Raw genomic sequence first — 461,373 nt, forward strand, 5'->3', positions numbered from 1 at the left:
GAAAATCCGCTCGTTATGGAAGTTACGATTACCGACCCCCGAAATGAACCGGCAATTATGACAGGCACGGTAATGGATGAATCTGATTTAAGCGAAGGGATCAGCCTGTTAATCAAGGCAAAAATGGCAGGCGGCAAGGAAGATGTGTCGCAGATGATTTTAGAAGACCTGGCAGAAGAAGGCTATACGGGCCCGGAAATGATCGCAGAGTTTCAAGTACGCAAAAAGAATTCCAGCATAAGGTCAGCGAAAATGGCCCAGCGGATTTTCGAATCGTTCCGCAGCAAAAATTAAAGCAGGGCAGCAGGAGCACAAGCTAAAGGAGCCTTTCATGAACATTTTTACATTCCAGGATTATTATAAAAATGAAGTACAGCTGACATTTAACGATCGTGCTTTTATTTCTGAGCCGCGCCATGTACTGGTGATCTGTCGATACAGCGGAAAATGGCTGCTTACGAGGCATTCGCGGCGCGGATTGGAATTTCCGGGCGGGAAAGTGGAAGCTGGAGAACTTCCGGAGCATGCAGCGGTGCGGGAAGTCTGGGAAGAAACGGGAGCCAGGCTTGCTTCCATCGAATGGCTGGGACAGTACAAAGTAACCGGAAAAGCAGAAGTTATCTACAAAAATGTATATTTTGCACGGGTAGAAAAGCTTGTCCAAAAAGAAGATTACATGGAAACGCTTGGACCCGTGCTCTGCACGGATCTCCCGGCAGATTTAAAAAACGACGTATCCTTTAGTTTTCTGATGAGAGATGACGTTATTCCTTACTGCCTGAACGAATTGAAACAAAGAAATTGGACATAAAAAAGCACTGCCGCTGGCCGGCAGTGCTTTTTTTGTTTATTCTGCTGAAGCAAATACACTCGGGCCTGCTGCACGGATATTATCAGACACTGAAGTGAATTTTTTAAAGTTTTCCTGAAACTGCTGAGACAGCTCTTTTGCTTTTTCATCATAAGCTGCTGTATCTTTCCACGTCTGCCTTGGCTGAAGCACCTCATCGGGAACACCGGGGCAGCGAAGTGGGATATGCAGACCGAAAAATGGATCTTTAACCGTTTCACAGCTCTGCAGTTCTCCCTGCAGTGCAGCCTGAACCATAGCTCTTGTGTACGCAAGGTTCATTCTTTCCCCTACGCCGTATGGCCCGCCGGACCACCCGGTATTGACAAGAAATACATTGACCTCATGCTGCTCGATTTTTTCTCCGAGCATTTCCGCATAACGGGATGCTTCCAATGGAAGGAACGGAGAACCGAAGCAGGTGGAGAAAGTAGCTTCCGGAGCCGTAATGCCGCGCTCTGTTCCAGCAAGCTTACTCGTGTAGCCGCTTAGAAAATGGTACATAGCCTGCTCTTTGGAGAGCCTGCTGATAGGTGGCAGCACGCCGAAAGCATCAGCCGTTAAAAACACAATCGTAGACGGATGCCCGGAAACACTTGGCATCATCGTATTTGGGATACTGTCAAGCGGGTAAGCGGCCCGCGTGTTTTCCGTTAAGGATACATTATCGTAGTCGGGAGTCCGGCTGTCTTTGTCTGTTTTAACATTTTCAATCACTGCTCCAAAATTAATGGCATTCCAGATCTGCGGTTCTTTTTTGAAAGATAAGTTAATACATTTGGCATAGCAGCCGCCTTCAATGTTAAATACGCCGTTATCAGACCAGCCGTGCTCATCGTCGCCGATCAGGTAGCGGTTCGGATCCGCAGAAAGAGTGGTTTTTCCAGTACCGGAAAGGCCGAAAAACAAAGCCGTGTCGCCTTCTGTACCAACGTTCGCTGAACAGTGCATGGACAAGACATTCTGCTGGGGAAGAAGGTAGTTCATGACGGAAAAAATCGATTTTTTCATTTCTCCGGCATATTCGGTGCCGCCGATTAGTACAATACGTTCTTCAAATGAAATAATAACAAACGCTTCCGAGGACGTTTTGTCCACAGCCGGATCCGCTTTAAAGTGTGGAGCGGAAATAATCGTAAAGCCGGCTTCATGTGTCTGCAATTCTTCTTCCGACGGGCGGATAAACAACTGCTTGGCAAAAAGATTGTGCCAGGCATCTTCGTTAATCACCCGGATAGGAAGACGATAGGCAGGGTCTGCACCTGCAAAGGCCTGAGTGACGAACAGTTCTTTTTGTTCAGCAAGATGAGCCATTACTTTTTTGTAAAGGTCTGTAAAGACCCGTTTGGATATCGGCTGGTTTACTGGTCCCCAGTCAATATCATTAAGTACGCTCTCTTCCTCAACAATGAACTTGTCTTTTGGAGAACGGCCCGTATATTTACCGGTTTCTACACTAAGGGCTCCACTGGCTGTAAGAATGCCTTCTTTTCTGGCCAACGCTCTTTCTACAAGGTGTGAAACAGGCAGATTCATATGAATGTTGTCACCATGAAGAAGGTGGTGAATTTCATTGGAAAAATTTAAAGTAGTCATGGCGGCAAAATCCTTTCTTTTCTTGAATAGTATCATCTAATTGTTAATTAGTATAACACATTAAAATCATTAGTCTATACTACAAATGGAAATTCCCAAAAAATATATCAGGCTATTCTGTGAATGGAAAAACATTTTTTGTGGATAAGAAAGGGAGATTGCTTTATTTGACAAGAGATTGGAACTAAGGTAACATATTTTCGAACGGATACTCTTATCCCGAGCTGGTGGAGGGACAGGCCCTGCGAAACCCGGCAACCATCCGTAAGTACAAAACGGAAAGGTGCTAACCTGGAGAGACGACTGTCGTCTTGGAAGATAAGAGGCGAAAAAGGAACGGATAGAAACCCCCTTTTCCTCGCCATGGAAAAGGGGGTTTTGTGTTTTCTTTCTCTTCTTCTTCTATATAATAAGGCGGCTTAGGCAGCGTGCATATGAAATATGCAGCAGGCAGAAGTACGGCAAGATAAGTTATAAGCAGGATAAAAAGGAGGATATATTTCATGGAAACAATTGGACGCCGCCTGTTTACATCAGAGTCCGTTACAGAAGGGCATCCTGATAAACTGTGTGACCAAATTTCAGATGCAATACTAGATGAGATATTGTCGCAGGATCCTAATGCGAGAGTAGCTTGTGAAACAGTAGTGAATACAGGCCTTGTGCTTGTTGCTGGAGAAATCAGTACATCTACGTATGTAGATATTCCGAAAATTGTAAGAGAAACATTAAAAGAGGTAGGCTATACGAGAGCGAAGTACGGATTTGACTCCGAAACATGTGCGATTCTTACTTCTATTGATGAACAGTCAGCAGATATCGCTCAGGGAGTCGATGTTGCGTTGGAATCACGTGAAGGTTCCATGACAGAGGATGAACTGGAAGCAATTGGAGCCGGAGACCAGGGTCTTATGTTTGGTTATGCTGATAACGAAACAAAAGAATTAATGCCTCTTCCGATTTCTTTAGCTCATAAATTAGCCAGAAGGCTGACTTACGTAAGAAAAGAAGGAATACTGCCTTATCTTCGTCCTGATGGTAAAACACAGGTAACAATCGAATACGGTGACGACGGCAAACCGCTTCGTGTAGAAACGATTGTTATCTCCGCCCAGCATCAGGAAGATATTACATTGGAACAGATCGACAGCGATCTGAAAGAACACGTTGTTGATGCGGTAGTCCCGGAAACTCTTTTAGATGAAGAAACAAAATACTTTATGAATCCAACCGGACGGTTTGTTATTGGCGGTCCTCAGGGAGATGCCGGCCTGACCGGAAGGAAAATTATTGTTGATACGTATGGAGGATACTCTCGTCACGGCGGCGGGGCTTTCTCAGGAAAAGACCCGACAAAAGTGGACCGTTCTGCATCTTATGCAGCCCGCTATGTTGCGAAAAATATAGTAGCTGCTGAACTGGCAGACCGGTGCGAAGTACAGCTTGCATATGCCATTGGAGTAGCGCGGCCTGTCTCTATTGCCGTTGAAACGTTCGGTACCGGAAAAGTATCAGAGAGCGTATTAGTAGACCTTGTAAAGGCGAATTTTGACCTTCGTCCTGCAGGTATTATTAAAATGCTGGACCTGCGCCGTTCTATTTATAGACAAACGGCTGCATACGGCCACTTCGGACGTACAGACGTTAATCTTCCGTGGGAAAAAACGGACAAAGCTGAACTGTTAAGCCAGCTTGCAAAAGCAAATAAGCAATAAAAAAGGACGGCCCTGCAAAAGGGTCGTCTTCTTTTTTATTCATAATGTGTTTCTTTTAGTACGCCTTCCTTGATAAACTGATTCAACTCCTTCTCCATTAAATCTACGAGTTGCTGCTGGCGTGTGGATTTGAACATGCCGGATGCATCATTCCAATGCTCGAGCCCTTTTTTCGTTTCCCCAAGAAGCAGCAGGTTCCGGCCCTTCTGGTAAAGCAGTTCCCCGAATACATACATCGTTCTTGTTTCGAGACATCGTTTTATACCTTGTTCGCACCACTGCGCCGATTCCTTATACCGTTCTTGTTTCGTGAGCGATATAGCGAGCGTATACGTTAATCTCGTTTCAATAGAGGGATCTTTTCTTTTTTTCATCCCTTTCCATTTAGTAAGCGCCTCTTTACAAAGTGTTTCCGCATCTTCGTAGCGTTTTTCCAGATTGTAAAACACAGCTAAAGAATTGCTTATTTCGGCTTTTCTTTCCGTGAAAGAAGGATTAGGGTCAATCGAGATGGAAAAGAGAAGCTGCTCGAAGGCTTCTTCCGTTCTTCTATAAAGATGGTATAAAAATATCCCTTTATGCCAGGCTATGTACTGTTTATACAGAGGAGGCGTAAATAGAGGGTTGTCTTTTTCATATAAAATCAATGCTTCCATCTGCTTATAATCCTGTGTGAAGCGGCAGTGTTCAAGCTGGTCAAAAACGTCCTGTACATAATCAGGCCGCTCCGAAACAGCCTCTTCAAAGAAATAATACATGTCTGCGCCAAGTTTTTCGGCAATTTGGAACAGCGTATTAGAATACGGAATAATTGATCCGTTTTCAATTTTGCTGATTTGAGCCTGAGTACAGATCCCATCCGCAAGATCAGCCTGGGTCATTTGATGGTACTGGCGCAGCTCCTGAATTTTCTTCCCTACTCTCGAAAAATCCACTAGATTTCCTCCTTTCTATGTATTCCTATAATTATTATAACAAACAGGTACTAAAGGTGGAAGTAAAAAGTCTATATAAAATAGCTATAAATGGCATTTTAAAGAAAAATCAAGTGAATATTAGTTATATTATACTAATTTAAGAGAAGAGAGGTGATTTGAATGAATAAAACAGGGTATGGTATTTTTACTGCAGCTGCGTTAATCGTCCTAATAGGTTATCAGGGAACAGAAGGTCTTTTGGCAGGCATTTCACAAATAATGCCGCTTAACCTTCCCCATAAACATTAATTAACCAGTAATACTAGTACTTTACATAATTTGGATCATTTTCCTCAACGTTTGTCAAAATCCAATTAAGGGTATATTCTTGATATAGTTTGGGTTTATAACTCAAGAAGTATAGAAAGGGATGATGATCGTTGCCGGAAAGAATTCAAATCACCTTTAACGGTGAAAAGAAAACAGTAGAAAATGACCAGAGTGTCCTGCAATATACAATCGGAACACCGTCAGAACTTCCTAATGTATGCTATCATCCAAGCCTTGGTGCTATTGAAACCTGCGATACATGCATGGTGAAAGTGAACGGGGAAATGGTACGAGGGTGCTCCACGCCTTTAAATGATGGAGACGTTGTAGATTCTGTGTCATCAGATGTACAGGAAGCGCAAGTTGTGGCAATGGACCGGATCCTTCATAACCATGAATTGTATTGCACAGTTTGCGACTATAATAATGGCGGCTGTGAAATACATAACACGGTTAAGGAAATGCAGGTCGAGCATCAAAGCGAACCTTTTGAACCAAAACCGTATGAAGAAGATAATACAAACGCGTTTTACCGTTACGATCCGGACCAGTGTATTCTTTGCGGACGCTGCGTAGAAGCCTGTCAGGATATTCAGGTAACGGAAACGCTTTCGATTGATTGGGAGCTTCAAAAGCCCCGTGTTATCTGGGACAATGATGTGCCGATCGATGAATCTTCCTGTGTTTCCTGCGGCCACTGCTCTACAGTATGCCCATGTAACGCTCTTATCGAAAAATCAATGGTAGGGGAAGCCGGCTACATGACTGGAATCGATCAGCAGACGCTTCGTCCGATGATTGAAGTAACCAAGCAGGTCGAAACGGGTTACAGCTCTATCCTTGCGATCTCCGATATGGAAGCAGCAATGCGTGAAAGCCGCATCGAAAAAACAAAAACAGTATGTACATACTGTGGAGTCGGCTGTAGTTTCGATGTATGGACAAAAGGACGGGATATTCTAAAAATCGATCCGCAGATAGAGGCACCGGCAAACGGAATTTCGACCTGTGTGAAGGGTAAGTTCGGCTGGGATTATACAAATAGTGAAGAACGTATAACCAAGCCGCTTATCCGTAAAGGTGACTCCTTTGTAGAATCTACTTGGGATGAAGCTATCGCTCTTATTAAATCAAAATTCACTTCTATTAAAGAAGAGCACGGACCTAATGCGCTCAGCTTTATTAGTTCTTCAAAAACAACGAATGAAGAGTCCTACCTCATGCAAAAGCTTGGCCGAGGCATTATTGGTACGAATAATATCGATAACTGTTCCCGTTACTGCCAGTCTCCCGCTACAATGGGACTTTTCCGCACAGTAGGTTACGGAGGAGACTCCGGCGGCATTGAGGACATTAAAAACTCCGAGCTTGTGATTGGTGTAGGTACGAACACTTCAGAGTCCCACCCGGTTCTTGCAACAAGAGTAAAAAGCTCGCATAAGCTGAGAAACCAGAAGCTGATTGTGGCGGATCTTCGTAAGCACGAAATGGCAGAACGCTCTGATTTGTTTATTCGTCCGAACTCCGGTACAGATCTCATCTGGCTTTCTGCCGCAGCGAAATACATTCTTGATCAAGGCTGGGAAGACAAGAAGTTCCTTGAAGAGAGAGTAAACGGTCTGGATGAATTCAAAGCCAACCTCGATAAGTACACCCTTGACTATGCTGTTGAAAAAACCGGCGTAGCTAAAGAGGATATTATTGAAATTGCCACAAGCATTTATGAAGCGAAAACGACCTGTATTCTTTGGGCTATGGGTGTTACGCAGCATCTAGGAGGAAGCGATACGAGTACCGCGATCTCCAACCTGCTATTGGTTTCAGGAAACTACGGCAAGCCGGGCGCCGGCTCGTATCCTCTTAGAGGCCACAACAACGTACAGGGTGCCAGCGACTTTGGAAGCATGCCGGACAAAATGCCTGGATATGAAGATGTTATGGATGAAAAAGTCCGTGAAAAGTACAAAAATGCCTGGGGTGTAGAACTTCCGGCTGATAAAGGCTTAAATAACCACGAAATGATTGATGCGATCCATGATGGCAAGCTGAAAGCTATGTACTTGAAAGGCGAGGAAATGAGCCTGGTTGATTCGAATATCAATTACGTTCAGGACGCTCTTGCCAAGCTGGATTTCTACGTAGTGCAGGATGTATTCCTCAGCCGTACGGCCCAGTTTGCAGACGTAGTACTTCCGGCAAGTCCAAGTCTTGAAAAAGACGGCACATTTACAAATACGGAGCGCCGTTTCCAAAGACTGTATAAAGCGTTGGAGCCAATGGGTGAATCCAAGCCGGATTGGCAGATTATTATGGAAGTGGCTAACGCAATGGGAGCTGAATGGAATTATTCCCATCCATCTGAGATTATGGATGAAGCCGCAGCGCTTGCAGAAATTTTTGCAGGGGTTTCCTACGACCGCCTGGAAGGCTACAACAGCCTGCAGTGGCCGGTATTTAAAGACGGCACGGATTCTCCTGTACTGTTCCTGGATGAATTTCCATTCCCGGACGGCAAAGCAAGATTGTATCCTGTAGATTGGACCATTCCTGTCCAGTATGATGAGCAGTATGACCTGCATGTGAACAACGGCAGAATGCTTGAGCATTTCCATGAAGGAAATATGACTTACCGGTCTAAAGGTATCAAAGACAAAACACCGAATAACTTTGTTGAGGTTTCTCCTGAACTGGCGATTGAACGAAATGTAAAGGACGGTTCTCTTGTCCGCATCATTTCTCCATATGGAGCCATTAAAGTGAAATGTTTAGTTACAGAAAGAGTAGCCGGTAATGAGCTGTATGTAACAATGAATGACAGTGGAGATGCAGCTATCAACCTGTTGACAAGCAGTTATTCAGATAAAGATACGGACACACCTGCATATAAAGAAGTAAAAGCAAAAATGGAAGTATTGGAAGTAGAAGGCGAAACGCCGCTTCCAAAGCATAACTTCCGCTATGGTAATCCCCAGCCTCAAATTGGGGTGGAAGTGCACCGCAAATGGCAGCGCGATGATTATGAATTCCCAGGTGACACGGTTAAAAAGAACCGTGGTTTAACTAAAAGCCTAGTGAAAAAGGGGGACTCTTAAATGGCAGAGCCGATTACGTCGATTCAAAGGCGCACCCTGAGTAAGGAAGAACAGCAGAAGCAGGATTTGAAAGAAATTGAAGAGGTTCTGTTAGCCAATAAAGAAGGAATCCTGAGCTCTATTGAAATTTTAAATGGCCTTCAGAGCAAAGGCGTTCTTACCATTATCAACGGCCTTCTGAAAGAAGGGGAAGAAGTAATGGATATTCTCGTGAAAACCGTCGATCAGCCGGGAGTAACGAAAAGTATCAGAAACCTTCTTCTCATGGGCGGACTCGCAGGTTCTATCGATATAGAGAAGATCAAGCCGATGCTGGATCGTTTGAACAACGGGTTGGAACGGGTTTCCGACGAGGAAGAAAATCCACAAAAAACAAGTATTTTCTCCCTTCTTAAGCTGTTGAGAGATCCGGAAGTCAACCGCACTATTACCCTGATGGTAAGCTTTCTTCAGGGAATGGGGCAGGATCCTTCTGAGAGTGAAGCAATGCCAAAAGACAAACAGACTCCCGAAACAGACGTATAAAAATAAAAAAGCACTCATCCTCTGGATGGGTGCTTTTTTTCATTTTACAAGCAAAACAAGCGTCAGACCGAAAAGTGTATCAGCTGTTCTGCTTATTTTTTTCTTCTTCCGCGATCCGTTTATAATACTGTCCCTTTTCTACATAACTTTGGCGGATCCGTGCCATATCTTTTCTATCTTCTTCATTCAGCTCGCGGATAACCTTAACTGGACTTCCAAATGCAAGCGAATGAGGGGGAATTTTTTTTCCGGGAGGGACAAGACTACCGGCACCGACAAAGGCGCCTTCGCCAATTTCTGCGCCATCAAGTATGGTGGCCCCCATGCCGATTAAAGCGTTTTTACGTATAATGGCACTGTGCAGCATCACTTTATGGCCCACTGTGACATCATCTTCTAGAATAAGAGGGTTTTTTGGACTCTGGTGCAGCACTGAATGATCCTGAATGTTTACCCGGTTTCCGATAACGGTAGGGGCAACATCTCCCCGGATAACCGTATGAAACCATATGCTTGATTCCTCGCCTATTTTTACATCACCTGTAATAATAGAGTAATCAGCAAGGTAGACACTATCCGCGATATCAGGATATGTTCCGTCGTAAGGATATATTTTCATGAAGTCCTCCTATATGAGTTAATATATTGTACACTTATAGTACTAGTGTATCAAAGTTGAAATAAACAGAGAAGTAAGCAGGAGAGGCGGGTCAGGAACGTAATGAAAACATGGTTAGTCGAAAGGCCGAGGGCGACCGTCGTTATTGTGCATGGCAACGGGGAACACCATGGAAGGTATGAGTGGATGATTGAACAGCTGAACCGCCAGCGGTTTAACGTCGTAAGCGGGGATCTGCCGGGGCATGGAAGAACCCGTGGGAAGAGAGGGCATGTAGACAGCTTTGACCAGTACATAGATGCCGTATTCACCTGGTATACAGAAGCTGCAGGGTATGAACTGCCTGTCTTTTTATTCGGGCACAGTATGGGCGGATTAATTACAATCCGTACATTAATGGAAAGGCGAATGCGGATCCGGGGAGTTGTATTATCCTCACCTTGTTTGAGCCTTTATCAGCGGCCGGGCCGGATGAGAGACTTCAGTACAAAAATGCTGCACCGCCTAAATCCGACATTCAGCTCGAAATCAGGCATTCAGGCAGCGGATGTAACACGAAATGAAGAAGCAAGAGCCTCTTATGAAACAGATGAGTGGAATACCTCCACGGTAACCGTACGCTGGTACCAGGAACTAGTCAAAGCGATGAGGCAAAGCCACGCAGATGCTCTGGAATTTCCGGATGTCTCGCTTCTTGTCATGCAGGCAGGTATGGATTTAATAGTAGATAAACATGCCACCCACCACTGGTTTAACAAACTTGAAATTACAGACCGGTCGCTGCGGGAGTGGAAAGGATTATATCACGAATTATTGAACGAGCCGGAACGTGAAGAAATATTTAGGTTTATGATGTATTTCATTCACATGAGATTATAAGGTACAATGGCACCGTGTTGATATTTTATTACGCAATAGGAGGATTTAATTATAGTGAGCGCCCCGACGACAATGTGGACTTTGATGTACCACATAAAAAAAGAAATAGTTCCGCGTGTCCACAGTATTTTGGACGAATGGCGCGTAAAAGCAGCCGGTATTCCAAATGAAGAGCTCCGCCGGCATGCATTGAACAGCATTAACGAAAATACATTTCACAGCGAAGGAGGAGGCGTCTATGCTCTTTTAACCAGAAAAGAAGCCCGGGACGACCTGCTTCGCTTTATTGTTGCTTATCAGATTATCTGTGACTATCTGGATAGTTTATGCGATGAAACAGATTCGTTTGACAGAAAAGACTTCCGTTCGCTTCATGAAGCACTCCGGCTGGCTCTGGCGCCGGAAGAGAAAACATATCCGTACTATGAGCATCACCCGGAGTCTGAGGATAACGGCTTTCTCCAGGAGCTTGTAGAAGCCTGCCAGAAGCAGGTGGCAGCTTTCCCCGGTTTTTCCCATGCGCGTGCTTCCATGGAAGAGCTTTCCCTGCATTACCGAAACCTGCAGGTGTATAAGCATGTGAAGAAAGAAGACCGGGAAGGGCTGTTAACGGAATGGTTTAAAGAAGAAAAGCAGCGCGTGCCGGACATGTTCTGGTACGAGTTCAGCGCTTCAACGGGCTCCACTCTTGGCATCTATGCGCTGGCATCGTATGCTTCGCGCAGCCATCTGGCAGAGTGGCAGGCAGAAACCATAAAAAACAGCTATTTTCCTTATGTACAGGGAATGCATATCCTTCTGGATTACTTTATTGATCAGGAAGAAGATATCCGGGACGACGAATTGAATTTCTGCACCTACTATCAGGACGAGGAAACGATGGTGCGCCGGATGGAACTGTTCAAGCGGGAAGGCGGGAAGCGGTTAAAACGCCTGCCTGACGCAGCTTTTCACTCGTTATTAAATAAAGGAATTATTGCAATCTATTTAGCAGATGAAAAAGTTCAGATGCGTCCGGAGTTAAAGAAAACTGCGAACCGTTTTATTCGGTTCGGCGGGCTGCCGACTGCCTTTTTCTATTTGAATTCCTGGGTATTCCGTAAAACAACATAACAGAAGAGCCCTGCCATCCGGCAGGGCTCTTCTGTTATGTTGTTATTCGGCTTTGTCGACTACAGTTAATTCGCCGGTTTCAGGAGAAATGACAAGTCCGTGAACCGGAGTGCCCGCGGGAAGAAAAGGATGCTCCCGTATAAGCTTTACGCTTTGGCGCACACTGTCTTCAACGTTTTCAAAGCCTTTCAGCCATTCCCGGACATTGCTTCCGGAGGCTTCTATTTCAGCTATTTTTTCATCGGTTAATCCATTATTATAGGCTTTTTCAAGAATAGGTTCCGGCTTCAGGCCGGCCATGCCGCAGCCATAATGGCCGACAACAGCAACTTCTTCTGCCTGCAGTTCATACAGCGCTACAATAATACTTCTCATAATACTTCCGTAGGAATGGGAAAGAACGGCGCCGGCATTTTTAATGATCTTGGCGTCTCCCTGCTGTAGGTTCATGGCTCTTGGAAGAAGCTCTGATAATCTGGTATCCATGCAGGTTAAAACAACCAGTTTTTTGTCAGGAAACTTAGACGTTTTGTATTCCTCATATTCTTTGTTTTGTACAAATGTCTGGTTAAATTCGATAATCGAGTCAATCGTTGGCATTGTAACGGCCCCTTCCCTGATATATTCGTGCGGCAGCTGCCTCACACTTCCATTATTATATAGTAAGATTTATCTTTTTTCCAAAGCATATACGAGAGGCGGGTTATTTATCTGATTGATAAACTGGTATTTGGCTGCATGAAAGGCGTGCTGATCGATCGCTGACACGTATTTGTCCACTGCAGTCTGCTCGCGTGCACCTTCATCGTGCCCCGGGTAAGCGGTAATAAGGATGACGCATCCTTTAGATAGAACAGGAAGCAGGTGATCCAGCGTCTGAAGCGTGGATGATGTCGTTGTCGTAATACTTTTATCCCCGGAGGGCAGGTAACCTAAATTAAACACTACCGCAGCTGTTTTATGGAGTACTTCTTTCGGCACCCGTTCCACTATATTTTCATGACTGTCATGAATAAGGTGTACATTGGTGAACCCGGCGCTGTCTACACGTTCGGCTGTGGCGTCAATCGCCTGCTTTTGAATATCAAACGCGTATACGACAGCAGCCCGTTCGGCCAGAAACAAGGTGTCGGCGCCTTTGCCGGCCGTGGCGTCAATAGCTGCGGCTCCTTTATGAAGGTATTTTTCCAAAAGAAGCCTGCCAAAGGGAAGAACACCGGGTATTTTCATTGGGAAGCCTCCCGGAAGCCATCGGCAAACTTACCCTGCCAGCTTCCGCGTCGTTTCAATTCATCATCGATGCCATTTAATACGCTCCACTTATTCATGCTCCACATCGGCCCTATCATCAGCTCGGCCGGCCCGTCACCGGTTAGGCGGTGAATCGTAATAGAAGCGGGAAGCCTTTCAATCTGGTCCGCCGTCAGCTGAATATAATCCTCCTGTGACATCAGCTCGACAAGTCCTTTTTCATATTGTTTTACCATCGGGGTTTTCTTTAACAAGTGCAGCAGGTGAATCTTAATGCCCTGAATATCAAGTCTGCTTACTTCCTCTACTGTTTCGAGCATCATCTCAGGCGTTTCCAGAGGAAGGCCGTTGATCACATGGGCGCAGACGTTAATATTGTGTTTTCTGAGCTTTTCTACGCCTTCTTTATAACAGTCGTAGTCATGAGCCCGGTTAATTAACAGGGCGGTTCGTTCATGAACCGTCTGGAGGCCGAGCTCCACCCAGAGATGGGTCCGCTGGTTTAATTCAGCCAAATAGTCAACCACATCGTCGGGCAGGCAGTCCGGTCGTGTTGCAATAGATAGTCCCACAACATCCTCTTGCCTGAGGATACTTTCAAACATTACTTTTAATTCTTCGACCGGAGCATACGTATTGCTGAACGCTTGAAAATAGCCGATATATTTTCCTTTTTTCCATTTTCGGTTCATTCGGTTTTTTACCGTGTGGAACTGGTCAATAATATCTTCTCCGCGGTCTCCGGCAAAATCTCCGGACCCCCGCTGGGAGCAGAACGTACAGCCTCCGGAAGCCACGGCCCCGTCCCGGTTGGGGCAGTCAAATCCCCCATCAAGAGGAACTTTAATAATTTTTTCGCCGAAATGATTTTTCAACTGATGATTCCATGTATAATATCGTTTGTCTCCCCAAAATACCGGAGAGGCTGTATCTGCATTCATGTGTATCTCTCCCTGTATAAGTAATTCTAGTGTATCCTTTATTCTATCACGCTTATTTTTGAAAACCCAGCGGTGGAATGGGAGTATACCTGCTCTGCCTTGACAGGCAAGGGGTTAATCCATAAAATATCATATATTGATTACCATTCTTCAGTGAAGAAAGCGAAAGTACGATATAATGTATTTATACATAGTATCTCTGCGATAGAAAGCATAGGAATAATCGTGATATAGAGAAAGAGGAGGCTGCAAACATGGCATTTCCGCATCAGGAAATTGAACAGAAATGGCAGAAGCACTGGGAAGAAAATAAAACGTTCCGCCTGGAAGATGAACAAAACGGAAATCCGGATTATTATGCACTGGATATGTTTCCCTATCCATCAGGATCAGGGCTTCACGTAGGCCACCCGGAAGGCTATACGGCTACGGATATTTTATCAAGAATGAAACGGATGCAGGGCTACAATGTGCTTCATCCGATCGGCTGGGACGCATTCGGTCTGCCGGCGGAACAATTTGCACTGGATACCGGAAAGCACCCGCGCGATTTTACGAAATCCAATATTGATACGTTTAAACGCCAGATTAAATCTCTGGGGTTTTCTTATGACTGGGACCGTGAGATCAATACAACCGATCCGGAGTATTACAAGTGGACCCAGTGGATCTTCATCCAGCTTTACAAAAAGAACCTGGCATACATGGATGAAATCGCTGTAAACTGGTGCCCGGCGCTCGGAACCGTGCTCGCCAATGAAGAAGTCATTGATGGGAAAAGTGAACGCGGCGGCCATCCGGTGGAACGCCGTCCGATGAAGCAGTGGATGCTTAAAATTACGGAATATGCCGATCGTCTTCTCGAGGATCTTGAAGAACTGGACTGGCCGGAAAGCATTAAAGATATGCAGCGCAATTGGATTGGGCGTTCGGAAGGCGCAGAAGTTACCTTTAACGTGAGAGGATCCGCGAAGTCTTTTACCGTGTTTACAACACGCCCTGATACATTATATGGAGCCACTTACTGCGTGCTTTCTCCTGAACATGAGCTCACGCCGGCTATTACAACGGCCGATCAAAAGCAGGCAGTTGAAACCTACCAGAAAGAAGTAGCAACAAAAAGTGACCTGGAACGTACTGAGCTTCAGAAAGAGAAAAGCGGTGTATTTACCGGTGCCTATGCGATCCATCCGGTTACCGGCGAAGAAGTACCCGTTTGGATTGCGGATTATGTTCTTTCCACATACGGAAGCGGTGCTATTATGGCCGTGCCCGCCCACGATCAGCGTGACTATGAATTTGCGAAAAAATACGATCTGCCGATTATCCAGGTGTTGGAAGGCGGCAGCATCGAAAAGGAAGCCTATACCGGTGACGGAGACCATATTCATTCTGGATTTTTGAACGGACTTAGCACAAAAGAAGCGATTGCAGCAATGATTAAGTGGCTGGAAGAGAAGGGAACCGGAGAAAAGAAAGTGACGTACAGGCTCCGTGACTGGCTGTTCAGCCGCCAGCGCTACTGGGGCGAGCCGATTCCTATCATTCACTGGGAAGATGGCAGCATGAGTGAGCTTCCGGAAGAAGAGCTTCCTCTTGTATTACCGGATATGGATGAGTTTAAGCCGTCAGGTACAGGGGAATCCCCGCTTGCCAACGCAAAAGACTGGCTGGAAGTAACCGATCCGGTAACGGGAATGAAAGGACGCCGTGAAACGAACACGATGCCGCAGTGGGCAGGAAGCTGCTGGTATTACCTTCGTTATATTGATCCGGATAACACGGAAAAGCTGGCAGACGAAGAAAAGCTGAAGCGGTGGATGCCGGTTGATATTTATATCGGAGGCGCCGAGCATGCCGTGCTTCATCTGCTGTACGCTCGCTTCTGGCATAAGGTGCTTTACGATATTGGAGTTGTTTCAACGAAAGAGCCATTCCAGCGCCTGTACAACCAGGGAATGATTCTTGGAGAAAATAATGAAAAAATGAGCAAGTCAAAAGGGAATGTAGTAAATCCCGATACGATTGTAAAAACTCACGGCGCGGACACGCTGCGTCTATATGAAATGTTCATGGGGCCGCTGGACGCCTCCATCGCCTGGTCGGAAAATGGGGTAGAAGGTGCCCGTCGCTTTTTGGATAGAATCTGGCGTCTGCTTATAAAAAATGATAATGAGCTGAGCCCGGCGGTTACAACAAAAGTAACGTCCGGTGATTTTGAGAAAACGTATCATAAAACAGTCGCCAAAGTGACGGAAGAATTTACACACCTTCGCTTTAATACAGGGATCAGTCAGCTGATGATCTTTATTAATGAAGCATATAAGCAGGATGAACTGCCTAAGCCATGGATAGAAGGGTTTACAAAGCTCCTTTCTCCGATTGCTCCCCATCTTGCAGAAGAGCTCTGGGCATATCTGGGCCATGAGGGTACAATCACGTATGAACCGTGGCCGGTTTATGATGAAAAAATGCTGATTGAAGATGAAGTAGAAATTGTCGTGCAGGTAAACGGCAAAGTGAAAGCCAAGCTGCTTATTGCAAGAGAAGCAGATAAAGCAGCAACGGAAGAACTTGCTATGGCCCAGCCGAAAATTAAAGAAGAAATTGAAGGCAAAACGATCCGCAAAGTTATCGTTGTCCCTGGAAAGCTCGTAAATATTGTAGCTAATTGAGGCTGTAGAACTTGTGAAGCCAAAGAAAGTCTATCCTCTTAAAAAAGTGGCTGTTGAAAAATCTGTCACTGTTAGATTCTTTAAGTCGATGATCATTAATAAAGCCGCTGATTTTCCAAAAACATGGAAAGTCAGCGGCTTTTTTTTAGAGTTTTGCTTTTCCTTGTAAAAGATCTTGTCAAAAGTTTTCTTCAAAACGCTGTACTTATCGGCAATAGGACGAAAAAAGGATTTTTGCACCAGGACGGCGAAATTTGTTACAAGGAAAAAGGGGGAGTGGAGCATGGTTTCATTTCTATTAGTATTTCGAAGGATAGTTAAGGCCATTCTTCGAGGGTTGCAAGAGCCGGAATTTCAGGTGCTGCTCTCTCTTACCGGAGGAATGCTGCTCTCCGGAACATTGTTCTACAGTAATGTGGAAGGACTATCATTGCTGGATGCGCTTTATTTCAGCGTGGTTACGCTGGCAACGGTTGGTTATGGTGATTTCTCCCCACAAACGAACTTTGGGAAAATATTTACTATCATTTACATACTGAGCGGTGTTGGGTTGATTTTGGCGTTTGCAACAAAAATTCTTTATTACATGCAGCAGTCAAAACTGAGCGATAAAGCTGCTAAACGAGAAAGACAGCTTAAAAAAAAGGAGGAAGATAATAATTGATTCGTGAAGGGATAGCACAGATGAAAGATTGTCTGTGAAAAGCACTATCCGCGTGACCAGTTTTGAATTATTTTGATAAAGGTGCCGTGTTTTTCAGTTCAGCGGCGGCGGTACCAGCAGAATAGCCGGTGGAAAACGCACAGGTGATATTAAAGCCGCCTGTATAACCATGCACATCCAGAATTTCTCCGCAGAAAAATAATCCTTCTGTCATTTTCGATTCCATCCGTTTCGGGTCAATTTCTTTAATTGAAATGCCTCCTCCGGTAACGAATGCTTCTTCAATCGACAATGTGCCGTCTGCTTCAATACGGAAGTCGGTTAGAAGCTCTGCGAGTCTGCGCAGGGCATCATTGGTAATCGTATTTAACGGTTGATCGGCAGCTATTTCTGCCCTCTTCAGGAAAAACACGAGGGACTTTTCGGGCAGCCATGATTTCAAGGCATTTTTACTGTTTTTTGTGCCGTTTGTTTTTTTAAGAGTAATAAACTGCTGAAAAATAGATTCCGGACTGCTGTCCGGGTAAAGAGCTAGTGATAAAGAAATGGTGTCTGTTTTGTACTTTTTTAAGGCTTTTACAACATATTGGCTGCAGCGCAGGCTGATCGGTCCGGATACGCCAAAATGAGTAAAAATAAAACCGCCGCGGTGGGTTTTTATCTTTTTTCCTTTCGGCTGCATAACAGTTAAGGCTACGTCCTGAAAAGAAGCTCCCTGCAGTACTTTCTGCTGAATAAACGGTTCGCTGGACGTAATCGGAACTTCGGTAGGATAAAGCTCCGTAATCGTATGGCCTGCAGCTTCCGCCCACGGATAGCCGTCTCCGGTGCTGCCGGTCTGCGGAACAGATTTGCCGCCGGTCGCGATAATGACAGATGGTGCATACAGTTTTTCCCCGTCTTCGAGCACGAGCCCTTCTATTTTATTGTTTTCCATAAGAAGAGAAGCCACTTTTGTCTGCTTTCTCGTTTCAACCTGCAGCCTTTCAAGCTCCTGTAAAAGAGTCTGTACGACGGTAACAGCTTTATCGTTTACCGGAAACATCCGTCCCATATCTTCTTCTTTCAATTCAATGCCCAGTCCTTCGAAATAGGCAATAATGTCTTCATTGTTAAAATTGGAAAAAGGGCTGTACATAAATTTCCCATTACCGGGTATATGCTCAATAAGCTGTTTAAGTTCCATCCGGTTCGTAACGTTACAGCGGCCGCCTCCGGAAATCGCGAGCTTACGGCCGAGTTTCTTTCCTTTATCAAGCAGGAGGACGCGTGCCCCGTGCTCCGCGGCTGCAGCGGCCGACATCAAACCGGCAGGCCCGCCTCCTACTACTATCGTATCGTATCGCATAATAATATCCTTTCTCTGTGTAAACATGTAATAATCATTATATATCTGTAAAGTAACCCTATCATAACAAATAATCGTACTGTCTCCCACTTTAGAGACAGCCATAAAAAGGAGCTGGGAAATAATGAAGAAAATGCAGCTGAAAACAAAAACGAGAGACCAGTTTATTGATATTACAAGAGAAGTAGAAAAATATGTCCGCGAAGAAGAAATGGACGAAGGGATAATTACGGTGTACTGTCCGCACACGACGGCCGGTATTACGGTTAATGAAAACGCCGACCCCGACGTGAAGAAAGATATGATTATGAGGCTCGATGAAGTCTATCCGTGGGATCACGAGAAATACCGCCATGCGGAAGGCAATACCGCCTCCCACCTGAAAGCAAGCACAGTAGGCACAGGGCAGACGATCATTGTGGAGAACGGCGCATTAGTGCTCGGCACATGGCAGGGAATCTATTTCTGTGAATTCGACGGTCCCCGAACGAGAAGCTATTATCTGAAAGCTTTGAAAGGATAAGCGGATAAATTATTTGTTCATCTCCAATGATTTACAAGATTCTCAGAGAGAATTATGGTAAAATTCTCAAGGATGAGATTTAGTAACTAATTGGAGATGAATGTATGACCGACTCGAAATTTTTACGTGGTACGATGATTCTAACGATGGCAACGTTCGCCTCAAAGATTCTTGGCATGGTATATGTATTTCCTTTTGTCGCAATGGTGGGCCAGCAGGGACTGGCACTTTACCAGTACGGCTACCAGCCCTATGTTATCCTGCTCAGCATGGCAACGCTCGGCGTGCCTATGGCTGTCTCAAAATTTGTTTCCAAATATAACGCAATGGGAGATTATAAAACGGGTCAGCGCCTGTTAAAAACCGGTATTTTATTTATGAGTATTACCGGCTTCCTGGCATTTCTTGTATTGTTTTCGATGGCTCCTGTTATTTCCGGATGGATTATCAGTGATCCAGGTGATCTGGATGGAAACTCCCTGACAGATGTTACCTTTGTTATCCGCATGGTCAGCGTAGCATTAATTATTATCCCTGCGATGGCAGTTATCCGCGGGTTCTTTCAAGGAAATCAGTCAATGGGCCCGACAGCTGTTTCCCAGGTGCTGGAACAACTCATTCGGATCGTATTTATTCTCAGCATGGCTTATTCTGTTCTTTACATAATGGATGGAGACCTTGGCACGGCAGTAGGATTTGCTACATTCGGTGCTTTTGTCGGCGGCCTCGGCGGCCTGGCAGTCCTGTTGTTTTATTGGAAAAAAAGAAAGTATTTTATTCAGAAGCAGGTACAGGAAAGCACGGTTGACCATAATCTGCCATTAACCAATATGTATAAAGAGCTTATTATGTACGCTCTGCCGTTTTCGTTTGTGGGACTGGCTATTCCGCTTTTCCAGCTGGTGGACTTATTTACATTCAACAACGCCCTTACCGCCTCCGGCTATACGCTTGGGCAGGCGGAAACAATGTACGGCGTGTTCTCCGGTTCGGCACACCGTTTAATTCTGATTCCGGTAGCCATTGCAACAGCAATGAGCATTACGTTAATTCCGGCTATCACCAAGTCTTTTACAAGCCAGAACGATGAAGTGCTTCAAAACCAGATTACCCAGGCTTTTCAAGTAATCATCTTTTTAGCATTACCGGCTTCAGCTGGTTTAATGATATTGTCTTATCCTACATTTGCGCTTTTGTTTGGATTAAATGATATCGAGGTCGGCGGCTATATTCTGCGCTATTATGCACCGGTAGCCATTTTGTTTTCGCTTTTCTCTGTCAGCGCAGCGATGCTTCAGGGCATCAACCAGCAGCGGTTTGCGGTGCTTTCCCTTATAGTGGGGATCATCATAAAGTTGATTCTAACCTATCCGCTTTTAATTGCACTCGGTTCCATGGGAGCTATTATCAGCACGTTTCTTGGCTTTACTGCAGCGATTGTCTTTAATTTAGTGATTATCGCGAAATATGCTGATTTTGATTTTCTTCCATTGATCAAGCGGACCATTTTAATTGTGGCCGTAACGCTTGTAATGAGCCTTGGAGTGATTGTTGTAAAAGAAGGAGCAGAGCAGCTGTTTCCACTCGTTTCCTGGACAAACGCCCTCTTTGTAGAAGTGTTTGCCATGATCACAGGGATTCTTCTTTATTTCATCCTTACGGTAAAAATCGGTTTAGCCGGCCAGATCCTTGGCGACAGGTTCTCTATCTTGAAAAAATAAATAGCTGCCCCTTGAACTTAAGTGGTTCCGTACATGCTATACTCTAAAAAAAGAAAGGCCTTCGAGGTGAATAATCAACGTGCAAAAATATAAAAATTACGACTGGTGGATGATTGGTGCTTCGTTTGCGCTTGCTATTTTCGGGATGGTCATGATCTACAGCGCCAGTTTTCCACTTGCTATTGATTTATATGACAACCCTGCGCACTTTTTTCAAAGACAGCTTGTCTTTTTTATTCTGGGGACAGTGTTTTTTATTTTCTTTATGCACTTTCCTTACAGGCGGTTTCAAGTTTTTATTCCTTTCATGATGCTGGCATCGATCCTATCCCTTCTTCTTGTACTGCTTATCGGCAACGAAGTAAATGGGGCGACAAGCTGGTTTAACGTTGGTCCGTTTACGATTCAGCCTGCTGAATTTGTTAAAATAGCTGTGATTATTTATCTGGCTTATGTATATTCAAAAAAACAAACGTATATTAATCGTTTAGTTACCGGCGTTATGCCGCCGCTTGTGATGATTGTCATCGTTTTTGCTTTAATTGCCCTTCAGCCTGATATAGGAACGGCGGCTTCGATTATAATGACGACAGGAGTTATCGTCTATCTATCCGGAGCAAAAATAACACACATTGCCGGACTCGGAGCAGTCGCAGTGGTAGTTATAGGTATACTGGCCGCGATTGAGCCATACCGGGTCCAGCGACTGACTGCATTCCGCGATCCTTTTGAAGTAGCGGAAGCAGCGAGTGGAAGCGGCTATCAGCTTATACAATCGTACATCGCTTTTGCCCACGGCGGACTGTTTGGAACAGGGCTGGGGCAGAGTGTGCAGAAAATGCATTTTCTGCCGGAGCCTCATACAGACTTTATTCTTGCGGTAGTGGCAGAAGAACTTGGTATTTTTGGTATTGGTTTTATTCTTTTATGTCTTGGAACGATAGCATGGAGAGGTTCATTGATTGGAATCCGCAACCGTAACCAGTTCGGCACGCTGCTGGCATTTGGAATTGTTTTTCAGCTTCTCAGCCAGGCTATCATTAACGCCGGCGCTGCAACAGGGTTAATGCCGATTACCGGTCTTACTTTTCCATTAATGAGCTATGGTGGTTCTTCTCTGCTGGTAACGATGATTCTGCTCGGGATTTTAGCTAACATCTCAAAATACACATCAATGGACCGAAAAAGGTCTGCTCAGGAAACCAACGCTATCTAGAGTCATATAGGTAGCGTTTTTCCTTTTAACGTATATTTATAAAAAGGAGAATCAGCCATGTTAATTATAGGATTTGGAAAGCTTGCAAAAATGATAGTGAATGGCCATCCGGATAAACCGCTTCCGGTATACAACAGAACAAAACAGCACGTGGAAGAAAATACAAATGCTTATTACGCACCGCCTGAATCGTTCGCCGAGTATATGAATGTGATAGTAGCACTCCCGGAAAAAGCTACGTTATCTTTTTTGGAAACACATATTCATGAATTTCCTAAACAGGCGGCTGTTTACATTACATCCACATCGATCCGCACGGAAGAAATAGCCGAACGGTATCCGGATTACAAAATGGTGCCGGCAAAGTTTGCCGGGCATGCGCTCCAATCCAATCTGGAAAAGAGTGGAGGAACATTTGTAGTGCCGGCAGCCTTTCCCAGGGAAAAAGAATATATTGAAAAATGGCTTCAGGAAGCTTTTCACGTGATACATGGAGAGGAAACAGAGGTGCTCGAAGCCAATCAGACAGCGGTGGAGGAGACAGTAGATCTTATTTTGCGGCTGGAAAAGCAGCTTAAAGCTAAAGGGATCCCAGAGCCGGTCAGAACGGCCGTTCTGCAGCAGATTCCAGCCGGGGTGATTCATGCGCATATCCGCGGAGAACATGGAGGTTTTGTACAGAAAATCTGGAAACAGAAGGAGGCGCAGCATGAGGATTGATAAACTCCTGGCCCATACAGGATACGGCACGAGAAAAGAAGTAAAAAAGTTAGTAAAGCAGGGAGCCGTTGAGGCAGACGGCAAAAAGATAAAAAGCTTTTCTGCGCAGGTGAATCCGGATAAGGACGTCATTACGGTGAAAGGGGAAACCGTAGAGTACAGGGAATTTGTGTATCTGATGATGAATAAACCACAGGGCGTGATCTCGGCAACGGAAGATGACATGCATGAGACGGTTGTTAACATATTGGAATTTGATGACGTGGTCCGGCAGCCTTTTCCCGTAGGACGGCTTGATAAAGATACAGAAGGCCTTCTGATTTTGACTAATGATGGTAAGTTTGCCCACGGCATCACTTCTCCCAAAAAGCATGTCCCTAAAGTATATGAAGCTGTGCTGGATCAAACCATTACAGAGGAAGACAAAAAACAGTTTGCAGAAGGCATTATCCTGGACGATGGATACCAAACAAAGCCAGCCGGCCTGGAGCAGGTGGACAGTGAAAAAATGCTGGTGCATATTACGATTTCAGAAGGGAAGTTTCATCAGGTGAAAAGAATGTGCCATGCTGTCGGTAAAGAAGTGCTGTTTTTGAAGAGAATTCAAATTGGCGGCATTATGCTGGATCCTAAACTGGAACCCGGGGAATACAGAGATTTACGGGAAGAAGAAATAGAGGAACTGCAGAATTCATAACAGACAGCAACCCTCCGGCTGCGCGCTGGAGGGTTGTGTGCTTTACAATCAGTTGGGGATAAAAGCAGCTTTCGGTATATCAGGATGCTTTAACGCGCTTTCGGGTAGTTGCCCACTTTCCTCTAGAAGGACTGTGAACAAGGTCATTATACTCCAAAACATTTAAATCTCTCTGAATCGTCCGCTGTGTGATTCCGAACTCGTCAACCAATTCTGTCGTTGTCACTGTCCCTTTCTGCTTAATATAAATATAGATGGACTTTACTCGTGTGATCATACGGTCGGTTGAAGTTCTCAAAAAACCACTCCTTATCCATGATTTATAAAGCGCTGTGTATAGGGGCTGCTTTACGTAATAGATCGATGGGTTGTGGGTCTACTCGTATAAATAGAGTGTATGCAATAGACAAATGGTAGTATATGTTTACAAAAAATAGCACCCTTTACTCTCTTATTGTACAATAATTCAGAACCTTTTCCAATTTTCTAAATAAAACTCCATATAATCTTAATATATGGAGTCTTTTTACCTATCATTTACTCAAATTCAAATAAATCGGTGCTCAAATACCGTTCTCCGGTATCGCAGGCAATCGCAATGACGATCTCACCAGGAGAAAGGGTTTTTGCTTTTTCCAACGCGGTATAGCAGGCCGCGCCCGATGAGGGCCCAACGAGAATCCCTTCTTCTTTGGCCAGTCTTCTTGTGATATGATAAGCATCTTCATCGGTAACCGTATCGATACGGCTGTATACGTTCTGATTGAGTATCGGTGGAATAAACCCGGGACTCGTACCGACGAGCTTGTGCGGACCTGGTTTTCCTCCTGAAAGAACCGGTGAGCCAAACGGCTCAACAACAAGAACCTCAAGATCAGGATAAAATTCTTTTAATTTTTCACCGGTGCCGGTAATGGTGCCGCCGGTTCCGGAAGCAGCGACAAAAGAGGCGAGCGGCCGGCCGATTTCTTCCACTGCCGCCTTGATTTCCAACGCGGTAGTCAGGCGGTGGGCGTCCGGATTAGCTTCATTTTCAAACTGCATAGGCATATAGGCATTGGGAATTTCGTTTACAAGTTCATGGGCACGTTCAATAGCCCCGGGCATTTTTTTGTCTCCTGGTGTCAGCTCCACCTTTGCACCATAAGCCTTCAACAGGTTAATTCGTTCAAGCGACATCGTATCAGGCATAACTAAAATAGACTGGTAACCCCGGGCTGATGCAGTCATAGCGAGTCCGATGCCGGTATTACCGGATGTTGGTTCAATGATAACGGTATCCTTATGAATAAGACCCTGCTCTTCCGCGGTTTTAATCATATTTAAAGCTGCACGGTCTTTTACACTTCCGCTTGGATTCTGGTATTCCAATTTTAAATATACATCAGCGCCGGCCGGATCAGGCAGCCTGTTTAATTTAACGAGTGGCGTGTTTCCTATTAATTCTGATACATTGTTTACAACAAGCATGCAATCCCTGCTTTCTACACATTATTATCAAGATTCCAATAGAATTTTACCATATCGTAAAGAGGTGTCCCACTAAATGGCTTTATTTCGCGTTATTCTGCATATTGCCGTCTTGTTTCTATTTTTCGGTGCGGGCTCTCTGCTTCAGCAATGGCTTCAGCTGCCTGTACCGGGAAGCATACTTGGCATGATTCTTTTATTTCTGGCACTTTCAGCACGTCTTATCGATCCACGCTGGATACAGGAAGGAACGGCATTGGTTCTTCGGAATATGCCGCTTATTTTTCTCCCGGTTACTGTTGGTATCATGCAGTACTATTCGTTGTTTACGGGATCGGGTATATGGCTTGTAGGTATAACGCTTGCGAGCACCTTTATCGTAATGGCTCTTACAGGTGTTACCGCGCAGCAGTTGATGGGGAGGAAACAAAAACATGAATGATGTGATCACTGCTGTAATAATGATCCTTTTGACAATAGGAATGTATTTAGCAGCAAAGAAACTGTATAAACGCTTTCCTTCCCCCTTTACCCTTCCTGTCCTGATAGGAACGGTGCTTATTATCATCGTGCTGGAAGCGGGAAATGTGACGTATACGGTGTATATGGAAGGGGGCCGGTGGATTGAATATTTCCTTGGACCGGCCGTCGTTGCCCTGGCGTATCCGCTGTACAGTCAAAGAGAAGTGCTGAAGCGCTATTTAATTCCCATTCTCTGCAGCTCCGCTGTAGGGGCGGCAGCAGGAACAGCTTCCGGTTGGGGTCTGTCTATATTGGTAACAAAGGAGCAGGAGCTGCTTGCTTCTGTTCTGCCTAAATCCGTCACGGCACCGATTGCGATGAATGTAGCTGAATCTTTGGAAGGAATACCGGCCCTTGCGGCGGTATTTGTAATGATTGCCGGCATCGGCGGCGTCATGATGGCGCCGTATGTAACCCGATGGTTTCATATTACCCATCCGTTTGCCAAAGGAATGGCATTGGGAAGCGGAGCTCACGCTATCGGAACCGCTAAAGCGCTTGAAAACAGCGAAGAAGAAGGGGCAGCCAGTTCTGTTGCCATGACTGTCAGTGCGATTATCGTTTCTATTATCGCACCTTTACTCGCTTTTCTCGTTTTTTAAATAAGCAGGTGGAAGATTGTGTATACTATATATAAGAGAGGAGGGCGATTATGGCCCAGCTTTTAAAACTATCTGACTATGCTTCACGGTATGAGCTCGATATGTATCATTATTCCAGCCAGTTTTCCAGGTTTAAACAGGAGCGCTGGAAAAAAATGAAGACGGCCTGGCTTGAAGCCAATACTTCTTCTATAAATGAAACGCCGGGGGAACCGGATGTGGTGGAAGAGGAATGGTTTGAACCAAAACCCAGCTTCTTTAGACGGACAATTTTAAAGAAACGCCTCCGGGCGGCTGAACAACCTGCTTTACTGGAAAAAACATCCCCGGCCCAGGACAAACTGGCTTTTTACCGTGGAAAAACGAAAGAACAGCTTATTGAAGCGTTTTACGAAGAATTATTTCAATCCCAGCTGCGCTGGGCAAGCTCTTCTCTACTGGAAGAGTCGACTATCGCACCAGCACTGCGTTACAATCAGCATCTGAAATATTTCTTAAGGGAATGGCCGGATAATTTCTTTGTCTTATTCCGTCCTGTTTTTTATATAAAAAATGCTCCAGTAGAATTGGATATTATCGTGATAACCCCAACAGAAATCATCTGCATGCTTCTGTTGGAAGGAAAGATGAACAGCGTATTCGATACATCAACTGGAAGATTCTGGAATGAGTATGCAGAAGGAAAGATTACAAAAACCCTTAACCCTGCCATCCCGATGCAGCGTATGAGCAGCATGGCGGCAACTATTATGGAAGCCGATGGGATTGAGCTGCCAATTAGAAAAGAAATAATTGCTCCCGGTTCGATTATTGACCGCAAAGGGTATGCCGGAACGGCTGAATTAATAGACAAACAGACGCTCCCGACCTGGCTGGAAGCAAAAAAAAGAAACCCGGCTCCTGTAAAGCTCGCTCAGATTCAGGCAGCAGAAGCTCTTTTTAAACATACGTCCACGCAATCCCGCCTGAAAAACCGGCCGCCCTCTAATTAGTAAAAGAGGACGGCCGATTTATCATATTTATGGAAATACAATGGTTTTATTCTGGTTTACGAGAACTTTGTCTTCCGTGTGCCATTTCACCGCACGGGCGAGAGCTAGTTTCTCTGCATTTCTGCCAGCTACTTTTAGTTCCTTAACAGAATAGCGGTGGTTTACGCGCAGAACATCCTGCTCAACAATTGGGCCTTCGTCCAAATCATTCGTTACATAATGGGCAGTGGCCCCAATTAGTTTAACGCCACGGTCAAACGCTTTCTGGTAGGGATTGGCGCCAATAAACGCCGGCAGGAAAGAATGATGAATGTTAATGATTTTATTTTCAAGCGATTCTACAAAGGATTCGCTGAGAATCTGCATGTAGCGGGCGAGAACCACTACATCGATACGATGGGAATCGATTAACTTTAAAGCTTCAGACTCTGCAGACTGTTTATTCTTTTTATCAACAGGTATATGATAAAAAGAAATACCATAGCTTTCCGCGACATCTTTCATTGTTTCATGATTGCTGATGATGAGGGGGATTTCCGCATCCAGTTCACCGGAGCGCCAGCGCCATAACAGCTCAAGGAGACAGTGATCCTCTTTTGAGACAAAGATGGCTATTCTCTTTTTTATTTGTGCATCTTCGAGGCGCCAGTCCATCTGAAATGAGGAAGCGACAGCGGAAAAAGCTGCCCGAAGCTCCTGTACAGACGCTTTCTGATTTGTATCAAGTTCGATACGCATAAAAAACATGCCGTTTTCCGGATCGGTCGTATACTGATCCGACTGCACGATATTAGCGCCCTGTGAAAAGAAAAAATCCGATACAGCGGCAACAATGCCGGGCTGGTCGGCGCAGGAAATAAGAAGCCGTGCTCTATGCTGAGATGATTTACTCATAAATATCCTCCTGTTTGCTGGAACTGCATTTTTATAATGGAACGGATAATACTATATCACTCTTTCTTTAGAAAAAAAAGATTACAACATGAGGAGCAAAAGAAGATGAATGCATCTGCTGCGGTAGAAAGTAACACGATCAGAGCCAGTATGAATGATATGCAGACCGTTACGGTTATTCCCACGTCAGGTATTAATAACGAAACACTGTATCTTATACAAGAGCCTGGGAAACAAAAGCTTGAAATAGAAAAAGTGGAAACTGTAGAAGAACGGACGACACTTTATCTGGCAGAAGAGCTTGAAGCGGGCACGAGGTACCGGATTGTATCAGAAGAAGAAGAGCTGGATATTCCGGTGGAAACCGGAGAAAGTCCAAGGTCACCGGCGTTCGAAGAAAAATACTATTACGATGGGGGGGACCTCGGTGTTTTTTGTGAAAAAAACAGAACCAGTTTCGCCGTCTGGACTCCAGTAGCAGAAGAGGCATATATTCTGCTGGTAAATATGGAAAACACGGATATTGTACTTGAAAGGCTTCCGATGAAACGAACCGAAAAAGGGGTGTTTCGTTTTTCTACTATCCGCTCTCTGCACGAAGCCGCATATCAGTACGAAGTGCTGATTAACGGGGAGTATAAACGGACGGTGGATCCGTATGCAATATCGTCCACGGTAAACGGCCGGGCTTCCGTCGTCGTGGACACTGAAAAACTGGAGTTCGGGAAGCCGGTTTCGCTTCCCGCTTTTTCGAGTCCGGTCGATGCCGTTATTTACGAAGTGCACATGAGAGACTTCAGCGCTCATTACAACAGCGGAATGTACCAAAAAGGAAAATACGGTGCCTGGACAAACATGGGAAAAAATAGAGAGGCGGTTTCTCCCGGGCTGGCCTATATTAAAGATTTAGGGGTCACACATGTGCAGATTCTGCCGCTGCACGATTTCGGCAGTGTAGATGAAGAAGAGTATCCGCCTGCCTACAACTGGGGATATGATCCGATTCACCATTTTGTGCCGGAAGGAAGCTACGCAGGGGACCCTCTTGATCCGATGGCAAAGGTTAAAGAATGCTGGCAGTTTATAAACCACCTTCATGCCCATGGCTTACGGCTTGTGCTGGACGTTGTATACAACCATTTTTATGATGAAGAAACATCGCCGCTGTCCATTCTCGTTCCGGGCTATTATTTCCGGTATACCGAGACAGGAGAATTATCGAATGGGACCGGAGTTGGAAATGATACAGCGTCTGAACGTGGAATGATGCGCAAATATATACTGGACAGTCTGAAGCATTGGATGGATTTCTACCACGTAGATGGATTCCGATTTGACCTTATGGGCATTCATGACATTGAAACTGTACGTCAGGCAAAGGCACTTGTATCTGCCCGCAAAAAAGACAGTTTGTTCTACGGAGAAGGCTGGGATCTCGATACGAGCCTCCCGCCGGAACAGAGAGCCACGCATCATCACGCGGGAGAGCTTCCGGACGTCGGCTTTTTCAATGACGGGCTGCGGGACTTTTCCAAAGGAAGCCATATGGATCTGGCGACTCCCGGGTTTGTAAATGGGGCAGGAGAAAATGCCGCGGAGCTTCCTTTTTACTTGAGCGGTTCGGTATTGGAAGAGATGGAACAGGGCCCGTTGTTCGAGTCACCTCTGCAGTCAATCAATTATGTGGAATGCCATGATAATTATACGCTTTGGGATCAGCTGGTTCAGACTAGGCCCGAGCTTGAAAAAGAAGACATTAAACGCATGCACAAACTGGCTTCTGCTCTCGTCATTCTCTCGCAGGGCGTGCCCTTTCTTCATGCGGGCCAGGAGTTTTACCGGACGAAATTTGAAGTGGAAAACAGTTATAAATCGCCTATCTGGATCAACCAGCTGGATTGGGAGCAGAAAGACCGCAACCTGGATACGGTGATTTTCACGAAAAATCTGCTGGACATTCGAAAGAAGTATGCCGTTCTCCGGCTTGATAATAAGGAAGACATCCGCAATGCCTTTGATGTGCTGTCCGCAGAGAATGGCTGTACGGCAGTGAAATGGGAAAACGAGGAAGAAGAGCTGCGGCTGTTTTTTAATGCCTCCCCGTTTGAACAAACCCTTCCGCTGGAAGAAGCGAAAACGTTTCATATGATCGTTGACGGAGATAGAGCTTCTTTGATACCATTAAGAACGATTCGCTCTAATAGGATAACGATACCGCCGTTAAGCACCGTTGTTCTTGCTGTGCACGTATAAAATAAGCCTTTACAGGCGAATAAATAATAAAGGATTCCATTATGAAAAACTCAGATGACACAAACAAAACGAGAGTGAATATATTGGAATTTCAATTAGGAGACGGATGGAACGTAAAGCCGGCAGGAGGATCAAGCGGAGAAGCCTATATTGCCTGGCTGGGTGAACGGAAAATTTTTCTAAAAAGAAATTCCTCTCCTTTTCTGGCTGTTCTTTCTGCGGAAGGCATTGTTCCGAAGCTTCTGTGGACAAAGCGTCTGGAGAATGGGGATGTTATTACAGCACAGAAGTGGGTTAACAGCAGAGAACTGCGTGCCAAAGACATGGGAGAACCACAGGTGGCGGAGCTTCTTTCAAAAATTCATTCATCGGCAGAGCTTCTCGATATGTTTCAGAGAATCGGCAATAAGCCGAGAACGCCGGAACTTATCGTGGAAGAGCTGGAAAGCAGCTACGAAAATCTCGGGGAAAAACATCCGGCGATGACAGATGCCCTCTATTATTTGAAAGAGGAGCTTCAGTATGTATATCCGGCTAAAATGGTCGTATGCCACGGAGATATGAATCATAATAACTGGATCGTCAACAGCCGGGGGGACCTTTATCTTATAGACTGGGACAGCGCTTCGGTAAGAGACCCCGCCTATGATATCGGCCTGCTGCTGCATGAATATATTCCCGAAAAAGAATGGACCACCTGGCTTGATCATTACGGGTTATCTTTGACAGAAACCCTGAAAACGAAAATGAACTGGTATGTTGTTTCGCATGCGTTTCAGCAGGCAGTGGAACATCAGCGGAAAAATGATCTGCTGACTGCTTCGCAGTGGGTAACCTATTTACAGACTGCTTCTTTTAAAACAACCGCAGAAAAAAAGCGGGAACAATAATGAAATCTATGCCTCTCTGGTTCTCAGAGGGGCATATTTTCCAGAATCATACATAAGGAGGAACAACAATGAAAAATGGTGTAATTTGTTTAGGAGAAGCACTTATTGACTTTATTCCCGCAGACAGCAGCAATTCTCAATTTATTAGAAGCCCGGGCGGCGCTCCGGCCAACGTTGCAGTTGGTTTGGCGAAAATGGGGATCGATTCCTATTTTGCCGGTAAGCTTGGAGACGATGTAATGGGAAGGTTTTTATTTGACACACTGCAAAATTTCGGAGTTAAAACAGATATGATTTCTTTTACAAAGCAAACCAAAACGGGTGTCGTGTTTGTTACGAACAGCAGCGATGGAGAAAGAGCGTTTGACTTTTATATTAACCCGGCTGCCGATCAGCTGCTAGAAGAAGCAGATATTAAGCAAGACCTGTTTGAACAGGCGTCTGTCCTGCATTACGGCTCTATTTCACTAATAGGGGAGAGCACCCGTCGTGCGACGTATAAAGCGGTGGATACCGCGAAAGAAAAGCAGATGCTGCTTTCGTTTGATCCCAACATCCGACCAGCCTTATGGCCGTCGATAGAAGAAGCCGTCGAGCGGATTAAGGATATGCTGCCTAAAGCAGATATTGTTAAAGTCTCGGAAGAAGAGCTGGAGCTGATCAGTGGGGAATCAGGAGAAGACAAGGCGCTTCAACAAATGCAGGCGTATACTATCCCGGTTCTTATTATTACAAAAGGGGAGCTTGGCAGCACGCTTGTAGTAGGAGAAGAAAAATGGGATATTCCCGCTGAAAAAGTACATGCGGTAGATACGACTGGAGCAGGGGATGCCTATGTCTCCGGGCTGCTCAGTGCCATCATTGAAAAGGGCCGCCCTATTGAACAATTATCAAAAGGAGAATGGCTGGATATCGCTCATGCGGCAAGTGTGTCAGGGGGACTGGCAGCTTCCGTCAAAGGAGCCATGGCGGCCCTTCCAACAAAAGAAGACGTCAACAGCCGAAAATAAATAAACAAGGAGTATGCTATGAGATTACGATACAAGCCGTGGGCTTCAGATTATATTAACGAAAACAAAAAGTATGTAAAACTGGCTGAAGATGCGCCTGCGGGCAGCTGGAAAAAAGAATTTGGAGAAGATCGACCGCTCCATGTGGAAGTAGGGACCGGCAAAGGTAAATTTTTGAATGACATGAGCCTTGCCAACCCGGATATTTCCTATGTTGGTGTAGAAGTCTACGATAGTGTTCTTGTAACCGGTGTACAGCGGGCCGTAGAAGAAGAGCCGGATAATTTATGCTTTATAAACGGCGATGTTTTTTTTTTGGAGGACATGTTTGCCGAAAACGAAGTAGATCAGCTGTATATTAACTTTACGGACCCATGGCCGAAAAAAAGACATGAAAAGCGAAGACTTACCTATTCTTTGTTTTTAGAGCTGTATAAAAAAGTGCTGAAACCAGATGGTTTGCTTCAATTTAAAACCGATAACCAGGGGCTTTTTGAGTATTCATTGGAAAGCATGAGCCAATTTGGCATGAAGCTGGAAACAGTGAGGCTTGACCTGCATCATAGTGAAGAGGCAGAAGGAAACATTATGACAGAATATGAAGCGAAATTTTCTGAAAAAGGACAGCCGATTTATATGGTACGTGCCCGTTTTCAATAGATAAGAGGGGCTCCGGCCTCTCTTTAATGATATACTAAATAATGTTAGCGGTTACATAAAAAGAGAGGGGACAGCCATATGGATACACTTCGTATTGGAGATTACACATTAACCTGGCTCCGCGGCGGCGTGACGCATCTGGATGGAGGGGCTATGTTCGGGGTCGTTCCGAAAGCCTTATGGTCAAAGAAATATCCAGTGAATGAAAACAATCAGATTGAATTAAGATCCGATCCTATACTCATCCAGGGACACGGAAAAAATATCCTGCTCGAAGCAGGGCTCGGCAATGGCAGATTTAACGAAAAACAAATGAAAAATCTTGGCATAACCGAAGAATCTTTTGTAGAAGAAGATCTAAAGTCTCTTGGACTGGAGCCGGAAGACATTGATGATGTATTAATGACCCATATGCATTTTGATCACTGTGCAGGACTGGTAAAATGGGAGAATGAAAAGGAAGTACCATCTTTTACAAAAGCTGCGGTTCATATTTCACGGACCGAGTGGAAGGAACTGACGAATCCCAATATCCGTTCTAAAAGCACGTACTGGGAAAACAACTGGAAGCCAATTGAGCATCAGGTGAAGCTGTTTGATACAGAACTGGAGCTGCTGCCGGGGCTTAAGCTTCAGTGGACGGGCGGACACAGCGCAGGCATCAGTCTGCTGACGATTGAACAGGAAGACGATATGCTGATTCATATGGCTGATAACATGGGTACTCATGCCCACCAGAATGTACTGTGGGTTATGGCTTATGATGATTATCCAATGGATTCGATCGCCGTTAAACAGAAATATATGGATATAGGCTACAATAATGAAGCGTGGTTTACCTTTTATCATGACTACAAGTACCGGGCTATCCAATACGACAGCAGCGGCCAGCCGAAACAAACGATAGAAAAAGGGAATGAATGAACGGACGCCGGCAGAAGCTCCCGTCTGATAATTCTTTCTAAAACAGCCGATTGGCTGTTCTTTTTTTTTGTTTTATCGTGGCTGTTTTTGAATGAAAATGAAGGATAATCAAAAATAATTGTCTTTTTTTGATTAATTATGATTGATTTTGAATGAAAGTGATGCTATTATCTTTTTAAGAGATCATTAATTCATGCGGAGGATCAAAAAGTAAACGCTTACTTTTTGAAAGATGCATGCAAAGGAGAGAAGGAGATGCTGCACGCTCAGAGAAAAGAAGCGATCATTCAGGAATTAAAGCTCAAAGAAGTCGTGTCTATTCAGGACCTGGTGGATAAAACGGGTGCTTCGGAGTCAACGATAAGAAGAGATTTAAACGACCTTGAATCAGATAACTTCATCAAGCGGGTGCATGGCGGCGCTTCTTTATCCCGACAAAAAATATATGAACCGACGATCGCAGAAAAAGAAGCCGCGAACCAGCCGGAAAAATACAAAATTGCTGAATGGGCCGGCTCGATGATAAAAGAAAAGGAAAGTATATTTCTCGATGCTGGAACGACGACGCTCGCACTCATCCCTTTTCTCGAAAACAAGCAGGTGACCGTTGTAACAAATGGCATTACCCACGTTCCGCTGCTTTTACAGCATAATATTCGAACGTATGTGACAGGCGGCCTTGCCAAGCCGGGAACAGCAGCACTTGCAGGCGAAAAAGCAGCCTCTTCCTTGAAGGAATTTCGATTTGATACAGCGTTTTTAGGCATCAACGGTATTCATCCTTATTATGGGTATTCCACGCCGGATCCCGATGAAGCCCTGGTCAAAAACACAGCCATTTCTTACTCCACGAGATCAGTGATTATTGCAGATCATTCAAAGATATACGATGTTTCTTTTGCAAACGTAGGAAAACTCTCAGACGCCCAGATTGTCACCAGCAGCTATGCAAATAAGGATCAGCTCAGAAAAATTCAGCAGGAAACTAGAGTAAAGGTAGTGGAAATATGATTTATACAGTTACGCTTAACCCCGCAGTCGATTATGTAATCGAAGTTCCACATTTTAAAGAAGGAAGCGTCAACCGGACAAGCCGGGAATGGAAGTATCCCGGCGGCAAAGGAATTAATGTGTCAAGGGTGCTCCAGAGAATGGGGGCACCGAGCAGAGCGCTCGGGTTTGTCGGCGGCTTTACCGGTGGGTATATTGAGACGACTCTGGCTGAAGAAGATATTGCGTCTGAATTTATTCAGGTAGAGGGAGACACCCGTATTAATATTAAAATCAGCGGGGACACAGAATCCGAAATCAACGGAGCCTCTCCTGACATTTCAGAACGAAACAAAAAAGAGCTGGAAGCACAGCTTGCCGGATTAACCTCTGAGGATAGTGTCGTCCTGGCAGGCAGCGTTCCGGCCAGCCTCCCAAAAACAATTTACAAAGAGATGATCACTTTACTAAAAGAGAGAAATATTACCTGCTACCTGGATACGAGTGGAGAAGCTCTGAAGGAAGCATTACAAGCAGGGCCCGATTTTGTAAAGCCGAACCATCACGAGCTGGCGGAGTTATATAACGCGGAAGTGGAAACGATGGAACAGGCGATTTATTATGGCAGCAGGCTTAGAGAAGACTTCGGCGTGAATCACGTTGTGATCTCGATGGCAGGAGAAGGGGCTTTGTATCTGCATGACGGAGGCCGCCTTGTTGCAAAGGTACCGCCCAGAAAACCGCTTAATTCGGTAGGGGCTGGTGATTCACTTGTAGCGGGATTCATTTATGAACACCAGAAACAGAGCATGCCGGAAGACATTATCTCTTTTGCGGTTGCCACAGGAAGTGCTACTGCATTTTCAGAAACATTCTGTACAAAAGAGCAGGTGGAAGAGCTTCTGAAGCAGATGGAGTGTACCACGGTATAACATAAAGTAATTTGGAGGGGTGAAAGGTTATGAAAATTACAGAACTATTAAAGAAAGACACGATTATTCTTGATCTGCGGTCTACAGAAAAAAGCGGAGTCATTGATGAGTTAGTGCAAAAACTTGATGATGCAGGCCGACTGAGCGACAAAGACCGTTACCGTGAAGCTATTTTAACAAGAGAAAGCGAAAGCACGACCGGAATCGGGGAAGGCATTGCTATCCCGCACGCGAAAACAAGCGCCGTGCAGACGCCTTCTATCGCTTTTGGACGTTCGAAAGGCGGCACGGATTATGAATCCCTGGATGGCCAGCCGGCCCATTTAGTATTTATGATCGCTGCAAGCGAAGGAGCAAATGAAAGCCACCTGCAGACACTTTCCAGGCTTTCCACTTTATTAATGGATGAAGGCTTCCGGGAAACACTGCTTGAGGCATCCAGTGAAGAAGAAATTCTGGCAGCTGTAGATCAGAAAGAAAAGGAAAAGCTTGGAGAAGCCGAAGCAGAAGAAACGGCTCAGGCGTCCTCAGCAGGCAATGCGGCAGATGCTTCCGTACCGACATATCTGGCGGTAACTGCGTGTCCGACAGGCATCGCCCACACGTATATGGCAGCTGATTCCCTAAAAGCAAAAGCAAAAGAGATGGACATGCGCTTGAAAGTAGAAACAAACGGCTCGGACGGTGTGAAAAACCGCCTGACGGCTGAAGATATTGCCAACGCCGATGCGATTATTGTAGCGGCCGATACAAAAGTCGAAATGGACCGCTTTGATGGAAAACCCGTCATTTCCGTACCGGTAGCAGATGGTATCCGCAAGCCGGAGCAGCTACTCACTCGTGCCAAACAAAAAGACGCTTCCATCCACAGGTCATCCGGATCTGATGTGAAATCAGAAAACACCGGTGAAAAACGAGGCGTAATCAATACCATTTATCGTCACTTAATGAATGGTGTGTCGAACATGCTTCCATTTGTTGTCGGCGGTGGTATTTTGATCGCTATCTCCTTCTTATGGGGCATTGAGCCGGAGAACACCTTTGCTGTAGCTCTGAACGCTATCGGCGGCCAGTTTGCCTTTGGACTCTTTATTGCCGTACTTGCCGGGTTTATCGCGATGAGCATTGCCGATCGTCCAGGTTTTGCTCCAGGTATGATTGCCGGGTTTATGGCAACGCAGGGAGTCGGGGAAGATCCGGTAACAGCTGGATTTCTCGGTGGATTAATTGCTGGTTTCCTTGCCGGTTACATGGCTCTTGGGGTTAAGAAAGCTCTTGCCGGCCTTCCTAGAGTCTTTGACGGCATCAAAACGATCTTGTTCTATCCTGTTCTAAACATTATGATTACTGGTTTGATTATGTACTTTATCATTATCCCTCCTGTCGCCACCCTGAACCTATTCCTTCAGGATTGGCTCGGCGGACTGGGCACAGGAAATATTATTCTGCTCGGTATTCTGCTTGGTGGCATGATGGCAGTCGATATGGGCGGACCGATCAACAAAGCAGCCTTTACGTTTGGTATTGCCATGATCACAGCCGGTAACTTCGCACCCCATGCAGCCGTAATGGCTGGAGGCATGGTGCCGCCACTTGGAATTGCGCTCGCTACTACATTCTTTAAAAATCGTTTCACAGAAGAGCAGAGAGATGCAGGTGTCTCCAACTATCTGATGGGCGGGTTCTTTATCACAGAAGGTGCCATTCCATTTGCTGCAGCAGACCCGGCCCGGGTTATTCCGGCAGCCGTGATTGGTTCGGCTACAGCCGGCGGTTTGGCAATGTTCTTTAATTCAGAACTTCTGGCTCCGCACGGCGGCTTTATCGTATTCTTCCTGAATGCGGTACAAGGCAGCGGTCCATGGCTGTATGCCCTGTCGATCTTAATTGGTTCTGTAGTTACTATGATTTTGCTTGCCATTCTTAAAAAACCTATACGTGCATAAGAAAAAAGGGGCTTCCGATAAGGGAGCCCTTTTTTTAGATGGTCGAGAAATCACTCCATCAAGTATATCTATACAGGATCTGAATTCTTTAGAACGTCTGTCAACAATGAAGCAAAAAACAGGGGGGAGACTCCTGCAGAACAGCCATCGGCGAAGATAAAGAGGACGATTTTTTCCTCTTTAGCTGAGACATGGCCTGCGGAAAGCGACCCCGTACAGTTATTTTGCATAAAAAATCCTCCGCTGTGCAGCATCTGCACGGGGAGGATCATTGTTTATTTATGAAGAAAGTTCAAGAATGGTACCTGTTTTGGCGTCTACAATAAAGTCCATCTGATTGGTTCTGCCTTCTTTAGTGCTTGAAAGGCCGCCGCGGTAAACACGGTACTCCAATTGATCTTTCTTGTAGTTTTCCGGGGTCATGTGAATCCAGGAACCGTTAATGGAAATATGATCTTTCACATTTTCTTTTACCTTTTTCAAGGCTTTTTCGGGCGAGATTTGGTCCTTTGCAGTGCATTCACTTAAAGCATAGCCGGCTACAATTCCAACGCCAACCCCTACTAGAATATCGCTTGTTTTCATTATTCAAACCTGCCTTTCCTCTTCTCGTTTCCACTTATTATATCGTATGGAATGATTTTTTCCAATGTCTATATATTCCCAAGGTAGATAAAAAGTTAAACCTTCGGTAAAATAAAATTAAATTGTTTGAGTCACGAAAGGAGTACATCATGAATCAGGAAACTATGGATATGTTTAAAACACTGACCGAACTGCCGGGAGCTCCGGGATTCGAACACCAGGTCAGAGACTATATGAAGACAGAACTTGCCAAATACAGCGAGGAAGTTATCCAGGATAACCTGGGCAGCGTCTTCGGCGTGAAAACAGGAAATCCGGATGGACCCAAGGTAATGGTCGCCGGTCATATGGATGAAGTAGGCTTTATGGTAAAGTCTGTAAATGAGAAAGGAATGATTCGCTTTCAAACGCTGGGAGGCTGGTGGAGTCAGGTGCTTCTGGCGCAGCGCGTGCAGGTTTTGACAGAAAACGGTCCGGTCACCGGAGTCATCGGCTCTACGCCTCCTCATCTGCTGGAAGAATCCCAGCGCTCCAAACCGATGCCTTTAAAGAGTATGTACATAGATATTGGAGCAGATGATAAAGAAGATGCGGAGCAGATCGGCATCCGCCCGGGCCAGCCGATTCTTCCAATCTGTCCGTTTACGCCTATGACCAATCCGAAAAAAATCATGGCAAAAGCATGGGATAACCGCTACGGAGTGGGATTATCTATTGATTTATTAAAAGAACTGCAGCATACGGAACTGCCTAACCGGTTGTATTCCGGGGCTACAGCTCAGGAGGAAGTGGGGCTGCGCGGAGCGGCATCCGCATCGCAGATGATCAAACCAGATGTGTTTTATGCATTGGATGCCAGTCCGGCCAACGATGCCACCGGAGGAAAAGATGCGTTTGGCCACCTGGGGCAAGGAGCCCTGCTGCGTTTGTTTGACCGGACGATGATTACGCACCGCGGCATGCGTGACTTTGTATTAGATACCGCAGAATCAAATAATATTCCTTACCAGTTTTTCATGTCTCAGGGAGGAACGGACGCTGGACGTGTTCATACATCAAACGAGGGCGTTCCCTCCGCAGTGATCGGAGTATGCTCGCGGTACATCCATACCGCAGCTTCGATTATGCACGTAGACGATTATGCAGCGGCGAAGGAACTGATTGTAAAACTGATTCAGAATACCGATCAGTCCACGCTGGATACGATCAGGAAACAGGCATAACATGAGCTTGGTTTCATTGATTACAGTCGGCTCTTTAAATGAGACAAAGATTAATGCTGTTCGTTCTGTGTATTCCGATTCTTTCAGCGTAATAGGGAGAACAGTAGAGGGAACGATCAGCGGACAGCCGATGAGCGACCGGGAAACAAGGCAGGGAGCGATAGAACGGGCCGAATCCTGCTTGGGTAAGGACAGCCTTGGAATTGGCCTGGAGGGCGGAATAATGCTCGTAGAGAGCACATTGTATTTGTGCAGCTGGGGTGCTCTTGCCGACGGCAGTCAAATATATACAGCCTCTGGTGCCAGACTGGCTCTGCCTGATTCTTTTTATGCTTCTTTTCAGGAAGGCAGAGAGCTTAAAGATATCATGGACGCATACACCGGCCGCAGCGGGGTCAGCCATAAAGAAGGGGCTGTCGGCGTGTTTACGAACGGACTGATTTCAAGAACGTCTATGTTTTCCCACATCGTTCAACTGCTCGAAGGACAAAGACAATACCATCGACAGTGAAAAAAGAACGCTCCCCTTCATGCGGGGAAGCGTTCTTTTTATCAATTAATCGAAAATGTAAGCCAATGCCTGCAGCGCCTGTTCCGGCGTCTCCACGACAGCATTCGCTTTATTGGCTAATTCTTTCACGGGGTGGTGCAGCTCTTTCGGCCGAATAATAATCAGCGGCTTCTGGAGCGTCAGGGCGGCGCTTGCATCCATAGCGGTATTCCACTGCTTGTACTGCTCTCCAAAGAGGGCTACGACTACATCGGCTTTCTGCATCAGCACCTGAGTCCGCAGGTTGTTAAAACTGGAAGCAGCTTCGTCTTTTGCTATTGAATCTGCTTGTTTTCCTAATATTTCTTCTCCGATATTATCAGAGCGGTGGTGGTCTTCCATCGGGCCGGAGAATGTAAGCGGCAGGCTCTTTTCTTCTGTCTGCTTTCGAAAAGATTCTCTCCAGTTGTCATGAATCTGTCCGGCCAGATATACGTTTAGTGTCATAAAATAATTCCTCCTTCTGTCTCTTCCTATTCATAGCCTTTTTGCCATTATATAAAACCTGCTTGTAATCCTGTGGATGGATTATTATAATAAAGAGGTTGAAGAAAAGTAAACGACAGGAGGCTCTTGAATGAAGTCCTTTTTTTTGCGTAAGGGTGTAAATATATCTGTAAAGACATACGGAGTTACGGCACTGAGCTACATGGCTTTAGGATTATTCTCTTCCCTCATTATTGGTTTAATTATTCAAACGGTCGGTGAACAGTTAAATTGGACGTTTTTTATAGAAATGGGAACTCTCGCGATGGGGCTGATGGGTCCGGCTATAGGTGCAGCGATCGCTTACGGTTTAAAAGCGCCGCCGCTCGTTTTGTTTTCGGCAGTAGTAACAGGAGCGGCCGGGGCAGAGCTTGGCGGCCCGGCCGGAGCCTTTATTGCCGCACTGCTGTCTATAGAAATTGGAAAGCTTGTTTCTAAAGAAACAAAGCTCGATATCATTGTAACGCCATTTGTAACTATTGCCTCTGGATTCACCGCCGCATCGTTTATTGGACCGATCCTGCAGAATGCGCTTGTTTCTTTCGGCGAGTTGATTATGTGGGCAACAGCCCAGCAGCCGTTTATAATGGGTATATTAGTGGCTGTATTAATGGGACTTGCGCTTACGGCGCCTATTTCCAGTGCGGCGATAGCTATTATGCTCGGTCTGGAAGGCGTAGCCGCAGGAGCCGCCACCGTTGGATGTGCCGCACAGATGGCAGGGTTTGCAGTAAGCAGCTACAGGGAAAATGGCGTAAGCGGCCTGGCGGCTCTTGGAATCGGTACGTCTATGCTGCAGGTACCCAATATTATTAAAAACCCATTAATACTTATTCCGCCTACAGTAGCCGGAGCGGTATTTGCCCCTTTGTCGACCATGGTGTTTTTAATGGAGAACAATGCAGCCGGAGCCGGGATGGGCACAAGCGGCCTGGTCGGCCCGATTATGACGCTGGAGAGCATGGGCTGGACGTGGGGAATCGTTGGTCTCATTTTTCTTCTGCAGATCGCAGGACCGGCGGTAGTCAGTCTCAGCCTCTCTGAGTGGATGAGAAAAAGAAATTGGATTAAACTAGGGGATATGAAAATAGATCAAGGATAAAAGGAGTGCTGGAGCATATGGAAAATATACAAACCAGAGATGAATGGAATAACGCAATTCAGGATGAGGCTGCAGTTATTATGTTCTCAGCCGGATGGTGCCCGGACTGTCGTGTCATTGAACCGGAACTGCCTGTTATTGAAAAAGAATATTCTTCGTTTACTTTTTACCATGCAGACCGGGATGAACTTATTGAAATCTGCCAGGAGCAGGGCGTTATGGGCATTCCAAGCTTTTTAACATTTTCAAAAGGACAGGAATTACACCGGTTTGTAAGCAGGGACCGGAAAACACCGGAAGAAATCAAGCACTTTCTGGATGAATCATTAAAAGAAAAAGCGTAAAATAACCAATAGGATAAACGGCGCTCTCAACAGCAGGTTCTGTGAAGCGCCGTTTGTATGTAATAAGGTCAAGGAGGCCGTTAATATGGAAATTAATGAATTGAAAGCAATACTTGAAAAAGAGCTGGCCGGAAAAAACCGAGTTATGTCTTATGATGAAGAAACAACGACCCTTCGCGTAGATCATACGACGATAAAAAAAGGGGTGGAGCTGGACCTTAACAAATGGCTCGCTAAACATGGAGAAAAAGCGGAAACATCGGTGGAAGATGCGGTGCGCTTTATTGCCGTTTCTTTAGAGGCCATGGAAAAAGATATTAAAATTAAAGGCCGCGAGTCTTATATTTATCCAGTTATCCGATCCACGTCTTTTCCAATGGAAAAAGGTACCGGACAGGAGCTGTTAACATCCGAGCACACTGCAGAAACCAGGGTATATTACGCTTTGGATATGGGAGAAGCCTATACACTGCTTGATAAAGAAGCGCTGGCGGCAGAAGGATTGTCAGAACAGGCGATCAAAGAAGCAGCGCTGTTTAACCTGCGCGCTCTTGACGTATCCTACAAAACGGAAACCGTTGCAGGAAACACCTTTTATTTCGTTAACGCAAAAGACGGATACGATGCAAGCCGAATATTAAACGAAAAATTTCTCGAAGAAATGGATGCAAAAACATCCGGAGAGCTTGCTGTAGCTGTTCCGCATCAGGACAGCCTGATATTTGCGGATATTCAAAACGAACAGGGATTTGACGTGCTCGGCCAGATTGTATTCCGTTTTTTCCACGACGGCAAAGTGCCGATAACGGCGCTTTCGTTTACCTACGCTGCCGGAAAGCTGGAGCCTGTTTTTATTTTGGCAAAAAAGAAGCCCGGCCGTAATTAGAGGCTTACCTTTCAGTGGAGCTGTGATACAATATGGAACGAATGTGCAGAAAAAGGAGAGCTTATAATCATGAACGTTTTTTATAACAAGCAGGGTATAGGAGACACACTACTGGTCTCTTTAAAAGAAATTGCTAAAGAAAAAAGAAAAACAGAAGTACATGGCAGCGCAGCAAGGCTGTATCATGAACAAACGAAGGAAACGACCGGGTATACGATTTTTTCCGCGTCATCGTACGGTACGATTCATGGAGAAGGCATGCTTGCAGTAGATGCCGAATTGATCGCGTTAATTCAAAAAGCGCTTGATGAAAATGGCATCAAAGAAACTGCAGCCGTACCGGAGGAACCTTCTTTTGTCGTAGGCTATCTCGAGGAGATTGAAAAGCATCCGGATGCGGACAAGCTTAATGTCTGCCAGGTGAATATAGGCAGCGGCACAACGCAGATTGTCTGCGGGGCCTCTAATATAGAAGAGGGACAGAAGGTACCTGTTGCTCTTCCCGGCGCCTATATGCCGACAGGAATGAAAATAAAAAAATCAAAACTCCGCGGTGTCGCGTCCAATGGAATGATCTGTTCTGCCAAAGAACTTGTTCTGCCGTCCCGCCTCCAAAATGAGGGAATTTATATACTCGACGACGAATATGTAACCGGAGAAGACTTTTTATCTCAATATCATGCAAAAAAAGTGAAAAATAATGAATAAATCCACTAGCGGGGCTAGTGGATTTTTTCCTGCTCCTTTACAATAGAGAAAGAACGGCTGATACTTAAGCTTAACATTGACAGGAGTGAGATATAAATGGCCGGATCATTTCAAAGATGGATGCAGTCCATTCAATCATTTTTTCTTGGCGAAGATGAAAATGAATATATTGAAGAAAAAAAGGAAAAACCTAAAAGTGAACCTACCCAGGAAGCCCGCACAAAGCAGCCTCCTTCAACTCCTATAAATATGACAGATAAAAAAACAAAACACGCTGAACCGATAGAACCATTTAAAAGAGAAGAAAAAGAACAGCGGGTGCTCCATCACTACCCGCAGAAGGGACAGTTTCGTTTCCCTTTAGCTCTGGATGAATCAGATGCAGAAAGCGAACCGCAGGAGCCGGGACCCCAGGAAATGAATGAGGGCCCGAGACAGCGCAGGCAGAACGTATATGACATTCCTGCTTTTGAGCGGAACAATAAAGACCGTCCGGCGTTTGTGCCGAAAATGGAAAAGCGTCCTTCTCAAAGGACGGAAAAGCGTTCGGCAGAGCCCTATCAGAAGCCAAAACGTCCGGAAAAGCGGGTGGAAGCGGTTAAAGAACCGGCGGCTTCCGAGAAAATAGAGTCAGGATACTTCCAGGGAAGGGACTTTAAAGCCCGTCACATTCCTTCTCCTGTATTCGGTTATGAAAATTTCCCGCTTCACCGCGATTCGTTAAAGAAAAAGCCGGAACATAAAGAAGAATACGAGCCGGAAGCCAGTCAGGATCATACATTGGAAAATCTTCAGGAACGGATGGAAACCCCGCCTGATTTTGAAGAAAATGAGCTTAAAAAAAAAGCTTATCTTTATCCGGAGGAACCAGAAGAGCTGTCTTCCGAACCCCCCGCCGGTGAAAAAATAGAAGTACCAAAGCCGAACGAAAGACGAAAGATAGAAGCCAGGCGGGCTCCGGTAATTGAAGTAAAAGAAGAAGTGAACGAACAAACCGGCAGAAAAGAAGAATCCAAAGTGCGGACTCTTTCTTTTGAAGAAACCGGAAGACAAGAAAAGCAGGAACACGAAGAAGCGAAAAAAAAACTGGAAAAACAGGAGAAAAACCCGTATAACGTGCTGATGCCCGCAAAACGGCGTTTAAGCCCCCAGCCTGCAGGCAGAAAAAACAAAGGTGGATACATCTATCCATCGCTTTCTTTATTAAATCCCCCGCCCCGTGCGACCAACGACGATGAGGCATCACTGGCAGCGCAGCAGGAGCAGCTCGAAGCGGCCCTCCGCAATTTCAACGTAAAAGCAGTTGTATCTGAAGTGACAAAAGGTCCTTCTGTGACAAGGTTTGAGGTGCAGCCTGCACCGGGAGTGAAAGTCAACAAAATAACCAACCTGACTGATGATATTAAACTCGCCATGGCTGCGAAAGATCTTCGCATGGAAGCGCCGATCCCGGGAAAGAATGCTATTGGTATTGAAGTACCCAACGCAGTAAGCCAGCCTGTGTTTTTAAGGGAAATTCTGCGGCGGGACGTATTTATCCGCAGTGCCTCACCATTAACTGTGGCACTTGGACTTGATATATCAGGCGCTCCAATAACGGCAGATCTGCAGACAATGCCGCACGGCCTGATTGCGGGAGCGACGGGGTCCGGTAAAAGTGTCTGCATTAACTCCATATTAATAAGCCTGCTTTATAAATCATCACCTGAAGATTTAAAGCTGATGCTGATCGATCCCAAAATGGTAGAGCTTGCTGCTTATAAAGATATTCCTCATTTAGTGACGCCGGTTATTCATGATGCAAAAGAAGCAACAGCCGGGTTGAAATGGGCGGTACAGGAAATGGAAGACCGCTACAGAAAACTGGCGCATGAGGGAGTAAGAGACAGCAAAAAGTATAATGAAAAGATGGTAAGGCAGGGAAACTATGCTTCTAAAATGCCATACATTGTTATTGTCATTGATGAACTGGCTGACTTGATGATGGTGTCTCCTCAGGAAGTCGAAGACTCTGTCTGCCGCATCGCCCAGAAAGCGAGAGCATGCGGGATTCATCTGCTTCTTGCCACCCAGCGTCCTTCTGTAGACGTTATTACCGGATTGATTAAATCCAATATTCCTTCCAGAACAGCGTTTGCTGTGTCTTCCCAGATTGATTCCCGTACGATTCTGGATATGGGTGGCGCAGAAAGGCTTATCGGTAAAGGGGATATGTTATTTTATCCAAACGGCGCACCAAAGCCGATACGGGTTCAGGGCACCTTTGTGACAGATGAAGAAATTGAAGCCGTTACAGACTTTGTGAAAAATCAAAGCAGTCCGGATTATTTTATCGAACAAGAGGAACTTATTAAGCAGACAGAAACCGTGGAAGTCCAGGATGATTTGTTTGAAGAGGCGTGCTTGTTTGTGAGCGAACACCGCGGTGCTTCTTCTTCCCTGCTGCAAAGAAAGTTCTCGATCGGCTATAACCGGGCTGCCAAGCTGATTGATTTGATGGAAGCAAAAGGCCTTGTATCGGAAGCAATGGGAAGCAAGCCAAGAAAAGTACTTGTGTCCCCGAGAGAACTGGAAAATATGAGCCAGTCCTAAACCGGGCGTCCGCTCCGGATCTTTCCTTTTGAATACAAAGTCTTGTCAATTACTTTAAGGTTCTATATGATAAGAGGTAACAAATGTAACAACCATTTTCCTAAGGCTTCAAACAAACAGGCAGAACCATGCTTTCCAGGCAAGCTGATTTCTTACAACCAGGGAGGGAGCTCTTATGGAACAGATTCAGCTCGATATTCTTTTGGAGTTTGTTTATCCGGAGGTTTTGGCTTTGTTAACAGATTACGAAAAAAATATTTCGATTGTGCTGCAGTATGGATTTGGCAGCGTAAAAGCAGAAGATGCGCAGGAAATAGTAGAAGCAATAATTATGGAACAAGGAAAAACCGCCTTGATTCACTAAAAAAATATGATTTAGGCGGGAGCCATATTCAGCATGCTGCCTATAAATCAAATGAAGTCCGCGGCCTCATGCGCGGACTTCATTTTGAGATTATCCATTAAATAATGATACGGCCCGGAAGCTACTATAAAGGTCCAGTATACAAGGAGTCTGTTTATGCCAAAAGAAATAGAATATAAGATGCGCGGAGAGATAAGCCGTTTAACAAATAAGACATTCAAATTTGATGAGCGGGTGGGCGAAGGATGGTTTTCTGCTGTTTATTTTTTAAAAACAAGAGAAATTGCTAAAAAATATAAAAGCAGTGATATTGTTACTACCCAGTTTTTCCAAAAAGAAAATGCTGTCCTCTGCGGCACAGATGAAGTGATCGCTTTGATAAAAACGTTTGCTGAAGATCCGGAAAGCCTGGAGATTATGTCTTTGAAAGATGGAGACAAAATTATTCCTTATGAGACAGTGCTCTCCGTTACCGGGCCTTATCAGAATTTTGGCTTTTTAGAAGGGGTTATCGATGGTATTTTTGCCAGAAGAACCTCTGTTGCTACAAACGTATACGATGTCGTAAAAGCAGCCAGGCGTTCGGGCTCTCAAAAACCTGTTATTTTTATGGGGGATCGTGATGATCATTTTACACAGCAGGCAGGGGACGGCTATTCAGCACATATCGGCGGTTCGACCGCCCAGGCGACACATGCGATGAGCGAATGGTGGGGGAAAAAAGGAATGGGAACCATGCCCCACGCGTTAATTCAGCTGTTCCGTGGAGATCTTGTAGCTGCGACCCGGGCATATAAGGAAACATACCCGGAGGACGAATTGATGGCACTGGTGGATTACAATAATGATGTTATTACTGATGCCTTAAAAGTAGCGCGGGAGTTCGGAGAAGACTTAAAAGGTGTACGTGTGGATACATCCAATGGAGTGGTCGATCAGTATTTCTGCAGAAATCCGGAAGTGATGGGTGCCTTTGATCCCCGTGGTGTTAATCCGGAACTTATATTTGCCCTGCGTGAAGCGTTAGATGCGGAAGGTTTTCAACATGTGAAAATTGTCGCGAGCGGCGGCTTCACGGTGGACCGGATTGCTATGTACGAAGATCAGCAGGTTCCTATTGATATGTACGGTGTCGGCGGAAGCCTTCTTAAGATTCACATCGGCTTTACGGGAGACAACGTGCTTTTAAACGGAGAACATGAAGCAAAATCAGGCAGGAAACACCGTCCGAATCCACGATTGGAAAAAATTAATTAGAAAAGCAGGGATGTCTCATGTCAGATGAAATTCCTGACTTTCAAGCGTATAAAAAACAGCAGCAGGCGGAAGCTGATGAAGCGCTTTTGTCCATGCAGAGACAGTTCTCTTTATGGACCGACTCGCATATTAATCTTCGGGAAAAAGTAAGGGCAAAACATTTATTTGAAGAGTGGACCGGTTGTCCAACTGCTTTTTTGGAACAGGGATCGTGGAATATATTTTTTTTGGACTGGATGAAATATGACTATAAAAGCGTAGCGGGTTCCCGGCTGTTTGACCAATTTATCAAAGCAGAGGCGGCTTCGCTTTCCTCTACCCAGCGGCAGCTTGCTGCATTGATTATGGTATCAGCTCTGGAGCCGTTTACAATAGATGCACGGCGCGAAGCAGTTATCGAAGGACGCTTTTTTCTTGAAAGTTCGTCCACGTCAGCGGTGCATCTTTTTTCGTATGAAAAAGAAAAGCCCCTGCCCGGTCCAATAGTGCTGATTCGAGCGATTACATACCGTGGCAAAACATATACCATCCATACACCGGCGTCTCTTTCTTTGAACGAAACAGAAGCAGAGTATTTTTGGACCGGAGAAAAAAGCGGCCGGTCTTCTGCGGAATTCAAGAGACTTTTTGCAAAAGATCATGGTATTATATGGTACAGACATGTTCTAGGTCATTAGCAGGATTATAAGGACATTTATTGGATGAAGGAGACCTATCTGCTATAATGATGAAGTGTTTGTCCAATACTCGATTTAAAGGTCTCTGCCCTACAGCAGGATGAATACTGGAGGTATTTAACATGAATACGCACCACCTAATTGGAATTAAAGGATCAGGAATGAGTGCCCTGGCACAAATCCTGCATGATATGAAGATACCAGTACAAGGCTCCGATGTAGAAAAGCCTTTCTTTACCCAGCTTCCTCTCGAAGAAAGAGGCATTCCTATTTATCCTTTCCAGGAAGAGAATATTAAAAAAGGACAGGTACTTATCTCTTCTGCGGCTTACGGAGAAAATCATGAAGAAGTAAAACGGGCAAAAGAATTGGGTATGACCGTTATGGAATATCCCGTATTTCTTGGAGAATTTGCAAACCGTTTTACATCTATCGCGGTAGCGGGTTCACATGGCAAGACGTCAACGACCGGACTTCTCGCTCACGTGCTTAGAGCGTATAAGCCGACTTCCTATCTTATAGGGGATGGAACCGGAAAAGGGGAAGAAAACAGTGCTTTTTTTGCTTTTGAAGCCTGTGAGTACCGTCGTCATTTTCTTGAATACCAGCCGGATTATGCGATTATGACAAATATTGATTTTGACCATCCCGATTACTTTAAAGACGTGGACGATGTAGTAGATGCTTTCCAGGAAATGGCTCAAGGCGTGAAAAAAGGTATTGTAGCCTGTGGAGATGATGAACATCTGCAGAGTCTGCATGCCTCTGTACCGATTATGTACTATGGCATTGACGGCAAGTATGACTTTAATGCAGACAACATTCAGACGAGCGAAGCAGGCACTTCATTTGACGTTCACATTAGAGGAGACCGCTACGGCACATTCTCTATCCCTGGTTTCGGCCGTCATAACGTGCTTAATGCGCTTGGAGTCATTGCACTCTGTCACTATGAGGAAATGCCTGCTGAGCTTATAAAAAAGCAGCTGGAAAGCTTTGGCGGCGTAAAGCGCCGGTTTTCAGAGAAAAAAGTCGACAGCCAAATACTCATTGACGACTATGCGCATCATCCAACTGAAATTAAAGCGACAATTGAATCAGCCAGACAGAAGTACAGCAACAGAGAAGTCATTGCCGTTTTCCAGCCCCACACCTTTTCAAGAACTCAGGCATTTCTTGATGATTTTGCAGAATGCCTGAAACAGGCAGATCATGTTTATCTTTGCAGCATTTTTGGCTCTGCCCGTGAGCAGGATACAGAATTAACAATCGAAGACCTTCAGAATAAAATTCCGGATGCCTCTCTGATTTCCGAAGAAGATATGGATCAGCTTTCCAAACATAAGGATGGTGTTATTTTATTTATGGGGGCCGGGGATATTCAAAAGTTTCAAAAGGCCTATGAGAACGTAGCAAACGTTTCAGAATAAAGATCAGGCACCTGCTGCGAGGCAGGTGCCTTTTTTAAGTGAAAATATGAAAATTAAAGCCCGTCTTGATAAAAAATGGGAAAACCTTCTTTTCTTATAAGAAAATTTAGTTACAATAGAGAAAGAAAGATAATATTAATGTTTCAGTTTTAACCAAGAGTGGTATTAAAAGTAGGTAAAGAAGGAGGTGCAGTACGTTTATGGAAATCTTACTCTACATAAGCGCATTAATCGTTGCTATCGCGTTTGCTGTGCTTGTTATATTCATTGTCCAGACACTAAAAGCTGCTTCAAGCACCATGAAAAATGTAGCAGGTACGCTGGACCGTGTGGAGAAACAAGTAGAAGGCATAACCACAGAGTCGGAACATCTTGTACAGAAATCTACAATCATTGTAGACGATGTGCAGAAAAAGTCTCAATCTTTAAATGGACTGTTTGAATCATTAAAAGATGTAGGAGATTCGGTGCAATCTATAAATTATACTTTTAAAGAAATGTCCGACACTGTTACACTGCAGTCCAAGCAGCAATCCGAACAAGTGGCCCGCGCAATGCAGTGGGGTAACGCTGCGATTGATTTGTACACGAGATGGCAGGCGAGACAGCCGCGTCCCGAGGCAGAAGCTCAAAATACTAATACGACGACTGGGGGATGAACAACATGGCAGATACTAATTCAAAAGACTTTTTAATTGGAACGCTTATCGGCGGCATTGCAGGCGCCTGCGCGGCATTACTTCTTGCTCCTAAGTCGGGCAGCGAGCTTCGCACAGATATTACAGACAGCACGAAGTCAGCTTCATCCAAAACGTCAGACTTCACTACTACTGCTTACGATAAAGGGTCGCAGTGGGCGTCTACAGCTAAAGAAAAGTCATCCACTATCGCTAAAAGCGTAAGTGAAAACTCAAATGAGTTTTATGACAAAGTAAAAACAGCTGCAGCGGATGCCGCAGGCAACGTAAAACAGGATACAGAGAAAACGGCGGATGAACTTGCTGATGAGCTAACAGAAGAACTCGAACATGCAGACAGCGAGCAGTCTTCGAAAATTAAATCAGAAGTCGAAAAGCTTCAATCCGACCTGAATAATAACAAACCTTCAAATTAAAGGTAACAGCCCGCATTGAGAAATGCGGGTTTTTTTATGGAAAAGAAACAAAAAAATTAAAAATAGATAGGATAGCAAGTCTGTTAATAAGGCATAAAACGCTTTAGTGCTTAAAAGCGTCTAATTAATAAAGAAAAAAAGGCTGACATAGTAATAAACTTCGTTTATAATAGCAATATAATCATAAAAAGCAGAAAAGACTAGGGAGTGGAGCATGTTATGAGTAACGAACAACTGGATGCACTAAGAGACGAACTGGATAAAGTAAACCTTCAAATCCTGGATTTGATTAATGAAAGAGCTACTTTGGCTAAAGAAATCGGCCAGGTGAAAAATACAGCAGGGCAGAAAAGATTTGATCCGGTAAGAGAAAGAAATATGCTGGATTTAATTGCTGAAAACAACAAAGGTCCTTTTGAGACTTCAACGGTTCAGCACCTGTTCAAGCAGATCTTCAAAGCGAGCCTGGAAATTCAGGAAGATGACAATCGCAAAACGCTTCTTGTGTCACGTAAAAAGAAGCAGGAAGATACGATTGTTGACCTAAAAGGAGAAATGGTTGGAGACGGCAATCAGCGCCTGATCCTCGGACCGTGTTCAGTAGAAAGCTACGAGCAGGTATACGAAGTAGCAAAAGCAATGAAAGCACAGGGACTGAAGCTTCTCAGAGGCGGAGCGTTTAAACCAAGAACGTCCCCTTATGACTTCCAGGGACTTGGTAAAGAAGGTCTTGAAATCTTAAAAAGAGTAGCTGATGAGCTGGATATGGTCGTAATCAGTGAAATTGTAAGCCCAAAAGATGTTCAAATGGCTACAGAGTATATTGATGTGATTCAAATTGGTGCAAGAAACATGCAGAACTTTGAACTCTTAAAAGAAGTGGGCGGAGTAGATAAGCCTGTCCTGCTGAAAAGAGGACTGTCGGCTACTATTGATGAATTCGTTAATGCCGCAGAATACATTATCTCTAAAGGTAATTCGAATATTATGCTTTGTGAGCGCGGTATCCGTACGTATGAAAAAGCAACACGTAACACTCTCGATATTTCAGCAGTGCCGATCTTAAAGCAGGAAACACACCTTCCGGTACTCGTTGATGTAACGCATTCTACAGGCAGAAGAGATCTGCTTCTTCCAACAGCGAAAGCAGCACTTGCAATCGGAGCAGACGCTGTTATGGCAGAAGTTCATCCGGATCCGGCCGTAGCGCTTTCCGATTCTGCTCAGCAGATGAACATTCCGCAGTTCCAGGATTTCCTGACATCCCTTCGTGACTCAGGACTTTACAAATATTAAAATAGTACAAAAGATAAAAAGAGGAGAGTAATCGACCTGGTTCGATTCTCGCCTCTTTTGTTTTTTTGTGTGGATAAAACGCTTTATTATTTGCTATGCTGAAGAAAATAGAATAAGATCAGATAGGAAATATTTTATGAAAAAATTAATAAATTTTCATAAAATACACAAGAATACGGCTTAAAGGAATTGCAGAACCTCCTTAAGTTATAATATGATAGCAATAAATGTACGAAAGTAAAGAATAAAAAAAGGAGGCCTTTCATTGAATACAACTATTTATGATGTGGCAAGAGAAGCTGGGGTATCGATGGCTACGGTATCCCGTGTAGTAAACGGAAACCCGAACGTAAAGCCGGCAACAAGAAAAAAAGTGCTGGATGCCATTGAAAGACTTGGCTACCGCCCTAATGCTGTAGCAAGAGGACTTGCCAGCAAAAAGACGACGACAGTAGGGGTTATTATCCCTGACATTTCCAATATCTTTTTCGCTGAACTGGCCCGGGGTATTGAAGATATTGCGACGATGTACAAGTACAATATTATTTTGTGCAACTCGGACCAGAACAAAGATAAAGAGATCAGCCTGATCAATACGCTGTTGGAAAAACAGGTGGATGGTATTTTATTTATGGGCGGCGAAATTACAGAAGAACACGTCACACAGTTCAAGCGTTCTCCTGTACCGGTAGTACTGGCTGCTACAGTAGACCAGGACGGCGAACTGCCTTCAGTGAACATAGACTACCAGCAGGCTTCGTTTGATGCAGTGACAGAGCTTATAGAAGCTGGACACAGTCGTGTAGGTATGGTATCCGGTTCGCTTGAAGATCCAGTGAACGGATTTCAGAAATTCAGCGGCTACAAGAAAGCCTATACAGAAAAGAGCATGAACTTCGATGACTCCCTCGTAGCTATCGGGGATTACACCTATGATTCAGGCATTCAGGCAGCGGATACTCTTATGAAGGTCGACAATCCGCCAACCGCTATTTTTGCAGGAACCGATGAAATGGCTTTAGGAGTTATTCACGGTCTGCAGGACCAGGGCAAAAAAGTACCGGACGAGGTAGAAGTGATTGGTTTTGATAATACGAGACTTGCCACAATGGTAAGGCCGACGCTGACTACAGTAGTACAGCCTATGTATGATATTGGAGCTGTATCCATGCGGCTTTTGACAAAGTACATGAACAAAGAAGAAGTGGATGAAAAAGTAGTCGTGCTTCCGCATAGATTGGAATACAGAAATTCCAGCACATTGAAATAAAAGAAACCATGTACAAAAAGCTGCGGCTCTTTATAAAGAGCCGCAGCTTTTTGTATGCTTATTACTGGGTATAGTGGAAAAAACAAAATTTATTTTTTCTTTGTTTTCTGTTCGTTTCGAATATAGTAAAGCGATTTTTCCAATGTTTTTTCATTTTTTCCGGTTATCTCTGCCTGGCGTGGGATATGTTCGTACATATCTTCAGGATCGGTCCATTTGTCCGGTAAAGGGTGTGGTGATTTTTCCTGCCACGTCTCTATCCATTTTGGCGGAATCGGATGCTTCAAAAGATCCTGGCGGTTTGTCATTTCCAGCCACAGCATAGACCATGCCCGCGGGACGACCCTCCAGATATCATAACCGCCGCCGCCGACAGCAATCCATTTGCCCCCGCAGTACTTATGGGCAAGCTTATGAGCCAGACGTGGTATCATTTCAAACGTTTTGATAGTAGAAGACAAGTGGGTTAAAGGGTCGTAGTAATGGGCGTCTGCGCCATTCTGAGTGAGAATAACATCAGGCTTAAAAAAAGCAGCTGCTTCCTCAATCGCCGTTTCGTAACAGGAAATAAAGGAATCATCTTCTGTAAAAGCATCTACAGGGATATTGATAGAAAACCCAAACCCCTGGCCCTGGCCTTTTTCATTGACACTGCCTGTGCCGGGGAATAAGTACCTGCCTGTTTCATGAATAGAAAGAGTACAGGCATCGGGCGTATCGTAAAACGCCCATTGCACTCCATCGCCGTGGTGGGCGTCGGTATCAATATAAAGAACCCGGGCCCCGTAATGCCTGCGCATGTACTCAATCGCAATGGCGCTGTCATTATAAATACAAAAGCCGGAAGCGCGGCCGCGAAAACCGTGGTGAAGGCCGCCGCCCAGATGCAGGGCGTGCTGGGCTTTATTCTGCATAACAGCATCTACAGCTGTTAGGGTGCCTCCTACAAGCAGAGCGGATGCTTCATGCATATTTTTGAAAATGGGTGTATCCTCTGTGCCAATTCCGTAGTTGGCAGCCACACCTTCGCTTAATGTTCCTTTGCCGGCTGCCTGGACAGCTTCAATGTAAGCGTCATCATGAAAAAGTTTAATTTCTTCATCTGTTGCCATGCGGGGAGTAAGAATGTCTTCCTCCTGAATAACGTTCAAGGCAAGCAGAAGATCATAAGTTAAACGAAGACGCAGATGGTTAAAAGGATGGTCGTCATTAAACTTATACTGCATCTGGTCTTCTGAATAGACAAAAACAGCATCCTTATTCATTACTCTATCCCCGGGAAGTGCGGTCGTTTCACGTGGTAGCCCGCTTCTTCGATCATACTCATGATCGGCCTTGGATCCATCGTCTGCACCCGGAAGGTAAGCACTTTGTGGGTAAGATCATCACTGGGATATACGAGCACACTGGTTATATTAATCTTATGTTGTTTAAATAAAGCTGATAAATCTGCCAGATGCCCATAAATATTGGGGACAACCACTTCAATCTGGGAAGAGGGCTGATGAGCTCCTGTAAGCTTTACAATCGTATGGAGTACATTTGTTTCTGTCAGCATGCCGACCAGTTTATCGTCAACTGCGACAGGCAGGGCACTGATGTCGTTTTCAAATAATACGACGGCTGTTTCTTCTACAAAGTCCAGAGGGTGGGCTGTAATGACAGGGTATTTCATAATATCCGAAACAGGACGGTTCAGTTCTTCTTTTAAAGCGTCCAGCTGGAAAACGGATGGACTTGCATCTCTTATATCCCGGTCGGATACAATACCGACAATCAACATATTTTCATCAACGACAGGAATATGGCGGATGCGGTTTTTCTGAAGAAGATCCATTGCATCCTGGATGGTGGTTTCTTTCTTTATTTTTATCATGTCTGTTTTCATAATTTCTTCAACGAGCATAGATATATCCTCCTTTGTACAATTAATACATAAAGCGGTTCGTAAACCGGATGGCGTCGAATTTCTGCATCGAAGACTGCGACACTCTTTTACCAACGCGCACCATCAGGCAGTTGGCCGGGTGGGAGCTTATCTCCGGGTCATCTGTTGCCATCCATTCGAGCCCGCCGGCATTCATCATTTTTTCCATTACTTTTCTATAATCCCAAATGCTCAATCCGCTTCCTTTTAAATCCCAGTGCCAGTAATATTCTGTTGTAATAATGATAAAGTCCTCCACAGCATCATCAAGCATGGAAAAAGTGAGCAGATTGGAGCCAAGTTTCGCACCGCGGTACTCTTTAGCTACTTCAATAGCTCCTAATTCCAGCAGTTCTTCCATTTCTGCCTCAGACCAGCGTTCCAGCGGATCCGGGTAGACAAACGTGACATAGCCGACTATTGTGTTGTCATCAACGACAACATTAATACGACCTTCGGGAAGATCGGCAATACTAATAAGCGCTTTCTTTTGTTCGGAAGGGGAACGGAATGCGACAAGTCCTTCGTGCAGTTCGTAATCATGAATTTTTTTTCCGGATATTGGACCTTCAATCAGCAGTGTCCTGCCGTTGAATTCCAGTTCCTTTGAATAGTATTTCTTCTTATGGTTCATCCAAGTACCACCTTTTAGCATATAATGAACTAATGATAGAATTACTTTTATTATACAACACCTGAAAAAAATATTGGGGATTTAAGGGAATTTCTTCGGGAGAATCCCTACAGTAACTAATAGTCACCGGTAATAAGCCTGAATTCAGCAGATTATAAATTGAAGAAATATTCATATTATATTATAATGTGTAATAGAACACATATCATTTAGCAGAAGGGGTCGATCATTAATGCAACTGAAAGCGCTTCCTCCAAGAGACGGAGATCACAATTTAAAGAGTTATGAAGATACAGCTAAGACATTTAAATGGGAGGATATCGAAAAAGAATTTTCCTGGTATGAAACAGGGAAAATAAACCTGGCTCATGAAGCGATTGATCGTTATGCCGATATGCCTGAAAAGAAAGACCAAGTAGCGCTGTATTATAGTGATGCACAGCGGGACGAACAATATACATTTGAACAAATGAAAAAGCATACAAATAAAGCAGCCAATATGATAAAAGATGCAGGTATTGAAAAAGGAGATCGCTTATTTATTTTTATGCCAAGATCCCCTGAACTGTACTTTGCTATCCTTGGGGCTATTAAAGCAGGAGCCATTGTAGGCCCGCTATTTGAAGCCTTCATGGAAGGTGCGGTAAGAGACCGCCTGGAAGACAGCAGTGCAAAAGGCCTTCTTACGACACCAACTTTATTAGAGAGAGTGCCGGTAGATGACCTGCCTGCGCTTGATACGGTATTTATTTACGGTGAAGACGTAAAAGAAGAAGGACCGTATTTGAACTTTAATTCCAGAATGGAAGCGGCGAGCGAAGAGTTTGAGCCGGAATGGATGGATAAAGAAGATGGAATGATTCTTCATTACACGTCCGGGTCCACCGGCAAGCCAAAAGGCGTACTACATGTTCATAATGCTATGCTGCAGCATTATCAGACAGCAAAGTGGGTACTTGACTTGAAGGATGACGATGTATACTGGTGCACAGCCGATCCGGGCTGGGTTACAGGAACTTCCTACGGAATCTTTGGCCCATGGCTTGCAGGAGCAACCAACGTAGTACGTGGCGGACGCTTCAGCCCCCAGGACTGGTATCAGACATTGGAAGATTATAAAGTCACCGTATGGTACAGTGCCCCAACAGCATTTAGAATGCTGATGAGTGCCGGAGACGAAGTAGTGAAAAAATACGACCTTTCCAAACTAAGACACATCCTAAGTGTAGGGGAGCCGCTGAACCCTGAAGTAGTAAGATGGGGTGAAGAAGTATTTAACCTGCGCATTCATGATACGTGGTGGATGACAGAAACAGGTGCACAGATGATCTGTAACTATCCATCGATGGAAATAAAGCCCGGCTCTATGGGCAAGCCGATTCCAGGTGTTAAAGCTGCTATTGTTAATGACCAGGGCGAAGAGCTTCCGGCAAACAGAATGGGTAACCTGGCTATAGAAAGCGGCTGGCCTTCTATGATGAGAACCGTTTGGAATAACGAAGAGAAGTTTAACAGCTATTTCGAAGTGGCGGGCTGGTACATTTCAGGTGATTCCGCTTATATGGATGAAGACGGCTATTTCTGGTTCCAGGGCAGAATCGATGACGTTATAATGACTTCCGGTGAACGTGTAGGTCCATTTGAAGTAGAAAGCAAGCTGGTGGAACATCCTGCTGTAGCTGAAGCTGGAGTAATAGGCAAGCCGGATCCGGTTAGAGGCGAAATTATTAAAGCATTTGTTGCTCTCCGTGATGGATATGAAGTAACAGATGAACTAAAAGAAGAAATCAGAGTCTTTGTTAAAGAAGGACTCGCTGCACACGCTGCACCGCGGGAAATTGAATTCAGAGACAAACTTCCTAAAACAAGAAGTGGTAAGATTATGAGACGAGTGCTTAAAGCATGGGAACTCGATCTTCCAACTGGCGATCTTTCTACGATGGAAGAATAAGCAAATAATCAAAAGCCTCATTCCACACAGGAATGAGGCTTTTTTCGTTTACAGGCGCGCTTTTCATGAGACGCTGTAGATAGAGTACAGCGTCATGCTGGGTTCAAACGTATTAAAAAACAGCCTTATTCCAGTTTAGGAATAAGGCTGTTAAACGTAATCAAATAGATGCTATTCTTCTTCCGACTCCGGACCGTCCTCTGATTCCGGACTTTCTTCCGCATCGGAAGTATCTTCCGGTTCCGGGCTTGAATCTGGTTCAGGCTCGGCTTCCGTTTCCTCTTCGGCTTCTTCATCCTCTTCCCGATTTACAGGAGTAGAGCCGCCGCCTTGAGAACTTGTTTCCTCTTCAGATTCAGTACTGGTGCCACTGCTGTTTTCAGGCGGGGCCTCTGGACTGGAGGCACCGTCCTCTTCTGAGCTTGAACCGTTGGTTTCCGGCTCAGCTGGTTCTTCAACAGGCGTTTCTTCCTCGGGCTCAGGTGCAGCAGGAGGCGTTTCCTCTTCTTCAGCAGGGGCTTCTGGTTCAGCGGGGCTCTCCGGCTCAGGAGAAGTGTCCTCATCCGCTGGTGGAGATGCACCGTTATCTGAAGGTGATTCTGTCTCACTGCCGCCGTTGTCGGAAGAACTATCTTCTTCGTTTGAAGAATCATCGTTTCCGGCATCCTCCCCATTTGAAGATCCGTTTTCTTCCTGATTTGTTTCATCTGAACTTTCTGCCGGTGAGTCCTGTTCTTCATCGGAACCGTTAGTGTCTTCATCCGGTTCCGTTGAACTCTCATCAGACGATTCGTCCTGGCTTTCCGGGTCTTCCTCTGTGGTGCCGGTAGAAGGTTCGCTATCCCGGCTGGCGTCTTCTGAGCCGCTCTCATCACCGTTATCATCGTCATCCTCTGATCCATTTGTGCCGGAAGAAATTCCTGCACTTGCAGAATCGGAGGATTCTCTTCCACGGGTGTCGACAGCTCTGACTGTATAGGAGCCGGATCCAGGTGTGGCAGAGGTGTTGTCTTTTCCTACAATAGTATCTTCTACACTGCTGCCTTCATATACTCTGTATCCGACAATATCATCGTCTGGGTGTTCCGACCATGTAAGCTCAGTGCCGCTGCTTGATACGCCTGAAACAGCAGCAGGGGTTCTTTCGTTATCGGGAGCATCCCGGTCGACAGTAACATCACCAATGTCTCCTGGAAAATACTCTTCCGGATTATCAATGTCATCGAAATAATCTTCATTCAGAATAATTCCCGATAAAGTAAAATCGTCAGGAGTTTCTTCATAAGCAGTATAGGTGCTTTCATCAATTTCAACGAGCTCGCCTTCCTGAAGGCTGTCATCTTCTTCTGTTGGCACGAACTCTTCATTCATTAGATCTGTTACAGCAAGTCCGGCTTCTTCACACATAGGAGAGACAAGCAGGCCGGATAAACCGCAGATTTCCTGTTCCACAATGCCATCAGGCTCTTCAAACGTGCTGTCCGTATTAACAGCATCCGGATTGGCCTCGGTGGCGGCATTCATTAAATCAGCCCAAATATTCTGGGTACGCTCACTGTAGGAATACCCGTTGTATGAGTTTTCCAGCTGATTCTGCTGTTCACGGTTATCATAACCGAGCCAGAGTCCCATAGTGACTTCAGGATTCATACCTACAAACCAGGCATCTACCTGATCAGACGTTGTTCCTGTTTTTCCGGCCCAGTCGCCTTCTTCGTCCAAGTAAGAAGAAAGCTGGGCGGCTGTTCCGGGTGACTCAAGAACATCCCGAAGCATATCAACCATTAAATAGCTTGTCTGCGGGGAAAATATTTCGGTTTCTTCTGTTTCATGCTCGTAGGCGACTTCGCCATCGCTTTTCTTTTCAATGCGTTCTACCATATAGCTCTCATGGTACTGGCCTTCATTGGCAAATGTAGAAAAAGCGTTCGTGTTCTGCGAAACAGTTACCCCGTTCTCGAGTCCGCCCAATGCGGTTGATTCTACAGGTTCTTCCTCCGATAGTCTCGTGAAACCGAGGTTTTCTAAATGTTCTTTAGCTTCTTCCTGCTCGAGTTCCCAGAAGCTTCTTACTGCAGGAATGTTTTGAGAACGCTGCAGCGCCTCCCGTACCGGAATAAATCCTTCAAAGCCGCTGCCGGCATTATTAATTTCTGTTCCCGTCGTATAGTCTGTCGGCACATCGGCTACAGTAGAACCGGGATGCAGTTCTCCTTCGTCCATTAGAGGTCCATAGGAAAGGAGCGGTTTCATTGTGGAGCCATTCTGTCGGAACGTTTGTGTAGCGTGATTTAAGTTCTGTGTATCGTAATCTCTGCCGCCGACAAAACTGATGATGGCTCCGGTTTCGTTATTAATCATCATCGCACCGACTTCTTCCTGCTCTGTTATATCTCCATTGGTACGATCCGGACCAAACCAGGTGGAGCTTTCAATGGATTCCTGCATGTTGTCATAGATACTTTTGTCAATTGTAATATGAATGTCGTACCCGCCGATTGCCAGGTCTTCCCTGGCGTCTGTCGTGTACTGTTCAAGCGTCTGTTCACGCTCTTCTTCATCCATTGCGTTGAGGTTTACATCATCTTCTTCAAGCATTTGATCACGAAGAAGAGTAGAGGCTTCGCGCTGCACTTCACCCGTGATATAAGGATACTCATCTGTAACCGTATCACTCGGCTCTGCTAAATTTTCCTCGATGTCATAGGCCATCGCTTCTTCGTATTCTTCTTCTGTAATATAGCCTTTGTCATGCATGTCATTTAATACGCGGTCTTTGCGGTTAAGTCCTGCTTCGAATTCTTCTTTTACGGTTCCGTTATTTTCAAAGGGCGTATAACCATAAGGGTTTTGAGGCATGCCGGCAATAAAAGCTGCCTGGGCGATATTAAGCTCGGAAGCGTCTACTCCGAATACACCTTCCGCAGCAGACTGGGCGCCTGCAATATTTAAGCCGTTGGCATTCCGGCCAAATGGTACAAGGTTAAGATAGGCTTCCAGAATTTCATCTTTGTTCAAGTAGCCTTCCAGCCGAAGAGCCAGCAGAATCTCTTTAGCTTTTCTTTCGAAACTTACTTCATTTGTTAAAAGTTGATTTTTAATAACCTGCTGGGTTAGTGTACTTCCTCCGGTCTGGACACTTGCGTTGCTCATCTCCTGGTATGTAGCCCGGAACAAAGCAGTAGGAACGATACCATCATGTTCATAGAAGTTTTCATCTTCTGTAGCAATAATGGCATGGACCAGATTGTCGGAAATATCTTCAAGCGGCACCTGCTGTCTTTCAATATCTGCAGGGACGTTTCCCAACGATTCACCGCCGGCAAAATACATATCACTGGCCTGTTCGTAATCATAAATCTCTGCCCGCATTTCTTCTTCGTTCAGTGCTTCCTGATCATCTACGAGCGACACAAAAAAACCAGCGCCGACCGACCCGATAAAAAGGATAAAAGAAATAAAAACAATAACAGCAACCAGAACAATATTTATAATAATATTAGAACGGGAGTAGGATTCCTCTCCCAGCTGTTTTCCTCTAAACCAATCGACTCGTTTGTTAGCTTTGTATAAAAATTTTTTCATGCAGCGACCCCCTAAATTTCTAGCTCATTATAGCATATAAAAGACCCATATTTAAACTAAGGACAATCGGCAGTGAAGCTTGACATTGCCGGAAAAACCATGTTAAATAGTGATTATCATAAATAACAGAACAGCGCAGACGAAATGAAGTAGCTTTTTTTATCCCTGTCACAGAGAACCGGCGGCTGGTGGAAGCCGGTACATATAAAAAAGCGAATTACGTTATCCGAGCTTCTTTAGCAGATAAAGACGGCAGCCGCCGTTAACGGTTTGAGTGAAAGGCTTTGCTTTTAAAAAAGGGTGGTACCGCGGTAAACATCGTCCCTTTTATTAAAAGCGGGCTTTTTTTATTTGTCCGATGACGGCAGCCGCTGCGTTGGTGGTTAATTTAAAAGGAGAGACACAATGACTATTTTACAGGATCTGGAACAAAGAGGATTAGTGAATCAGGTAACCGACCGGGAAGGGCTGGAAGCTTTACTTAACAAAGAATCTATTACGCTTTATTGTGGATTTGACCCGACCGGCGACAGCCTTCATATCGGACATCTGCTTACAATTATTACGATGCGCCGGTTTCAGCTGGCCGGCCACAAGCCTCTCGCTTTAGTCGGCGGAGCTACGGGGTTTATTGGAGATCCCAGCGGAAAGAGTGTCGAACGGTCGCTGAACGAAGAAGACGTAGTAAAAATGTACAGTGAGAGAATCCGCAGTCAGCTGCAGAGGCACCTTGATTTCACAGGAGAGTACGGAGCAGAAATTGTTAACAATTTTGACTGGATCGGAGAAATGAGTGTTATTACATTTTTAAGAGACGTCGGAAAGCATTTTGGCGTGAATTATATGCTGTCCAAAGAATCGGTGGAATCCCGAATCAAAAACGGCATCTCTTTTACAGAATTCAGCTACCAGATTCTTCAGTCCCTCGATTACCTTCACCTGTTTAAAGAGAAAAACTGCCGTCTTCAGATCGGCGGCAGCGACCAGTGGGGCAATATAACGGCAGGGCTGGAGCTGATCCGCAGAAAAAGCGCAGATGAAGAGCAGAAAGCCGAAGCATTCGGCTTCACTATTCCTCTTGTCACAAAAGCGGACGGCACCAAATTTGGTAAAACTGAGGGTGGTGCGATTTGGCTCGATCCCTCTAAAACGACACCGTATGAGTTTTATCAGTTTTTAATAAACACCGATGACAGAGATGTAATCAAGTTTCTGCATTACTTTACATTCCTCCCGGCGGAAGAAATAAAGGAATACGAACAGAAAATGCAGCAAGCACCGGAAAAAAGAGAAGCCCAGCAGAAGCTGGCCGAAGAGCTTACGGCATTTGTTCATAGTAAAGAAGCAGTACAGCAGGCACAGAATATCTCGGCGGCCCTTTTTGGCGGGGGAGACGTGAAAAAGCTTTCGGCAGATGAAATTGCGCAGGGATTCAAAGACGTTCCCACCCATGAGGCAGGAACGAACGAAGAACCAGGCTTAATTGATACACTCGTGGAAGCAAAACTCTCTCCGTCGAAACGACAGGCGAGAGAAGATATTACAAACGGTGCCGTTTACATTAATGGGGAACGCTGCACCGATTTACAAAAGCAGCTGTCCAATGAAGACAAAATCGGTGGCAGGTACACTATTTTAAGAAGAGGCAAAAAGAAATACGCGCTCGTATCATTTAAATAGAGAAAAAAGGGCTGTCCCAAAAGTACATTAAAAAAATGAAACAGCTGTATCAGATCTAAAAAAAGATAAGGCTGGTGTTTATTCAGGCGGGAGCTTTCGGCAGGCCAATCTTCAGCGGTGGCTGGTCTGCCTGAGTCACCGCCTGGTCTTTTTTTATGGTTTTGTTTTCGAAAAAAATAACCATCGCTGCATTTAAAAACCCCTCGTATTCCTGTTGAAAGGAATACGAGGGGTTTCGTTTGTCTTCTCTTATTATTGGTAAAACGAAGACTGAAATCCACAATTTAAAATAAAAAAAAGCAGCCGGCCGGCTGCTTTTCTTTATTAACGGGAGTACCACTCAACGATAAGGGCTTCCGTGATTTCTGCAGGAAGTTCAGAACGCTCTGGGTAACGATCAAGCGAACCTTCCATTTTTTCTTCATCAAAGCTGACGAAGTCAGGCTTGTAGCTGTTTACATCCAAAGCTTCTTTGATAGAAGTAAGGTTGCGTGACTTTTCGCGAAGGCCAATAACCTGGCCTGGCTTTAAGCGGTAAGAAGGAATATCTACGCGCTTACCGTCAACAGTTACGTGACCGTGGGAAACGAGCTGGCGTGAACCACGGCGCGTACGGGCAAGACCGAGACGATACACGATGTTATCAAGGCGTGCTTCAAGAAGAACCATGAAGTTTTCGCCGTGAACACCCTGCATTTTGCCTGCGATTTCAAATGTGCGGTGGAACTGACGCTCATTTAAGCCGTACATGAAACGCAGCTTTTGCTTCTCTTGAAGCTGAAGGCCGTATTCAGTAAGCTTTTTGCGTTGTGTTGGGCCGTGCTCACCTGGTGCATAAGGTCTTTTTTCTAATTCTTTTCCTGTGCCGTTAAGAGAAATTCCATAACGACGTGACTTTTTCCAAGATGGTCCTGTATAACGTGACATACAAGTAATCTCCTTTATAATAAAATAGTTGAAAAAAGAGCAACGTTGGTAATCTCCCGCTATGCCCATTTTATTTTCACGTATCTTCACCTCGACAGCTGGAGGGTACGCAATACACCTTATACTCCTGCGAGTATAGGAATAAAATGAAGAAAGATCGAACATGGCAGGCTTACCCTGGCTGTCTTTTTGCACAAAGATCATTATATCCTTTTAAAGCTGTCAAGTCAATAGAAGTAAAGCGTATTAAATATGCTTTAAAAGAACAGCGGCGAATTCTTCCAAAATCTCCTGGTCTTCTTCTGAAAAGCGGTTTTGTTCCGGGCTGTCAACGTCCAGGACGCCAAGAAGCACGCCCTCTTTAACAAGCGGAACGACAATTTCAGAAGCGGAGGCACTGTCGCAGGCGATGTGGCCCGGGAAAGCATGAACATCTGCGATCCGCTGGGTTTCAAGAGTCCCGGCGGCGGTTCCGCATACGCCTTTTCCCATAGAAATGCGGACACAGGCCGGCAGCCCTTGAAAAGGGCCTAAAATAAGTTCATCTTCCTTTGGGGAATATAAATAAAATCCGGCCCAGTTTACCGAAGAAAAATGCTGGTACAAAAGAGCAGAAGCATTGGCCAGGTTGGCGGTTTGATCGGCTTCTCCTTCTAAAAGGGAGTCAAGCTGTTTGTTAATAAGGTGCAACGGGGAAGTCTGCATCGTACATATCTCCTTTAATTATCATTAAATAGTGTAAGGGGGTAAAGTTCCTTAACGCCCTGGAATAACTCGGCAGGCTGATGGGCATCCGACCCGTATACGAGAGGAATGTGCCGGCTCAGCGCTTCTTTGATGATCCATTCCGGTGGATACGGCTCCCGGCAGAGAGGTTTAGCGGTGCCCGCGCCGTTATAATCAAGCTCCATATTGTGCTTTTTAACAGCATGCAGAATCTGATGCACTAAATCGGTCGGATAGTGTTTTACCGGGAATTTACGCTGGAATTTGTGGACGAGCGTCATATGACCCAGGCGTCCGGGTTTGAACGGGCCGAGGCCGGCCTTCACAGACAGCAGAACCGTTTGAAAGTACAAACGGGCTACAGCATCCACTGACCCTGTCCGGCTTACTAACGAAGCAAAGAAATCAGGGCTGTAATCCATGCATGTGTATTCTCCATCAGCTAACAGAAAATGAGTGGAAAGAATGCTGTCATCCAGGTAAGGGCCGTATGTATCAAGAAACTTTTCTGTTTCTTTTTCATACCGTTCAATAAAATCAACTTCGAGACCGGTTAAAATCGTAATATCGTTTTTATACGTTTTTTTGACGCTTTCCAGCTTCAGCAGATAGGCTTCCAGATTACCCATGGACATTGCGCTGTCTTTATCCGGGACGGTATCCGTAAACCCTTCCGGGAGCGGGGCGTGTTCGGCGAAAGTTAAAGTGGTGATGCCGCCGGCTGCCGCTTTTTCAATATATTCTTCCAGGGGACGGGATGTACCGTGGGGGCAATAGGGTGTGTGGACATGTCCATCGCGCTTTGGACTCATAAGACTTCATCCTTCCCGGATTTTTAATATTGGATAATATTTCTGAAATATTTATGTAACCAACTCTCACACGAGAGCCTTTACATGTTATCATAAAGTCATTGATTAAAAAAATAAACAAACCATGAATACACGTTTGGTAATAGAAGCTGATGTTCTTTGAGAGAGAAAAAAACAGCCGCTTCCGGATTTACTCGTGTATACATATAAAGGAACAAGCAAGGCCGCACGAAAAATATATTTCAAACATATGTTGTTGAAACTGGAGTGAAAAATGCAATGGAGTTTATCCTTTTAGCTATTTTGGTAATAGTAGTAGCTGTTGTTATTTATGGAACCTTATCAAGAAGAAAAATATACAAAGATGTAGACAGGCTGGAAAACTGGAAAATCGAACTGGGAAGCCGTCCGGTTGCGGAAGAAATTGCCAAAGTAAAAGGATTGAAAATTTCCGGGGAAACGGAAGAGAAATTCGAGCTTTGGCGTAAAGATTGGGACGATATTGTCGGCGTACATATCCCTGATATTGAAAAAGCTCTTTACGATATTGAAGAACAGGCAAATAAATATCGTTTTGGAAAAGCCAGAGACCTGGTTCATGCGGTAGAAAATCAGCTTCAGGATATAGAAGCGCAGATCGAAGCCATTTTTAAAGAAGTGGACGAGCTGGTTCACAGTGAAAAAGAAAATGAGGCAGGCATCTCTGAAACGCAGGCGAGATACGATGCCATGTCGAGGCATCTGCTGCAGCATTCCCTTTCTCTTGGGAAAACAGCACCGGTTTTTGAAGAACGCAAAACCGAAATGAAGCAGGCTTTGATTTCTTTTGAAGAAGATAGAGAGGCAGGCAATTATACGTCTGCCAGACAGACGCTTAAGCAGGTTGACCATGACCTCGAAGTGCAGAATGAACAGATGAAAGAAATTCCCGTATTGTTAAAAGATATTGACATGGAGCTGCCATCTGAATTAAGAGAACTGCAGCGCGGGGTGGAAAACATGCAAAGCCAGGGTTATCCGCTCGGCCATCTTTCCTTATATGAACAGATTGAAGAATACAAGCAGGAGCTTCCCGCTTTAAAGGAAAGCTGTGAAGAATTTGAACTGGAAAAAGTAAAAGACAGAATCGAAGAAATAAGACGGTTTATGGAATTAACGTACGAAATGCTTGAAAAAGAAGTGGATGCCCGCGGAGCGGTACAGGCAGAAATTCCACAGCTGGAAGAACAACTGCGAAAGCTTAAAGAAAAACTGGCTGACCTGCAGCGCGAAGAAGCAAAAGTCGAAGTCAGCTATTTAATTCCAATGGAAGATAAAGAGATGCATGACAGACTGGCAGTGAAGATGGATGAAACAATTAGAAACTGGCGCGTATTCCAGGATTCCAATATTAATCAGACGCAGACATTTTCAGAACAGCGCAGCCAGCTTGAAAAGCACCGCAAAGAATGGAGCGGCCTTACAAAAGAAATACAGCAGTTAAAAGACAGGCTGTACACGCTTCGCAAAGACGAAAAGAAAGCGTTGGATACCTTTGCTTCTGTAAAGCGCCAGCTGCTGGAAGATGAAATGCTTCTGCAGCGCTCCTTTATGCCAAGAATTCCTTCCCCGCTTTTAAATGACCTGGATGATGCAGATGAGCATGTGAAGGCGGCGGAACAAACGCTCGATGAAGTGCCGGTGGAAATTGCCCGGGCCAATGCAGATGTAGAGGAAGCAGATAAAAGCGTACGACGCTTTCACCAGCGCCTGATAGCCACTCTCGAACAGGTAAAGCTGGCAGAACTTGCCATCCAATACGGAAACCGCTATAGAAGCAGCGATCAGGAGCTTAATGAACAATTTAACGAAGCGGAAAAGCATTTCCACAAAGGCCGCTATGATGATGCAGTTAATACAGCTATTGGGGCAATGGAAAAAAAGAATTCGAATATACGTGAAGTACTTCTTGAATTTGGTAAGCAGTAGAAGAAAAGCCGTCTGGAAAAGACGGCTTTTTTGCTGCGTGAAAACGCACATACCGAACGAAATGTGGTAGGATATTACGTTGAGAAGAGTATAACGAATGCTAAAACAGATAGAAAGGCAGGACGCCATGATTTATTTAGATAACAGCGCGACAACCAGGCCATGGCCGGAAGCGATGGAAACATTCATAAAAGCGTCCACCGATTATTTTGCCAATCCCTCTTCCATGCATCAGCTGGGACAGGATGCGGGAATACTGCTTCAGAAAGCAAGAGAGTCTGCCGCTGCTATGCTGGGAGTAGAAAGAGAAGAAATAATCTTCACCTCAGGAGGAAGCGAATCAAATGCCCTGGCAGTGCAGGGAACTATGGCAGCTCTGGCTTCCAGGGGGAACCATGCTATTACAACAGTAATGGAACATCCATCTGTGTTAAAGCAGTTTCAAAATCTGGAAAAGCAGGGGGCTGAAGTGACCTACTTACAGCCGGGACCTGATGGAAGAATTGATCCTTCCCAGGTAATGAAGGCTGTTCGTCCAGCTACCGTGCTTGTATCTATTATAAGAGTACAAAACGAATTAGGAACGATCCAGCCGATAGAGGAAATCGGCCGGAAACTTGCCACTTTTCCCAAAGTTTATTTCCATACGGATGATGTGCAGGGGGCAGGGAAACTTCCGATTGACTTGACAAACGTCGATTTGTACTCGCTGTCCGCTCATAAATTCCACGGTGTCAGAGGCGCAGGTATTCTCGTGAAGAAAAAACGAAAAAATCTGGTCCCAATCATTGCCGGAGGCAGCCAGGAAAGTGGAATGAGGGCCGGGACGGAAAATGTGGCAGCGATTGCTGCAATGATTAAGGCCCTCCGCTTAAGCCGGGACAAATATGAAGCAGCCGGGGGAGCGCTCTCTGATCTAAAACAGAAGATGACCCGCCGCTATCAACAGATGGCAGGGGTAGAAATTAACACGCCGGCGATCAACAGTGCTCCATATATTTTGAACATTTCTGTAAAAAACACAAAACCGGAAGCGGTCGTGCAGGAGTTATCCAGCCGCGGGATCTATATATCCACGAAGTCGGCATGCTCGTCCAAAGAAAAAAATACCGGGTCTGTCCTCGGCGCATGCGGGTTTACAAAAGAGCGTGCAGAAACGGCGCTTCGGATCAGTTTAAGTACAGAAACAACAGAAGAAGATATAGAAACGCTGCTTGCCGCTTGCAGCAGTATCTTTCCTTCTGTCCAATTAGTCGTAGGAGGAAAATAAATGATATTTGATCATATAATTGTCCGGTATGGAGAACTTGCTCTAAAGGGAGAGAACAGAGGCCTGTTTGAAAAGCAGCTTCTGCACAATATCCGTCAGGTACTAACCACCTTTCCAAATGTAAAAGCAAAAAGAACATATGGAAGAATTATTATTGAACTGAACGGCGAAGAAGGCATGGCTGTAGCGGAAAAAGTACGCTTCGTTTTTGGCCTTTCTTCTTTGAGTCTGGCCGCCAAAGCAGAAAACAGCGTGGAGTCGATACGCAGTACAGCTCTTACTGTATTTAAAGCGTACGAGGGACCGAAAGAAACATTCAAAGTAAGCGCCAGAAGAGCGTATAAGAATTTCCCCGTATCTTCCCAGAAAATAAACCCTGCCGTAGGCGGTTGGATTCTCGAACATACCGAAGGAATCTCGGTCGACGTACATCAGCCGCAGGTAGAATTAACCATTGATATCCGGGAACAGGGAACGTACATCAGCTGCGGAAGGATCCCGGGGGCAAAAGGTCTGCCGGTAGGCTCCGGCGGACGGGGGCTGTTAATGCTTTCTGGCGGTATTGACAGCCCGGTAGCAGGCTACCTTTCTATGAAGCGCGGCGTAACTATTGAAGCCCTTCACTTTCACAGCCCGCCTTATACAACTGCTCAAGCCCTTCAAAAAGTAAAGGATGCGGCTGAAGTACTGGCATCCTATGGAGCAGACATCCGCCTGCACGTGGTTCCGTTCACCGATGTTCAAACAGGCATTAGGGATCATATTCATTCAAGCTATCAAATGACGGTAACAAGAAGAATGATGCTTCGTATTGCAGAAAAAACAGCAGGCAAAGAAAAGATTCAGGCGATAATCAATGGAGAAAGCATCGGCCAGGTGGCCTCCCAGACGATTGAGAGTATGTATACGATTAACGAAGTAACCACGATGCCGGTTATCCGGCCGCTCGCTGCTATGGATAAAGAAGAGGTGATGAAGATTGCAGAAACCATTGGCACCTATCCTATATCCATCCGTCCCTATGAAGACTGCTGCACTATTTTTCTGCCGACAGATTCTGTAACAAAACCAATCCGGGACAAAGCCTCCCGTTTTGAAAAAGCGTTCGAATATGAGTCTCTTATTGAAGAGGCGGTGCAGCATACAGAAACAACAATCATATCTGCTTCGTCTGCGCAGCAGAGCGATATGGATTCGCTTCTTTAATTAAAAGCAGGGAGGAATAAGCAATGGGCACACTTTGGCACGGCGGGACAATCTACACGATGAACGAGGAAAAGGAAACAATAGAAGCTGTCTATACAGAAAAAGAAGACATCATCATGACCGGCTCGAAAAAAGAGTTGGAAAAACAGTATGCAGATCGAATAGAGCGTGTAGAAAATCTTAAGGGAGCCGTTCTTTATCCTGGATTTACAGACAGCCACCTTCATATGATCGGCCTTGGCGAAACAATGCTTACCCTGGATCTGTCTACTTGTGAAACAGCTGAAGAAATGCAGCAGCTGATTGCACATAAGGCAGCTGCCCTGGAAGCAGGCGAATGGCTCATTGGAGAAGGCTGGAATGAAAACAAATTTCCGGATCGTAAAATTTTCCATAAACAGGAGCTCGATCAGCTGGCTCCTCATAATCCTATGATTTTAACAAGAATCTGCCGGCATGCGGCTCTTGCCAATACAGAAGCGCTGAACAAAGCTTCTATTTATAAAGAGACCCCTGATCCGCCCGGCGGAATGATTGTAAAGGATAATAACGGAATTCCTACCGGGTATCTGCTCGATCAGGCAGCGGATGCAGTTAAGGAAGTGATGCCTCCTGTAACGAAGGCATACTTGGAAAAGGCGCTTACGCTTGCAGTAGATCGCATGCTTTCCATGGGGTTGACCGGAGGCCATACGGAAGATTTAAATTATTACAACAGCTTTAAAGAAACATATGAAACGTTTTATAAAGTGCTTGGAGAAAAAAGAGCTCTGCGAACGAACCTGCTTGTTCACCACGAAGTAGCAGAGGAACTGTTTGCAGAAGAGCCGCCGGTACATCCATTTGTTACATTTGGAGCCGTGAAAATATTTTCAGACGGTGCCCTTGGCGGCAGAACGGCCTGGCTGAAGCAGCCTTATAACGATGCGCCTGACACTTCCGGCATGGCTATTCATCATGAGGATGATTTTTTCGCTGTAGTTAAACGTGCCAGAGAAGCCGGCAAAGAAGTAGCGGTCCATGCGATAGGCGATAGAGCGCTGGAGCTGACGGTTACTGCAATAGAAAAATACCCGGTTCCTTCCGGAAAAAGAGATCGTATCATTCATGTGCAGGTTGCAGACAAGCAGCTGATTGCTCGTCTGCAGAAGTTGTCTGTCATTTTAGATTTGCAGCCAAGCTTTGTGCTGTCTGATTTTCCATGGGTGGAAGAAAGACTTGGTTCAGCGAGAATGCCTTATTCTTTTGCATGGAAAACCCTGCTTGATGCAGGTATTATCTGTGCAGGAGGATCAGATGCTCCGATAGAATCCGCAGACCCATTGGAGGGGATATTTGCAGCAGTGGCAAGGCGACGGCCGGACGAGACGCATGACGGCTATCTGCCGGATCAGAAATTGTCCATGTTTGAAGCCGTGCGGCTCTATACTACAGGAAGTGCTGAAGCTGTCGGACGTGAAAAAGAACTGGGCTCTATTGCTCCGGGTTATAAGGCGGATTTCACCGTGCTGGATAAGGATTTGTTTTCGATTCCGGTTAATGCTGTATTAGAGACAAATGTCATCGGCACTGTCGTAGGAGGAAGCTGGCAGTACAGAGTATAATGGAAAGAGACTGGAAATAAAGAAATGGCTGTGAGAGAATAATAAAAAGGAGGGATAGCATGAATTTTAAAAGATGGATTGCGCTGGTAGTAGCGGCCATTGTGATTGTCGTTTCCATTGGCTTTCAGGCTGTTTCCTCTCTTGCAAGCGCTAATTGGAGCGATTTTGCAGGGGGAGGAAGCCAAACTGGAGGAATGGAAGGAATCGAAGAAGAAGAGCTTGAGCCCGGAGATGGTTCGGGTAACACCATCGCAGTGCTGGATCTGCAGGGTGTGATTCAGGATACTGGAGAAGGCTCTTTGTTTGATGCAGGAGGCTATAATCATCAGGAGTTTCTATATATGCTGGAACAGGCAGGGAACTCTAATGATGTAGACGGGATTATTTTAAAAGTTAATACTCCCGGCGGCGGTGTAGTGGAAAGTGCGGAAATTCACGATGCGATTGTCAGCGTACAGGAGGAACACGATAAACCGGTATATATTACGATGGGAAGCCAGGCAGCTTCCGGCGGTTATTACATAGCAGCTCCGGCTGATAAAATAGTCGCCCATCCCGCTACTATTACAGGATCGATAGGCGTTATTATGCAAAGCATTAATTATTCCGAGCTGGCCGATAACATTGGAATTGAAGAGAATTCCATTACCAGCGGAGAATTTAAGGACATTATGTCCCCCGGAACAGAAATGTCTGAAGAAGATGAAGCTATCCTTCAATCTATTGTAGATGATATGTATGATGATTTTGTACAGGTTATTGCGAATGGACGCGGTTTAGCTGAAGAGGAAGTACGTGAAATCGGAGACGGACGTATTTATACTGGTGACCAGGCACAGGATATCGATCTTGTGGATGAACTTGGCACAATGGATGATACCATCGCATTTATGGAAGACGAACAAAATCTGGAAGGCGCTCGTGTCGTACAGTATGGAGCCAGTTTTTCTTTTAACTCATTTGTAGGAGCCGGAGCGAGAAGCCTGTTTGTCCGCGACGCAGAGCTGCTTGGTTTAAAAGAACTTCTGACAACATCCGATTCTCCCCGGGCTATGTATTTATACACAGACTAGAGAGGAGGAACAGCAGTGAGTGATGAGAAGAACAGGGAAGAAAGAAACGAAGAGCCCGGCCCGGTGAAAGCAGCCGGAGAACATCCGGAAAACAAAGACACACAAACCGAAACAGCTTCCGGCAGCTCCGGCCGCCCGACAGAAGAAACGTCTTCTGCCGCACCGGCAGAAGGAACAAAACCGATGCAGCGTTATGCCGGTTTTTGGATGAGATTCTGGGCCTACTCTGCAGATGTGCTGATTGTTTTTGCTGTCAACGGCATTCTGCTCAGCCCGCTTGCGTTTATTAACGGAGGATCTGTTACGTTTTTAGAATTTTTTACTATACAAGGGCTGTTAAGCGGCCTGGTTATGTACTTGTATTTTTTAATTATGACAAAGATAACCGGGCAGACGCTCGGAAAAATGATTTTTGGACTCAAAGTTATACGAAAAGACAGGCAGCCGCTCCGCTGGAGTGACCTGTTTTTCAGGGAAGTCGTCGGACGCCTGATTCACCGGCTGCTCGTGTTTACCAATGTCTTATATCTGGTAGTGGCTTTTACAGATGAAAAACAGGGAATTCACGATATTTTCTCTGATACAAGAGTCATCCATACGGAAAAGTAAGAGGCGTCGTTTATTCATTGAGGAGAACAGGGTATAGTACCAATTAGACTAACTTACAGGAGGAATTTTCATGGCCAATGTTACATTTAAAGGAAACCCGGTTACGCTTCGAGGCTCAGAGGTGAACGAGGGCGACCTGGCACCAGACTTCAGCGTTCTCGCTAATGATTTATCAGAGGTGAAGCTGTCTGATTTTGAAGGCAAAGTCCGCTTAATCAGCGTGGTGCCTTCTATTGATACAGGAACATGCGACAAGCAGACAAGACGTTTCAATGAAGAAGCGGCTGAACTGGATAATGTCGAGATATTAACAATCAGCAATGACCTGCCATTTGCACAGAAGCGCTGGTGCGCAGCTGCAGGAATAGACAACATTCAAGTGGTATCCGATCACCGTGATCTATCTTTTGGAGAAAGCTATGGCGTTGTTATCGATGAGCTCCGCCTGCTGGCACGTTCCGTGTTTGTAGTAGACAGCAGTGGAGTCGTTGCTTATAAGCAGATCGTGCCGGAAGTATCCGAGCATCCTGATTATGAAGCGGCTTTAAAGCATGCCAAGACTCTGGTTTAATAATAATTAATCATACGAAAAGCCTCTACAATGCTGTAGGGGCTTTTCATATGAGAAAAGAAAAAATTCAGCTGTGGTTTTTATAATGCGCTGTTACGTTACTGTCATACTCATCAGTGAGAGCCGTGTTTTCATTATATTCCGGTGCTTTTTCAATAACAGAACGGGCTGCACGGATTTCTGCTATTTGATTTACAGGATCAAACTCTTTAAATTGTTCCACAGGTACTAATGTTTTGTCTTTGGAAAAGAAACCGGCTGTATCGATTTCCACAAAGCGGATCTGCCAGGTGGAAGTGTCAAAAACGATGTCGGTTACCTTACCGGCATCTTTTCCTCCGGCGGATACGGAGTATCCTTTAATATCCTCGGTACTCTGCAGAACGTATTCATCATTATCGCCGGCAGGTTGTTCTGTTTCCATATCGGACTGCCCGGGAACGAGTGGTCCGCCTACCGGAAGCATAGCTCCTCCGGCTCCTGCTGCAGGAGGCATCCAATAGCTTCCCGCATTGTAATGATCAGATAGTTTTGTTTCGTACGAGCGGGAAATTGGTTTATGGTCTTCTGGTTTTGGACTGTTTTTAATTTGTTCTTTCGTGGCCTGCACGCCAACAGACTGTTCGGCAAAATTCAAATTAGTGATCAACTCGGGACTGATCAACACCCGGCCTCCCGCAAGTAATGCCCGTGTGTCTGCTGCCATGTAACGAACTTTCCAGTCACCTGCTGAATCGAAATATACGTCAGCTATCGAACCAAAACGGTCATCCTCTGCGGAAATAGCAAATTCCCGGAACATTTTTGTACGTAGTAGCATAGTTTAACCCCTCCATTTTTTAAAAAAGTACAGCAATACTATTTCCACTATTTCCATTGAGCCGTTAATTAAAACGTATAATGTTTTCCGGGCCCGGCTTCTTCAAAAGTGGAGGATCGACTGCATGTCTGATATACTATCAAACGTTGCGAACCAAAGGTACAAGGATTGAACTATGGGAGGAAAGAAAATGACAGAACAGACAAATACGGAAGCTTTATATGAATGGATAGATCAAATGGCCGGAGCGGTTCAAAAAAACATGGGCTTAACCTATTTAGAGGCTTTGGCTGAAGCAGGAGAAAATCTTCTTCAGCAGGATGTGGTCCAATCCCTCCCCGATGACAAAAAAGAGCAGCTGCAGGAAAAACTAAAAACAACCCTTCCGCCTGAAATGAAGCGCGAGGAAATAAGAAAAGCATTTCAGCTTGCAGTTATAAAAGGAATGAAAGAAAACGTGCAGCCGCATCATGCGATGACCCCGGATGCTGTAGCTATGTTTATGGGATACCTGGCAGAAAAAATAACGGCTAAAAAAGATATAAAAACAGTCATGGATCCGGCCGTTGGAACAGCGAACCTTCTTACAGCAGTATTAAATCAGCTGAACAAAGAAGTAGTGGCATACGGAGCGGAAGTAGATGAAACGCTGCTGAATATTGCCTACGTTCTTTCCAACCTGCAGGAGCATACGGTAGAGTTGTTTCACCAGGACAGTATTGAAAAGCTTCCCGAGGTTCCAGCAGATCTTATTGTGACGGACCTGCCGGTAGGCTATTATCCTAAACCGGAAGCAGCGGAGCAGTTTGAGTTGAATGTAACGAACGGCCAGCCTTATGTTCATCATCTAATGATCGAGAGCAGTCTCAAAGAATTAAAAGAAAACGGAACAATGCTTCTGCTTGTACCGAATTTTATTTTCGAGAGCGACCAGGCAGACGACCTGCAGCGCGTGATCAAAAAATATGCATTTACTTTGGGTCTGCTTCAGCTTCCATCGTCTATGTTTAAAGATCAGCAGTTCGCTAAAAGCATCTGGATCATTCAGAAAAGAGGCCCAGATGTCCGGCAGCCGGGCCAGGCTCTGCTTGCTGAAATGCCGTCCTTTTCAAACCGCGAAGCGATGATTGAGATGATGAAAAGTATTGACAACTGGTTTAAGGAAGAAGGATTTTCCTAATATACTGCGCTGGGAAACGCTTACAAATATAAGCTTCTATGCCTTGGTACAATAGGATTTTCTTGCTTTTTTTCCGGTGGAATGTTTAAATAGAAAAGGTTTGAAAGAAAGTAGAAAAAGGGGCGCTTTATATGCCGAAAATTATGGCAATCAATGCTGGAAGTTCATCGCTGAAATTTCAGCTCCTTCATATGCCGGAAGAAACAGTTATTGCAAAAGGATTAGTTGAACGAATTGGTATGGACGGAACCGTCATGGCCATTGAATTTGGAGAGGAAGAACATACGGTTCATCCTTCCATCGAAGACCACGCGGATGCTGTAAGAGAAATGCTTTCGTTTCTGACAGAAAAAGAGATCATTCAGTCACTTGATGATATTAATGGAATCGGTCACCGGGTGGTGCACGGCGGTGAGAAATTCTCCGCTTCCGCTCTGATGACCGATGACATGTTAGCGGAAATTGAAAAACTAAGTGAGCTGGCTCCGCTTCACAACCCGGCAAACATCATGGGAATTAAAGCATTTAAGCAGGTGCTTCCACATGTTCCTTCTGTGGCTGTGTTCGATACGGCTTTTCATCAAACGATGAAAAAGGAGAAGTATTTATACAGTATTCCTTACGAGTATTATGAAAAATACGGCATCCGTAAATATGGTTTCCACGGCACATCCCATCAGTATGTAGGGGAAAGAGCTGCGGCGATGCTTGGCAAAGACCAAAAAGATGTGAAGGTTATTTCCTGTCATATTGGAAATGGAGCAAGTATTGCTGCGATAGACGGAGGAATGTCTGTTGATACATCGATGGGCTTTACTCCGCTGGCGGGTGTAACGATGGGAACTCGTTCCGGTAACCTCGATCCTGCTCTTATTCCATACATTATGGAAAAAACAGGAAAAAGTGCGGAAGAAGTCATTCACGTATTGAACAAAGAGAGCGGCATGCTTGGCTTGAGCGGCTTCTCCAGCGATCTTCGTGATATTGATGAAGCGGCCAAAGGTGGAAACGAACGTGCGCAGACGGCAATGAATGTTTTTGCTTCCCGTATCCATAAATACATTGGTGCCTATGCAGCGAGTATGAATGGAGTAGATGCTATTGTCTTTACGGCAGGCGTCGGCGAAAACAGTATAACCGTTAGAGAAAAGGTAAGTAGAGGCCTTGGCTTCATGGGTGTTCATTTCGATGAAGAACGAAATAACACACGCGGAAAAGAAGCAGAAATCAGCGCGGAACATTCGCCTGTGAAAATTTTCGTTATCCCAACGAACGAAGAAGTAATGATCGCACGGGATGCACTGGCATTCAGCGAGTAATAAAAAAAAATATAAACTGCACCCTCATTGTCCGGTACATCCAACAATGAGGGTGCAGTTTTTTATAGGAAAGCAGGAATTCAATCAATGGAAGAGAAGGATATACACATACCATAAAAAAGGGGTGGTCTTAGTGGTATGCCGTAAAGATCTGGTTCTTTCTTCAGAACAATTAGCAGCAAGGTGCGACCCGGACAGCTTTTCTTTCGAAACAACAAGTGAATTAAAAAAAACACCGATGGAATTAATAGGCCAGAGCCAGGCCCAGGAAGCGATGGAGTTTGGGCTGCACATGAAGCATGATGGCCATCACATCTTTTTAGCCGGACCGGGAGGTACAGGAAGAACAACATTTGCCAGATTAAAAACGGAACAGGCCGCGGTAAAAGAAAACACACCAAAGGATATAGTTTATATACATAATTTCGAAGCCCCCGATACCCCGGCATTCATTGAGTTTCCAGCTGGAGAAGGCAGTTTGTTTGCCAGGGATATAGAAGAGATGATGCATGAAATAAAAGAGGAAATTAATAAAGCACTGACAGGCGATAGATTCGAACAGCAGAAAATGGATATGGCACAAATGCAGGAAAATGAACTGCACGATAAGTGGCAGCAGCTGGAAAAAAGAGCCCGTGACCAGCGTTTTGCATTGGACAAACAGCAGCAGGGAGTAGTAGCAGTACCATTAACGAAAGAAGGAGTACCGCATTCGGAAGAATCTTTTCAGAAATTGGATGCAGCCACCAAGCAGAATATAATGGAAAAAAGCAAACGGCTCACAAAAGATGTGAATGCAACCTTAAGGCAGCAGCAGATACTGAGAAGATCTCTTAAAAAGAAATGGCAGGATGCAGAAGAGCTTATGGTCGGCCAGGCAATTTACGGACCGCTTGAAGAAATGATAGAGGCATATCCTGGTGTACCAAAAGCATTATCTTATATAGAAAGTATACGTAAAGAAATAGTGAAAAAATGGAAAGTTCTTTTTCAAGAAAAAGAAGGCAAAAGCAACAGGGGGATTCCATCCGAGTTTTCAGTAAACATCCTGGTCAGCCATAAAAATGGAGTGGGGGCACCGGTCATTCACGAAACATACCCATCCTATGCCAATCTGTTTGGGAAGATCGATCAGAGGCCGGCACTTCCAACGTTGGAAACAGATTTCAGCATGCTTACAGGGGGATCCCTTCACAAAGCTAACGGTGGGTATTTAATTTTAGAGGCTGCTGAACTGTTGTCTCACTTTTACAGCTGGCAGGCTTTAAAGCAGATGCTCCGCTCCGGCCTGCTGCGGATGGAAGCACTGGCCAATGAAGCGGCCGGCGGCCCCCGCAGTCCATTGAAACCGGAGCCGCTTCCGGTAAATATGAAAGTGATTCTAATCGGCACTCCTTCCCAGTTTGATTATCTGTTTCAATCAGATGAAGTGTTCCGCAAGCTTTTTCGTGTGAAGGTGGAGTTTGAAACAAGCATGGATCGGACATTTAAACATATAGAAGAATACGCTGCTTTTATTGCATATATCTGCCGGCGTAATCAGCTGCTGCACGTACACAAACGGGCTCTGGCGAAAATAATTGACTACAGTACCAGGCTGGTAAACGATAAAAGAAAGCTCTCTGCTCGCTTTCATCTCATTACGGAAGTATTAATGGAGGCAGATTACTGGGCACGTGAAGCCGGAGCGGCTTTCATCGATGCGGAACATGTGAAACGGGCCCGTAATGAAAAGCAAAGCCGAACCAATCAAATGGAAAAAGCCATGCAGGATGCAATAGACGATGGAACAATTATGATAACGACCGAAGGGTCGGCTGTAGGACAGATTAATGCTTTGGTCGTCTCTGTAAGAGGAGAAGGGTCATTCGGCCTGCCGACCAGAGTGTCAGCCAGAACGTATGTCGGCAGAAACGGAATTGTTAATATAGACCGGGAATCTTATTTAACAGGGCCGATCCATACGAAAGGACTGCATATTCTCTCCGGCTATCTGCAGGCGGAATTTGCCCAGGATGATCCGCTGCCATTGGCGGCGAGTATTACTTTTGAACAGTCTTACAATATGGTGGATGGAGATAGTGCTTCGAGCACGGAGCTGTATGCTCTGCTGTCGTCCCTGGCAGAAATACCTCTTAGGCAGGATATTGCTGTTACCGGCTCAGTCAATCAATTTGGGGATGTCCAGCCTATCGGCGGTGTAAATGAAAAAGTGGAGGGTTTTTACTCGGTCTGCAAACGAAGAGGTCTGACTGGAACTCAGGGAGTCATTATCCCGAAATTAAACAGCACAAACCTGATGCTCCGCAATGAAATTATAGAAGCGGTGGAAAAGGGGCTGTTTCATATTTGGGCTGTGTCTTCTATAAAAGAAGGTATGGAAATATTGACTGGTGTCCCTGGAGGGGAAAGAACACCGGAGGGCGTGTACGAAAAGCAAAGTGTATACGGTATGGTGCAGGAGCGTATTACAGCAATGGTAAATAAAATGAAAAAAATAGAAAGAAAGCAGTAGAAAACAGGTCTGGTTTTCTTTTTTTATAACATATAATGCAGTATTTATGCATGTTGTTTTATAAAATGCAGAACGGAATAGTTCGAAATAGCATAACAATCCTTTATTTATAGAGAAAAAAGCCTTTTATAAACAGATGACATAGATTCATTTATAAATTTTTATGCTTTTTTATGAATAAGTGTTGCAAAAGCGAATAGAACTTGTTAAAGTAATAAATAGCAAAGGGCGCCGCTGAGAGCGCACCAAAATGAGAGGATAAAACCTCTTATATTTTTTGCAGAAGAATGTATAAAAATAATAAAGACAGTATGAATATTCAATCACACATGGATAAGAGTTATATAAATGGAGGGAAATAGAATGGCAAAGCAAAAAGTAGTATTAGCGTATTCCGGAGGACTTGATACATCGGTGGCGATTCAATGGCTGAAAGATAACGGCTATGATGTTATCGCAGTAGGATTGGACGTAGGAGAGGGAAAAGACCTGCAGTTTGTAAAAGATAAAGCGTTAAAGGTCGGCGCGATTGAATCGATCAGCATTGACGCAAAGAAAGAATTTGCGGAAGACTTCGTACTTCCAGCTATGCAGGCACACGCAATGTATGAGTTGAAATATCCGCTCGTTTCCGCTTTATCAAGACCGCTCATTTCTAAAAAACTTGTTGAAATTGCAGAAGAATACAATGCAGATGCAGTCGCCCACGGCTGTACAGGAAAAGGAAATGACCAGGTGAGATTTGAAGTATCCATTCAGGCGTTAAATCCAAACCTGGAAGTGATTGCTCCGGTAAGAGACTGGGGATGGTCCAGAGATGAAGAAATTGACTATGCCAAGCAGCATAACATTCCAGTGCCGGTAGATCTTGACAACCCTTATTCTGTAGACCAGAACTTATGGGGAAGAAGCAACGAGTGCGGAATCCTGGAAGATCCATGGGCTACACCGCCGGAAGGTGCTTACGATTTAACAACACCGCTTGATAAAACACCGGACGAAGCGGATATTATTGAAATTGAATTCAAGCAGGGCAAGCCGGTCGCTATTGATGGAAAAGCGTATGAACTTGATGAACTTATTCTTCACCTGAACGACGTAGCTGGCAAGCACGGCGTTGGCAGAATTGACCACGTGGAAAACAGAATGGTCGGCATTAAGTCCAGAGAAATCTACGAGTGCCCCGGCGCTACAACGCTTTTAACTGCTCATAAAGAACTTGAAGATATCACGCTTCCTAAAGAAGTGGCGCACTTCAAGCCGGTTATAGAAAAGAAAATTGCAGAACTTATTTATGAGGGTCTATGGTTTTCCCAGCTTAGAACAGCCCTTCTTGCTTTCCTTGAAGAGACGCAGACAAGTGTCAGCGGACTGGTAAGAGTCAAGCTGTTCAAAGGACATGCTATTGTAGAAGGAAGAAAATCCGATTTGTCCCTTTATAACGAAAATCTTGCCACGTACTCTACCGGCGACGAATTTGATCACAGTGCAGCAGTTGGATTTATCAGCCTTTGGGGGCTGCCGACAAAAGTTCACAGCCAGGTCAACAAAACCGGCGTGAAGGGTGTTAATGTATGACAAAGCTTTGGAGCGGAAGATTTACGAAATCAGCAGAAGAATGGGTGGATGCCTTTGGGGCATCCATCTCTTTTGATAAAGAACTGGTAGAAGAAGATATTGAAGGAAGCCTGGCTCACGTGGAAATGTTGAATAAAACCAGTATTCTAACAGATGAGGAAACCGGGACGATAAAAAAAGGACTTCATGCTGTAAGAGAAAAAGCCAGAGCCGGTGAACTGGATTACAGCGTGCAAAACGAGGATATCCATTTAAACATTGAGAAATTCCTTACCGATGAAATTGGTCCGCTTGGTGGAAAGCTTCATACTGGCAGAAGCCGGAACGATCAGGTGGCTACCGACATGCACCTGTATTTAAACAAGCAGACAAAGGAAATAATAAAAAGTTTAAAAAACATGCAGACGGCGCTTGTTACTCAGGCGGAAGCGCATGTAGAAACAATTATCCCCGGGTACACGCACCTGCAGAGAGCGCAGCCGATATCTTTTGCCCATCACCTGATGGCGTATTTCTGGATGCTTCAGCGCGATGTAGATCGTTTTGAAGATAGTTTGAAACGTGTAAATCTATCTCCGCTTGGAGCCGGTGCGCTTGCGGGCACAACGTTTCCAATCGATCGTCACTACTCAGCTGAACTGCTTGGGTTTGACGGAATTTACGAAAACAGCCTTGATGCTGTGAGTGACCGCGATTTTATTATTGAATTTATGAGTGCCTCAGCAATGAGCATTATGCATCTATCCAGGCTTGCAGAAGAGATGATTCTCTGGTCCAGCCAGGAGTTCCGCTTTATTGAACTGGATGACGCATTTGCTACCGGAAGCAGCATCATGCCGCAGAAGAAAAACCCGGATATGGCGGAATTAATCAGAGGAAAAACAGGCAGAGTCTATGGCAATTTATTCTCCATGCTTACCCTGCTGAAAGGCCTTCCGCTTGCGTACAATAAAGACATGCAGGAAGATAAAGAAGGCATGTTTGATACGGTACGTACGATAAAAGGGTCGTTGAATATTTTTACTGGAATGATTGAATCAATGACGGTCAATACAGAAATCATGAATAAAGAAACCCATTCCGATTTTTCCAATGCGACCGAATTAGCAGATTACCTGGCAACCAAAGGAATGCCGTTCAGGGAAGCTCATGAAGTAGTTGGAAAACTGGTCCTGACCTGCATTCAGCAGAATATATTTCTTTTGGATCTATCTCTGGAAGAGTATAAAGCAGCCAGCTCCCTGTTTGAAGATGATATCTACGAGGTATTAAAACCCTCTACGGTAGTCTCAAGAAGAAACAGCGCCGGCGGCACCGGATTTGACCAGGTCCGCCATGCCATTGGCCTTGCTAAAGGAAAACTGGGAGAATAGTAAAATACACGAAAGACCTTCACCATGGCGGTGAAGGTCTTTTTTGGTCTCACGGCTGGGCCTGATCCGGGTGGTTTGCGGTGCGCACGATAAGAACGTCGCATTTGGCCTGTCTGGCAATAGCTTCGGATACACTGCCTATAAATATGCGTTCTACCGCGTTCAGGCCTGTTGCTCCGGTAATAATCAGGTCTGTTTTTGTTTTTCTGGCAATATCTTTTGGTATTTTCACTTTTGGGGAACCAAAGTCGAGGACCGTCGTTACATCGGTTAATCCTGCCTCTTTGGCTTCTGCGGCATATTTATCCAAAAGGTCCTGCCCGTATCCTTCCGCTCTGGCAACGACTGCCCTGTCATAATGTTCGACGGTAGCGAAAGTGCGGGTGTCGATAATATGAGCAATCGTTAATGCTGCATGGTATTCGTCCGCAAGCTCTATTGCCTTTTTAAATGCTGTTTTGGCCTCCTGCGAACCATCTACGGCTACTAGTATATGCTGATATTTGCCCATGGTCATCCTCCTTTTAGAGAGTGTACGACAGTTTATATTTACAGTATATCACAAGGATGTAAGCGCTGAACATGAGCGCAATATTTTTACGGAAGCCCGAAAGCATAGTATGATGAGTAAGGATAATAAATACAAAAGCATACATAGAGTGATCGTGTTATAAGGAGGACTAATCATGCGTCATGCACTAGTTACAGCAGGATCGAAAGGATTGGGGCGGAAAGTGACAGACATGCTGATGGACCAAGGCTACGCTGTTACAGTCAGCTACAGAAACGATGTAAATGCAGTAGAAAAATTAAAGGCAGACTGGGCCGAAGCGGAAGATCGGCTGTTATGCATCAACGCAGATATTACGAAGTCTGCAGATATTAAACAGCTCGTCCAAAGAGCCAAAGAAAAATTTGGGAGGCTTGATCTGCTGATTAATAATGCGGGGCCGTATATTTTCGAACCGAAAAAACTGATGGATTATGAACCGGAAGAATGGCATGAAATGATTGAAGGGAATTTAAGCTCGATGTTCTACCTTCTGCAGGAAGCAGTGCCGATTATGAGAGAACAGCGCTATGGCAGAGTGATAGCCTATGGATTTCAGGGAGCTGGTTCCGCACCCGCCTGGCCTTATCGTTCCGCCTACGCTGCAGCCAAATCAGGGCTTGCTTCGTTAGTGAAAACAGTAGCGGTGGAAGAAGCAGAAAACGGAATAACGATAAATATGGTATGTCCGGGCGTAGTGACATCAGATTACAAAGAAGCCGGAATAGAAGACGCCAGGCCGGTAAAAGACAGCAGTATTCCAGTAGGGCGGCCGAGTACCGGTGAAGATATTGCCCGCACTATTTTATTTTTATGTGAAGAAGATTCCGACATGATTACCGGTACGGTTATGGAAGTAACCGGCGGGGTGGACGTATTACATAAGCGCAGATAGCTTTTGTTTAAAATCATCGGAAGAAAGGTATACAAAAAAGAGAATTAAATCGAGCAAAACCAAAAGGAGTGTTATCGTTGAAAGTAACCTATCATGGACATTCAGTAGTGAAAATTCAAACGAACGGCAAAACGATTCTAATTGATCCTTTTATAACGGGTAATGGCTTAACAGATCTTGAACCAGAAAAAGTGGAAGCAGACGTTATTCTGCTGACGCATGGCCATAACGACCATCTCGGCGATACGGAAGATATTGCAAGAAGAAGTGATGCACTGATCGTAGCGCCGTTTGAACTGGCTACTTATTTAGGCTGGAAGGGCCTGAACACGCACCCTATGCATATTGGCGGCGCCTACACGTTTGATTTTGGAAAAGTGAAATTCACGCAGGCGTTCCACGGCTCCGCATTTATGGATGATGAAACACAGACGATCACGTATATGGGAATGCCGGCCGGGATTCTTTTTGAAGCGGAAGGAAAAACGATTTATCATATGGGAGATACTGGATTGTTCTCTGATATGAAAATGATTGGAGAGCGCAATAACATTGATCTGCTGTTTATTCCAATCGGCGATAATTTCACAATGGGACCAGAAGATGCGAAGCAGGCAGTCGAATGGATAGGGCCGAAGTTCACCGTGCCGATTCATTACAACACGATGCCTCAAATTAAGCAGGATCCGGAAGCCTTTATTTCTTCGATTTCACCGGCTGAAGGTGCTGCATGGAGCGCTGGTGAAGGAACGGATTTATAAAAGCCATAAAATAGAGCTGTTTTCCGGAGACGGAAAGCAGCTTTTTTTGTGCCGCATGAACTGATCTGTATTAATTTTTTCTGCGGGGACAGCCGGCTGTTTTATACAGACAGCAGGAGAAATGCCTGTCAGAAAGAGGTTAGTTGAATTGTATATAACAGAAACGTATAATAAAAGTAATACAGTTTGGAACGATAAAGAAAAAAGGGCACAGATTTGGGAGAAGAGGAGGCGTGAATATGACAACCAAGCATGAACAAATTCTTCACCACATCACGGATCTGGATGTAGGAGAGAAAATATCGGTACGCCGGATAGCAAAAACGCTGGAAGTAAGTGAAGGCACTGCTTACCGTGCGATAAAAGAAGCGGAAAATCAAGGGCTGGTCAGCACGATCGAACGGGTCGGGACGATACGTATTGAAAAAAAGCAAAAAGAAAACATAGAAAAACTCACCTATGCAGAAGTAGTCAATATTGTAGACGGCCAGGTACTGGGCGGACGGAACGGTCTGCATAAGACTCTCAACCGGTTTGTAATCGGAGCAATGAAGCTTGAAGCAATGATGCGGTATGTAGAAGCCGGAAACCTGCTGATCGTCGGAAACCGTTACCAGGTACACAAGCTGGCTCTGGAAGCAGGAGCAGCTGTATTAATTACAGGCGGATTTGATACAAATGAAAATGTTATCTCGCTTGCCGATGAGCTGGGGCTTCCGGTTATTACGACAAGCTATGATACCTTTACTGTGGCCACCATGATCAACCGTGCTATTTATGATCAGTTAATTAAAAAAGAGATTGCAATTGTTGATGATATTCTTATTCCTCTTCAGGATACGTACTATATGACGACAGACAACACGGTTGATAAGTGGCATGAAATGAATGGACGCACGGGGCACAGCCGCTATCCGGTAATTAGTGAAGACATGAAGGTACAGGGAATGGTAGCAGCTAAAGACGTACTGGGAGCACAGATGAGCACTTCGATCGAAAAAGTCATGACCAAATCCCCTATTACCGTAAACGAGCGGACGAGTATTGCTTCTGTTGCCCACGTTATGGTGTGGGAAGGAATTGAACTGCTCCCGGTTATTGATGATCACCGGCATCTTTTGGGAGTCATCAGCCGCCAGGATGTGCTGAAAGCTCTGCAGATGGTGCAGAGACAGCCGCACGTAGGAGAAACGATTGAAGATCTTGTAACAAGCCGTTTTCGTGAAACAGAACCGGGGTCGGAATATGTCTATAAGTGCGAACTGAGTCCACAAATGACCAATCATCTCGGGATGATTTCCTACGGCGTACTGACTACGCTCGTCACGGAAACGGGAAGCCGTCTGCTTAAGCAGTACAAGCGCGGCGATATTTCTGTTGAGAATATAACAATATATTTTATTAAGCCCGTTCAAATTGAAAGCACTATCGATTTAAAAGGAAAAATGCTGGATGTTGGAAGAAAGAACGGAAAAATTGATGTAGAGCTTTATCATAAAGGAGCCATTGTTGGAAAAGCATTAATGATGGCGCAGCTGCTCGACCGTTAAAGTGGAAATCGGGGAGTACCATTTTTATGGAAGACGTTAAAAAGGCAGCCGGTTCCTGAATAGGACGGCAGCCTGAAAATGGTGCAGTATAAAATTGTTAAGAAGGCTCTCTTTGGTTGCGTTCTTTTTCTACTTCTTCAGCGGCATATGGCTTGTATAATTTATAGGCACGCATTCCAAGCAGTATATTTGCAGCGCCAAGGAGAGTAAAGATCGTTCCAATAATAATATCCACTAGACCCCGGTTCGTAAACAAAAGCAGCAGTCCTACAGAAGCAAGCGCGGTGCCGAGACTGATATTTGCCTTTGTCTGCGTCCAGCGCTTCAGACCGGGGGAGGAGGCGCGGAACGCTTTTACTTTTTGAAAAAGGTAAAATACGGCAGAAACGACAATAATAATAACAAAAAGCTGGGACAAATAAATCTCTCCTTTCTTAGCAGATTCATTGTACCTTTTTATAAAGACGATCCGCAATACTCATAATGGAACAACAGGAAGGAAGAAATAGGATGAGCAGTATTATGCAGGAACTATACGAAGCGATTGAAAATCACGAGGAAATTATTATTCTGCGCCATGAAAAACCGGACCCGGACGCTCTTGGTTCGCAGGGAGGACTCGCTGCTTTAATTAAACATAACGAGCCTGCAAAGCATATTGTGATAAAGGGTGAAGATGAGCCGGGTTTGTCTTTTTTAGTATCAATGAGTGAAGAAGCAGCGGGAGCCCCGGAAGACTCTCTGTATATTATCTGCGATACAGCAAATAAAGAACGAATTGATGGAAGTGGATGGGAAAAAGCCGGTCAGATGGCAAAAATTGATCACCATCCTGAAGTAGATGTATATGGAGAGCCATCCTGGGTGGATACGAAGTCAAGCTCCACGTGCGAAATGATGATGTCTTTCGCTCTTTGGCTGAAAGCGGAAAAAGGCTGGGAAATCCCTGCAGAAGCGGCGCGGCTTTTCTACGCGGGTATTATAGGAGATACGGGACGTTTCCAGCATTCCAACACTACGCCGAAAACGCTGCAGATGGCAGCGGAAGCTTTGAAGTATCCGATTGATCCGGCTTCTCTCTTTGCCGGTTTTTACAGCAGTGATGAAACGCTGGTACGCCTGAAAGGGCGTGTGCTGTCTGACTTTGAACTGTCTTCAAACGGTGTAGGGGTGATGTATTTAACACAGGACCTGCTTCAGGAATATAATGTCACGATTAACGGCTCTTCTGCGCTGATGAACGTATTTGCTGATATAGAAGGCATTAAAGCCTGGGTCTTCTTCGTGGAAAACGAAGATGGCAGCTACCGGGTAAGGCTTCGCTCCAAAAAAGTAGTCATCAATGAATTAGCAGCCCGTCACAACGGAGGCGGACATCCCAATGCATCTGGTGCAAAAGCGGAAGACCTGGCAGAGACGAAAGCAATTATTGAAGAACTTAACAGTCTCTGCAGGAAATAACCGCTGTAAGCTCCATTGAACTGCTTCCTTGCAGTCATCCGGCCGCCTTTGATAAGGCGGCTTTATTCAAAATGGATTGCTTGTTTTTGGAAAAAAAGCGGGTCATACTAAAGGAAAGAACGGCGATAAAGAAAGGAGGACAATATGAAGGAAGTGAGGCTTCACATACATAGCGAATACAGCCTGCTCTACAGTACTGCCCGAATAAATACACTGGTAGAGACGGCAAAGCATCACCATATAGAAGCACTGGGGCTTACCGATACCAATACGATGTTTGGGGTCGTCCCCTTTTATAATGCCTGCATCGGCGCAGGAATCAAGCCTATCATAGGGGTGGAGCTGACGGTCAAAGGCGTTCATCAGGATGCTTTCTGCCTTTCTTTATACGCCGAAAATGATCAAGGCTACCAGGAACTGATGCGCCTGTCGTCGGAAAGCCAGCGCACTTCGTTATCCCTCGATGATATAGCCGGCAGAACGGAGCATTTATTTGCCGTGCTTCCGTGGGAAGAAAGTGAAGCGGCATACTGGATCCGCCTCAAGGAAAAAGACTGGGTCAAGGATACGCTGGAAAAGTACAAACAGACAGTGGCAGCGGGAAGACTATTTCTGGAGTGGCCGGAAGAAGAAGGAACAGCCGGCCTGGAAGACTGGAAAGAAGCAGCCCGGGCGTTCGATCTTCCACTGACAGCAGGAAACAACATTCGGATGGCGGACCGGAAAGAATACAAGGCGTTACTAGCGCTTCATGCGGTGAAGCAGGGCATTCCTATACGGGAGATGAATCGTCAGGATATTCCGGAACATGCTATTACTCCCTATACGCAGGTGTCGGAAACGCAGAGAGAAGCAGCAGCGAACGCCGTCCAAATCGCGGAAGCTTGTACGGTAACTCTTCAGCCGTCAACTCCTTCTCTACCTTCTTTTCCTCTCCGCCACACAAACAGTTCCGTCGAAGAACTGAACTATTTGTGCAGGGAAGGACTGAAAAAGCGGTTCGATTCCCCATCTACTGAGGCGGAAGAACGGCTTGCTTATGAATTGAACATAATAGAAAATACCGGATTTGCCGATTATTTTCTCATTGTGCAGGACTTTATACATTTTGCACGGTCCAGCGGCATTGCTGTAGGACCCGGCAGGGGGTCTGCAGCAGGCTCACTGGCAGCTTATGTGCTGGAAATTACAGACGTGGATCCACTTTATCACGAACTATTGTTTGAACGTTTTTTAAACCCGGACAGGATAAGTTTTCCGGATATTGATATTGATTTTCAAGATGACCGACGGGATGAGGTGATTCGGTACGCAGTCACAAAGTACGGAGCCGCTCACGTTGCACAGATTGGCACGTTTGGGACGTTTGGAGCCAGAGCCGCCATTCGCGATATTGGAAGAATACTGGAGACTCCGCAGGCGCTTATTGAGAAACTGGCAGGCTATATTCCAGCGCAGCCGGGCAGGCAGTCAACAATAGCGGAAACGATCCGGAACAATTCGGATATGAAAGATTTTATTACGCGGGAAAAAGCAGCCGGTGCCGTTATGAAGCTGGCGGCCCAGATCGAAGGCATGCCCCGGCACACCTCGGTGCATGCGGCTGGTGTTATAGTCAGTAAACATGAATTAACAGACCATGTGCCGCTCTTGTATAAAGAAGATGCGGTGCCGGTGACACAATACCCGATGGGAGTGCTCGAAGCACAGGGATTGACAAAAATTGATTTTCTCGGTCTGAGAAACTTATCGATGCTTCAGCGGATGGAAGAGCTGATAAAGCGGAAAAACCATCGTTTTTCGCTTCGGGATCTTCCGCTCGACAATGATGCTGCTTTTGCCCTGCTGGCTCAAGGAGATACGGATGGAGTGTTCCAGCTGGAGTCCGACGGAATGAAAAAAGCCCTGAAACAGATTCATCCGGATCGATTTGAAGACATTACGGCAGTCAACGCATTGTACCGGCCGGGTCCCATGGAATTTATTCCAAATTATGCAGCGCGTAAACATGGCAGAGAACAGACAACATTTCCCCATCCTGATTTAGAGCCTATTCTCGGTTCTACCTACGGGGTTATTGTGTATCAGGAACAAATTATGCAGATAGCTGCATTAATGGCCGGCTATACCTATGGCCAGGCTGACCTGCTCCGGCGGGCAGTGAGCAAGAAAAAAAGAGAAGTACTGGAAAAAGAAAGAGAGGCTTTTACAGCCGGTGCCGTGCAAAAAGGCTACACGGCAGAAACCGCCTCGAAAGTATACGATACCATCGTCCGTTTTGCTGATTACGGTTTTAACAAAAGTCATGCGGTAGCCTACAGCGTCATTTCCTACCAGCTGGCTTATATTAAAGCCAACGAACCGGCCGTTTTTTATACCGTTCTGCTGGCACTGCATGTGCACAACAAAAATAAGCTGGGCCAGTACAAAAGAGCTGCAGAAAAAAGCGGAATATCATTTCTGCCGCCCTCCATCAATAAAAGCTATTCTACGTTTAAACTGGAACAAGAACGGATTCTTTTTGGATTTAACATGATCAAACAGGTTGGAAACAAAGCGGTATACTCGCTGATCGAAGAACGAAAAAAAGGTCCGTTTACTGACCTGATCGACTTCTGTATGCGCGTCAGCATGAAAGAGTTCGGTCGCAGCGGGCTCGAAATGCTCATTAAGTCCGGTGCTTGTGATGAATGGAGAAAAGACCGGGCGGTTCTGCTTGCATCTATTGACCGCGCGCTCGAATTTGCTGAATTCCAAAGAGACCTCGGCGGACTGGTACAATCCGGAGATGACGATTTCCGCTATGTAGACGCCAAGCCGTATACGACAAAGGAAGCCTATGAAGCAGAAAAAGAAGCAACCGGTCTTTATTTAAGCGGCCATCCTCTGGATGAATATATTCATTTTCTACCTTCTTTTCAGCCGGCAGAGCTGGGAAATATTAAAGAAGGCCAAAAAAAAATGTGGGTGGCCGGTATTGAAGAAGAATGCCGGGAAATCCGCACAAAAAAAGGAGAAAAAATGGCCTTTCTCACGATTACAGATGGCGATGCTTCAGCAGAAGTTGTCCTATTTCCATTTGTTTACCGTAAAGTGAGGCCGCTGATCGAACTAAAAGTTCCTATGCTTATTCAAGGAAGGTCTGAAGCAAAAGGACGCAGCCTTCAGATCATTGGAGAAGCTGTCCTGAGCCTGCCTGAGCTCAACGAACAAAGCCGGTCCATGCTCTGGTTAAAAATAGACGATCAGCTGGAAAAAACCGATGTAATCAAACAGGTGAAAAAAATTGTAAATCAATACCCGGGGTCCGTGCCAGTAAACGTTTTTTATGAGCGGACAAGAGAAACCATGCAGCTGGGAAATCATTTGAAAGCGTCACCGAACCCCCATTTTATGAAAGAAATGGAAAAATACATTCCGAAAGAATTTATTGTCTTTAAGCCTTCTGAATGATGAACTAGTCCGTTTCATCTGTTATAATAAAAGAAGTTTTGCAAGTTATCGAAAAACTTGCTCTAATGAGTAAAAGCAGTTATATAAAAGGAGAGTGGGTTACGTGCCAACGACAAGAGAAGAAGCCCTTCATATTCATCGAGTAAATCAGGGAAAGCTTGAATCAGGAATTAAAGTTCCCGTCCGTAATTCCAGGGATTTAAGTTTAGCTTATTCACCAGGTGTTGCTGAACCGTGTAAAGCTATCTTTGAAGACAAGCAGAAAGTATTCGAATATACAATGAAGGGAAACATGGTAGCTGTTGTTACAGATGGTACCGCTGTGTTAGGGCTGGGTAATATTGGTCCGGAAGCTTCTCTTCCTGTAATGGAAGGAAAAGCTGTCCTTTTTAAATCGTTTGCAGGCGTAGATGCGTTCCCAATCTGCCTCGATACAACAGATGTAGATAAAATTGTAGAAACCGTCAAGCTGATGTCACCAACCTTCGGCGGCGTTAACTTAGAAGACATAGCGGCTCCTAACTGCTTTATTATAGAAGAGCGCTTAAAAAAAGAAACGAACATACCTGTATTTCACGATGACCAGCATGGAACGGCGATTGTTACAGCAGCCGGGCTGATCAATGCACTGAAGCTGAACGGCAAGCCGATATCTGAAATACGCGTTGTTATTAACGGCGCAGGATCTGCCGGCATTGCTATTATCAAACTTCTGCAGCGCCTCGGCGTACGTGACGTTATTCTCTGTGATTCCAAAGGCGCTATCTATGAAGGCCGCTCTTTCGGAATGAATGATGTAAAAGCCGCAGTGGCAAAAGTAACAAATAAAGACAGAGCATCCGGCGAACTTAAAGATGTGATCAAAAATACGGATGTGTTTATCGGAGTATCTGTTGCCGGCGCTTTAACAAAAGAAATGATCCAGACAATGAACGAAGATCCGATTATTTTTGCAATGGCCAACCCGGATCCGGAAATTATGCCTGATGAAGCCAAAGAAGCCGGTGCTCATGTGATTGGTACTGGAAGATCCGACTTTCCAAATCAGATTAACAACGTTCTTGCGTTCCCGGGTATCTTCAGAGGAGCACTTGATGTAAATGCTACACACATTAACGAAGAAATGAAAAAAGCAGCCGTTTATGCAATAGCTGATTTGATTTCAGATAACGACCTCTCGGAAGATTATGTAATTCCAAATCCATTTGATGGAAGAGTGGCTCCAGCGGTAGCAGCAGCCGTTGCCAAAACCGCAATGGAAACAGGAGTAGCCCGCAAAGAAGTGGATCCGGACGAAGTGGCAGAAAAAACACGCCGTCTTTCTATTATCGATAAAGAATAATTTAAAATTTATTCCCATATACAACGGGCTACGTGATAAAATAAAAGAAATGTTTACGGAAAGAAAGCGATCGTTAACGCATATCGGTCGCTTTCTATCCGTTTATTTGTGAATCTGCTTATTTATGTTTTAAAAAAATAGACATTCTTTATAGGAAAGCAAAGAAGGTGTACGCGTGTTAAAAGATTTTTTTTATAAAAAAAGAAGATATGCTACGGTACCTCCTGAAAGGCAGCAGCCTACCAGTATGAACGAAGGAGTTATGACAAAGTGTCCATCATGTAAAACGATCGTTTACACAAAAGAACTGCGTAAACATCAAATGGTGTGCATGAACTGTGAGCATCATATGCCAATCACAGCTCCGGAGAGAATTGAAGGTTTGTTTGATGAAGGCACTTTTTCCGAGATAAATACGTATCTGGTATCCTCGGATCCGCTCGGTTTTCCTGATTACCAGAAAAAAGTAGAACAGGACCAGAAAAAAACGGATCTGCATGAAGCGGTTGTGACGGGGAAGGGAACAATAGACACTCATCCTGTTGTAGCCGGCGTCATGGATTCCAGGTTTCGTATGGGAAGCATGGGATCGGTAGTAGGAGAAAAAATAACCCGGGCCATTGAAGAAGCTGCAGCTGACGGCGTACCATTTATTATGTTCTCCTCTTCAGGTGGTGCAAGAATGCAGGAAGGCGTTCTTAGTTTAATGCAGATGGCTAAAACAAGCGCTGCTTTAAAAAAGCTGGATCGCGAAGGCCTGTTGTTTATATCAGTTATGACGCATCCAACGACCGGAGGCGTTTCCGCAAGCTTCGCTTCGCTTGGGGATTATAATTTTGCGGAGCCGTGTGCATTAATCGGATTTGCGGGCCGCCGCATTATTGAGCAGACGATCAGACAGGATCTGCCGGAAGATTTCCAGACGGCGGAATTTCTTTTGAAGCACGGACAGCTTGATGGTGTCATATCAAGAACGCAGATGAAAGAGAAACTGGGCACTATCCTTGCTATCCACAGAAAGTAACATATAGAGAAAGGAGGAGGCTGCATTGAACCATCTTCCCTTTGAGAAGCCGGTAGTTGAGCTTCGTGAGAAAATTAACGAACTAAAAGAATTTACGAAAGACAAAGAAATTGATATGAGTGGAGAAATTGACAAGTTGGAAAGCCGCCTGGAGCAGCTGGAAGATGAAATTTACGGTAACTTAAAGCCATGGCAGCGTGTGCAGATTGCAAGACACGCAGAGCGGCCAACCTCACTTGATTATATTAATGAGCTGTGCACCGATTTTATGGAAATGCACGGTGACCGGCTCTATGGAGACGATGAAGCGATCGTCGGCGGTATTGCATTTTATCACGGTATGCCCGTTACCGTTATCGGACATCAGCGCGGCAAAGACACAAAAGAAAATCTTCGGCGAAACTTCGGTATGCCGCATCCGGAAGGATACCGCAAGGCACTGCGCCTGATGAAACAGGCAGAGAAGTTCAACCGGCCGATCATCTGCCTGATTGATACAAAAGGGGCATACCCCGGAAAAGCTGCAGAAGAACGGGGCCAGAGCGAAGCTATTGCCAGAAACCTGTTGGAAATGGCAGGTTTCAGCGTGCCGATTGTCAGCATCGTCATTGGCGAAGGCGGAAGCGGTGGTGCTCTTGCTTTAGGAGTAGGCAATCACATTCATATGCTGGAGAATTCTACATACTCTGTTATTTCTCCGGAAGGTGCAGCAGCGCTCTTATGGAAGGATTCCGCTCATGCGAAAAAGGCAGCAGAGACGATGAAAATCACCGCACCAGACCTCAAAAAAATGGACATTATTGATGAAGTGATCCCTGAAATCAGGGGAGGCGCTCATCATAATGTAGCAGAGCAGGCAAAACAGATAGATAAAGTATTGAAATCCTCAATAGATGAGCTGAAGAAGATGAGCGGAGAAGAGCTCATTGAACAGCGCTACGTAAAGTTCAAGAATATCGGGGAATTTAACGATGAGAGCGTTATCATTCCTGCAGATAATCCTAGTGCTTTCTGACTAAACAGCAGAAAGCACTTTTGCTTTTGATCCAAAAAAAAAGAAAAAGCTACATTTTTTTTGAATGAGATGGTAACGTATAATACGATGTGGAAGGGGATAGTTTAGAATGAAACGTATTGGTGTATTAACAAGTGGAGGAGACTCTCCAGGCATGAATGCCGCTATTAGAGCAGTAGTAAGAAAGTCTATTTTTCACGGGCTGGAAGTGTATGGCGTCAAAAACGGCTATGCCGGCCTGATAAGTGGAAATATTGAACAAATGCAATTAGGTGATGTCGGCGATATTATCCATAGAGGCGGCACGAAATTATATACAGCACGGTGTGAAGAATTTAAGACTCCGGAAGGCAGGGAGCTTGCAGTAAATGAGTTGAATAAAAAAGGAATTGAAGGTCTTGTCGTTATCGGTGGAGATGGTTCTTTCCGCGGGGCACAGAAGCTTACAGAACTTGGTTTTCCTACTATTGGAGTTCCCGGCACGATTGATAATGACATTCCAGGTACTGATTTTACGATTGGATTCGACACGGCTCTCAACACAGTCATTGATGCGATTGATAAAATCCGTGATACGGCGACATCCCACGAACGCACGTATGTGATCGAAGTAATGGGAAGAAATGCGGGCGACCTGGCTTTATGGGCAGGACTGGCTGACGGGGCGGAGACGATTATTATTCCGGAAGAGCCGTATGACATGGATCAGATACTTGCCCGTCTTGAGCGGGGGCACCAGCGCGGTAAAAAGCATAGTATTATTATCGTGGCTGAAGGCGTAGGCAGTGGTCCGGAATTTGGTAAACGAATTGAAGACGCAACACAGCTGGAAACAAGAGTTACCGTTCTGGGTCATATTCAGCGCGGAGGCTCGCCTACTGGTTCGGACCGTGTACTCGCAAGTCGTCTTGGAGCTAAAGCGGTTGAACTTTTAATTGATGGAAAAAAAGGCGAAATGGTAGGAATCCGTGAAAATAAAATTGTGTCGCAGAGTATCGAAAGTGCGCTTCAGGAAACGCACCAAATTGATAAAGATGTATACCGCCTCTCCCAGGAATTGTCTATCTAATTCGGGAGCAGTTAGTGTATTAAATAATTAGGAGGAATAAGATGAGAAAAACAAAAATAGTTTGTACTATAGGCCCGGCAAGTGAAGATCCGGTGATTTTGGAAAAATTAATGACAGCAGGCATGAACGTGGCCAGGCTGAATTTTTCCCACGGTGATTTTGCTGAACATCAGGCACGAATTGATAATCTCCGTGAGGTATCTGCAAAGCTCGAGAAAAACGTAGCCATTCTTTTAGATACGAAAGGTCCGGAAATCCGGACCCATACGATGGCCGGCGGTGCGATCAACCTTGAAAAAGGGCAGGACCTGATTGTCTCCGCAGAAGAAGTAGAAGGGACAACAGATAAAATTTCGGTAACGTATGGCGGCCTGGCAGATGACCTGGAACCCGGAAAGAAAATTCTTCTTGATGACGGATTGATTGAACTGGAAGTCCTTGAAATTCAGGGAAAAAACCTTCTTACAAGAGTGCTCAATAATGGAGAGCTCAAAAATAAAAAAGGGGTTAACCTTCCTAATGTCAGCGTTAATCTGCCGGGTATTACCGATAAAGATGCAGCTGACATTGAATTTGGTATTAAGCAGGGCGTAGACTTTATTGCAGCCTCTTTTGTCAGAAGAGCATCTGATGTGCTTGAAATAAGAGAGCTTCTTGAAAAGCATGGAGCAGAGGACATTCAGATCATTCCGAAGATCGAAAACCAGGAAGGGATCGACAACATTGATTCCATTCTTGAAGTATCAGACGGCTTGATGGTAGCACGTGGAGACCTTGGTGTAGAGATACCGCCGGAGGATGTTCCATTGGCTCAGAAAGAGTTAATTAAAAAATGCAATACGCTGGCAAAGCCGGTTATTACGGCAACCCAGATGCTTGATTCGATGCAGCGCAATCCGCGTCCAACAAGAGCAGAAGCAAGTGATGTAGCCAATGCTATCTTTGACGGCACGGATGCGATTATGCTTTCAGGAGAAACGGCAGCCGGGGATTATCCGGTGGAATCTGTTCAGACGATGAGTAATATAGCCCGCAAAACAGAAACAGCATTAAAGTACAAAACTATTTTAAGCCAAAGAACAAAAGAAAGCCGGGTTTCGATTACCAACTCAATCAGCCAGGCTGTTTCCCATACGGCTTTTAATTTAAATGCTGCAGCCATTTTGTCTGCTACGGAAAGTGGAAATACAGCAAGAATTGTATCTAAATACCGCCCGGAATCACCGATTATTGCGGTATCCAGCAACCCGGGCGTTGTAAGAAAACTGGCGCTCGTCTGGGGTGTTAAAGCCATTCACGGTGCTGCAGCGAAAACAACAGATGAAATGCTCGATATTACGGTAACGGAAGCGTTAAAAAGCGGCCGTGTAGAACATGGAGATCTTGTTGTCATTACTGCAGGTGTACCGGTTGGTGAATCTGGAACGACAAACATTATGAAGGTTCACGTAATTGGAGAAGTAGCTGCAAAAGGCCAGGGTATTGGAAGAAAAACTGCCTCTGGTAAAGTAGTTATCGCTAAAAATGCAGAAGAAGCAAAACGGAAAATGGTACCAGGCGCTATTCTTATTACGTACGGTACGGATAAAGACATGATGCCGGCATTTGAACAGGCGTCTTCTGTTATTACAGAAGAAGGCGGATTAACATCACATGCAGCAGTTGTTGGTCTTACGCTTGGCATTCCAGTCATCGTTGGGGTAGATGAAGCGACAGACTTGTTTGAAGATGGAGAAGAAATTACAGTGGACGGTGCCCGTGGCGATATTTACCGCGGTCATGCAAGTGTCCTTTAAAGAGAAGTACGGTAAAAAAGCCGCCCTGCTATACGGGGCGGCTTATTCCGTATATAATATTAAGATAAGAGAAAAAAAGGAGAGAATTAAATGAAATGGCTCCTCTTGCTGCTCATTATTGTTCCAGCCGCTGAAGTAGGCGTGCTTATTCTGGCAGGAAATGTTATTGGCATCTGGCCGACGATCATTCTTATTATCCTTACTGGTATATTAGGTGCATGGCTTGCTAAAAAAGAAGGCCTTCAAACGATCAGAACCGCCCAGCTGCAGATGCAGAATGGGGAAATTCCAAGCAACCTGGTTATGGATGGAGCATGTATTCTGCTCGGAAGTGCATTTTTGCTTACTCCCGGTTTTATTACAGACTTGATAGGCTTTTTGCTGCTTATTCCGGCAACACGCGGATCAGCTAAAGCACTTTTCCAAAAAATATTGAACCGGATGCTGCGGAACGGAACAGTTGTCGTTACAAGAAGGTAAGTGAAAAACAATTCGGCCCGCTTGAAAAAGTGGGCCTTTTTTTGCTTAAAAAAGCGGATCCGCCCGGCTTATTTTTTACATAAGAAACCACAACATCATTTCAGAGGGAGAAGGGATTGGAATGTTTTCATCAGGCTCACTTTTTATGCTGGCACTTCTTGCTGTCAGCATCATTGCAAAAAACCAGACGTTAATTATTGCTATTGTTGCTCTGCTCGTCGTGCATTATGCAGGACTCGGAGATAAAGTATTTCCCTTTATGCAGGCTAAAGGCATTACTATAGCAGTTACTATTCTTACATTTACGGTTCTTATCCCTATTATGACCGGAGAAATCGGGTTCAGCCAGCTTGGAGAAGCAGCCAGGTCGTCCTATGCATGGATCGCGCTTGCGGCCGGCATAGCGGTAGCTGTCATAGCGAAAGGCGGGGTGGTGCTGCTTGCAAACGATCCTCACATTACAGCAGCTCTTGTATTTGGAACCATTCTGGCTGTTGTTTTGTTTAATGGAGTAGCTGTCGGCCCGCTTATCGGAGCTGGTATGGCTTACACTGCGATGAAAGTGGTGGAATTCTTTTCTTCATCTGGAGCCGGTTGAAAAAAGATCGGCTCGTAACAGCCGGCATAGAGAAGAATGCGATTTTTTTACGTACTTTGATTCACAAATTCATGAATTATGGTTATAATGAGTAGGTGAAAGTCCTTCCTACATAGTTAGCTTATAATGAATCGCGCCTATAATAGTATGCCGGAACGATGATGATTATGATCGAGCCTTTAAGGGAAGGGTACTCTGTGTAGCAAACAGACTAACCATTCTAGTTAAAAAGGAGTGGCGGTTTTTACAATTCATGGAAATGTAAGCATTTTCGATTTTCAAAGAATTTGGAAATCATACTTTAAGGTAAAGGAGATGTTTTTAAAATGAGTACAACACGCGGTCTTGAAGGGGTAGTAGCAACTACCTCAAGCGTCAGTTCCATCATTGATGATGTCCTGACTTATCAGGGTTTTGATATTGATGATCTTGCAGATAATGCCACTTTTGAGGAAGTTATTTATTTACTTTGGAATGGACATCTGCCAAAGGAAAATGAATTAAACGAACTTACGAAAGATCTTGCTGCAAATATGGACGTACCGAAAGAAATATTTGATTTCATGAAGCAGTATCCGATCGAAAAGGTACATCCAATGGCTGCACTTCGTACGGCTGTTTCCCAGCTTGGCTTGTACGATGAGGAAGCAGATGAAATGAATGAGGAATCAAACAAGCGTAAAGCTGTAAAGATTCAGGCACAGATTCCTGCAATTGTTACAGGTTTCTCCCGCATTCGCGAAGGAAAAGAACCAATTGCACCAAAAGCAGACCTTGGTTTTGCAGCGAACTTTCTTTATATGCTGAATAACGAAGAGCCGGATGAAACGTCTGTTACAGCATTTAACAAAGCGCTCGTTCTTCATGCAGACCATGAGTTGAACGCTTCGACATTTACGGCACGTGTCTGCGTAGCGACACTATCCGATATTTACTCCGGTGTGACATCCGCTATCGGAGCATTAAAAGGCCCGCTTCACGGCGGTGCCAACGAAAAAGTTATGGCTATGCTTTCTGAAATCGGCGAGACAGATAAGGCTGAAGATTACATTAAAAAAGCCATGGCGAATAAAGAAAAAATTATGGGATTTGGACACCGTGTTTACAAGCACGGCGATCCAAGAGCGAAACATCTTCGTGATATGTCCGAGCGCCTGACAAAAGTAACCGGTGAAACAAAGTGGTTTGATATGTCCCTGAAAGTAGAAGAAGTTGTAACCAACGAAAAAGGCCTTCTTCCAAACGTGGATTTCTATTCTGCTTCTGTTTACCACAGCCTCGGCATTGATCACGATTTGTTTACCCCTATCTTTGCAACAAGCCGTGTTTCCGGCTGGCTGGCCCATATTCTGGAACAGTACAGCGACAACCGCTTAATCCGCCCCCGTGCTGATTATGTAGGACCGGATAAGCAGAAGTACGTGCCGATGGATCAAAGATAATAGCGACAACGCAATAGTAAGAGAATAAAGGATTTCCTTTATTCTCTTTACTCTGCCGCAGGACAACATTAAAATAAATAGTGGTTCACTTATTCTAAGTAGGAGGTTTTTTTGAAATGGCTAATGGAGAAAAAATTACAACAAATAATGGAGTATTAAACGTACCAAATAACCCGGTAATTCCTTATATCGAAGGTGACGGTATTGGCCCGGATATCTGGGCTGCATCTGAAAAAGTTTTGGATGCTGCAGTTGAAAAAGCATACAACGGCGAAAAGAAAATTCACTGGAAAGAAATTCTTGTTGGAGAAAAAGCATACAACAATTCAGGAGAATGGCTTCCGGAAGAATCCCTTGATGCAATCCGCGAATACCTTATTGCTATCAAAGGACCATTAACTACTCCAATCGGCGGGGGCATTCGTTCATTAAACGTAGCTCTTCGTCAGCGCCTGGATCTTTTTACTTGCCTTCGTCCAGTACGCCACTTCACAAACGTACCTTCCCCGGTTAAGCGTCCGGAAGATGTAAACATGGTTATTTTCCGTGAGAACACTGAAGATATATATGCAGGTATTGAGTACAAGCAGGGCACAGACGAGGCGAAGAAAGTGATTAACTTCCTTCAGGATGAAATGGGAGCTACCGGCATTCGTTTCCCTGAAACATCCGGTATCGGCATCAAGCCTGTATCCAAAGAAGGTACAGAGCGTCTTGTCCGCGCAGCGATCGATTACGCACTTGAAGAAAACCTTAAAACTGTAACGCTTGTTCATAAAGGTAACATTATGAAATTTACAGAAGGTGCCTTTAAGACATGGGGATATGAGCTTGCTGAAAGAGAGTACGGCGAGAAAGTATTTACATGGGCCCAGTATGATGAGATCGTAGAAAAAGAAGGAAAAGAAGCAGCAAATGAAGCACAGGATAAAGCTGAAAAAGACGGAAAAATCATTGTAAAAGATTCTATCGCAGATATCTTCCTACAGCAGATTCTTACTCGTCCGAAAGAATTTGACGTAGTAGCAACGATGAACCTCAACGGTGACTATGTATCCGACGCACTTGCAGCACAGGTCGGCGGCATTGGTATTGCACCTGGAGCCAACATCAACTACGAAACAGGACATGCGATCTTTGAAGCAACACACGGAACAGCTCCTAAGTATGCTGGACTTGATAAAGTGAATCCATCTTCTGTTATTCTTTCCGGAGAGCTTATGCTCCGCCACCTTGGCTGGAACGAAGCAGCTGATCTTGTTATCGGCGCGATGGACAAGACAATTGAAAGCAAAGTAGTAACGTATGACTTTGCCCGTCTAATGGATGGCGCTACAGAAGTGAAATGCTCTGAATTTGGAGATGCACTTATCAACAACATGTAATTACGATACTGGGAGGAAATAAAGATGGCTATTAAACGCAGAAAAGTATCCGTTATCGGCAGTGGTTTTACAGGGGCAACAACAGCTATAATGACAGCCCAGAAAGAACTTGCAGACGTAGTCCTTGTAGATATTCCTGATATGGAAGGCCCGACTAAAGGGAAGGCTCTTGATATGCTTGAGTCCACTCCTGTTCAGGGAGCTGATGTGAATGTAACAGGAACATCAGACTACAAAGATACGGCAGGCTCTGACGTAGTGGTCATTACAGCCGGAATTGCCAGAAAGCCCGGTATGAGCAGAGATGATCTTGTAAATACAAATGCAAAAATCATGAAATCGGTAACGCGGGAGATTGTTAAGCATTCTCCGGAGTGTTATATTATCGTGCTGACAAACCCGGCGGATGCGATGACATACACTGTGTATAAAGAATCTGGTTTTCCTAAAAATCGAGTGATCGGACAATCCGGCGTGTTGGACACTGCCAGATTCCGGACATTTGTTTCCCAGGAACTTGGCTATTCTGTAGAAGATGTACAGGGCTTTGTTCTCGGCGGCCATGGTGATGACATGGTTCCATTAATCCGTTATTCCAGCGTAGGAGGCGTACCGCTTACTTCTCTGCTTTCCCAGGATAGAATTGATGCTATCGTGGAGAGAACAAGAAAAGGCGGCGGCGAAATTGTTTCTCTACTTGGAAACGGGAGTGCGTATTATGCACCCGGTGCATCCATTACGCAGATGGTAGAAGCAATTTTGAAAGATAAAAAGCGCATTATTCCAACCATCGCTTACCTTGAAGGGGAATATGGCTTTAATGACCTGTACCTCGGTGTTCCTACCGTTCTCGGCGGCGACGGCATCGAAAAGATCATTGAGCTTGATCTCACAGAAGAGGAAAAGGCGGCAATGGCCAAATCAGTAGAATCAGTTAAAGCTGTTATGGAAGCCCTGCCTGCTGAATAATGTAAAGAACGGCTCCCTTTTGGGGAGCTGTTTTTTTGTTACAGCAAAAGGAGAAGAATTTGAGCAATTATAAGAAAGTATAGTAAGATAGAAGAAAAGAAGATGAAATACGTTCAAAGTTATGCTTTTATTATTAGGGTATATAAAAGCGAATGGGGGAAGAAGATGGCACAGCGGTTGTTGGTTGTTGATGATGAAGAATCAATTCTTACGTTGATTACGTATAATCTAAAGCAGGCAGGGTTTGCGATTGATACAGCTTCGGATGGAAAAGAAGCGCTGCAGAAAGCAAAGAGTGAAACGTACGATTTAATCGTGCTGGATCTTATGATACCGGAGATGGATGGCCTTGAAGTATGCAGGCAGATCCGTCAGGAGAAATACCATATGCCTATCCTGATGCTTACCGCAAAGGACGATGAATTTGATAAGGTACTGGGCCTTGAACTGGGAGCGGATGATTACATGACGAAGCCGTTCAGTCCAAGGGAACTGGTGGCCCGGGTAAAAGCTATTCTCCGTCGTGTAGATAATGTATCGGGAGCAGAAGTGAAGGAAGAAGTAAAAAAGAAAGTCATTGGACACCTTACTATCTATCCGGATAATTATGAAGTTATTGCAGATGGCCGGGCGTTGGAGCTGACTCCAAAAGAGTTTGAGCTGTTACTTTATTTAACAAACAACAAAGGCCGGGTGCTTACAAGAGATCAGCTGCTAAACGCCGTCTGGAACTATGAGTTTGTCGGTGATACACGAATTGTCGATGTACATATCAGCCATCTCCGGGAAAAAATCGAACCAGCAGCGAAGAAACCGACTTTCATCAAAACGGTGAGAGGCCTTGGCTATAAATTTGAGGGACCTCCCTCTGCATGAAACGATTTCGAACGAGACTGATTCTAGGTATTATAGCGGCTATCTTTTTTGTGCTTGTTTCATTAGGGTTTTTAATCAGCAATTTAATGCAGGGGTATTACACAGACCAGTTGGTGGAGCGTTTGAGCAAAGAAGCACGCTTTACCGCGACAGCGGTAACAGACCTTAATCCGGAAGAGTGGCAGTCATTTGCAGACAGTGTGGAAGAGGATCTGGAAGTGCGTGTCACTATTTTAAATAACAATGGCGACGTAGTAGGAGATTCTACAGCAGAAACATCTGCTATGGAAAATCATCTGGACCGCCCGGAAATTCAAAATGCCGGCGAAGCAGATGGCTATAACATCCGGGTGAGTGAGACGTCTGGAGAGAGGCTCTTATATTACGCCCAGCCATTTGAAGACGGCTACGTCAGGCTCGCTTTTCCTATGGATCAGGTGGAAGCAGTGAATACACAGCTGTACTGGATCATTATAGCCAGTTTTGCCGTTGCTTTTATTATTATTTCTACTATCGCTTTCCGTATTGCCCATCAAATGACAGCACCGATTGATGAAGTGTCCAATGTGGCTCGGGAGCTGGCGAAAGGTAATTTTAAAGCAAGAGCATACAGCAATTCCAAAGATGAAATCGGGCAGTTGACCCGGTCGATGAACATGACAGCCTATAACCTGGACCAGATTACATCGAGCTATCAATCCCAGCAGGAACGTTTGGAAGCATTAATCGACCATATGGGAAGCGGTTTGGTATTTATAAACAACCGCGGTGATATTACGTTAATCAATCAATACTGTAAAGATATTTTTGAAGTGGATACCGATCAGTGGCTGGACTATTTGTATTATGAAGTGATTGAAGAAAAAAACCTGATTAAACTAATTCAGGAAATATTTTTAACAGAAGTGAAGGTGCGCAATCAGGTACAGCTTGCCGCTCCTTCCGGAATTAAGCATTACGACGTATATGGTGCGCCTATTTTAGGCGACCAGGACAAAATAAGAGGCATTGTCCTCGTTATGCACGATATTTCAGAACTAAAAAAACTGGAGAATGTGCGTAAGGATTTTGTTGCCAACGTCTCTCATGAGTTAAAAACACCGGTCACTTCTTTAAAAGGTTTCGCTGAAACGTTATTGGACGGAGCAATGCATGAGCCGGAGTTAACCAAGCAGTTTTTAGAAATAATATGGAATGAAAGCGACCGCCTTCAGGATTTGATTTCCGACCTTCTCGAGCTTTCCCGGATTGAACAGGAGCACTTTAATTTGTATATGCAGGATATTGCTCCCCTTTCTTTAATTGGGGAGGCAGTCAGCCTGCTGCGTCCGAAGCTTGAAGCCAAATCCCACCATCTTGATATTCAATGTGAAGAGAATATTGTAATGAGAGGTGATGCAGGACGCTTGAAACAGGTAATGATTAATTTAGTGGATAATGCCATCAGCTACACGCCTGATGATGGATCTATCCGTATTGTTATTACGCAGTCTGCGACGGAAACGGTCTGGAGAATTGAAGATTCGGGCATAGGGATCGCACAGGAAGAGCAGCCCCGCATTTTTGAGCGGTTTTACCGTGTGGATAAAGCCAGAAGCAGAAATTCGGGGGGAACCGGGCTTGGACTGGCGATTGTGAAGCATTTAGTGGAAGCCCACAAAGGGAAAATAAGAGTGGAAAGCGAAATGGGAAAAGGCACAGCTTTTATCGTTTCTTTTCCCACTCGTACAAACCAATCGAATTTCTAAATATTTACAAACTATTTACAATGGCTCAATGAATGGTTTACGTTCAAAGGCTATGATGAGATAGAACGGTTTCCTCTTCTGGAGATTTTATACCTCATCCCTTAAAATCTTTAGTAGAGCAACATCCCCTTAAAGACGAGTGCCCCCCCTTGGGCCTTGTCTTTTTTTTATGGTTGTTTCCCCGTGGTGTGAAAAAATCAGAACAGGCCTGCACTGCTTTTCCCTCTCTGGCAGAAGGAATGTATGATAAAATATAAGAGGTATGAAAACGGGATGACGGAGGTTTTATAGTGAATAAACTAGTATTGATTGATGGAAATAGTATTGCCTACCGGGCCTTTTTTGCCCTGCCTCTTTTGAATAATAAAAAGGGCGTATACACGAACGCCGTATACGGTTTCACGACGATGCTGCTGAAAGTGCTGGAAGAAGAAAGTCCTTCCCATCTTTTGGTTGCCTTTGATGCAGGGAAAACGACATTCCGGCACGAAACGTTTAAAGAATATAAATCCGGGCGGCAGAAAACACCAGGTGAACTTTCTGAGCAGCTGCCTTTAATGAGAGAGCTCCTGGAAGCATTTGATATTGCTTATACCGAAGTGAATAATTATGAAGCGGATGATATTATTGGAACCCTGGCTTCCCGGGCAGAGACGGAAGGCTGGGACGTTAAAATATATTCCGGTGATAAAGACCTTCTGCAGCTCGTATCCAAAAAAACGAGTGTGGCTTTAACGAAAAAAGGGATTACAAATGTAGAAACATATACTCCTGAAGCGATGCAGGAACGTTATGGCTTTGAGCCGGCGCGGATTGTTGATATGAAAGGATTAATGGGAGACAGCTCGGATAATATTCCCGGTGTACCGGGCATTGGGGAGAAAACAGCTTTAAAGCTTCTCCACGAATTCGGCACAATAGAAAAGGTGCTTGAATCGATTGATCAGATTTCCGGAAAGAAAATGAAAGAACGCCTGGAAGAGAACAAAGAACAGGCAATGATGAGCAAACAGCTTGCTGTGATAGAAACGAATGCCCCTTTAACAGTTTCTGTAGAAGATGCTGCGCGCAAAGAATACGACACGGATAAAATTATTGCTTTGTTTAAAGAGCTGGAATTTGAATCCCTAATTAAGAAATTTGATACAGAAGAAGAAGCGCAGCAGGAACTTGAGGACATCAATTTCACCGTTGTGGAAAAAGAAGTGACCGAAGAAATGCTGGCCTCCCCTTCTGCCCTTATCGTAGAAGTACCGAGTGAAAACTATCATGAAGCCGATATATGGGGGATTTCCATCGTCAACGAGTCCGGCGCCTACTATATTTCAACAGAAGCGGCTCTTGCTTCGGACGCATTTAAAACCTGGGCGGCAGACCCGGCGCAGGAAAAGTATATGGTGGATACGAAACGTGCCGTTGTTGCACTGGGGTGGAAAGGCATTGAACTCGCGGGTGTCACCCACGATATTTTGATAGCCTCTTATTTGATTGACCCTTCTGCCGGCTCGCATCAAGTGGCGGATATTGCCGAGCGGAACGCGCAGAAGAAAATAGACAGCGACGACGCGGTATTTGGAAAAGGAGCAAAGCGCGGCCGGCCGGAAGAGGATAAGCTCTCGGAGCACTTGGTCCGCAAAGGTCTGGCTGTATTTGAACTTAAGAAAGTTCTTGAGAAGAAATTAAAAGAAAACGAGCAGTTTGAGCTGTTTAAAGACCTGGAACTGCCGTTGTCGCTTATTCTCGGAACAATGGAGAAAACAGGCATCACCGTTGATACAGATCAGCTGAAAGCGATGGGCGAAGAGCTGACGGGGCGCCTGCAGACGCTTGAAAAAGAAATCCACGAGCTGGCGGGAACCGACTTTAATATTAATTCCCCGAAACAGCTGGGGCCGATTTTGTTTGAAAAACTGGGACTGCCCCCGTTGAAAAAAACAAAAACGGGCTATTCCACTTCGGCTGACGTGCTGGAGAAGCTGGCTGATCAGCATGAAATCATACCTAAGCTGCTTTTGTACAGACAGGTGTCGAAGCTTCAGTCCACATATGTGGAAGGTCTTTTAAAAGTAGTTCATGAGGATACCCACAAGATACACACGATGTTTAATCAGGCATTAACCCAGACCGGCAGGCTCAGTTCCACCGAGCCCAACCTGCAGAACATTCCTATCCGCCTGGAGGAAGGCCGGAAGATCCGCAAAGCCTTCACGTCTTCTGATAAAGGCTGGAGTATTCTGGCGGCGGATTATTCCCAGATCGAACTTCGTGTTCTTGCCCACATTGCAGGCGATGAAGGGCTGCTGGAGGCGTTTCGCAACGAAATGGATGTTCATACGAAAACCGCGATGGACGTATTTCATGTAAAAGAAGAAGACGTGACGGGGAACATGCGAAGAAGCGCCAAAGCGGTAAACTTCGGCATTGTTTATGGGATATCCGATTATGGTCTTTCCCAGAGTCTTTCCATTCCAAGGAAAGAAGCCCAGGAATTTATTGACCGGTATTTGGCCAGTTATCCCAAAGTCCGTGATTATATGGACTCTATTAAGGAACAGGCCCGCGAATATGGGTATGTGACAACGCTTTTAAATAGGAGACGGTATCTTCCAGAGATTACGAGCAGCAATTTTAACAGAAGAAGTTTTGCAGAGCGGACCGCGATGAATACACCTATCCAGGGAACGGCTGCAGACATTATCAAAAAAGCGATGGTGGATGTAACAAAAGCTCTTAAAGACAAAAAGCTGGAGAGCAGAATGCTGCTTCAGGTACACGATGAATTGATCTTTGAAGTACCAGAACATGAGTTAAAGGAAATGGAAGTGCTCGTGCCGGACGTAATGGCACGGACAATGGAGCTGGACGTTCCTTTAAAAGCAGATGTGTCCTACGGTGACACCTGGTATGATGCAAAGTAAGGAGAGCATAAGAAATGCCTGAACTTCCGGAAGTAGAAACAGTAAAAGAAACATTAAATCACCTGGTAGCGGGGAAAACATTAGAAAAAATAGAAGTCGGCTGGCCGAAAATGATTAAACGGCCGGACGATGCCGAAGCATTCGTGACGATGCTTTCCGGACAGAAAATTCACCGGGTTGCAAGAAGAGGCAAATTTTTATCTTTTATTCTTGATGATTATGTGATGGTCTCCCACCTTAGAATGGAAGGGCGCTATGAAATGGCTGCCGGCAATGAGCCGGATAAACATACCCATGTACGCTTTCATTTTACGGACGGCTCGGAGCTTCGCTACCGGGATGTCCGTAAATTTGGGACGATGCACATTTTTAATCCCGGCGAAGAGCAGACAAGCCTGCCATTATCCCAGCTGGGCCCGGAACCGGTAAACGATTTATCGTTTACATCGGCTTATCTGAAGGAGATATTCGCAAAAACAAGCCGTACGATAAAAACAGTCCTGCTGGATCAGCGGGCCATTGCGGGACTTGGCAATATTTACGTGGATGAATCATTGTTTCGTTCAGGAATTATGCCGAATAAAAAAGCCAGGCTGTTGAACAACAAACAAATCCAAAGCCTTCATACAGAAATAACGAGTACTATTGCAGAAGCGATTGCAAGTGGAGGAAGCTCTGTTCGTTCCTACGTGAACGGCCAGGGAGAAATGGGAATGTTTCAAAACCAGCTTTACGTGTATGCACGAAGGGATGAGCCTTGTAAAAAATGCGGCACGCCTATCGAAAAGATGATAGAAGCAGGAAGAGGTACTCATTACTGTCCATCCTGCCAGGGATAAAGTAAAGGAGCGATACGGTGATTATCGGGCTTACAGGGGGCATTGCTACTGGAAAGAGCAAGGTAGCCGATTTTTTAATGAAGCATGGGCTGCCCGTAGTAGATGCAGATAAAGTAGCAAGGGAAGTAGTGGAACCGGGAGAGAAAGCGTACAGTCAAATCATTGATCATTTTGGAACGGAAATGCTCGAAAAAGATGGCTCCATCAATCGTAAAGAACTGGGTCGTGTGATTTTTTCGGACAGAGAAAAGCGCGAAATACTCAATCAGATTGTTCATCCGGCGGTACGTCAGAGAATGATAGAAAAGAAAGAACTGCTGCAAGAGCAGGGAAATGAACTGGTTGTGTTTGATATTCCCCTGTTGATTGAAAGCAAACTGCAGCACATGGTGGATCTGGTTGTCCTCGTATATGCGGAGCCGGCTGTACAAATGGAGCGGTTAATGGAACGTGATAATCAGGGAACAGAAGATGCCAGAAACCGGATAGCGTCCCAGATGCCTATTGATGAAAAAAAACAGCATGCGGATGAAGTGATTGATAACAGCGGATCGGAAGAAGAAACCGAGCAGCAGATACTCGAGCTCAGCCGCAAATACAGCTGGAATTTATAAGAAAAAGCGGGAATGACATGAAAATATGTTATTCCTGCTTTTTTTCGAATATGAGGTTCAATTTATTCGTTATTATGTTATACTAATCACATAAAACACCGATTAGTATATCACAATTAATGAGGAGGCCTTTCTGCATGAAAGCAAAAGTAGCGATTAACGGTTTTGGCCGCATAGGCCGCATGGTATTCCGCAAGGCGATGTTGGATGAAGAACTAGAGGTAGTAGCGGTGAATGCAAGCTACCCTGCGGAAACGCTGGCTCACCTTATTAAGTATGACACAATACACGGTAAATTCGAAAAAGACGTGAAAGCAGAAGAAGGCAAATTAATTATCGATGGACAGACCGTAACGCTTCTTCAAGACAGAGATCCGGCTAATCTGCCGTGGAAGCAAATGGAAATAGATGTAGTGATTGAAGCAACGGGTAAATTCAAAACCAGAGACACGGCAGGCCTTCATTTAAAAGCAGGGGCCAAGAAAGTCGTTATTACTGCTCCGGCTAAAGAGGAAGACGCGACTATTGTTATGGGAGTAAATGAAGCAGATTACAATCCGGCGGAGCACCACATTATTTCGAACGCTTCCTGCACGACGAACTGTCTTGCTCCGGTAGTAAAAGTGCTCGATCGCACGGTCGGAATTGAAAGCGGATTAATAACGACGATCCACTCTTATACGAACGACCAGAAAAATATAGACAACCCCCACAAAGATTTAAGACGTGCCAGAGCCTGCGGGCAGTCTATCATTCCTACTACGACAGGAGCCGCCAGGGCTATTTCAAAGGTGCTTCCTGAGCTGGAAGGCAAAATGAACGGAATGGCTCTGCGGGTGCCGACGCCAAACGTCTCGCTGATCGATATTGTAATCGATACAAAAAAAGAGGTGACCGTAGAAGAAGTAAATGAAGTGCTTCGTTCTGCTTCTGAAAACGACATGAAAGGCATTATCAGCTTCAACTATGACCCGCTTGTTTCCATTGACTACAATGGAGATGAAAATTCTGCGATCATTGACGGCCTTTCTACAATGGTTATTAATAACAGGCAGATTAAAGTTCTTGCCTGGTACGATAACGAATGGGGCTACTCATGCCGCGTTGTTGATCTTGTGCGCTATGTGGGAAAGTCGGTTCAGAAAAGCTCGATGATAAGCGCTTAATGTAAGAAGAGAAAACAGGAGCAGCAAGAGCTGTCCTGTTTTTTTACTGTGGAAAAAGGGTAATGGAATATAGGCCTCACCATTGCAAATCTATTCTAAAAAACGTATACTAACTTTTGTGAATATGTCTCAGGCATGCTTCATTTATATGTAGCAGTAAGGGTTAGGACCTCATTTGGACTAACTTTCCCCCAAGGCTGGACGTTAGTATAATGAAAAGAATCCGTGGCATATGATATTTATAGTAAAGGGGGAGTCCACCCATGGATACAATGGGAAGACACGTTATAGCTGAACTATGGGGCTGTAACATTGATAAATTAAACGATAGAGAAGCAATGGAAAATGTGTTTGTGAATGCAGCATTAGAAGCCGGAGCGGAAGTAAGAGAAGTAGCGTTTCATAAGTTTGCCCCTCAGGGAGTAAGCGGCGTAGTGATTATTTCAGAATCCCATTTGACCATTCACAGTTTTCCGGAGCATGGATACGCGAGCATTGACGTTTACACCTGCGGGGACACGATAGACCCTAACGTAGCGTCTGATTATATAGCAAAAGCTTTAGAAGCCACGGAAAAAGAAACATTGGAGCTTCCGAGAGGAATGGGTCCGGTGCAGGCAGAGAAATCAGAAGCAAAAGTACTATAAAAAGTATAGATGAACCCCGTCTGAAGGCAGTGTCTCAGGTGGGGTTTTTCGTTACTGTCCAGGATTTTAGAAAAGTGATATGATAAGAACAACGAATAAAAGCATGCGAGGCTAAGCAGATGCGGAGATGATAGAATGAAATGTCCTGCCTGTCATTCTAATAATACAAGAGTGCTGGATTCAAGGCCAAGCAATGAAGGAAAATCAATTAGAAGGCGCCGTGAGTGCGACGCCTGCCAATATAGGTTTACGACTTTTGAGACGGTGGAGGAAATGCCTCTCGTTGTCGTAAAAAAGGGTGGAGCACGGGAAGAGTTCAGCCGGGAAAAAATCCTGCGCGGGCTTATTCGGGCATGCGAAAAGCGCCCGGTTGCCCTTGAAACGCTGGAAGCTATTGTAAATGATGTAGAACAGCAGCTTCGAAGTGATGGAAAGTCAGAAATCAAGAGCGAAGATGTCGGCGAACTTGTAATGGAGAGACTGGCCGGAGTCGACGATGTAGCCTATGTGAGGTTTGCCTCCGTTTACCGCCAGTTTAAGGATATTACCGTATTTATTAACGAGTTAAAGGAATTGATTAGTAAAGACGAAAAAAAATAAATGGTTTCAGCAGCCGGGTGCTTTATGCCTGGTCCGTTGGATTTGTAAAGAATTAGGGGGCGTTCTGTAATGGCTTTGTATTGGAAAGAGCTGTTACCGGCAGATAGTTTTACTATTCGGATTAAGCAGGAAAACAAAGAACATTCCAGTAAAGTAATAACTTCGCTGTATCAGCCTTTAATAGGCATTTACGCCGCATCGCTGTACCAGGTTTTAACAAATAGACTGGAAAAAGATAAATACAGCTGTGAAGAAACGTCACATCGGGATTTAATGGCGCAGATGCAGCTTCCGCTTCATCATATTGTGGAAGCAAGAAAAAAATTGGAAGGCATCGGCCTGCTGAAAGTATTGAAAAAAGAAAAAGCGGATACCCCGTGCTTTATCTATGAAATTCAGCCGCCGTTAAGCCCGGAGGAGTTTTTTAGAGATGACGTACTCAGTGTGTTTTTATTCAATCGGCTGGGAAGGGAAAAATACAGGCAGATCAGGGAACGGTTTATACTTCCTGCATTAGAGCCTGCTGCGTATACCGACGTCACCTCTTCGTTTGACCAGGTGTTTACGTCGCTTCATCAATCCGAAATGAAAATGACAGAAGAGATATTCAGCGAAAACAGTGCGATGGATCTGTTGTCGGCTGAAGGCGGTCCGGGAATTGAAATAAAAGCTCAGTCGTTTGATATTGACCTTTTGTATGCGGACATGCCCGCTTTTATTAATAAAGAAAAAATCAAATCCAGTGATAACATACATGCGATAAAGCGTCTTGCCTTTTTATACCGGATGGAGCCCCTGGATATGAGCAAAGAAATTCAGCGCTCTCTAGACCAGAATGAAGAGCTGGATCTGTCTGTTCTTCGGAAAAAAGTGCAGGAATGGTACCGCTACGAATATGGATCGGAGCCGCCTGCTTTAGGATATCGGACGCAGCCGGAAGAACACCGGGAGATGAAAGACCAGGTGCCGGTGACAGGGAAAGAAAAAATGATTAAGTATTTTGAAGAAATTTCGCCTATGGCTCTTCTCGAAAGTGTTTCTGAGGGAGCGAAAGTGCCGGCAGGAGATGTAAAGATCGCGGAATCGCTTCTATTTGAATACAAGCTGCAGCCTGGGGTAGCAAACGTACTTATTGATTATGTACTGCGCATTAATAACATGAAGCTGAATTCAGCGTTTGTGCAGAAAATAGCAGGGCAGTGGACACGTGCAAAGGTGACTACAGTAAAAGAAGCAATGGAACTTGCCAGCAAAGAAAACAAAGCACAGAAGGAACGCAAAGACCAGGCTCCTAAAGAATATGGATCCAGATTCGGGCGGTCCTCTGCGCCGAAGCCTGGTACCGTTCCGAAATGGCTGGAAGAACAAAAAGCAGGTCAGGTGAGCAAAGTGGAACAGACACCGGAAGAAGTATCGAAGTGGGAAGAAGAGAAACAGCTGTTTAAAGAGCGGTTAAAAAAATGGAAAGAGAAATCGGAAAGCTGAGGTGACACTCAATGGATCCCATTAAATCATCCCTCGATAAGTGGATGAATCAAAAAGAATGGCGGAACAGGTACAATACGCTCCGGGATGAGGTGTTAAAAGACCCGCGTATCCTGGAGTTTAAAGCAAAGCACCCGGACCTGACAAACGGTGATTTAGAACGTAACATGATGAAGCTTTTTGAGTATAAACGGGAGCGGGATCACTGTGATGCCTGTCCGGGACTCGATTTGTGCCCTAATATGATGCAGGGCTATCAGCCCGAACTGACCGGGAGCGGCAGGGAATGGAGCGTTGCCTATCATAAATGCTCTTTAAAGCTGCAGCATGATGAAAGAGTAAAGCACCGCCGGCTGATAAAAAGCCTGTATATCCCATCGGAAGTAGTGGAAGCTACGTTTGATGATATTGAACTCGATAACTCCAGCCGATCGGAAGCAGCCAGAAAAGCAATCGAATTTGTAGAAGGTGCAGATCCGGGCGGGAATGCCAAAGGCCTTTATTTTCACGGGAAATTCGGTGTAGGTAAGTCCTTTATTATGGGGGCTGTGGCTAATGCGCTGGCAAAACGGAACATATCGACTATTATTGTCTACGCCCCGGATTTTTTCCGGGAAATGAAAGAAGCTCTTTCCACTGGTACCACTCAGGAAAAAATAGACAGCATCAAAAAAGTGGATGTGCTTATTCTCGATGATATAGGCGCAGAAACAACGTCTGCCTGGATACGGGATGATGTGCTGGGAGTTATTCTGCAGTACCGTATGATGGAAAAGCTGCCGACTCTGTATACGTCCAACTATAATTATAAAGAATTGGAAAATCACCTGGCATATTCCCAGCGCGGCGGTACCGAAGACATGAAGGCAAGCCGCATTATGGAGCGGATTAAACATTTAACGGAAGCTGTCCATGTAGACGGGGATAACAAGCGCAGCAGCTGAACGAATCCTATTGGAAAAACGTTTTCATTTCCGCCTTATTTAAGGAAAATGGACCGTTTTTTGAGTGCGGGTATTGGGAAAATGACTGGAAATTATGATACCATAAAATAGTAATCGAAAATAACAGTGTACAGGATAAATAATGCTGCTGGATACACGCGGTATATCTTGATTAATGATGGAGGTTTTACGATGAGTATAGATTCTATTCTGGACCGCGCCCTGAAAGGGGAGCGCTTAACGATGGAAGATGCTGTCCGCTTATATGAAAGCGATGAAATTGAAAAAATGGGAGCGGCAGCCAACAAGAAGATGCAGGAATGGCATCCGGAGCCTGTAACGACATTTGTAGTAGGACGGAATGTTAACTATACGAACCTCTGCGACACATACTGCAGATTCTGTGCCTTTTACCGCAGGCCGGGATCTTCAGAAGGCTATGTTCTTTCTGATGAAGAAATCTTCCAGAAAGTTAAGGAAACATCAGATGTCAACGGAACAGAAATTTTAATGCAGGGCGGTACAAACCCGGACCTTCCATTCAGCTACTATACAGATTTATTAAGAAACATAAAAAAACGATTTCCGGACATTACGATGCATTCTTTTTCTCCGGCAGAAATTTACAAAATGGTGGAAGTCTCCGGTCTTACGCTTGAAGAGGTTCTCACGGAGCTTCATGAAGCCGGTCTGGATTCCCTTCCCGGCGGCGGTGCAGAAATTTTAACCGAAGAAACAAGGAAGAAAGTCAGCCGTTTGAAGTCCACATGGAAAGAATGGATTGACTGCATGAAGACAGCTAAAAAAGTCGGTATGCACGGAACGGCTACGATGGTAATAGGACTTGGAGAATCCAATGAAGAAAGAGCGCTTCACCTGCAAAGAGTCCGTGACGCACAGGATGAAGCCGACTGCTTTCTTGCCTTTATCTCCTGGACGTTCCAGCCGGATAATACCAACCTGAAGGGCGAAATCATTACGGCGGACGGCTATCTCCGCAATGTTGCCATTTCCAGGCTCTTCCTGGACAACATTCCGAACTTCCAGTCGTCCTGGGTAACGATGGGGCCGGTCACAGGGAAAAAATCCCTTGAATATGGCTGCAACGATTTCGGAAGCACAATGATGGAAGAAAACGTCGTTTCTGCTGCGGGCACGACGCATAAAGTCAATACGAATGAAACGCTCCGTTTAATCCGCGAAGCAGGGAAAATCCCGGCTCAGCGTGATACAAAATACAATGTGCTGCATCGTTTTGACGGAGAGTCCAAAGCTGAAAAAGATTTTGTGATGCAGAATTAAAACACGAAACAGCTGTTGCATTCCGTTGGAAGTGTGACTATAATTATGAACAGTTAAACATGGAGATGCTGAGAAAAGGACATGAAAAGGAGCAGGCCTCTTATACAGAGAAAAAAGCAGATGCTGAGAGCTTTTTAAGGGACATTCTTTTTACCGCCTTGGAGCAGCAGCGGGGAACAATAAGTATCCGCTGACGACCCCCGGACGTTACCCGGACTTGAGCTGGTTCTGCCGATGAGGCAGGACGGGAACAAGGGTGGAACCGCGAGACAAAATCGCCCCTTATCATAAGGGGCGGTTTTTTTGTGTTTCCAGTGACGACAGACAATATAAAAGGAGATGGCATAATGGCAGAGCAGCTTACGTTTATTTTTCCGGATGGAGCAGCAAAAGAATTTCCGTCCGGTACTTCATTTGAGGAGATTGCTTCATCGATCAGCCCGGGCCTGAAAAAACAGGCCCTTGCAGGTAAATTGGAGGGGACACTGATCGACTTAAAAGAGCCGCTTCAGCAGGGCGGAACGATTGAAATTATTACGTACCAGCAGCCGGAGGGGCTGGAAATTCTCCGCCACAGCTCAGCCCACCTTCTGGCCCAGGCTGTCAAGCGCCTGCATCCGGATGCAAAATTCGGTGTTGGTCCTGTTATAGAAAACGGTTTTTATTATGATATGGATTTATCTCACGCTTTAACCCCTGAAGACCTTCCTATTATTGAAAAAGAAATGAAAAAAATCATTGATGAGAACCTTCCGGTTGTTCGTAAAGAAGTAAGCCGGGAAGAAGCAAAAGCCTTGTTTACAGAGCTTGGGGATGATCTGAAGCTCGAGCTCCTGGAAGCGATTCCGGAAGGCGAGACGGTTTCATTGTATGAACAGGGAGAATTCGTTGATTTGTGCAGAGGAATTCATGTGCCGAGCACAAGCAAGCTTAAGAAATTCAAGCTGATGAGTATTTCCGGTGCCTACTGGCGCGGGAACAGCGACAATCAAATGCTGCAGCGGGTCTATGGTACAGCCTTTGTGAAACAGACAGAGCTCGATGAGCATTTGAAAATGCTGGAAGAAGCCAAGGAGCGCGATCACCGTAAGATTGGGAAAGAGCTTGAAATTTTTGCGCTTAATCAAAAAGTAGGCCAGGGGCTGCCGATGTGGCTGCCTAAAGGTTCAACCATCCGTCGTACAATTGAGCGTTATATCGTGGATCTGGAAGAAAAGCTTGGGTACGATCACGTGTATACACCTGTTCTTGGAAGCTCAGAGCTTTATAAAACGTCCGGTCACTGGGATCACTATCAGGATGATATGTTTCCTCCGATGGAAATGGATAACAACGAAACCCTCGTTATCCGCCCAATGAACTGCCCGCACCATATGATGGTGTACAAACAGCAGAAGCACAGCTATCGGAACCTTCCGGTGCGTATTGCAGAACTGGGAACGATGCACCGCTATGAAAAGTCAGGAGCTCTCTCCGGCCTGCAGCGTGTTCGTGCAATGACGCTCAATGACGCTCACATTTTTGCAAGGCCGGACCAGCTGCTCGGTGAATTCAAACGGGTAGTAGAACTGATTCAAAGAGTTTACGACGATTTCGGCATTAATGATTATCATTTCCGTCTGTCCTACCGCGATCCGGAAGATAAAGAAAAGTACGTGGACAATGATGCAATGTGGGAAAAAGCGCAGAGCATGTTAAAAGAAGCTATGGATGATATGCAGGTGGAGTACGTGGAAGCAGAAGGAGAAGCCGCCTTTTACGGACCGAAGCTGGATGTACAGGTAAGAACAGCTCTTGGCAAAGAAGAGACGCTGGCGACCGTACAGCTTGATTTCCATCTGCCGGAACGCTTTGATTTAACGTATGTCGGCGAAGACGGCGAAGATCACCGCCCGGTTGTCATTCACCGTGGTATTGTATCTACGATGGAACGCTTTGTTGCTTTTCTTCTGGAAGAGTATAAAGGAGCACTGCCGGTATGGTTGTCACCGGTTCAGGTGAAAATCATTCCAGTTTCCCTGGATGCCCACATGGAATACGCAGAGCGCGTACAGGAAGAACTCCGCCGTACGGGTGTCCGGGTGGAGCTCGACGTACGGGAGGAAAAGCTGGGGTATAAGATCCGCGAATCCCAAATGAAAAAAATCCCGTACACGCTGGTACTAGGAGATAAAGAACAGGATGCCGACGAAGTGAATATCCGGAGCTACGGCAGTCAGGAAACCCATACTGCCAAAATCGGTGCCTTTATTGCTTCGATCTCTGAGGAGATCACAAAATAATTATTTCAGGACACGTTGACACTGTTTAACCTATATGGTATTCTTTCCTAGTGTCAAAAAACGAAACCAAAGCAAGAAGAAGCACCCGCTTCTCACCTGAACGGCGCCTATCGCAGCTGACAGGTATTATGGTAAAGCAATATAACCATTTATGAGACAGATTTCAGGGTGCATGGTACGTTCATGCACCCTTTTTATATGCTCTTGTCTCATTTGAGTGATCTGTCCCCGAGGTTACAACCGGCAGACAGACATAAAGTTGCGCATAAGTGCTAAGGTTCAAAAAAATTCGGAGGTGGCTCATTATTCGTAAAGACGTTAAGCTTAATGATGGAATTCGTGCACGTGAAGTTCGGTTAATTGATGCAAATGGCGATCAGCTTGGTGTGAAATCTAAGTCTGAAGCACTTGAATTAGCCCAAAAGGCGAATCTTGATTTGGTTTTGGTTGCTCCTAATGCAAAACCTCCTGTATGCCGTATTATGGATCACGGAAAATTCCGTTACGAACAGCAGAAGAAAGACAAAGAAGCACGTAAAAAACAAAAAATTATCAACATTAAAGAAGTCAGGCTGAGCCCGAACATTGAAGAGCATGATTACAATACAAAGCTCCGTAATGCCAGGAAGTTTCTGGAAAAAGGCGATAAAGTCAAAGCAGCTATTCGTTTCCGTGGAAGAATGATCACTCATTCCGACATCGGAAAAAAAGTGCTCGATCGTCTTGCTAAAGACTGCGAAGACGTAAGCACCATTGAAACAAAGCCCAAGATGGAAGGCCGCAGTATGTTCCTCATTTTGGCACCTATATCTGATAAGGATAAACCTGTATCTGATAAGGATAAAAAAGACACAAGCGAAAAAGCGTAAGGCCTATCGTTTTATCACATGCTAAGGAGGAAATAACATGCCTAAAATGAAAACTCACAGAGGAGCTGCAAAGCGCTTCAAGAAAACTGGTTCTGGTAAACTCAAGCGTGGACACGCTTATACAAGCCATATGTTCCGCAACAAATCTGAAAAGCAAAAACGCAGATTGAGCAAACAGGGCTTGGTGCATCCATCAGACCAAAAGCGTATCCAACAGATGCTTCCATAAATACCAAAATGATTAAAAGGAACGATAATAAATAGAAATTAAAGGAGGGATGGACGATGCCAAGAGTAAAAGGCGGATATGTGGCACGTCGTCGTCGTAAAAAGGTTTTAAAACTTGCAAAGGGGTATCATGGTTCCAAACACCGTTTATTTAAAACGGCTCAGGAACAGGTAATGAAATCACTTCAGTATGCATACCGGGATCGCAGACAGCGGAAGCGCGAATTCCGTAAGCTTTGGATTACGCGTATCAACGCAGCTGCCCGTTTAAACGGACTGTCTTACAGCCGTTTAATGTACGGTCTCAAGCAGGCTGACATTCACATGAACCGCAAGATGCTTGCTGATCTTGCAGTAAATGACGAGAAAGCTTTCACGGCACTTGCCGATCAGGCAAAAGCTAAATTAAAATAATTAACAAAAAAGGACGGGCCCATGGGGCGCGTCCTTTTTCTATGAGATTCTTCTCTAAGCTGAATGCAGGATCGGTTCAAACAATTATGGTTCGGATTTATTAATAAATTCCTTAATGGGGCTTTTCCAAACCAGCTCGGCATCCGGGTAGTTGGAATGGATTTCTTTCTCCATAAATTCAAAATCCTTGCGCTGAAGTCCCTGCAGGGCTTCGCGGTCCAGGACCCATATAGAAATGGAGACGACATCAAAGGAAGTAGATGTGGAACCTAAATACTTTTCGCCTTCGAACATAACCCCTTTATACGTAATAAGAAAATTTTTCCGGACATTTTTAATATCATCCAAAAAATAAAAATATTTTTTGCTGTGCGCCATCTCCAGTTTGCGTTTAGGATTCTTAAAATACTGCACAGCTGTATATACAATAATCACTAAAGCGATGAGAAGCAGCAGGCGCAGTAATAGTGCCATCATATAGTGTTTCCTCCCTTGCATTACAGTTTGGGATAATTAATCAGTGATGAAGACATGGCATCTGTTCTTGTCATATTATACGTTTCTTCATTCATTCTTACCAGAATATACGATAGAATAGAAAGAACGTTTCACCTGAAGCCATAATAATGAGAAAGAAGGCGTAAAACATGCAGTCCTTATATTCTATTCAAAGAGAGCTTGATGAAAAAATATTAGCCACACACGGCCTGGAAAGAAGCAGGGAAACCTTTTTACAAAAACTTCTCGCTTTTCAAGTAGAGCTTGGAGAACTTGCCAACGAAACCCGCTGTTTTAAGTTTTGGAGCCTGAAGCCTGCTTCCAGCCGAGATGTGATCCTCGAAGAGTACGTGGACGGCATTCACTTTTTATTATCAATGGGTATTGACCAGCAGTGGGAATGCATCCCTGAAATGGAACAGCTTAAAGATTCTGCGTTGTCCCGGCATTTTCAGGATGTATACGAAGCTTCCGCAGAGTTAAGCCGTCATCTATCTGAAGACGCATTTATGCAGTTGTTTAAAGAGTACCTGCTGCTTGGGGAAAAGCTGGACTTTTCTAAAGACGAAATCGTCCAGGCCTATAAAAAGAAAAACGAAACGAATCATCAAAGACAGCAGAATGGGTATTAATCGGAGAAGACCAAGCACAATAATAGAAATTGTTTGAGTATCGAAACATTTCCTTTTATACTAAGAATGTTGCAGGCACTACATACTGAAGGGGGAACGAATATGGCTGAATTAGAACCAACGCTTCAAATGCTGAAGGATTTAACAGATGCAAAAGGGATTCCCGGAGACGAAAAAGAACCAAGGGATGTAATGAGGCAATACATTGAGCCTTTCGCCGATGAGGTTACCACGGATCATCTCGGCAGCCTGATTGCGAAAAAAACAGGTAAAAAGGGCGGCCCCCGTATAATGATTACAGGGCATCTTGATGAAATCGGCTTTATGATTACAACGATTGATGATAATGGGTTTTTGAAATTTCAAACGGTCGGTGGATGGTGGAGCCAGGTGATGCTCGCCCAGCGTGTGACAGTAATGACCCGCAAAGGCACCATTACAGGTATCATCGGCTCCAAGCCGCCGCATATTCTTCCGCCGGAGCAGCGCAAGAAATCAGTCGAAATCAAAGACATGTTTATTGATATCGGCGCCTCGAGCAGAGAAGAAGCAGAATCATTCGGCGTACGTCCAGGAGATTCCGTCGTTCCGATCTGTGACTTTACAGTGATGAATAATGAGAAGTTATTAATGGCAAAAGCATGGGATAACCGCATAGGATGTGCCATTGCTATTGAAGTATTAAAACGCCTCGAAAAAACCGAGCACCCTAACGAAGTATACGGCGTAGGGGCTGTACAGGAAGAAGTCGGCCTGCGCGGTGCCAAAACGGCCGCAAATAAAGTGAAGCCTGATATCGGCTTCGCAGTTGATGTCGGCATTGCCGGAGATACACCGGGAGTAACAAGCAACGATGCCGTAGCGAAGATTGGAAAAGGCCCGCAGGTGCTGATTTACGACCACTCTATGGTGGCTCATAAAGGTCTTCGTGATTTTGTAACGGATATTGCCGATCAGCATTCGATTCCTTTTCAATTTGACGCAATGAGCGGCGGCGGTACAGATGCCGGATCGATTCATTTATCAGGAGAGGGCGTACCCTCGCTTGCGATAACGGTGCCGACCAGATACATTCACACCCATGCAGCGATTCTTCACCGTGATGATTTTGAACATGCGGTGCAGCTGCTTGTGGAAATCAGCAAAGTGCTGGATGAAGATAAAGTAAAATCAATTGTTTTTGATAATTAATCAGCCAGCTGCAGCCCACAAGGATACCTTGTGGGCTTTTTTGAGCAAATACAAATAAAATATGTAAAAAAGGCTGGATTCAAGGTAAGATAGAGGATGAACAAAAAACGCCGGTACAAAAGGAGATCAGCCTGTTGAAACAAATAGATTCTACAAAAAACACAACCGTAAAATTAATTAAACAGCTGACGAAACGAAAAAAACGCGAAAAAGAACAGCTTTTTGTTATAGAAGGCAGGCACCTTGTAGAGGAAGCGCTCGTTTATGGAAATCTGATTACAGATATTTTTGTCATAGCAGAAGAGCTCCTTCCACCGGAGGAAAAGCGAAAAGCGATTCCCGTTACGCTCGTAACAGAAACCGTTATGAAAGATATGAGCCAGACCGTAACGCCTCCAGGTATTATTGCACTCTGCCAAATGATCCCCGAGGAAGCCATCGAGCCGGAAGACAATCAAATCTATGTGTTAGTCGATAACGTGCAGGATCCCGGCAACCTCGGAACGATGATCCGGACCGCAGATGCGGTGGGGGCAAAGGCTGTTGTTCTCGGTGAAGGCACGGTAGACGTGTACAATGATAAAGTAATCCGTTCCACCCAGGGATCGTTTTTTCATGTGCCTGTTCTGCAGGGAGACCTCGAAGACTGGATAAAACGCTGTCGGGATAAAAGCATCCCTGTATTTGGTACTTCTCTGCAGGGGGGAACGACGCACACCGCGATTGAACCGCAGCCGGGATTTGCGCTGCTTATCGGCAACGAGGGAGCCGGTGTGAATGAAAAGCTGTTGGAAAAAACAGATCAGAATATCTATGTGCCGATCTACGGAAAAGCGGAATCATTAAACGTTTCGGTAGCGACCGGTATTCTTTTATACTACCTGCACAAAGTAAATTAGCAGGACGGTTGCAAACAAAAGCATTATTATCTATACTTTACTGTATTCATATAAAAAGCATTGAAGGAAATAAGTAGTCCGTTGGCTGCCATACAGGGAAAGAATGCCTAGACTGAGAGCATTCTCATGTGCAAATAACGGATGAATTCAGTCCAGAGCCGGAGCCGGAGTAGAGAAATCGAAAAGGTGTCCCGTTTGGCAGCACGTTACGCTGTATAAGTGATTTCTGCCGGCAGCGGCAGGATTAACAAGGGTGGTACCGCGAGCTTTCGTCCCTTTCCGGGAGGAAGGTTTTTTTATTTGTCCAAAACACGCGAAGAGCGATTATATGGCAGGAGGAAATAAAATGATTGAACGATTACAGGCACTTTTGAGCGAGGCACTGGAGGAATTAAACCAGGCCGGAGATAAAAAAGATGTAGAAAAGGTGCGGGTAAAATACTTAGGAAAAAAAGGCCCGATTACAGAAGTGTTAAGAGGAATGGGCAAGCTTTCAGCAGAAGAACGGCCTAAAGTCGGCCAGGCTGCAAACGAAGTGCGGGGTGAAATCCAGGAAAAGCTGGACGAACGAAATAAATCCCTCGAGGCGGAGGAATTAAACAAGCAGCTTGCCGGGGAAACCATTGACGTAACGCTTCCGGGAGATGCAGTGAAACAGGGATCAAGACACCCGCTTACCGCAGTTGTCGAGGAGATCGAGGATATTTTTACAGGTCTTGGTTTCTCTGTTACAGAAGGACCGGAAATTGAAACGGATTACTATAACTTTGAAGCGTTGAATCTCCCGAAAGAGCATCCGGCCCGCGACATGCAGGATTCATTTTTCATCACGGAGGATCTATTGCTGCGTACGCAGACATCCCCGGTACAGGCACGTACAATGGAAAAGCATCAGGGCCAAGGCCCGGTTAAAATCATCTGCCCGGGTAAAGTATACCGCCGGGATGACGATGACGCGACACATTCTCATCAGTTCATGCAGATCGAAGGACTATATGTGGATAAAGATATCCGAATGAGTGACCTGAAAGGAATATTGGAAGCATTTGTGAAGAAATATTTTGGTGAAGAGCGGACGATCCGTCTGCGCCCGAGCTTTTTTCCTTTTACAGAACCTTCTGTAGAAGTCGATGTAACCTGCGGCATCTGCGGAGGAAACGGCTGCCGCATGTGCAAACAGAGCGGCTGGATTGAAGTACTGGGTGCTGGTATGGTGCATCCAAGGGTGCTGGAGATGAGTGGGTTTGATCCCGACGAATACAGCGGTTTTGCTTTTGGAATGGGTGTAGAACGATTTGCCCTCTTAAAGTACGGTATTGATGATATTCGTCATTTCTACACGAATGACATGCGTTTCTTAAACCAATGGAAGCAGATATAAGGAGGGATTAGATGTTAGTTTCATATGAATGGCTGAATGAATATGTCAATGTACGGGATGTGACCCCGGAAGAAACAGCGGAACGTCTTACCCGTGGTGGTATTGAAGTAGATGCTGTATATAAAAGAACCGAACAAATTGAATCGGTCGTCGTAGGAGAAATCCTCTCTATCGAAAAACACCCGGAAGCCGATAAGCTGAATGTCTGCCAGGTGGACACCGGTTCAGGAAAAAGCCAGATTGTCTGCGGCGCTCACAATGTAGCAGCCGGCACGAAAGTGGCAGTCGCACTTCCCGGCGCCGTCCTGCCTGGAAATGTGTCTATTTCTTCTACAGAACTTCGGGGAGTGGCCTCTGAAGGAATGATCTGCTCCCTGCAGGAGCTTGGCATCGAACAGAAGCTGGTCGCAAAAGACTTCGCAGAGGGAATCTATATTTTCCCTGACGGCGTAGAAACCGGAAGCAGTGCGGTGGAGGCTCTTCAGCTTCACGACACTATCCTGGAACTTGATCTTACACCAAACAGAGCCGACTGCCTGAGCATGCTTGGTGCGGCGTATGAAGTCGCTTCTTTATTGGGCAGAAAAGTCACTCATCCCAATACCCGGGTAGAAGAGCATGGAGATACTACGGATGCACCGGTAACGGTTAAAGTGGAAAATGCCGAAGACGCACCTTACTACAATGCGAGGGTCATTAGTAACATTAAAATTAAGTCTTCCCCTGTCTGGATGCAGAACCGTTTGATTGCTGCAGGTATTCGTCCAATCAATAATGCGGTTGATATTACAAACTACATTTTAATAGAATACGGCCAGCCGCTTCACGCGTTTGATCTGGACCGGTTCGGCTCCAGGGAAATTGTCGTGCGCCGCGCAGAGATGAACGAAAAAATGACAACGCTCGATGAAACAGAGCGTGAACTTTCGCCTGACTATCTGGTTATTACAAACGGTACAGAGCCGACAGCACTTGCCGGGGTGATGGGCGGAAGCTTTTCGGAAGTCCAGGATGATACAACGACGATTCTTCTGGAAACAGCAGTATTCGACCCGGCATTAGTTAGAAAAGCATCGAAAGATATGGGACTGCGCAGTGAATCCAGCGTACGGTTTGAAAAAGGCATTGATCATTTACGCGCAGATGAAGCAGCCGACAGAGCTGCAGCTTTATTGGTGGAACTGGCCGGTGGAGAAGTTCAAAAAAGCGGTTCTGTACATGATTCCAGAGACCGCTCTCCAAGAGTTGTACAGACGAGGACCGAAAAGCTTCATAACATGCTTGGTCTGGCGCTGAACAGCGAAGAAGTGGCTGCTATTTTTGACAGGCTTGGCTTTCCTTATAAAGAAACAAATGGAACATTTGATGTGGAAATACCGTCGAGAAGATGGGATATCTTCATAGAAGCAGATCTGGCTGAAGAAGTTGCGCGGCTTTATGGATACGATGAAATTCCATCCACGCTGCCCGCAGGTGCGTTAACGCCGGGCTCTCTTACAAGAGCCCAAAAGCAGAAAAGAAAGGTAAGGCGTTTCCTGGAAAGTGCGGGGCTGAATGAAGCAGTCACATATTCGTTAACGTCACCGCGGATGATTGAGCGGTTTTTATCCGGCGGACCGGGCTATCCGATCAAAGTGACGATGCCGATGAGTGAAGAACGCAGTACGATGCGGGCAAGCCTGATACCGCATCTGCTTGATGTGATTCAGTACAATCAAAACCGCCAGAATGCCGATACCGCTGTTTTTGAAGTGGGTTCTGTATTCCAGAGCAAAGAAGAAACACTGACAGGACAGCCGGAAGAGTATGAATATGCTGCCGGAGCCATTACAGGAAAATGGAGCGACGCGGGCTGGAGAACTGCCAAGGAGGAAACAAGCTTTTTTACGGTCAAAGGGATCGTGGAAAATCTGCTGTTGAAACTTGGCTGGGGCCGGGATATTCGTTTTGATCGATCGTCGATGAAAGATATGCATCCCGGGCGCAGCGCAGATATTTATGCACAGGGTATGTACATCGGATACCTTGGCCAAATCCATCCATTAGTGCAGAAAGAATGGGATATTAAAGAAACGTTCGTATTTGAACTTCATTTAGGCAAGCTGATTGAATCAATAGAAGAACCGGTTACTTACACACCTATTCCCCGGTTTCCTTCTATTACCAGAGACATCGCGCTTGTAGTAGATACAGAAGTAGAAGCTGGAGCGGTACAGAAAGCTATTGAAGAGACAGGAAGCCCGCTGTTAAAGCACGTTTCTTTATTCGATGTGTATGACGGGGAACATATGGAAGCAGGGAAAAAGTCTCTGGCATTTTCCCTCATCTATTTTGATCCCGATCGTACTTTAGCAGAAGAAGAGATGCAGCAGGCACATCAAAATGTACTGGACCATGTAGAAAACACATTTCATGCCAATTTAAGAAAACAATAAGAAACGACAGGCCGGCTCTTCCGTATATAGGAAGAGCCGGTTTTCTGCAGAAAGTACAAACATAATGCGCTTGTGCCGGAAATGAAAGGGCCCCGGGCGGAAGGTGGGAAACATTTTTCATTGGTTGGCGATTCTGTTATGATTAAGTATAGGATTCGCTGAGATCAGGGGGCATAACGATGGCTGAGGAAAAAGATAAATACAAAACAACGGTGACGATATATGGACAGCAGTACACAATTGTTGGAGATGACCCGCCCGAACATGTCAGAAGAGTAGCGAAAGCCCTGACAGACAAAATGAAAGAACATAAATCACTGAACCCTTATTTAAACACGACGAGACTGGCAGTATTAACAGCAGTCAATCTGGTGGATGAAAATTTAAAAATGAAAGAACTGTACAAGAACGAGCAGACTATTCAAGAGGAAAATGAGGACAGATAACAGATGCTTATAAATATACTGATTCTTCTTTTTCTAGTCGTAAGTTTTTTTTCCGGCTTAAGAAAAGGATTTATCCTGCAGTTTGTTTCGTTAGTGAGTTTTCTACTCGCTTTAGTCATTGCGTTTTATTTTTACGAAGACACGGCCGCCTGGCTGAGGCAGTGGGTGCCGTACCCTGGATTTCTGCAGGATTCCGGCAGCCAGAATGTGCAGTTTTTGTCGGCAACGTTTGATATGCAGACCTTCTTTTACTCTGCGATCGCATTTATCGCACTGTTTATTATTGCAAAGATAGTGATGCAGATGCTTGGCTCTATTTTTAATGTGATATCGAGTATTCCTCTTGTGAGCATGCTTAATAAATGGCTCGGAGGACTGCTGGCGATGGTAGAGACTTATGTGGTTCTGTTTATACTGCTTATAGCTTTCTCGCTGGTACCGGTAGATCCTATTCAGCAGGCGATAGCGCAGTCAGGCCTGGCCCAGTATATGATTTACGAAACGCCTTATTTATCCGGGTGGCTTCAGAATCTGGGAGTGCAGGGTTATTAAAAAAGTATGTGCCAACAGCACGTCGTTAATAAAAGAAAAAGCTTCTCTTGAAGAGAAGTTTTTTCTACTTTTAATGGAGGAAACCGATGAATAAAAAAGAGATTATTAATCATTTGGAACGTATCGCTGTTTATATGGAAATCAAAGGAGAAAATACATTTAAAATTTCTGCTTATCGAAAAGCTGCCCAGGCGCTTGAAAACGATGAGCGCTCCATTAACGATATAGAGGATGTATCCAAGCTTTCCGGCATCGGAAAAGGAACGGCCGCCTTAATTAATGAACTAATAGAACACGGCGACTCGGAGCTTCTGCAGACGCTGAAAGAAGAAATTCCGGAAGGTCTGCTTCCTTTACTGAAGCTTCCCGGACTTGGAGGCAAAAAGATAGGAAAGCTCTATCAGGAATTAGGCATTACCAATGCAGCTGACCTGGCGAAAGCCTGTGAAGACAAACAGATCCGTGAACTGGCCGGCTTTGCAGCCAAATCGGAAGAAAAAATAATGAAAGCACTGGAAGAAATGGGAAGCCGGCCGGAAAGGCTTCCTATTCCACTGATGCTGAAAATGGCGGCTGTGTTTGAAGAACAGCTGACTGCAATAGAGGGAATGCACCGCTACGCCCGTGCCGGCAGTTTAAGAAGGCTCGAAGAAACCGTTAAAGATATGGACTACATTATTTCCACCGATGATCCGGGACGCGTGAAAGAACAAATAAAGGCGTTTCCGGGCATTTCCAGCATTATCGCAGACGGGGATACGAAGCTTTCCCTGGAGCTCGAAGGCGATGAGTACCCGGTACAGGTGGATGTCCGTATGATTGAAGATGATGCTTTTGCCACAACGCTTCACCATTTTACCGGTTCAAAGGATCACAATGTAAAAATGAGGCAGCTGGCTAAATCAAACGGAGAACGGATCAGTGAATATGGAATAGAGAACGTGGAAAGCGGAAACGTGCAGACGTTTGCAGATGAAACGGCATTTTTCGGTCACTTTGGCCTTCATTATATTCCACCCGAAGCAAGAGCGGGGAAGGATGAGCTGGACGTGTACAGCAGACCCCGGGAAGATGTAACACTTTCTCATATCCGGGGAGACATGCACATGCATACGACCTGGAGTGACGGCGCCCAGTCCGTCGAAGAGATGGCCGAAGAGGCGAGAAAAAGAGGATATGAATGGATCGCTATTACCGATCATTCCAAGTTTTTAAGAGTTGCTCATGGTCTTGATGAAGATCGTATACTCAGGCAGATAGAAGAAATAAAAACTGTAAATGAAAAATATACAGACCTGCATATATTTGCAGGCATTGAAATGGATATTCGTCCAGACGGCCTCCTCGACATTGATGAAAGCGTTCTGGAGCAGCTGGATGTAGTAATTGCATCGATTCATTCTTCGTTTTCCCAGGAAAGGTCTGTCATTATGGAACGGTTTGAATCAGCTCTCACCTCCCCGCATGTTGATCTGATTGCCCACCCTACCGGCCGTTTACTAGGAAGAAGGACCGGGTATGATGTAGACCTTCCTACGCTGATTAAGCGTGCGGCTGAAACGGGCACAGCACTTGAGATGAATGCTAATCCAAACCGGCTGGACCTTTCCGCGGAATGGCTGAAAAAAGCTGCGGACGCGGGAGTGGCAATTGCGGTCAATACCGATGCACATAATCCGAAAATGATGGATGACATGGAAACAGGAACAGGCATCGCGAGAAAAGCGATGCTCCGGCCGGATCAGGTCCTAAATACCTTAACGGCAGCGGAATTAACGAACTATCTGCAGCAGAAAAAAGAGAAACGCCTGCTTCAATAAGAAAGGAAGATGACAATGAACGATAGAGTCCTTCGGGTGCTCGAGTACAACAAGATGAAGGACCAGCTGAAAAAGCATGCTGGTTCTTCATTGGGAAGAGCTGAAATTGAACAAATGAAGCCGATGTCTTCGGTGGATGATATAAAGCATGCGATGAAAATTACGGAGGAAACACACCGGGTCGTACGCTTAAAAGGACAGGCTCCTCTCGGGGGGATTAAAGACGTTTTTGCCCATATTAAACGAGCCCAGATCGGCGGCGTCCTGAACGCATGGGAACTGCTTGAAATAGCAGATACGATTTATGCTGCGAGAAGAGTGAAAACGTTTATCGACAAAATGGTGGAGGACGGCATTGAGCTTCCCGGACTGGATGAAATCGTGGGCTCTATTACGGTACTGACCGATGTAGAGCGGTCGATCAAGCAGTCGGTAGATGATAACGGGGAGGTAATGGACAGCGCGACCCCGACTCTTCGCAGCATCCGCCAGCAGATAAGAGGGCAGCAGGCTTCTATCCGCTCCAAGCTTGATCAGCTTACTAAATCCCAGGACCAGCAGAAGAAATTGTCTGATTCGATTGTTACTATTCGAAACGACCGCTACGTTATCCCCGTCAAACAGGAATACCGGGGATCATTCGGCGGCATTATCCATGATCAGTCGGCTTCCGGAGCCACTTTATTTATTGAACCGCAGTCCGTGGTGTCGATGAACAACGTGCTGCGGGAAGCCCGTGGGAAAGAAAAAATTGAAATCGAAAAAATACTCCGTGAACTATCAGCAGAAATTGAGGAAAACGGAGAAGAACTGCTGGAGAACACCCGGACGCTCGGCTATGTGGATTTTATATTTGCAAAAGGATATTATGCCCACGACTTAAAAGCGACACAGCCGAAGGTGAACAGCACGGGTCATTTCCGATTTAAAAAAGCGAGACATCCGCTTATTGAAGCAGAAGAAGTTGTACCAATTACGGTGGAGCTTGGAGGAGATTTTTCCTCTCTCGTTATAACAGGGCCGAACACAGGTGGTAAGACGGTCACGCTGAAAACAGCCGGCCTGCTGACGCTGATGGCCCAGTCCGGGCTGTTTCTTCCGGTAGAGGAACAATCAGAAGCCGCTGTATTTGAGTCCATTTATGCCGATATTGGGGACGAACAGTCGATTGAACAGAACTTAAGTACCTTTTCATCCCACATGACCAATATTGTGGATATTCTTGGGAAGATTGACCATCACAGTCTCGTACTGTTTGATGAGATAGGTGCTGGAACAGACCCGACAGAAGGCGCTGCATTGGCTGTTTCGATTCTGGACTACGTATATAATAAAGGAGCCTCTCTTATTGCCACGACGCACTACAGTGAGCTGAAAGGATACGCCTATAACCGGGAAGGCGTTATGAATGCGAGCGTGGAGTTTGATGTCAATACGCTGCGGCCGACCTACCGACTGTTAATTGGCGTGCCGGGACGGAGCAATGCTTTTGCGATTTCCAAACGCCTGGGCTTAAGCGATGAGATTATTACGGCGGCTGAAGCCGAGGTAAGCACCGACAGCCAGCAGATGGAGCAGATGATTGCTTCTCTGCAGGACAGACAGCTGTCTGTAGAAGAACAGGAAAAGCAGGCGGTCTCTCTTCGAAAAGAAGCAGAATCGCTGCAGAAGGAACTGGCAGAAAAAGTACAGCAGGTGGAAGAAGAAAAAGAAGCCATCTTCCAAAAAGCACGGGAAGATGCGGAAAGCGAACTCTCGGCTTCCAAAAAGCAGGCAGATGACATTATCCGTGAGCTGAGGGAGCTGGAGAAACAGGGATACAATGTAAAAGAGCACCAGCTTATTGATGCCAAATCCCGAATGGATAAAGCGCAGCCTGCTCCAACGAAGCGAATCAAACAAATAAAAAGACAGGCTGAAAAAATAGATTCCATCAAGCCTGGTGATGAAGTAAAAGTATTAAGTTTTGGACAAAAAGGCCAGGTGCTCGAACAGCTGAATGAAAATGAATTTCAGGTTCAGCTCGGTATTATGAAAATGACGGTAACAAAAAGCAATATGGAAAAACTGGGCAGTTCTAAGGAAAAAACCCCTCTCCGCAATGTCCGGTCGGTAACGACCAGCGCTCCGGTGAAGCCTGAGCTTGACCTGCGGGGCCAACGCTATGAAGACGCCCTGCGCCAGGTGGAGAAATACCTGGACGAAGCGGTGCTGGCAGGATACGGCCAGGTTCATATCATTCATGGAAAAGGAACCGGTGCGCTGCGCAAAGGGGTAAAGGAGTACCTTAAAAAACACCCAAGTGTGAAAAGCACGCGTGACGGCGGAATGAATGAAGGCGGCATTGGAAATACGGTTGCTGAACTAAAATAATACCTCAGACCACCTGAGATAGTGAAAGGAAGGTGGCCGGCCTGGAAACCATACTACAGACGTCATTCGGACAGACCGCTGCCAACTACAGTGTAGCTCTGCTTTCCCTTATCGTATTTTTAGCTGTATTTGAAACGATAACCCCCTATAACAACTGGGAAGAGATAAAAAAAGGCAATATTGCGGTGGCGCTTGCCACCGGAGGGAAAATATTCGGCGTGGCTAATATTCTTCATTTTTCCATCCTTCAAAACGACCAGATACTCACAACGATCGTGTGGGGCTGTCTCGGCTTTGTTCTGTTAATTATCAGCTATCTCGTATTCGAGTTTTTAACGCCTATGTTCAAAGTGGATGAGGAGCTTGCGAAAGATAATCGGGCGGTCGGATTGATTGCATTTATTATTTCCGTCGGCCTTTCCTTTGTTATAGGAGCAGGGATATTAAGCTGACAGGAGGAGGAAGATAATGGAGCGGTTAGCTAAAATATTACTCGTCTGCTGTGCGGTGTTTTTTGCAGCAGGCTGTATCTATTTAATTTCTTCGCTTTAATGAGAGAATGGGCAGGCCTCAGGGCAGAGCCCATTTTTTTACAATTTGCTCTTTATAATTGTAAGCGGTTCCATTATAATGAGCGTATAGAGTGCTTCTACACGTATTTTTAGTGTCCACATTTTAAAGGGGGATTTAATATGGAAGAAACGCATGCATGGCTCTCGCACTATCCGAAGGAAATACCTACAAGTATCTCCTATGATGAAAAAACGCTGCACTCTTATTTGGAAGAAACGGCTGCGAGTCAGCCAAACCGCGAAGCCCTTCACTTTATGGGGAAAGATATGACATACAGTGAAGTGTATGAAGAGGCCCTGAAGCTGAGCAGCCAGCTTCAAAAGCTCGGGGTAGTAAAAGGAGACAGGGTAGCGATTATGCTCGCGAACTCCCCTCAAGCCGTAATCTGTTATTACGGTGCACTGATGGCGGGTGCCATAGTAGTGCAGACAAATCCACTTTATGTGGAGCGTGAGCTGGAGCATCAAATGAACGATTCCCAGGCAAAAGTTATGATATGCCTGGATTTAGTATATCCGCGTGTGCAGGCAGTCCGAAGCAAAACATCACTTGAACATGTTCTTGTAACAAGCATTAAAGATTACCTTCCTTTCCCTAAAAAAAATCTGTATCCGCTCGTGCAGCGTAAAAATGCGGCACTGGCCAAGCAGGTGGTATATGACAGCACAACTCACCAGCTGAAGAAAATCATGGCGCAGGGAAAGCCGGAAAAGCTGGATATTTCCTTTGATCCAAAAGAAGATATTGCTCTTCTTCAATATACAGGCGGCACAACCGGTCCGGCCAAAGGTGTTATGCTCACGCATTATAATTTAGTCGTAAATACAATGCAGAGCAGCGCCTGGATGTATGGTATTGACCGGAAAAAAGAGACGATCATGGCAGCGCTGCCGTTTTTCCACGTATACGGCATGACGACAGTAATGAATATCAGTATTATGCATGGAGCTAAAATGATTATTGTTCCCCGTTTTGAACCGGTTCCTATTTTAAAAGCGATTCAAAAGCATAAAGTAACAGTTTTTCCGGGAGCCCCAACAATGTATGTAGGACTGATTAATGAACCTACTATTAATAAATATGACCTGTCCTCTATTGAAGCCTGCCTGAGCGGTTCTGCTCCGCTGCCACTCGAAGTCCAGCAGACGTTCGAAAAGCTGACCGGCGGGAAGCTGGTAGAAGGCTACGGGCTTACAGAGACGTCGCCGGTGGCCATTTCCACACCTATCTGGGGAAAGCGGAAAGAAGGAAGTATAGGCATTCCATGGCCGGATACAGAAGCGGCTATTTACGATCCGGAAACGGAAGGACCGGCTCCAGCAGGGAAAATTGGAGAAATTATGCTGAAGGGTCCGCAGGTGATGAAAGGCTATTGGAACCGGCCGGAGGATACAGCGGCCGTATTTCACGGAAGCTGGTTTCTGACCGGAGATATGGGCTATATGGACGATGAAGGCTACTTTTATATTGTTGACCGCAAAAAAGACATGATTATTGCCGGGGGCTTTAACATTTATCCTAGAGAAATTGAAGAAGTGCTGTATGAACATGAAGCAATAAAAGAAGCGGCGGTTATCGGGGTACCGGATCCGTACCGTGGAGAAACCGTGAAAGCTTTCCTTGTTTTCAAAGATGGAAAAAGTGCAACAGATGAAGAAATCGAAGCATTCTGCAGAGAGCATCTGGCTTCTTTTAAAGTACCGAGATTGTTTGAACGAAGAGAAGAGCTTCCAAAAACGATTATTGGTAAAGTACTCAGACGGGTTCTTGTTGAAGAAGAAGAAAAAAATACTAAAGCAAAAGAAATGCAGAAAGGCAGCTGATCTGCGTCAACAGCTTTTAGAACCACTGCAGGGAAGCCCGGTCATGGCACCGGGCTTTTTAAACGCTGAAAATCTGTGGAATAACGCTTGACACTCCTTTAAATATTATCTATGATAAAGCTAGACATATAATGAATGAACAGTCATTCACTATTAATACATTGTAAAAGGGGCGTTCTGCCATGGGGAAACGAAAAGGTCCCAAATACGAACAAATTATAGAAGCGGCAGTAGACGTAATAGCGGAGAACGGCTATTACAATTCCCAGGTATCAAAGATAGCAAAGCGTGCCGGTGTAGCGGATGGCACCATTTATTTATATTTTACAAATAAAGAAGATGTCCTCATTTCTGTATTCGAAGAAAAAATGGGCCAGTTTATATCGAATATTAAAGAGGAGCTTACGTCCAAGCTGTCGGTCGAAGAAAAACTGCATTCGCTTGTAGCCAATCATTTCCGCCAGCTTTCATTAAGCAAAAACCTTGCGATCGTAACGCAGCTTGAATTAAGGCAGTCCAGCAGCCACCTGCGAAAGCAGATCAATGATATTTTAAAGGAATACCTCCTGATTATGGACGGGCTGATTGAAGAAGGAAAAGCAACAGGCGTTTTTTCAGAGGATTTAAACGAAAAACTGGCACGGCAGATGATTTTCGGTACGATAGATGAAGTCGTTACCACCTGGATAATGAATGAATACAGATATGATTTGAATGAATTAGCCGCTCCCACCGCTTCCATGCTTCTGCAGGGATTTGGAGCAACAATCCGGGCAAAACAATAGAAAGAAGGGATATTGATGGAACATTTACAATGGCGGGTGGAAAATAATATCGCCCACATCGTTTTTGAGAGGCCGCCGGCTAATGCCCTGGCAGCCTCGGTCCTTTCAGAACTGAGCATTGTTCTGGATGAAATTGAGTCCGATAAAGAAGTGCATGCAGCCGTGCTGTACGGTGAAGGCAGATTTTTTGCAGCCGGTGCCGATATTAAAGAGTTTACAGATGTAGAAAGCAGCAGCGGGTTTTCAGATTTAGGAACAAACGGGCAGCAGGTATTCAACAAAATGGAAGCCCTTACAAAACCGGTGATTGCGGCTATTCATGGCGCGGCTTTAGGCGGAGGACTGGAAATGGCGATGGCATGCCATATGAGGATCGCCACAAAAGAAGCGAAGCTTGGCCTTCCGGAGACAACGCTCGGCTTGATACCAGGCTACGCGGGAAGCCAAAGGCTGCCTGAGCTGGTGGGGCGTCCTAAAGCAGGCGAAATGATATTGACCGGTCTTCCTATCAATGGAGAAGAAGCAGAACGATGGGGGCTGGTAAACAAGGCGGTACCTGAAGGCGAACATGTCAAAGCAGCTGTTGAAATCGCCGGTCATATCGCTTCGAAAAGCCGCGTAACGACAGAAATGGGACTGGAGCTTCTCCGCTATGCCATTCCGCCTGCCAGAGAAGAAGGAAGCCGGAAAGAGGCCGAGCTGTTTGGCAGGGCGTTTGCCAGTGAAGATGCAAAAGAAGGGATTCAGGCATTTATTGAAAAACGAAAGCCGTCTTTCAAAAACAAATAAAAAATCAGGGAGGAACAAAACATGAACATATTTGTATTAATGAAAAGAACATTCGATACGGAAGAAAAAATAGTAATTGAAAATGGCCGCATTGATGAAGAGGGGGCGGAGTTCATCGTTAACCCTTACGATGAATACGCACTCGAAGAGGCTATCGTGTTAAAAGAAGCCCACGGTGGAGAAATTACGGTCGTCACTGTAGGCGAAGAAGAAGCGGAAAAAGAACTCCGCACAGCTCTGGCGATGGGAGCAGACAAAGCCGTGCTTTTGAACATGGAAGACATGGACGAAGCTATTGATCACTACACGATCGGTGAAGTATTAACGGCATATTTCAAAGACAAGGAAGCCGATATTATACTCGGTGGTAACGTGGCTGTCGATGATGGAGCCGGTCAGGTGGCTTCCAGGCTTGCAGAAGGACTGCAGATGAATCAGGTGACTACCATTACGAAGCTGGATATTGACGGCACCAAAGTCACGATTGAACGGGATGTAGAAGGCGACGTAGAAATTGTGGAAACATCGCTGCCTTTACTGGTTACCTGCCAGCAGGGCTTAAATGATCCAAGGTATCCTTCGCTTCCGGGAATTATGAAAGCAAAGAAAAAGCCGCTCGAAACGATCGATTTTGACGACCTTGACCTTGATGAAGAAGACATTGCAGCGAAAACAACGACCGTTGACCGCTTCCTGCCGCCAGAAAAAGGAGCCGGAAAAGTTCTTGAAGGGTCAACGGAGTCACAGGCACAGCAGCTGGTGGAATTATTAAAATCAGAAGCAAAAGTTATATAAAGGAGAGATCATAATGGGCAGAAAAATTCTTGTTTTAGGAGAAGCAAAAGAAAACGAATTAAGAAATGTAACGTTTGAAGCGATCGCAGCAGGACGAAAGGCAGCAGACGGCGGCGAAGTAGTTGGTGTATTATTTGGTGAAGGAGCTGCCTCTCATGCAGAAAAAATGATTCAGCATGGAGCTGACCGCGTGATCGTGTCGGAAATGGATGAATTAAAGCAGTACACGACAGACGCCTACATGCAGGCAATGGAGCAGGTATGTGAAGAAGAGCAGGCGGAAGGACTCGTTATCGGCCATACATCCAGCGGTAAAGACTTGGCGCCGAGACTTTCCAGAAAGCTGAGCTCGGGGCTTATTACGGACTGCGTGGATATAGAAGGCGAAGGAGCAGAAGCTCACTTTATTCGTCCAGTCTATTCCGGAAAAGCATTTGAAAAGCTGACGGTAGACGAGGGATTTTTATTTATCACGATTCGTCCCAATAATATTCCGGCATTGGAAGCTGACAGCAGCAGAAGCGGAAGTGTAGATACGAAAACATTTACGATTACCAATCTGCGTACCATTATCAAAGAAGTAGTGAAAAAGAGCACGGGAGGCATTGATTTAGCGGAAGCTAATATCATTGTAGCCGGTGGAAGAGGCGTGAAAAGTGCAGAAGGCTTTAAGCCGCTGGAAGAGCTGGCAGACGTTCTCGGCGCAGCTATTGGTGCCTCCCGCGGGGCGTGTGACGCAGATTACTGCGACTATGCGCTGCAAATCGGACAAACAGGTAAGGTGGTTACGCCGGACCTTTATATTGCAGCAGGTATCAGTGGAGCCATTCAGCATTTAGCGGGCATGTCCAATTCCAAAGTAATTGTAGCTATCAATAAAGACCCTGAAGCGCCGATATTTGAAGTAGCAGACTATGGTATTGTCGGAGATTTGTTTGATATCATTCCTGCCCTCACAGAAGAATTTAAAAAAGTTACTGCCTCTTAAAAAAAAGCCTGCCGGGGTCGGCAGGCTTTTTCGTGAGCCGGCTGTGCGTTTAGACAAATACGAAGCGGATAAATAATATACAGGCAATCTATTAGCCACAATTTATACACAATGCTATAATATGCATTAGCTTAATAAAGCTACTTTAAAGGAGGACCACACAAATGGCAATTGTAACAGCTACTGATCAAAACTTTTCAACAGAAACGTCTGAAGGCGTTGTATTGGCGGACTTCTGGGCTACTTGGTGCGGACCATGTAAAATGATCGCTCCAGTACTCGAGGAAATCGATACAGAAATGGGCGACAAGATAAAGATCGCAAAATTAGATGTTGATGAAAATCAGGAAACAGCCGGTAAGTACGGCGTAATGAGTATTCCTACTCTTCTTGTTTTTAAAGACGGCGAAGTAGTAGACCAGGTTGTAGGCTTTCAGCCGAAAGAACAACTTGTTGAATTATTAAATAAACACATCTAATAAATAGGTCAGAAAAGCCGCTGAAGGAATATCAGCGGCTTTTTCCTATATATAAGGAAGGATTCTTTGCACACAAACATACTTTCGCTTTATACTACGAGAGAAGAATGAAGTGAAGAGGTGTTACGGATTGAATACAATAAAAGAAAAGTTAACCGTGCTTCCGGACCAGCCGGGCTGCTACTTAATGAAAAATAAGCACGACACTGTTATATATGTTGGAAAAGCAAAAGTGTTAAAAAACAGGGTAAAGTCGTATTTCACAGGCTCCCATGATGGGAAAACCCAGCGCCTCGTCGGGGAAATCGTGGATTTTGAATACATTATTACTTCATCCAACCTTGAGGCGTTAATTCTGGAAATGAATCTAATCAAAAAATACGAGCCGAAATATAATGTGCTGCTAAAAGACGATAAGTCATATCCTTATATCAAAATCACAAAAGAAGAACACCCTCGTTTAATTACAACGAGAAAAATAAAAAAAGACGGGGCTAAGTATTTTGGGCCATATCCGAATGCCGGGGCAGCCAACGAAACAAAAAAACTTCTCGACAGGCTTTATCCTATGAGGAAATGCCGAACGATGCCGGACAGAGTCTGTCTTTACTATCATATAGGGCAGTGTCTGGCTCCGTGCGAGTTTGAAGTCTCTAAAGAAACCAACCAGAAAATGGTGCAGGATATTGCGAAGTTTTTGAACAACGGCCATCAGCTGGTAAAAGAAGACCTGCGTGCAAAAATGCATACGGCTTCTGATGAGTTGAATTTTGAAAGAGCCAAAGAGCTCCGTGATCAGATTCATCATATTGACTCGGTAATGGAAAAACAAAAAATGAACATTAACGATACAGTAAATCGCGATATTTTTGCTTATTCTGTGGATAAAGGCTGGATGTGCGTACAGGTTTTCTTTATCAGAAGCGGTAAGATGATTGAACGCGATGTATCGGTCTTTCCTTATTACCAGGAACCGGAGGAGGATTTTCTGACGTTTCTGGGACAGTTTTATCTTCGGGAAGATCATCTGAAGCCTAAAGAAGTATTCATTCCAATGGGTATCAACCAGGAAATGGCCGCCCAGCTGCTGGAGATAAAAGTAATACAGCCTGCCAGAGGAAAGAAGAAAGAGCTGGTAGAGCTGGCCGAACGCAATGCAGCCCACGCTTTAAAGGAGCGCTTCTCCCTTATTGAGCGGGATGAAGCAAGGACGGTAAAAGCGGTGGAAGAGCTGGCGGAAGCTATGCAGATTGATATGCCGCACCGGATAGAATCCTTTGATAACTCCAACATACAAGGAACTGACCCAGTTGCTGCGATGGTAACGTTTATGGACGGGAAGCCTTTTAAGAAAGATTACCGTAAATATAAAGTGAGAAGCGTTACTGGACCGGACGATTACGCCTCCATGAAAGAAGTTATACGCCGGAGGTATACAAGACTGCTGAAAGAAGGCCAGGCACTCCCGGACTTGATTCTGGTGGATGGCGGCAAAGGCCAGCTGAGTGCTGCGTTAAGCGTCATAGAAGATGAACTTGGCATGAATGTGCCGGTAGCGGGTATGGCGAAGAACGATAAACACAATACGTCCGAACTCATTATGGGTGATCCTCCTGTAGTCGTGCCGTTAAAACGAAACAGCTCTTCTTTTTACCTTCTCCAGCGCATTCAGGACGAAGTGCACCGCTTTGCGATAACGTTTCACCGGCAGACGAGAGGGAAAACGATGTTTTCTTCTGTACTGGATGATATCCCAGGGGTGGGGGAAAAACGCAAGCGGGCTCTGTTAAAGCATTTTGGTTCCATGAAAAACATGAAAGCGGCAACGGTGGATGACTTTAGAGCCATAGCTATTCCGGACAGTGTCTCAAGAGAACTGCTGAAACGGCTTCATGAGGCACCGGCTCCCAAATAAATAAAAGGAACTGCTACATGTTTGTCTGCGGCAGTTCCTTTTTATTGTGCTACTCTTTATCCCAGCGGACAGAAAAGGTGTAGTCTTCTTTTTTCTCATTCAGGTACGTTTCCGCCGCTGTTTGTTTAAGCGTGGATAACTGCTCAGCGAGAAATCCTGCTTCCAGGAGAAAGGAATATGTATCATGGGTTGGCTTGAGCTTTAACTGCAGTTCGCGTTTTTTTTCGTTAATAATCTGCAGGTCTCCCCAATAAGCTTTGTTAAAAAATTCCAAAATTTCTTCTACTGAAGCGCAGGGGTATTTCCGTGCAAGGGACTTACCGGCCCAGTATAATATTTCAGGCTCATCATGCCCAAGTAGTTCCGGCAGAAGCGTTTCTCTGAGAAGGGCGTAGCCAAATGAAGGGGACGTGCTGTTAGTGTCTGACATAAAAGCCTCCTTTTCTGTCTTTATTATACAGGCTTCCTGCTGAAATCTCTATAGATTATAAAAAGCATAAATGATATACTGATGTCCGAAATCCAGCGGAGGTTGAGGCATGAAAAAATTTACGAACGCATTTATGACGCCTTTTAGAATGATTATTTTTTCATATATTGTATCCATGCTTCTATTCAGCGTTTTGCTGTGGCTTCCTGTTTCCCATAAGCCCGGCATCGAGGTTGGTTATCTGGATTCACTATTTACTTCCGTTTCGGCAGTAAGCGTAACCGGGCTGACCGTTATTAATGTTTCTGAAACGCTGAGCTATACGGGGGTTTTTTTCCTGGCACTGGCCATGCAGGTAGGAGGCATTGGTATTATGTCCCTGGGCACATTTGTGTGGTTGCTTCTGGGCAGAAAAATTAATTTATCTCAACGGCTTCTTATTATGGTCGATCAGAATCAATACCAGTTTTCCGGTATGGTAAAGTTAATGAGAAACATACTCCTCCTGGCGCTGGCTATTGAAGCGGTGGGGGCTCTTATTCTTGGTACTTATTATATACAATATTTCGACTCGGTCGGCCAGGCTTATTACCAGGGAGCGTTTGGTGCTTTAACTGCATTTACAAACGCGGGATTTGACGTGACCGGCCAATCGCTGATTCCGTTTGCGGATGATTATTACGTCCAGCTGATTGTTGTGCTGCTTATCTTTGCAGGAGCGATTGGATTTCCTGTATTAATGGAGATCAGGGAATATTTTTCTTCCAACAGCAAGGACTTTCGTTTCAGCCTGTTCACAAAGGTAACAGTAACGACTTATTTTCTCGTTTTTGCCATAGGTGTGATCGGTATTCTGCTGCTGGAAGCGAACGTTTACTATCAGGGAATGGCCTGGCATCAGCAGGTGTCATCGGCGATCTTTCATTCAGCCAGTGCCCGGAGTGCGGGACTGTCCACGATGGATGTGTCGGCCTACTCGCTGCCTACGCTGTTGTTTGTATCTTCCTTAATGATTATTGGAGCAAGCCCGTCAAGCGTGGGCGGCGGTCTGAGAACCACAACGCTGGCTGTCATGTTTTTAACGATCCGCAGCTTTGCGCTGGGGAAGGAAGAAGTAAAAGTGTTCGGCCGGCAGATTCACCCGGAAGATAAACAAAAAGCGTTCATCGTTTTGTCATTTTTTCTTGTGGGTGTATTTGCGGCAGTCCTATGTATTAGTGCGCTGGAACAGAACAATACGAACGTGGAGCTCATTGATATTATCTTCGAAGTGAGTTCCGCATTCGGAACATGCGGCTTAACAACAGGCATTACAGATGATTTATCAAGGCCGAGCCAGCTCGTGCTGATGGTATTAATGTTTGTCGGCCGGGTGGGGATTTTAGCCTTCCTGCTGTCGGTAAAAAGAAAAGAAACGAAGTCTTATTATAAATATCCAACAGAACGTATTATTATTGGCTAATAAAAACAAAAACAGCCTCTTTTCCCTGGAAAAACCGTTTAGGGGAAGGAGGTTTTTGTATATTTTGTTTATAAAGGCATGTATCCGTTTTCTTGACTCACTGGAAAAGTGGGAGTACAATAAATGTGTTGAAGTACAATGCGCGCTGTGATTACGAAAAACGTAAATAATGGATAAATTATTATATATCCTGCACCGCTTTCGTTTTTCTAAATGGCAACGAACTTGAAAATGACCGTTTTGTTTTTGTTCCATTACATAAGGTGACAACCAAACAGCTTTGTACATGGGCTGTTTTATTTTGTGGGGCATTTTCTATTCGGTTTGAAAGGGATGGTGAAAAAGCAGAAGGTGCATCAAGAATCACCAACAAAAATGGAATAATTTTAGGAGGATATTTGCATGGCTGAAAACCGTGAATTTTTTAACCGCAGACTTCATTCTTTACTTGGAGTCATTCCCATTGGGATATTTCTAATCCAGCACTTTATCGTAAACCATTTTGCTACCCGGGGGGCCGAGGCGTTTAACCAGGCCGCTCATTTTATGGAACAGCTTCCATTCCGCTATTTTTTAGAAATATTTATTATCTTTCTTCCCATTCTGTTTCATGCTATCTACGGTCTGTTTATCGTATTCCAGGGGAAGGCAAACACAAGACGCTTTGGATACTACCGTAACTGGATGTTTCTGCTTCAGCGCATTACCGGTGTGTTTCTGCTTATCTTTATCACCTGGCACGTATGGGAAACCAGAATTGCTGCAATGTTTGGTCAGACGGTAGATTATGATATGATGGCATCAATACTAAGTAACCCGTTCATGCTTGTTTTCTATATTCTTGGGGTCGTAGCAGCTACGTTCCACTTTTCTAATGGTTTATGGTCGTTTATGGTTACCTGGGGCATTACCGTGACACCACGCTCCCAGCAGATCTCCACTTATGCAACAATTGGACTGTTCGTTGTATTAACCATCATTGGACTAAGATCCATTTTTGCATTTGTATAAGTCCTTAGACTGTCAATTAATTAAGGAGAGGGTCAATTATGAGTAATGGCAAAATCATCGTAGTCGGTGGAGGCCTGGCCGGCCTGATGGCAACAATTAAATCAGCAGAAGCAGGCATTCAAGTAGATTTATTTTCCATTGTTCCCGTAAAAAGATCGCACTCTGTTTGTGCACAGGGCGGAATCAACGGCGCTGTTAACACAAAAGGAGAAGGCGATTCCACATGGGAGCACTTTGACGATACAGTATACGGCGGCGACTTCCTTGCCAACCAGCCTCCCGTTAAAGCAATGACGGAAGCAGCTCCGGGAATCATCCACTTGATGGACCGCATGGGCGTTATGTTTAACCGGACAGCAGAAGGGCTGCTTGACTTTAGAAGATTCGGCGGCACGCAGTACCACCGCACAGCATTTGCAGGAGCAACGACGGGACAGCAGCTTTTGTACGCGCTTGACGAGCAGGTAAGACGCTACGAAGCAGCTGGACTTGTTAATAAATACGAGGGCTGGGAATTTCTTTCTGCGGTTCTTGATGATGAAGGCGCCTGTAGAGGGGTAACCGTACAGAATCTGAGCTCCCACGATGTGGAGACGTTCCGTGGAGATGCGGTTATCATGGCTACCGGCGGACCGGGAATTATGTTCGGAAAGTCTACGAACTCTATGATTAACACAGGCTATGCAGCAGCAGCTCTTTATGAGCAGGGCGTCTATTACGCCAATGGGGAGTTTATTCAAATTCACCCTACAGCTATTCCCGGTGATGACAAGCTCCGTTTAATGAGTGAGTCTGCCCGCGGAGAAGGCGGACGTGTATGGACTTATAAAGATGGCAAACCATGGTATTTCCTTGAAGAAAAATACCCGGCGTACGGAAATCTCGTACCACGTGACATTGCTACCCGTGAAATTTTTGACGTCTGCGTGGAGCAGAAGCTCGGTATTAACGGCGAAAACATGGTATACCTTGACTTATCCCATAAAGATCCAAAAGAACTCGATGTTAAGCTTGGCGGGATTATGGAAATCTACGAAAAGTTTATGGGTGATGACCCCCGTAAAGTACCAATGAAGATTTTCCCTGCTGTTCATTATTCCATGGGCGGCATGTGGGTCGACTATGACCAGATGACCAATATCCCAGGCCTGTTCGCTGCCGGCGAATGTGATTATTCCCAGCACGGCGGAAACCGCTTAGGTGCTAATTCGCTGCTGTCCGCTATTTACGGCGGGATGGTTGCAGGTCCTAAAGCAGTGGAATATATGAACGGACTGGAGAAATCTGCTGAAGACATGAGCAGTGAAATCTTTGACCGTTCCAAGCAGAAAGAAGTAGATGAGTTTGAGAAAATTATGAACATGGATGGCAAAGAAAATGCCTATGTGATTCATAAAGAGCTTGGCGAATGGATGACGGACAATGTAACCGTTGTACGTGATAACGAAAAGCTTCTCAAAACAGACGAAAAAATTCAGGAACTTCTGGACCGCTGGGAAAACATTAACATTAATGATACGTCCAGATGGAGCAACCAGGCAGCATCTTTCACACGTCAGTTAAAAGGAATGCTGAACCTGTCCAGAGTTGTTACGATGGGGGCCTATCATAGAAATGAAAGCCGCGGCGCTCATTATAAGCCGGAATTCCCGGATCGTAATGACGAAGAGTTTTTGAAAACAACGAAAGCGAAATACAACCCTGCGAAAAAGGGACCTGAATTTGAATATGAGGAAGTCGATGTATCTCTTATTAAGCCTCGTAAACGCGACTATTCCCAGAAAAAAGCAGGTAAAAAGGAAGGGGCCGGAAGTTAATGAGTGAAAAGACCGAAAACAAAGTAATCCGGTTTGTTGTGACTAGACAAGAAGGACCGGATGAACCTTCATATAAGCAGGAATTTGAAATTCCCTACCGCCAGAACATGAATGTTATTTCGGCACTTATGGAAATCCGTCGAAACCCGGTAGATGCCCAGGGCAATCCAACGTCTGCTGTTATCTGGGACATGAACTGCCTGGAGGAAGTCTGCGGAGCATGTTCAATGGTAATCAACGGCAAGCCGCGTCAGTCCTGTACAGCGCTTGTTGATCAGCTGGAACAGCCGATTCGTCTGGAGCCAATGAAAACATTTCCTGTAGTACGTGATCTTCATATTGACCGTTCAAGAATGTTTGACTCGCTTAAAAAGGTAAAAGCATGGATTCCGATTGACGGAACATACGACCTTGGACCAGGACCTAGAATGGCAGAGAATAAGCGTCAGTGGGCCTATGAGCTCTCCAAGTGTATGACGTGCGGTGTCTGCCTTGAAGCCTGCCCGAACGTGAATGACAATTCCGACTTTATCGGACCGGCTGCTCTTTCCCAGGTGAGATTGTTTAACGCCCACCCAACGGGAGAAATGAATAAAGAAGAACGTTTAAAGGAACTAATGGGAGATGGAGGCATTTCAAGCTGCAGTAACTCGCAGAACTGTGTGCAATCATGCCCAAAAGGTATTCCTCTTACGACTTCCATTGCCGCGCTGAACAGAGACACAAACATTCAGTCGTTTAAAAGCTTTTTCGGCAGTGATAAATAATGTTTGAAATTCGGCCGGTGCAGGTATAACCTGCACCGGCTTTTCTTATACTAAACAGAACAGCTGTGTACAGAAAAGGAGCATATATATGGGTACCCCTTCTTATATTGAAGATTGGACAAAATGGGAGAAAGACTTCTCCTTCTATAATGAAACAACAGTGAGGTTTTCCGAAACAGATGCGTTTGGGCATCTAAACAATACCAATGCATTTGTCTACTTTGAAAACGTTCGGCTGGCATTTTTTAAAAAGGTCGGATTAATGCAGCAGTGGCTCGCACCGGATTCAGAAAAAATGATTGTCGTAGCGGATATGCACTGTGATTATATAAAACAAATTTACTTTGATGAAGCACTGGAAGTATATATGAAGATAGCGCGGATCGGTAACAGCTCCGCAGATGTGCATTACCTGGTAAAGAACACGGACGGGGAGAAATGCTTAACCGGACGCGGAGCCGTCGTTCAAATATCCAAAGAAACGGGCTCATCTCTTCCATGGAGTGAGGAAGATAAAGAACGAATGAACAGCCTTCAGTGAACGAAATTGCTATTTCATTTGTTTTGCAACAAGTTGCTTGTCTATAGAAATGACAAGTGTTAAAATAGTCGTTGGATAAATATTCGCTCACTATGCCGGCAGATAAACGTGTAACTGATTAGATCAGGCATGAGTAGGGAAAAGCTGATAGATACTTTTGTATTATCTGCAGAATACAGAGGGGTTTTCAGCTGTATATACTCATGCTTTTTTTAATCACTGGATGTTTGGCTGCCGGCATTTCATGAACAAACTATTTATCTTTTACTTGACCATTACGGTCAATACTTAGTATGTTTATGAAAGCGATATAAATGAAAGTAAAGAAAAGGGGAATTTGACATGAAAGAAAAAACATTCAATATTACGAACGATACTGGGATCCACGCACGCCCTGCTACACAACTGGTAAATAAAGCGGGCCAATTTTCCTCTGATATTACACTAGAGTATAACGGCAAGTCCGTAAACCTAAAGTCTATTATGGGAGTTATGTCTCTTGGAGTAGGCAAAGGTGCAGAAGTAACAATCAAAGCTGACGGATCTGACGAAGACGAAGCAATGAATGCTATTGAAGAAGTAGTAAAGGAAGGGCTTGGGGAGTAATGCCACAGAGCCTGACAGGAATTGCCGCTTCTAAAGGCATCGCAATGGCACCGGCTTTCATTTTGGAACAGCCTGATATGGATATTCAAAAAAAGACCGTGTCCGACGTTGAAGAGGAAACAGCCCGCTATAAGAAAGCAGTAGCGACTGCGAAAGAAGAACTTACGGTAATTAAAGATAAAACGCTTAAAGAAATGGGCGAAGATAAAGCAGAGATTTTTTCTGCCCATCTGCTTGTTTTAGAAGATCCTGAACTGCTTGATGCCGTCGAAGCAAAAATCAAAGAAGGCATTAACGCGGAATTTGCAATGAAAGAAGTATCTGATATGTACGTTTCCATGTTCGAAAGCATGGATAATGAGTACATGAAAGAGCGTGCTGCAGATATTAAAGACGTATCAAAGCGTGTGCTTCTTCATCTGCTGGGACTGGAAAATACAAACCTTGCTGAAATCAATGAAGAAACAGTAGTCATTGCGGAAGACTTAACTCCTTCTGATACAGCACAGCTTAACTTAGCCTATATTAAAGGATTTGCCACAGATATCGGAGGCAGGACTTCCCATTCTGCTATTATGGCAAGATCAATGGAAGTGGCTGCTGTTGTTGGGACAAAAGAAGCTACCGCCTCTATTAAAACCGGCGACTTTGTCATTATTGATGGGTTGGAAGGCGCTGTCCTTGTTAATCCTGATGAAAAAACAATCTCTGAGTATAAAGAGAAAAAAGAAGCTTTTGCCCGCCAAAAAGAAGAATGGGCAAAGCTTGTTAATGAAACCTCTGTTACAAAAGATGATCATCATGTAGAACTTGCTGCCAATATCGGTACGCCTCAGGATATGGAAGGAGTTCTGGCCAACGGAGCAGAAGGCATCGGCCTCTACCGTACAGAATTTCTTTATATGGGACGTAATGAACTGCCTACGGAAGAAGAGCAGTTTGATGCGTATAAGACTGTTCTGGAAAAAATGAACGGCAAACGCGTAGTTATCCGCACGCTTGATATCGGAGGAGACAAAGAGCTTCCATATCTGGATCTGCCTAAAGAAATGAATCCATTTCTAGGTTTCCGTGCCATCCGCCTTTGTCTTGAAAAAACAGACATGTTCAAAACGCAGCTGAGAGCTCTACTCCGTGCAAGTGCCTACGGGCAGCTTAGTATTATGTTTCCTATGGTAGCTGCTATTGAAGAGGTCAGACAGGCTAAAGCTCTTCTTCAGGAAGTGAAAGAAGAACTGACGGCTTCCGGTACAGAAGTAAGTGATGCGATTGAAGTCGGCATTATGGTGGAAATTCCATCTACTGCCGCAGCGGCGGAAATCTTTGCCAAAGAAGTAGATTTCTTCAGCATCGGTACTAACGATTTGATTCAGTATACGATGGCTGCAGACCGAATGAGCGAAAAAGTGGCTCACTTATACCAGCCATATCATCCGGCTATACTAAGACTTGTCAAAAATGTTATTGATGCTGCTCATAAAGAAGGCAAATGGGCCGGCATGTGTGGAGAAATGGCTGGAGAAGCAACAGCTGTTCCGCTATTGCTCGGTCTTGGACTGGACGAATTCAGTATGAGTGCGACATCTGTCCTGCCTGCAAGAAGCCAGATCCGTCAGCTTTCCAAGAAAGATACAGAATCATTAGTAGAAGAAGCGATGACGCTGTCTACTTCTGAAGAAATTGCTGAGCTGGTTCAAAAGCGTGGATTTATTACAGAAAAGATGTAATGAAAAGCTGCCTCTTCCCGGGGGCAGCTTTTTTTGTATGTGAAAAGCAGAGGAGGGGAATCATCCGCTCGATTTTGTTTCATACGACTTGCAATAAAGAGCGAAACAAGCGAAAATATACAGAGACCCGAAAGGAAGGGAGGAAAACAGTGGTGAATCGACAGCAAGTGTCTCAAATAGAAAAGTCGCTTCGGCATGTTTCCTATATCGTAAAGCAGAAGGGAAGAGAAATTCTAAACGAGTTTCCTATTACCCCACCGCAGTTTGTTGCTTTACAATGGCTGCAGGAAGAGGGAGATATGACGATCGGCGAACTTTCCCAGCGTATGTATCTGGCCTGCAGCACTACAACGGATTTGATCGACCGGATGGAAAAAAATGAGCTCGTAGAACGTGTGAAAGATGAAAAAGACCGCCGCGTCGTACGAATTCATCTTTTAGAAAAAGGAACAGTCATCATTAAAGATGTTATTAATGAACGGCAGATATATTTAGAAGGCGTTTTATCAGAAATGTCAGCGGAAGAAGTGAGCTCTATTGAACAAGGTATGGCAGCTCTGCAGGGGAAAATGAACCAGTTGAAAGATACAACAGAAAATGAAACAGCCGATACAAAATAGATAAGCATACCTTTAATAGAAAACGAGGGAAAAGCGTGGAAAGACCGATAGGAGTCATTGATTCGGGGCTGGGAGGCCTCACAGTAGCAAAAGAAATTTCAAGACAGCTTCCAAAGGAGAGGATGGTATACATAGGGGATACCGCCAGATGCCCATATGGACCACGTCCTGTTGAAGAAGTCAGGGCATTTACGTGGGAAATGATCGACCGCCTGCTTGAAGAAGACATAAAAATGCTTATTATTGCCTGTAATACAGCCACTGCAGTCGTACTGGAGGAAGTGAAAGAATCGCTTTCCATTCCAGTGATTGGAGTTGTCCAGCCAGGGGCTATTTCAGCATTAAAAGTAACCGAAAATAATCATGTAGCAGTTATCGGTACAGCAGGTACAATCGCAAGCGGGGCTTATATCGAAGCGCTGCATACGATTAATGCCAACGTAAAGGTGGACAGCCTTTCCTGTCCCCCGTTCGTCCCGTTAGTGGAAAATGGCTTTACGGAAAAAAAAGAAGCTGTTGAAGTCATAACGAATACGCTTCAGCCGCTCTTATCTTCTTCTTTTGACACGATGATTCTTGGATGCACCCACTACCCTCTGCTGCAGGAACTGATTCAGGAAGTAGTAGGAGAACATATTTCGCTGATCAGCTCCGGGGATGAAACGGCCAGAGAAGTCAGCACCATCCTTCATTACAATAACGATTTAGCCATGGAAGAAGCACTTAAAGAAAATATATACTACACTACAGGTCCGGCGGAATCGTTTAAAGATATGGCAGAAGAATGGCTGCAAAATGATGAACTGGCCGTGTATTCAATACAATTAAGCAAAACAAGCGCACAAAAATAGAGAGCAGCAAAAGGGGAAAGAGTATGTACCGTATTGACCAGAGACAAGAAAATGAATTAAGACCCGTAACGATAGAAACAGATTATTTGATGCATCCGGAAGGTTCAGTGCTGATTACAGTCGGTGACACAAAAGTGATTTGTACGGCAAGTATCGAAGACAGGGTTCCTCCTTTTCTAAGAAATTCAGGCAAAGGCTGGATTGCTGCAGAGTATTCGATGCTTCCAAGAGCGACAGCAAAAAGAAACATCAGAGAAGCAGCAAAAGGGAAGTTGACCGGCAGAACGATGGAAATCCAGCGTTTGATCGGAAGGTCGCTCCGCTCTGTTGTCGATTTAAGTGTACTGGGCGAACGGACTATCTGGATAGACTGTGATGTCATTCAGGCAGACGGGGGCACAAGAACCGCTTCCATAACGGGTGCCTATGTAGCGATGGTGATGGCGCTGCAGGGTCATGTAAAGAAAAAGAAAATCAAGTCTCTGCCAATAACAAACTACCTCTGTGCCGTATCGATTGGCATTGATAAAGAAGAGCAGGCTCTGCTGGATCTTTGCTACGAAGAAGATGCAGCGGCTTTAGTAGATATGAATGTTGTCATGACTGGAGATCAGAAGCTTGTCGAACTGCAGGGGACCGGAGAAGAAGCAACGTATTCCAGAACACAGCTGAATACGATGCTTGATCTTGCTGAAAAGGGTGCGGAAGAACTTTTTGTTGTCCAGGCAGAAGCACTAAAGGGCATCCTGCCTTTCCAAAAAGAAGAAACAAAGGAAGTATAAAATGAATACACTTATTATTGCTACGAAAAATAAAGGGAAAATTGCTGAATTTAATAATATGCTGCAGGACCGATGGAAAGTAAAATCTCTTCTGGATTATGACACAGCGGATATCCCTGAAAATGGAATAACGTTTGAAGAAAATGCCTCGGCAAAAGCAGAGGCAGTTGCTTCCATGTTCGGCTGTATGGCAGCAGCGGACGATTCGGGTTTGGAAGTGGATATTCTTAATCAGGAGCCGGGCGTATATTCCGCCCGGTATGCAGGTCCGCAGAAAAGCGATGAGGATAATATAAATAAATTGCTTCAGGAGCTGAGCGGCGTGCCGGAGGAAAAACGAACAGCTCGTTTTGTCTGTGTCATAGCAGTGGCGGTTCCAGGAAAAGAAACAGTAACGTTTAGAGGGACGTGTGAAGGCGTTATTCATTCCGTAAAAGAGGGCGGCAATGGATTTGGCTACGACCCTGTATTTTTCCTCCCGTCCTATAACAAAACGATGGCCGAGTTATCCGGCATCGAAAAAAACAAAATCAGTCACCGCGGCAAGGCAGTAAGGCTTGCAGTAGATTATATTTCCAACACAATGAATGAATAAAGGCGGGTACGAAATGAAAGCATTAATCGTAAGTGACACACACGGCAGCAAAAAAGAGCTGCAGCGGGTATTGAAACGGCACAAACAGGAAGTCCACGCCATTATTCACTGTGGAGACTCCGAATTGACCAGGGATGACAATATTCTCTCAGACATTCATATTGTTGAAGGGAACGTGGATATGCCCGGTCAATTTCCTACGGAAGTGGCAGTAGAAGTAGATGGCATCACCATATATGCTGCACATGGGCATCTGCTGAACGTAAAAAGCGACATCGGGCCTATAGCGAGAGAAGCAGAAAAAAAGGGCGCCAGCCTGGTCTGCAGCGGCCACAGTCATATCGCAGCTGTTGAAGTGTATCAGAACCGTCTGTTTGTTAATCCAGGCAGTTTGTTAATGCCGAGAACGAGGATGGAAAAAACATATGCAGTAGTAGAATTTTCCACACCAGCGGAAGCAGACGTCCGATTTTATGAAGAACATTCCGGAAAAGAAGTAGAAGAGCTGTCCGGGCATTTTTTTCTTTAAGAAAGAAATGCCGGCACTTCGCTGTGTTCAAATGCTTCTGCAGAAGGGCTGCGCTGGTCAAATTAGTTAAATGGTGCCAAAGTTTCTCAGCAAACCGCATTGACTTTATCGTGAAGATATATTAATATAAATCTTGTCGTGAAAAACGGCAGAACATAAGATGTCTCAGTAGCTCAGCAGGATAGAGCAACGCCCTTCTAAGGCGTCGGTCGCAGGTTCGAATCCTGCCTGGGACACCAATACAACCATTCCAAAACAGCATCTATGCAGATGCTGTTTTTTTGTATGTAAATAGAAAAAAACGGCAGAATCGATACTGGGGTGCTTAGATGTTTCTGTTAAAAAGAAAAGTAATATGAATCGTCAAAATATTTCCGGAAAACGGTTGACCCTTTGGGCTAATCGGAGTAATATGGATTTCAACGCACTGTTTGTATACAGGGGAAATACATTTGGCTTTTCCGTGCGTACAAACACAGGATAGAACCGTCTAAGATGTAACTTGAAAGCAAAGTCCTGATGGTTCCTTATATTCAGTTCAAACATCAGGAGTGGTTAAAGATGAAAGATCAGTGGATTTATTTAAGCGGTGAATTTGTAAGAAAAGAAGATGCCAAAATTTCTGTCTATGACCATGGGTTTCTTTACGGTGACGGTGTATTTGAAGGCATCAGGGTTTATAGTGGAAATGTATACAAACTTGAGGAACATCTAACAAGACTGTATAATTCGGCTAAATCCATTATGCTCACCATCCCTCATTCTTCAGAAGAAATGACGGAGATTATTTTGGAAACCCTTCGGAAAAACGACCTTCAGGATGCGTATATAAGACTCGTAGTATCCAGAGGAGTCGGAAACTTAGGGCTTGATCCTGCATCATGTTCTTCTCCGCAGATTATAGCTATTGCAGAAGAACTCGCTATTTATCCTAAAGAGTTTTATGAAAACGGGCTTGATATTGTAACAGTTGCCACCCGGAGAAACAGCCCGGATGTGCTGAGTCCGAAAGTGAAATCGCTCAATTATTTAAATAATATACTCGTTAAAATAGAAGCAGGACTTGCCGGAGTAAGCGAAGCTCTTATGCTTAACAGCGAAGGGTATGTAGCTGAAGGCTCTGCCGATAATATTTTTATTATTAGAAATAACGTCCTTTATACGCCTCCAGGATACATTGGCGCGTTAGAAGGAATCACCAGAGCAGCAATTATGGAATTATCTGAAGAATTAGGTTATACTCTTAAAGAAGAACCTTTTACGAGGCATGATGTGTATACAGCAGATGAGGTATTCCTCACTGGAACAGCTGCAGAAGTTATCGCAGTGGTGAAAGTGGACGGCCGGATAATCGGCGATGGAACACCGGGTCATCACACAAAAGTGCTGTTGGAAGGCTTCCGACAAAAAGTAGTACAAGACGGAGTGAAAATATACTCTGCCAATGAAGTGAAAGCTTAATAACTCTATATAGAAATGCGTTGAGAAGGACAACTAGTTGTCAGACCGACTTACTACAGAGAACCGTTGAACGCTGAGAAACGGTGTAACCGCTGATAATGAACTCCCCTTTGAGCGCCTGGATGAACGTTTATACTATTAATCCAGGCCGTGTGAAGCACACACTTCACATGTTATCAAATGAATGATCCGTAAGGATCATCGCTGAGGCGGTAAAGATTTACCGCAAAATAAGGGTGGTACCGTGAAAAGAATCTTTTCGCCCCTTTAGCCTATATAACTATAGGCTGATTGGAGTGGAGAGATTTTTTTGTGTATAAAAATACCGGGTGAGAAAGCGATAGGCTAATAAGGAGGGCTAGCAGTGAATACAAAAGTTAAAGAAGAAGACGGTCGTGAATTGAAAGTCGAGAATCAGCAGATGTCAGGGTCCAGCATGCTGATTCAAGCATTAGCAAGAGAAAAAGTAGATGTGATTTTCGGATATCCCGGCGGAGCTATTCTTCCGACGTACGACGAGATCTACCGGACGGGTATCAGACACATTCTTGCCAGACATGAGCAGGGGGCCATTCACGCTGCCGAAGGGTACGCAAGAGTGTCCGGAAAGCCCGGCGTATGCGTCGTTACTTCCGGACCGGGAGCAACAAACGTCATTACCGGTATTGCAGATGCCATGATTGATTCGCTTCCGCTTGTTGTTATTACAGGTCAGGTGGCAACATCGGTTATTGGTACCGATGCTTTTCAAGAGGCAGATATTATCGGAGTAACCATGCCGATTACGAAACACAATTTCCAGGTAAGAAATGTTGATGACCTTCCAAATATTATTAAAGAATCTTTTCACATTGCTACCTCCGGCCGCCCGGGTCCTGTACTAATCGATCTTCCAAAAGATGTTTCCATAGCGATTGGTGAGTTTAACTACGACGAACCGCTTGATCTTCCAGGCTATCAGCCGACAAGAATTCCAAACAGGCTGCAAATTCGGAAGTTAGCTGAAGCGGTAGCGCAGGCTAAAAAGCCGGTCATTTTGACAGGAGCTGGTATCCTTCATGCCGGCGGTTCGGAAGAAGTGCTTGAATTCGCAGAGAATCAGCAGATACCAGTAGCGAGTACGCTGCTTGGACTGGGAGCGTTCCCTGGCGATCATGAACAATTTCTCGGGATGGGCGGTATGCATGGCACGTACTCAGCCAATATGGCGCTTCATGAAGCTGACCTGTTAATCAACATTGGTGCCAGGTTCGACGACAGGCTTACCGGCAGGCTCGATGCCTTTGCCCCATACGCGACGATCGCTCACATTGATATCGATCCTGCTGAAATCGGAAAAAACGTGGAAACGCATATTCCTATTGTAGGAGATGCGAAAGAAGCGATGCGTATGCTTAATCAAGAAGCCAAGACCAACTGTGAATGCGGTGAGTGGAAAGAAACGATTAAAGAATGGAAAGCGGAATATCCGCTCTGGTACAAAGAAGACAATGAACTGTTAAAGCCGCAGCGGCTGATTGAAATGATTTATGAAGAAACGAATGGCGATGCCATTATTACAACAGACGTAGGACAGCACCAGATGTGGTCTGCACAGTTCTATAAATTCCCTAAGCCAAATCAGTGGGTCACTTCCGGAGGTCTCGGTACGATGGGATTTGGTTTCCCGGCAGCTATCGGAGCCCAGTTTGCGGAACCAGATAAAACGGTCGTTGCCGTAGTTGGGGATGCCGGTTTTCAAATGACCGCTCAGGAGCTTTCTATCCTGCAGGAATTAAATCTTCCTGTAAAGATTATCATTGTTAACAACGCGTCTCTTGGAATGGTGAGACAGTGGCAGCAGCTTTTCTACGAAGAGCGCTACTCCAACTCTCTTTTCCCTATTCAGCCGGATTTTGTCAAGCTAGCGGATGCCTACAATGTGAAGGGATGGAAAATTGAAGATCCCGCTGAAATGCAGGATATTTTAAAAGAAGCTATCGCCTACGACGGTCCGGTTCTGCTGGACTGCAGAGTCCATAAAGTAGAAAACGTGTATCCGATGATTGCTCCAGGAAAAGGCCACCACGAAATGGAGGGAATCAAGCCATGAGAAAAACAATCGTTGCTACCGTAAACAATACATCTGGAGTAATGAACCGAATTACGGGACTGTTTGCCCGGCGTAATTTCAACATTGAAAGTATTACTGTCGGAATGACAGAAAATCCAAGGGTATCCCGGATGACTTTTGTAATGAATGTGGACGATCAGCGGGGCCTCGACCAGGTTATTAAACAACTTAATAAGCAAGTCGATGTGCTGAAAGTAAGAGATCTTACCGATGAAGCGATTGTTGCCAGAGAGCTTGCCTTAATCAAGGTACTCTCTCCGCCGCAGCAGCGTGGAGAATTAACAGATCTTATTCAGCCGTTCCGCGCCTCGATTATTGATGTGAGCCGCGAAAGCATAACCATTCAGGTTACCGGCGATAACGACAAGGTAGAAGCACTAATTGATTTAGTGAAACCTTATGGAATTAAAGAATTAGCAAGAACCGGGATTACCGCCTTTAAGCGAGATACAAAAAAAGGCGTTATAGATAGTCCAAAGTATTCTGTTATCAACTAAAAAAATTGCAAACACTAAAGGAGAGAATGTAAAAATGGCTAAAGTATTTTATAACGGGGATGTAAATGAAGGGGTACTTCAGAATAAGACAGTAGCAGTAGTAGGTTATGGTTCACAAGGACATGCACACGCACAAAACCTTCGTGAGAGCGGTGTAGATGTCGTAATCGGCCTGCGCCAGGGAAAATCCTGGGATAAAGCGAAAGAAGACGGGTTTACTGTCCTTTCTGTAAAAGAAGCTTCCGAGAAAGCGGATGTTATCATGATCCTTCTTCCGGATGAATACCAGCCAACTATCTATAAAAATGAAATTGAACCACAGCTTAAAGAAGGCAAGGCGCTTGTATTCGCGCACGGTTTTAACATTCACTTTAACCAGATCGTTCCACCGTCAAACGTGGATGTGTTTATGGTAGCACCTAAAGGACCGGGCCACATTGTCCGCCGCACATACGAAGATGGAGCAGGCGTTCCTGCATTAATCGCTGTGTATCAGGATGCAACAGGATCTGCAAAAGATACAGCACTTGCTTATGCAAAACAGATCGGTTCTGCAAGAGCAGGCGTTTTGGAAACAACGTTCCAGGAAGAAACAGAAACAGATTTATTCGGTGAACAGGCTGTTCTTTGCGGAGGAACTTCTGCATTGGTAAAAGCTGGTTTTGAAACACTTGTTGAAGCTGGATACCAGCCTGAGGTAGCTTACTTCGAATGCCTGCATGAGCTGAAGCTTATCGTTGACTTAATGTATGAAGGCGGTTTGGCCGGAATGCGTTACTCTATCTCTGATACAGCCCAGTGGGGAGATTTTCAGGCAGGGCCTCGTATCGTAACAGAAGATACAAAGCAGGCTATGCGTGACGTTCTTACCGATATTCAAACAGGCCGTTTCGCTAAAGGATGGATCCTTGAAAATCAGGCAAACCGTCCAGAATTTAATGCTACAAACGATAGAGAAAACAACCATTTGATTGAAGAAGTCGGCAAGGAACTCCGCGGTATGATGCCGTTTGTGAACAAACAATCTAAAGGAGTGGTGGGCAGTGCGAAAAATTAACGTCTTTGACACGACGCTGCGAGATGGAGAACAATCGCCGGGCGTGAACTTGAATTTTGAAGAAAAAATGCAGATAGCCACCCAGCTCGAAAGACTTGGTGTGGATATTATGGAAGCCGGTTTTCCCGGCGCTTCCGAAGGCGACTTCAAATCGGTTCAAGCCATTGCTAATACGATTAAAAACAGTTCAGTAACCGGACTCTCCAGATCCATCAAAAAAGAAATTGATACGTCGTGGGAAGCGTTAAAAGGAGGAGCGGAGCCAAGAATTCATTTATTCTTGGCGACCTCGCCTATTCATATGGAGCATAAGCTCCGCATGAGCCCCCAGCAGGTAATAGACACTGCTGTAGATTCTGTTAAGTATGCAAAAGAACGATTTGCAAAAGTACAGTGGTCTGCAGAGGATGCCTGCCGCTCGGACATTCACTTTCTTGCAGAAATTATTGAACAGGTAATTGATGCTGGCGCAGAAGTAATTAACCTGCCGGATACGGTCGGCTATATTACGCCAAAAGAAATTCATGAAATGTTCAGCTATTTGAAAAAAACAGTGCCCAATATTGATAAAGCAAACCTTTCCGCCCATTGTCACGATGATCTTGGATTAGCTGTAGCTAACTCTCTTGCTGCCATTGAAGCCGGTGCAGACCAGGTGGAATGCACAATCAATGGTATCGGCGAGCGGGCCGGTAATGCTTCTTTAGAAGAAATTGCCGTGGCGCTGCGCATCCGCCAGGATTACTACAATGCAGAAACAGGATTGACGCTCAAAGAAATCAAGCGGACCAGTACGATTGTCAGCTCCTTAACCGGTATGGCAGTTCCAAACAACAAAGCAGTTGTAGGGGACAATGCCTTCGCCCACGAGGCGGGCATCCACCAGGACGGTGTCCTGAAGGAAAAAACAACGTATGAAATTATCACTCCTGAACTCGTTGGCGTCCATGCCAACCGGATGGTTCTGGGCAAACACTCAGGCCGCCATGCATTCAAAGAAAAAATCCGTGATCTTGGTTACAACACAAGTGAAGACGAGTTAAATAAAGTGTTTAAAGCATTCAAATCGTTAGCAGATAAGAAAAAAGAAATCACGGACGAAGATATTTTCGCCTTGATGACTGAAGAAAAAGCCGGCGAAGCAGTAAAGTATTATGAAGTCGAAACGCTTCAGGTGAACTATGGAACAAACAATATTCCAACGTCTACCGTCACAATGAAAATACCTGACGGCTCCATAGTGGAGGAAGCGGCTACCGGATCCGGAAGCGTCGAAGCGCTGTACAATACGCTTGAGCGTGTTATTGGCAAGAAGATTGATCTTAAAGACTACCGGATCCAGTCTATCACCGGAGGCAGGGACGCGTTGGCAGAGGTGTTTGTCCGTGTCGAATTTGATGGGGAAGAAACGACTGGAAGAGGTACAGCCAACGACGTTCTTGAAGCTTCTGCAAAAGCTTATATTAATGCAGTGAATAGAATTATGAATCGTTCAAGCCGGGATAAAACGAAAATGGAAACCATCCACGTTTAACGGCTGTCACTAAGGAGAGAGCCTGTTTATGAAAAGAAATATTACCGTACTCCCCGGCGACGGCATCGGCATGGAAGTCGTGCAGTCGGCTGTGGAAGTGCTTGAAACGATCGGAACGATGTATGATCATGATTTCGCCTTTTCCTATGCTGATATTGGAGGAAGCGCTGTTGATAAGCACAGCGATCCGCTGCCTGCTTCCACTATTGAATCCTGCAAAGCAGGAGACGCGGTTCTTCTTGGAGCAGTAGGAGGACCAAAGTGGGATCATTTAAGCGGGGATATGCGTCCGGAAAAAGGCCTTCTCCGCATCCGTAAAGAGCTTGACCTGTTTGCGAATCTGCGGCCGGTTACCGGATTTGACAGCCTTTCAGATTCCTCCACCCTTCGTAAAGAAGTGATTACCGGAATAGATTTAATGATCGTACGCGAGCTTACAGGCGGTCTGTACTTTGGAGAACCGCGGGAACGCCGTGAAGAAAATGGGGAAACCATAGCGGTGGATTCGTTAATTTACAGCCGTTCGGAGATAGAAAGAATAATCCGCAAAGGATTTGAGCTTGCTCAGGTCCGAAGCAGGAAATTAACTTCTGTTGATAAAGCGAATGTACTGGAAACAAGCAGACTCTGGAGAGAAATTGCAGAGGAAATCAGTGCAGACTATCCCGATGTTACGCTTGAGCATATGCTCGTGGATAACGCCGCGATGCAGCTGATCAGAGATCCACAGTATTTTGATGTGATTGTTACGGAAAATCTGTTTGGAGATATATTAAGCGATGAAGCTTCTATGCTTACGGGTTCTCTTGGAATGCTTCCTTCTGCCAGCCTGAGTGCAGAAGGACCGGGATTGTATGAGCCTGTTCACGGCTCTGCACCGGATATTGCAGGCCAGGGCAAAGCTAATCCGCTGGCGGCAATTTCGTCTGCTTCCATGATGCTTAAATATGCATTTGGAATGATAGATGAAGCCCAGGCAGTTGATAAAGCGATAGATCATGTACTCAATCAAGGCTTTCGTACTGGTGATATTGCCAGAGAAGGCGAAGTGGTAACTACGACTTCGGAAATGACGCAGAAAGTTATTGAAGCGCTGCGTTCTAAATTATAAAAAGATAGAGAGGGTGTAGTTCGATGCAGCCAAAAACGATAATAGAGAAAATTTGGGATAAGCACGCAGTGATGTCCGAAAAAGGTAAACCGAACCTTATGTTTATTGACTTGCACATGGTTCATGAAGTAACGTCACCCCAGGCTTTTGAAGGACTTCGTTTAGCTGGTCGAAAAGTACGCCGTCCTGATCTGACATTTGCTACAATGGATCATAATGTACCGACCCAGAATCGAATGTCCATTACAGATTCAATTGCTAAAAAGCAGATTGAAACACTGGCCAATAACTGCGAAGAGTTCGGTATTGATATTGCTGACCTAAACAGCCCGAACAACGGAATTGTTCATATCATCGGACCGCAGATGGGATTGACTCAGCCTGGGAAAACGATTGTATGCGGAGACAGCCATACCTCCACCCACGGAGCATTCGGTGCCCTTGCATTTGGAATTGGCACGAGCGAAGTTGAGCACGTGCTTGCCACCCAGACCATTTGGCAGTCCAAGCCAAAGACGATGGAAGTACGCGTGAACGGTCGATTAAACCCCGGCGCGACGGCAAAAGATATTATTTTAAGTATCATTGCAAAGCACGGAGTGGATTTTGGCACCGGACATGTTCTGGAATTTACCGGCGAAGCGATTCGCGGGTTAACGATGGAAGAGCGCATGACTATCTGCAATATGTCGATTGAAGCTGGTGCAAAAGCAGGCTTAATTAGTCCGGACCAGGTAACCATTGATTATTTAAAAGGCCGTGAAAAAGTGCCGTCCGGAGAGGCTTTTGAAAGGCTTGCCGAGGAATGGAGAGAAACTGCTTCCGACGAAGGGGCTGTGTATGATGCCACCGTGGAAATGAACAGTGAAGAAATTGAACCTATGGTGACATGGGGCACAAACCCTTCACAAGGTATTGGTATTCACAAGCAGATTCCAGATCCTGCCAAAGCCGAATCCGATCATGACCGCAGAGCCATTCAGCAGTCGCTTGATTATATGGATTTGAAGCCCGGTATGAAAATGACTGAAGTAGAAATACAGCACGTCTTTATTGGTTCCTGTACCAATGCAAGAATCAGCGATTTAAGAGCTGCTGCGAAAGTGGCGGAAGGCAGAAAAGTAGCGGACGGAGTCCGTGCTCTTGTTGTTCCCGGTTCTCAGGCTGTGAAGAAGCAGGCGGAATCAGAAGGATTGGATAAAGCATTCCTGGATGCCGGATTTGAATGGAGAGAGTCAGGATGCAGCATGTGTTTGAGCATGAATCCAGATTTTGTGCCGGAAGGAGAACGCTGTGCTTCCACGTCCAACCGTAACTTTGAAGGACGTCAGGGGAAAGGTGCCAGAACGCATCTGGTCAGCCCGGCGATGGCAGCCGCGGCAGCGGTAGCCGGCAGGTTCGTGGATATCCGTGACTTAAAAAAACCATCACTTCAATAAAGGAGGGAAAATAAAAATGGAACCAATTATTGTGCATGAGGGTAATACAGCTGTTCTGCCGCGTGTAAACGTCGATACAGACCAGATTATTCCAAAACAGTTTCTAAAAAGAGTAGAACGCACGGGATTTGGGCAGTTTTTGTTTTTTGACTGGCGGTTTTTATCCGATGGAACGCCGGATCCCTCTTTTGAATTGAATAAGCCCGAAGCAAAAGAAGCAAGTGTTCTGCTGGCAGACCACAACTTTGGCTGCGGTTCTTCAAGAGAACATGCACCTTGGGCTCTGCAGGATTATGGCTTTCGTGTTATTATTGCACCGAGCTTTGCAGATATTTTCTACAATAACTGTTTCAAAAATGGAATACTAACGATCAGGCTTCCTGAGAAACAGGTTTACGAACTAATGGAAAATGGGAAAGATGAATATTATAAACTCAAAGTAGATCTTGAGCATCAAACGATTCAAGACAGCAAAGGTTTTGAAGCTGGTTTTGAAATAGATCCATACTGGAAGGAAATGCTTCTTAAAGGCTGGGACGAAATCAGCCTGACACTTCAGTATGCAGATCAAATTGATGCTTATGAAAAACGAAGAGGGGTATAAGCGGCGGCCTACAAGGCCGTCTTCCTTTTTGTGTGTTGACTGCAGGGTGTTATGATTTTCAGGTAGTGACCGATAGAAGAGAGAAGGGAGGGGAAATGAGTGGATTTATCCAAAAAAAAAGGAAATATCGTTCCGTTCCCGGGGACTGTAGATAAATTAATTACAAACGGACTGTACGCATTGAAACAAACTGACAAGTCAAAAGCAGAGTCATTTTTTCAGGAAGCGTTAATGCACGAACCTGAGCATGAAGAAGCCGCCTACGGACTGCTGCTTGCGTATGCCGAAACCAATCAGTTGACAAAAGCCCGGCTGCTCGCTGAAGAAATGATGAAAAAAGACAGTGGAGATTATTATGAAATTCTTCAGGTGTATGTTTCTGTTCTGGCACAGCTGGAGCAGTACGAAGAAGTGATCAGAACGTTGGAAGCAGTCATGACTGAAGAAAATATTCCGCCGAAATTAAGAAAAGAACTTGAATACCTGCTGACTGTTTCCAAAAATATGCAGAGGACTATTATTGAAACAGAAGAAGAGAGCCGCCTTCCCATTACATACGAAGCTGATGAGCCGGACTGGGTGCCATTGCTTAGAAGTGGATCTCCTGAAGAAAAAATGGCTGTCCTCCAGGAATTAAAACAGCATCGTTCGCTGAAGTCTCTTCCGTACATACAGACTCTGTTGACGAGCGAGCACACTTCCCCTCTTTTAAAGAGTTTTCTTGTACTGCTTTTGAAAGATTGGGAAGTGGAGAGAACCATTGCGGTAAATAAATTAAAGCGGCAGGGGGAATTTTCTCCGGAAACACTGCCGGATATTAATAACAGCACTTCTTATTTAGAGGCTGCAGCCGCCCTGGAGCAGGTTATCGGAGATAAAGATCCAACGCTGATGCAGCATATTATCCATCTGCTTCAGCAGATGCTGCTGTATTACTATCCCTTTCCTCCATCCGTGCAGATTCCGGCTCTTTCTGCTATGCTTCACTATGAGGCAGCCGTGCAGTCCGGGTATGATATGCAAGTGGAAGCTATCTGCCAAAGCTACGATGTCAGCGTCCATGATTTCCAGGCCGTGCATCGGGATTACGAAAGAATTCAAAAGCAGTTAACGACGATATAAGAGCCTTAAAGGCGGAATTGGCTTTTATGATTGAAATGACTAAGTGATATGTTATAATATAGTGGTTGTCAAAAACGGATATATAAGAATGTTGGAGGGACAAATAAATGAGTGTCAATTGGGAAAAATTAGAAGGAAATCAAGGAGTACTAACAATCGATGTAGCGTCGGATAAATTTGACGAAGCATTGGATCAGGCTTTTACAAAAGTAAGAAAACAGGTGAACGTTCCTGGCTTTAGAAAAGGGAAAATTCCCCGCAAAATATTTGAACAGCGTTTCGGCGTTGAATCGTTATACCAGGATGCATTGGATATCGTTCTACCTGATGCCTATGCTTCTGCAGTAGACGAAGCAGGCATTGAGCCAGTCGACAGACCGGAAATTGATGTAGACCAGGTAGAGCAGGGCAAAGATGTTATTTTCAAAGCTACTGTTACCGTGAAGCCGGAAGTAAAGCTTGGCACATACAAAGGACTTGAAGTTGAAAAGTTTGATGTAGACGTTACAGAAGAAGAAGTACAGGCTGAACTTGATCAGCTTCGTGAAAAGCAGGCAGATCTTGCTGTAGTTGAAAACGGAGAAGTACAGGAAGGCGATACAGCTATCCTTGATTTCGAAGGATTTGTAGATGGAGAGCCATTTGAAGGCGGCCAGGCAGAAAATCATTCGCTTGAAATTGGTTCCGGCCAGTTTATTCCTGGATTTGAAGAGCAGTTAATCGGATTGAAGTCAGGTACAGAGCAGGATGTGGAAGTTACATTCCCTGAAGAGTACCACGCAGAAGACCTTGCTGGAAAAAAAGCAGTCTTTAAAGTGAAGCTTCACGACATTAAGCGTAAAGAGCTTCCTGAACTTGACGATGACTTTGCTAAAGATCTGGAAGAGCACGAAGCAGAAACAATAGATGAACTAAAAAGCAGCGTAAAGCATAAGCTTGAGCATGATAAAGCGCACTCAAAAGAGCATCATGATAGAGATACAGTAGTAGAGCTTGCTGCTGAGAACGCCTCTATTGATATCCCAGAAGCAATGGTTGGTACAGAAGCAGACCGTATGCTTCAGGAATTCAGTCAGCGCCTTCAATCTCAGGGTATGTCCATGGACATGTACTACCAGGTAACAGGATCTGATGAAGAAGGTATGAAAGAACAGTTTAAAGAAGAAGCTGAAAAGCGTGTGAAAATGAACCTTACGCTTGAAGCGGTAGCCGATGAAGAGAAGCTCGAAGCATCTGAGGAAGATGTAGAAGCAGAACTTGATAAGATGGCTGAAATGTACAAGCGTTCTAAAGATGAAATTAGAAATCTTCTTGCCATGCAGGGCGGAGACGACGCTATTAAAGGTGATCTTCGTATTCAAAAGGCAATTGACTTCCTCGTTGAACACAGTGTAGCTGTGGAAAAACAGGAAGAAGAAGCGCCTAAAGCTGAAGAAGCAGAAGAGAAAGAATAATAAAGAAATGCTGTCCTGTAAGTATCGATTACTTTCAGGGCAGTTTTCTACATAAGTCCTAAAAAAGAGATACACATAGAAAAACGTATTGTTTTATATTCATGCTCATTTTATGATACAATGCAGTCCATGAGATAAATTCATAAATTAGCCATAAATCAAAGATAAATGGCAGCTGACAGATAAGCTGCTCTCTTTTATGACTAACATATAGTAAGTATAATAATGAGCTTTAAAAACATGTAAGGGGTGAACGAATTGTTTAAATTCAATGAAGAAAAAGGCCAGCTTAAATGCTCCTTTTGCGGAAAAACACAGGACCAGGTCAGAAAGCTTGTAGCAGGCCCTGGGGTTTATATATGCGATGAGTGCATTGAACTTTGTACGGAAATTGTAGAAGAAGAACTAGGTACGGATGAGGAAGTGGAGTTTGAAGAAATTCCTAAGCCTTCTGAAATAAATGAAATTCTGGATGATTATGTTATTGGACAGGAACGAGCCAAACGTTCGCTCTCTGTAGCTGTATACAATCATTACAAACGGGTGAACTCTGTTAAGAAAACCGACGATGTAGAGCTTGCGAAAAGTAACATCTGCCTAATCGGTCCTACAGGAAGCGGTAAAACCCTTCTTGCGCAGACGCTTGCCAGAGTATTGAATGTTCCATTTGCAATTGCAGATGCGACTTCGCTGACAGAAGCCGGTTATGTAGGGGAAGATGTGGAAAACATTCTTCTTAAATTAATCCAGGCAGCAGATTATGATGTAGAAAAAGCCGAAAAAGGTATTATTTACATCGATGAAATCGATAAAGTAGCCAGAAAATCTGAAAATCCATCTATTACAAGAGACGTTTCAGGTGAAGGGGTGCAGCAGGCTCTTCTAAAGATTTTGGAAGGCACTACAGCAAGTGTACCTCCACAGGGCGGACGCAAGCATCCGCACCAGGAATTTATCCAGATCGATACAAGCAACGTATTGTTTATCTGTGGTGGTGCTTTTGACGGTATCGACCAGATCGTTAAACAGCGTTTAGGTAAAAAAGTAATCGGCTTTGGTTCTGATTCAGAGAAAGAAGAGCTTGCAAAAGAAGAGTATATGAGCAGAATTCTTCCGGAAGATTTGTTAAGATACGGTCTTATTCCGGAATTCATTGGACGTCTTCCGGTTATTTCCAGCCTTTCTACATTGGATGAGCAGGCGCTGATTGAAATTTTGACACAGCCTAAGAATGCGCTTGTGAAACAATTCCAGAAGCTTCTTGAACTTGACGATGTAGAACTTGAATTTACCGATGACGCTCTTCGGGAAATTTCGATTAAAGCAATCGAAAGAAAAACCGGAGCCCGCGGACTTCGTTCTATTATAGAAGGTATTATGCTGGACGTTATGTATGATCTTCCTTCTAAAGAAGAAGTGGTCAAGTGTGAAATTACAGCTGAATGTGTAACGGGTGATGCTACGCCGATCTTAAAAACAAAAGACGGCGAAATAGTTCCCCTCAAAGGTGAACCAAAAGAAAGCGCGTAATACTACAAATGAAAGGTAAACCGCTTTGGGTTTTAGTGAATCCCAAAGCGGTTTTTCCTATATAAAGCCAAATTCTATAAATGAAAGCATTCTTCCTCGTAGCACTATGTACATTAGACAACAATGCAGGAGTGGGATAAAATATAAGTAGTGTGCATATACTGCAGCAGGATCTGTATCCCGCTGTTTCATTACATAGAATGACAGGCATATATAGAGATCGAGACCGGAGGTGCTGACAGTTGACAGAATCAAACAATAGAACGATACCGCTTTTACCGCTCAGGGGACTTCTTGTTTTCCCAACCATGGTGCTTCATCTGGATGTGGGAAGAGACAAGTCTGTCCAGGCACTAGAGCAGGCTATGGTGGAAGACAGCGAAATATTACTCACAAGCCAGGTGGATTTATCAGTGGATGAACCGGGAGCAGAGGACATGTATCAGGTAGGTACAATGGCCAAAGTGAAGCAGATGCTGAAACTTCCAAACGGCACGATCCGCGTATTAGTGGAAGGGCTGGAACGGGCGAAAATTGAACGATTTACACAAAAAGAAGAATACTTTCAGGTGGAAATGTCCATCCTGTCCAATGTAGAAGAAAGCAATCCATCCGAAGAGCTCGCGTTGATGCGTAACGCTCTTGAGCAATTTGAAGAATATATCCGTTTATCCAAAAAAGTATCCAAAGAAACCCTGCAATCCGTGCAGGACATTGCGGAACCGGGCAGGTTTGCGGACATTGTCAGTTCCCACCTCCCACTGAAAGTTGCTGAAAAACAGGAGCTGCTGGAGACGGTTTCTGTTAAAAAGAGGCTGCAGCGTATTCTGGATATACTAAACAATGAAAAAGAAGTTCTCGGCCTGGAGCAGAAAATCGGCCAGACGGTAAAAAAATCAATGGAAAAAACGCAGAAAGAATACTACCTGCGCGAACAAATGAAAGCTATTCAAAAAGAATTGGGCGACAAAGACGGCAAAGACGGAGAGGTTGGAGAACTTCGGGAAAAAATCGAACAATCCGATATGCCGGAGCAAGTACTCGCAAAAGCCTATAAAGAGTTGGACCGCTACGAAAAGATGCCGTCCACGGCTGCGGAAAGCTCTGTTATCCGCACTTATATCGAATGGCTGACTTCGATTCCATGGAAAGAAGAAACGACGGACCGTTTGGATGTTAATCATGCCCAGGAAATTCTTGACGAGGACCATTACGGTTTGGAGAAAGTAAAAGAACGGGTGCTTGAACATTTAGCTGTGCAGGAGCTTACCAACTCGCTGAAAGGGCCTATTCTCTGCCTCAGCGGCCCGCCGGGTGTCGGAAAGACATCGTTAGCTAAATCGATTGCCCGTGCACTCGAACGCAAGTTTGTCCGTATGTCCCTTGGCGGTGTCCGCGATGAAGCGGAAATCAGAGGCCACAGGCGTACGTATGTAGGAGCAATGCCGGGCCGTATCATCCAGGGGATGAACAAAGCAGGCTCTACCAACCCCGTGTTCCTATTGGATGAGATTGATAAAATGGCCAGTGATTTCAGAGGAGATCCGTCTTCAGCGATGCTTGAAGTGCTGGATCCTGAACAAAACAATTCATTCAGCGATCATTATATTGAAGAAACGTATGACCTTTCCAAAGTACTGTTCATTACGACAGCCAATAATATTTCCGCTATTCCGGGACCTCTTTTGGACCGCATGGAAATTATTCCGATTGCAGGCTACACCGAGCTTGAAAAAGAGCGGATTGCGATTGATTATTTATTTCCCAAGCAGCTGGAAGCTCACGGCCTGACGAAAAGCAAACTGCAGATTAAAGATGAATCGATGATGAAATTAATCAGGTACTATACAAGAGAAGCAGGAGTCCGCAGCCTGGAACGAGAAATAGCCAAAGTATGCCGGAAAGCTGCAAAGAAAATAGTAGCAGGCGAGAAAAAGCGTGTCGTTGTCACAGAAAAAACGATTGAAGAAATGCTCGGCCGTCCTAAATTCCGATACGGCCAGGCGGAGCTTGAAAACCAGGTAGGAACAGCAATGGGACTTGCTTACACTACTGCCGGAGGTACCGTTTTATCGATCGAAGTGTCGCTTGCAAAAGGAAAGGGCGAGCTAAGCCTGACCGGAAAGCTTGGAGACGTGATGAAGGAATCGGCACGTGCTGCTTTCAGCTATACGAGAGCAAACGCCGAGCGCCTGGGTATCTCTCCTGATTTTTACAAGCAGTACGATATTCATATTCACGTGCCCGAAGGTGCTACGCCAAAAGACGGCCCGTCGGCAGGGATTACGATCGCAACTGCTTTAATATCTGCTTTTACCGGCAAGCCGGTTAAAAAAGAAGTCGGCATGACCGGAGAAATTACGCTGAGAGGCAGAGTTCTTCCAATCGGCGGCCTCAAAGAAAAAGCAATGAGCGCCCATCGTGCCGGATTAACAACTATCATTATTCCAAAGGATAATGAAAAGGATTTGGAAGACATACCGGAGAGCGTGAGACAAGGGCTTACCTTTATACCGGTAGCCCAGTTAGATGAAGTATTAGAACATGCGTTGGAGGAAAAAGAATGAAAGCCAATCAAGCAGAGCTTGTGATTAGTGCAGTAGCAGAAGAACAGTATCCCGCAATGGATCTTCCGGAGATTGCAATGGCCGGAAGGTCCAATGTAGGGAAATCTTCTTTTATCAATACCTTGCTTAACAGAAAAAACCTGGCCAGAACCTCGTCCAAGCCGGGAAAAACACGGACGCTTAATTTTTATTTGATCAACGAAATACTGATGCTCGTAGACGTGCCGGGATATGGTTACGCAAAAGTCTCCAAGACAGAACGAGCAGCATGGGGAAAAATGATTGAAACGTATTTAGGAGAACGCGACCAGCTTTGCGGGGTTACGCTTATTTTAGATGTACGGCATGCGCCGAGCAGTGAAGATGTAAGAATGTATCAGTATTTAAAGCATTTCGAGCTTCCTGTAGTTATCATAGCTACAAAAGCAGATAAAGTAACAAAAAATAAACGCCCCAAACATGTGAAACAGATAAAAGATACGCTGGGACTGCATAAAGAGGATTCAGTCGTATTATTTTCCTCGGAAACCGGTCAGGGTAAAGAAGAAGCCTGGGGCGCTATTAACAGACTTAGAGCAAAATAAGGCTGGAGCGAGATGTCGTTTGCTGTTCACATTTCTTTTTTTCGTTTATAATAAATCATGTTATAATAGAATTATTCTAAATAAGAAAAACGTTCAGCTTCTTTAATATGAACGAAAAAAATGGTATAACTATAAGAGTATGAAAGCGTATGTAAAAAAGTAAAATGTTACGGCATACTTACATTCTCTGTGAAATAGTGCAGCTTATTTATTAGGGGTGAACAATACATGCATATTCTCGTTGCAGGATTAGATTATAAAACAACCCCTGTTGAGATCAGGGAACAGCTTGCTTTCCAGGATGGAATGCTGCCGGAAGCTCTCCAAAGCCTGAGTGGAATGAAGAGTATTCTGGAATGTACGATTATTTCCACCTGTAACCGCACGGAAGTATACGCTGTTGTTGATCAGCTTCACACAGGGCGTCATTATATTAAACAATTTCTTTCCCAATGGTTCGATCTTCCAAAAGAAGAGTTCGGCCCTTATTTAACGATTCGTGAAAATGATGCTGCTATTCAGCATCTATTTAAGGTGGCAACTGGTCTCGATTCGATGATTCTAGGAGAGACGCAGATTCTCGGCCAGGTGAAGAACAGCTTTTTCACTGCCCAGGATGCAGGAGCTACGGGAACTATTTTTAACGAATTATTTAAACAGGCTATTACATTTGCCAAAAAAGCCCACAATGAAACGGAAATCAATGATAATGCCGTTTCGGTAAGCTATGCAGCCGTTGAGCTGGGCCATAAAATATTTGGGGATTTCTCGAATAAACATGTCCTGATTCTCGGTGCAGGCAAAATGAGTGAACTGACGGCCCGCCATTTGTATTCAAGCGGCGCGGCGGAAGTGACCGTTTTAAACCGGACGTATTCAAAAGCAGCCGAGCTGGCCGACCGTATTTTCGGCCGGGCGCTGGGGATGGATCATCTTCAGCAGACGCTTGAAAACGCAGATATCGTCATTTCTTCCACTGGTTCAAAAGAATATGTGATCGATCGCAAAATGATGGAAACGGCTCTGAAAAAGAGAAAAGGACGCCCTCTGTTTATGATCGATATCGCTGTTCCAAGAGACCTCGATCCGGAGTTAAACGATCTGGACAATATTTTCCTTTATGATATAGACGACCTTCAGGGAATTGTGGAGTCCAATCTTTCAGAAAGGAAAGTCGCAGCAGCTAAAATAGAAGAGATGATGAAAGGGCAGCTGCTCCAGTTTAAAGACTGGGTGGAGACGCTTGGCGTCGTGCCTATCATTTCAGCTCTGCGCAGCAAGGCCGTGTCTATACAGGCGGACACGATGGACAGCATCGAGCGGAAGCTTCCTGACTTAACAGACAGAGAACGTAAAATTCTGCGTAAACACACAAAAAGCATCGTGAATCAAATGCTTCGTGATCCTATTATGCGTGCAAAAGAATTGGCCGCTGAACCGGATGCAGAGCAGTCTCTGGCTTTATTTACAGAGATTTTTGCCCTCGAAGAGGAAATCGCTTCTGCTAAAGAAACAGAAACGAGCCGACAGAACCATAACATGCAGATAGAAGAAGATAGAAAAATAGCATCAAAAAAGCCGGCTTTGCTTCCTTACGCTTATGCTAAGGATGTTACTCTCCGAGTATGAGAGGAGTTTTCGTAGATGGTTGCTGCAGCTAATATTATTTATGTCGTGACCATTGTTCTATATAGTTTGAGCCTGCTTGGCTACTTTTTTGATTTTCTGCAGACGAACCGGAAGGCAAACCGAGCTGCCTTCTGGCTTCTCACTGTGGTCTGGCTGCTGCAGACCTCATTTTTTATTATAAGAGCTGTGCAATACGATAGACTTCCCGTTATTACACCCTTTGAAGGGTTATTTTTTTATGCATGGCTTTTAGTAACTTTTTCCTTAATCATCAATCGGCTGTTTCGAGTCGATTTCCTCGTTTTTTTTGCCAACGTTATTGGTTTTGTGATGCTTGCTTTCAGCTTGTTTGCACCCGACGGTGATATACCTAATGAGTTAAATGAGCTCCTTATTTCAGAGCTGTTGATTATACACGTGACGTTAATCATTATTTCCTATGCTGCCTTTACGCTCGGCTTTGCTTTTTCGAGCCTTTATCTGCTGCAGCATAAGCTCTTGAAAAGAAAGCAGTGGGGAAATCGGCTTCTCCGGCTTGAGAATCTGCCTAAAATGGAAACTCTTACTTTTTACTCCACTGTAGCCGGGGTGCCGTTATTAATGATTGGCATCATTTTAGGATTCATCTGGGCAAGCATTCAATTTCAAACCCTGCCGTGGATGGATGCTAAAGTGATTGCTTCCACTGTACTGCTTTTAGTGTACAGCTGGTATTTATATCTTTGGGCTGTTAAGGACCGAAGGGGTTATAATATGGCAGTGTTAAATATTATTGGATTTTTACTGCTGTTAACCAACTATTTTCTTTCAAGTGAACTGACCGAATTTCATATGTGGTATTTATAAAATAGGAAAATACTATAGACGATGTGGAGGATGACATGAGAAAAATTATTGTAGGCACAAGAAAAAGCAATCTCGCGATAAAGCAGGCAGAGTGGGTCATTGATGCCTTAAAACGTGCTGGTGCACCATATGAATTTGAAATGAAAAAAATTGTAACAAAAGGCGATAAGATTCTGGATGTAACCCTTTCAAAAGTAGGGGGCAAAGGCCTTTTTGTAAAAGAGATTGAGCAGGCAATGACGGACGGGGAAATTGATTTTGCCGTACACAGCATGAAAGACATGCCGGGAGAGCTCCAGGAGCAGTTCACGCTCGGAGCTATTACCAACCGGGTGGACCCAAGAGACGTATATATTGCCAACGACCATGTTCCTTTTTCTGAGCTTCCGGCAGGAGCCGTTGTGGGCACAAGCAGCCTCCGCCGCTCCTCCCAGATCCTGGCAAAACGTCCCGATTTAAAAATTCAGTGGATCCGTGGAAATATTGAAACGAGACTCCGTAAACTCAGGGAAGAAAATTATGATGCGATTATTCTGGCAGCAGCCGGCCTGGAACGAATGGGCTGGGATCCGGAAATGGTGACAGAGTTTCTTGATCCGGATATCTGCCTGCCGGCAGTCGGACAGGGAGCGCTCGGTATCGAGTGTCGTGCTGATGATGACGAGGTTATTTCCCTTCTGCAAAGCATCCATGAAATCGAAGTAGCCCAGAGGGTACGTGCAGAAAGAGCCTTTCTGCAGGCAGTAGAAGGCGGATGTTCTGTACCGATAGCAGGTTATGCAACGATGGAAAAAGAACAGATTTACCTCACCGCTCTAGTAGGAACACCTGATGGCAGAATCATTCTCCAGGAAAAAAGAGAAGGCACGGATCCGGAGAAAATCGGCAGGGAAGCTGCAGAAACGCTCCTGGCCCGAGGAGCCAAAGATATACTCGATGATGTGAGAGCAGAGCTGGATAATCAGTGAGTCTTTCCTTAAATGGAAGCCGGGTTCTGATAACAAGACCTTCTCATCAAAGCGATCTGCTGGCGCACCCTATCGAAAGCAGTGGAGGCAGACCGGTTATTATTCCGCTTATTGAAGTGGCACGGCTGCCTTTTTCCGAAGAAGATCTGGAAAAAATAAAAACCATTCATACGTACGAATGGTTTGTTTTTACGAGTGTAAATGCGGTACATTATTTTATGGAAGCACTGAAAGAGCATGATCAGTTTTTTCCTGACCATGTTAAAATAGCGGCCGTTGGTTCTAAAACCGCACGTGCTCTTACAGACGCTGGAGTCTCTGTAGAGATGATACCGCAGGCGTATACCGCTGAATCTTTGGTGGAGGCATTGTCTCCTGTAATAAAAAGCGGAAGCCGCATTCTTTTTCCGAAGAGCCGTATCAGCCGTGACACGATTACAGCACGACTTCACTCTGAAGAGAAGCTCATTGATACGATTGATGTGTATACGACACAGCCGGTAACGGCTAATATAGATAGACTGCGCGATGCTTTTCTGCACAATAAGATAGACTTTATTACATTTACGAGCCCATCGGCCGTCAGAGCATGTATGGAGGGGGTACGTCTGCTTCCTGCTGAGCACTGGTGTGATATTCCGGTCCTCTCCATAGGACCGGTTACGACCCGGGAAGCAGAGCGGCATAGATTTAAGCATATACACACGGCAGATCCACATACGATTGAAGGAATGATGGAACTGCTTTTGAAACTTTCGAAGGAGGATTTTGATGAGTGATATACAGTTTCGGAGACACCGTCGTCTCCGCTCGACACCGGGAATTCGCAAAATGGTGCGGGAAAATGAAGTAAAAAAAGAAGATTTGATTTTTCCTATTTTTGTCGTGGAAGGGGAAAAAGTAAAAAATGAAGTACCTTCCATGCCGGGCATTTATCAGGTGTCTCTTGATATTCTGGTTCAGGAGACAAATAAACTGGAACGCCATGGTGTTCCGGCTGTCATGGTATTTGGCCTTCCCGATCACAAAGATGAGTATGGATCGCAGGCGTACGCTGCAGAAGGTATTGTACAGCGTGCAATCAGGGTCATTAAAGAAAACAATCCCTCATTAACTGTGATAGCGGATACGTGTTTATGCCAGTACACGGATCATGGGCACTGCGGTCTGATTAAAGACGGGGAAATTCTTAACGATGATTCCCTGAAACTGTTGACCGAAACAGCAGTTTCCCAGGCAAAAGCCGGAGCGGATATTATTGCTCCCTCCAACATGATGGACGGATTTACAGCGGCGATCCGTCGCGGCCTCGATGTAGCAGGATTCGTGCATACGCCAATTATGTCATATTCCGTTAAGTACGCTTCTGCTTTTTATGGTCCTTTCCGGGATGCTGCCCACAGCACGCCTTCCTTCGGGGATCGGAAAACCTATCAGATGGATCCGGCAAACCGTGAAGAAGCACTGCGGGAAGCCCGTTCCGACGTAGAAGAGGGTGCTGATTTTCTGATTGTAAAGCCGGCACTTTCCTATCTTGATATCATGAGAGAAGTGAAAGATGCCACCGGTTATCCTGTAGTAGCCTACAACGTATCCGGGGAGTTTGCGATGCTTAAAGCTGCAGCCCAAAACGGATGGATTGATGAAAAAGCAGTAGTGATGGAAAAGCTTGTCAGCATGAAACGGGCGGGCGCTGACCTGATTGTTACGTATTTTGCATTAGACGTGGCAAAATGGATTGATGAAGAACTGTATTAGAAGTTACTGCCTGACTGCCTTGCAGCAGGCAGTTTTTCCTTATTAAAGAAAGGTCGCAGGTGAAAGCGGCATTTGTTATCCTGAAAGTAGATTATAAAAAGGGAAGTGACAGCGATGAAATCCTATGAAAAATCCACAGCTGCTTTTGAAAAAGCAAAACCGTTAATGCCGGGCGGTGTAAACAGTCCTGTTCGTACATACAATTCGGTGGGACATCCTGCCGTGTACATGCAGAGCGGAAAAGGTTCCAAAATAACCGACCTGGATGGAAATGAATACATCGACTATGTTTTGTCATGGGGCCCGCTTATTTTAGGCCATGCCCAGGATCATGTCGTGGAGCAGTTAAAGGCAGTAACCGAAAAAGGAACAAGCTTTGGTGCGTCTCACGTGATGGAAATTAAACTTGCCGAGCTCGTTATTGATAGAGTGCCTTCTATCGAAGTCGTTCGAATGGTTAATTCCGGCACGGAAGCAACAATGAGTGCTCTCCGCCTGGCCCGCGGTTTTACCGGACGTGACAAGATTCTTAAAATGGAAGGCTGTTACCATGGGCACGGAGACTCTTTATTAATTAAAGCCGGTTCCGGTGTTGCTACGCTTGGCCTTCCGGATAGTCCCGGTGTTCCGGAATCGGTTGCCTCCAATACGTTGACCGTGCCGTACAATGATCTGGACAGTCTGCAAAAAGCATTCGACGAATACGGGGATGAAATTGCTGCCGTTATATTGGAACCGGTCACAGGCAATATGGGTGTGGTGCTTCCGGAAGAAGGATTTTTGGAAGGCGTCAGAGACATTACGAACCAACATGGCAGCCTGCTGATCTTCGATGAAGTAATGACAGGCTTCAGAGTCGGCTATCACTGCGCTCAGGGTGTTTATAACGTAACGCCTGACATAACGTGTCTTGGGAAAGTTATTGGCGGAGGACTGCCTGTAGCAGCTTACGGCGGCAGGCGCGATATTATGGAACAGATAGCGCCGAGCGGCCCGATTTATCAGGCTGGTACCCTGTCAGGAAATCCGCTTGCGATGACAGCCGGATTTGAAACGTTAAACCAGCTGAAGCCGGAAGACTACGAGACGTTTGACCGTCTTGGTACACTTCTGGCCGACGGCCTGCATGAAGCGGCCCAAAAGCATGGTATTCCTCATCATATTAACAAAGCAGGATCAATGGTTGGCTTCTTTTTCACAGATGAAAAAGTCGTTGATTTTAAAACGGCCAAAACGTCGGACCTGGAAATGTTTGCGGCATACTTTAGAGAAATGATGGCCCAGGGTGTTTCCCTTCCTCCTTCTCAATTTGAAGGGATGTTTCTTTCTACTGCCCATACAGAAGAAGATATTGAAAACACGGTAAAAGCCGCCGAAAAAGCTTTTTCCGTGATTAAAAAATAAAAGTAATTTGCATTGACTGACAGGCAGGGCTCTGCTTAAAATAGAAGCATACCAAACAGCATAAATAAGAAAGCATAGATAGGGAAGAGTACGGATGACGCGCTTGTACAGAGAGAAGGCAGCCCAGCTGAAAGGCCTTTCCTGTGCGGATCCCGAAGGTCGCCCCGGAGCTTTTCCTCTGAAATGAAGTAGGAGGAGACGGCAGGTACCGTTATACCTAAGTGTGTGACGCTGGCAGACAGCGGCACAAATAAAGGTGGTACCGCGTAAACTCTTTTCGTCCTTTGCAGACGAAAAGAGTTTTTTTATTTGCACAAAAAGCAAGCTGACTTTCTACTAAAGGAGAACGATAAAATGGATAAGATCAACCAGACCGATATGCCGACCAAGTACGATCCACAGGCGACCGAAGCCAAATGGTATCCCTATTGGACGGAAGGGGAGTTTTTCAAAGCCGAAGGCAGTGGGGATAAAGAACCGTACACGATTGTTATTCCGCCTCCTAACGTTACCGGAAGGCTGCATTTAGGTCATGCCTGGGATACGACCCTGCAGGATATTATTTCCCGTTTGAAGCGGATGCAGGGCTATGACATGCTCTGGCTTCCCGGCATGGATCATGCCGGAATTGCCACGCAGGCTAAGGTCGAAGGAAAGCTGAAAGAAGAAGGGACGAACCGGTATGAAATGGGCCGGGAGGCGTTTCTTGAGAAATCGTGGGAATGGAAAGAAGAGTATGCCGATTTTATCCGGGAGCAGTGGTCCAAAATCGGCCTGTCCCTGGATTATTCCAGAGAGCGGTTTACCCTGGACAAAGGCCTGTCGGATGCGGTTCGTAAAGTGTTTGTCACGCTATATAATAAAGGGCTGATCTACCGCGGGGAATACATTATTAACTGGGATCCGGATACAAAGACGGCTCTCTCAGATATAGAAGTTATCTACAAAGACGTGCAGGGTTCTTTTTATCATATGGCCTATCCATTGGCGGACGGCAGTGGATCGATTGAAGTTGCGACCACGCGTCCGGAAACGATGCTCGGCGATACAGCAGTCGCGGTACATCCGAAAGACGAACGCTATGCGCATCTGATCGGCAAAAAGGTAGAGCTGCCTATTGTAGGACGGGAAATAGAGATTGTTGCAGATGATTATGTAGAAATGGATTTTGGATCCGGTGCCGTAAAGATTACGCCGGCGCATGATCCCAATGACTTTGAAATGGGCAACAGGCATAACCTGGAGCGTGTCCTTATCATGGACGAGTCTGGAAAAATGAATGAAAACGCCGCGAAATATGAAGGGCTGGACCGCTTTGAATGCCGCCGTCAAATTACAGCTGATCTTAAGGAGCAGGGCGTGCTGTTTAAAGTGGAAGACCATATGCATTCGGTCGGGCATTCGGAACGAAGCGGCGCCGTTGTAGAACCGTATTTATCCACGCAGTGGTTCGTAGATATGAAGCCGCTTGCTGAAAATGCGATTGCTCTGCAGCAGAAGGAAGAAAAAGTACATTTTGTGCCGGAACGTTTTGAAAAAACGTACCTGCACTGGCTTGATAACATCAGGGACTGGTGCATTTCGAGGCAGCTGTGGTGGGGCCATCGGATTCCTGCCTGGTACCATAAAGAAACAGGCGAAATGTATATCGGCATGGAAGAACCGGCGGACGCTGAAAACTGGGTACAGGATGAAGACGTGCTGGACACATGGTTCAGCTCAGCGCTTTGGCCTTTTTCCACGATGGGCTGGCCTGACGAGCAGTCGGAAGATTTTAAACGATTTTACCCGACTAATGCACTCGTAACCGGATATGATATTATCTTTTTCTGGATTTCCCGGATGATTTTCCAGGGGCTTGAATTTACAGGGCAGCGTCCGTTTGAAGATGTGCTGATTCATGGACTGGTACGGGACAGTGAAGGCAGGAAAATGAGTAAGTCACTCGGCAATGGTGTTGATCCTATGGACGTCATTGAGAAGTACGGAGCCGATGCGCTGCGTTTCTTCCTTGCTACCGGTACAACCCCCGGAAACGACCTGCGTTTCCAGTGGGAAAAGGTAGAAGCCAACTGGAACTTTGCCAATAAAATCTGGAACGCTTCCCGCTTTGCGCTGATGAATATGGACGGATTGACTTATGAAGAAATCAGCCTGGAAGGCGAAAAAACAATGGCTGACCGCTGGATCTTGACAAGACTGCAGGATACGATTCAAAGCGTAACGAGGCTGATGGATCAATATGAGTTTGGAGAAGTTGGACGTCTGCTGTATAACTTTATCTGGGAAGATGTATGTGACTGGTATATTGAAATGGCAAAACTGCCGCTTTACGGAGACAGTGACGAGCAAAAGCAAATGACCCGTTCGGTGCTGGCCCACGTACTCGATCAGACGATGAGACTGCTGCACCCGATTATGCCATTTATTACCGAAGAAATCTGGCAGCACCTGCCTCACCAGGGAGATTCCATCACAGTAGCGGCATGGCCTGTTGTAAACCAAGACCTGGCTGATTCCGAATCCGTTGAGGATATGGAGCTGATCAAGCGTATCATCCGCTCGGTACGTAATACACGTGCAGAAATGAATGTAGCGCCGAGCAAGGAAATTGAACTGCTCGTTAATGCAGCTTCCGAGAAGGAACTGCAGCAGCTGCTGCGCGGACAGGAGTATCTGGAGCGCTTCTGCAACCCTGAAAAGCTTACGATTAATACAGGACTGCAGGCGCCGGAAAAATCCGTATCCCACGCATTGACCGGAGCAGACCTTTATATGCCTCTGGCCGGGCTGATCCAGCTGGACGAAGAGATTGCCAGGCTTCAAAAAGAAAAAGAAAAACTCGATAAAGAAGTAGAGCGGGTACAAAAGAAGCTTGCGAACGCAGGCTTTACGAGTAAAGCACCTGCCCACGTTGTGGAAGAAGAAAAGCAGAAACAGCAGGATTACGCAGATAAGCGGGATAAAGTGATTGCCCGCATGGAAGAACTGCAGCAATAAAAAAATAGCAGGGGGAGGCTTGAAAACCTCCCTTTTTTTCCTGCATTCACGGACAGCTTGAATAGAGAAACGAGGGATAGCATGCAGACGTATAGAGAAGCGAGAGATTGGCTGGAGGACAGAAAGAAATTTGGCATTCATCCGGGACTGGAGCGGATGAACCTGCTGCTGGAGGGCCTTGGCAATCCAGAGCGGAAAATGAAAAGTGTGCATATTGGAGGCACAAACGGAAAAGGGTCCACTACAGCTTTTTTAAGAAATATTCTGGAAGAGTCCGGGATGGAAGTAGGCACATTTACTTCTCCTTATATAGATACATTCAGAGAGCGTGTTTCCATTAATGGAGAGCCGATAAGTGAAGAAGCGTTTTTAGAAGCCGCGAATGTGGTGCGCCCGATTGTCGAAGCCGTAGAGAAATCACTATTCGGTCCGCCGACAGAGTTTGAAATTATTACAGCTATTGCCGCACGCTATTTTTCTTCGGTCGCTTTTCCTGATGTGGTCATATGGGAAGTAGGGCTTGGAGGCAGGCTTGATTCAACGAATACGATGCTTCCGCTTATCAGCGTTATTACAAATATCGGGCACGATCACCAGCACATACTTGGAAACACGATAGAGGAAATCACAAGAGAAAAAGCGGGAATCGTTAAATCAGGAGTCCCGTTAATTACGTGTGAAGAGAAACCGGAAAGCCTGGAAATTCTGGAAGAGGCGGTATCAGGAAAGTTTACAAAAATGTATCAGCTCGGCAGAGATTTTCACATTGAGAATGTAGAGGCCCATGAAGCAGGAATTACGTTTTCGTTTCAGTCATTGTTTTTGAAAAGGCTCGAGCGTGTGCAGCTATCCATGATGGGACCGCATCAGGCAAAGAATGCTGCCGCTGCTGTAATGGCCGCAAGGTACCTTAAAATGTATTATGCTTTTCCGGCAGAGGACAGTGATATCCTGCGCGGTCTTGAGAAAACGAGCTGGCCTGGACGACTGGAGATTAATCGGGAAAAACGAATTATCATTGACGGAGCACATAATAAAGAAGGCATGATGAGTCTTACAGAAGCGCTTCAGGCGCATTTTTCAAAGGACACCTTTCACTTTATTATCGGTACAACAAAAGAAAAAAATGCAGAGGATTTTCTAACCCCGCTCAAAAGCCTGAATACGGCTACGGTTTCACTGGCCGGTTTTGACTTTGAACGGGCAGCTGCTCCGGAAAGCCTGAACGTGCATGATCTTTCAGGGCAGCCCGGGACATATGCAGACTGGAAACAGGCAGTGAAAGCAGTAGAAGCACTGCGCCGGGAAGAAGAATGGCTCGTAATAACCGGTTCTTTGTATTTTATATCCGACGTACGTAAAGAATGGAAGCCCTGATAAGGGGCTTCTTTTTTTATAAAAAAACTTAAAATAGTCCTTTAGTTGTGGTATTATATAATCATGAAAAGAAAGGAGAACAAACTATGTGATTTTAATTTGGTACAGCTTCATTATAGGAATCGTCATGGGGTCATTTACGAATGTGGCCGGCCTTCGGCTTCCTAAAAAAGAATCGCTTGTTTACCCTGCTTCCCACTGTCCTTCATGCAGCCGCTCTATCGCAAAGAAAGATTTAATTCCGATTGTTTCTTTTTTTCTGCTGAAGGGAAAATGCCGGTTTTGCAGAAAAAGTATTTCTTTTCTTTATCCATGCATGGAACTCGGGGCAGGTGTATTGTTCGCAGCAGCCTTTTTACGGTTCGGATGGGGGTGGGAACTCGCGCTGGTCCTTATTGTTGTGCTGGTTCTCTGCGCGGCAGTAGTGAGCGATCTCGCGTACATGATTATTCCAGATCGGCTGCTGCTTGCAGGAACAGGAGCGGCAGCGGCCGTTAAACTGGCGGCCGGGCCGTTTAGTGCATTGGTTTTTTCTGTGTGGGACGGCCTGCTTATTTTTTCCGTGCTGTATGTATTTGCTTTTCTTACAAAAGGCGGGCTGGGCGGAGGAGATATAAAGCTGTTTGCTTTTATCGCGTTTGCTGTTGGATGGCCGGCAGCGGTTCTTACTATTTTTCTAGCTGCAATCGCCGGCACGGCCTGGGGAACATTCAGGCTCTGCACGAAGAAAATGAACCGGAAACAGTTGTTTCCATTTGCGCCATTTATCGCGTTTGCCTGCATAACTGCTGTTTTTGCCGACGGTACTTTTTACATCTGGTACAGTCGCTTGATTGGCCTATCCTCTTAATTTCCCCTCTAACTAACTTTGCGAAAAGGAGATATGCATGACTTCCCCCCTTATTTTTAAAGATATTCCTAAAACAGAACGACCTAGAGAAAAAATATTGAAAAATGGAGCCAAGTCGCTCTCTAATCTGGAACTGCTTGCGCTTCTGCTCCGGACAGGTACGAAAGAAGAATCGGTAATGGTACTTGCCCAGAGGCTTCTTTACACGTTTGATGATTTATCCTTTCTGAAGGAGGCTACACTTGAGGAGCTCCAGACGGTTAAAGGCATCGGAAAAGGCAAAGCAGCGGAATTGAAAGCTGCATTGGAACTGGGCCGCCGCTTGTATACATATAAAGCGGAAGAGAAATACACGATTCGTTCGCCGGAAGATGTAGCCGATTTTGTTATGGAAGAGATGAGGTTTCTAAAACAGGAGCATTTTGTTGTGCTGGCTCTGAATACGAAAAATCAGATTCTTCATAAACAAACCTTGTTTATCGGCAGCCTGAACTCAAGTATCGTACACCCGAGAGAAGTATTCAAAGAAGCGCTGCGTCGCTCCGCCGCTTCTATCATCTGCCTGCATAACCATCCTTCCGGAGATCCATCGCCGAGCAGGGAAGATATTGACGTGACAAAACGTCTTGCTGAATGCGGCAGGCTGCTGGGGATGGAAGTTCTCGACCATGTTATTATTGGAGATGAAACGTTCATTAGCCTCAAAGAAAAGGGACATATTACACAATAATAAGTAAAGAATGCCCCTGCCGCTTGATAGGCCGGGGCATTTTTTATATGTTAGCAAGAAAAAATAGGCAGATCTTCTCCTAAAAAAACACCAGGCGGGTCTATGTTTTTGGTTTCATTTTGCGTATAATGGAGAATAGTGGTTAAGATGATGAAATAAATCCGCAGTACAGCAGGATGCCGATCTGACACAGCAGCGTTGTAGATTTACAGGAACTGAAGGGAGATACATAGATGTTTGGTGGTTTTACAAAGGATTTAGCAGTAGATTTAGGTACGGCGAATACATTAGTATTTGTAAAAGGCAAAGGAGTTATTGTAAGAGAGCCCTCGGTCGTAGCGATCCGAAAGGACACGAATACGATTGAGGCGGTGGGTACAGCTGCCAAGAACATGATTGGAAGAACACCTGATAATATAGTGACACTCAGGCCAATGAGAGATGGAGTCATTGCCGACTTTGACACAACCACCACCATGATGAGGCACTTTATAAATCAAGCACAGAAAACAAAAAGCTTCTTCAGCAGAAAGCCGAACGTAATGGTATGTGTTCCCTCAGGGATTACATCAGTGGAAAAAAGAGCGGTGGAAGATGCCACCAGGCAGGCCGGTGCAAAAGAAGCTTATACAATTGAAGAGCCTTTTGCCGCAGCGATTGGAGCTGACCTGCCGGTTTGGGATCCTACAGGAAGCATGATAGTGGATATTGGCGGAGGTACGACAGAAGTGGCCGTCATTTCTTTAGGAGGAATCGTCACGAGCCAGTCTATTCGTATTGCCGGAGACCAGATGGACAGTGATATCACCCAGCATGTGAAAAAGACGTATAATGTGCTGATAGGTGATCGTACCGCTGAGTGGGTAAAAATGGAACTGGCTGCAGCACCTAAAGAAGCTGAAGAAAAGCCTTCTGAAATCAATGTCCGCGGACGAGATCTTTTAACCGGTTTTCCCAAAACCATTACACTGACTTCAGAAGAAATTACGGAAGCAATGAAAGAAACAATCGGTGCGATTGTAAATGCTGTTAAAAGCACATTGGAGAGTACTCCGCCTGAACTAGCAGCAGATATTATGGATCGTGGAATACTGCTGACCGGCGGAGGCGCCCTTTTGAAAAACATGGATAAGATACTAAGCGAGGAAACAAATATGCCTGTATATGTGGCTGAAAACCCATTGGACTGTGTAGCTCTTGGCACCGGTAAGGCGCTGGATAATATGGAGTTATTCCGTTCAAAAGACAATTCCTCGTTTAGTTCTTATCGAAACAAGTAGCAAAGCGGGTGGACAGGATGCCACAATTTATTAACAACAAACGATTAATTGTATTGATGGTTAGTATCATTATTTTAGTTGCTGTGATTGGCTTTTCCATGAGAGATAGAGAGAATATTTCTCTTCCTGAACAGCTTTTCCGGGACGGGGCAGGATTTGCCCAGTCTGTATTAAGCAAGCCGGCTTACATTGCTGTTGATTTCTTTAACGATGCAAGTCTGCTGATTAATGTGTATCAGGAAAATCAGACGCTGAAAGCAAGAGTGGATGAAGCAGCTTCTATCTCTGCCGAGCTTGCCAGTGTCCGTCAGGAAAATGAAACACTACGGGAAATGGTCGAGCAGGAAGAAAGCCTGACCGATTATTCCATCCGTTCTGCTCAGGTTATCCACAGGTCTCCGGATCACTGGACGGAAACAATAGGCATTGATAAGGGCTCACAAAATGGTATTGAGGCAGATATGGCGGTCATGACACCTGAAGGCCTGATTGGACGGGTCCAGTCCACATCTCAGTTTACTTCCACGGTCCAGCTGCTATCAGACAGCGACGATAACAACCGTGTTTCTGCCATGGTTACGACAGAAGAAGATCCGGTCTATGCATTTATTGAAGGCTGGGATGACGAGCGCGAAGGGCTAATGCTCCGCAAGATAGAATCGGATGCAGAAATTGAAGAAGGTCAGCTTGTCAGTACGTCCGGACTTGGAGGCATCTTTCCAAGAGGGCTTGCGATTGGGGAAGTTGTCAGCGTCGAGCCTGATGAATACGGCTTAACGTACAATGCCCTGGTGGAACCCGCTGCCGGTTTTTATAATATTGAGCAGGTAACAGTAATAGAGCGGAACAGCGAAAGCCTGGACGATGCTTTAGAAGAAGAAGCAGAAACATCAGAAGACGAGGAAGAGGAAGAAGAGCCGGTTGATGTGACAGAAGAGGGTGGAGGCTGATGGTTAGATATCTCCTGCCCTTTCTTGTGTTTTTTTCCTTTCTTATAGAAGGCACGTGGTTTCAAATCTTTGTAAACACGTCTTCAGGAGGAGTGGAATGGGTCCCGCGCTTTACCCTTCTCCTGGTTATCTTTACCTCCATTTACAGAGGGCCCGGAGCTGGAATTATACTTGGCTTATTTGCCGGCGCACTGTATGATCTTACTTATACGGATTTATTGGGATTGTATATTTTCAGCTTTGGGCTTGTAGCTTACTTATGCTCCTATCCATTTCGAGGCTTAAAAAGCAGTCTGATTCTTCAATTGTCTGTGGTGGTAGGAGCCCTCGTTATTTTTGAATGGATGACATACGGCATTTATTATGTTACAGACTATACAAATGTGATATTTGCCGACTTTTTTGTGTGGCGTCTTATGCCTTCCCTTCTTTTGAACACAGCAGCAGCTGCCCTTCTGTATCTGCCATTGCAGAAGCTTTTCACCTATATTGAAAAAAGTGAAAAAATATGGCAGAGGTAAATCATACGCATCAATTAAAAATAAGGCGGCCGGCAGGATAGTATGCGCCAGGCCGACAGTTTAGGATGAGGGGTGAAAAAATGGAACAAAGCTCCGGAAGCCAGTATATTACGATTAAAGGCACGAAGCAGGGCTTAACAATATTTCTGGATGATCAATGTGACTTCACTGAATTGATGAAAGGACTGGAAGAAAAAATCAGCAATGAACAACAGCTGGTTAACGACGGTCCTAAAGTATCAGTGAAAGTTAATGCAGGTTACCGTTATATTAAGGAAGAGCAGGAAAGAGAAATATCGAAAGTCCTATCAAAAACAGCGACGATTGAAATGAAAGAGCTTGAATCCTACGTCATGACAAAAGAGGAAGCCAAGCGAATTAGGGAAGAGGCCTCTATTACCTCTTTTTCAAGCATCGTCCGCTCCGGCCAGGTTCTGCGTGCCAAAGGCGATATCGTTCTTTTAGGGGATATAAATCCCGGGGGTACCGTAGAAGCGACCGGCGATATTTACGTACTCGGCGCATTAAAGGGAATTGCACGTGCCGGAATTGATGGGAAAAAAGACGCTGTGATCTGCGCTTCTATTATGAGGCCGAAGCAGCTGTCGATTTCAGATAAGTATTATCATGCTCCGGAACGCCACGAACAGCAGGAAGATCTTCTTTCCGAGCCGTTATACGCGTATTACGAGCAGGAAAAAGATGAAATTCTTTTTGAAAAAATGAAAGTATTGACGTATTATACGTCTCGAAGAGATAAGAAAACTGCCGATGTAAAGTAATAATCAGCAGCAAAAATCGTACCATAACAAATTTCATGTTTTTGCATGAAAGGAGGAATTACAGTGGGAGAGGCTTACGTTATTACATCAGGAAAAGGCGGAGTTGGTAAAACAACAACCTCCGCAAATATAGGAGCTGCCTTGGCTCTGCAGGGAAAAAAGGTGTGTATGCTCGATACCGATATCGGCCTGCGCAATCTTGACGTTGTGATGGGGCTGGAAAACCGGATTATTTATGATCTGGTCGATGTAGCAGAAGGACGCTGCCGTGTGCAGCAGGCATTAATTAAAGATAAACGATTTGACTGCCTGCATTTAATTCCTGCTGCCCAGACAAAAGACAAGTCGGCGGTCAGTCCGGAACAAATGAAGGAAATTATTGATTCTCTTCGGGAAGACTATGATTTTATTCTGATTGACTGCCCGGCAGGAATTGAGCAGGGGTATAAGAATGCGGTAGCTGGTGCAGATCACGCGATCGTTGTGACAACACCGGATACAGCAGCGGTAAGAGATGCAGACCGTATTGTCGGCCTGCTTGAACAGGAAGGCATTACGCCCCCTAGATTGGTTATTAACCGGGTGAGACAGCATCTCTCCGACACAGGCGAAATGCTGGATGTGGATGATGTGACGTCCACTCTCGCTATTGACCTTTTAGGTGTCATTGTAGACGAAGATGATGTTCTGAAGGCTGCCCATAAAGGGGAGCCGATTGCGATGAATCCAAACAGTAAAGCATCCATTGGCTATCGTAATATCGCAAGACGTTTGATGGGGGAATCCGTACCGTTGATGTCATTGGAAGAGAAGAAAGGCTTTTTCTCCAAAATGAAAAAATGGTTCGGCATGAAAGCATAGATTGATTCAGAGTCCCCGGCGTGGGGCTCTTTTTCATGACAGCCGTTCTTCCCAGGCAAACTGCGCTATACTAATGCCGGGTTATGGTATACTTAGAGAAGAGGAAAGTACACTGAAGTCCCGCGAATGAATCAATAAAGGAGACGTTACCTATGGCTGTTATTGATCTGCTTTCTCCTGAAGAAAAAAAGAAAGCGAGCCAGCTTACGGAAAAAATATACAAATCCGGTTCAATTGAGAATGACGACTGGAAAAAATATACAACGCAGCTGACACTTTTGTATGAAAAAGCAAAAAACAGAAAGCTGTAGCTGGACTCCCGCCAATACGGGGGTTTTTTTGTTGGAGGCACTCCAACGGCAAAAAGGAGGAATGACGCAATGAAAGAACTAATTTTTAATACGGCTACGTCGGAAAAAAGGGCAGCTCTTCTTGAAGACGGGGAGCTGACAGAAGTGCATATTGAACAGCCGGATGAAACGAAAACGGCAGGGGATATTTACATAGGGCGTGTAAAAAATGTCGTGCAGGGCATGCAGGCGGCTTTCGTAGATATCGGACGGGAGAAAAACGGCTTTCTTTATAGAGACGAACTGCTCTCCTACCGCCGGCTGGAAGAGCCTTACGCACGAAAAGAAAAGCGAAGCATAAATGAATTTATTACAGAAGGCCAGCTTATTATCGTCCAGGCGGAAAAAGAAGAGTTTGGGGAAAAGGGAGCCAGGTTAACCGAAAATCTCTCGTTCGCCGGAAAATACAGTGTGTTTATGCCAAACGGAAGCTATATTGCTGTTTCTAAAAAAATTCAGCCGGAAGCCGAAAGAGAAGCATGGCGCACAAAAGCCGCTGAAGTAATGGAGCAGCAGGAGGGTGTGGTTATCCGCACCAATGCCGCTTCGAGTACATGGGACGCTGTGAAATCGGATATTATGCTGCTCAAAGAGGAGTGGGCGGCTCTGGAGAGAACGACAGTGCGTGCGAAGCAGCCGGGTCTTTTAAAAAAAGGAAGCGGCCTGGCAGAAAAGCTGCTGAAAGATTATCCAGCTTCCCAGCTCTCGCGGATTGTAGTGGATAATGCAGAAGAAGCCGGACGAATCCGGCGTCTTCTCCGCTATGAAGAAAAAGATACAAAAAAGATGGTTACGTACCGTGGGCGTGAAAATGTATTCAGCTATGAAAAGCTGGATAAACCGCTGGAGCGGCTCCTTCTCGATCACGTATGGCTGAAAAATGGGGCTTCGCTGAAGATAGATAAAACCGAAGCTCTTACCGTTATTGATGTAAATACGGCTCGTTTTACAGGGAAAACAAATGTAGCTGAAACGATAAAGCAGACGAATCTGGAAGCCGCCAAAATAATTGCGAAAGAGTTGAGGCTCCGTGATATTGCAGGCATTATTGTTATTGATTTTATAGATATGAAACGAACCGAGGATAAAGAGGAAGTAACCGATTGTTTAAAGCAGGCGTTGAAAATCGATCGGGCTCTTACAAATGTCCTCGGCATCAGCCGGATCGGTCTGCTGGAAATGACCAGAAAGAAAACTGCCCGCAGTCTGCATGACCGGCTGTTTGAACCATGCCGGGACTGTCATGGAAGCGGGAAAATAAAAAAAGCAGAAACCATTGTGTATGAAGCGGAACGGCTGTTGTATGAATACAGGGAAGTCGAGTCGGAAGCTGTTCTGCTTTTACTCCCCTCCCATGCAGCAGAGTGGCTGGATGAAAAGGGACGCCATCTTCGTGACTATTGGAAACAGCTTTTTCCTTTTTCCATATGGATTCAAAGCGTCCAGGGTGTGCGTCCGGAAATAGGATTTGCCGGAACCGCAGAAGAGGCGGCAGCAAGGCAGAAAGAAAGGCAAAGGAAGAATTGACACTGTCCTTTACTCTATGGTATTATTTCATAGTTAGTCGTTTGGATTAGCACCCAAACTACAACCGCACATGACTAGGTTTTCAAGTCCGTTCAGGCACCTAAAGTGGCGAGTCTTAGTATAACAGGAGGTGCAAAGTATGTACGCAATTATTGAAACAGGCGGAAAGCAGATTAAAGTAGAAGAAGGACAGGAAATCTACATTGAGAAGCTGGATGCGGAAGCTGGAAATTCTGTAACATTTGGAAATGTAGTATTTGTCAGCGGTGATGATGCAAAAGTAGGAGCTCCATTTATTGAGGGCGCTACAGTTACAGGCAAGGTCGAAAAGCATGGCCGCGCCAAAAAAATCATCGTCTATAAGTTCAAGAAAAGAAAGAACTACCGTCGTAAGCAGGGACACCGTCAGCCTTATACTAAAGTAGTTATCGACAAAATCGATCTTTAGGTTAGGACCGATATGATAAAAGTAACGATCAATAGAAGAGACGATCAATCCATCTATTCTTTTTTAATGTCAGGCCATGCTGAATCTGGTCCTTATGGATATGATTTAGTCTGTGCGGGCGCATCAGCTGTTTCGTTTGGAGCAGTAAATGCAGTCACGGCTTTATGCGAAGCCGAACTTGAAATTGATTTAGGAGACAACGGCGGATTTATGCAGTGCATTCTCCCGGAGGATGAAAGTTCACCGGAAGCACAGCTCCTGCTCGAAGGCATGATTGTTTCTCTTCAAACGATTGCCGCTGATTACAGCGAGCACATCAGCATTTCCGATCACGGGAGGTGAAGACATATGTTGAGATTAGATCTTCAGTTTTTTGCATCGAAAAAAGGTGTAGGTAGTACGAAGAACGGTCGTGATTCCAAATCAAAGCGCCTTGGTACGAAGCGTGGAGACGGGCAGTACGTAACAGGTGGTTCTATCCTTGTACGCCAGCGCGGAACCCGCATCTATCCAGGAACGAACGTAGGAATCGGCGGCGACGATACATTGTTTGCCAAGATCGACGGCGTAGTGAAATTTGAGCGCCTCGGGAAAAAACGCAAGCAGGTAAGCATCGTAGTAAAAGAAGCATAATTGCAGAAGCGCTGTCTCTATCATTATAGAGGCAGTGCTTTTTTATATAGCTGGGGAGGAATGTATATGAAAATAACGGTGGTAGGATTCTGGCATGCTTATCCGGAAGCGGGAGAGGCTGCGTCCGGGTATCTGATTGAAGAAGATGGGTACAGCGTATTAATTGACTGCGGCAGCGGTGTTGTTTCCAATGTACAGCGGTATATACAGCTCGAACACATAGATGCGGTTGTGCTTTCTCATTATCATAATGACCACATAAGTGATATAGGGGCCTTCCATTACTTCCGGCTGCTGCAGCCGCATATTCTGAAAACCCCGGCAAAGCCGGTAAGGGTTGTCGGCCATACGCTGGACCATAATGGTTTCGCAGGACTTTCCTACAAAAATATCGTGCAGGCGGAGGCATATGAAGAAAACAAACCGCTTTCGCTCGGTCCCTTTGTCTTTCAGTTTTATGAGGTGCAGCATGCTGTCCCGTGTTTTGCAATGAAAATCAAGGGGAGCAGCGGCAGCCTGTTTTATACAGCAGATACTTCTTATTTCATCGAACTGGCTGATTGGGCAGCAGGCGTTGATCTGCTGATCGCGGAAGCCAGCCTCTACAGCGGCCAGGACGGATCAGGACCGGGCCATATGAACAGCGTAGAAGCTGCCCGGATTGCTTTACAGGCAGGGGTGAAGAAGCTGCTACTTACCCATCTTCCTCATTTCGGAGATCATCAACAGCTTTTGAAGGAAGCGGCTTCTGTATTTGACGGCCCAATCGATTTAGCAGCCTCAGGCTGGAATACAACCATATAAAAATCGTACTGTCCGGAGAAATCCAGGCAGTATTTTTTTGCTTTTACCTTATTAAGACGGTATTTTCCGGCAGCAAAAGCAGCACATTTACATAATCTTTACAATACGCCTATTTTGGCTTAACAATTCTCTTCTATACTAACAATTGTGAGCAGGAGAAATAAAACGCTCCGTACTCAGCTTTAGAACACTACTTAGACAATTAGAGAAAAAGGGGAGAAAAAACATTATGCGTATGAAAAAAGGTTGGATGGCTTTATCACTAGCAGGACTTATGGCAGTATCTGCCTGCGGAGGCGGCGGAGAAGAAACAGAAGAGGAAGAAGCAGGTGCTGGTGAAGAAGCATCAGGTTCCGGTGAAGAAGAAGCAGGCCAGGAGCCGGTTTCAGGTGATGGAGATAACGAAATCGCCATTGATGGATCTTCAACCGTATTTCCAATAATGGAAGCAGTCTCTGAAGAATATACAGCAGAAAATCCGGATGTACGCGCTCCGATTGGTGTTTCAGGATCCGGTGGCGGCTTTGAACGGTTTATCGGCGGGGAAACAGATTTAAGTAATGCGTCGAGACCGATTGACGATGAAGAAGCAGCTCAGCTTGAAGAGCAGGGTGTTGATTATCTTGAACTTGAACTTGCCTATGATGGATTGTCCGTAGTGGTAAGTGAAGAAAATGATTTCATTGAATCTCTTACAGTAGAAGAGCTGCAAACCATTTTCGCGGATGGAGAAGCAGAAACATGGAATGATGTTAATCCCGACTGGCCGGAAGAGCCAATTGAGCGTTTCAGCCCAGGTACTGACTCCGGAACATTTGATTATTTTGTAGAAGAAGTACTGGAAGACGGCGATATTTCCCGTGATGCCCAGCTGTCAGAGGATGACAACGTGCTTGTAAACGGTGTACAGGGAAGCCCGAACGCGATTGCCTACTTCGGATATGCTTACTATGAAGAAAACCAGGACGCATTGAAAATTGTACCAATCGATAACGGAGACGGTGCAATTGAGCCTACAGAAGAAACCATTAACGATGGTACGTATGAGCCGTTGTCTCGTCCGCTTTACACGTATATAAAAACTGAATCGCTTCAGGAAGATCACATTTTGGAATATGTAAACTTTCTTAATGACAACGTAGGAGATCTTGCTTTGGAAGTTGGCTATATCAACCTGACAGATGAGGAATATGAAGAAAATGCACAGATGATTGAAGAAGCCGCTGCATCAGCAGAGTAGCCAAAAGGCAATGTAACGGGTGAAAGCGAGACGGACGCTGTCTTGCTTTTCTCCTTTTTATAAAGACGAATTGAGTATAGGGGATCAAGGGGGATCATAATGGAAAACCGTCCAAAAAAGTCGATCAGCCAGCAGATTGAAGAAAAAGCCTCTAATCGGGGACTGACTAATGCGGCTGAAATAATCATGCCTAAGTTATTTCTAACCTGCGCGGTTATATCGATTTTAACTACTATTGGCATTGTCGTTACATTATTATCAGAAACATTTACCTTTTTTACAGAAGTATCTTTCATAGAATTTGTTACAAGTCCAGACTGGTACCCGGTATTTTCGGAACCGGATTTCGGTATCCGGCCGCTTCTTATCGGTACATTGATGATTGCTGTTATTGCGATGATTATCGCCATCCCTGTAGGACTGGCAGCTGCCATTTTTCTGAGTGAGTATGCATCGGATAAAACGCGCAGAACGATTAAACCTATTTTGGAAGTATTGGCTGGGATTCCAACGATCGTATATGGATTCTTTGCTTTAACATTTGTTACACCGGTTTTGCAGAATGTTGTTCCTGGACTGGGAGTATACAATGCGCTCAGTCCCGGACTGGTCGTAGGTATTATGATTATTCCTATGGTAGCCAGCCTTTCTGAAGATGCGATGAGTGCTGTTCCAAGGTCGATGAGAGAAGGCGCTTATGCGCTCGGCTCTACAAAATTCGAGGTAGCAATGAAAGTTGTCGTACCGGCAGCTCTGTCCGGTATTCTGGCTTCTTTCGTACTCGCCATTTCACGAGCGATCGGAGAAACAATGATTGTCACAGTAGCCGGTGGAGCGAATCCAACAACCAATATGGATATAACTGGCGCTGTTCAGACAATGACCGCTTATATTGTACAGGTGAGCCTTGGAGACGTAGGTTATGGAACAACTACCTACTACAGTATTTATGCTGTTGGTATGACGTTATTCCTTTTCACCCTGCTGATGAACGTCATTGCCTACTTTATTTCGAAGCGGTTCAGGGAGGTTTATTAAATGGCTCTACCAGAACAGGACATTACAACTGTAGAAAATTATCCTGAAGTAAAAGAAAATTCAAATGACAAAAAACGGCATTTAAAAAATAAAATATTCAAAGGCATCTTTTTCGGAGCCGTACTATTCACGCTTCTTATGCTGCTGATATTATTAGTACGGATATTCACTCAGGGGATTGGCTTTTTGAACTGGGAATTCATGACTTCCTTTGCTTCAAGAAACGCAGATGAAGCAGGGATTCAAGCTGCTATCATTGGTACGATCTGGATGATGGCCGTTACCGCGCCTGTCGCTTTTATATTAGGTGTCGGTACGGCAGTCTATTTGGAAGAGTATGCACCTACAAACAAGTTTACCGCTTTGATCCAAATGAATATTTCCAACCTGGCAGGTGTTCCTTCTATCGTATTTGGACTGCTCGGTCTGACTATTTTCGTAAGAGAACTTTCCATGGGCCGCAGCGTTCTGGCAGGCGGGCTTACAATGGCGCTTCTTATTCTTCCTATAATTGTAGTAGCATCCCAGGAAGCGATTCGTTCCGTGCCGTCAGAAATGAGAGAGGCATCTTTTGGTATGGGAGCAACAAAGTGGCAGACGATGTTCCGGATAATATTCCCGGCGGCTCTGCCCGGTATATTAACAGGGAACATTCTTGCCTTGTCCCGTGCTATAGGAGAAACAGCACCATTGATTATGATAGGCGCATTAACGTATATTGCATTTTTACCAGACAATGTATTTTCACAGTTTACCGTTATGCCTATCCAGATCTTTAACTGGACGAGCAGACCGCAGGAAGAGTTCCATTTCATTGCAGCAGCAGGGATTATTGTTCTGCTTGCTATGCTTTTACTAATGAATTCCATCGCCGTGTGGATTCGAAATAAATTCCAACAAAGATTCTAAGGGGGATCCACAATGCAATCTGAAAAAAAGAGGGATACTATGATTCAGACTGAGGATAATCGTTCAACCAATCAGATGAAAAAAGAAACAAGCAGTGTTTATAAAGTTGATAAGTTAAATCTCTGGTATGGAAAAGATCAGGCACTCAAAGATATCACGCTCGACATTCCCGAAAAAACAGTAACCGCAATTATCGGACCTTCCGGCTGCGGAAAATCAACATTTATTAAAACGTTGAACCGTCTGACAGAAATGGTGCCGATTGTAAAAACATCAGGTGAGGTTTACTACCGTGATAACAATATTTTTAACAAGAAATTCAGCGTCGAAAAATTAAGAACCAAAGTAGGAATGGTATTTCAAAAGCCGAATCCATTTCCAAAATCCATTTATGAAAATGTGGTGTACGGCCCGAGAATTCACGGGATTAAAGACAAGAAAGTCCTTGATGAAATCGTAGAGAGAAGTTTAAAAGATGCTGCTTTATGGGATGAAGTAAAAGACAGGCTGAAAGAAAATGCGTTTGGCCTTTCAGGCGGACAGCAGCAGAGACTCTGCATCGCACGCTGCCTGGCCATTGAACCAGACGTGTTGTTAATGGACGAGCCGACTTCTGCTCTGGACCCTATTTCTACATTAAAAATAGAAGAGCTTGTTCAGGAATTAAAGAAGAAGTACAGCATCATTATTGTGACTCACAATATGCAGCAGGCAGGTAGAATTTCGGACCGGACCGCCTTTTTCTTAAATGGGGAAGTCGTGGAATACGATGATACCGCTAATATTTTCTCTTCTCCTCAGGATCAGCGGACCGAAGATTATGTATCCGGGCGTTTCGGATAAGAACGGAGGAAAAGCTGATGAGTGTAAGAGGTACGTACGAACAAGAACTGGCTTCCCTGCAGGATGAAGTATTTAACCTTGGCAAGGAAGTTATCCAAACGTTTGAACGTACTATGGAGCTTCTGGATAAAGGGAAGGGGCATCTGCTGCAGGATATTATAGATTATGACAAAGTCATTAATAAAAAAGAGCTGGAGATCCACGATAAAGCGACGCTTATGATTGCCCGGCAGCAGCCGGTAGCTACAGATTTAAGAACAACGATCGTAGCTTTGAAAATATCGAGTGATTTGGAACGAGTCGGAGATCTTACGATTGATATTATAAAAGCCTCCAGACGGATGAGTGTCTTACAGCCGGAGCAGAAGATAGAAGAAATGCGTGAAATGGCTTCTATTGCAATTTCTATGCTGGATCAGGCGCTGTCTGCCTACAAGCATAAAGATTTAATGACAGCCCAGCAGATTGCAGTCATGGATGATAAAGTGGATGCCAAATACAAAACGTTTGTACGCGGACTTTTTGCGATGTCGATTGAGCAGAATGAAATAGAAAATATCGCCCAGCTGGCATTTATCGGCAGATATATTGAACGGATTGCCGACTATGCCACGAACCTGGCCGAATGGATTGTCTATGAAGAGAACGGACAGCATTTTGATCTGAATTAAAAAGCACTGCATAAAGGCGCACCTTCATAAGAAGGTGTGTTTTTAATTATTTTCACTGTAAATTTCTACGGACAGGGGGTAGAAATACTTAAATAATCTATAGAGAATGCCGATAGTTAGTAGGAAGGACTCCATAAGCAGCAATGAAATAGAAGATGTGGAGAAGGGAGAAGCTGTGGATAATAAAGAGTATTTAACGTTATTTATTGAAGAAAGCCAGGAGCATCTGCAGGCTGTAAATACACACCTGCTGGAGCTTGAAAAAAATAACAGCAGTAAAGAACTCATCAGTGAAATTTTCCGGTCAGCCCATACACTTAAAGGTATGGCAGCTACCATGGGCTTTGAAGATCTGGCTCATTTAACTCACCAGATGGAGAACGTTCTGGATCAGATTAGAAACGATCAGCTTACAGTGACGCCGCTTATTCTGGATGTTGTATTTGAATCAGTGGATGATCTGGAGTATATGATTAATGACATATCCAGCGGTGGAGACGGTACTAAAAACGTACAAGCCACAGTGTCAAAGCTGGAGGCCCTCCTTACAGGAGATGTTGCCGAAGATACTTCAACTCCGGAAACGTCTTACTTGAAGCCGCCGGCCGTGCCCGAATACGATCAGTACGAATGGGCAGTGATTCAGGAGTCCGAGGAACAGGGATACCACGCAGTCTGTCTCAACGTAACGCTCGATGAGCAGACGATGCTGAAAGCAGCACGCGTATTTATGGTGTTTGGCATAGTAGAAAAAGCCGGCGAAGTAATTAACTGCCAGCCGGCTATGGCTGATCTGGAAGCGGAGGCATTTGATAACGAGTTTACGGTAACACTCGTTACAAAAGAAGATCCCGAAAGCCTGCAGTCCCAAATTGCCAATGTCTCGGAAGTGACAAATGTTCATGGACAGGTTGTAAAGAAAGAACAACAACATTCAGAGGTGTCTTCAAGAACACCTGGTGAACATGAGCAGAAGCCTGCCGGCGGGACACCGGACGTACCCAACAAAACGGAAGTTCCGCAGCGCCAGACCGAAGCGGTGAAAACCGTGCGGGTAAACACTGATCGCCTGGATAAGCTTATGAATTTATTTGAAGAGCTGGTGATTGATAGAGGAAGACTCGAGCAGCTGTCAGCAGAACTAAAGCACAGTGAGCTGACTGATGCAGTAGAACACATGTCCCGTATATCCGGTGACCTGCAGACGATTATACTTACAATGCGAATGATGCCGGTAGAGCATGTTTTCAACCGTTTTCCACGTATGGTCCGGTCTCTTTCCAAAGAACTCGGCAAAAAAATTGAGCTCGAAATTATCGGTGCAGAGACAGAGCTTGACCGCACAATCATTGATGAAATTGGAGATCCTCTCGTACACCTGCTGCGCAATTCACTCGATCACGGGATTGAAACACCGGATGTCCGCAAGCAGGCAGGCAAGCCGGAGACCGGCAGGGTAACGCTGCGTGCTTACCACAGCGGCAACCATGTTATGATTGAAATGGAAGACGACGGGGCAGGTATTAACAAGCAAAAAGTAATAGACATAGCGCTGTCAAAAGGGATTATTAACGCAGAGGATATAGAAAAAAAGTCAGATCAGGATATATACGGTCTGCTGTTTGCCTCCGGGTTCAGCACAGCTGCCGAAGTAACCGATATTTCGGGACGGGGCGTGGGTCTCGATGTAGTAAGAAATACGTTTGAATCGCTTGGAGGGATTGTTTCTGTTGATTCCGAGTACGGAAAAGGATCTGTGTTTTCCATTCAGCTGCCGCTGACACTGTCTATTCTGGACGTTATGCTCGTGGAAGCAGGGTCGGAAAAATATGCGGTGCCGATTTCTTCGATTGTAGAAACGGCTATTATTACGAAAGACAATATTTTTCATTCCCACGGCCAGCGTGTTATTGATTTCCGGGGCAGAATTATTCCGCTGCTTTCGCTGCATCAAGTATTTAACATTCCAGGCTCCCACGAAGAAAACAGCCAGCATTCCATTGTAGTCATCAACAAAGGCGATAAGATAGCAGCTGTCATGGTTGATCATTTAATAGGCAAGCAGGATATTGTCCTAAAATCGTTAGGCCCATTCCTTCCAGATATAGCCTCTATTTCAGGCGCGACTATTTTAGGAGATGGAAACGTAGCGTTAATAGTGGATGTAAATACGTTGATTGCGTAAGGAGGAAATAATGGCATCAGAACAATTGGAACATACACAAGAAGCAGTATTAACAAAAGTAATCGTATTTCAGCTGAACGAAGAAGAATTTGCCATTGATGTCCGCAGAATTCAATCGATTGAAAAGGTAAAGAATATTACCCGGATTCCCGGAGCTTCACCTTCGATAGTTGGTGTCATGAACCTGCGCGGTATTATTACTCCTGTGATTGAAGTAAGAACTCTTTTTCAGCTGGATGCTAAAGAAATGGATGAACATACCCGAATCCTCGTGCTGGTCCGGGAAGAATATGAAGCAGGGCTTATTGTAGACGGGGCTAACGATGTTATGGATATCGATTTAAGCAGCATGGAAGCTTCTCCGGAATCTTCGGGACATAGAAAAAATGAATACGTAGATGGCGTGATTATGATAGAAGGCCGGCTTATTACAATGCTCGATTTGGATAAGCTGATTACTCCATTAATTAAATAAAAGAAAGCAGGGATATATGTGTCTTCAGTATTAGTTGTAGATGATGCCGCCTTTATGAGAATGATGATAAAGGATATTTTAGTAAAAAATCAATTTGACGTAGTAGGAGAAGCCGCCAACGGACAGGAAGCCGTTGATATGTATGAAGAGCTGAAACCGGATCTGGTAACAATGGATATTACGATGCCTGAAAAAGATGGCATTACGGCGTTGAAAGAAATTAAAAGCAGACACAGTGACGCCAACATTATTATGTGTTCTGCGATGGGACAGCAGTCGATGGTTATTGATGCCATTCAGGCAGGCGCTAAAGATTTTATCGTGAAGCCATTTCAGGCGGACCGCGTAATGGAAGCCATTCAAAAAGTAGTCGGAGTATAAAGAAAAAAAGAAATAATAAAAAAGCGGGAGCCCTCCTTTGAAGGCTCCCGCTTTGAATTAACCGCATCAGCGGTAGACCCAGCGTCTCCATAAGTTTTCCAGAGGCCCCTGGCTGAAAGCCAGAAACCAGAAGAATGTTAAAATAACCTGGGCTGTGTATATAATTAAAACGATTAGAATTCCCGTAGATACAGTAACGGTTCCGAATAGCTGCAGGCCGAATCCATAAAAGATAAAGGCACAGACAATAGACTGCAGGAGATAGTTCGTCAGCGCCATCCGGCCGACCAGGGCTATTGGAAACAGCAGGCGTTTAAATGATTCGTTCCGCACAAGCAGTACAATACTTGCTACATAGCCAAGCATTAAAAGCGGGCCTCCGATGTAGTTTATTCCTTCTCCAAAAGACTCTGTCGTCCATGCAGGAAAAGAAGAATAAGAGCTGTTAAGATAGGCATACATAAAGGTTAAAGGAAGTCCGGCTCCCAGGCCGGCCAGACACAATTTTTTCCAAAAGCCCGTGGCAGCCGGAGAGCTATGGAATAATTGTTTTTTAGCGAAATAAAACCCAATAAGAAACAAGCCAAGAATAGAAGGTACGGTAAAAAATATATTACTGAGAATAAGAGGAAGTTCATTGGCCATGCGAAAGCCTAATAGCTCCAAATAGCTTCCTGTACTGTATACGGTTTCTGCGCCGGCAATATCGGTCTGCGCCCTTTCCACGGCAGCACCGCTTGATAAATAATCAGCCGATAAAGTATAACTGAGCGTAAGGAGTGCGGTTAAAAAGACAGCAGAAACAACAATCAGGGAAATCCCCCATACTAGAAGCGTTTTAGCCGAGGCTTTCAGAAAATAAAGAAGGAGAAATCCAGCAACGGCATACGTGTGAAGGATGTCACCGGACCAGATGAAAATAAAGTGAACGAGGCCGAGTATTAATAAAAAGCCAAACCGCCTGAGAAAATAAGGGACAGGCTGTAATCTTTTTTCTGCAAGGCGGGTATAAAAAATATAGGCGCCGAGACCGAATAAAAAAGAAAACATTGGGTAAAACTTACCGACGACCAGCCAGTTTATAAGAAATTGGAACCACTCATCCATTCGGCTTAAAGGCAGCAGCGACTCCGTGCCCGGAAAACTCTGCAGCTGCAAAGCCGGGGATTTAAAAAAAGCCATATTGGCTAACAAAATTCCAAAAAGAGCGAAACCGCGGATAATATCGAGCGATACGATACGTTCATTGGAGCGTGGAGTCAAAGAAGTCATAGAGTTCCTCCTGGATTATGTATAGCTTTTCTTATTTCATAGTACACGGTTATCATGCGCAGGACAATCACATTTCTTCCATTTTCATACAAGTGGCATGCGTGACAAACAGCGGCGTTTGGTACGGATGCCGCCGGCCTTCTTTACTGAAACATTCATTTAAATGGAAAAGGCTGTACTGTTAGTATAGAGAAGAGTATATTATATATCAGCGGTTCTGCAATATAATTAATTTAAAAGGATATGGTGATGAAGATTGAACGGAAATTATCCTTCAACTGAAAAGCAGTATGATATTAACATGTTTTTTGTACTGTTTTTGTTTGCAGTCATTAGTTGTTTTTATATTTATTTTGCCCAGCAGATGGGCCAGTATGACACTAATTTTTATATCAGACAGGGAATATTTTTTCTTATGGCCTTTGCTGTTGCTTTTGCTGTTGTTCATTTTGATTATGAATATTACTTGAATATGCATTGGGTTCTTTATGGGTTTGGTCTGTTTCTGCTTCTGGCTCTGGATATTATCGGCCCTAATGAAATGATTGCACCATTAACCAATGGAGCCGTCAGCTGGTTTACGCTGCCTGTTATCGGGTCGGTTCAGCCATCTGAGCTGATGCGGATTATATTGATTATTACGCTTAGTGCTATTATCTACCGGCACAATCAGCGGTTTAAAGACAACTCTTCTTTAAAAACAGATTTTCAACTGCTTGGAAAAATGATCCTGCCTATTCTTCCCGTTGTGCTTCTTCTGGCAAGACAACCGGATATGGGAAGCGTCATGCTGATTGCAGCCATCTTTATTGCGTTGATGGTTGTTTCAGGAATTTCCTATAAAATCGTCAGTGTATTGATTGGCGTTCCTCTAGTAGGATTTGCTGTATTTATCTTTTTATTCTTTCAAATACCTGCTGTTCTCGATGCTACGTTATTTGCTCTCATGGATCAATATCAGGTGAACCGTATTAACGGCTGGCTGAACCCGTTTGAATATGCAGATGAAGGTTTTCAGACAGTGAGGGCATTAACGGCCATTGGTGCGGGGCAGCTGCTCGGAACAACGGATGATTCCATTTACATCCCGGAGGCGCATACCGATTTTATTTTTGCAGTTATCGGTTCTATGCATGGCTTTCTCGGTGGAGCTATGGTGATTACTTTATACTTTGTACTTTTGTATCAAATTTTAATGATCGCTTTCCGCTCCAATCATGCGTTTGGTAAATACCTGTGCGCCGGGTTTATCGGTATGCTTGCCTTTCAGATTTTCCAGAACATCGGGATGAGCCTCGGACTGCTTCCTGTCACGGGCTTCACGCTCCCTCTGTTAAGCTATGGAGGCAGCTCCGTTATTGCAACAATGTTTGCACTCGGGATGATTATGAGCATCCGCTACCACTCCAAATCGTATATGTTCGATTAAAGAAGCTGCCTCTTTAAAAGGCAGCTTCTTTACCTGTACAGAACCTAAAGAGCGTTTTATACTTAAAAGAAAAGGGGCGAGGTTGCATGAATATTTTGATCGTAGGGGCAAATGGCAAAATTGCAAGGCAGCTGATTAAGAAACTTGCCGAAGAGGAGAAATATCATATTACAGCAATGATTAGAAAAGAAGAGCAGGCAGCAGAGCTTAAAGAATTAGGGGCGGATGAAACGATTGTCTCCAATCTGGAAGGCAATATATCCGCAGTGTTTGAGGCACAGGAAGCTGTTGTATTTGCGGCGGGGTCGGGAGGCCACACAGGTGCGGACAAAACGATACTAATTGACCTGTGGGGAGCAAGAAAAGCGATAGACGCTGCCAAAGAACATGGAGCCCACCGTTTTCTGATGGTTGGATCGATGCGTTCAGTCAATCCGGACGAAGGACCGGACAATATGAAACACTATTTTGTAGCCAAGAAGCTTGCAGATGAATATTTACAGCACAGCGATCTTAATTACACGATTGTAAGGCCCGGCAGACTGACTGATCATACGCCTTCCGGCAGAATCAGCACAGATTCCGCTCTGGATGATTCGGGGGAAGTGACAAGAGCGGACATAGCAGAAGTGCTGGCGCAGAGTATTCAAAATGAGGCCACCTTTTATAAGGCGTTTGATGTAGTAAATGGAGAGACAGAAATTAATAAAGCTCTCCGGTCTATTTAAAAAGCCGGAGATTTTCCGGCTTTTTTTAAAACGGTTTCAATAAACGGACAGGAGGACTTGAATAACTCTGTTCCTTCATGAGAAACTAAAGAGAAAAGAAGCACTTTTAAATAGGGGAGATACATATGAATAAAAAAAAGCGCCGTTTTCTGATGCGGCTTTCCATACTCAGTGTTCTGGCAGTGGTGCTGGGTTATGTTTTTTACACCAACTTTATGAGTGACGAACAAACGGCAGTGACTGCAGGAGAAACCGCTCCTAATTTCCAGCTTACTAATATGGACGGAGAACAGGTGCAGCTGGAAGACTACAGAGGCAAGGGAGTCTTTTTAAACTTCTGGGGTACCTACTGTCCGCCGTGTGAAAGAGAAATGCCTTATATGGAGAATCAGCACCAGGCTTTTGAGGACCGCGGAGTGGAAGTGCTGGCAGTAAACGTAGCGGAAACAGAGCTGGTTGTATCGCGATTTTCAGACAGGCATCAACTAAGCTTTCCTATTGTGCTGGATAAAAACCGCAATGTGGTGGACAGTTATGGAATAGGACCGCTCCCCTCCACTTTTCTTATAGATGAAAATGGAGTGGTGCAGGATATTATTACAGGTTCCATGACCGAAGAAACAATTAGAGAGTATATGGAACAAATCGAACCGGCCTGAGAGAGTGTATCTTCTGGCCGGGCTTTTTATTTAGAACAGTAAAAACGAGCGGAACACATATCAAATGGAGCGGAAATACCGTTATGATGGTATATTAGAAAGTAGCCTGAAAAAAAGACTGCAGGCAAACGATACGAAGTACCGGCTGAAGGGAGCGAAACAGCATTAATACACAAAAAAGACCGTTGAACAAACTGTTTATCATAATCACAGCGATGCTCGTTCTGCTGCATTTTCCCGGCCTGGCCGCAGCTGAAGACGAAGACCGGATCAATCATCTGAACAGTGAAACTGCTGTGCTGATGGATGGAGAAACCGGACAGATTTTGTTTGACAAAGATGCAGACAAACGCATGTACCCGGCTTCCATTACGAAGATTGCCTCTGCTATAATGACGCTCGAAACTGGAAATGTAGAAGAAAACACAACGATCAGCAGAGAAACGACAGAAGTAGAAGGAACCTCGGTGTATCTAGTGGAAGGAGAAACCCTTTCAATAGACCAGCTGGTAAAAGGAATGCTGATCAATTCCGGCAATGACGCAGGATCTGCGATTGCTGAACATTATTCCGGCTCCGATGAAGCATTTGCAGAAGAGATGACGTCTTACCTTAAAGAAAAAACAGGAATAGAAGATACTTCTTTTAAAAATCCACACGGCCTTCATCATCCGGATCACTATACTACCGCTTCCGATATGGCGGAAATCACAAAGTATGCGATGGAAAATGAGGAATTCCAGGAGCTTTCTGAGACGAAAGAGTTTGCCTGGAACAGCGAAGGGTGGGACACAACGATTGTAAACCACCACCGCCTTCTTTTCAGCAATGAAAATGTAACAGGAGGAAAAAATGGTTTTGTAAGAGCCGCAGGAAATACCCTCGTAACAACGGCAGAAAAAGACGGGCAGGAATTAATTGCTGTAGTCCTGAACGCTGATGGCAGTACGAATGCGGATGCAGACACGACGGCTCTTTTAAATGAAGGGTTTACAGCATTCGAAGAGCGTGAAATAGAAAATGGAGTCATGGAAGCAGAAGATGGCATAGAATATGATATTCCTTCCCTTGAATATCAGGTCAGAAAAGACGCCCGCGTAGAGGTACTGGTGAAAGAAGGAGGATTTTTAACGGTTTTGGATGAAGAGAACAGACAGATATTTGTACGCGAGGTAGAAGCCCTTCCCGGTCAGGAAGAAATGATAGAAGAAAATATGGCTTCTATGGAAACGCCGGGAGAAACGTTTCTTGATTTCTTTCTGGAAAAACGCGGCAAAACCTCTCCAACTATTGCCGGAGTGATTCCGGAAATGCTGCAGTATCAATTTAACTATTTCACACCATAAAGGAAAGACGCCTATGACACATGATATTTCCTTAAAAGATGTATGGATCAGCTTTCTGCTGTTTGTACTGGCTGGGTATGCGGTTCTCTTTTTTCTGTTTGGATTTTCCTCCGGTGCCTATATTGTTTCTTTATTTGATATTGGAAATGTTGGTACAGAAATTCTGGCAGGAACAGGAGCAGGTCTGCTCAGCGCCGGTGTACTTCTCGCCCTTTATAAATGGACCGCCCTGGAGCTTCCCGACAATCAATACACCGCTCTAATTCAATCTCTTCTTCATAAAAAGTACGGAGTGACTACTATTGCGGCAGGAGCAGGTATCTCGGAAGAGTTTTTGTTCCGGGGAGTGCTTTTAGGCGTGCTGGCTTTATATATTGGGGGCCTGCCGGCACTATTTATTGTGTCGGTCTTGTTTATGCTTGTGCATATCCCCCAGTACAGAGGGAGCATAGCAGCTCATGCAGTCGTCTTATGCATAGGCCTGCTGCTGGGAGGACTGTTTCTGTTATTTGGCACGTTGTGGGCGCCGATTATAGCTCATGCCGTGTATAATGGCCTTCTGGGCTTTACAATGAAACAGGCATCTCCGGAAAAAGTGTAAAAAATAGAAAACAGTATATAGGAAAGGAGGAGGCTCTGTGATTGAACTGAACGATGAAACAAAAGAAGACTATGTCAAAAAAATTGTAGAAGCGCTGGAGCAGGAAAAGATCAGCATATTCCGGGAGATATTTCTGGATTTTCATCCTACTGACCAGGCTGAAATTTTCAATAATCTGGAACCGGAGCAACGTGGGCTCGTTTATAAGTACTTAAGCCCAGAAGAATTTTCCGAAATATTCGAAAGTCTGGATATTGAAGAGCAGAAAGAAGCGGCTCCCGAGTTGAGTAAAGATTATGCTGCTGATGTGTACAATAATATGTCTGCCGATGACGTAGCTGATTTCCTGGGGGAACTACAGCAGCCAAATGTACGGGAAATTCTTGGCTCAATGGACAAAGAAGAGGCCAGGGAAGTACAGGAACTTCTGCTGTACGATGAAGAGACAGCAGGTTCGATTATGACAAAAGAATTTATTTCATTAAAATCCTCTTCTACAGTAGCGGAAGTTATCGATCTTCTCCGTAAAGAAGGTCCGGAAGCAGAAACGATTTATTACTTGTATGTAGTTGATGAAGATGGACGCCTTGCCGGTGTAGTATCAATACGTGATTTGATCACTGCCTCCTCTGAAGAGCAGGTTGAAAATATAATGAGCACAAGAGTTGTGTCGATCCACGTTAAAACAGATCAGGAGGAAGCGGCCCAGCTGATTCAACGATATGATTTTCTGGCAGCCCCTGTGATCACGGATGACAACACGCTGGTAGGAATTATTACAGTCGATGATGCACTGGACGTACTCGAAGAGGAAGCAACAGAAGATTTTGGGGAAATAACGGCCTCCAGAGGTTCCACAGATATTAACATTACTTCTTATCAGGCAGCAAAAATGAGGACGCCCTGGATTATTCTGCTTATGTTTTTCGGACTGGGAACGGCTGAAGTAATCAACCGTTTTGAGAGTACATTGGAAACAGTAGTACTGCTTGCGGCTTTTATCCCCCTTATTATGGGATCTGCCGGAAATACAGGAACGCAGTCACTGGCAGTATCTGTAAGGTCACTTGCCATTGGAACTTCTCATAAAAAAGGACTGATCCGCACCATTTGGAGGGAGTTCGCGACAGGTCTTCTTATTGGCGGCGTATCAGGCCTTGCTATTTTAGTATTGATTGGTACGTTTTATAATGATTATACGCTTGGATTGATCGTCGGCGGGTCCATCGTCTTATCACTCGGAACGGCCAGTGTCATTGGAATGACGATCCCCCTTATTATTAATAAAATGAATTTAGATCCGGCTATCGCATCCGGCCCGTTCATCACGACGTTAAATGATATTATCAGCCTGCTGATTTATTTCACAATAGCTACATCTTTTCTTCAATACATGTAGATAGAACAGCGGCATATACGTTAAAATAGGATATAAATAATCAGGATGGTAATGGAGAAAGGATGGAAGAGGATGGAAGGACCATTTGGTTTCTCATATGAAAAGAATCAGCGGGAGACCGCGTCGAATATCGAGCCCTGGAAATATACGGTACAGGAAATGATGAACGAAATGATCGTCTCCTCCCTATCTGCCTCTGCTCAGGAAAGAACGCCATCATTTTTGCTCGGCAAATACAAAGGATACTGGCAGCAGATGGTTTCCCCGCAGTGGTTTCATTACCACGCCTCCTATTACTTATGGATGGCCCATACGTCCGGTACGCTGCTTCCGCTTTTAGAGAAAGAAGAGGGCAGGCTGGAAGGGTGGCTGATGTACCGGACATCCGGAGATAGAGAGGGATTCTCCATACCGATCGTCCAGAATTCGCATGAACGGACATTGTATGTGTTTGAAAACAATTATACAGAACTCGAGCGTATTGCTCGTGCAGCTGAAGCAATGATGACTGCTGCCGGTGAAAAGCGCCGATTCGTAAATGTACATTCTGTTGAAAATGGCAAAAGTCTCCGCTATAAAAGATACGCCTGAAAAACGCCCAGCCTTGGATCGGCTGGGCGTTTTTTTAATAGTTTCCATACAATAGCGGGGTGTGGATGGATTACGTATGAAGTGCCGTTTGAAATAAAGAAAAAAGACGGGTGTTGTTTGCTGTAACGTCTTCCAGCGTATATTGATCAAGCACAGCGAGATAAGCTGTAAGAGCTTCCCGCAACGCAGACTGAAGTTCACAGCCTCCAGCGAGAAGGCAGGTATTTTCAGAGGAAAAGCACTCGACCATGTGAAAGTTATCCTCCGTCTGTCTGACGACCCAGCCGATATTAATTTCATCAGGCTCAGCGGATAAGCGTATTCCACCGTTCCGGCCTTTGACTGTTTCAATTAAATGCAGCTTTGATAATTCATGGCCCACTTTAGTTAAATGATTATAAGAAATAGAATATGCTTTGGATATTTCTTTAATGCTGGTCAGTTTTTCTCTGTCGACCGTTGCTAGATACATCAGAGTACGCAATGAGTAATCTGTATATGAAGTTAAGCGCATGAATATCCCCCGTTCTTTTTGCTGGTAACTCCAATAGTACCATAAAGTAAGAAACAGAAAAATCTTTTTGCCTTAACAAGAATCAAGGCTGTTTCTCTGAATGCGCAGCTCGTCTGCAGCAGGGATTATTATTTATATACTTGCTAGTTGGTGTCTTCAAAGCGCTTTAAATCGTTTTTCTGGCCGATCACAATAAGAATATCGCCGGCTAATATATCGTCTTCTGCAAGTGGAGAGATATTGATTTGTTTTCTGCGTTTAATTCCTAAAATGGTTACTCCGTATTTAGCACGAATATCCAAATCCAGCAGCGTTTTGTTATGCATTGACTTTGGAGCGGTGATTTCAACAATGGAATAATCTGCAGAGAGCTCAATATAATCAATTACTTTATCTGATACGAGATGCTGGGCAATTCGATGGCCCATGTCATGCTCTGGATGAATGATTTTGTCCGCACCGATTTTATCCAGTACTTTATGATGATAGTAGTTCTGTGCTTTTGCCCATACGGATTTAACACCCATTTCTTTTAATAACAGCGTACATAGAATACTGGCCTGAATATTGTCTCCGATAGCGACAATAACATGATCGAAATTAGCAATGCCGAGCTTTCGCAGTGCTTTTTCATCAGTGCCGTCTGCCACGGCACTGTGCGTGGAACAATTGGTGATTTCATTTACCTTGGACGAGTTGATATCTACAGCCAGCACTTCGTGGCCGAGTTTAAATAACTCTGTGCTGACGCTTACGCCAAATCTCCCCAATCCAATAATAGCAAATTGTTTCTTCAATATTAGCTCTCTCCCCGTTTATGCTGATAGGTATCTGGTAAGCAGCAGCTGAGCTGTCTGCGTCAATTCTATATGTAATGTACTCTTGCCGTATTCCTTTGTCAATAAACAGCATTAATTTTTCCTTTGTTCCGTAAACTCTGAATTCCCTGGAAAGATTAATAATATCGGAAAAATCAAAATACATAAAATAAATAACCTTCTACCCCCTTTTGAGTTTTAACGTTATCATGTATAATGTAGGAAAGCGCATACAAAAAATTGACAGTCACTCTTTTTTACTTAAAAGAAAGCAGATGCAAACGTTTATTCTATCGAAAAGGTGGGTATAAATGAGTATCATCAACTGCTGCTTAACTCACGACGGAAACCAGCCTTTGTTATTATATAAGAAGCCGATAATCCAGATAAAAGGATAGGGGGTTTGAGAAAGATGTTACATCCAACTCACGAACAGCATTTTATGAAAAAAGTGAAATCTGCAAAGTATGGCAGAAGACCATCCAGGCAGGTACTTCAGTCATTATACGCGCAAATGACACTCGAATATGCTTTGTTTGACTCCAACTATGAAAGGCTGCGCAGGTTAATTGACGATTCGCTTGATCAAAAAGACGCCGGCCAGTTTAAGATACTCACTGACCAGTACAATGAATTGATTCACGAGTATGAACACGGAAAAATCATTCAGGAGCAGGGATACGAGCTGGAACTGGATTTTAAATTTAATTAGAAAAGCCGCTTCTTAGGAAGCGGCTTTTTTTGTGGCCCGGTAAATCTTATTTTCTTTTCGGCGGGTTCAGGAATTATACTGGCATTAGGCCTCTAGTTTTACTATACTCAATAAAGAAGAGGAAATGAAAAGGTGGCGTATGAATTGATACTATCTGATATAACGATCCGTGAAATGATGAAGAATAAAGAATTAACAATTGAACCATGCAGTGAGGAACAAATCCAGCCGGCTTCAGTAGATATCCGCCTGGGCCATCATTATTTAAAAATTGATGAAAATGCAATTGCTTCCATCAACCTGAATGAACCTGCAAAATATGTGGAATTTGAAAGCGATGAAGTGATTATCCCTCCGCACTCTTTTCTGCTGGCAACAACGCATGAATACATAAAACTTCCTAATCATTTAACTGCTTTTGTAGAAGGCAGAAGTTCCATTGGAAGAATGGGCCTGTTTATTCAAAATGCAGGCTGGGTGGACCCCGGATTTGAAGGGGAAATTACGCTTGAGTTGTACAACGCCAACCGCCTGCCTATTATTCTGCAGTCCGGCCGCCGAATCGCCCAGCTTGTGTTTGCCTCTATGGATCAGGAAGCAGGAGTACCTTATAACGGCAAATACCAGGGACAGCGTAAAGCTGTCGGGAGCCAGGTTTATTTGGATAAAGAAAGAAAGCAGCCGTAAAACGGCAGGGCGGGTACCTAATGTCTGCGTAAAGGCAGTCGTGATATAATGAACAAATAATCAGCCTAAACAAATAGGAAGTGAAAAGACATTGAGTTTAAAAAATGAAAGTGCCGTTATCGTTTTCAGCGGCGGACAGGACAGCACGACCTGCCTTTTTTGGGCTCTTGAACAATTCAAAGAAGTGATTGCGGTTACGTTTGATTATGGCCAACGTCACTCTGAGGAGCTGAAAGCAGCTTCTGACATTGCAGATGACTTGAATATTGAACATCATATACTTGATATGACATTATTGAATCAGCTTGCTCCCAATGCACTTACGAGAGACTCTATAGAAGTGAAGGCAGGAGAAGACGGAGAGCTTCCATCTACTTTTGTAGAGGGCAGAAACCTGCTCTTCTTTTCCTTTGCAGCTATTGTCGCCTCTCAAAAGGGAGCCAAACATATAGTGACCGGCGTATGTGAAACGGATTACAGCGGGTATCCAGACTGCCGGGACGCATTTGTAAAATCGTTAAATGTCTCTTTGAATTTAGGTATAGGTAAAGACTTTGTCATCCATACACCGCTTATGTGGCTGGACAAAAAAGAAACCTGGAAGCTTGCAGATGATCTGGGGCAGTTAAATTATGTGCGTGATAACACACTGACGTGTTATCATGGCATACGTGGACAAGGGTGTGGAGAATGCCCTGCCTGTAAACTTCGGCGAGCAGGACTCGACCAATATAGGAGAGAAAAGGAACGGGAGTTATAATGCTTCATCAATTTTATCCTCAGGTACCGCATGAGTACCGATATGAACTGAATAAAGACATGCATCTGGCCGCTGCTCATTTTATTCCAAGTGAAGCTGCTGGGAAGTGTCAGGATATACATGGGCATACCTACGTAATAAACATTACCGTTGCTGGAGATCAACTAGACAGCAGCGGATTTTTGATTGATTTCAAAATACTGAAATCGTTAATTCACCGTCCGTTTGACCATACGCTGTTAAACGATCATGAATTATTCTCTGATAAAGAAGACAGCTGGTCATTTCCGACAACAGAAGTAATCGCCGGCCGGTTTTGGAAGCTTATTCAAACAGAACTGAACCAGCTTCCCAACCAGCCTAAATGTATCCAGCTTCTCGTTAGAGAAACGCCAACGAGCTACGTCGTATTCCGGCCGAAGAAAGAAGATTTCGTTATATGAAAAAGATACCGGTTTTGGAAATATTCGGCCCGACTATACAGGGAGAAGGCATGGTTATCGGTCAGAAAACGATGTTTGTCCGCACAGGCGGGTGCGATTACAGATGCAGCTGGTGCGATTCTGCGTTTACATGGGATGGCTCGCAGAAGGCGGAAGCCATGGATGCTGCATTGATTGTAGATAAGCTTTATGAAAAGGGATCGAATCTTTTTACCCATGTAACAATTTCCGGGGGAAATCCCGCGATTCATCCAGGGATTCAATCCCTGGTGGAAGAACTACAGAAAAAAAACATGCAGACAGCAGTGGAAACTCAGGGGAGCATATGGGCAGAATGGATGATGGCTATCGATGAAGTGACGATATCACCAAAGCCGCCCAGTTCTTTAATGAAAACAGACTGGGAGAAGCTGGATTATTATATACACCGGCTTCAGGAAAGAACAAACCAAACATTCAGCTTAAAAATTGTTATATTCAATGAAGACGATTTGAGCTATGCGGATGAAGTGCACACACGTTATCCGGACGCTCCTATGTTTTTGCAGGTGGGTAACGATGACCTGGAAGAAAAAGAACCTGACATGCTGAGAGATCATCTGCTGGGACGATACGAGTGGCTGATTAATCAGACGATGGGTGATGCGAGATGGAATAATGTTAAAGTACTTCCACAGCTGCATACTCTACTATGGGGAAATAAACAAGGCGTATAGGCCATTAGATAAGGAGAGGTTATTTTGTCTGAACGAAAGACAGGAATGGATGATTTAACATTATTGGGAAACCAGCAGCAGGAGGGACAGCAGTTTGAATACGATCCTGCTCTGCTGGAAACGTTTGAGAATAATCATCCCGGCAGAGATTACTTCGTGAAATTTAACTGCCCGGAATTCACCACTCTCTGTCCAATGACCGGGCAGCCCGACTTTGCAACGCTTTATATCAGCTATATACCTGATATTAAAATGGTGGAAAGCAAATCGCTGAAGCTTTATTTGTTCAGCTATCGAAACCACGGCGGATTTCACGAAGATGCAATAAACACGATAGTGAATGACTTAGTAGAACTCATGGATCCCCGTTATTTAGAAATCTGGGGTAAATTCACTCCACGCGGCGGCATTTCCATTGATCCTTACGTAAACTACGGAAAAAAAGGCACAAAGTTTGAAGATATGGCATATCATCGATTAATGAATCATGACATGAATCCGGAAACAATTACGAATAGATAACAAAAAGCATCTGCCGTAGTGGCAGATGCTTTTGTTTAGATGTGCTCAGCATACACTTTATTTTGAGCGTCGCGGTTGGCTACCTTTTCTGCGTCTTCTTTCAACCCGTTCATTTCACCGCGGATTAACTCGTAGCGGATTTGTCCGGATTGATAAAATTTGTCGCGTTTGGCCTGCTTTTTCGCCTGCTTTGCTGCTTTTTTGTTTTGAACTTCCAGCTTCTTTTGTTCTTTTTTCTGCTGTAATTCCTCAAGCTTCTCTGTTTTTGCTTCCTGGAAGCTTGTTTTTTTCTGCTGTGCTTTTTCTACGGTTTGAGCACGGAACTCTTTGCCCTGAACAGGGGCTGTTAAAAGAGTTAAAGCAAAAGATAAAAGAAAACCAACGCTCAGGCCGGTTACGAAAGTAGGTTCGTCAGAACGATTTTCTTTTACTCCGGCACTGGTCATACAGAAGCATTCCCTTGGTGGCTGCCTTCTTTAAGCGCTTTACGCTTTTGGAAAAGGTAATAACCTAATGCAGCAGCTCCATAAATGCCTCCCAGATCCTTCTGCTTCGTTGTTTCGTTTCCTTCAGTCGTGTTTTTCTTCATAGAAGCTGTAACATCTACGAGAGAGGAAGAAACTTTTCTTGTAGCTTCACCGGCATCTCCAATGATGTAGAAAAGAGGGCTTAATGCTCCCATTTTTTCGTTCAAGTCATCAATGGTGGTATTGCTGCTGTTGAGAATGCTTTCCGTATTTTTCATAACATCGTCAAGCTGTGATGGAAGTTTCTCCACGGTTTTATCGACATTGCTCAGTACGCTTGTCAAATTGCGCAAAACGATAATGAGAAAAATAACTAAAATAGCAAAAGCGATACCAAACACTAATACTCCAATTCCTATTAAATCCATGCCTTTGACCTCCCAAATAGTAATTATAACCATCATAGCCTTTCTTAAAGAAAAAAGAATAAGCTATTATGTATACCTTTATACGTACCCCTGCGAGTCCGGCTTTAAACTAAAAGAACAGGCACCAGATGAATAAATACTGTTTTTTAATAAGGACAGCAGGCAGTATGCAGTAAAGGTATAGTGTATTGTATCACACCTTACGATGACTGTTGATCAAAGATTTTGTTATACGCTTCGGCTGAATCTACGTCTTTCATAGTGATCCCGCCGGCGTCATGGGTGGAAAGACGTATCGATATATTTGTATAATTAATGATTATCTCCGGATGGTGCTGCACGCTCTCGGCATGTTCAGCAAGTTGATCAACAAAGCGGATCCCGGATAAAAAATCATCAAACTGATAACGCTGTTCCAGTGTTTTAGCATCTTTACGTTCCCAGCCTTGAAGGGCCTGCAGTTGAGTTTCGATTTCTTCGTTATTCAATGTCATTATTTACTCCTCTCTAAAAATGTTATAGGACCCAATATATAGACGTGTATTACTAGAGATATTTCCTAAACTGCTTACATATAAACCTCATGGAAAAACCGTATAAAAAAAACCTTGTAGATAGAGAGCGGATTCATTAAAATAAGAGAAGAGGGAATATATTTAATTGGGGGAGACGGACCAGTCGGTCTAATATATAAAGATAGTAATGAGAGGAGTGGTTTGGATTGTTTAAACGGATTTTAGTTGCAAACAGAGGAGAAATAGCGGTTCGTGTTATTCGTGCCTGCAAAGAAATGGGCATTGAAACGGTAGCAATCTTTTCAGAAGCCGACCGTGAAGCCCTGCATGTCATGATGGCAGACGAGGCTTATTGTGTTGGTCCTTACTCATCAGCCGAGAGCTATTTGAAAAAGACAAATATTATCTCAGCTGCATTAATGACGGGAGCAGAAGCTATTCATCCCGGTTATGGATTTCTTGCAGAAAATGCGGAATTTGCTGAAATCTGCAAAGACCACGATATTACTTTTATCGGCCCATCATCAGAAGCAATTAATAAAATGGGGGCAAAATCCAGCGCCAGGGAAACGATGAAAGCTGCAGGAGTTCCTATTGTACCTGGAACGGAAGGGCTTATTGAAGATGAAAAGAAAGCGTTGAAGGTTGCAAATGAGATCGGTTACCCGGTTATCGTAAAAGCTTCAGCCGGCGGCGGCGGCAAAGGAATGAGAGTAGCTGGAAGTGAAGAAGAACTCGCTAAAGCTATCAGCATGGCTAAACAGGAGGCCCAGACTTCCTTTGGCGATGCCAGTGTCTACTTAGAGAAATATATAGAAGAACCGCGTCACGTGGAAATTCAGGTAATGGCTGACAGCAAAGGAGCTGCTGTGCACTTTGGAGAAAGGGACTGCTCGATTCAAAGGCGCCACCAAAAATTGGTGGAAGAAGCTCCCTCTCCTGCTCTTGACCAGAAAACACGTAAGCAGATGGGTGACGCAGCCGTAAAAGCGGCAAAAGCCGTTGACTACTGCGGAGCCGGAACGGTTGAATTTTTACTGGACAAACATAAAAATTTCTATTTTATGGAAATGAATACGAGAATCCAGGTCGAGCACCCTGTAACAGAAGAAGTAACAAATACAGATTTAATTAAAGAACAGATTTCTGTAGCATTTGGAAACCCGCTTTCTATGAAACAGCGTGATATTAAAGTGGAGGGATGGGCCATCGAATGCCGGATCAATGCGGAAAATCCGATGAAAAAATTCATGCCTTCTCCAGGACGGATTGAAACATATCTGCCACCGGGTGGTTTCGGCGTCAGGGTGGACAGTGCTGTATATCCAGGCTATACCATCACCCCCCATTATGATTCGATGGTAGCCAAAGTGATCGTGCGTGGAAAAACGCGGGAGGAAGCCATAGCGAGAATGAAGCGGGCTTTATCAGAATTTGTAGTGGAAGGCGTGTATACGACGATTCCATTCCATATAAGACTTTTAAATCATCCAGCTTTTGAGGATGGGGATTTTAACACAGGGTTTTTGGAACAGTACAACATAATGGAGGATTAGGTTCATCTGCCGTCCTTCTAGAAAGAGCAGGTGAGTTAACTTGCCTTCAAGATCAACGAAGCAGCGCATAACAGACTCTGCATTAAAGCTGTTTGAAGAATTCGGCTTTCATGCAGTAACCGTTGACACGATAGTTAAAGACAGCAGTACGTCTAAAGGAGGCTTTTATCATAATTTCCGTTCCAAGGATGAACTGCTCTACACAATTCATGATTCATTTATAACTTATGTGATAGATAAAGCTGTAGAAGCCCATGACGTGAATGAAACACCTGCTGAAAAACTATACGAAACGGTCCGTTCGTTTGTGAAAATGTTTGAAGTATACCGTCCTCATGTCACCGTGTTTTATCAGGAAAGTGTGTATTTATCCCCGGAATTTTATGAGAATATCAAAAAGAAACGTAAAAAGTACAAAGATCTTATGTTTAAAGTAGTACAGGAAGGTAAAGAAGCAGGCGAATTCCGTGAAGAGCTGCCGGTTCCAATTACATCCATGGCGATATTTGGAATGATCAACTGGACGTATAAATGGTATAAGGCGGAAGGGGAATATTCCATTCAGGAAATAGCCGATATTTACGCCGATTTAATTATGCATTCCGTTCTTACTGAAGAAGCCAGGCAGAATCCGGATTATCAATATTTTTTTTATCGGCCATCTAATTAAAGGAGTGAACAGCATGTATAAAGTAAACGAAATCAAAGAACTTATTAGAGCATTGGACAACTCTTCTCTGGAAGAACTTGAAATAAGAGGAGAAAATAAAACAAAACTGTTACTAAAAAAGACGGCCTCTGCCGTATCCGCCCCTTCTAGACAAAGGCAGGGAGAAGAGCCGGCAGGAAACAGAGAAGAACAGGTACCAGCACCGGCCTCCGAGCAGCCGCAGGAAACAGCCAAAGAGCCGGCAGCGGCACAAAAAGAAACAGAAACTAAAACAGAAGCAGATACAAGCCACCTAGGCAAAATTACTTCTCCTATGGTAGGAACATTTTACAGCGCTCCATCTCCGGAAGAAGGTCCGTACGTTAAAGAAGGAGACAGCGTGAAAAAAGATTCTATCGTCTGTATAGTGGAAGCAATGAAGCTGATGAACGAACTCGAAGCCGAAATTGACGGCGAGATTGTAGAAATTCTTGTTGAAAATGGAGAACTGGTGGAATACGGCCAGCCGCTTTTCCTCGTTAAAGAAGCATAATAAATGAAGAGAAGAGTCTCCCCGGAATCGGGAGATTTCTTTTTTACAAATGAATGTAAGCGTTTTAAAAGGAGATGATTAAATGAGCCGGGATATGATTGATTATATTGATGAAATGGAAAAAAGACGAGAAAAAGTAAAAATGGGGGGCGGGGCAGCCCGAATGGAAGCCCAGCACGACCGCGGCAAAGGTACAGCCAGAGAAAGAATAGACATGCTCGTGGATGATGGAAGCTTTGTGGAGCTGAATCCTTTTATTGAAGGAAGTGTAGGGGACGGCGACCTGGAAGCCCCCGGAGAAGGCGTAGTGACCGGCTACGCAAAAATTGAAGGGAAACAGATTTTTCTTTTTTCCCAGGATTTCACCGTATATGGAGGAGCACTTGGAGAAATGCATGCGTTAAAAATCGCCAAAGTGATGGATCTTGCTGCAGAAAACGGTTCTCCTATTATTGGACTGAATGATTCCGGCGGGGCACGCATTCAAGAAGGTGTTCTTTCCCTCGATGGATACGGCCATGTGTTCTATCGTAATTCGATTTATTCAGGTGTTGTTCCGCAGATTTCCGTGATTCTTGGGCCTTGTGCCGGTGGCGCCGTATATTCACCGGCTATTACAGATTTTGTATTTATGGTGGAAAAAACGAGCCAGATGTTTATTACCGGCCCGAAAGTAATTGAAAGCGTGACCGGTGCAACGATTAATTCGGAAGAACTCGGCGGCGCAAAAGTGCACGCTAAAAAGAGTGGAAACGCCCATTTTACGGCGCCGACGGAAGAGGAAGTGCTGAGTCGGGTCAGGGAGCTGGTTCGTTACCTTCCTTCCAGCTATAAGGAAAAAGCGCCTATATTGGCACCGACAAAGAAAAAAGAAGGCCGCATTGATGAAATGCTTGATATTGTCCCTGTAGAAACAACCAAAGTGTACGATGTGCGAAACGTAGTCAGAAGTATATTGGATGAAGAAGAGTTCTTAGAAGTACAGGAAGATTTTGCAAAAAATATGGTCATTGGATTTGGGAGAATTAAAGGAGAAAGCATTGGCATCGTTGCAAACAATCCTAAAATGATGGCAGGCGGCCTGGATATTGATTCTTCCGACAAGTGCTCACGTTTTATTCGTTTCTGCGATTGTTTCAATATACCGATTGTGACGCTGGAAGACGTCAGCGGGTTTATTCCCGGCATTCAGCAGGAGCACGGCGGAATTATCCGCCACGGGGCGAAAATTCTATATGCCTACTCCGAAGCGACGGTGCCAAAAATTACGATTATTTTACGAAAAGCATTCGGTGGTGCCTATGTCGCACTGAACAGCAAAGCGATCGGCGCGGATCTTGTTTTTTCCTGGCCCAATGCAGAAATTGCAGTTATGGGGCCGGAAGGTGCCGCCAATATTATTTTTTCAAAGGAAATAAAAGAAAGCAGCAGTCCGGATGAAACAAGAAAACAAAAGATTGAAGAGTACCGTAATCGTTTCGCCAATCCATATATTGCTGCAAGCAATGGAATGATTGACGACGTCATAGATCCAAGAGATACAAGAACCGTTTTAGCAGAATCCCTTGAAATGCTGCGCCGAAAACAGCAGCAGAAACCAGCCAAAAAGCATGGCAATATTCCCCTATAAAAAAGGAGGACTGCACGATGGCCGAGAATGAAGACAGCCGGCAGGTACTGAATGATATCTGCCTTTTTCCAGTCCCGTCGCTGGAAGAATGGGAAGAGGCAGTAAAAAAAACACTCAAAGGAAAAACAGCCGCGGAATTAATCCATCAATCCGAAGAAGGCATAGAGATTAAGCCGCTTTACACAAATGCTGACCGGCCGGAAGCTGCCAAAAACAATATGCGTTCAGGTGCTTTTCCTTATACAAGAGGTAATAGAGCGTTTCAGAATCAGCAGAAACCGTGGAAAATTATCCAACAGACATTTGAAAGGCTGCCGGAGAAAGTAAATATGGAAATAAAAGAAGGGATGCTTAAAGGGCAGGACGGGTCTGAAATCCGTATAAATACAGATTTTCAAAAACAGAACAGTGCTGTTTCGGCAACTGGCGTGTGCGTGTTTTCTAAAAAGGATGCTGCAAAAGTGCTGGAAGGCATTCATGTAGGAGAATATTCGATTTCCCTTCATGCAGAAGGTCCGGTGTGGCCCTTCTTTTCCATCTGGATTCAGGCGTTGCAGCAGAAGGAAGGCTGGAAGCAGTTTGATGGAAGTATTACGGTGGATCCTCTCTCTGAACTGGCTGAAACCGGAAAGCTGAGTACGTCTTTAGATACCGCTGTTGATCAAATTGTGGAAGTAATAAAATGGCAGGAGCAGGAGAAGCTGGATTTCCCTGTGCTGCGTGTTTCAAGCGAAGCCTGGCACAATAATGGAGCAGACATGGCCCAGGAGCTGGCTGCTATGACAGCATCCGGCGTCTACTATATAAATGAAGCCCTTCAGCGTGGTGTAAGTCTGCAGCGGGCTCTTCGCTCTCTTGTGTTTCATATGCCGGCAGGCGGAAGGTACTTTTCGGAGATGGCTAAGCTGCGTGCAGCACGGTTGTTATGGGCTAATGCTGCAAAAGCATTCGGTGCCTCGGATGAAGAATGCCGGATGGAGCTGAGAGGCTCTACATCACAGCGCACGAAAACAATCTATGATCCGTTTAATAATATGCTCAGAGGATCGATTGAAGGATTTGCCGCCGCCGCCGGGGGCGTAGATGTGCTTCATATTGCTCCTTTTGATGAAGTTATCCAAAAGCCGTCTTCTTTTGCGAAGCGTATTGCCAGGAACACACAGATTATTCTGCAGGAAGAAGCCCATATTGGAAAAACAATGGATGCGCCGGGCGGCTCCTTTTATGTAGAGGCGTTAACAGGAGAGCTGGCGGAAAAAGCCTGGTCACTTTTTCAGGAAATAGAAAAAGAGGGCGGTATGGCATCTGCGCTGGCATCCGGTGTGATCCAAAAGCAGGCAGCAGCAAGCAGAGAAATGCGGCTGAAACAGATAGAAGAACGAAAAAAAGGAATCATTGGTGTTAATATGTATCCTAATGAAAAAGAAAAGCCTGTATCTCCAGGATTTGATGATAAGAAGGAAATAAGCGAATACACCAATCCGCAAAAGCGCACTTCAGACAGGAAGACAGGAGCGGCCACATTTATAGAAGTGCTGCAGCTGGCTGATGAAGGATATTCTCTTAGGGAGATGTCCGACGGCACACAGAAAGACTTCACGCAGGTGGATTCCATGCCGTTAATACGTGATGCGGAACGGTTTGAACAGTTACGGATGACAATAGAGGCAGCCGCTGCTGAGAGAGAAGGTCTGTCCCTCCTCGTACTTGGAATCGGCTCTCTGGCTTCCTGCAAACCACGAATGGATTTTGCAGCCGGATTTCTGAGAACGGGCGGATATACCATTGTCAGTGAGCAGGCAGACACGATAGAAAAAGCGGAGCAGGCAGCGAAAAAATACAGCCTGCCTGTCGTTTTATGCGGATCAGATGAGCAGTACCAGCTGCTTGAAGAACAACAGCTGAAAGCGATAAAAAAGAATGCCGGTACACTAATGCTTGCAGGGGAAGACAGCCGGGAAATAATAGATCTCTGCCTGAACAGAAAGAAAAATGTGTATCAAAGCCTGGTGTGGCTCCGGGAAAAAATGGGAGGGAAAGCGTATGCCGACTAAACCGGATTTTTCAAAAATACAGTTGAGCACGTCTTCTTCAACAGGAAAGGCGAACGAGAAGCAGAAAACAACCGGTTTTTCCACCGTAGAAGGGATTGACGTTCGACCCGCTTATTCCAGAGACGATATAAAAGATCTTTCTCATATTAACTATTTATCTGGCATCACTCCATTTTTACGAGGCCCTTATCCCGCCATGTACATTACGAGGCCCTGGACAATCAGGCAGTATGCAGGCTATTCCACAGCGGAGGAGTCCAATGCTTTTTACCGGAAAAATCTAGAAGCCGGACAGAAAGGGCTTTCCGTCGCTTTTGATCTGGCCACCCACCGCGGCTATGATTCCGATCATCCCCGGGTGGAAGAAGACGTCGGAAAAGCCGGAGTCGCGATTGATTCTATTTTGGATATGAAAATATTATTTGACGGTATTCCCCTTGATAAAATGTCTGTCTCCATGACGATGAACGGGGCTGTTCTTCCGACGCTCGCTTTTTATATTGTAGCAGCAGAAGAGCAGGGAGTTAGCAGAGAAAAGCTGACGGGTACGATTCAAAACGATATATTAAAAGAATACATGGTCCGCAACACGTATATTTATCCGCCGGACATGTCCATGAAAATTATAGCGGATATTTTTTCTTACACGTCTGAACATATGCCTAAGTTTAACAGTATCTCCATCTCCGGCTACCATATGCAGGAAGCCGGAGCGACAGCCGATCTGGAGCTTGGTTATACGCTCGCCGACGGTCTGGAATACCTGCGCACGGGCCTTGGGGCCGGCATGAGTATTGATGAATTTGCGCCGCGCTTATCTTTTTTCTGGGCCGTTGGCATGAATCACTACATGGAAATAGCAAAAATGAGAGCCGCCAGGGTGCTGTGGGCGAGAATTCTTAAGCCGTTTGCTCCAGAGAATGAAAAGTCATCCGCCCTCCGCACTCATTCGCAGACATCGGGATGGAGCCTGACAGAGCAGGACCCGTACAATAATGTAGCCAGAACAAGTATGGAAGCACTGGCGGCTGCCATGGGCGGCACCCAGTCTCTTCACACGAATGCGCTGGACGAAGCTATTGCCCTGCCTACAGATTTTTCGGCAAGAATCGCGAGAAATACCCAGCTTTATCTACAGGAAGAGACAGAAATTACAGATGTGGTGGATCCGTGGGGAGGCTCCTATTACGTAGAGACATTAACAGCCGAGCTGATCAGCAAAGCCTGGGCCCACATTCAGGAAGTAGAAGAAGCAGGCGGCATGACTAAAGCCATTGAAGCCGGACTTCCTAAAATAAGAATTGAAGAAGCCGCTGCAAAAAGGCAGGCCCACATCGATTCCGGACGGGAAACGATTGTAGGGATCAATAAATACAAACCGGAGGAAGAAGAGCCGCTTGAAATTAGAGACATTGATAATACGACGGTCCGGCAGTCCCAGCTGCAGCGTTTGGAAAAGCTGAAAGCAGAAAGGGACGGCAAAGCAGTTGAAACCGCACTGCAGGCGTTAACAGAAGCCGCCCGTTCCGGTGAAGGCAATCTGCTTGAAAAAGCCGTGGATGCTGCCAGAGTCCGGGCAAGCCTCGGCGAAATATCCTCTGCCCTGGAGGAAGTGGCCGGCCGGCATCAGGCGGTGATCCGATCGATCAGCGGTGTGTACAGTGCTGAGTTCGGGGAAGGAGAAATCGTGGACGACGTTAGAAAACTAACCGATGCATTTGCCGATGAAGAAGGACGCCGGCCGCGGATTATGATTGCAAAAATGGGACAGGACGGACATGATAGGGGAGCAAAAGTTATTTCGACAGCATTTGCAGACCTCGGTTTTGATGTGGATATAGGACCGTTGTTCCAAACCCCGGAAGAAGCCGTGCAGCAGGCCATCGAAAATGATGTCCACGTACTTGGCATGAGCTCTCTTGCCGGAGGGCATAAAACGATTCTGCCGAAAGTTATGAAGGAATTGAAAAAAGAAGGAAGAGAAGATATTGTCGTCATTGTCGGAGGCGTGATCCCCTCCCAGGATTACAATAGTTTGAAAGAGGCAGGCGCTGCAGCCGTATTTGGACCGGGAACGGTCATTCCGGCGGCAGCTAAACAAGTAGTAGAAGAAGTACAGTCCAGGCTTCGGGAAGCTTAGTCCGAAAGGAAGGATGAGGATGGGAAGCACGCGAAAAAAGAAATTAACACCTGCCGAGCATGTGGAAGGAGTCAGGCAGGGACGCCGGGCTTCTATTGCACAAACGATTACGCTGATTGAAAGCAGCGCAGCAAAGCACTTTGAAGATGCTCAGGAGGTCCTTGAACAACTAATGCCGTACACTGGAAAATCAATTCGAATTGGGATTACCGGAGTGCCGGGAGCGGGAAAAAGTACGTTGATTGAAGCATTGGGCATGCAGCTGTGTGAAAGTGGATTTAAAGTGGCGGTGCTTGCAGTTGACCCATCCTCAAGTGTGAACAGAGGCAGTATTCTTGGAGACAAAACGAGGATGGGGGAACTCTCGAAACACCCGGATGCCTATGTCCGTCCCTCTCCAACAGGAGGAAACCTGGGTGGAGTGGCTAAGAAAACACGGGAAACGATGCTTGTATGTGAAGCCGCCGGATATGATGTCATTATTATCGAAACAGTCGGTGTCGGACAAAGCGAACTGACGGTTCGTTCGCTTGTAGACTTTTTTATGGTGTTAATGCTTACTGGAGGCGGAGATGAACTGCAGGGTATAAAAAAAGGCTTAATGGAAATAGCAGATGCCGTTTTCATTAATAAAGCCGACGGGCAGAACAAGCAGCCGGCCGAATTAGCTAAGTCGGAGTATAACCGCCTGCTCCATTTTCTGCAGCCGGCTTCCCCGGGATGGGAGACCAAAGCCTATACCGTATCGGCTTTAACTGGAGAAGGACTGGATCACATCTGGTCTGTTATCCAGTCCTTCGAACGCACAATGAAGGACAATGGCCATTTTGACCGGCGCCGCAGGGAGCAGGTATCGGAGTGGATGGAACGATTAATGATCGATGAATTAACATCTTCATTTTATCAAAGCGAGCAGCTGCAGACGCACTTTGCCGAAAGTAAAAAGTTAGTCCAGGATGGAGAAAAGCCATTGCGGAAAGCGATTCAGGAATTGATGGAAGAATATAGGGAGTTACAACAAAAATAGAATATATTCAGACCTAAAGTGCTGGTTCTTTAGGTTTGTTTATTCATTTTTTTCGAAGTATAATGGGAAATGAGTCATATAATTTAAACAGATAGATAGGAGGAGTCGCAATGGCAGGATGTTCAAATTGCAGTATGGTCCCTTCTCTGGAAGACAATGGCACCTTTTTGTTTACCGCAGCAGATACCGGCGGCACCACCTTACTTGTTAAACATTTAAACGATAGAGACGTCGGAATAGAGCAGGAAAACGGGATTATTCACGCCCCGTTTCGCAGTTTGGAAGAGGCTGTTCGAATTGTCGGCAACCTGGAAGCGGATTTACTGGACAGCGGTACTTCAGCAAAAGGGACCTGGAAGAATGAAGCCTCGGTGTTTGGCCACATGCTGGAGCTTTCGGTGCTTAAAGAAAGAATATCAAATCCTTTGTATTTTCAAATTATTAACGAAGGATTATTTACACATCATATGCAGCCAATTATCAATTTACATAGCTCGGAAGTGATGGGCCATGAATTTTTAATGAGACCCAAGAGCAGCGGACACTTTTTTTATCCTGGAGAGCTGTTTGAATATGCACAAAAAGCAGATCTTCAGTCTATGCTGGACAGTCAGGCCAGAATGTCTTCTATTGCACACAGCTCCCTCCATTTAAGTCAGGGAACGAAACGATTTATTAATTTTCTTCCATCTTCTATTTATGATCCCAACCACTGCTTGAAATCAACATTTAAAATAGTAAAAGAGCATGGGGTAGATCCGGCCGATCTTATTTTTGAAGTAGTGGAAACAGAGGAAATAGCGGACGTTGCCCATCTGCAGAACATTTTTAAAACGTATCAGCAGTATGGAGTGAACGTAGCGCTTGATGACCTTGGTTCAGGGTTTGCTACAGTAGAAATGCTGGAACAATTACAGCCTGACTTCGGCAAAGTAGACCGCAGTCTGATTTCTTATTGCGATCAAAGCACAGAAAAACAGGAAAAACTTAAACATATGCTGAAAAAAGCAGACTTGCATAACATAAAAATGCTGGCAGAAGGTATTGAAAGAAAAGAAGAACTCGAGGTGGTAAAACAGCTTGGTTTTCATCTGGCCCAAGGCTATTATATTGGAAAGCCTTCCGATTATCCAATGGGTAAATCATTCATAACAGCAGGAAAATAGAAAGGAAGGATATTGTGGCTTCCATTCTTATTTGGTATTTTCATCCGGACACAGACAGCTACAACGGCTCTATTTTAACCCGGATAAAAGAGGAATTGATTGAAGCCGGTCATAACGTAGATATACGTATGCCGGAAAAAGAGCTGACTGTTTTTTCTCTTTCCAAAAAAGAGTATAACGCTTCTGTGGAGGGGGTTTACTCCAAAGATGTCCAAAAAGAACATCAGTATATAAAAAATGCAGACGGCATTATTACGCTCTTCCCGTTGTGGTGGGGCAGCTTTCCGGCGGTTGGCAAAGGATACCTGGACAGGGTGCTTTCTTATAAATTTGCATATGAGGTGGAAGAAGAAAAGCCCGTTCCATTAATGGATGCAAAGCCGATTACGTTTATTTATACGACCGGCACACCGGAAGAGGAATTCCGGCAGTCTGGTTTGAAAAAGATAACAGAAGACAATTGGCAGGAGCATATTCTGTCATTCTGCGGATTCAGGAGCGTTCCATTTTGTCATCTGGGTAATGTAATAGATTGTTCCGAACAGGACAGGGAAAAGAAACGAAGCCGTGCCTCCGCCCACGTGGAACAATTTGCGGCAGATATAACGAGGAGGACAGAGTAATGAAGCTGGTATCCTACAGAGAAAACGAAGTGACTGCACTGGGAATAGTGATCGAAGAAAGTATAGTCTCGTTGGACGAAATAAAAACACGGGCCGGTCTGGATATACCATCTACTATGGAAGAAGCCATAGAGTGGAAGCAAAGCCGCTTCGGTGAATTAAAGCACTTGGAAAAATGGGCATATGATAATCAGGGCCTGCTTCTTATGACGCCTGTCGAATCTGCCGCTGTTCTTCCACCTATTTATCCAAAAAGAAATATTATGTGCGTGGGAAAAAATTATGCTGAGCATGCAGTGGAAATGGGGAGCAAAGCAGACATACCGGAGCACCCGATTATTTTTACAAAGCCTCCCACTGCCATTATCGGGACAAACGAGACAATCGAAGCGGATGAACAAGTCACGAAAGAGCTCGATTATGAAGGGGAAATTGCTGTTATTATTGGTAAAAAGGGAAAGAAAATCCCAAAGGACCAGGCACTGGACCATGTATTCGGCTTTACCCTTCTAAACGATGTAACCGCAAGGGATGTTCAGGCCCGTCATAAACAATTCTACTTAGGAAAAAGCATGGACACCTTCTGTCCGCTCGGGCCGTTTGTTCTTCTCGACAAAGATTGGGAAACGTTTTATCCTGTTCTTCGGACTTATGTAAATGGAGAACTGCGCCAGGAGTCTTCCATGGATAAAATGATTTTCTCCGTCAAAGAATTAATCTCCACGCTTTCAGCAGGAATGACGCTTTACCCGGGAGATATTATTGCAACGGGAACGCCATCAGGAGTAGGAAAAGGGTTTAAACCTCCTAAATTCCTCCAGAATGGGGATGAGGTCGCTATTTCAGCCGAGGAACTGGGAAGTCTGCATAACAAAGTTACCATTTACTCATAATAGGGTATAAGAATAGACGGCGACGAAAGACAAAGTGTACCTGCTTTGTCTTTTTGCGTTTACATTTTACAAAAGGAGAAAATAATGGGAGTAACAATAAAAGACGTTGCGGAAAAAGCAGGGGTAGCGCCGTCAACTGTATCAAGAGTATTATCGAGCCATCCGAGTATCAGTGAGAAAACAAAAGAGAGGGTACGCAGGGCCATGACAGAAATGGGTTACGTTCCTAATCTTCATGCGAGGCGTCTGGCAGGACGAAAAACGAATACGATTGGGATTGTTATGCCCAACGACGCAGGATCTTCCTTTCAGAACTTGTTTTTTCCGGAGATTTTAAAGGGCATAAGTACATATGCTTCCGAAAAAGGAGAAGGCCTCTATATAACAACGAGCCAGACAGAAGAGGAAAAGCTGTTAGAGGTCAGAAAAATGGTAGAAAATCGAATGGTTGATGGAGTAATTGTTCTGTATTCTTTAAAAGAAGACAAGGTGCGGAGTTATCTGGAAACAATGAAGTTTCCCTATACTGTTATCGGCAGCCCGGCTCCTTTCCCGGAAGCCTCTTTTGTGAATAATGACAACGTACAGGCCGGCCGGGAAGCTGCTTCCCACTTGTGCAGGCTTGGCCATGAGCGCATTGCGTTTATTGGCGGCAGAGAAGACTATGAGGTGACGTCAGATCATGAAAAGGGATATATATCCGCTCTGCGGGAAGCCGGCCTTCCGGTAGAAAAGAGCCTTATTTTTAAAAATGCCGGCAAAACAGATGGTGGCAGAAAAGCTGCCCGGGAACTGATTAATTTACAGATGGCGCCCACAGCTGTTGTAGCTGCAGATGACATGATGGCACTGGAAATTATTCATTATCTTCATGAGCAGGGTGTTTCCGTACCGGAGCAGATGTCTGTTATCAGCTTTAATAATGTTGTTATTGCCTCGTTAGCCTCCCCGCCGTTAACGACAATAGATATTCAAATTTCCGAGCTGGGCAGGCAGGCGGCTAAAGCAATATGTTTCGGTATGGAACATACGGATAAGCCGGCTTACCAAAAAGTTGTCAGCCACAAGCTCGTTACAAGAAAGTCCTGTGCTGCTTTAAAGAAAGCAGAAAGGCGGACAGAACGGTAAAAAAATTATGCTATAATAAAGTAATGAAAATCTGAGAATAGTGGTGGTAAAATGCCTAAAGGCAAGTACTTTAATATTGGTTATGGAATACTGCTTGCGTTTTTGATTATTTATCTGGGAACGCTGATTGATTTTATTTTCACACCTATTGTTATTTTAGTCTCTACATTGTTTGCTCCAATATTAATCGCAGGAGTGCTGTTTTACGTATTTCGTCCAATCGTCAACTTGTTATCAAAAAAACTGCCGCGTGGTTTGTCTATACTTATTTTGTATTTGGCATTTGCCGGTCTGCTTACGGGTCTCGTGTTTTTCCTCGGCCCTATTATTCAGGAACAGGTGACAAGCCTGATTGATGGACTGCCGACATTTGTAGAGGAAGCTCAAAGTCTGCTGAACACGGTATCGCAGCAGCCGTGGTTTGATAGTGCATTAGATCAGGCGGGGTATTCCTCGCTCGACGAATTACTGTCTGATTTATCCACTTATTTAACAGATTTCCTAAGCGGCATAGGGGGAAATGTTATTGGCATTATCACTTCTATTGCAGGCGCTTTAGTCATAGCTGTCGTTATTCCTTTTGTTTTGTATTACATGCTTAAAGAAGGAAAAGGCGCGCCGGCTATGATTCTCAGACTGCTTCCGAAAAAACAGGAAGAAGAGGGATTCCGCATTCTGCGTGATATGGACCGGGCGTTAAGTTCGTACATTGTGGGACAGGTACTCGTTAGTATATGCGTCGGTGTGTTGATTTATATCGGCTATATCATTATCGGTCTCGAATACGCGCTTATTCTGGCTCTGATTGCGATGGTGACAAATGTTATTCCATTTGTAGGGCCGTGGATCGGGACATTTCCAGGGGTTATTGTTGGTCTGTTCCAAGATCCTTTAATGGCGGTCTATGTAATTATAGTCGCGGTTGTTGTTCAGCAGATTGAAAGCAATTTAATCTCCCCGCAGATTATGGGAAAACGACTGCATATTCATCCTGTCACGATTATTCTGCTGTTACTCGTGGCCAGCCAGTTTGCCGGTCTGCTCGGATTAATTCTAGCTGTACCAGCTTACGCTGTTGGTAAAGTGATTGTAACGCATACGTTCAGACTGATTAAGCTTCGAAACCGGAAGGCATCGTTGGATGAATATGAAGCGCAGCATGGTATTAAAAATTAAAACAACGGAGTGGGGATATAAGATGAGTGAGAAAATAGAAGGAATTGAGCAGATAGACGTCCAGCAGTTGAAACAATTGTATAAAGACAATCAGTCCGCTCCTATTTTTATTGATATAAGAGAACCTTCCGAGTATGTGGAAGGACACATTCCAGGTGTGCCGCTTCTGCCGATGCAGCAAATTCCGGAAGCGGCGGAATCGATGAAAAAAGATGAATCTTATGTGTTAATCTGCCGAAGTGGCAGCAGGAGCCAGCATGCGGCCCACTACCTGAAAGAAAATGGATTCGGCCAGGTGAAAAACTTTGCCGGGGGCATGCTTACCTGGGATGAAGAAATGCAGATCGGGATGGAAAACCCGCTGGAAAATATTAATGACCTGTACGAAAAATAACAACACGATTTAAAGAAGGAAGCGTTTTAGCTTGCTTTAATAAGGGAAGAGATTCAAGTGAAGCAAAGAACAACGAAGGAGGACAATACAATGTGTAAAAAGAGTCTATTTATTTTAATCATTGCAGGCATTACCACAGCAGCAACCATTCTGCTGAAAAGTGAAAATGCAAGAAGCCAGGTCAGGGGAAATATTGACCGGGGCATGGCTGCAGCAAAAAATAAAACAAAGCAGGATGAAGATAAATATTTGAACGAAAAAACGGGTCATTCTGATCCCCACGATATAGACGACAACAAAATGGTGTCTGAAGGGGCAGTGAATTCTGTCCAGTATTTTAACAGCACGCAGGAATCCGGCGAAGAACCTGTAAAAAGCACGCATAAAGATTCCAGTAAGTAATACAGAAGCTGCCCTTGTAATTAGGGCAGTTTTTTACTATTTTATAAGGAAAAAGAACATTTCCGGCAGGTCCTTCTCTTTTAATCCCATGATGGATCAAGTACAATGATATAGGATTATATAAATCAAAAGGCGGTTATTATGTACATCATTGAGAAAGAAACAATTAATCAGATCCCAATGCTACATATTCATAAAAAATCTTTAGCCGGAAGGCCGGCTCCGGTTGTTATGTTCTGGCACGGATTTTCCAGTGCGAAAGAACATAATCTTCCAATTGCCTATCAGCTTGCGGAGAAAAACATACGTGTACTGCTTCCGGAAGCTGTTCTGCACGGAGAACGGTCTGAAGACATTTCAGAAAAAGAACGAATGTCAAAATTCTGGAAGGTTGTCGTTCAATCCGTAAGGGACACAGAAACGATTTATAATGAAATAAAAAAAAGAAACTGGATACTAGATGAGCGCTTGTTTGTCGGGGGAACATCTATGGGAGCGATTTTAACGTTTGGTGCTCTTAAAGTGTACCCGTGGATCAAAGGCGGTATCAGTCTGATGGGTGATCCGGCCTGGGGGGATCTGGCAAAGGCCCAACTTGAAGGCCTTAAGCGCAATAACTTGTGGGAAGAATCAGAAGAAAAAACACAGGAAATTTTACATGGGCTTCATCCGTTCGATCTTTCAGCTGCCCCCGAAGCGATAGCGGACCGCCCATTATTTTTCTGGCACGGCCGGGAGGATGATGTAGTGCCTTATCAATCCGCCTATCATTTATACAAAACGCTCGAACAACAATCAGCCGGCCCAATGGAATATCATTTGGATCCTAAGGCGGGACATAAAGTTCCAAGGCCAGGGATGCTGCAGATGACTTCATGGGTGGCCAAACATATTTAAGCTGCCGCTGTAGGGGAGGAATACTATGATAACAACGCATACTACGTTATCTCAAGAATTAAAAAAGGTTGGTGTCATCATTGTTGGTGCACTGATCATGGCCGTCGGATTAAATATGTTTTTGATACCGGCTAATGTTTTTTCCAGCGGGGCGACGGGTATCGCGCAGATACTATCCACTCTGGTTCCGTTATCAACGGGGATGCTCTTATTTATATTAAATATACCTATAGCTGTTCTAGGGTGGATACGTGTAGGAAAGCTCTTTACATTTTACAGCTTTCTGCATGTTGCCCTGACTACTTTTTTTCTGGAAGTTATACCTATCACTGAATTATCTTCCGATATTTTATTAAACGGGGTATTTGGCGGGGTTATTACAGCCATTGGAGCGGCCATTGCTCTTAAGTGGGGCGCTTCTGCAGGCGGACTGGATATTGTAGCCCTTGTGCTTGCGCAGTCGAGTGACCGCCCGGTAGGTACGTACTTTTTCATGCTCAATGGTGTTATCGTTATTGCGGCCGGCCTGCTGTTTAACTGGGAGAGTGCACTTTATACTCTTGTAACATTATATGTAGGATCAAGAGTGATCGATGCGATTCATACCCGTCATGTGAAGCTCACAGCGTTTATTGTTACTAAGAAGCCGGACTTGCTGCGGGACGCTATTCATCAGAATATTACAAGAGGAATTACAAGGCTGCCGGCTAAGGGCGGATTTGATGCCAGTGAAAAAGAAATGCTGATGATTGTTATTACCCGATATGAGCTGTATGCGCTGCAGCAGGTCATACAGGAAGTCGATGAGCAGGCCTTTACGAATATCGTGAATACTGCCGGCATTTACGGGATATTCCGAAAAGATAAATAAAAACGTTCTGTTTGTATGAAATCCACACGATTTTACAAGAGGATGTGAATGTATGAAGTGGCTGACAGTGGGGATTGTGGGAATCATGCTTGTTTCGGGCTGCGGGACCGCAGGCCGGGATGAGGCAGAAAGCGGGGAACCATCCATGCAGACAGATAATTGGGAGCTTTCCGGTGGATTTAACGAAGAAGCTTATACATGGGAATTTGATTTGACCAATATTTCCGGGGAACCATTAGATCTTGCTTTTAACAGCGGCCAGGAAATTAGTGTTTTCATTCATAAAAAAGGGGAATCAGAGCCCGTTTACAATTATGCAGAGGAAAAACTTTTTACCCAGGCGTTAAAAGAAATAACAATTGGTGAGGGAAACATCCGCAAATGGGAAGAAGAAGTTGATTTTGATCTGCTCGAACCTGGAGAGTATACGTTATCGTTTGAACTGCTCGTCTCCGACATCAATGGAGAACCCCCTGAACAGCCTGTAGAACTGGAAGATTCTTTTTCTATAGAATGATAAAAAGCATCCGCCAATTCGGTGGATGCTTAAAATATAGGCAGAAACAGAGAAAGAATGAAAATAGAACCAAGTACAATAAAAACCATATTTTCATTTACATAGCTTAAGATAATAGCAGAAGCGGCTCCGACCAATCCAAAAAAAAGAGAATCCTGCACAAATAAAATGCCGGGAAAAATCAGAGCGCCCAATGCAGCAAAGGGAACATTTCGAAGCGCTCCTTCTATCCGCGGTGGAAGCCTTTTTCCGTTCAGCACCACGAATGGCAGCATACGGGGAATATATGTCACAACGGCCATGCCGATAATAATCCAAAAAATAGAACTACTCATCAACCAGCTCCTCCTTTCTAGTATGGTCCGGAGCCACCCATTCTATAAGAATGGCAGCGGCTGAGGCAGCGGTAATAATCGCCCAGCCTTCCGGCATGAACGGATAAAGCATGCCATGGATCAAAGCTGCTGTTCCGGCAAGAAATAGAACCTTCCGGCTTTTTTTTAACGGCGGCAGCAGAAGGGCCAAAAACAAAGCATAGATTGCAAATGAAAGGCTTGTTTGTAAAAAAGCAGGCAGCAGATCCCCTGCGCTGTGGCCGGCCACGGTGAAAAAGACCCAGCTGGCATAGGCGGTTAAAAATACACTGTATATGTAGCCGCTGCTTATTGTACCTGTATTTGTTGACGTCACCGCAAACACTTCATCTGTAATACCAAAGGCATAACCGGCTTTTATAACCGGGTGATCCGGCTCTGCTTTTTCATGAAGAGATGCGCTCATCAGAAGATGGCGAATGTTTAATACGAACGTGGTGATAATAATTTCCAGAGCACCCGTGCCTGCACTGATCAGGCCAAGCGCTGTATACTGGGCCGCTCCGGCGAATACAAACGTACTCATCATAAACGCTTCCATAAGTGTTAAACCTGTACTCTGGGCCAGAAATCCAAACGTTACAGCAGCCGGCATGTAACCGAGAGCAATAGCAGCGCCATGCTTTAAACCTGTAAATTTATCCGGTGCCGGATGTAAAGAATGCGTATCCATTACTGCCTCCTTATCGTATTTTATAGTAAACTATTTGTATGTTATAGTATATCAGTGAGGGGAGAAACGCAATGAAAAAAGACATTAACGTAGAAATTGGCAGAAGACTTCGGGAGCTTCGCAATCAGAAAGGATGGAGTCTGCAGATGCTGGCAGAGCACACTAACGTCAGCAAGCCGATGCTCGGGCAGATCGAACGGGGAGAAACAAACCCCACGGTGGGAACTCTTTGGAAAATAGCGGATGGGCTTGGCGTCGCTTTTACTTCATTTATCGAAGAAGATAAAGAAACCGCATATGTAATAAGGGGTGCAGACATTCAGGCACTGGAAAGCGGGGACAGTCGTTTTAAAGTAAAGCCTGTTTTTTTGAAAGAAAAAAAAGCCCCTGTAGAGGCTTATCTGGTGGAAATGGAGCCCGGGTGCGATTACCACTCCAGAGCGCATCAGGAAGGGGTGGAAGAGTATATTTTTGTGCAGGGTGGCAGCATTTGCATTGAAGCAGCGCAGCAAATGCATGAGCTGCATGCGCTGGATGCTATTCGTTTTGCGGCAGATAAGCCGCATCGTTATATTAATTCCGGAGATGCAGAGGCCGTCTTTACGATGGTGATACTATATAAATAACAAACAGGCTTATTAAAAGCGGAAGCCGTACCGTTTAGACACAACATCATAAAAGCCTAAAGAGTTATAAAGAGCTTTCGTTGCTTCATTGTTGATCCCGGTTTCAAGCTCGATCCCTTTTAACTCATTGTTTTCGGCCCAATAAATAATTTTAAGGAGCATTTTTTTAGCGATTCCTCTATTTCGATGATTTTTATCAACAAATAAATCATTCAGCCAGATGTACTTGCCGCCCTTATCAAGGGAAATAGAAATATTCATAAAAGCCGCGCCCAGTATCGCTCCGTCTACATCAGCCACAAACAAATGGGCATTGGAGCCTTCTTCGAGTGTCAGGTGAATGGAATTAATCAGCAGTTCGTATGCATTATCAAGACCGATGGATTCCATCTGCCCCATAAGCAGATCGGCTACATTTTTAATCATTTCCTCGGAGGCGTCTTTGGGAACTTCGTATACTATCATGTGCTGGCTCCTTTCTTAAGCGTTTACTTTTTCCTTCATTATTCTACCACAGGAAAATGTTTTTCTCTGCAGAAAAATAAAAGCAGGTGATTAACCCTGCTTGTTTGTCTGAATGGAAAATTCAGAAAGTCCGAGCTTTTTATTCAGGTAAACGGCGATTCCATCTTCTTCATTGCTTAATGTTACTTCATTAGCCGCGTCTTTTAAATCATCAATAGCATTGCCCATTGCCACACCGAAACCGGCTTCGCTGATCATCTCTAAATCATTGTCCTCATCACCGAATGCAATGACATTCTCCATTGGAATGTTGTAGTGGGATGTTATTCTGCGCAGCCCCTCTGCTTTATTGTTGCCGGTGTTAATAATTTCAATCATATGATGCGGGGCCCCCCAGGAGCGCTGTTCAATGGCCTGGGAATGGTTACCGGACAGTAGTTCTTTTAGTTCTTCGGCATGATTTTCTTTAGGGTACACAAGCAGCGAGGTTGGATCTTTCTGCAGGAGCCGGCTCAGGTCTCCAAATGCTGCAGGCGTGCCCCCCAGTGCAAATAAATCAATAAACTGCTCATCGTAATCATCCAGAAATACATCATCGGCGACTTCAGCCATCATGTTATTTACTTTGAAATAGCGGCAGGTTTCAATAATTTTCCGTGCTGTATCAAGCTCGAGCGGCGAATGGTGTATTGAAAATCCGCTGTTACCTGGATGATGGACGTAAGCTCCGTTAAAATTGACGATTGGACTCTTTAAACCAAGCTGCTGGTAGTACATTTTGCTCGCGCGGTACGGACGTCCGGTTGCAATAGCTACTTCATGGCCTGCCTTTAAGGCTTCTTTAATAGCAAAGTAGGTTTTGGTGGAAATGGTTTTATCCTCTTTGAGCATCGTGCCGTCCAGATCAATTGCAATTAGATATTTTTCGTTTGTCATGTTAATCCCATCTTTCTTCTATAAAACTAGTAATTAATTTCCCTGCTTTTCTGTGCTAAAATATAATGGAAACGTTTTATTGGGTTAAAGCTGCTCAGCGTTTGAACCACTGTTTTCTATTTTACTGCAGGAATGGCAGAAAGAAAAGAAAGGCGGGATAGAGTTGCAGGATTACTTCTCCATGTTCTCCTTCCGGGCTGTATGGACACCAGAACTTATTATCATACTTATCCTATTCATTTTTTTATATTACCGGCTTGTTTATTCGAAGGTACAGGCAGAACACATAGAATCCCTGAAAACAAAAAGGCTGGTTTATTTCGGAGGGGCGCTGACAGCAGTTTACCTGGGCTGGGGGGGACCGCTGTATACAGCGGGTCATTCCATTATGACATTTCATATGGCGCAGATGGTGCTTGTTTACTTTATAGCGGTACCGTTGTTTATACTTTCTGTTCCTCCTGAAGTCTGGAAAAGCATCCTCCAGCGCTTTCAAGGCCGGCCGGCCCGGATAGGATCGCACGTTTTCCATCCGGTCACCGCGCTGCTGTTGTTTAATGCATTATTTTCTATTTATCATCTGCCCGGGGTGTTTGATTATTTAATGCAGGCTCCCATTTATCATGATCTTTACCAATGGATACTTTTTGGCGCCGCTTTTCTAATGTGGTGGTATATGCTGGCTCCAGTTCCGACCACGAATCAGCTGTCTGAATTAAAGCGGATTGCTTATATTTTTGGAAACGGTATTCTTATCACGCCGGCCTGTGCCCTGATTATCTTTGCAGGCTCGCCAATGTATGAAACGTATACCAACGCTGCTGTGTGGTCCAGCGTCATGGCTTACTGCCTGCCGGCAGGAAGCGAAATGCCGGCAGGGCTGGCGAGCACAGCGGGCGGAGGGCTTCAGTTTATGCAGCCTCATACAGATCAGCAGCTCGCCGGCGTCATGATGAAAGTAATGCAGGAGTTTGTGTACGTATCTACGATTGGATTTGTATTTAAACAGTGGCTGAGCAGAGAAAAGCAGCAGGATGGAGAGCTTTCCATCAGCGATATTCCTGTCCACCCGCAAAAATAACAGCATGAAAATACTGGAGTGAAAAGCGTGCGTCGAATGTTAGTAACGAGTGTATGGTCAGCAGCAGTTTTATTTCTTGGAGGATGCAGTTTTTTATTCTCCGGGGCGGAACCGGAAAACGGGACCGATTTAACAGAAGCCGATATGATGATAGAAGACTTTGCCTATACAAACCAGGATAATGAAACAGTGACCAATGAAGATCTGGAAGGAAGCTACTGGGTCACGAATATGATTTTTACCAACTGTCCGACGGTCTGTAATTTAATGACTCCGAACATGCTGAGCCTGCAGGGCCAGCTTGAGGAAGAGGAAGCCGGTATTCCTCTTGTTTCCTTTACTGTCGACCCTTCAAACGATGATCCGGAAACTTTGAAAGCATACGGTGAAGAATACGGAGCCGACTTTTCCAGCTGGCACTTTCTGACGGGATACAGTGATGAAGAAATGCAGGCGCTGGCCGGAGAGTCATTTTTAAGTACCGTAGAAAAAGATGAAGAGAATGAAGACATTATCCATCCGACAAGCTTTTACCTCGTAAATCCGGAAGGCCAGATTATCCGGAGCTATGACGGACTCGATAATGATACCGATTTAATTGCAGATGATGTACAGGCATTAGTTAACGACTAAAGGAGAATCAATCCATGCATAATGTAAAAAAGAACTCATTTCTTGTCTTATTGTTTTCCGCAGTATTTCTGCTGGCTGCCTGTGGAGGCGGACAGGACATTGTATTGCAGGATCAATCCGGAGAAGAAGTATCCGTTTCAAGCAATGACAGGCCAATCGTATTTTTCCATTTTACAGGTGTTGATTGAGGGGCCTGCCAACAGCAGCTCGTGCAGCTGCAATTACAGCAGGAAACCTTTCAGGATCTTGATGCAGATATATATGGATTAAGTACCGATTCACCGGAAAATCACGCTTCGTTCCAAACATCCGCCGGGCTCTCTTATTCGCTGCTTTCCGACCCGGACATGGAAATTATTGAAAAGGCAGAGATGCAGAACGGCAATACGTCTTTTCGCGGCTATTCGGTCTTTGATGAAAATGGAGAATTTCTTCACTCTGAACAAAACGACTTATTTGGCCAGCAGGCACCGGCTATTAAAGAACAAGTAGAAGCGGTATTAGAAGAACAATAAAAGAATCCCGGGCGGGGTTCTTTTTTTACTGTCATTTTGTATATTTTAGTGCATATATGTATAAGCGAATAAAAGAAATTAAGAAAGATAACGTGTAAAAAACTCTGTAAAACGGAGAAAGTCAAGTGAAATCAATTAACGAAGGGTTAATATAAAAATACAGTTGCATTAATATATATTCACATCTATAATAAAAGATACAAGAAAATGTATAAAGATAAAACGAGGTGCAAATTTATGAAAACTGCTATTATCGGCGCTACCGGCTACGGCGGCATAGAATTGATCCGCCTGCTTTCCAATCATCCTGATGTTACACAAATAGCTGTTTTTTCTTCTTCCCAGCAGGGAGTGAAAATGACAGACAGCTATCCTCATATAAGTGAACGATTTTTTGAAAGCCTCCAGGATATATCAATAGAGGCGCTGCAGGGGTTTGATGTTATATTTCTTTCCACCCCTCCAGGTGTTTCCGCTGAATGGAGCAGCAGGCTTTCAGCCGCAGCAAAGGTGATCGACTTGTCCGGAGACCTGCGGATAAACGATCCTGCAGCATACGAAAAATGGTACGGACGCGGAACGGCTTCACAGGACGTTCTCGACAAAGCAGTCTACGGCTTGAGCGAGTGGAACCGCAGCCAGATCAAAGAAGCGCAGGTTATAGCCAACCCCGGCTGTTATCCGACGGCTGTTCTGCTTGGCATGATTCCGCTCGTCAAGTCAGGTGCTGTTGAGCCAAGTACGATTATTATTGATGCCAAGTCCGGTACGACGGGAGCAGGACGCTCAGCGTCGGCTATGACACACTACAGCGAAATGAATGACAATTTAAAAATATACAAAGTAAATGAGCATAAACACATTCCGGAAATTGAGCAGGAACTGGCTGGATTTTTAAATGAAGAAGTTACTATTACACTCAGCACTCATCTGGTCCCGATGACCAGAGGGATGATGGCAACCATGTATGCTACGGTACCGGCAGGATTTGACGAACAAAAGATAAAAGAAATAATGGAGTCGACGTATAAAGATACCCCTTTTGTCCGGGTCAGACCGCATAAACAAATGCCTTCTACAAGAGAAGTGAATGCGAGTAACTTTTGTGATATTGGCTGGGTATATGATGAAAGAACAAAACGGCTGACTATCGTTTCGGTTATAGATAATTTAGTTAAAGGTGCATCGGGACAGGCGGTACAGAACATGAATATTATGTTCGGTCTGGAAGAAACAGCAGGATTAACCGGCCTCCCGGTCTTTCCGTAAGCTCTGAACAAAAAAGGAGAGAACAAAATGGATACGGCTTCTTCAACAGAAAAAATTATAAAATTGGACGAAGGAAGCATTGTTTCGCCGAAAGGGTTTAAAGCGGACGGGCTGCACAGCGGTGTGAAGAAAAAGCGCCGGGATCTGGGCATCATATATTGTGAAACCCCGGCCGCGAGCGCCGGTGTGTATACGTTAAATAAAATACAGGCGGCTCCTCTCTATGTAACGAAAGAAAGCATTGCCGAAGAAGGTCTGCTGCAGGCCATTATTGTTAACAGTGGAAATGCCAATTCCTGTACTGGAGAGGAAGGAATGCGCGACGCCTATAAAATGAGAGAAGAAGGCGCCCGGGCGCTGGGGATTCCGGTGAACCGTGTAGCTGTCACTTCAACGGGAGTTATTGGGGAAAAGCTTGATATGGAAAAAATTATTCCTGGTATCCATCAGTTAAAGCCGCAGGGAGCGTTTTCTTCCGCAGATGCATTTAATGAAGCAATTATGACAACCGACCTCGTAAAAAAACACAGCTGCTATCAAACAGAAATCGATGGAAAAACTGTTACGTTCGGGGGAGTTGCTAAAGGTTCCGGGATGATTAATCCGAACATGGCTACAATGCTTGGCTTTGTAACAACAGACGCCAATATAGAGCCGCAGTATCTCCAGGCGGCGCTCTCAGAAGTAACCGACCAGACGTTTAACCGTATTACCGTAGACGGTGACACTTCCACCAATGATATGGTAGTCGTCATGGCAAGCGGCCAGGCAGATAATCAGGCACTGCACCCCGGACACAGCCAATGGGGCACTTTTATAGAAGCGCTCTGCAAAACGAGTGAAGACCTCTCCAAGAAAATTGCACGCGATGGGGAAGGCGCCACTAAACTAATTGAAGTGAATGTGCGCGGCGCGAAAAGCGAAGAAGAAGCGGGAAAAGCGGCTAAACAAATCGCCGGATCAGACTTGGTAAAAACAGCCGTATACGGAACAGATGCGAACTGGGGCAGAATTATTGTAGCGCTTGGATACAGCGAAATCGATTTAAATCCAGACACAATAGATATATCATTAGGTACGATTCAAACACTTAAAAACAGTACACCTGTTGTGTTTTCGGAAGAAAACGCCAAGCGTTATCTCGAACAGGATACTGTACAAATATTTGTAGATCTGCACGTCGGAACCGCTGCAGGAAAAGCATGGGGATGCGATCTGACCTATGAATATGTCAGAATTAATGCCGGATACCGAACATAAAGGAGACCATCATGAGAGAAGTAGTTATCGTTAAATGCGGCGGGTCTACAGCATCAGATTTAACACCGGCGTTTTTTGAATCCTTAAAATCCATGAAAGACAGCGGACTGTATCCAATTATTGTTCACGGCGGAGGCCCTGCTATTAATGCGATGCTGGAGAAACTGGATATTCAGTCGGAATTTGTGGACGGACTTCGAAAAACGACCGAACCGGTTCTGGATACGGCAGAAATGATACTGTCAGGAAAAATGAATAAACATTTAGTATCAGAAATTCAGAAAACGGGCATAAAAGCTGTTGGGCTTTCAGGTGTCGACGGAGAGCTGCTGCTTGCCGATAGTATAAACGAAGAAAAGCTGGGGCTTGTAGGAGAAATAAAGAAAGTGGAGACATCTCTGTTGGATGTAGTAATAGAATGGGGAGCCATTCCAGTCATCGCTCCAATTGCTGCAGATGGCAATGGAGGCAGGTTGAACGTAAATGCCGACAGTGCAGCTTCCTCCATAGCAACAGCCATGAACGCATCACAGCTCTTATTTATTACAGACGTAAACGGAATTTATGTTAATAACGAACTGATCCAGGAAATGAACGAGGAAAAGATAGAAGAATTAATTCAGAGCGGTGTGATCTACGGAGGGATGGTTCCAAAAGTAAAAGCAGCGCTGGCAGGCTTGAAAGGTAATATAAAAGAAGTCGTTATTGCCGGAGCTCATGGAGAACGTACCACATCCGAAGGGTTTATTGATGGCACAACGATCGTAAAAAACCAGCTGAACAGCTGATCAAAGGAGGCTTATTATGAACCCGCAGCAGACAAAACAGACAAACGAAGAAAGCACCCTGTTTCCTACGTATAAAAAATGGGAGCTCACCTTTGAGTCAGCAGAAGGATCTTATATCACAGCTTCCAACGGCCAGACTTATCTGGACTGTATGGCAGGAATTGGTGTGGTTAACTTAGGCCACAAGCACCCTGCCGTTTTAAAAAGCGTAGAGGAGCAGCTGCACAAAGGCTGGCATGCATCCAACTTTTTTCAATATGAGGGTCAGGAAAAAACAGCACAGCTTCTGACAGAACAGTCATCCGGAGATATTGTGTTTTTTGCAAACAGCGGCACAGAAGCCAATGAAGCAGCCATAAAGCTGTCCAGAAAATATACGGGACGTACGAAAATCATCAGCTTTGTCCAGTCTTTTCACGGCCGAACGTTAGGAAGTATGGCAGCCACCGGACAGGAGAGTATTCATCAAGGTTTCGGTCCTATGCTTCAAGGGTTTGAATACCTGCCGTATAACGATGTGAATGAACTGGAGAGTGCCATCGATGAGGATACGGCGGCCGTTATGGTGGAGCCGATACAAGGAGAAGGAGGGGTTGTCCCCGCTTCTTCCGAATTCCTGCAGGCGGTAGAATCGCTTTGTAAAAAAAATGGAGCGTTATTCGTAGTAGATGAAGTCCAGACTGGTATCGGCAGAACCGGAGCCTTTTTCGCCTACGAGCATGCAGGGGTTTCTCCTGACATTATAGTTGCTGCCAAAGGACTGGGGAATGGTTTCCCGGTAGGAGCTATTATTGGAAAGAAGTATTTGGAATCAGCTTTTGGACCTGGTACGCATGGAACGACGTTTGGAGGAAATCCATTAGCTATGGCTGCGGCTCAGGCTACGCTGGAAACAGTGCTGGCAGAAGATATTACCGGACAGGCAGCGGAAAAAGGAGCCTTCTTGATGGAGGAGCTGGAAAAGAAACTCGGCCACTCCGACAAAGTAAAAGAAATCCGTGGAAAAGGGCTGATGGTTGGAATAGAACTTCATGAACCAGCAGCCGGATATATTATGAATATTCAAAAGCAGGGAGTTCTTATGATAGGAGCGGGACCCAACGTTATCAGACTGCTTCCGCCGCTTACGATAACCAAAGAAGAACTGCAGCAGGCGGTAGCTGCTATCGCATCCGTGTTAAATAATAATTAAAAGAAAAAAGGAGGATGGAGAGCATGCAGGGACATATTACGTTGGAAAACGGCGAAATATTTGAAGGAGAACTACCGGAAGGCTTTAATGGCAGAACGTATGGAGAAATTGTCTTTTTTACAGGAATGACCGGATACCAGGAGGTGCTGACCGATCCTTCCTTCTATGGACAAATTGTTGTCTTTACGTATCCGCTGATTGGAAATTACGGTATTAATATAACAGATAATGAAAGTATCCATCCTCAACCGGCCGGTATTGTCGTTAGCACGGCTTCTGCAGAAGCCACGCATTACGAATCCGAAATGACATTCTCCGAAGCAGCAGCAAAAGCAGGCATTCCTGTTATCAGCGGAGTGGATACAAGAGCGCTTGTGCAGAGTATCCGTGAAAAAGGGGATATGGGAGCCGTATTGGCAGAACATCCGGTAAAAATCCAGGAAATGACATATGAACCTCTCGGAGATAAAATGGTTATGGATGACGTCTCGGTCACTCAGTCAGAATCATTTGGAGAAGGACATTACCATGTGGTATTAGTGGATTTCGGCTACAAGCGTTCTATGGTTAAGCGTCTTACTGAAAGAGACTGCAGGGTAACGGTAGTCCCTTTTGATACATCAGCCGATGACATAAAAAAGCTTGCGCCGGACGGCCTGTTATTTTCCAACGGACCGGGAAATCCAAAGCAGGTGGCTAAATACCTCCCTCATTATAAAGCACTGGCAGAATCATATCCGACACTTGGCATTTGTCTTGGCCATCAGCTGCTGGCACTCGCTTTTGGGGCGGACACTGAAAAACTCCGTTTCGGCCACCGGGGAGCAAATCAGCCTGTACAGGATATGGACTCAAAAAAAGTATTCATGACGTCTCAGAACCACAGCTATGTGGTAAAGGAAAACACGATTGATACAAATGAATTCATTGTAAAATACAAAAATATTAATGACGGGTCTATTGAAGGGCTCTCCCATAAATCGCACACTATCATTACCGCGCAGTTTCATCCGGAAGCCCACCCGGGCCCGGCAGACAGTGAAGAAATTTTTGATGCATTTGTGGAAGTCCTTCAGACTAAAGGGAGCGAAAAATCCTATGCCTAAGCAGGAAAACATCAAGAAGGTTGTAGTGATCGGATCAGGTCCGATCATTATCGGCCAGGCAGCAGAATTTGATTATTCAGGCACACAGGCCTGTCTTGCCTTAAAAGAAGAAGGAATCGAAGTTATTTTAATTAACAATAATCCGGCCACCGTGATGACAGACGATTTCTGTGCTGATAAAGTATATTTTGAGCCGTTAACCGTTGAATCAGTGGAACGAATTATTCAAAAAGAGAAGCCTGACGGATTTCTTGCAACACTTGGAGGGCAGACCGGCCTTAACCTCGCTCTGGCACTGGATGAGCAGTCTATACTGGAAAAGTACGACGTGAAGATGCTCGGTACGTCAGTTGCTTCGATTAAGCAGGGAGAGGACAGAGAGGAATTTCGTTCTCTTATGCATAAACTCGACGAGCCGGTGCCGGAAAGCACGATCGTTTCTACCGTACAGGAAGCTTTGGACTTTGCTGACGAGATTGGCTATCCAATCATTGTACGGCCTGCCTATACGCTTGGCGGAGGCGGGGGCGGAATTGCTTCGGATAAAGAGGAACTTGCCTATATAGCTTCGGGCGGCCTGGAAGCAAGTCCGATTCACCAATGTCTGGTAGAAAAAAGCATTGCCGGTTTCAAAGAAGTAGAATATGAAGTGATGCGGGACGCCAATGATACGTGCATCACGGTATGTAATATGGAAAATATTGACCCGGTAGGAGTTCACACAGGGGATTCCATCGTCGTGGCTCCTTCCCAGACGCTGACGGATGTAGAGTATCAAATGCTTAGAGCTTCTTCACTGAAAGTCATTCGGGCACTTGGAATCGTCGGCGGCTGTAACATTCAGTTTGCGCTGGATCCGGACAGCAAGCAGTACTACCTGATTGAAGTGAATCCACGGGTAAGCCGTTCTTCCGCGCTTGCATCCAAAGCAACAGGCTATCCTATTGCAAGGATGGCTGCCAAAATCAGCGTCGGCTATCACCTGCATGAACTGATTAATCCAGTAACAGGACATACGTATGCAAGTTTTGAACCTGCTTTGGATTATGTAGTAGTGAAATTTCCGCGCTGGCCGTTTGATAAATTCGCCTATGCCGACCGCAGTCTGGGAACCCAGATGAAAGCAACGGGAGAAGTAATGGCTATCGAACGAAATCTTGAAGCGGCGCTGCAAAAAGCAGTCCGGTCTCTTGAAATTAAACTGGACGGCCTGTCAATGCCGGTATTACAAGGGCTGGATACAGAAACGTTATATACAAAACTGCATGAACAGACAGATGAGCGATTTTTTATTATTATGGAACTGCTTCGTCATGGAGAAACGATCGACTCGATTCATCAAAAGACCAATATCGATTTGTTTTTCCTGCGTTCGTTTAAACAACTGATCGATCTGGAAGCACAGATTAAGCAGACCGAGTGGCAGAATATCGACAAAAAACAGCTGCTGGCCTTTAAGAAAAAAGGTTTTACCGACAGCTGGATGAGCCGCCAGTGGAACTGTGCGCCACTCGACATTTATGAGCAGCGCAAAAGCTGGGGCGTACTGCCTACTTATCACATGGTAGATACATGTGCCGCAGAATTCACAGCGGAAACGCCTTACTATTACTCGAGCTGGTACAGCCGCAGTGATAGACAGCCCGAAAAGAAAGACAATAAAGTGATCATTCTGGGATCCGGCCCGATCCGTATCGGGCAGGGAATTGAATTTGATTACTGCTCGGTTCACGGCGCACGAGCTTTAAAAGAAGCGGGCTATGAAGCGGTAATCATCAATAATAATCCTGAAACAGTCAGTACCGATTTTGAAATGGCGGATCACTTGTATTTTGAGCCTATCTCGCTGGAGGATGTGCTGCATGTAGCGGCAGAGGAACAGACAGATAAGGTGATTGTACAGCTTGGAGGCCAGACCGGCATCTCGTTAACCGAAGAGCTGGAAAAAGCCGGCATGACTATTCTCGGCACTTCCTTTGACACGATTGACAAGCTGGAAGACAGAGGACGGTTTTATGAGCTGATGCAGGAAGCAGGCGTTCCTCATATTCCCGGAGTAACAGGGGAGAACAAAGCAGATGTGATAAAAAAAGCAGCGTCCGTCGGCTTTCCAGTGCTTCTGCGTCCGTCATATGTAATCGGCGGACAGGGCATGACGATCCTGACCAAAGCGGAGGAATTGACCGCTTATTTGAATGAAGAAGCACAGACGATTGAATACCCTATTCTTATTGATTCTTATCTGCCCGGCACAGAACTGGAAGTAGACGTTTTAACAGACGGGGAGGATATATACATCCCGGGAATATTTGAACATGTGGAAGAAGCCGGTATTCACTCTGGGGATTCCATGGCGGTAACACCTCCATTTTCTATCAGCGGGGAAGTGAAAGAATTAGTCGTAGAACATGCGCAGAAGATTGCCCGTTCCATTGACTTTAAAGGAATCTTTAACATTCAGTTTGTGTATGACAAAAATACACTTTATGTGATTGAAATCAATCCGCGTGCCTCCAGAACCGTTCCTGTGTTTTCAAAAGTGACCGGAGTGCAGATGATCGACGGCGCAGTGCATCTGCTTCTTGGACATCCGCTGAAAGAATGGACCGGAGGAAAAACAGGACTTGAGCAGGAAACCTCCTACTATACGGTGAAAGCACCTGTATTTTCAAATGACAAGCTGCCTGGTCTTGATCCTATTCTGGAAGCAGATATGAAATCGACGGGGGAATTAATCAGCATTGCTCCGACGGTGAAAGAAGCCTGCAACAAGGCGTTTGCCTGGTCGGAAAGTCAGATTCCGCTTTTATTTAAACAAAAAGGCAGCGTGTACTGTGATATTGAGGACAGCCAGCTTCCGGCCTGCATTGCCTCCCTGGAGAAATTAAAAGCCAAGGGCTGCAGCCTCGTGTTTGAGAAAGAAGCTTCGTCTTTTAATAAGTGGGTCCTGCAGGAAGACGCAGTCGCTTATATCAGCCTGCCGAAAACCGGCTTCAAAAATGGGAAAGATAAACGCCGGGAAGCGCTGAAGCAAAGAAAAACAATTATTACGAATGCAAGAACCCTGGAAGTGATGGTAGAAGCAATGGGGCATGCCGCTCAGGAACCATTGTCCATACAGGAACTGCTTGCAGGAGAAACAAATCCGATTGGAAAAGGGGTGTTGTAAAATGAATGCAGAGGCTGCAGCTTCAATAGCTGCCACATTAAAAAATAAAGATCTTCTTACGCTTTTTGATTATTCACCGGATGAAATAAAATATCTGCTGGCAAGAGCAGAGACATTGAAAACAGAACAAAAAGAAGGAAAGCTGTCGACTACACTGGCAGGAAGGTCCCTTGGTATGATTTTTGAAAATGCATCAACACGGACACGGGTTTCCTTTGAAGTAGGAATGACTCAGCTTGGCGGACATGCATTATTCCTGAGCCCGAGAGATCTGCAGATTGGCCGCGGTGAATCGCTGCGTGACACGGCAAAGGTGTTGTCACGTTACGTGGATGCTATTATGATCCGCACCAATTCCCACGAAAAAGTGGAAGAGCTTGCAGAATATGCGGACATTCCTATTATTAATGCACTCACTGATCTGTATCACCCATGTCAGGCCCTGGCAGACCTGCTGACGGTGAAAGAGCACAAAGGCACATGGGATGGACTAAAAGCGTGTTTCATAGGGGATGGAAATAACGTAGCCCATTCTTGGATCATTGCCTGCACGAAACTCGGTATGGATGCATCTTTAGCGGTACCTGAAGGCTATGAGCCGGATGCAGAAGTGTGGCGGAAGATCGAGGAGCTTGCTCTGGAAATGGGCACGATAGTAACCTGCACGAACGATCCGGCAGAGGCTGCTTTTAAAGCAGATGTAGTGTACACGGACGTGTGGACGAGTATGGGAAGCGAAGCGGAGCAGGATAAGCGGTTAAATGATTTTAAAGGATTTCAAATAAATGAAGAATTGATGAGTCATGCTGCCAACGACTATATCTTTTTACACTGCCTTCCGGCCCACCGTGGAGAAGAGGTATCAGCAGAAATCATCGATGGCCCTCATTCTGTTATTTATGATGAAGCCGAAAATCGTCTTCATGCACAAAAAGCAGTATTGGAAGCAGTCATCGGCTGATTCGTATAAAAAAGAGCCCATTTTTTTCAAATTGGGCTCTTTTTATTTCGTTCTGCAGCAGTTAAGAAGAGCAGTGATTGAAAATGGTGCTTTGCTTTCCGAACGGGATTCGCTAAAATGGAAGAGTACAGGATGAAGAGTCCGATACAGAAGCAGGTGAAACAATGGTTGTACGAAAGATTATTACAGGAGCAGTCCTTTTCTGTGCGGTTACTTTTGGCGCCTTTATCCTTTTTGACGTAGTATTAGGAATAAATGAAGGCCTTTCCGTTATATTGGCCATTGCCCTGGGGCTTAGTACAGAATTTCTTTACAGAAAATACGCAGCGTAATTACATTAGGAGGAATAGTATGGATCAGGAATTGAATATGCGTTTTATGGAAGTAGCAATGAGACATGTACAGGAGGGGCAGTCTTTTCTGAATAATAAAGGGATTGAACTGGATATGCACGATTTACAGCCGGCTCTCGAAATGCTTATGCAGGTAATGAGCGAAGCATATGAAATGGGCTACGAGGACGCCAAAGAAAATAAATAAGCGGAACCTTCCTTAATAAATAGACAGAACATAAAAAATGGATTAAAATTAGAACCAGGTACTATAATTAAGTATAACCTGCAGGAATTCCGACGAATGCCTGCCGAGGAGAGATAATATATGAGAAATGCAGGAATTTTAGGAATTGGAAGCTATACGGAAGGCCGGGAAGTAACAAATTTTGACTTCGAAAAAACGCTGGATACAAGTGATGAGTGGATTCGAACGCGAACAGGCATTGAAAGCAGAATTTTTGCTCCAGATGATGTAGACACGTCCGATATGGCTTATCATTCAGCGAAAGAAGCAATGGATGATGCCGGCCTGACCGGAGAAGATATTGACCTGATTCTTGTAGCTACCGTGACACCGGACTATCCATTTCCTTCTGTTTCAGCGTTGATCCAGACAAGACTGGGAGCGGTAAACGCAGCAGCAATGGATATTAGTGCTGCCTGTGCCGGGTTTATTTACGGAATGTCTGTAGCCGAGCAGTATATTAAGACAGAAACCTACAAACATATTCTCGTAGTCGGAGTAGAAAAGCTGACTAAAATTACGGATATGACAGATCGCAATACGGCTGTACTTTTTGGAGACGGTGCAGGAGCTGTAGTGATGGGACCTGTATCTGATGATAAAGGAGTACTGGCTATTGAACTTGGAGCAGATGGAGCCGGGGCGATGCATATCCGCCAGGATCCCCAGATGATTATGAACGGCCGGGAAGTATTTAAATTCGCGGTACGCCAAATGGGAGAATCTTCTCTGAGCGTTCTGAAAAAAGCAGGCCTCACAAAAGATGATGTTGATTTTCTCGTTCCTCATCAGGCCAACATCCGGATCATGGAAGCTGCCAGGGAGCGGCTGGACCTGCCGAAAGAAAAGATGGCGGTAACGGTAAACAAATACGGCAATACATCGTCCTCTTCTATACCGATAGCGATGGTCGAAGAATTGAAGAATGGAAAAATTAAAGACGGTGATTTAGTGGTCCTCGTCGGTTTTGGATCAGGACTGGTCTGGGGCGCGGCTGCTATACGATGGGGAAAATAATTGGACGATAAAAGTGTAAAGGGGAGATGAACATGAGCGGCGAACACCGGGTAGTAGTAACGGGTTTAGGAACGGTCAATCCATTAGGAAATGATGTAGAGACAGCGTGGAATAACGTTGTTAATGGAGTTTCCGGTATTGGAGAGCTGACACGTGTAAATAAAGACGAATTTCCAATGAAAACAGCTGCAGAAGTGCAGAATTTTGATATGGAAGCGTACGTTGAAAAAAAAGAAAGCCGAAAAATGGACCGTTTCACTCAGTTTGCAGTAGCTTCTGCAAAAATGGCTCTGGAAGATGCGAATTATGAAATTACAGAAGAAAATGCTCCTCGTATCGGCGTCTGGATTGGTTCAGGCATCGGCGGTATGGAAACGTATGAGCAGCAGTTTCTAAACTTCCAGAAAAAAGGCTATAAGCGGGTCAGTCCTTTCTTTGTGCCGATGATGATTCCGGATATGGCAGCCGGACAGGTTTCTATTTTTACCGGTGCCAAAGGGCTGAATTCCTGTACGGTGACGGCCTGTGCCTCTGGAACAAACTCCATCGGTGATGCGTTTAAAGTAATCCAGCGCGGAGACGCGGACGCAATGATTACAGGCGGAGCGGAAGCGCCTATTACGAACATGGCAGTAGCTGGATTCTGCTCTGCAAAAGCAATTTCCACTAATGAAGATCCGGCCCGTGCATCCCGTCCATTCGACAAAAACCGGAATGGTTTTGTAATGGGTGAAGGTGCAGGAGTTTTAATACTGGAATCCCTCGAGTCGGCGCAAAAGCGCAATGCGCCTATTTACGGAGAAATTGTCGGCTACGCAGGTACAGGAGATGCGTATCATCTAACCGCTCCTGCTCCAGAAGGAGAAGGCGCGGTCCGGGCAATGACGCAGGCAATTGAAGATGCCGGCCTTACGCCGAAAGATATTACCTACGTGAACGCTCACGGAACGAGCACTGCTTATAATGATAAGTTTGAAACACAGGCTCTTAAAACCGTATTCAGCGATCATGCCTATGATCTGCTCGTAAGCTCTACCAAATCAATGACGGGGCATCTGCTTGGAGCGGCAGGAGGAATTGAAGCAATTTTCGCCTTAAAAGCGATGCAGACAAATACTGCCCCGCCAACTATTAATTATGAAGAACCTGATCCGGATTGCGATCTTAACTATGTTCCAAACCAGGCTCAGGAAACAGAAATAAATGCGGTACTCAGCAATTCGCTCGGTTTTGGCGGCCACAATGCCACTATCGTGTTTAAGAAGTTTACAAAATAACGCAGAAGAGAAGGAAAGCCACATGAGACTTTCCTTCTTTTCATGTTGTTAAAAAAGACGGAATATATGTATTTTAATAAAAAAACTTGTACAGGGCTTGATTTCCACGGGAATCCCGCCCTGTTTCTTTTTTTATATATGAAGCCGGTCGGTAACAAATTGAAGGGCATCTTCTTTTGTATTCATTTCTCCATTGAGAGCAGCTTTTTCCACTTCAAATAAATAATAGCGGAAATCCCGTGAAGGCTTCAGGCCGGCTTCGATCAAATCAGACCCGCGCAGCAGCGGGAGACGCTGCTGCCGATTTGTGAGATATGCAAGCAGGGCATCACTGAGGAAGCGGTCAGCAAGGGCATATTTGAAATAAGCAATGACTGCCTTAAGGTCTTCGCTTCGATAGGAATACAACGCATCATGAATCGTGCCGGGCCGCTGCATATAAAAAGATCTTGGCAGCCCTGATAGATAAATAAAAGACTCTAAAAACCGTTTCTGTTCTTTGGATACAGCCAAAAAACGAGCTTTCGCGAGCAGGTCCGGTTTCTCCATATAGAGGCAGAGCAGGTAGTGAAACCAGGATTCCTGATAATATGGCACTGCCCAATGTTCAAGCATTTCTTCTGCGGCGGTTCCCCAATACGCATAGGGAAGAAAGTCGTCCAGAACATCTAACGCAAAAAGCCTCTCCAGGCTGAAGTAAGGATCTGTTTCTTTAAAAAGAAGCTTCATTTCATTAATCGTTCTGCTGTTGGAAAGTGTTTTAATAGAGCTTCCTGCTTCTTTCGCAAGACGTTCAGCGCGGGCATCCATTTGAAAAGAAAGCCGGTATTCAAAGCGGAGGCCGCGGAGAATACGGGTAGGGTCTTCAACATAGCTGAGATTATGAAGCACCCGCAGGGTTTTTTCTTTGATGTCCTCCCAGCCATTAAAGAAATCAAGAAGGTCTCCGAATGTTTCGGGACAGATAGAGGCCGCCATTGCATTAATAGTAAAATCCCTGCGGTATAAATCTTCTTTAATATTAGAATGGCGGACAGTGGGAAGAGAGGCCGGTCGTTCGTAATACTCGGTTCTGGCGCTCGAAAAATCAACTTTAATCTGCTCGGGAAGAGTAACTGTTGCTGTACCGAAAGATTCGTGTACATGGACGATTCCATTTTTTGCTTCAGCATATGCGGCGGCAAACGATGGGGCGTCTCCTTCAATAATAATATCCATATCTTCACTCGGACGCTCCATAATTAAGTCACGGATCATTCCGCCGGTTATATAAGCACGAAGACCTTCCTTTTCTGCTTTTGAACCGATTTCCTCCAAAAGGGAAGCAATTGCCGGCTGTAAGTACTGTTTAATGTATGTTGCAATATTTTTCTTTTTTTGTACAGCGTAGGCAGTATCCTGCTGCATCCAATCTATCATGTCGGTTCTTGAAATAATGCCCGTAATTTTGCCGGCATCGCCAAATACCGGTACCCGGCCTATGTTATGCTGAATCATCAGTTTCTGGATGTATTCAATGGAGTCCGTTTCTGCAGCGTAGTAAGGGTTGGAGCTCATGTATCCTTTAACGGGAGCATGGGCGAGCTTGTGCTGCATTGCTTTATCGAGATCCCTTCTGGAAATGATGCCTTCCAGCTCCTCTTTATCATTAACGACGGGGAACCCGTTATGGCCGAATCGAAGCATTAAGTTGTAGGCGTCCTCCACACTCGTATCCGGCGTAACGGTTTTAACAGGCCGTGTCATGATCGAACGGGCAGAAGCACTGGGTTCCATACATTCTGGTATAACGCTGCACAGCTGTTCATATATGGCTTCAGGTTCTCCGTGCAGGGAAAGCCCGGCGGCACCGAGGTGGCCGCTGCCGCCGAATGGTTTGACGAGCGAAAGAATGGAAAAACGCCGGGTGCGGGAACGTCCGACGATAAACGATTTGTTTTTTGTATGCACAAGCGTAATTACGGCATCCGTATTGATCATTTCCAGAAGTTTTTCCGTAACGGTATTAAGCTGTCCTTCCAGCTGGCGCACAGAAATCCGGCAGATCGTAATACGAACGCCGTTGTGTTCCATTGTTTCCTGTTGGGACAGCAGCTGGTGAAAGAGCTTCTGTTGTTTTTTATTTAATGTTTCTTCATTAAATTGGCGGATAATCTCCAGGTTCATGCCGTAATCCATTAAATAAAGCGCAGCCTGCAAGTCTTTTTTGGACGTATGGGAAAACATAAAGGAGCCGGTGTCCGCATAAATGCCAAGGCCGAACAAAGTAGCTTCTTCACTTGTAATGTCAAGCTGCTTTTCTTTGATACGGTTAACGAGAATAGAAGTCGCTGATCCCGTCGCCTCCATAACATATTCATGATTTTTCTGTTTCTTTTTCGGAGGAGGATGATGATCATAAATGATAACAGACGCCTGCTCTGAGAGCATTGCTGTTTCCTCGGCACCCTGTGTGTCCGTTAAAATACAAGTGGTAACGTTGCGCCAGTCGACATCGGATCGTTTAATAAAAGAAAAATGATCCCGGTATATAGCCAGGTAATGACGAACATTTTCCTGAATATCATCATGAAGAATAACGAGAGCATCCGGGTGAAGTTTTTTGGCGGCCACTGAAGAAGCAAGAGCATCAAAGTCGCTTTTATTATGGGTTAAAATTACTTCCATCAGATCCACTCCTACCTTCTTGTGCCTTTAATATCCATTAATGATTTATGAAGCTCAAGCAGGCCCAGGGAGAGAATGGACTCTGCTGAGTTTTTCTCCGGCTGCATGCCGACCTTATCGAAGTATGACATAATGTCTTCTATCTGGTCTTTCTGCTCCTTGTATAAGCGCAGATGAGTCAGCAGCGTTTCATTGCCGAGCTCTCGGGAAAGCTGATTAATTTCTGTGACCAGATTGTCGTATTCGGATAATTTCCGGTAATAATATTCCTGTTTTCGTTCCCGGCTGGTTTCCATGACCTCACCTATATGATATGACATACATATAGTATAGGATGAATAGCGGCAAATGAAAACTAATCACAAAGAATGCGTTTACAACTATAAGATGCTCGATTATACTGAGATTAGGTACATATAGGAAAGGGGCTTAATAATGGAGGGTTTTGCTTATTTAGTCATGCAGATTTTTACAGCCATCTATTTTTTTGGAACGTTTGCCGCCTTTTTATTTGTGGGCAAAGTATGGAAGAAACGAAACGGATATTAAAAAGGACAAACCTGGAAGTCCCAGGCTTGTCCTTTTTATTTGCGGCCGAGGCCCATAGCCCGTTCCGCTTTGGTCAGCATTTTGATGGCACGGACATTTGCCCGTTCAGCCCCGTTATCTAAAATGCTATCCAGTTCCAATGAAGTCATTAAATCATGATAACGTCCCTGGATAGGCTCAAGAACGGAAACAACGGCTTCTCCGACAGCTTCTTTAAATGCTCCATAGCCTGCGTGTCTGTATTCGGAGACAATATCATTGACCGTGCGGCCTGAGCACTCAGAGAAAATAGTTAGTAAATTTGATACGCCGGGTTTATTTACCTGATCGTAATATACTTCATTTTCCGAGTCGGTTACGGCGCTTTTGCATTTTTTTCGAATCGCAGCAGGCTCATCGAGCATAGAGATGAAGCTTTTCTGATTGGAATCGGATTTGCTCATCTTATTATCCGGCTGCTGAAGAGACATAATGCGGGCTCCGTTTTTTTCAATTTGTACTTCGGGTATAGTAAAAATATTGTTGTACTTGTTATTAAAGCGTTCCGCTAAATTCCTCGTCAGTTCGAGGTGCTGCTTTTGATCTTCACCAACGGGAACAATATCTGTTCCATATAATAAAATATCAGCAGCCATTAAAGGCGGATAGGTCAATAAAGCCGAAGAAACGCCATCTTTTCCGGTAGATTTATCTTTAAATTGTGTCATACGCTCGAGTTCCCCAATGTAAGATATGGCCTGCATCATCCAGGCAAGCTGGGAGTGGGCGGGTACCTCGGACTGAATGAAAAGAACAGACTTTTCCGGATCAATGCCGGAGGCCAGATAAAGAGCAGCGAGACTTTTAATATTATGACGAAGTTCTTTTTTCTTTTGAGGTACCGTGATAGCATGCTGATCAACGATGCAGAAATAACAGTCATTTTCCTCCTGCAGCGGCGGAAAATGACGCAGTGCGCCTAGATAATTGCCGAGTGTTAACGTTCCGCTCGGCTGAATGCCTGAAAAAACGGTTGCCATGATTGATTCATCCCTTCTGCGTGCTTAACTGCTTCCTTTCATATCATATCGAAACTACTTGGCGGAGTAAACGAAATCAGTCGTTTCTTCTATTTTTTTTACTGGAATGCTTTTTAGCTGTATAAAAACACCATAAAAGAAAAGCGGCAGCAAGTAAAAATGGAAGAATATCATCTGCTAGAGTAGAAACACCGCTGTAGGATAAAAGGATACATATTACAATTAGTCCGGCTGAAATCATGAGAAGCAGCTGCATTTTAAACATGATCGATTCTCCTTTTTAAACACAGAAGAGCAGCGGCTTTCCAGCCTCTGCTCTTCACGTTGTCTGTATTAATTGGCTATAAAAATAAGATAAGAGGATACAAAATAAATAACGACGATAGCGATGGATGGAAGTGCATAGTAACGAATGACTTTTTTTCTGGCCCGCATAATCGAGTATACAAGAATGCAGGATAAAAGTGCAATGGCCGTAGAAGTAATTAGGTTTGTCCGGCTGGACGCGGCAATAACCGGTCCTTGAAAATAGAAAATATCACTTACCGTTAACAAAATCATATTAAATAAGTTACTCCCTAAAATGGATCCTAGTGCCAGGTTGTAATTACGGAGTTTAAGAGCGATGAAAACAGAGACACCTTCCGGCAGGGAAGTAGACGCGGCTATTAAGAAGCTTCCGACGAAACTGGCACCGATGCCGGTTCTTGTAGCAATGCCGTCACCGCTGAAGGTGAGAGCAGAGCCTGCAATTAACGTAATAACCGCAGCAATGAGAAATCCCGTCTGGGCTTTTTTCAATGTAACGCTTTTTTTAGGAAGCGGAGCTTTTGCTTCTAAAGAAGGAGCAGCTACTTCATTGGAGCCGGTAAATTTATTAATGATGATCATTCCAATAACATACGTCAGCAATATAATAATGGAATCAATCCCGATGCCCAGTATGGATATATCTGTCCGGATAATTAATGCAAAGAAAACCAGGGCAGTTAAAAATACTCCAAGCAGAGCGGTGTATATATTGGATTTGGCCATGCTGGCAAAAATTTTGTCTTTACGATAAACAAGGTCAAAAAAACCGATGATTAAAATATTAAATAAATTACTTCCGAGTACGTTACCGACTGCTATATCCGGGCTGTCGATTAATACAGCGGTAACGCTGGCTGTGACCTCGGGAAGAGAAGTGGCACCTGCAAGTAGAATAGTGCCGACCATCATTCCTCCCCATTTGGATTTTTCGCTGATGACATCAGCATATGTTGATAATTGAACAGCTGCAAATATAGTGACCAGAGCAGCGACGAGAAATAAAATGTAAATCATGGGTTCTCTCCTTCTAATGATGGAATGTAGTATAAATTCAAATTTGATCTTCTTTAGTTTACATTAGGATTGAGAAAAGTAAACAAAAACCGCACCAGCCAAAATAAATGAAAGTACATCCATTATTTTTTTTCAGCAGCCAAGAAGGTATAATAAAAGAGCACAATAAAAAGGAGAGTGACAGAATGTCAATATTTGCCGTATTTTTGCCTATGAAAGATGAACAAAAAAGCGCACAGTACCGCCCCCAGCATCTGGAGTTTCTCGAACAGCTTCATGAAAGCGGACATGTGCCGGCTTATGGGAAATTCGCCGATGGCAGCGGAGGTCTTGTGATGTATAAAGTAAACAGCTATGAAGAGGCAGAGAATCTTGTAAAAGAAGATCCGTTTGTAAAAGAAGGGGCAAGAACATACGAAATACGCGAATGGGTGATGACATCCAGCGAATGGAAATAAAAAAGCTAATGCAAAAAAAGCCCGCCTCGGAACAGGCGGGCTTTTTGTATGCTGTCTATGTAGAACAATTCCGGATAAAAGCTGAGCTGCTTTCCGGAATGCCTGGAGTTTTAGTGCGTGTTCTGAAGAGGTGTGGCGGACTGTTCAATACGAAAGTCCAGGTCACCTATTTTCTTAGCTGCCAGTTCGTCAGTAATCTGGCGGTAGTGATGGTTTCCGTTAGGCTCCTCGTCTCTTTCATCGGCGAGAGCTACTACTTCCTGCAGACTGTTACGGTAAACGGTCTGCTCGGGCAGATACGAATCTGTGTGAAGAAGTACGGCTAATGCTATTTCTTTAGCTGTTCTTGGATCTTCTCCGAGGCGTACCAAAAGCTTATGTGCTCTTTCCGCCCCTTTGATGGCATGAATATCATTTGCTTTATAAGAATCAAAATCCCATTCTCCGTCACGATACCATTCGTAATGGCCCATATCATGCAGGAAAGCGGCTTTTACAGCCAGGTCCGGATCAACCTGGTATTGCTTTGCCAGTTCAAATGCATGATAAGAAGTAGAAATAGCATGAGCAAGTCCGGACCGCTTCACGTATTTCTGAGTAATCGGGTGTTGATAAATCTGCATCAGCGTCACTTTTCTCATGTTTTTTCCTCCTTTTATCTTTACTGGCATCATCTATACCTTTTATATAAAATAAATGTTTTTTACAGGTAGTGCCAGATATAAAAAATAGTCCCCACCTAGGAGTTCTTCCTAAATGAAGATATTTTAATTAATATACCATAAATAAGGATTGAAAAGCAAGAATAAATGCATATTAGTTAAGCGAGATTTGAGCTTTTACCTATTATGTAATTTTTGGACAAAAACTAGTCATAAAGAAAGGAAAACAAGAAAATAATTACAGTTAATACTTGGTAATTACACAAATTATATGTATAATTTTACCTAGAAAGATACATACATACAACTGGGGGCACTTATGAAAAGAACAGTATTGAAAGCAGGCGCAGTCCTCGTAGTGGGAGGACTCGCAGCACTCCAGGCCGCACAGCCGGTTCAAGGCGAGGAACAGGGAGCCGCACACGTATACAAAGAATTGGGTAATATGGAGGTGCAGTGGGAAGGATCTTCCAGATTTTTTCATGACTCCGGGTATAATTTTGAATATCCGGATGCTGTTCGGGGTGTTTACGTTACGGCAAACTCTATTGTAGGAGAAAAATCAACAGGTTTATTCGACTTAATGGAAACGACGGATTTGAACTCTATGGTTATTGACATAAAAGATGACTTTGGAAACCTTACGTTTATGCCGCCGGAAGATTCGGATCTGCCGGAAATAGGGGTAAATACCATCGCAGATCCAGAAGCAATGATGCAGCAGCTTGAAGAGCACGAAGTGTACCCGATAGCAAGAATTGTTGTGTTTAAAGACACGGAGCTTGCCGAAGAGAGGCCGGATCTATCATTTACTGAAAACGGAGAAGTCTGGAAAAACTCCCGCGGTGAAGCATTTGTTAATCCTTATGAAAAAGAAGTGTGGGACTATAATATAAGAATAGCAGAAGAAGCAGCAAAACTTGGATTTAAAGAAATACAATTTGACTATGTACGTTTTCCGGAAGGATTTGAAACACGCGATGAAAGTCTTGAGTATTCCAGAGGAGACTTTGGATCAGAAGGAACGAATACAGAACAGCGCGTTAATGCGGTTAACAGCTTTGTAGGATATGCCAGGGAAGAGCTGCAGGAAAAATATGATGTAGACGTTTCTGTAGATATTTTTGGAAATTCAGCAGTAGTTGGAACAGAGCCCGGTATCGGCCAGAGCTTTACAGGTATTTCGGAACAGGTTGACGTTATTTCTTCTATGATTTATCCAAGTCACTGGGGACCGGGTTCATTTGATATTGATAAACCGGATCTGTACCCGTATGAGCTGACAAAAGAGTATGCTGTATTGGAAAATGAAGTGCTGGGAGGTTTGGAAGAACCTCCGGTAACACGTCCATGGATACAGGACTTCACGGCAAGCTACCTTGGAGCTGGGAACTATATCAGCTATGGGGATCATGAAGTGGAAGAACAGATCCGAGCGCTTAACGAAGAGGGAATTGATGAATACCTGCTCTGGGACGCCGGCAACAATTATTCCGCAGACGCAGACTATACACCGATAAGCGATTAGTAGCGAAACCGCCTTTTATAAGGCGGTTTTTTTGAACTCTTATTAATCTGCTGGTACATGGATCATTTTTAACCGGTTACATATTGAGGCATAAACACGTATAATAGAAATAACATAAAGGGAACCAGAGGGGGAGAAGTATGAACTGGTATGATAAATTAAGCCAATATTTTCCTATTGAAGAAATGAAGTCAAAAGAACATATGGAACTGCTGTTGAAAGAAAAAAGTGATATTTATCATAAAGATGAGGGCAAAGATTATGTTATTATGTACGTAGAGACAGAAGATTTTGTGTTTATCGATTACCTATTTGTATCAAAGAATTCACGAGGGCAGGGCCTCGGTAAAAAGCTGCTTGATTTGTTAAAAGAAAAACAAAAGCCTATTATTCTGGAAGTGGAACCTCTTGATTACGAAGACACCGATACGGAAAAAAGACTGAACTTTTATAAGAGGGCCGGTTTTGAACATGCGGAGTCTATCGGTTACACAAGAAGATCATTATCTACAAAAGAATTGAATACATTGGAAATCCTTTATTGGTCTCCGGAAAATGACAGCGAAGAATTAATATACGAAAAAATGAAGCACACGTATGAGCATATTCATACGTATAAGGATGAACAGTTATATGGAGAGTCCTATCAGACTGTTGATGAAGTTCTATCTTTTTCAAAAAACGACAGCCCTGTAAAAAAAGAAAAAGCCTAAACCATTTAATCCTTATGAATGATCAAGTATAAATTCAATTACCTCTTAGAGGAGGTGGGAGAAATGAAAGGCAAAACGAAAGAAAAGCGCAGGCGCAAGAGAGAAGTGCTAAAAGAACTTCTCCGTAAAAATTTAAAAGACTGGAAAACAGCACCAGCTCCAAAAAGTGGATCGGCTTCTGCGAAGCTGTCTGCTTAAGGCGCAGCATAAAAATAGAGGCCATAAATAGTGGTCTCTATTTTTTATTATTTAAAATAAATATAAAAAAAGAACCATATATAGGTTTTGTACATGTAATAAAAAGGTATTGTAAAGTATTGTCCAAAACCATCCTTCTATAATAGAGAACATATATTCACATTTAGCCTTTTCAAATTAGAATAATTATTGTATAATTATACTTGTAAACAGAATGATTTTATTAATGGCTCCATCATATAAAAAACCTTGTTAAGCAAGGAAGGAGAGGTTCATTCGAATGGTAACCTTACTCACATCGCCAAGCTGCACATCATGCAGAAAAGCAAAATCATGGCTTGAAGAAAATGATATCCCTTTTGAAGAAAGAAATATCTTTGCTTCTCCATTAAGCATCGATGAAGTAAAACAGATCGTGCGCCTGACAGAGGACGGCACAGATGAAATCGTATCTAAACGCTCTAAAGTATTCCAAGAGCTTGATGTAGAGCTGGAGAGCCTTCCACTGCAGAAACTCTTTGCTTTAATAAGCGAGCATCCGGGATTATTGAGACGCCCGATTATTTTTGACGAGAAGCGCCTGCAGGTAGGCTACAATGAAGCAGAAATCCGCCGATTCCTTCCAAGAAAAGTTAGAACGTTTAATTTAATGGAAGCACAAAAAATGGTAAACTAATGTAGAAAAACTTTCGCTTTTAATGTGAAAGTTTTTCTTTATCTTTTTTATCCATTATTTCTCAATTACTTTTATTGATTATCAGTTTAAATATATACTGAGAAAGTTTGTTCAAAATAATGAAAAAACTTATAAATAGATCATGCCTTTTTCTTGACTTATAGAGCGTAATCGTTGAAAATATACACTTAATAGGACTACTATATAAAAATACATGTGACGCTCCGCTCCCCCCTTAGTAAAAGGGTGCTTGCATTGGGATGAGCACATATAATACAAGCCGTATCTGCATCGAATTGTTACCTGCAGAAAAGGATGCTTGAGTTTTCATATAACTAGAGAGAAGACAAAACGAGCACCACCTTATATAAGGAGGGAGAAAATCGTGGAAATCGAAAGAATTAATGAATCCACTGTAAAGTTTTTTATTACCTACAAAGATATTGAAGACCGGGGATTTGACCGGGATGAAGTATGGTACAACCGTGAACGCGGAGAAGAATTATTTTTTGAAATGATCAATGAAGCTCATGACCAGGAAAATTTTGAAATTGAAGGTCCACTTTGGATTCAGGTTCAGGCATTGGACCAGGGAATGGAAATTGTTGTCACGCGCGGCCAGATTACAGACGGCAACGTGAAACTGGAAATTCCCGTCTCACAGAATAAATCTGATGACATCCCGGTAGACGATAATATTGTTGATATGCTGGATGATCAGTTCAAATCCACGCAGAAAAGCCGTCATACCAATAGCGGTCAGGATTCCGAAGAGCTTGAGATTGTTATTGCCTTCGCCGATCTTGAAGATCTTATTTCACTAAGCCACGCTTTTGATGCTAAGGGTGTCCAAAATGAAATATATTTCTTCGAAAATAGGTATTATCTATACCTTATGTTCGATAATCAATATTCAGAAGAACACCAGGATGATATGGTCAGTCACGTACTTGAATACGGCCAGGAATCTGATGTTTCTATTTTCCGTATTAAAGAATACGGAAAGACCATTGTGGGAGAAGAAGGACTCAGCGTAATCAAGTCCAATTTTTCGTAACACAACGAGTACAGATAGCTATACCGCTTCTTAAACACTGTGTAAACGGTGATTTGAGGAGCTTTTTTTTGTGAAAAAAAGGAGGAGAGGCGTTGTTCATTGCAATAAATGAGGAGGGAAAACGGATTTCATTGTTTCAACCGCACTCAGCAGAAACCTTAAAAGGTTGTTTTCGGTGTGAAGTGTGTAACGAACGGGTGATTTTAAGAAAAGGCACTAGAAAAAGATGGCATTTTTCGCATCGTTCCCAGGCAGCATGTACGACTTCTGGAAAAGTCGAATCAGATCTTCATATAACAGGGAAAAACTTGCTGCAGCAGTGGGCCGCCCAATATCATGATGTGGAAATAGAAAAGTTTATTCCCGGCATCAACAGAAGAGCAGATGTATTGGTAAAAGCGGATGAAAAAATTTACGCGCTGGAATTTCAATGTGCTGTTATATCAGAACGGGCACTAATAAGCCGCACAAAGGATTATCGATCCTGTGGAATTGAACCGGTATGGATATTCTGTTCGAAGAATATGCGGGTGAAGCCAAATGGGAAACGTTTGATTCATTCTTTCGAATGGATGGCGCTGCGGGAATCAGCGGATAGACGCTCACGATTTTTAGTGTATTTGGATCCACATGCAGAAACGTACAGTCTGGTCAGGGCCTCCTCCTATCTATTGGACGATCAACTGCCTGCGCTTCATTCCATCCGGGAGTGTTCGTTTAGGGATATTATCGAGGGAAATATGATTCCGGCACAAAAGACGTTCAGCGTGGAAAAATGGCTGCAGCTTAAAAAGGATTGGCGCTTTAAACCGCAGACCTGGATGGGAAAGGCAGATGCGACTGCATTAAAAGAACATATGCTGAAAAAGCAATCGGACGCAGCTTTTTTTCCTTCCGAAGCAGGGTGGCCTGTTTTCGGGCATGAATATTTTATTACACCTATTTACATATGGCAGACCTGGATCCTGTTGGAGGTCTTTCCTTCTTTTGGTCACCGAAAGAACGGCTTCACGATCGAAGAGGTTGTACACTGTATAGAACAGAAAATAACAGCTGACATTTTCCGCATCCGCTCTTTTCCTCAAATAGACCAGCCGCTTAAAACGGTCCTCCTTAATTACTTGTTCCTTCTTTGCCGGTTTGGCTGTCTGTCCTATGGGCATTCTTCAAGGTCGTTTTTCATAAAATTTCTTCCTTCTCCAGAGTCTTCTCTTATGGAGGGATACAATAAAGATAAGCGTTACAGCATTTGCCTGCAGTAAACAAGAGTCAACATTGGCAATCAGAAAGCAGGTTCGGTAAAATAAATAGTGGAAACTAAATGGAGGTGTCAACATGGCAGAGCAATCAACTGCACCTCTTCCGAAGCGGGAAGAGGTCAAAAAAGAATGGACATGGGATCTTAAAAATATTTTTTCTTCTGATGAAGAATGGGAAAAAGAATTCACGTGGATAAAAAATAATATGAATACTCTCGAGGAATACAGAGGCAGACTGCATACGAGTGCAGACACACTTTACAAATGCCTGGAAACGCAAAGCAGTATTACGGAACGGTTTGGGCGCCTTTTTTCATACGCCCATATGAAATACGACCAGGACACCGGTAATTCCCATTACCAGGGGTTGGAAGACCGGGCATCGGGACTGGCTGCCCGACTGGGGCAGGCAATGGCTTTTGTAACCCCCGAGATTCTTGCTCTCCCGGAGCAGATCCTTGAATCGTTTATTGAAGAACACGAAGGGTTATCTTTGTATAAACAGGCGTTAGAGGAAATAAACAATAAGCGGCCTCATATTCTCACCGAAGCAGAAGAGTCTATTATGGCGCAGGCTTCAGAAGTGACGAGCAGCCCGGGAAATATATTCGGCATGCTCAATAACGCAGATATAGAATTTCCTGTTATACGGGATGAAAGTGGAGAAGACATTCAGGTCACGCACGGCCGTATAATACGCTTTCTGGAAAGCTCTGATAGAAGAGTCAGAAAGGATGCGTTTGAGGCGGTATACAGCACGTATAAGAAGTACCGGAATACGCTGGCAAGTACACTTAACGGCCAGGTGAAGAAAAACTTATTTCAGGCAAACGTCCGAAACTATGAATCAGCCCGGCAGGCAGCATTAAGTAAAAATAACATTCCGGAAATAGTGTACGATCAGCTTGTTGATACAGTAAACAAAAACCTTCACCTGCTCCACCGTTATGTGAAGCTTCGTAAAAAAGTACTTGGGTATGAAGAAATTCATAACTATGACCTGTACACTCCGCTCGTAGACGATACGAACATGAAAATACCTTATGAGCGGGCAAAAGAACTCGTGCTTGACGGTGTTTCTCCTTTAGGTAAAGAATACCGGGAGACTGTTGCCAGCGGTTTTAATGAACGCTGGATTGACGTTTATGAGAACAAGGGAAAACGAAGTGGAGCTTATTCTTCCGGAGCTTATGGAACAAAACCTTTCATTTTAATGAACTGGCAGGATAATGTAAATGATACCTTTACGCTGGCTCATGAACTGGGTCACTCCATGCACAGCTATTTCAGCAGAAAGCATCAGCCCTATCTGTACAGTGACTATACTATTTTTGTAGCAGAAGTAGCGTCTACTGTAAATGAGGCTTTATTAAATGAACACATGATTAATACAGCAAAAGATAAAAAAGAAAAGCTTTACCTTCTGAATCATTTTCTTGAAGGATTCCGTGGTACTGTTTTCCGTCAAACAATGTTTGCTGAATTTGAACAGCTCATTCATGAAAAAGCGGCCTCCGGGGAAGCCCTCACACCGGATTCTCTGGAAAGCCTGTACTTTGATTTGAACCGTAAATACTTCGGGGAAGACATTGCCCTGGATGAAGATATACGATTGGAATGGGCAAGAATCCCGCATTTTTATATGAATTTTTACGTCTATCAATATGCTACCGGCTATAGTGCAGCTGCGGCTCTTACGAGAGGTATTCTGCAGGAAGGGCAGCCGGCAGTGGACCGCTACCTGGAATTTCTTAAATCAGGAAGTTCGGATTACCCTATTAACGTACTGAAAAAAGCGGGTGTTGATATGACTTCGCCGAAACCGGTGGAAGATGCGATGCTTTTGTTTGAAGATACGTTGGAACAAATGGAAAAACTGCTGGAAGAATAATAAAAAAGCCTTCTCCTTATTTAATAGGAGAAGGCTTTTTTGAACTGGCTGGAATGGTGCTTACATACTTCCAGAATGAGCCGTGTTTAACAGGCACATGTTCTATTTTACGCTGCAGAACAAGCTTTTTTAATTGGGCTTCTGTTTCTTTTTCCGTCCAGTCGAACACAACGGCTACTTCTTTTGTAGCAACAAATTCATATTTCTGCAAAAACTTTTCCAACGACAGGTGATTGGATGGGACGGGGAGTTCGCCGAGCATTTCCGTCAGGATATCTACATACACCTGGTATGGATAAAGCCCGGAAATTTTCAAGCCGCCGTCTTCAACCCTGTCATTAAAGAAAACGAAAGTAGGGGCGTAATCTATTTCCATTTCTTTTGTTGTTTTCACATCGCACTGCAACGCTCTTGCGGCACATGGGGAAGCCATATCCCGTTTGAATTCTTCTATATCAAGGCCAACGTCTTCGGCGCACTGTAACAGGACGTTCTCATCGGTAATATTCTGCTTGGATAGAAACAGTAATTCCCGGATACGTCTGAAAAAAGACGTAGCAAGCTGCTTGCCCTGCATTTCTGAAGCTTTAATAGCCAGGGAAGGCATATAAGGGGAGTCAAGGACATTTTCCAGCCAAATATCCCCATCGCAGGACATACCGGTTTTGCTTGCTGTTTTGTCATAGTAGTCAGCCAGATACTTTTGGACTTTTGGCTGTTTGTGTTCTCTTTTATTCCAGCTTTCCAGCTGGGCCGCTACGAAAAAGCGAATGGAGAAATACTGTCCGTACTCCAGAAAAAGTTTTTTCAGCGTTGGTTCAAACGCCCAGCATTCCGGGCACAGTGGATCAATAAAAATATAGAGTTCAATTTTCTTTTTTTCGCGTTTATATAATAACGTATCATCCTCGGAAGAGATTCCGCAGATTCCAAGGGTATTATCACATGAGAGGCTTTCATCGTATGTCATGGGAGTTCTGACTCCTTCCTTGCTATTCTTCCGGTGTGTTAACCATGTGTTTTGCTGTATAAGAGAGTCGGGTAAAAATGTGCTCCCGCACAGGATCTTCCACCTCTGCTTCGTCCATCGCCCTGTCCATACAGGCAAGCCAGGCTTCCGCGCGGGCAGGGGTTATTTCAAAAGGCATATGGCGTGCTCTAAGCATAGGATGTCCATGTTCTTCTGTATATAAAGCAGGTCCTCCCAAAAATTGGGTTAAAAATTGCTTTTGCTTTCTGGCTGTTTCTCCTAAATGATCAGGAAAGATAGGCTGAAGCATAGGATCTTCTGATACATTACGGTAAAATATATCTACCAGTTCACTCAGTTTATCTTCTCCGCCAAGTGCTTCAAACGGTGTTAAACTTTCAGGCATATCTATCCCTCTTTTTTATATGAATGCATTAGTAAGTGTTCCCCATGCTTATTTAGAAATCCGTTCTGCAGAGCAAGCGCTGAAGGCATATTCTGCATCATTCCCTTGCTTAAGATAACGGGTGCTGTCCAATTATGCAAGCATTACGAATTCATATGTTTATTCCATACATATTCTTAAGTGAATTTTGATTTTTCAGAGAAAATAACCTAAAGACAACTTACATAAATTCATTTATTCTTCCAATTACTCTCATTCTAACAATAGGAAAGGTAAAACAGCAAACAATATGAACATTATGTGACAAAAAAATTCGGACATAAAAAAACCGCCATGTGTAAATGGCGGATTACGTAAGAGAACGGAATGTATTTAATACTTTAGGAACATATGCCTGGGTTTCCTTAAAAGGCGGAATGCCGTTATGTTTATCGACGTTACCCGGGCCGGCATTATAAGCGGCCAGTGCCAGTTCTTTGTTTCCGTTGTATTTATTGAGCATATCTTTAATATATTTTGTGCCTCCCTCAATGTTTTGAGCAGGATCGAGAGAGTTTTGAACGTTTAAATATTTAGCTGTTCCAGGCATAAGCTGCATAAGCCCTGCCGCCCCGGCATGGCTCTTGGCGCTGGGATTGAAATTGGACTCCTGTTTAATAATAGAATAAATCAGCTTGGGGTCTACTCCATGCTTGGCAGCTGAAGCTTCAATGAGCGACTTGTAATGGTTGTCAGATGGAATGGCACCGGAACCTGCCGCCGCGCTCGTGCTGGTCTCGTTTACGGAAGCAGGTACAGAAGCAGGTGTTTCAGCGGCCGCTTCTGATGGCGGACGGGTCAGCGCAGCGGCCCCATTTTGAAAAAAGCTCATTGCGTCCTGAACGGATAAGAACAAAGAGAGAGGGGAGCCTTCTCCGCCCATAAGCTGCTGGGACTGGCCAGTATCTGGATTACTTCCGCCCGACATAGCCTGGTCTATCATGGATGGAAAAGCGGAAAGCATGGAAGAGAATGCTCCGGCTCCGCTTTTAGCTGTATCTGTTGTATTGTAGGAAGAACTGGGAATAAAAAAAGACTGGTCAATATTCATACTATATATCACCTCATAAGTAAATTAGTGTTCAAGATAACGGAGGTTCCGATTGAGCGTATTTCCGATTAAAAAAACGGGCTATTTTATTGGGAGCCGACCTTACCGGGATATCAAATGTAGTTAAGAGCCTGGTCATTAATTGCTCAACTTCTTCTTCGGAATAGGATTCAATCTCCACTTCAAAATCTTCTGTATCTAAGTATTGGCTGCAATCGAGAAATACTTCGCCGTCATGCCAGCGTATGGAAGCGCGCTTCGTGTGGAGCGTACCCAGCTTTTGAAGGTCATGTAAAGAGAGCTGTAAAGAAGTCTGCAGCTGCTCTGCCACTTCGCCTTCGGGAAATAAAGTGCGGTGAAGTATATCTTCTTTTTCTTTATCGGTCAGGTTTTGATTTGTTTCAAGTAAACCGGGAATATTTTTATTTTTTTGTTTAAGAGTGAGTTCAGCGCTGCTGCCTTTTTCTCTTATCCTAAGGGCAGACCCGGCCTGCTTCAGGGAAAGATCCGGGGTATCAAAATATGTATTGGCCTGGTTGAAAAAATCTTTTTCTTTTAACTGAAAATATACACATAATGCTTCAAATTCCTTTTTATTAAGCATATTCTTTTTTTCGATTTCATATTCCTGTGCCATATTTATACGTCCTTTCTGCAAGACAACTGTATTAAAATTATGATACCATATCGAAGGAAAACCATCTTTGCCGCGTAAGAGAACAAATATGGTAAAATATGAAAAGATACATTAAAAGAGGTGCTTATATGGAACATATGCTTACGGTAACAGAAGCAGCATGGAAAGATAATAAATTAAAGCTGTATCCAATAGAAGAATGGCCTATTATGGAATGGAAAAAACTAAAAGACGGCATGAGAATGCTGGCAGACTCCAACGCTTTAACTTTCGTTTACGTTCTGGACACAGAAGAGGCATTCATCCAGCTCAGGCTTCCTAAACAAATCTGGCCTGAGCTTGCAGAAGCTGTCAGGCGGGAAGCGGAGGTCACTGTTGAAGGCCCGACATCGATTACGCTTGATTCCTTTCAGCAGGAAATGGATTACCTTCTTGATAATATTCCCGGCAACAGCAATTACGGAAGCGAAATGGTGAATGCGGTAGAAGACAATTTTCTCCCTCAAAATGACTAATGGCGGTGAATGATAGTGAGCAACTGGGATACATTTCTTTCTCCTTATAAACAGGCGGTAGAAGAGCTTAAAGTAAAACTTAAAGGTCTCCGCGAGCAGTATAAGCTTTCGTCCAAGCATACGCCTATTGAATTTGTGACCGGACGTGTGAAGCCGGTTACGAGTATTCTGGAAAAAGCAAAACTTAAAAATATTGCTTTGGACGAATTAGGTGAACAAATGCAGGATATTGCCGGAGTGCGCATTGTCTGCCAATTTGTAGGAGATATTGACACCATTGTTGAACTAATAAGCAGCCGTTCTGATTTTAATGTAGTAGAAGCAAGAGACTACATTAAAACAAAAAAGGAGAGCGGCTATCGTTCGTATCACATGGTTATTGAGTATCCGGTTCACACCATTGACGGAGAAGTAAGCGTGCTTGTAGAAGTTCAAATACGGACGATGGCTATGAACTTTTGGGCCACGATTGAGCATTCATTAAATTACAAATACAGCGGAGAAATTCCTGAAAATATTAAACAGCGGCTGCAAAGTGCTTCAGAGGCTGCTTTCCGGCTTGATGAAGAGATGTCTATGATTCGTGGGGAAGTAAGAGACGCCCAGCAGATTATCCTCCGGAATAAAGAAGGCTACCGCAGAGATCAGGAAAGAAGGGAAGGGGGATAATATGAGATATACGATAACAAGCAGAGGAGACGACACGTCAAACTCCTTAAAGAAAAAAGTGGACCGGTATTTGAGAGAATTCGGGCTTACAGAGGACAGCGAGAAACCGGAAATCGTTATCACGATTGGCGGAGACGGCACGTTTCTTCATGCTTTTCATCAATACAGCGATCTATTGAGTGAAACCTGTTTTGTCGGGATACATACGGGACATCTTGGGTTTTATGCAGACTGGAAACCGGAAGAAGTAGAAAAGCTGGTCATTCATATTGCCAAAACCCCATTTCAGGTCGTGGAGTACCCGCTGCTTGAAGTGGTAGTGCGCCACTATGACCGTCCGCAGTCTGATCGCTACCTTGTGTTAAACGAATGTACGATCAAGACACTGGAGGGCTCTCTTGTCTGTGATGTGGAGATAAAAGGGGAACCTTTTGAAACGTTCCGTGGAGACGGTTTATGTATATCGACGCCCTCAGGGAGCACCGCGTATAATAAAGCGCTTGGGGGTGCTATCCTGCACCCATCTCTTGCTTCCATGCAGATTGCCGAAATGGCTTCCATCAACAACCGTGTATATCGTACGGTCGGCTCGCCGCTCATTCTGCCCCAGCATCATACCTGTCTGCTTAAGCCGTTAAATGAAGTAGATATGCAGATTACGCTTGATCATAAATCCATCGTTGATCAATGTATCAAATCAATTCAATGCCGGGTTGCGGAAGAAAAAGTCCGTTTTGCCCGTTTCAGACCGCTTCCCTTTTGGAAACGGGTCAAAGAATCGTTTATTGGAGAGTAAAGAAATGAATTCCTTCCGCTTTATACGCTGGACCGCATCGTCTTCCAAGACCGTTCACGATTTTTTGCTGCACGAAAAGAAAATATCAGCCGGATTTAAACGGAAAATAAAAAGAGAGGGCCTCGTTATTGTTAACGGCAGGCCCTCTCCTCTTCGTAAAAAAGTAAATAGGGGAGATCGTATTGTACTGTGTGTGCCCGTCAAAGCACCGGAAGTGTTTATACCTTCCTTTTATCCATTTGACGTCATCTACGAAGATGAGCATCTTCTCGTTATCAACAAGCCGGCTCCTCTTCTCACCATGCCGGGACGAAAAGGCGGAGAACCAAACCTGGCAGAGGCAGTGTTGTATTATTTGCAGCAGAAAAACCAACCGCTGTCTTTTCATGCGGTCTCAAGGCTCGATCGGGAAACAAGCGGGGTTATTATTATAGCGCTGCATGCTTATGCCCACGAAAGGCTCTCTCACTATTTTGACATGAACCCCGGCAGTAAAACGTACCAGGCGCTCGTGCAGGGAAACACAGGCTGCGCAGAAGGGAATATGACCGGCCGTATCCGCGTGAGAACGGACAGCATTGTTACGAGAGAAATACATGAAGATGGAAAAGCTGCCAGAACAACGAGAACCACCATTGAAGCCGCAGAAAATGCCTCGTTTGTAGAACTGGTACTGTACAGCGGAAGAACGCATCAAATCCGTGTGCACATGCAGGCAGCGGGACATCCACTTTTAGGGGATACTTTATATGGAGAGCCTTCTGCCTGGATAAACAGGCAGGCGCTGCATGCAAGCCGGATTACGTTTGAGCATCCAGTAACGAATAAACCAATGTCACTATACGCCGGCCTGCCGGGTGACTTCCGACAGGCGCTGGAACTGGCGGGCATCAATGCTCCCGTCCTTAGCGATAGCTGACGTCCACATCGGTCATAGGTAAAGTCTGCAGGGAATCATGGTTATCATCATATACATTCACTTGAATGTTGTTTTGCAGTGCTTCTTCAGATGCGCTGCCGTTGTAATCAAACTGCTCGTGTAAAAACCGGCCGTAATCCGGGTTAATCGTGAACTGTTCGGGAACCCCTCTTTGGTCGGTATTATAGTATAGCGTTGATGCTTCGAGCTGAGAGGCCAGTTCGTCATCAAGTATTTCGAATTCAGCATACATGGTTTCGGTATCCCAAGGTCTGTCATTTTCTATTAATGCCTGAATAATAAGAGATGACGTGTTGGGGTCAATGACAATAGAGCTGCTTTCAGTATCTATAGAAAGACTGGTCGGCTCACAGGCAGCCAAAAGAAAGCAACAGCTTATTAATAACAAAATTTTTTTCAGCACTGGCATCCACCTTCTACCTACATAGTTATATTTGATTCATCGAACGGAAATTTAGCCGGGAGAAAAGAGTAAGAAGAAGAAACAGAAATAGTTTTCTTTTCGGGATATTGAAAAGCCGTTAAAGCATTTCCAAACACACAGCCGGTATCAATATTTACTGTATTATTTACATATCTCGCGGCAAGAACAGGCGTATGGCCGTAAATGATCAGACGGCTTCCCTGGTAATGCCGGGCCCAGTCTCCGCGGACAGGAAGACCGTTTTTATCCTTTCGGCCTGTTACGTCACCGTATAACACAAATCGCTCTGCTTCCTTTGAATAACTGCCATATAAAGCTTCCGTTAGACCGGCGTGGGCTGCTACTACCTGTGCCTTATCAAGCGGGGCGTACAACGGCGCATTTTTATATAATACAAGAAAGGAAGAAATGATCGTTTTCCGCTTCGACGCAGAAAGGCTGTTTATTTCGTAAACGGTCGTTTCGAGGCCGTGATTTACCGTTACAGGTCGTCCAATCAAATATCTGTACAGTTTGTTACAATGATTGCCGGGTACATATACGGCCCGGCCGGAGGAAACCATTTCAGATACTAATTGAATAACATCAACAGAGTTGTCGCCGCGATCAGTGATATCTCCGACAAAAACGACTTTTCTGCCGTTTGGGTGGGCATATGCTTTGCCACTCTTTTGATAGCCGAGAGCGGTAAGAAGCTCACACAATTCTTTAAAACATCCATGTATATCGCTGATAAAATCATATTTCATACTGTGTAAATCCTTTCCGGTAATCTATCCTGGTTTTTGTTTTCTTATTTTTTACGTAATACATGTGGTTATGTTTCTTTTTTTCCGCAAACAACAAAGAATAAACGAGAAAAGATTCTTTGAAAAAGCGGATAGGAGAATAATAGCTGACATGATATACTAGTTATTAATAACAGGTAATAAATTATGCAGATATAACAAAGGAGTGTCGTACATGAGTTTTTCTTTAGAAGGACGCACATATGTCATTATGGGAGTGGCGAATAAGCGAAGTATCGCCTGGGCGATTGCCCAAAGCCTTTCCAAAGCAGGGGCAAGGCTCGTATTTACGTATGCAGGAGAACGCCTTGGTAAAAATGTCCGCGAACTGGCTGATTCGCTCGACCGGGATGACTCTCTCGTGCTGCCATGTGACATATCAGAAGATAGTGCCATTGATGAAGCATTTAAAAAAATTAAAGAAGAAGTAGGCGTGATCCACGGACTCGCTCACTGCATTGCCTTTGCCAAGTCGGAAGAACTTGAAGGCGAGTATATGAATACGACGCGCGAAGGTTTTCTTCTAGCCCAGAATATCAGCGCGTATTCTCTTACAGCTGTGGCAAAAGCCGTAAAAGAAATGGATTTAATGAATGAAGGGGGCTCCTTTGTCACGCTTACATACCTGGGCGGAGAAAGAGCCATTAAAAATTACAACGTTATGGGCGTGGCAAAAGCCTCGCTTGACGCAAGCGTCCGTTATTTAGCCAGTGACCTCGGCCAGTACAATATCCGAGTCAATGCTATTTCAGCAGGTCCGCTTCGTACTCTTTCAGCTAAAGGTATCGCCGGATTTAACAGTATTTTAAAAGAAATGGAAGAAAAATCTCCGCTCCGCCGCCCGGTAACACAAGAGGAAATCGGGGATACGGCATTGTTCTTAATGAGTGATCTTTCCCGTGGAATCACAGCAGAAATTATCCATGTAGACGGTGGTTATAATACTGTCGGCATGTAATATGTTTAAAAAAGAGAGGCTTTTATCTATACAAAAAGCCTCTCTTTTTTGTATGATATGATAGGTATACATAAGCTGAACCAGCAAAGTATGCAAAACTATGCCACATACATTTGCCGGGCATGCGTTCTTTATAAGTTATCATCCGGGACAAGTTGGAAGCAAATGGGGTTGAATAAATGAAAGTGCTCAAAGTGTTAAATAACAACGTAATTATAGCAGCCCATGAAGATTACGGCGAAGTAATCGTAACGGGAAAAGGGATAGGATTCGGAAAAAAAGCGGAGGACAGTACATCTGAGAATGCTGCAGAGAAATTTTTTGTATTGAAGGATGTGCACGAGCAGGAGCAATATAAGCAGCTCATTAATCATGTAGACGAATCGTTTATTGCCTGCATGAATGAGTGCATGGTGATACTGGAAGAATATTTCCAGGTCCGGCTGAATGAGCATATTCATGTCAGTCTGACAGATCACTTGTTTTTTGCCATAAAACGGCAGAAGCAGGGATTGTCATTTAATAATCCTTTTCTGGAAGAAGCTGAAATTGCCTATCCTGCTGAATACAAAGCCGCAAGAAAAATTCTGCTGCATGTAGAAAAATGTACAGGCAGCACGCTTCCGGAAGGTGAAATTGGGTTCGTTGCGCTGCATATTCACAGCGCGCTGACGGATAAAGATATTCATCAGATCAACAAGCATACTCAGATTATCGGGGATTTAACACGAACTATTCAGCAGAATCTTGATATTGTGATTGACTACAAAGACCTTGATCACCAGAGGCTGATCCGCCATATTCAACAGGCAATTGATCGTATTGAGAATGGGGACAGCAGAGATGAACCCGATTCTTTAAAAAAAGTATTGAAAGAAGAATATCCTGTGTGCTATAATCTTGCTTGGAAGCTCATCAAGATGATGCAGCATCAATTACACGTAACCGTACCGGAAAGCGAAGCAGTGTATTTAACGATTCACTTGCAAAGGCTTTCAACTAAATAAAGCACATTCCAACCCGTGTGACTGGTAAAGCAGGCATGAGAGAAACGAATGGTTCTGATGATGAAAGAAGAGGCAGGGTGGCTTTTCTTTGATCGGTAGAGCTTTTTTCTCTCATGCCTTTTTGTGTGCTAAAAAAGAAGTATTGGTGCGTTGTTAAATGATGTAAGCGTTCTAAAAAAAGGAGGAAAAGAAATGAAAGAAACGTTTAAAAATTTATTTGGGCTGCTTCAGCGCATAGGTAGAGCATTAATGCTCCCTGTAGCACTTCTGCCGGCAGCCGGTCTGCTTCTTGCTATTGGAACAGGGATGCAGGAAGAGAACATGGTCAGCATTTTTCCATTTTTAACAAGCGACTTTTTTGTACTTTTAGCTAGTCTCATGTCCGAAGCAGGGGGAGTAGTGTTTGATAACCTCGCTATTTTGTTTGCGGTAGGTGTAGCGATTGGCCTCGCAAATGGAGACGGGGTAGCGGGTCTTGCAGCTTTAATAGGGTTCTTTATTATTAACGTTACGATGAGCGTACTTGTCGGTATTGACGCTGATATGGTTGCAGATAACCCGGCCTACGCCAGCGTATTAGGTATCCCAACTCTTCAAACGGGTGTGTTCGGCGGTATCATTGCCGGTATCCTCGGTGCTTACATGTTTAACCGCTTTTACAAAATAGAGCTTCCTCAATACTTAGGCTTTTTCGCAGGGAAGCGTTTTGTTCCGATCGTTACATCGATCGGCGGCCTGATTATTGGTGCGATTCTTACATTCGTATGGCCTCCAATTCAGGAAGTATTAAATACATTTTCCTACTTTATGACGGAATCGAATCAGACGCTTGCTGCATTTATATTTGGTGTAGTTGAAAGATCACTTATTCCATTCGGTCTTCACCACGTATTCTACACACCAATTTGGTTTGAATTTGGCACATACGTAAACGCCGCCGGTGAAACGATCCGCGGGGACCAGCGCATTTTCATTGAACAAATGAGAGATGGAGTCGATTTTACAGCTGGAACGTTTATGACAGGTAAATATCCATTTATGATGTTCGGCCTTCCTGGTGCAGCACTTGCGATTTACCACTGCTCAAAGCCGGAAAATAAAAAATATGTTGCGGGTATCATGGGCTCAGCCGCACTAACTTCTTTCTTAACAGGTATTACGGAGCCATTGGAATTCAGCTTCTTATTCGTAGCTCCTATCCTATTTGGTATTCACGCAATTTTTGCCGGATTGTCCTTTATGGTAATGCATCTATTGGATGTGAAAATCGGCATGAGTTTCTCCGGGGGAGCGATTGACTACTTCCTATACGGTATTGTTCCAAACCGGACAGAATGGTGGCTTGTTATTCCAGTAGGTCTTGTATTCTTTGTGATCTACTACTTTATGTTCCGCTTTGCGATAAGGAAATTCAACTTAATGACGCCGGGCCGTGAAGAAGCATCTGCAGCAGTAAGTGCCGGCGGAAAAGGCGAAATAAGCGAACTTCCGTACAATGTGCTTGAAGCCTTCGGCGGCAAAGAAAACCTGAAGCATTTAGATGCGTGTATTACACGTCTTCGTATTACGGTAAACGATAAATCACAGGTAGATAAAGATCGTCTGAAGCAGCTCGGAGCAGCAGGTGTAATGGAAGTCGGCAACAATGTCCAGGCTATCTTCGGACCAAGGTCCGATGCAATTAAAGGTCAAATGCAGGATATCATTGCCGGCCATACACCATCAGAGCCAATTGATAAAAAGCCGGATTTTGACCCGGATAAAGAAGCAGAACCAGCGATTGCGCCGGATCTGTCAGAAGAGAAATCTATCACATCTCCAGCAGAAGGACGTATTCTTCCGCTTGATGATGTACCGGATGATGTATTTTCCGGACGCATGATGGGTGACGGTTTTGCGATAGAACCGGCTAACGGCGAATTTGTGTCTCCGGTAGACGGAAAGATCAACAACGTTTTCCCAACAAAACATGCGATTGGTATTATTGCTGACGACGGACGGGAAATTCTTCTTCATATCGGTATTGATACAGTAGGTATGCAGGGAGAAGGATTCGAAGTCTTCGTTTCAGAAGGAGATATCGTTGCGCAGGGCCAGACCCTTGTAAAAGCTGATCTTGCTCTTATAGCGGAGAAAGCTAAATCAACCATTACTCCTATTATCTTCACGAACTTGAATGAAGGCCAGAAAGTAGAAGTGAAAAAAACAGAAAAAGTATCCAAGAATGAAGCGGATATTATTAACATTTCCAAATAAGAGTAAAGGTCTGCCTGCAAAGGCAGGCCTTTTTTTATTTTCATAAAGCAGATGAAAATAGTTATATAGGCATGAGGGATTCTTTTATATAAATACAGGGTATACTATCAGTAAAAGCACGAGAGGATGAGGAGTATGGGGTATGTTCCGCCGGTACCAAATGAGGCTGCTATTTTATATGGAAGCAGACAAGTAGAAAAACCAAAGGGCACAGCAAAAGTAGCTGGTCCTAAAAGAATAGAAAGTATTTCCCCGGTAACCGATAATGAATCGCCCGATCCGGATGAAGAAAGAGAAATTCTGCAGAAGCGAAGAGAAATAGAGCAGGATCTTTACGGAAAAGGAAACAGATTTGATCAGCAGACATAGAAAGGAGCCGGCATTTTAGAATATGGCACGAAAAAAAGACAAACAGGGTAGTTGTGAACTCTGTGGAAGAGAAGTGGACGAGCGCACGGTTCATCATCTGACTCCTAAAGACAGAGGAGGTGCCCACAAAGAAACGGCTTTATTGTGCAGAGCGTGCCACCGCCAGATTCATGCGCTGTTTACGAATAAAGAGCTTGCTGACCGTTACGATACACTGGAAAAATTAAAAAGTGAGGAGCAGATGCATCGTTTTTTAAAGTGGATCCGCCGGCAGTCTCCTCACAAAAAAGTAAAGGTAAGAACCGCTTCTCAAAAGAACAGCCGCTTTCTTCCTTGATAGGAAAAAGCGGCTGTTTGTTATAGTGGTTTGGTCATCGCCACATGAGGGATGCCGGCATCGATAAAAATGTCAGATGTAATCGTATAGCCAAGCTTTTCATAAAAGGGCACAGCCTGGGTCTGGGCATGCAGTTTTGCTTCTGCAAACTGCTGCTCTTTCCCGAGTGCTTCAATAGCGTTCATAATATAGCGCCCCGCTCCTGTCTTTCTGTAAGCGGCCAGCACGCAAATACGTTCTACCTTTATGAAACCACTGCCTTTACGCATTCGTCCTGCCCCGATAGGTCTGCTGTCTTCGTAGGCAACAAAGTGAACGGATTCTTGTTCGAATTCATCAATTTCTTCTTCAGGAGGTACGTTCTGCTCTTCTACAAATACGGCATGTCGAACAGAAAATGCGTCATCCAGCTGTTTTTTTGTTTCGACTGTTTCTATAACGACCATAGGACGATCCTTCTTTCTTTAAGAGGGTGTAATATCATACATAAAACGAAGAGCTGGGAGCATATCTGCTTCCCATACTTTCCAGAAGTGGCCGCCGTCTAACTCTTTATAACGGTAACGGGACCCTTGGGTTTCCAATATTTCAGCAAGCTTTCGGTTTGGCTCTAAAAAATCCTCATACGTGCCGTTTGTTGTTTTAACTGTATGCTCTTCGAGGCCGATCGTATGATAAATATCAAAGTGAGCCATATTTTCAGCTTTTTCCACTTCTGTTGCTACGTTGTCATCGCTGTAGGGAGAATGCATCACAACCCGTGAAAAAGTGTTCGGATAGCGGACAGCGGCCCGCAGAGAGACGGTAGCGGCGAGGGAATCGCCAAGCAGCGTCCGGCCGTGGGAAAGATTCCAGGTTTGATATGTTTTATCTAAAAAAGGAAGAAGTTCCTTAACGATAAACGTTAGGTAGTCTTCGCTTTTTTCGCTTTTAGGGTGATACCATTCGCGGCGTTGTCTGACAGAAGGATAGGGCACACCGACAACAATAGTCTGTCTGGCACCTTCTTTCATCGCCGTTTCCATATGTTCAGCTATCTTTCCGAGTTTAAAATAATCACGTCCATCTTGGGTTATTGCCAAATGATACGTGTAAAGCGGGTTGTAGTGAGCCGGAAGATAAACATACAGTTCAAATGTATGATCTAAAATAGCACTGTGCAGGGTAAGTCGTTCTGTTGTACCGTTCATTAAAACAATCCTTTCCAGTAAGATGTATCGTTCAGCAGTCCTATTGTATCACAGCATTTAACCAAAGCGCAGGCTCTATTGATATGTTAAAATAGGTAAAAGGAGGCATCCGTTATGAAAAAACCTGTATCATGCGACGTAGTTGAAAACGCTGCGAGAGAAGCATTAAAAAAACGGGGTGTCCTAATTGACGACATCGCTGAAATTGTTTACGAAATGCAGGCCAAATATTCACCGAATCTAACGATGGACGATTGTTACGAGAGTGCCGATGCAGTTTTGTGCAAGCGCGAAATTCAGCACGCGGTTCTTGTTGGTATCGAATTGGATATGCTTACCGAGAAAAAACAGCTGTCTGAGCCGCTGCAATCATTAATTGAGTCAGATGAGGGTTTATTCGGCGTAGATGAAACCGTTGCTTTAGGTTCCGTGTTTGGATTTGGAAGTATTGCGGTAACAACATTTGGGTATTTGGATAAAGAAAAAAAAGGCATCATTAAAAAACTCGATAACAACAAAGATGAAGTACACACATTTTTGGATGACCTGGTAGCCAGCATCGCAGCAAGTGCATCCGCGAGACTTGCTCACCGTTTGAGAGACCGTGAAGAAAATAAACGCAAAGACCAGATCAAAAAACGCGAAGATGAAGAGCTTATAGGATAGATTAAAAAACCGGCCGGGCCGGTTTTTTTGCTGTTTTAAGAGAAATACAGATAAACCCTGAAGAAACATTTGATGATTTTTCCGATGGAATCCGCTACAATATGAATAATAACCAATCCCACCATACCTGCTTATACAGCATTTAAATATAATAAATAAAGGAGTCGGCGATAACGTGAATGCACATCAACCACGCTGGATATACTGGAAAGAAACATTCCGCTCAAAATTCCAGGCTGGATGCCTGAAAGCAAAGCTTGAGGATAATTGGAAAGAAGGATATGAACTCGGTCCTTCTGTAGAAGTAAGGAAATTAAAAACAAACCGTTACGTTGTCCGCTATACTTATGATGAAGCATAATACATAAGTGAAGCAGTTCTTTTACGTAATACCTTTGTATTAACTTATAAAAGAGGCCTGAATGCACATGCATTCAGGCCTCTTTGTAGTTTAACACTGATTTCACATACAGTATTATCTTTACATATTATTCTTTAGGCGTAACCATTTTGGCCGGATCTACGAATTCTTCAAACTGTTCCTCTGTCAGCAGTCCGCTTTCCAGAACTGCTTCTTTCAGCGTCTGTCCTTTAACATGAGCGCTTTTCGCTATTTTTGCTGCATTTTCGTAGCCGATATGCGGGTTAAGCGCTGTAACGAGCATAAGAGACTGGCGAAGGTGTTCTTCAATATTTTCGTGGTTCGGCTCAATGCCGACGGCACACTTTTCATTGAAAGAAATCATCGAATCTGCAAGAAGGTAAGCAGACTGCAGGAAGTTGTAGATAATAACCGGCTTAAATACATTAAGCTCAAAATTTCCCTGACTGGCGGCAAATCCGATAGCGGCATCATTGCCCATAACCTGGGTCGCTACCATAGTCATTGCTTCACTTTGTGTAGGATTCACTTTACCCGGCATAATAGAACTGCCCGGCTCATTTGCGGGGATGGAAAGTTCTCCGATACCGCAGCGTGGACCGCTGGAGAGCCAACGTACGTCATTGGCAATTTTCATTAAGTCAGCGGCCAATGCTTTTAAAGCGCCGTGGGCATAGGTCGTTTCATCATGACTCGTTAAAGAGTGGAATTTATTCGGTGCCGAGCGAAACGCGGTGCCGGTAATAGTGGAGATTTCTTCTGCGACATATTCTCCAAACTTAGGATGGGCATTAATGCCTGTTCCAACGGCAGTACCGCCGATAGCCAGATCTTTCACGTGATCAATGCTTTCCAGAATCATCTGTTCGCAGCGTTCGAGCATTCTGTGCCAGCCGCTGATTTCCTGGCCGAGTGTGAGCGGGGTCGCATCCTGAAGATGAGTCCGGCCGATTTTAATAATATCATCAAACGCTTTCATTTTTTCTTCAAAGGTTCCTTTTAAAACGTTTAAAGCAGAAATCAGATCTTTTTCTACTTTCAAAACAGCTGCAATATGCATCGCTGTTGGGAATGTATCGTTGGAGCTTTGGGAACGGTTTACATCATCGTTAGGGTGAACGGTAAATTCAGATCCTTTTGCTTTCAGAAGCTCGGTAGCTCTTCTGGCAAGAACTTCGTTCATGTTCATATTGGACTGTGTGCCGCTGCCCGTCTGCCACACGACAAGTGGGAAATGATCATCAAGCTTGCCGGATGTCACTTCTTCGGCGGCTGCTGAAATAGCATCTGCTTTTTCGGGCTCTATTTTTTCCAGACGTTTATTTGCCAGAGCCGCTGCCTTTTTCAAAATAGCAAAAGCATGTACGACTTCAATAGGCATCTGCTCTTTGCCAATTTTAAAATTTTCGATGCTTCGCTGTGTCTGGGCGCCCCAGTGCTTATCAGCCGGCACCTGCATTTCTCCAATAGTATCTGATTCGGTTCTAAATTCCATGTGTGTCCCTCCTGGGTAGCTTGAATTCTAGTTCAGTTCAAAATCACCTGCTCTTATAGAGTACCTAAAAACCGGGGAAAAAAGAAAGAGAAATCCTGTATTTTCTTTCAAATTCTTTAAGAATCATGAGAAAATGATAAAAGGACAGATAGAATCTGCGAAACACTGGAAAGGAAGAGGACAATGTGGAAAATAACAGTTAGTCCGGAAAAAGAAGAAGAGACGGTGCACCGGCTGAATGAGGCCGGACTGTATTCCTTTTTCATACAAGAAGCAATTTGTGTAACAAAAGACTTTGATGGGTACAGCTACATAAAAGATACCAAAGGAAGCCAGCTGTTGTTTATCGACGATCAGGCCCATCCGGAAGCTTCTTTCATCGCTGAAGTGCTGGACATTCCAAGGGAAGAGATAGACTGGGAAGAATCGGACACTGATGTTGAAGAGTATAAAGATCTTCCTATTGTAAATGGATGGGAACTGCAGTATCCTCCATTTAAAAACCGGCATGAAAAAAGTATCTGCCTGGATCCACAGGGTGCTTTCGGTACCGGCCTTCACGGAACGACTATTGATATGCTTTCCGTCATCGTAGAGGAAGAGCCGGCACCAGCCGTTGTATTGGACGCCGGAACCGGCTCCGGTATTTTAGCTGTAGGCGCTGCATTAAGAGGGGCGGAAGTGGATGCATTCGATATTCAGCCGGTAGCCAGGGAGGTTATGAGCCAGGCAGCTTTAAACGAGGTAGCAAAACAAATCCGCGTATATGAGAAAGATCTGCTGTCTGAAACGCTGCCGCGCAAAAGCTATGACTGGATAGTAGTCAATATTGGCGCCAGCTTCAGCATAGAAATGCTCATGTATTTGAAAAAACACAATATCCGCTTTAATAAACTGGCCGTATCCGGAATAGTGGAATGGTCGGTGGAGGCGGTAGAGCAGGCTTGCCGGCTTGCCGGTCTGGAGAAAGCAAAACATAAGGTGTCAGGAGAATGGCATACAATGCTTTGGAAAAAGAGAGGGGTATAACATGAAGCCATATGTATTTATTGCCAGAAAAATGCCGGAAGAAATTGTTGATAAACTAGCGGAGAAGTGCAAAGTTAGCATGTGGGAGAAAGAAGAAGAGCCGGTACCCGAAGGCAGGCTCTTTGAAGAATGCCGGAAAGCAGATGCTGTTTTCTGCACGATTACAGAAGCAATGACAGGGGATCTGCTGAGACAGTCGCCAAATCTGAAAGTGATTGCGACGATGGCTGTCGGTTTTAATAATATTGATACAGATACAGCCGCTGAACTTGGCATCAAGGTAGCCCATACGCCGGAAGTGCTTACAGAAACAACAGCGGATTTAACATTTGCCCTGCTTATGGCTGCGGCCAGACGGATCGAAGAGGCTGCTCTTTCCATTAAACAGGACAAATGGAGCTCCTGGTCTCCCTTTCATTTAACCGGCCGGGACGTGTTTGGCGCCACGCTTGGCATTATCGGAATGGGACGGATAGGAGAAGCCGTGGCGAGACGGGCTAATGGATTTGATATGAACGTTCTCTATTATAACCGTTCCCGGAAAATAGAAGCAGAAGATCGTCTCGGCGTGAGGTATACCGAGAAAAAAGAGCTCTTGGAAAAGGCAGATTTTCTCTGCGTAATGGCTCCTTATTCTAAAGAAACGCATCATATGATTGGAAAAGAAGCGTTCACGCGGATGAAACAAACCGCCATCTTGATTAATACTTCCCGCGGCGGCGTTGTAGATGAAGAAGCTTTGTATGACGCGCTGCAAAACGGTGAAATTACTGGGGCGGGTCTCGATGTGTTTGAACAGGAGCCGATCGGCTCTACACATCCGTTACTGAAGCTGCAAAACGTCACCGCCACCCCTCATATAGGCAGTGCCAGCGTGAAAACACGAATGGCCATGGCTCATATGACAGCAGATCACATCCTGCAGGCGCTGACAGGAGAAGAATTGACGCACCCGGTAGTGTAAATCCTTCCCGGGTAAAACAAAAAAGATGCCGGTTATCAATAGTTGATAACCGGCATCTTTTTGATAAGGCAGTTTGTGTTATTTTGCCATTCGTTCTTCTTCTCGTTTTTTCTTCAGGAATATTTTTGTTTCCGCTACGACAACACCAGAAAGGAGGAGCAGGCCAATTAAGTTCGGCACAGCCATTAAACCGTTCATGATATCAGCTAAAGCCCAAACCGTATCGAGCTGTAGAACGGCTCCAACAAAAACGGCTACAACATACAAAAGCCTGTATGTCATAATAGCTCTGGACGTTTTAAACAAGTAGTATACAGAGCGTTCGCCGTAATAGGACCAGCCGAGTATCGTGGAATAAGCAAAGAATACTAACCCAATCGCAACGATAGTGGCTCCAATAGGTCCTAAAAAGAACTCAAAGGTCGCGGAAGTCAGTGCGGCCCCGTCAGCCCCATCTAAATACATGCCTCCCATTACAAGCGTTACGCCGGTAATCGAACAGATAACAATGGTATCAATAAATACCTGGGTCATAGATACGAGCGCCTGGCGTCCCGGATAATCGGTTTTGGCAGCCGCTGCGGCAATAGGAGCGGAACCAAGACCTGCTTCGTTTGAGAACACCCCTCGGGCTACACCGTATTGGATAGCGACACCAACGGCACCACCAGCAGCAGCCTGGCCGGTAAAGGCGTCAGATAGGATGAGCCATACAGCGCCCGGGATCAACTCCAGGTTTAATATAAGAATAATAAGTCCGGCAGTAACATAAAATAAAGCCATGAATGGTACGATAAAACCTACGACGCGTCCGATGGATTTAATCCCGCCTAAAATAACAAAAGCAGTAAAAAACATAAGAACAAGACCGGTAATCCATACAGGAACCGCCCAGTTCTCCTGCAGCACGTCAGCTACAGAGTTGGACTGTACAGTATTTCCTATACCAAAAGAGGCGATGGCGGCAAAAACAGCGAACAAAACGGCCAGCCATTTCCATCCCAATCCTTTTTCAATATAATACATAGGGCCGCCGGCCATTTGACCGTTGGCATCTTTAACACGGTATTTTACAGCAAGAATAGCTTCCGCATATTTTGTTGCCATACCGACTAATGCAGAAATCCACATCCAGAATACAGCTCCGGGCCCACCAATAACAACTGCGGTAGCAACCCCTGCTATGTTACCTGTACCTATTGTTGCTGCAAGAGCGGTCATCAAGGATTGAAAGTGGGAAATATCCCCTTCGGATTTCTTATCCTGATTTTTTGTGAAAGCTGTCTTTAATGCGTAGGGCAGCATCGTAAACTGAAGAAAGGACAACCGGATAGTAAGATAAATACCTGTTCCAACCAACAAAATAAGAAGGGGAGGACCCCAGACATATCCGCCGACGGTTGCTAAAAAATCGTTAATTCCCAACTATAACCCTCCTATGTATTATTTATTTCTATTTAACGGGCCATTTGGGTAAAATACTATGTAGGCCCGTAGGAATAGCGGTAATTGTGATATTATTCAGATAAAGTGATTAGAACAAATTAAGTATAGCAGATGACTATTATCATAACAAAGAAATTTTTGCAATATATGGTACCTTGTTACTATTTCTTTCATAGTTTTTTTCAATCAGCATTGTTGCGGGGCAGAATGTAAATCTGTAATGTAGAAATGACGGGAGGAATGTAAAAATGAAAATAAAAATCGCTGCAATTGCCGGGAGTCTTCGCAAAGAATCTTTAAACAAAAAAGTGCTGCATCACATGATAGAACAGGCAGACAGCAAAGTAGAGTATGAATGGATTGATCTGGCAGATATTCCTCTTTTTAATGCGGATGAAGAAGTAGGCGGAGATCCCGACCACCCGGCCGAAATGAAAAAAAAGCTCAAACAGGCAGACGGTATATTGATCGTAAGTCCGGAATACAGCCACGGCATGCCGGGAGTTATGAAGAATGCGCTGGATTGGGCGGGCAGTGTAACAAATGAAAACGTTCTGGATAAAAAGCCTGCCTTTGTTTTAGGTGCTTCTCCTACCATTCTGGGCACGGCTTTAGGACAAGTACAGATAAAGCAGACGCTGGCTGCGTGCGGCAGTCTGGTATTGCAGCAGCCGGAAGTATTTATAGGCGCTGCTCCTAAAAAAATCGATGACAACGGAGTTATTACGGATGAACGGCTTCAGAGGACGTTAAAAAAAGCGGAAGCTGCTTTTATTGAATGGATCAAACAACAGCAGACATAAAAAAAAGCAGAACCCCTGCAGGGGTTCTGCTTTTTTTGTGACCTAGCGGCTCTGCTTGCGCAGGTCCACTCTTCTGATTTTACCAGACGTGGTTTTTGGCAGTTCTTCTATAAATTCAATGCGACGCGGGTATTTGTAAGGCGCTGTCATTTGTTTAACATGGTTCTGCAGCTCTAGTACAAAATGATCTTTATCCGCTGGCTGATCACCTTTTATAACAACAAATGCTTTTACGATATTTCCTCTGACTTCGTCAGGGGCAGCCACAACGGCGCATTCCTGCACCTGTGGATGCTTAAGAAGAGCGTCTTCGACCTCGAATGGCCCAATCGTATAGCCGGAGCTGATAATAATATCATCACTGCGGCCTTCAAACCAGTAATAACCGTCCTCATCCATAGAGGCCTGATCTCCTGTTAAATACCAGTCGCCTCTGAATGAGCCTGCTGTTCTTTCCGCATCTCTGTAGTAATGTTTAAAAAGAGCCGGGCAGTCTTTATGCACCGCAATATCGCCTACTTCTCCGATGCCGGCAGGTTCAGCCATATCATTAATAATAGCGACCGGATTCCCGGGTGTCGGCTTGCCCATCGAGCCGGGCTTTACGTCCATACCTAAAAGTGTTCCGACCAGAAGGGTATTTTCTGTCTGCCCGTAACCATCTCTTACGTCTACATTAAAAGCCTGTTTAAACGCTTCAATCACTGGTCGGTTCAACGGCTCTCCGGCTGATACGGTGCTCCGGAGATGAGGGAGGCTGTATGAGCCAAGGTTGTCGACTTTTGCCATTAAGCGGTACTCGGTAGGCGTGCAGCAAAGTACTTGAATATTCTCTTCCTGCAGAAGCTGTAAATAAGTATCCGGCTTAAATCCGCCATGATAAACAAAAGCAGTAGCCCCAAGCATAACGGTAGAAAGAAATGGGCTCCATACCCACTTCTGCCATCCCGGCGCTGCAGTGGCCCAGACGATATCATTTTCCCTGACACCAAGCCATTCTTTAGCTGCAGTCCTTACGTGGGCATATGCCCAGGCATGAGTATGGATAACGCCTTTAGGATTTCCGGTTGTACCGGAAGTGTAGGATAAAAAGGCTACATCACTGCTGTTTGTATCTGCTGTAGGAAGATTCTTTTCTTTTGTTTCAGCAAGGGCATCTGCGTGAAGCCATCCGTCCACCGCACCTCCAAGGGTCATCTTAAACTGCAGGTGAGGCAGCTCTTCAGTGATAGCATCCACTTCTTCTGTCGAATGATGATGTGCGATAATTCCGACAGCTTCAGAGTGATGGAGACGATAAATCAGATCTTTGGAACGAAGCATTTCCGAACTCGGAATAGCGACCGCTCCGACTTTCAAGCAGGCAAGATACATCATATAAGCTTCTGGAAGCCTCGGAACAATAATAAGGATTTTATCGCCTTTTTCTATTCCCTGCTCGAGAAGCACCCCGGCAAACTGGCTGGCTTTTTCCAACAGGGTTTTGTAGGAAACATCACGCCGTTCTTTTTTTTCGTTCATCCACCGAATGGCGGTTTTCTGATCATCATTTTTGTATGCGTCCAGCTCATTTACGATATTGTATTGAGCCGGTGCAAGTAGATCCTCTCTCTTCATATGTGCGGCCTCCTTTAGTGGAATTAATGCAAGTATACTAGAATAGGTAAAAGAAAGGTAGAGAATAATGAACACCTGTTCATTTGTATAAAGAAAAAAGAAAACAACTGAGTAATTAGCTGCTTTCTATTGAAAGTATTCGTGATACTAATTACATGGAGCTTTAAGCGGCTGTCCTCCATGTGTGCTGCGCTCCACAATGGTATAACGGGCAACATGTATATTATTTCTGCGCAGCATCCGAATAGCGAGGTTTTTTGAAACCTTGTCTGGAGCTATTAGAAAAACATGCTGCTTTTCAATAGTAGGGAGATACCTTTTTAAATACGGATAAGGAAGCACCTGTGCCTCGGATACCGGATTGTGTGCGGCATCCTGATATTCCCGGATATCTAATATAACAGTATCTCCTGAAAGAAGAGCCTTGTCCGGGAGATCGGTGCAGGATGCCCGGCCGGCTGGAACCCATCGGGCCGATAAGTGATAAGCGGCCGCGAGGCCAAGGATAATAGCAGTAATCCATAGCAGCATGCTGGTTTGTTCTCCTTTCATTAAGGAATAAGTGCAAAATACAAATGCAGGCTTTTAAAGTACATGATGAAGTATACTATAAATAAGCCGGTATTGAACAGTTATCTGCTGGCCAAAAGCAGGAATTTGTTCTATTCAGCTGGATTTTGTTATACTTTTTGTAGAAAGAACGGGAGGTAGATAACATGACAGATGAAAAACAGGAAATGATTGACCGCGTCTATGCAGAACTCGAAAACGTTATTGACCCGGAACTGGATATTGATATAGTCAATTTAGGCTTAATATACAATGTAGACCTTGATAATGAAAACAATGTTAAAATCACCATGACATTAACCGCGATGGGATGTCCTTTAGCAGCCACGATAGTAAGCGACATAAAAAGCTCGCTGGAAGAGCTGCAGGAATTCGGTGAAATCAAAGAAGTCGACGTCGACATTGTATGGAGCCCGCAGTGGGATAAGAGCATGATGTCCCGTTACGCAAAAATTGCGTTAGGAGTTCACGAATCGTAAGAAACAAAAGAAAGCCAGGCAGCCGCCTGGCTTTTTCTATGGAAAGATATGGTGCGGTTACATCGCTTAAATGTAATATAAAAATGAGGGCGGTCATACAAATCAGCGGATAATTTTACGAATCAATCTTCCGGCCTGTCTTCCAATAAGACGGCGGGCAATTCTTTTTCCTATGGTACCGTTGCGGACGGCCTGGGCATCACCCATCGTTCTTGATGCCCTGAAAAGCAGACGGCTCAGTTTATGCATACAAATTCCTCCCTTAGCGGCTGATGTCTACTTATACCACCTTTTATAATAGAAGAAACAAAATTATTTATAATGGCCGCCGATTTTTTTGGCACGAATCACAGCCTGTCCGGCAGGAGAAAGAGAGGAAGCGTAGAGAACGGCATCCATTCCGTACTTATCTTTCAGCTGATCAATGGTATGATACAGAACTTCCGGAACCTCTTCACTGTTAAATAAACTTAATTGCTTATACTCATCCGGCTGAAGGGCACTCAAGGAAATACCGAGGCTTCTAATCGGGGTGCCGTCCCAGTAATCTTTAAATAAAGCGGACGCTGTTTTAAAGATAACCTTCCCGCTGTTCGTCGGTTCAAAAAGGCGCTGCTGCCGCTGGAAAGACCGTGGAAACCCATGTTCCTGCCCGACGGCTCCTGTACTGACTACCTGCCCTAAGGAGGCCTGCTGCCTGCACCGTCTGCTTACTTCTTCACTCAGTTCCCGAAGCACTACTTTGACTTCCGACCAGTGGTAATAATCGCGCGGCAGAGTCATATGATGGCCGATGGATTTTCTTTTTTGATGAGTAGCAGGGGAAACCGGGGAAGCGTCCCGGCCGTGTGCGGTCTGCCAAAGCAGTTCTCCGTTAATACCCCATCTTTTCTTTAAGTCGCGGAGCGGAAAACCGGCCAGCTGGCCGATGGTACGAATTCCCATATTAAGAAGGTGCGCTTCCATCCGGCTGCCTACGCTGAACAATTTTCTTATTGGAAGAGGCCACAGCTGTTCGGCGACATTAGCATCGCATAAAACAGCGGTACCTGTTTCGTTTTCTTTCGCAAAATGATCGCAGGCCATCTTGGCATAAACCTTTGTCGGGCCAATGCCAATACGGGCCTGAACGCCAATTTCCCGAAGCAGGCGCTGCTTTATGTGCCGGGCAAGCAGTTCAGCTTTTTCGTAAGACATGGCGGGAAGATCAAGAAATATTTCATCAATACTGTAAGGCTCGACGGCCGTGCTGTACTGCTCCAGAAAAGTGGAAATCGTAACGGATACATCAACGTAAAACTGCATATGGGGCTTGAGTATATGTACGTGCGGACACTTGTACTGCGCCTGCCAGATTGGTTCCGCGGTTTGAATCCCGTAGGATTTAGCAGTCGGACAGGCAGCTAAAATAACACCACTCCGAATAGAAGGGTCTCCGGCAACCACGACAGGCTGTTCTGTTAATAAAGGATGGGCCAGCTTTTCCAGGTTGGCATAAAAAGACTGCATATCGATTAAAAAAATAATCCGCTCATCCACCGCGCAGCACCCCTTTTCCGATATGGAATAGAAACGTTTGTTCGTATAAAAGTATAGACTACTTTATCAGCAGAAAAAAGAGGCTATGCTTAAAAGAATGATAAAAAGGGAACAGTTGATCATCACCAAATTCAAGGAGGGAAATCCATGAATAAGCCTATTGAATTAACGACAATTAATATTGAGCAGCATGAACCGCCTCACCGTAAAGCTTATATTGAAGGATTCGAGGAGCCGTTTCATTACGGCGTGCATGGAGGAGTGAAAGAGTTTTACGGTGTTTCTCCTGAAACCGAATATCCATCAACACTCGATCATATTGTTGCCTCAGCAGGAGGCTGACTTACCGGCACTTTATCCGGCGCGCTGGATGCGCGCGGTATACCACCTTATCCGAATAAATTAAAAGCTGTTGCCAAAGGAACAATTGAAGCGCCGGAAGGCGTACTGAAAATCACAAAAATTGACGTCCATTTTGAACTAAGCATTCCGGCAGGCAAAAAAGAGCCGGCTGAAAGAGCGCTTCAAGTGTTTGACAGAGGCTGTCCGGTAGCGCAGACATTAAATGGATGCATTGACTTCCGCTATACATGGGACATAACGGAAGAGTAACAGCTGTTCGAGGTTCTCCTATAAAAAAGGAGGACCTTTTTATGCTTTACTAGGCCGTAGGATAGAGATTGTTTCCAGAAGGAATAGTCTTTTGTCTTGAGTTTGCTGTGATACAAGAGAATTTAGTTTCAAAAAGCCTTAGAAGGGAAGGTAAACCATAGCATACTAAATAAAGAACAAACAGGTACCTACATTAAACGGAGGTTTTATAAAATGGAAACAAGAGTAATTGGATCTTACCAGAACGAACAACAGGCTATTGGTGCAGTAGCCGGACTAAAAGAACAAGGACTTGAATCAAATGATATTTCGATTGTATTAAACAACAAAGACAGCGCTGCTTATCTTTCTAAAGAAACAGGAGCAAATATTCATTTAGAACATACAAAAGAAGGCAGCAGCGGCAGAGGTCTTGTAGAGAACTTAAAAGAAGCGCTCTCTCCGGAACATCAGGCAGAAGAATCAGATGTCACCTTAATCCGTCTTGGGCTTACAGGAGAAGAGGCTGAAAAATACGACACGGACATTAGAGAAGGCAATATTATTGTCGTGGCTCACGAAGGCACAGCCGTTACATCGAGAAGCTTTACCGAACATACAGCGACTGCGTCATCAGCACAGGAAAAAGAAACGCATACAACAGAAAAAAGATCTCCATCTTTAAAAGCGGTCCCATCCGAGAGCAGACCTGCAGCAGCACAGCCTTCGGAAACAGCTTCTGCAAAACGTGAAGGCGATGCAGAAACAGAAGAACAGCAGGCCCTGCGTCTGCATGAAGAAAAGCTGGATGTGAGCAAGAAAAAGGTAGAAAAAGGCGAAGTAGAAGTTAGAAAAGAAGTAGTAGAAGTTGAAAAAACGATTAAAGTACCGGTACAGCGTGAAGAAGTGTATATTGAAAGACGCGCGGTTTCCGAAGCAGATCAAGATGCAACAGGCACAAAAATCGGAGAATTTTCAGATGAGTCCGAAGAAATCCGGGTGCCTATTGTAGAAGAACAAATTGAAATCAAAAAAACGCCGGTCGTAACAGACGAAGTTGTAGTCGGCAAAAGAAAGTACCAGGAAACAGAGGAAACAACTGAAAAAGTAAAGCGTGAAGAAGCCCGTATTGAAGGGGAAGAAAATATTAAGCCGGAAAACAGAGAGAAGTAATAGAACAGAAACTGCCTGTAATGAGGGATAGTCCTCCTTGCAGGCAGTTTTTTTGCATGTAAGGAGAAAAACACGATATAGCCCCTCAAAAACGAATAATAAGTAAATAATTTTAAAATTTGTTCGTATTCTTGTTGAAAAAAACACAGAACAGGTTGTAAGATGGGAAGGACTACGATTTCTGGGAGGAAACGCATGAATATAGGAGCACCTTTACAACAAAAAGGAATAAAGTTAATGATTTTAGGATCCGGTGAACTCGGAAAAGAAGTTATTTTGGAGGCCCAGCGTTTAGGTATAGAAACGATCGCCGTGGACAGGTATGATGGAGCTCCGGCAATGCAGACTGCCCACCGCTCTTACGTCATTAATATGCTTGAAGGCGACAAATTAAAAGAAATTGTACGCTGGGAAAAACCGGACTACATTGTTCCTGAGATTGAAGCGCTGGCAACAGAAGCGTTGATTGAGCTCGAAGAAGAGGGGTTTCACGTTATTCCAACAGCCAGAGCTGCCCATTTGACGATGGATCGGGAAGGCATCCGCCGTCTGGCAAGTGAAGAACTGGGGATACCTACAGCTTCTTATCAATTTGCAGATAATCTGGAAGAACTTGAACTGGCAGTAAAAGAAATCGGCACGCCCTGCGTGATTAAACCAGTGATGAGTTCTTCAGGGAAAGGGCAGACCGTGTGCCGTTCTGAGTCAGACGCAGAAAACTCCTGGGAGGAGGCGGTCGGCAGTGGAAGAGGCAAGAAAAATCGAGTGATTGTCGAATCGTTTATTCCCTTCGAGTCGGAGATTACACTATTAACCGTCCAGTCTGTTTCCGGCACGTCTTATTGTGAACCTATTGGACACGAGCAGAAGGATGGAGACTATATTCAGTCCTGGCAGCCTCACCCAATGCCTGGTTCCCAGCTGGAAGAAGCAAAAAGAATAGCTGAAAAAGTAACCGCTGCTTTAGGCGGGTACGGATTGTTTGGCGTGGAGCTCTTTTTGACGAAAGACGGCGTATATTTTAGTGAAGTATCGCCTCGTCCCCATGATACCGGAATGGTGACGCTGGCTACCCAGCATTTATCAGAATTTGCCCTTCATGTCCGTGCCGTGCTCGGTCTTCCGATTGAAGATATTGTATTTCACCGTGCCGGGGCTTCTTATGCAGTGAAGGCTGAAAAAGAATCCAAAAACTATCATATTGAAGGTGCCGCGGAAGCGCTGCGAACCGCGGAAACCGAGCTTCGGATTTTTGGGAAGCCGGAAACAAAGCCGGGACGGCGGATGGCTGTAACAATAAGCCTCGGCGCCGATGTGGAGGAAGCTAAACGGCGTTCTAAACAGGCAGCAGAAAAAATAACCATTGTGGAAGAATGATATTGCAATCAAAACGTAATAGTATTTTTTGTTATAAGGTCTTCTTCTCTTAAAAATATGTGGTATTGTAAAAGCATAATCGAGCAGAATGGGAGAGGAACACATGCTTAAATCAATATCAGCTCTGGGCCTGGCTGTCGTAATCAGCGCAGCAAGTGCAGCAGGAGCATCTACAGTAACCGCTTTGGAAAAAGATGGCGACAAGAATATAAAGCAGGCAGCGGAAAGCGTTCCTTACGAAGTGGATGTTGATATTTCATCGGATGAAATAACTGCTTCTGCCAAGAAAAAACTATAAATAGACGAAAACCCCCGCGTTCCAGAGGAACATGGGGGTTTTGGCCATACAGGGAAAGGAAGAGGCCTGTGGATGTTGAACAAAAGTATCACTGTTGTGCTACGTGCAGATGGTTCCGGATAGAAAAAAAGCCCGGGCAGCCTTCGCTGAAAAGCTGCGTCCGGCTTGGATTTGAAACAAAGCCGCACTACCAATTCAACTGCTGGGATCCGCGGGAAGACATTAAACAGAGGATAGCGGAAGAAAGCTCCTAGGAAAAAGAACGCTCGGAGCGGAAAAGTTTGCTGTGGCGGTGCAGAATAGCGTTCACTTCGCCGCCTATAATAAATGTAAAACCGGTTAAATACAGCCAGAGCATTAAGACGATGATACCGCCGAGACTGCCGTAAGTAGCCGAGAAGTTTCCGAAATTCGAAATGTAGATGGAGAAGCCGAAGCTGACTCCCTGCCACAGGATGGTTGCTACGAGCGCCCCGGGGATAACGTGGCGGAGCGGAAAACGCATCGACGTGGCAAAGTAGTAAAGAAAAGACAGCATGGTGGAAACAATAATAATTAACAGCGTCCATCTGAACACATTAAGCAGTAAGGCGGTACCCTGTTCAATATTGAGCCAGTTGGTCAGCGTTTCAATAATCAAGTTGCCGAATACGGACAATACTAATGTAACCACAAGCGCAAGAATCAAGGCAAGGGTCAGCGCGATGGAAAGCAGGCGCATCATAATAAAAGAACGGGTTTCTTCTAAATTAAAGGCTGTGTTGGCGGCTTCCATAAAGGCATTTACCCCGTTCGAAGCTGTCCATATCGTGCCGATAATGCCAAAAGTAAGCAGCCCTCCCTGAGGAGTTGTAATAACATCAATAACGTTATCCTGTATCAGCTGTAAAAAAGATTCGGGAAGCGCACTGCCAAGTAGTTCAAATACCTGATCAACATCAAGATTGAGGTAAGGGAGAATAGATAAAACAAGTATGATCATAGGAAATAAAGACAAAAGATAGAAAAAAGCCTGCTGGGCGGCAAGGCCTGCAGCCCGGTCATTTATTATTTCCTGAATCAGTATTTTCATAAAGTGAAAAAAACGGCCCATAATGGCTTTCTCCTCCTGCTGTATTAAAAAATAAACGCATTGATGATAATTATTCGACAAAATCAGCAATAAGGGTTTTAAAGGGCTGATTAATAGGGAATACGTTAATAGTGCCTATTATAGAAGGGGTGAAGAATATGATTAGAACGATTTTAATGATTGTTGGACTTGTAGTAGTAATTAGTATCATCCTATCGTTTATCTAAATGATATAAAATTATGTATAATGACATCATGAATAATATCATACTTAAAAGTTCCCTAATCGTTTAGGGAGCTTTTTCATATAGAAAAAAATAGAAGAGAGGGCCGCTTATGTATGAAGGAATGCTCGTATTATTTCTGCTCGGATTCACAGCGATGCTGCTGCGTCTCCCTGTTCTTGGTTCTTTTTTATCATTATTTCATACATTGATCCATGAAAACGGCCATGTGGCAGCAGCCAAATGGACGGGCGGCAGAGCCCATGCTGTCTCGTTGTTTTACAACCGCAGCGGCCTGGCTTTGACGAGCCACCAGGGGAAAGTAGGAGCCGTGCTTACAATCGTGGCAGGGTATGTATTTGCTTCTGTAGTGAGTGTCCTGTACATTTACGCTTTAATGATGCAGTGGTACACACCGATGATGATTGCACTGTGTTTACTGCTTCTCTACAATATCATGTTTCTTGTAAAGAACATAGTTGGCATCCTTTGGCTTGTTAGTGTATTTTTATTAATTGGCGTTTTGTATGTGAATCAGGCGTATGAAGCGAGCGTTTATCTGCTGTACATTATTGGCGCTACACTTCTTGTTCAGGCTTTTTTATCGAGTTTATTTGTATGGAAAATGAGCAGATATCATGCTGCAGCTTCCGGAGATGCCGTTCTTCTTGAAAAAGCTACCAGAATCCCGGCTTCTTTTTGGGGGTTTTTCTTTTTTGGGCAGGGAACGGTGTGCTTTATCGCGGGAACATGGATGCTGATAAGAGAGGGACTGCCTTTTTTATAAAAAGCATCTTGATGCTGATAAAGAAAAAGCTTCCACCTTAAGGCGGAAGCTTTTTATATTGTATTTAATTCATCAAAAGGAACGTTCCAAGACCTATAATAATGAGAATAATAAATGCTATAATCATGTAAGTCGTTAATCTGCTCATGTCATCACCCGAACTTTCTATAAGGAAGTTACTGCATCACTGTAATGATATAAATATATCCCTATATTATAGCGTATATGCAGAAATCAAATAAGAAATTTTCTTATATTTAGAAAAAGTTTCGAAAAATGTCATAAAAAAGATATAATAGAGTCACAAAATGAGGTGATTAGTATGAAAAGCTCAAGAAAAATTATTATGGATATGGATCCGGGGCATGATGACGCAATGGCTCTCATTGTGGCGGCTGCCTCCCCGGTGCTTGATATTCAGGCGATTACTACTGTCTCCGGAAATGTTTCAGTAGACAAAACAACAACTAATGCCCGGCGTATCTGCGACTTGATTGGGCTTAGTCATGTGCCGGTGTATAAAGGAGCCTCCAGGCCGCTTTTCCGCACGCCGGAGGCTGCTGCGGAAACCATCCATGGTGAATCGGGTCTGGACGGCCCTGAGCTTCCGGACCACCCGAAAAAAACCATTGAAAAAGAGCATGCATCAGATGCGATTATACATATTGTGCAGCAGTCAAAGACGCCTATAACGCTTGTTCCTACCGGACCGCTCACGAATATTGCGCTTGCGCTTATAAAAGAACCGTCTATTGCGGGCAATATAGAAGAAATTGTATTAATGGGAGGCGGTACTTTCGGCAATTGGACTCCTACAGCTGAATTTAATATATATGCTGATGCAGAAGCAGCGAAAGTCGTTTTTGAAAGCGGCGTTTCTATCGCTGTATTTGGTCTGGATGTGACGCATCAGGCACTAATTACATCGGAGATTCAGCAGTATATAAGCAGCCGCCATCATCCGACCGGCCGATTTGTGTTCGATATGCTGGATTTTTTTATGGAAGCCTACAACAGCACATTTCAAATGAAAGGGGCACCGCTTCATGATGTCTGCACGGTCGCTTATTTAATTGATCCTGAGATGTTTACAATGGAGCATGTCCACGTTGGTATTGAAACAGCCGGCGAATATACATACGGCGCTACTGTGATTGACCTGCTGCATGTTACCGGAAGAAAGCCGAATGCCTGGTTTGCCAGAACTCTTCAGCCGGAGGCTTTGTGGGAGCTTATCAAAGAAGCAGTGGATTCGTATGAACAATAAAAAAAAGAGACTGCCGTGGCGGTCTCTTTTTGAAACAATTAGTATAAAGAAAAATTCCCTGCCCGTATGTCTGATTTCATTGATAGTTTTTTAGCCTGGACGACTTTATAGTAAGATTCCAGAATGCCAATCTCGCGGTAAATTTCATCCCGCGTTGTTTCCGGTTTAAGAAGACCGGACCAGAATACAGCGCCGATATCACTTTGAAATAACAGGGTGAATTTTTTCTGGCGGTTAAACATATCCGATTCCTCATCAAAGTCAAGAATGTTAGACCCTCTTGCATCTACTAAATGAAGAAGAATAAGACCTTTAGCGTCTACATCCTTAGCTTCTCTAATATATGTTTTAAAGTCTTCAAACGTTTTAATTTCAATATACAAGAATGACACCTCCATGGTTGCTGTACTGCATATAGGGGAAATAAGAAACGAGATGGGCACGCTATAGCAGCATACTTCTCTATTTTAGCAAAAGCGGGACAAAGTTACGAGTTCAATTTACATTGGGAAGGAAAAAGGAACAAGCCCTGCAGACGCTCCTGTCACATAAATGGAAATAGGAGGGATACGCTGTGTTAACAAAAAGACTGGAACAAAAACCTTTAAAACGATACCAGGCCGCTAAAATAGTCGGCGTGCTTCTTGCAGTCTACGGGGCCGTAATGATCTATCATTTATATAAACCGCTGCCTGAAGGCATTTCCTACAAAGGAAAAGAGCATACAGGTATACAGTCAGAATTTCTGTTTGATCTTACATATGAAGAGGAAGACTCTGTTCAAAGAGACCAGGTTATATTTGATACTATTTTTCAAATGATTGAAGAGGCCGATGATTTTATCGTTATGGACATGTTTTTGTTTAATGATGAATACCCAGGCGGCCTTGAATTTCCGGAGCTTTCACAGAAACTCGCGGATGAATTGATACAAAAAAAAGAAGCAAGGCCTGATATGCCTGTGTTTTTTATAACAGATCGTATAAATAGTGTATACGGCTCAAGAACGCCCGGGCATATCCAACAGATGGAAGAGGCGGGAATTGAAATCATATGGACCGATATGAAGCCGCTGCGGGATTCCAATCCGATATACAGCGGTTTATGGCGGACGGCCTTGCAATGGTTCGGCACGCCTGAAGGAGGATGGCTTCCGAGTCCATTTTCTGATACAGCGGATTCTGTGACACTGCGCTCTTATTTAGATTTACTAAATTTTAAAGCAAACCACCGCAAGACGGTCATTACCGAACAGGAAGCACTCGTTACATCTGCCAACCCGCATGATGCAAGTGCTCATCATTCCAATACCGCCTTTACTTTTCAAGGGGAGATGGTGGAAGAGTTGTTAAAAACGGAGCAGGCAGCAGCGGAAATGTCCGGAGTCGATCCCGCTCTGTTTGAAGATTTGGTCAACCGGATAGAACCTGCAGAAGCGGAAGGCGGGATTCACGGGCATTTAGTTACGGAAAAAGAAATAAAAAAGCAGCTGCTTGATGACATATCTGCCGCACAGGCCGGTGATAACGTCTGGATGGGAATGTTTTATTTATCGGACCGGGACGTTATCGAGGCGCTTAAAGATGCCGGGCAGCGTGAAGTGAACGTCCGGCTCATACTGGATATTAATCAAGATGCCTTTGGCCGGGAAAAGATAGGCATCCCCAACAGGCCGGCAGCAGATGAATTAGTAAACAGTTCGGAGCATGTGCAGGTAAAATGGTACCGGACCCACGGGGAGCAGTACCATGCAAAAATGACGTATATCGAAAATGAAGAAAATGCTGTTATAAATGGTGGGTCTTCCAACCTTACAAGACGTAATCTGGATGATTTTAATTTGGAGACAAATATAGTGCTCCAGGGATCAGTGGATGATCCGCTTCTGACAGAAGTGGAAGAGTACTTTCAGAAAATATGGAATAACGAAGGTGCCCTTTATACAGATGAGTACGAAGAACATGCAGAGGATACGGCCTGGAAATACTGGCTGTACCGTTTTCAGGAAGCTACAGGTATGTCTTCTTTTTAAAAATTTTCAAGGTTGTTTCACTGCAGCAAACGATATATTCCAGAAAAGGTCGTGTCATAATGAAATCAATAACGTATCTCGTGCTGCCGTTTTTATTTATGAACGCCCAGCCGGCAGAAGCAGTAGATGCATTTAAGGAATCTACTATTGATAGGGAGCAGGAATTTGCCGAAAATCAATATGAAGGAAGCGGAGAACCGGTTGTTTATATAGAAGGAACGTCTCCTTTTGTTATTACAGTACCGCACGCGGTCAAACATATCCGCGGAGGTTCCCCTAAAGATGCAGAGATTTATACAGGCGCTCTGGCCAAATGGCTTCATGAAGAAACCGGTGCCCATATTGTTTACAGCTCCAGCATGACCGACGATCCACATGACAATATAAACAGCGCCTTTAAAAAGAGGCTGGCGGATGTTGTGAACAGCCATGCTGTAGAAATGGTTATCGATCTGCACGGAGCTTCCGGAGAACGGAATTTTGATTTAGATATTGGTACGATGGGCGGGGAAAGCATAAGCCGCCAGGTGATGGGGCATCTGCGGGCCTCTATGAACGAAGCGGGAGTAAAGGATATAAAAGAAAATCATACGTTCACCGCCGAAAGTCCGTTAACGATTACAAATTATGCCTATACAGAGCTGCAGGTGCCGGCTGTACAGATAGAAATTAATCAGCAGTTCCGTGATCCAAGGCATGACATAACGTCTTTTCAGCAGCTGTATAGTGGTCTGCATGCTTTTTTGACAACGTATGAAGCCCAGTATTTTTATCAGCCGGTTTCTCCCTGCCATGATGGGGAGCTGTCTTCTGCTGCCTGGAAGAACAGCTACTACGACAGCATCAGCTTCCAGTTATTAAACCGGGCTTATTTTATGCCGGAGAGGGAATGCAGATTATAAACAACCCCCGGAAAGCTGGAACAAATATAAACCTTTAGTGAAAATAAACAAAAAGTAAGGTACGATTATTGTGTGTGTATTCGATAAAAGCAGATAAACATATCAATTAATTTTACAGCAATGGAGATGCAGAATATGAACGATTTAAAAATGCCGGAAAAGAAATTCCGGCCGGAACTTGAAGGTGTACGGGCAGTAGCTGCGATGCTGGTAGCGGTATATCATATTTGGCTTGGCTCCGTTTCCGGAGGGGTCGATGTTTTTTTTATTGTATCCGGCTACCTTATTACAACTTCTTTATTATCCAGAATGGAGCGGGAAGGAAGGCTTCATTTTTTAGAGTACATTATGGGACTGGCTAAAAGGTTATTTCCCTTGGCATTAACCGTAGTATTCGTTACGGCCGTCTGTTCTTTTGTACTGCTCACCCGGGCCCAGTGGAGCCAGATCATTCCACAGGTGTTTTCCTCTGCTTTTTATTTTCAGAACTGGCAGCTTGCCAACAATGCAGTTGATTATTTAGCCCAGAATAATCAGGCCAGTCCTTATCAGCACTTTTGGGCACTCTCGATTCAAGGCCAGTTTTATTTGACGTGGCCGATTGTTATTCTGCTGGCTTACGTTGCAGCGGTGAAGGTGTTCAAAACCCCTATTCGAAAAACGCTTCTGTTTTTATTAAGCATTATTTTTATATCTTCTTTGAGCTATTCCGTCTACATAACTGCCGTGAATCAGCCGTGGGCCTACTTTGACACATTTGCCCGTGTCTGGGAATTCAGTCTGGGCGGCATTCTGGCCCTGCTTATCCCTTATCTGTTTTTTCATAAGTATGTAAGTTTTGTTTTAGGATGGATGGGGCTGGCTGTTATTGGCCTGACCGGCCTGCTGCTGCCGGTATCCACTGTCTTTCCGGGATATGCGGCGCTGCTTCCTACCACTGGCGTGATGCTGGTTATTATTGCAGCAGAAAATGGCAGTCGTTTCGGAGTGGAAAAACTGCTTGGTTCCAGACCGTTTATATATTTTGGCAGTATTTCCTATGGTTTTTATTTATGGCACTGGCCGATTCTAATTTTTTATTATGCCTATTTCAACACAGATACGGTTACGAATGTGGCAGGGGCCGGTATTTTAATCACCGCCTTTCTTCTGTCTGTGCTGTCCATAAAAGGAATTGAAGAGCCTATTCGTAAAATAAACGTAAAGAAATCGAAAAAGAAACTGACTGCTGTACTGGCCGGTCTGCTTTTGCCGGTAGTTCTGGCAGGAGGTGCCTGGAGCATGTATCTGGACGAGACGACAGACAGCCTGAACGGCGATTACAGTGTTAATGACTATCCGGGCGCCCGGGCTGTTTCTGAAAACATAGAGCCTACGCCCGGCCTGGAACCGCTGTCTGTGATGGAAGATGGAGCGAGTCAGCTTCCGACATTTTACGCAGATGAGGAATGTTTTACGAGCATGCATGAAAAGGGCGTGAGTTTTTGTTCGCGTGGAGAGACTGACAATCCTGACTATACCGTAGCTCTCGTGGGAGGTTCTCATTCGGGACATTGGTTCCCGGCGCTTGAAGCAATGGCGGAAGAGTTAAATATGCAGATTGATCTGTATAATAAAGATGCCTGTCGTTTTTCGAGCGATGATTTTAACGGCACGCTGTCCGACACATGTATGGAATGGAACGAAGAAGTAGTGGCCCCATTAACGGAAAACCCGCCGGATCTATTAATTACAACGGCCAATGTAAATAACGACAGCACTGTTCCAAAGGGTTATTTAGGCATGTGGGAAAAATTTGATGGAGTGACAGAAGTATTCGCTATCCGCGATAATCCCAGAATGGCTGAAGATATACCAGTCTGCATAGAAGTGACACCTGATGACTGTGCGGTGCCACGATCTGAAGCATTGTCGGACATACCGCCGTGGGAGAACAGTGAAAATATTCCGGATAATGTCACATTCGCTGATTTATCGGATTACTTCTGTACGGAAGAAACGTGCGAGCCGGTTATTGGAAACGTAGTGGTGTACCGTGACAAGCACCATATTGATACGTACTATTCGATGACAATGGCCTCTGCGCTTCAGGAACATATCGAGCAGGCTTTGGAAGAACAGAATATATAAAAGTGACAATAAAACCCCTTCAACAGAAGGGGTTTTTATATGGATAAGAACTTTTCTTATAATTTCATTTACTATATTATTATATACTATTTAAATCATCATAAACATTTAGAAATGATTATATATAATCGAAAACATGGGAATAGGTGTCCAAAGTTACAAGAGTGTCCTTCTTAAGGTTTAGCTGTGTAGTGACGGTGTAATAGTAGCTTTATTACATGAAAAAGGAGTGTTATTTATGGATCAAGAGGCGGGTGTTAAGAAAGTATACGGACAGTTAATCAGAGCATGGAACGATCGTGATGCAGAAAAAATGGCGGATCTATTCACTGAAAGTGGTAATATAATAGGGTTTGATGGAAGTCTGTCCAAAGGCCAAGAAGAAATTCTTACTCACTTGAAGCCTATCTTTAAAGACCACCCTACGGCGCCTTATATTTATAAAGTAAAGGAAGTAAAATTCATTGGAGGTCAAGCAGTGATTTTAAGAGCCATTGCCGGGATGATTCCACCTGGTAAGACTGATATTAAATCAGATGTAAAAACGTACCATACTCTTGTTTTATTACACGAAGGAGAGAAATGGAAAATAGAATTATTTCAAAATACACCTGCACAATTTCATGGAAGGCCCGAATTAGTGGAGGAGATGACAGAAGAATTGAGAGAAGCAATGAATTAACTTTATGTCTGATTAACAGCGGACACCGTATTACAAATATAAACGAAAGCTTTATAAGAATGACAACGAAGATTTTCTAAAGCATAAGACAAACCCTTCCTCCCGGAAGGGTTTGAATGATTATATTTAATTTTGCCCCATTAACAGCGAAAGAGAAGTCTCCTATTGAAAAAAATAAAAGTAATCCAACAATGAAGTGACCATATTTTTTTGGAAGTATACGTTGGAAGGAAAAACGAATGATGAAATTGGGTCAAATGGATGCCGTAAAAATGTTACAACTCATACTCCTTCGAATTGCCAAAAATTTTCCCAATAAGTGCAAGTATTAAATAGAAAATTTTTTGAATCATCCAGGGCGGTTTCAGAATACGGATATCATTTTGATGCCTTAACCCTAAACGGGCTAGGGGCAGCAGAGACGGAATACCTTTGTTATTTAGCTTTCCGGCTTGTGCTAATGCAAAATACGACTTAAAAAAACGATCAATAGTTTGCGCTGGGAAAAAATAGTTAATCGCATGGGCTTCGAGTGGACCTTCATTCCAAAAGAAATGTGGTACCCCAGGAGGAATTATTATTTTTTCCCCTGGTCCGACGACACGAATTTTTCCATCAATTGAAAAATGCAGAAATCCGGAAAGGACTTCTGTGGAACTTTCTTGTTTAGGATGAATATGTTCCGGCTCTTTTATATCGGAAGGCGGATTAAATGATTCAATTTCGAGAAAAGCTCCGTTAGTGTCTTCTGCAGTTTTACGGAAAATCATCCTTTGGCCGCTGCGAGGGTTGGTAATGGTTGGAGTCAAAGCCATTTTAACAACCTCCCTGTAAATTTAATGGATCGGCATTATGCTTATTAGCCATTCAACTAATAAAAATAGAAAGGGATGGCATGTTCATCGAGCCAGATTGTCGGAAAAGGTAGTTTTTAATTCTGTATAAGTTTATTATAGGCCGGTTGTTCCAGCATTTCTATAGGATTCCATCTTATACATGGATTATTCCCTGTTTTTTTAGATCTAATATATTTCGATATCGGATTCTTACAAAAAGAAACATATACAAGAATTACAAAAAAGTAATAATTCTTTATCGGATTGATTGTATACATATGGAAGAAGTATACATTGTGATAATTTCACAAGATTTCTCCACGATCCCCCCCCAGTTAGGCTGTATTAGTCAAAAATTCATCCACTGTATTAGTTTCAGACATAAGAAAAAGCCCTCTATACGAGGACTTATAGCGTTTGTGTTATGGTGCCCCGTACTGGGCTCGAACCAGTGACCTCCACCCTGTCAAAGGGGAAGAGTCCCATAGGTTAACACAGTTTCACAATGTTATAGGTTGATATAGTAGGGGTTACATAATTTATAGTATGCTCTATTTGGAATGAATATTTCCCTTTTGTAGAAATTTTTCCCCAAATTTTCCCCATTTTCCCCAAAGGTATCTACCTGACCATATAACAGGCTCTACCACCAAAAGTAATACACTTTATTTCTTTTATATATAATCCTTAATGAGTATAAAAAGTTATGTAACTTATGAATAAGTGATTAAAAGCCTTGTCACTAAAGGGATAGAGCAATCATAAGTTGTTAAAAAGTCATGATTAACTTATGTAACTCATGTAATAGTTATGAATGGAATAAAAAAAGAGCCGCTATAGGAGCAGCTCCTTACTTTGTATGGTTGATAGGTGGCTGGAAGAGAGTGTTTAATTTATCCGCTGCTTCTTCATCCGCCTGCTGAATATATTGTCCATATACGTTCATAGTCGTTTTTATATCGGCATGGCCTAACCGCTCCGCTATTACTTTAGCATGTACGCCTTGATTGATAAGGAGCGTGGCCGCTGTATGGCGTAAATCATGGAAGCGGATGTACTTAAAGCCTTTTCGTTTAATGAAACGTCTCCACCATGTGCCGGGTACAGTAGGGTAGAGAGGCTTACCAAATTGAGTACAGAATACATAATGGTATTTACCACCTTCCCACGCTTCCTCTGCCTGGAGCCGCTCTTTATTCTTCTTATAACGATATGTTTTCAACTGATCGACTACAAAGCTTGGAATAACAACGGATCGAACAGAAGATTTTGTTTTAGTCGTTTTTAACTGGAAACCCTCTCCCGTTATATGCTGCAAAGAGTGTTTTACTTCAATTGTGGCTGTATTTAAATCTATATCTTCCCATTGGAGGCCAAGTAGCTCCCCACGTCTTAAACCCGAAGTAAGAGCGAGAGTTACAATAAGCTGCTGATGAATAGGCTCTCCCTGTAACAACTGAAATAGCTGATGTACTTCTTCTTGTGTATAGACGTTTGTCCGCTCTTGTGACACTTTAGGGCGTGTCACTTTCTCAAGAGGATTGCTTTTAACCACGCCCCATTCTACCGCCCTGGAGAACACATTACGGAGTACCCTGTAATGGTAGAGAATACTGGAAGAGGCCAGAGTACCGGGCTTGTCATCCTTACGAGATCCTTCATGCTCTAAGCTGTGTAAATAGTTCACAATATGGATGGCTTTCATTTCATCTAATCGAATATGACCAAATTCAGGAATCAGATAGTTATTCAGAGTGTACATATAATTTTCTAATGTTTTGTCCGCTAAATGTTTTTTAGCATACTTGCTTTTCCATTCTGATATGAAGGATTCAAATGTCATCTTAGAAGGGTCAATATACTCTCCTGATTCAATCTCCATAACAAAGGCGGCCAGTTTATGCCGGGCTTCTGTTTTGTTCTTTGCTTTAACAGTCTTTTGCTTCTTAATGTACTTGTTATGTCTATCTTTCCCCAGGCTGACAATCAAACGCCATGAATCATTTCCCCTATGCTCTATACTTCCGCTCCCAGCCATTTATCATTCTCCTTTCTTTTTCTCTTCCCTGTGATAAGCAGTTTTGCAACTTGATCTGGTTAATCCTGGATGGGGAGGACAAAACTCTTGTCTATGATGAGTTTTTTCAAAATAGTGATTACAATATAAACATTTTTCTAAAGTTACTTTATTTATTAATGCTTTTATCAATTGTATATAGGCGATATTAATAATATTTTCCCCGCCTATTGTAGGGAAAAATGAATTTTCGATTTCATCATAAGACATTGAGATAGGAACTTCATTTTCAAGCAGCAAATTATAAATCTTTTCTGAAGTGTTAATGCGATTTTTCAAAAAATCAATAACTAATTTTCTATAAGCTTTGAATCTCGCTAATTCCAAATTTACATGAAAATTAAAATTTATAGCTGGGTTTACACCAATCACTTGAGTAATGGAATCTGGGTTAACGTTATTAGGGAGCAACATTTCTGCCTTGGTAATTAAACCGTATCTGTTTATAAATTGATTCAATGATTTATCATCAAACAAAATTATTTTTGATAGCTCATTGTACAGGTTAGGGACAGTTGAATAGGAATATTCAAAATAAGTATCTCTATTTTTTAAAGAAGGAGAGATAATGACATTCTTTTTTAAAGCAGCTTCTTTAGATAGAGCTTCAAATAATGGAACTCTTATAAGATTATGAAAATCATTTAAACCTCCAGGACCATCATTTACAGGAATCTCATATATATCTTTTAAGTCCGTTGGAATTTCTATACTATACCTATTTAATATATTTTCAAATTCTTGGTTGTCTATTTTTTTCAAGTCCATTAATTTAAATGGCATTTTATCGCCTATAGCACTTGATGCATAGAAATAAAGCAGTTCATCATCCCAGTTTAATTCATTGTCATCCAAATAAGCGATATTTTCATTTAGTAAATAGTCTTTAATAGACAGAAAATTGTATTTCTTAAATTTCGTTTTTGTGTGAAGAAATTTATAACCATCCAAAAAATTTTCATTCGTCATTTTCTAACTCCTTTGTCTCCTTTAAGGAGAAAAAATGTAATAAACAAGTAGCAAAATTACCCTCTTAGTTACAAAAAGGATGCTCTAAGCATTCTTTTTTGTTTGTAAGTGACGTTAATAATGATATTAAACATCATTATTACTATTGATAATGTATTCATCATCACTTATTATTGAATTATAACAAATAAATGATGTTATTGATACACTATAAAATCACTTTTGGAGGTGAGAGTATGAGAAACCAGAAGATCAGAACAAAAATTATGGAAGAAGGCTTAAAGCATTGGGAAGTTGCAGAAGTTTTAAATGTACATGAAGGAAATTTTAGCAGGCTTTTGAGAAAAGAATTAAAAGAAGATCAAAAAGAAAAAGTGTTTGCTGCTATTGAAAAAGCTAAACAGATGAAGAAAGAGGGGGCGTTGTAATGCAAGCGGAGCAGGAAAGAGAAATCAGACGAAAAGAATTTATCATGGAGAACCAATTGGAATGGATTGAGAGAGGGCAGGGGTTAAAGAAGAGAAGGGAAGAGCATAACTTTCCTATTAGTTTTGTAGCCATGAACTTAGGGATCAGCTCTAAGAGGCTAAAGAAGTATGAAGAGGGCGAACCTGTTATGGATTCAAAGCTCATAACCAATGCTTACATTCATTTTTTAGACAGCTGGGATATTACGCAAGAGCTTAGGAAGTTGGCTAATAAATACTAATAGGAGGGAAAGCGGAATGGAGAAAACAAAAATAAACGTAGCGGAGTTTTCGCAGATGTACGGCATATCACAAGACCTTGCTTATCGCCTTATTAGAGAAGGAAAGGTACCGTCCGTTAAGATCGGTTCTCGGATCATCCTGGATGTGAAGCGGCTGGAAGAATGGTATGTAGAGCAAGAAAGAAAAAATACGCCAGGGGAGGCGTATTAAAGGAGAGTCCTTTATATGGTTGATACTTCAAGTTTATCAGATGAAATGACAAATGGCACTTCTTTTTATAAAGCGGCTGCAGCGTATGCTTTTAAACTAAATTGGTCAATAATTCCTATAAATAGTATTAAAAATGGCCGTTGCACTTGCGAGAAAACAAACTGTCCAAGTCCTGGGAAACATCCACTTGTCAGGTATGGGAGTAAAGACGCAAGCAAAAATTTACATGTGATTGAAAGATGGGGAAAGCAATTTCCCAACGCTAATATTGGTATCGTAACTGGAGCGGAAAGCGGCTTATTTGTACTGGATGTGGATGGAGATATAGGAAAAGAGTCGTTAGAACAGTTAAAAGAAGAATATGGCTCTTTGCCTCACACCGTAGAAGCTATTACAGGCAGCGGAGGGCAGCACTTCTTATTTCAATATGAACCGATGATAAAGAATAAAGTGGGCTTCCTTCCCGGCTTAGATATCAGAAGTGACCACGGTTTTATTGTGGCCGCTCCCAGCCTTCATATAAGCGGTAATAGATACGAATGGGAACTAAGCTCAAGACCAATGGAAACAGCTGTAGCAAAGGCTCCTGACTGGCTTATAGAGATACTAAAGCCGAGAGAAAGAGCAGAAGTTAAAAGGAAGCCTGCAAGCTACTGGATTCCTATTTTAGAAGGATTGAAGGAAGGCGAGGGGAGGAATCAGGCAGCTGCCTCATTAAGCGGTATGCTGCTTAGGAAGTTTGAAGCGGCTATAGCTTATGAATTTTTGCTTCTCTGGAACGAAAGAAATCAGCCTCCATTAGAGAGTACAGAATTAGATATAACGTTCAATTCCATTCTAAAGAAAGAATTGGAGCGAATAAAGCAGCAAGGGGGTGGGTGAAGTGGCATATAACCAAGACTATGCAGAAGAATTAGAAGAGTTAAAAGATAAAAACAAAGTTGTTCCTATAAGGGATCCTGATGTAGCTCGTTATTTTGACGGAAAAGTGTTCATTCCACGTAAGTTAGCAGAGGAAATAGCACAAGAAAATCCTGTATTCCATGATGGGAACTTTCTTTATATGTATGAGGATGGAGTGTACAAAACAAACGCCCAGCAGAAGATACAGCAGATAGCCCAGGAGAAATTAAAGGATGAGGCCAGACGTAACCGTATAGAAGAAACGCTCTATTATTTACGCTCTTATCGTTTAGTACAGCCCAGGGATCTTAATAGCGATAAGAGTTTAATTAACGTTAAGAATGGCTTATATAACTGGAAAGAAAACGTATTATATCCTCACACGCCTGAATATCTGTCTACCATTCAATTAAATGTGAATTATGATCCTAATGCTGAAAGTCCAGCTTTTGATAATTTCATTCACTCTATTTTAAATGAAGACGCTATTTCAATGGCGATAGAGATAATTGGCTATTCAATGGTATTAGACACAAGATTAAAGAAGGCTATTATGCTTACGGGAAGCGGCGATAACGGAAAATCTGTTCTGATTTACGCAATAGAAGAGCTTCTTGGATCTTCTAATATTTCTAACATTGAATTACAGAAACTGGAAGCGGACAAGTTTGCAAAAGCTCAACTATATAACAAACTTGCAAACACTTTTTCTGATTTATCCGCTCGTATTATGGAATCGAGTAATGCTCTTAAGACTATTACAAGCGGAGACGCTATTTCAGCAGAGTACAAAGGGAGGGATTCTTTCAGCTTCACTCCTGCCGCTACTTTAATTTTTTCAGCCAATGAAATTCCTACATCTAAAGAGCTGGATCCGGCCTTCTTCAATAGATGGATAATCTTGGATTTACCATATAGTTTTAAGCCACATCAGCAAAATAAAAATTTGAAATATGAGATTACGACAGAAGAAGAAAAGAGCGGTATTTTCAATCAAGCAATAGAAGGGCTAAAACGAGTAGTAGAAAACGGGGAGCTTACACCAAGCGAATCTTCTCACAGACGGAAAGAAAAATACCAGCGTGAGGCTGATAATGTGCTGCTTTTCGTGGATGAGGAATGTGTGATCCACCATAACGCTATGTACCCGAAAGATAAGCTCTATGAGGCGTATAAGCGGTTCTGTTTAGATAATGGCTATAGAAGTTTAGGGAAGATTAAATACAATCGGAGGCTAAAGAATAAGTTTCCAGAGCTGAAAGATAACAAGCGGCCTACTGGAAGCAGTGTGCTGTATTGGGAAGGGATTGGGTTAAAAGCGGAGCATATAGCAGATGATGGGAAAGGGGATCTTCAAATATGAACGCTCTTCATGTAATAAGCAGTATTGAGCAGGAAGGCTGCCAGGTAGAAGAAGGAAACGGCCAGCTGCATATTAAGAAAGGGGAGCGGCTCTCTCCTTCTATAGTAGAAGCGGCCAAAGAGCATAAAGCGGAGATTGTACGTATTTTCCAATTGGATCGACAAGCTAAAGAAGCTGGGCTCTTGATTTACATTCCGGGTACCTTATACGGCCTCACAATAAATAAAAGCAGCGGCTTATATGTGGAACTTATAAATAGTCAGCTGGAGGCTTGGAGGGAAAATCATTACAACGGGAGGCGAACGGAAAAGGTTATTGCTACAGGTGAATGTGACCAGGTACTAAAAAGGGTTACGAACTACCTAAATTATATTAGGAGGTGATCTTATAATAAAGTATATGATAACCGTATTGCTAAGCATAGCAGTCGCCGTAACGACCGCTAAGTTAACAACAAATAATACAAAAAAAATAACTTTAGAAGGTAATTCAGAATGGCTTAGGAGTTACATTAAGGAAGAAAGCAATTTAGAATCATTAATGAAAAAATTTTAATCTTCAACAAGGTCTAATTTCGTTAAAATGTTATGCAAAGTTTTGTTTGAAGAATCAAGCGCAGACTTTGAAGCGCTCGCAATAATCTTGTCTATCTGTATGTTTCCTGATCGGAACTCTTCTTTATGCATTTGAATTTCCTTAGTAAGACGATCAGCAAGATCATTGTTTGATTTTTCGAGGATATCTTTAAATTCTTGTTTTGTTAGTTTATTCATATTTTTCACCTCCTCCGCCTATACATCGGCAGAAGGGAAGTAATTATTTACAAATTAAAGGAGGTGAAAGGATGAAAGAAAAGCTAATAGAGGTTGATTTACCTGGGTATACAATCTTTTTAACAAAAAGTGAAATTCAAACGCTTTTGAAGTCGGATCCTGAGATATGGAAGGAGTCGCTAAAGCGTGGCAAGTACATTATGAGAAGCCGTATGCAGAAGCAACGAGAAGCCACTAAAGGAGGTGAAAGGAAATGGCGGAACAAATAATAGCCTATAACGAAGAAAAGCTTGTACAGGAGTTACCGCTCCCATACAAGCAAGTATACAGTCTGCTATCTCATGGCAAAGAAAATAGCATTACCAGTAATGTTATAGCAAAACGTACTGGATTATCAACATCTGGAGTGAGAAGTATCATTCACGATTTAATAACTAAGTATGGATTAATCATAGGTGGCTGCAATGAAAAGAAGCACCAGGGGTATTATATTCCGGTTACAGAACGGGAAGAGTTGGACGCTCTCAAGAACCTTACGTCCAGAGCCTACCACTTAAATAATAGAATAGCAGCATTAGAAAAGAGTATGGCTTTACGGAAAGCTTAGTAAGGAGGGGATCTCCCCTCTATCATATCACAGCATAAAACGTATAAAAAAAGGGGCAAAAAAACATGACAAAGTTAGAAGAGTACAGAGAGATAAGAGCAAAGGTTAAAGAAAAAGAAGAAAAACTACAAAGCAGCATTGATGAAGATACCGCTTCTCTCCTGCAAATGGAGAGTGATTACAAGAAAGCTTTAACCGAGGACAGAGAAAAAGAAGCGGATAAGCTGTTCCCTAAGATGGAAGAGACCAAAAGCCGTTTGGCTTCTACTAAGCAAAAACAGCGGACTCTAAAAGAAGTTAATTACAATCGAATCTATGAAGGAGCTAAAGCGGCTGTATCGGAAATCATTGAAATTAGAGAGCTGACAAAGAGAGAAGCGGATCCTGTTTTAAAAGAAATTGAGGAAATGGCCGATCAAATTCAAGAAAAAATAGTCTATCTGAATAAATTGTCAGGAGAATACAGAAAAGAACGGGAGGTTCGCAGTTCTCTTGCTTCCCGGATGGATCTGGACACAGGGGGAAGGTTAGAACAAGAAGTAAAGAAGGCTATTCACTTTCCTGCCTCTGTTATCCCGTCCACTGACATTCAGGTAAGTATTAATACTATCAAACAAGCAGTTGCTGCTAACGAAAACCAAACAGAAGGAGTGAAATAACATGGAAAAGCATGAAAATTACGAGAAAATCAAGGAAGAAATCAAAGAAGAGATGTACGAGGAATTGTATGAGGAAGCCAAAGCCCAGGCTGAAAAAGAATACCAGAATCGACCATCTGAAAAGCAAAAAGAACAGGTAAACTATCAGCGTAGACTGGCTGAACAGGCAAAACAAACAAGAAAAATGAAATAAGCACAAATGCGACAATGTTGTCGTGTTTAATGAATTGTGTGACGTTGCATAATTTGCGCTTGTACGCAATTACTCAGAAGGCAGGGGGGATTTCTCCCTTTCTTTTATCTAAATGGAGGGAATGAATGAAAAAGTACAATGATAATGTGTATTGCGGAAAGCCCACTTGTAAGCAGCTGACCGCTCATGCTTGTATGCTCAAAGGAAAATGGTTGTTCTTAAAATGTGAGAAGTGTAATCAAGAGAGAAAGCGGCTTGCTCCTAATGCGAGAGAGGCACAAGCGAAATGAAACATGCCACAATGTCATTTTATAATCTGCTGCTTATATGCCGATTTTTAGAGGCTCAGGAACGGTTTGAAGAAGAGTTAGATGAAGATATTTATCCCGTTACTACATTCGTTATGGAAGACAGGCTGGTAAGTAGAAGGGTGGATGTGCCGCAGATGGTTATTGAACGAGAAGGGAAAAGAAAAGGATTATTACAGCAGCTTACATTTCTGAAAGAGGAACATGGAGAGTTATTTCAATTTCTCGATTCATTAAGCATGAGAGAGGCTCAAGCCTTGCAGTGTATAGCTGTATGTAAGTCGTTACCGCAGGGAACGGAAGAATACACGCAAGAAGTTATAAACAACGTACAGCAGAAGCTAAACGCCTTCCAGGAGGAACAGGAAAGGTATCATGCATAAAGAAAAGGAGAGGGCTGCTCAGTGGCCTTCTCCTTCTTCTGTATAAGTAATCAGGTCACCTGGGGTACATTGTAAAGCCCGGCAGATACGATCAACGACCGAGGTGTCTATTCGTGTCATTTTATTGTTATACATAGCATAAAGGGTATTCTTGTTTACACCGCTTTTTTGGTGTAATTCTGGAACTTTTACGTTCCCTTGTTCGAACATAACACGATCCAGGGTAAACCGTATGGACATTGTTTTGCCTCCTTTAAATAGAATAGCTTTATTATACAATGAAGAATGTAATAAAACAAATGAAGGTAATGTAAGTAACAATGAACCATTTACTTTAAATCCCTGTTTAGTACAATAAAGATAAGCAAAAGAACAATGAAGTCAGTACAAATACAATGGAGGTTTTACAATGGCATTGCATGATATGGTTACTATTGAAGATGGTGTTTTAGGGGATATGTCAGTAATGGTTATAGATGAATGGGAGAAGGTTTCAGAAGGAGTAGCAGCGGTTCAATTCTTCTGCCAGCAAGGATACTACATTAGCACCTGTTTTGTTCCTGATAATGGGAGACATTTTAAAATATATCTAAGCGAGCAAAAGAAACAAACCATTAAAAGTTATATCACTAAGTCCCTTATCAAGCCGTCTGAATTAAGAGACAAAAAGAAAACGAAATTACCAAGAAAAACAGGTCAGGTAGAACGGTTCATAGCAGCGCAGTTAATAAAAAAAGACCTGGAATTGCCACAATGGTTACAGGAGTATAAAGGGATGGACGCTCAAAAGGTATCAAATGAAGAGTTCGGCATGTACACCATAGAGGAGTGGATAGAAGCGACCAACTATAAAAGCAAGGCGCAGCTTAGAGAAATTTCCTAAATGATCCGGCCTCTTTTTAATGAATATTTTTTTGACTGTAGAAGAATAAAAATAAAGGAAATTCCTCTTTTGGTGAAGAAATAGTATCTATCGCATGTATTAGGAGGGGTTTTTATGGAAGAGATAGAAATTGGATATGTATGGTTGAGCAAAACGCAGTTAGATTGCGATGGAGGGAAAATATTCATTCATGAAAGTGAGGAAGGTATAAAAGACTGGAAAGTCGAAATTTATCAAATTTCTAATCACTTCACTGAGGAATTATTAAACCGAGAGTCAATTCCTATCAAGGTTACTAATTCTAATTGGGAAGAATATACTGGATATGTGGATGTAGATGACATTGGTTATGGGGAAAGAATCAATATGTATCTAAATGTACATGAAAAATTGGAATTTAGAGATATAACTCCTAATGAATAAATTAAAAGCACTCTCCAGGCGAGGGTGTTTTTTTCGTTGCAATAAAATGATAGAGAATGATAGAAATTTTGCTATATATAGGAGCTATCCTGAGATATCGGAGCCCCTAAAGGAGTATGGTGAGATTTGTGAGGCCCTAAAGAGATAAGATGGCGAGAAATGCGAGGCCCTAAAAGACTCAAAGTCAACTCGTTATTCATTGGAAAACTACTAAGAAACCCTAATATAAAAAATGGTTAGATATATGGGCACATAATAGGGATCAAGACATTTCCGACTCCCTAAAAGGAGAAAAACGGACATTTCTTACATCCTAAAAGAATGTTAACAAATGATAATATAATATGGCTTTATAGCAGATAACCTGCAAAAACATGAAGTCTATTTTTAGCTACCTGTAAAAACCTATATTAGAATGCTGTTATAGAAGCCTATAAGCTCATTTGAAAATACTACAAATTACTACATGTGAGGTAAGAAGCCTGCAACGGCTGCAACGCTAAATTATCCACTTAGAGAATGTTAGAAAATGTGGGAATAGAAAACGTATAGGAAGGAGGATGACATGCAGCAAACTACTTAGAAAAACTTAGTGTTAATTAATACGCAGAGAGGAACTTGTCAAAACTTGACATTTCTTTTAATGGGAAAGAGCTTATAGTATATTGCGAACTACTTAACAAAACTCGACATATAACCCTATAAGAGGGTGAAGGATATATAGGGAGCTACCTGCTTAAACCTGCCATTCGTCCGTATAAGAGAAGGTGCCTCACAAAACCTCACTTAGCAGCATACAGGGTTATTACATAAGTTTGAGCCGATTCATAAGTTTACTCATGACTTTTTAAGTACTTATGAACGCTGGAAGTCTTGATGTATAAGGGAGGGGAGTGGTTATTACATAAGTTACATGATTTTTTTCATATCTTATGTGTTTGTACATATTATATAGAAGAAACAAGAAAGGAATAACGTGGGGTAGTTTTATAAATATGGAGTTGAAATGAGCCTTAAATGACCGCTTTTATAAAATTTTCCCCAGATTTTCCCCATTTACGTTGTACCAGTTTATATACCAGTAACTGTATTAGTTTTAGACATAAGAAAAAGCCCTCTATACGAAGGCTTGCAGTGTTTGTGTTATGGTGCCCCGTACTGGGCTCGAACCAGTGACCTCCACCCTGTCAAGGTGGCGCTCTCCCAGCTGAGCTAACGGAGCAGCTGGATAGATGAACCTTTATTAATTTACCTTGGACTGGCAGGGTTTGTCAATACAAAAAGCAAATATGCTATAATATTTAGTGAATCGAAGTACTTAGGAGGCAGGTTTTGGATGAATAAAGCATACATAGGAGCCTGTATCATGAATCAGAATGGTGTTTTCATCGAGCATGCTGTACTTCTTGTTAACGGCGCCCAAATTGAAGCAGTAACAGACGAAGATCACATACCAAAAGACTATAAACAGATAAACGTACGGGGAAAATATATTACTCCGGGTTTGATTGATGTGCATACCCATCTTGGCGTACACGAAGAAGGCATCGGACCGCAGGGTGCTGATTTTAATGAAACAAGCCAGGCCGTCACGCCTGCTGTGCGTGCAATCGATGGAATTCATCCGTTGGAGGAAGGCTTTGAGCTGGCACGCCGGTCTGGAGTAACTACCGTACAAATTCTCCCTGGAAGTGCCAATGTAATCGGCGGGGAAATGGTCATTGTGAAAACAAGCGGACGGATTGTCGATGAGATGGTGTTGATATCACCATCTGGTATGAAAGCAGCGTTTGGAGAAAATCCTAAACGTATACACTCCAAAAAGCCCTCCGGTCCGGTTACACGAATGGGAAATGCGGCGTTGTTTCGGGAAACCATGATAAAAGCGCAGAATTACAAGGATAAATGTAATAAAGACCCAAAAACGCCAAGAGACCTTGGTCTGGAACAGCTCGTTTCTTTACTGGAAAAGCGTATTCCACTCCGCGCTCATGCGCACCGGGCCGATGATATTGCTACTGTTGTCAGGCTTGCTGAAGAATTTGATCTCCGCTACACGATTGAACACTGCACGGAAGGTCATTTAATTGCTGAGTTTCTCGCCCGCCATCAGGTGACAGCATCGGTCGGCCCTACGATGTCCACGAAATCCAAAGCAGAGTTGTCCAATAAAAGCTGGGAAACACTGTCCGCTCTCGAAGAGAATGGGATCGATTACTGTATCACAACCGATCATCCGGTAGTCGGCATCGACCACCTGCTTACTTCGGCAATGATGGCGCATAAAGAGGGACTAAGTGAGGCAAAAGCTTTGTCTTCCATTACGTTGTTTGCTGCGAGGCATCTGGATATGGCAGAAACGAAAGGATCACTTGAAAAAGCCAAAGATGCAGACTTTGTTATATGGAGCCATCATCCTTTTAATGTACAAAGTCTGGTGGAGCAGACTTTTATAGAAGGAAAGCCGGTATATTCAAGATAGGACACACAAGCTTTTCAGATCTTTCATAGGAACACTAGAGAAACGTTGACCGATGTGTTAAGATTTGATTTATTCAACAGTAAAAACATCCGGAGGGTACCTATGATAGATTTTTGGATGAGAACGCAGGAGTTTTTCATAAACCTGCCCTGGATTGATATAGGATTTGCTATATTAATATTTTTTCTCATATTCTTTTTAAGACGATATTTAACCACATACATTTTCAGACTGCTGATTCGCATAGCCAAAAAAACGCCGACTGATGTGTTTACAAATGTAATTATTGCATTTGAAAAGCCGCTTCGGTTTTTCTTTGTCATACTCGGTTTGTATTTAGCGCTGCTTTCCCTTCCTATACAGGGGGAATACATGGGAATCGTTAACCGATTTTACCGTACAGCTATTATTATAGTAATGGGCTGGGGGCTTTTTAATTTCACGGCAGCTTCTTCTTCCATGTTCTATAAACTTTCCAGTAAAATGGACGACGGGGAAGACAGTATGCTTCTGCCGTTTCTCTCCCGCATCGTCCGCTTTGTAATATTGGCCCTTACGATTACCATTATCGCCCACGAATGGAATTATGACATTAACGGCCTGATTGCCGGTCTTGGCCTGGGCGGCCTCGCCTTTGCTCTTGCAGCCCAGGAAACGCTCAGTAATTTTCTCGGAGGTATTATTATCGTAACGGAACGTCCTTTTAAAAAAGGAGACTGGATTGCTTCTGCTACGGTGGAAGGGTTTGTAGAGGATATTAATTTCCGGAGCACAAAGATTCGAACCTTTGAAGATTCGCTCGTAATTGTTCCTAACAAAACCCTGGCCCATGAAGCTATTACCAACTGGTCGGAGATGGGAAAGCGTCAGATTACCTTTAATGTAGGCGTGAAGTACGGAACGCCGAGAGCAGACGTGCAGCGGGTAGTAGAACGTATAGAAGATACGCTTCGGGAAAATACCAAAATTGATAATGAACTTATTATCGTCCGCTTCAGCGAGTTTAACTCTTTTTCCCTTGATATTTTTGTGTACTTCTTTACGAAAGCGACGGGCTGGGTTGATTGGTTTGAAGCAAAAGAAGACATTAATTTTGAAGTGATGCAGATCTTGGAAGAAGAGGGCGTGGAGATCGCCTTTCCTTCCGAGTCGGTTTATATTGAAAATGCTTCTGCAGAGGCATGGCCTGATTCCATTAAGCAGGAAATTGCAGAAAAAACAAAGCAGGCAGAGCATTCTAATAGGTAACAAAATCCCCCGGCTGCGCAGCCGGGGGATTTTAATGCATAGAAATCTTTAAGCAAGCAGAAACTGAAGAAAAGCTTTGTTGGCAGCGGACAGCGATTCTTTCCGGCGGTGGGCCAGAGCAAGCGTCAGTGATATAGGCGGATCGAGAGGTATACCTGCCAGTTTTTCATCATCCTGTATGACCATCTCCAAAAAAATAGTGATACCAAGACCCCGCTGCGTCAGGGACTTGGCCATGGAAATCTGATTGGTTTCAAATGCAAGGTGAACGGGACGACCTGCTTTTTCACTTATTTGATCGACTACTTTCCTCTGATAGTATCCTTCTTTAAATAAGATGAGCGGCTCGTCTGCCAGCTCTTCATGGTATAGGGAAGTTCTGGATGCAAAGGGATGATCAAGAGGAACCACGGCTACCATCTGTGCTGTAAGAAACGGATGTATGCTTAGCAGGCTTGACGATTTTCGGCCTTCTTCCGTCACAATCGTACCGAGTTCAATTTCCCCACTGATAACAGCTTCTTCAATGGCAGAAGTGCCGGCTTCGTAGATGGAAACGGTCAAGCCGGGATAAGCTTCCAGAAAGCGCATAATCTGGTCAGGGAAATAATAAGAACCGGCCATGGATGGCAGACCGATCTCTACTTCTCCCTGAGTAAGATCCTGCATATTTATCACTTCACTTTTCGCTTTTACGAGCAGACGGTGCATTTCAACAGCATATTCGTATAACTTTTCACCGGCTTTCGTCAGGCGGATCTGCCGCTTATCACGGATAAGAAGAGACACACCGAGCTCGTCTTCAAGCTGCCGAACCGCACGGCTGACGGCGGGCTGGGCAATGCGAAGGGAATCAGCGGCTTTTGTAAAACTGCGTCTGGCTGCTACTTCCCGAAAGTATTCGAGGGCTCTGCTTTCCATAACATTCTCCTTTCATAACAAAAAAGCATAATTATTATGTTTATTATATATTTTATTTATCAATAAATCCATGATAGCATACAAGCAGTAGACAAAGTGTTCAGGAAAGAAGGATACCTCCCATGATAGAAGCAAAAACAGCGTCGTTCTGGAAAGCGACAATGGCGCTTGGAGCCGCCTCTTTTTTAATATTTGCCAACCTATACTACCCTCAGCCGCTTCTTCCTATGCTGAGCGAAGAGTTTCAAGTATCAGAAGTTGCTTCGAGCCTGATTATTTCTATCCCATTAATTGTGCTGGGAATTACTTTTTTTGTATACAGCGCCCTGTCTGATGCTTTTGGCAGGCGGAATATCTTATTTATTTCAATGGCACTTGGCATTGCAGGAACGATTCTTATCAGCCTCGCACCAAGTTTTGGCTGGCTGATGGCTGCCAGGGTGTTTCAGGCAGCTGCTCTTGCAGGGGTGCCGGTGGCTGCCATGGCCTACCTCAGTGAAGAATACTCCAAAAAAGCGATGACAGTAGCAGTAGGGATTTATATTAGTACCAACAGCCTTGGTGGAATGAGCGGCCGCGTGGCAAGCGGTATCATTGCAGATGCCTCAGACTGGCAGCTGGCTTTTATTATCATGGCAGGGGTAAGCGTAGGTATCGGTATTTTTGTCTGGTTTATGCTTCCGGATTCTACACAGTTTACGGCCAAACCATTTCACCTTAAAGAAACACTGCAGAATAATTGGATGCACCTTAAAAATAAAAAAATGGCGCTGGCCTATGTGATCGGCGGGCTGCATTTTTTCGTATTCATCGGCGTGTTTAACTTTATTACGTATCTATTAAATGGAGAACCGTTCTTTGTGTCTGCTACAGTACTCGGTCTGCTGTTTCTAACTTACGGAGCAGGGACCTTCAGCTCGACGCTGGCCGGAAAGATGGCACAGGTATGGAATCAGACAAGCTGTATGCTGATTGGAATAGCTCTAATGGCAATAGGAATTGTATTAACAATCGTGCCTTCTTTTCCTGTCATACTACTAGCACTGCTGACGTTGAGCTTTGGCTTTTTCTTCGTTCACTCCAGCTCCAGTTCCTGGGTTACAAGGCATGCGTCAGAAGCGAAGGCAAGCGCCTCCGGACTATATTTAACCAGTTATTATTTAGGAGGAGGGCTAAGCAGCATCTACTTTGGCTGGCTGTGGCCGGCATTTGGCTGGCCGGGTGTTGTAACAGGAGCCGCGGGCGTGCTGATTATTACGCTGAGCTGCACGCTTTCTCTCCGAAAAATTGACAGAGCCGAACAGAAAGAAGTTTCCACTGCCTTTGTTACAAATTAATAAAGTAAAGCCGGGCCCGTTATGGGTCCGGTTTTTGTTATGCAACAGACTATTAATAATAAATCTGTGTTAATAATTTTTTAGAAAAATTAATGAAAGGGGTTGCAAAAATAATTTTACTGTTATAACATAAGATCATACTAAATCAACTGTTATAAAACAGTAATGCGAGGGAGAGATAAAGATGGGATCAATTCAGGAAGATGCAAAAAAGCTTGAGCAACAATGGAAAGATGACAGCCGATGGGAAGGGATTGAAAGACCCTACAGCGCGGAAGACGTAATAAAATTAAGAGGGTCTATTGAAATCGAGCATACATTAGCAAAACGAGGGTCGGAAAAACTGTGGAAGCTGCTGCATGAAGAGCCTTATGTGAACTCTTTAGGAGCACTAACAGGAAACCAGGCCGTACAGCAGGTAAAAGCTGGTTTGAAAGCGATTTATTTAAGCGGCTGGCAGGTAGCGGCGGATGCTAACCTGGCCGGACAGATGTATCCGGACCAAAGCTTGTATCCGGCCAACAGTGTACCGAGCGTCGTACAACGTATTAACCAGGCATTGCAGCGTGCAGACCAAATCCAGCATATGGAACAGGAGGGGGATACAGATTTCTTCGCCCCAATCGTTGCCGATGCCGAGGCAGGATTTGGCGGGCAGCTGAATGTATTTGAATTAATGAAAAGTATGATTGAATCCGGTGCATCCGGCGTTCACTTTGAGGACCAGCTGGCGTCAGAAAAGAAATGCGGCCACTTAGGCGGAAAAGTACTGCTTCCAACGCAGAACGCTGTGCGCAATCTAATATCTGCACGTCTTGCAGCTGACGTAAGCGGAACGAAAACGATTATCCTTGCCAGGACAGATGCTGATGCAGCCGATCTTATTACTAGCGATATCGACCCTTACGATAAAGAATTTATTACAGGAGAGCGTACGGCCGAAGGATTCTACCGTACAAAACCCGGCATCGATCAGGCGATTGCACGAGGCCTGGCGTATGCACCTTATGCTGATTTAATCTGGTGCGAGACGTCCAAGCCAAATCTGGAAGAAGCCCAGAAGTTTGCTGATGCCATTCACGAAAAGTTTCCTGGAAAGATGCTCGCATATAACTGTTCGCCTTCATTTAACTGGAAAGCGAATCTGGATGACGATACCATTGAAACATTCCAGCAGGAAATTGCGAAAATGGGCTATAAATTCCAGTTTGTTACGCTTGCCGGTTTCCATGCATTAAACCACAGCATGTTTGAATTGGCTAAAGGCTACAAAACACGTGGGATGGGAGCTTATTCTGAACTGCAGCAGGCCGAGTTTGCCAGTGAAGCTAACGGCTACACTGCGACACGCCACCAGCGTGAAGTAGGGACCGGCTATTTTGATGAAGTAGCGCAGGTGATTACCAGTGGAACATCTTCCACCACGGCTCTTAAAGGTTCTACAGAAACAGCGCAGTTCCAGAAAACAAAGTCATAAATAGTCGATAAGAAGAGCCGGTCTCCTATAATGGGAGGCCGGCTTTTTTATGAAGTTATGCTTTTTTATAAATTTAGTTCATTCGCTGATATAAGAATCCCATCATTATCAGCATAAACCCATTCTCCGGGCTGCCATGTGACGGAGGCAAAGGCAACTGGAATATTTGCATCTCCTTTTCCATTTTTCACAGATTTCACCGGATGGGTTCCAATGGCAAAAACCCCGACATCCATTTGGGCTATTTCATCTGAATCACGGATACAACCATAAATAATAACGCCTGCAAGCTTCCGCTCTAAGGCAATCTCCGCTAGGTTATCACCCATCAGCGCGCAGCGGGAAGATCCGCCGCCGTCTACTACAAGAACAGACCCTTCCGGAAGCTCCTGCAGCGCTTTTTTTACAAGTACGTTATCTTCGAAAACTCGGACGGTGGCCACTGGTCCGGAAAAATGTGTCTTCTGTCCGTACAGTTTAAATAATGGGTCGGCTACGGTCACTACTTCTGAATAATCATCACAAATGTCTGCTGTAAATCCCATCTCATCACTTCCTTTTTTAGTCATCCCTGTATAATATTCGATACGTAGTGAAAAAATCCTTTCCGTGCGCAATGGTTTCCTTCAAAGGCTTGATATGATACTCTATGTAGGAGATTGTTAAGATTCTAAGGAGGATACGTCAATGAAACAAATGGATGCAAACGAAATTATCGCTTTTATTTCAGAAAGTAAAAAATCAACACCGGTGAAAGTCTATATTCAAGGAGATCTGGACTCTATCGGTTTTGGAAACGAAACAAAACGCTTTATCGAAGGGAATACAGGAATTCTTTTCGGAGAGTGGAGCGATATTGAAAAAGGTATTAAAGACAACCAGGATAAAATTACAGATTACGTAGTGGAGAGCGACCGCCGCAATTCCGCTATTCCTCTGTTAGATACAAAAGCAATAGAAGCCCGCATTGAGCCGGGCGCGGTTATCCGCGATCAGGTAGAGATTGGCAAAGGTGCCGTTATTATGATGGGTGCTTCCATTAATATCGGTTCTGTAGTTGGAGAAGGCACGATGATTGACATGAATGTTGTCATGGGAGGCAGAGCAACAGTAGGAAAGAACTGCCACATCGGTGCAGGATCCGTACTGGCCGGCGTTATTGAACCGCCATCCGCACAGCCTGTTATTGTACAAGATGGCGTTGTTGTTGGAGCAAACTGCGTTATTCTTGAAGGAGTAACGGTAGGAGAAGGTGCTGTAGTTGCCGCTGGAGCGATCGTAACAGAAGATGTTCCACCAAATACGGTAGTTGCCGGCACACCAGCCCGCGTAATTAAAGAAATCGATGAGAAAACAAAAGGCAAAACAGAAATCAAGCAGGAACTTCGCCGTCTAAATGACGATAACTAAATAAAATTCCTTTCCAGGCCGTCCGGTGAAAAGTGTTTAGCCGGACGGCCTTTTTATATTATAATAAAAAGATCACGGAAGATAGAAAGGATAGAGTACATGAATTGGATGGAACGAGATCAGAACGCTATCATGTCTACATACCAAAGACTTCCGATAGCAGTGGAAAAAGGAGAAGGCAATTATCTATTTGATACAGAAGGAAAAGCCTATTTGGATTTATTTACAGGGCTGGCCGTCAATCTGCTCGGCCATTCGCATCCTTATCTGTTAAAAAAGCTGGGTGAACAATCACAAAAATTCCTTCATATTTCCAACATATTCTTAAATCAACCGGCGATCGAGCTGGCGGAACGAATGATAGAGCAGTCCATTCCCGGAAAAGTCTTTTTTGCTAATTCGGGTGCGGAAGCGACGGAAGCGGCAGTAAAGCTCGTGCATAAATGGAAAAAAGAGCAGAGCGAAGAAAAAAACGGAATCGTCGTACTGGAAAAAAGCTTTCACGGCCGGACGCTTGGGGTCGTAAAACTAACAAGACAGCCTGGTATTTATCAGGACTTTCCAGCAGCCGATTATCCCGTCTTTGAAACAGTGCCGGAAGACCTCAACCAGCTGGAGTCGGTATTGATGAAAGAAAAACCGGCAGCTTTTCTGGCAGAACCAATTCTCGGTTCAGGTGGTATTACGCCATTGTCCAAGAATTATCTGCAGGGCGCAGAAGCACTCTGCAAAAAGTACAATGTTCTTTTTTGTATAGATGAAATTCAAACAGGAATCGGACGCACCGGAACGTTTTTTGCATATCAGCAGGCAGACGTAGTGCCGGACATGATCTTATTTGCCAAAGGAATTGGAGGAGGTCTGCCGTTAGGGGGTATTATTGCTGGTGAAAAGCTGAAAAATAAATTTGTGCCCGGGGATCATGGTACTACCTTCGGCCCGTCTCCGCTGAGTGCGGCTCTTGGGAATGCTGTCATGGACGTATTGTTCGAGCAGAATGGATTAAAAGAAGGCAGGGAGCGGGCCGGCTATTTCAGACAGCAGCTTGAAGCCTTGCAGCTGGAGCTGAAAAACGATATACAGGAAATCAGGGGAATGGGAATGATGCTCGGCGTAAAGCTGGATGCAGAGGCTGATAAAGTGAAAAGCATTCAGGAATCGCTGCTGCATCGAGGCTTTATGGTCAATATTGCCCAACAGACAATTATCCGGCTGTTGCCGCCCCTTACCCTGCAGAATAAGGAAGCGGATAGTTTTGTCCAGGCATTTAAAGAAGAACTAATATCCAGACGTCAGGAGGCATCCGTGTGAACGTAACGACCATCCGGCGGGAGCTTCATCAAATCCCGGAACCAGGATTCAAAGAATGGAAAACACAGGAATACCTGCTTGAAAAAATAGATTCATGGAAAACAGACTATATGGAATGGAAAACCTGGCACACTGGTATTTTTTTATTTATTCGTGGGTCAGAACCTGTTAAAACCGTGGCGTACCGAACAGATATGGACGGACTGCCTATTGAGGAAAATACCTCCTATCCCTTTTCTTCTCTTCATCCGGGAATGATGCATGCCTGCGGACATGACCTTCATATGTCTATTGCGCTGGGACTTGTGCATTCCTTCTCAAAAGCTCAGCCAAAAGAGAACCTGCTGTTTATATTCCAGCCGGCTGAAGAAGGACCGGGAGGGGCAGAACCGATGCTGAACGCCGCACCGTTTTTGGAGTGGAAGCCGGACGAAATTTATGCCCTTCATGTAGCACCGGAACGAAAAGTAGGGGAAGTATCCTCCAAGCCCGGTCTTTTATTTGCCAACACCTCAGAGCTGTTTATTGACCTTAAAGGCACAGGAGGGCATGCAGCCAGGCCCCATCTGGCCAAGGACATGGTAGTCGCTGCAAGCCATCTTGTTACGCAGATTCAATCTGTCGTAGCAAGAAATGTAGATCCTCTTGATGCTGCCGTTGTAACGATCGGAAAAATAACCGGCGGAACGAAGCAGAATATTATTGCCGAGACGGCCAGGCTGGAAGGAACGATACGCACGCTCTCGGAAGAAAGCATGCAGATGGTAAAAACAAGAATCAGGCAGCTCACGGCCGGCATTGAAGCAGCTTTTGCCTGCGAAGCCACCATTGATTGGGGAGCAAACTACTGCCAGGTGTACAATAATCATGAACTTGCGGCTTCTTTCCGAAATTTTGCCGAGCAGCACGAAGAAGTAACCTACGTGGAGAGCGGAGAAGCAATGACCGGAGAGGATTTCGGCTACTTCCTGCGCGAAGTGCCGGGATTGATGTTCTGGCTTGGCGTGGACACACCGTTCGGGCTTCATGATTCGCGGCTGGAACCTAAAGAAGAAGCAATGAATACCGCCATTGCATTTATGGAAGATTTTCTAAAAAGCAGATAAGAAAAAACGGCGCTCTTTTAAAGAGACGCCGTTTTTTATAATAGAAGTGCACGTGTTATTTGTTTACGGAAGCGGACTCGTGTTTATCGATATACACCTGATGAGGAAAGGGAATTTCAATTCCGTTTTCTTCGAGCGCTTCTTTGCAGGCTTTTAATATCTCGCGCTGCATGGACCACTGCATCATATTTTCTGTTTTCCCGATAATACGGAGCACTACTTCAGAATCTCCAAGCGACTGGACGCCTACGACATCAGGCCCTTCTACAATTTCAGGGTGTGCAGAGGCAACCTTGTTACAGGCTTCCTGAAGGACCGATATCGCTTTATCAATATCATCATTGTATGAAATGCCAATATCAATAAGCGCCTGCATGTTCCCTCTGGAATAGTTGCTGACCGTAATAATCTCCCGGTTGGGGATAAAATGAAGGACCCCGTCAAAGCTTCTGATCTGTGTCGTACGGAGACCAATTTCTTCCACCACGCCGTCAAGCCCTGCCACAGAGATGTAGTCATCTACATCCACCTGTTTTTCTATCAATAGAAAAACACCTGTGACGACGTCACTGACAAGTCCCTGGGCACCGAAGCCGACGGCGAGGCCTACCACCCCGGCTCCGGCAATTAAGGAGGCAATAGGCAGATTGAAGATGCCTAATATAATGGTAATAAGCACAAAAATAAGAACATAGGAAAATACATTAACAAGCAGTCTTGAAATGGTTTTTATTCTTCCCGGATGCATGTTGCGCTTTTCCTGCATTTTGGTAAAACCGCGTGTGATGATCCGTTTTCCGACGGCTCTTGCAATAAAGTAGCCGATCACAGCTAATATAATTTGGATGACAACCAGAAGGGCGGCACTCAAGACCCCGGTAAGTATTGTTTCGTCGATAAAACCCGGCATAGACGGATCTCCTTTCATTCATAAATAGTAGAATAAAGCACGATAAAGAGTATACCATACGTCATCGGAGTTGAAAAAACATTATTACAATAAATGGTGGATCAACTCTGTTTGACTTTCAAAACGGCTCCATATTACAATTAAATCCGTGAAAAGCTTTACACAGGGAGTGAAACAAAGCATGAGTGAAAAACGAATGGTAGGCAGGCAGGCACCAAGATTTGAGATGGATGCTGTAATGCAAAATAAAGAGTTCGGCAAAGTAAGTCTGGAAGAGAATATGGAGAAAGACCAATGGACGGTATTGTTTTTCTATCCAATGGATTTTACTACTGTCTGCCCGACTGAAATCACTTCGTTGAGTGACCAATTTGATGAATTCGAAGAATTGGATACAGAAGTAATTGGCGTATCCACAGATACGATCCATGCCCATAAAGCCTGGATTAACACATCGCGGGACGATAACGGACTGGGTGAACTTAACTATCCGCTGGCTGCAGATACCAATCATAAAGTAGCACGTGAATACGGCGTGCTTATGGAAGAAGAAGGAATAGCGCTGCGCGGATTATTTATTATCAGCCCGGAAGGCGAATTGATGTATTCCGCGGTTAATCATAATAATGTCGGCCGCGATGTAGATGAAACACTTCGTGTGCTTCAGGCTCTTCAAACAGGCGGATTATGCCCGGCTAACTGGAAGCCGGGTCAGGAAACCCTTTAAACAGAAGCGGTAACCCAGTCATGCGTAAAAGAAAAGCACAAAATAAACAGCTGCAGTACGTACACGAAATCTTCATTTCGTGTGCTTTTTCATGTAAAATTGAAGAAGAACAACCGGTTTAGATGAAGAGTGGAGGAAAAGGCATGAAAAAGCAATTTGCGGTTATCGGGCTTGGCAGGTTCGGCGGCAGCATCTGCAAGTCCCTTATGGATGAAGGTATGGACGTACTGGCTATTGACCAGGATGAAGAAAAAGTAAATGAATTTGCCTCTATTGCTACCCAGGCAGTTATTGCAGACAGCACAGATGAAAAAGCGCTGAAAAGTCTGGGCATACGAAACTTTGACCATGTTATTGTAGCAATTGGAGATAACATTCAGGCAAGTATTTTAACAACACTTATTCTAGATGAAATGAAAATTAAGCATATTACGGTAAAAGCGCAGAATGACTATCATGAAACAGTGCTCAGTCGAATCGGCGCCCATGAAATTGTCCATCCGGAACGAGATATGGGTATTCGGATTGCTCACAATGTTGTATCAGACAACGTACTGGATTACCTGGAACTGTCAGATGAGCACAGCATCGTGGAACTTGTCGCGGGTCCTACGATTGATGGAAAAAGCATCGTGGACCTGGACGTTAGATCGACGTACGGGTGTAATATTCTGGCAATCAAACGAGGCGAAGAATTAACCGTTTCTCCCGAACCTGAGGTAAAGCTCTATGACGGGGATATATTAATTATTATAGGTGCAGATGCGGATATAAGCCGGCTGGAAACCTATTGGATTGATGATAATTAAAAACGATTGTCCATATAAAATATATGTATAGTGTTCCATTAACGTAAAAAGGAGTCTCCATTTAATAATGGAAACTCCTTTTTTTATTACACTTCCATAATGATAGGAAGAATCATAGGCTTACGTTTTGTTTTTTCATATAAATAAGGGGAAAGCTGGTCAATAATTTCGTTTTTGATTTCGGCCCACTGTTTTGTTTTACGCTTCATGACTTCATCTAAATGAGTAGACAGCATCTTTTGTGCATCGTTAATCATGTCGCTTGATTCTCTCATGTATACAAAGCCTCTGGAAATGATATCAGGTCCGGCAGAGACAGTGAAATTTTTCATATCAATACTTACGACAACCACGACAAGTCCTTCTTCTGAAAGAATGCGGCGGTCCCGCAGTACGATATTTCCGATATCACCGATACCGTTTCCGTCTACATATACAGAGCCGGATGGTACTTTGCCTACAATGGAGGCTGAATCCTTTTTCAGGGCGAGGACTTCCCCTATTTCCATTACGAACGAATGATCCAATGGAACATCACAGTCTTCAGCGAGTTTGGTATGCATTTTCAGCATCCGGTACTCCCCGTGAATGGGCATAAAGTATTTTGGTTTCATCAGACGAAGCATTAATTTCTGCTCTTCCTGTGCGCCGTGGCCGGAAGTGTGAATATTATTTAATGAGCCGTGGATAACTTTTGCGCCGGCTTTTAGAAGCTGATTGATAATTTTATTTACAGATAAATTATTTCCTGGAATAGGAGAACTTGAAAAAACAATTGTATCTCCCGGAATAATTTGAATCTGGCGGTGCGTTCCGTGGGCTATTCTGGAAAGAGCTGCCATTGGTTCGCCCTGGCTTCCTGTACAAAGTATCGCGGTTTCGTTGTCAGGCATCCGGTTCAGCTGGCCGGGCTCAATAAATGTATCTTTTGGGGCTTTAATATAGCCGAGCTCCTGGCCGATATTGATTGCGTTATCCATGCTTCGTCCGAACACAGCAATTTTTCTACCATGATGAACAGCGGCATTGACTGCCTGCTGCAGACGATAAATATTGGAAGCGAAGGTAGCGAATATAACCCGGCCTTCAGCTTTCTGGAATATATTATCAATACTTTTACTTACTGTTCTTTCGGACATACTAAATCCTGGTATTTCACTATTTGTGCTGTCGGATAAAAGACAAAGAACGCCTTCATCCCCGATTTGAGCCATTTTGGACAGATTCGCCGGCTGGCTTACCGGAGTGAAATCAAATTTAAAGTCCCCGGTATGAACGATATTGCCTTCGGGTGTTTTTACAACAACGCCGAGGGAGTCGGGGATACTGTGTGTTGTTTTGAAAAATGAGATGGAAAGATTAGCAAAGCTGATCACATCTTCTTCCTTAATAACGTGCAGCGTTGTCTTGCGAAGAAGGCCGTGCTCCTCCAGCTTTCTTTTCAGAAGGCCGAGTGCAAGCTGTCCACCGTAAACGGGGATGTTCATTTCGCGAAGGAAATAAGGAATGCCGCCAATGTGATCTTCGTGTCCATGCGTAATAAATAAGCCCTTTATTTTATGCTGATTTCTAACGAGGTACGTGTAATCCGGAATAACATAATCGATACCGAGAAGTTCATCTTCCGGAAACATAATGCCTGCGTCAATAACAATAATTTCGTCCTTATATTCAATTGCATACGTGTTTTTGCCGATTTCCCCAAGTCCTCCAAGGGCAAATACAGCTACCTGGTCGTTTTGTAGTTGTTTCATATGTTAGATGTTCTCCACTTTGAAGTCTTCTTTTTGTTTTTCAAAAGCGAGAAGAGCATCTGAAACAGGCTGGACGAATTCAATATTGTAAGGACGATCTTTTAATTTAATTCTAACATCCATTTCTGAATCTGCTTCTATATACATAGATTCTGTGTTCTCGCGGACTGCTATTTCTGTTGAATCCTTTTGATATAATACTTTGTAAATCATAGGTATAGTCTCTCCTTTGTATTGGGTGATTTCTATTAAACAGAACACATATGAAATTTCTTGCTGCTTTATATGACGAAAAGGAAGACATAAGGACCTGCTTCCTTAGATATCCGAAAAAAACATGAAGAAATAAGCATAGCTGTCCTATTGTAAATGAAGAAAAGGGCTTCAAATATTTATACGCAAAGCGGAACGGGCGGACAGTCCACTTTGATAAAACACTCGATTCTCAAATTGTAATCGATTTAAAGCTTTTTTTCAATAGACGAAGCTATCTCAAAGACAGGTGAAAACGGCTTGAAACAATTAAATCTCTCAAAAAAAAAAGAAAATCCCTTTCACTGCTCTCCCCCGGCGCAGTGTGAATAGCTGCGGGGCAGAAATGAAAGGGGTCTTGGTTAATTGGACTCTTCTTCAATTCTGTCATAAAACATGATGCCGTCAAGGTGGTCCAGCTCGTGCTGAAAGGCAATAGAGGGAAGACCTCTGAGCCGAAGGCGGATTTTTTCATTATCCATAGTATACGCTTCTATTGTAACACGGGAATAGCGGGGAACCTCTCCCTCTATTTCTCTGTCAACAGAAAGGCAGCCTTCTCCCCCTTCTAAATGATTGAGTTCCACAGAATGGCTGACAATTTTTGGATTAACTAAACCGTAGCTGTATAATTTATCTTTATCATCAGTAAGATGAAGGGCAAACATACGTTTATTAATTCCTAATTGAGGAGCGGCGATGCCTACTCCGGAACGCAGATCGTATTTCTCTGCAATGTCGTCATCCTGCGAGTTTTTGAGAAACTCAAGCATGTCTTCCAAGGTTTTTTTGTCTTCAGCTGACAAGGGCAGCTGAACAGGCTCTGAAATTTTGCGCAGAGCAGGGTGACCTTCACGGACTATGTCATTCATTGTTATCATTATTTGTGCCTCCTGCGTGAACTGTCCCCATTAAATGAAGAGGACCCGCTGATTTATCTATAGAATAGTATAGCAAAACAGACCCTATTACAAAAGAAAAATCATTTCCGGGCAGATCGTTCGAAAACAATAGTATATGGAGAGATACGTTAAGAAATGTGGAATACAGGGGGTTGTGCCTTTGATTTATTGATTTCCCTATTTTTTTCCTATATGATAAATAAATAGCAGAAATTTAAAGGATAGAAAGGAAAGATTATGCCCTTACATAAAAAAACAGCAGTTACGTACACGGCTTTAGGCGCAGCTTTATTACTAGGAGGCTGCGGAGGGAGCTCTGAAGAACAAATGCAGAACAGCCTGGAAGGGGCAGCGGAAGCAGAGGAAGAATTTGCAGAGCAGCAGCAGCCGATGATGGACCTTCACGAAGAGGAGCAGAGTTTGTTTGCCTCCATGCAGGAGCTTACAGTAGACGAGATGGATGAAATAGAATCGCAGTCTGAAGAAGCTGTCAACCTGGCTGATGAACGGGAAGGTCATCTTGAAACAGAAAAAGAGAGTATTGAGAATGCCTATGATGAATTTCAGCAGGGAATAGAAAACGGGGAAGATGCAGAGGCGGATCTAAGCTCTGAGCTTGCTGCCGCCCGTGAGTCCATGGAAGGACGCTACAATGCCTACCAGGAACTTCATGACGCGTACTCCGAAGGTATTGAGCGCGACAAGGGGTTGTATCAGGCGATGACTAACGAAGACCTTACAATCGACGACCTGCAGGAGCAGATTGACCAGGTGAATGAATCCTACACGATCGTTACCGAACAGCAGGAGCAGTTTAACACTTACACGGACCAGTATAATGAAGCGAAAGCATCCCTTTATGAAGCTGCTGACCTGGAGCAGGAATAAAAAATCAACCTGAATGGACGATGCATTCAGGTTTTTTCTATAGAATATCGGGGAATGAGAAAAGTTGAATATTGTTGCCTATCTGTATTAACACCTAAAAAAGAATATATCGCTCTTAATCGGAAAACCTGTTAGTGTCGGGGAAGGAAATGATATATAACAGTTTGTAAAAAGACGCATTGAGGATAATTGGAAATTGTGCTGAAAAGCCTATAGTTAAAAAGGATTGACTAACCTTTTTAATATAGTATATTCTATCAATATAGCGTTATTGTTATAATCCTTATTTCTTTTCTAGTGAGACAGTTTCCGCAAAATGATAAATGCAATAACAGGTTATCTTTTCTTCGAAGTAGGGTAGTAAGTTTAGAGTTAAAGCATCTAATAGATACAGGCTTCAATGACGGCCGCCTATTTGGAATGAAGAGGAAATTGTTTTAATAGAAAATAATCGAACAATTAGGAAGGTAGAGGTGACTGCAGTGGCTGAAAAAACACTGGCAAATATCGAAGATCAATTCGAAATGTTTCAAATCCTCAATGAAGAAGGCAAGATTGTAAACAAAGATGCTCTTCCGGATTTATCAGATGAAGAGCTTCAGGAATTAATGAGAAGAATGGTTTATACAAGAATATGGGATCAGCGTGCCATCTCTCTTAACAGACAGGGTAGACTGGGATTCTATGCGCCGGTAGCGGGGCAGGAAGCATCCATGCTTGGTTCACAGTTCAGTCTTGAAAAAGAAGACTGGATTCTGCCTGGATACCGGGACATTCCACAGATGGTATGGCACGGTATGTCTCTTCATCAGGCATTTCTTTTCTCCCGTGGACACTTTAAAGGCGGCCAAATGGCAGAAGGACTTAACCTTGTTATGCCTCAGATCATTATTGGAGCGCAGATTATCCAGACTGCCGGTGTAGCATTAGGCTTAAAGCGCAGAGGCAAAGATAACGTTGCAATTACTTATACCGGTGACGGCGGAGCCTCTCAAGGAGACTTCTACGAAGGTATGAACTTTGCAGGAGCATATAAAGCTCCGGCCATTTTCGTTGTACAAAATAACTACTTCGCTATTTCTGTTCCTGTAGAAGAGCAGTCTGCTGCTAAAACAATTGCCCAAAAAGCAGTTGCCGCAGGAATCAACGGTATTCAGGTAGATGGCATGGACGTTCTTGCTGTATATGCAGCAACGAAAGAAGCCCGCAAAAATGCATTGGAAGGCACTCCTACTCTTATCGAAACGCTTACGTACAGATACGGACCGCATACGATGGCTGGTGATGATCCTACAAGATACAGAACATCCGAGCTTGACAGCGAATGGGAAAAGAAAGATCCTATTGTACGCTTTCGTAAATACCTGGAAGGCAAAAAGCTCTGGTCGGAAGAAGACGAAAATAAAGTAGTCGAAAAAGCTAAAGAAGAAATCAAAGTAGCAATCAAAGAAACAGATGAAGTAGCTCCTCAAAAAGTAACAGACTTGATCGGCAATATGTTTGAAGAGCTTCCAGCGAACCTGCAGAAGCAGATGGATGAATATAAAGAGAAGGAGTCGAAGTAAGCTATGGCGCAAATGACGATGATTCAGGCTATTACCGATGCGATGCGTACGGAGCTGAAAAACGACGAAAATGTCTTAGTTTTCGGCGAAGATGTCGGTAAAAACGGTGGAGTATTTAGAGCAACAGAAGGACTTCAGGATGAATTCGGCGAAGAGCGTGTATTTGATACACCTCTTGCTGAATCCGGAATCGGCGGGCTTTCAATCGGCCTTGGACTTACCGGTTTTCGTCCAGTAATGGAAATCCAGTTTTTTGGATTTGTATTTGAAACAATGGATGCCGTAGTAGGACAGATGGCCAGAATGCGTTATCGTTCAGGCGGTCATTACAACATTCCAGTAACAATCCGCTCTCCTTTTGGAGGCGGCGTAAAAACACCTGAGCTTCATGCGGACAGCTTGGAAGGCCTAATGGCCCAATCACCAGGTGTACGTGTTGTAATTCCTTCCACTCCTTACGATGCGAAAGGACTTCTTATCTCTTCCATTCGTAATAATGACCCTGTCATATTTTTGGAGCACATGAAGCTGTATCGTTCTTTCCGTGAAGAAGTACCGGAAGAAGAGTACACGATTGACCTTGATAAAGCTGACATCAAGCGTGAAGGAAAAGATGTAACGATTATCGCTTACGGCGCAATGGTGCACACGTCCCTTAAGGCAGCAGAAGAGCTTGCCGAAGAAGGCATTGAGGCAGAAGTGATTGACCTTCGTACGATCAGCCCGATTGACATGGACACTATTCTTGAGTCTGTGAAGAAAACAAACCGCGCGGTCGTTGTACAGGAAGCACAAAAAATGGCCGGTATTGCAGCAAACGTAGTATCAGCTATTACAGACGAAGCAATTCTTCATCTGGAAGCACCTGTTCTCCGTGTAGCAGCTCCTGATACTGTATTCCCATTTGCCGCAGCAGAGGACGTATGGCTGCCAAATGAAACAGATGTTAAAGAGCGCGTAAAAACAGTTATTAACTTCTAAATAGAGCAATTTCAAGAAAGCAGGCTGAAAAAGAAATCAGAAACAAGGTTTCCTTTTTCAGTCTCTTTTATCCTTTATATAAAAAATGATAGGTAGCAGAAAGGGAGGCAATTATAGTGGCTTTCGAATTTAAATTACCAGATATTGGTGAAGGTATCCATGAAGGCGAAATCGTAAAATGGTTCGTCAAAGCAGGAGATACCGTCAAAGAAGACGATATACTCGTTGAAGTACAAAACGATAAAGCTGTAGTAGAAATTCCTTCTTCAGTGGACGGAACGGTTAAAGAAGTAAGAGTAGATGAAGGTGTGACAACTACTGTAGGTGAAGTCATTCTTGTAATAGACGATGGCAGTGAAGAAGCACCGGCAGAAGAAGCACCTAAAGAAGATAAAGGCAAATCAGGTGAAGAACAGAATGCAGAAAATCCTGCAGACGAGACAAAAAAACAGCCTGATGAACAGCCTTCCGAACAGCCGGCGGCTGAAAAAACAGAAGAAGACGACGATTCCAGAGTAATCGCGATGCCTTCTGTACGTAAGTTTGCCAGAGAAAAAGATGTTAACATCCGTAAAGTCAGCGGAAGCGGCAAAAACGGACGTGTACTAAAAGAAGATATTGAGTCCTACTTGAGCGGCGGACAGGAAACACAAGACACGGCATCAGAGTCTGCTGAAGCGAAAGAAGAAAGCAAGCCGGCTTCTAAAGCTCCTGTTTCCCAGAATACAACAGAACTTGAAGAGCGCGTACCAATGAAAGGCATTAGAAAAGCTATTGCCAAAGCAATGGTTAATTCTAAGCACACGGCTCCTCACGTAACGCACATGGATGAAATTGATGTAACCAATCTTGTAGCAAACCGCAAAAAGTTTAAGCCGATTGCAGCAGATAAAGGTACAAAGCTTACGTATCTGCCATATGTCGTTAAAGCACTAACTTCTGCTCTAAGAGCATATCCTTCATTAAATGCATCAATTGATGACGAAAACCAAGAAATTGTTTACAAAAACTATTATAATATAGGTATTGCTGCAGATACTGAGCAAGGACTGGTTGTTCCTGTAGTAAAAGATGCGGATCGTAAATCAATCTTCATGCTTGCTGACGAAATTAACGAACTGGCTGTAAAAGCCCGTGACGGCAAGTTGAGCTCTGATGAAATGAGAGGCGGCACCAGTACTATTTCCAACGTAGGATCTGCTCAGGGTCTCTGGTTTACTCCAGTTATTAACCACCCGGAAGTAGCTATTCTTGGTATTGGTCGTATCGAAGAAAAGGCCGTTGTACGTGACGGAGAAATCGTCGCTGCTCCAATGCTTGCTCTTTCATTAAGCTATGACCACAGATTAGTGGACGGCGTTACAGCTCAAAGCGCATTGAATCACGTGAAGCGTCTATTGAATGATCCAGAACTAATCATCATGGAGGGATAAGAATGGTAGTAGGAGATTTCGCAGAAGAAGTAGATACACTGATAGTAGGTTCAGGTCCAGGGGGCTATGTTGCAGCAATTCGTGCAGCACAGCTTGGACAAAAAGTAACAATTGTGGAGAAGGGTGAAATAGGCGGTGTCTGCCTTAACGTCGGATGCATTCCTTCCAAGGCATTGATTGAAGCCGGCCACCGTTTTCATGCTGCAGAACACGGCAGTGAAGATATGGGTATCGCTACAGAAAAAGCGACAGTAGACTTCTCTAAAGTCCAGGAATGGAAAGCCGGCGTAGTGAAAAAGCTCACAGGCGGCGTTGAAGGACTTCTAAAAGGCAATAAAGTCAACATCGTACAGGGAGAAGCATACTTTTCTGATAAAAATCAGGTTAAGGTTTCTTCTGATGAGTACAACTCGCAGACGTACAAATTCAAAAATTGCATTATTGCTACGGGTTCGAGACCAATTGAGATTCCAACCCTTAAGTATACGGATCGTGTAATTAATTCCACAGGTGCCCTTCAGCTTGAAGAAATTCCTAAAAAGCTGGTTGTCGTCGGTGGAGGATATATCGGTGTTGAGCTTGCTACAGCTTATGCAAACCTTGGCTCTGAAGTAACTATTCTTGAAGGCGAAAAACGTATCCTCGGCGGATTTGAAAAGCAGATGAGCCAATTGGTTGACCGTCGTCTGAAAAAGAATGGTGTTACTGTGGAAACAGAAGCATTTGCTCAATCTGTTGAAGAAAGCAAAGACAGCGTTAAACTTACAGCTGAAGTAAAAGGCGAAGAAAAAACGTTTGAAGCAGACTATGTACTTGTTTCTGTCGGCCGCAGACCAAATACAGAAGAATTAGGTCTGGAGCAGATCGGCGTAGATATTACAGATAGAGGACTTATTAAAATTGATAAGCAGGCCCGTACAAGTGTAGATAACATTTATGCTATCGGCGATATTGTAGATGGTCCTGCTCTTGCTCATAAAGCTTCCTACGAAGGTAAAGTAGCAGCAGAAGCTATCTCCGGCGAAGCTGCTGCTATTGACTACCTTGCTATTCCACTTGTGGCCTTTACAGAGCCTGAGCTGGCAAGCGTTGGTTATACTGAGGATGAAGCAAAAGAAGCTGGTTATGATGCAAAAGCATCCAAGTTCCCTTTCCAGGCGAACGGAAGAGCGCTTTCTCTTAATGATTCAGAAGGCTTTATGAAGCTTATTACCCGTAAAGATGATGGACTGGTAATTGGTGCACATATTGCGGGTCCTAATGCCTCTGATATGATTGCAGAACTTGGCCTTGCCATCGAAGCTGGAATGACAGCTGAAGATGTAGCAATGACTATCCATGCCCACCCAACCCTTGGGGAAATCACTATGGAAGCAGCAGAAGTTGCTATTGGACTGCCTGTACACATTAAATAAAACAGTTCCAGTTAAAGAACGTCCGCTGAACAGCGGGCGTTCTTTTTTTATGCCATAAAAAACCCCGGTTCCTCATAAAGGCACCGGGGTTAAAAGGGGTATTATTTTTTTCCTGCACTAAGATCTTCTTTTTCTTTTTTGATCTTTTCTCTTTCTTCGCGCAGACGTCTGCGTTCGGCCTGATTATTTAATTTATCAGCCTGCAGAATTTCATGTTCCGACTGGAGCGCTTTAAAGAGCGATAGCATCATTGCCAGCATTATGAATGTAAACGGCAGAGCCGCTATAATCATTGCCGTCTCGAGACCGCCTATACCGCCTGAAATTAAAAGCACGGCGGCAGCAGCGGAAATAATGATACCCCATGTAAATTTGACAGAGTTGGAAGGGTTGAGGCTTCCGTTCGTCGTCAACATACCAAGTACAAACGTACCGGAGTCTGCTGAGGTGATGAAGAAAGAAATAATAAGCAGAATGGCGAGAATAAGCGTTATTTCGCTCAATGGGAATTGATCCAGCAAGGAGAATAAGGCAATTTCATCACCCTGATCCACCATGAGGCTGTATAATCCTCCATTATTCTCTCCATCAAGAAAGATAGCTGTTGAACCGAATACAGAGAACCAAAGGCCGCTGAAAATAGTCGGTACAGCAAGAACGCCAATGAGAAACTCACGAATGGTACGACCTCGGGACACCCGGGCAATAAATGTACCAACAAAGGCAGACCATGCAATCCACCAAGCCCAATAGAAAATGGTCCAGCTTTCCAGCCATTCGCGGTCACCGCTGAATGTATTCGTACTGAAACTCATGCTTGGAAGGTTTTGAATGTAGCTTCCAATCGTAGTCGTAAAGGAATCCATAATATATACGGTAGGCCCTAAGATTAATACGAACAGCATAAGCAGGATAGCAAGCACGACGTTTGTCATACTTAAAATTCGAATTCCCTTATTCAAACCAGTCATGGCTGAAGTAAGAAACAGCACGGTGATAACGATAATAACAATAACCTGGGTGGTAGTAGTATTTGTAATGAAATCAAATGTGTACCCCAGACCTCCGGTAACCTGCACGGCACCAAAACCAAGTGAAGTAGCGATACCGAATATTGTCGCAAATACAGCAATTACATCAATCGTCGTCCCAATTGGACCATTTACTTTGTCTCCAATTAATGGACGGAAGGTGGCACTAATAACGCCGGGTGCATCTTTTCTAAACTTAAAGTAGGCCAGTGTGAGAGCAACGATAGCGTATATGGCCCACGGATGAAGTCCCCAGTGGAAGAAGGAATACTGAAGGGCAGCGGCAGCTGCTGCGGTACTTTCTGCTTCCTGGTCAGGAGGACCATAATAATGATACAGTGGTTCGGCTACTCCCCAGAATACAAGGCCGATACCCATACCGGCTGTAAATAAAAAAGCAAACCAGGTAAAATAACTATACTCAGGCCGCTCATCCGGTTTTCCTAATCTAATTTTTCCATACGGGCTGACAATAAGAAATAAGGCAAACAGCAGAAAGATTGTTGCTGCGATTAAGTAAAACCAGCCAAATCGTTCTGAAATATTCGCCTGGATTCCAGTTGTAATGGTATTCACATTTTCAGGAGCAATTACACCCCATAATATGAAAGCAAGTGCAATTGCCAGAGAAATAAAGAACACGGGTGTTAATTTTTTCATAACGGAAGTCAACCACCTTTCTTCATTTTTAGTGTTTCAGCTCGTAATATTATTCCGATTTATGCAAGTATCATGCAAAATCCCTTTAAAGCCACAAAGATTATTATAACATGGCACGGGTATGTTGCAAGCTTAGGACTATGCAGATATGTTCCCGAAAATGTTCAATGCGGAAAATCGAAAAACGAACCTACTACGTACTATCTATATATTTAACAATTTATTCCTAAATGATATAAATAAGCCAGCGGGTTTGATATGATGTAGGTATTCTACAGGCTGGAGGCATACATATTGAAAAAGTTCATGATGATTAGTTTTACGGTGCTTGTTATAGCCGGTTGTTCCAATGGCGATCAAGGAAGTTCTGAAGCAGAAGAGACAGAAGAAGAATCAGAAGCCGCAGTACAGGAAGAAGAGGCTGCAGCGCAGGAAGAGGATTCAGAACAGGAAGAAGCGGAAGATACAACGGTGTATCATGTTAATGAAGCAGATGCTTCGCTTCAGGCGGATGCAGAAACGGAAACCCCCGCTGTTCTCGTAACGATTGATGACGCGCCGGATACATACGGGGTGGAAATGGCTGAAAAGCTGAAAGAACGGGACGTGCCGGCCATCTTTTTTGTGAACGGCCATTTTATTGATGATGAAGAAGGAAAAGAAGATTTGCAGGCAATATATGATATGGGATTTGACATCGGCAATCACACAATGTCCCATCCGGACCTGACCTCTATTTCGGAAGAGGAACAAAGAGCGGAAATTGTAGAGTTAAACGATAAGATAGAAGATATAACTGGAGAGAAGCCGCAGTTTTTCCGTGCCCCGTTTGGCATGAATACAGAGTATTCACAAGCGCTGATGGAAGAAGAGGATATGATCTGGATGAACTGGACATATGGATACGACTGGGAGCCTGAATACCAGAATGCGGAAGCTCTTGCAGACATTATGGTTAATACAGAATTAGTAAGAGATGGGGCTAATTTGTTAATGCATGATAGAGAATGGACTAATGAAGCCATTCCGGAAATTATCGACGGTTTTGAAGAAAATGGCTATGATTTTATTGATCCTGCCACTATTGAGTCAAATTAAATAGCATTCAAGCTGCCCATTTTCCGGGGCAGCTTTTTTAATAAAATAAATAAGTTATACTATTTAGTGTTGACAAAGTAAATGTGACATACTAATATGGAGATACAGTAAATTAAACGCTTACAAAAAAAGGAGAGATAAGTATGGGAACGATTGTATGCCAGGTATGTAATGAAACAATTGAGCACTTTGAAGGTGAAAAGGTTGCGACGCTGTACTCATCTTGTTCTTCATGCGGATCTCAGAAGAAAAATCACGGCGAACGGTAAATATAATCAATTAAACCGGAGGTAACTTACTCCGGTTTTTTTATGTTGCCTTTTATAACCGCAGAAAAGCTGTGCATACTAATGCCTGCAATGATAATAAAAATCCCTATCCATGCGTAAACGTTCGGCATTGGACTGGCCAGAAGCAGCCATTCCCCAAACACAACAAACAAAATCTGCAGGGACTGGGTAGCTTCTACGGAAGCGAGTGCCGTTTTGTTTTTTCTGGCCGCATTTGTTGCGATAAAAAATAATGTAGTCGCAATAACGCCGGAGCAGACAGCTACAATAAACGTTTGAGCCGTTTGGCTGGGAGAAGGCGGACCGGTGAGCACCCATTCGGTTCCCGCCAGTATAAGCCAGACCGGCATTGTACATATAAGCATTCCTAAAATACGCTGGAACGTATCGAGCCTGCCATCACAAAGGTCCATCATCTTCCTGTTTCCAAGAGGATAAGCAAAAGCCGCTGCCAGAACAGGCAGCAGAATGAACAATACATCCCGATAAGCTATGTAGGAAAAAGACTGTGCTTGAATAAGTGCAATGCCGGATAAAATAAAAAGAGAAATCCATAAAGAGCGTACCGGCCATTTGTCCTGCAGCTTTGCTTGACGACCGGAAGCAGAAAGAAAGGGCGCTATCAGCACGCCGGCTACGATCGTAATCTGCCACGCTCCTGCTACAAGCCAGCCGGGCCCAAAAGCGGCTGCATAGGTAAGAGGGGCATAGAACAAAACAAAGCCGACGAAGCTCCATCCTATCCAGGGAATCGGCCTGGCAGCTATTTCAATGAATACTTGTTTCAATCCCCTGCGCAGAAGTACAATAAGAAGAAGAAAGGGAATCATAAATAAAAAGCGCAGGGACGCACTCCATACCCAGCTTCCTCCTTCGAGCTCCATGGAGCGGTTTAATATGAACGTAACAGCAAAAAATAAAGAAGCTAATAGTCCCAGCCCCATCTCGCGCATCATATCACCTCGTTCTGAAAGTTCATTATAATATATCATAAGTTAATTATAATTATAAGAGGGGGCTGAAATAATGAAAGAAGATCCGCTTAAGCTTTCCAAAAAGTTAGGTATAGTACTAAAAAAGCAGCGCAAGGAGCGGGGAATTGGGCTCCAGGAACTCGCAGATATGTCTTCCGTGAGCAGGCTTACGTTGATTAATATTGAGAAAGGGGAGGCCAACCCATCGCTGTCCATTATGTGGAAGCTGGCGAACAGTCTGCAGATTCCGATATCTTCACTGCTGGAGGAAGAAAAAAGCATTACGATATCAAGAAGCGGAAAAGGATACCAGATGCTCAGTGCCAATGAAGCTTGTACACTTGAAACCGTCTTTCACACTTCACATAGTGGAAAGATAGAAATGCACCGGGCTTTTTTGAAACCGGGGGGCAGCTATTTCTCTGAAAGCCATCAACCGGGCGTTACAGAATATGTAACCGTAATGAAGGGGTCTGCTGCAATAATGATAGGAGAGGAAATGGTTGAGCTGAAGCAGTGGGACAGTGTAAGCTTCACCGCAGACGTAGAGCATGGGTATGTAAACCGGGATCAGCAGGAGGAAACCGTTCTGCATTTTGTAATGACGTATGCAGGCAGTACTACATAAAAAAAAGAAGCACATTACTGTGCTTCTAACGAATCGGACGTGTTTCTTTTATAACGCGGATCTTTTCAAGGGTAGCGTCTTCCGGTCCTTGAACAGGGAGTCCTGCGGCTTCATTTTCTTTAATGTAAACAATATTTGTTTCTGTAATAACTTCTCCCGGAAGGAGAACGGGAATACCGGGAGGATAAATCATGACAAATTCAGCAATAATCCGGCCGGCGCTTTCGGCAAACGGAATGGCTTCCGTCGGCGCATAAAAAGCATCGCGCGGAGGGATCGCAAGAACCGGAATATCCGGCAGATGGATAGACACCTGATTTTCCGGCTTTTTCGCTCCAAGAAAAGTTTCCGAGAGGTGTCGGAGAGCTCTCAATAGAAAATCAAGATCATCCTGGTCATCCCCAAAAGAGATAATGCAGAGAATATTGTATAAGTCGGAAAGTTCAATTTCAATATTATACTGAGCGCGAAGCCATTTTTCTACTTCATAGCCGGTCACTCCAAGATTAGTAACGGAAATTAATATCTTGGTCGGATCGAAGGAGAAAGCCGCGTTTCCGTCAAGCATCTCCCGGCCGGGGCAGTAAAGTCCCGGAATGGCGTTAACTTTCTCCCTCACCGAGCCGGCAAGAGCAATCGTTTGTTCAAGCAGACGCTCACCTTGAGTCGCAAGGTATTTTCTTGCGGTATCAAGAGATGCGAGGAGAAGATAGGAAGTGGAGGTAGTAGTGAGCATGCTCATTACAGCCTGCACATGATGCGGATCTACAAGCCCTTTCTTAACGTTTAAAACAGAACTCTGCGTCATGGACCCGCCCAGTTTGTGAACACTGGTGGCAGCCAGATCAGCTCCGGCCTGCATAGCAGAAAGTGGGAGGTCCGGATGAAAATGAATGTGTACTCCATGCGCTTCATCCACTAAAACCGGGATTCCGGCCTGATGAGCTGTATCAACGATCCGCTTTAAATCAGCGGACACACCAAAATAAGTAGGATTGATGACTAACAGTGCTTTCGCATCGGGATGGGCGTTTACAGCCGTTTCTACAGAAGCGGCGGTAACGCCGTGCGAGATCCCGAGTTTCTTATCAAGTTCCGGATAAATAAATACCGGTACAGCCCCGGCGAAAATAATCGCTGACATGATCGATTTATGCACGTTGCGTGGTACGAGAATTTTATCGCCGGGAGCGCAGACAGATAATATCATTGTCATAATGGCTCCGCTCGTTCCCTGAACGGAAAAAAAGGTATAATCAGCAGAGAAAGCAGAGGCTGCAAGTTCCTGCGCTTCATGAATAATGCCATGTGGATGATGGAGGTCATCAAGCGGCTCAATGTTTATTAAATCTATAGATAAAGCATTTTGGCCGATAAAGTCCCGGAACTCCGGATTCATTCCTTTTCCTTTCTTATGCCCGGGAATATGAAAAGGTTTTGGTTCGTCAGCAGCATGCTTTAATAATGCATGAAATAAAGGCGTTTCCCATTGGTTGAGCATATGACGGCTCCTTCTATTAAAAATTCAAAACAAGAAAAAGTATACCAAACATACAGGCTTGTGCAAACAAATTCTATTTACCGGAGGTAGAGATAATGGAATGGACAACTCGTGTTACATCTATGCTGGGCATTGAATACCCTATTATTCAGGGGGGGCTTGCCTATTTAGCCTATTCCGATCTGGCGGCTGCTGTATCAAATGCCGGCGGACTCGGACAGATTACAGCTATGTCGTTAAATAATGAGAAAGAGCTGGTAGAAGAAATCCGGAAAGTCCGTTTGAAAACGGACCGCCCTTTTGGTGTGAATTTTGCTATCGGTCAACACGGCCGTCCTTTTGAGCATATGGTACAGGCAGCTATCGAGGAAGAGGTTCCTGTCATATCGATGACAGGGGGAAACCCAAAACCTATTTTGGATATGCTGAAGCATACAACCATCAAAAAGCTGGTTCTCGTAGCAGCTAAACGCCAGGCAGTGAAAGCAGAAGAACTTGGGGCAGACGCCGTGATGGTTGTAGGCCAGGAGGGCGGTGGACATCTTGGGCGGAATGATACAGGCACAATAGTGCTTATCCCTCAGGTCGTTGACGCGGTTTCTATTCCAGTTATTGCATCCGGAGGTATCGGAGACGGAAGAGGAATGATGGCTGCTCTGTCGCTGGGAGCTGAAGGCATTGAAATGGGTACAAGATTTATCGCTACTAAAGAATGTGTGCACGCTCATCAAACGTATAAACAAGCATTGATAGAAGCAGGTGATGGTGATACGGTAGTAATTAAAAGAACGCTCGGTACTCCTGCGAGAGCTCTCAAAAATACATGGACAGAACAAATATTAGAAGCAGAAAAAGAAACCCCGGCCTATGAACAAATCAAGCACCTGATCAGCGGGGAAGCAAATAAAGCCTATATATACGAAGGAAAAAAAGATAATGGGTTTGGATGGGCCGGCCAGGTTGCCGCTTCTATAGACGACTGTCCCCACGTGGAAACGCTGATTAATTCATTAATCAGTCAGGCAGAACAAATTCGGAATAAGTGGAAAGGAGAATAATATGGAAGAATCAGTAAATATTCCTATTTCAATGGATTGGTCCACAGAAGAAGTAGTGGATGTAGTGGAATTCTTTACAATTATTGAAAAAGCCTATGATAAAGGAGTAAAAAAAGAAGTGCTTCTGGATCATTATAATCGGTTTAAAAAGGTCGTTCCCTCTAAATCAGAAGAAAAGACCTTGTGCAGTGAATTTGAAGGAAAAACGAAAGTATCGTGCTGGCATACTGTACAGGCAGCCAGAAAAGCAGAAAGCGCAGCACTTATTAAAATGAGCTGATAAAAACCCTTCCGGTGTCGATACCGGAAGGGTTTTGTGTAAACTATTGATATTGTTTCTGCTTTTCGAAGGAAAGCTGGTAAAAGGGAATCAACTGCTTCATAACAGAAAGTGCTTCGTTGAAGAAGGCATCGCCGTCCTCGAGGATAGCATCACCTGCCTGATAATGACGGCCGATCAAGAACTCCCCTTTTTTTACATCGCGAAAACGATGCAGCATTTTCGACAGTTCTTCGTCGGACAAGGACTCAAGCGTGAAAGCCTCTTTTTTCATATGATCAGGAGAAAGAACAAAGTCCTGAGGAAGGTTATCAAACAACTCCCGCTGTTCCAGGAAGCGGTCTGCAGCCTTTGCTTTATCAGGCATTTCATAAATAAAAGCAAGCCATACGAAAACATGGTCGTCAAACATACCTACTTGAAAATGAGGATGTTTTTTGTAACCTCTTTTATTATCTGCAATGCCCAGCCAAGTATCGTTGGGTGGATTGACTTTGCGGCGGGCGTGTTTTGCAATATGCAGAAACATTTCTTTATTCAGCTCCATCGTCAGCTCTTCAGAAAGAGCAGTGCCAAGCTGCTGGAATTTAGGCTGAATCCGCTGTTGAATAGCTTCCATCCGGCCTTCGAGTCCTTCAATAGAAAAAGTATTAAAATCGTGTTGTGAGAATCCTGTAAAATCCATGCATACGTCCCCCTTTTTTTCCAATAAATCCATCATATCCGTTATTAAATAAAGTCGCAAATATTAACAGGAGATTTTTTGTTGCTTTTCATTAATCATGTGATATACTATCAGAAACAAAATATCTGAAAATTTTGTTATATGTGCCGATGCAGCCAGGTCCAGAGAATATCCATTTTAAAAAGGGGTGTGGAGACGATGGAACAAGTCATAGAAACGCTGAAAAGAAGAGATGCGGAAGAAAGGATTCCAGTATTGAAGCTTGAAATAGACTATGAACTCGTGACGCTGCATGATGCATTAATACAAAATTGTCTGGATGAAATCGCAAATTGTAAAGCCAGGCTGGAAAATCTTCGTCAAGAGCTTATACGGCTTGAAGTGTAATACAGATATATAACCAATACGTTCAAACAGCACACTGAACAAACCTTTACGTAATTAAACTATTCAATAAATCAGAGTCCGCCTTAGGCGGGCTTTTCTTTTTTTGTGTACTGGAATGACAAGCGACATTTTTCGAGAAATAAGATAAGATGTAGAAACAGACACAATAGTAGGAGTGGTCAAGGTGAGTGTAAACTATTCAGAATTATTACATATAGTGAAAGAATGGGTGGAAGAAGCAGGAGAAACGATCAGGGTCTCCATGGATAAGCCTTTAAATATAGAAACAAAATCCAATGTAAATGATTTAGTAACTGAAATGGATTATCAAACAGAAGCATTTTTTAAAGAAAAAATAGCGACTCATTATCCGGACCATGAAATGCTGGGTGAAGAGGGAACTGGAGAATCACTTCATTCCACCAAAGGAGTGCTGTGGATTATTGATCCTATCGACGGTACGACAAACTTCGTCCACCAGCAGTATAATTTCGCCATATCGATAGGCATTTTCGAAGATGGTATCGGACAGCTCGGACTCGTCTACGATGTAATGAAGCGCGAGTGGTTTACAGCTCTTAAAGGAGAAGGCGCTTTTCAAAATGAAAAAAAATTAGAAAAGAGAAAGCCGGTAACGCTTAATAAAGCAATTATCGGGCTGAACAGCCGCTGGCTTGTATGGGAGCACAAAAATGGCGGCGGGCTGCTTCATGAACTGGTTGACAAATCGAGGAGTGCCCGCTCGTATGGATCTGCTGCTCTGGAGTTATGCTACGTAGCCTGCGGCCGGCTTGATACGTATATTAATCTCCGCCTATCTCCATGGGATTATGCAGGAAGTTTAATTATATTAGAAGAAGTAGGGGCTTCAGCAACTACATTTTCCAATGAAAAACCTTCTTTACTGGAGCAGGGATCCTTTATTGCCAGTGCCCCTGACCTGCATGAAGAACTGCTTGCCTACATGCCGAAAATGAAATAAAAAAAGCCTTTGACAACGTTTTCATATGCGTTTATAATCAAATTAAGTTAATGAAGAGCTACTAAGAGAAGATGAAACCAGTAGATATTTTTCACGCCGATAGTATCGTGATTAATTTTCCACTGGTCTTTTTTGCGTAGCTTGAGCTTTGAACTAACAGGTATATTTTTAGATTTCTGAATATTTATAATTTTTAATAATATAAAGGAGGAATAATTATGTCGCCATTCATTGGGGAATTGCTGGGCACGATGTTACTTATCATTTTTGGTGGTGGGGTTGTAGCAGGTGTCGTGTTGAAGAAATCGAAAGCGGAAGGATCGGGATGGATCGTTATTACTATTGCCTGGGGTCTTGGTGTAGCAATGGCTATTTACGCAGTCGGTCAGATAAGTGGTGCGCACATTAACCCAGCTGTAACAGTTGGTCTGGCAATGACAGGAGAGTTTCCTTGGGCAGACGTACCGGGCTACATTGCAGCCCAGGTCATTGGAGCTTTTGTCGGTGGTACACTTGTATGGCTGCACTATTACCCTCACTTCAAAGAAACAGAAGACCAGGGCGCAAAACTTGCCGTGTTTTCAACAGACCCGGCCATTAACTACCGGCCGTCCAACTTCTTTGGGGAAGCGCTGGGAACATTTATGCTGGTTTTTGGAATCTTGGCCATTGGAGCCAATCAGTTCACGGAAGGCCTGAATCCTCTCATTATCGGAACGTTGATTATTGTTATCGGTTTATCTCTCGGGGGTACTACCGGCTATGCTATTAACCCGGCTCGTGATTTTGGACCGCGGCTTGTACACTTTTTCATGCCGATTGCCGGAAAAGGAAAATCCAATTGGGGCTATGCCTGGATACCAATAGTTGGACCGCTTCTTGGAGGTTCACTCGGAGCGCTGAGCTATAATTCCTGGTTTAATGGGGTAACGACTCCTATGTATTTTGTTGTACTTGCACTGTTTGTAGCCGTCCAGGCTACCACCATCGTGATGGAACGGAGATCAACTAAACAGGATAGGCCGGGACGCAATATTGTCCATGAAAAAGCAACACCGAAAATGTAACCAGCCAGGCTCTCTGCTTAATTAAAGCAGAGGGCTTTTTTTTTTTTGCTCATTTTCGTGAACAAAACGTTTTTAATTTCCTTTTCATTTCAAAATGTTTTTAAGGTTACTCTTGAAAGAGTTGTCTGATAAGTTTAGCAGACAAAATATTTTGATATTATATGCAAGCGCATACAAATAACAAAAAATACGTAAAGAGAGTGCTGGAGGAGGAACCTGTTATGACTAGTCTTATCGGATTTATAACTATTATTACTATTGTTACACTGCTTATTACTAAAAAAATATCCCCTATCGTCGCACTGATATTAATTCCTGTTATTAGTGCGCTGCTGCTGGGAACAGGAGCAGCTGAGCTGACAGGCTATTTTGAAGAGGGCATCGATGCTGTTATATCTGTTGTCATCATGTTTATATTCGCTATTTTGTTTTTTGGTATTATGCAGGATGCCGGTTTATTTGACCCGATAATTAAAAAACTTGTGTCTCTAACGCGGGGGAACGTTATTATTGTAGCAATGGTAACAATCGCAATTGCTATTATTGCCGGCCTTGACGGATCGGGAGCATCGACGTTTCTTATTACAATTCCGGCTCTTCTGCCATTATATAAACGTCTGCATATGAGCCCCTATTTGTTAATGCTCCTTGTTGTTTTAAGCATCGGGGTTATGAACCTGCTTCCATGGGCTGGACCGATTGGAAGAGCGGCTTCTGTACTGGATATGGATCCTGTTGAACTATGGAGACCTTTGATTCCTTTACAGCTTATTGAAATTGTATTGTTATTTATCATTGGAGCATTGTTTGGATGGAGAGAAAAGATACGTATCGAAAAACGGTTTGGTAAAGAGGCGTATCGTGAATCGGCCGCATCGGTAGATACTTCTTCCGATGAGATGACAGTGTATGATGAAGAACGCGAAAAGTTGAGAAGACCAAAGCTGCTGTGGATTAATATTTTATTAACCGTTGGAGTAGTGGGAATGCTGATGAGCGGATTTCTGCCTTCCGGGTTTGTCTTTATGATTGGTCTTGCTATTGCTCTGCCGCTGAATTATCCAAAAGTAGATGACCAAATGAATCGTATTAAAGCGCACGCACCTAATGCTTTAATGATGGCGGGAATTATTTTAGCAGCCGGTTCATTTTTAGGGATTTTGGAAGGCACCGGAATGCTTGATGAAATGGCAGGAGACATCGTTAACCTGCTGCCGGCTTTCTTTATTCCATATCTGCATATTGTTATTGGAATATTTGGAGTGCCGTTTGATTTAGTATTGAGTACAGATGCATACTATTTCGCTTTAGTTCCTATTGTAGAACAAATTGTGTCACAGGCCGGAGTGGCTTCCACTACGATTATATACACACTTGTGATCGGAAATATTATCGGAACTATGGTAAGTCCATTTGCGCCTGCTTTATGGCTTGGACTTGGTCTTGCTGGTATAGAGATGGGCAAGCACCTCCGCTATTCATTTTTCTGGGTGTGGGGCTTCAGCATCATTCTTCTCGGCGTAGCATGGATGATTGGAATAATAGGCGTATAGAATAAAGCACCTGCCGGGTATTAATCCGGCAGGTGCTCTTAATTTTTCCGGGTTTTAATCTGATACAGGCGCTGGGGTCTTCCCGGGTCCCCGTAGCTTGAAAACACCTCTGCATAGCTTGTGCTGGCCAAGTACTCCAGGTAGCGGCGGGCGGTGGGCCGGCTTACTCCTGCCAGCCCGGCTGCTTTGGCTGCGGAGACGCCCTCCGTTTCTACTTTAAGAGAATTTTTAATATGCTCGAGTGTAGTAGGATCGATGCCTTTAGGGAGAGCTTCATTTATTGGAGAGGCCGTTTTTTTCTTTTGGTGAATAAGACGGTCAATGTCATCCTGCTCCAGTTCGCCCTGCTGTTGAAGCAGGGCGTGATGGCTGGCATATTGACTCAGCGTTTCCTGAAAGCGAAGAAAATCGATCGGTTTTAAAATATAATCATAAATACCGGAGCGAATCGCTTCCTGTATCGTTTCTGTCTCGCGGGCTGCTGTGATCATAATAATATCAAGCTGTCCGTATGATTCCCGTATCTCTCTCAACAGAGACAAGCCGTCCGCATCAGGAATATACACATCGAGAAGAACTAAGTCAGGAAGCTTTGAACAGGACTTTAAGAAATGCATCGTTTCCTGAGCTGATTTGGTTTTATTGATGACTTGATAAGAGGAAGCGTTATGTACCGCATCTTCTATAATACCCGCAACTCTGAAGTCATCTTCTACAATCAATACATTTAACATGGCAAACCGGTTCCTCCTTTTATTTTGGAATGACTGCAACAAAGCAGGCTCCGCCGTGCTCTCCTTCTTCGACATAAATTGTGCCGCCTGCTTCCTGCACTTGAACATAGCAAAGATGGAGACCGATACCGCGGTTTTTTCCTTCTTTAGTCGTAACACCTTTTTGAAAAATAGTAGCAGAAACGTCTTTAGAAATACCCGGGCCGTTGTCTTCCACTTCGATAATAATGTTGTCTCCGGCATCATGAAAATGGATCCATATCTCCGGATCAGACTTTCCAGTCAATGCATCGAACGCGTTTTCTATTAGATTGCCCATAACGGTTAACAGTGTTTGACGCTGCTTTTCAGATAAAGGACAGGTTAAACTGCTGTTTTCATCAATATGCATAGCTGTTTTTAATTCAGATGCCTGATTATATTTCCCCATTAAAAGCCCGGCTAGTGCTGGATCGGAGACATTTTTTATAAAAAACTGAAGCCGGCTCTGCTGTATATTGGTTTCTTCCTGAATATAGTGAACGGCTTCTTCTTTTTTTCCGAGCTGCAGCATTCCTGAAATAGTAAATAATTTATTAAAAAACTCATGTGCCTGCGCCCGCAGCGTATCTGCATACTGCACCGTTCGGGATAGTTCCTCCGCCATAATATCAAGCTCGGACTTGTGGTGAAAAGAAGCAACAACTCCGACAGGTTCCTGTCCTCGTTTAATAGGGATCAGGCTTAGTATCAACGTTGTATTTTCAAACGGTATTTCCTGTTTGAATAAACTTTCTCCAGAACGATAAACAGTTTCTGCCATAGAGACGGGCACCAGGCCGACAAGGTAATTTTCTTTTTGTGCCTCTGGAAGGTATCGGAGGGAGTCAGCAATGGTCGAGGCGGCTTTATTTATTAAAGTTGGCTGCAGATAATGATCAAACGCAATGATGCCTTCGTATGTGGTCTGCAGTATCATTTCTTTCTGCAGGTAAAGCTGGGAAATTTCCGCAGGTTCCAGGCCAAACAGCTCTTTCTTAATATGATAAGCAATAAACACGGCTCCAAGAATACTGACCGTCAGCAGAAAACCGAGCAGAATCATAATTTCCAAACGAAATGCATTTATCGTATCATTTACTTCATTTACAAGAAAGCCGACAGATACGACACCAATAATGGCTCCTGCTTCGTCGTAAACCGGGGTTTTCCCGCGGATGGAGGGGCCGAGTGACCCTTCTTCCCGGCTTATATAGCTGTCCCCTTTAAGCAGAGCGCGCTCGTTGTCCGCGCCGATCATCTGCTCTCCTATGCGGGCCGGATCCGGATGGGAGTATCGTATTTCATCGGTGTTACCCACCACAATAAATTCAGCGTCTGTCTGCTCCCGCATCGGATCGACAATCGGCTGAATAACCGTTTCTGGATCTTCGCTGTTAAATGCCTCCTGTATTTCAGGAATATTGGCTACAGTAATCGCTAGATTTAAAGCGTTATCTCCAACTCTTTCTTCAAGAGAATCGGAAAGCACGACAAATACAAATACAGCTGCTGTACTGATGCTGATAATTAAAAGCACACTCATTAATAAAATCATTTTGTGCAGAAGCTTTAAAGGAGGCCGCTTGCTTTGGGAGGGCATATGTATCCATCCTATCCTGGGTTACTCTTTCTATTATATAGTTTCCACCAGGCAAAACTAAAGGAGTAAAATAAACAGAATCCGTAACAGAGAATCAGCTGTTGTCCTGTCGGTGCATGCCGCAAGAAAAAGAAACGTTCAGCAACCAGATGCGACCTGCTATACTATATTTAAAATGAATTGATGGAGGAAACCATGAAGATAGGAATAATTGGACTGGGCAGTATTGCGTTAAAAGCGTACCTGCCTAGCATTTCTCAAATGAAACAGATAGATATTCACTTATGTACGAGAAACAAACAGGTTCTTCGGGAAGCGATGGATCGTTTTCATATCAGCAATGGCCATACTTCTATAGAAAAACTGGTAGAACAGAAAATAGAAGCAGCTTTTGTACATTCCTCTACCGATTCTCATGAACATATCATCGATTTCCTGCTGGACCACGGCATTCATGTCTATGTGGACAAGCCGTTAACAAATAACGCTGAAGCAACCAACCGATTGATCGATAAAGCAAACAGCAAAGGGTTATTGCTGATGGTCGGTTTTAACAGGCGGTATGCAAAGGTTTATCAAAACCTTAAAGAAGTGAAAGATCCGACGATGATCCTTATGCAGAAAAATCGTGCGCACCAACTGGATACTATAAGGGAATTTGTACTGGATGACTTTATCCATGTAATTGATACAGTTCTTTTTTTATTCCCGCATGAAATTGAGCAGATTCATGTTTCCGGTAAAGTGAAAGATGGCTGCCTTCATCACGCCACGCTTCAGATAGAGGGCGGAGGCAGTACAGCGATTGCAGTAATGAACAGAGTAAATGGAGCGGCTGAAGAGCGCGCGGAAGCTGCCGGTCCTGCTGAGAAAAGAGTGGCGGAGAATGTACGGGAGCTTTTCGTTTTAAAAGGTAAAAAAATAGAAAAGCAGGAAGAGGATGATTGGGAACCGACATTAACAAAGAGGGGGTTTACCCCTATGATTGAAGACTTCCTGTCAGCTGTGCGGCAGAAAACACTCCCGGCAGAAAACACAAATAACCAGGTTCGGCGTGTGCATGAACTGGCTGAAGAAGTTATTATGAATTTAGAAAATAAGTCGTAAATGATAAGACAAGCAGCCGGGAAGGCGCTTGTCTTTTTTCTATTCTTCCAGCTGATACATAAAAGCGATGGCACCGGGCCCGGTATGCGTGCTGATAACCGGCGTGGTGTCGTCAATAGAAATCATGACTCCTGGGGCCTTTTTATTAATAGCCTGAGCCGTTTTTTCAGCAAGTTCTTTTCCGTCCGCATGAGCAAATCCGGCTTTCTTGACGGAACGTCCTTCTATATCGGAAGCAAACTGCTCAGTGAGAAATCGTATCACCTGGTTGGAATTTCTTACTTTTGTTACTGGAGCGTAGACCCCGTCTTCAAGAACGGCAATTGGTTTTATTTTAAGCAGTGTACCTATTAAACCGCGGCCTTTTCCAATCCGTCCGCCTTTAATTAAATTCTCTAAAGTGTGTACGACCACGAATAATCGGGTGTTTTTTCGAACTTGTTCCAACTTCCGGATGATCTCATCCATCGGCATGTCCCGGTCTGCCATCTCACAGGCTTCTTCTACTTGAAAAGATAACGCTTTCGAAATGAATTTGGAATCTACAATAGTAACTTCCGCCTCTGTCATTTCAGAAGCAGTGTGTGCGGCATTGATCGTACCGCTGAGGCCGCTGGAGGCGTGGATAGATAAGATTTGATACCCCTCTTTGTGAAGTTTGTCGTATACTTCGGCAAACGCTCCCGGAGAAGGCTGGGACGTTTTCGGCAGTTCAGAAGATGCTTTCATTTTTGTAATAAATTCTGTTGGAGTAATGTCTACTCTGTCGAGGAAAGTTTCTTCGCCAATAGAAATCGATAGGGGAACTACTGTTACTCCGTAGGCTTTAATATCTTCTTCTCTCATATCAACAGTTGAATCAGTGACAATTTTTATTTTTTTCATTAATGGACGCCTGCTTTCCTATCATTTGATTAAAATCATGAAAGATCCTATCTTATCAATGTATACAAAGTGAATTAAACGTATCAAACAGGCAGAGAGAAGTCAATGTCAGAACTTTCAAGAATCAATCATATATTGACATTGATAATCATTATCAATTATAGTGTGAGTAGATTATTTAAAGAGGAGAGGGAAACGATGGCTTCTATTCTGCTCGTTTTTGCCAGCTTATCCGGAAATACGGAAGAAATAGCTGATATCATTCAAGCGCAGCTTACGCCCGCTGCGGACGTTACAAGAAAACATATCGATATGGACGACATAAAAGCGGTGGAACTGGAAAATTACGATGGAGTAATATTTGGAACCTATACATGGGGAGATGGAGATCTGCCGTATGAACTGGAAGATTTTTATGACGACATGGATAATATAACCCTGCAGGCAATACCGGCAGCCTGCTTTGGCTCCTGCGATTCCTCCTATCCGGAATACGGGGCAGCTGTAGATACAATCAGCGGAAAGCTTCAGGAAAAAGGAGCACTCCTTGTAGAACCTAACTTAAAAATTGAACTTGATCCGGAGGGAGAAGATATTACCCGCTGTAAGCAGTTTGCGGAGCAGTTTTTGGAAAAATGGAAAATACATCTTCAAAGCGTTTAACAAAAGCAGGTTGTGGGAGGTTCATAGTCCATCAGCCTGCTTTTTTTATTCGTGATTTCAAAAATATTCCTGCCGTGCTAAACTGCTTATGATAAAAGCAAAATAAGATAAAACACGATTGCAGGGAGGATATCAAATGGATAAATCGAGCAAGAATTTTTTATTTACACTGCTTAACACACCCTCTCCTTCCGGGAGCGAAGAAGAAATTCAAAGAATATGGCTGGATTACACAAAGCCTTTTGCCGAGGAGCAGAAAGCAGATGGTGCGGGGAATGCTGTTTCTATTATCAATCCCGCAGGTGCATTGAAAATTATGATTGCCGGTCACTGTGATGAAATTGGGTTTATGGTGAAAGGCATTGAGTCAGATGGTTATATCCGGGTTGAAAAGCTTGGGGGCATCAGCCATAAACCAGCGCTTGGAATGAAAGTGGATATACTTGGGGAAAATGAAACCATTACCGGCGTGTTTGGTGTGAATGCTGAGCACCAGGGCGGCACCGGTGACAGCTTTTCTTTTTCCGACTTGTTCATCGACTGCGGAGCATCCAGCAGAGAAGAAGCGGAAAAGTTTATATCCATCGGAGATACAGCTGTCTACCATCGATCGCCTGAACTGCTTTTTGGAAGTAAAATAAGCGGCAGGGGCCTTGATAATCGAACGGGAGCGTTCATTGCAGCGGAAACCATTAAACGTTTAAAAGGAAAGACATTTCCGGCCAGTGTTACTGCAGTGAGTACTGTTAATGAAGAGACCAATATGGGCGGAGCATACTATGCGGGAGCCGCTGTTCAGCCTGATCTGGCCATCGTCATTGATGTAACATTTGCTTATGATTATCCGGGATCGAACCGGAATGGACAGCCGGAGGTGAAACTGGGCGGCGGTCCCGTTCTTGCCGTTGGCCCTCCTGTTAATAAAAAAGCTACCCGCCTTTTAAAAGAAACAGCAGAGAAGCTGGACATGAATGTTCAATATGAATTAACCCCGAGACATACCGGGACGGATGCAGATAAAATTCGTTACACGGGCAGCGGCATTGCTACAGTGAATGTCTCCCTTCCGCTTCGGTATATGCACTCACCCGTCGAAACAGCAAGTCTCGAGGACATAGAAAATGTAATCACCCTGCTGGTCACCTATATTGAAGGTTTGGAAGATAATACCCGTTTTCAGCCATTAATACTGGATTGATATGTATACACGGATGCGGTCAAAAATAGTATAATAAACAACATCATGTACAAAGAAAGGATTCTGCAGTTTGATTTCATTAAAGACAAAAAGGGAAATACAATTGATGGAAGACGCCGGCAGGCTGCTGGCAGACTGCCACAAAGAAATAGAACATCGGATAAAGCCGGGGGTGTCTACGAAAGAAATAGACAGGTTTGTAGAAACATATTTAAAAAAACATGGGGCAACACCGGAACAGAAAGGGTATATGGGCTACAAGTACGCTACCTGCGCGAGCATAAACGATGAAATCTGTCACGGCTTTCCGAGGCCTTCTGTGTTAAAAGAAGGTGATATTGTAACGATTGATATGGTCGTGAATCTAAAGGGAGGCCTGGCTGACTCCGCCTGGACGCATAAAGCTGGGAAAGTCTCTGATCAGACGGAGAAACTGCTGGAGGTAACCAAAAAATCTTTGGATTTAGGCATTCAGCAGGCGGTGGACGGAAACAGAATCGGTGATATCGGCCATGCTATCCAAAGCTATGCAGAAAATGAAGGATACTCCGTCGTTAAAGATTTTTCCGGTCACGGCATCGGGCGTACTATTCATGAAGATCCGCAGATTCCCCATTATGGAGAACCCGGAAAAGGACAGCGGTTAAAAAAAGGAATGGCCGTAACAATTGAACCGATGATTAACGAAGGCAGCTGGCACAGCAGGATGGACCGCAACGGCTGGACAGCCCGAACGAAAGATGGAAAGAAATCGGCTCAGTATGAACATACCATCATCATTACAGAGGATGAGCCTATAATATTGACCCGGCAATCATAAAAATATTGTAGGAGGAATAAAGGATGAAACAAGTAAATGAATATATTCAATCCGTTTTTCAGCCAAATGATGATGAATTAACAGAGGTGCTTAAGTCTATCCGGGAAAACAACATGCCGGAAATTTCCGTCAGTCCGAATGTAGGTAAAATATTGACGATGCTTGTTAAGATATCCCGTTCAAAAAATATCCTTGAAATAGGTGCATTGGGCGGATACAGCGGCATCTGTCTTGCCAGGGGATTTGGAAAAGAAGGACATTTAACAAGCCTGGAAGTAAACGAAAATTTCGCACAGGTATCCAAGCAGAATCATATCCGCGCCGGATTTGAAGGACAGACGACGATTATGGTCGGCGAGGCTCTCGATACATTAAAGCATCTAAAAGAAGGCGAGTATTCCTACGATTTTATTTTTATAGATGCCGACAAGAAAAATTACGTCAATTATCTCGACTATGCGGTAGAGCTTGCCAACCCACAGGCATTAATTGTAGCAGACAACGTTCTGGCAGGGGATACCGTATTTAATCCCGATTTGGAAGATAAGCGCTACACTGAATCGATCCGGCAGTTTAATGAAAAGGTGGCGGCCCATCCTCAGCTGGAGTCGACGCTTATCCCGAGCGGAGACGGGATTACTGTATCCAGAGTTGTTAAAAACGAAAACAGGGATTAAGGCTTCCGGTGTCTAACTGATCCGGCACCGGGAATGGTTGATTTAAGGCAGGTGAAAGAATGAGTTATTTAAAAGGAAGAAAAGCAATAATTGCAGCGGTTCTGTCCCTGCTGCTACCAGGGGTGGGACAAATGTATCTGAGGAAGTTTTTCAGTGGGGTTTTGTTTTTAATTGTTTATATTGCATTGTTTACGACCGTCTATGCGCCTTCCATATTTGTTGCAGGCGTAGCGGCTGTCCATGCCTATGCATCAGCTCCTGATGAAAATAATGCAGAAAAAAACAGCAGTGTTCAGTGAACACTGCTGTTTCCTATGCATTGGACTGTTGTTTCACACGAAGTTTTCTGGCTCCATAAAAAGAGCCAAGCAAACCGGCAATGCAGATCAAAGCAATTAGAAGTGAGCCTTCTGCAACAGCAATACCAAGGCTGGCAATGCTGAAAGTAGCGAGAAAGGCAAAGAAAAGAAATACCCATTTTACTGCCGTCATTGTAGTAAACACCACTTTTCACTATTACTTTATTCTACTTAATAGTCTACAATGGAATTAGAGAATTTAAAAGCATGACAGATATTTTCCCTTAATTAAGCAAAAAGTACTCCCAATCAAAAGGGAATGTGCTACAATTGATAGGTTAAGGAATGATAGTATCGGATAGGAGCGGTAAACGAATGGAATTACGTAATGATTTGAGAAATATTGCTATTATAGCTCACGTTGACCATGGTAAAACAACATTGGTGGACGAGCTGTTAAAACAGTCTGGAACGTATCGGGAGAATGAGCATGTCGATGAGCGTGCAATGGACAATAACGACATTGAAAAAGAACGCGGTATTACTATTCTTGCTAAAAACACGGCAGTAAAGTATAAAGACACCCGCATTAATATAATGGATACTCCAGGCCACGCCGATTTCGGCGGAGAAGTCGAACGTATCCTGAAAATGGTGGATGGTGTTCTTCTGGTAGTGGATGCGTATGAAGGATGTATGCCGCAGACCCGCTTTGTTCTTAAGAAGGCACTTGAACAGAAACTTACGCCACTTGTAGTGGTTAACAAGATTGACCGTCCAATGGCACGTCCTAATGAAGTAGTGGACGAGGTACTTGACCTTTTCATCGAGCTTGGCGCTGATGAAGAGCAGATCGAGTTTCCCGTAGTATTTGCTTCTGCTATTAACGGAACAGCAAGCATGGATTCAGATAACCAGGATGGAAAAATGGATATCCTGTTTGATGTTATTCTTGATACTGTACCTGCCCCAATTGATAACAGCAGCGAGCCTGCTCAGTTTCAGGTTACAATGCTTGATTACAATGACTATCTTGGACGTATCGGGATCGGAAGAGTATTCCGTGGAACGATCAAAAATGGAGATCAGGTTTCCTTAATTAAACTGGATGGCACGGTAAGAAACTTTAGAATTACGAAGCTTTTTGGCTTCATGGGATTAAAGCGTATGGAGATCGACGTTGCAACAGCCGGTGACCTGATTGCTATTGCCGGTGTAGAGGATATTATGGTTGGGGAGACAATCTGCCCGGCAGACCATAAAGATCCACTGCCTGCACTTCGTATCGATGAGCCTACTCTTCAAATGACGTTTCTTGTAAACAACAGTCCTTTCGCCGGACGCGAAGGCGACTATGTTACGAGCAGAAAAATTGAAGAGCGCTTGATGACACAACTGGAAACAGATGTCAGTCTCCGCGTAGAGCACACTGATTCTCCGGATGTATGGACCGTTTCCGGGCGCGGTGAGCTTCACTTAAGTATTCTTATTGAAAACCTCCGCCGTGAAGGATTTGAAATTCAGGTATCCAAGCCTCAGGTCATTATCAAAGAAGTAGATGGTGTCGTATCTGAGCCGGTTGAACGGGTACAGGTTGACGTGCCTGAAGATTATACAGGAGCAGTTATGGAATCTCTCGGAGAACGAAAGGGAGAAATGCGCGACATGGTTAACCGTGGAGACGGTCAGGTTCGTATGGAATTTTTCGTTCCTTCCAGAGGTCTTATTGGTTATTCAACAGAATTCATGGCCCAGACAAAAGGTTACGGCATTATTAACCATGTGTTTGACGGCTATCGTCCACTGCACAGCGGACAGGTCGGCGGACGCCGCCAGGGAGTGCTTGTTTCCATGGAAACTGGTAAATGTACTCCGTACGGCATGATGCAGGTGGAAGACCGCGGTACGCTTTTCCTTGAACCCGGAACGGAAATTTACGAAGGTATGATCGTTGGCGAACATACCCGTGATAACGATTTAACTGTTAACATCACAAAGATGAAACAGCAGACAAACGTTCGTTCCGCTAACAAAGACAACACCGTTACGATGAAGCGTCCAAGAATTATGACGCTTGAAGAAGCGTTGGAATACCTTAACGAAGATGAGTATTGTGAAGTAACACCAAAGTCTATTCGTCTCCGGAAGAAAATTCTTGATAAGAGTGCCAGAGAGCGCGATGAAAAGCGAAGCAAGGTATCCAAATAAGTAACACCTCAGCATAAATGGCATCTCATGAGGAGGGAAGCGTAATGAACGGCACCACCAACTCCGAAGATATTGCCGTCACGCAGGACCAGCTGTCATGGACAGCCGGTATGCTCGGCATACATGAATATCCGATTACGGGCTTTTGGCTTTTGTATGCAGCTGTAGTGATTATGTGCATTCTCGTATTTAACATGGGATTTGCACGTAAACTGCCTCTTCTCAAAAACGTTATCGTGTATAGTGCCCTTCTCATAGGTGCCCTTCCTTTAACAATATTTGCTATTGGAATGGCTGTAGTTGAATCGTTGTTTGCAGCGGCTGTTGTGCTGGCTGTTTACCGGCTGCGGCTTAAACGCCATAAGCAGGAGCAGAATCAGCAGACGTCTGCATAATAAAAGAAGCTTTCCCTTTTGGGAGAGCTTCTTTTATTTTTATAAAGGTCTGGCTATAAAAAAACACTTCCCGAAGGAAGCGTTTTTGATAAACCATTTTTTTACCATCCATCATCCTGAGTAGGGTCCCGGTATAAATGAAAGTTACCGGTCTGCGCTCTTTCTTCTGTACGTTTGGCAATTCGTGCCTGGCAGGTTTCGCACATATACGTATGAATCGGGCGGTTCCGCAATTTTTTTGCAAGCGGATTTCCATCGTCAAGATCATGAATGTCATCGCAGAGTACACATTTGACTTTCATATCTGAATCCTCCAGTAGGATGAGCAATTTTATCGAGATTGTTTCTATAATAGTATAACATGAAAGAAGGAAGACTATCACTGATGAACTTCCAAAGAACGACTAGTGAACAGGAAATTAAAGGAGTTTCCGCTCAAAATGTCGTATATGTAAACTAATAGGCATAAGCACCGCCTGTTATGGGAATTAAAAATACATAAGGGGGTTATGGAATGGCAAACCGAATGGAAAAAAACTTAAATGATGAGCTGTTGGCCCTTCTCAAAAAAGAACGGTACATTTCATTAACTACAGTAGACCACGAATCAAATGCGCCGGATGTGAGAGTACTTTCCTGGATATATGCACCGGATAGAGAAACCCTGCGGTTCACTATCGACAACCGTTCCAAGATGATGGATAACATGCATCATAATCCTGGGATTGTTATTACCGTTATAGGAAATGGATCGACGTATGCGATCGCCGGGGAGGTTAAAATACTCAAAGAAGAAATAGAAGATGTGCCTATTAAACTGGCGTTGGCTGAACTCGATATTAATGAGGTAAAGGACATTATGTTTTACGGCGCCAAAATGACATTGGAGCCCCGCTATGAGAAAACCTACGATGCGGAAGCTGCAGCTAAATTGGATAATCAAGTGATGAAGGCCATGAAAACAGTCTAGACGTAAGGGGGCCTCCTCCACAAAAAAAGACATCATTCTATTCATATAGGATAGAACAGATTTTCACTTACATCTGGGGGGAATAACGTTGAAAAAAATATACGTGCTCGATACAAATGTGCTTCTTCAGGACCCTCGTGCTATCTATCAGTTTAAAGAAAATGACGTAGTAATTCCGGCCGTAGTGCTGGAGGAAATTGATTCAAAAAAAAGGTATATGGATGAGATTGGAAGAAATGCCCGCGAAACGGCCAGAATTCTCGATAGTCTAAGAGCCACAGGGAAACTTCATGAAGGAGTCCTGCTCGATTCAGGAGGCTCCGTACGGGTTGAACTGAATCATAAATCCTATCAATACTTGAAAGATATGTTCATAGAAGTAACAAACGATAATCGCATTCTGGCCGTAGCGCATAACCTTCATACGCAGCAAATTGAAGAAAATACAGGAAAAACCGTTATTATCGTAAGTAAGGATGGATTGGTTCGCGTAAAGGCCGATGCTTTAGGTCTTCATGCCGAGGACTTTCTAAGTGACCGTGTAACTGAATTTGATGATATGTATAGAGGAAAGCGGCATATAGCCGTTACAAAAGATCTGATAGATACTTTCTATGCGGAAAATTCACTCCCGCTGGAACAACTGGAAGAAACGGGGATGTATCCGCATGAGTTTGTTGTTCTCCGGGACATTGCAGGCGGATCGTCTTCTGCTTTATGCAAAGTAGATGCTTCTGCCTCTCAGCTGGTTCCTTTTACGAATGAACATGAACATGCCTGGGGAATAAAGCCGCGGAACGTGGAACAAAAGATGGCTCTGGAACTGCTTTTGCGGGACGATATCCCGCTGGTTACCCTGACAGGTAAAGCAGGCACAGGAAAAACGCTCCTGACGCTTGCCTGCGGTTTAATGCTTACGGAAGACTACGGCAGCTATAATAAGCTTCTCGTAGCCAGGCCGGTTGTACCAATGGGGAAAGATATAGGTTATCTGCCCGGCGAAAAAGACGAAAAGCTCAGACCTTGGATGCAGCCTATTTTTGATAACCTGGAATATTTATTCAACGCAAAAAAGCCCGGCGAACTCGATCAGATTCTAGCCGGCATGGGATCGATTGAAGTGGAGGCGTTAACGTATATTAGAGGCCGAAGCATACCCGATCAATTTATTATAATTGACGAAGCACAGAATTTAACAAAACATGAAGTGAAAACGATCCTGACAAGAGTAGGGGAAGGCAGTAAAATTGTACTGATGGGTGATCCAAAACAAATTGATCATCCTTATCTGGATGAATTAAACAACGGGCTAGCCTACGTTGTCGAAGTGTTTAAGAATCAATCAATCAGCGGCCACGTGAAGCTGGAAAAAGGCGAGAGATCAGGACTCGCCCAGCTTGCAGCCGATCTGTTATAATTATACGATCCGGAATCCTGTCACAAAAGTGATGGGATTTTCTTTGTTTTCCCCGCTGCCGTAATAAATATGAACAGGACCGTCTTCTTTAAGGGTGGCACCGTCTTTGGAAAATCCTGCAATGAAGTCTTTTGCCGTATCCAGATCTACAATAAGTTCTGACCCCTGTGAGCGTTCTACGACTACTTTGGAGGCGTCTTCTCCGGGCTCGGCATTCTCGATAAAGGAATAAAAAGGAATCCCAAAACTGCCTTTGATCAACGTTTCTTTTTTGTTACGGACTTCATTTGTCTTGGTACGCTTGGGAATACGTGCCCCTTCTGTCATTTCCCTGTCCCAGTGCTCTGAGGCCGCCCGCGTGTATTCTTCCAAAGATGTATCTGCCTTTTTTTCCTGTTCAAACCAGGTAGTCAGGTCCACCTTTCTATCATCGAAAATCCAGACGGTGGGATCAATAGTGATCGTGTATTTGGTGTTACCGTATATGAAAAGAATAAATTCCATCGTGTAATTCCTCCTTGTATATGCAGTAGTACTATAATATCATAGGAAGGGAAGACTTGGAAAACAAGCAGGATGTTTAGATATGGTGAACTTTTCAATACTTTCTTGCATTTTTCCTATTAAATAGATAAGATAGATTTAATTAGCTTATATTAGGAGGGGTCACCTTGAGCGTAAAGGCAGAAACCGAACATAAAGAAAAAGCATATGCCCTTCTTGTTGCCGATGCAGAAAAAATCAGAAAGCTGATTGAAGTGCAGATGGAAAACTTAACAATGCCTCAATGTCCTCTTTATGAAGAGGTATTGGACACGCAGATGTTTGGTCTTTCCCGTGAGATTGACTTTGCTATCCGCTTGAATCTTATTGAAGATGCAACGGGTAAACATATTCTTTCTGAACTTGAAAGAAAACTTTCCGCGTTCCACGAAGCAACAGTAAACAGTTAAGAACAAGCTGCAGTCCGCAGCTTGTTTTTTTATTTATAAAGTACAAAATTTTTTTGACAAAAAATAAGGACATGGTATGATAAAATATATTTGGAATTGTCAGTAAATATATACAGAAAAAGAATGAAAACCGGGAGGTACGAGATGAGCCAGCTGAATAATATTAAAAAAGTATTAGTTGCGAACCGTGGAGAGATTGCGATTCGGATTTTCAGAGCTTGCACAGAACTACATATCCGCACCGTAGCAATTTATTCCAAGGAAGACACAGGGGCTTTTCATCGATACAAAGCAGATGAAGCATACCTCGTGGGAGCAGGAAAAAAGCCGATTGATGCATATCTTGATATTGAAGATATTATTGCTACGGCGAAAGAAAATAATATTGATGCTATTCACCCCGGCTATGGATTTCTTTCAGAAAATATTGAATTTGCCAGACGGTGTGAAGAAGAGGGCATTATTTTCATAGGTCCGGAAACAAAACATTTAAATATGTTCGGGGACAAAGTAAAAGCCCGGACCACAGCACTCGAGGCAGGTCTGCCTGTTATTCCGGGAAGCGACGGTCCGGTGGAGAGCGTCGAGGAAGTGCGTTCCTTTGCCGAGGCGAATGGATATCCCTTTATTATTAAAGCGTCTCTTGGCGGCGGCGGCCGCGGCATGAGGATTGTCCGGGACGCGGAATCTTTATCCGAGTCGTACGACAGGGCAAAATCAGAAGCTAAATCAGCTTTTGGAAACGATGAAGTATATGTAGAGAAGTTTGTAGAAAGTCCGAAACACATCGAAGTACAGATTCTAGGGGACACCCACGGCAACGTCGTGCATCTGTATGAAAGAGACTGTTCCGTGCAAAGAAGGCACCAGAAGGTAGTGGAAATTGCGCCGAGCGTGTCGCTTGGAGACGAACTCCGCGAGAAGATCTGTGACGCGGCCGTAAAGCTAAGCAAAAAAATTGAGTATGTGAATGCAGGTACGGTTGAATTTCTGGTCGATCCCCACGGAGAATTTTTCTTCATTGAAGTGAATCCGAGAATTCAAGTGGAACACACAATCACGGAAATGATTACCGGCTTTGACATCGTGCAGGCCCAGCTTTATATAGCAGACGGAAAATCCCTGCATGGAAAAGAACTGAATATGCCGGAACAACAAGATATTAAAACATTCGGCTTTGCGATTCAGTCCCGTGTTACCACAGAAGATCCCGCCAACGACTTTATGCCTGATACCGGGAAAATAATGGCCTACCGCTCCAGCGGGGGATTTGGTGTACGACTTGATGCCGGTAACGGCTTTCAAGGGGCCGTAATATCGCCACATTACGATTCTCTGCTCGTGAAAGTTTCCACCTGGTCGTTAACATTTGAAGGAGCGGCGGCAAAAATGCTGCGGAACCTCCGCGAATTCCGGATCCGGGGTATTATTACGAACATTCCTTTTCTGGAAAACCTCGTGCAGCACAGCGGCTTTTTAAGCGGCGATTATAATACTTCCTTTATAGATGAAACGCAGGAGCTGTTCGTCTTTCCAAAACGAAAAGACCGCGGAACAAAAATGCTCACCTTTATTGGAGAGACGATTGTAAACGGCTACCCGGGACTGGAAAAACTGAAAAAGCCTGTATTGGACAAGCCGCCTGTACCGATCATTGAAAAAACGGCAGAACCGTTAAAAGGAACCAAGCAGATTTTAGACGAACGCGGTCCGGAAGGGCTGGCTGACTGGGTCTTGAGCCAAAAGCAGGTACTGTTAACAGATACTACTTTCCGCGATGCCCACCAGTCGCTGCTTGCGACAAGAGTCCGGACGCAGGATTTGAAAAAGATTGCCGCCCCGACTTCTCATATGCTGCCGCAGCTGTTTTCGTCGGAGATGTGGGGAGGCGCGACGTTTGACGTATCGATGCGTTTTCTACACGAAGATCCGTGGGAGCGTCTGATTCTCTTACGTGAGAAAATGCCGAATATTCTGCTGCAGATGCTGCTGCGGGCCTCTAATGCCGTAGGATACAAAAACTATCCGGATAATGTCATTAAAGAATTTGTAGAAAAAAGCGCGGATGCAGGCATTGATGTGTTCCGCATATTTGATTCTTTAAACTGGCTGGAGGGCATGCAGCTGGCGATTGATGAAGTGAGAAACCAGCAGAAAGTGGCAGAGGCTTCTATCTGCTACACAGGCGACATATTAGATGCCGCCCGTACGAAATATGACCTGCAGTATTATAAAGACATGGCGGTGTCCCTCGAGAAGGCAGGCGCCCATATTCTGGGTATTAAAGACATGGCCGGCCTGCTTAAACCGGAAGCAGCCTATCAGCTGGTGACCGAGCTGAAGCAAACCATCTCCATACCGATCCACCTGCATACCCATGACACAAGCGGCAATGGCATCTTTACGTACGCGAAAGCGATAGAAGCAGGAGTCGATATTGTGGATGTTGCCATCAGCTCGATGGCCGGACTAACGTCCCAGCCAAGCATGAACAGCCTGTATTATGCGATTAAAGGCAATGAACGCCAGCCGGATATTGATATAAAAGCGATAGAAGAGCTGAATGAATACTGGGATTATACAAGAAAATACTACCAGGGCTTTGAAAGCGGCATGAACGCCCCTCACACGGAGGTATATGAGCATGAAATGCCAGGCGGCCAGTACAGCAACCTGCAGCAGCAGGCGAAAGCAGTCGGTCTCGGTTCACGCTGGAATGACGTGAAGAAAATGTACCGCCGGGTGAACGACATGTTTGGAGATGTAGTAAAAGTTACTCCTTCTTCAAAAGTAGTCGGCGATATGGCTCTTTATATGGTCCAAAATGATCTGACAGAAGAAGATGTGCTGCAAAAAGGCGGCAGTCTGGATTTTCCTGATTCTGTTGTAGAGCTGTTCCAAGGCTATCTCGGCCAGCCATATCAAGGATTTCCAAAAGACCTGCAGGACGTGATTCTTAAAGGACGGGAAGCCATCACCAACCGTCCCGGGGAAAACATGGATGACGTGGATTTCAAAAGCCTTCAGGAAGAGCTGTATAAAGAAGTAGATCGTCAGATCACAAGTCATGATCTATTGTCTTACGCGCTCTATCCGAAAGTGTATATGGATTTTGAACGTTTCCGTCATCAGTTCGGGGATGTAACGGTGCTGGATACTGCTACCTTCTTCTATGGCCTGCGGCTCGGTGAAGAGATTGAAGTGGAAATTGAGCAGGGAAAAACGTTAATTGTTAAGCTGATATCCATTTCCAAACCACAGGATAATGGCACGAGAATTGTTTATTTTGAACTGAACGGCCAGCCGCGGGAAGTAAATATTAAAGATCAGAACGTGGCAGCATCTGTTGTCGAACGGCCCAAAGTAGATAAAAAGAATGCCAATCAAATAGGGGCTTCTATGCCGGGAACCGTGATTAAGACACTTGTTGTAGATGGAGAAAAAGTTAAAAAGGGCGATCATTTGATGATCACGGAAGCCATGAAAATGGAAACAACCGTACAGGCTCCGTTCGATGGAAAAGTGAAGTCCATTCACGTAGCCGATGGCGATGCAATAGCTACCGGTGACCTGTTAATTGAATTTTCATCCTAACTATAAGAAAACCAGCTGAAGAGGTTATACCTTCAGCTGGTTTTTTGTTTTTAAAAGCTTATAAAAGAGGGTATAAGAGAAGGGATAAGCAGAGAGGATGATATACACGATGGCAGAAACAGCAGTATTGTGGTTTAGAAGGGATTTACGGCTCACGGACAGCCATGCCATGCATGCGCTCGAGCAGTGGCTGCAGGAAGATGACGCCAGAAAATGGCTCGCCTTTTTTCATATAGAAAAAAAACGGATAGAAGACCCGTGTCCGCATCATGATTATTTTTTTCAAAACCTGGAGGCTTTTTCGGAAGAATGCAGCGAAAAGGATATCCGCCTGTACATAAAAGTTGGAGAAATCGGGCATGTTTTTGAAAGCTTAGGGGAAGCAAAAGAAATCAGTGCGGTATTTTTTAACGAAGATGAAGTGCCGCAGGCGGTCAAAAGAGATGAACAAGCACGCAAGGGGCTTTCTAATGCTGTATTTTATCCTTTTAAAGATGCCCATTTTCACGCTTCAGATGAAGTATTAAAAAAAGATGAAAGCTACTATGAGGTCTTTACGCCTTACTATCGAAATTGGTTTAAAAAGCAAAAAGACAGGCCGTTCCAGGCAGATATGGAGTTTTTAGCATCACGACAAATAAACAAAGCCTTTGCCGATAAACAAGACCAGGAGAGTTTAAAGAATTATAATAAAAAGGCAGAAACAAAATGGGAGAAGGTGCAGGAGCAGGATGCCCTTGATCGTTTAGATGCATTTGCAGATGATCCAGTGGAATATTATGAAAAAGAACGGGACATTCTTGCAGCAGACGGTACGAGCAGACTGTCGGCTTATTTAAAAACCGGCAGAATATCGGTACGTACGATTTATCAAGCACTGCTTCCCAAGCTCGAAGAAGAGGACAAAGGGGCCGGTACTTTCTTAAGTGAACTGGCCTGGAGGGATTTCTATAATATGATTCACGTTTCCCATCCGGATTTAAAAAATAAAGAATTAAAGGAAGCATACCAGTCGCTGAGCTGGGAAAATAATAAAAAAAATCTGGATAAATGGAAGAATGCCGAGACAGGGTACCCTGTAGTGGATGCATGTATGATTCAATTAAATAAAACAGGCTGGATGCATAACCGCGGCAGGATGATAACGGCCTCTTTTCTCGTGAAAGATTTTCTGGAAGACTGGAGAGAAGGGGAGCAGTATTTTGAAAGACGTCTCATAGACTATGATCCGTCATCCAATGCCGGAGGATGGCAGTGGGCTGCGTCCACCGGTTCTGATGCGGTGCCGTATTTCAGAGTATTTTCTCCGATACGACAAAGCCAGCGGTTTGACGAAAGAGGAGAATTTATAAAAAAATACCTGCCCGTTTTAAAAGATGTACCCGAACGGTTTATTCATGAGCCTTGGAAGATGAGTGAAGAAGAGCAGGAAAAAGCATCCTGCATCATAGGGAAAGATTATCCTGAGCCGGCAGTTGACCATTCTATTCAGCGGAAACGGGCTATTGCCATGTTCAAAGGAGAGGACGAATAAAGGTGGAAATACGAAAAATGAAGACGGCAGAGCTCGATCAAAACATGAATCTGGGGGAATTTGCCTTTCAATTTGAGCTTTCAGCCGATCAGCGGGAAGACCGCAGAAAAATCATTAAACCGGAAAATACCTGGGTGGCCGTAGAAAACAAAGAAATTGCTTCAAAGCTTACTATTATTCCTTCTGATATCTATATTGCCGGACAGATTATGAAGATGGGAGGGATTTCAGGTGTGGCAACCTGGCCTGAAAAACGTCGAGGCGGATTGGTTCGCGAGCTTCTCCGCTCCGCTTTGGAAGATATAAAAGAAAGGGGATGTGAAGTCTCTCTGCTGTATCCTTTCTCTTTTTCTTTTTACCGGAAGTTTGGATGGGAGCTGTTTGCCGATGCAAAAACCTGGACGCTTTCAAGCGCTCAGCTTCCCAAGCCCGTTCCATTGGAAAAAGGCAGCATCTCTAGAGTGAAACAAAGAGCAGCAGCGGTGCTGCAGCCTATTTACGAAAAATGGGCTGTTTCCTATACTGGAGCTGTTATCCGTGATAAACAATGGTGGGATTACATGGTGTTAAAGCGGAAAACGGGAGAGGTTGCCGTATTTAAAAATGAACAGGGCGAAGATAGAGGGTACGTTATTTACAAAGTGAAAGATCAGAAGATGGACGTAAAAGAGTTTATCTGGCTCGACGAAGAAGCACGTACGGCGCTATGGAGTTTTCTGGCTCAGCACGATTCGATGATTACGGAAGTGGAAATGAAACCAGCTGTAGATGATCCAAGCCGTTTTCTGCTCCCGGATTCGAGGATTACAGAAAAGCGGGAAAGCTACTTTATGGCACGTATTGTAAACATGACTTCTTTTCTGCAGAAGTATCCGCTGCATTTAAAAGAAGGGGAAGAATTAAATTTAAAAATTGAAGATGATTTTTGTGAATGGAATCAAGGATTTTACAGCCTTGAAAATGTAGACGGCAGTATTCACATTCGATTTTTTCCAGGACGATCAGAGCATGAGGGCCTTGAAATGGATATCCAGACGGCCACGGCTGTTTTTATGGGATACATTAGTGCCAGGCAGGCTTGGAAATCCGGAAGAATCCAGGGAATGGAAGAACAGGCTAATCTTCTGCAGGCTGGTGTCAGCACCCTGGAGCCATTTATATACGATTTCTTTTAATAGGTACAAAAGAAGACCAGGGGGGTGACCCCCCTGGTCTTCTCCTTTGTTTATAAAAATAGTTCATATGCAGCCGGCAGCGCAGTTTTTATAACCAACTGTTATTTATAACGTTTGTCCACCGGGGGTTTCCGGGTAGCAATCATTGCCATGTAGGCAAGCGTGGTAAATAAAAATGTGACCGTAATCGCATGTGTTAAAGCAGATGCAAGATAGGCATTAACAAATACAATGGAAACGCCGGCAGTAATTTGCAGGACTGTTAAGGCGAATACAAGAATGCTTGCTGTTTTTAAAGCAGTTGAAGAAGCAAAGCGTTTAATAGTCCAGATCATCAGAATCGCGATGAAAATGAATAAAATAGTAGCAAACACCCGATGGGCAAAATGAATACCGATCTGAAAGCCCAATACGCCGCTCACATCCGGAATAATCTGGCTGTTGCAGAGCGGAAAGCCTTCACAGGCGTAAGTGGCATCGGTATGCTTTACATAGGCTCCTGTATAAATAACAGCGTAACAGTAAACGATAACGAAAAGCAGATAATTTCTATATCCTTTACTGACCAGTGGGGCAGGAGCATCTTTATTATTCTCAAAAGCTAAAACGGTAAGAAGAACCACTGTAGCAAAAGAAATAGTGGAAATCCCGAAATGGAGGGCAAGTACAAGGCTTGAATTCCCCCATATGACGGCCCCGGCTCCCATCATTCCCTGGAAGACAATAAAAAGAACAGCCATGAGAGCCATAAACTTGGTCTCTCTTAAATGGGAGAGTTTTTTCCAGGCCCATACAGCCAGAATAATCACAAACAGTCCCATAAGTCCGGACCACAAACGATGGCTGTATTCTATAATCGTTTCCAAAGCAGGAGAATCCGGTATAACTTCCCCAAAGCAGAGCGGCCAGGTAGCTCCACATCCTTCTCCGGAACCTGTTTTTGTTACGAGGGAACCTTGAATAAGTACAATTAACATTCCAATAGAAGTTAAAACACTAAAAATTTTTAAGCCAATATTATTCACTGCTATCCACCTCAGTCCAATCTATGCTGTATAAGTAACGAACCTATTGTAATCGTAGGGATTCTACATATAAAAGTCAATTTAATAGTAATGAACATTTAAAGGCGTTTCGTAAACTTGAATAAATTGTGAATATAAGGAAATAGGTGAAAGCGCGAAGCATTTAAGCTATAATATTATAGTAAGGATGCGGCAGGACCTTGCAATTTCTGGTTCTAACCAGGGTATTTTAATGCTACAATATAAACAGTGAAGCGTACACACAGGGGGATTATTTATAATAGGAGGTGTAATCATGAATAGGACAGGATCATCTGCTGATTCGCTTCATCATCCAGGAGCCTCCGGAGAAAATCGATTCGCTGCGCGCCTATTCTTTTTATTCAGGAGAACAGGGCTTTTATTTTTTGTTATTTTGATAACGTTTACAGTGATGCTGGCCGCAGAACCCTTCTCCAGCTTCCAATGGCAGCAGAATCTGCATTTGTTTATTCTTACCTTTGCCGGAACAGGGCTTCTTTTACAAGGGTGCGTTACGGTGGAAAATAAACTGAAAAAAAGCAGCCGGAACGACGGAGAAAAAAAGGATAAACAAGCGCTTGCTATAGGCCTTCTTGTTATCGCTGTAGGTATCATGCTGCTCTTTTCCATTAGTTTAACGACTGGATTATTTGGAACGTTTGCTGCTTTAGTGTATGTGTTTGGCTATGCGTACTGGCTCAAATATCGGTCAAGCTTCGGAAGCTTTATACAGGCGGGAGTTTTTGCAGTGCTGCCTTTAATCGCCTGGTCAGCAGCAGATGCTTCGCTTCACCTGGCGGCCTGGATTTTAGCGTTTCTATTTTTTATCTGGTACTGTACGTGCTCGCTGGCTCTTTCCGTTATGAAAAAGGAAGAATACATAAAAGCGGGAATTCCCGTACTTTCAGTGATATCTGGAAACAAGACAGCTAAACTTCAAAGTATTTTGTACGCAGCAGTTTTTATACTGGGTGCTCTTCTGCTGAGCCAGTATGGAACCGCGTATCTTATTACCGTAATGACCGGGGGAGCCGTCTGGCTCATTTGGCTGGCAGCAGGTTTGAAAGCCCGCTCGGACAAAAAGTGGGCAGCCGGGGCACTTGTCTGCTCCGTCGTATGTTTTTCCATGGTATTAATAACCATGGCGCTTCCTGCTCTATGAATTGCGCCGATCAGGCGTTGATATATTATTAATTAAAGAAAGAGGGGGTTAAATTAGCTATGAACAAGCATACGTTTATGATGCGGCTTCTGCCTTTATCTTTCATACTGCTCTTATTGTCAGGATGTGGTGAAGAACGCCTTACTGCGCTGGACCCATACGGTCCACAGGCAGAATGGATTCTTGATAACCTGATTTTGAGCTTGTATGTTATGGCAGTTGTCATTATTGTTGTATTTGCACTGTACTTTATTGCTGTAGTGAAATTCAGAAGAAAACCGGGTGACGATGAGTACCCTAAACAGGTAGAAGGAAGTAAAACACTAGAGCTAACCTGGACTATTATTCCTATATTTTTATTGGCAATTCTAGCCGTACCGACAATTACAGGTACATATTATTTTGCTGACACAACGCCCCAGGCCTCAGGATCCAGCGGTGAGGGAGAAGGCGAAGGTGTCACGATCGATGTAACAGGTCATCAATACTGGTGGCAGTTTGATTATCAAGAAGGCTTTACCGCAGGGAATGAAGTATATATTCCTGTTGGAGAAAGAGTAGAATTCACATTAACGGCTGAAGATGTTATCCATTCTTTCTGGGTACCGGCACTTGGTGGGAAAATTGATGCTATTCCGGGAATTGAAAACAGTCTTTGGCTCGAAGCAGATGAGCCTGGTATTTACAAAGGGAAATGCGCAGAACTATGCGGACCTTCCCATGCATTAATGGACTTTAAAGTAGTAGCACTTGAGCGCGATGAATACAACAGCTGGGTAGAAACCATGCAGGCAGAACCTGCTGAACTGGAAGAGGATACTACAGCTGCAGATGGACGACAGGTATTTGAAGACCAGGGCTGTATTGGATGTCATGCTGTAGACGGTCAGGGTTCTGCCCAGGGACCGACGCTGACAAACTTTTCCGACCGGGAGACGATTGCCGGGGTTGTAGAATACAATGAAGAAAATCTTGAAGCATGGATTCGTGATCCGGAATCCTTTAAGCAGGGTAACAATATGCAGGCATATCCGGACATGGAAGATCAGGATATGGAAGCTCTGCTTGATTACCTTGATACGTTAGAAGTGGAACAGCCGGCTCTGGGAAGACAAATAGAGACGGATGGATCAGATAGAATAGAAGAACCACAAAACGAATAAAGAGTAAAGGAGGGTAAATCCAATGGCGGATTATTCAGCAATTATTAAAGAAAAGAAAGACAAAAGCGTCTTAATGGACTGGCTGACCACAGTAGACCATAAGAAATTAGGCGTTATGTATTTAATAGCGGGTACGTTGTTTTTCCTAAAAGCAGGGTTAATGGCTGTTTTTATGAGAATACAGCTTATGTTTCCGGAAAACAACTTCCTGGACGGGCAGACATTTAATGAATTTATTACGATGCACGGAACCATCATGTTATTCCTTGCAGCAACACCCTTATTATTCGCTTTTATGAACTATGTTATTCCCCTTCAAATAGGAGCGCGTGACGTAGCATTTCCTTTTGTGAATGCGCTCGGTTTTTGGATTTTCTTTTTCGGCGGACTGCTATTAAGCGTCAGCTGGTTTTTCGGAGGAGCTCCGGACGCAGGCTGGACGGCATATGTGCCTCTGTCGGCAGGAGATTACGGACATTTAGGCATGGACTTTTATGTTCTCGGTCTTCAAGTGAGTGGTATTGGTACACTGATCTCTGCTATTAACTTTATTGTAACGATCGTAAATATGCGTGCCCCAGGGATGACAATGATGAGAATGCCGCTTTTCTGCTGGACTTCACTTGTTACTTCCCTACTGATTGTATTCGCTTTTACGCCATTAGCTGCAGGGCTTGCTCTTCTTATGCTTGACCGGCTGTTCGGCGCACAGTTCTTTTCACCGGACAGCGGTGGAAATGCTGTATTATGGCAGCATATTTTCTGGATTTTCGGGCACCCGGAAGTATATATTTTAGTACTGCCGGCATTTGGAATTATTTCCGAAGTCATCCCGGCCTTCTCAAGAAAACGATTATTTGGTTACACAGCAATGGTATTTGCTACATTAATTATTGCTTTTCTAGGCTTTATGGTTTGGGTTCACCATATGTTTACCGTTGGTATCGGCCCGGTAACAAACTCGGTATTTGCTATTGCCACTATGGCAATAGGAATACCAACAGGCATCAAAATATTCAACTGGCTCTTTACGATGTGGGGCGGTAAGCTGACGTTTAATACAGCGATGCTGTGTGCTTCTTCTTTCGTCCCTACCTTCGTATTGGGCGGTGTAACTGGTGTTATGCTTTCTATGGTTCCAGTTGACTATTTATACCATGACACTTACTTCGTTGTAGCCCACTTCCATTATATTATTGTAGGTGGTATTGTTCTCGGGCTGCTGGCTGGATTGTACTACTGGTATCCAAAAATGTTCGGCCATCATTTAAATGAAAAGCTTGGTATGCTGATGTTCTGGATGTTTTATATCGGTTTTCACATGACATTCTTTGTGCAGCATATTCTGGGCCTTATCGGAATGCCAAGAAGGGTGTACACGTACCTGGAAGGCCAGGGAATGGAAACGATGAACTTAATTTCCTCACTTGGGGCATTTCTAATGTCTGCCGGTATTATCGTACTGGTTATTAACATCGTATATTCTGCTATGACAGCAGAGCGTGTGGTAGTAAGCGACCCGTGGGATGCAAGAACATTGGAATGGACGACTCCAACCCCTGTTCCGGAATATAACTTTGCACAGACGCCGCAGGTACGCTCCCTTGATCCTTTATTTTATGAAAAGATTCATGGAGACGGCAAAATGAAGCCGGCTGAACCATTATCTGACATTCATATGCCAAATGGTTCAATTCTTCCTTTCATTATTGGAATCGGCATGTTTGTCTGGGGATTCGGAATGATTATGATTAATATGGAAAACGCTATTGTATCTCCATACGCTGTTATTATTCCAGGCTTTCTGCTTACATTCGGGCCGATGCTCGTCCGTTCTATTAAAGAGGACCACGGTTACCACATTACAGCAGAAGAATTGAAAAAGCTGGAAAAGGAGGTAAGTTAACATGGCTGATCACGTAGATATGACAAAAGGCCTTCCTTCCAATCCCGAAAAAGCAACGCTGGAAGGAAGAAATAAATTTTTAGGCTTTTGGATCTTTCTAAGCGGGGAAACGATCATGTTTGCTACCTTCTTTGGGGCTTTTCTCGGCTTAAGAGAAGGAACGGCAGGAGGTCCAACTGCAGAAGAATTATTCCAGCTGCCGCTTGTGTTTATCATGACAATGCTGCTGCTAACGAGTTCGCTTACGAGTGTACTGGCGATGTACGCGATGAAACGCAACAATTTTAAAAGCATGATGATCTGGATGACTACTACCGTAGTACTCGGTATGGCATTTCTTGGTTTAGAAATCTATGAGTTCGTGGAATATGTACATCACGGGCTGGGTTTTACTACAAGTGCTTTTGGGTCTTCCTTTTATGCTCTAGTCGGTCTTCACGGAGCCCACGTGCTATTCGGACTTGCCTGGATCAGTACGCTGCTTATACGCTACGCCAGAACAGGTATTACCCTAACGAATGCTCCGAAGTTTTATCTGGCCAGTCTATATTGGCACTTTATAGACGTCGTATGGGTGTTTATATTTACCGTCGTTTATCTTATGGGAATAGGGGGAGCTTAATATGGCAAATGAGTTATCCAAACCATTCGAAAAAAGCGCATTGTCAGACGAAGATCTGCACAAGATGAATAAAGAAAAGAAAGTGCAGATTACTTCTTTCGCTTTTATGATTTTTCTAACATTCCTGGCATTTATTGCAGTAGCCACGGAAATGATTGAACCAACCTTTGCTGTTCCGTTTATTCTTGTACTGGCAGGAATTCAATTTTTTCTACAGTTGTTTTACTTCATGCATTTGAAAGACAAAGGCCATGAATGGGCTAACACATTTATTATTACCGGTGTGGTGCTTTCCACTCCAGCCTTGATTGCATTAACGTTTCTTCTGGGTATGACAAAATACTAAAAAGAAACAGCCTTTCGTTGAGAGAGGCTGTTTTTTTGTGTGTTCACTGATTTGTTAGAGATTTGAAACAGGCGGCAGCTGCTTTCCTGTATAATGAAGAATAGATAAATAGAGAAATGGGGGAGACGATGAGTAAATCTTCAGATCAACTATCATCACAATCAAAGGGTTCATCAGAAAAAAGCCATGTGGCTATAGTAGTAACGCTTACTATTGTTATTAATGGTCTGGTCACCCTTTTGTTTTTTATGGATGGGCTGGGCGGAGATATAGAAGCTTTCGATTTAACAATCCTGCCAATGATGAATGCTATATTTAACAGCTTCACGACCGTCTTTTTGTTTACAGCATTGTTTTTTATTTTGAAAAAAAACATTACGATGCACAAGCGGTTTATTTATGCCGCGTTTTCTTCCACCGGGCTGTTTCTAGTCACTTATGTTACGTACCACGCTTTGGCGGAATCTACCGAATACGGTGGTACAGGAGCAATAGCCGCTGTATACTACTTTATTTTAATTTCCCATATTATCCTGGCAATTATTATTGTGCCGCTTGCAATATGGACGTTTTTAAAAGGAATCACCTCCCAGGTTGAAAAACACCGGAAAATTGCCAGATGGACAATGCCGCTCTGGCTGTATGTTAGTATAACCGGAGTTATTGTGTATCTCATGATCTCTCCTTATTATTAAAGAATAAGCAAACGGACTGCTCTTGTGAGCAGTCCGTTTTTGTTAAGTTAAATTTTAAAATCGAGTTTGATGAGACCGGCTTCCCGCGCGGATGTAAAAGCAATGACTGCGAGAGGACCTACAATAAAGCCGACGATACCAAGAAGGGAAAGGCCGATATACAAGGATATAAGTGTGGCCAATGGAGAAAGGCCGATGTGATGACCCATCACTTTAGGTTCTACCGTCCGGCGGATGATCAGGAGAATAATTCCTAATGCCAGCAGCTGGGTGCCAAGCACCATATCCCCGGATAAATATTGGAAAATCGCCCACGGAGCAAGAATAGCAATAGAGCCAATAATGGGGATGAAATCTATCACCCATATAATGAGCGCCATAATCAGAGCTACCTCGGGCACAATAAAGTATAACCCGATATAGGTTACAATTACGATAATAAGACTGACCAAAAACTGGGCTTTAAAAAAGCCAATGATTACTTTACCAAGACGAGCCGTCATAAAATGAACTTTTTGAGCGGTTTCTACTTTCATGAAAGAATACATTTTCCTGCTCAGACGGGGAAGGTCCATCATAAACAAGAACAGTGCAATTAAATACACAATAAATGATACTAGATAGCCAGGGATAGAAGCGACAATACTCGTAACGGTATTTAAAAACTGGCCATCGGTAAAGATGTTACTAACGTTATTAAGCATGTCAGTTACCTGGGCATTTATTACGTTAATTACATCAGGAGGCAGATTCATTCGTACATAGGTGTTTTCAATAGAAGCCTGTATTTCTTTCCAAGAACGGTTTACTTCAGTTATGTAGTCCGGCAGGTTTTCCACAAATAGAATAGCCTGTGTCACAACTTGAGTAATGATTAGATAACCGGCGATGCCGAGAGAAATAAGAAACAAGATAAATACTACCATTACAGCAATGGAACGCCGCCACTTAGCTTTTTCATTTAACAGCCTGACAAGAGGCGAGAGAGCAAGCGCTGTGAGTAATGCGAGAATAATAGGACCGGAAACCGGCAGAATGAAAATTAGAGCAACGATAAGTATAAGTATGGATAAAAAACGAATCATATTTTTTTTCGTAAGGAACGACGACACAGCTATACCCCTTTCAGACATACGGACAAGATAGTATACCAATTAGTATATAGGATTTAAAAGAAGAGAACAAAATATTTATCCCGTGAACATAAAAAAAGAAGCTGGTTTCAGCTTCTTTTTGATTATTTCTTTGCTTTTAGGACATCCCAGACTGCTTTTGTTTTGTCCTGGCATTTTTGAATGATTTTTTCCGGGAATTCTTCATCGTATTCTATTCCGTGTGGATAGTAATGTCTTCCAAAATAGGGTGTTAGTATTTCAACAACTGTATCTTCGTCCGGAATATCTCCGTCCACCGCATAAGCCGGGATACGTAAATAGTAAGTCGCATCATCCGTGCGGTCAAAAAATTTATAATCAAATGTTACGCGCTCATAGTCCCATTGACCAGCGTGAATAAATCCTGCGTCTTTAATGATTCTATGTAGCTTACCAAATGTGATTTGAGTGCCCTCAAATTCATAATCTGCAATTTGCATGTGCTGCGCCCCCTATTTATACATATATTCTTATTTTAATATTAAAATAAAGCGTTTGCAATGGGGAGATGGAATTTCATGAGTTAAGCCAGGAAATCAATTACATAAAACGTGCCGGTGCCATAGGCAATAATTTGATCTTTTTCGTCTTTCACAGTGGAAGATAAAAAAAGCGTTTTTGAGCTTTGCGATATCACTTCCGTTCGGCAGTACAAATAGTCTCCTTTTCCGGGTTTTAAGTAGTTCACCTTTATTTCCAGTGTAACAGCCGCCTTTTTTGCAGGAGTGGAGTGGTTGGCAAGGGTTCCCATGCAGGTGTCCATTAACGTAGCGGTTACTCCACCGTGGACAATCTCGAGCGGGTTTTGTATGCCTTTATGAATCGGAATGCGCATTTGATAGCTTCCATCTTCATTCCATTCTCCTTCCGCCTGCAGCCAGCCGCTCACGTAAGAAGGATGGTGGCCTTCGTGCGTTTGTTTGAGGCCATTTAGAAACTGCTGCATCACTTCTTTTTCTTCGGCTGTTGCAGACTGTAAAAAATCCTTAATATCTGTTGATAAGGTTTTTGTATCTGTCATATTCGATCCTTTCCTAATGCTTTAATAGTTATATTGTAGCAAGCAAGCTCAAGCATGCCAATTAATTCTTCAAACAAAGGCTTATTCCATGTTATACTCCGGATAGGAGGTGCCATTATGAACAGTACTGCTTATACGTCGACACCAGCTGACATTTTAACAGCATCAGAGGAGCTGACAGCTTTGTTGTTTACCTCTGATATATATATAGCTTACACGACAGCCAAGGCTGAAATGGAAGCTGATAAAGAAGCCCGCAGGCTTATTTCTGAATTCACCGGCTGGAAGGACCGTTACGAGGAAGTCCAGCGTTTTGGAAAGTACCATCCGGATTATAAATTGGTTTCAAAAGAAATCCGGCTGAAAAAGAGGGAGATGGACGTCCATCCAACCGTTACGGCTTTTAAAAAAGCAGAAAAGGATTTAGAAACCCTTTTAAATGATATTTCCGGAGAAATCGCCGGGGCAGTTTCTCCTAATATAAAAGTGCCTACCGGAAACCCATTTTTCGACAATGCTTCCTGCGGCACCGGTGGATGCGGGTCCGGCGGTTCGTGCGGGTGCAGCGCATAGACTATCTGCCTGATTAACGTTCTGTTTTTCATATAAGATCTTTTTCTTTAGTACAGAAATTGCTGCCAAGGAGGAACAGTATGTTTAAAGGGAGTATCGAATACCAGACAGTAGTAAAAGCATCCAGAGCCGACGTCTGGAATTTCTTCCAGGATTCTAAAGCACTGGAAGGACTGACGGATTTTCCGGAAGTTACCGTAGTATCCAATGGAGAGTCGAAAGCTGGAGAGACGGTGGAGATTCAAATAGCAGCCGGCCCGATTAAATGTAATTGGGTGTCCGCTATTACGGACAGCAAACAAGAAGAGTATTTCGTAGATGAAGGAAAAGATATACCGTTTCCTTTAATCAACTGGAAGCATACCCACTCTTTTCAATCGCTGGCTGATGGAGAGCTGACCGGAATTACAGATCACGTGGAGTTCGAAAGTTATGCTCCATCATTATTTATTAAAGCAGGATTATATAACATGTTTAAAGACAGGGAAAAAGCACTGCAGAAACAATTTAAACAATAACGAAAAGAGCCATCCATCTGGACGGCTCTTTTGCTTTATGCTGAATATCTGATTATGCTTATCCTTTTTCAAAGTAACGGTGGATTAAAGCAAGAATGGATCGTCTTGTTAAAATGCCGACAAAAGAATGGTCATGATCTTCAATGCAGACAAAAGGATGATTAATAGAAAGCATCAGCGCTTTTCCAAATGTTTCATCTTTGTGCATACGAGGAACTTTAGCAGACATCACATCTTTTACTTTGTAGTCATGAAGGCGCTCCATTTCGATGCGTTCAATACCCAGGATAGAATCGAGGATGTGCGCTTTGCTGATCTGACCCTGCACCCTGTATGATTTATCAAGCACAGGAATAGCGGTATAACCCGATTTGATTAAAATAAGCAAAGCATGATCCAAAGGGTTTTCAAGCTGTACGTGTGCGACTTTTTCATCTGACACAATAAGCTGTTTTATTTCGTTATCCATGATCTGGCTGTTTTTTAATGTTTGCATGTGTTTCATCACTTTCTTTCTGTAGGCGCTCCCGCGCCGGAAGTTTCAAGTAACACCTCAGCACAAGTGTTGGAGGGTTTATACCTCTTTTATCGTATGCTCAAAAAATAGGAAAGTCAAGAAAATATTGTAAGCGTTACATGAAGCGAAATCGGATGATGCCGCCACTTACATATACCCCTTTACTTTTGTATTTAATCCATAATATGTTTATTTCCGCAGGTTAAAAGCAGCATTTAACTGGCCGCGCAGCATTTTATCACGAAGCTCTGAATTCTTCATTTTCTTTTGTTCCATCCTGCGTATTTCAAACGTCTGCATACCATCTTCCATTTTATCAGCTATGTCAATCAGGCGTTCCACATCGCCAAATGAATATTTTCTTGTACCACCGGACGATCGTTCCGGAAATATCAGCTTTCTTTCTTCGTAATATCTGATTTTTCTCTCCGACAAACCTGTAAGTTCGCTAATGACTCCTATTGTAATGACTTTTTTGTCTTTGTAGTTTGAAGACATCGACAAGCGCCCCTTTTTCTCTATTGTTTCTAACAACATATCATAAAATCTTACATAGTAAATGTACATTGTTAGATTTCCTTACATGATTGAGGTTCTTTTCTGTTGTATATACGCTATACTATAAAGAACATCAGAAAGAAAAAAGTACGTGAAAAAAACCCTGTATACAGCGTCAGCAGGAAGTTCTTCAGGATACATACAATATTCAATGCCATAGGCATAAAGAACCTTTGTAAGAGCGCCTGAGCGCTGTATATCTAGTGTCAGCAGAGTAAATGTCCTTTGTGGCAGGGAGCTATTTGTGATAAGCTAATATTTGTGAAATTTTCAGAATTTAGATTAAAGGAAACTATTTATTTGGGAGATGGGAACGAATGAACGTAGCAAAATTTGGGGGATCCTCCTTGGCAGACGCCGGGCAGATCAAAAAAGTAGCATCGATTATTACGGCAGATACAGATAGAAAAATAATTGTCGTTTCCGCGCCAGGAAAAAGAAGCGATGAAGATACAAAGGTAACGGATCTGCTGATTCATTTAGGCGAAACAGCATTGGCTGGAAAAGACACAGCAGAGGCTTTGCATAATGTGGTCGAACGGTTTCGTTCGATAACAGAAGAGCTGGGGCTTTCCGAAGACATGCTGCAAATTATTGAAAAAGACCTGCAGGAAAGAGTCGACTATAAAAAAGACAATCCGGGCCGGTTTCTTGATCAAATGAAAGCAGCGGGAGAGGACAACAATGCAAAAGTGATTGCCGGCTATCTGCAGAGCCTGGGAATCGTGTCAGAATACATAAATCCGGCAGAAGCCGGTCTCTATGTCAGTGACACCCCTGGAAACGCGCAGGTGCTTCCGGAATCCTACGACAACCTGTACAAGCTGCGGAACCGGAAGGGAATTCTAATATTTCCCGGTTTCTTTGGTTATTCCAAACAAGGCGAGCTGGTTACTTTTTCCAGAGGGGGGTCAGATATTACAGGCTCCATCGTGGCAGCCGGTATTAAAGCTGATTTATACGAAAACTTTACCGATGTGGACAGCGTATTTGCAGCGAATCCAAACGTAGTTAAAGATCCTGTAGCCATTAAAAGAATGACTTATAGAGAAATGCGTGAGCTGTCTTATGCCGGTTTCGCAGTATTTCATGATGAAGCTTTAATTCCTGCATTCCAAAAGTCGATCCCGGTATGTGTGAAAAACACAAACAATCCTAAAACGAGCGGGACGATGATTATTTCGGAAAGAGAGTATGCATTGAATCCCGTTATCGGCATCGCAGCGGATAAAGGCTTCAGCACCTTGTATGTGAGAAAGTATCTAATGAACCGGGAAGTAGGGTTCGGGCGCAGGTTATTATCGATTATCGAAGACGAGGGGATCTCCTACGAGCATATACCTTCCGGGATTGATGATACTTCTGTGATTCTGGACAACAGCCAGCTGACCGATGCTATTGAAGAAAAAATTATCCAGCGCATCACAGAAGAACTCGAAGCAGACGATGTGTATTTTGAAAAAGGTCTGGCCATGATCATGCTTGTTGGAGAAGGCATGCATGAAACAGTTGGTATTGCAGCAAGAGCAACAAAAGCTTTAATGGAGAAACAGATTAATATTGAAATGATTAACCAGGGTTCATCAGAGGTTTCGCTTTCCTTTGGTATTAAAGAAGGACAGGTCGATGATGCAATCAGGGGCCTGTATGAAGAATTTTTCAGCACAAAAGAAGTATTGCAGTAAAAATCAAAAAGACGGAAACCGATAATTATCGGTTTCCGTCTTTTTTTTGTTCCATAATCAGCTGTTTAAGTTCCTGTATTTCTTTTTGCAGTTCCTTTGTCGTTACCTCGGGTCCGTTAGCCGCTTCTTTTTCCATATTATCGGCTTTTTCAACATTACTGACGATTACACCGATGAAAAGGTTAAAGATAATAAATGTACCAATCAGCACGAAGCTTACAAAATAAAACCAGGACATTGGTGCCTGCTCTAAAACAGGGCGCATGACGCCACTGGCCCAGGATTCAAGCGTTACTACCTGGAAAAGCGTTAAAAGAGTCAGCTGCAGGTTGCCAAAGTATTCGGGTTCGATATCCTGATACAGCATCGTTCCGATAACTGCATAAATATAAAAGAAAATACTCATTAGAAACATAATGTTACCGAGCGAAGGGATCGTTAACAGGAGCGCGTCTACGAGTCTCTTTAACGATGGTATAATAGAGATGGCCCGGAGGACACGAAGTACACGCAGAATTCGAAGCACAGTAACAAAATGGGCCCCGGCGAAGATGTGACCGGCAAATACAATCAAAAAATCGAACCAGTTCCATGGATTTTTAAAAAATCGATAAGATGGTTTAAAGGCAATAATCCGAAGAACAATTTCAACAGTGAATATCCAAAGCAGTATCCGGTCCGCTATGTAAAACCAATGTTGATTTTCCTGATAAACAGCTGGATATGTCTCAATGCCTACTAAGGCAGCGTTAATTAAAATAATAACCATAATCGTATTAATAAAAAGCGGACTTTCGACAAGTACAGCTAATTTATCCCGCCATGTCCGGCGTTGTTTTGACTCTTTCATAAACCTAAAACTCCCTTTATTCTCTATTAATGGCTGCTGCTGATTTATTAGCTGGTTGTAATAAGGCACACAACTATCTTATTGTACTAAAACACAGATAGCATGGAAAGATTTCTTTCTCGAGCGCCGGGGATTGAGGTACGCTCGACGAGGGTATAGAACATAATAGAAAAAGGGGATGAAAGCAGATGAAAAATAAACAAGTGATTATTATAGGCTCCGGCCTGGCTGCGTGGAGTGCTCATGCCGTTTTGGAGGCTAGAGGTATCAAGACAATGATTCTGGAGAAGAGCAGAGGCGTTGGAGGGCGTATGGCCACCCGTCGGATGGGGGAAGGACGTGCAGACCACGGGGCTCAGTTTATTACAGCCCGCAGCACGGAAATGAAACAGCTCATCCAGGAATGGGAAAGAAACGGCTGGGTGAAAGAATGGAACAAAGGTTTTGCCCGTGCAGAAGACATAGCTGACCGGAAAATAACCGAGAACGGCGGAGACGGGCATCCCCGCTATGCAGGAGTAGATGGAATGTCCCCTTTCGTAAAAAGGCTTTGGAGAGGAAAAAATATACATACATCCCACCTTGTCCGGACCATTAAGCCTGGAAAAGAAGGCTGGATTGTGGAAGGCGAAGCAGGAGAAGATCATTTTTCTTTTTCAGCAGAAGGCGTTCTTGTTACGGCCCCTATGCCGCAGACGCTGGCGCTCTTTCCGGAATTTCCGGGTTCGTCTAAGGATCAGAAAACGATGGAAGAACTTACTTACGAGAAAAGCGTTGGATTAATGATTGCTTATTCCGGAGAAACAAAGATTCCTGAAGCCGGCGGCATTCAGTGGGAAAAAGGCGACATTGCTTTTGCCGGCTGCAATTATCAAAAAGGTATTTCCAAAGAGAAGCTTCTGACGATTCATGCGAGCGGAGACTGGTCGGGTATCCATTGGGAGGAAGCAGAGGATACATTGAAAAGCGCTCTTCTTCAAAAGATAGACTGGCTGCTGGACGACGCCGAAATACAAGACGTACAAGTGAAAAAATGGCTCTATGCCAAGCCGAACGTGCTTTTTCCTGAAAGGAGCATCAGCTTTACATCACCGGCACCTGCAGCGTTCGCCGGAGATATTTTCAAAGAAGGCAAAGCAGAAGGCGCTATTTTGTCAGGAAAACATGCAGCTGAACATTTATCTCTTTAAATAATAAGCCCGCTGAAGGCATATCTTCAGCGGGCTTATTGTTTATTTAAGTGGGGTGGTAGCAGGTTTTCCTAATTCTTTGGATCGTTCAATAGCCCGCATGATACTGGCAGTAAAATGTTCCTGGACATGATGCTGCTCGAGTACATCAAAAGCAGCTTCCGTCGTGCCGGCGGGACTCATAATTTCTTTATACAGCTCTTTTGACGTTTTTTCGGTGTGCTGCAGCCGCAGGGCTGCACCGAAAAAGGTTTGTATAATAAGTTCTTTTGCTTCATCTTCATGAAGGCCGGCCTGTCTCCCCGCATTTTCCATTGCTTCGACCATGTAATACAAATAGGCGGGACCGCTGCCGGCAATGCCGGTAACAGCATCCATTTTTTCCTCAGTAAGTTCGGTTACTGTTCCGATAGAACGAAACAGAGCCGCCGCAATCCGTGCGTCTGTTGAAGAAGCATAGGATCCCAGGGAGATCGCGGTCGCAGATGCCCCGACTTTAGCCGATGTGTTTGGCATCGCTCGTATAACCGGCGGGTGAATCGCGAAAAGATTTTCCATATACATAGTAGAAATTCCGGCCATTACAGAGACAATAATTTGTTCATTTGACAGCTTATGGCGTATGGAGTGAATAGCGTCTTCTGCATGCCTGGGTTTCATTGCGAGAATAATGACCGAGGCTTCTATCGTTTTTGTATCTTTGAGCTGGAAGGAGTGGATACCATATTCTTTTTCCAGACGAAGAAGTTTATCTTTGTCCGAATGGTTGGTGACTGAAATTTGATCGGGCTGTACGAGTTCTTTCCGGATCAGTCCGCCGATAATGGCTTCTGCCATAGCTCCTGCTCCAATGAAAGCAAACGACTGGTTCGTAAGCATAAGCTCCTCCTATTCTTTTATCTGTCCGGTACCTTCGATAATATATTTATAAGACGTGAGCGCTTTAAGTCCCATTGGTCCACGGGCATGAAGTTTTTGAGTACTGATGCCGATCTCTGCGCCGAAGCCAAATTCAAAACCATCCGTAAATCGCGTGGAAGCGTTATGATAAAGGGCCGCTGCGTCAATACCTGCAAAGAATGCCCGCTTATTTTCTTCGTTTTCCGTAATGATCGACTCGGAATGAGTCGTGCCGTACGTTTGAATATGGGAAATTCCTTCTGCTGCACTGTCAATGCATTTCATGGAAACAATATAATCGAGGTACTCTTCAGCCCAGTCAGACTCCTCGGCTGCTTTAATATCGGAATGAAGCGCCTGGATTTTCTCGTCCCCTCGAATTTCAACCCCGGCAAGGAGAAGCTCTTCTATTAATTCACTTCCATTTTCCTGCAGCCATTTTTCATGCACGAGGATGGTTTCGCAGGCGTTGCAGACAGAAGGACGCTGCGTTTTTGCATTAATTGCAATATCGATGGCCATTTTTTTACCAGCTGATTCATCAATAAGAACATGACAGTTCCCAACTCCGGTTTCTAAAACAGGAATGGAAGACTGGTCAACCACAGTTTGAATAAGACCGGCACCGCCACGTGGAATCAGCACATCAAGATACTTATTCATTTTAAACATTTCTGATGCCCCATCACGTGAAGTGTCTTCTGCCAGTTGAATAGAATCAGGGGAAAGGGAATATTTTTCCATTCCTGCATGGATAGCATCGATAATAGCCTGGTTGGAATGATAGGCAGATGAACTGCCGCGAAGCAGGACGGCATTTCCGGTTTTGACTGCTAAAGCAGTTGCATCGGCTGTTACGTTAGGTCTGGCTTCATAAATAATACCGATAGCACCGAGCGGGACACGTATTTTTTTTATTTCAAGTCCATTGGGACGATCCCAGGCTTCTATTTCTTCTCCAATAGGATCGGGCAGGGCGGCAACATCGCGGAAGCCGTCCGCCATCGTTTTAATGCGTTCCTCTGTTAAACGCAGCCTGTCCAGAAGTGCCTCGGTAAATCCCTTTTCCATTCCAGCTTCTATATCTTTTTGATTCGCTTCCAATATGGTAAGCGTATGTTCTTCCAAAGATAAAGCCAGTTCATTTAATACATTGTTCTTTTGGGCAGCGTTCAGCACGGCGAGCTCTCCGGCTGCCTGTTTTACTTTTTGGCCCTGTTCTGTCATTTTACTCATTTACTTCATCTCCTTCATAGCAACCCAGTCATCACGATGGATGACTTCAGCTTTGATCGTTTTGGTGTAAGCCGCAGCTTCTGAGCTTGATTTTCCTTTAATATCTGCCAATTCAGCGGAGGACATATTTACCTGTCCTTTACCGATAAGCTTTCCTTTTTCATCCACTACCTGCACGACCGATCCGCTGCCGAACGTGCCTTTAATTAATTTGATGCCGGCAGGGAGAAGGCTTCTGCCATTTTGAAGCAGAGCCCGTTTGGCACCGCCATCGACTACCAGTTCTCCTGAGGGAAGAGAGTGCAGTGCAAGCCATTGCTGCTTTGATTTCAACGTGAACTGCCCGGGATAGCCGATATACGTTCCATTTCCTTTTCCATCGATAATATCCGTAAGTTTATGCGGACCTGATCCAGTGCCAATAAATATGCGCAGCCCCAGCTGCAGAGCCGTTTGGGCAGCGAGAAGTTTTGATTTCATTCCACCGGTGCCAACCAGGCTGCCGCTGCCGCCCGCTCCAATAAGAAGCTCATCTGTGATTTCAGAAAGAAAATGGTATTTTTTGGCCGAAGGATTTTCTTTTGGATGTGAATCATAAAGGCCGTCCACGTCGGTCAGGATAAATAAATCATCAGCCTGGCACAGTCCGCCTACGAGAGCCGACAGCATATCGTTGTCGCCAAACGTAAGCTCATCCACCATAATAGAGTCATTTTCGTTAATAATCGGGAGCACCTGGCGCTGAAGCAGTTCGGAAAGAGTGTTGTACGCATTTTGATACTGCGGCCTGTTGGAGAAATTATCACGTGTCAGCAGCAGCTGCCCGGTTGAAATGCCATACGCATGAAACTCCTTTGTGTATGCTTCCATGAGAAGGCCCTGGCCTACCGCAGCTGCGGCTTGTTTGCCGGCAAGCTTTACGGGGCGGGAGGGGTAGCCGAGCCGGCCGAATCCGGCAGCCACGGCGCCGGATGAAACGAGAATAACCTGATGACCCCGCTCCCGCAGTGCTGCAATAGCTGATACGTGTTCTTTCAGTTTTTTTTCACTCAGCCTGCCATTTGGGGTAGTCAGCGAACTGCTTCCAATTTTTACGACTATCCGTTCCTTTTTCATTTGGGCTCTTCTCTCCATTTCATTTATCTGTTAATACAAAAAAGCCCCCGTCCTAATAAAGGACGGAGACGTATAATCCGCGGTGCCACCTTCGTTGAAAAGCGATAACTACCGCTTTTCCACTTGGAACTTTAACGCAGTTAACGATCAGGCTGTCGGCCTGACAGCTCCAGAGCAGGTTCATAAAAGAGATGTTACAGCGCCTCTCAGCCAGTGAGCGCCATTTTCTGTACGACATCCTGCTTTTATTACTATTCTCCTTCGACACTGTTTCTCTTTTTTTAATTCGGGATGATACAATAGTTGTTCATATTATGTTTCATAGATGCGGAGTTGTCAAGCAAATTAAAGCCCTCCGCGGAAGCCGTGGAAATAAAGATACACAGAAAGAGAGATGAAACGATGACAGCAGAAAAAACAGTAGTAATCACGGGAGCCGGAAGCGGACTCGGACGATGGATCAGTATTGAGAGTGCAAAGCACGGCTATTATCCCATTCTGGTAGGACGATCCGGAGAGAAACTAAGAGCTGTCCAGCGTGAACTGGTGCACCTGGGCGTTTCTTCAGATATAGAAACGGCGGACATTAGAAACCATGAGGATAACAAAAGAGCTGCTGAAGCCATTTTGAATCGAACAAAAAAAATCGATGTACTTATTAATAACGCCGGGTATGGAGTTTTTGCGGAAGCTGAAAACCTTTCCTATGATAGTGCCAGGCAAATCATGGAAGTGAACCTGCTCGGTCTAATCGATTGGACAAGCTTGTTTCTGCCGCATTTAAAACAACAGCAGAGTGGGCGTATCGTTAATATCGGCTCCATGGCAGGTAAAATAGCCACCCCTAAAGCCTCTGCCTATGCAGCGAGTAAGGCCGGGGTTATTGCTTATTCCAATGCGCTTCGTATGGAGATGAAACCTCACCGTGTATCGGTGATGACGGTGAACACCGGACCGGTCAAAACACCTTTTTCAAATAAAGCGGACCCGACCGGACAGTATGAAAAATCGGTGAGCAGGCTCGCTATTCGTCCTGATAAGCTTGCCCGTACTATTGTAAAAAACCTGGATGGGCGTGCCAGAGAAATAAACCTGCCCGGTTACATGAACAAAGCGGCCCTGCTGTACAGTTTGTTTCCAAAAACGGTAGAACAGCTGGGCAGAAAGCAGTTTATGAAAAAGTAAACGTGGATTTTCTCGTTAGCTGCGTTCTTCTTTATAAAAACGGGAGCCGGTAATCGACTCATAAACATGAATGGCGCTCATCGTAACGGCCATCGTGCTGCCCCCGGGAAAGACGGAATCTCCGCACATCCAGAGACCGGGCAGGTTTGTCCGATGGGAGAGGCTGTTGAAAAGAGCATAGCGGCTCGTCTGCGGAAAACCGCCCACCATGCCATCCGGACGGTGGATATAATGCTCCCACGCATGAGGAGCACCAGGAAGCAGGGAAGACAGAGCATCAGACCAGCCTGTCTGCGATAAAAGAATTTGTTTCAATTCTTCCAGGGTCTGCTGTTTCTGTTCGTCATAGGTGGTTCTGTTTTTCCAGCGTGCAGGATCGGTGTGCGTGGAAATAGTAAAGGTACGTTCCCGTCCCGGAGCCCTCAGGGTGTCTTCTTCTTCAGATAACGATACAAACATGTGCTCTTTTTCAAAAGCATTTTCCGGTCCCCACATTATCTGCTGGAACAACGGGGTACCGGCAGATGCTTCTGTCAGCGTGCCGTACATAGAAAAAGCGCTCCAGATTGGAGTTCGGCTTCTTTTCTGCCATTTTCCTCCGAGTGCCGCAAAGTCGGCTTCGCTCATTAACGAAGGAAGCACCTGAACGGGTACATTCAGGACGAGATCCTTCGCTGTAAACAGTCTGCCGCGTTTATCGACTGCTTCCCACAGGCCGTTATTTCTTTGAATTTTTTCGATGGTACGTCTTTTGACGGCCTGGCCGCCGTTTGCTTTGACTGCAGCTGCAAGTGATTCGGCACCTCGGTAAAGCCCGCCTTTCATATAGTGGGCACCTTGATGGTAGATGGCAAGACCATACAGGCCGAGAAGGGCGGCTGCTTTATCAGCGGAAGCCTGCATGCTGTCGAGGAGCTGGCCGTTAATATACTGCATGAACCCATAATGTTTATCAAGCTGATACTGGGCGAGCACTTGTGTTACTGTTTTCCGGTAATATGGAATAAGTACGGCTGCTCTGCCATCAGCGGAAGCGAGCAGCGTTTTCCAATCCTGCCAGTTTTTCGGCGGCATAACCGGTGCTTTTTTTAATAAAGATAAAAATATATCCCCTGTTTTGGCAACAAGCTGGTAGAATTTTTCGATATGGTCACTGATCTCGGGAAAAGTATGGCACAGGTGCTGGATGTGGGTATCCATGTCTGCATAGACTGTAATAGAGAACCCGGCAGAGTGTACATCCATAATAGCAGACAAAGGGGTTTTTTCCGGCTGGGGGAGACCAAGGTGGTTAAAAACACGGTAATGAAGACCATCAGGCTCCTGAAATCCCAGGCCCAGTGTGGCGCCGACCGGATAAATGTAATCTCCTCTTCTGAATTTGCCTGCACTTCCGCCCCATTCATTTGAAGCTTCCAAAAGCGTAACGGATTTACCTGCACGGCTTAGAAGTCCGGCCGCCGTGAGGCCGCCAAATCCACCGCCTATAATCAATACATCTGAAGAGTCCATCAGCATATTCCTTTCTTGAAAGCAGCTGGAAAGCGCTGCTTTATTGCTCTTATTGTATACCCATGCTAGACTAAAAAGAAATCCAGTAAAAGGGGAAGACCTTATGTATCCAAAACGAACAGGTATTGCTATATGGCTGAAGTCCACTAAGCATGCTCGACAGCTTCGCCGGTACGGGGTCGTTCACTATGTTTCGAAGTCGATGAACTACGCAATAGTTTACTGTAATGAAACCAGCGTGGAATCGGTTATAGAGGATATAAAAAACCTTCATTTTGTCGAGAAGGCGGAACGATCCATGAAACCATCTGTAGCTACAGAATATAAAAAGAAAACAATCGAAAAAGAGCCGGCACCGGACTATACTATGGGCCTGTAAACAGACTTTTTCCTATACAGCCATGAACCCCCTGACAAAGGGGGTTCATTTTTATGGAGAAGAACGGTATTGGCAGCAATATTGTTTCGATTGCCGGAATATAATATAATGAGCGGGAAAGAAGGAATTCATATGCCAAAATGGAAGAAGAATTTATACATACTTGTTGTGTCGCAGTTTATGGTTATGGCTGCTATGACGATGATTATTCCTTTTCTCCCGCTTTATCTGCAGGAGCTCGGGGTAACCGATCCGCAGTCTATAACCATTTGGGCTGGGTTTATATTTGGTATTAACTTCTTAAGTGCGTTTATCGTTTCTCCGTTCTGGGGGAAGCTGGCTGATAAATATGGAAGAAAACCGATGGTGCTGCGTTCGGGAATTGGTATGGCGGTCGTTATGATTTTGACCGGCTTTGCTACGGGGCCGTGGAGCCTTTTGTTTCTAAGACTTCTGAACGGAACCATCTCAGGATTTATTCCTGCTTCGATTGCTTTGGTGTCCACCAACACTCCAAAAGAAAAAGCGGGCTATGCGCTGGGTATTCTTCAATCCGGTGCGGTGGCCGGCGGCATATGCGGTCCGTTGTTCGGCGGACTGCTCGCAGAAGCGTTTGGCTTCCGGACTATTTTTAATATAACAGGTATCGGCCTGGCGCTCGCAGCGCTCACCGTTTGGCTGTTTGTAAAAGAAGAGTTCACGCCGCCCGAAGCTGGAGAAAAAACAAGTACGATGGATGATTTTAAAAAAATAGCAGCGGTTTCTCCGATTGTTCAAATATATATGGTCGTATTTATTATTCAATTTGCGCTGATCGGTGTCAACCCACTCGTTTCTTTATATGTGGAAGATTTAAGCGGCGGGGTGAATAGTGCATTTTATGCAGGTCTGGCTGTGTCTTCTATGGGAATAGCTAATATGGTGGCAGCCCCTATTCTCGGAAAAACAAGTGATAACAAAGGAGCGTATTATACCCTTTTCGTCTGTTTAATCGGTGCCGCTGTCTTTTCGGTGCCGCAGGCCTTTGTGACCAACTTATGGCAGCTGATTGCCATGCGGTTTATGACAGGCCTCTGCCTCGGAGGGCTGCTTCCTGCTGCCAATACTTTAATCAGGCAGCTGGCGCCATCAGGTATGGAAAGCAGAACATACGGATTTTCGAATAGTTTTCTATTTTTAGGTTCTCTGCTTGGGCCGATTATCGGCGGGCTGCTGGCCGCGGTGTACGGCATTCAGGGAGTATTCTTAGTTTCAGCTGTAATGCTTACGATAGCGGTCATTATTATGAAAGTGTATGTTATACCGGGAATTAAAAACAGAAACAAGGACAACGCCGATTAGCAGGTTTACACCCATCTGTGCATGCGGTACTATGTGATCAGTAAACGCCCGTCTTAAAGGAGAGGAAACGTAGTGAGGATAGTAGCAGGCTCTTTTAAAGGAACTATAATTAAAGCGGTGCCCGGTAACAAAACGAGGCCTACGGCTGATAAAGTTAAAGAAGCTGTATTTCACCGGCTTGGTCCTTTTTTTGAAGGGGGAGAGGCACTGGATTTATTTGCTGGAACGGGAAGTCTCGGTCTGGAAGCGTTAAGCCGTGGCTTCGATAAAGCAGTATTTATTGATCAGGCCTCCCAGGCCCTTAAAACGATTAAATTGAATATAAATCAATGCCGCTGCGGTGACCGGACGGAAGTGTACCGAAATGACGCAGGACGCGGACTTGAAGCGCTGGCACGCCGAAAAAGATCATTTGACGCTGTGTTTTTGGATCCTCCTTATGCAGCAGGGGAAATTCCAGCTCTTCTTGAGAAGCTGAATGATCTTCAGTTAATAAATAAGGGTGGATTTGTTTTATGCGAGCATGCTTCCAAAGAAATCCTGCCGGACCAGACAGGAAACCTGCAGAAACACCGGGAGGATAAGTACGGGGATACGATGATAACAATTTATTATGAAAGCTGATATAATAAAGCGAATCAATAGACCATAGAGTATACTGCAGGTGTTAACGCAGATATAGAGGGGGAACCGTCATGGCAAGTGTAGCTGTATATCCTGGAAGCTTTGATCCCATTACAAATGGCCATCTGGATATTATTGAAAGAAGCGCCAAAGTGTTTGATCGGGTGATTATATCCGTTTTACATAATAGAAATAAAGTACCGTTGTTTTCTGTGGAAGAACGAGTGGCTATGCTGAAAGATTCGATAAAGCATATTCCAAATACAGAAGTGGATTCATTTAATGGACTGCTGATTGAATATATTAAAGAAAAAAAAGCTCATACCATTGTAAGAGGGCTTCGGGCGGTCTCTGATTTTGAATATGAGATGCAGGCAGCGTCGATCAACCGCAAGCTTGCTCCGGACATTGAAACCTTTTTTATGATGACAAATAATCAGTATTCATATCTAAGTTCAAGTATTGTAAAAGAAGTGGCGAAGTATGAAGCAGATGTAGGAGATCTTGTGCCGCCAATGGTGGAAAAAGAACTTAAAAAGAAGTTTTCTGCCTCTACGTAACACACTTTAAGGTTTGGGGCAGAATACCCCAAACTTTTTCTATGTATAAAGAGATGGAGATGAACCAGAGGAGGAAAACGATTGGCAGAACAACAGAAAAAGAAAAGATGGAGCCGCAGCTGGGTTATCTTCGGACTGCTTCTGCTCATACTTATTGTAAATCAAATTCCGCTTCCCTACTATTATTCCCAGCCCGGCGAGGCGAATGCCCTTGAAGATATCATTATGGTAGAGGGCGGCGAAGGGGAGGAAGGGGAGTTTTATATTACGACGATCCTCCAGAGAAGAGCGAATATCCCGCTTTATCTATGGGCCCAGGTTTCGCCTTATAGAGAAGTAACACCGACAGATTCTTACTTAATGGATGGTGAAACAGATGATGAGTATTTTCACCGTCAGGAAATGATGATGACAAGCTCACAGGAAGCCTCCAAGCTTGTTGCCTACCGGGAAGCGGGACTCGAGCCTGATATCGAATATGAAGGCATACGCGTCACAGAGGTTATTGAAGGAATGGACGCGGCAGCCCATCTGCAGGAAGGCGATCTTATTACTTCTGTGAACGGTACAGGGGTTAATACATTGGAAGAGCTTAATGCAGAGCTGGAAAATGAAGAAATCGGCACCGAAATAACGGTCGGACTTACGAGAGCGGAAGAAGAAGAAACCGCCTCGGTAGCTATTGACAGATTTCCAGAAGAAATGGACAGCGAAGGAAGAGGCGGCCTTGGTCTATTATTTCCTTATACGCAGCGAAGCATTGAATTTGATCCGGAAGTTGAAATAGAAGCTGGAGCAATCGGTGGTCCTTCAGCAGGACTAATGTTTGCTCTGGAGATATATAATCAACTGACCCCGGATGATCTGACAAAAGGACTAAAGGTGGCGGGTACCGGTACGATTGATGATGAAGGAAACATTGGCCGCATCGGCGGCATTGAACAGAAAGTTGTTGCAGCGGAAGAGTCCGGAGTAGACGTATTCTTTGCCCCGGATGACGATCTGGACTCTCCTTCGAATTACGATCAGGCGGCCGAGACGGCAGCGGATATAGAGGCAGAAATGGAAGTAATCGGTGTAAGAACATTTGAAGAAGCCGCTTCCTATCTGGAAGCTTACACCCCTTCTTAATACAAAAACCTGTACAGGGGTGCTTTCCGCAGGCCATGCCTTAAGCTAAAGAGGAAAAAAACGACCTCTTTATCTTCACCTATGGCTGTTCTGCAGGAGTCACCCCTGTGTGTTTTTCTTTTCACCTTTTCAACAAAGTGTTAAAAGAATTCGAGATCGTGTATAGGTATACAAGGTGAAATAATTTCTCGACAATCTGAAAACCGGAAAGCCTTGAGGGCTTTCCGGTTTTTCATAATATAAGGGGGGGCAGGGTGTATTCTTCTTTCCAACGGGCCGTTTTCCAATCGGGAAAAGGCAGGTAATAAGTAGAGGAAGCCCTGTCTTCTAGTAACGCCTGGCCGGTTTTTCTACGTGGCATTGAGGTCTTCAGTGGGATCGTGAATGATTTTTTCCGCTGCTGCAGATACGCTCGGCCCGCTGCGGTCATCCCAAGCAGTCTCATATACTGAGGCTGCCCATCTGTCATGGCGTCAGTCATTTCCGATTTTGTAACCCCAAGAAGAATCTGAATAGATGCGCGCTGCAGGCGGGTCGTCGTATAGCGTTTCGTTTTAGCGGCAGCCAGCATGGCCGCAAAGCTTTCTTCCCGGGCATGTTTGGCAAGAAGCCGTTCTAGTCCTTCCTCCGCCTCGTACATAGTGCTTAAGTGTTCACGGGAAACCGTCAGAAGCTTTGCCTGCAGAAAAGGAAAGTAGTGCTCCCATTCCACGAAAGGCGCCTGACCCGCGTAGGCTGTAAGCAGCGAAAAGGCGGATGCGGGCATATAAGGTTCAACAGATGAAGCTGTTTGGTCAGTAAGTATTCTTCGGATTGCTGTTGCGCTTGCTATGTGTGCTGAAGGAAGTTCCTTGTCATGAAAGGCAGCTCCTGTCCGTTTAATAGTAACCGGTTCAATAGAAGCCCGCAGGCTCTTTACGGCCTGTATGTAATGCAGTCCCAGGCTGTTGTTAGGCTCAGCGATATCGGGAAGGTCTTCAGCCGGAGAGAGAGCTTTAAAAGCAGAAGCGGCAGCCCGTGGATAGCTGTAGCCGAGCTGATTAAAATAGCGTACATGTTTATCATATTCCAGCCGGTGTTCGTCTAAAAAAGAAGCGAGGGAGAGAAAAGGCTCGATGGTACCGGCTTCGCTTCCAAAACAAAGGTAGTCTGTGCCCAGCTGCTTTAGAATGGATACAGCGCCGCGTGCGAAAACAGAGGCGTGCTGACTGGAGAAGGCATACGGAAGTTCTATTACAATATCCGCGCCTTCGAGAAGAGCCATTTCTGTTCGGATTCGCCGGGGAACAACAGCCGGTTCTCCTCTTTGAAGGAAGTAGCCGCTCATTACAGCTACAACGGTATCGGCTCCCGTGATCCGCCGCGCTTCCTGCAGATGGAAGGCATGGCCATTATGAAACGGATTGTACTCAACAACCACTCCTACTGCTGTCATAATAGACCCCCTTTCAATATTTGGTGCTCATCATATTTTTTTCTTTATTAAGAGACGCCGAAATGGTAAAATAGAGCCACTATTCCTTACATTATAATGTAAAGAAAATATGTTGACAAATATAGTGATGGTGGATATAATTATTTTTGTTGCCTTGAGGTGATGTAAATGAAATGGAGTATACAGCAGCTTTACGCAAAGCGGGTCCGAGGACTCGTTGTTGACGATGAAGTGAATGTAGATGAGTTAAAAGAAAGAGACAGCGAAATCAGGGATATTTCACCTGCGAAAGTAAGCGGGCACGCTGAATTTTCAGCTGATGGACTAGTAACCTTCTTTCTTCGGATATCCGGGGAAATGACGCTGCCCTGCGCAAGATCGCTTGCAGACGTCCGCTATTCATTTGAAACGGAAACAGAAGAGATGTTTCAAATAGACGGTTACAAAGACACAGAAGATGAAGACGTTCGTGAACCGGAAAATGGTTTTGTTGATCTGCTTCCGGCTGTAAAGGAAAGCATTCTGCTTTCTATACCTATCCAGGTTTTTGCTGATGAAGAAGAACAGAAAAAAGGTCCGGCTCCTCTTGAAGGAGAAAACTGGTCTTTGATCTCAGAAAAAGAAGCATCTGAAGAAACGGAAAAAGAAGCAGACACCGTAGACCCTAGATTAAAGGATTTAAGCAAATTCTTTGATAAATAAAGATGAAGCACAAAGATAACCGCATTTTCTTTTGTATTCATAAGAGAAATTTTCATGAATATATGGTAAAATGTTGTGTCTGACTAGAAGTGTAACTTGTATAAGGAGGTGGGTAACATGGCAGTACCATTTAGACGTACTTCTAAAACCCGCAAAAGACAGCGCCGTTCACATTTGAGAATGGAAATTCCGGGTATGGTAAAATGTCCGGATTGTGGTGAAATGAAACTTTCACACCGCATCTGTAAAAATTGCGGTTCTTATAAGGGAGAAACAGTAATCGAAAAAAAATAACCAGAGAAAGCTGCATAGTGGGTATATCCATTATGCAGCTTTTTTTGAATAAAATGATAACGTTTTCATAGAAGGGGAGAGAAAAAATGGAAAAAAAGGTGATAAAATCAAATATAGGCGGGCGTTGCATCATAAAAATTAATCGGCCGGAAGTGCATAATGCTGTAGATTTTGACGTTATGCATCTTTTAAACCGGTATTTGGATGAAGCTGCCGAAGATACAGCGGTTGAGATGCTGGTTCTTACAGGAACGGGCGGAAAAGCGTTTTGTGCAGGAGGGGATTTACGAGCCTTTCAGCATCTACATACAGAAGAAGAAGCGTTTCAAATGCTTAACGGCATGAGCGGTGTTCTTAAAAAAATAGCGGCATTTCCCTATCCGACTGCAGCCTTGTTAAATGGAAATGCATATGGCGGCGGGGCGGAACTTGCCATGGCATGTGATGTAAGAGTAGCAGTTCCTTCCGCATCTTTTGGTTTTACGCAGGGGAAATTTGCGATTACTACAGGATGGGGCGGGGGGGCGCTTCTGCTGAACAAAACTCCTTACGATACCGCCGTGAATGTATTATGTTCCTCAAGAGTATACTCTGCCCGGGACTGGCATGAGATGGGGATAATTACCGAAGTGCAGGAAAGCCCTGAAGCTGGAACTATCCTGGGGTGGCACAACGGGGAAAAAGAAGTTAATAAAGCCTATAAAACATTAGCAAGAAGAATGCTTAATGAAGAAAAATTGTTTGCTATGATGGATGAGGAAGTACGCACCTGCGCCGCTCTATGGGCCGAACCGGCCCATGAGAAAGCAGTCGAGCAGTTTCATTCCAGAAAAAGAATATAAAAAAAGGCCCTTTCCATTTTTGGAAACGGGCCTTCTCATTATTCCTGCGGCTGAACGCCTTCAGGGTACCAGACAAAAGGATTTTCCCCGCGGTCACGATCCGGGTCATACGTAACAGGCTGAAAGCCCATCTTATCCCAAAAGTCATCGGAACGCTGACGTGCATTTGTTTTTACAGGGATGTTAAAACTTTTGGCGTGTTCTACGAGCGCCTGCCCGTATCCTTTGTGTTTATAACCTTCCAGCACCTCGAGTTTCCAAAGCTCTAAATAACCTTTTGGCGGATCAAAGTACTGATCATATTTGCTTTCAATTTTATACAGGCACATTCTGGCAACCAGCCTGTCACCATAATAAATACCGTAAAAAGGAGATTCGCTGTCGTTTTCAATAATGTTTTCCTCGAGCTCTTCTTTCATGGACAGCTCCTGGGCTCCCACTTCTTTAAACTGCTGAAAATCTTCAAGTGTTTTAAAATTTATAAGTAAGCGCTTTACTTTTTCCGTTGCCATAATCATCCTCCTCTGTCTATTCTAATTCTATTGTACTATAAAGATTCCCATATTTGTGTAATAATAAAAGAAGAAAAAATAGACCGAATAGTAAGAAAAATAAAGAATCAAACTTAGGGGTTAGGCAATGGGAAGGGAGTATGCTAGAATTTATAGGGATTTACAAAATGACTACACGGAGCTTGGCGCAAATAGGAAAAAGCTCCGAAAGAAAGCGTGAAGTATATGCAGATTTTTATAGACGCAATCGTCGGCACTTTGTTGCTTCTCCCTTTTTTAGGATGGTACATACTCTATTTCATACAAGCAAAGATTACGAAGAAAAAAAGAAAATCAATGCGGAGGGCATCGGAGTTTTCCTCTCTGTTTTTTGCCACATCCATTTATTTTTACGCCCAGCTTTTATGGGGGCTGTCTGTATTGTGGATTATATTCCTGGTTGTTCTGGTAATCGGTATCATTGTATTAATACTTCACCGGAAGTATAGATTAGATATGGAATTTCCAAAGATTATGAAAAGCATGATGCGCTTTTCTTTTGCCGTATTTTTTGCGGCATATATCCTGATGCTGCTTTATGGATTAATTGATTATTTCTTTATTGCTTAAGAAAGGCAGGCCTCTTATGAATACGACCATCGGAGATGTAGAGTTATCTACATTTAACACAGCTTATAAAAACCTGCATCCGTCTGCTGTTGCTCTGTTTGATTATATTCCGTCCGCAGACGGAATCCAAAAACGGCACACAGCGTTATTGCAAAAATCTTTTGAGAGAGAAGAGCTGGCAGAAGCTCTTTTTTCATTCAACAAAAAGTTTTTATACAATCAAAAAGCATTAGGTGCTATAGAGCGTTTAAAAAACAAAAAAGCTACGGTAGTAGTTGGAGGGCAGCAGGCAGGTCTTCTGACTGGTCCAATGCTTGTTATTTCCAAAGCTTTAAGTATTATTTCGCAGGCGAAAAAGCTGGAACAGGCCACAGGCTCTCCAGTTCTGCCTGTTTTCTGGATAGCCGGGGAAGACCATGACTGGCTTGAGATTAATCATATTTGGGTGCCGGGCGGAAACGGCCCTGTGAAAGTACGGTACAAAGGATATAAAAAAGAGCAGCTTGCAGCTTCCGAACAGCAGCTGCCTTCGCAGGACTTATCTGTATTTATTACGGAAGTGTTCAGGCATTTAGAGGAGACCGAACATTCTGCTTCCCTGCTGAAGACAATAAATTGTCTCGCCGAAAGGTCGGCTTCCGTGTCTCTGTTTTTTGGAGAGTGTATGCGCTGGCTGTTTAAAGATACAGAGCTGATTTTGCTGGATGCGCATGATGAACAGATTAGAGCATTGGAAAAGCAAGTATTTACGAATGTCATAACCAATAATGAAAAAATAAGAAGTGCCCTTAAAGAGGGGGAAGCAAAACGAACAGAAGCTGGTTTCTCTCCGGTGGAAGGTATAAACGCCCAAAGCAGCCACCTGTTTTATCATCTCCCTCAGCGTGATTTGTTATACCCACTGCCCGATGGAGGCATGGAGACGAAAAGCGGCAGAGTATTCGATACAGATACATTGATGAAAGAAGTACAGAAAAAACCATTTCCTTTCAGTTCCAACGTAGTGACAAGGCCATTGACCCAGGAGGCGCTTCTGCCTGTGCTTGCTTTTATCGGCGGTCCGGGTGAAGTGAATTATTGGAGCCTGCTGAAGCCGGTTTTTCATGCAATGGACTACGCTATGCCCCCGGTGTTGTTAAGACAGCACTTGACCGTGCTGGATAAACAAACACAGAAACTATTGAAAAACGAAAAAATTCCGGTGGGCAGCGGCGCAGTAAAAGAAATAGCGTGCAGGATAAAAGCTGTCGAAGATTCTCCTGCTTTCCAGGAAGGACGTTCGGCGGCTGAGGCAATGGTGGAAGAAATAAAGCCTATGCATGAACAGCTGGCGCAGAATTGGGAAAAAAAGCGCCCGGCTGAAAAAAGCTTCGCAGAAAACAACTGGCGGCGGATACAAAACGAAATATTCGCTCTCGCCAATCGAATCGATTCCGTAGAAAAAGAGAAAGCGGGCCGGCAGTTGAAAAATTTGAAAGAAGCCCTGCAGGTTCTTCAGCCGAATGGTATCCCTCAGGAAAGGGTGTACTCAATATTCTGGCTGCTTAACCTGTATGGACCGGAAATAGTAAATACGATGTCCGAAGCGCTGGAGACTTCGTTTGCATCGGCCCAGCATTATATCGAACTGTAACCCGCCTAATCATAGGCGGGTTTTTTTGTTGTAGGTATTTTTATTAAAGAAAACATCGAAATTGTAAAAAATTCCAGAAAGTGACCGATAGTAAATAAGTATAAATAATAATAAGGAGACAAACACATGTGGAACAATAGAAAAATCGGATCGAAAATTAACATTATCGTGCTGTCGATTCTGGCGCTGCTTTTTATCGGTCTTGGAAGCGTTGTATACTGGCAGACTTCAGAGAGTATTAAAAAAGCGTCCACAGAGAAAGCGGCGTCGGATCTTCAATTAGGGCGCGAAGCATTAAACGGTGCCTATCCGGGAGAGTGGGCGCTGGTAGATGGTACTCTCGTTAAAGGAGAGACGCCGGTATCCGATGAAATGGTGGATTACATAGGGAATATCACTGAAGGAACAGTGACTATATTTCAAGAGGACACCCGTGCTGCTACCAATGTAATGGTGGATGGAGAGCGGGCAGTCGGCACCCAGGCTTCTCCGGAAGTAATAGAAACTGTAATGAATCAACAGGAAACATACACAGGAGAAGCGGACGTTGCAGGCAATATGTATCAAACGGCATACGAGCCGATTGTTGATGAAAACGGACAAGTGGTGGGTATGTGGTACGTAGGAGCATCACAGGAATTAATCAGTGAAACTGTAACTATTATGATGACAGCCTTCGTACTTATTTTCGTCGTAATGGCCGCGCTGGCAACTTTTTTCGTGTGGTTGTTTACGAAAGGATTGAATAAGCGGCTTCAAACGATGACCAATGCGCTGCAGCGTGCAGGTCAGGGTGACTTTTCCGTTGAGTTGGAGGATCATTCAGGTGATGAAATCGGTCGTCTGGCCAGGGACTATAATGAAATGAAAGAGAAGCTGACAAGGCTTGTCCATCAATTATCAATTTCTTCTGAGCAGGTGGCCGCTTCTTCTGAAGAGCTTACCGCAAGCGCTGAAGAAACGAGTAAAGCGTCCATACAGATATCGGAAAGCATCCAGCAGGTAGCTTCCGGTACAGATCAGCAGACTGCCTCTACGGAGGATGATCTAACCATTTTGCGAAATCTTGCTGAAGGGATGGAAACCTTGACGGTGCAGGTGCATAAGGCAAAAACCGTATCGGAAGACACTTCTTCTAAATCCAATAACGGATTTGATGTGGTGGAACTTGCTACAAGCCAGATGAAAAGCATCCGCAGCACTACAACAGACAGTGCAGCGCATGTGGAAACGCTGGGACAGCAGTCTATGCAGATAGGAAGCATTGTAACGCTTATTAGAGAAGTGGCTGAGCAGACTAACCTGCTGGCATTAAACGCTGCTATCGAAGCGGCAAGGGCAGGGGAGCAGGGAAGAGGATTTGCAGTGGTGGCAGAAGAAGTGAGAAAGCTCGCAGAGGAATCCCAACTTTCTGCAAAACAGATTGAAACCATTGTGTTTGACATAAAAACCGGCATTGAATCAGCAGTTGTGTCAATGAAAGAAGGAGAAAAAGCAGTTGATACAGGAATGGATTATGTCGTAAAAGCAGGACTCTCCTTTAAAGAAATTTCGCAGGGAGTTCACGAAATGGAAGAACAAATGATCCAGGCTTCCGGCAATGTAGAAGATATGGCTGATAAAACAAAAGGGCTGGAACGTTCAATGGCGGAATCTCTTACTGTGTTAAAAGAGGCAACGGGGTATTCGGAAAATGTTGCTGCAGCGGCTGAAGAACAGACAGCCTCCATGCAGGAAGTTTCCAGTGCTTCCGGAAGTTTAGCTGCAACGGCGGAAGAATTACAGCAGTCAATGCAATCTTTTATCCTTAAGTGAACAAAGGTATGGCGGGCCCGCGTCCTTAAAGGATACGCGGGCTTTAATTAGGACTATATTAGATAATTGTGAATTTAAGTAAATTTTTTTGAAGAAATCGTGGTACAAAGTGGTGGAATGTGGTAACTTTAGGATAGACAGTGGAGGAAGAGGGTTGCAGCCATGTTTATGGGAGAGCATCACCACAATATTGATGACAAAGGAAGAATGATTATTCCTTCCCGTTTTAGAGAGTCCCTCGGGAAAACATTTGTTATCACTAGAGGAATGGATGAATGCCTGTTTGTTTACCCCATGGAAGAATGGCAGCTGCTTGAAAAGAAAATGGAAAACCTTCCTTTCACTAAAAAAGATGCAAGAGCTTTTACCAGATTTTTTTTCTCAGGGGCTTCCGAATGTGAATTAGACAAGCAGGGAAGAAGCATGATTCCTGCGACCCTTCGTCAATACGCCGGTTTATCAAAAGAGTGTGTTGTAATTGGTGTCTCAGCAAGAGTGGAGATTTGGAGTAAAGAAAACTGGGAGAGGTATTTTTCCGCTTCGCAGGAATCTTTCTCCGAAATAGCAGAAAATATTGCAGATTTCGACTTTTAAGCCAATGAAGGGAACAATGGAGGTGCCTGAAACGTTTTGAATAATTTCACCCATGAAACAGTCCTTTTAAAAGAAGCCGTGGAAGGACTTGCTGTAAAAAAGAACGGCATCTATGTGGACGCCACCCTTGGTGGAGGCGGACACAGCGAAGAAATAGTCAAACAGCTTGATGGAACAGGACATTTATATGCATTTGACCAGGATGAGCGGGCGATTGCCTCCGCTGAGAAAAGATTAGCTCCATTTAAAGAAAACATGACGATTATCCGGGCAAACTTTGCCTCCATTAAAGAGGAACTGCATCAGCTGGGTGTTTATAAAGTGGATGGAGTACTGTTTGATTTAGGTGTGTCATCGCCGCAGTTTGACGAGGCGGATAGAGGATTCAGCTATCGGTATGACGCACCGCTTGATATGAGAATGGACCAGCGCCAAAGCTTAACGGCATGGCACATAGTGAATGAATGGAGTTTTTCTGACATACAGCGAGTGATTTCCAGGTTTGGAGAAGAAAAATTTGCCAAGCAGATTGCCAGAAAAATTGAAGCGGCACGGGAATCAAAACCAATAGACAGCACATTTGAACTTATCGACATAATTAAAGATGCGATCCCGGCCCCGGCCCGAAGAAAAGGCGGACATCCGGCTAAAAGAACATTTCAGGGTATCCGAATGGCAGTAAATGGCGAACTCGATGTGATGGAAAAAGCGTTAATTGACAGTATTTCCATACTTCGAGAAGGAGGAAGGCTCAGCGTTATTACTTTTCATTCTTTAGAAGACCGTCTTTGTAAGCGGATCATTAAAGAAAAAAGTTCCTATCCCGAACTTCCGCGAGGCCTGCCGGTTATTCCTGAAAGCGCAGAACCCGAGTTGAAAAAAATAACAACAAAACCAATTATTCCAACGGAGCAGGAACAAGAAGCCAATAGAAGATCCCATTCTGCAAAACTAAGAATAGCTGAAAAAAATCAGGAGGTCAGCAATGGATAACTTAGCCAAACAAATTCAGCGGCAGAGACATCAAAAAGTAGAAATACATAAAGAAGCGCATGAACATGTGAAAAAGAGTATTACAAAAGGTGAAAAAATGATTATTAGTACAGCTGCTGTATTAATCATGGCTGCCTGCTTTTTCATTATCTCCAATTTCGCTGCAATTTATGGCCATGAAAGAGAAATATCTTCATTATCCCAGTCGGTCAGTCAACAGTCGGAAGTAAATCAAAGTTTGGAAGTTGAAATTTCCGAGCTGAGTGCTCCAGACCGGATTATGTATTATGCCAAAGAAGAACTTGGCATGAGCCTTCAGGATGATCAGGTAAAAGTAATTCAAAGCGTCAATCAATAATCGTAAATAGGAGGCTGGCTGCGGGGGGAATCTCCTTCATGCCAGCCTCTTTCGAGGATAAGAACAAAAAAACGGGGTTGCTCCGAAAGGCCCTGAGATCTTACAGGCGGTGAAAAGTGTTATGGCAGCACGAAGAAAAAGCACAATTATGAGAGCACTGATCCTATTAGGCATTGTCAGCTTATTTTTTATGATTTTCACAGCGAGAGTAGTATATGTGCAGGTCGGCAAGGAAGTCAGGGGGCAGGACCTCGAGGAAATGGCAGAATCCAGATGGACGACGACCCAGACGCTTCACGGAGAGCGCGGCACCATCTATGACCGCGGCGGAGAAGCGCTGGCTGAAGAAGTTCAGTCTTTTACAGCTTTTGCTATTCTGGATCAGGATTATGAAGACCATATCGAAGACCCCGCCCAGACTGCCAGAGACTTATCGCCTCTAATTAATATGGAAGAAGAGGAACTGGAGAATCTTCTTTCCCAGGACGATAGATTTCAGGTAGAACTTGGAGCAGGGGCAAAGTATTTAAGTCTTTCAGAAAAAGAAGCAATTGAAGAACTGGATATTAACGGTATTCAATTTACGACAGAGCCGAAACGGTATTATCCGAACCAGACGTTTGCTTCGCACGTGTTAGGATTTACAAACCGGGATATGACAGAATCTCTTATGGGACTCGAACGCGGTCTGAACGATAATCTGGAACCTGAAGATGGAGAGTTGAGTTATGAAAGAAACCGGCAGGGTGTTCCACTTCTTGATCCGAATGAATTAGTAGACGAGCCGGAAGATGGAGAAGATGTCTATCTAACGATTGATTCGAATATCCAGACCGTTTTGGAACAGGCTATGACGGAAGTAGATGAAACATACAACCCCAATAAACTTACGGCGGTTGTAGCGAATGCAAAAACCGGGGAAATACTCGGAATGAGCAATCGGCCAAGCTTTAATCCAAACGAATATGAGTCGATTACGAACTACACCAATTTTGCTGTCTCCGATAGAATTGAGCCTGGTTCAACGATGAAAATGTTTACTTTGGCTGCAGCAATTGAAGAAGGCGTGTACGATGGAGAGGAAGAGTATAAGTCCGGACGCTATGAAATTTTGGACAGCCGGATTTCCGATCATAACAACGGAGAAGGCTGGGGCGAAATTGATTATGATGAAGGCCTGAGGCGTTCATCCAACGTGGCGTTCGCCAAGCTGGTGTTGGAAAAGCTTGGCGCAGATACTTTTTTCTCCTATATTGATGCTTTTGGCTTCAGAGACATTACAGGCATTGATCTTCCAAACGAGGCAAATAGTTCAATAGCAGATTCTGATGATTTAGACGCTGGGGTTTCCGCTTTTGGCCAGGCATCCGCCTACACGCCAATTCAGCTCGTACAGGCAGCTTCAGCAATTGCAAACGACGGGGAAATGATGAAGCCTTATGTTGTGGATCGTATTCATGATGAACAGGAAGATGTAGACACGTACAAAGCGAGCCCCGAATCAGCAGGTAACCCTATCAGTGCTGAAACGGCAAAAGAAGTGAGAGATAAGCTGGAAACAGTTGTCTCAGCAGAAGACGGCACCGGGCGTCCTTATCAAATTGACGGCATTGATGTGGCGGGTAAGACAGGAACGGCTCAAATCAGCAGCGACGATGGATCCGGCTATTTATCCGGTGAAGACGAAAATATATTCTCCTTTATGGGAATGGCCCCTGCAGATGATCCAAGCATTATCGTGTATGTGGCGGTAGACCGTCCGGAACTGGACGGTTCCGAATCCGGTTCTGCTCCGGTGTCACAGATATTTAATCCGGTAATGAAGCAGAGTCTTTCGTACATGAACATCGCTCCTGATAATGATGTTGAAAATGAAGAAGTTTTTGATGAAACAGGGATTGAAACCGTGGATTTCACTGAAATGACGACACAGCAGGCTCAGGATAAAGTAGAGTCTCTTGGTTTAACTCCGGTTGTTGTGGGAGCTGGAAACGACATTGATTCCCAGCTGCCGGAAGCCGGAAGCAATGTTATTGCCGGTGAAAAAGTATTTTTAAGAACAAATGGTGAGGCGGTTATGCCGGATATGACGGGCTGGTCGATAAGAGACGCCAAGCGTTTCAGCGAGCTTCTCGACAAACCGCTGCGTTTTGAAGGATCCGGTTATGTAACCGAACAAAATATTGATCCGGAGGCAGTCGTCCCTGAAAAAGGTGGTATTACGATTACTCTTATGACTCCGGCTGAATTAAGAGAAGAAGAAGCAGCTGCTGCTGAAGAAGAACCTGAAGAAGAACCTGAAGAAGTTTCAGAAGAAGAATCTGGAGAAGAAACCGCTGAAGAGACAGAAGAAGGTACCAACAGCGATGAAGCAGATGAGGATTCTCCGGAAGAGCAGGAAGAGCTTCAGGAAAACGATGAAGAGACCGTGCCTGAAGAAGCTCCTCTTGAAGAAGAGGCGGCTGACACAGAATAAATGAGGTCTTCGAGCGGAAATGATAAAAACAAGGGTGACAAACTTTTATAGGAAGCTTAAAATGAAAATGGTGAAACGGCCGGGGTATTTCCTTGGCCTGTTCATTTGTCAGCCGGTTTTTACAAACAAAAAACGCAATTCGCAGGAGAGTATAAAATGATAACCCTACATGATTTACTGCCGCCGGTATTGGTTCACGGCGCCCTTCCAACGGAAAATCCCAAGATAACATCCATTCATATGGATTCCAGAGAGGTGGTTTCCGGAGGGGTGTTTTTCTGCATTGAAGGCTATACTGTCGACGGCCACAAATACGCAGAACAGGCTGTAAGCAATGGTGCCTGTGCAGTAATAGCCAAATATCCGCTTGAGCTTTCTGTGCCGGTGCTGGTCGTCCGTGATACACAAAAAACGATGGCGATAGCGGCAAGCCGCTTCTATCAGCATCCAACGAAAGAAATCAGGCTGATTGGAATTACAGGAACCAATGGAAAAACGACTACAAGCCACCTCGTTGAAGCAATTTTAAAAGAAGCTTCTATCCAAACAGGTCTTATCGGAACGATGTATACCAAAATTAATGAAGAGGTTTATGAAACGAAAAATACGACACCCGAATCGGTCACGATACAGAAAATATTCCGGGATATGAACGATCAGGACGTCGGCTCCTGCATAATGGAAGTGTCTTCCCATGCTCTGGATTTAGGAAGAGTGCGAGGCTGTGATTTTAACACTGTTGTTTTCACCAATTTGACCCAGGATCATCTTGATTATCACGAGACAATGGATAAATACATGCAGGCTAAAAGCTTATTATTCAGTCAGCTGGGAAATTCCTATGATGGCGAAGAGAAAACAGCAGTCCTGAACGCGGACGATAATGCTTCCGCATTTTTTGAAAGAGTCTGTTCCGCTCCAGTGATTACGTATGGAATAGAACAATCGGCAGACATCCGTGCGGAGAATATCTCCATGTCGCCGACCGGAACGTCCTTTACGATTGTAACCCCATGGGGAGAAGAGCCGCTTTCTCTTTCGATGGCAGGTAAATTCAGTATTTATAACGCACTGGCAGCAGCAGCGGCAGCTCTTGCAGAAGGAATTGCTCTTTCTACTATCGTGTCGGCGCTTGGAAAAGTAAAAGGAGTTGCAGGACGGTTTGAACTAGTAGAGTCAGAGGAAGATTTTGCAGTTATTGTTGATTACGCCCATACGCCGGACAGTTTAAAGAATGTGCTGGAAACGGCACGCGAAATGGCAACCGGCTCTATATACACAGTGGTAGGCTGTGGAGGTAACCGTGATAAGACGAAGCGTCCGGAAATGGCGCATATCGCGGTAACATTATCCGATATGTGTGTGTTTACCGCAGATAATCCAAGAGATGAAAACCTGTCTTCCATCATTGATGACATGACAATGGGTTTGACAAATACAAACTTTACAGTGATTGAAGACCGCAGGGCAGCCATTGAATATGCAGTGGAAAAAGCAGAACCTGGTGATCTTGTATTGATTGCAGGTAAAGGACACGAAACATATCAGATCATAAAAGATCAGGTATTCTCTTTTGATGATAGAAAAGAAGCAGAAACAGCAATAAAAAATAAAACACATAAGTAAAACTGTTTGTTTTTAATAGAAAGGACGTCCAATAATGGCGCTCAATGTAATAATAGCCTGCATTTTGGCTTTCGTATTTATGATTATTCTTACTCCCTTTTTTATACCGGCTTTAAAGAAATTTAAATTCGGGCAGAGTATCAGGGAGGAAGGGCCGGAGTCCCACATGAAAAAAGGCGGTACTCCGACAATGGGCGGCATTGTCATTCTTGTCTCTCTTGTTTTAACAATGATTGTTATGACCATCTGGACCGGTTTTAGTACAGAGCTTTTTCTACTGCTTTTAGTAACCGTTGGATTTGGTACTCTCGGTTTTCTTGATGACTTCATTAAAATTGTAAAAAAACGCAATCTCGGCCTGACTTCTAAACAGAAGCTGGCCGGCCAGGCAGTAATAGCCCTGATTTTTTTCCTCGTTATTTACTCAGGGGATTTCAGTACATCTGTGGCTGTGCCGGCGACAGATTTCAGCTTGGATCTTGGATTTTTATATTTCTTTTTAGTTATTTTTATGCTTGTCGGGGCATCAAACGCCGTAAACTTAACCGATGGACTGGATGGCCTGTTGGCAGGCACAGGAGCCATAGCCTTTCTTGCTTTTGCGATTCTGGCCTGGATTCAGGGTGCATCTGATATCGCTGTCTTCTCTTTTGCTATAGTAGGCGCTTGTTTAGGATTTCTTGTGTTTAACGCCCATCCTGCTAAAGTATTTATGGGAGACACTGGTTCTCTTGCACTCGGTGGAGCGATAGCTGCAATTGCTATTCTGCTCGGTGCTGAACTGATTCTGGTTATTATCGGCGGTGTGTTTGTAATTGAGACACTATCGGTTATTATCCAGGTGGCATCTTTTAAATTAAGAGGCAAGCGTATTTTTAAAATGAGTCCAATCCACCACCATTTTGAACTTTCCGGCTGGTCGGAGTGGAAAGTAGTCACCGTATTCTGGAGTGCAGGACTTGTTCTCGCAGTAGCAGGAATAATAATTGAGGTGCTGATATAATGGAGCAATCCCTGTATAAAAATAAACATATATTAATTGTGGGCCTTGCTAAAAGCGGGATGTCCGCCGCAAGGCTGCTTCATCGTCTTGGCGCTCACGTAACAGTGAACAATGGGGCTTCTTCTGAAGGAACTGCAGAAGAAAAAGAGTTAACCCAATTAGGTATCCCGCTTCACAGCGGCGGGCATCCATTTTCTTTGTTGGAAGAAAAAGTTGATATGGTCGTAAAAAACCCCGGCATCCGCTATGATCTGCCGCTGCTTGAAAAGGCAGCGGAGATGAATATTCCAGTTATTACAGAAATGGAAATAGCGGGCCATTTATGTAAGGGTACGATGATAGCCATTACCGGTTCCAACGGAAAAACAACCACTTCAAGTCTCCTTCATGCTCTGCTCGAAGAAGGTGGAAAAACCTCCTATCTGGCCGGAAACATTGGTACAGTAGCCTGTGAAGTAGCAGAAAAAGTAAAACAGGATGAGTTTATGGTGACGGAGGTTTCAAGTTTTCAATTAAAAGGAAGTCCCTCCTTTAAGCCTGCTATTGGTATAATATTAAATATTTTTGACGCTCACCTGGATTATCATGGCTCGAAAGAAGATTATGTAGAGTCTAAAGGAAAGGTATTTGCCAACCTTACAAAGGAAGACTACGCTTTATACAATGCGGATGATGCCGAAGTAACGGCGCTCGCTGAACAGTCGAATGGCCGGCTTTTTCCTTTCTCTACAGCAAAGCTGCTAACAGAGGGAGCCTGCATTAAAGACGGGTGGATGATGTTTAACAACGAGCCCGTTATGGAGATGAGCAGGGCTTCTCTGCCGGGCAGACACAATCATGAAAACATGCTTGCCGCCGCCGCGGCTGCAATGCTGAGCGGTGTCAGCGGTGAAGCAGTGAAGAACGTATTAACTACATTCCAGGGTATCAAGCACAGGCTTCAATACGTAGGAGATGTGAATAGCGTTCGCGTGTACAATGATTCAAAAGCGACTAATATTCTATCGACCCAAAAAGCCATTGAAGCTTTTTCAGACCCGGTCGTTCTGATTGCAGGAGGGTTGGATAGAGGAAATGAGTTTGACAGCCTCGAATCCGCCTTTACCGGCCTGAAAGCGGTAGTAGCCTATGGTGAAACAAAATACAAACTGGCGGATACCGCAGAAAAAGCGGGATTAAATATAGTGAAAATTGTAGATACCCTCGAGGAAGCAACCGCCGCGGCCGCAGATATTGCAGAGCCGGGAGAAGTTCTTCTTCTTTCTCCGGCGTGTGCAAGCTGGGACCAGTTTAAAACGTTTGAACAAAGAGGCGACCTTTTTATCCAGGAAATAAATAAACAAAAAAAGCAGTAATATGTTTTTCGACACCGGAAAAACAAAAAGGAGTATTTGAATGAAAATAGTAATAACCGGAGGCGGGACCGGAGGCCATATTTATCCGGCACTGGCCCTTGTAAAGGAAATAAAAAGAATAGCGCCTGAGAGTGAATTTTTGTACATTGGTACAGAAAAGGGTCTGGAAAGCGATATCGTACCGCGGGAAGGTATTCCATTTCAAACGATCGAAATAACCGGATTCAAACGGAAGCTTTCCTTCGATAATGCAAAAACGATCTGGCGGTTTGTTAACGGGACATCCAAAGCGAAAAAAATGATTAAAGAATTTCAGGCAGATATTGTAATCGGTACCGGCGGATATGTAGCCGGCCCGGTAGTATATGCGGGTGCGAAGCTGAATATTCCGTGTATCATCCATGAACAAAACAGCGTTCCGGGATTAACCAATAAATTTTTAAGCAGATATGCTGAAAAAGTTGGAATTGCTTTTCAGGAAGCAGCTTCATTTTTCCCTGCCAACAAGGTGGAATTTGTCGGCAATCCACGGGCGTCTGAAGTGGCAAACCATTCTCCGGTTAATCCTCTGGCTTCGATGGGACTCAAGCCAGACCGTAAAACCGTATTGATCGTAGGCGGCAGCAGAGGCGCAAAGCCGATCAATGAAGCATTTCTTGGTTCATTAAAGGAAACCGCCGGGCAGGAGTGGCAGTATTTATATGTAACCGGCTCCGTTCATTACGATAATGTGATGGAAAAGGTAAAAGAGGCCGGCAGTCCGGAAAATGTATCCATCCAGCCTTTTCTCCATAACATGCCCGACGTTCTTCACCACATTGACCTGATTGTAACGAGAGCAGGAGCTACGACGATCGCAGAGATTACAGCGCTTGGCATTCCTGCTGTTTTAATACCAAGTCCATATGTCACGAATAATCATCAGGAAAAAAATGCGCTGGCTCTTGAAATAAATGGAGCGGCCATTCTCCGCAAAGAAAAAGATGTAACGAGTGAAGTGCTCATGCAGGATATTCAATCCATACTGGCAGAGGACAGCAAATGGCAGGAAATGAAAGAGGCATCACTCCGTCTCGGTGTACCGGATGCTTCCAGCCGCCTCTACAAAGTAATGGTCTCATTAATAAAGTCAAATGCATAAAGGAGGGAGCATTTTCATGACAGCAGTACTGCAGCGTCTTAAAGATAAACAGGTAGGATATGTTGCTGAAGCCGAACCATTATCCAAACACACCACCTGGAAAATCGGCGGACCGGCTGATTTGTTTATAGAACCGGATTCGGTAGAAGGCCTGGTAGCAGCTTTGGAAGAAATTAAAGAACAACAGCTTCCTTGGCGTGCTATTGGAAGAGGGTCCAACCTTTTGGTGGACGATAAAGGAATTGAAGGGGCCGTCATCAAACTTGGCAATCGATTGAGCGGGATGGAGCTGGATGAAGAAAACGGAGTTCTTACAGTCGATGCCGGCTATTCATTAATTAAGCTGGCCACCATTATAAGCAAAAAAGGATACTCCGGGTTTGAATTTGCAGGCGGCATTCCAGGCACAATCGGAGGAGCCGTCTTTATGAACGCTGGTGCACACGGCACGGAAATAGCGGATGTGCTGGTGAAAGCGAGAATACTGTATCCTGATGGCAGATTGGAATGGATCGCTAAGGAAGACATGGGATTTTCTTATCGGACATCAAGACTCCAGAAGGAAAAAGGAATCTGCGTGCAGGCAGTTTTTCAGCTGAAAACAGGAAAAAAAGAAGATATTGTAGCAGAGATGCAAAAGCATAAGAGCTACCGCAGAGAGACGCAGCCGTGGAATATGCCTTGTGCGGGAAGTGTCTTCCGTAATCCTCTCCCGCACCATGCCGGACAGCTGGTCGAATCTTCCGGTCTTAAAGGATATTCTCATGGTGGAGCGCAGATTTCCGAGCTTCATGGTAATTTTATCGTTAATACCGGAGAGGCAAAAGCAGAAGATGTGCTGGCCATTGTGGAACATGTGAAGCATACAGTTTGGGAAAAGTACCAGGTCGTAATGAATACGGAAGTAGAAATTGTGAAAAGGCGCGAGTAATGCGTTTTTTCACGATTTCTTTACATAGTATCCGGGGCAGGATTGGAGGATGAAAAAGGTGTCTGATAAGAAAGTAGTGCCGATTGAAGAACGGATTCCCACCCTACAGGAACAGCGAAGAAAGCGTTCGAATAGGCGTTTTATAATATACCTTACCATCTTTTTGATCTTAATTGGTCTGGTGATCTATTTCCAGTCTCCACTAAGCAATGTACGTGCAATAGAAGTGGAAGGAAATCAGATTGCAGAGGAAAATGCCATCGTTGAAACGAGCAGCATCGTGCAGGGGGAAAATATCTGGGCTATTGACCGCGGAGAAGCCGAAGCGCAGATAGAAGAGCTTGAAGAGGTTCAGGAAGCGTCAATCAGCCGTTCTCTTCCCGGAAGAGTAGTTATCGATATTACCGAACAGGAACGAGTCGGCTATATCGCTTCAGAAGGGATATATATTCCCGTGTTAACGACTGGTGCCGTGCTGCGTGATAAACCTTCCGAGCAGATCCCAAGCGATGCCCCGCTCCTGCAGGGGTTTTCCAATGAAAAAAAACTGGAAAATTTCTCAGCAGAGCTGAGCAATGCAGGAGATGGTATTAGAAACAGTATTTCCGAAGTGATTTTTTCACCGACAGAAGAAGATCCCAACGAACTGAGACTTTACATGAATGATGGCCTTGAAGTAGAAAGTACCATTCCTGGATTTGCTGAACATATGGCCTCCTATCCTTCGGTGTCTGCAGAAGTTGACCGGAGTATACCGGGAATTCTGCATATGAAAATGACGCCGTATTTTGAAAGCGATGAAGAAGCTGTGGAAGAAGACGAAGAATCTTCAGATGAGCTTCCGGAGGAAGAAGGCGGAAATGAAGGAGCGCCGGAGGAAGCGGCGGCAGAGGAAGCAGGAGAAGCGGCGGAGTCCTCTGAAGAAGATGGGACAGAGGATGCTCCGGCAGAAGAGTCTGAAGCTGATGAAGATTCGGTGGAAGAAACCGAAGAATCAACTGAAGAGGCCGGGGATATTTCGGAAACGGAGCCTGAAAATGAAGAAACAGCGCCCGTTAATGAGGAATAACAGTGAATTTAATTCAACGTGCTCTTTTCTACGGAGCATAATTCATGTAAACTAGACGTTATAGTGTAAATTACCTTTTCATTTTATATTAAAAAGTGATCTCATTAAAAAAAGTAAATAATTTTCTGTTAAGATACCACAACAGCGTGTTGCTCATGTAATATAAATAGAGTAAACAACTCGGAATCTAAAACAGAGACTTGGGTGTTAGCATAGGAGGTGCCGACTAGTGAATAATGAAGATATTTATGTAAGTTTAGATATTGGTACATCTGCCGTTAAAGTGATTATTGGGGAGATGTCAGGCAAATCTTTACAGGTGATTGGCGTAGGAACCGCACCTTCAAGAGGAATGAAAAGAGGAGCTATCGTCGATATAGATGAAACAGTTCATTCTATTAGAGAAGCAATTCAAAAAGCCGAACGTATGGTAGGCCTTTCTATTACCCGCGTTATTCTCGGAGTGAACGGCAATCATATTGAAATGAAACCATGCAGCGGAGTAGTGGCTGTATCAAGTTCTGACCGTGAAATCCGCGATGAGGACATTGACCGGGTGATGGATGCGGCCCAGGTGCTCTCCATTCCACCGGAAAGAGAAATTGTAGATACGATCCCGACACAATTTATTGTAGACGGACTGGAAGGGATAACCGACCCGCGCGGCATGATGGGTGTCCGCCTGGAAGTGGAAGCCACGCTGATTACCGGTGCAAAAACAACATTACATAACCTGCTGCGTTGTGTAGAAAAAGCCGGACTGGAAATCGAGGCACTCTGCCTTCAGCCTTTGGCAGCCGGTGATTTTGCACTTTCTAAAGATGAAAAAACGCTCGGTGTGGCAATGGTCGATATTGGAGGCGGTTCTACAACGATTTCCGTTTTCAAAGATGGTATGATGCAGGCACTTCGTGTGCTGTCTATCGGCGGAGACCATATTACAAACGATATTTCTGTTGGACTGCGTACAACTTCAGAAGAAGCAGAGCGCATAAAGAGACATCACGGCTATGCATTTATTGATGATGCTTCCGAAGATGTAACCTTCAGCATGAATACAATGGGAAATGATCATTCAGAAGATTATTCCCAGTATGAGATTGCCCAGATTATCGAACCAAGACTCGAAGAGATTTTTGAGCTGGTGCATGAAGAAATTTACCGGATGGGTTATTCTGATCTGCCCGGCGGCTATATCTTTACAGGCGGTTCTGTTATGATACCTGGAACGCTTGATCTGGCAGAAGATGTGCTGCGTCAAAACGTGCGCATGACCGTGCCGGATTACATCGGCGTCAGGGAGCCTATTTATACAACTGCGATCGGACTTATTGAATTTGCCCATGAACATGTTAAAATTCAAGATAAGGAAATGGCGGTTACGTCTGCTTCGGAAGAACAGTCTTTTCAGGCTGCCCCTCTTCCACCGGCAGAAACAAAGCCCAAGAAAGACCGTAAAGAAACCAGGGAACAGCGCGAAAAAGAAAATCAATCTAATCAGTCTGATCAGCCTACCGTAAAAAGCAAAGTGAAGAACTTTTTCAAAGTGTTTTTTGAATAAAATAAAAGGTCAGAATTGATAAACTAGGAGGATCATTGATGTTAGAATTTGAAATGGATATGGACCAGCTCGCACAGATTAAAGTCATCGGAGTAGGGGGCGGCGGTTCCAATGCGGTTAACCGCATGATTGAAAACGGCCTTCAGGGGGTAGAATTTATTTCTGTTAACACAGACGCCCAGGCCCTTCAGCTATCCCAGGCAGAAACAAAGCTTCAGCTCGGCGGAAAGCTTACCCGCGGGCTTGGCGCAGGGGCTAATCCTGAAATCGGTAAAAAAGCTGCTGAAGAAAGCAAAGAGCAGATCGAAGAAGCGCTTATGGGCGCCGATATGGTATTTATTACTGCAGGTATGGGAGGCGGAACCGGAACTGGTGCTGCTCCGGTTATCGCAGAAATCGCCAAAGAAATTGGCGCTCTTACAGTAGGTGTAGTAACAAGACCGTTTACGTTTGAAGGCAGAAAGCGTTCAAGCCAGGCGGCAAATGGTATTATTTCTTTAAAAGAAAAAGTCGATACATTGATTGTGATTCCAAACGATCGTCTGCTTGAAATTGTAGACAAAAGCACTCCAATGCTTGAAGCATTCCAGGAAGCAGATAACGTTCTCCGCCAGGGTGTTCAGGGTATCTCCGACTTGATCGCAGTACCGGGACTTATCAACCTCGACTTCGCCGATGTAAAAACCATCATGAGTGAAAAAGGTTCTGCTCTTATGGGTATTGGTATTGCCACCGGCGAAAACAGAGCAGCAGAGGCGGCTAAAAAAGCCATTTCCAGCCCACTGCTGGAAACCTCTGTAAATGGGGCGCAGGGCGTCCTGATGAACATTACGGGCGGCGCGAACTTAAGCCTGTTTGAAGTTCATGAAGCAGCAGAGATTGTCTCTGAAGCCTCTGACCTTGAAGTGAACATGATCTTCGGTTCGGTTATTAACGAAAACCTTCAGGACGAAATAGTCGTTACGGTTATTGCTACCGGTTTTGAAGACAACGAAGATAAAAGAGCAAGAGTGAACCCAAGAGGTCAGGCTCAGCAGCAGAGTGCTTCTCCTAGAAGAAGCCAGCAATACAGCCAGACGGCTTCTGCAAGAAGCCGTCAGACTCCGCCGCCAATCGCCGGACGTGAAGACGAATATGCAGAGCAGCCAAGAGAAAGAGAATCCCACTCTCCGGCTGAAGAAGAATCAGATGCGCTTGATATCCCGGCATTCCTTAGAAACCGCCGTAAGAAAAAATAAATTCTAAAGCCGGACGTGTTCAACGCGTCCGGCTTTTTTCAAGAAAGGCCCATTGGGAGGGAATACGATACATGCTAAACAGCAGGGAACCTTTTGAGCAGACAGCGGATCCGTTTTTGATGCTTGCATCCCCTTCGTTTTCTGCAGAAAAAGGTATAACAGCAGGGTTTACAGTTAGATCCGGCGGGCACAGCCCGGCTCCTTTTTGCAGCAATAACATGGCGTTCCATGTAGGCGATGATACGGACAATGTAATCAAAAACCGGGAGAAGCTTGCAGCAGCTGCAGGCCGTCCGCTTTCCACGTGGACGGCTGCAGAGCAGGTCCATAAAGCAGATATAATCTATGCTGCAAAGCAGGATGCCGGAAAAGGTGCCTGGACGAGAGAGAGCCGGGTAGGTGAAGCGGACGGAATGTATACAAAGTCTGCCGATGTAACGCTTGTCAGCTTTTATGCCGACTGCGTTCCGCTCTATTTTCATGCGCCGGATAAAGGATTAGTCGGTCTGGCCCATGCTGGATGGAAAGGAACGGCTTTAGATATTGGGTCCCGCATGGTCGACACATGGAAAAAAACAGAGAACGTGGACCCAAAAGAAATATATGCAGTAATCGGTCCATGTATTTCAGCGCAGCATTATGAAGTGGACAGCACCGTTATAAACGCAATGAAACAGGTGCTGGACCCTTCTGCACCAGAGCCGTGGACAAAGAACAGCGGAGGCGGATATCAGCTGGACATGAAAGCGGTGAACCGTCAGCTGTTGGAGCAGGCCGGTGTACCTGCAGCACAGATAGAGGTTACTTCCTACTGTTCCTACGAGCATGAACAATTATTTTTTTCACATCGCCGGGACCAGGGAAAAAGCGGCCGGATGATGAGCTTTATTGGAAAGAGTGAAGACTAGAAAGGAGCCCGCACGTTGGGAGATGTAGAGAAAAATCTAGCAGCCATCAAACAAACGATTAAACAAGCATGCAGTAAAGCCGGAAGGAATGAAGATGAGGTCCATATTATTGCTGTGACAAAATATGTATCTCTGGAAACGGCTGAAAATGCAATAAAAGCAGGAATTTCCCATCTTGGCGAGAATAGAGTAGAAGGAGCACTGGGTAAATGGGAAAAACTTCAAGATAAAGCCTCATTCCATTTTATCGGGCAGCTTCAATCCAAAAAAGCCAAAAAAATTATTGGCAAATATGAATATATTCACTCTTTGGATCGTATATCTTTAGCAGAGGAGCTGGAAAAAAGGCTGGAAGACGGAAATAAAGTAAAATGCTTTGTGCAGGTAAATGTATCTGGTGAGACGTCAAAGGCGGGACTGGACGCTGCAGAAGTGATTCCGTTTATTCAGGAACTGAAAGCCTTCTCCTCCATTGAAGTAGTAGGACTGATGACAATGGCACCGTTCGAAGAAGACCCGGAAAAAACGAGAGCCTGGTTCCGTGAGCTGAGGACGCTCAGAGACCGTGTGCAGGAACTCGGCCAGCCGAATGCCCCTTGTAATGAGTTGTCGATGGGAATGTCCAATGATTATGCTGTTGCAATCGAAGAAGGCGCGACGTATATTAGACTTGGAACAAGTCTGGTAGGAAACGAAACGAACGCCTGATAGGCATGATACTATGAATGGCAGGAGGAAAAACGATGGGTTTCAAAAAAAACTTTAAGCGTTTTTTTGAATTGGAAGAGGGCACGGTCGAAGACAGGGATCCGATGATTAAATATGAAGAGGACCCGGTTCCGGAAGCAGTACCGCCTGCTAAAGAAAAGTCAAATGTCGTCAGTCTTCAGAGTCTTCAGCAGTCTGCGAAAATGATACTCATTGAGCCAAGAACCTATGAAGAAGCCCAGGACATTGCGGATCATTTAAAAAACAGAAAATCGGTTATTATCAATGTGCAGCGCCTTCAGCACGATCAGGCGAAGCGAATTGTTGATTTTCTCAGCGGCACTGTTTATGCTATAGGCGGAGATATTCAAAAAGTCGGTGAAAATATATTTTTATGTACGCCGGACAATATAGATGTTTCCGGTGCTATCTCAGAAGCACTGTATGAACACGATCAGAAACAACCTTAAAGGAGAGAAAAAATGGCGCAAATTGGAGCAATTTTAGCTGCAGGAATGCAGATTTATTCATTTATCGTACTCGCTTATATTCTTATGTCCTGGTTCCCGAATGCCCGGGAAACATCAATAGGACAGATGATCGGATCCATCGTAGAGCCATTTCTGGAGCCGTTCCGCCGCGTGATTCCACCGCTTGGCATGTTTGATATTTCTCCACTTGTTGCATTGCTTGTACTAAACATGGCAAGCCGCGGCGTTGCTGCGCTATTTATGTAAAAGGAGCAGCTATGGACTATTCTGAACACTTTCGAAAAGAAGAACACCCATTCATCGAACAGGTCAGAGATTGGAAGCAGGCAGTTGAAACGTATTATGAAACCAAGCTCACTGATTTTCTCGATCCCAGGGAGCAGGATCTGCTTTCGATGATTATTGGAAAAGATGAAACGGTACGTTATCAGTTTCATGGAGGAGCGAAAGGCGCTGAACGAAAAAGAGCCTGTATTTATCCTTTCTATGAAGAGATTACAGAAGACTCATTTAATCTGGCTTTGTATGAACTTTCTTATCCTGCCAAATTTGTGACCCTCCGTCACCCTGATATCCTGGGAACGCTGACGGGTCTGGGCATTAAAAGAGAAAAGTATGGAGATATTATTGCTGGGGAAGGCTTTTTTCATTGTATTGTTAGTGAAGAGGTCGGCATATATATGGAAATGAATCTTACTAAAGCCGGCAATGCGCCGGTGCAGCTTGAAAAGAAACCAATGCATGATGCGTTGGAGGCAGAGGAAAGCTGGGAAGAAGTAAGTTCTACTATTACTTCTTTCCGGCTTGATGTTCTTATTGCAGAGATGTACGGCGTTTCAAGAAGCAAAGCTCTTCCTTACATTGAAAAGGAAAAAGTGAAAGTGAATTGGAAAACGATCACCCAGCCCGCCTATCAGGTCGCTCCCGGCGATTATATTTCGGTCAGGGGAATGGGACGTCGTAAAATTTTAAGTGACGAAGGATTAACGAAAAAAGGACGCTACCGCTTGCGGTACGGAAAAAAGAAAGACCAATAAACAACAGCAGAGGTGAAGCCAGTGCCTATTACTCCTTTAGATATCCATAATAAAGAATTTACCAAAGGTTTTCGTGGTTACGATGAAGATGAAGTTAATGAATTTTTAGACCAGGTTATTAAAGATTTTGAAGCGGCGATCCGCGAAAAAGATGAATGGCAGACAAAAGCTAAAGATCTTGAAGAGCGGGTGGAGCATTTTTCCGCTATTGAAGATACGCTGAATAAATCGATTATGGTGTCTCAGGAAACAGCGGAAGAAGTAAGAAAAAGTTCCAATAAAGAATCCGACCTGATTATTCAGGAAGCGGAAAAAAATGCCGACCGCCTGATTAATGACGCCCTAAACCGTACGAAAAAGATGGAACTGGAAATGCAGGAGTTAAAAAAGCAGGCCAGCGTCTACCGGATGAGGTTTAAAATGCTGGTCGAAGCCCAGATGAATCTCTTACATAGCGAAGAATGGGAAGACATCACAAATGAACCGCCTGCAGCCGGGACGGAGTGAAATATTGACTAACCGTATTTTCTGAATTATACTTTTTACACAACATATAAAAAAACGAAGACAGGGACATACTTTATTGTACGCCGTCTGAACAGCGAGCTGTGACATGGTGGGAGCACAGTACAACGGCAGATAAAGACATCACCCTGTAGTTCCGATACTGAAATATAGTAGGTACCGGCGGTTGTTTACCGTTATACAAACCCAAAGTGGCTGTGTGTGCAGCTATTAGGGTGGTACCGCGAGCCTTCTCGTCCCTATCGGATCGAGAGGGCTTTTTTGTATGCGTAAAGGAAGTATTTGTAAAACCAAACGACTGAAAAAAACTGCACAATCAAATGAATGGGGGAAAAATGAAATGAGTTACAAAGAAACACTGCTCATGCCGAAAACGGATTTTCCGATGCGCGGCAACCTGCCGAACCGGGAACCGGAAAGACAAAAAGAATGGGAAAGCGAAAACATGTACCAAAAAGTGCAGGAACGCACAGCCGGGCGTCCGCTGTTTGTTCTACATGACGGCCCTCCATACGCCAATGGGGATATCCATATGGGGCACGCTTTAAATAAAGTATTAAAAGATTTTATCGTCCGTTATAAATCGATGTCCGGGTTTCATGCACCTTACGTGCCAGGCTGGGATACCCATGGTCTTCCTATTGAGACAGCGTTGACAAAAAATAAAAAAGTGAACCGGAAAAAAATGTCAGTGGCTGAATTCCGCCAGGCCTGCGAAGAGTATGCATTAAAGCAGGTGGACCGTCAGCGTGAACAGTTTAAAAGACTCGGTGTCCGCGGAGACTGGGATAATCCGTATATCACTCTTACAAACGATTATGAAGCCCAGCAAATTAAAGTATTTGGAGAAATGGCCAAGCGCGGCTATATCTATAAAGGCAAAAAGCCGGTCTACTGGTCGCCTTCTTCCGAATCAGCTCTGGCAGAAGCAGAAATTGAGTATCATGATAAAAAATCACCTTCTATCTACGTGACATTTGACGTAAAAGACGGCAAAAATGTTTTGGATGGGGATGAGAAATTTCTTATCTGGACAACAACTCCATGGACGATCCCGGCTAACCTGGCGATCGCTCTTCATCCAGAGCTGACGTATGCAACGGTAAAACAAAACGGTACAAAATATATTGTAGCGGAAGGTCTGTTGGAGCAGCTAAAGACCGAGCTAGAATGGGATGAAGCGGAAACACTTCGCACCTTTAAAGGGGAAGAACTGGAGCACGTGATGACGAGCCACCCTATCTATGGCAGGGATTCTCTCGTTATTTTAGGGGATCACGTTACCTTGGATGCCGGTACAGGCTGTGTTCACACAGCACCCGGCCACGGGGAAGATGACTATATTGTAGGCCGGCAGTATGGCCTGGAAGTGCTCTGTCCTGTTGACGATAAAGGGTATTTCACGGAAGAAGCGCCTGGTTTTGAAGGCCTGTTTTATGATGAGGCAAACAAACAGATTACCCAGAAGCTTGATGAATTAAATGCCCTGGAAAAACTGAATTTTGTAAAGCACTCCTATCCTCATGACTGGCGCACGAAAAAACCGGTTATTTTCCGGGCGACTTCCCAGTGGTTTGCGTCTATCAAGGATTTCAGAGAGCAGCTGCTCGAAGAAGTAAAAAGTGTAACGTGGCTTCCGGAATGGGGAGAAACAAGATTATTTAATATGGTTCGTGACCGCGGAGACTGGTGTATTTCCAGGCAGCGGGCATGGGGCGTGCCGATTCCTGTATTTTACGGAGAAGACGGCGTGGAAATTGTAACAGATGAAACGATCTCGCACGTATCGGATTTATTTAGACAGCACGGTTCCAACATCTGGTTTGAATGGGATACAAAAGACCTTCTTCCGGAAGGGTATGAGTCTGACCAGAGCCCTAACGGAGTGTTCACTAGAGAAACAGATATTATGGACGTATGGTTTGACAGCGGTTCTTCCCACCAGGCAGTGCTGGAGGAACGAGAAGAGCTTCAGCGCCCTGCTGATGTTTACATCGAAGGTTCCGACCAGTACAGAGGGTGGTTTAACTCGTCGCTTTCCACCAGCGTTGCCGTAACTGGGAAATCCCCGTATAAGGCAGTAATCAGCCACGGGTTTGCGCTGGACGGCAAGGGCCACAAAATGAGCAAATCCATTGGAAACACCGTTATTCCTAATGATGTAATGAAACAGCTTGGAGCAGACATTCTTCGTCTATGGGTATCAAGCGTAGACTATCAGGCGGACGTTCGTATTTCCGATGATATACTAAAGCAGGTAGCCGAAGTGTACCGTAAAATCAGAAACACTTTCCGCTTTATGCTCGGTAACTTAAACGACTTTAACCCTGCAGTGGACCGGGTCGCGGTAGAGGAGCTTCCTGAACTGGATCTGTTCATGCACGTGAAGCTTCAGGACCTGATTAAGAAAGTGACAAAAGGCTATGAAGAATATCAATTTGCAGCCGTCTATCATGCCATTCATAACTACTGCACGGTAGAGCTGAGCTCTTTTTATATGGACAGTGCCAAAGACACTTTATATATTGAAGCGGCCGACAGCAAAAAACGCCGGGCGATTCAGACGGTTATTTATGACACACTTCTCGCCCTTACCCGGCTTGCAGCTCCAATTATCCCGCATACGGCGGAAGAAGCATGGACCTATATTCCGGACACTTCAGCAGAAAGCGTGCATTTAACGGATATGCCGGAAGCTGTTAATACAGACAGCTATCAGGATTTAAAGAAAAAATGGAGTACGATCATGGATGTCCGTGATGACGTGTTAAAAACGCTGGAGCAGGCACGAGGCGAAAAGCTGATTGGCAAATCATTAACAGCAGCCATTCAACTATATCCCGCACCGGAGCTGAAAACGCTTCTGGAAGATACCGAAGACCTGGAAAAACTATTCATCGTATCCAAGGTTGATATTGAAGGCAGCAAAGAAGAAGCGCCGCCGGAAGCAGACGTGTATCCATCCATTGCCATTACGGTTCAGGCAGCAGATGGAGAAACATGCGGCCGCTGCTGGACGGTTTCAGAAACAGTAGGAGAAGATAAAGACCACCCTACGCTTTGCAGCAAGTGCAGCAGTATCGTTAAAGAACATTATTCAGAAGTATAATAAAAAGGGCTTTTCTCCTTAGGGAGGGAAGCCCTTTTAAGATACGGCCTGCCGATGCTTCTTTTCTAACGGGCGCCGGTATGCTAAAATGCATAGGTACGTACAACTTAAGATGAGCCGGAGGAAAATAGATGATGATATTTTATTATTTGCTGGCCCTGTTTATTATTGCTTTGGACCAGCTGACAAAATATGCAGTCGTTATTTATATGGATATAGGAGAAAGCATTGAGCTGATCCCGGATTTTTTATACCTTACTTCCCACCGGAATGAAGGGGCCGCCTTTGGTATTCTTCAAGGGCAGATGTGGTTCTTTTATATTATTACCGTGGTCGTAGTCGCAGCGATTATTTATCATCTGCATAAATACGGGAAAACAAGTCTTATGATTGGCCTGCCGCTGGTCTTCATACTGGGCGGGGCGCTCGGTAATTTTATTGACCGGGTGCTGTTTGGTGCAGTCGTGGACTTTGTGGACACGTATTTCTGGGGATACAGCTATCCTATCTTTAACGTAGCGGATTCTGCTTTAGTCGTAGGCGTAGGTTTATTAATTATAAAAATGATGAGTGACGAATGGAAAGAAAAGAGGAAAAGCAAACATGGAAGTAATGCAGTGGATCACAACAACAGATGAAGAAGGATCAAGAATCGATCAGTTTGTAACCAAGCAAGGGGAGGACTGGTCCCGGTCTATGGTACAGCAGTGGATTAAAGAAGGCCAGGTGCTCGTTAATAACAAAACGGTGAAAAGCAATTACAAACTAAACGCAGAAGACGAAGTCGAGGTCAGCGTGCCGGAAGCCGTTGAACCGGATATTCTGCCGGAGAATATTCCGCTTCAGGTTGTTTATGAAGATGCGGATGTTATCGTTATTAACAAAGAACGGGGGATTGTCGTTCACCCTGCACCGGGACATTACAGTGGAACGCTGGTCAATGCTCTTATGTATCATTGTAATGATCTATCCGGCATCAACGGAGAGAAGCGGCCGGGCATTGTCCACCGTATTGATAAAGACACAACCGGCCTGTTGGTAGCGGCCAAGCACGATAAAGCACATGAGCAGCTGAGCCGCCAGCTTCAGGATAAATCAATGAAGCGCGAGTATGCAGCGATTGTACACGGCGTGGTGGAACATGATAAGGGAACCATTGACGCACCGATCGGGCGCGACGAAAGAGACCGCCAGAAAATGAAAGTAACCCAGCGCAATGCGAAAGATGCGGTTACGCATTTTGACGTGCTTGAGCGCTTTGCTCATTATACGTATATTCATTGTGAACTGGAAACAGGAAGAACCCATCAAATCCGTGTCCATATGAAATATATTAACCACGTGATTGCGGGAGATCCGAAGTACGGTAAGAAAAACACGCTGCCGATTGATGGACAGGCTCTTCATGCCCATACGCTCTCCTTTATCCATCCTATGACCCAGGAGCGGATGACATTTAAAGCACCACTTCCAGAAGAAATGGAGTCTCTGCTGGAAAGTCTTCGAAAAATAACTTGACCCGGACAGCCGCTGTTTGTCATAATAGCAACAGATCAACAATCGAATAGTTATTCCTTTAACGACAGTCCCGTGAGGCTGAGAAGGACTTTGCCCTGCATAACAGCTTTCCTGTGAGAAGTCTGTTTTGTTATGACGCAGTAAATCCATCCTCTCATCCCACCGGACGAGGGGATTTTTTGTACGCTGTAAAGTGGAAGATAACAGGAGGTGCAGGCAGTGGAAACGACAGAGCGGGTGCTATTGGATGAACAAGCCGTAAGAAGAGCGTTAACACGGATTTCACATGAAATGATTGAAAAAAATAAAGGAATGGATGAATGCATTCTTGTCGGCATCAAGACGCGAGGCGCTCATATTGCAAACCGCATTGCTGAGCAGATCGAAAAAATCGAAGGCCGGCCGGTAGCGGTGGGAGAAGTGGATATAACGCTGTACAGAGACGATCTCAGCCACCGGAGCCAAAATGAGGAACCAGAACTTAAAGGGACCTCTATTCCGCACACTGTTAAAGATAAGCGGGTCATCCTGGTTGATGACGTTTTGTATACCGGAAGAACCGTTAGAGCAGCGATGGATGCCGTTATGGACATTGGGCGTCCTTCTCTTATCCAACTTGCTGTCCTGATTGACCGGGGACATCGTGAGCTTCCGCTCCGTCCTGATTATATCGGAAAAAATGTGCCTACTTCCAAAGATGAAATTATTGCTGTAAAGCTTAAAGAAAGTGACCAGGCAGACGAAGTAAGCATTCGCCATCAAACTTCATAAAGTACTCTTTAAATCAGTCCAGTGAGACAGGTAAGAGGCGATTGGAACGAAGCAGGCCCGATAAGGAAGCCTGCTTGCTCCTGCGCACCTCTTTGTCTGACGATAAAGAGGTTTTTTGTATAAATTAAATCAAAGCGGGGGTAACCACCATGAATAACGATGTGAAATTAGATGTACAGGAAAAACCAAAATGGAATCAGTGGCTGATACTCAGCATGCAGCATTTGTTTGCGATGTTCGGCGCGACCGTGCTTGTGCCGATTCTCACCGGACTCAGTCCATCGGTTGCTTTAGTATCAAGCGGACTCGGCACGCTAGCCTATCTTGTTATTACAAAAGGCCAGGTGCCGGCCTACCTTGGCTCCTCTTTCGCCTTTATTATGCCGGTCATTGCAGCGATGGCGATCGGAGGGCCGGAGGGCGTGATGATTGGAACCTTTACCGCCGGCATCATATACGGCATTACCGCCCTCATCATTCAGCGTACCGGAGTAAACTGGCTCATGAATGTACTGCCGCCGATTGTTGTCGGTCCGGTCATTATCGTTATCGGACTTGGGCTGGCCGGCACTGCAATTGATATGGCGATGAACTATGACGAAGCATCTGGTTCATATATTAATCCGGCTCTGCATTTTTCGGTAGCGCTCGCTACGTTGTTTATTACAATCATTGCTTCCGTATTCTTCAAAGGGTTTCTGAATTTGATTCCGATTTTGCTCGGAATTACGGGTGGATACCTGGTAGCAGTTGCAGCAGGGCTTGTGTCCTTTCAAAGCGTTCTTGATGCCCCCTGGCTGCATGTGCCCGACTTCGTCATCCCATTTGCAACATTTACCCCGCAGTGGTCGTGGACGATCGTGCTGATTATGGCGCCGATCGCCGTCGTTACGCTGGCAGAGCATATAGGAGACCAGATGGTGCTTAGTAAAGTAGTAGGCCGCAATTTTATCAAAAAACCCGGCCTGCACCGTTCGATTATGGGGGACGGTGCTGCGACGATCGTTGCTTCGCTCCTCGGGGGCCCGCCCAACACGACGTACGGAGAAAATATAGGCGTACTCGCGATTACAAGAGTATTCAGCGTATATGTCATCGGAGGAGCAGCGCTTATGGCGATAGCCTTTGGATTTGTAGGGAAAGTAGAAGCACTGATCGCTACAATTCCCGGGGCTGTTATGGGAGGCGTCTCTATCCTGTTATTTGGAATTATCGCCTCCTCGGGCCTGCGGATGCTGATTGACAATCAAATTAATTTTGGCATCAAGCGTAATTTAATTATCGCTTCCGTTATTTTAGTAACCGGAATCGGCGGAGCATTCATTGAAGTAGGCGACCAGCTGGAAATCGCCGGCATGGCGTTTGCGACCTTTATCGGTATTCTGCTGAATGCAGTACTTCCTGGAAAAGAGCATGGGTTTGGAAACAGGGCAATGTTTAAGTCTCTTGATAAAGCAGCCAATGAAGACGACGCGGCCTGACCAACTGAATTCTGCGTTTCGATATGAATAGGAGGACTGGTGATGAAGAGTATGGCGGAAGAACAAAAAAGCACAGCAAAATCCGGGAAACAGGGACATTTTTTAACCCTTGATGAGTGCAGTATAGAGGAAATTGAAGCTCTTCTCCAACGAGCACAGGCTTTTGCCGAAGGGGAAAGATGGGAGCCTGAAGGAAAAGTGTTTGCAGTCAATCTTTTTTTCGAGCCGAGCACAAGAACAAAAATCAGTTTTGAAGCAGCAGAAAAAAGACTCGGGCTCGATGTCCTGCAGTTTGATGCAGATACATCAAGTGTTAAAAAAGGAGAAACGCTCTACGATACGGTACGAACGCTGGAAAGCATCGGAGCGGATGTAGCAGTGATCCGCCACAGCAAAGAACGCTATTTCGACGAACTGAGAGAACAGATTGGAATTCCGATTATCAATGGCGGCGATGGCTGCGGTCATCACCCGACCCAGTCAATGCTTGACCTGCTCACGATTAAACAGGAATTTGGATCGTTTACCGGCCTGAATGTTGTGATCGCAGGGGACATCCGCCACAGCCGGGTCGCCCGTTCCAATATAGAGGTGTTGGAGCGTCTTGGTGCGAATGTATACGTAAGCGGGCCGGAAGAATGGATGGATAAAGAAATGATCCGCCGTTTTCTTCCGATAGAAGATGCAGTGGAACAGGCAGATGTAATGATGATGCTTCGTATTCAGCATGAAAGGCACACTGTGAAAATGGTGGCAGGCGCATCGGAGTATCACCATTTATACGGCCTGACACCGGAGCGGGAAGCGAGAATGAAGCCAAACAGTATCATTATGCATCCCGCTCCGATTAACCGAAATGTGGAAATTGCAGACGAACTGGTGGAGTGCAGACGCTCTCGTATTTTTAAACAAATGACTAACGGCGTGTACTCCAGAATGGCTGTGCTGGAAAAAGCCCTTACTACGCAGAAGGAGAGATCAATATGAATGGATGGATAACAAACGCTAAGGTAATGGATGAAACAGGAGAGCTTCATACAAAAGATGTACTAATTAAAGATAAAAAGATTGCCGCAATTGGCAGCAGGCCGGAGGCAGAAGAAGCGGTGGTTGATGCAAAAGGAGCCTTTCTTTCCGCCGGCCTCGTAGATGTCCACGTTCACTTGAGAGAACCAGGTGGGGAAAAGAAGGAAACGATTGAAACAGGAACAAAAGCGGCCGCAAAAGGCGGATTCACCACGGTATGCCCCATGCCCAACACCAGGCCGGTACCGGACTCCGCTGAACATATGGATGCCCTCCAGCAAAAAATCGCTGAAACAGCGGTAGTGCGTGTGCTGCCATATGCTTCGATCACGATACGGGAGCTCGGGAAAGATATCGTTGATATGAAAGATCTTAAAAGCCGCGGAGCGTTTGCCTTCACGGATGACGGAGTCGGCGTACAGGACGCCTCGGTTATGCTTGACGCAATGAAACAGGCAGCGGCTTTAAACATGCCGGTTGTGGCCCACTGTGAAGAAAATACATTAATCAACAAAGGCAGCGTACATGAAGGAATATTTTCAGAAAAACACAGCCTGCGGGGCATTCCATCGGTATGCGAATCCGTACATATTGCAAGAGACGTGCTGCTGGCAGAAGCTGCAGGAGCCCATTATCATGTCTGTCATGTAAGCACTAAAGAATCCGTCCGGGTGATTCGTGACGCCAAGCGCGCCGGCATTCACGTAACGGCCGAAGTAACGCCGCATCACCTGATTTTGTGCGAGGATGACATTCCTTCTGTGGATGCCCAGTACAAGATGAATCCACCGCTGCGCGGCAAAGAGGACCGTGACGCACTGATCGAAGGACTGCTTGATGGCACCATTGATTGTATTGCAACCGATCATGCCCCACATACAGAAGAGGACAAAAACCAGCCCTTGGAAAAAGCACCATTTGGAATTACGGGAGCGGAAACCGCCTTTCCTCTGTTGTATACGTACCTGGTGAAAAAAGGAACGCTGACTTTTAAGCAGCTGGTGGACGGCTTAACGAAAGACCCGGCCGGAGTGTTCGGGCTGGAGTCCGGCATACTTGCAGAGGGGGCAGCCGCAGATCTTACTTTGATTGACCTGGAAAAAGAAGACAAGATCCGCCCGGAAACATTTGTCTCCAAAGGAAAGAATACACCGTTCAAAGAGTGGAAGGCGAGCGGCTGGCCGATATGGACCATGGTAGATGGAACCGTAGTATATCAAAAAGAAGGAGTGTTCCAGTAGGATGAAAAGAAAACTAATCTTAGAAGACGGCACGGTATTTACCGGCCATGCAATAGGAAGCACAAAAGAAACGACCGGAGAAGTTGTGTTTAATACGAGTATGACAGGGTATCAGGAAATCCTCTCCGATCCTTCCTACTGCGATCAGATTATTACTTTAACCTATCCGCTTATCGGAAACTACGGAACAAACCGCGACGATTTTGAAACGCTGCTTCCTTCAGCGGGCGGCCTTATTGTAAAAGAATCAGCCATCCATCCAAGCAACTTCCGCAATATCGGGACGTTGGATGACTGGTTGAAAGAACATGATATTCCAGGTCTCACAGGAATTGACACAAGAATGCTCACCCGCCTTATCCGGGACCGCGGCACGATGCACGGCAGGCTGGCTGCCGAAACAGCGGATGAACAGTCGATTATTGACTCCCTGCAGTCGTTCGTACCATCAAAAGATAAAGTGGCAAAGGTTTCTACAAAAAACGCCTATCACGCACCGGGAGCAGGGCGCCGGGTTGTATTAATGGATTACGGTGCCAAACACGGCATTGCGAGAAATCTGATTAAACGAAACTGCGATGTGTTTGTACTGCCTTACAATGCGACGGCTGAAGAAATTCTAAAACTGGATCCTGACGGCGTTATGCTGAGCAATGGCCCGGGAGATCCGGAAGATGTTCCGGAAGCGGTACAGACTGTGAAGAACCTTCTCGGCAGGGTGCCGGTCTTCGGCATTTGTTTAGGCCATCAGCTGCTGAGCCTGGCGGGGGGCGCGACCTCCTCCAAATTGAAATTCGGCCACCGCGGCGCGAACCATCCGGTAAAAAACATTCGTACCGGCAAAGTTGATATCACTTCTCAAAACCACGGGTATACGATTGACCGGGATTCACTAATGGGAACGGATTTAATGCTGACGCACGTTAACGTCAATGACAATACGGTAGAAGGCGTCGCCCATGAATATTATCCGGCATTCAGCGTGCAGTACCACCCGGAAGCATGTCCGGGACCGAATGATTCCAATGAACTGTTCGATCAATTTATGAGCATGATAGACAAACATAAAAAAGCATCTACAGCCGTTTAAGAGAAGGGGAGACTATAATGCCGAAAAGAACAGATATTCATAGAATTTTAGTGATTGGATCAGGACCGATTGTCATTGGACAGGCAGCTGAATTTGATTATGCAGGGACACAGGCCTGCCAGGCACTGCAGGAGGAAGGATACGAAGTTATTCTAATAAACTCCAACCCGGCAACGATTATGACAGACACGAATATGGCAGACCGGGTGTACATCGAACCGATTACGCTCGAGTTTGTGAGCCGGATTATCCGCAAAGAACAGCCGGATGCCCTCCTGCCGACACTTGGAGGACAAACTGGATTAAACATGGCAATGGAGCTACACCGCGAAGGCATTCTGGAGCGCTACAATGTAGAACTGCTCGGGACAAAGCTTGATTCCATTGAAAAAGCTGAAGACCGGGACGAATTCCGGAACCTGATGTATGAATTAAATGAGCCGGTGCCGGAAAGCCGCATCGTAAATAAACTCGAAGAGGCCCAGGCTTTTGTAGAAGAAATTGGATTTCCAATTATCGTTCGTCCAGCCTACACGCTTGGCGGCACAGGAGGCGGACTGGTTGATAACGAGGCAGAGCTGATTGAAATCGTTACATCCGGCCTGAAATACAGCCCGGTTACCCAGTGCCTGATTGAAAAAAGCATCGCCGGCTGGAAAGAAGTAGAATACGAAGTAATGCGCGATAAAGACGACCAGGCCATTATTGTGTGTAACATGGAAAATATTGATCCCGTCGGCGTGCACACCGGAGACTCGATTGTGACAGCTCCGAGCCAGACGCTTTCCGATCGCGAGTACCAGATGCTGCGCGAGTCCTCCTTGAAAATCATCCGGGCCCTCAAAATTGAAGGAGGGTGCAACGTTCAGTTTGCACTGGCAACCGACAGCTTTGACTACAATATTATCGAAGTGAATCCAAGGGTAAGCCGATCCTCGGCACTTGCTTCAAAAGCGACCGGGTATCCGATCGCCAAGCTGGCAGCCAAAATTGCAGTTGGCTATCATCTGGATGAATTAATCAATCCGATCACTGGTAAAACGTATGCCAGCTTTGAACCAGCGCTTGATTATATCGTAACGAAAATACCAAGATGGCCTTTTGATAAATTTGAAGCGGCCAACCGCCGTCTCGGCACGCAGATGAAAGCAACCGGCGAAGTGATGGCAATTGGACGTTCGTTTGAAGAGTCCATTATGAAAGGGATCCGCTCACTCGAGCTTGGGAAAAATCATTTGTATGATGACACGCATAAACACTTGAGCGATGACGAAGTGGAAAGCCAGCTTCGATACGCGGAAGACGAGCGTTTATTCATTATCGGGGAAGCCCTCCGCCGCGGCTGGTCGTCGGAACGAATTCATGAAATCACAAAAATTGATATGTTCTTTATTGAAAAGTTTCTCGGTATCGCCCGGGTGGGGGAAATGCTGCAGGGTAACACCGGAGATTTTGATATTTTAAAGATGGCTAAAGAAACAGGCATCGTTGATGAAGTAGTCGCACAGAGCTGGGGCTGGACTGTCGATGAAGTCGAAACATTCCGCCGTCAGGAAGGGCTGGTGCCGGTCTATAAAATGGTCGACACGTGTGCAGCTGAGTTTGAATCGGCTACTCCGTACTATTATTCTTCCTACGAACAGGAAAATGAAAGCATTCGAACAGACAAGCCCTCTGTGCTCGTGCTGGGCTCGGGACCTATTCGAATCGGCCAGGGTATTGAGTTTGATTACGCCACGGTACACACCGTCTGGGCGATTCAGCAGGCAGGCTATGAGGCGATCATTATGAACAATAACCCGGAAACGGTTTCCACCGACTTCAGCATCTCCGATAAATTGTATTTCGAGCCGCTGACAATTGAAGATGTCATGCACGTGATCGACCTGGAGCAGCCGATGGGCGTGATCGTGCAGTTCGGCGGCCAGACCGCCATTAACCTGGCAGAAGACCTGGACCGCAAAGGAGTAAGAATCCTTGGAACATCGATGGAGGATATGGACCGGTCGGAAGACCGCGACAAATTTGAAGCTGCCTTAAGAAAGCTTGAAATCCCAATGCCGCTGGGACAGACAGCTGTCTCGTCAGAAGATGCAGTAAGAACAGCTTCAGAAATTGGTTACCCTGTTCTTGTCCGGCCTTCTTATGTTCTCGGCGGACGGGCCATGGAAATTATTGAAAAAGAAGAAGAACTGCTTTCGTATATGAAACGGTCGGTGAAAGTAAATGAGAAGCATCCTGTGTTAATTGACCGTTACATGGTTGGAAAAGAAATTGAAGTGGATGCGATCTCCGACGGGGAGACCGTGGTCGTTCCGGGAATTATGGAACATATCGAACGGGCGGGAGTCCACTCCGGTGACTCTATCGCCGTCTATCCGCCTCAGTCGCTCTCCGAGTCCATGAAAGAGAAGCTTATCGAACGTACGATAGCGATCGGAAAAGGGCTTGGCATTATCGGACTGCTGAACATCCAATTTGTTATCCACGAAGACGAAGTGTACGTATTGGAAGTTAATCCGAGAGCAAGCCGGACGCTGCCTTTCCTAAGTAAAATTACAGGGGTTCCGATTGCAGCGGCAGCAACAAACGTTATGCTGGGCACTTCCTTGAAAGAGCAGGGCTATAAAGAAGGCGTGCTTCCGGAAAAGGACGAAGTGTTTGTAAAAGTGCCGGTGTTCTCTTTTGCCAAGCTGCGCCGGGTGGATATTACGCTCGGTCCGGAAATGAAGTCAACCGGAGAAGTAATGGGACGTGACGTCACGCTTGAGAAAGCCTTGTACAAAGGACTTATTGCCTCCGGCATGAACATACCGGAGCACGGCTCGGTGTTGTTTACGATTGCAGATGACCGTAAGGCGGAAGCACTCTCGCTCGCTCACCGTTTCCATAAAATCGGCTACACGCTGATGGCAACAGCCGGAACGGCAGAAATGCTTCATAAAGAGCACATTCCTGTTAAAACGGTCAGCAAGGTAGAAGAAGCATCACCAAATATTCTTGATGTGATCCGTGAAGGCCGGGCCCAGTTCGTTATTAACACGATGGATAAAGGCAAACAGGCGGCTAAAGACGGATTCCGCATCCGCCGGGAGGCCGTTGAAAACGAAGTCGTCTGTATGACATCGCTTGATACAGCAGGCGCTCTTCTATCGGTACTGGAAATGATTACCTTCTCGGCAGAAGCTATGCCTGCCATGATAGAAACAAAGGCACCGGCCCCAGAGGTGAGCCATAAATGATCAAAGAAAATATGCGGGTCGAATCCCAGCAGGAAATTGCCCCGGCTATTTACGAAATAACACTTTCCGGCGAGCTGGTGACCCACATCAGCGCTCCCGGGCAGTTTCTTCATATTAAACCGGCACCTGGAACTGAGTTTACGCTGCGACGGCCTTTAAGCATCAGCCACGTAAACGAAGCCGACAAAACGCTGACGGTTATTTACCGCGCAGATGGCCAGGGAACAAAACGAATTTCAGAAAGACGGCCGGGAGATGAAATAAATGTGTTCGGTCCACTTGGCAATGGCTTTTCCACGAGCGGAATCCAGCCGGGCGATAAGGTGCTGGTCGTAGGAGGCGGGGTCGGCATCCCCCCTCTGTACGGCCTTGCAAAAGAGATTTTAAAAAAAGGCGCTTCCGTTACTACGGTGCTTGGGTTTGCAGATAAATCCGCCGTATTTTATAAAGACGTGTTTGAAGCACAGGGCCGGTTGTTTATCAGCACGATGGACGGCAGTGAAGGAACAAAAGGTGTTGTCACGGATGTGATCCGCGAGCAGGGTCTGAGCTTTGATTACTTGTTTGCATGCGGGCCGAATCCGATGCTGCGCGCTTTAAATAAAGACTATTCCAAAGCCCGTGGATCGGTGTCGCTGGAAGAGCGGATGGGCTGCGGTATTGGTGCCTGTTTTGCCTGTGTGTGTCATCCAACGGATGACCCGACTGGAACCGGCTACCGTAAAATATGCAGCGACGGCCCGGTATTTAACTGGGGAGAGGTGATCATATGAACCGAACAGCTGTCAATCTTCCAGGACTGCCGATGAAAAATCCAATCATGCCGGCTTCCGGATGCTTTGGATTTGGACGGGAATTTGCCAAGCTTTATGACTTAAACAAGCTCGGTGCCATTGCCATTAAAGCGACTACCCGGGAATCCCGCTTTGGAAATGAAACCCCGCGGGTGGCGGAAACGTCTGCCGGGATGCTGAATGCAATCGGCCTGCAGAATCCGGGAATGGAAAAAGTCACGGCAGAAGAAATCGATTGGCTGACAAGCCGGTATGAGACGCCGCTTCTCGCTAACATTGCGGGATCGACGATGGAAGATTACGAAGCCGTAGCGGCGCACCTGTCCGAAAACAACAAAGTATCTGCGTTCGAACTGAACATTTCCTGCCCGAACGTAAAAGAAGGCGGAATTGCATTCGGTACAGATCCAAAACTGGCCTATGAGCTGACAAAACGAGTGAAAGCTCTCTCTTCGGTGCCTCTTTATGTAAAGCTTTCGCCGAACGTAACCAATATTAAAGAAATTGCAGACGCGGTGGAGACGGCGGGAGCAGACGGACTCAGTATGATCAATACGCTCTCCGGTATGAAACTCGATGTGAAAACAGGGCGTCCCGTACTAGCCAACCAAATTGGGGGGCTGTCCGGTCCGGCCATTAAGCCGGTAGCGGTAAAAATGGTCTATGAGGTACGCCAGCAGACCAATCTTCCGATTATCGGAATGGGAGGGGTAACCACACTGGATGATATTATTGAGTTTTTTATGGCAGGAGCGGATGCAATCGCTGTGGGCACAGCCAATTTCACCAATCCGTTTGCCTGCCCGGAGCTGATTGATGAGTTTGAAATGTGGATGGAACAGAAAGGCTACAGCAGTCCGGCCGACATCCGAAAAGGGGTGGAGGCATTATCATGATAAACCAGCCAATCGTAGCCGTCGATGTTGAAAATGCGGATAAAGCGGGAGAGCTTCTGGCAAAGCTTCCTCAGGAGCCGTTATTTTTAAAAGTAGGCATGGAGTTGTTTTATCAGGCCGGCCCGGCGTTTGTAAAAGAGTTAAAAAAACAGGGCCACCGTATTTTTCTTGATTTAAAGCTGCACGATATTCCCCACACCGTAGAAAAAGCGGCTTTGCAAATTGCTGCGCTTGATGTAGATTTGTTTACGGTGCATGCCGCCGGCGGGCAGGCGATGATAGAGGCTGCCGTCCGAGGGGCTGAAAAAGGGACCCGGGAAGGAACTGCCCCTCCTGTTTGCCTGGCGGTTACACAGCTGACCAGCACAACAGAGCAGGTTATGCACGAGGAGCTTCTTATCAGAGGGTCCCTGGCAGACGCAGTTCGTCATTTTTCCAGACTTGCGGCGGATGCCGGTGCCGGCGGAGTCATCTGCTCTGCATGGGAAGCGGCTGTCGTCCGCCGGGAGCAGTTTCCGGACTTTATGGCGGTTACGCCTGGTATCCGTATGAAAGATGATGACACCGGGGACCAGAAACGGGTGGCTGATCCAGCCCGGGCAAGAGAGATAGGAAGCAGCGCGATTGTCGTCGGCCGAAGCATTACCGGTGCTGCTGATCCAGCCGCAGCTTATCATACAATTGAGAAAGCTTGGAGGAATGCCTGATGGAACATGAAATTGCAAAAGAATTATTAAAAATACAAGCAGTCTCCTTAAGTCCGGCCGCTCCTTACACCTGGTCTTCCGGAATGAAATCACCGATTTACTGCGATAACAGACTGACTTTATCATATCCTTCACTGCGCACAGCCATAGCAGAAGGGCTGGCAGAGAAAATAACGGCTCATTTCCCGGAAGCAGAAGTGCTGGCGGGTACGGCTACAGCCGGTATTGCCCATGCCGCGCTTACTGCAGATAAAATGGAGCTTCCTATGGTCTATGTACGCAGCTCTTCAAAGTCACACGGCAAAGGCAATCAAATTGAAGGGCAGATTAAAAAAGGACAGAAAGTAGTCATTGTGGAAGACCTGATTTCTACAGGGAAAAGTATTATTGAAGTCCAGCGGGCTCTTGAATCGGCAGGTGCGGTTGTTCTTGGGGCAGCAGCCATCTTTACATACGGCCTTCAAAAAGGAACAAGCCAGCTCCAGGAAGCAGGCCTTTCGGTAGAAGTGCTGACTGGATTTGATGCACTGGTGGAAGCGGCAGAAAAAGAAAACTACATTGAAGCCTCTGATATGGAGCGACTGAAAAAATGGAAACAGAATCCAGAGTCGGAAGACTGGATGAATGCATAATTTATTTACTGCAAAAAAAGAGGAAGCCCAGTCGATGCTGGCTTCCTCTTTTTTTAGCTTTCCTGTTTGGATGGATTATCCCGGTGCTGCTTCTCGTTTTCACGAAGCTGGAGCACCAGTTCTTCCGTTGGGGTAACAAACAGGGTGGACTGGTTGTCATAGGTTACAAAACCTGGTTTAGCTCCGCTTGGTTTTTTCACATGCCGGATCAGCGTGTAGTCGACCGGTACGGAGCCGGATTCGCGTGCTTTGGAATAAAAGGCAGCAATAGAAGCGGCTTCTTTGAGCGTCTGTTCGGAAAAGTCCTCTGCCTGAATCACTACATGGGACCCGGGAATATCTTTTGTATGGAGCCATGTATGGGAGGCGCGGGAGAGTTTATTCGTTAAATATTCGTTTTGTTTGTTATTTTTGCCGACAAAAATCAAGGTGCCGTCTGTGGAAAGATATTTCTCAATAACCGGTGCAGCAGGTTTTTTGCGCTTCTGGCCTTTTTTCATCTTTCGTTTCATATAGCCCTGTTCCGCAAGTTCTTCGCGGATATCTTCAATATCTCCAGGAGAAGCGGATGCAAGCTGCTGGAGAATTTGATCCAGGTAGTTCATTTCCCGTTTGGCATCCCTGATCTGTCGTTTTACAAAGCTCAGCGACGTTTTCGCTTTGTTGTAGCGCTTGAAATATTTCTGCGCGTTTTCAGAAGGCGACAGTCTTGGGTCCAGAGTCAAAGTAAGAAAAGCACCATCCGGATCATAGTAGTCCATTACTTCAATTTCCTTTTCGCCGCCTTTAATCAGGTGAAGGTGAGCCGTCAGCAGTTCGCCGTATTTTTGGTAGTCCAGCGAATTTTCCGATTGTTGCAGCGTTTTTTCGAGTTTTTTTATTTTTTTCTTATTTTTCTGCCATTCGTTCTGCAGAAACCGCTGCATATCATGGGACTGCTGTTTCACACGGTCCCGTTCTGCTTTTCCGGTATGAAAGCGTTCGAGCAGTTCACTTGTTGAAGCAAACCTCGTAACGTCCCCTTTTAAATGGTCAAGAGGAAGGACAGAATAATATTCCTTACCGCCGGCAACAATCATCTGCGGCTGAAAGCGCAGATGGGAAACGTCGTCCATCATCCGGACAAAGGTGTCTGCCACCTGGGAAACAGAACCAAGGCCTGCCTGGTGGATCACTTCTTTTGTTACCTGCGGGGAAATACCGGTATACGCCTGGAGAAGCTGCTTATCAAGGCGTCCCTGATTGGAGTCGAGGTGCCGGAGCACATCATCCCGGTCCGCTGCGAGCGGGTCGGCTTTTTCCTGGGAAGGAGGTTCTATATAAGGGCGTCCCGGGAGAATCGTACGATAGCTGTTTACTGAAGGCGGAAGGTGCTTCAAACTGTCGAGAATCAGATTGGACCCGGCATCCAGCAGAATGATATTGCTGTGTTTGCCCATTATCTCCACAATCAGCTTTTTTTCCTGCTTTTCTCCTATTTCGTCTTTTCCTTCGATATAGAGAGTAATAATCCGTTCCATTCCGTGCTGTTCTATCCGACGGATAAATCCGCCTTCAAGGTGCTTTCTTAGGAGCACACAGAACATCGGCGGCTCAGGCGCATTTTCATAGCGCTGGGAAGTGAAGTGAAGCCTTGCAAAATTGGGATTTGAAGATAAAAAAAGCTGATGATTTACGCGCTCGGCACGAATCGTCATGCTGATATCCATTTTATACGGCTGTTTAATTTTAGAAATACGACCGTTCAGGACGGTGTCGTTTAATTCTGCTGTAATGGCTCTTGCCATAATTCCGTCAAAGCTCATCTTACCTACATCCTTTCATCTTTTACAGTATATCACGCACGTGGAACCGGAAGATACCGGCAGGACCGGTGGAGCTGTTCGTTTTTAATGGAAATAAGCTTTATTATTTCCCTTAGTTGTTAGGAATGATAAAATTAGGTAGAATATATGAGCGGATGTGATAAAAATGGCTGTAAGCATGACAGGGTTTGGAACGTCAGCAGTATCTATTGGAGACGCCACCATACATATTGAAATAAAAACAGTGAACCACCGTTACAGTGATACTGTGCTCCGTATGCCCGGCGTCTTTCATTCGGCGGAGCACGTATTCCGGAAACATATAGCCGCAGGCATCAGCCGGGGCAAGGTCGACGTGTTTATGTCGATTGAAGGAATTCTTCCCTCCGCCAAAAAAGTCTTCGTAGACTGGGGACTTTTAGCTGATTATCTCAGTGTTGCCGAAAAAATGGACCGGATGGAAATGTTTAGGCCGGCGCTGTCAGCAGAATCGTTTATCCTGCATTCGGATGTAGTGCATGTGACGGAAAATCCACAGCTTGGCGAAGCGTGGCAGGAAGCCCTTCTTTCCGGGGTTCAGCAGGCGCTTGATGCCGTTGTGCTGATGAGAACACATGAAGGCCATGCGCTCACGCAGGATCTTCAGGACCGGCTTTACCTGCTTGAAGATTTTACAAAGCAGCTCGAGGAAAGAGTGCCGGCTATCGTGGAAGGATACCGTTCCAGGCTGGAGCAGCGTTTAAAGGAAGTCGATACCTCCCACCTTCCCCATGAGGACCATCTATACCGGGAAGTGATCCTGTTCGCTGAAAAAATCAGCATAGCGGAAGAGATCACCAGGCTGTACGCCCATATTAAGCAGTTTACCTACATTTTAAATGAGCAGACGGCGGTGGGAAGAAAGCTTGACTTTCTGCTGCAGGAAATGAACAGGGAAATGAACACAATCGGCTCCAAAGCAAGCGATGCCCCATCAAGCCACATTGTGGTGGAGATGAAGAGTGAGCTTGAAAAAATGAGAGAACAAGTTCAAAATATAGAGTAGATATCGAACGCATTTTCGTCTATACTCAAACAAGCAGGAAAGAGCACGGTTGACCAGAATAGGGGGGTAACACATTGAGCATAAAACTAATAAATATAGGTTTTGGCAATATTGTTTCAGCAAACAGAATTATATCCATCGTAAGCCCTGAATCGGCACCGATTAAACGAATCATTCAGGAAGCGCGCGACCGGAGCATGCTGATTGATGCTACGTACGGCAGAAGAACAAGAGCGGTCATTATTACAGACAGCGATCACGTTATTTTGTCAGCCGTACAGCCTGAAACGGTTGCACAGAGGCTTCACACGAAAGAAGAACTCTCCGAAGATTAATTTTTGAACAGAAGGAAGGACGTTGTGTACTATGAAAGACGATAAGGGGCTGCTCATCGTATTATCGGGCCCGGCCGGTGTAGGCAAAGGCACGGTCTGCAGCGCTTTGAGAAAAAAAGACAGCAGCATTGAATATTCTGTGTCCGCTACAACAAGAAAGCCGCGTGAAGGAGAAATAGATGGCGTAAACTATTTCTTTAAGACCCATGAGGCTTTTGAAGAGATGATAGCGCAGGATAAGCTGCTGGAGCATGCCAAATACGTAGATAACTATTATGGTACACCGATTGATTACGTACTGGATACGATTGAAGAAGGACGCGACGTCATTCTTGAAATTGAAGTCCAGGGCGCAAAGAAAGTAAGGGAAAAACATCCGGAAGGGATATTTATTTTCCTGATTCCGCCAAGTCTGGCTGAACTTCGTGATAGAATTACAAAGCGGGGGACGGAAACCGCGGATATTATCAACAAGCGCATGGATATCGCGAAAGAGGAAATCGAGATGATGGACTATTACGATTATGTCGTGCAAAATGATGAAGTAGAGAAAGCAGTTGAACGTGTGCAGTCGATTGTCACTGCGGAGCACTGCAGAAAAGAACGCCTTATAGACAAATACAAAAAAGCAGTGGAGGTCGAATAATATGTTATACCCATCAATTGATACACTTATGACTCATATTAATTCAAAATATACGCTATGCACTATCTCAGCAAGACGGGCAAGAGAACTTCTGGAACTTGAAGAAGCGGTGCCGATGATTGATAACATCAAGTCTGCGAAGTACGTAGGCGTGGCTCTGGAAGAAATTGAACGTGGAAAGCTGGACTATACAGCTTCGGACGATCCTTCCAAACAGCAGCAGGATAAGTAAAACACAGCGGCCTTCTTCACAGGGGGCGGCTTTTTTTTTCAAATGGATGAACGGCAGGAGGAAATCAGATGCAGGGAAAAAATATAGTATTGGCAGTAAGCGGAGGAATTGCTGTTTTTAAAGCCGCCGCCCTGGCCAGCAGGCTTAAGCAGAGCGGGGCTCATGTGAAAGTGATGATGACCGGGCACGCCCAGGAATTTGTTACGCCGCTGACGTTTCAGGCGTTAACGAGAGAGCGGGTCTATACCGATACATTTGCTGAAAAAGAACCGGAAGTGGTCGCCCATATCGATATCGCCGACTGGGCGGATATTTTTATTGTGGCACCGGCAACATCCAATATTTTAGGAAAGCTTGCCAATGGAATCGCGGACGACATGGTCACGACCACCGCGCTCGCTACGAAAGCTTCCATGTATGCAGTGCCGGCGATGAACGTAAACATGTACAATCATCCCGCAGTACAGCGCAGCATGAATCAGCTGAAGCAGGACGGCTATCGTTTTGTCGAGCCGGGTGAAGGTTATCTCGCCTGCGGCTGGATCGGCAAAGGACGCATGGCAGAGCCGGAAGATATTATTGCTTTTTTAACCTATCAGGAAAAAAACAAACAAACGCTCTCCGGACGGCGTGTGCTTGTAACAGCGGGACCAACGCATGAGTACATTGATCCCGTGCGTGTCCTGACGAATCCGTCCAGCGGTAAAATGGGGTTTGCTTTTGCAAAAGCCGCCGCAGACATGGGAGCAGACGTAACGCTGGTCGCAGGCCCGGTTAAGCTGGATACACCGCCGGGAGTCAAGCGGATGGATGTAACGTCTGCCGCAGATATGCACCGTGAGGTGATGGCAGCAGCCGGCAGTCAGGATATTATTGTGAAGGCGGCCGCTGTCAGTGACTATCGTGCAAAAGAACGGCTGGCCCATAAAGAAAAGAAAACAGCGGGCAGCCATCAGATAGAAATGGAACGCACGGCAGATATTCTGCAGGAATTAGGAAAGCTTGCCGTAAAACCGTATCTTATTGGTTTTGCAGCAGAATCGGAAAATATCGAATCCTATGCGCAGGAAAAATTGAACCGGAAAAACGCAAATATGATTGTGGCCAACAATATTGCTTCCGCCGGTACCGGATTTAATACGGACACAAATGAAGTATTTGTTGTACAACAAGAAAAACCGACCGTGCACCTGCCGCTGCAGAGCAAACAGGCGATAGCTGAAACCATTCTTTCGATGGCGGTTGATCAGTTAGAGGATGCGGATAAGAAATGATCGCTAAAGTGATTGTGGATGTGCCTACCGGCCAGACGAACAGATTGTACGATTATAAGATTCCGGAGGAAATGGAGGAATTTATCCAGCCCGGAATGAGAGTGAACGTGCCTTTCGGATCCCGCCAGATTCAGGGGTTTGTAACGCAGACCACAGACGCTACGGAAGTAAAAAGGATTAAAGAAATCACCTCGCTGCTTGATCCCTCGCCGGTATTAAGCAGAGAGCTTCTCCAGCTGGGCCAATGGATTGCAGAAGAAACGGTGTGTTTTTTAATTACCGCCTATCAGTCGATGGTTCCTTCGGCAATCCGCGCCAAGCCGAAAAAAAGACTGTTTCTCGCTGAAGAGCCTGAAAACGTACCTGCTGAAATTGCAGCCGCGTTTGCCGGAAAAACGATGGTGGACTGGGAAGCTTTTCCGGCAGAAAAGCAGGTAATGAAGCTGTTAAATGAAGAAATTCAGGCAGGGCGAGTTATCGTTGATTATCTGCTGAAGAACCGGACCGAAAAAAAGATGCAGACAGTATTGTCTTTAACGAAGGAATATCAGGCAGTCGGAGCCGAACATAATCTGTCCGCGGGCGCCAAAAAGCAGCAGCAGATCGTTGAGTGGATGCAGCAGGAGCTCGGGGATAAAGAAATTGCCCAGCCGGAGCTGCTCGTCAATACCGGTGCCGGGCGCCAGGCGGTACGCGCTTTAGTCGATAAAGGACTGCTCGTTGAAAAGAAGACAGAGTTTTACAGGGATCCGTTTAAAGATAAAACGTTTCAACAGTCCACGGCGCTTCCGTTAATGGAAGAACAGCAGGCGGCGGTAGACAGTATTCTCGGCAGTCTCCATGCCGGCCGGACAGACTCCTACCTGCTGCACGGCGTTACAGGCAGTGGAAAGACGGAAGTGTATCTGCAGGCTATTGATGAGGTTATCTCGCAGGGAAAAGAAGCCATTGTCCTTGTGCCGGAAATATCATTGACCCCACAGATGGTTAATCGATTTAAAGGAAGATTCGGATCCGAAGTGGCCGTGCTGCATAGTGCGCTTTCCGCCGGAGAAAAATATGACGAGTGGCGGAAGATTCATAGAAAAGAAGTGAAGGTGGCAGTCGGCGCCAGATCGGCTGTGTTTGCCCCATTTGAAAACCTGGGATTAATTGTGATGGATGAAGAGCATGAAGGAAGCTACAAGCAGGAAGACCATCCGCGCTATCATGCCAAACATGTTGCCATCTGGCGGGCGGAACACCATCACTGCCCAGTCGTATTCGGAAGCGCGACACCGAGCCTTGAATCCTACGTGCGTGCTGAAAAAGGTGTCTATACGCTGCTCGAGCTTCCGCAGCGTGTGAACCGCAAAGCAATGCCGGAAGTGACCATTAAAGATATGCGAGAAGAGCTCCGGCAGGGAAACCGCTCCGTTTTTTCCACGCTTCTGCTCGATAAACTAAAAGAGCGGCTGGAGAAAAAGGAACAGAGCGTCCTGTTTTTAAACCGGCGCGGCCATTCGACATTTGTTATGTGCCGGGACTGCGGGTTTACGCCTTCCTGCCCGCACTGTGAAATTACGCTCACTTATCATCATACGAACCGACGCTTGAAATGCCATTACTGCGGGCACGAGGAGCAGATGCTGCATACATGCCCTTCCTGCCAAAGCAGCCAGATTCGTTTTTTCGGTACGGGAACCCAGAAGGTGGAAGAAGAGCTGACGAGGCTTCTGCCGGAAGCACGCGTCATCCGGATGGATATGGATACGACGAGCCGGAAAGGATCGCACGAGAAACTGCTTGATGCGTTTGGAAACGGGGAAGCGGATATTCTGCTTGGTACGCAGATGATCGCAAAAGGACTCGATTTCCCGAGAATCACGCTGGCAGGAATACTGGCCGCAGATACGATGCTTCACCTTCCCGATTTCCGAGCAGCGGAACGAACGTTTCAGCTTCTGACACAGGTCAGCGGACGGGCCGGAAGGGATAAGCTGAAAGGTGAAGTAGTGGTGCAGTCGTACACGCCTGAGCATTACAGCATTCAGCATGCCAAAACCCATAATTACAAAGCGTTCTATCAGGAAGAGATGCTGCAGCGCAGGCGCGGCGGCTATCCGCCGTTTTATTATTTAACGATGGTGAACGTAGCACATGAAGATTTAGCCGAAGTGATGAAAATATCCGATAAAATTACCGGGTATATCCGCAGTTCCCTTTCCGAAAAAGCAGTAGTACTCGGTCCTACGGTTTCTCCTATTGCAAGGATTAAAGATAGATATCGGTATCAATGCATGATAAAATATAAAAATGAACCCGAGCTTACGAAAGTGCTTCAGTCTGTAGCGGAGCGCTACAATCAGGACATTGCAAAAGGGAAGCTTCAGCTTTCCATGGATATGCACCCTTATATGTTTATGTAAATAGAGCCCCGCGGACCATCGTGACAAATGGAGAGCGGGGTTGTTTGTTTGTTACAAGTACTCATCGTAATTAGAAAGGAAGACACAGCTGATGAAGATCGTTTTTATGGGAACACCCGATTTTTCCGTGCCGGTTCTGCAGGGACTGCTGGAAGAAGGATACATGATCACCGCTGTGGTTACACAGCCGGATCGCCCGAAAGGAAGAAAAAAAGTTCTTGCGCCGCCGCCGGTAAAAGTAGAAGCACTAAAGCAGGGACTGAAAGTGCTGCAGCCGGAAAAGCTGAAAGGAAGCCCGGAGTTAAAAGAAATTATTTCCCTTCAACCGGATCTGATTGTTACTGCGGCTTATGGACAAATCCTGCCAAAAGAGCTGCTTGATACACCGGCGCTTGGAGCAGTTAATGTTCATGCATCTCTGCTTCCAAAATACAGAGGAGGCGCGCCGATTCACCAGGCGGTTATGGACGGGGAAGAGAAAACGGGCGTAACGATTATGTACATGGTGCCAAAGCTTGATGCCGGAGATATGCTGACTCAGGTGGAAGTGGCAATCCAGGAAGACGATACGACCGGCACGATGCATGACAAATTAAGTGAAGCCGGGGCCCGGCTGCTGCTGGAAACCATTCCGCTTTTGGAGGCAGGAAAAGCTGTTCCCCGCAAGCAGAATGAAGCAGAAGCAACGTTTGCCTCCAATATTACAAGAGACCAGGAAAAAATCGACTGGAACAGGACCGCCCGGGAAATCCACAATCAAGTGCGGGGTCTGTTTCCATGGCCGATTGCTTACACAATGTATGAAGATAAGTTATATAAAATCAGAAAAACCATCCGCCTGAATGAGAAGCACGAAGGAAAACCCGGAGAAATTGCAGCTGTTAAGGAAGATGCACTCTGGATTACAGCAGGCGATGGCCTGCTTCTTGCGGTGACGGAACTTCAGCCATCCGGAAAGAAAAAAATGGCAGTAGAAGAACTGCTGAGAGGCAGGCATCCATTTGCAGAGGGGAAGCGTTTCACGAGTGAAGACTAAACAGCCGAATGACGTCAGAAGCATTGCCGTTTCTTTAATAGAGAGAGTGGAAAAGGAGGGCGCATACAGCCATTTAGTGCTTGATGCGGCCATTAAAGACCGGCTCGTGCCGGAGCGTGATACCGCGCTTCTTACCGAGCTTGTCTACGGAACGATCAAACGAAGGAATACATTAGACTACTGTCTGAATGCCCATGTAAAAAAAGGGGTAGGCTCCTTACAGACGTGGGTTGCGTCGCTGTTGAGAATGTCGCTGTATCAAATGATTTATCTGGATCGGGTGCCGGAAAGAGCTGTTTTGTATGAAGCCGTCCGCATTGCCAAAGAAAAAGGACATGAAGGCATCGGCAGTCTCGTGAACGCCGTGCTCCGTTCCTATCAAAGAGCCGGTTTTCCTGAACTCCCGGAGCAAATGAACCGGCTCGAAAAGCTGTCGATAGAATACAGCCACCCGCTGTGGCTGCTCAAAGAGTGGGAAGCAGCCTACGGCAAAGAGAATACCGAGGCAATGGCGGCGCAGAATCTGGTGCCCCCGCGCACGAACATCCGGATAAACCGTATGAAAGGTTCCAGAGAAGACGTGATGGACAAGCTGGAGCGTGAAGGCTGTGAAACCGAACCCGGCTCTTTATCCGAAGACGCACTTGTCGTGCTGTCTGGAAATGTGCTGATGACCAAAGCATACAACGAAGGTTTTTTTACCATACAGGATGAAAGCTCTATGCTTGTTGCCAGAGCACTTGACGTCTCACCGGGCATGACGGTGCTCGACGCGTGTGCGGCTCCTGGCGGAAAAACCACTCACATTGCTGAACGGATGGAAAATCAGGGAACGGTGCACGCCTTTGATCTTCATCAGAAAAAGCTGAGGCATATTGAGGAACAGGCAGACAGACTCGGTCTGTCGATTATTACCACAAAAAAGCTGGATGCCAGAAATATTCTTACCGAGGCAGAAGAGCAGCAGTATGACCGGATTTTAATAGACGCGCCGTGCAGCGGCATGGGCGTTATCCGCAGAAAACCGGAATTAAAATGGAACAAACAGCCGGATGACTTAAACTCCCTGCCTTCGATACAATATGATATATTAACAGAAGCAGCTAAAACCTTGAAAATAGGCGGCAGGATCGTGTATAGTACATGCACAGTGCGTCCGGAGGAAAACGAACAGGTAGTGGAGGCATTTTTAGAAGCCCATCCTTCCTTTGTTCGGGATGATTCCATGAAAAGGCGCTTAACTCAGGACACGGAAAGCGGAAGTGATTGGACGATTCTTCCGCATGATTACGAGACGGACGGTTTTTACATTGCGGCACTTGAAAGAAAAGGGTAAGAAAGAGGGATTTTAAATGCAGGAATTAAAAAAAGAAGTACAAGCGGAAATCGCAGGGAAAAAAGGTTCTATCTACACGCTCCAATTCGATGCTTTAAAAGCATGGCTCCAGGAAGAAGGAGAGCCGTCCTTCCGGGCGGACCAGATTTTTTACTGGCTTTATGATAAACGGGTGGAGCAGTTTGATGAAATGACGAACCTCTCCAAGCCGCTTAGAGAGAAACTAAGCAGTACGTTTTCGATTACCCCGCTGAAAGAAGTGGCTAAGCAGGAATCAGTAGACGGAACGGTTAAACTGTTGTTTGAACTTGAAGACGGCAACACGATCGAAACGGTTGTTATGAAGCATGGCTATGGCAACAGCGTATGTGTGACCAGCCAGGTAGGCTGCAGACTGGGCTGTACGTTCTGTGCCTCCACGCTCGGCGGCTTAAAGCGTAATCTGGAAGCCGGAGAAATTACGGCCCAGGTGCTCGCTTCCCAGCGTGCGCTTGATGAAAAAGGCGAGCGGGTCAGCTCTGTCGTTGTTATGGGAATTGGAGAACCATTTGATAACTATAATGAACTGATTGGCTTTTTAAAGGTTATTAATCATGACAAAGGCTTAAACATTGGTGCCCGTCATATAACGGTTTCCACAAGTGGTGTCGTACCAAAGATTTATGATTTTGCGGATGAAAAACTGCAGATTAACTTCGCGGTTTCCCTGCATGCACCGACTACAGAAATAAGAAGCCGCCTGATGCCGGTAAACCGTGCGTGGCCGCTTGATAAATTAATGGAATCTATTAAGTACTATCAAGAGACGACCAATCGCCGGGTCACGTTTGAATACGGCCTGTTCGGCGGCGTCAACGATCAGGTGGAACATGCAAAACAGCTTGCAGAACTGATAAAAGGCCTTAAATGCCACGTGAACTTAATACCGGTTAACTACGTGCCGGAGCGGGATTACGTACGGACAAAGCGTGAAGACATTTTTGCCTTTGAGAAAACACTCAAAGAAGAAGGAGTCAATGTAACAATCCGCCGTGAGCAGGGCCATGATATTGATGCAGCATGCGGCCAGCTCCGTGCGAATGAAGGAAAAAAGAAGTGAGGTGAACCGCTCCCTTGAAGCAGGCGTATAAAACCATTACCGGCAGAGTGAGAAGACACAATGAAGATGCCGCAGGTATTTTTGAAAACCAAAGCGGCGAGTATTTGGCAGTCGTTTGTGATGGAATGGGCGGACACCAGGCAGGAGACACAGCAAGTGCAGCCGCTCTGGACATACTAAAACGGGAGTGGGAGAATGAACCGCTCCCGCTGTTTCCTGAAGAAGCCAGAGCCTGGCTTGTGAACCGTATGGAGAAAGTAAATACGGCTATCTTTGAACTGTCCCGGCAGAGTACCTATCTGCAGGGCATGGGAACAACCGCCGTGGCTGCAATATGCACCCCGGGGTTTATAGCAATCGGCCATGTGGGAGACAGCCGCGCCTATTTATTTGATGAGCACGGCGTATACCAGAAAACCCAGGATCACTCACTTGTGAATGAACTTCGCCTGAGGGGTGAACTGACGGAAAAAGAAGCCGAAAGCCATCCGCGAAAAAATGTGCTTACCCGTGCACTCGGCACAGAAAAAACCGTTAAATGTGATGCTTCGGTCATAGAATGGGATAAAGGGGAAGGCGTCTTTTTATGTTCAGACGGCCTTTCCAATAAAGTAACAAGCCTGGAAATCGCTGACTTTCTGCAGAATAAAGATTCTGTAGAAGAGGCGGTGGAAGGGATTGTACATAAAGCAAACGACAGGGGCGGAGAAGACAATATTACGATTGCTGCTGTTATTAATTCCTTTTCTATGGAAAGGAGGACCCAGTGATGAACCTGATCGGCAAACGAATGAATGACCGTTATGAAATCATCAGCCTTATCGGCGTCGGCGGAATGGCCCATGTGTATAAAGCCAATGACATCATCCTGGAACGGTTTGTCGCTGTTAAAATCCTTCAGCCCCAGTATAACGCAGACAATGACTTTATCAGACGCTTCCACCGGGAAGCACAGGCCGCGACGAGCCTGCATCACCCCCATATTGTGAATATTTATGATGTAGGCGAAGACGAGGATACCTATTATATCGTGATGGAATACGTAGAGGGCATGACTCTGAAAGAAAAGATGATACAAGAAGGACCGCTGCCAATAGACGAAGCCGTGGAGATTATGAAGCAGGTCCTGGGCGCCATTGAGCAGGCGCATGCCAATAGAGTGGTGCACAGAGACCTGAAGCCGCAGAACATATTAATGAAAGGCCATACTGCTAAAGTGGCTGACTTCGGGATTGCCCGGGCGGCATCTTCAGCTACAATTACCCATACCAATTCTGTACTTGGCTCCGTCCATTATTTATCACCGGAGCAGGCAAAAGGAAGCGCCATCACCCACCGTGCGGATATATATTCCCTCGGCATTCTTTTGTTTGAAATGGTTACGGGAGGGCTTCCATTTAAAGCGGAGTCGGCCGTAAGCATTGCGCTCATGCACATTCAGGAAAGTATACCAATGCCTTCAGACAGCCGGACGGGTCTGCCGCAGAGTATAGAAAATATTATCCTGCGGGCGGTGGAAAAAGATCCGGATGACCGGTACCAGACGGCCTTTTCCATGAAAGCAGACCTGCAGACGTCGCTCCAGGAAGCCAGAAAAAACGAAGCGCCGTATATCGGATTTTATCAGACGCTGGCAATGGCTTCTGTGTATACTGGTCCTGCTGCGGAAAATGAAGAAACCAAAATACTGCCGGTTCAGGCTGTGACAGGTCCAAGAGAAGACAGCGGCGGACGCAAAAAAAGCCCGCCTAAAAAAACCAGCTGGTTTTTGTCTTTTCTCATTGTGGCGCTCCTGGTGTTTGCATCGATTATTGCCGCATTTACGTTTGTTCCTGAAATACTAAGCGTGGAAGATGTTGATGTTCCCGAGGTGGAGGGACTGCACGCTGAGGAAGCGCTGGAGCGGCTTGAGAATACAGGCCTTGCTGCAGTGCCGGAAGAAGTTGCAATTGAAGATAGAGCCAGCGGAGAAACGACCGGTCAGCAGCCAACAGCAGGCTCTTCTGTGAAAAAACATTCGGAAGTGACGATTTACATTAATGATCTTTCCACAATGGAAATGGCTGAAGACAGCAGCACCAGGCAGGAAAGCGGCTGGGCCTCTATTTGGACAGAGCTTTTGCTGCCGGGCATTGTGCAGGCAGAAGATTAAGAGGAGGAAGCATGCGAGAAGGACTTATTATAAAAGCACTCAGTGGGTTTTATTATGTAAAAAATGAGGACGGCGTGTTTCAATGCAGGGGCAGAGGATTATTTCGAAAGCAGAAAATCTCGCCTCTTGTAGGAGACCGGGTGGAGTTTGATGCCGATAATGACAAAGAAGGCTACGTTCAGGAAATTAAAGAACGCAAAAATGAGCTCGTTCGTCCATCGGTTGCAAATATCGATCAGGGAATACTCGTTTTTTCAGCAGTCGAGCCTGTATTTTCGACTATGCTGCTGGATCGCTTTCTCGTCCATTTGGAAGCCCACGATATAGAGCCCGTTATCGTAGTGACTAAAAAAGATCTGGCCTCTCCAACCGAACAGGAAAAAATAGAAAAATTTGCTGATATGTACCGCAATATCGGGTATCCGGTATATTTTCTGAGCGTCCAGACACCGGACAGCCTCGAACAAATTTCTCATTTGTTTGCGGGCAAACTTTCCATCTTTGCAGGCCAGTCAGGAGTCGGCAAGTCTACGCTGCTTAATTATTTAAACCCGAAGCTTCAGCTGGAAACAGGTGTCATATCCGATCATTTAAAGCGCGGCAAGCATACGACACGTCACGTGGAGCTCGTGGAAGTATTTGATGGACTGGTAGCAGATACGCCGGGGTTCAGTTCTCTGGAGTTTACCGGCCTGCTTAAAGAAAACGTGGACATCTATTTTCCGGAAATGGCAGAACGGCTGCCGGACTGCAAGTTCAGGGGCTGTACGCATGTGAAAGAACCAGGCTGCGCGGTGACAGCTGCCTGGAAAGAAGGCGATATCGCCGATCATCGTTACCAGCACTACTTGCAATTTTATAAAGAAATCTCAGACATCCGGAGGTACTAAAACAATGACAAAAATAGCACCGTCTATTCTAGCCGCAGATTTTGCACGTTTGAAAGAAGAAATTGAAGAAGTGGATAAAGGAGGGGCGGAATATATTCATATCGATGTAATGGACGGGCACTTTGTACCAAATATTACTATCGGCCCGCTGATCGTAGAAGCTGTCCGCCCCCATACAAATAAAGTACTTGATGTCCACTTAATGATTGCGCAGCCGGACCAGTACATTGAAGCATTTGCCAGAGCGGGAGCCGATATTATTTCTGTCCACGTAGAAGCCTGTCCGCACCTGCACCGTACGATCGAGCTGATTAAGCAATCCGGTAAGAAAGCCGGCGTCGTATTAAATCCGGCCACCCCGGTCCAAAGTATCCTGCCGATTTTAAAAGAAGTGGACCTTGTATTGTTTATGACAGTCAATCCCGGTTTCGGCGGTCAGGCTTTTATTCCGGAAGTAATGGATAAAGTAAGAGAGCTCCGCAGTATTATTGATGAAAAAGAATATAAGGCGGAGATCGAAATTGACGGCGGCGTAAATGAAAAAACCGCAAAGCTCTGTGTAGAAGCGGGAGCCGATGTGCTTGTGGCAGGATCGGCCATCTATAATCAAAAAGACCGTGCCCGAGCAATAGCAGCTATCCGTGGCTAGTATTTCATAATAATATTATGTAAACAAAAAACGAACCAAAAAGAACAGCGGCTGTTAGGCCGCTGTTCTTTTTAATGCGTAGGCAATATATGATTATACGCGCTGCACTTTGCCGGATTTAAGAGCACGAGCAGAAACGTATACACGTTTTGGTTTGCCATCTACTAGGATTCTAACTTTCTGAACGTTAGCATTCCAGCGTCTTTTCGTAGCATTATTAGCGTGGGAACGGTTGTGGCCGGATTTAGGACCTTTACCGGTAATAAAACATTTGCGAGCCATGAAACGCACCTCCTTTATGTTTCTCTGTACCAATTAATTCATACTAAATGATTTTAGCACAACCCTTTCCGCAATGCAATCCTTGTTAAGAAAAGATCTTGACAAGCATTGCAGTGAACAACAAGTGCCGGCTATTTTACAGCTGTGTTCTATAAATATACGGCATCGTTTGTCCAACGCTTTCAAAAACCGCGGGCCTATAGTAAACTAAAAGGCAGAATGTTTAATAGACGGAGGAGGAATATGTATGGCAATAGAAGTTTCATCAACGCATGGAAAAATTGAAATCTCGGATGATGCAATATCCACTGCCGCCGGCGGAGCTGCTGTTGACTGCTACGGTATTGTAGGCATGGCTTCCCAAAAGCATTTTAAAGACGGCATTTCCGATCTGCTCAAAAAAGAAAATGTAGAAAAAGGAATTGTTCTGCGAAGAGAAAAAGAAGAAGTACATATTGATATGTACATTATAGTAAGCTATGGCATTAAAATATCCGAAGTGGCCTCCAATGTACAAAGTGCTGTGAAATACCAGGTCAAGCATATGCTCGGATTAGATGTGAAAGCTGTTAACGTATATGTACAGGGTGTTAGAGTGATTGATGCGTAATAGAAATGAGGAGGAAGCAGCGTGTTGGAAAATGAGTTAAAAGCTTCAAAACTTGCGGACATGCTTGGAGAAGGAGCAGCAATGCTTCACAAGCATGCCCAGGAAGTAGATGCATTAAATGTGTTTCCGGTTCCTGACGGTGATACAGGAAAAAACATGAACCTTACGATATCTTCCGGAATGAAGGAAGTACTGGCATCAGACAACAGTGAATCCGCCGGGAAAACCGCGAAAGCATTTTCCAAAGGCCTGCTTATGGGAGCCAGAGGGAATTCAGGTGTTATCTTATCCCAGCTTTTCCGGGGGTTCAGTCAAGTTCTTGATAAAGAAACGACCGTAACAGCTCAGAAGCTCGCTGCTGCATTTAATGAAGGGGTCCATACCGCCTACAAGGCTGTTATGAAGCCGGTGGAAGGCACTATTCTGACGGTAGCCAGAGAAGGTGCAGCTTATGCCCAATCCCGTCTGGAGGAGAGCACAACGCCGGTAGAATACTTTCGTCACTTAGTGGAAGGTTCGGAGCAGTCATTGGCGGGAACGCCTGAACTGCTTCCCATTTTAAAAGAAGTAGGGGTAGTTGATTCAGGAGGCCAGGGACTCGTTTATATTTATACAGGTATGTACAATGTACTAGCCGGTCTGGCATCGACAGATTCGAGGGAAACGGTGCCTTCTTTGGATGACCTCGTGAAGCTGGAGCATCACCAGCAGGCGCAGACTCAGCTTTCCACCGAGGACATGGAATATGGCTACTGTACGGAAGTCATGATCTGTTTTGAAGAAGATAAATTAAAGAAAATCCCATATGACGAAACAGCCTTCAGGGAAGAACTCTCTGAATGGGGGGATTCTTTATTAGTCGTGCACGATGAGGAGCTGCTGAAGATACATATTCATGCAGAGTATCCGGGTGAAGTAATCAATAAAGCCCAGCGGTATGGCTCCCTGCGTCATATCAAAGCAGAGAACATGCGCGAGCAGCACCAGGCTATCGTAGAAAAAGATGCCGGGCGTAAAACGCAGCCGGTCAGGCCGAAAAGCCGCTACGGGGTAGTAGCTGTATCCGCAGGCCCGGGAATGGACGAGTTGTTTCAAGGCATGGGGGCCCACGAGATTATCAGCGGCGGGCAGACAATGAATCCAAGTACGGAAGATTTTCTCCAGGCGATAGAACGGGTCAATGCCGAGCACGTTTTTCTGCTTCCCAACAACGGCAACATTATTATGGCAGCCGGCCAGGCTGCAGAAGTATCTGAAAAGCAGGCCACGGTCATTGAAACAAAAACGATACCGGAAGGACTAAGCGCGCTTTTGGCTCTAGATGAGTCGAAGGATGCTTCTGTAAACAGCCGGGCTATGACCGAGGCTAAAAGCCATGTAAAAAGCGGAGAAGTTACTTTCTCCGTTCGGGATACGGTTATCAATGGCCGAACGATCGCAAAAGATGACTATATGGGTATTTGCGGGAAGAATATTATCAGCGCAGGATCCGATATAAAAACAGTCACAAATGAGCTTCTTGCCAGCATGATTGATGAGGAGACAGAAATCGTTACCATCATTGAGGGAGAAGACAGCGATGAAGCGACATCGGATGCTGTCCAGGCTTTTATTGAAACGCATTACGAAGAAGCAGAAGTGGAACGCCACCGCGGCGGACAGCCGCTTTATCCTTATATAATTTCTGTCGAGTAGAAAATATATTCAAACAGCAGCAAATGAAAGCCTTTTTGTTAAAGAAAAGGCTTTTTTGCTGTGAGCGTGGTTTCTCCTGTAAAACAGAGGATAGAGAGTGCTATAATAAAGGCGAACGTACATTTCCACTTTTACTTTTCCGCAGTCCTGGAAAAGCAGGGAGGCTGACTAATGAATATGCAAATTCATTTATTATATAAAAATAAAAAAGGCTGTACCTCCAACCAAAAAGAAAGCGGGTGGGTACAATGAGCACGATTCATTTAAATGATCCGGTCGCTGTACTGCATGGAGTCGGGAAAGAAAAAGAGCTGGAACTCCAGCAGATCGGCATTCATACTGTACAGCAGCTGATTGAGCACTTTCCATATAGATACGAAAACCATGAAATTGTTCCGATTCACGAACTCGAGCATGACCAGAAAGCCACCATTACCGGGATGGTGCAGGGAGAACCGCTGCTTCGTTATTTCGGCAGGAAAAAATCAAGACTGACGGTTCGTCTCGTGTGCGACGGTATCCTCGTGACGGCCACTTTTTTTAACCGCGCCTTTTTAAAAAATAAAATCAAACAAGGAGAAGCGGTGACCCTCACAGGAAAATGGGACAAGCACAGGCTCACAATGACTGTTCAGGGGTTTCAGGAAGGGGAACCGGATCCTTCCAAAAGCCTGGCCCCGGTGTACTCCATCGGCGGCAACCTTTCCATGTTTCAGCTGAAAAAGTTCATTCAGACAGCGCTGAAAGAGTACAACAGCGGGATAACAGAAGTACTGCCGGAAGCCTATTTAAAAAAGTACAAGCTGCCCGGAAAACAGAGCGCCTACTGGAGCATCCATCAGCCGGGAAGCCATGAAGAATTAAAGCATGCCAGGCGCCGAATTGTATACGAGGAGCTGCTGTTATTTCAGCTTGGGATGCAGGCATTAAAGCGCTCCAAACGGATGGCAGCCCAGGGAAATAAATTAAGCTACGATAAGCAGCAGTTAAAAGAGTTTATTCAAACGATCCCGTTTTCTTTAACGGGCGCCCAGAAAAGATCCGTAAATGAGATCGTTACCGATATGCTTCAGCCGGGAAGAATGAACCGGCTTCTGCAGGGAGACGTAGGGTCCGGAAAAACAGTGGTAGCTCTTATTGTTATGTATGCCCAGTATTTGGGAGGGAATCAGTCCGCGTTAATGGTGCCGACTGAAATCCTTGCTGAACAGCATTTTCAATCGCTGCAGCCTTTTTTTGAACATACCGGAGTAAAGGTCGGTCTTTTAACAGGGTCTGTTAAAGGAAAGAAAAGGCAGGCAGTATATGAGGCCATTCAAACCGGCGGTGTTGATATTGTCGTAGGTACGCATGCGTTAATTCAGGAAGGAGTGGAATTCCAGAAGCTCGGACTTGTGATTACTGATGAGCAGCATCGGTTTGGGGTAAACCAGAGGCGGACGCTGCAGAATAAAGGCGAAAAGCCGGATGTTCTTTTTATGACAGCGACGCCTATCCCGCGGACTATGGCTATTTCCGTATTCGGCGATATGGATGTATCCGTCATTGATGAGATGCCGGCGGGCAGAAAGCCGATCCAGACGTTTTCAGCGAAACACACGATGCTTGAACGGGTCCTCGGCTTTATGAAAAAAGAATTGGACCAAGGGAGACAGGGATACGTAATCTGCCCGCTGATCGAGGAATCGGAAATGCTCGATGTGCAGAATGCGATTGACGTGCATGCCCAACTTAGTGCCTACTACACAAATTACGAAGTAGGGTTAATGCACGGCCGCCTGTCAGCAGATGAAAAAGAAGCCGTGATGGCTGCCTTTGCCGACGGGCAGGTGTCGGTTCTCGTCTCAACGACGGTAGTCGAAGTCGGCGTAAACGTGCCGAATGCTTCGGTGATGGTCATATATGATGCAGACCGGTTCGGGCTCGCCCAGCTCCATCAGCTGAGAGGAAGAGTCGGACGTGGAGAGGACCAGTCCTACTGTATCCTTCTGGCCGATCCCAAATCAGAAACAGGCAAAGAAAGAATGCGTATTATGGAAGACACCAACGATGGGTTTATCGTCTCAGAGAAAGACCTGGAGCTGAGAGGTCCCGGCGATTTTCTCGGCAGCAAACAAAGCGGCCTTCCTTATTTTAAACTAGCCGATGTTGTTCTGGATTACCGTGCGCTGGAAACCGCCAGACAGGATGCCCAGGACCTGATTAACAGCTCTGCGTTCTGGGAAGAAAAAGAATACAGTCCACTTCGTGATTATCTTCACAACCAGGGCGCCTTAAGAGGTGAAAAGCTCGACTGACGGTTGCAAAAACAAACCTGGAATTATATACTACCTTTATTACCTAGTCATAACATTGGATGGTGTCCTGATGAAATACACTAAAAAGCAGCGCCAGGAAAAATTAAAAAATAAAATTGTAGAAGATCCATTTATCACGGATGAAGACCTGGCTGACTTTTTCAGCGTCAGCGTCCAGACGATCCGCCTGGACCGTCTGGCCTTATCGATCCCTGAACTAAGGGAGCGTATTAAGCATGTCGCCCGTGAGCATTTAGATGATATTAAAGCACTGCCCGAAGAAGAAGTAATTGGGGAAATTATCGATCTTCAGCTTGATAAGGAAGCTATTTCTCTTCTTGATATAGGAAAAGAGCATGTGTTTTCGCGAACCGGCATTGCGCGCGGCCATTATTTATTCGCCCAGGCAAACTCGCTGGCGGTTGCCATTATTGACGAGGAAATGGCACTGACAGCTAAAGCCTCTGTCCTTTTTCACCGCCGGGTAAAAGAGGGAGAACGGGTTATCGCAAAAGCCGAAGTGAAAGGCACAAAAGATGGAAAAACCATTGTACACGTAGTAAGCAATGTGAAAGAAGAAATGGTATTTTATGGAGAATTTTCCATGTACCGTTCAGGAAAATAAATTAATTAAAGGAGCCGGTACAATGAGAATTGCTATTGATGTGATGGGAGGCGACCATGCGCCGAAAGCGCAGATTGCCGGGGCCATGGCAGCCGTCCGCTCTTTTAAGGATATAGAGTTCACTCTCATTGGAGACGAAACAGAGATTTTGAAACATCTATCCGATAAAAAGCAGATGACGATTTTACATACAACAGAAATGATTGACGACAACGATACCCCTACAAAAGCAGTCCGGAAAAAGAAAGGTTCGTCGATGGTGCTTGCGGTCCGCGAAGTGAAAGAAGGACGGGCAGATGCATGCATTTCGTCAGGAAATACCGGTGCGCTGATGACGGCAGGCCTGCTTCATATCGGTCGGATTCCCGGAATTGAGAGACCGTCTTTGGCGCCAATGCTACCAACGATCAGCGGCGAAGGCTTCCTGCTTTTGGATGTTGGGGCAAACATGGATGCAAAAGCCTCCCATCTGCTGCAAAACGCCATTATGGGAAGTATCTATATGGAAAAAGTTAAAAAAATGGACCGGCCGAGAGTCGGCCTTGTTAATGTGGGCACGGAGGAAGGCAAAGGGAACGAGCTTACCAAGCAGGCCCACCAGCTCTTATCAACTGCTCCGATCAATTACATCGGAAGCGTGGAAACAAGAGGACTTCTTGAAGGCGGCTGTGATGTAGTAGTTTGTGACGGCTTTTCCGGAAATCTGCTGTTAAAGTCTATAGAAGGTACGGCAAAAACGATTTTTAACCTTCTGAAACAGGAGATGAACTCCAGCTTAAAAAACAAACTGGCAGCTGGTGTGTTAAAGAGCAGCTTTAAAGGTATCGGAGAAAAAATGAATTACGTCCATTACGGCGGGGCGGCGCTGTTTGGTTTAAAAGCACCCGTCATTAAAGCGCACGGTTCTTCGGACCATATTGCCATTTTTCATGCGATACGACAGGCAAGGCAGATGGTAGAAGAAAGTGTAACAACGGTCATTCAGAAAGAAGTCCAGCAGCAACAGGAGGAATCACAATGAAAAAAACAGCCTTTTTATTTCCAGGCCAGGGATCCCAGTATGTAGGGATGGGAAAAGAATTGTACGATAGCTCCACAGATGCTAAAAACCTGCTCAATCGGGCGGATGAAGTGCTCGGCTACTCGCTGACAAATTTAATGTTTAACGGACCGGAAGAAGAACTAAAGCAGACGCAGAATGCCCAGCCGGCTCTTTTGGCAGCAAGCATTATTGCATGGAAAGAGCTGGACAAACTAGGAGTGACTGCTGACTTTACCGCGGGACACAGCCTGGGGGAATATTCAGCAGCAGTAGCATCCGGCGTTCTTTCTTTTGAAGATGCCGTACAGGCTGTGCACCAGCGCGGTCTTTTCATGGAAGCGGCCGTGCCGGAAGGAAAAGGCGCGATGGCTGCAGTGATGGGAATGGAACGGGAGGCGCTGGAAGCAGTGACCCGCTCTGTTACGGTAGGAAATGTACAGCTGGCCAATATTAATGCTCCCGGACAAATTGTTATTTCAGGTGATAAAGAAGCCGTTGATCAAGCAGGAGAAGCCGCTAGAGAGCAGGGAGCCAAGAAGGTTATTCCTCTTTCCGTCAGCGGACCGTTTCATTCAAAAGGAATGGAGCCGGCAAAAGAAAAGCTAGCAGACGTTCTGGCTGCGATTGTATTCACCGATGCAGCCACTCCCCTTGTATCCAACGTAACGGCTGAACCTGTTACAGATAAAGAACGAATAAAATCCCAGCTGATTGAACAGGTTACCTCTCCCGTACTTTGGGAAGATTCGATGAACAAACTGATCGAAGAAGGCGCCGTGACGTTTATTGAAATTGGACCTGGCAAAGTGCTGAGCGGCCTGATGCGCAGAATTCAGCGCCGCGGCCTCGACGTTATGGCAGCAGAAGATACGGACACGATAAATAAAGCAGCAGATTCATGGAAAGGAGAGGTATAATGCTAAAAGGCCAGTCCGCCCTTGTAACCGGAGGGTCCAGGGGAATTGGAAAAGCAATTGCGATTGAACTTGCCAAGCAAGGTGTTAATGTAGCAGTAAACTATTCAGGAAACAGGGAAAAAGCAGAAGAGGTGGCCAATTCGTGCCGGAAGTATCAGGTGGAAGCGTTCACCTGGAAAGCAGATATTTCCAAAGAAGACGAAGTAAAAACCATGCTTAAGGAAGTAACTTCGGCTTTTGGAGGGCTCGATATTCTCGTCAACAATGCAGGTATTACCAGAGACAATCTGATGATGCGGATGAAAGAAGACGATTGGGACGATGTGATGAATATTAACCTGAAGGGCGTCTTTTTCTGTTCCAAAGCTGCCGCGCGTACGATGTCGAAACAGCGCAGCGGAAAGATTATTAATATCGCCTCTGTCGTAGGTATTACCGGAAATCCGGGACAGGCGAATTATACGGCTGCAAAAGCAGGAGTGATTGGACTGACTAAAACCATGGCAAAAGAATTTGCTTCACGTAATATCCAGGTAAATGCTGTAGCACCGGGCTTTATTGCAACGGATATGACCGAACAAATGTCAGAGGAAGCACGTGATGCTGTTCTGGCACAGATCCCTGCGTCCCATCTTGGGAAGCCGGATGATGTGGCACATGCTGTAACGTTTCTGGCGTCCAGTCAGGCAGGCTATATTACCGGACAGACAATTAACGTCGATGGCGGCATGGTAATGTAAGGTTTCTATCCGCCCTTGCAGAAAAAGGGTGGTTTTTTCAGGGGACATCTTCTATAATGTCTAATAGTGTGTGAGAATGATATATTCTCTCGAGGAGGTGAAAAGCATGGCAGATGTAGAAGAACGCGTAAAAGGTATTGTAGTAGAACGCCTTGGGGTAGAGGAAACAGAAGTAACCAGAGAAGCTAGATTCAAAGAAGATTTAGGCGCTGACTCATTGGACGTAGTCGAGCTTGTAATGGAGCTTGAAGATGAGTTTGACCTGGAAATTTCTGATGAAGATGCAGAAAAAATTGTTACTGTGGCTGATGTAGTAGATTACATACAGGCTCAGCAATAACATCCCTGATGATTATCCTTTTTATTAATAAAAGGTATTTGGTATGATATATATGAATAAGCCAAGTTCTTTTAGGAACTTGGCTGTTTCTATATAAGCCTGGAGAAAATGAAAAGGAAACATAGCTGCTTATCGGGCGCTGATGTTTCGCAGAGGAGAAAAGAGTGATGCCAAAAGATATGTCACATTCATCAAGCCAAAAACCGCCGGTATCAAAAAAAAGAAAAAAAACGGGGGCAAAAATGGTGTTTCCTCCTGAACAAAAGCAGCGCATTAGAGAGAAAATGACGCAGCTTGGATTTACATTTAAGACAGAACATTTGTTATTTCAAGCTTTTACGCATTCATCCTATGTGAATGAGCATCGGATCCGGTCTGTACAGGATAATGAAAGACTGGAATTTTTAGGAGATGCAGTAGTCGAACTGGCTGTTTCCCGGTATTTATTTACCCACTTCCCGGATATGAGCGAAGGGGAAATGACGAAGCTCAGAGCGGCAGCTGTTTGTGAACCGTCCTTATCGAAGCTTGCAAAAGAACAGGGATTCGGCGAACTTGTCTTCATCGGAAAAGGAGAAGAAATGACGGGAGGACGACTCCGCCCGGCACTGCTTGCCGATGTGTACGAATCGTTTCTAGGTGCTTTGTATCTCGATCAGGGAATGGAACAGGCTCAGTTGTTTCTAAACGAGTCGATGTTTACAAAGCTGAAAAACGGTGCTTTTTCGCATATGATGGATTTTAAAAGCCAGCTTCAGGAAACGATTCAAAAAGAAAACGGGGGCACCCTTCTTTATGAAATTCAGGATGAACGAGGACCTGCCCACAGCCGGGAATTTTTTGCCGTGCTTAAACTCGATAATACGGTACTTGGGGAAGGCACCGGCCGCTCTAAAAAAGAAGCAGAGCAGCAGGCAGCTGAAAATGCCCTGAAATACCTGGAGCAGAACCACGGCAGCGGCTCCAAGTAAAAAAAGACCGCCACTCTTTCCCGGGAAAGAGTGGCGGTCTTCTATTCAGGCAGCTTATCTGCTTTTAGTCAATTTTCCAAGTTCGGATACGATAGCGTCCATTTCACTTACGCTGATCTTGCTTTTAGTGCTTACCATATCGTATAGTTCTTTGATTTCATCATAACGGTTCAGATCAAAGTTTTCAGCGTCAAGTGCTGCCGGGTTTACAATTTGAAGCTTCATTCTCATAACGTCCATCATTTCATGAACATTTTCTGTCGTTGGTTCTTGTAAACTCACACTATCTCCTCCAGATTGTTCGATAATTATTTATTGTAGGGGTTTTTCCCAAAAAGAGCAAAGGTAAATTACAGGATGAATGCTTCTGAACCCTGAAAGAATATGATAAAATAAAGTGTTGCAGTGAAATATCAGCGCAGACTCTGGACAAAAATCCAAAACGTGCCGGCTGAAATAAAATACGAAATAATAGAGGGGGAATTGGATGTTCCTCAAACGATTGGAAATTCAAGGATTTAAATCCTTTGCTGAAGAGATGGACATAGAATTCACACCGGGAATGACAACCGTAGTTGGTCCCAATGGAAGTGGAAAAAGCAATATTGCAGATGGGATACGCTGGGTGCTCGGCGAGCAGTCGCCCCGGTCTTTACGTGGTGCAAAGATGGAAGATGTTATTTTTGCAGGAAGCGATACGAGAGCTCCGCTGAATATGGCTGAAGTAACGCTTGTACTCGACAATGAGCAGGAAGAGCTTGGAATGGAATGGGGAGAGATCAGCATTACACGAAAGCTTTACCGCTCCGGGGAAAGTGAATACTTAATGAACCGGCAGCCCTGCCGGCGCAGGGATATTGTTGATTTGTTTATGGACTCCGGAATGGGAAGAGAAGCTTTTTCCATTATCGGGCAGGGCAGAGTGGAAGAAGTGCTCTCGAGCCGACCAGAAGACAGGCGCTCCATATTTGAAGAAGCAGCCGGTGTTCTTAAATACAAACAAAGAAAACAACAGGCAGGCCGGAAGCTCGAGGACACAGTGGAAAACCTGCAGAGAGTCGAAGATATTCTGCATGAACTTGAAAGCCAGATCGAGCCATTGAAAGAACAGGCATCGCTGGCAAAAGAATACTTGGAAAAATCTGAAGAACTCGAGCAGCAGGAAGCCGCTCTTACAGTTTATGAAATAGAAGAACGGCATGCAAAATGGGAAACACAGGTTGCTAAAGCCGAAGAATTAGAAAAAAAATATAAACAAACGGAAAAAGAATGGACCGGTCTGCAGGAAGAACGCGAGCGGTTAACAAGCAGGATGAAAAAACATGCCATTGACCTGGAAGAAAACCAGCAAAAATATATGATGCTCCGGGAGCAGCTGGAAAAAGAAGAAGGAAGACGCCTGCTGTTTCAGGAAAAAGAAAAAAATATCGAAGAAAAAAAAGCGGAACTGCAGCAAAGAATAGAACAGCTGCATGGACAGTCTGACTCCACCCGAAAAGACTGGGAAGCGAGAAAAGAAGAGCTGGAGCAGCTCAAAGCTAAAGAAGAGCAGGTAAAAGAGTCCTTGTCGCTCATTCAAAAGCAGCTTGCCGAAAATATGAATTCTCTGCAGCCGCAGATAGAAGACATGAAATCGGATTATATCGAAAAGCTCAATGCCCGTGCAGCGATCCGTAATGAAGAAAAATACCTTCAGGATCAACAGGCGGGAATGCGCCGTAAAGCCGGGTCCGCTGATGCCGAAAATGAAGCTTTTCTAAACGAGCGCAAAGAAGCCGAAGCCGTATTTGCAGAAAAGCAGAAAGAAAGCAGCGAATGGAGCAGCCAGGATCTGGCCTGCAAAGAAGCCGAAGAACAGGCCGAAAAAAACAGCCGGCTGATAAGCGCTGAGGCATCGGAAAAAGAAAAGCAGATGTACAAAGCCTACCGCTACCTGGATGAGGCTAAATCGAGGCTTTCGCTGTTAAAAGAAATGGAAACCGATTATTCTGGTTTTAATCAAGGTGTAAAAGAAATATTACAAGCGCGCAGTGCAAAGCTCAAAGGCATTATCGGAGCCGTGGCGGAACTGATAACAGTGCCGGAGAAATATGTAACGGCCGTGGAAACTGCTCTTGGCGCTGCCATGCAGCATATTGTCGTAGAAGAGGAAGCGGACGCACGTGCGGCGATTGCCCATTTGAAGCAGCAGAAAAAAGGAAGAGCAACCTTTCTTCCGATCACCTCCATCCGCCGAAAAGAAGTACCGGCAAATACAAAAAAACAACTTGAGCAAATGACCGGCTACGAAGGAGTGGCAGCGGAGCATATTGCGGCAGATGATACCTACCACGCGATCGTCCATTCCCTTCTCGGTCATGTAATTTTAGCGGCAGACCTGGAAGCGGCCAATCAAATGGCGAGACAGTCCGGATTCCGTGTGCGAATCGTCACGTTGGAAGGCGATGTAGTGAATCCGGGCGGTTCAATGACCGGCGGGGCTCTGCAGCGTCAGGGCTCGGCTCTGCTCGGCAGAAAACAGGAAAGAATCAAGCTGGAAGAATCGTTAAAAGACATGCAGAAAAAGACCGTGCAGCTTGAAAAAGAAGCAGAGCAGGCAAAACAGGAAGCTGCAAAACAATATGAAGACTGGCAGGCTGCAAAATCAAAACGGGAACAAGCCCGCTTAAAAGCGGAAGAGGCAAGAGGACTTGCCCATGAAGCAAAAACAAAGCTGGACAGCGTCACTTCAAGGCTCTCTCATTATGACCGGGAAGCTCTTTCCCTGCAGGCGGAGCTGAACCGTATTCAGGAACGAGAAGCGCTGCTCCAGGAAAATAAAGAATCAGTGCAGGCGGCAGTTGAAAAGCTGGATGAAGATATTTCAGCAGCCGAACAGAAAGAAAAAGCCAGGACAGCTGCAGTAAGCGAAGCGAAAGAAAAAGAAACAGCCTGGAAAATGGAATGGTCGGCGCTGCACGAAACGGTCGTTAACCAGGAACGAGAAGTTGCCCGCCTTCAAAAAGAACATGAACAAAGAAAAACAGAGCTTCAACGCGCGGAAGAGGACCTGGAGTATTTTACAAATGATATTGTATCCATGCAGGGCGGCGAAAAGCAGCTGCAGTCCGACATAAAACAGGTAAAAGAAGCCATTGAAGAGCTTTCTGCAAAAATAGAAGCCGATCGAATCGATCAGCAGCGCAGATCGGAAAAAAGTGAAGAGATCGAACAAACGCAGATAAGACTCCAAAAAAAGCAGACAGAAGAACAGAACAGCCACCATGAAGTAAAAGTACAGGTCAACCGTCTGGATGCCGAACTGGAAACAAGGCTTCAGTTCATTCAGGATCATCTGTCAATGAGCTTTGAGCGGGCAAAAGACACGTATACATTAGAAGGCGAGCCGGAAGCGGTCCGTGACCGGATTCATCTGCTCAAGCTCGATATTGACGAGCTAGGAACGGTGAACCTTGGTGCTGTGGAAGAGTACGAAAGAGTGTACGAACGATTTACCTTCCTTTCCGCCCAGAAGCAGGATTTGACCGGAGCCAAAGAATCCCTCGATGAAGTAATGGCAGAAATGGATGAAGAAGTAACCCGCAGGTTCAGCGAAACGTTTACAGCTATAAAAAAAGAGTTCCACCAGATTTATGCGGAATTGTTTGGAGGCGGGGAAGCCGATCTGTACCTGACCAATCCGGACGAGCTGTTGACGACAGGAGTAGATATCATGGCACGGCCGCCGGGCAAAAAAAGGCAGCATTTATCCCTGCTGTCCGGAGGCGAAAAGGCACTGACCGCTATTGCGCTGCTGTTTGCAATTGTAAAGGTTAAACCGGCACCTTTCTGTGTGCTCGATGAAGTAGAAGCAGCTCTTGATGAAGCGAATGTAACGAGATTTGCCAAATACCTCCGGACGTTCAGCGAAACGACTCAGTTTATTGTAATCAGCCACCGTAAAGGAACAATGGAAGAAGCAGATGTGCTGTACGGGGTGACGATGCAGGAGTCCGGCGTTTCGAGAATGGTTTCTGTGAAGCTCGAAGAAGCTATGAAAGCAACAGTATAAGACAAACGAGGAGGAAGACGATGAGCTTTTTTGATAAATTAAAAGATAAATTTACCAATCAGTCAGACGGCGTGACGTCTAAATTTAAAGACGGCCTAAGCAAGACAAGAGATAATTTCACCGGGCGCATGAACGAACTATTTGCCCAGTACCGCACCGTGGATGAAGACTTTTTTGAAGAGCTGGAAGAGATTTTGATTGGAGCCGACGTAGGCGTAACAACCGTAATGGAGCTGGTCGAAGAGCTGGAACACGAAGCGCGCATCCAGAACATTACCGATACGAGGAAGCTGGCGCCGGTTATCAGCGAGAAACTGGCAGCAAAGCTGGAAAAGCGGGAAGACGATACCCGGCTTAACGTCCAGGAAGAGGGACTCACTGTCTTTTTATTTGTAGGCGTGAACGGAGTAGGCAAAACGACAACAATCGGGAAAGTCGCCCATTCCTTTAAACAGGAAGGAAAAAAAGTAATGCTTGCTGCAGGCGATACATTTCGTGCCGGAGCGATTGAGCAGCTTGAAGTTTGGGGAGAGCGGGTCGGTGTTGATGTCGTAAAGCAGCAGGCAGGATCTGATCCTGCAGCTGTAATGTATGATGCGATCCAGTCCGCGCGTTCAAAAAACGCGGACATTCTGCTCTGTGACACCGCGGGGCGTCTGCAGAACAAAGTAAACCTGATGAATGAGCTGGAAAAAGTAAAACGCGTGATCAGCAAAGAAATTCCGGATGCACCG

General features: G+C 44.6%; 457 protein-coding genes, 2 tRNA genes, 2 pseudogenes, 1 riboswitch and 7 other annotated features (2 of these 469 cut by a window edge). Of the genes and pseudogenes, 366 read left to right on the forward strand and 95 right to left on the reverse strand.

Going from position 1 to position 461,373, the window contains the following annotated elements; all coding sequences use genetic code 11:
- Positions 1 to 294: the 3' portion of a YwpF family protein gene (locus tag AC5W2J_RS08300; protein WP_496059011.1), read on the forward strand. 183 nt of this gene lie to the left of the window's left edge; the window shows 294 of its 477 coding nt (coding positions 184-477); its start codon lies beyond the left edge, outside the window; it ends in the stop codon at positions 292 to 294.
- A gap of 43 nt (positions 295 to 337) precedes the next feature.
- Positions 338 to 811 (forward strand): RNA deprotection pyrophosphohydrolase, encoded by a 474-nt coding sequence (gene ytkD, locus AC5W2J_RS08305; RefSeq protein WP_496059644.1) that lies wholly within the window; start codon positions 338 to 340, stop codon positions 809 to 811.
- Positions 812 to 847: 36 nt separating this feature from the next.
- Here the strand turns inward: ytkD and pckA are convergent, their stop codons facing one another.
- Positions 848 to 2,446 (reverse strand): phosphoenolpyruvate carboxykinase (ATP), encoded by a 1,599-nt coding sequence (pckA, locus tag AC5W2J_RS08310; RefSeq protein WP_496059012.1) that lies wholly within the window; start codon positions 2,444 to 2,446, stop codon positions 848 to 850.
- Positions 2,447 to 2,657: 211 nt separating this feature from the next.
- Positions 2,658 to 2,771, forward strand: a riboswitch (SAM riboswitch).
- 178 nt (positions 2,772 to 2,949) lie between these two features.
- Here pckA and metK point away from each other — a divergent pair.
- The gene (gene metK, locus AC5W2J_RS08315) at positions 2,950 to 4,161 is read left to right on the forward strand and encodes a methionine adenosyltransferase (RefSeq protein ID WP_496059013.1); all 1,212 of its coding nucleotides are present in this window, start codon (positions 2,950 to 2,952) and stop codon (positions 4,159 to 4,161) included.
- A 35-nt stretch (positions 4,162 to 4,196) separates the two neighbouring features.
- Here metK and AC5W2J_RS08320 read toward each other — a convergent pair whose 3' ends face one another.
- Positions 4,197 to 5,096, reverse strand: a complete 900-nt coding sequence (locus AC5W2J_RS08320) for a helix-turn-helix domain-containing protein (protein ID WP_496059014.1) — start codon at positions 5,094 to 5,096, stop codon at positions 4,197 to 4,199.
- Between the two features lie 162 nt (positions 5,097 to 5,258).
- On the opposite strand from AC5W2J_RS08320, the gene AC5W2J_RS08325 reads away from it, so the two are divergent.
- From AC5W2J_RS08325 to AC5W2J_RS08335, 3 genes are all read left to right on the forward strand, one after another.
- Positions 5,259 to 5,387, forward strand: coding sequence for a hypothetical protein (locus tag AC5W2J_RS08325; protein WP_496059015.1), 129 nt, complete (start codon positions 5,259 to 5,261; stop codon positions 5,385 to 5,387).
- A gap of 131 nt (positions 5,388 to 5,518) precedes the next feature.
- Entirely contained in the window at positions 5,519 to 8,500 is a 2,982-nt protein-coding gene (gene fdhF, locus AC5W2J_RS08330) for a formate dehydrogenase subunit alpha (RefSeq protein ID WP_496059016.1), read from the forward strand.
- Positions 8,501 to 9,025 carry a helical membrane plugin domain-containing protein gene (locus AC5W2J_RS08335; RefSeq protein ID WP_496059017.1) on the forward strand — a complete coding sequence of 175 codons (525 nt, stop codon included), beginning with the start codon at positions 8,501 to 8,503 and terminating at the stop codon, positions 9,023 to 9,025.
- Between the two features lie 79 nt (positions 9,026 to 9,104).
- On the opposite strand, the gene AC5W2J_RS08340 is transcribed toward AC5W2J_RS08335, so the two are convergent.
- Complete coding sequence (locus tag AC5W2J_RS08340; RefSeq protein ID WP_496059018.1) at positions 9,105 to 9,644, reverse strand: gamma carbonic anhydrase; 540 nt, start codon at positions 9,642 to 9,644, stop codon at positions 9,105 to 9,107.
- 102 nt (positions 9,645 to 9,746) lie between these two features.
- Between AC5W2J_RS08340 and AC5W2J_RS08345 the strand changes: the two genes are divergently transcribed.
- Positions 9,747 to 10,523 (forward strand): alpha/beta hydrolase, encoded by a 777-nt coding sequence (locus AC5W2J_RS08345; RefSeq protein ID WP_496059019.1) that lies wholly within the window; start codon positions 9,747 to 9,749, stop codon positions 10,521 to 10,523.
- A 54-nt stretch (positions 10,524 to 10,577) separates the two neighbouring features.
- Positions 10,578 to 11,636, forward strand: coding sequence for a tetraprenyl-beta-curcumene synthase family protein (locus tag AC5W2J_RS08350; RefSeq protein ID WP_496059020.1), 1,059 nt, complete (start codon positions 10,578 to 10,580; stop codon positions 11,634 to 11,636).
- Positions 11,637 to 11,678: 42 nt separating this feature from the next.
- On the opposite strand, the gene AC5W2J_RS08355 is transcribed toward AC5W2J_RS08350, so the two are convergent.
- From AC5W2J_RS08355 to mnmL, 3 genes are all read right to left on the reverse strand, one after another.
- Complete coding sequence (locus tag AC5W2J_RS08355; RefSeq protein ID WP_496059021.1) at positions 11,679 to 12,236, reverse strand: beta-class carbonic anhydrase; 558 nt, start codon at positions 12,234 to 12,236, stop codon at positions 11,679 to 11,681.
- Positions 12,237 to 12,305: 69 nt separating this feature from the next.
- Positions 12,306 to 12,866, reverse strand: a complete 561-nt coding sequence (gene mnmM / locus AC5W2J_RS08360) for a tRNA 5-(aminomethyl)-2-thiouridylate-methyltransferase MnmM (protein WP_496059022.1) — start codon at positions 12,864 to 12,866, stop codon at positions 12,306 to 12,308.
- The gene (gene mnmL, locus AC5W2J_RS08365) at positions 12,863 to 13,828 is read right to left on the reverse strand and encodes a tRNA modification radical SAM protein MnmL/YtqA (RefSeq protein ID WP_496059023.1); all 966 of its coding nucleotides are present in this window, start codon (positions 13,826 to 13,828) and stop codon (positions 12,863 to 12,865) included. Before mnmL ends, mnmM begins: the two co-directional genes overlap by 4 nt.
- Positions 13,829 to 14,082: 254 nt before the next feature.
- Between mnmL and leuS the strand changes: the two genes are divergently transcribed.
- Positions 14,083 to 16,503 carry a leucine--tRNA ligase gene (leuS, locus tag AC5W2J_RS08370; protein WP_496059024.1) on the forward strand — a complete coding sequence of 807 codons (2,421 nt, stop codon included), beginning with the start codon at positions 14,083 to 14,085 and terminating at the stop codon, positions 16,501 to 16,503.
- Between the two features lie 283 nt (positions 16,504 to 16,786).
- Entirely contained in the window at positions 16,787 to 17,167 is a 381-nt protein-coding gene (locus tag AC5W2J_RS08375; RefSeq protein WP_496059025.1) for a potassium channel family protein, read from the forward strand.
- Positions 17,168 to 17,234: 67 nt separating this feature from the next.
- Here the strand turns inward: AC5W2J_RS08375 and AC5W2J_RS08380 are convergent, their stop codons facing one another.
- Positions 17,235 to 18,515 (reverse strand): BaiN/RdsA family NAD(P)/FAD-dependent oxidoreductase, encoded by a 1,281-nt coding sequence (locus AC5W2J_RS08380; protein ID WP_496059026.1) that lies wholly within the window; start codon positions 18,513 to 18,515, stop codon positions 17,235 to 17,237.
- Between the two features lie 121 nt (positions 18,516 to 18,636).
- On the opposite strand from AC5W2J_RS08380, the gene AC5W2J_RS08385 reads away from it, so the two are divergent.
- From AC5W2J_RS08385 to AC5W2J_RS08405, 5 genes are all read left to right on the forward strand, one after another.
- Positions 18,637 to 19,038, forward strand: coding sequence for a secondary thiamine-phosphate synthase enzyme YjbQ (locus tag AC5W2J_RS08385; RefSeq protein WP_496059645.1), 402 nt, complete (start codon positions 18,637 to 18,639; stop codon positions 19,036 to 19,038).
- Positions 19,039 to 19,142: 104 nt separating this feature from the next.
- Positions 19,143 to 20,759, forward strand: a complete 1,617-nt coding sequence (locus tag AC5W2J_RS08390) for a putative polysaccharide biosynthesis protein (protein ID WP_496059027.1) — start codon at positions 19,143 to 19,145, stop codon at positions 20,757 to 20,759.
- A gap of 79 nt (positions 20,760 to 20,838) precedes the next feature.
- A complete protein-coding gene (gene ftsW, locus AC5W2J_RS08395) occupies positions 20,839 to 21,975 on the forward strand; it encodes a putative lipid II flippase FtsW (protein ID WP_496059028.1) in 1,137 nt (378 codons plus the stop codon).
- Between the two features lie 57 nt (positions 21,976 to 22,032).
- The gene (locus tag AC5W2J_RS08400; RefSeq protein ID WP_496059029.1) at positions 22,033 to 22,695 is read left to right on the forward strand and encodes a hypothetical protein; all 663 of its coding nucleotides are present in this window, start codon (positions 22,033 to 22,035) and stop codon (positions 22,693 to 22,695) included.
- Positions 22,685 to 23,392: a pseudouridine synthase gene (locus AC5W2J_RS08405; RefSeq protein ID WP_496059030.1), complete on the forward strand. Its 708-nt coding sequence runs from the start codon at positions 22,685 to 22,687 to the stop codon at positions 23,390 to 23,392. The genes AC5W2J_RS08400 and AC5W2J_RS08405 overlap by 11 nt, the downstream gene beginning before the upstream one ends.
- 79 nt (positions 23,393 to 23,471) lie before the next feature.
- Here AC5W2J_RS08405 and AC5W2J_RS08410 read toward each other — a convergent pair whose 3' ends face one another.
- Together AC5W2J_RS08410 and cysK are read right to left on the reverse strand one after the other, a co-directional pair.
- Positions 23,472 to 23,690, reverse strand: coding sequence for a DeoR family transcriptional regulator (locus tag AC5W2J_RS08410; protein WP_252314551.1), 219 nt, complete (start codon positions 23,688 to 23,690; stop codon positions 23,472 to 23,474).
- A 239-nt stretch (positions 23,691 to 23,929) separates the two neighbouring features.
- Positions 23,930 to 24,862, reverse strand: coding sequence for a cysteine synthase A (gene cysK, locus AC5W2J_RS08415; RefSeq protein ID WP_496059031.1), 933 nt, complete (start codon positions 24,860 to 24,862; stop codon positions 23,930 to 23,932).
- 76 nt (positions 24,863 to 24,938) lie between these two features.
- Here cysK and AC5W2J_RS08420 point away from each other — a divergent pair, with 76 nt between their 5' ends.
- The 3 genes from AC5W2J_RS08420 to AC5W2J_RS08430 are packed head-to-tail and all read left to right on the forward strand — an operon-like array spanning position 24,939 to position 26,978.
- Complete coding sequence (locus AC5W2J_RS08420) at positions 24,939 to 25,304, forward strand: CidA/LrgA family protein (protein ID WP_496059032.1); 366 nt, start codon at positions 24,939 to 24,941, stop codon at positions 25,302 to 25,304.
- Positions 25,297 to 25,986 (forward strand): LrgB family protein, encoded by a 690-nt coding sequence (locus AC5W2J_RS08425; RefSeq protein WP_496059033.1) that lies wholly within the window; start codon positions 25,297 to 25,299, stop codon positions 25,984 to 25,986. Before AC5W2J_RS08420 ends, AC5W2J_RS08425 begins: the two co-directional genes overlap by 8 nt.
- A gap of 50 nt (positions 25,987 to 26,036) precedes the next feature.
- Positions 26,037 to 26,978 carry an NERD domain-containing protein gene (locus AC5W2J_RS08430; protein WP_496059034.1) on the forward strand — a complete coding sequence of 314 codons (942 nt, stop codon included), beginning with the start codon at positions 26,037 to 26,039 and terminating at the stop codon, positions 26,976 to 26,978.
- A 27-nt stretch (positions 26,979 to 27,005) separates the two neighbouring features.
- On the opposite strand, the gene purU is transcribed toward AC5W2J_RS08430, so the two are convergent.
- Entirely contained in the window at positions 27,006 to 27,872 is an 867-nt protein-coding gene (gene purU / locus AC5W2J_RS08435; RefSeq protein ID WP_496059035.1) for a formyltetrahydrofolate deformylase, read from the reverse strand.
- 105 nt (positions 27,873 to 27,977) lie between these two features.
- On the opposite strand from purU, the gene pulA reads away from it, so the two are divergent.
- The 8 genes from pulA to AC5W2J_RS08475 all read left to right on the forward strand — a co-directional run bounded on the left by pulA (position 27,978) and on the right by AC5W2J_RS08475 (position 37,477).
- The gene (pulA, locus tag AC5W2J_RS08440; protein ID WP_496059036.1) at positions 27,978 to 30,125 is read left to right on the forward strand and encodes a type I pullulanase; all 2,148 of its coding nucleotides are present in this window, start codon (positions 27,978 to 27,980) and stop codon (positions 30,123 to 30,125) included.
- Positions 30,126 to 30,166: 41 nt separating this feature from the next.
- Positions 30,167 to 31,015 (forward strand): phosphotransferase, encoded by an 849-nt coding sequence (locus tag AC5W2J_RS08445; RefSeq protein WP_496059037.1) that lies wholly within the window; start codon positions 30,167 to 30,169, stop codon positions 31,013 to 31,015.
- 68 nt (positions 31,016 to 31,083) lie between these two features.
- Positions 31,084 to 32,025 (forward strand): carbohydrate kinase family protein, encoded by a 942-nt coding sequence (locus AC5W2J_RS08450; RefSeq protein ID WP_496059038.1) that lies wholly within the window; start codon positions 31,084 to 31,086, stop codon positions 32,023 to 32,025.
- Positions 32,026 to 32,043: 18 nt separating this feature from the next.
- Positions 32,044 to 32,685, forward strand: a complete 642-nt coding sequence (trmB, locus tag AC5W2J_RS08455; RefSeq protein WP_496059039.1) for a tRNA (guanosine(46)-N7)-methyltransferase TrmB — start codon at positions 32,044 to 32,046, stop codon at positions 32,683 to 32,685.
- A gap of 78 nt (positions 32,686 to 32,763) precedes the next feature.
- A complete protein-coding gene (locus tag AC5W2J_RS08460; protein ID WP_496059040.1) occupies positions 32,764 to 33,609 on the forward strand; it encodes a YtnP family quorum-quenching lactonase in 846 nt (281 codons plus the stop codon).
- Between the two features lie 255 nt (positions 33,610 to 33,864).
- Positions 33,865 to 34,620: a DeoR/GlpR family DNA-binding transcription regulator gene (locus AC5W2J_RS08465; RefSeq protein ID WP_496059041.1), complete on the forward strand. Its 756-nt coding sequence runs from the start codon at positions 33,865 to 33,867 to the stop codon at positions 34,618 to 34,620.
- The gene (gene pfkB / locus AC5W2J_RS08470; RefSeq protein ID WP_496059042.1) at positions 34,617 to 35,531 is read left to right on the forward strand and encodes a 1-phosphofructokinase; all 915 of its coding nucleotides are present in this window, start codon (positions 34,617 to 34,619) and stop codon (positions 35,529 to 35,531) included. Before AC5W2J_RS08465 ends, pfkB begins: the two co-directional genes overlap by 4 nt.
- Positions 35,532 to 35,560: 29 nt before the next feature.
- Entirely contained in the window at positions 35,561 to 37,477 is a 1,917-nt protein-coding gene (locus tag AC5W2J_RS08475) for a PTS fructose transporter subunit IIABC (protein ID WP_496059043.1), read from the forward strand.
- A 279-nt stretch (positions 37,478 to 37,756) separates the two neighbouring features.
- Here AC5W2J_RS08475 and AC5W2J_RS08480 read toward each other — a convergent pair whose 3' ends face one another.
- On the reverse strand, positions 37,757 to 38,062 hold the full coding sequence (locus AC5W2J_RS08480; protein WP_252314565.1) for a PepSY domain-containing protein: 306 nt from the start codon (positions 38,060 to 38,062) through the stop codon (positions 37,757 to 37,759).
- Positions 38,063 to 38,211: 149 nt separating this feature from the next.
- Between AC5W2J_RS08480 and AC5W2J_RS08485 the strand changes: the two genes are divergently transcribed.
- Positions 38,212 to 39,285, forward strand: coding sequence for a M42 family metallopeptidase (locus AC5W2J_RS08485; protein ID WP_496059044.1), 1,074 nt, complete (start codon positions 38,212 to 38,214; stop codon positions 39,283 to 39,285).
- A gap of 1 nt (position 39,286) precedes the next feature.
- Positions 39,287 to 39,796: a DUF84 family protein gene (locus AC5W2J_RS08490; RefSeq protein ID WP_496059045.1), complete on the forward strand. Its 510-nt coding sequence runs from the start codon at positions 39,287 to 39,289 to the stop codon at positions 39,794 to 39,796.
- Between the two features lie 45 nt (positions 39,797 to 39,841).
- Here the strand turns inward: AC5W2J_RS08490 and AC5W2J_RS08495 are convergent, their stop codons facing one another.
- Positions 39,842 to 40,282 carry a YtoQ family protein gene (locus AC5W2J_RS08495; protein ID WP_496059046.1) on the reverse strand — a complete coding sequence of 147 codons (441 nt, stop codon included), beginning with the start codon at positions 40,280 to 40,282 and terminating at the stop codon, positions 39,842 to 39,844.
- 130 nt (positions 40,283 to 40,412) lie between these two features.
- On the opposite strand from AC5W2J_RS08495, the gene AC5W2J_RS08500 reads away from it, so the two are divergent.
- From AC5W2J_RS08500 to ccpA, 13 genes are all read left to right on the forward strand, one after another.
- Positions 40,413 to 41,423: a PTS sugar transporter subunit IIC gene (locus tag AC5W2J_RS08500; protein ID WP_496059047.1), complete on the forward strand. Its 1,011-nt coding sequence runs from the start codon at positions 40,413 to 40,415 to the stop codon at positions 41,421 to 41,423.
- A gap of 17 nt (positions 41,424 to 41,440) precedes the next feature.
- Entirely contained in the window at positions 41,441 to 41,767 is a 327-nt protein-coding gene (locus AC5W2J_RS08505; protein ID WP_496059048.1) for a thioredoxin family protein, read from the forward strand.
- 85 nt (positions 41,768 to 41,852) lie between these two features.
- Positions 41,853 to 42,653, forward strand: coding sequence for a DUF1444 family protein (locus AC5W2J_RS08510; RefSeq protein ID WP_496059049.1), 801 nt, complete (start codon positions 41,853 to 41,855; stop codon positions 42,651 to 42,653).
- A 69-nt stretch (positions 42,654 to 42,722) separates the two neighbouring features.
- Complete coding sequence (gene ytpR, locus AC5W2J_RS08515) at positions 42,723 to 43,361, forward strand: YtpR family tRNA-binding protein (RefSeq protein WP_496059050.1); 639 nt, start codon at positions 42,723 to 42,725, stop codon at positions 43,359 to 43,361.
- Positions 43,362 to 43,457: 96 nt separating this feature from the next.
- Positions 43,458 to 45,953, forward strand: coding sequence for a DNA translocase FtsK (locus AC5W2J_RS08520; RefSeq protein WP_496059051.1), 2,496 nt, complete (start codon positions 43,458 to 43,460; stop codon positions 45,951 to 45,953).
- Positions 45,954 to 46,128: 175 nt separating this feature from the next.
- Positions 46,129 to 46,317, forward strand: coding sequence for a hypothetical protein (locus AC5W2J_RS08525; protein WP_496059052.1), 189 nt, complete (start codon positions 46,129 to 46,131; stop codon positions 46,315 to 46,317).
- A 156-nt stretch (positions 46,318 to 46,473) separates the two neighbouring features.
- On the forward strand, positions 46,474 to 47,574 hold the full coding sequence (locus tag AC5W2J_RS08530) for a nicotinate phosphoribosyltransferase (protein ID WP_496059053.1): 1,101 nt from the start codon (positions 46,474 to 46,476) through the stop codon (positions 47,572 to 47,574).
- Between the two features lie 17 nt (positions 47,575 to 47,591).
- On the forward strand, positions 47,592 to 48,251 hold the full coding sequence (locus AC5W2J_RS08535; protein WP_496059054.1) for a hypothetical protein: 660 nt from the start codon (positions 47,592 to 47,594) through the stop codon (positions 48,249 to 48,251).
- Positions 48,252 to 48,373: 122 nt separating this feature from the next.
- Complete coding sequence (gene murC, locus AC5W2J_RS08540) at positions 48,374 to 49,681, forward strand: UDP-N-acetylmuramate--L-alanine ligase (protein WP_496059055.1); 1,308 nt, start codon at positions 48,374 to 48,376, stop codon at positions 49,679 to 49,681.
- A gap of 200 nt (positions 49,682 to 49,881) precedes the next feature.
- Positions 49,882 to 50,340 carry a DUF948 domain-containing protein gene (locus AC5W2J_RS08545; RefSeq protein ID WP_496059056.1) on the forward strand — a complete coding sequence of 153 codons (459 nt, stop codon included), beginning with the start codon at positions 49,882 to 49,884 and terminating at the stop codon, positions 50,338 to 50,340.
- A gap of 5 nt (positions 50,341 to 50,345) precedes the next feature.
- Complete coding sequence (locus tag AC5W2J_RS08550) at positions 50,346 to 50,795, forward strand: YtxH domain-containing protein (protein WP_496059057.1); 450 nt, start codon at positions 50,346 to 50,348, stop codon at positions 50,793 to 50,795.
- A 219-nt stretch (positions 50,796 to 51,014) separates the two neighbouring features.
- On the forward strand, positions 51,015 to 52,091 hold the full coding sequence (locus tag AC5W2J_RS08555) for a bifunctional 3-deoxy-7-phosphoheptulonate synthase/chorismate mutase (protein ID WP_496059058.1): 1,077 nt from the start codon (positions 51,015 to 51,017) through the stop codon (positions 52,089 to 52,091).
- Between the two features lie 265 nt (positions 52,092 to 52,356).
- A complete protein-coding gene (ccpA, locus tag AC5W2J_RS08560; protein ID WP_496059059.1) occupies positions 52,357 to 53,361 on the forward strand; it encodes a catabolite control protein A in 1,005 nt (334 codons plus the stop codon).
- An 89-nt stretch (positions 53,362 to 53,450) separates the two neighbouring features.
- On the opposite strand, the gene AC5W2J_RS08565 is transcribed toward ccpA, so the two are convergent.
- From AC5W2J_RS08565 to AC5W2J_RS08575, 3 genes are read right to left on the reverse strand one after another with little or no spacing between them, the layout of a single operon-like run.
- Complete coding sequence (locus AC5W2J_RS08565; protein WP_496059060.1) at positions 53,451 to 54,626, reverse strand: acetoin utilization protein AcuC; 1,176 nt, start codon at positions 54,624 to 54,626, stop codon at positions 53,451 to 53,453.
- Positions 54,626 to 55,267 (reverse strand): acetoin utilization AcuB family protein, encoded by a 642-nt coding sequence (locus AC5W2J_RS08570; RefSeq protein WP_496059061.1) that lies wholly within the window; start codon positions 55,265 to 55,267, stop codon positions 54,626 to 54,628. The genes AC5W2J_RS08565 and AC5W2J_RS08570 overlap by 1 nt, the downstream gene beginning before the upstream one ends.
- A gap of 22 nt (positions 55,268 to 55,289) precedes the next feature.
- On the reverse strand, positions 55,290 to 55,922 hold the full coding sequence (locus AC5W2J_RS08575) for a GNAT family N-acetyltransferase (RefSeq protein WP_496059062.1): 633 nt from the start codon (positions 55,920 to 55,922) through the stop codon (positions 55,290 to 55,292).
- A gap of 232 nt (positions 55,923 to 56,154) precedes the next feature.
- On the opposite strand from AC5W2J_RS08575, the gene acsA reads away from it, so the two are divergent.
- A complete protein-coding gene (gene acsA, locus AC5W2J_RS08580; RefSeq protein WP_496059063.1) occupies positions 56,155 to 57,873 on the forward strand; it encodes an acetate--CoA ligase in 1,719 nt (572 codons plus the stop codon).
- Positions 57,874 to 58,044: 171 nt separating this feature from the next.
- Here the strand turns inward: acsA and AC5W2J_RS08585 are convergent, their stop codons facing one another.
- Positions 58,045 to 61,458, reverse strand: coding sequence for a transglycosylase domain-containing protein (locus AC5W2J_RS08585; RefSeq protein ID WP_496059064.1), 3,414 nt, complete (start codon positions 61,456 to 61,458; stop codon positions 58,045 to 58,047).
- Between the two features lie 127 nt (positions 61,459 to 61,585).
- Positions 61,586 to 61,787 (forward strand) — a binding site (T-box leader).
- A gap of 76 nt (positions 61,788 to 61,863) precedes the next feature.
- Between AC5W2J_RS08585 and tyrS the strand changes: the two genes are divergently transcribed.
- Complete coding sequence (gene tyrS / locus AC5W2J_RS08590; protein ID WP_496059065.1) at positions 61,864 to 63,138, forward strand: tyrosine--tRNA ligase; 1,275 nt, start codon at positions 61,864 to 61,866, stop codon at positions 63,136 to 63,138.
- A gap of 82 nt (positions 63,139 to 63,220) precedes the next feature.
- On the opposite strand, the gene AC5W2J_RS08595 is transcribed toward tyrS, so the two are convergent.
- The 4 genes from AC5W2J_RS08595 to hisJ all read right to left on the reverse strand — a co-directional run bounded on the left by AC5W2J_RS08595 (position 63,221) and on the right by hisJ (position 65,603).
- Positions 63,221 to 63,421, reverse strand: a complete 201-nt coding sequence (locus tag AC5W2J_RS08595) for a hypothetical protein (RefSeq protein ID WP_496059066.1) — start codon at positions 63,419 to 63,421, stop codon at positions 63,221 to 63,223.
- A 41-nt stretch (positions 63,422 to 63,462) separates the two neighbouring features.
- Entirely contained in the window at positions 63,463 to 64,065 is a 603-nt protein-coding gene (gene rpsD, locus AC5W2J_RS08600; RefSeq protein WP_120192627.1) for a 30S ribosomal protein S4, read from the reverse strand.
- Between the two features lie 246 nt (positions 64,066 to 64,311).
- The gene (locus AC5W2J_RS08605) at positions 64,312 to 64,770 is read right to left on the reverse strand and encodes a GAF domain-containing protein (protein ID WP_496059067.1); all 459 of its coding nucleotides are present in this window, start codon (positions 64,768 to 64,770) and stop codon (positions 64,312 to 64,314) included.
- 14 nt (positions 64,771 to 64,784) lie between these two features.
- On the reverse strand, positions 64,785 to 65,603 hold the full coding sequence (gene hisJ, locus AC5W2J_RS08610; protein WP_496059068.1) for a histidinol-phosphatase HisJ: 819 nt from the start codon (positions 65,601 to 65,603) through the stop codon (positions 64,785 to 64,787).
- A 267-nt stretch (positions 65,604 to 65,870) separates the two neighbouring features.
- Between hisJ and AC5W2J_RS08615 the strand changes: the two genes are divergently transcribed.
- The 7 genes from AC5W2J_RS08615 to tpx all read left to right on the forward strand — a co-directional run bounded on the left by AC5W2J_RS08615 (position 65,871) and on the right by tpx (position 73,904).
- On the forward strand, positions 65,871 to 67,571 hold the full coding sequence (locus AC5W2J_RS08615; RefSeq protein WP_496059069.1) for a septation ring formation regulator EzrA: 1,701 nt from the start codon (positions 65,871 to 65,873) through the stop codon (positions 67,569 to 67,571).
- Between the two features lie 97 nt (positions 67,572 to 67,668).
- Positions 67,669 to 68,841, forward strand: coding sequence for a cysteine desulfurase family protein (locus tag AC5W2J_RS08620; protein ID WP_496059070.1), 1,173 nt, complete (start codon positions 67,669 to 67,671; stop codon positions 68,839 to 68,841).
- Positions 68,842 to 70,047 carry a tRNA uracil 4-sulfurtransferase ThiI gene (gene thiI, locus AC5W2J_RS08625; RefSeq protein ID WP_496059071.1) on the forward strand — a complete coding sequence of 402 codons (1,206 nt, stop codon included), beginning with the start codon at positions 68,842 to 68,844 and terminating at the stop codon, positions 70,045 to 70,047. It begins immediately after the preceding gene.
- 23 nt (positions 70,048 to 70,070) lie between these two features.
- Complete coding sequence (locus AC5W2J_RS08630; RefSeq protein WP_496059072.1) at positions 70,071 to 71,651, forward strand: amidohydrolase; 1,581 nt, start codon at positions 70,071 to 70,073, stop codon at positions 71,649 to 71,651.
- A 59-nt stretch (positions 71,652 to 71,710) separates the two neighbouring features.
- On the forward strand, positions 71,711 to 72,724 hold the full coding sequence (gene sppA / locus AC5W2J_RS08635; RefSeq protein WP_496059073.1) for a signal peptide peptidase SppA: 1,014 nt from the start codon (positions 71,711 to 71,713) through the stop codon (positions 72,722 to 72,724).
- Between the two features lie 15 nt (positions 72,725 to 72,739).
- Positions 72,740 to 73,333: an RDD family protein gene (locus AC5W2J_RS08640; protein ID WP_496059074.1), complete on the forward strand. Its 594-nt coding sequence runs from the start codon at positions 72,740 to 72,742 to the stop codon at positions 73,331 to 73,333.
- A gap of 70 nt (positions 73,334 to 73,403) precedes the next feature.
- Positions 73,404 to 73,904, forward strand: coding sequence for a thiol peroxidase (tpx, locus tag AC5W2J_RS08645; RefSeq protein WP_496059075.1), 501 nt, complete (start codon positions 73,404 to 73,406; stop codon positions 73,902 to 73,904).
- Positions 73,905 to 73,971: 67 nt separating this feature from the next.
- Here tpx and AC5W2J_RS08650 read toward each other — a convergent pair whose 3' ends face one another.
- Positions 73,972 to 74,724, reverse strand: a complete 753-nt coding sequence (locus tag AC5W2J_RS08650; protein WP_496059076.1) for a PRC-barrel domain-containing protein — start codon at positions 74,722 to 74,724, stop codon at positions 73,972 to 73,974.
- 190 nt (positions 74,725 to 74,914) lie between these two features.
- Here AC5W2J_RS08650 and AC5W2J_RS08655 point away from each other — a divergent pair, with 190 nt between their 5' ends.
- The 5 genes from AC5W2J_RS08655 (at position 74,915) to argH (ending at position 82,689) form a co-directional block, all read left to right on the forward strand.
- On the forward strand, positions 74,915 to 75,904 hold the full coding sequence (locus tag AC5W2J_RS08655; RefSeq protein WP_496059077.1) for a class I SAM-dependent methyltransferase: 990 nt from the start codon (positions 74,915 to 74,917) through the stop codon (positions 75,902 to 75,904).
- A gap of 131 nt (positions 75,905 to 76,035) precedes the next feature.
- Positions 76,036 to 77,223 (forward strand): acetate kinase, encoded by a 1,188-nt coding sequence (locus AC5W2J_RS08660; RefSeq protein ID WP_496059078.1) that lies wholly within the window; start codon positions 76,036 to 76,038, stop codon positions 77,221 to 77,223.
- A 133-nt stretch (positions 77,224 to 77,356) separates the two neighbouring features.
- Positions 77,357 to 79,738: a Lon protease family protein gene (locus tag AC5W2J_RS08665; protein ID WP_496059079.1), complete on the forward strand. Its 2,382-nt coding sequence runs from the start codon at positions 77,357 to 77,359 to the stop codon at positions 79,736 to 79,738.
- Positions 79,739 to 80,101: 363 nt separating this feature from the next.
- Positions 80,102 to 81,316, forward strand: coding sequence for an argininosuccinate synthase (locus AC5W2J_RS08670; RefSeq protein ID WP_496059080.1), 1,215 nt, complete (start codon positions 80,102 to 80,104; stop codon positions 81,314 to 81,316).
- Positions 81,313 to 82,689, forward strand: coding sequence for an argininosuccinate lyase (gene argH, locus AC5W2J_RS08675; protein ID WP_496059081.1), 1,377 nt, complete (start codon positions 81,313 to 81,315; stop codon positions 82,687 to 82,689). Before AC5W2J_RS08670 ends, argH begins: the two co-directional genes overlap by 4 nt.
- A 49-nt stretch (positions 82,690 to 82,738) precedes the next feature.
- Here argH and AC5W2J_RS08680 read toward each other — a convergent pair whose 3' ends face one another.
- Positions 82,739 to 83,200, reverse strand: a complete 462-nt coding sequence (locus AC5W2J_RS08680; RefSeq protein WP_496059082.1) for a universal stress protein — start codon at positions 83,198 to 83,200, stop codon at positions 82,739 to 82,741.
- A 175-nt stretch (positions 83,201 to 83,375) separates the two neighbouring features.
- On the opposite strand from AC5W2J_RS08680, the gene AC5W2J_RS08685 reads away from it, so the two are divergent.
- The 3 genes from AC5W2J_RS08685 to AC5W2J_RS08695 all read left to right on the forward strand — a co-directional run bounded on the left by AC5W2J_RS08685 (position 83,376) and on the right by AC5W2J_RS08695 (position 86,445).
- Positions 83,376 to 84,134: an SDR family oxidoreductase gene (locus AC5W2J_RS08685; RefSeq protein WP_496059083.1), complete on the forward strand. Its 759-nt coding sequence runs from the start codon at positions 83,376 to 83,378 to the stop codon at positions 84,132 to 84,134.
- Between the two features lie 77 nt (positions 84,135 to 84,211).
- Positions 84,212 to 84,895 (forward strand): metal-dependent hydrolase, encoded by a 684-nt coding sequence (locus AC5W2J_RS08690; protein WP_496059084.1) that lies wholly within the window; start codon positions 84,212 to 84,214, stop codon positions 84,893 to 84,895.
- 239 nt (positions 84,896 to 85,134) lie between these two features.
- Positions 85,135 to 86,445, forward strand: coding sequence for a DRTGG domain-containing protein (locus AC5W2J_RS08695; RefSeq protein ID WP_496059085.1), 1,311 nt, complete (start codon positions 85,135 to 85,137; stop codon positions 86,443 to 86,445).
- 97 nt (positions 86,446 to 86,542) lie between these two features.
- On the opposite strand, the gene AC5W2J_RS08700 is transcribed toward AC5W2J_RS08695, so the two are convergent.
- Entirely contained in the window at positions 86,543 to 86,863 is a 321-nt protein-coding gene (locus AC5W2J_RS08700) for a YtpI family protein (protein WP_496059086.1), read from the reverse strand.
- Positions 86,864 to 86,955: 92 nt separating this feature from the next.
- Between AC5W2J_RS08700 and AC5W2J_RS08705 the strand changes: the two genes are divergently transcribed.
- The 27 genes from AC5W2J_RS08705 (at position 86,956) to rplT (ending at position 119,411) form a co-directional block, all read left to right on the forward strand.
- Positions 86,956 to 87,906, forward strand: coding sequence for a DHH family phosphoesterase (locus AC5W2J_RS08705; RefSeq protein ID WP_496059087.1), 951 nt, complete (start codon positions 86,956 to 86,958; stop codon positions 87,904 to 87,906).
- Between the two features lie 144 nt (positions 87,907 to 88,050).
- The gene (dnaE, locus tag AC5W2J_RS08710; RefSeq protein WP_496059088.1) at positions 88,051 to 91,359 is read left to right on the forward strand and encodes a DNA polymerase III subunit alpha; all 3,309 of its coding nucleotides are present in this window, start codon (positions 88,051 to 88,053) and stop codon (positions 91,357 to 91,359) included.
- 103 nt (positions 91,360 to 91,462) lie between these two features.
- Positions 91,463 to 92,701: an NADP-dependent malic enzyme gene (ystJ, locus tag AC5W2J_RS08715; protein ID WP_496059089.1), complete on the forward strand. Its 1,239-nt coding sequence runs from the start codon at positions 91,463 to 91,465 to the stop codon at positions 92,699 to 92,701.
- A gap of 175 nt (positions 92,702 to 92,876) precedes the next feature.
- Positions 92,877 to 93,725, forward strand: coding sequence for an acetyl-CoA carboxylase, carboxyltransferase subunit beta (gene accD / locus AC5W2J_RS08720; protein WP_496059090.1), 849 nt, complete (start codon positions 92,877 to 92,879; stop codon positions 93,723 to 93,725).
- Between the two features lie 25 nt (positions 93,726 to 93,750).
- The gene (gene accA / locus AC5W2J_RS08725; protein ID WP_496059091.1) at positions 93,751 to 94,740 is read left to right on the forward strand and encodes an acetyl-CoA carboxylase carboxyl transferase subunit alpha; all 990 of its coding nucleotides are present in this window, start codon (positions 93,751 to 93,753) and stop codon (positions 94,738 to 94,740) included.
- Positions 94,741 to 94,849: 109 nt separating this feature from the next.
- Positions 94,850 to 95,809: a 6-phosphofructokinase gene (gene pfkA / locus AC5W2J_RS08730; protein WP_496059092.1), complete on the forward strand. Its 960-nt coding sequence runs from the start codon at positions 94,850 to 94,852 to the stop codon at positions 95,807 to 95,809.
- Positions 95,810 to 95,850: 41 nt separating this feature from the next.
- Positions 95,851 to 97,605 (forward strand): pyruvate kinase, encoded by a 1,755-nt coding sequence (gene pyk, locus AC5W2J_RS08735; protein ID WP_496059093.1) that lies wholly within the window; start codon positions 95,851 to 95,853, stop codon positions 97,603 to 97,605.
- 90 nt (positions 97,606 to 97,695) lie between these two features.
- Positions 97,696 to 98,085 carry an FxsA family protein gene (locus tag AC5W2J_RS08740; protein ID WP_496059094.1) on the forward strand — a complete coding sequence of 130 codons (390 nt, stop codon included), beginning with the start codon at positions 97,696 to 97,698 and terminating at the stop codon, positions 98,083 to 98,085.
- A gap of 121 nt (positions 98,086 to 98,206) precedes the next feature.
- A complete protein-coding gene (locus tag AC5W2J_RS08745) occupies positions 98,207 to 98,683 on the forward strand; it encodes a DUF441 domain-containing protein (protein WP_496059095.1) in 477 nt (158 codons plus the stop codon).
- Positions 98,684 to 99,009: 326 nt separating this feature from the next.
- Positions 99,010 to 100,125, forward strand: coding sequence for a citrate synthase (citZ, locus tag AC5W2J_RS08750; protein ID WP_496059096.1), 1,116 nt, complete (start codon positions 99,010 to 99,012; stop codon positions 100,123 to 100,125).
- A gap of 116 nt (positions 100,126 to 100,241) precedes the next feature.
- Entirely contained in the window at positions 100,242 to 101,510 is a 1,269-nt protein-coding gene (icd, locus tag AC5W2J_RS08755) for an NADP-dependent isocitrate dehydrogenase (RefSeq protein ID WP_496059097.1), read from the forward strand.
- Positions 101,511 to 101,534: 24 nt separating this feature from the next.
- On the forward strand, positions 101,535 to 102,479 hold the full coding sequence (gene mdh / locus AC5W2J_RS08760) for a malate dehydrogenase (RefSeq protein ID WP_496059098.1): 945 nt from the start codon (positions 101,535 to 101,537) through the stop codon (positions 102,477 to 102,479).
- Positions 102,480 to 102,644: 165 nt separating this feature from the next.
- Entirely contained in the window at positions 102,645 to 103,355 is a 711-nt protein-coding gene (locus AC5W2J_RS08765) for a response regulator transcription factor (RefSeq protein WP_496059099.1), read from the forward strand.
- Positions 103,352 to 105,103 (forward strand): two-component system histidine kinase PnpS, encoded by a 1,752-nt coding sequence (pnpS, locus tag AC5W2J_RS08770; RefSeq protein WP_496059100.1) that lies wholly within the window; start codon positions 103,352 to 103,354, stop codon positions 105,101 to 105,103. Before AC5W2J_RS08765 ends, pnpS begins: the two co-directional genes overlap by 4 nt.
- 290 nt (positions 105,104 to 105,393) lie before the next feature.
- Positions 105,394 to 108,021 (forward strand): DNA polymerase I, encoded by a 2,628-nt coding sequence (polA, locus tag AC5W2J_RS08775; protein ID WP_496059101.1) that lies wholly within the window; start codon positions 105,394 to 105,396, stop codon positions 108,019 to 108,021.
- 14 nt (positions 108,022 to 108,035) lie between these two features.
- Positions 108,036 to 108,860 (forward strand): DNA-formamidopyrimidine glycosylase, encoded by an 825-nt coding sequence (gene mutM, locus AC5W2J_RS08780; protein ID WP_496059102.1) that lies wholly within the window; start codon positions 108,036 to 108,038, stop codon positions 108,858 to 108,860.
- Between the two features lie 17 nt (positions 108,861 to 108,877).
- Entirely contained in the window at positions 108,878 to 109,474 is a 597-nt protein-coding gene (coaE, locus tag AC5W2J_RS08785; protein WP_496059103.1) for a dephospho-CoA kinase, read from the forward strand.
- Between the two features lie 137 nt (positions 109,475 to 109,611).
- Positions 109,612 to 110,640 (forward strand): glyceraldehyde-3-phosphate dehydrogenase, encoded by a 1,029-nt coding sequence (locus tag AC5W2J_RS08790; protein WP_496059104.1) that lies wholly within the window; start codon positions 109,612 to 109,614, stop codon positions 110,638 to 110,640.
- A gap of 263 nt (positions 110,641 to 110,903) precedes the next feature.
- Complete coding sequence (speD, locus tag AC5W2J_RS08795; RefSeq protein ID WP_496059105.1) at positions 110,904 to 111,287, forward strand: adenosylmethionine decarboxylase; 384 nt, start codon at positions 110,904 to 110,906, stop codon at positions 111,285 to 111,287.
- Positions 111,288 to 111,422: 135 nt separating this feature from the next.
- Complete coding sequence (nrdR, locus tag AC5W2J_RS08800) at positions 111,423 to 111,887, forward strand: transcriptional regulator NrdR (RefSeq protein WP_496059106.1); 465 nt, start codon at positions 111,423 to 111,425, stop codon at positions 111,885 to 111,887.
- Positions 111,888 to 111,956: 69 nt separating this feature from the next.
- Positions 111,957 to 113,372 carry a replication initiation and membrane attachment family protein gene (locus AC5W2J_RS08805; protein WP_496059107.1) on the forward strand — a complete coding sequence of 472 codons (1,416 nt, stop codon included), beginning with the start codon at positions 111,957 to 111,959 and terminating at the stop codon, positions 113,370 to 113,372.
- Between the two features lie 11 nt (positions 113,373 to 113,383).
- On the forward strand, positions 113,384 to 114,316 hold the full coding sequence (dnaI, locus tag AC5W2J_RS08810) for a primosomal protein DnaI (protein ID WP_496059108.1): 933 nt from the start codon (positions 113,384 to 113,386) through the stop codon (positions 114,314 to 114,316).
- Between the two features lie 192 nt (positions 114,317 to 114,508).
- Positions 114,509 to 115,618, forward strand: coding sequence for a cyclic dehypoxanthinyl futalosine synthase (gene mqnC / locus AC5W2J_RS08815; RefSeq protein WP_496059109.1), 1,110 nt, complete (start codon positions 114,509 to 114,511; stop codon positions 115,616 to 115,618).
- 347 nt (positions 115,619 to 115,965) lie between these two features.
- Complete coding sequence (thrS, locus tag AC5W2J_RS08820) at positions 115,966 to 117,900, forward strand: threonine--tRNA ligase (protein ID WP_496059110.1); 1,935 nt, start codon at positions 115,966 to 115,968, stop codon at positions 117,898 to 117,900.
- 67 nt (positions 117,901 to 117,967) lie between these two features.
- Positions 117,968 to 118,103: a sequence feature (ribosomal protein L20 leader region), on the forward strand.
- A 66-nt stretch (positions 118,104 to 118,169) separates the two neighbouring features.
- Positions 118,170 to 118,769: a translation initiation factor IF-3 gene (infC, locus tag AC5W2J_RS08825; RefSeq protein WP_496059111.1), complete on the forward strand. Its 600-nt coding sequence runs from the start codon at positions 118,170 to 118,172 to the stop codon at positions 118,767 to 118,769.
- 37 nt (positions 118,770 to 118,806) lie between these two features.
- Positions 118,807 to 118,998, forward strand: coding sequence for a 50S ribosomal protein L35 (gene rpmI / locus AC5W2J_RS08830; RefSeq protein ID WP_252315662.1), 192 nt, complete (start codon positions 118,807 to 118,809; stop codon positions 118,996 to 118,998).
- A 56-nt stretch (positions 118,999 to 119,054) separates the two neighbouring features.
- Positions 119,055 to 119,411, forward strand: a complete 357-nt coding sequence (gene rplT / locus AC5W2J_RS08835; RefSeq protein ID WP_496059112.1) for a 50S ribosomal protein L20 — start codon at positions 119,055 to 119,057, stop codon at positions 119,409 to 119,411.
- A gap of 84 nt (positions 119,412 to 119,495) precedes the next feature.
- Here rplT and AC5W2J_RS08840 read toward each other — a convergent pair whose 3' ends face one another.
- A complete protein-coding gene (locus tag AC5W2J_RS08840; RefSeq protein WP_496059113.1) occupies positions 119,496 to 119,888 on the reverse strand; it encodes a sigma-w pathway protein ysdB in 393 nt (130 codons plus the stop codon).
- 170 nt (positions 119,889 to 120,058) lie between these two features.
- On the opposite strand from AC5W2J_RS08840, the gene AC5W2J_RS08845 reads away from it, so the two are divergent.
- The 17 genes from AC5W2J_RS08845 to uvrC all read left to right on the forward strand — a co-directional run bounded on the left by AC5W2J_RS08845 (position 120,059) and on the right by uvrC (position 139,785).
- Complete coding sequence (locus AC5W2J_RS08845) at positions 120,059 to 120,541, forward strand: dUTP diphosphatase (protein WP_496059114.1); 483 nt, start codon at positions 120,059 to 120,061, stop codon at positions 120,539 to 120,541.
- 102 nt (positions 120,542 to 120,643) lie between these two features.
- Entirely contained in the window at positions 120,644 to 121,732 is a 1,089-nt protein-coding gene (locus AC5W2J_RS08850; RefSeq protein ID WP_496059115.1) for a M42 family metallopeptidase, read from the forward strand.
- A 134-nt stretch (positions 121,733 to 121,866) separates the two neighbouring features.
- Complete coding sequence (locus AC5W2J_RS08855) at positions 121,867 to 122,631, forward strand: TrmH family RNA methyltransferase (RefSeq protein WP_496059116.1); 765 nt, start codon at positions 121,867 to 121,869, stop codon at positions 122,629 to 122,631.
- 346 nt (positions 122,632 to 122,977) lie between these two features.
- Positions 122,978 to 124,012 carry a phenylalanine--tRNA ligase subunit alpha gene (gene pheS / locus AC5W2J_RS08860; RefSeq protein ID WP_496059117.1) on the forward strand — a complete coding sequence of 345 codons (1,035 nt, stop codon included), beginning with the start codon at positions 122,978 to 122,980 and terminating at the stop codon, positions 124,010 to 124,012.
- 11 nt (positions 124,013 to 124,023) lie between these two features.
- Positions 124,024 to 126,447, forward strand: a complete 2,424-nt coding sequence (gene pheT / locus AC5W2J_RS08865; RefSeq protein WP_496059118.1) for a phenylalanine--tRNA ligase subunit beta — start codon at positions 124,024 to 124,026, stop codon at positions 126,445 to 126,447.
- A 179-nt stretch (positions 126,448 to 126,626) separates the two neighbouring features.
- Positions 126,627 to 126,893 carry a cell division protein ZapA gene (zapA, locus tag AC5W2J_RS08870; protein ID WP_496059119.1) on the forward strand — a complete coding sequence of 89 codons (267 nt, stop codon included), beginning with the start codon at positions 126,627 to 126,629 and terminating at the stop codon, positions 126,891 to 126,893.
- 3 nt (positions 126,894 to 126,896) lie between these two features.
- Positions 126,897 to 127,445 carry a CvpA family protein gene (locus tag AC5W2J_RS08875; protein ID WP_496059120.1) on the forward strand — a complete coding sequence of 183 codons (549 nt, stop codon included), beginning with the start codon at positions 126,897 to 126,899 and terminating at the stop codon, positions 127,443 to 127,445.
- 86 nt (positions 127,446 to 127,531) lie between these two features.
- Positions 127,532 to 129,265: a DNA polymerase/3'-5' exonuclease PolX gene (gene polX / locus AC5W2J_RS08880; RefSeq protein WP_496059121.1), complete on the forward strand. Its 1,734-nt coding sequence runs from the start codon at positions 127,532 to 127,534 to the stop codon at positions 129,263 to 129,265.
- Between the two features lie 15 nt (positions 129,266 to 129,280).
- The gene (locus tag AC5W2J_RS08885; RefSeq protein WP_496059122.1) at positions 129,281 to 131,638 is read left to right on the forward strand and encodes an endonuclease MutS2; all 2,358 of its coding nucleotides are present in this window, start codon (positions 129,281 to 129,283) and stop codon (positions 131,636 to 131,638) included.
- 41 nt (positions 131,639 to 131,679) lie between these two features.
- Positions 131,680 to 132,090: a DUF350 domain-containing protein gene (locus AC5W2J_RS08890; protein ID WP_496059646.1), complete on the forward strand. Its 411-nt coding sequence runs from the start codon at positions 131,680 to 131,682 to the stop codon at positions 132,088 to 132,090.
- Positions 132,091 to 132,330: 240 nt separating this feature from the next.
- Positions 132,331 to 134,034 carry a long-chain-fatty-acid--CoA ligase gene (locus tag AC5W2J_RS08895; protein ID WP_496059123.1) on the forward strand — a complete coding sequence of 568 codons (1,704 nt, stop codon included), beginning with the start codon at positions 132,331 to 132,333 and terminating at the stop codon, positions 134,032 to 134,034.
- Between the two features lie 182 nt (positions 134,035 to 134,216).
- Positions 134,217 to 134,819, forward strand: a complete 603-nt coding sequence (fadR, locus tag AC5W2J_RS08900) for a fatty acid metabolism transcriptional regulator FadR (protein WP_496059124.1) — start codon at positions 134,217 to 134,219, stop codon at positions 134,817 to 134,819.
- Between the two features lie 15 nt (positions 134,820 to 134,834).
- Complete coding sequence (locus AC5W2J_RS08905) at positions 134,835 to 135,608, forward strand: enoyl-CoA hydratase (protein ID WP_496059125.1); 774 nt, start codon at positions 134,835 to 134,837, stop codon at positions 135,606 to 135,608.
- 21 nt (positions 135,609 to 135,629) lie between these two features.
- Positions 135,630 to 136,403, forward strand: a complete 774-nt coding sequence (locus AC5W2J_RS08910) for an electron transfer flavoprotein subunit beta/FixA family protein (RefSeq protein WP_496059126.1) — start codon at positions 135,630 to 135,632, stop codon at positions 136,401 to 136,403.
- Positions 136,404 to 136,416: 13 nt separating this feature from the next.
- Positions 136,417 to 137,391, forward strand: a complete 975-nt coding sequence (locus AC5W2J_RS08915) for an electron transfer flavoprotein subunit alpha/FixB family protein (RefSeq protein WP_496059127.1) — start codon at positions 136,417 to 136,419, stop codon at positions 137,389 to 137,391.
- 164 nt (positions 137,392 to 137,555) lie between these two features.
- Positions 137,556 to 137,870, forward strand: coding sequence for a thioredoxin (gene trxA / locus AC5W2J_RS08920; RefSeq protein ID WP_120192569.1), 315 nt, complete (start codon positions 137,556 to 137,558; stop codon positions 137,868 to 137,870).
- A 187-nt stretch (positions 137,871 to 138,057) separates the two neighbouring features.
- Entirely contained in the window at positions 138,058 to 139,785 is a 1,728-nt protein-coding gene (gene uvrC / locus AC5W2J_RS08925; RefSeq protein ID WP_496059647.1) for an excinuclease ABC subunit UvrC, read from the forward strand.
- A gap of 49 nt (positions 139,786 to 139,834) precedes the next feature.
- Here the strand turns inward: uvrC and AC5W2J_RS08930 are convergent, their stop codons facing one another.
- On the reverse strand, positions 139,835 to 140,215 hold the full coding sequence (locus AC5W2J_RS08930; RefSeq protein WP_496059128.1) for a DUF2507 domain-containing protein: 381 nt from the start codon (positions 140,213 to 140,215) through the stop codon (positions 139,835 to 139,837).
- 109 nt (positions 140,216 to 140,324) lie between these two features.
- On the opposite strand from AC5W2J_RS08930, the gene AC5W2J_RS08935 reads away from it, so the two are divergent.
- The 56 genes from AC5W2J_RS08935 to AC5W2J_RS09210 all read left to right on the forward strand — a co-directional run bounded on the left by AC5W2J_RS08935 (position 140,325) and on the right by AC5W2J_RS09210 (position 197,056).
- Positions 140,325 to 141,677 (forward strand): TrkH family potassium uptake protein, encoded by a 1,353-nt coding sequence (locus AC5W2J_RS08935; RefSeq protein ID WP_496059129.1) that lies wholly within the window; start codon positions 140,325 to 140,327, stop codon positions 141,675 to 141,677.
- Positions 141,678 to 141,940: 263 nt separating this feature from the next.
- Positions 141,941 to 142,087, forward strand: coding sequence for a hypothetical protein (locus tag AC5W2J_RS08940; protein WP_496059130.1), 147 nt, complete (start codon positions 141,941 to 141,943; stop codon positions 142,085 to 142,087).
- Positions 142,080 to 142,688: a succinate dehydrogenase cytochrome b558 subunit gene (locus tag AC5W2J_RS08945; protein ID WP_496059131.1), complete on the forward strand. Its 609-nt coding sequence runs from the start codon at positions 142,080 to 142,082 to the stop codon at positions 142,686 to 142,688. Before AC5W2J_RS08940 ends, AC5W2J_RS08945 begins: the two co-directional genes overlap by 8 nt.
- A gap of 38 nt (positions 142,689 to 142,726) precedes the next feature.
- Positions 142,727 to 144,505, forward strand: a complete 1,779-nt coding sequence (gene sdhA / locus AC5W2J_RS08950) for a succinate dehydrogenase flavoprotein subunit (protein WP_496059132.1) — start codon at positions 142,727 to 142,729, stop codon at positions 144,503 to 144,505.
- On the forward strand, positions 144,505 to 145,272 hold the full coding sequence (sdhB, locus tag AC5W2J_RS08955) for a succinate dehydrogenase iron-sulfur subunit (protein ID WP_496059133.1): 768 nt from the start codon (positions 144,505 to 144,507) through the stop codon (positions 145,270 to 145,272). Before sdhA ends, sdhB begins: the two co-directional genes overlap by 1 nt.
- 88 nt (positions 145,273 to 145,360) lie before the next feature.
- The gene (locus AC5W2J_RS08960) at positions 145,361 to 145,813 is read left to right on the forward strand and encodes an acyl-CoA thioesterase (protein ID WP_496059134.1); all 453 of its coding nucleotides are present in this window, start codon (positions 145,361 to 145,363) and stop codon (positions 145,811 to 145,813) included.
- A gap of 342 nt (positions 145,814 to 146,155) precedes the next feature.
- Positions 146,156 to 146,419, forward strand: a complete 264-nt coding sequence (locus AC5W2J_RS08965) for a phosphocarrier protein HPr (RefSeq protein ID WP_120192561.1) — start codon at positions 146,156 to 146,158, stop codon at positions 146,417 to 146,419.
- Positions 146,419 to 148,146 carry a phosphoenolpyruvate--protein phosphotransferase gene (gene ptsP, locus AC5W2J_RS08970; protein ID WP_496059135.1) on the forward strand — a complete coding sequence of 576 codons (1,728 nt, stop codon included), beginning with the start codon at positions 146,419 to 146,421 and terminating at the stop codon, positions 148,144 to 148,146. The genes AC5W2J_RS08965 and ptsP overlap by 1 nt, the downstream gene beginning before the upstream one ends.
- A gap of 152 nt (positions 148,147 to 148,298) precedes the next feature.
- Complete coding sequence (locus AC5W2J_RS08975; protein ID WP_496059136.1) at positions 148,299 to 148,766, forward strand: MarR family winged helix-turn-helix transcriptional regulator; 468 nt, start codon at positions 148,299 to 148,301, stop codon at positions 148,764 to 148,766.
- A 35-nt stretch (positions 148,767 to 148,801) separates the two neighbouring features.
- Complete coding sequence (gene racE, locus AC5W2J_RS08980) at positions 148,802 to 149,617, forward strand: glutamate racemase (RefSeq protein ID WP_496059137.1); 816 nt, start codon at positions 148,802 to 148,804, stop codon at positions 149,615 to 149,617.
- A gap of 23 nt (positions 149,618 to 149,640) precedes the next feature.
- On the forward strand, positions 149,641 to 150,399 hold the full coding sequence (rph, locus tag AC5W2J_RS08985; RefSeq protein ID WP_496059138.1) for a ribonuclease PH: 759 nt from the start codon (positions 149,641 to 149,643) through the stop codon (positions 150,397 to 150,399).
- 1 nt (position 150,400) lies between these two features.
- A complete protein-coding gene (locus AC5W2J_RS08990) occupies positions 150,401 to 150,994 on the forward strand; it encodes an XTP/dITP diphosphatase (RefSeq protein WP_496059139.1) in 594 nt (197 codons plus the stop codon).
- A gap of 13 nt (positions 150,995 to 151,007) precedes the next feature.
- Positions 151,008 to 151,523, forward strand: a complete 516-nt coding sequence (locus tag AC5W2J_RS08995; protein WP_496059140.1) for a metallophosphoesterase family protein — start codon at positions 151,008 to 151,010, stop codon at positions 151,521 to 151,523.
- A 162-nt stretch (positions 151,524 to 151,685) separates the two neighbouring features.
- Positions 151,686 to 151,762: transfer RNA gene (locus AC5W2J_RS09000), tRNA-Arg, on the forward strand.
- Positions 151,763 to 152,084: 322 nt separating this feature from the next.
- Positions 152,085 to 152,984 carry a branched-chain-amino-acid transaminase gene (gene ilvE, locus AC5W2J_RS09005; RefSeq protein WP_496059141.1) on the forward strand — a complete coding sequence of 300 codons (900 nt, stop codon included), beginning with the start codon at positions 152,085 to 152,087 and terminating at the stop codon, positions 152,982 to 152,984.
- An 11-nt stretch (positions 152,985 to 152,995) separates the two neighbouring features.
- Positions 152,996 to 153,254: a binding site (T-box leader), on the forward strand.
- A 151-nt stretch (positions 153,255 to 153,405) separates the two neighbouring features.
- Positions 153,406 to 155,076: an acetolactate synthase large subunit gene (gene ilvB, locus AC5W2J_RS09010; RefSeq protein ID WP_496059648.1), complete on the forward strand. Its 1,671-nt coding sequence runs from the start codon at positions 153,406 to 153,408 to the stop codon at positions 155,074 to 155,076.
- Positions 155,073 to 155,594: an acetolactate synthase small subunit gene (gene ilvN, locus AC5W2J_RS09015; RefSeq protein WP_120192553.1), complete on the forward strand. Its 522-nt coding sequence runs from the start codon at positions 155,073 to 155,075 to the stop codon at positions 155,592 to 155,594. Before ilvB ends, ilvN begins: the two co-directional genes overlap by 4 nt.
- Before the next feature lie 34 nt (positions 155,595 to 155,628).
- On the forward strand, positions 155,629 to 156,651 hold the full coding sequence (gene ilvC / locus AC5W2J_RS09020) for a ketol-acid reductoisomerase (protein WP_496059142.1): 1,023 nt from the start codon (positions 155,629 to 155,631) through the stop codon (positions 156,649 to 156,651).
- The gene (locus AC5W2J_RS09025; protein ID WP_496059143.1) at positions 156,638 to 158,185 is read left to right on the forward strand and encodes a 2-isopropylmalate synthase; all 1,548 of its coding nucleotides are present in this window, start codon (positions 156,638 to 156,640) and stop codon (positions 158,183 to 158,185) included. Before ilvC ends, AC5W2J_RS09025 begins: the two co-directional genes overlap by 14 nt.
- A gap of 28 nt (positions 158,186 to 158,213) precedes the next feature.
- Entirely contained in the window at positions 158,214 to 159,296 is a 1,083-nt protein-coding gene (gene leuB / locus AC5W2J_RS09030) for a 3-isopropylmalate dehydrogenase (RefSeq protein WP_496059144.1), read from the forward strand.
- A gap of 23 nt (positions 159,297 to 159,319) precedes the next feature.
- Positions 159,320 to 160,735: a 3-isopropylmalate dehydratase large subunit gene (leuC, locus tag AC5W2J_RS09035; protein WP_496059145.1), complete on the forward strand. Its 1,416-nt coding sequence runs from the start codon at positions 159,320 to 159,322 to the stop codon at positions 160,733 to 160,735.
- 16 nt (positions 160,736 to 160,751) lie between these two features.
- Complete coding sequence (leuD, locus tag AC5W2J_RS09040; protein WP_496059146.1) at positions 160,752 to 161,339, forward strand: 3-isopropylmalate dehydratase small subunit; 588 nt, start codon at positions 160,752 to 160,754, stop codon at positions 161,337 to 161,339.
- A 99-nt stretch (positions 161,340 to 161,438) separates the two neighbouring features.
- The gene (locus AC5W2J_RS09045) at positions 161,439 to 162,461 is read left to right on the forward strand and encodes a tetratricopeptide repeat protein (protein ID WP_496059147.1); all 1,023 of its coding nucleotides are present in this window, start codon (positions 161,439 to 161,441) and stop codon (positions 162,459 to 162,461) included.
- A 107-nt stretch (positions 162,462 to 162,568) separates the two neighbouring features.
- The gene (tig, locus tag AC5W2J_RS09050) at positions 162,569 to 163,915 is read left to right on the forward strand and encodes a trigger factor (protein WP_496059148.1); all 1,347 of its coding nucleotides are present in this window, start codon (positions 162,569 to 162,571) and stop codon (positions 163,913 to 163,915) included.
- Positions 163,916 to 164,173: 258 nt separating this feature from the next.
- Positions 164,174 to 165,445: an ATP-dependent protease ATP-binding subunit ClpX gene (clpX, locus tag AC5W2J_RS09055; protein ID WP_120192545.1), complete on the forward strand. Its 1,272-nt coding sequence runs from the start codon at positions 164,174 to 164,176 to the stop codon at positions 165,443 to 165,445.
- A gap of 308 nt (positions 165,446 to 165,753) precedes the next feature.
- A complete protein-coding gene (lon, locus tag AC5W2J_RS09060) occupies positions 165,754 to 168,012 on the forward strand; it encodes an endopeptidase La (RefSeq protein ID WP_496059649.1) in 2,259 nt (752 codons plus the stop codon).
- Positions 168,009 to 168,596, forward strand: coding sequence for a ribosome biogenesis GTP-binding protein YihA/YsxC (gene yihA, locus AC5W2J_RS09065; RefSeq protein ID WP_496059149.1), 588 nt, complete (start codon positions 168,009 to 168,011; stop codon positions 168,594 to 168,596). Before lon ends, yihA begins: the two co-directional genes overlap by 4 nt.
- A 228-nt stretch (positions 168,597 to 168,824) precedes the next feature.
- Positions 168,825 to 170,225: a glutamyl-tRNA reductase gene (gene hemA / locus AC5W2J_RS09070; RefSeq protein WP_496059150.1), complete on the forward strand. Its 1,401-nt coding sequence runs from the start codon at positions 168,825 to 168,827 to the stop codon at positions 170,223 to 170,225.
- 15 nt (positions 170,226 to 170,240) lie between these two features.
- A complete protein-coding gene (locus AC5W2J_RS09075; RefSeq protein ID WP_496059151.1) occupies positions 170,241 to 171,071 on the forward strand; it encodes a cytochrome C assembly family protein in 831 nt (276 codons plus the stop codon).
- Positions 171,072 to 171,106: 35 nt separating this feature from the next.
- Complete coding sequence (hemC, locus tag AC5W2J_RS09080; RefSeq protein WP_496059152.1) at positions 171,107 to 172,039, forward strand: hydroxymethylbilane synthase; 933 nt, start codon at positions 171,107 to 171,109, stop codon at positions 172,037 to 172,039.
- On the forward strand, positions 172,036 to 172,818 hold the full coding sequence (locus AC5W2J_RS09085) for a uroporphyrinogen-III synthase (protein WP_496059153.1): 783 nt from the start codon (positions 172,036 to 172,038) through the stop codon (positions 172,816 to 172,818). Before hemC ends, AC5W2J_RS09085 begins: the two co-directional genes overlap by 4 nt.
- A complete protein-coding gene (hemB, locus tag AC5W2J_RS09090; RefSeq protein WP_496059154.1) occupies positions 172,811 to 173,797 on the forward strand; it encodes a porphobilinogen synthase in 987 nt (328 codons plus the stop codon). Before AC5W2J_RS09085 ends, hemB begins: the two co-directional genes overlap by 8 nt.
- A 114-nt stretch (positions 173,798 to 173,911) precedes the next feature.
- Positions 173,912 to 175,201, forward strand: a complete 1,290-nt coding sequence (gene hemL, locus AC5W2J_RS09095; RefSeq protein WP_496059155.1) for a glutamate-1-semialdehyde 2,1-aminomutase — start codon at positions 173,912 to 173,914, stop codon at positions 175,199 to 175,201.
- A 66-nt stretch (positions 175,202 to 175,267) separates the two neighbouring features.
- Positions 175,268 to 175,489 (forward strand) — a binding site (T-box leader).
- Positions 175,490 to 175,555: 66 nt separating this feature from the next.
- Positions 175,556 to 178,201, forward strand: a complete 2,646-nt coding sequence (locus tag AC5W2J_RS09100; protein ID WP_496059156.1) for a valine--tRNA ligase — start codon at positions 175,556 to 175,558, stop codon at positions 178,199 to 178,201.
- An 81-nt stretch (positions 178,202 to 178,282) separates the two neighbouring features.
- Positions 178,283 to 179,578: a bifunctional folylpolyglutamate synthase/dihydrofolate synthase gene (locus AC5W2J_RS09105; protein ID WP_496059157.1), complete on the forward strand. Its 1,296-nt coding sequence runs from the start codon at positions 178,283 to 178,285 to the stop codon at positions 179,576 to 179,578.
- A gap of 88 nt (positions 179,579 to 179,666) precedes the next feature.
- Positions 179,667 to 180,428: a prepilin peptidase gene (locus AC5W2J_RS09110; RefSeq protein ID WP_496059158.1), complete on the forward strand. Its 762-nt coding sequence runs from the start codon at positions 179,667 to 179,669 to the stop codon at positions 180,426 to 180,428.
- A gap of 37 nt (positions 180,429 to 180,465) precedes the next feature.
- Positions 180,466 to 181,158, forward strand: a complete 693-nt coding sequence (gene radC / locus AC5W2J_RS09115) for a RadC family protein (protein ID WP_496059159.1) — start codon at positions 180,466 to 180,468, stop codon at positions 181,156 to 181,158.
- A 233-nt stretch (positions 181,159 to 181,391) separates the two neighbouring features.
- Positions 181,392 to 182,438 (forward strand): rod shape-determining protein, encoded by a 1,047-nt coding sequence (locus AC5W2J_RS09120; RefSeq protein ID WP_496059160.1) that lies wholly within the window; start codon positions 181,392 to 181,394, stop codon positions 182,436 to 182,438.
- A gap of 17 nt (positions 182,439 to 182,455) precedes the next feature.
- Complete coding sequence (gene mreC, locus AC5W2J_RS09125; RefSeq protein ID WP_496059161.1) at positions 182,456 to 183,388, forward strand: rod shape-determining protein MreC; 933 nt, start codon at positions 182,456 to 182,458, stop codon at positions 183,386 to 183,388.
- Complete coding sequence (gene mreD / locus AC5W2J_RS09130; protein WP_496059162.1) at positions 183,388 to 183,909, forward strand: rod shape-determining protein MreD; 522 nt, start codon at positions 183,388 to 183,390, stop codon at positions 183,907 to 183,909. The genes mreC and mreD overlap by 1 nt, the downstream gene beginning before the upstream one ends.
- Before the next feature lie 80 nt (positions 183,910 to 183,989).
- Positions 183,990 to 184,691, forward strand: a complete 702-nt coding sequence (minC, locus tag AC5W2J_RS09135; RefSeq protein WP_496059163.1) for a septum site-determining protein MinC — start codon at positions 183,990 to 183,992, stop codon at positions 184,689 to 184,691.
- A 63-nt stretch (positions 184,692 to 184,754) separates the two neighbouring features.
- The gene (gene minD, locus AC5W2J_RS09140) at positions 184,755 to 185,552 is read left to right on the forward strand and encodes a septum site-determining protein MinD (RefSeq protein WP_496059164.1); all 798 of its coding nucleotides are present in this window, start codon (positions 184,755 to 184,757) and stop codon (positions 185,550 to 185,552) included.
- A 152-nt stretch (positions 185,553 to 185,704) separates the two neighbouring features.
- A complete protein-coding gene (locus AC5W2J_RS09145; RefSeq protein WP_496059165.1) occupies positions 185,705 to 185,863 on the forward strand; it encodes a hypothetical protein in 159 nt (52 codons plus the stop codon).
- Positions 185,864 to 185,932: 69 nt separating this feature from the next.
- Positions 185,933 to 187,429 carry an Rne/Rng family ribonuclease gene (locus AC5W2J_RS09150; RefSeq protein ID WP_496059166.1) on the forward strand — a complete coding sequence of 499 codons (1,497 nt, stop codon included), beginning with the start codon at positions 185,933 to 185,935 and terminating at the stop codon, positions 187,427 to 187,429.
- Between the two features lie 52 nt (positions 187,430 to 187,481).
- Positions 187,482 to 187,555 (forward strand) — a sequence feature (ribosomal protein L21 leader region).
- Between the two features lie 13 nt (positions 187,556 to 187,568).
- Positions 187,569 to 187,877 (forward strand): 50S ribosomal protein L21, encoded by a 309-nt coding sequence (gene rplU, locus AC5W2J_RS09155; RefSeq protein WP_496059167.1) that lies wholly within the window; start codon positions 187,569 to 187,571, stop codon positions 187,875 to 187,877.
- Positions 187,878 to 187,889: 12 nt separating this feature from the next.
- Complete coding sequence (locus AC5W2J_RS09160) at positions 187,890 to 188,219, forward strand: ribosomal-processing cysteine protease Prp (RefSeq protein ID WP_496059168.1); 330 nt, start codon at positions 187,890 to 187,892, stop codon at positions 188,217 to 188,219.
- 6 nt (positions 188,220 to 188,225) lie between these two features.
- A complete protein-coding gene (gene rpmA, locus AC5W2J_RS09165) occupies positions 188,226 to 188,510 on the forward strand; it encodes a 50S ribosomal protein L27 (protein WP_496059169.1) in 285 nt (94 codons plus the stop codon).
- A 66-nt stretch (positions 188,511 to 188,576) separates the two neighbouring features.
- A complete protein-coding gene (locus AC5W2J_RS09170) occupies positions 188,577 to 189,314 on the forward strand; it encodes an MBL fold metallo-hydrolase (RefSeq protein ID WP_496059170.1) in 738 nt (245 codons plus the stop codon).
- A 235-nt stretch (positions 189,315 to 189,549) separates the two neighbouring features.
- A complete protein-coding gene (locus AC5W2J_RS09175) occupies positions 189,550 to 190,554 on the forward strand; it encodes a PstS family phosphate ABC transporter substrate-binding protein (protein ID WP_496059171.1) in 1,005 nt (334 codons plus the stop codon).
- Between the two features lie 93 nt (positions 190,555 to 190,647).
- Positions 190,648 to 191,592 carry a phosphate ABC transporter permease subunit PstC gene (gene pstC, locus AC5W2J_RS09180; RefSeq protein ID WP_496059650.1) on the forward strand — a complete coding sequence of 315 codons (945 nt, stop codon included), beginning with the start codon at positions 190,648 to 190,650 and terminating at the stop codon, positions 191,590 to 191,592.
- Positions 191,593 to 192,501, forward strand: a complete 909-nt coding sequence (gene pstA / locus AC5W2J_RS09185) for a phosphate ABC transporter permease PstA (RefSeq protein WP_496059172.1) — start codon at positions 191,593 to 191,595, stop codon at positions 192,499 to 192,501.
- A 75-nt stretch (positions 192,502 to 192,576) separates the two neighbouring features.
- On the forward strand, positions 192,577 to 193,344 hold the full coding sequence (gene pstB / locus AC5W2J_RS09190) for a phosphate ABC transporter ATP-binding protein PstB (protein ID WP_496059651.1): 768 nt from the start codon (positions 192,577 to 192,579) through the stop codon (positions 193,342 to 193,344).
- Positions 193,345 to 193,361: 17 nt separating this feature from the next.
- On the forward strand, positions 193,362 to 194,015 hold the full coding sequence (phoU, locus tag AC5W2J_RS09195) for a phosphate signaling complex protein PhoU (RefSeq protein WP_496059173.1): 654 nt from the start codon (positions 193,362 to 193,364) through the stop codon (positions 194,013 to 194,015).
- 175 nt (positions 194,016 to 194,190) lie between these two features.
- Positions 194,191 to 196,200, forward strand: coding sequence for a chemotaxis protein CheW (locus AC5W2J_RS09200; RefSeq protein ID WP_496059652.1), 2,010 nt, complete (start codon positions 194,191 to 194,193; stop codon positions 196,198 to 196,200).
- 10 nt (positions 196,201 to 196,210) lie between these two features.
- Positions 196,211 to 196,675 carry a chemotaxis protein CheW gene (locus AC5W2J_RS09205; RefSeq protein ID WP_496059174.1) on the forward strand — a complete coding sequence of 155 codons (465 nt, stop codon included), beginning with the start codon at positions 196,211 to 196,213 and terminating at the stop codon, positions 196,673 to 196,675.
- A gap of 18 nt (positions 196,676 to 196,693) precedes the next feature.
- Positions 196,694 to 197,056 (forward strand): response regulator, encoded by a 363-nt coding sequence (locus AC5W2J_RS09210; protein WP_496059175.1) that lies wholly within the window; start codon positions 196,694 to 196,696, stop codon positions 197,054 to 197,056.
- 66 nt (positions 197,057 to 197,122) lie between these two features.
- On the opposite strand, the gene AC5W2J_RS09215 is transcribed toward AC5W2J_RS09210, so the two are convergent.
- The gene (locus tag AC5W2J_RS09215; protein WP_496059176.1) at positions 197,123 to 198,328 is read right to left on the reverse strand and encodes a DUF418 domain-containing protein; all 1,206 of its coding nucleotides are present in this window, start codon (positions 198,326 to 198,328) and stop codon (positions 197,123 to 197,125) included.
- Positions 198,329 to 198,584: 256 nt separating this feature from the next.
- Here AC5W2J_RS09215 and AC5W2J_RS09220 point away from each other — a divergent pair, with 256 nt between their 5' ends.
- From AC5W2J_RS09220 to AC5W2J_RS09250, 7 genes are all read left to right on the forward strand, one after another.
- Complete coding sequence (locus AC5W2J_RS09220) at positions 198,585 to 199,757, forward strand: FtsW/RodA/SpoVE family cell cycle protein (protein WP_496059177.1); 1,173 nt, start codon at positions 198,585 to 198,587, stop codon at positions 199,755 to 199,757.
- 86 nt (positions 199,758 to 199,843) lie between these two features.
- Positions 199,844 to 200,485, forward strand: a complete 642-nt coding sequence (locus AC5W2J_RS09225) for an SDR family oxidoreductase (RefSeq protein ID WP_496059178.1) — start codon at positions 199,844 to 199,846, stop codon at positions 200,483 to 200,485.
- 125 nt (positions 200,486 to 200,610) lie between these two features.
- Positions 200,611 to 201,144 carry a thiol-disulfide oxidoreductase ResA gene (gene resA, locus AC5W2J_RS09230; protein ID WP_496059179.1) on the forward strand — a complete coding sequence of 178 codons (534 nt, stop codon included), beginning with the start codon at positions 200,611 to 200,613 and terminating at the stop codon, positions 201,142 to 201,144.
- A 185-nt stretch (positions 201,145 to 201,329) separates the two neighbouring features.
- Entirely contained in the window at positions 201,330 to 202,490 is a 1,161-nt protein-coding gene (locus tag AC5W2J_RS09235; RefSeq protein WP_496059180.1) for a D-alanyl-D-alanine carboxypeptidase family protein, read from the forward strand.
- Positions 202,491 to 202,503: 13 nt separating this feature from the next.
- Positions 202,504 to 203,091: a CPBP family intramembrane glutamic endopeptidase gene (locus tag AC5W2J_RS09240; protein WP_496059181.1), complete on the forward strand. Its 588-nt coding sequence runs from the start codon at positions 202,504 to 202,506 to the stop codon at positions 203,089 to 203,091.
- A 37-nt stretch (positions 203,092 to 203,128) separates the two neighbouring features.
- The gene (gene mgtE / locus AC5W2J_RS09245) at positions 203,129 to 204,490 is read left to right on the forward strand and encodes a magnesium transporter (protein WP_496059182.1); all 1,362 of its coding nucleotides are present in this window, start codon (positions 203,129 to 203,131) and stop codon (positions 204,488 to 204,490) included.
- A gap of 72 nt (positions 204,491 to 204,562) precedes the next feature.
- Positions 204,563 to 205,081, forward strand: a complete 519-nt coding sequence (locus AC5W2J_RS09250) for a hypothetical protein (RefSeq protein ID WP_496059183.1) — start codon at positions 204,563 to 204,565, stop codon at positions 205,079 to 205,081.
- A gap of 70 nt (positions 205,082 to 205,151) precedes the next feature.
- Here AC5W2J_RS09250 and AC5W2J_RS09255 read toward each other — a convergent pair whose 3' ends face one another.
- The gene (locus AC5W2J_RS09255; protein ID WP_496059184.1) at positions 205,152 to 205,595 is read right to left on the reverse strand and encodes an RrF2 family transcriptional regulator; all 444 of its coding nucleotides are present in this window, start codon (positions 205,593 to 205,595) and stop codon (positions 205,152 to 205,154) included.
- A 143-nt stretch (positions 205,596 to 205,738) separates the two neighbouring features.
- Positions 205,739 to 206,392, reverse strand: coding sequence for a potassium channel family protein (locus AC5W2J_RS09260; protein WP_496059185.1), 654 nt, complete (start codon positions 206,390 to 206,392; stop codon positions 205,739 to 205,741).
- Positions 206,393 to 206,825: 433 nt separating this feature from the next.
- On the opposite strand from AC5W2J_RS09260, the gene AC5W2J_RS09265 reads away from it, so the two are divergent.
- The 6 genes from AC5W2J_RS09265 to queF all read left to right on the forward strand — a co-directional run bounded on the left by AC5W2J_RS09265 (position 206,826) and on the right by queF (position 210,253).
- On the forward strand, positions 206,826 to 207,125 hold the full coding sequence (locus tag AC5W2J_RS09265; protein ID WP_496059186.1) for an IDEAL domain-containing protein: 300 nt from the start codon (positions 206,826 to 206,828) through the stop codon (positions 207,123 to 207,125).
- A gap of 144 nt (positions 207,126 to 207,269) precedes the next feature.
- Positions 207,270 to 207,812, forward strand: coding sequence for a dCTP deaminase (gene dcd / locus AC5W2J_RS09270; RefSeq protein ID WP_496059187.1), 543 nt, complete (start codon positions 207,270 to 207,272; stop codon positions 207,810 to 207,812).
- Between the two features lie 91 nt (positions 207,813 to 207,903).
- Positions 207,904 to 208,572: a 7-cyano-7-deazaguanine synthase QueC gene (gene queC, locus AC5W2J_RS09275; RefSeq protein ID WP_496059188.1), complete on the forward strand. Its 669-nt coding sequence runs from the start codon at positions 207,904 to 207,906 to the stop codon at positions 208,570 to 208,572.
- On the forward strand, positions 208,572 to 209,015 hold the full coding sequence (locus AC5W2J_RS09280) for a 6-pyruvoyl trahydropterin synthase family protein (protein ID WP_496059189.1): 444 nt from the start codon (positions 208,572 to 208,574) through the stop codon (positions 209,013 to 209,015). The genes queC and AC5W2J_RS09280 overlap by 1 nt, the downstream gene beginning before the upstream one ends.
- Complete coding sequence (gene queE / locus AC5W2J_RS09285) at positions 209,012 to 209,731, forward strand: 7-carboxy-7-deazaguanine synthase QueE (RefSeq protein WP_496059190.1); 720 nt, start codon at positions 209,012 to 209,014, stop codon at positions 209,729 to 209,731. Before AC5W2J_RS09280 ends, queE begins: the two co-directional genes overlap by 4 nt.
- A 45-nt stretch (positions 209,732 to 209,776) precedes the next feature.
- Entirely contained in the window at positions 209,777 to 210,253 is a 477-nt protein-coding gene (gene queF, locus AC5W2J_RS09290) for a preQ(1) synthase (protein ID WP_496059653.1), read from the forward strand.
- 35 nt (positions 210,254 to 210,288) lie between these two features.
- Here the strand turns inward: queF and AC5W2J_RS09295 are convergent, their stop codons facing one another.
- From AC5W2J_RS09295 to AC5W2J_RS09305, 3 genes are all read right to left on the reverse strand, one after another.
- Positions 210,289 to 210,699, reverse strand: a complete 411-nt coding sequence (locus AC5W2J_RS09295) for a hypothetical protein (RefSeq protein ID WP_496059191.1) — start codon at positions 210,697 to 210,699, stop codon at positions 210,289 to 210,291.
- Positions 210,696 to 211,148, reverse strand: a complete 453-nt coding sequence (locus AC5W2J_RS09300; RefSeq protein ID WP_496059192.1) for a DUF948 domain-containing protein — start codon at positions 211,146 to 211,148, stop codon at positions 210,696 to 210,698. The genes AC5W2J_RS09295 and AC5W2J_RS09300 overlap by 4 nt, the downstream gene beginning before the upstream one ends.
- A gap of 200 nt (positions 211,149 to 211,348) precedes the next feature.
- Positions 211,349 to 211,642, reverse strand: coding sequence for a 4a-hydroxytetrahydrobiopterin dehydratase (locus AC5W2J_RS09305; protein ID WP_496059193.1), 294 nt, complete (start codon positions 211,640 to 211,642; stop codon positions 211,349 to 211,351).
- Between the two features lie 227 nt (positions 211,643 to 211,869).
- Between AC5W2J_RS09305 and accC the strand changes: the two genes are divergently transcribed.
- From accC to AC5W2J_RS09390, 17 genes are all read left to right on the forward strand, one after another.
- Positions 211,870 to 213,219 (forward strand): acetyl-CoA carboxylase biotin carboxylase subunit, encoded by a 1,350-nt coding sequence (gene accC, locus AC5W2J_RS09310; protein ID WP_496059194.1) that lies wholly within the window; start codon positions 211,870 to 211,872, stop codon positions 213,217 to 213,219.
- 40 nt (positions 213,220 to 213,259) lie between these two features.
- On the forward strand, positions 213,260 to 213,889 hold the full coding sequence (locus AC5W2J_RS09315; RefSeq protein WP_496059195.1) for a TetR/AcrR family transcriptional regulator: 630 nt from the start codon (positions 213,260 to 213,262) through the stop codon (positions 213,887 to 213,889).
- Between the two features lie 13 nt (positions 213,890 to 213,902).
- Positions 213,903 to 214,421, forward strand: a complete 519-nt coding sequence (accB, locus tag AC5W2J_RS09320; protein WP_496059196.1) for an acetyl-CoA carboxylase biotin carboxyl carrier protein — start codon at positions 213,903 to 213,905, stop codon at positions 214,419 to 214,421.
- Positions 214,422 to 214,503: 82 nt separating this feature from the next.
- On the forward strand, positions 214,504 to 216,051 hold the full coding sequence (locus tag AC5W2J_RS09325) for an acyl-CoA carboxylase subunit beta (RefSeq protein WP_496059197.1): 1,548 nt from the start codon (positions 214,504 to 214,506) through the stop codon (positions 216,049 to 216,051).
- Between the two features lie 17 nt (positions 216,052 to 216,068).
- Entirely contained in the window at positions 216,069 to 218,105 is a 2,037-nt protein-coding gene (locus AC5W2J_RS09330) for a methylmalonyl-CoA mutase family protein (RefSeq protein ID WP_496059198.1), read from the forward strand.
- Positions 218,095 to 220,245 carry a methylmalonyl-CoA mutase gene (gene scpA, locus AC5W2J_RS09335; RefSeq protein ID WP_496059199.1) on the forward strand — a complete coding sequence of 717 codons (2,151 nt, stop codon included), beginning with the start codon at positions 218,095 to 218,097 and terminating at the stop codon, positions 220,243 to 220,245. Before AC5W2J_RS09330 ends, scpA begins: the two co-directional genes overlap by 11 nt.
- Positions 220,246 to 220,258: 13 nt before the next feature.
- Positions 220,259 to 221,272, forward strand: coding sequence for a methylmalonyl Co-A mutase-associated GTPase MeaB (gene meaB, locus AC5W2J_RS09340; RefSeq protein WP_496059200.1), 1,014 nt, complete (start codon positions 220,259 to 220,261; stop codon positions 221,270 to 221,272).
- 110 nt (positions 221,273 to 221,382) lie between these two features.
- Complete coding sequence (locus AC5W2J_RS09345) at positions 221,383 to 222,438, forward strand: EAL domain-containing protein (RefSeq protein WP_496059201.1); 1,056 nt, start codon at positions 221,383 to 221,385, stop codon at positions 222,436 to 222,438.
- Between the two features lie 14 nt (positions 222,439 to 222,452).
- Positions 222,453 to 223,061, forward strand: a complete 609-nt coding sequence (locus AC5W2J_RS09350; RefSeq protein WP_496059202.1) for an NAD(P)H-dependent oxidoreductase — start codon at positions 222,453 to 222,455, stop codon at positions 223,059 to 223,061.
- A complete protein-coding gene (locus tag AC5W2J_RS09355) occupies positions 223,061 to 223,954 on the forward strand; it encodes a fumarylacetoacetate hydrolase family protein (protein WP_496059203.1) in 894 nt (297 codons plus the stop codon). The genes AC5W2J_RS09350 and AC5W2J_RS09355 overlap by 1 nt, the downstream gene beginning before the upstream one ends.
- Positions 223,955 to 224,038: 84 nt before the next feature.
- Positions 224,039 to 225,082: a LacI family DNA-binding transcriptional regulator gene (locus AC5W2J_RS09360; RefSeq protein WP_496059204.1), complete on the forward strand. Its 1,044-nt coding sequence runs from the start codon at positions 224,039 to 224,041 to the stop codon at positions 225,080 to 225,082.
- 51 nt (positions 225,083 to 225,133) lie between these two features.
- The gene (locus AC5W2J_RS09365) at positions 225,134 to 226,258 is read left to right on the forward strand and encodes an AI-2E family transporter (protein WP_496059205.1); all 1,125 of its coding nucleotides are present in this window, start codon (positions 225,134 to 225,136) and stop codon (positions 226,256 to 226,258) included.
- A gap of 22 nt (positions 226,259 to 226,280) precedes the next feature.
- Positions 226,281 to 226,652, forward strand: coding sequence for a rhodanese-like domain-containing protein (locus AC5W2J_RS09370; RefSeq protein ID WP_496059206.1), 372 nt, complete (start codon positions 226,281 to 226,283; stop codon positions 226,650 to 226,652).
- Between the two features lie 90 nt (positions 226,653 to 226,742).
- A complete protein-coding gene (locus AC5W2J_RS09375; RefSeq protein ID WP_496059207.1) occupies positions 226,743 to 227,054 on the forward strand; it encodes a YbyB family protein in 312 nt (103 codons plus the stop codon).
- Positions 227,055 to 227,195: 141 nt separating this feature from the next.
- Positions 227,196 to 227,951 (forward strand): serine aminopeptidase domain-containing protein, encoded by a 756-nt coding sequence (locus tag AC5W2J_RS09380; RefSeq protein ID WP_496059208.1) that lies wholly within the window; start codon positions 227,196 to 227,198, stop codon positions 227,949 to 227,951.
- Positions 227,952 to 227,976: 25 nt separating this feature from the next.
- Positions 227,977 to 228,822 carry a YitT family protein gene (locus tag AC5W2J_RS09385; RefSeq protein WP_496059209.1) on the forward strand — a complete coding sequence of 282 codons (846 nt, stop codon included), beginning with the start codon at positions 227,977 to 227,979 and terminating at the stop codon, positions 228,820 to 228,822.
- Positions 228,823 to 228,874: 52 nt separating this feature from the next.
- Positions 228,875 to 229,339 (forward strand): BsuPI-related putative proteinase inhibitor, encoded by a 465-nt coding sequence (locus AC5W2J_RS09390; RefSeq protein WP_496059210.1) that lies wholly within the window; start codon positions 228,875 to 228,877, stop codon positions 229,337 to 229,339.
- 29 nt (positions 229,340 to 229,368) lie between these two features.
- On the opposite strand, the gene AC5W2J_RS09395 is transcribed toward AC5W2J_RS09390, so the two are convergent.
- Positions 229,369 to 229,674: an AzlD domain-containing protein gene (locus AC5W2J_RS09395; RefSeq protein ID WP_496059211.1), complete on the reverse strand. Its 306-nt coding sequence runs from the start codon at positions 229,672 to 229,674 to the stop codon at positions 229,369 to 229,371.
- A complete protein-coding gene (locus AC5W2J_RS09400) occupies positions 229,667 to 230,386 on the reverse strand; it encodes an AzlC family ABC transporter permease (protein WP_496059212.1) in 720 nt (239 codons plus the stop codon). Before AC5W2J_RS09400 ends, AC5W2J_RS09395 begins: the two co-directional genes overlap by 8 nt.
- A gap of 71 nt (positions 230,387 to 230,457) precedes the next feature.
- On the opposite strand from AC5W2J_RS09400, the gene AC5W2J_RS09405 reads away from it, so the two are divergent.
- Positions 230,458 to 231,012: a helix-turn-helix domain-containing protein gene (locus AC5W2J_RS09405; protein ID WP_496059213.1), complete on the forward strand. Its 555-nt coding sequence runs from the start codon at positions 230,458 to 230,460 to the stop codon at positions 231,010 to 231,012.
- A 12-nt stretch (positions 231,013 to 231,024) separates the two neighbouring features.
- Here AC5W2J_RS09405 and AC5W2J_RS09410 read toward each other — a convergent pair whose 3' ends face one another.
- Positions 231,025 to 231,477, reverse strand: coding sequence for a GNAT family N-acetyltransferase (locus tag AC5W2J_RS09410; protein WP_496059214.1), 453 nt, complete (start codon positions 231,475 to 231,477; stop codon positions 231,025 to 231,027).
- 90 nt (positions 231,478 to 231,567) lie between these two features.
- Positions 231,568 to 232,413 (reverse strand): Cof-type HAD-IIB family hydrolase, encoded by an 846-nt coding sequence (locus tag AC5W2J_RS09415; protein ID WP_496059215.1) that lies wholly within the window; start codon positions 232,411 to 232,413, stop codon positions 231,568 to 231,570.
- Positions 232,414 to 232,576: 163 nt separating this feature from the next.
- On the opposite strand from AC5W2J_RS09415, the gene ctaG reads away from it, so the two are divergent.
- The 15 genes and pseudogenes from ctaG (at position 232,577) to fabF (ending at position 247,260) form a co-directional block, all read left to right on the forward strand.
- Positions 232,577 to 233,494, forward strand: coding sequence for a cytochrome c oxidase assembly factor CtaG (gene ctaG / locus AC5W2J_RS09420; protein ID WP_496059216.1), 918 nt, complete (start codon positions 232,577 to 232,579; stop codon positions 233,492 to 233,494).
- Positions 233,495 to 233,530: 36 nt separating this feature from the next.
- A complete protein-coding gene (locus AC5W2J_RS09425; RefSeq protein ID WP_496059654.1) occupies positions 233,531 to 234,127 on the forward strand; it encodes an SCO family protein in 597 nt (198 codons plus the stop codon).
- A 14-nt stretch (positions 234,128 to 234,141) separates the two neighbouring features.
- Complete coding sequence (locus AC5W2J_RS09430) at positions 234,142 to 234,315, forward strand: hypothetical protein (protein WP_496059217.1); 174 nt, start codon at positions 234,142 to 234,144, stop codon at positions 234,313 to 234,315.
- 15 nt (positions 234,316 to 234,330) lie between these two features.
- A pseudogene (locus AC5W2J_RS09435) lies at positions 234,331 to 234,642 on the forward strand (peroxiredoxin family protein); the annotation flags it as partial.
- 237 nt (positions 234,643 to 234,879) lie between these two features.
- Positions 234,880 to 235,911, forward strand: a complete 1,032-nt coding sequence (gene argC / locus AC5W2J_RS09440) for an N-acetyl-gamma-glutamyl-phosphate reductase (RefSeq protein WP_496059218.1) — start codon at positions 234,880 to 234,882, stop codon at positions 235,909 to 235,911.
- 27 nt (positions 235,912 to 235,938) lie between these two features.
- Entirely contained in the window at positions 235,939 to 237,171 is a 1,233-nt protein-coding gene (argJ, locus tag AC5W2J_RS09445; protein WP_496059219.1) for a bifunctional ornithine acetyltransferase/N-acetylglutamate synthase, read from the forward strand.
- 11 nt (positions 237,172 to 237,182) lie between these two features.
- Entirely contained in the window at positions 237,183 to 237,959 is a 777-nt protein-coding gene (gene argB, locus AC5W2J_RS09450; RefSeq protein WP_496059220.1) for an acetylglutamate kinase, read from the forward strand.
- A gap of 16 nt (positions 237,960 to 237,975) precedes the next feature.
- Positions 237,976 to 239,151, forward strand: a complete 1,176-nt coding sequence (gene argD / locus AC5W2J_RS09455; RefSeq protein ID WP_496059221.1) for an acetylornithine transaminase — start codon at positions 237,976 to 237,978, stop codon at positions 239,149 to 239,151.
- A 23-nt stretch (positions 239,152 to 239,174) separates the two neighbouring features.
- Positions 239,175 to 240,257, forward strand: a complete 1,083-nt coding sequence (locus AC5W2J_RS09460) for a carbamoyl phosphate synthase small subunit (RefSeq protein WP_496059222.1) — start codon at positions 239,175 to 239,177, stop codon at positions 240,255 to 240,257.
- Entirely contained in the window at positions 240,250 to 243,426 is a 3,177-nt protein-coding gene (gene carB / locus AC5W2J_RS09465; RefSeq protein WP_496059223.1) for a carbamoyl-phosphate synthase (glutamine-hydrolyzing) large subunit, read from the forward strand. Before AC5W2J_RS09460 ends, carB (AC5W2J_RS09465) begins: the two co-directional genes overlap by 8 nt.
- 1 nt (position 243,427) lies before the next feature.
- Entirely contained in the window at positions 243,428 to 244,387 is a 960-nt protein-coding gene (gene argF, locus AC5W2J_RS09470; RefSeq protein ID WP_496059224.1) for an ornithine carbamoyltransferase, read from the forward strand.
- Between the two features lie 164 nt (positions 244,388 to 244,551).
- Entirely contained in the window at positions 244,552 to 244,719 is a 168-nt protein-coding gene (locus AC5W2J_RS09475) for a hypothetical protein (RefSeq protein ID WP_496059225.1), read from the forward strand.
- A gap of 19 nt (positions 244,720 to 244,738) precedes the next feature.
- Complete coding sequence (locus AC5W2J_RS09480) at positions 244,739 to 244,927, forward strand: ComZ family protein (RefSeq protein ID WP_120192467.1); 189 nt, start codon at positions 244,739 to 244,741, stop codon at positions 244,925 to 244,927.
- Between the two features lie 120 nt (positions 244,928 to 245,047).
- Positions 245,048 to 245,983 (forward strand): beta-ketoacyl-ACP synthase III, encoded by a 936-nt coding sequence (locus AC5W2J_RS09485; protein ID WP_496059226.1) that lies wholly within the window; start codon positions 245,048 to 245,050, stop codon positions 245,981 to 245,983.
- Positions 245,984 to 246,015: 32 nt separating this feature from the next.
- Positions 246,016 to 247,260, forward strand: a complete 1,245-nt coding sequence (gene fabF, locus AC5W2J_RS09490; RefSeq protein WP_496059227.1) for a beta-ketoacyl-ACP synthase II — start codon at positions 246,016 to 246,018, stop codon at positions 247,258 to 247,260.
- Positions 247,261 to 247,392: 132 nt separating this feature from the next.
- On the opposite strand, the gene AC5W2J_RS09495 is transcribed toward fabF, so the two are convergent.
- From AC5W2J_RS09495 to AC5W2J_RS09515, 5 genes are all read right to left on the reverse strand, one after another.
- Positions 247,393 to 249,927 carry a CBS domain-containing protein gene (locus tag AC5W2J_RS09495; RefSeq protein ID WP_496059228.1) on the reverse strand — a complete coding sequence of 845 codons (2,535 nt, stop codon included), beginning with the start codon at positions 249,925 to 249,927 and terminating at the stop codon, positions 247,393 to 247,395.
- Positions 249,928 to 249,938: 11 nt separating this feature from the next.
- A complete protein-coding gene (locus tag AC5W2J_RS09500) occupies positions 249,939 to 250,223 on the reverse strand; it encodes a hypothetical protein (protein WP_496059229.1) in 285 nt (94 codons plus the stop codon).
- 288 nt (positions 250,224 to 250,511) lie between these two features.
- A complete protein-coding gene (gene trpS / locus AC5W2J_RS09505) occupies positions 250,512 to 251,495 on the reverse strand; it encodes a tryptophan--tRNA ligase (protein WP_496059230.1) in 984 nt (327 codons plus the stop codon).
- 76 nt (positions 251,496 to 251,571) lie between these two features.
- On the reverse strand, positions 251,572 to 251,760 hold the full coding sequence (locus tag AC5W2J_RS09510) for a hypothetical protein (protein ID WP_496059231.1): 189 nt from the start codon (positions 251,758 to 251,760) through the stop codon (positions 251,572 to 251,574).
- Between the two features lie 68 nt (positions 251,761 to 251,828).
- Entirely contained in the window at positions 251,829 to 252,821 is a 993-nt protein-coding gene (locus tag AC5W2J_RS09515) for a sodium:calcium antiporter (protein ID WP_496059232.1), read from the reverse strand.
- Between the two features lie 185 nt (positions 252,822 to 253,006).
- On the opposite strand from AC5W2J_RS09515, the gene AC5W2J_RS09520 reads away from it, so the two are divergent.
- Positions 253,007 to 253,279: a YciI family protein gene (locus AC5W2J_RS09520; RefSeq protein WP_496059233.1), complete on the forward strand. Its 273-nt coding sequence runs from the start codon at positions 253,007 to 253,009 to the stop codon at positions 253,277 to 253,279.
- Between the two features lie 110 nt (positions 253,280 to 253,389).
- Here AC5W2J_RS09520 and AC5W2J_RS09525 read toward each other — a convergent pair whose 3' ends face one another.
- A complete protein-coding gene (locus tag AC5W2J_RS09525; protein ID WP_496059234.1) occupies positions 253,390 to 253,920 on the reverse strand; it encodes an HD domain-containing protein in 531 nt (176 codons plus the stop codon).
- Between the two features lie 340 nt (positions 253,921 to 254,260).
- Here AC5W2J_RS09525 and AC5W2J_RS09530 point away from each other — a divergent pair, with 340 nt between their 5' ends.
- The 7 genes from AC5W2J_RS09530 (at position 254,261) to pepF (ending at position 261,263) form a co-directional block, all read left to right on the forward strand.
- Positions 254,261 to 255,469, forward strand: coding sequence for a putative glycoside hydrolase (locus AC5W2J_RS09530; protein WP_496059235.1), 1,209 nt, complete (start codon positions 254,261 to 254,263; stop codon positions 255,467 to 255,469).
- A 140-nt stretch (positions 255,470 to 255,609) separates the two neighbouring features.
- Entirely contained in the window at positions 255,610 to 256,182 is a 573-nt protein-coding gene (locus tag AC5W2J_RS09535; RefSeq protein WP_496059236.1) for a GNAT family N-acetyltransferase, read from the forward strand.
- Between the two features lie 63 nt (positions 256,183 to 256,245).
- Positions 256,246 to 256,380, forward strand: a complete 135-nt coding sequence (locus AC5W2J_RS09540) for a hypothetical protein (RefSeq protein ID WP_496059237.1) — start codon at positions 256,246 to 256,248, stop codon at positions 256,378 to 256,380.
- Between the two features lie 280 nt (positions 256,381 to 256,660).
- On the forward strand, positions 256,661 to 257,056 hold the full coding sequence (spxA, locus tag AC5W2J_RS09545) for a transcriptional regulator SpxA (RefSeq protein ID WP_120192454.1): 396 nt from the start codon (positions 256,661 to 256,663) through the stop codon (positions 257,054 to 257,056).
- Positions 257,057 to 257,441: 385 nt separating this feature from the next.
- Positions 257,442 to 258,113 (forward strand): adaptor protein MecA, encoded by a 672-nt coding sequence (mecA, locus tag AC5W2J_RS09550; protein ID WP_496059238.1) that lies wholly within the window; start codon positions 257,442 to 257,444, stop codon positions 258,111 to 258,113.
- Positions 258,114 to 258,205: 92 nt separating this feature from the next.
- Positions 258,206 to 259,375, forward strand: a complete 1,170-nt coding sequence (locus tag AC5W2J_RS09555; RefSeq protein WP_496059239.1) for a competence protein CoiA — start codon at positions 258,206 to 258,208, stop codon at positions 259,373 to 259,375.
- 73 nt (positions 259,376 to 259,448) lie between these two features.
- Positions 259,449 to 261,263: an oligoendopeptidase F gene (gene pepF / locus AC5W2J_RS09560; protein WP_496059240.1), complete on the forward strand. Its 1,815-nt coding sequence runs from the start codon at positions 259,449 to 259,451 to the stop codon at positions 261,261 to 261,263.
- 16 nt (positions 261,264 to 261,279) lie between these two features.
- Here the strand turns inward: pepF and AC5W2J_RS09565 are convergent, their stop codons facing one another.
- From AC5W2J_RS09565 to AC5W2J_RS09580, 4 genes are all read right to left on the reverse strand, one after another.
- Positions 261,280 to 262,233, reverse strand: coding sequence for a ClpXP adapter SpxH family protein (locus tag AC5W2J_RS09565; protein WP_496059241.1), 954 nt, complete (start codon positions 262,231 to 262,233; stop codon positions 261,280 to 261,282).
- Between the two features lie 22 nt (positions 262,234 to 262,255).
- The gene (locus AC5W2J_RS09570) at positions 262,256 to 262,639 is read right to left on the reverse strand and encodes a globin domain-containing protein (protein WP_496059242.1); all 384 of its coding nucleotides are present in this window, start codon (positions 262,637 to 262,639) and stop codon (positions 262,256 to 262,258) included.
- A 349-nt stretch (positions 262,640 to 262,988) separates the two neighbouring features.
- A complete protein-coding gene (locus tag AC5W2J_RS09575) occupies positions 262,989 to 263,729 on the reverse strand; it encodes a lytic transglycosylase domain-containing protein (RefSeq protein ID WP_496059243.1) in 741 nt (246 codons plus the stop codon).
- Positions 263,730 to 263,760: 31 nt separating this feature from the next.
- Positions 263,761 to 264,366 carry a CYTH domain-containing protein gene (locus AC5W2J_RS09580; RefSeq protein ID WP_496059244.1) on the reverse strand — a complete coding sequence of 202 codons (606 nt, stop codon included), beginning with the start codon at positions 264,364 to 264,366 and terminating at the stop codon, positions 263,761 to 263,763.
- 128 nt (positions 264,367 to 264,494) lie between these two features.
- Here AC5W2J_RS09580 and AC5W2J_RS09585 point away from each other — a divergent pair, with 128 nt between their 5' ends.
- The 4 genes from AC5W2J_RS09585 to AC5W2J_RS09600 are packed head-to-tail and all read left to right on the forward strand — an operon-like array spanning position 264,495 to position 267,265.
- Entirely contained in the window at positions 264,495 to 264,881 is a 387-nt protein-coding gene (locus AC5W2J_RS09585; RefSeq protein ID WP_496059245.1) for a UPF0738 family protein, read from the forward strand.
- Positions 264,882 to 264,893: 12 nt separating this feature from the next.
- Entirely contained in the window at positions 264,894 to 265,550 is a 657-nt protein-coding gene (gene yjbM / locus AC5W2J_RS09590) for a GTP diphosphokinase (RefSeq protein WP_496059655.1), read from the forward strand.
- A gap of 1 nt (position 265,551) precedes the next feature.
- Positions 265,552 to 266,346 (forward strand): NAD kinase, encoded by a 795-nt coding sequence (locus AC5W2J_RS09595; RefSeq protein WP_496059246.1) that lies wholly within the window; start codon positions 265,552 to 265,554, stop codon positions 266,344 to 266,346.
- Between the two features lie 4 nt (positions 266,347 to 266,350).
- The gene (locus AC5W2J_RS09600; RefSeq protein ID WP_496059247.1) at positions 266,351 to 267,265 is read left to right on the forward strand and encodes an RluA family pseudouridine synthase; all 915 of its coding nucleotides are present in this window, start codon (positions 266,351 to 266,353) and stop codon (positions 267,263 to 267,265) included.
- Here AC5W2J_RS09600 and AC5W2J_RS09605 read toward each other — a convergent pair.
- Both AC5W2J_RS09605 and prpE read right to left on the reverse strand, forming a co-directional pair.
- A complete protein-coding gene (locus AC5W2J_RS09605) occupies positions 267,252 to 267,689 on the reverse strand; it encodes a hypothetical protein (protein WP_496059248.1) in 438 nt (145 codons plus the stop codon). The two genes, AC5W2J_RS09600 and AC5W2J_RS09605, sit on opposite strands and share 14 nt — an antisense overlap.
- Before the next feature lie 17 nt (positions 267,690 to 267,706).
- Positions 267,707 to 268,459 carry a bis(5'-nucleosyl)-tetraphosphatase PrpE gene (prpE, locus tag AC5W2J_RS09610; protein WP_496059249.1) on the reverse strand — a complete coding sequence of 251 codons (753 nt, stop codon included), beginning with the start codon at positions 268,457 to 268,459 and terminating at the stop codon, positions 267,707 to 267,709.
- A 214-nt stretch (positions 268,460 to 268,673) separates the two neighbouring features.
- On the opposite strand from prpE, the gene fabI reads away from it, so the two are divergent.
- The 5 genes from fabI (at position 268,674) to AC5W2J_RS09635 (ending at position 273,425) form a co-directional block, all read left to right on the forward strand.
- A complete protein-coding gene (gene fabI / locus AC5W2J_RS09615; protein ID WP_496059250.1) occupies positions 268,674 to 269,456 on the forward strand; it encodes an enoyl-ACP reductase FabI in 783 nt (260 codons plus the stop codon).
- Positions 269,457 to 269,635: 179 nt separating this feature from the next.
- A complete protein-coding gene (gene glcT / locus AC5W2J_RS09620) occupies positions 269,636 to 270,463 on the forward strand; it encodes a glucose PTS transporter transcription antiterminator GlcT (protein ID WP_496059251.1) in 828 nt (275 codons plus the stop codon).
- Between the two features lie 192 nt (positions 270,464 to 270,655).
- Positions 270,656 to 272,719, forward strand: coding sequence for a glucose-specific PTS transporter subunit IIBC (ptsG, locus tag AC5W2J_RS09625; protein ID WP_496059252.1), 2,064 nt, complete (start codon positions 270,656 to 270,658; stop codon positions 272,717 to 272,719).
- 135 nt (positions 272,720 to 272,854) lie between these two features.
- On the forward strand, positions 272,855 to 273,088 hold the full coding sequence (locus AC5W2J_RS09630) for a hypothetical protein (protein WP_496059253.1): 234 nt from the start codon (positions 272,855 to 272,857) through the stop codon (positions 273,086 to 273,088).
- 22 nt (positions 273,089 to 273,110) lie between these two features.
- Positions 273,111 to 273,425, forward strand: coding sequence for an HNH endonuclease (locus tag AC5W2J_RS09635; RefSeq protein ID WP_496059254.1), 315 nt, complete (start codon positions 273,111 to 273,113; stop codon positions 273,423 to 273,425).
- Positions 273,426 to 273,445: 20 nt separating this feature from the next.
- Here the strand turns inward: AC5W2J_RS09635 and AC5W2J_RS09640 are convergent, their stop codons facing one another.
- Positions 273,446 to 273,871 carry a GNAT family N-acetyltransferase gene (locus AC5W2J_RS09640; protein ID WP_496059255.1) on the reverse strand — a complete coding sequence of 142 codons (426 nt, stop codon included), beginning with the start codon at positions 273,869 to 273,871 and terminating at the stop codon, positions 273,446 to 273,448.
- An 18-nt stretch (positions 273,872 to 273,889) separates the two neighbouring features.
- Positions 273,890 to 274,615 (reverse strand): alpha/beta hydrolase, encoded by a 726-nt coding sequence (locus AC5W2J_RS09645; protein ID WP_496059256.1) that lies wholly within the window; start codon positions 274,613 to 274,615, stop codon positions 273,890 to 273,892.
- A 114-nt stretch (positions 274,616 to 274,729) separates the two neighbouring features.
- On the opposite strand from AC5W2J_RS09645, the gene AC5W2J_RS09650 reads away from it, so the two are divergent.
- Entirely contained in the window at positions 274,730 to 275,281 is a 552-nt protein-coding gene (locus AC5W2J_RS09650) for a phosphatidylglycerophosphatase A family protein (protein WP_496059257.1), read from the forward strand.
- A gap of 175 nt (positions 275,282 to 275,456) precedes the next feature.
- Positions 275,457 to 275,642 (forward strand): hypothetical protein, encoded by a 186-nt coding sequence (locus AC5W2J_RS09655; protein ID WP_120192434.1) that lies wholly within the window; start codon positions 275,457 to 275,459, stop codon positions 275,640 to 275,642.
- A gap of 127 nt (positions 275,643 to 275,769) precedes the next feature.
- Here the strand turns inward: AC5W2J_RS09655 and fumC are convergent, their stop codons facing one another.
- Positions 275,770 to 277,158 (reverse strand): class II fumarate hydratase, encoded by a 1,389-nt coding sequence (gene fumC, locus AC5W2J_RS09660; protein WP_496059258.1) that lies wholly within the window; start codon positions 277,156 to 277,158, stop codon positions 275,770 to 275,772.
- 183 nt (positions 277,159 to 277,341) lie between these two features.
- On the opposite strand from fumC, the gene AC5W2J_RS09665 reads away from it, so the two are divergent.
- A complete protein-coding gene (locus AC5W2J_RS09665; RefSeq protein ID WP_496059259.1) occupies positions 277,342 to 278,187 on the forward strand; it encodes a 50S ribosomal protein L11 methyltransferase in 846 nt (281 codons plus the stop codon).
- 1 nt (position 278,188) lies between these two features.
- Positions 278,189 to 279,151, forward strand: a complete 963-nt coding sequence (locus AC5W2J_RS09670) for a 2-hydroxyacid dehydrogenase (RefSeq protein WP_496059260.1) — start codon at positions 278,189 to 278,191, stop codon at positions 279,149 to 279,151.
- Positions 279,152 to 279,229: 78 nt separating this feature from the next.
- Here AC5W2J_RS09670 and AC5W2J_RS09675 read toward each other — a convergent pair whose 3' ends face one another.
- Positions 279,230 to 280,576, reverse strand: coding sequence for an alanine/glycine:cation symporter family protein (locus AC5W2J_RS09675; protein ID WP_496059261.1), 1,347 nt, complete (start codon positions 280,574 to 280,576; stop codon positions 279,230 to 279,232).
- A 269-nt stretch (positions 280,577 to 280,845) separates the two neighbouring features.
- On the opposite strand from AC5W2J_RS09675, the gene AC5W2J_RS09680 reads away from it, so the two are divergent.
- Positions 280,846 to 281,400: an NADPH-dependent FMN reductase gene (locus AC5W2J_RS09680; RefSeq protein ID WP_496059262.1), complete on the forward strand. Its 555-nt coding sequence runs from the start codon at positions 280,846 to 280,848 to the stop codon at positions 281,398 to 281,400.
- A gap of 42 nt (positions 281,401 to 281,442) precedes the next feature.
- Here the strand turns inward: AC5W2J_RS09680 and mbcS are convergent, their stop codons facing one another.
- Both mbcS and AC5W2J_RS09690 read right to left on the reverse strand, forming a co-directional pair.
- A complete protein-coding gene (gene mbcS, locus AC5W2J_RS09685; RefSeq protein ID WP_496059263.1) occupies positions 281,443 to 283,017 on the reverse strand; it encodes an acyl-CoA synthetase MbcS in 1,575 nt (524 codons plus the stop codon).
- Between the two features lie 147 nt (positions 283,018 to 283,164).
- Entirely contained in the window at positions 283,165 to 283,548 is a 384-nt protein-coding gene (locus AC5W2J_RS09690) for a hypothetical protein (RefSeq protein WP_496059264.1), read from the reverse strand.
- A 185-nt stretch (positions 283,549 to 283,733) separates the two neighbouring features.
- Between AC5W2J_RS09690 and AC5W2J_RS09695 the strand changes: the two genes are divergently transcribed.
- Positions 283,734 to 284,066 carry a metal-sulfur cluster assembly factor gene (locus AC5W2J_RS09695; RefSeq protein WP_496059265.1) on the forward strand — a complete coding sequence of 111 codons (333 nt, stop codon included), beginning with the start codon at positions 283,734 to 283,736 and terminating at the stop codon, positions 284,064 to 284,066.
- A 102-nt stretch (positions 284,067 to 284,168) separates the two neighbouring features.
- Here AC5W2J_RS09695 and AC5W2J_RS09700 read toward each other — a convergent pair whose 3' ends face one another.
- On the reverse strand, positions 284,169 to 284,315 hold the full coding sequence (locus AC5W2J_RS09700) for a hypothetical protein (protein WP_496059266.1): 147 nt from the start codon (positions 284,313 to 284,315) through the stop codon (positions 284,169 to 284,171).
- Positions 284,316 to 284,378: 63 nt separating this feature from the next.
- A complete protein-coding gene (locus AC5W2J_RS09705) occupies positions 284,379 to 285,605 on the reverse strand; it encodes a DNA polymerase IV (protein ID WP_496059267.1) in 1,227 nt (408 codons plus the stop codon).
- A 147-nt stretch (positions 285,606 to 285,752) separates the two neighbouring features.
- Here AC5W2J_RS09705 and AC5W2J_RS09710 point away from each other — a divergent pair, with 147 nt between their 5' ends.
- From AC5W2J_RS09710 to AC5W2J_RS09735, 6 genes and pseudogenes are all read left to right on the forward strand, one after another.
- A complete protein-coding gene (locus tag AC5W2J_RS09710) occupies positions 285,753 to 285,947 on the forward strand; it encodes a hypothetical protein (RefSeq protein ID WP_496059268.1) in 195 nt (64 codons plus the stop codon).
- 21 nt (positions 285,948 to 285,968) lie between these two features.
- Positions 285,969 to 286,217 (forward strand): annotated as a pseudogene (locus AC5W2J_RS09715) (OsmC family protein); the annotation flags it as partial.
- Between the two features lie 213 nt (positions 286,218 to 286,430).
- Positions 286,431 to 287,369 carry a YsnF/AvaK domain-containing protein gene (locus AC5W2J_RS09720; protein WP_496059269.1) on the forward strand — a complete coding sequence of 313 codons (939 nt, stop codon included), beginning with the start codon at positions 286,431 to 286,433 and terminating at the stop codon, positions 287,367 to 287,369.
- A gap of 195 nt (positions 287,370 to 287,564) precedes the next feature.
- The gene (purT, locus tag AC5W2J_RS09725) at positions 287,565 to 288,746 is read left to right on the forward strand and encodes a formate-dependent phosphoribosylglycinamide formyltransferase (protein WP_496059270.1); all 1,182 of its coding nucleotides are present in this window, start codon (positions 287,565 to 287,567) and stop codon (positions 288,744 to 288,746) included.
- A gap of 103 nt (positions 288,747 to 288,849) precedes the next feature.
- Complete coding sequence (locus AC5W2J_RS09730; protein ID WP_496059271.1) at positions 288,850 to 289,044, forward strand: hypothetical protein; 195 nt, start codon at positions 288,850 to 288,852, stop codon at positions 289,042 to 289,044.
- Positions 289,045 to 289,112: 68 nt separating this feature from the next.
- Positions 289,113 to 289,298: a hypothetical protein gene (locus AC5W2J_RS09735; protein ID WP_496059272.1), complete on the forward strand. Its 186-nt coding sequence runs from the start codon at positions 289,113 to 289,115 to the stop codon at positions 289,296 to 289,298.
- Here the strand turns inward: AC5W2J_RS09735 and AC5W2J_RS09740 are convergent.
- Positions 289,295 to 290,116, reverse strand: coding sequence for a YihY/virulence factor BrkB family protein (locus tag AC5W2J_RS09740; protein WP_496059273.1), 822 nt, complete (start codon positions 290,114 to 290,116; stop codon positions 289,295 to 289,297). The genes AC5W2J_RS09735 and AC5W2J_RS09740 overlap by 4 nt on opposite strands.
- Before the next feature lie 348 nt (positions 290,117 to 290,464).
- On the opposite strand from AC5W2J_RS09740, the gene AC5W2J_RS09745 reads away from it, so the two are divergent.
- Together AC5W2J_RS09745 and AC5W2J_RS09750 are read left to right on the forward strand one after the other, a co-directional pair.
- On the forward strand, positions 290,465 to 291,127 hold the full coding sequence (locus tag AC5W2J_RS09745) for a M50 family metallopeptidase (protein ID WP_496059274.1): 663 nt from the start codon (positions 290,465 to 290,467) through the stop codon (positions 291,125 to 291,127).
- A gap of 322 nt (positions 291,128 to 291,449) precedes the next feature.
- Positions 291,450 to 292,394, forward strand: a complete 945-nt coding sequence (locus tag AC5W2J_RS09750) for a nucleoside hydrolase (RefSeq protein ID WP_496059275.1) — start codon at positions 291,450 to 291,452, stop codon at positions 292,392 to 292,394.
- Between the two features lie 38 nt (positions 292,395 to 292,432).
- Here the strand turns inward: AC5W2J_RS09750 and AC5W2J_RS09755 are convergent, their stop codons facing one another.
- Complete coding sequence (locus AC5W2J_RS09755; RefSeq protein ID WP_496059276.1) at positions 292,433 to 292,777, reverse strand: hypothetical protein; 345 nt, start codon at positions 292,775 to 292,777, stop codon at positions 292,433 to 292,435.
- A 191-nt stretch (positions 292,778 to 292,968) separates the two neighbouring features.
- Here AC5W2J_RS09755 and AC5W2J_RS09760 point away from each other — a divergent pair, with 191 nt between their 5' ends.
- The 4 genes from AC5W2J_RS09760 to AC5W2J_RS09775 all read left to right on the forward strand — a co-directional run bounded on the left by AC5W2J_RS09760 (position 292,969) and on the right by AC5W2J_RS09775 (position 298,140).
- A complete protein-coding gene (locus tag AC5W2J_RS09760) occupies positions 292,969 to 294,426 on the forward strand; it encodes a phospholipase D family protein (RefSeq protein ID WP_496059277.1) in 1,458 nt (485 codons plus the stop codon).
- A gap of 59 nt (positions 294,427 to 294,485) precedes the next feature.
- The gene (locus tag AC5W2J_RS09765; RefSeq protein ID WP_496059278.1) at positions 294,486 to 295,328 is read left to right on the forward strand and encodes an N-formylglutamate amidohydrolase; all 843 of its coding nucleotides are present in this window, start codon (positions 294,486 to 294,488) and stop codon (positions 295,326 to 295,328) included.
- Between the two features lie 135 nt (positions 295,329 to 295,463).
- On the forward strand, positions 295,464 to 297,458 hold the full coding sequence (locus AC5W2J_RS09770; RefSeq protein ID WP_496059279.1) for an acyltransferase family protein: 1,995 nt from the start codon (positions 295,464 to 295,466) through the stop codon (positions 297,456 to 297,458).
- Positions 297,459 to 297,696: 238 nt separating this feature from the next.
- Complete coding sequence (locus AC5W2J_RS09775; protein ID WP_496059280.1) at positions 297,697 to 298,140, forward strand: SgcJ/EcaC family oxidoreductase; 444 nt, start codon at positions 297,697 to 297,699, stop codon at positions 298,138 to 298,140.
- 275 nt (positions 298,141 to 298,415) lie between these two features.
- Here AC5W2J_RS09775 and AC5W2J_RS09780 read toward each other — a convergent pair whose 3' ends face one another.
- From AC5W2J_RS09780 to AC5W2J_RS09790, 3 genes are all read right to left on the reverse strand, one after another.
- Positions 298,416 to 298,955, reverse strand: a complete 540-nt coding sequence (locus AC5W2J_RS09780) for a cupin domain-containing protein (RefSeq protein WP_496059281.1) — start codon at positions 298,953 to 298,955, stop codon at positions 298,416 to 298,418.
- A gap of 871 nt (positions 298,956 to 299,826) precedes the next feature.
- Complete coding sequence (locus tag AC5W2J_RS09785) at positions 299,827 to 301,014, reverse strand: tyrosine-type recombinase/integrase (protein WP_496059282.1); 1,188 nt, start codon at positions 301,012 to 301,014, stop codon at positions 299,827 to 299,829.
- A 3-nt stretch (positions 301,015 to 301,017) separates the two neighbouring features.
- Positions 301,018 to 302,022, reverse strand: coding sequence for a hypothetical protein (locus AC5W2J_RS09790; RefSeq protein WP_496059283.1), 1,005 nt, complete (start codon positions 302,020 to 302,022; stop codon positions 301,018 to 301,020).
- Positions 302,023 to 302,258: 236 nt separating this feature from the next.
- On the opposite strand from AC5W2J_RS09790, the gene AC5W2J_RS09795 reads away from it, so the two are divergent.
- The 6 genes from AC5W2J_RS09795 to AC5W2J_RS09820 are packed head-to-tail and all read left to right on the forward strand — an operon-like array spanning position 302,259 to position 305,591.
- Positions 302,259 to 302,450, forward strand: coding sequence for a hypothetical protein (locus tag AC5W2J_RS09795; protein WP_496059284.1), 192 nt, complete (start codon positions 302,259 to 302,261; stop codon positions 302,448 to 302,450).
- Positions 302,450 to 302,731, forward strand: a complete 282-nt coding sequence (locus AC5W2J_RS09800; protein WP_496059285.1) for a hypothetical protein — start codon at positions 302,450 to 302,452, stop codon at positions 302,729 to 302,731. The genes AC5W2J_RS09795 and AC5W2J_RS09800 overlap by 1 nt, the downstream gene beginning before the upstream one ends.
- 16 nt (positions 302,732 to 302,747) lie before the next feature.
- Complete coding sequence (locus tag AC5W2J_RS09805; protein WP_496059286.1) at positions 302,748 to 302,942, forward strand: helix-turn-helix domain-containing protein; 195 nt, start codon at positions 302,748 to 302,750, stop codon at positions 302,940 to 302,942.
- Positions 302,943 to 302,957: 15 nt separating this feature from the next.
- Positions 302,958 to 303,824, forward strand: a complete 867-nt coding sequence (locus AC5W2J_RS09810; protein WP_496059287.1) for a bifunctional DNA primase/polymerase — start codon at positions 302,958 to 302,960, stop codon at positions 303,822 to 303,824.
- Position 303,825: 1 nt separating this feature from the next.
- Positions 303,826 to 305,208 carry a DNA primase family protein gene (locus AC5W2J_RS09815; protein WP_496059288.1) on the forward strand — a complete coding sequence of 461 codons (1,383 nt, stop codon included), beginning with the start codon at positions 303,826 to 303,828 and terminating at the stop codon, positions 305,206 to 305,208.
- Complete coding sequence (locus tag AC5W2J_RS09820) at positions 305,205 to 305,591, forward strand: hypothetical protein (protein ID WP_496059289.1); 387 nt, start codon at positions 305,205 to 305,207, stop codon at positions 305,589 to 305,591. Before AC5W2J_RS09815 ends, AC5W2J_RS09820 begins: the two co-directional genes overlap by 4 nt.
- A 168-nt stretch (positions 305,592 to 305,759) precedes the next feature.
- Here AC5W2J_RS09820 and AC5W2J_RS09825 read toward each other — a convergent pair whose 3' ends face one another.
- Complete coding sequence (locus AC5W2J_RS09825; protein WP_496059290.1) at positions 305,760 to 305,981, reverse strand: hypothetical protein; 222 nt, start codon at positions 305,979 to 305,981, stop codon at positions 305,760 to 305,762.
- Between the two features lie 71 nt (positions 305,982 to 306,052).
- Between AC5W2J_RS09825 and AC5W2J_RS09830 the strand changes: the two genes are divergently transcribed.
- The 5 genes from AC5W2J_RS09830 (at position 306,053) to AC5W2J_RS09850 (ending at position 308,131) form a co-directional block, all read left to right on the forward strand.
- Positions 306,053 to 306,250 (forward strand): hypothetical protein, encoded by a 198-nt coding sequence (locus tag AC5W2J_RS09830; RefSeq protein ID WP_496059291.1) that lies wholly within the window; start codon positions 306,053 to 306,055, stop codon positions 306,248 to 306,250.
- Positions 306,235 to 306,588, forward strand: a complete 354-nt coding sequence (locus tag AC5W2J_RS09835; protein ID WP_496059292.1) for a hypothetical protein — start codon at positions 306,235 to 306,237, stop codon at positions 306,586 to 306,588. Before AC5W2J_RS09830 ends, AC5W2J_RS09835 begins: the two co-directional genes overlap by 16 nt.
- Positions 306,589 to 306,653: 65 nt before the next feature.
- Positions 306,654 to 307,247, forward strand: coding sequence for a hypothetical protein (locus tag AC5W2J_RS09840; RefSeq protein WP_496059293.1), 594 nt, complete (start codon positions 306,654 to 306,656; stop codon positions 307,245 to 307,247).
- Position 307,248: 1 nt separating this feature from the next.
- Positions 307,249 to 307,440 carry a hypothetical protein gene (locus AC5W2J_RS09845; RefSeq protein ID WP_496059294.1) on the forward strand — a complete coding sequence of 64 codons (192 nt, stop codon included), beginning with the start codon at positions 307,249 to 307,251 and terminating at the stop codon, positions 307,438 to 307,440.
- Positions 307,441 to 307,726: 286 nt separating this feature from the next.
- The gene (locus AC5W2J_RS09850) at positions 307,727 to 308,131 is read left to right on the forward strand and encodes a hypothetical protein (protein ID WP_496059295.1); all 405 of its coding nucleotides are present in this window, start codon (positions 307,727 to 307,729) and stop codon (positions 308,129 to 308,131) included.
- Between the two features lie 18 nt (positions 308,132 to 308,149).
- Here the strand turns inward: AC5W2J_RS09850 and AC5W2J_RS09855 are convergent, their stop codons facing one another.
- A complete protein-coding gene (locus AC5W2J_RS09855; protein WP_496059296.1) occupies positions 308,150 to 308,371 on the reverse strand; it encodes a helix-turn-helix domain-containing protein in 222 nt (73 codons plus the stop codon).
- 169 nt (positions 308,372 to 308,540) lie between these two features.
- Here AC5W2J_RS09855 and AC5W2J_RS09860 point away from each other — a divergent pair, with 169 nt between their 5' ends.
- Together AC5W2J_RS09860 and AC5W2J_RS09865 are read left to right on the forward strand one after the other, a co-directional pair.
- Positions 308,541 to 309,014 (forward strand): hypothetical protein, encoded by a 474-nt coding sequence (locus AC5W2J_RS09860; protein WP_496059297.1) that lies wholly within the window; start codon positions 308,541 to 308,543, stop codon positions 309,012 to 309,014.
- Between the two features lie 114 nt (positions 309,015 to 309,128).
- A complete protein-coding gene (locus AC5W2J_RS09865) occupies positions 309,129 to 309,437 on the forward strand; it encodes a hypothetical protein (RefSeq protein ID WP_496059298.1) in 309 nt (102 codons plus the stop codon).
- A 1,146-nt stretch (positions 309,438 to 310,583) separates the two neighbouring features.
- On the opposite strand, the gene AC5W2J_RS09870 is transcribed toward AC5W2J_RS09865, so the two are convergent.
- A tRNA-Val gene (locus AC5W2J_RS09870) sits at positions 310,584 to 310,659 on the reverse strand.
- A gap of 114 nt (positions 310,660 to 310,773) precedes the next feature.
- Between AC5W2J_RS09870 and AC5W2J_RS09875 the strand changes: the two genes are divergently transcribed.
- Both AC5W2J_RS09875 and AC5W2J_RS09880 read left to right on the forward strand, forming a co-directional pair.
- Positions 310,774 to 311,919 (forward strand): amidohydrolase, encoded by a 1,146-nt coding sequence (locus AC5W2J_RS09875; RefSeq protein WP_496059299.1) that lies wholly within the window; start codon positions 310,774 to 310,776, stop codon positions 311,917 to 311,919.
- Between the two features lie 102 nt (positions 311,920 to 312,021).
- On the forward strand, positions 312,022 to 313,167 hold the full coding sequence (locus AC5W2J_RS09880) for a mechanosensitive ion channel family protein (RefSeq protein WP_496059300.1): 1,146 nt from the start codon (positions 312,022 to 312,024) through the stop codon (positions 313,165 to 313,167).
- Positions 313,168 to 313,215: 48 nt separating this feature from the next.
- Here AC5W2J_RS09880 and AC5W2J_RS09885 read toward each other — a convergent pair whose 3' ends face one another.
- The gene (locus tag AC5W2J_RS09885) at positions 313,216 to 314,088 is read right to left on the reverse strand and encodes a LysR family transcriptional regulator (RefSeq protein WP_496059301.1); all 873 of its coding nucleotides are present in this window, start codon (positions 314,086 to 314,088) and stop codon (positions 313,216 to 313,218) included.
- Between the two features lie 122 nt (positions 314,089 to 314,210).
- Between AC5W2J_RS09885 and AC5W2J_RS09890 the strand changes: the two genes are divergently transcribed.
- Both AC5W2J_RS09890 and aceA read left to right on the forward strand, forming a co-directional pair.
- Positions 314,211 to 315,425 carry an MFS transporter gene (locus tag AC5W2J_RS09890; protein WP_496059302.1) on the forward strand — a complete coding sequence of 405 codons (1,215 nt, stop codon included), beginning with the start codon at positions 314,211 to 314,213 and terminating at the stop codon, positions 315,423 to 315,425.
- A gap of 184 nt (positions 315,426 to 315,609) precedes the next feature.
- Positions 315,610 to 316,902: an isocitrate lyase gene (gene aceA / locus AC5W2J_RS09895; protein WP_496059303.1), complete on the forward strand. Its 1,293-nt coding sequence runs from the start codon at positions 315,610 to 315,612 to the stop codon at positions 316,900 to 316,902.
- Between the two features lie 65 nt (positions 316,903 to 316,967).
- On the opposite strand, the gene rraA is transcribed toward aceA, so the two are convergent.
- Complete coding sequence (rraA, locus tag AC5W2J_RS09900; RefSeq protein ID WP_496059304.1) at positions 316,968 to 317,471, reverse strand: ribonuclease E activity regulator RraA; 504 nt, start codon at positions 317,469 to 317,471, stop codon at positions 316,968 to 316,970.
- Positions 317,472 to 317,589: 118 nt separating this feature from the next.
- Between rraA and dapD the strand changes: the two genes are divergently transcribed.
- From dapD to AC5W2J_RS09915, 3 genes are all read left to right on the forward strand, one after another.
- Positions 317,590 to 318,312, forward strand: coding sequence for a 2,3,4,5-tetrahydropyridine-2,6-dicarboxylate N-acetyltransferase (gene dapD / locus AC5W2J_RS09905; RefSeq protein WP_496059305.1), 723 nt, complete (start codon positions 317,590 to 317,592; stop codon positions 318,310 to 318,312).
- A gap of 99 nt (positions 318,313 to 318,411) precedes the next feature.
- Positions 318,412 to 319,623 (forward strand): aspartate aminotransferase family protein, encoded by a 1,212-nt coding sequence (locus tag AC5W2J_RS09910; RefSeq protein WP_496059306.1) that lies wholly within the window; start codon positions 318,412 to 318,414, stop codon positions 319,621 to 319,623.
- Entirely contained in the window at positions 319,614 to 320,729 is a 1,116-nt protein-coding gene (locus tag AC5W2J_RS09915; RefSeq protein WP_496059656.1) for an N-acetyldiaminopimelate deacetylase, read from the forward strand. Before AC5W2J_RS09910 ends, AC5W2J_RS09915 begins: the two co-directional genes overlap by 10 nt.
- 55 nt (positions 320,730 to 320,784) lie before the next feature.
- Here the strand turns inward: AC5W2J_RS09915 and AC5W2J_RS09920 are convergent, their stop codons facing one another.
- On the reverse strand, positions 320,785 to 321,639 hold the full coding sequence (locus AC5W2J_RS09920; RefSeq protein WP_496059307.1) for a mechanosensitive ion channel family protein: 855 nt from the start codon (positions 321,637 to 321,639) through the stop codon (positions 320,785 to 320,787).
- 181 nt (positions 321,640 to 321,820) lie between these two features.
- Between AC5W2J_RS09920 and AC5W2J_RS09925 the strand changes: the two genes are divergently transcribed.
- Positions 321,821 to 322,366, forward strand: a complete 546-nt coding sequence (locus tag AC5W2J_RS09925; protein WP_496059308.1) for a peroxiredoxin — start codon at positions 321,821 to 321,823, stop codon at positions 322,364 to 322,366.
- Positions 322,367 to 322,509: 143 nt separating this feature from the next.
- Positions 322,510 to 323,175 (forward strand): potassium channel family protein, encoded by a 666-nt coding sequence (locus AC5W2J_RS09930; protein WP_496059309.1) that lies wholly within the window; start codon positions 322,510 to 322,512, stop codon positions 323,173 to 323,175.
- Positions 323,176 to 323,261: 86 nt separating this feature from the next.
- Here AC5W2J_RS09930 and rnjA read toward each other — a convergent pair whose 3' ends face one another.
- The 3 genes from rnjA to def form a co-directional block, all read right to left on the reverse strand.
- Positions 323,262 to 324,929 (reverse strand): ribonuclease J1, encoded by a 1,668-nt coding sequence (gene rnjA, locus AC5W2J_RS09935; RefSeq protein ID WP_496059310.1) that lies wholly within the window; start codon positions 324,927 to 324,929, stop codon positions 323,262 to 323,264.
- 3 nt (positions 324,930 to 324,932) lie between these two features.
- A complete protein-coding gene (locus AC5W2J_RS09940; protein ID WP_496059311.1) occupies positions 324,933 to 325,142 on the reverse strand; it encodes a DNA-dependent RNA polymerase subunit epsilon in 210 nt (69 codons plus the stop codon).
- Between the two features lie 401 nt (positions 325,143 to 325,543).
- Positions 325,544 to 326,062, reverse strand: coding sequence for a peptide deformylase (def, locus tag AC5W2J_RS09945; protein ID WP_496059312.1), 519 nt, complete (start codon positions 326,060 to 326,062; stop codon positions 325,544 to 325,546).
- Positions 326,063 to 326,320: 258 nt separating this feature from the next.
- On the opposite strand from def, the gene AC5W2J_RS09950 reads away from it, so the two are divergent.
- From AC5W2J_RS09950 to lpdA, 5 genes are all read left to right on the forward strand, one after another.
- The gene (locus tag AC5W2J_RS09950; RefSeq protein WP_496059313.1) at positions 326,321 to 326,971 is read left to right on the forward strand and encodes a YkyA family protein; all 651 of its coding nucleotides are present in this window, start codon (positions 326,321 to 326,323) and stop codon (positions 326,969 to 326,971) included.
- A 524-nt stretch (positions 326,972 to 327,495) separates the two neighbouring features.
- Positions 327,496 to 328,536 (forward strand): pyruvate dehydrogenase (acetyl-transferring) E1 component subunit alpha, encoded by a 1,041-nt coding sequence (gene pdhA / locus AC5W2J_RS09955; protein ID WP_496059657.1) that lies wholly within the window; start codon positions 327,496 to 327,498, stop codon positions 328,534 to 328,536.
- 3 nt (positions 328,537 to 328,539) lie between these two features.
- Entirely contained in the window at positions 328,540 to 329,517 is a 978-nt protein-coding gene (locus AC5W2J_RS09960) for an alpha-ketoacid dehydrogenase subunit beta (RefSeq protein ID WP_496059314.1), read from the forward strand.
- Positions 329,518 to 329,633: 116 nt separating this feature from the next.
- The gene (locus AC5W2J_RS09965; protein ID WP_496059315.1) at positions 329,634 to 330,950 is read left to right on the forward strand and encodes a dihydrolipoamide acetyltransferase family protein; all 1,317 of its coding nucleotides are present in this window, start codon (positions 329,634 to 329,636) and stop codon (positions 330,948 to 330,950) included.
- Positions 330,951 to 330,952: 2 nt separating this feature from the next.
- Positions 330,953 to 332,365 (forward strand): dihydrolipoyl dehydrogenase, encoded by a 1,413-nt coding sequence (gene lpdA / locus AC5W2J_RS09970; RefSeq protein ID WP_496059316.1) that lies wholly within the window; start codon positions 330,953 to 330,955, stop codon positions 332,363 to 332,365.
- A gap of 101 nt (positions 332,366 to 332,466) precedes the next feature.
- On the opposite strand, the gene AC5W2J_RS09975 is transcribed toward lpdA, so the two are convergent.
- Positions 332,467 to 334,056 (reverse strand): glycine betaine uptake BCCT transporter, encoded by a 1,590-nt coding sequence (locus AC5W2J_RS09975; protein ID WP_496059317.1) that lies wholly within the window; start codon positions 334,054 to 334,056, stop codon positions 332,467 to 332,469.
- A gap of 294 nt (positions 334,057 to 334,350) precedes the next feature.
- Between AC5W2J_RS09975 and AC5W2J_RS09980 the strand changes: the two genes are divergently transcribed.
- On the forward strand, positions 334,351 to 335,154 hold the full coding sequence (locus AC5W2J_RS09980) for a polysaccharide deacetylase family protein (protein WP_496059318.1): 804 nt from the start codon (positions 334,351 to 334,353) through the stop codon (positions 335,152 to 335,154).
- A gap of 143 nt (positions 335,155 to 335,297) precedes the next feature.
- Complete coding sequence (locus tag AC5W2J_RS09985; protein ID WP_496059319.1) at positions 335,298 to 335,423, forward strand: GapA-binding peptide SR1P; 126 nt, start codon at positions 335,298 to 335,300, stop codon at positions 335,421 to 335,423.
- Between the two features lie 26 nt (positions 335,424 to 335,449).
- On the opposite strand, the gene AC5W2J_RS09990 is transcribed toward AC5W2J_RS09985, so the two are convergent.
- Positions 335,450 to 336,400, reverse strand: coding sequence for a DMT family transporter (locus AC5W2J_RS09990; RefSeq protein WP_496059320.1), 951 nt, complete (start codon positions 336,398 to 336,400; stop codon positions 335,450 to 335,452).
- A gap of 70 nt (positions 336,401 to 336,470) precedes the next feature.
- Between AC5W2J_RS09990 and AC5W2J_RS09995 the strand changes: the two genes are divergently transcribed.
- Complete coding sequence (locus tag AC5W2J_RS09995) at positions 336,471 to 337,046, forward strand: helix-turn-helix domain-containing protein (protein WP_496059321.1); 576 nt, start codon at positions 336,471 to 336,473, stop codon at positions 337,044 to 337,046.
- Between the two features lie 25 nt (positions 337,047 to 337,071).
- Here the strand turns inward: AC5W2J_RS09995 and AC5W2J_RS10000 are convergent, their stop codons facing one another.
- Positions 337,072 to 338,547 (reverse strand): aminotransferase class I/II-fold pyridoxal phosphate-dependent enzyme, encoded by a 1,476-nt coding sequence (locus tag AC5W2J_RS10000; RefSeq protein WP_496059322.1) that lies wholly within the window; start codon positions 338,545 to 338,547, stop codon positions 337,072 to 337,074.
- A 95-nt stretch (positions 338,548 to 338,642) separates the two neighbouring features.
- Here AC5W2J_RS10000 and AC5W2J_RS10005 point away from each other — a divergent pair, with 95 nt between their 5' ends.
- Together AC5W2J_RS10005 and AC5W2J_RS10010 are read left to right on the forward strand one after the other, a co-directional pair.
- Complete coding sequence (locus AC5W2J_RS10005) at positions 338,643 to 339,605, forward strand: NAD(P)H-dependent flavin oxidoreductase (protein WP_496059323.1); 963 nt, start codon at positions 338,643 to 338,645, stop codon at positions 339,603 to 339,605.
- A 1-nt stretch (position 339,606) separates the two neighbouring features.
- Positions 339,607 to 339,885, forward strand: coding sequence for a UPF0223 family protein (locus AC5W2J_RS10010; protein ID WP_496059324.1), 279 nt, complete (start codon positions 339,607 to 339,609; stop codon positions 339,883 to 339,885).
- A 43-nt stretch (positions 339,886 to 339,928) separates the two neighbouring features.
- On the opposite strand, the gene AC5W2J_RS10015 is transcribed toward AC5W2J_RS10010, so the two are convergent.
- The gene (locus AC5W2J_RS10015) at positions 339,929 to 340,570 is read right to left on the reverse strand and encodes a YktB family protein (RefSeq protein ID WP_496059325.1); all 642 of its coding nucleotides are present in this window, start codon (positions 340,568 to 340,570) and stop codon (positions 339,929 to 339,931) included.
- A gap of 198 nt (positions 340,571 to 340,768) precedes the next feature.
- On the opposite strand from AC5W2J_RS10015, the gene AC5W2J_RS10020 reads away from it, so the two are divergent.
- The 4 genes from AC5W2J_RS10020 (at position 340,769) to AC5W2J_RS10035 (ending at position 344,559) form a co-directional block, all read left to right on the forward strand.
- Positions 340,769 to 340,957: a YkzI domain-containing protein gene (locus tag AC5W2J_RS10020; RefSeq protein WP_496059326.1), complete on the forward strand. Its 189-nt coding sequence runs from the start codon at positions 340,769 to 340,771 to the stop codon at positions 340,955 to 340,957.
- Positions 340,958 to 341,141: 184 nt separating this feature from the next.
- A complete protein-coding gene (locus tag AC5W2J_RS10025; protein ID WP_496059327.1) occupies positions 341,142 to 341,939 on the forward strand; it encodes an inositol monophosphatase family protein in 798 nt (265 codons plus the stop codon).
- 218 nt (positions 341,940 to 342,157) lie between these two features.
- Positions 342,158 to 343,006 carry an MIP/aquaporin family protein gene (locus tag AC5W2J_RS10030; protein WP_496059328.1) on the forward strand — a complete coding sequence of 283 codons (849 nt, stop codon included), beginning with the start codon at positions 342,158 to 342,160 and terminating at the stop codon, positions 343,004 to 343,006.
- A gap of 221 nt (positions 343,007 to 343,227) precedes the next feature.
- Positions 343,228 to 344,559 carry a CitMHS family transporter gene (locus AC5W2J_RS10035; protein WP_496059329.1) on the forward strand — a complete coding sequence of 444 codons (1,332 nt, stop codon included), beginning with the start codon at positions 343,228 to 343,230 and terminating at the stop codon, positions 344,557 to 344,559.
- 38 nt (positions 344,560 to 344,597) lie between these two features.
- Here the strand turns inward: AC5W2J_RS10035 and AC5W2J_RS10040 are convergent, their stop codons facing one another.
- Entirely contained in the window at positions 344,598 to 345,293 is a 696-nt protein-coding gene (locus tag AC5W2J_RS10040; protein ID WP_496059330.1) for a response regulator, read from the reverse strand.
- 19 nt (positions 345,294 to 345,312) lie between these two features.
- A complete protein-coding gene (locus tag AC5W2J_RS10045; protein ID WP_496059331.1) occupies positions 345,313 to 346,869 on the reverse strand; it encodes an ATP-binding protein in 1,557 nt (518 codons plus the stop codon).
- Positions 346,870 to 347,109: 240 nt separating this feature from the next.
- Here AC5W2J_RS10045 and AC5W2J_RS10050 point away from each other — a divergent pair, with 240 nt between their 5' ends.
- Entirely contained in the window at positions 347,110 to 348,021 is a 912-nt protein-coding gene (locus AC5W2J_RS10050) for a Gfo/Idh/MocA family protein (protein WP_496059332.1), read from the forward strand.
- A gap of 39 nt (positions 348,022 to 348,060) precedes the next feature.
- Here AC5W2J_RS10050 and AC5W2J_RS10055 read toward each other — a convergent pair whose 3' ends face one another.
- Positions 348,061 to 348,906, reverse strand: a complete 846-nt coding sequence (locus tag AC5W2J_RS10055) for a DegV family protein (protein WP_496059333.1) — start codon at positions 348,904 to 348,906, stop codon at positions 348,061 to 348,063.
- 198 nt (positions 348,907 to 349,104) lie between these two features.
- Here AC5W2J_RS10055 and AC5W2J_RS10060 point away from each other — a divergent pair, with 198 nt between their 5' ends.
- From AC5W2J_RS10060 to AC5W2J_RS10080, 5 genes are all read left to right on the forward strand, one after another.
- Positions 349,105 to 349,569, forward strand: a complete 465-nt coding sequence (locus AC5W2J_RS10060) for a flavodoxin (protein ID WP_496059334.1) — start codon at positions 349,105 to 349,107, stop codon at positions 349,567 to 349,569.
- 136 nt (positions 349,570 to 349,705) lie between these two features.
- A complete protein-coding gene (locus tag AC5W2J_RS10065) occupies positions 349,706 to 350,767 on the forward strand; it encodes a M20/M25/M40 family metallo-hydrolase (RefSeq protein WP_496059335.1) in 1,062 nt (353 codons plus the stop codon).
- 70 nt (positions 350,768 to 350,837) lie between these two features.
- Positions 350,838 to 351,587 (forward strand): type I methionyl aminopeptidase, encoded by a 750-nt coding sequence (map, locus tag AC5W2J_RS10070; protein WP_496059336.1) that lies wholly within the window; start codon positions 350,838 to 350,840, stop codon positions 351,585 to 351,587.
- Positions 351,588 to 351,610: 23 nt separating this feature from the next.
- The gene (locus tag AC5W2J_RS10075) at positions 351,611 to 352,264 is read left to right on the forward strand and encodes an O-methyltransferase (RefSeq protein ID WP_496059337.1); all 654 of its coding nucleotides are present in this window, start codon (positions 351,611 to 351,613) and stop codon (positions 352,262 to 352,264) included.
- A gap of 59 nt (positions 352,265 to 352,323) precedes the next feature.
- Positions 352,324 to 352,563, forward strand: a complete 240-nt coding sequence (locus tag AC5W2J_RS10080; RefSeq protein WP_496059338.1) for a hypothetical protein — start codon at positions 352,324 to 352,326, stop codon at positions 352,561 to 352,563.
- Between the two features lie 13 nt (positions 352,564 to 352,576).
- Here AC5W2J_RS10080 and AC5W2J_RS10085 read toward each other — a convergent pair whose 3' ends face one another.
- Complete coding sequence (locus AC5W2J_RS10085; protein WP_496059339.1) at positions 352,577 to 352,756, reverse strand: DUF5325 family protein; 180 nt, start codon at positions 352,754 to 352,756, stop codon at positions 352,577 to 352,579.
- A 182-nt stretch (positions 352,757 to 352,938) separates the two neighbouring features.
- Here AC5W2J_RS10085 and typA point away from each other — a divergent pair, with 182 nt between their 5' ends.
- Both typA and AC5W2J_RS10095 read left to right on the forward strand, forming a co-directional pair.
- On the forward strand, positions 352,939 to 354,771 hold the full coding sequence (typA, locus tag AC5W2J_RS10090) for a translational GTPase TypA (protein WP_496059340.1): 1,833 nt from the start codon (positions 352,939 to 352,941) through the stop codon (positions 354,769 to 354,771).
- Between the two features lie 44 nt (positions 354,772 to 354,815).
- On the forward strand, positions 354,816 to 355,166 hold the full coding sequence (locus tag AC5W2J_RS10095; protein WP_496059341.1) for a YlaH-like family protein: 351 nt from the start codon (positions 354,816 to 354,818) through the stop codon (positions 355,164 to 355,166).
- A gap of 101 nt (positions 355,167 to 355,267) precedes the next feature.
- Here AC5W2J_RS10095 and AC5W2J_RS10100 read toward each other — a convergent pair whose 3' ends face one another.
- Positions 355,268 to 355,468 (reverse strand): YlaI family protein, encoded by a 201-nt coding sequence (locus AC5W2J_RS10100; protein ID WP_252315650.1) that lies wholly within the window; start codon positions 355,466 to 355,468, stop codon positions 355,268 to 355,270.
- Between the two features lie 212 nt (positions 355,469 to 355,680).
- Between AC5W2J_RS10100 and AC5W2J_RS10105 the strand changes: the two genes are divergently transcribed.
- Complete coding sequence (locus AC5W2J_RS10105) at positions 355,681 to 356,136, forward strand: pyridoxamine 5'-phosphate oxidase family protein (RefSeq protein WP_496059342.1); 456 nt, start codon at positions 355,681 to 355,683, stop codon at positions 356,134 to 356,136.
- Between the two features lie 88 nt (positions 356,137 to 356,224).
- Entirely contained in the window at positions 356,225 to 357,553 is a 1,329-nt protein-coding gene (locus tag AC5W2J_RS10110; RefSeq protein ID WP_496059343.1) for a PhoH family protein, read from the forward strand.
- Here the strand turns inward: AC5W2J_RS10110 and AC5W2J_RS10115 are convergent, their stop codons facing one another.
- A complete protein-coding gene (locus AC5W2J_RS10115) occupies positions 357,554 to 358,057 on the reverse strand; it encodes a peptidyl-prolyl cis-trans isomerase (protein ID WP_496059344.1) in 504 nt (167 codons plus the stop codon). It lies immediately after the preceding gene.
- Positions 358,058 to 358,224: 167 nt separating this feature from the next.
- Between AC5W2J_RS10115 and AC5W2J_RS10120 the strand changes: the two genes are divergently transcribed.
- The 4 genes from AC5W2J_RS10120 (at position 358,225) to AC5W2J_RS10135 (ending at position 364,809) form a co-directional block, all read left to right on the forward strand.
- Positions 358,225 to 358,506 carry an Fpa/YlaN family protein gene (locus AC5W2J_RS10120; RefSeq protein ID WP_120192368.1) on the forward strand — a complete coding sequence of 94 codons (282 nt, stop codon included), beginning with the start codon at positions 358,225 to 358,227 and terminating at the stop codon, positions 358,504 to 358,506.
- Between the two features lie 144 nt (positions 358,507 to 358,650).
- A complete protein-coding gene (pyc, locus tag AC5W2J_RS10125) occupies positions 358,651 to 362,100 on the forward strand; it encodes a pyruvate carboxylase (protein WP_496059345.1) in 3,450 nt (1,149 codons plus the stop codon).
- Positions 362,101 to 362,209: 109 nt separating this feature from the next.
- A complete protein-coding gene (locus AC5W2J_RS10130; protein ID WP_496059346.1) occupies positions 362,210 to 363,634 on the forward strand; it encodes a cryptochrome/photolyase family protein in 1,425 nt (474 codons plus the stop codon).
- A gap of 2 nt (positions 363,635 to 363,636) precedes the next feature.
- On the forward strand, positions 363,637 to 364,809 hold the full coding sequence (locus tag AC5W2J_RS10135) for a GNAT family N-acetyltransferase (RefSeq protein WP_496059347.1): 1,173 nt from the start codon (positions 363,637 to 363,639) through the stop codon (positions 364,807 to 364,809).
- A 101-nt stretch (positions 364,810 to 364,910) separates the two neighbouring features.
- On the opposite strand, the gene AC5W2J_RS10140 is transcribed toward AC5W2J_RS10135, so the two are convergent.
- Complete coding sequence (locus tag AC5W2J_RS10140; protein WP_496059348.1) at positions 364,911 to 365,834, reverse strand: COX15/CtaA family protein; 924 nt, start codon at positions 365,832 to 365,834, stop codon at positions 364,911 to 364,913.
- Positions 365,835 to 366,129: 295 nt separating this feature from the next.
- On the opposite strand from AC5W2J_RS10140, the gene AC5W2J_RS10145 reads away from it, so the two are divergent.
- The 6 genes from AC5W2J_RS10145 to AC5W2J_RS10170 all read left to right on the forward strand — a co-directional run bounded on the left by AC5W2J_RS10145 (position 366,130) and on the right by AC5W2J_RS10170 (position 371,749).
- Positions 366,130 to 367,017: a UbiA family prenyltransferase gene (locus AC5W2J_RS10145; RefSeq protein WP_496059349.1), complete on the forward strand. Its 888-nt coding sequence runs from the start codon at positions 366,130 to 366,132 to the stop codon at positions 367,015 to 367,017.
- A 59-nt stretch (positions 367,018 to 367,076) separates the two neighbouring features.
- Positions 367,077 to 368,180: a cytochrome c oxidase subunit II gene (coxB, locus tag AC5W2J_RS10150; protein WP_496059350.1), complete on the forward strand. Its 1,104-nt coding sequence runs from the start codon at positions 367,077 to 367,079 to the stop codon at positions 368,178 to 368,180.
- A 22-nt stretch (positions 368,181 to 368,202) separates the two neighbouring features.
- The gene (gene ctaD, locus AC5W2J_RS10155; protein WP_496059351.1) at positions 368,203 to 370,086 is read left to right on the forward strand and encodes a cytochrome c oxidase subunit I; all 1,884 of its coding nucleotides are present in this window, start codon (positions 368,203 to 368,205) and stop codon (positions 370,084 to 370,086) included.
- A gap of 1 nt (position 370,087) precedes the next feature.
- Positions 370,088 to 370,708, forward strand: a complete 621-nt coding sequence (locus AC5W2J_RS10160) for a cytochrome (ubi)quinol oxidase subunit III (protein ID WP_496059352.1) — start codon at positions 370,088 to 370,090, stop codon at positions 370,706 to 370,708.
- 1 nt (position 370,709) lies between these two features.
- Entirely contained in the window at positions 370,710 to 371,054 is a 345-nt protein-coding gene (locus tag AC5W2J_RS10165; protein ID WP_496059353.1) for a cytochrome C oxidase subunit IV family protein, read from the forward strand.
- A gap of 128 nt (positions 371,055 to 371,182) precedes the next feature.
- A complete protein-coding gene (locus AC5W2J_RS10170) occupies positions 371,183 to 371,749 on the forward strand; it encodes a DUF420 domain-containing protein (protein ID WP_496059354.1) in 567 nt (188 codons plus the stop codon).
- A 47-nt stretch (positions 371,750 to 371,796) separates the two neighbouring features.
- Here the strand turns inward: AC5W2J_RS10170 and ytvI are convergent, their stop codons facing one another.
- From ytvI to AC5W2J_RS10185, 3 genes are all read right to left on the reverse strand, one after another.
- Positions 371,797 to 372,861 carry a sporulation integral membrane protein YtvI gene (gene ytvI, locus AC5W2J_RS10175; protein ID WP_496059355.1) on the reverse strand — a complete coding sequence of 355 codons (1,065 nt, stop codon included), beginning with the start codon at positions 372,859 to 372,861 and terminating at the stop codon, positions 371,797 to 371,799.
- 125 nt (positions 372,862 to 372,986) lie between these two features.
- Complete coding sequence (locus AC5W2J_RS10180; RefSeq protein WP_496059356.1) at positions 372,987 to 373,343, reverse strand: YugN family protein; 357 nt, start codon at positions 373,341 to 373,343, stop codon at positions 372,987 to 372,989.
- 83 nt (positions 373,344 to 373,426) lie between these two features.
- A complete protein-coding gene (locus tag AC5W2J_RS10185; protein ID WP_496059357.1) occupies positions 373,427 to 373,924 on the reverse strand; it encodes a PaaI family thioesterase in 498 nt (165 codons plus the stop codon).
- Between the two features lie 117 nt (positions 373,925 to 374,041).
- On the opposite strand from AC5W2J_RS10185, the gene AC5W2J_RS10190 reads away from it, so the two are divergent.
- Together AC5W2J_RS10190 and AC5W2J_RS10195 are read left to right on the forward strand one after the other, a co-directional pair.
- Positions 374,042 to 374,497 carry a YlbF/YmcA family competence regulator gene (locus AC5W2J_RS10190; protein WP_496059358.1) on the forward strand — a complete coding sequence of 152 codons (456 nt, stop codon included), beginning with the start codon at positions 374,042 to 374,044 and terminating at the stop codon, positions 374,495 to 374,497.
- An 80-nt stretch (positions 374,498 to 374,577) separates the two neighbouring features.
- Positions 374,578 to 375,015, forward strand: coding sequence for an SRPBCC family protein (locus AC5W2J_RS10195; RefSeq protein ID WP_496059359.1), 438 nt, complete (start codon positions 374,578 to 374,580; stop codon positions 375,013 to 375,015).
- 58 nt (positions 375,016 to 375,073) lie between these two features.
- Here the strand turns inward: AC5W2J_RS10195 and cbpB are convergent, their stop codons facing one another.
- Both cbpB and AC5W2J_RS10205 read right to left on the reverse strand, forming a co-directional pair.
- Positions 375,074 to 375,511 carry a cyclic-di-AMP-binding protein CbpB gene (gene cbpB, locus AC5W2J_RS10200; RefSeq protein WP_252315639.1) on the reverse strand — a complete coding sequence of 146 codons (438 nt, stop codon included), beginning with the start codon at positions 375,509 to 375,511 and terminating at the stop codon, positions 375,074 to 375,076.
- A 210-nt stretch (positions 375,512 to 375,721) separates the two neighbouring features.
- Entirely contained in the window at positions 375,722 to 376,030 is a 309-nt protein-coding gene (locus tag AC5W2J_RS10205; protein WP_120192354.1) for a MerR family transcriptional regulator, read from the reverse strand.
- A gap of 377 nt (positions 376,031 to 376,407) precedes the next feature.
- Here AC5W2J_RS10205 and AC5W2J_RS10210 point away from each other — a divergent pair, with 377 nt between their 5' ends.
- Positions 376,408 to 377,775, forward strand: a complete 1,368-nt coding sequence (locus tag AC5W2J_RS10210; protein WP_496059360.1) for an aspartate kinase — start codon at positions 376,408 to 376,410, stop codon at positions 377,773 to 377,775.
- A gap of 25 nt (positions 377,776 to 377,800) precedes the next feature.
- On the opposite strand, the gene AC5W2J_RS10215 is transcribed toward AC5W2J_RS10210, so the two are convergent.
- Positions 377,801 to 378,625 (reverse strand): ion transporter, encoded by an 825-nt coding sequence (locus AC5W2J_RS10215; RefSeq protein WP_496059361.1) that lies wholly within the window; start codon positions 378,623 to 378,625, stop codon positions 377,801 to 377,803.
- Between the two features lie 188 nt (positions 378,626 to 378,813).
- On the opposite strand from AC5W2J_RS10215, the gene AC5W2J_RS10220 reads away from it, so the two are divergent.
- Positions 378,814 to 379,815, forward strand: coding sequence for an NAD(P)/FAD-dependent oxidoreductase (locus AC5W2J_RS10220; protein WP_496059362.1), 1,002 nt, complete (start codon positions 378,814 to 378,816; stop codon positions 379,813 to 379,815).
- 42 nt (positions 379,816 to 379,857) lie between these two features.
- On the opposite strand, the gene proC is transcribed toward AC5W2J_RS10220, so the two are convergent.
- From proC to proB, 3 genes are read right to left on the reverse strand one after another with little or no spacing between them, the layout of a single operon-like run.
- Complete coding sequence (gene proC / locus AC5W2J_RS10225; RefSeq protein WP_496059363.1) at positions 379,858 to 380,694, reverse strand: pyrroline-5-carboxylate reductase; 837 nt, start codon at positions 380,692 to 380,694, stop codon at positions 379,858 to 379,860.
- 9 nt (positions 380,695 to 380,703) lie between these two features.
- On the reverse strand, positions 380,704 to 381,951 hold the full coding sequence (locus AC5W2J_RS10230) for a glutamate-5-semialdehyde dehydrogenase (protein ID WP_496059364.1): 1,248 nt from the start codon (positions 381,949 to 381,951) through the stop codon (positions 380,704 to 380,706).
- Entirely contained in the window at positions 381,952 to 383,067 is a 1,116-nt protein-coding gene (gene proB, locus AC5W2J_RS10235; protein ID WP_496059365.1) for a glutamate 5-kinase, read from the reverse strand.
- Positions 383,068 to 383,122: 55 nt separating this feature from the next.
- Positions 383,123 to 383,341, reverse strand: a binding site (T-box leader).
- A gap of 128 nt (positions 383,342 to 383,469) precedes the next feature.
- Between proB and AC5W2J_RS10240 the strand changes: the two genes are divergently transcribed.
- Positions 383,470 to 384,252, forward strand: coding sequence for an SDR family NAD(P)-dependent oxidoreductase (locus AC5W2J_RS10240; RefSeq protein ID WP_496059366.1), 783 nt, complete (start codon positions 383,470 to 383,472; stop codon positions 384,250 to 384,252).
- A 15-nt stretch (positions 384,253 to 384,267) separates the two neighbouring features.
- Here AC5W2J_RS10240 and AC5W2J_RS10245 read toward each other — a convergent pair whose 3' ends face one another.
- Positions 384,268 to 385,764 (reverse strand): FAD-dependent oxidoreductase, encoded by a 1,497-nt coding sequence (locus AC5W2J_RS10245; RefSeq protein ID WP_496059367.1) that lies wholly within the window; start codon positions 385,762 to 385,764, stop codon positions 384,268 to 384,270.
- A gap of 103 nt (positions 385,765 to 385,867) precedes the next feature.
- Here AC5W2J_RS10245 and AC5W2J_RS10250 point away from each other — a divergent pair, with 103 nt between their 5' ends.
- The 5 genes from AC5W2J_RS10250 (at position 385,868) to AC5W2J_RS10270 (ending at position 389,799) form a co-directional block, all read left to right on the forward strand.
- Positions 385,868 to 386,143, forward strand: a complete 276-nt coding sequence (locus tag AC5W2J_RS10250) for a YlbG family protein (protein ID WP_496059368.1) — start codon at positions 385,868 to 385,870, stop codon at positions 386,141 to 386,143.
- Positions 386,144 to 386,275: 132 nt separating this feature from the next.
- Positions 386,276 to 387,484 carry an MFS transporter gene (locus AC5W2J_RS10255; RefSeq protein ID WP_496059369.1) on the forward strand — a complete coding sequence of 403 codons (1,209 nt, stop codon included), beginning with the start codon at positions 386,276 to 386,278 and terminating at the stop codon, positions 387,482 to 387,484.
- A 72-nt stretch (positions 387,485 to 387,556) separates the two neighbouring features.
- Entirely contained in the window at positions 387,557 to 388,108 is a 552-nt protein-coding gene (rsmD, locus tag AC5W2J_RS10260) for a 16S rRNA (guanine(966)-N(2))-methyltransferase RsmD (RefSeq protein WP_496059370.1), read from the forward strand.
- Positions 388,109 to 388,179: 71 nt separating this feature from the next.
- Positions 388,180 to 388,668 carry a pantetheine-phosphate adenylyltransferase gene (coaD, locus tag AC5W2J_RS10265; RefSeq protein ID WP_496059371.1) on the forward strand — a complete coding sequence of 163 codons (489 nt, stop codon included), beginning with the start codon at positions 388,180 to 388,182 and terminating at the stop codon, positions 388,666 to 388,668.
- Between the two features lie 81 nt (positions 388,669 to 388,749).
- Positions 388,750 to 389,799: a SepM family pheromone-processing serine protease gene (locus tag AC5W2J_RS10270; protein WP_496059372.1), complete on the forward strand. Its 1,050-nt coding sequence runs from the start codon at positions 388,750 to 388,752 to the stop codon at positions 389,797 to 389,799.
- 232 nt (positions 389,800 to 390,031) lie between these two features.
- Here AC5W2J_RS10270 and AC5W2J_RS10275 read toward each other — a convergent pair whose 3' ends face one another.
- Positions 390,032 to 391,234, reverse strand: a complete 1,203-nt coding sequence (locus AC5W2J_RS10275) for a nucleotidyltransferase (protein ID WP_496059373.1) — start codon at positions 391,232 to 391,234, stop codon at positions 390,032 to 390,034.
- Positions 391,235 to 391,402: 168 nt separating this feature from the next.
- On the opposite strand from AC5W2J_RS10275, the gene AC5W2J_RS10280 reads away from it, so the two are divergent.
- From AC5W2J_RS10280 to AC5W2J_RS10290, 3 genes are all read left to right on the forward strand, one after another.
- Entirely contained in the window at positions 391,403 to 391,936 is a 534-nt protein-coding gene (locus tag AC5W2J_RS10280) for a YceD family protein (RefSeq protein ID WP_496059374.1), read from the forward strand.
- 117 nt (positions 391,937 to 392,053) lie between these two features.
- Complete coding sequence (gene rpmF / locus AC5W2J_RS10285) at positions 392,054 to 392,230, forward strand: 50S ribosomal protein L32 (protein WP_120192339.1); 177 nt, start codon at positions 392,054 to 392,056, stop codon at positions 392,228 to 392,230.
- 86 nt (positions 392,231 to 392,316) lie between these two features.
- The gene (locus tag AC5W2J_RS10290; RefSeq protein WP_496059375.1) at positions 392,317 to 393,072 is read left to right on the forward strand and encodes an enoyl-CoA hydratase/isomerase family protein; all 756 of its coding nucleotides are present in this window, start codon (positions 392,317 to 392,319) and stop codon (positions 393,070 to 393,072) included.
- Positions 393,073 to 393,110: 38 nt separating this feature from the next.
- Here the strand turns inward: AC5W2J_RS10290 and AC5W2J_RS10295 are convergent, their stop codons facing one another.
- Entirely contained in the window at positions 393,111 to 393,584 is a 474-nt protein-coding gene (locus tag AC5W2J_RS10295) for an N-acetyltransferase (RefSeq protein ID WP_496059376.1), read from the reverse strand.
- A gap of 225 nt (positions 393,585 to 393,809) precedes the next feature.
- On the opposite strand from AC5W2J_RS10295, the gene AC5W2J_RS10300 reads away from it, so the two are divergent.
- The 34 genes from AC5W2J_RS10300 (at position 393,810) to pyrE (ending at position 432,162) form a co-directional block, all read left to right on the forward strand.
- Positions 393,810 to 394,193: a DUF3397 domain-containing protein gene (locus tag AC5W2J_RS10300; protein WP_496059377.1), complete on the forward strand. Its 384-nt coding sequence runs from the start codon at positions 393,810 to 393,812 to the stop codon at positions 394,191 to 394,193.
- A gap of 16 nt (positions 394,194 to 394,209) precedes the next feature.
- The gene (gene bshC / locus AC5W2J_RS10305; RefSeq protein ID WP_496059378.1) at positions 394,210 to 395,826 is read left to right on the forward strand and encodes a bacillithiol biosynthesis cysteine-adding enzyme BshC; all 1,617 of its coding nucleotides are present in this window, start codon (positions 394,210 to 394,212) and stop codon (positions 395,824 to 395,826) included.
- 126 nt (positions 395,827 to 395,952) lie between these two features.
- Positions 395,953 to 397,641, forward strand: coding sequence for a methyl-accepting chemotaxis protein (locus AC5W2J_RS10310; protein ID WP_496059379.1), 1,689 nt, complete (start codon positions 395,953 to 395,955; stop codon positions 397,639 to 397,641).
- A 162-nt stretch (positions 397,642 to 397,803) separates the two neighbouring features.
- Positions 397,804 to 398,235: a division/cell wall cluster transcriptional repressor MraZ gene (mraZ, locus tag AC5W2J_RS10315; RefSeq protein WP_496059380.1), complete on the forward strand. Its 432-nt coding sequence runs from the start codon at positions 397,804 to 397,806 to the stop codon at positions 398,233 to 398,235.
- A 36-nt stretch (positions 398,236 to 398,271) separates the two neighbouring features.
- Positions 398,272 to 399,228 (forward strand): 16S rRNA (cytosine(1402)-N(4))-methyltransferase RsmH, encoded by a 957-nt coding sequence (gene rsmH, locus AC5W2J_RS10320; RefSeq protein WP_496059381.1) that lies wholly within the window; start codon positions 398,272 to 398,274, stop codon positions 399,226 to 399,228.
- Positions 399,221 to 399,586 carry a cell division protein FtsL gene (ftsL, locus tag AC5W2J_RS10325; protein WP_496059382.1) on the forward strand — a complete coding sequence of 122 codons (366 nt, stop codon included), beginning with the start codon at positions 399,221 to 399,223 and terminating at the stop codon, positions 399,584 to 399,586. The genes rsmH and ftsL overlap by 8 nt, the downstream gene beginning before the upstream one ends.
- Before the next feature lie 121 nt (positions 399,587 to 399,707).
- On the forward strand, positions 399,708 to 402,062 hold the full coding sequence (locus AC5W2J_RS10330) for a penicillin-binding protein (protein WP_496059383.1): 2,355 nt from the start codon (positions 399,708 to 399,710) through the stop codon (positions 402,060 to 402,062).
- 156 nt (positions 402,063 to 402,218) lie between these two features.
- The gene (locus tag AC5W2J_RS10335; RefSeq protein ID WP_496059384.1) at positions 402,219 to 403,688 is read left to right on the forward strand and encodes a UDP-N-acetylmuramoyl-L-alanyl-D-glutamate--2,6-diaminopimelate ligase; all 1,470 of its coding nucleotides are present in this window, start codon (positions 402,219 to 402,221) and stop codon (positions 403,686 to 403,688) included.
- Positions 403,689 to 403,722: 34 nt separating this feature from the next.
- Complete coding sequence (gene mraY / locus AC5W2J_RS10340; protein ID WP_496059385.1) at positions 403,723 to 404,691, forward strand: phospho-N-acetylmuramoyl-pentapeptide-transferase; 969 nt, start codon at positions 403,723 to 403,725, stop codon at positions 404,689 to 404,691.
- Entirely contained in the window at positions 404,691 to 406,046 is a 1,356-nt protein-coding gene (murD, locus tag AC5W2J_RS10345) for a UDP-N-acetylmuramoyl-L-alanine--D-glutamate ligase (protein WP_496059386.1), read from the forward strand. The genes mraY and murD overlap by 1 nt, the downstream gene beginning before the upstream one ends.
- 40 nt (positions 406,047 to 406,086) lie before the next feature.
- Positions 406,087 to 407,187, forward strand: a complete 1,101-nt coding sequence (gene murG, locus AC5W2J_RS10350; protein ID WP_496059387.1) for an undecaprenyldiphospho-muramoylpentapeptide beta-N-acetylglucosaminyltransferase — start codon at positions 406,087 to 406,089, stop codon at positions 407,185 to 407,187.
- A gap of 16 nt (positions 407,188 to 407,203) precedes the next feature.
- Positions 407,204 to 408,118 (forward strand): UDP-N-acetylmuramate dehydrogenase, encoded by a 915-nt coding sequence (gene murB, locus AC5W2J_RS10355; RefSeq protein ID WP_496059388.1) that lies wholly within the window; start codon positions 407,204 to 407,206, stop codon positions 408,116 to 408,118.
- 58 nt (positions 408,119 to 408,176) lie between these two features.
- The gene (locus AC5W2J_RS10360) at positions 408,177 to 409,187 is read left to right on the forward strand and encodes a cell division protein FtsQ/DivIB (RefSeq protein ID WP_496059389.1); all 1,011 of its coding nucleotides are present in this window, start codon (positions 408,177 to 408,179) and stop codon (positions 409,185 to 409,187) included.
- A gap of 229 nt (positions 409,188 to 409,416) precedes the next feature.
- Entirely contained in the window at positions 409,417 to 410,748 is a 1,332-nt protein-coding gene (gene ftsA / locus AC5W2J_RS10365; RefSeq protein ID WP_496059390.1) for a cell division protein FtsA, read from the forward strand.
- 38 nt (positions 410,749 to 410,786) lie between these two features.
- Positions 410,787 to 411,986 carry a cell division protein FtsZ gene (gene ftsZ / locus AC5W2J_RS10370; RefSeq protein ID WP_496059391.1) on the forward strand — a complete coding sequence of 400 codons (1,200 nt, stop codon included), beginning with the start codon at positions 410,787 to 410,789 and terminating at the stop codon, positions 411,984 to 411,986.
- 71 nt (positions 411,987 to 412,057) lie between these two features.
- Positions 412,058 to 412,894, forward strand: coding sequence for a peptidoglycan editing factor PgeF (pgeF, locus tag AC5W2J_RS10375; RefSeq protein ID WP_496059392.1), 837 nt, complete (start codon positions 412,058 to 412,060; stop codon positions 412,892 to 412,894).
- A gap of 15 nt (positions 412,895 to 412,909) precedes the next feature.
- A complete protein-coding gene (locus AC5W2J_RS10380; RefSeq protein ID WP_496059393.1) occupies positions 412,910 to 413,602 on the forward strand; it encodes a YggS family pyridoxal phosphate-dependent enzyme in 693 nt (230 codons plus the stop codon).
- Between the two features lie 35 nt (positions 413,603 to 413,637).
- Positions 413,638 to 414,072: a cell division protein SepF gene (locus AC5W2J_RS10385; protein WP_496059394.1), complete on the forward strand. Its 435-nt coding sequence runs from the start codon at positions 413,638 to 413,640 to the stop codon at positions 414,070 to 414,072.
- Between the two features lie 12 nt (positions 414,073 to 414,084).
- Entirely contained in the window at positions 414,085 to 414,339 is a 255-nt protein-coding gene (locus AC5W2J_RS10390; protein WP_252313860.1) for a YggT family protein, read from the forward strand.
- A gap of 11 nt (positions 414,340 to 414,350) precedes the next feature.
- Positions 414,351 to 415,130, forward strand: coding sequence for a YlmH family RNA-binding protein (locus tag AC5W2J_RS10395; protein WP_496059395.1), 780 nt, complete (start codon positions 414,351 to 414,353; stop codon positions 415,128 to 415,130).
- Positions 415,131 to 415,151: 21 nt separating this feature from the next.
- Positions 415,152 to 415,637, forward strand: a complete 486-nt coding sequence (locus tag AC5W2J_RS10400; protein WP_496059658.1) for a DivIVA domain-containing protein — start codon at positions 415,152 to 415,154, stop codon at positions 415,635 to 415,637.
- A gap of 48 nt (positions 415,638 to 415,685) precedes the next feature.
- Positions 415,686 to 415,899: a binding site (T-box leader), on the forward strand.
- 96 nt (positions 415,900 to 415,995) lie between these two features.
- Positions 415,996 to 418,764, forward strand: coding sequence for an isoleucine--tRNA ligase (ileS, locus tag AC5W2J_RS10405; RefSeq protein ID WP_496059396.1), 2,769 nt, complete (start codon positions 415,996 to 415,998; stop codon positions 418,762 to 418,764).
- A 134-nt stretch (positions 418,765 to 418,898) separates the two neighbouring features.
- Complete coding sequence (gene lspA, locus AC5W2J_RS10410) at positions 418,899 to 419,402, forward strand: signal peptidase II (RefSeq protein ID WP_496059659.1); 504 nt, start codon at positions 418,899 to 418,901, stop codon at positions 419,400 to 419,402.
- Positions 419,368 to 420,282, forward strand: a complete 915-nt coding sequence (locus tag AC5W2J_RS10415; RefSeq protein WP_496059397.1) for an RluA family pseudouridine synthase — start codon at positions 419,368 to 419,370, stop codon at positions 420,280 to 420,282. Before lspA ends, AC5W2J_RS10415 begins: the two co-directional genes overlap by 35 nt.
- Before the next feature lie 219 nt (positions 420,283 to 420,501).
- On the forward strand, positions 420,502 to 421,053 hold the full coding sequence (pyrR, locus tag AC5W2J_RS10420) for a bifunctional pyr operon transcriptional regulator/uracil phosphoribosyltransferase PyrR (RefSeq protein ID WP_120192313.1): 552 nt from the start codon (positions 420,502 to 420,504) through the stop codon (positions 421,051 to 421,053).
- Positions 421,054 to 421,202: 149 nt separating this feature from the next.
- The gene (locus AC5W2J_RS10425; RefSeq protein ID WP_496059398.1) at positions 421,203 to 422,534 is read left to right on the forward strand and encodes a solute carrier family 23 protein; all 1,332 of its coding nucleotides are present in this window, start codon (positions 421,203 to 421,205) and stop codon (positions 422,532 to 422,534) included.
- Positions 422,535 to 422,576: 42 nt separating this feature from the next.
- Positions 422,577 to 423,521, forward strand: coding sequence for an aspartate carbamoyltransferase catalytic subunit (locus AC5W2J_RS10430; RefSeq protein WP_496059399.1), 945 nt, complete (start codon positions 422,577 to 422,579; stop codon positions 423,519 to 423,521).
- Complete coding sequence (pyrC, locus tag AC5W2J_RS10435; RefSeq protein WP_496059400.1) at positions 423,518 to 424,801, forward strand: dihydroorotase; 1,284 nt, start codon at positions 423,518 to 423,520, stop codon at positions 424,799 to 424,801. Before AC5W2J_RS10430 ends, pyrC begins: the two co-directional genes overlap by 4 nt.
- 1 nt (position 424,802) lies before the next feature.
- On the forward strand, positions 424,803 to 425,891 hold the full coding sequence (locus tag AC5W2J_RS10440) for a carbamoyl phosphate synthase small subunit (RefSeq protein ID WP_496059401.1): 1,089 nt from the start codon (positions 424,803 to 424,805) through the stop codon (positions 425,889 to 425,891).
- Between the two features lie 17 nt (positions 425,892 to 425,908).
- Positions 425,909 to 429,133 carry a carbamoyl-phosphate synthase large subunit gene (carB, locus tag AC5W2J_RS10445; RefSeq protein ID WP_496059402.1) on the forward strand — a complete coding sequence of 1,075 codons (3,225 nt, stop codon included), beginning with the start codon at positions 425,909 to 425,911 and terminating at the stop codon, positions 429,131 to 429,133.
- A complete protein-coding gene (locus tag AC5W2J_RS10450) occupies positions 429,130 to 429,906 on the forward strand; it encodes a dihydroorotate dehydrogenase electron transfer subunit (protein WP_496059403.1) in 777 nt (258 codons plus the stop codon). Before carB (AC5W2J_RS10445) ends, AC5W2J_RS10450 begins: the two co-directional genes overlap by 4 nt.
- Complete coding sequence (locus tag AC5W2J_RS10455) at positions 429,903 to 430,823, forward strand: dihydroorotate dehydrogenase (RefSeq protein WP_496059404.1); 921 nt, start codon at positions 429,903 to 429,905, stop codon at positions 430,821 to 430,823. The genes AC5W2J_RS10450 and AC5W2J_RS10455 overlap by 4 nt, the downstream gene beginning before the upstream one ends.
- On the forward strand, positions 430,820 to 431,530 hold the full coding sequence (gene pyrF / locus AC5W2J_RS10460) for an orotidine-5'-phosphate decarboxylase (protein ID WP_496059405.1): 711 nt from the start codon (positions 430,820 to 430,822) through the stop codon (positions 431,528 to 431,530). The genes AC5W2J_RS10455 and pyrF overlap by 4 nt, the downstream gene beginning before the upstream one ends.
- Positions 431,530 to 432,162: an orotate phosphoribosyltransferase gene (gene pyrE / locus AC5W2J_RS10465; protein WP_496059406.1), complete on the forward strand. Its 633-nt coding sequence runs from the start codon at positions 431,530 to 431,532 to the stop codon at positions 432,160 to 432,162. The genes pyrF and pyrE overlap by 1 nt, the downstream gene beginning before the upstream one ends.
- A gap of 53 nt (positions 432,163 to 432,215) precedes the next feature.
- Here the strand turns inward: pyrE and AC5W2J_RS10470 are convergent, their stop codons facing one another.
- On the reverse strand, positions 432,216 to 433,967 hold the full coding sequence (locus tag AC5W2J_RS10470; RefSeq protein ID WP_496059407.1) for an Rqc2 family fibronectin-binding protein: 1,752 nt from the start codon (positions 433,965 to 433,967) through the stop codon (positions 432,216 to 432,218).
- 166 nt (positions 433,968 to 434,133) lie between these two features.
- Between AC5W2J_RS10470 and AC5W2J_RS10475 the strand changes: the two genes are divergently transcribed.
- The 13 genes from AC5W2J_RS10475 to rpe all read left to right on the forward strand — a co-directional run bounded on the left by AC5W2J_RS10475 (position 434,134) and on the right by rpe (position 447,069).
- The gene (locus AC5W2J_RS10475) at positions 434,134 to 435,012 is read left to right on the forward strand and encodes a YicC/YloC family endoribonuclease (RefSeq protein ID WP_496059408.1); all 879 of its coding nucleotides are present in this window, start codon (positions 434,134 to 434,136) and stop codon (positions 435,010 to 435,012) included.
- Positions 435,013 to 435,086: 74 nt separating this feature from the next.
- Entirely contained in the window at positions 435,087 to 435,347 is a 261-nt protein-coding gene (gene remA, locus AC5W2J_RS10480; protein ID WP_120192302.1) for an extracellular matrix/biofilm regulator RemA, read from the forward strand.
- 31 nt (positions 435,348 to 435,378) lie between these two features.
- The gene (gene gmk / locus AC5W2J_RS10485) at positions 435,379 to 435,993 is read left to right on the forward strand and encodes a guanylate kinase (RefSeq protein WP_496059409.1); all 615 of its coding nucleotides are present in this window, start codon (positions 435,379 to 435,381) and stop codon (positions 435,991 to 435,993) included.
- 1 nt (position 435,994) lies between these two features.
- Complete coding sequence (gene rpoZ, locus AC5W2J_RS10490; protein ID WP_120192300.1) at positions 435,995 to 436,225, forward strand: DNA-directed RNA polymerase subunit omega; 231 nt, start codon at positions 435,995 to 435,997, stop codon at positions 436,223 to 436,225.
- Between the two features lie 68 nt (positions 436,226 to 436,293).
- On the forward strand, positions 436,294 to 437,499 hold the full coding sequence (coaBC, locus tag AC5W2J_RS10495; protein WP_496059410.1) for a bifunctional phosphopantothenoylcysteine decarboxylase/phosphopantothenate--cysteine ligase CoaBC: 1,206 nt from the start codon (positions 436,294 to 436,296) through the stop codon (positions 437,497 to 437,499).
- Positions 437,496 to 439,907 (forward strand): primosomal protein N', encoded by a 2,412-nt coding sequence (priA, locus tag AC5W2J_RS10500; RefSeq protein ID WP_496059411.1) that lies wholly within the window; start codon positions 437,496 to 437,498, stop codon positions 439,905 to 439,907. The genes coaBC and priA overlap by 4 nt, the downstream gene beginning before the upstream one ends.
- 88 nt (positions 439,908 to 439,995) lie before the next feature.
- Positions 439,996 to 440,943, forward strand: a complete 948-nt coding sequence (fmt, locus tag AC5W2J_RS10505) for a methionyl-tRNA formyltransferase (RefSeq protein ID WP_496059660.1) — start codon at positions 439,996 to 439,998, stop codon at positions 440,941 to 440,943.
- Complete coding sequence (gene rsmB, locus AC5W2J_RS10510) at positions 440,933 to 442,279, forward strand: 16S rRNA (cytosine(967)-C(5))-methyltransferase RsmB (protein ID WP_496059412.1); 1,347 nt, start codon at positions 440,933 to 440,935, stop codon at positions 442,277 to 442,279. Before fmt ends, rsmB begins: the two co-directional genes overlap by 11 nt.
- A 16-nt stretch (positions 442,280 to 442,295) precedes the next feature.
- A complete protein-coding gene (gene rlmN, locus AC5W2J_RS10515; RefSeq protein WP_496059413.1) occupies positions 442,296 to 443,378 on the forward strand; it encodes a dual-specificity RNA methyltransferase RlmN in 1,083 nt (360 codons plus the stop codon).
- A 14-nt stretch (positions 443,379 to 443,392) separates the two neighbouring features.
- Positions 443,393 to 444,148 (forward strand): Stp1/IreP family PP2C-type Ser/Thr phosphatase, encoded by a 756-nt coding sequence (locus tag AC5W2J_RS10520; protein WP_496059414.1) that lies wholly within the window; start codon positions 443,393 to 443,395, stop codon positions 444,146 to 444,148.
- Entirely contained in the window at positions 444,148 to 445,530 is a 1,383-nt protein-coding gene (gene pknB, locus AC5W2J_RS10525; RefSeq protein ID WP_496059415.1) for a Stk1 family PASTA domain-containing Ser/Thr kinase, read from the forward strand. Before AC5W2J_RS10520 ends, pknB begins: the two co-directional genes overlap by 1 nt.
- 11 nt (positions 445,531 to 445,541) lie before the next feature.
- Entirely contained in the window at positions 445,542 to 446,420 is an 879-nt protein-coding gene (gene rsgA, locus AC5W2J_RS10530) for a ribosome small subunit-dependent GTPase A (protein ID WP_496059416.1), read from the forward strand.
- A 4-nt stretch (positions 446,421 to 446,424) separates the two neighbouring features.
- Positions 446,425 to 447,069 (forward strand): ribulose-phosphate 3-epimerase, encoded by a 645-nt coding sequence (gene rpe, locus AC5W2J_RS10535; protein ID WP_496059417.1) that lies wholly within the window; start codon positions 446,425 to 446,427, stop codon positions 447,067 to 447,069.
- Between the two features lie 93 nt (positions 447,070 to 447,162).
- Here rpe and rpmB read toward each other — a convergent pair whose 3' ends face one another.
- Entirely contained in the window at positions 447,163 to 447,351 is a 189-nt protein-coding gene (rpmB, locus tag AC5W2J_RS10540) for a 50S ribosomal protein L28 (protein WP_120192291.1), read from the reverse strand.
- Positions 447,352 to 447,598: 247 nt separating this feature from the next.
- Between rpmB and AC5W2J_RS10545 the strand changes: the two genes are divergently transcribed.
- The 9 genes from AC5W2J_RS10545 (at position 447,599) to rnc (ending at position 456,588) form a co-directional block, all read left to right on the forward strand.
- Complete coding sequence (locus AC5W2J_RS10545; RefSeq protein WP_496059418.1) at positions 447,599 to 447,961, forward strand: Asp23/Gls24 family envelope stress response protein; 363 nt, start codon at positions 447,599 to 447,601, stop codon at positions 447,959 to 447,961.
- A 21-nt stretch (positions 447,962 to 447,982) separates the two neighbouring features.
- Positions 447,983 to 449,656: a DAK2 domain-containing protein gene (locus AC5W2J_RS10550; RefSeq protein WP_496059419.1), complete on the forward strand. Its 1,674-nt coding sequence runs from the start codon at positions 447,983 to 447,985 to the stop codon at positions 449,654 to 449,656.
- Between the two features lie 248 nt (positions 449,657 to 449,904).
- Entirely contained in the window at positions 449,905 to 451,953 is a 2,049-nt protein-coding gene (gene recG / locus AC5W2J_RS10555) for an ATP-dependent DNA helicase RecG (protein WP_496059420.1), read from the forward strand.
- A gap of 70 nt (positions 451,954 to 452,023) precedes the next feature.
- Positions 452,024 to 452,578 (forward strand): transcription factor FapR, encoded by a 555-nt coding sequence (fapR, locus tag AC5W2J_RS10560; protein WP_496059421.1) that lies wholly within the window; start codon positions 452,024 to 452,026, stop codon positions 452,576 to 452,578.
- A 22-nt stretch (positions 452,579 to 452,600) separates the two neighbouring features.
- Positions 452,601 to 453,599 carry a phosphate acyltransferase PlsX gene (plsX, locus tag AC5W2J_RS10565; RefSeq protein WP_496059661.1) on the forward strand — a complete coding sequence of 333 codons (999 nt, stop codon included), beginning with the start codon at positions 452,601 to 452,603 and terminating at the stop codon, positions 453,597 to 453,599.
- Entirely contained in the window at positions 453,596 to 454,537 is a 942-nt protein-coding gene (gene fabD / locus AC5W2J_RS10570; RefSeq protein WP_496059422.1) for an ACP S-malonyltransferase, read from the forward strand. The genes plsX and fabD overlap by 4 nt, the downstream gene beginning before the upstream one ends.
- Entirely contained in the window at positions 454,537 to 455,277 is a 741-nt protein-coding gene (gene fabG, locus AC5W2J_RS10575) for a 3-oxoacyl-[acyl-carrier-protein] reductase (protein WP_496059423.1), read from the forward strand. The genes fabD and fabG overlap by 1 nt, the downstream gene beginning before the upstream one ends.
- Positions 455,278 to 455,383: 106 nt before the next feature.
- Positions 455,384 to 455,617, forward strand: coding sequence for an acyl carrier protein (gene acpP / locus AC5W2J_RS10580; protein ID WP_120192284.1), 234 nt, complete (start codon positions 455,384 to 455,386; stop codon positions 455,615 to 455,617).
- A 242-nt stretch (positions 455,618 to 455,859) separates the two neighbouring features.
- A complete protein-coding gene (gene rnc, locus AC5W2J_RS10585) occupies positions 455,860 to 456,588 on the forward strand; it encodes a ribonuclease III (protein WP_496059662.1) in 729 nt (242 codons plus the stop codon).
- A 54-nt stretch (positions 456,589 to 456,642) separates the two neighbouring features.
- Here rnc and AC5W2J_RS10590 read toward each other — a convergent pair whose 3' ends face one another.
- Positions 456,643 to 456,870 carry a DUF1128 domain-containing protein gene (locus AC5W2J_RS10590; RefSeq protein WP_496059424.1) on the reverse strand — a complete coding sequence of 76 codons (228 nt, stop codon included), beginning with the start codon at positions 456,868 to 456,870 and terminating at the stop codon, positions 456,643 to 456,645.
- Positions 456,871 to 457,075: 205 nt separating this feature from the next.
- Here AC5W2J_RS10590 and smc point away from each other — a divergent pair, with 205 nt between their 5' ends.
- Positions 457,076 to 460,639 (forward strand): chromosome segregation protein SMC, encoded by a 3,564-nt coding sequence (gene smc / locus AC5W2J_RS10595; protein WP_496059425.1) that lies wholly within the window; start codon positions 457,076 to 457,078, stop codon positions 460,637 to 460,639.
- Between the two features lie 20 nt (positions 460,640 to 460,659).
- Positions 460,660 to 461,373, forward strand: partial view of a signal recognition particle-docking protein FtsY gene (gene ftsY, locus AC5W2J_RS10600; RefSeq protein WP_496059426.1) — the 5' portion only. 264 nt of this gene lie beyond the right edge of the window; 714 of the gene's 978 nt are visible here — the first part of the coding sequence; the start codon lies at positions 460,660 to 460,662; its stop codon lies beyond the right edge, outside the window.

The organism is Sinobaca sp. SA16-1 (assembly GCF_059510515.1).

What these genes read in the sequence shown, in the direction of transcription:
- pckA (WP_496059012.1), bottom strand. Translation starts at nt 2,446, where the DNA reads ATGACTACTTTAAATTTTTCCAATGAAATTCACCACCTTCTTCATGGT.
- metK (WP_496059013.1), top strand. Translation starts at nt 2,950, where the DNA reads ATGGAAACAATTGGACGCCGCCTGTTTACATCAGAGTCCGTTACAGAA.
- AC5W2J_RS08325 (WP_496059015.1), top strand. Translation starts at nt 5,259, where the DNA reads ATGAATAAAACAGGGTATGGTATTTTTACTGCAGCTGCGTTAATCGTC.
- AC5W2J_RS08335 (WP_496059017.1), top strand. Translation starts at nt 8,501, where the DNA reads ATGGCAGAGCCGATTACGTCGATTCAAAGGCGCACCCTGAGTAAGGAA.
- AC5W2J_RS08340 (WP_496059018.1), bottom strand. Translation starts at nt 9,644, where the DNA reads ATGAAAATATATCCTTACGACGGAACATATCCTGATATCGCGGATAGT.
- AC5W2J_RS08345 (WP_496059019.1), top strand. Translation starts at nt 9,747, where the DNA reads ATGAAAACATGGTTAGTCGAAAGGCCGAGGGCGACCGTCGTTATTGTG.
- AC5W2J_RS08355 (WP_496059021.1), bottom strand. Translation starts at nt 12,236, where the DNA reads ATGCCAACGATTGACTCGATTATCGAATTTAACCAGACATTTGTACAA.
- mnmM (WP_496059022.1), bottom strand. Translation starts at nt 12,866, where the DNA reads ATGAAAATACCCGGTGTTCTTCCCTTTGGCAGGCTTCTTTTGGAAAAA.
- mnmL (WP_496059023.1), bottom strand. Translation starts at nt 13,828, where the DNA reads ATGAATGCAGATACAGCCTCTCCGGTATTTTGGGGAGACAAACGATAT.
- leuS (WP_496059024.1), top strand. Translation starts at nt 14,083, where the DNA reads ATGGCATTTCCGCATCAGGAAATTGAACAGAAATGGCAGAAGCACTGG.
- AC5W2J_RS08375 (WP_496059025.1), top strand. Translation starts at nt 16,787, where the DNA reads ATGGTTTCATTTCTATTAGTATTTCGAAGGATAGTTAAGGCCATTCTT.
- AC5W2J_RS08380 (WP_496059026.1), bottom strand. Translation starts at nt 18,515, where the DNA reads ATGCGATACGATACGATAGTAGTAGGAGGCGGGCCTGCCGGTTTGATG.
- AC5W2J_RS08390 (WP_496059027.1), top strand. Translation starts at nt 19,143, where the DNA reads ATGACCGACTCGAAATTTTTACGTGGTACGATGATTCTAACGATGGCA.
- AC5W2J_RS08400 (WP_496059029.1), top strand. Translation starts at nt 22,033, where the DNA reads ATGTTAATTATAGGATTTGGAAAGCTTGCAAAAATGATAGTGAATGGC.
- AC5W2J_RS08405 (WP_496059030.1), top strand. Translation starts at nt 22,685, where the DNA reads ATGAGGATTGATAAACTCCTGGCCCATACAGGATACGGCACGAGAAAA.
- cysK (WP_496059031.1), bottom strand. Translation starts at nt 24,862, where the DNA reads ATGCTTGTTGTAAACAATGTATCAGAATTAATAGGAAACACGCCACTC.
- AC5W2J_RS08420 (WP_496059032.1), top strand. Translation starts at nt 24,939, where the DNA reads ATGGCTTTATTTCGCGTTATTCTGCATATTGCCGTCTTGTTTCTATTT.
- AC5W2J_RS08425 (WP_496059033.1), top strand. Translation starts at nt 25,297, where the DNA reads ATGAATGATGTGATCACTGCTGTAATAATGATCCTTTTGACAATAGGA.
- AC5W2J_RS08430 (WP_496059034.1), top strand. Translation starts at nt 26,037, where the DNA reads ATGGCCCAGCTTTTAAAACTATCTGACTATGCTTCACGGTATGAGCTC.
- purU (WP_496059035.1), bottom strand. Translation starts at nt 27,872, where the DNA reads ATGAGTAAATCATCTCAGCATAGAGCACGGCTTCTTATTTCCTGCGCC.
- pulA (WP_496059036.1), top strand. Translation starts at nt 27,978, where the DNA reads ATGAATGCATCTGCTGCGGTAGAAAGTAACACGATCAGAGCCAGTATG.
- AC5W2J_RS08445 (WP_496059037.1), top strand. Translation starts at nt 30,167, where the DNA reads ATGAAAAACTCAGATGACACAAACAAAACGAGAGTGAATATATTGGAA.
- AC5W2J_RS08450 (WP_496059038.1), top strand. Translation starts at nt 31,084, where the DNA reads ATGAAAAATGGTGTAATTTGTTTAGGAGAAGCACTTATTGACTTTATT.
- trmB (WP_496059039.1), top strand. Translation starts at nt 32,044, where the DNA reads ATGAGATTACGATACAAGCCGTGGGCTTCAGATTATATTAACGAAAAC.
- AC5W2J_RS08460 (WP_496059040.1), top strand. Translation starts at nt 32,764, where the DNA reads ATGGATACACTTCGTATTGGAGATTACACATTAACCTGGCTCCGCGGC.
- AC5W2J_RS08465 (WP_496059041.1), top strand. Translation starts at nt 33,865, where the DNA reads ATGCTGCACGCTCAGAGAAAAGAAGCGATCATTCAGGAATTAAAGCTC.
- pfkB (WP_496059042.1), top strand. Translation starts at nt 34,617, where the DNA reads ATGATTTATACAGTTACGCTTAACCCCGCAGTCGATTATGTAATCGAA.
- AC5W2J_RS08475 (WP_496059043.1), top strand. Translation starts at nt 35,561, where the DNA reads ATGAAAATTACAGAACTATTAAAGAAAGACACGATTATTCTTGATCTG.
- AC5W2J_RS08480 (WP_252314565.1), bottom strand. Translation starts at nt 38,062, where the DNA reads ATGAAAACAAGCGATATTCTAGTAGGGGTTGGCGTTGGAATTGTAGCC.
- AC5W2J_RS08485 (WP_496059044.1), top strand. Translation starts at nt 38,212, where the DNA reads ATGAATCAGGAAACTATGGATATGTTTAAAACACTGACCGAACTGCCG.
- AC5W2J_RS08490 (WP_496059045.1), top strand. Translation starts at nt 39,287, where the DNA reads ATGAGCTTGGTTTCATTGATTACAGTCGGCTCTTTAAATGAGACAAAG.
- AC5W2J_RS08495 (WP_496059046.1), bottom strand. Translation starts at nt 40,282, where the DNA reads ATGACACTAAACGTATATCTGGCCGGACAGATTCATGACAACTGGAGA.
- AC5W2J_RS08500 (WP_496059047.1), top strand. Translation starts at nt 40,413, where the DNA reads ATGAAGTCCTTTTTTTTGCGTAAGGGTGTAAATATATCTGTAAAGACA.
- AC5W2J_RS08505 (WP_496059048.1), top strand. Translation starts at nt 41,441, where the DNA reads ATGGAAAATATACAAACCAGAGATGAATGGAATAACGCAATTCAGGAT.
- AC5W2J_RS08510 (WP_496059049.1), top strand. Translation starts at nt 41,853, where the DNA reads ATGGAAATTAATGAATTGAAAGCAATACTTGAAAAAGAGCTGGCCGGA.
- ytpR (WP_496059050.1), top strand. Translation starts at nt 42,723, where the DNA reads ATGAACGTTTTTTATAACAAGCAGGGTATAGGAGACACACTACTGGTC.
- AC5W2J_RS08520 (WP_496059051.1), top strand. Translation starts at nt 43,458, where the DNA reads ATGGCCGGATCATTTCAAAGATGGATGCAGTCCATTCAATCATTTTTT.
- AC5W2J_RS08525 (WP_496059052.1), top strand. Translation starts at nt 46,129, where the DNA reads ATGGAACAGATTCAGCTCGATATTCTTTTGGAGTTTGTTTATCCGGAG.
- AC5W2J_RS08530 (WP_496059053.1), top strand. Translation starts at nt 46,474, where the DNA reads ATGCCAAAAGAAATAGAATATAAGATGCGCGGAGAGATAAGCCGTTTA.
- AC5W2J_RS08535 (WP_496059054.1), top strand. Translation starts at nt 47,592, where the DNA reads ATGTCAGATGAAATTCCTGACTTTCAAGCGTATAAAAAACAGCAGCAG.
- murC (WP_496059055.1), top strand. Translation starts at nt 48,374, where the DNA reads ATGAATACGCACCACCTAATTGGAATTAAAGGATCAGGAATGAGTGCC.
- AC5W2J_RS08545 (WP_496059056.1), top strand. Translation starts at nt 49,882, where the DNA reads ATGGAAATCTTACTCTACATAAGCGCATTAATCGTTGCTATCGCGTTT.
- AC5W2J_RS08550 (WP_496059057.1), top strand. Translation starts at nt 50,346, where the DNA reads ATGGCAGATACTAATTCAAAAGACTTTTTAATTGGAACGCTTATCGGC.
- AC5W2J_RS08555 (WP_496059058.1), top strand. Translation starts at nt 51,015, where the DNA reads ATGAGTAACGAACAACTGGATGCACTAAGAGACGAACTGGATAAAGTA.
- AC5W2J_RS08565 (WP_496059060.1), bottom strand. Translation starts at nt 54,626, where the DNA reads ATGAATAAGGATGCTGTTTTTGTCTATTCAGAAGACCAGATGCAGTAT.
- AC5W2J_RS08570 (WP_496059061.1), bottom strand. Translation starts at nt 55,267, where the DNA reads ATGCTCGTTGAAGAAATTATGAAAACAGACATGATAAAAATAAAGAAA.
- AC5W2J_RS08575 (WP_496059062.1), bottom strand. Translation starts at nt 55,922, where the DNA reads ATGAACCATAAGAAGAAATACTATTCAAAGGAACTGGAATTCAACGGC.
- acsA (WP_496059063.1), top strand. Translation starts at nt 56,155, where the DNA reads ATGCAACTGAAAGCGCTTCCTCCAAGAGACGGAGATCACAATTTAAAG.
- AC5W2J_RS08585 (WP_496059064.1), bottom strand. Translation starts at nt 61,458, where the DNA reads ATGAAAAAATTTTTATACAAAGCTAACAAACGAGTCGATTGGTTTAGA.
- tyrS (WP_496059065.1), top strand. Translation starts at nt 61,864, where the DNA reads ATGACTATTTTACAGGATCTGGAACAAAGAGGATTAGTGAATCAGGTA.
- rpsD (WP_120192627.1), bottom strand. Translation starts at nt 64,065, where the DNA reads ATGTCACGTTATACAGGACCATCTTGGAAAAAGTCACGTCGTTATGGA.
- AC5W2J_RS08605 (WP_496059067.1), bottom strand. Translation starts at nt 64,770, where the DNA reads ATGCAGACTTCCCCGTTGCACCTTATTAACAAACAGCTTGACTCCCTT.
- hisJ (WP_496059068.1), bottom strand. Translation starts at nt 65,603, where the DNA reads ATGAGTCCAAAGCGCGATGGACATGTCCACACACCCTATTGCCCCCAC.
- AC5W2J_RS08620 (WP_496059070.1), top strand. Translation starts at nt 67,669, where the DNA reads ATGCTAAAACAGATAGAAAGGCAGGACGCCATGATTTATTTAGATAAC.
- thiI (WP_496059071.1), top strand. Translation starts at nt 68,842, where the DNA reads ATGATATTTGATCATATAATTGTCCGGTATGGAGAACTTGCTCTAAAG.
- AC5W2J_RS08630 (WP_496059072.1), top strand. Translation starts at nt 70,071, where the DNA reads ATGGGCACACTTTGGCACGGCGGGACAATCTACACGATGAACGAGGAA.
- sppA (WP_496059073.1), top strand. Translation starts at nt 71,711, where the DNA reads ATGAATTTTAAAAGATGGATTGCGCTGGTAGTAGCGGCCATTGTGATT.
- tpx (WP_496059075.1), top strand. Translation starts at nt 73,404, where the DNA reads ATGGCCAATGTTACATTTAAAGGAAACCCGGTTACGCTTCGAGGCTCA.
- AC5W2J_RS08650 (WP_496059076.1), bottom strand. Translation starts at nt 74,724, where the DNA reads ATGCTACTACGTACAAAAATGTTCCGGGAATTTGCTATTTCCGCAGAG.
- AC5W2J_RS08655 (WP_496059077.1), top strand. Translation starts at nt 74,915, where the DNA reads ATGACAGAACAGACAAATACGGAAGCTTTATATGAATGGATAGATCAA.
- AC5W2J_RS08660 (WP_496059078.1), top strand. Translation starts at nt 76,036, where the DNA reads ATGCCGAAAATTATGGCAATCAATGCTGGAAGTTCATCGCTGAAATTT.
- AC5W2J_RS08670 (WP_496059080.1), top strand. Translation starts at nt 80,102, where the DNA reads ATGGCAAAGCAAAAAGTAGTATTAGCGTATTCCGGAGGACTTGATACA.
- argH (WP_496059081.1), top strand. Translation starts at nt 81,313, where the DNA reads ATGACAAAGCTTTGGAGCGGAAGATTTACGAAATCAGCAGAAGAATGG.
- AC5W2J_RS08680 (WP_496059082.1), bottom strand. Translation starts at nt 83,200, where the DNA reads ATGGGCAAATATCAGCATATACTAGTAGCCGTAGATGGTTCGCAGGAG.
- AC5W2J_RS08685 (WP_496059083.1), top strand. Translation starts at nt 83,376, where the DNA reads ATGCGTCATGCACTAGTTACAGCAGGATCGAAAGGATTGGGGCGGAAA.
- AC5W2J_RS08695 (WP_496059085.1), top strand. Translation starts at nt 85,135, where the DNA reads ATGACAACCAAGCATGAACAAATTCTTCACCACATCACGGATCTGGAT.
- AC5W2J_RS08705 (WP_496059087.1), top strand. Translation starts at nt 86,956, where the DNA reads ATGAGCAGTATTATGCAGGAACTATACGAAGCGATTGAAAATCACGAG.
- dnaE (WP_496059088.1), top strand. Translation starts at nt 88,051, where the DNA reads ATGAAGGAAGTGAGGCTTCACATACATAGCGAATACAGCCTGCTCTAC.
- pfkA (WP_496059092.1), top strand. Translation starts at nt 94,850, where the DNA reads ATGAAACGTATTGGTGTATTAACAAGTGGAGGAGACTCTCCAGGCATG.
- pyk (WP_496059093.1), top strand. Translation starts at nt 95,851, where the DNA reads ATGAGAAAAACAAAAATAGTTTGTACTATAGGCCCGGCAAGTGAAGAT.
- AC5W2J_RS08740 (WP_496059094.1), top strand. Translation starts at nt 97,696, where the DNA reads ATGAAATGGCTCCTCTTGCTGCTCATTATTGTTCCAGCCGCTGAAGTA.
- AC5W2J_RS08745 (WP_496059095.1), top strand. Translation starts at nt 98,207, where the DNA reads ATGTTTTCATCAGGCTCACTTTTTATGCTGGCACTTCTTGCTGTCAGC.
- citZ (WP_496059096.1), top strand. Translation starts at nt 99,010, where the DNA reads ATGAGTACAACACGCGGTCTTGAAGGGGTAGTAGCAACTACCTCAAGC.
- icd (WP_496059097.1), top strand. Translation starts at nt 100,242, where the DNA reads ATGGCTAATGGAGAAAAAATTACAACAAATAATGGAGTATTAAACGTA.
- mdh (WP_496059098.1), top strand. Translation starts at nt 101,535, where the DNA reads ATGGCTATTAAACGCAGAAAAGTATCCGTTATCGGCAGTGGTTTTACA.
- AC5W2J_RS08765 (WP_496059099.1), top strand. Translation starts at nt 102,645, where the DNA reads ATGGCACAGCGGTTGTTGGTTGTTGATGATGAAGAATCAATTCTTACG.
- pnpS (WP_496059100.1), top strand. Translation starts at nt 103,352, where the DNA reads ATGAAACGATTTCGAACGAGACTGATTCTAGGTATTATAGCGGCTATC.
- mutM (WP_496059102.1), top strand. Translation starts at nt 108,036, where the DNA reads ATGCCTGAACTTCCGGAAGTAGAAACAGTAAAAGAAACATTAAATCAC.
- AC5W2J_RS08790 (WP_496059104.1), top strand. Translation starts at nt 109,612, where the DNA reads ATGAAAGCAAAAGTAGCGATTAACGGTTTTGGCCGCATAGGCCGCATG.
- speD (WP_496059105.1), top strand. Translation starts at nt 110,904, where the DNA reads ATGGATACAATGGGAAGACACGTTATAGCTGAACTATGGGGCTGTAAC.
- nrdR (WP_496059106.1), top strand. Translation starts at nt 111,423, where the DNA reads ATGAAATGTCCTGCCTGTCATTCTAATAATACAAGAGTGCTGGATTCA.
- AC5W2J_RS08805 (WP_496059107.1), top strand. Translation starts at nt 111,957, where the DNA reads ATGGCTTTGTATTGGAAAGAGCTGTTACCGGCAGATAGTTTTACTATT.
- dnaI (WP_496059108.1), top strand. Translation starts at nt 113,384, where the DNA reads ATGGATCCCATTAAATCATCCCTCGATAAGTGGATGAATCAAAAAGAA.
- mqnC (WP_496059109.1), top strand. Translation starts at nt 114,509, where the DNA reads ATGAGTATAGATTCTATTCTGGACCGCGCCCTGAAAGGGGAGCGCTTA.
- thrS (WP_496059110.1), top strand. Translation starts at nt 115,966, where the DNA reads ATGGCAGAGCAGCTTACGTTTATTTTTCCGGATGGAGCAGCAAAAGAA.
- rpmI (WP_252315662.1), top strand. Translation starts at nt 118,807, where the DNA reads ATGCCTAAAATGAAAACTCACAGAGGAGCTGCAAAGCGCTTCAAGAAA.
- rplT (WP_496059112.1), top strand. Translation starts at nt 119,055, where the DNA reads ATGCCAAGAGTAAAAGGCGGATATGTGGCACGTCGTCGTCGTAAAAAG.
- AC5W2J_RS08840 (WP_496059113.1), bottom strand. Translation starts at nt 119,888, where the DNA reads ATGATGGCACTATTACTGCGCCTGCTGCTTCTCATCGCTTTAGTGATT.
- AC5W2J_RS08845 (WP_496059114.1), top strand. Translation starts at nt 120,059, where the DNA reads ATGCAGTCCTTATATTCTATTCAAAGAGAGCTTGATGAAAAAATATTA.
- AC5W2J_RS08850 (WP_496059115.1), top strand. Translation starts at nt 120,644, where the DNA reads ATGGCTGAATTAGAACCAACGCTTCAAATGCTGAAGGATTTAACAGAT.
- pheS (WP_496059117.1), top strand. Translation starts at nt 122,978, where the DNA reads ATGATTGAACGATTACAGGCACTTTTGAGCGAGGCACTGGAGGAATTA.
- pheT (WP_496059118.1), top strand. Translation starts at nt 124,024, where the DNA reads ATGTTAGTTTCATATGAATGGCTGAATGAATATGTCAATGTACGGGAT.
- zapA (WP_496059119.1), top strand. Translation starts at nt 126,627, where the DNA reads ATGGCTGAGGAAAAAGATAAATACAAAACAACGGTGACGATATATGGA.
- AC5W2J_RS08875 (WP_496059120.1), top strand. Translation starts at nt 126,897, where the DNA reads ATGCTTATAAATATACTGATTCTTCTTTTTCTAGTCGTAAGTTTTTTT.
- polX (WP_496059121.1), top strand. Translation starts at nt 127,532, where the DNA reads ATGAATAAAAAAGAGATTATTAATCATTTGGAACGTATCGCTGTTTAT.
- AC5W2J_RS08885 (WP_496059122.1), top strand. Translation starts at nt 129,281, where the DNA reads ATGAACGATAGAGTCCTTCGGGTGCTCGAGTACAACAAGATGAAGGAC.
- AC5W2J_RS08895 (WP_496059123.1), top strand. Translation starts at nt 132,331, where the DNA reads ATGGAAGAAACGCATGCATGGCTCTCGCACTATCCGAAGGAAATACCT.
- fadR (WP_496059124.1), top strand. Translation starts at nt 134,217, where the DNA reads ATGGGGAAACGAAAAGGTCCCAAATACGAACAAATTATAGAAGCGGCA.
- AC5W2J_RS08905 (WP_496059125.1), top strand. Translation starts at nt 134,835, where the DNA reads ATGGAACATTTACAATGGCGGGTGGAAAATAATATCGCCCACATCGTT.
- AC5W2J_RS08910 (WP_496059126.1), top strand. Translation starts at nt 135,630, where the DNA reads ATGAACATATTTGTATTAATGAAAAGAACATTCGATACGGAAGAAAAA.
- AC5W2J_RS08915 (WP_496059127.1), top strand. Translation starts at nt 136,417, where the DNA reads ATGGGCAGAAAAATTCTTGTTTTAGGAGAAGCAAAAGAAAACGAATTA.
- trxA (WP_120192569.1), top strand. Translation starts at nt 137,556, where the DNA reads ATGGCAATTGTAACAGCTACTGATCAAAACTTTTCAACAGAAACGTCT.
- uvrC (WP_496059647.1), top strand. Translation starts at nt 138,058, where the DNA reads ATGAAAAATAAGCACGACACTGTTATATATGTTGGAAAAGCAAAAGTG.
- AC5W2J_RS08930 (WP_496059128.1), bottom strand. Translation starts at nt 140,215, where the DNA reads ATGTCAGACACTAACAGCACGTCCCCTTCATTTGGCTACGCCCTTCTC.
- AC5W2J_RS08935 (WP_496059129.1), top strand. Translation starts at nt 140,325, where the DNA reads ATGAAAAAATTTACGAACGCATTTATGACGCCTTTTAGAATGATTATT.
- AC5W2J_RS08945 (WP_496059131.1), top strand. Translation starts at nt 142,080, where the DNA reads ATGGCTGAAAACCGTGAATTTTTTAACCGCAGACTTCATTCTTTACTT.
- sdhA (WP_496059132.1), top strand. Translation starts at nt 142,727, where the DNA reads ATGAGTAATGGCAAAATCATCGTAGTCGGTGGAGGCCTGGCCGGCCTG.
- sdhB (WP_496059133.1), top strand. Translation starts at nt 144,505, where the DNA reads ATGAGTGAAAAGACCGAAAACAAAGTAATCCGGTTTGTTGTGACTAGA.
- AC5W2J_RS08960 (WP_496059134.1), top strand. Translation starts at nt 145,361, where the DNA reads ATGGGTACCCCTTCTTATATTGAAGATTGGACAAAATGGGAGAAAGAC.
- AC5W2J_RS08965 (WP_120192561.1), top strand. Translation starts at nt 146,156, where the DNA reads ATGAAAGAAAAAACATTCAATATTACGAACGATACTGGGATCCACGCA.
- ptsP (WP_496059135.1), top strand. Translation starts at nt 146,419, where the DNA reads ATGCCACAGAGCCTGACAGGAATTGCCGCTTCTAAAGGCATCGCAATG.
- rph (WP_496059138.1), top strand. Translation starts at nt 149,641, where the DNA reads ATGTACCGTATTGACCAGAGACAAGAAAATGAATTAAGACCCGTAACG.
- AC5W2J_RS08990 (WP_496059139.1), top strand. Translation starts at nt 150,401, where the DNA reads ATGAATACACTTATTATTGCTACGAAAAATAAAGGGAAAATTGCTGAA.
- AC5W2J_RS08995 (WP_496059140.1), top strand. Translation starts at nt 151,008, where the DNA reads ATGAAAGCATTAATCGTAAGTGACACACACGGCAGCAAAAAAGAGCTG.
- ilvE (WP_496059141.1), top strand. Translation starts at nt 152,085, where the DNA reads ATGAAAGATCAGTGGATTTATTTAAGCGGTGAATTTGTAAGAAAAGAA.
- ilvB (WP_496059648.1), top strand. Translation starts at nt 153,406, where the DNA reads ATGTCAGGGTCCAGCATGCTGATTCAAGCATTAGCAAGAGAAAAAGTA.
- ilvN (WP_120192553.1), top strand. Translation starts at nt 155,073, where the DNA reads ATGAGAAAAACAATCGTTGCTACCGTAAACAATACATCTGGAGTAATG.
- ilvC (WP_496059142.1), top strand. Translation starts at nt 155,629, where the DNA reads ATGGCTAAAGTATTTTATAACGGGGATGTAAATGAAGGGGTACTTCAG.
- leuB (WP_496059144.1), top strand. Translation starts at nt 158,214, where the DNA reads ATGAAAAGAAATATTACCGTACTCCCCGGCGACGGCATCGGCATGGAA.
- leuC (WP_496059145.1), top strand. Translation starts at nt 159,320, where the DNA reads ATGCAGCCAAAAACGATAATAGAGAAAATTTGGGATAAGCACGCAGTG.
- leuD (WP_496059146.1), top strand. Translation starts at nt 160,752, where the DNA reads ATGGAACCAATTATTGTGCATGAGGGTAATACAGCTGTTCTGCCGCGT.
- tig (WP_496059148.1), top strand. Translation starts at nt 162,569, where the DNA reads ATGAGTGTCAATTGGGAAAAATTAGAAGGAAATCAAGGAGTACTAACA.
- lon (WP_496059649.1), top strand. Translation starts at nt 165,754, where the DNA reads ATGGTGCTTCATCTGGATGTGGGAAGAGACAAGTCTGTCCAGGCACTA.
- yihA (WP_496059149.1), top strand. Translation starts at nt 168,009, where the DNA reads ATGAAAGCCAATCAAGCAGAGCTTGTGATTAGTGCAGTAGCAGAAGAA.
- hemA (WP_496059150.1), top strand. Translation starts at nt 168,825, where the DNA reads ATGCATATTCTCGTTGCAGGATTAGATTATAAAACAACCCCTGTTGAG.
- AC5W2J_RS09075 (WP_496059151.1), top strand. Translation starts at nt 170,241, where the DNA reads ATGGTTGCTGCAGCTAATATTATTTATGTCGTGACCATTGTTCTATAT.
- hemC (WP_496059152.1), top strand. Translation starts at nt 171,107, where the DNA reads ATGAGAAAAATTATTGTAGGCACAAGAAAAAGCAATCTCGCGATAAAG.
- hemB (WP_496059154.1), top strand. Translation starts at nt 172,811, where the DNA reads ATGAGTGATATACAGTTTCGGAGACACCGTCGTCTCCGCTCGACACCG.
- hemL (WP_496059155.1), top strand. Translation starts at nt 173,912, where the DNA reads ATGAAATCCTATGAAAAATCCACAGCTGCTTTTGAAAAAGCAAAACCG.
- AC5W2J_RS09100 (WP_496059156.1), top strand. Translation starts at nt 175,556, where the DNA reads ATGGATAAGATCAACCAGACCGATATGCCGACCAAGTACGATCCACAG.
- AC5W2J_RS09105 (WP_496059157.1), top strand. Translation starts at nt 178,283, where the DNA reads ATGCAGACGTATAGAGAAGCGAGAGATTGGCTGGAGGACAGAAAGAAA.
- radC (WP_496059159.1), top strand. Translation starts at nt 180,466, where the DNA reads ATGACTTCCCCCCTTATTTTTAAAGATATTCCTAAAACAGAACGACCT.
- AC5W2J_RS09120 (WP_496059160.1), top strand. Translation starts at nt 181,392, where the DNA reads ATGTTTGGTGGTTTTACAAAGGATTTAGCAGTAGATTTAGGTACGGCG.
- mreC (WP_496059161.1), top strand. Translation starts at nt 182,456, where the DNA reads ATGCCACAATTTATTAACAACAAACGATTAATTGTATTGATGGTTAGT.
- mreD (WP_496059162.1), top strand. Translation starts at nt 183,388, where the DNA reads ATGGTTAGATATCTCCTGCCCTTTCTTGTGTTTTTTTCCTTTCTTATA.
- minC (WP_496059163.1), top strand. Translation starts at nt 183,990, where the DNA reads ATGGAACAAAGCTCCGGAAGCCAGTATATTACGATTAAAGGCACGAAG.
- AC5W2J_RS09145 (WP_496059165.1), top strand. Translation starts at nt 185,705, where the DNA reads ATGGCTGTTATTGATCTGCTTTCTCCTGAAGAAAAAAAGAAAGCGAGC.
- AC5W2J_RS09150 (WP_496059166.1), top strand. Translation starts at nt 185,933, where the DNA reads ATGAAAGAACTAATTTTTAATACGGCTACGTCGGAAAAAAGGGCAGCT.
- rplU (WP_496059167.1), top strand. Translation starts at nt 187,569, where the DNA reads ATGTACGCAATTATTGAAACAGGCGGAAAGCAGATTAAAGTAGAAGAA.
- AC5W2J_RS09160 (WP_496059168.1), top strand. Translation starts at nt 187,890, where the DNA reads ATGATAAAAGTAACGATCAATAGAAGAGACGATCAATCCATCTATTCT.
- rpmA (WP_496059169.1), top strand. Translation starts at nt 188,226, where the DNA reads ATGTTGAGATTAGATCTTCAGTTTTTTGCATCGAAAAAAGGTGTAGGT.
- AC5W2J_RS09170 (WP_496059170.1), top strand. Translation starts at nt 188,577, where the DNA reads ATGAAAATAACGGTGGTAGGATTCTGGCATGCTTATCCGGAAGCGGGA.
- AC5W2J_RS09175 (WP_496059171.1), top strand. Translation starts at nt 189,550, where the DNA reads ATGAAAAAAGGTTGGATGGCTTTATCACTAGCAGGACTTATGGCAGTA.
- pstA (WP_496059172.1), top strand. Translation starts at nt 191,593, where the DNA reads ATGGCTCTACCAGAACAGGACATTACAACTGTAGAAAATTATCCTGAA.
- pstB (WP_496059651.1), top strand. Translation starts at nt 192,577, where the DNA reads ATGAAAAAAGAAACAAGCAGTGTTTATAAAGTTGATAAGTTAAATCTC.
- phoU (WP_496059173.1), top strand. Translation starts at nt 193,362, where the DNA reads ATGAGTGTAAGAGGTACGTACGAACAAGAACTGGCTTCCCTGCAGGAT.
- AC5W2J_RS09205 (WP_496059174.1), top strand. Translation starts at nt 196,211, where the DNA reads ATGGCATCAGAACAATTGGAACATACACAAGAAGCAGTATTAACAAAA.
- AC5W2J_RS09215 (WP_496059176.1), bottom strand. Translation starts at nt 198,328, where the DNA reads ATGACTTCTTTGACTCCACGCTCCAATGAACGTATCGTATCGCTCGAT.
- AC5W2J_RS09225 (WP_496059178.1), top strand. Translation starts at nt 199,844, where the DNA reads ATGAATATTTTGATCGTAGGGGCAAATGGCAAAATTGCAAGGCAGCTG.
- resA (WP_496059179.1), top strand. Translation starts at nt 200,611, where the DNA reads ATGAATAAAAAAAAGCGCCGTTTTCTGATGCGGCTTTCCATACTCAGT.
- AC5W2J_RS09240 (WP_496059181.1), top strand. Translation starts at nt 202,504, where the DNA reads ATGACACATGATATTTCCTTAAAAGATGTATGGATCAGCTTTCTGCTG.
- AC5W2J_RS09250 (WP_496059183.1), top strand. Translation starts at nt 204,563, where the DNA reads ATGGAAGGACCATTTGGTTTCTCATATGAAAAGAATCAGCGGGAGACC.
- AC5W2J_RS09255 (WP_496059184.1), bottom strand. Translation starts at nt 205,595, where the DNA reads ATGCGCTTAACTTCATATACAGATTACTCATTGCGTACTCTGATGTAT.
- AC5W2J_RS09265 (WP_496059186.1), top strand. Translation starts at nt 206,826, where the DNA reads ATGTTACATCCAACTCACGAACAGCATTTTATGAAAAAAGTGAAATCT.
- AC5W2J_RS09280 (WP_496059189.1), top strand. Translation starts at nt 208,572, where the DNA reads ATGCTTCATCAATTTTATCCTCAGGTACCGCATGAGTACCGATATGAA.
- queE (WP_496059190.1), top strand. Translation starts at nt 209,012, where the DNA reads ATGAAAAAGATACCGGTTTTGGAAATATTCGGCCCGACTATACAGGGA.
- queF (WP_496059653.1), top strand. Translation starts at nt 209,777, where the DNA reads ATGGATGATTTAACATTATTGGGAAACCAGCAGCAGGAGGGACAGCAG.
- AC5W2J_RS09295 (WP_496059191.1), bottom strand. Translation starts at nt 210,699, where the DNA reads ATGACCAGTGCCGGAGTAAAAGAAAATCGTTCTGACGAACCTACTTTC.
- AC5W2J_RS09300 (WP_496059192.1), bottom strand. Translation starts at nt 211,148, where the DNA reads ATGGATTTAATAGGAATTGGAGTATTAGTGTTTGGTATCGCTTTTGCT.
- AC5W2J_RS09305 (WP_496059193.1), bottom strand. Translation starts at nt 211,642, where the DNA reads ATGACATTGAATAACGAAGAAATCGAAACTCAACTGCAGGCCCTTCAA.
- accB (WP_496059196.1), top strand. Translation starts at nt 213,903, where the DNA reads ATGTATAAAGTAAACGAAATCAAAGAACTTATTAGAGCATTGGACAAC.
- AC5W2J_RS09325 (WP_496059197.1), top strand. Translation starts at nt 214,504, where the DNA reads ATGAGCCGGGATATGATTGATTATATTGATGAAATGGAAAAAAGACGA.
- AC5W2J_RS09330 (WP_496059198.1), top strand. Translation starts at nt 216,069, where the DNA reads ATGGCCGAGAATGAAGACAGCCGGCAGGTACTGAATGATATCTGCCTT.
- scpA (WP_496059199.1), top strand. Translation starts at nt 218,095, where the DNA reads ATGCCGACTAAACCGGATTTTTCAAAAATACAGTTGAGCACGTCTTCT.
- meaB (WP_496059200.1), top strand. Translation starts at nt 220,259, where the DNA reads ATGAGGATGGGAAGCACGCGAAAAAAGAAATTAACACCTGCCGAGCAT.
- AC5W2J_RS09345 (WP_496059201.1), top strand. Translation starts at nt 221,383, where the DNA reads ATGGCAGGATGTTCAAATTGCAGTATGGTCCCTTCTCTGGAAGACAAT.
- AC5W2J_RS09355 (WP_496059203.1), top strand. Translation starts at nt 223,061, where the DNA reads ATGAAGCTGGTATCCTACAGAGAAAACGAAGTGACTGCACTGGGAATA.
- AC5W2J_RS09360 (WP_496059204.1), top strand. Translation starts at nt 224,039, where the DNA reads ATGGGAGTAACAATAAAAGACGTTGCGGAAAAAGCAGGGGTAGCGCCG.
- AC5W2J_RS09365 (WP_496059205.1), top strand. Translation starts at nt 225,134, where the DNA reads ATGCCTAAAGGCAAGTACTTTAATATTGGTTATGGAATACTGCTTGCG.
- AC5W2J_RS09370 (WP_496059206.1), top strand. Translation starts at nt 226,281, where the DNA reads ATGAGTGAGAAAATAGAAGGAATTGAGCAGATAGACGTCCAGCAGTTG.
- AC5W2J_RS09375 (WP_496059207.1), top strand. Translation starts at nt 226,743, where the DNA reads ATGTGTAAAAAGAGTCTATTTATTTTAATCATTGCAGGCATTACCACA.
- AC5W2J_RS09380 (WP_496059208.1), top strand. Translation starts at nt 227,196, where the DNA reads ATGTACATCATTGAGAAAGAAACAATTAATCAGATCCCAATGCTACAT.
- AC5W2J_RS09385 (WP_496059209.1), top strand. Translation starts at nt 227,977, where the DNA reads ATGATAACAACGCATACTACGTTATCTCAAGAATTAAAAAAGGTTGGT.
- AC5W2J_RS09390 (WP_496059210.1), top strand. Translation starts at nt 228,875, where the DNA reads ATGAAGTGGCTGACAGTGGGGATTGTGGGAATCATGCTTGTTTCGGGC.
- AC5W2J_RS09395 (WP_496059211.1), bottom strand. Translation starts at nt 229,674, where the DNA reads ATGAGTAGTTCTATTTTTTGGATTATTATCGGCATGGCCGTTGTGACA.
- AC5W2J_RS09400 (WP_496059212.1), bottom strand. Translation starts at nt 230,386, where the DNA reads ATGGATACGCATTCTTTACATCCGGCACCGGATAAATTTACAGGTTTA.
- AC5W2J_RS09405 (WP_496059213.1), top strand. Translation starts at nt 230,458, where the DNA reads ATGAAAAAAGACATTAACGTAGAAATTGGCAGAAGACTTCGGGAGCTT.
- AC5W2J_RS09410 (WP_496059214.1), bottom strand. Translation starts at nt 231,477, where the DNA reads ATGATAGTATACGAAGTTCCCAAAGACGCCTCCGAGGAAATGATTAAA.
- AC5W2J_RS09415 (WP_496059215.1), bottom strand. Translation starts at nt 232,413, where the DNA reads ATGACAAACGAAAAATATCTAATTGCAATTGATCTGGACGGCACGATG.
- AC5W2J_RS09425 (WP_496059654.1), top strand. Translation starts at nt 233,531, where the DNA reads ATGTTAGTAACGAGTGTATGGTCAGCAGCAGTTTTATTTCTTGGAGGA.
- AC5W2J_RS09430 (WP_496059217.1), top strand. Translation starts at nt 234,142, where the DNA reads ATGCATAATGTAAAAAAGAACTCATTTCTTGTCTTATTGTTTTCCGCA.
- argC (WP_496059218.1), top strand. Translation starts at nt 234,880, where the DNA reads ATGAAAACTGCTATTATCGGCGCTACCGGCTACGGCGGCATAGAATTG.
- argJ (WP_496059219.1), top strand. Translation starts at nt 235,939, where the DNA reads ATGGATACGGCTTCTTCAACAGAAAAAATTATAAAATTGGACGAAGGA.
- argB (WP_496059220.1), top strand. Translation starts at nt 237,183, where the DNA reads ATGAGAGAAGTAGTTATCGTTAAATGCGGCGGGTCTACAGCATCAGAT.
- argD (WP_496059221.1), top strand. Translation starts at nt 237,976, where the DNA reads ATGAACCCGCAGCAGACAAAACAGACAAACGAAGAAAGCACCCTGTTT.
- AC5W2J_RS09460 (WP_496059222.1), top strand. Translation starts at nt 239,175, where the DNA reads ATGCAGGGACATATTACGTTGGAAAACGGCGAAATATTTGAAGGAGAA.
- carB (WP_496059223.1), top strand. Translation starts at nt 240,250, where the DNA reads ATGCCTAAGCAGGAAAACATCAAGAAGGTTGTAGTGATCGGATCAGGT.
- argF (WP_496059224.1), top strand. Translation starts at nt 243,428, where the DNA reads ATGAATGCAGAGGCTGCAGCTTCAATAGCTGCCACATTAAAAAATAAA.
- AC5W2J_RS09475 (WP_496059225.1), top strand. Translation starts at nt 244,552, where the DNA reads ATGGTTGTACGAAAGATTATTACAGGAGCAGTCCTTTTCTGTGCGGTT.
- AC5W2J_RS09480 (WP_120192467.1), top strand. Translation starts at nt 244,739, where the DNA reads ATGGATCAGGAATTGAATATGCGTTTTATGGAAGTAGCAATGAGACAT.
- AC5W2J_RS09485 (WP_496059226.1), top strand. Translation starts at nt 245,048, where the DNA reads ATGAGAAATGCAGGAATTTTAGGAATTGGAAGCTATACGGAAGGCCGG.
- fabF (WP_496059227.1), top strand. Translation starts at nt 246,016, where the DNA reads ATGAGCGGCGAACACCGGGTAGTAGTAACGGGTTTAGGAACGGTCAAT.
- AC5W2J_RS09495 (WP_496059228.1), bottom strand. Translation starts at nt 249,927, where the DNA reads ATGGAAGTAATTTTAACCCATAATAAAAGCGACTTTGATGCTCTTGCT.
- AC5W2J_RS09500 (WP_496059229.1), bottom strand. Translation starts at nt 250,223, where the DNA reads ATGGAAACCAGCCGGGAACGAAAACAGGAATATTATTACCGGAAATTA.
- trpS (WP_496059230.1), bottom strand. Translation starts at nt 251,495, where the DNA reads ATGGCAACCGTTTTTTCAGGCATTCAGCCGAGCGGAACGTTAACACTC.
- AC5W2J_RS09510 (WP_496059231.1), bottom strand. Translation starts at nt 251,760, where the DNA reads ATGTTTAAAATGCAGCTGCTTCTCATGATTTCAGCCGGACTAATTGTA.
- AC5W2J_RS09515 (WP_496059232.1), bottom strand. Translation starts at nt 252,821, where the DNA reads ATGATTTACATTTTATTTCTCGTCGCTGCTCTGGTCACTATATTTGCA.
- AC5W2J_RS09520 (WP_496059233.1), top strand. Translation starts at nt 253,007, where the DNA reads ATGTCAATATTTGCCGTATTTTTGCCTATGAAAGATGAACAAAAAAGC.
- AC5W2J_RS09525 (WP_496059234.1), bottom strand. Translation starts at nt 253,920, where the DNA reads ATGAGAAAAGTGACGCTGATGCAGATTTATCAACACCCGATTACTCAG.
- AC5W2J_RS09530 (WP_496059235.1), top strand. Translation starts at nt 254,261, where the DNA reads ATGAAAAGAACAGTATTGAAAGCAGGCGCAGTCCTCGTAGTGGGAGGA.
- AC5W2J_RS09535 (WP_496059236.1), top strand. Translation starts at nt 255,610, where the DNA reads ATGAACTGGTATGATAAATTAAGCCAATATTTTCCTATTGAAGAAATG.
- AC5W2J_RS09540 (WP_496059237.1), top strand. Translation starts at nt 256,246, where the DNA reads ATGAAAGGCAAAACGAAAGAAAAGCGCAGGCGCAAGAGAGAAGTGCTA.
- spxA (WP_120192454.1), top strand. Translation starts at nt 256,661, where the DNA reads ATGGTAACCTTACTCACATCGCCAAGCTGCACATCATGCAGAAAAGCA.
- pepF (WP_496059240.1), top strand. Translation starts at nt 259,449, where the DNA reads ATGGCAGAGCAATCAACTGCACCTCTTCCGAAGCGGGAAGAGGTCAAA.
- AC5W2J_RS09565 (WP_496059241.1), bottom strand. Translation starts at nt 262,233, where the DNA reads ATGACATACGATGAAAGCCTCTCATGTGATAATACCCTTGGAATCTGC.
- AC5W2J_RS09570 (WP_496059242.1), bottom strand. Translation starts at nt 262,639, where the DNA reads ATGCCTGAAAGTTTAACACCGTTTGAAGCACTTGGCGGAGAAGATAAA.
- AC5W2J_RS09575 (WP_496059243.1), bottom strand. Translation starts at nt 263,729, where the DNA reads ATGAATATTGACCAGTCTTTTTTTATTCCCAGTTCTTCCTACAATACA.
- AC5W2J_RS09580 (WP_496059244.1), bottom strand. Translation starts at nt 264,366, where the DNA reads ATGGCACAGGAATATGAAATCGAAAAAAAGAATATGCTTAATAAAAAG.
- AC5W2J_RS09585 (WP_496059245.1), top strand. Translation starts at nt 264,495, where the DNA reads ATGGAACATATGCTTACGGTAACAGAAGCAGCATGGAAAGATAATAAA.
- AC5W2J_RS09595 (WP_496059246.1), top strand. Translation starts at nt 265,552, where the DNA reads ATGAGATATACGATAACAAGCAGAGGAGACGACACGTCAAACTCCTTA.
- AC5W2J_RS09600 (WP_496059247.1), top strand. Translation starts at nt 266,351, where the DNA reads ATGAATTCCTTCCGCTTTATACGCTGGACCGCATCGTCTTCCAAGACC.
- prpE (WP_496059249.1), bottom strand. Translation starts at nt 268,459, where the DNA reads ATGAAATATGATTTTATCAGCGATATACATGGATGTTTTAAAGAATTG.
- fabI (WP_496059250.1), top strand. Translation starts at nt 268,674, where the DNA reads ATGAGTTTTTCTTTAGAAGGACGCACATATGTCATTATGGGAGTGGCG.
- glcT (WP_496059251.1), top strand. Translation starts at nt 269,636, where the DNA reads ATGAAAGTGCTCAAAGTGTTAAATAACAACGTAATTATAGCAGCCCAT.
- ptsG (WP_496059252.1), top strand. Translation starts at nt 270,656, where the DNA reads ATGAAAGAAACGTTTAAAAATTTATTTGGGCTGCTTCAGCGCATAGGT.
- AC5W2J_RS09630 (WP_496059253.1), top strand. Translation starts at nt 272,855, where the DNA reads ATGGGGTATGTTCCGCCGGTACCAAATGAGGCTGCTATTTTATATGGA.
- AC5W2J_RS09635 (WP_496059254.1), top strand. Translation starts at nt 273,111, where the DNA reads ATGGCACGAAAAAAAGACAAACAGGGTAGTTGTGAACTCTGTGGAAGA.
- AC5W2J_RS09640 (WP_496059255.1), bottom strand. Translation starts at nt 273,871, where the DNA reads ATGGTCGTTATAGAAACAGTCGAAACAAAAAAACAGCTGGATGACGCA.
- AC5W2J_RS09645 (WP_496059256.1), bottom strand. Translation starts at nt 274,615, where the DNA reads ATGAACGGTACAACAGAACGACTTACCCTGCACAGTGCTATTTTAGAT.
- AC5W2J_RS09650 (WP_496059257.1), top strand. Translation starts at nt 274,730, where the DNA reads ATGAAAAAACCTGTATCATGCGACGTAGTTGAAAACGCTGCGAGAGAA.
- fumC (WP_496059258.1), bottom strand. Translation starts at nt 277,158, where the DNA reads ATGGAATTTAGAACCGAATCAGATACTATTGGAGAAATGCAGGTGCCG.
- AC5W2J_RS09665 (WP_496059259.1), top strand. Translation starts at nt 277,342, where the DNA reads ATGTGGAAAATAACAGTTAGTCCGGAAAAAGAAGAAGAGACGGTGCAC.
- AC5W2J_RS09670 (WP_496059260.1), top strand. Translation starts at nt 278,189, where the DNA reads ATGAAGCCATATGTATTTATTGCCAGAAAAATGCCGGAAGAAATTGTT.
- AC5W2J_RS09680 (WP_496059262.1), top strand. Translation starts at nt 280,846, where the DNA reads ATGAAAATAAAAATCGCTGCAATTGCCGGGAGTCTTCGCAAAGAATCT.
- mbcS (WP_496059263.1), bottom strand. Translation starts at nt 283,017, where the DNA reads ATGAAGAGAGAGGATCTACTTGCACCGGCTCAATACAATATCGTAAAT.
- AC5W2J_RS09690 (WP_496059264.1), bottom strand. Translation starts at nt 283,548, where the DNA reads ATGCTGCTATGGATTACTGCTATTATCCTTGGCCTCGCGGCCGCTTAT.
- AC5W2J_RS09695 (WP_496059265.1), top strand. Translation starts at nt 283,734, where the DNA reads ATGACAGATGAAAAACAGGAAATGATTGACCGCGTCTATGCAGAACTC.
- AC5W2J_RS09700 (WP_496059266.1), bottom strand. Translation starts at nt 284,315, where the DNA reads ATGCATAAACTGAGCCGTCTGCTTTTCAGGGCATCAAGAACGATGGGT.
- AC5W2J_RS09710 (WP_496059268.1), top strand. Translation starts at nt 285,753, where the DNA reads ATGAATAAGCCTATTGAATTAACGACAATTAATATTGAGCAGCATGAA.
- AC5W2J_RS09720 (WP_496059269.1), top strand. Translation starts at nt 286,431, where the DNA reads ATGGAAACAAGAGTAATTGGATCTTACCAGAACGAACAACAGGCTATT.
- purT (WP_496059270.1), top strand. Translation starts at nt 287,565, where the DNA reads ATGAATATAGGAGCACCTTTACAACAAAAAGGAATAAAGTTAATGATT.
- AC5W2J_RS09730 (WP_496059271.1), top strand. Translation starts at nt 288,850, where the DNA reads ATGCTTAAATCAATATCAGCTCTGGGCCTGGCTGTCGTAATCAGCGCA.
- AC5W2J_RS09740 (WP_496059273.1), bottom strand. Translation starts at nt 290,116, where the DNA reads ATGAAAATACTGATTCAGGAAATAATAAATGACCGGGCTGCAGGCCTT.
- AC5W2J_RS09745 (WP_496059274.1), top strand. Translation starts at nt 290,465, where the DNA reads ATGCTCGTATTATTTCTGCTCGGATTCACAGCGATGCTGCTGCGTCTC.
- AC5W2J_RS09750 (WP_496059275.1), top strand. Translation starts at nt 291,450, where the DNA reads ATGAAAAGCTCAAGAAAAATTATTATGGATATGGATCCGGGGCATGAT.
- AC5W2J_RS09765 (WP_496059278.1), top strand. Translation starts at nt 294,486, where the DNA reads ATGAAATCAATAACGTATCTCGTGCTGCCGTTTTTATTTATGAACGCC.
- AC5W2J_RS09770 (WP_496059279.1), top strand. Translation starts at nt 295,464, where the DNA reads ATGAACGATTTAAAAATGCCGGAAAAGAAATTCCGGCCGGAACTTGAA.
- AC5W2J_RS09775 (WP_496059280.1), top strand. Translation starts at nt 297,697, where the DNA reads ATGGATCAAGAGGCGGGTGTTAAGAAAGTATACGGACAGTTAATCAGA.
- AC5W2J_RS09780 (WP_496059281.1), bottom strand. Translation starts at nt 298,955, where the DNA reads ATGGCTTTGACTCCAACCATTACCAACCCTCGCAGCGGCCAAAGGATG.
- AC5W2J_RS09785 (WP_496059282.1), bottom strand. Translation starts at nt 301,014, where the DNA reads ATGGCTGGGAGCGGAAGTATAGAGCATAGGGGAAATGATTCATGGCGT.
- AC5W2J_RS09790 (WP_496059283.1), bottom strand. Translation starts at nt 302,022, where the DNA reads ATGACGAATGAAAATTTTTTGGATGGTTATAAATTTCTTCACACAAAA.
- AC5W2J_RS09795 (WP_496059284.1), top strand. Translation starts at nt 302,259, where the DNA reads ATGAGAAACCAGAAGATCAGAACAAAAATTATGGAAGAAGGCTTAAAG.
- AC5W2J_RS09800 (WP_496059285.1), top strand. Translation starts at nt 302,450, where the DNA reads ATGCAAGCGGAGCAGGAAAGAGAAATCAGACGAAAAGAATTTATCATG.
- AC5W2J_RS09805 (WP_496059286.1), top strand. Translation starts at nt 302,748, where the DNA reads ATGGAGAAAACAAAAATAAACGTAGCGGAGTTTTCGCAGATGTACGGC.
- AC5W2J_RS09810 (WP_496059287.1), top strand. Translation starts at nt 302,958, where the DNA reads ATGGTTGATACTTCAAGTTTATCAGATGAAATGACAAATGGCACTTCT.
- AC5W2J_RS09820 (WP_496059289.1), top strand. Translation starts at nt 305,205, where the DNA reads ATGAACGCTCTTCATGTAATAAGCAGTATTGAGCAGGAAGGCTGCCAG.
- AC5W2J_RS09825 (WP_496059290.1), bottom strand. Translation starts at nt 305,981, where the DNA reads ATGAATAAACTAACAAAACAAGAATTTAAAGATATCCTCGAAAAATCA.
- AC5W2J_RS09830 (WP_496059291.1), top strand. Translation starts at nt 306,053, where the DNA reads ATGAAAGAAAAGCTAATAGAGGTTGATTTACCTGGGTATACAATCTTT.
- AC5W2J_RS09835 (WP_496059292.1), top strand. Translation starts at nt 306,235, where the DNA reads ATGGCGGAACAAATAATAGCCTATAACGAAGAAAAGCTTGTACAGGAG.
- AC5W2J_RS09840 (WP_496059293.1), top strand. Translation starts at nt 306,654, where the DNA reads ATGACAAAGTTAGAAGAGTACAGAGAGATAAGAGCAAAGGTTAAAGAA.
- AC5W2J_RS09845 (WP_496059294.1), top strand. Translation starts at nt 307,249, where the DNA reads ATGGAAAAGCATGAAAATTACGAGAAAATCAAGGAAGAAATCAAAGAA.
- AC5W2J_RS09850 (WP_496059295.1), top strand. Translation starts at nt 307,727, where the DNA reads ATGAAACATGCCACAATGTCATTTTATAATCTGCTGCTTATATGCCGA.
- AC5W2J_RS09855 (WP_496059296.1), bottom strand. Translation starts at nt 308,371, where the DNA reads ATGTCCATACGGTTTACCCTGGATCGTGTTATGTTCGAACAAGGGAAC.
- AC5W2J_RS09860 (WP_496059297.1), top strand. Translation starts at nt 308,541, where the DNA reads ATGGCATTGCATGATATGGTTACTATTGAAGATGGTGTTTTAGGGGAT.
- AC5W2J_RS09865 (WP_496059298.1), top strand. Translation starts at nt 309,129, where the DNA reads ATGGAAGAGATAGAAATTGGATATGTATGGTTGAGCAAAACGCAGTTA.
- AC5W2J_RS09875 (WP_496059299.1), top strand. Translation starts at nt 310,774, where the DNA reads ATGAATAAAGCATACATAGGAGCCTGTATCATGAATCAGAATGGTGTT.
- AC5W2J_RS09880 (WP_496059300.1), top strand. Translation starts at nt 312,022, where the DNA reads ATGATAGATTTTTGGATGAGAACGCAGGAGTTTTTCATAAACCTGCCC.
- AC5W2J_RS09885 (WP_496059301.1), bottom strand. Translation starts at nt 314,088, where the DNA reads ATGGAAAGCAGAGCCCTCGAATACTTTCGGGAAGTAGCAGCCAGACGC.
- AC5W2J_RS09890 (WP_496059302.1), top strand. Translation starts at nt 314,211, where the DNA reads ATGATAGAAGCAAAAACAGCGTCGTTCTGGAAAGCGACAATGGCGCTT.
- aceA (WP_496059303.1), top strand. Translation starts at nt 315,610, where the DNA reads ATGGGATCAATTCAGGAAGATGCAAAAAAGCTTGAGCAACAATGGAAA.
- rraA (WP_496059304.1), bottom strand. Translation starts at nt 317,471, where the DNA reads ATGACTAAAAAAGGAAGTGATGAGATGGGATTTACAGCAGACATTTGT.
- dapD (WP_496059305.1), top strand. Translation starts at nt 317,590, where the DNA reads ATGAAACAAATGGATGCAAACGAAATTATCGCTTTTATTTCAGAAAGT.
- AC5W2J_RS09910 (WP_496059306.1), top strand. Translation starts at nt 318,412, where the DNA reads ATGAATTGGATGGAACGAGATCAGAACGCTATCATGTCTACATACCAA.
- AC5W2J_RS09920 (WP_496059307.1), bottom strand. Translation starts at nt 321,639, where the DNA reads ATGCCGGGTTTTATCGACGAAACAATACTTACCGGGGTCTTGAGTGCC.
- AC5W2J_RS09925 (WP_496059308.1), top strand. Translation starts at nt 321,821, where the DNA reads ATGAGTGAAAAACGAATGGTAGGCAGGCAGGCACCAAGATTTGAGATG.
- AC5W2J_RS09930 (WP_496059309.1), top strand. Translation starts at nt 322,510, where the DNA reads ATGAAAAAGCAATTTGCGGTTATCGGGCTTGGCAGGTTCGGCGGCAGC.
- rnjA (WP_496059310.1), bottom strand. Translation starts at nt 324,929, where the DNA reads ATGAAACAACTACAAAACGACCAGGTAGCTGTATTTGCCCTTGGAGGA.
- AC5W2J_RS09940 (WP_496059311.1), bottom strand. Translation starts at nt 325,142, where the DNA reads ATGATTTACAAAGTATTATATCAAAAGGATTCAACAGAAATAGCAGTC.
- def (WP_496059312.1), bottom strand. Translation starts at nt 326,062, where the DNA reads ATGATAACAATGAATGACATAGTCCGTGAAGGTCACCCTGCTCTGCGC.
- AC5W2J_RS09950 (WP_496059313.1), top strand. Translation starts at nt 326,321, where the DNA reads ATGCCCTTACATAAAAAAACAGCAGTTACGTACACGGCTTTAGGCGCA.
- pdhA (WP_496059657.1), top strand. Translation starts at nt 327,496, where the DNA reads ATGTTTCAAATCCTCAATGAAGAAGGCAAGATTGTAAACAAAGATGCT.
- AC5W2J_RS09960 (WP_496059314.1), top strand. Translation starts at nt 328,540, where the DNA reads ATGGCGCAAATGACGATGATTCAGGCTATTACCGATGCGATGCGTACG.
- lpdA (WP_496059316.1), top strand. Translation starts at nt 330,953, where the DNA reads ATGGTAGTAGGAGATTTCGCAGAAGAAGTAGATACACTGATAGTAGGT.
- AC5W2J_RS09975 (WP_496059317.1), bottom strand. Translation starts at nt 334,056, where the DNA reads ATGAAAAAATTAACACCCGTGTTCTTTATTTCTCTGGCAATTGCACTT.
- AC5W2J_RS09985 (WP_496059319.1), top strand. Translation starts at nt 335,298, where the DNA reads ATGGGAACGATTGTATGCCAGGTATGTAATGAAACAATTGAGCACTTT.
- AC5W2J_RS09990 (WP_496059320.1), bottom strand. Translation starts at nt 336,400, where the DNA reads ATGATGCGCGAGATGGGGCTGGGACTATTAGCTTCTTTATTTTTTGCT.
- AC5W2J_RS09995 (WP_496059321.1), top strand. Translation starts at nt 336,471, where the DNA reads ATGAAAGAAGATCCGCTTAAGCTTTCCAAAAAGTTAGGTATAGTACTA.
- AC5W2J_RS10000 (WP_496059322.1), bottom strand. Translation starts at nt 338,547, where the DNA reads ATGCTCAACCAATGGGAAACGCCTTTATTTCATGCATTATTAAAGCAT.
- AC5W2J_RS10005 (WP_496059323.1), top strand. Translation starts at nt 338,643, where the DNA reads ATGGAATGGACAACTCGTGTTACATCTATGCTGGGCATTGAATACCCT.
- AC5W2J_RS10010 (WP_496059324.1), top strand. Translation starts at nt 339,607, where the DNA reads ATGGAAGAATCAGTAAATATTCCTATTTCAATGGATTGGTCCACAGAA.
- AC5W2J_RS10015 (WP_496059325.1), bottom strand. Translation starts at nt 340,570, where the DNA reads ATGGATTTTACAGGATTCTCACAACACGATTTTAATACTTTTTCTATT.
- AC5W2J_RS10020 (WP_496059326.1), top strand. Translation starts at nt 340,769, where the DNA reads ATGGAACAAGTCATAGAAACGCTGAAAAGAAGAGATGCGGAAGAAAGG.
- AC5W2J_RS10030 (WP_496059328.1), top strand. Translation starts at nt 342,158, where the DNA reads ATGTCGCCATTCATTGGGGAATTGCTGGGCACGATGTTACTTATCATT.
- AC5W2J_RS10035 (WP_496059329.1), top strand. Translation starts at nt 343,228, where the DNA reads ATGACTAGTCTTATCGGATTTATAACTATTATTACTATTGTTACACTG.
- AC5W2J_RS10040 (WP_496059330.1), bottom strand. Translation starts at nt 345,293, where the DNA reads ATGTTAAATGTATTGATTGTAGAAGATGACTTCAGAGTTGCGGGTATT.
- AC5W2J_RS10045 (WP_496059331.1), bottom strand. Translation starts at nt 346,869, where the DNA reads ATGATTTTATTAATGAGTGTGCTTTTAATTATCAGCATCAGTACAGCA.
- AC5W2J_RS10050 (WP_496059332.1), top strand. Translation starts at nt 347,110, where the DNA reads ATGAAGATAGGAATAATTGGACTGGGCAGTATTGCGTTAAAAGCGTAC.
- AC5W2J_RS10055 (WP_496059333.1), bottom strand. Translation starts at nt 348,906, where the DNA reads ATGAAAAAAATAAAAATTGTCACTGATTCAACTGTTGATATGAGAGAA.
- AC5W2J_RS10060 (WP_496059334.1), top strand. Translation starts at nt 349,105, where the DNA reads ATGGCTTCTATTCTGCTCGTTTTTGCCAGCTTATCCGGAAATACGGAA.
- AC5W2J_RS10065 (WP_496059335.1), top strand. Translation starts at nt 349,706, where the DNA reads ATGGATAAATCGAGCAAGAATTTTTTATTTACACTGCTTAACACACCC.
- AC5W2J_RS10075 (WP_496059337.1), top strand. Translation starts at nt 351,611, where the DNA reads ATGAAACAAGTAAATGAATATATTCAATCCGTTTTTCAGCCAAATGAT.
- AC5W2J_RS10080 (WP_496059338.1), top strand. Translation starts at nt 352,324, where the DNA reads ATGAGTTATTTAAAAGGAAGAAAAGCAATAATTGCAGCGGTTCTGTCC.
- AC5W2J_RS10085 (WP_496059339.1), bottom strand. Translation starts at nt 352,756, where the DNA reads ATGACGGCAGTAAAATGGGTATTTCTTTTCTTTGCCTTTCTCGCTACT.
- typA (WP_496059340.1), top strand. Translation starts at nt 352,939, where the DNA reads ATGGAATTACGTAATGATTTGAGAAATATTGCTATTATAGCTCACGTT.
- AC5W2J_RS10095 (WP_496059341.1), top strand. Translation starts at nt 354,816, where the DNA reads ATGAACGGCACCACCAACTCCGAAGATATTGCCGTCACGCAGGACCAG.
- AC5W2J_RS10100 (WP_252315650.1), bottom strand. Translation starts at nt 355,468, where the DNA reads ATGAAAGTCAAATGTGTACTCTGCGATGACATTCATGATCTTGACGAT.
- AC5W2J_RS10105 (WP_496059342.1), top strand. Translation starts at nt 355,681, where the DNA reads ATGGCAAACCGAATGGAAAAAAACTTAAATGATGAGCTGTTGGCCCTT.
- AC5W2J_RS10115 (WP_496059344.1), bottom strand. Translation starts at nt 358,057, where the DNA reads ATGGAATTTATTCTTTTCATATACGGTAACACCAAATACACGATCACT.
- pyc (WP_496059345.1), top strand. Translation starts at nt 358,651, where the DNA reads ATGAGCCAGCTGAATAATATTAAAAAAGTATTAGTTGCGAACCGTGGA.
- AC5W2J_RS10130 (WP_496059346.1), top strand. Translation starts at nt 362,210, where the DNA reads ATGGCAGAAACAGCAGTATTGTGGTTTAGAAGGGATTTACGGCTCACG.
- AC5W2J_RS10145 (WP_496059349.1), top strand. Translation starts at nt 366,130, where the DNA reads ATGAATAGGACAGGATCATCTGCTGATTCGCTTCATCATCCAGGAGCC.
- coxB (WP_496059350.1), top strand. Translation starts at nt 367,077, where the DNA reads ATGAACAAGCATACGTTTATGATGCGGCTTCTGCCTTTATCTTTCATA.
- ctaD (WP_496059351.1), top strand. Translation starts at nt 368,203, where the DNA reads ATGGCGGATTATTCAGCAATTATTAAAGAAAAGAAAGACAAAAGCGTC.
- AC5W2J_RS10160 (WP_496059352.1), top strand. Translation starts at nt 370,088, where the DNA reads ATGGCTGATCACGTAGATATGACAAAAGGCCTTCCTTCCAATCCCGAA.
- AC5W2J_RS10165 (WP_496059353.1), top strand. Translation starts at nt 370,710, where the DNA reads ATGGCAAATGAGTTATCCAAACCATTCGAAAAAAGCGCATTGTCAGAC.
- AC5W2J_RS10170 (WP_496059354.1), top strand. Translation starts at nt 371,183, where the DNA reads ATGAGTAAATCTTCAGATCAACTATCATCACAATCAAAGGGTTCATCA.
- AC5W2J_RS10180 (WP_496059356.1), bottom strand. Translation starts at nt 373,343, where the DNA reads ATGCAAATTGCAGATTATGAATTTGAGGGCACTCAAATCACATTTGGT.
- AC5W2J_RS10185 (WP_496059357.1), bottom strand. Translation starts at nt 373,924, where the DNA reads ATGACAGATACAAAAACCTTATCAACAGATATTAAGGATTTTTTACAG.
- AC5W2J_RS10190 (WP_496059358.1), top strand. Translation starts at nt 374,042, where the DNA reads ATGAACAGTACTGCTTATACGTCGACACCAGCTGACATTTTAACAGCA.
- AC5W2J_RS10195 (WP_496059359.1), top strand. Translation starts at nt 374,578, where the DNA reads ATGTTTAAAGGGAGTATCGAATACCAGACAGTAGTAAAAGCATCCAGA.
- cbpB (WP_252315639.1), bottom strand. Translation starts at nt 375,511, where the DNA reads ATGCAAACATTAAAAAACAGCCAGATCATGGATAACGAAATAAAACAG.
- AC5W2J_RS10205 (WP_120192354.1), bottom strand. Translation starts at nt 376,030, where the DNA reads ATGTCTTCAAACTACAAAGACAAAAAAGTCATTACAATAGGAGTCATT.
- AC5W2J_RS10210 (WP_496059360.1), top strand. Translation starts at nt 376,408, where the DNA reads ATGAACGTAGCAAAATTTGGGGGATCCTCCTTGGCAGACGCCGGGCAG.
- AC5W2J_RS10215 (WP_496059361.1), bottom strand. Translation starts at nt 378,625, where the DNA reads ATGAAAGAGTCAAAACAACGCCGGACATGGCGGGATAAATTAGCTGTA.
- AC5W2J_RS10220 (WP_496059362.1), top strand. Translation starts at nt 378,814, where the DNA reads ATGAAAAATAAACAAGTGATTATTATAGGCTCCGGCCTGGCTGCGTGG.
- proC (WP_496059363.1), bottom strand. Translation starts at nt 380,694, where the DNA reads ATGCTTACGAACCAGTCGTTTGCTTTCATTGGAGCAGGAGCTATGGCA.
- AC5W2J_RS10230 (WP_496059364.1), bottom strand. Translation starts at nt 381,951, where the DNA reads ATGAGTAAAATGACAGAACAGGGCCAAAAAGTAAAACAGGCAGCCGGA.
- proB (WP_496059365.1), bottom strand. Translation starts at nt 383,067, where the DNA reads ATGAAAAAGGAACGGATAGTCGTAAAAATTGGAAGCAGTTCGCTGACT.
- AC5W2J_RS10240 (WP_496059366.1), top strand. Translation starts at nt 383,470, where the DNA reads ATGACAGCAGAAAAAACAGTAGTAATCACGGGAGCCGGAAGCGGACTC.
- AC5W2J_RS10245 (WP_496059367.1), bottom strand. Translation starts at nt 385,764, where the DNA reads ATGGACTCTTCAGATGTATTGATTATAGGCGGTGGATTTGGCGGCCTC.
- AC5W2J_RS10250 (WP_496059368.1), top strand. Translation starts at nt 385,868, where the DNA reads ATGTATCCAAAACGAACAGGTATTGCTATATGGCTGAAGTCCACTAAG.
- AC5W2J_RS10255 (WP_496059369.1), top strand. Translation starts at nt 386,276, where the DNA reads ATGCCAAAATGGAAGAAGAATTTATACATACTTGTTGTGTCGCAGTTT.
- coaD (WP_496059371.1), top strand. Translation starts at nt 388,180, where the DNA reads ATGGCAAGTGTAGCTGTATATCCTGGAAGCTTTGATCCCATTACAAAT.
- AC5W2J_RS10275 (WP_496059373.1), bottom strand. Translation starts at nt 391,234, where the DNA reads ATGACAGCAGTAGGAGTGGTTGTTGAGTACAATCCGTTTCATAATGGC.
- AC5W2J_RS10280 (WP_496059374.1), top strand. Translation starts at nt 391,403, where the DNA reads ATGAAATGGAGTATACAGCAGCTTTACGCAAAGCGGGTCCGAGGACTC.
- rpmF (WP_120192339.1), top strand. Translation starts at nt 392,054, where the DNA reads ATGGCAGTACCATTTAGACGTACTTCTAAAACCCGCAAAAGACAGCGC.
- AC5W2J_RS10290 (WP_496059375.1), top strand. Translation starts at nt 392,317, where the DNA reads ATGGAAAAAAAGGTGATAAAATCAAATATAGGCGGGCGTTGCATCATA.
- AC5W2J_RS10295 (WP_496059376.1), bottom strand. Translation starts at nt 393,584, where the DNA reads ATGGCAACGGAAAAAGTAAAGCGCTTACTTATAAATTTTAAAACACTT.
- AC5W2J_RS10300 (WP_496059377.1), top strand. Translation starts at nt 393,810, where the DNA reads ATGCAGATTTTTATAGACGCAATCGTCGGCACTTTGTTGCTTCTCCCT.
- bshC (WP_496059378.1), top strand. Translation starts at nt 394,210, where the DNA reads ATGAATACGACCATCGGAGATGTAGAGTTATCTACATTTAACACAGCT.
- AC5W2J_RS10310 (WP_496059379.1), top strand. Translation starts at nt 395,953, where the DNA reads ATGTGGAACAATAGAAAAATCGGATCGAAAATTAACATTATCGTGCTG.
- mraZ (WP_496059380.1), top strand. Translation starts at nt 397,804, where the DNA reads ATGTTTATGGGAGAGCATCACCACAATATTGATGACAAAGGAAGAATG.
- ftsL (WP_496059382.1), top strand. Translation starts at nt 399,221, where the DNA reads ATGGATAACTTAGCCAAACAAATTCAGCGGCAGAGACATCAAAAAGTA.
- AC5W2J_RS10330 (WP_496059383.1), top strand. Translation starts at nt 399,708, where the DNA reads ATGGCAGCACGAAGAAAAAGCACAATTATGAGAGCACTGATCCTATTA.
- AC5W2J_RS10335 (WP_496059384.1), top strand. Translation starts at nt 402,219, where the DNA reads ATGATAACCCTACATGATTTACTGCCGCCGGTATTGGTTCACGGCGCC.
- mraY (WP_496059385.1), top strand. Translation starts at nt 403,723, where the DNA reads ATGGCGCTCAATGTAATAATAGCCTGCATTTTGGCTTTCGTATTTATG.
- murD (WP_496059386.1), top strand. Translation starts at nt 404,691, where the DNA reads ATGGAGCAATCCCTGTATAAAAATAAACATATATTAATTGTGGGCCTT.
- murG (WP_496059387.1), top strand. Translation starts at nt 406,087, where the DNA reads ATGAAAATAGTAATAACCGGAGGCGGGACCGGAGGCCATATTTATCCG.
- murB (WP_496059388.1), top strand. Translation starts at nt 407,204, where the DNA reads ATGACAGCAGTACTGCAGCGTCTTAAAGATAAACAGGTAGGATATGTT.
- ftsZ (WP_496059391.1), top strand. Translation starts at nt 410,787, where the DNA reads ATGTTAGAATTTGAAATGGATATGGACCAGCTCGCACAGATTAAAGTC.
- pgeF (WP_496059392.1), top strand. Translation starts at nt 412,058, where the DNA reads ATGCTAAACAGCAGGGAACCTTTTGAGCAGACAGCGGATCCGTTTTTG.
- AC5W2J_RS10385 (WP_496059394.1), top strand. Translation starts at nt 413,638, where the DNA reads ATGGGTTTCAAAAAAAACTTTAAGCGTTTTTTTGAATTGGAAGAGGGC.
- AC5W2J_RS10390 (WP_252313860.1), top strand. Translation starts at nt 414,085, where the DNA reads ATGGCGCAAATTGGAGCAATTTTAGCTGCAGGAATGCAGATTTATTCA.
- AC5W2J_RS10395 (WP_496059395.1), top strand. Translation starts at nt 414,351, where the DNA reads ATGGACTATTCTGAACACTTTCGAAAAGAAGAACACCCATTCATCGAA.
- ileS (WP_496059396.1), top strand. Translation starts at nt 415,996, where the DNA reads ATGAGTTACAAAGAAACACTGCTCATGCCGAAAACGGATTTTCCGATG.
- lspA (WP_496059659.1), top strand. Translation starts at nt 418,899, where the DNA reads ATGATATTTTATTATTTGCTGGCCCTGTTTATTATTGCTTTGGACCAG.
- AC5W2J_RS10415 (WP_496059397.1), top strand. Translation starts at nt 419,368, where the DNA reads ATGGAAGTAATGCAGTGGATCACAACAACAGATGAAGAAGGATCAAGA.
- AC5W2J_RS10425 (WP_496059398.1), top strand. Translation starts at nt 421,203, where the DNA reads ATGAATAACGATGTGAAATTAGATGTACAGGAAAAACCAAAATGGAAT.
- AC5W2J_RS10430 (WP_496059399.1), top strand. Translation starts at nt 422,577, where the DNA reads ATGAAGAGTATGGCGGAAGAACAAAAAAGCACAGCAAAATCCGGGAAA.
- pyrC (WP_496059400.1), top strand. Translation starts at nt 423,518, where the DNA reads ATGAATGGATGGATAACAAACGCTAAGGTAATGGATGAAACAGGAGAG.
- AC5W2J_RS10440 (WP_496059401.1), top strand. Translation starts at nt 424,803, where the DNA reads ATGAAAAGAAAACTAATCTTAGAAGACGGCACGGTATTTACCGGCCAT.
- carB (WP_496059402.1), top strand. Translation starts at nt 425,909, where the DNA reads ATGCCGAAAAGAACAGATATTCATAGAATTTTAGTGATTGGATCAGGA.
- AC5W2J_RS10450 (WP_496059403.1), top strand. Translation starts at nt 429,130, where the DNA reads ATGATCAAAGAAAATATGCGGGTCGAATCCCAGCAGGAAATTGCCCCG.
- AC5W2J_RS10455 (WP_496059404.1), top strand. Translation starts at nt 429,903, where the DNA reads ATGAACCGAACAGCTGTCAATCTTCCAGGACTGCCGATGAAAAATCCA.
- pyrF (WP_496059405.1), top strand. Translation starts at nt 430,820, where the DNA reads ATGATAAACCAGCCAATCGTAGCCGTCGATGTTGAAAATGCGGATAAA.
- pyrE (WP_496059406.1), top strand. Translation starts at nt 431,530, where the DNA reads ATGGAACATGAAATTGCAAAAGAATTATTAAAAATACAAGCAGTCTCC.
- AC5W2J_RS10470 (WP_496059407.1), bottom strand. Translation starts at nt 433,967, where the DNA reads ATGAGCTTTGACGGAATTATGGCAAGAGCCATTACAGCAGAATTAAAC.
- AC5W2J_RS10475 (WP_496059408.1), top strand. Translation starts at nt 434,134, where the DNA reads ATGGCTGTAAGCATGACAGGGTTTGGAACGTCAGCAGTATCTATTGGA.
- gmk (WP_496059409.1), top strand. Translation starts at nt 435,379, where the DNA reads ATGAAAGACGATAAGGGGCTGCTCATCGTATTATCGGGCCCGGCCGGT.
- rpoZ (WP_120192300.1), top strand. Translation starts at nt 435,995, where the DNA reads ATGTTATACCCATCAATTGATACACTTATGACTCATATTAATTCAAAA.
- coaBC (WP_496059410.1), top strand. Translation starts at nt 436,294, where the DNA reads ATGCAGGGAAAAAATATAGTATTGGCAGTAAGCGGAGGAATTGCTGTT.
- priA (WP_496059411.1), top strand. Translation starts at nt 437,496, where the DNA reads ATGATCGCTAAAGTGATTGTGGATGTGCCTACCGGCCAGACGAACAGA.
- rlmN (WP_496059413.1), top strand. Translation starts at nt 442,296, where the DNA reads ATGCAGGAATTAAAAAAAGAAGTACAAGCGGAAATCGCAGGGAAAAAA.
- pknB (WP_496059415.1), top strand. Translation starts at nt 444,148, where the DNA reads ATGAACCTGATCGGCAAACGAATGAATGACCGTTATGAAATCATCAGC.
- rsgA (WP_496059416.1), top strand. Translation starts at nt 445,542, where the DNA reads ATGCGAGAAGGACTTATTATAAAAGCACTCAGTGGGTTTTATTATGTA.
- rpe (WP_496059417.1), top strand. Translation starts at nt 446,425, where the DNA reads ATGACAAAAATAGCACCGTCTATTCTAGCCGCAGATTTTGCACGTTTG.
- rpmB (WP_120192291.1), bottom strand. Translation starts at nt 447,351, where the DNA reads ATGGCTCGCAAATGTTTTATTACCGGTAAAGGTCCTAAATCCGGCCAC.
- AC5W2J_RS10545 (WP_496059418.1), top strand. Translation starts at nt 447,599, where the DNA reads ATGGCAATAGAAGTTTCATCAACGCATGGAAAAATTGAAATCTCGGAT.
- recG (WP_496059420.1), top strand. Translation starts at nt 449,905, where the DNA reads ATGAGCACGATTCATTTAAATGATCCGGTCGCTGTACTGCATGGAGTC.
- fapR (WP_496059421.1), top strand. Translation starts at nt 452,024, where the DNA reads ATGAAATACACTAAAAAGCAGCGCCAGGAAAAATTAAAAAATAAAATT.
- plsX (WP_496059661.1), top strand. Translation starts at nt 452,601, where the DNA reads ATGAGAATTGCTATTGATGTGATGGGAGGCGACCATGCGCCGAAAGCG.
- fabD (WP_496059422.1), top strand. Translation starts at nt 453,596, where the DNA reads ATGAAAAAAACAGCCTTTTTATTTCCAGGCCAGGGATCCCAGTATGTA.
- fabG (WP_496059423.1), top strand. Translation starts at nt 454,537, where the DNA reads ATGCTAAAAGGCCAGTCCGCCCTTGTAACCGGAGGGTCCAGGGGAATT.
- acpP (WP_120192284.1), top strand. Translation starts at nt 455,384, where the DNA reads ATGGCAGATGTAGAAGAACGCGTAAAAGGTATTGTAGTAGAACGCCTT.
- rnc (WP_496059662.1), top strand. Translation starts at nt 455,860, where the DNA reads ATGGTGTTTCCTCCTGAACAAAAGCAGCGCATTAGAGAGAAAATGACG.
- smc (WP_496059425.1), top strand. Translation starts at nt 457,076, where the DNA reads ATGTTCCTCAAACGATTGGAAATTCAAGGATTTAAATCCTTTGCTGAA.